Consider the following 461,373-nt stretch of genomic DNA (forward strand, 5'->3'; position numbering starts at 1 on the left):
AGACGATGACGACCACGCCCTCCTGCGAGGGCTCGGACTGCATCACCGACTTCGGCAGGGTGAGGTCCTTGGACTGCGGGATGGATGCCGCGGACGATCCCACGCTCTTCAGCAAGAAGACGAGGATGATCGTCATCAGGTCGAGCATCGCGGTGATGTTCAGGAAGTCGATCTCGGGCTCACGCCGGTTCCGCCGGATCGCCTTTCGCAGGGCCGCCTTGTAGCGGACGATGCTCGCCTTCGGCTTCGGCGGAGGGGGCTGCGCGGCGGCGCTCATCGGGCCACCCCGAAGTGGACCTCCGGGAACAGCTCCTCCCCGGCGTCGCTCCTCAGCGCGTCCATCACGTCGATGATGGTCTTGTAGTCGACGCCCGGGTTCGCCGTGATCGTCACCTGCGTCTCCTCTTTGAACTCGGGACGGGCGTTCTTGAGCCGCTTCGCGCACGCCGTGAGGGCGGGAAAGTCATGGCTCTCGTTCGTCTTCAGCACCGTGACCCCGCTGCCCACGTCCTGGCAGCCGGTCGCGATGTTGCCGCTCGACGTCTTCAGCGAGATCCCCTGGCTGGTGATGAACGCGGAGAGGTTCAACGCCTTGCTGGAGAGCTCGCTGCGCACCTTGCCCCCGCCGATGGACGGCGGCGTCGTGTCGATCGACGACACGAATGTCACCGAGACGCTGGCGAGCACGAAGATGAGGATGTTCATGATGATGTCGAGGTAAGGAACGACGTTGAGCTCGCCGGCCTCCTCCCCGGCTTCGGGCTCCTTGGGCTGCGAGAGGCGCCGGATCTTCGATCGCTGCGCCGAGCTGAGCGGGACGTCTTGCGGATCCGCCATGGGCTAGTAACCAGGCTTGCTGCTGATCGTGAGCAGGTTGAAGACGCGCTCCGTGGTCGCCTCGAGATCGTGCTGGATGTTCTTGGAGCGGGTGTGGAGCAGGACGTGCGCGATCATACACACGACGGCGATCGCGAGGCCGAACGCCGTGTTGTACATGGCCTCCGCGATGCCGTTCGAGAGCATCCGCTGCTTGTCGGCCTGGGAGAGGCCCTGGGCGGCGATGGAGGCGAACGTGTTGATCAGGCCCGAGACCGTCCCGATGAGGCCGATCAGCGTCGCGATGTTCGCGAGCGACCAGAGGGCGCCGACGCGCTTTTCCACGGCGGGCTTGAGCTCCGACAGCTTCTCGCTGAGGGCGGCGTCGATCTCGTCGGCGCCCTTGTTCGCGTGGGTGAGGCCCGCCTTCACGAGCTGCAGGATCGGGTAATCGCTGGCGTCGCAGAGCTTGATGGCGCGGTCGATGTTGCCGGCGGCCACCAGCTTCTTGACCTGCGCGAAGAACTCCTTCGAGTTCACGCGGTAGCGCCCGAGCTGGAACGCGGTTCGCTCGATGATGATCGTCACCACGACCGCCGAGACGACCAGGTTCGCGATCAGGAAGGTCGGATTGTGCTTGATGGCCTCCCACATCCCACCTTCGCCACCACCCTCGGCCGCCAACATCAGCAGATGACGCATCCTCGAAGTCCCTTTCTCAGCGTCGTCAGAAGCCCGACAATCTCTAGGCGCCGCGACTATAACTGCCGCCCGATCCCGTGTGCAAGCTCGGCGATGCGGCCACGACCGGCGGCAAGTTGCCGGGATCGGCGCAGATCCGCGCCAGAACCCGCGTGCGACGCGGCGCTCTGGCGCCCATGGCGGCGAGGCGGCGCCGACCGTCCCGAGGCGCCGGGGTACGGAACGCCCTGAATCACTTCGGCCGCCGCCGCCTGGCCGGCTGCCGCGCCCTGCCGTCCACGGGGCCGCTCGCCTGCCGAGCCGGAGCGCACCCTCGTCGGGTAATGCTGCACGCACTGCCGCAGTGCGCTGTCGTGTCGACCGGCGTCACGCCGGCGCCGCCTCTCCTGGAGGCCACGGGCTCCGCTGTGGGTCCGCCCGCTTTCTCGCGTCGGAGCACCGCATAACCCTGCGATTGTTGTAAAGTTTTGCCCGTATCAGAGCGCTCACGTGTGGCCAAATCTCTCTTGACGGCGCCGGGTCTCAATCGCGAAGATGCGCGAGTCCCCCGAGCGCATCGGCGGTGCTCGGCCAGAAGGTGGCACGCTCTGCGGTGACGGGGAGCCGCGCCCAGAGCCATCACGGGCCCCGGGGGTGACGACGCGAAGTCAGTCTTGGACGACAGGTGAGAGAGCTGGGACGGCGCCGGGCGCCGGGACCAGGAGAGACGATCAGGACTCTTGCAGAGGTCAGCGCCGCTCGGCTAGCGTCCCGTGGGCATCTCGCCAGAGAGCGACAGGAGCACGTCGTCCACGGCCAGCGCCGCCAAGCGAAATAGGCCTCTCATCCGTTCTTACGTGTGAGTGAAAGACTGCCGCCCTCGGCAACACGAGTCTGACAGAGGGAACCGATCGAGTTGCGCGAAACCTCATCCCGGGGACGCGAGGCGAACTGGAGGACAGAAGCAATGCACGGAGCGTATGAAGCTTTCAAAGAGGGTGGATGGGGTATGTGGCCCATCCTGTTCTGGTCGATCCTCACGATCGGCATCATTGTCGAGCGCGCCCTCTACCTGTTCGGCTCGTCCATCAACAAGGACGTCTTCCTCGCCACCATGCAGAAGTGCATCCTGGCGGGCGATGTCGCCAAGGCTGTGAAGATGTGCTCCGCGGCGAACGCGCCGCTGGCCCGCATCGTCCAGGCCGGTCTCGTCAAGGTGAACCGCCCCGACGAGGAGGTCCAGGCGGCGATGGACGAGGCGGCTCTCCGTGAGCTGCCGAAGATCTCGGCGCGCACCTCGTACCTCGCGCTGCTCGCGAACCTCGCGATGCTCTCCGGCCTGCTCGGGACCGTGACGGGCCTCATCAAGTCCTTCGGCTCCGTCGGCGGCGAGTCGGTCGATCCGAGCCAGAAGGCTCGCGTGCTCGCCCTCGGGATCTCCGAGGCCATGAACTGCACCGCCTTCGGCCTCGGCGTGGCGATCATCGGCCTCATCGGCTTCGCCGTGCTGAACGGCAAGACGCAGCACATCGAGGACGACATCAACGAGGCGTCGGTGCAGATCCTCAACCTGGTCGTCTCGAACCGTCAGAAGGTGAATGTCGCTGCGGTCGGCCAGGCGGCTGCCTGATGGTCCTCGGCGGGCCCGGGTCGTCGAGCGCCTCCCGCGCGCTTCCACCTGGGCCCGCTCCCGTGCCTCGAAGCCCCGGACGGCGGCTTGCGCCGCCGGGGCCCCGGGAACTTCAGCAGAGCGGCGAAGTCAGACCCAGCATGGTGGCCCTCCGCGAGCTGCGGGCAGGGCGTTCCCGCAACAACTTGGATAGGTGAGCCCAGGCTCACGTTGGGAAGGCAATATGGGCGGCGTAGACGTCGGCGACGGCGGCGGCAAGAAGCGGGCGACGAACTCGGATATCAACATGATCCCGTTCATCGATCTGCTGATGGTCACGATTGCATTCCTGTTGATCACGGCGGTCTGGGTCACCAACTCGCGCATGAACGCGGACGCCCAGGTCCCCGGTCCGCCGGACCCCAACAAGGAGCTCACCCCGCAGACGCCGGAGAAGGTGCTGAACCTGCACATCGGCGAGAGCGAGTTCGGGCTCGTGTGGAAGCAGGGCGCGACGGTGGTCAACGAGGTCAAGGTCCCCAAGACCCAGATCGAGGTCGGCGACGCGTCCTCGAAGATCGTCCGCTACCCCGAGCTGGCGAAGCGGATCGAGGAGGAGTGGAAGACGCACGGCGGCCATCGCGACCCGAGCGACAAGAAGCTCGACCAGGCCATCCTCCACACCGACAACCGCACGCCGTTCAAGGAGATCGTCGCGGTGCTCGACGCGCTCTACGCGCCGAAGCGCGAGATGAGGCTGCCGGACGGGAACAAGCAGGTCCCCGTGTTCAACATGACGTTCTCGGTCCGCTGAGGCAGGAGCGCGCACATGGATAGGTTCAATCCGAAGCACCACAAGAACCCCCACGCCCACGTGATCCATCAGCCGGGCCGCCGGCTGATGAAGGGGGTGCCGCTCCGGTTCGTGTGGAACAAGGTGTCGGGGCACGGCGCACGCAGCCCGAACGCGGGGCTCAACCTCGTGAGCTTCATCGACTTCCTCATCGTGACCGTGATCTTCCTCCTGATGTCGTTCTCCGCGTCGGGTGAGATCGCCGTCGATAAGAACGTCAAGCTCCCGAAGGCGGAGAACGTCGATGACATCATCGACGCGCCGATGGTCGCGGTGAACGGCAACCAGATCCTCGTCGACGGCGCCCTGGCCGGGTCGACCCGCGCGATCGAGGAGCTCGGGCGTCTCCAGAAGATCGACGAGCTCTTCAACCTGCTCAAGAACAAGCGCGAGCTGTGGAAGCAAGTGCAGCCGAACAAGCCGTTCCCTGGCGTGTGCATCCTCCAGGTCGATCAGAACGTGCCCGCGCTGGTCGTGAAGAGCGTGTTCCAGACCGCGGCGTTCGCCGGTTACCCGAACGTCAGCTTCATGGTCGGCAAGCTCCCGAAGTCGCAGTGATCCTCGCTTCTTGACCTATCAAGCAGAGAAGATAGGGGCGCGCTGGGCGATGCCCGGCGGCCCCGGTCACCCTCGGACGTGGTGGCACCAGCGGCGCGATCGGCGCAGCCGTCCCCTCCGCGCAGCTCGTGTGGAGGAGGCTGTTCCGCGCGCGTGATCGGGCCGGTGCCCCCTGCGTGGAGCCTCTCCTATGTCCTCTGAACAGCCGCCCCGCGAACGCGGCTTGCCTTCGGTCTACAAGGCGCGGGAAGCGCGCTCGAAGATGCGCTGGCCCCCGGTGAAGTTCTGGGGTTACACAGCCCTCGTCCTCGCGGTCTCGGCGATCCTGCACTGGAAGTGGTCCCAGGGGCAGATCGAGAGCGCGCGCCAGAAGCTGATGGCGCGGCAGCGCGCCGTCGCCGTCGAGCTCGGCCCGCGCTGGCTCCCGATGCGCGAGCGCGTCGAGGGCTGGACCCTCGATCTGTCGCAGAGCGCGGGGGCCGAGCTCGTGGACCGGGAGGCGCTCAAGGCGTGGAATTTCCGCGAACTTGCGGGCATTTACCTGCGCCTTCGGGTGGACGAGGCGACGAGCGTCGACGCCGTCCGGAAGAACGCGCAGCAGTCGCTCCGCGACGCGTTCACCGCGTGCCTCCTGCGGGTGCCGAACCCGAACCCGCTGGCGGGCGCGGAGTGCAAGCGCACGCGGGATTGCACTGCGGGCGAGTACTGCAACGAGGCCGAGCGCTGCTCGCGGCCCGCGCAGCCGTTCAACCTGCGCGTCGCGTACCGGACGATGCACGTCCTCTCGGACGAGTGGGTGCGCGACGCGCAGGACGCCTCGAGCGAGCTCCGCCTGCGGCTCCTGGAGTCGAGCTTCGAGGACACGATGCGGGACGACGTGCCGCTCGCGGCGGAGCTCCTCACGCGGGCGCAGTACTACCTCCTCGTGCTCGACGAGCCCGCCGAGGGCGCGACGACCACCGAGGCGCTGCTCGCGGTGCCGCACATGGCGCGGGTCGGCGTCTGGCGGCTGTCGGACGGCAAGCCGATCCTGCGCGTGCGCAGGGAAGCGAGCGGCAACTTCATCGGCGGAACGCCGTCGGTCGAGGGGGGCGCGCTCGAGGCGCGGCAGCGGCAGGCGAACAGCTGCGCCCTGGCGCTCGCGGTGCGCGAGGCGATGGGCGACACCACCGCGACCGGCGCCGAGCCGCAATGAGGCCGCGGGGCGATCGGCGCGCCCCGCGAGATCAGCGCGCGGCCACGGCGCAGGTGAAGTCCCGCGCGACGATGTGCACGTCCGTGAGGTTGTGACCGGTCGGCCCGATCTCGAGCCGCGTGCCGAGGGCGCGGTGAGCGGCGGCGTCGTCGAAGCGCGCGAGCGCCGCCTCGATCGCGCGGTCGTCCATCGCGGCCGCTGCCGCGCGGGCGACGACCGCGCCCGCTGCGCCGGAGCTGCCGTCCGCGCCGTCGGTGGCCGCGCAGAGGAGCACGACGTCCGGCGGCAAGTCGCGCAGGGCGGCGAGCGCGATCCAGCCCGCGCGGCCGCCGGCGCCGCGCTCGGCCGGCAGCGCGAGCGTCGGCTCGCACGGGATCACGGCCGCTTCGCCAGGGGCGAGCGCGCGCGCGAGCGCGAGGCGACGCTCCACGATCGCGCGCGCGTCGCCCTCCTCCGCCGCGGCGGCGACGGCGCGGAGCCCTGTCCGGGCGGCTAGGGCGGCCGCCACGCGCTCGGCGAGCTCCTCCGGACCCGCGAGCAACCGCGTCTCCAGGAGCGGCGCGTCCGCCGGCTTCAGCGACTCGCTGAGCGCGGGCGCGAGCCGCGAGAGCTGCGGGGCCCAGCGGTCGAGCGCGGCGCGCGCCTCCTCCACGCGCGTCGGGTCCGGGACCGTGGGCCCTGAGCTGATGTCGTGCGGGAGCCCGCCCACGACGTCGCTCATGAGCAGCGTCAGCACGCGCGCCGGAGCTGCGGCCGCCGCGAGCCGCCCGCCCTTGATCCGCGAGAGGTGGCGACGGACGAGGTTGACGTCCTGGATCGGGGCGCCTCCTTCGAGGAGCGCCGCCACGAGGGCCTGCTTGTCGGCGAGCGACACGCCCGGCGGCGGCGCCGAGAGCAGCGCGGAGGCACCGCCGGAGATGAGGGCGAGCAGGAGATCGTCGGGCCCGAGCGCGGCCACGATCGCGAGCGCCGTCGCGGCCGCGGCCATGCTGCGGTCGTCGGGGATCGGGTGCGCCGCGCGCATCACCTGCAGCGGGCGCAGCGCGGCCTCGTCGGGATCACTCCCAGCAGCGTGCGGATCGCGCGCGGAGAGCGCGGCCGCCGCGACGGTGACGGCGAGCCCCCCGGCGATCCTGTCTGCCCAGCGACTCCGGAGCGCGCCCTGAGCCATGCCGAGCGCCGCCTTGCCCGCCGCGATCACGACCACGCGGCCGCTCGGCGTGGCCGCCTCGGCGTCGATCGCGCGCTCGACGAGCCCTGCAGGATCGAGCTCCGCGAGCCCGGCGCGGAGCGCGCCCACCAGCGCCGCGCGCAGCCCGTCGAGCGCCGCGCTCACGGGCTCCTCGCCCCCGCCGTGCCGCCCCTCCCCGCCACCTCGACGGGGGCGCGGCCCCGGGCATAGGAGCGATCGCCGGCGTCGACGAGGTGCACCCGGAGGACGTGGTGCCAGCTCAGCGTGACCGACAGGAGCGCCCGCTGCGCGTCGCGCGCGCTCTCGCCGCCGGCGAGCTCCGGCCCGCGCCAGCGGAGCGCGCCGCGCAGGCCGAGGAACGGGCCCGTGGCGTCTCCCAGGAGCGGCACGTCGAGCGACAGCGAGAGCTCCAGCCCGGGCTCAGGGGCGAGGCCGGCGCCCGGCGGTGCCTCCCAGAACGAGCCCACGCCGAGCGCGACGGAGTCGAGGAAGAGGTCGAGCCAGGGCGGCCCGCGCTCGAGATCGCTCGCGTACCGGGCGAGGAAGAGCGGCTGGAGGAAGACGCCGCCCGCGAGCGAGCGCGCGACGGGCGTCCCCTTGGCGCCGAGCGCGTCGATGTAGTGCGCGTAGAGCCCGGCGGTGTGCAGGTAGACCGCAGCGCCGCGCGCGCAGAGCGCCGGTCCGCCCTCCGCGAACGAAGCGCCGGCGCCCAGGCGCAGATCGAGATCGCCGTCGAGGCGGCCGTACGCGCCGTCGTTCTCGGCGCGCGCCGTGGACGCTCCGGCGAGCGCCGCGAGCGCCGCGACGCCGGCGAGCGCCGTGGCGCTGGCGCGGCGTCGCGGCGCCGGATCGAGCGACCCCCGGGTTGCTTTCTTCGATGTTGCCATCAGCGTATCAGCGCCTCCCGCACCGCGTCCCGCAGCTCGGGCGCGAAGAGGATCCGGGTGCGCGTCATGGTCTCGTTGCGCAGCCGGTCCAGCAAGAAGGACACCTCGGCGGGGCGCCGCGGGCGTCCTCTCGGGTAAACGACGAGGAGCGACTCGTCCTCGGCGTAGGGCGTGTCCTCGGCGACGTCGACGCCGACGTACACTTCCGGGTCGAGCCCCGCGGCCTGCGCGATCCCGCGCACCGTCTCCAGCGCCACCCCGCGCCGCGCGTCGCGCTCGGCGGTCCCTTCGCCGGGCTCGGGGAACAGCTCGAGCGCCTTGAAGAGCGAGCGCGCGCGCAGGCGGCGGGCGAGATCGGAGAGCACGGGATCGGGCGCCGCCTCCCAGGCGTGGATCGCCCCGAGCAGGACCTGATCGTCGAGCTCGATGTATTCCCCGAACGTCGGCATATCGCCGGACGCCATCGCGGCGATGGCGGCGGGCACCTCGGGGATCCGGTCTCCCTCGGCGAGCCGGGCGACGACGCGCCGGAGGATGGCGCCGATCATCCACTCCGCGCTCCGCGTCGTCTTGTGAAAGTAGACCTGCTGGAACATGAAGTAGCGCGCGAGCAGGAACGACTCGATAGCGCTCATCCCCTTGGTCCCGTCGATGGCGAGCGACGGAGCAGGCGGGGCGGACGCGGCGCCGCCGCCGGGCATCTCCACCTGGACGTCGCTGAACCTGAGGCTGCGCAGCAGCCACGGCAGGTCGTACTCGCCGTAGCGGACGCCGGTCGCGTGCGCGTCGCGCAGCAGGTAGTCGCACCTGTCGACGTCGAAGGTCCCGCTCACGGCCTTGGCGAGGTAAGGCAGCTCGTGTCGACCGCCGATGAGGTCGGCGACCCGCTGCGGCAGGTACGGGTCCTGGCGCACGAGCACCTGGTGCACGTCCGAGGACGGGTCGAGCAGGATGCGCTCGGTCCATCGTTCATGGTGGAGCGCGCCCGGCATCGCTTCCTCGAAGAGGTGCGAGAGCGGGCCGTGGCCGAGATCGTGCAAGAACGCTGCGGCGATCGCGTCGCGCGCGCGGTCGCTGGTGACCCTTTGCCAGAACGGGAGGTCGCGATCGATCTGACGGAGCCTCGCGATCAGGAGGCGCATCACATGGGCGGCGCCGAGCGCGTGCGCGAAGCGGGTGTGCTCGGCGCCCGGGAAGGCGAGCGACGTCAGCCCGAGCTGACGGATGCGCCGCAGCCGCTGCACCTCGCGGGCGCCGAGCAGGCGCGGAACGATGGCCGCCTCGCCGCTCTCGAACTCGATGAGGCCGTGTACCGGGTCGCGCAGGATCAAGATGGGTCTCCACGCGACCGCATGGGCGCAGGGGGCGCCGGGTCACTCGGGAGTTGCCTGATGATGTCGAACCGCGCGCGTGCGCGACGAGTGGGGGGCTGGTCGCTTCGGGCGTGCGGTGCGGAGCTTCGGGCGTGCGGCGTGGAGCACGGCATGATGCGCCTCGACAGGGGCGGGAAATCAGGGAGGTGTGCGACGTTCCCACGCGAGCGCACGGGAAGGCAAGGGCGCCTGTCGCGGAGCGCCCTCGTGAGCGGTCCGGCGACCCGGTCGTCGCCTCCCGCGAGGACGCCAAGCGCGCGGCGCCGAGCCGCCCCGATCGAGGTGCGCGACGGGCGCCCCGCCGCGGGAAGGGACCGGAGCGCCGGCGCGGGATCCTGCGGATCGACGTCGCGTGACAAACGTCGAACGCCAAGAGCAACGCCGTGACGCTGAACGTGAAGACGAGCGCGACGATGAACGTAATACTGAAGGTGAAGACGAACGGCGCCGCGATGAACACGATGAGCAGCGCGGAATGTGTCACGGCGCGCGTCGGGCACCGCAGCACCGCGAGCGTGCCGACGCACGCGAGCCGCGCGGGCGCCTGGTGAGCGCGTACGAGCGTATACGTGGTCGACGGGGCGTGTGCCGGGGGGCGTGACACGAGACGTCGAGATGGCTCAGGTGCGCGCAACGGCGAGATGCGCGAGGACACGCAACGACACGCGCGGCGCGTGGCGCACGACGGCGCGCGACCCCGGCGCGGACGAAGCAGACGAAAATGAGAACGGGGAAGGAAAGTGCTCGATTTCTTGAAGCTGGACGAGCATCCTGGTGTACGTTAGGAGGCTGGCTATTCCGCTGGTTAACGTGGGTCATTGGATATCCCGGAGATAGGTCGAGAACATGACCACGACCAACGGACGACAGTCGGGGCGGGGACATCCTGCAGATGAGGAGCTAGGTCGGGTGACGCGCGAATCGGGAGGCATGGCGAGCAGTGACGAGGCTGAGCTCGACGAGTCGCCGAGGCGGCTCGACGCCATCCTCCGTGCGCTTCCAGAGTCGGAGCTCAAGGGCCTCATCACGCGGATGGGGATCCGCATCGACGCCGCGAAGCGCATCGACGCGCCGTCTCAGGCGGCGCGCGCGCTGGTCGGCCTCCCCGACGTGCGCGACCCGTCGCGGCTCCCGACCGCCAGCCGCGAGCTGCTCCACCGCATCGCCGAGGCGGGGGGCGTGCTCGTCGTCCCCTCGCTCCCGGCCGGGCTCGAGCCGCTCATCGCCCGCGGCGTCGTCTACGCGCGCAAGACCGACGAGGGCATCGAGCTCGTGCTCCCGGCGGCGTTCCTCGTCCAGCTCAAGAGCTGGGAGAGCGAGGACCCCCGCGCGATCCGGGCGCTGCTGGCGCAGGCGCCCTTCGAGACGATGAGCGCGATCGCGACGCACTACCTCGGCCGCCCCGCCACGCCGCCCATCGCGCTGTCCCTCGAGGTCGCGTGGGAGACGCTGAGCGATCCGGAGCGGCTGCGCGAGGAGATCGACCGCCTCGCGCCCGTCGAGCGCCGCCTTCTCGAGGCGATCGAGTCCGTCGGCGGCGAGGTCGACACGCAGGAGCTGCTCGATCTCGAGCGGGAGCCGATGCGCCTCCGCAGCGCGAGCGGGGTGACGGCGAGCCGCCGCGGGGCGGGCTTCGCGCTCGAGCGCCGCGCCTTTCTCATTCCGATCCATCCGAACCGGCACGTCGTGCCCACCGAGGTGGCCGCCATCGTCGGCGCGGATCGCCGCCGGATGCGCGAGAAGCGGCGGGAGCAGATCCGCTCGTTCGTCCTCGAGGAGGACCACGCGCCGCGGCGCGCTCGCTTCGCCTCGGATCCCGGGATGCTCGCGCTGGCGCTCGGGTACTGCGTGCGCGAGCCAGGCAGCGACGTGCGCCCCGGCGTCGGGACGCCGCGGTCGCTGCTCGTCCGGCTCGCGCAGCGCTTCGGGCGGGACGTCGAGAGCGTCGCGCTCGTCGCCGCGCTGTCGCGCGCGGTCGGGCTCTGGGACGCGTCGGCCGCATCGCCGGCCACGCCGCCTGGCTCGCTCCAGGTGCAGGAGCTGACGCCGCTCCTGTTCACGACGTGGCGCCGCGGCGGCGCGTGGGACGAGGCGCGCGCCGAGCGGGAGGTGCTCCGGGTCGCGTCGGACAACCGCGACGCGAGCCCGATCAGCGCGCTCCGCGAGATGGTGCTCGACGCGCTGCACGACCTCGGCGAGGGCCGCTGGGTGCCCTGGCAGTCGCTGCAGGGCTACCTCGCCGCCGACGAGCGGATCGCCGGGGTCGAGCGGCTGGTCCGTCGCTGGGCCGAGCGCGCCTCGGTCGAGGCGCCGGAGATCCCGGAGATCACGCGACGGATCGCGCTGGAGTCGCTGCCCGCGCTCGGCATCATCGATCTCGGTGGTGCCGAGGACGCGGCCAGCGCGGAGCTCGCGCTCCGGCTGACGCCGCGCGGGCGGGCGCTCCTCGCGGGCGCTGCGCCGAGCTCGGACAACAGCAAGAGCAAGTTCGTGGAGGCCCACGCGCTGCGCGTCGGCACCGGCGCCAGGGTCTCGGCCGTGCTCGGGCTCTCGGCGTTCGCCGAGATCGGCCGCGTCGGCGACCAGGTCGATCTTCTGCTCACGCCGCCCTCGATCGCGCGCGCGCTGTCGGTGGGCCTCGACAGCGACGCCCTGCGGGCGCGCATCGAGGCGGTCGCGCCGCTGCCGGACACGATCTCGCGCATGCTCATCCAGGCGAGCGTGGTGATCGGCAAGGCGAGCTTCGTCGGCGCCTCCGGCTTCCTCTGGATCGAGGACCCCGAGATCCGCGAGCTGCTCCGCAGCCGCAGGCCGGCCGCCGAGATGTTCGTCGATCCATCGCCCCCCTCGGGCCTGCTGATCGAGGCGGGCGTGGATCTGGAGCGGCTCATCCGGCGCTGTCGCGCGCTCGGCGTCGAGATCGAGGCCGACCTCGGCAACCTCAAGGCGACGCGACAGACGCCGGCGCACGGCACCGAGGGGCCGCACCGGACCTCATCGACGGCGAACATGCGCCGCTCCAGGACCCCGCCGGCGCGCACCCGCTGAGCTCGCTGTGCGCCGGCATCGCGCGGACACGGGCGCGGGGCCGGTTCTGATCAGCAGCGCGCCAGCGACGTCGGCTCCAGCAGACCACGGAGGCGCTCCGAGGGCGGAGGCTCCGCTCGCGGTGTGCCATGGGCGCAGGACGGCTTCAAGCCGCGCCCGCTTGCGCATCTCCCGCGCGCTCGTCCCACCTGCGCGGAGGTTTTTCGCAGCCCTTTGCATTCCTGCGACGTGAGGGGAATCGCTTCGCCGGAGCGCGACGTGTATACCTTAGCTCGATGGCGCGCTCCTCTGGAGAGCCGGACTCGACCGACGGAGACGACCCGGTCGGCCCGGAGACGGCTGCGTTTCCGCTCGGCGCGGGGGAACCCAAGGCCGACAACGTCTACACGATCGCGCCTGGCACCGTCATTGCGCGCAAGTACCGCGTCGAGCGCACGATCGGCCGTGGCGGCATGGGCCTCGTGGTGGAGGCGCTGCACCTCGATCTCGATACGCGCGTCGCGATCAAGTTCCTGCTGCCAGAGTTCATGTCGTACACCGAGGCGGCGGAGCGGTTCATGCGCGAGGCGCGCACGGTCGCCAAGCTGCAGACGCACCACGTCGTCCGCGTGCTCGACGTCGCCGCGCTGGACAGCGGCGAGCCGTACATGGTCATGGAGCTGCTCGACGGCGAGGACCTCGCGTGCCACGCCGCCGAGGCGGGCACGCTGGCGATCGGCGAGTGCATCGATCACATCGTCCAGGCGTGCGAGGCGCTCGCGGAGGCGCACGCGCTCGGGATCGTCCACCGCGATCTGAAGCCGGCGAACCTGTTCCTGACGAAGCGCCCCGACGGCGCGCCGCTCATCAAGGTGCTCGACTTCGGCGTCTCGAAGATCCTCACCGGCGACACGGGCAACGTCTCGCTCACGCAGACGACAACGATCCTCGGCTCGGCGCTGTACATGTCCCCGGAGCAGATGCGCTCGTCGAAGAGCGTCGATCCCCGCACGGACATCTACGCGCTCGGCGTGTGCCTCTTCGAGATCATCGGTGGCAGGCCGCCGTACGTGGCCGACAGCTTCCCGGAGCTCTGCGCGAAGATCTACACGTCGCCGCCCGAGCCGCTCCAGGACCTCCGCCCCGAGGTGCCCGAGGGCCTCGTTGAGGTGATCGAGAGGTCGATCGCGCGCGAGCCCGAGGATCGTTACCAGTCGATCGCGGAGTTCGTGCAGGCGCTCGCGCCGTACGCCGCGCCGGGCACGCGCACGACCATCGCGGGGATCCTCCGCCTGCACGCCGCGGAGCTCGACCTGCCGCCGCCCGCCTCGCGCGCGGCCATGACGAGGACCCTGTCCCGCGCGTCGCGCACGAGCAGCGGCGGCCCGTCGGTGACCGACAAGGGCGCGCGCACCGCAAGCTCCACGCCGCCGTCGGACGACGAGGCCCCGCGCCGGCGGCGCACGCTGCTCTACGTGGCCGTCGGCGCCGTCGCGGTCGTCGTGGGCGCGTGGGGGGCGCTCCAGTTCCAGCGCAGCCGGTTCGCCCTGGGGGGCAGCGACGTGACGACCAACCCGGCGGTGCCTTCGCCGAGCGAGACGGCGGCGTCCGTCGAGCCCGCGCCGCCGTCGCAGGCGCCGGCCATGCCGGCCGCGGCGCCGAACGTCATCCCCGCAGGCGACGCCGAGAACGCGGGCGCCGCCGTGACGAGCGCGGGCGCAGCGGACGCCGGGGTGGCGGACGCGGGCGTCAGCTCGAGCGAGGCAGCGGCGGACGGCGGCACCGGAGCGGCCGCGGCAGCCACGACAGCGCCGGACGCGGGACCCGGCAAACCGTCGCGGGGCGGCGGGCGAGGGCGCGGACGCCAGGCAGGGGGCACAGGAGCGGCTCCCGCTGACGATCCGGAGCCGCCGCGCACCGTCGCGCCGGCGGTGACCGTGAACAGCGATCTCTCGATGGAGACGTGCACCGCGACGATGCCGGACGGCACCAAGAAGGTCGTCCCCTGCAAGTGACGCGCGGCGAGCCCGCGCGTCCGCGGCCCGATCACGCCGGCATCGCGGCCGGATCGCCCAGGATGGCGCCGGTGAAGCTGGAGCGCAGGTAGAAGCCGCGCGGCAGCGCCGCGATGATCTCCCCGTCGCGCCCGAACGCGAGCGTCCGCGAGCGCCCGGTCGCGGCCTTCGGCCGCACCTGTAGCCAGCGCCCTGCGCGCGCGGTGAGCGCCTCGATGGCGCCGATGCCGATGAGCCCCATCAGGTCCTCGAAATCGGCGCGCAGGACGCCCTCCTGCGCCTCCGTGGGCCGCCAGAGCCGCGGGGCGCCGAGCCGTCGCTCCTCGCTCGGCTGGCCCGGCGCGGCGATGATCGGGATCCAGAGCACGTGGGCGAGCTTCGCGCGAGCGCGCGACGTCTCCCACTCCGCGCGATCGGCGTCCGACAGCGAGATCGAGCAGACGAACGTCGATTCCTGCGGCGCGCCGGCCGCGTCCACGGGGATCGTCTTGAGCTCGATCCCGAGGTGGGGGAAATCGGGCCTGGACGTCGAGCCGGCGGTCGCGCCGAGCGCGCGTTCCACGAGCGCGCCGGCCGCTCCCTTCGTGCGAACGCCGCCGCGCGGCACCGCGCGCTGGAGCGCGCGCGCCAGCTCAGAGAGCGTCATGCCCGTCAGCGCGGCCGCGCGGCAGCGGAGGTCGGCTTCATCGCGAGGCGGTTCCAGGGCCGGGATCAACACGCCGCCCTTAGAACATCGACCGACGCGACTCCAGCGCTCCGGCGCGATCGAGATAGGTTGGCCGCCGGGATGCGCCGGTACGTCGATGGGAATCGAGCAGCGCTGACCCGGGGGCCATGGCGGCCTGATTTACGCGGCCCCCCCGAACGCGCCGCCAAGAAGAAGCCTACTGCCTAAATCCCTCTTTGGACCGCCGGATTTCTGAGGAAAAGTGAGTCAGGAATTTCCCGTATGGCTCTTGCGGGATCCAGCGACGCTGTGCCTCGCAGCCCGCCCGTCGTCGAGCGGCCACCTCAGGTCGGCGAGCTGACCGGTGATGCGGAGGAGCATCTCCCGCAACGAGGAGGCAGTCGCCCGGTCCCGCGGGTTGTGTCGTAGGCAGGCATACAAGAACGCCCCGATATCGGCGGTCCGGGCATCATCGGCCAGGCGCTTGACCGGCGCGGGCAGCCCGTCGTGCGTGACGTGCGCTGTGATGAGCGCGACCTCGGTGGGCCCGTCGAACAGCGTCCTCCCGGTGAGGAGCTCGTAGGCGAGGCAGCCGAAGCTGTAGACGTCGGCCGTGAGCGGGGTCGGGGTGACCCCGGGTGGAACGACCCCCCAGATCTCCGGGGCGCCGTAGCAGCCGGTGGCGCAGCCCGGGCGGATGTGGCGGCCCGCCAGGCCGAAGTCGACGAGCACGGGCTCGCGCCCGCCCCGCAGGATCACGTTGGTCGGCTTGATGTCGAGGTGCCCGACGCCGACAGCGTGCATCGCCTCGAGCCCGGCGAGGATCCCGTCGAGCAGCGCCACGGCGCTGCGCGAGGTGAGGCCGCGCGCGTCGAGCAGCTTGTCGCAGCGGATGCCCTCGATGAGCTCCATCACGAGGATCGGCTTGGGGCGGGCCCCCGCGTCGAACGTGACGAAGCCGGCGAGGTTCGGGTGATCGGGCAGCGAGAGGAGCGCGCCCGCCTCCTCCCGGAACAGCCGGAGGAAGTCGGCCTCCGAGACGCTCCGCGCCGCCGTGTGATCGTACTCCGGCACCTTGAGCGCAAAGCGCTCGGCCGACGGATCGTGCCGCTCCTCGGTGCGGGTGACGACGAACACCGTCCCCAGCGAGCCGCCTCCGAGCTGGCGGTGCACGTAGAAGCCGCCGAGCGTGCGCCGGTTCGGCAGCCACGCGGGCAGCGGCTGCTCGGGCAGCGTGACGCTGCCCGGCGCGCTCGGGCGCCGGACCGGGAGCCGCATGATGCGCGGCACGACGAGGGCGACCACATCCGCGAGCGCGCCCGGGATGCTCGCGCGCGCGGCCGAGACGAGCGCCTCGACCGGCGCGGCGACGCCCATCTCGACGCCCTCTTCCTCCTCTTGCAGCGCGACCTCGATCGCCAGGCGCAGCGGCTCGGTCGCGCCGGCGGGCGCGGAGGCGGGGTGCTCCCCGCAGCGCCGGCGAGCGCCGGCCGTGAGCTGCGCGAGCCGCGCCAGGGCGTCCTCCAGGGCGCTGAGCGGCGAGGCGTCCGCGTCCCCGTCGCCCGCCCCTGTCAGCGCGCTGAGCGCGCCGGCCGTGTTCACCGCCCCGAGCGCGCGCGCGAGGCGGGCGAGCGCGCCGCGAACGATCTCCGTGCGCTGCGAGGCGCCCGCGGGCAACGCCGTGACGAGCGCGTCGAGGGCGGCGATGCGCTCGAGCGCCGCGCGCGCGCGCTCGGCCTCGGCGAGCTCCGCGTCGAGCGACCCCTGCCGCGTCGACCGGACCGACACCGCGGCGTCGCTGTCGGGCGCGCGCCCCCCGCGCGCGCCGCCCTCGCGCCCCCCGCGCGCGAACCGCGCGTAGGCGCGCAGGAGCTGGGCGACGTCCGGGTGCATGCTGGCCTCCCCGAGCACCTCCAGGTCGTCGGGGTCGCCGCCGCGCATCGCCGCGTGCAGGAAGATGTCGGCCGCGTCGGCGGCCCCCTCGCGCACGAGCGCGTCGAGGCCGCGGGCGACCGACGCGGCGATGGCGCGGCGGAGCGACGAGCCGCGGTCGGCGCGCAGCCGGTCGAGCAGCACGCCGATCGCCCCCGTCCAGCGCGCGAGGACGCGCGCCTTGAGCTCGGGCTCGCCGCCGAAATCGGTGCTCTCGCCGTCGATCAGGTGGATGAGCGCGCGCAGGTTGCGCTGGTGCACGGTCACGTGCAGGGGCGGCGAGGCCCTCGCGCGCGCGGCAGGCCCCTCGGCGCGGAGCAGCCAGCGGGCGAGCCGCTCGTCGAGATCGTCCAGCGAGGCGACCCCGGTCGCGTCCTCGCTCGGCCGGCGGCTCAGGAGCAGCAGGCTCTTCAGCAGGCCGGAGCCGAGCAGCTCCGTATCGAGCTCGCGCACGAGCCCCACCGCGGCCCTGCGCGCCGCGGTGCTCTGCCCGTCGTCGAGATCGCTGAGCTCGATCTCCTCGAGCGCCCCCACGACCTCGGCCGCCAGGGCGTACGCCTCGAGCGCGCGGCCGTGCGCCTCGCGCGGCCCGGTCTCGACGAACGCGGCGACGGCGCCGTCGAGCGCGCCGCGCAGCAGCGCGACCCCGGCGCCGTCCATCGAGAGGTCGCGGTGGACGACGCGCGCGAGCGCCGCCAGGCCGTCGTCGCGCGCGTGCGCGCTGGGCGGCGCCTCGAGCGCGTCCTCGAGCGCGCGGGCGCACCGCGCGGCGGCGCGGGCGCCGAGCGGCTCGCCCCGGCTCATCGCCCCGCGGAGGTCGCGCCGCAGCTCGACGATCGCCTCGGCCGTCGACATCGGCGACGCGCGCGCGATCTCGTCGAGCAGCGCGTCGGCGGCCTCGGGCTCCGCGTCGGCCGCGACGGGGAGGCCCCACGCCATCGCCGTGGCGATGCCCGGGTCGGCCGTGAGCAGCGGGCCCCGCAGCAGCTCGACGGCGCGGCGGAGCGCGCCGTCCGGGTCGACGGCGATGCTCGCGGCGAGCGACGCGGCCCCGCGTCGCCACTCGGTGGGGGAGAGATCCTGGCCGAGCAGCGCGCGCACCTCGTCGGCGAAGTCGGGCAGCAACCCCGCGAGCAAGCCGCGCGCCGCGGCGACGTGGCGCCAGACGAGCGGCTCGCGGTCGGCGAGGAGCGTCTGCCACGCGAGCGCGATCCCGTCGGCGCTGCGGTCGAGGTCGCGCCGGCGTCCGTCGCTGACGTTGCGGAAGACGCGGAGCGGGAGGTCGTCGCCTTGCATGGCCCTTCGGGTCGCCTCGCGCGCCGCGCGCTCGAGCAGGCGCGCGGCGAGGCGGCGCTCCGGGAGCGAGCCGGTCGAGGGCGCCGCGATCCAGTCGCGCGACAGCTCGCGCCGCGAGGCGAGCAGCAGCGCGAGCGGATCGACGGGGATGTCGGTGCCGGCCGGGAGCCAGAGCGAGAGCATGACGCGCGCGCGGATCCCCGCCCCGGAGAGGCCGCGGGCCGAGCCGGCGGCCATGCGCGTGGCGAGCGCGACGAACGTCGCCGCGTTGCCGGCGTAGAGCTGGTTGAGCACGCGCCGGCCGAGCTCGCGCCGCTCGGGTCCGTGCGGGAGCGCCCCGGCGATCTCGTAGAGCGCCACGCTCGCAGCGGCCGGCGCGAGCCAGCTCAGGTCGTCGAGCAGCCCGTCGGCCATGGCGGTCTGGACGCTCCGCAGCAGCCCGTCCGGGCTGAGGGAGTCGAGGGGGGTCGAGCCCTCGAGCGCGTCGACGAGGGCGATCGAGGCGATCGTCTGGCGGAACAGCGCGCGCCGGACGTTCGGGTCGTCGTGGGACGTGAGATCGACGAGCCCTTCGAGGTATTCCGCGCGCGGTCGCATCGGCAGGTTGCGCAGTCTAGCGCGACGGCGCGCCGGCCCCCCTCCCACGCCGCAGCAATCCTCGCGCGTCACGGAACCTCCCGCCCCCTCCGCTGTCGCGTCGCTCCGCCCGACCCCGGGAGAGCTACCTCCCCCTACGATGATCGGACGCGCCGGGGGCGCGCCCCGGCCGCGCGCCCCCGCCCGCCGAGGACGCAATCCGCACGTCGCGCGCAGGATCCACGGGCGGACCCGGTGGAAGTGAGCTCGGAAGTGGGTTAAGCGGGGACGCGCGGGGAGACTCACCGCCTCGCGCGCACGCCGCGCCACACCGCGACCGAGGAGCTGGAATGCAAGGAGACGCGGAACAGAGCTTCTCGTTCGACCTCGACGCGTTCCGCGCGGCGTACTCGCGCTTCCTCGCGCCCGCGGACGGCGAGGCGCAGCGCATCCTGCTCACGGGCCATTCCCACCAGGCCTGGCCCGACGTGGCGCGCGACGCGCTCGCGGCGTGCTTCGACGACGCCGCGCGGCTCGTCGACGACAAGTGGGACGCCGCGGTGTTCCCGAAGCGCGCGGCGGTCGGCGAGGCGATCCTGGAGCGGATGGGCTTCGATCGCGGCGACGCCATCGTCTTCGGCCAGAACACGCACGAGCTCGTCTATCGGCTGATCACGGCGTTGCCTCGGCGCGAGCGGCCGCGGATCGTCACGACCCAGGGCGAGTTCCACTCGCTCAGGCGTCAGCTCGCGCGCCTCGACGAGGAGGGCGTCGAGGTCGAGTGGGTGAGCGTCGAGCCGCGCGCCGCGCTCGCCGATCGGCTGCTCGCGGCGCTCCGGCCGGGCACGTCGATGCTCGCGATCTCGGCCGTGCTCTTCGAGAGCGCGACGGTGGTGCCGCGGCTCGACGAGATCGTCGCGCGCGCGGCCGAGATCGGCGCCGTCCCGCTCGTCGACGCCTACCACGCCTTCAACGTCGTCCCGGTCGCGTGGGGCCGCGCGGCGCCGCACGTCTTCGCTGTCGCGGGCGGCTACAAGTACGCGGCGATGGGGGAGGGGATCTGCTGGATGCGCGTCCCGCGCGCGAGCGAGCTGCGCCCGGTGTTCACGGGCTGGTTCGCCGACTTCGGCGCGCTCGCGGGCAGCGGCGGCGGCGTCGCGTACGCGCCCGGCGGCGCGCGCTTCGCGGGCTCCACGTTCGACCCCGCCGCGCTCTACCGCGCCGCCGCGGCGCTCGAGCACTGGGATCGCTTTGGCCTCACCGTCCCACGGCTGCGCGCGATCTCGCTCCGGCAGACCGGGCGCATCCTCGGCCTCCTCGACGCGGCGGGCCGCGCCGGCGACGTGATCTCGCCGCGCGAGCCCGAGCGGCGGGGTGGCTTCGTCGCCGTCCGCGCCGAGCGGGCAGGCGACATCGTCGAGCGCCTCCGCGCCCGGCGCGTGCTCGTCGACGCGCGGCGCGACGTGCTCCGCATCGGCCCCGCGCCGTACCTCACCGACGCCGAGATCGACGAGGGCGTCGCGGTCCTCCTCGAGGAGCTCGACAACTAGCGCCGCGCGCCGCCCCGAACGCCGGCGGCTCGCTCGCGCTCACGCACATTCGCGCCTCACTTCGCCTTGATCACCGCACACGGCCCGCGGTACTTTCTGAATATGACTATCAACTTCACGCGCGGCCAGCGGATGCTCGCATTCCTGTGTCTGGCTGCCGTGCTGCTGGGCGCTCCGCTCGCCCGCGCGGATCAGGGAGATCCACCCGAGATCGAGGCGCAGCGGCTCGTGCACATCCTCGGGTACATCGGCGCCGACTACGGCGGCTCCGTCGCCAACGGCGTCGTCACCGTGCCTGACGAGTACGCCGAGCAGCTCTCGCTCGCCGCGGACGGTGCGAAGATCGCGGCGCGCGTCCAGACCGCGATCCCCCCGGAGCGGCAGTTCGATCTCTCGGCGCGCATCGCGAAGCTCCGCGAGCTGCTCGACAAGAAGGCGCCGCCGGAGGACGTCGTCGCGCTGATCACGGGCCTGCGCGCCGAGCTCGTCGGCGCCTTCCAGATCGAGGAGGCGCCGCGCGCCGCGCCGAACGCCGCGCGGGGCAAGAGCCTCTACCAGGAGCACTGCGTCACGTGCCACGGCGAGACAGGGCGCGCCGACACCGCGCGCGCGGCCACGCTCACGCCCCGCCCGGTGAACTTCCACGACCCCGAGCGCGGCGAGGCGATCGCCCCGTACCGCGTCGTGAGCACCGTCCGCTTCGGCGTCGACGGCACGGCGATGGTCCCGTTCACGTTCCTCTCCGACGCGGACCGCTGGGATCTCGCCTTCTTCATCACGGGCCTGCGCCACGCCGACGTCGCCCCCGCGCCGGCCGGCGTCGCGCCCGCCTACACCCTCGCCGAGCTCGCGGCCCGCACGGACGCCGATCTGCGCGCCGAGCTCCGGAGCGCCGGCGTCCCGGCCGACGCCGAGGCCGCGGTGCTGGCCGATCTGCGGCTCCGCGCACCGTACGAGGACCGCGCCGCCCGCACCCCGCTCGGCCTCGTCCGCGTGAAGATCGAGCGCGCGCGCCAGGCGATCGCGCGGGGCGATCGCGACGCGGCCCGCGGGCACCTCATCGACGCGTACCTCGAGGGGATCGAGCCGATCGAGGCCCCGCTCCGCGCCGCCGACGCCTCGCTCGCCGCCGCGCTCGAGGCGCGCAGCATGGACCTCCGCGGCCACCTCGAGCGGGGCGCGTCCCCCGCCGAGCTCGGCGCTGTCATGGACGCGCTGCTGCGCGACGTCGGCCGCGCCGAGGCGCTCCTGTCGCCCGCCGCGGCGCCGAAGAGCTTCGCGTCGACGGCCCTCTCGAGCGCCGGCATCATCCTGCGCGAGGGGGTCGAGGCCGCGCTCCTCATCGCCGCGCTCCTCGGGCTCGCCGCCCAGGCGGGGCTCGCGGACAAGCGGCGCTTCGTGCACCTCGGCTGGATCACCGCGCTCGGGCTCGGCGTCCTCACGTGGATCGCCTCTGCCCGCATCGTCGCGATCTCCGGGGCGCAGCGCGAGCTCATCGAGGGCGTGACGGCGCTCCTCGCGACGGCGGTGCTGTTCTACGTGAGCTACTCGCTGCTCGCGAAGCGCGAGGTCGCCCGCTGGATGAAGTTCCTGAAGGCGCAGATCTCGCCGCGGCGCGCGGCGCTCTCGCTCTTCGGCGTCTCGATGCTCGCGGCGTACCGCGAGGCGTTCGAGACGGTGCTGTTCTACCAGGCCCTGCTCGCCTCGAACGCCTCCGCGACAGCGGCCCTGGCGGGCGCCGTGGGGGGCGCTGTGGTGCTCGTGGCCGTTGTCGCGGCCTACACGCGCGCCGGCAGGTTCGCTCCCCCGCAGGTCTTCTTCCGCATCTCCAGCTACCTCCTCTACGCGCTCGCGGTCATCTTCGCCGGGCAGGGCGTGGCCGCGCTCCAGATGGCCGGCAAGGTGCCTGTCCACGCGCTGCCCTTCGGCGGCGTGCCCGCCCTCGGCATCTTCCCGACCGTGGAGACGCTCGCCGCCCAGCTCGTCCTGGTGATCCTCGCGCTCATCGGCATCCTCGCGGAGCGCCGCCACGCGAGCGCGGCGCCGAAGCCCCCCGCCCCGCCCGCCCAGGTCGCGCCCGGCCCCGCGGCGTGAGCGTCGCGCCGCGGAGAGCGCCGTCGAGGCCCTCTCGGCGGCCGCTCAGGGCTCGCTGTGCACGCGCGGCGCTTCGGGGTACAGCGCCCGGAGCCCGCGCCACGCGACGTCGGCCGCGCTCTCCGCGGGCTCGGCGAGATCCCACTCCAGGTAGAGCTTGTCGCCGTCGTAGCAGCCGAAGCTCGTCGAGAGGCAGAGCAGCGGCTCGCGCTCGGTGGCGTACCCTGCGCGCGCGACGTCGTGCCCGTAGACGGCCACGCGGGCATCCGGATCGAGCGCGCGCAGGAAGGCGTGGGCGCGCTCGCTCGAGGTGCTCCGCGCCCAGAGCAGCGCGCCGAGCGTCCCCTGCAGGCTCATCTCCGTGAGCGGCACGTCGACGAACCCGTCGAGCGGGAGCCGCTCGAGATCCTCGCGGCTCTGGATGCGCGCGTGCGGCGCGGCGTGGACCATGACCATCCGGGCCGTGTGCGCGACCGCGACGAACGGCCACCCGCGGAACCAGCTCCGCATCGCCAGCGTGTCCTCCGGGCCGAGGAGGTCCTCGAGCCGCTGGGCCTCGTCTGGAAAGAATTTCGCCACCACGGGGCCGCCGACATGCGCATGCTCGTGGTTGCCAAGCAGGTAATGAACCCTACCGGGGTGGCGATCTGCGAGGCTCCTCGCCTTTTTCAACAAGGTCACGGAGTCGCCCCGGTAAAACGAACCCAGGTAATCAGGCCATTCGCCCTCATCGAGCTCGGGGCCGTGCACCAGGTCGCCCGTGACCACGAGCACCGCGCCGTCGCGGCTGGCCGCCGCCTGCTCGAAGATCTCGGCGATTCGCTCGAAATCCGCGACATTCCCCTGAAAGTCGGTGGCGACGATCAGTCTGCCCCGCTCGGGGAGGTCGACGACACGCTGCACGTCTCCAGCATAGCCGAACGCCCCTGCTTCTCCTTGCGCGAACTGAGCCCGCTCACCGTCACCTTGGCTTTGTCGCCGCGCGTTGCTGCGCGGCGCCCAGTCCGCCAGGTCATCCAGATTTGCTGCATTAATACAGCAACACTGTCCCTTGGCGGTCCTTCTGGCCCGGGCTAGGCTCCCTCGCTGTATGCAACACCGGAATCTTTCAGCGTGGGTCGACGAGGTCGCGCTGCAGACGCGGCCCGATCGGGTCGTCTTCTGTGACGGCTCCGAGGCGGAGAACCGGGCGCTGATCCAGGGGATGCTGAGCGACGGCACGCTCCTCGCGCTCGACGAGGAGAGGTACCCCAACTGCTATCTTCACCGGAGCGATCCGACCGACGTCGCCCGAACTGAGCACCTCACGTTCATCTGTAGTCGGGACAGGGACGACGCCGGCCCGACGAACAACTGGATGTCGCCGAAGGAGGCCCCGCAGAAGGTCGGCCGGCTGTTCGACGGGGCGATGAAGGGGCGGACGATGTTCGTCGTTCCCTACCTGATGGGCCCTGTCGGGTCGCCGTCGGCGAAGGTCGGAGTCGAGATCACCGACAGCCCCTATGTCGTGGCGAGCATGCGGATCATGACGCGCATGGGCCGGGTGGCGCTCGACGCGCTGGGCAGCTCCGAGGAGTACTGCCGGGGGCTGCACTCGCTCGGCGACCTGAGCCCGGAGCGCCGTTTCGTCTGCCACTTCCCCGAGGAGCGGCTCATCTGGAGCATCGGCTCCGGGTACGGGGGCAACGCGCTGCTCGGCAAGAAGTGCTTCGCGCTGCGCATCGCGAGCACGATGGCGCGCGACGAGGGGTGGCTCGCGGAGCACATGCTCATCCTCGGCCTGGAGGACCCGGAGGGCCGCGTGACGTACGTCTGCGCGGCGTTCCCCAGCGCCTGCGGGAAGACGAACCTCGCCATGCTCGTGCCGCCCGCGTCCCAGAAGGGATGGAAGGTGTGGACCGTGGGCGACGACATCGCCTGGCTGCGGATCGGCCCCGACGGCAGGCTCTGGGCCATCAACCCGGAGGCCGGCTTCTTCGGCGTGGCTCCCGGGACGAGCTCGAGGACGAACCCGAACGCCCTTGCGACGCTGTCCCGCGACTCGATCTTCACGAACGTCGCGCTCACGCCGGAGGGGACGCCGTGGTGGGAGGGCTTCGATGGGCCGGCGCCGCCGGCGCTCACCGACTGGAGGGGCCGCCGCTGGACGCCGGACAGCAAGGAGCCCGCGGCGCACCCGAACAGCCGCTTCACCTCGCCGGCGCGCCAGTGTCCCTCCATCTCACCGGAGTTCGACGCCCCGGGGGGCGTGCCGATCTCGGCCATCGTTTTCGGCGGCCGGCGCGCGAGGCTCGCGCCGCTCGTCTGCGAGGCGCGCGACTGGGCCCACGGGGTCTACCTCGGCGCGACGATGGCCTCGGAGACGACCGCGGCGGCGACCGGGAAGGTGGGCGTCGTGCGCCGGGACCCGATGGCGATGCGCCCCTTCTGCGGATACAACATGGGCGACTACTTCCGGCACTGGATCGAGCTCGGCGAGCGCCGCGCGGCGTTCCCGAGGATCTTCCACGTGAACTGGTTCCGGCAGAGCGACGCGGGCAAGTTCCTCTGGCCGGGCTTCGGCGAGAACCTCCGCGTGCTGCGCTGGATCGCGGCGCGCGTGAGCGGGGCGGCGAAGGGCCGCGACACGCCGCTCGGGATCATGCCCGCGGAGGGGGAGCTCGACACGAGCGGCCTCGACGTGAACGACGAGGCGCTGCGCGAGCTCTTCGCCGTGGACCGCGACGCGTGGCTGGAGGAGGCGCGCGAGCGCGAGGCGTTCCTGACGTCGTTCGGCGCCCGCATGCCGGAAGCGCTGCTCCGGCAGAACCGGGATCTCGCGGCCCGGATGCAGGCGTGAGCCCGCGCCGGCTGCGCGGCGACGGCCGGCGCGGCCGGCGGTAGCGGAGTCCCCGACAGGACACTTCGAGCCACGTGGCCGGCGCCGAGGCGAGGGTCGCGGCCGTCCTCAGCGCGTGCGCCAGCCGCGCCGGACCCGGAGGCGAGCCGCGCCGGCCGCGCTAAAGCCGTGCCCGTCCGTTTCTCGCTGAGGACGGTCGGGAGCGCCTTGACGCCGGTCCAGCTTGGCCCACACACTTCATTCAGAAAATTTTGAAAGTTCAATGAGCCCTTCAACCGACATCCACCGTCAGGCGGAGCTGCTCGCGGCGGACGCGATCGGCGATGTCATCGAGCACTGGGGGTTCCGGCGGGTGCTCGGGCGGATCTGGACCGTCCTGTTCATCGCGGGCGGCGCCCTGTCCGCCGCGGAGATCGGCGAACGCCTGCAGGTTTCTTCCGGCGCGATGAGTATGTCACTGACAGAACTGCAGAGGTGGGGTGTAGTACGAAGGGTATGGAAACCGGGCGAGCGGAAGGAGTTCTTCGAGGCCGAGACGGACTTCTGGAAGATGATTTCCAAAGTGTTCGCCGAGCGCGAGCGGCTGATCGCCGACTCCGTGAGGGAACGGCTCGAGCGGGCGTCCGCGTTGCTCGAGGGCCTGCCGCCGACCGACGCGGCCCGGTTCAGCCTCGATCGGGTGGAGCGGCTCCTCTCGTTCGTGATCGTCGCGCAGACGGCGCTCGATGGGTTCATCAAGAGCAGGACCGTGGATTTCTCGCGGTTCGGGGATCTGGTCCGGTTCCCGATCCGCGCTGTGCGGTCCCGGCGAGGCGCATAGCGGGCTCGTGATTTCGGAGGGCTCGACCGCTACGTGGGCCCCGCGCGGTGCGGGGAGCAGCGTGCGCTCGTGCATCCAGGTGGAGATGGGATGACTGCGACAACAACGTTTACTGGGACGGTCCAGCGGAGCGATGTCGTCTCGAGCCTCGGAGGCATGTGCGCTGGACGCGGGCTCGACTCGCTCGCGGCGCGCCTCGCGGAGCTCAGGCGCCTGCTCGACGGGGACCTCGCGGATGTCGAGCGCGAGCTGGCGAAGGTCGGGCTGGACGGGGACACGCCGGCCCACCAGAGCGCGCGGCACCTGCTCGGGCTCAGCGGCAAGCGGCTGCGGCCCATCTGCGTGGCCCTGGCCGCCCACATCGGCGGCGGGTTCAACGAGGCCGCGCGGACGTTCGCGGTGGCGGTCGAGCTCGTCCACAACGCGACGCTCCTCCACGACGACGTTGTCGACCTCGGCGACCGCCGGCGCGGCGCGGACGCGGCGCGCGTCATCTACGGAAACGCCGCGTCGATCTTCGGCGGCGATTACCTCCTGCTCGACGCGCTCTGCAAGATCCAGGCGGCGGGCATGCCCGACGTGCTCGAGCGGGTGCTCCAGGTGATCAAGGAGATGGTCATCGCGGAGGCGCTCCAGCTCGCGTCGCGCGGCCGCGTGCGCACGAGCACGAGCGAGTACTTCCAGATCGTCGACGGCAAGACGGCCTCGCTGTTCCGCTGGGCGATGTTCGCGGGGGCGCGCGCGGGCGGCGTGAGCGAGCCGCTCTGCAAGGCGCTCGAGGGCTTCGGCACGAGCCTCGGGGTCGCGTTCCAGCTCGTCGACGACGTCCTCGACTTCGCGGGCGATCCGGAGGCGACCGGCAAGGCGCTGCTCACGGACCTGCGCGAGGGGAAGATGACCTACCCGCTGCTGCTCGCCATGGAGCGCGACCGGGAGCTCACGCCCGCCCTCGAGGCGCACTGCGCGACCGAGGACGCGGCGGTCGAGCCCGAGCTCGGCCGGCGCATCGCGCACATCATGATCGAGAAGCACGTCGTGGACGACTGCCTGGAGCTCGCGTCGCGGCTCTGCGGGGACGCGGTCCGGAGCATCGAGCCGCTCCCGGAGTGCCCGGCGAAGGCGGCGCTCGAGGGGGTCGCGATGTCGACCCCCCGGCGGAGGCGGTGAGCGGCGATGACGATCTCCCTGATGCAACGCGCGGCGCCCGTGGACGACACGGCCGAGCGCGCCCAGTCGACGCGAGCGCAGGCGACGCGCGGAGGCGCCCGATGAGCCAGAACGTTTCCAGCCGGATCAGCGGCTTCTACAAGCGGTGCCTCGAGGATCGGCTCCGCGCGATCCAGGCGCTCGGCCTGCTCGACGAGGACGCGCTCGCGCACCTCGCGAGCGGGGGCGGGCTGCCGACGGCGGTGGCCGATCGGATGTGCGAGAACGTCATCGCCACGCACGCGCTCCCCCTCGGGCTCGCGCTGAACTTCCGCGTCAACCAGCGCGACGTGCTCGTGCCGATGGCGGTGGAGGAGCCGAGCGTGATCGCCGCCGCGTCGAACGCGGCGCGCATGGTCCGCCTGTCCGGGGGCTTCTCCGGCGAGGCGGACCCGCCGATCATGACCGCGCAGGTCCAGCTCGACGACGTGCCGGACGCCGAGGAGGCCGCGCGCCGGCTCACGGCGGCGCGCGAGAGCCTCCTCGCGGCGGGCGACGCGGCGATCCCGAGGATGGTGGCGCGCGGGGGCGGCTGCCGCGACGCCGAGGTGCGCGTCCTCTCGGCGGAGCTCGGCGTGCTCGTTGTGCACCTCTACGTCGAGGTCGGCGACGCCATGGGCGCGAACCTTGTCGACACCGTGGCGGAGGCGGTGGCGCCGCTCGTGCAGCGCATCGCCGGCGGGACGCTCGGGCTCCGGATCCTCTCGAACCTGACCGTCCGCCGCCTGGTCCGGGTGACGGCCACGGTCGGCGACGACGCGCTCGGCGGCGCGGACGTGGCGAGCGGCGTCGCGCGGGCGAGCCGCTTCGCGGAGCTCGATCCGTACCGCGCGGCCACCCACAACAAGGGCTTCATGAACGGGCTCGACGCGGCCGCTGTCGCGCTCGGGCAGGACTTCCGCGCCATCGAGGCGGGCGCGCACGCGTACGCGTCGATGAGCGGCAAGTACCGGCCGCTCAGCACGTGGGAGCGCGTGCCCGGCGGGCTCGTGGGCCGCGCGGAGCTGCCGCTCGCCGTCGGCACGGTGGGCGGCTCGACCGAGGTGCACGCCGGCGTGCGCGCGGCGCTGCAGCTCGTGGGGGCGAAGGGCGCGCGCGAGCTCGCGGTGGTGCTGGCCTCCGTCGGGCTCGCGTCGAACCTGGCGGCGCTGCGCGCGCTCGCCAGCGAGGGCATCCAGCGGGGCCACATGCGGCTCCATGAGCGGAAGCGCGGGCTCGACGGCGCCCCGGCGGCGGGGAGCGGCGAGGCCGCCGCGCCGCCGTCGGGCGAGGGCAAGCGGTTCGCGCCGGAGCGCGGCGAGGGGCACCGCGCGGCGCAGGTGGAGGGCGGGACATGAGCCAGGTGGGGCAAGACGAGGCGCCGCGCGGGGAGCGCCGCGCGGGCAGCGGCGAGATGTTCGACGGCATCGCCGAGCGGTACGACCTCCTGAACCGGGTCATCTCGATGGGGCTCGATCAGGGCTGGCGGCGGCGGGCGGTGCGCTCGCTCGAGCTCGTCCCCGGCGCCACGGTGCTCGATCTGGCGACCGGCACCGCGGACCTCGCGATCGCGATCGCGCGGACGCACGACGTGAAGGTCATCGGGGTCGATCCGTCGCAGGGCATGCTCGCCGTCGGCCGCCGCAAGGTGGAGGCCGCGGGGCTCGCCGGGCGGGTCGAGCTCGAGGTCGGCGACGCGGAGCAGCTGGGGCTCGGGGACGCGAGTGTCGACGCGATCTCGATGGCGTTCGGGATCCGCAACGTACCGGATCGCGCGCGGGCGCTCCGCGAGATGGCGCGCGTCACGCGGCCCGGGGGGCGCGTCGCGGTCCTCGAGCTCAGCGAGCCGCGCGGGGGGCTCATGAGCAAGCTCGCGCGCTTCCACATCCACACAGTCGTCCCGTACATCGGCGGCGCGATCTCCGGGAGGGACGAGTACCGCTACCTGCAGGACTCGATCGCGAGGTTCCCCTCGCCGGAAGAGTTCGCGGAGCAGATGCGCGGCGCGGGGCTCCGGGTGCTGCGCGTGGAGCCGCTCACGATGGGCGTCGTGTGCCTCTTCGTGGCGACGCCGGGGGAGGGCTGAGGTGCCCGCGCGGGAAGGACGATCGCGGTGAGCGGCTCGAACCTCCACTCGGCCTGGGCTCAGCTCTTCGTCCGCGCGCTGGCGCAGGCCGGCGTGCGCGACGTGGTGCTCTGCCCAGGGTCGCGCTCCACGCCGCTCGCGCTCGCGGCGATGGAGAGCGGGGAGGTGCGGTGCCACGCGGTCATCGACGAGCGCGCCGCGGCGTTCTTCGCGCTCGGGCAGGCGCGCGTCACGGGCCGCCCCAGCGTGTTCGTCTGCACCTCGGGCACGGCCGGCGCCCACGCCCTGCCGGCGATCATCGAGGCGCACCAGAGCTTCACGCCGTTCATCGCGGTGACCGCCGACCGGCCGTGGGAGCTCGCCGACGCGGCGGCCTCGCAGACCATCGATCAGATCAAGCTCTTCGGCGACCACGTCCGTCACTTCGCCGAGATCGGGCTGCCGGATCCGTCGCCGCTCGCGCTGCGCGCCGTGACGCGCATCGCGGCCCAGGCGGTCTCGCGCGCGCTCTCGCCCACGCCGGGGCCGGTCCACATCAACGCCCGCTTCCGCAAGCCGCTCGAGCCGGTCGAGGTGGCCGGGCCCGAGCCGTGGCAGGCCGAGTGGGAGGCGCTGATGCGACGCGCCGGTCCGCGGGTCGTGTCGGCGCGCGCCGCGGTTGACGCGCGCGCGCTCGACGAGATCGCCGCGCGCTGCGCGCGCGCGGAGCGGGGGCTCATCGTCTGCGGTCCGGCCCCGAGCCGCGAGGACGACGCGCGGGCGCGCCGGACGGTGCTAGATCTGTCGCGGGCGACCGGCTTCCCGGTGCTCGCCGAGGGCACGAGCCAGATCTACTTCGGCGGCGTCGCCGACGGCGTCGTGATGCCGGCCTCGTTCGATTCGTTCCTGCGCGCGCCCGAGTTCCGTGCGGCGAACGCGCCCGACCTCCTCCTGGAGATCGGCGCCCCGCCGACATCGGCCGGGTACGCGACCTACATCGCCGAGCACGGGGGTTGCCGCCGGTTCGTGGTGTCCCCGCACGGCTGGAACGATCCGACGAGCGCCGCGGCAGCGCTCGTCATGGCCGAGCCCGTGGACGTGTGCGAGGGCCTCGCGGCGCGCCTCGCCGGGGCGGCGGGGGACCTCGGGCGCGCGCGGAGGGAGTGGGCCGCGTCGTTCGCGCGCGCCGGCGAGCTCGCGGCGGCGCTGGCCGCGCGCGCGTGCGCCGGGGACGAGCTCACCGAGGGCGAGGTCGCCCGGGCGGTGGCCAGCGCGTGCCCGGAGGGCTCGCTGCTCGCGATCGGCAACAGCATGCCGGTGCGCGATCTCGACACATACTGCCCGCCGTCGGCGCGCGCGCTGCGCGTCCTGCACCAGCGCGGGGCGAGCGGGATCGACGGCCTCGTGTCGGCCGCGGCCGGCGCCTGCGCCGCCGCAAGCGAGCCGGTCACGCTGCTGCTCGGCGATCTCAGCCTGCTGCACGATCTGACCGGCCTGCTCCTCGCCGCGAAGGTCGCGGGGGAGCGCGGCGCGCCGCTCGTCGTCGTCGTGGTCCAGAACGACGGCGGCCGCATCTTCGAGCACCTCCCCATCGCCGGGCGAGGCGCGGATCTGCTCGACCGCGGCTTCACGATGCCGCAGCACCTCGATTTCGCGCCCGCGGCGGCGATGTTCGGGCTCGCGTACGATCGCGCCGGCACGGCCGAGGGGCTCGCCCGCGCCCTCGCCGCCGCCCACCAGCGGCCTGGCGCGACGCTGATCGAGGCGGTGGTTCCGCCCCACGACGGCGCCGCCCGCGTCGGGCGCCTCTGGTCCGATGTCCGCCGCGCGGTCGCCGCGCTGATCGGCGGGCCGGCGGCGGCCGATCTACAGCCATCATGAGCGGCGCGCGCGCCGACAACCCGAGCCTGCGGAAGGAGAGGGAGCCACGGTCATGAGCCAGGTCAACGCGAACAGCAGCTCCGGAGCCGAGGACTTCACGCGTGAGGCGTCCGGCGAGGCCATCGCGCCGCGCGGGGGCGATCGCTCGGCCGCGGGCGGGCGGCGTCGCTGCGCGCAGGGGAGGGGATCATGAGCGCGACGGCGGCCTCCCAGGCGGCCGGGGCGGCGGTCTCGACGGGCGTGCGGCCGGGCTCGTTCCGGGCGTGGCTCCTCGCGTGCCGGCCGGCGACGCTCACCGCGGCGCTGGCGCCGGTCATGGTCGGCACGGCCGTCGCTTACGCGCTCGGCGGCATGCGGCTCGGGCCGGCGCTGTCGGCGCTCGCGGGCGCGATGCTCATCCAGATCGCCACGAACTTCGCGAACGACGTGTTCGATCACGAGAAGGGCGCCGACACGCACGAGCGGCTCGGCCCCACCCGCGCCGTGCAGGCGGGGCTGCTCACGCCGCGCCAGGTGCGCGTCGGGCTCCTCGTCACGATCGCCCTGGCGCTGCCGTTCGGGGTGCACCTCGCGCTCGTGGGCGGGTGGCCCATCGTGGCGATCGGCGTCGCGTCGATCCTCTCCGGCGTCGCCTATACCGGAGGCCCGTATCCGCTCGGCTATCACGGCCTCGGCGACGTCTTCGTGTTCGTGTTCTTCGGCCTCGTCGCCGTCTGCGGGACGGCGTTCGTCCAGCTCGGCTCGGTCCCGCCGCTCGCGTGGGCGGCGGCCGTGCCCGTCGGCGCCCTCGCCACCGCCGTGCTCGTCGTCAACAACGTCCGCGATCGCGACACCGACGTCGTCGCCGGCAAGCGCACGCTCGCCGTCCGCTTCGGCCGCAAGGCGGGCGTCCTCGAATACGCGATGCTCCTCGCGGTCGCCTACGCCGTCCCCGTGGCGCTCGCCGTGGGCGAGGGCCGACGGTGGACGCTCCTCGTCGTCGCGACGTTCCCGCGCGCCGTGCGCCTGCTCCAGGTGCTGGCGACGACCGACGGCCGCCCGCTCAACGAGTGCCTCGCCGGGACGGCGAAGCTGCTGCTCGCCTACGCGCTGCTCTTCTCGCTGGGGCTCGCCGCGGGGCTGTAGGGATCATGCGCGTCGCCGCCGCCAGCCTTGAGCTCGTCGAACTCGAGGGCGCGCGCCGGGGTCTCGTGCTGTCGATCTCCGACGAGGACGGGCGCGTGGGCGTCGGCGAGGCCACGCCGCTCCCCGGCTTCTCGCCCGAGTCGGCCGACGACGACCAGCGCGCGCTCGCCGAGCTGCCAGGGGCGCTCGGCCCGATCGATCTGCCCGGCGGCGCGCCGGGCGCGGCGCCTGCGGCGACGGTGCTCGCGATCCAGCGCGCGCTCGCGCCGCTGTCCTCGCGGCTGCGCGGCGCCCCGGCGGCGCGCTTCGCGCTGGAGACGGCGCTGCTCGACCTGCTCGGCCAGCGCCTCGGCGTTCCGGTCTCGGCCTGCCTCGGCGGGCACCGGCGCTACGAGGAGGTCCAGGTCAACGGGCTGCTCACGACGTCGTCCGCGCTGCCGGAGATGCTCGATCGCGCCCGCGCCCTCGCCGTGCGCGGCGTCGGGACGATCAAGGTGAAGCTCCGCTCCCGCGGGCAGGAGGGCTTCGCGCGCGATCTCGAGGCGCTGCGCGCGCTCCGGCGGGAGCACCCGGCCGTCGAGCTCCGGCTCGACGCGAACGCGGCCTGGTCGCTGGACGAAGCGCCCCGCCGGCTCGGCCTGCTCGCGCCGCTCCGCCCGCGCTTCGTCGAGCAGCCGGTCGCGCCGGAGCTGCTCCACCACCTCGGCGCGTGCGAGGTCCCATGGGCGGCGGACGAGTCGCTCGCGGTGGAGGGCATGCCGGAGCGCCTGCTCGACGCGGAGGGCTGCGCCGCGTTCATCCTGAAGCCCGCGATCCTCGGGCTGCTGCGCGCGCACGAGCTCGGCTGCAGGGCGCAGGCGCGCGGCCTCGGCGCCGTGGTGACGCACCTCTTCGACGGCCCCATCGCGCTCGCCGCCGCGTGCGAGCTCGCGCTGTCGTTGCCGCGCGCTCCGCTGGCGTGCGGCCTCGACGCGCACGCCGGCCTGGAGGCGTGGCCCGCGATCCGCGTCCCGCAGCTCCACGAGGGCGGCCTGATCGCGGCCAGCGATCGGCCGGGTCTCGGGGTCGGACGATGGAGGGCCTGAGCCTCCTCGACGCCGCGCGCGACCCCGCGGTCGCGGCGCGGACGGCGCTCGTGCACGGCGGCGGCGACGCGGACGCGCCGCACGCGCTCGACGTCCCCGGCGTCCGCGTCGGCCCCGGCGGCGCCCTCCGCTTCGGCGATCTGGCGCCCGCGGTCGCCGCCGTCTGCGCGCGGCTCGCCCGCGCGGGGGTGGGGCAGGGGGCTCGCGTGGCGCTCGTCGCCCCGACCGCGCTCGGGACCGTCGTCGTCCTCCACGCCCTGCTCGCGCTCGGCGCGGTCCTCGTCCCGATCCACCCGCGGCTCACGGCCGGCGAGGCGAGCCTCCTGATCGACGACGCGCGGCCGGACCTCGTGCTCCGCGAGCCCGAGCTCGCCGCCCTGCTCGACGACGCCGGACGGGAGCTCGCCGCGCGCCGAGAGCGCGGGCCGCGCGCCGCCGAGGCCATCGAGATCGCCCGGGCCGCCGGCGTCGTACCGCCGGATCCCTCGGGCGATCTCGCCATCGTCTACACCTCGGGCACGACCGGGCGCCCCAAGGGCGCGGTGCTCCCGCGCCGCGCGTTCCTCGCCGCGGCCGAGGCGAGCGCGGCCAACCTCGGCGTGCGCGACGACGATCGCTGGCTGCTCTGCATGCCGCTCTGCCACGTCGGGGGCCTCTCGATCGTGACGCGCTGCCTGCTCGCGCGGCGCGCCGTCGTCCTCGTGCCCCGCTTCGATCCCGCCGCGGTGCTCGCCTCGATCGCGCGCGACCGCGCGACGCTGCTCTCCGTCGTGCCGACGATGCTGCTCGCGCTGCTGGAGGCCGACAGCGACAACGTCCTCGCCCGGCTGCGCGCGGTGCTCGTCGGCGGCGCGGGCGCCCCGGAGCGGGCGCTCGGCGAGTGCGCGCGCCGCGGCGTCCCCGCGCTCACCACGTACGGCCTCACCGAGGCGTGCTCGCAGGTCACCGTCCAGCGCCCGCGCGATCCGCGCACCCGCGAGCCGGGCTCCGGCGCGCCGATCTCCGGCGTCGAGCTGCGCATCGCGGGCGCCGGCAGCGATGGCGTGGGCCGCATCGAGATCCGCGGCCCCGTGCTGTTCCGCGGCTACCACCGCGGCCCGGAGCGCGCGCCGGAGCTCGTCGTCGACGGCGCCGGGTGGTTCAGCACCGGGGATCTCGGCGCGGTCGACGCCGCCGGGCGGCTGCACGTCGCGGCGCGCCGGAGCGATCTCATCGTGACCGGCGGCGAGAACGTCTACCCCGCCGAGGTGGAGCAGGTCCTCGCGTCCTGCGCGGGCGTCGTGGGCGCGGTCGTGTTCGGCGTGCAGGACGAGCGCTGGGGCCAGGTGGTCGCCGCGGCGATCGTCCCCGACCACGGGGCGCCCGGCGCGATGGACGGGGCCGCGCTCCCGCCCGCGTTGCTCGACGACCTCGCGGCCGCCGTCGCGGCGCGCCTCGCCCCGCACAAGCGCCCGCGGCGCCTCTGCGCGGCCGCGGCGCTCCCGCTCACCGCGGCGGGCAAGCTCGATCGCGCCGGCGCGGCGGCGCGGTTCGCGGCCGCGCTCGCGCCGTTCCCGCCGCGCTAGCGCGCCGCCGCGCCGGAGCCGCCGCCCGGCGCGGCCGCCCCCAGCGCGCTGCGCAGGTCGTCCGGGAGCGGACACGGAACGAAGCGCGCGCCATCGATGCACACGTGCACCGTCTGCCCGACGGCGGCGATCCCGCCCGCCGTCGTCACGCGGTAGCCCACCGTGAACGACGTATCGCCGAGCTTCGGCGCGAGCACCTCGACCTCGATGGTGTCGCCGAACCGGAGCGGCAGCAGGTAGTCGGCCTCGGCGTGCACGAGCGGCAGCTTGAGCGCGCCGCCCGCGATCAGGCCCGGGAGGTCGATGCCCCGCTCCTTCAGCGCGATCATGTACGCGTCGCTGAAGTACTCGAGGACCCGCGGGTAGAAGACGATGCCGGCCGCGTCGACGTCCTGGAAGCGCACGGAGCGGCGCTCCACGGCGAGGCGCGGCGCGGTCTGCTTGAGCTCATCGACGCTGAACGCGCGCTTCATGCGCGGCAGGCTAGCGCAGGCGGCGCCGCGCGCGTCGCGCGGAGAGCCGAGCGCCGCAGCACCCGCCGGCCCCCGGCGCCGGCGCGAACGGCGACCGCGCCGGCAGAGCAGACCCTCGTCGCGTGGCCGGCCTGTCCCTTTCTGCTCGCCGCCGCCCGTTTCGCGGTCCATGCTCGCCCCCGATGGCTGACCGATGTCCCGGCGGCCTCGGGGCCGTGTCCCGCAGGCCGGGGCGCGCCGCCGCGGAGGATCGCCAGAGGTGCGCGAAGCGACGTCGCGGGACAGCGGCGCCGCGCGGTCGCGGCGCGGTCGCAGCGCTCGCTTGCCTCCTGGCGGCGTGCTCCGCGATCGCGTGCGAGCCTGCGCCGACGTCGACCCCGACGCCGATGCCCTCCCAGAGCCCGCCCCTCGCCTCGCTCGCGGCGCTGCCGCGGCCCCAGTCCGCAGAGACCCCGGCGCCGACCGGCGCGGCGCATGCTTCGAACCCGCTCGGCCTCCCGGCGTACCCGGTCAAGCTCGACCCGGGCCGCCGCGTGTTCACCTTCTCGGATCGGATGCTCGCCGGGGCCAGGCTCGGATCGACGCTCGTTCTGTACGCAGCGACCGTGGTCGGCTTCGAGGGCGACGATCTGATCATCGAGGCGAAGGGCGGCCCTTCCTACAAGGTTCACCCGGGCTACGTCGTGGCCGTGCCCGACGTGCCCCGGCTCCGTCCCCACGATCCGGTGCTCACGGAGTGGAACGGCGTGATGAAGCACGCCGTCATCACCCGCTTCGTGAAGGACAAGCTCGAGGTCCGCTACACCGACATGGACCCGCGCACCCCGCTCGCGCAGCTCAAGGGGGTGCGCTTCGTGGTGCAGACCGAGGGGCTCGTCCCCGGCAACTTCGCCGCATGGAAGGACGGCGAGACGTGGCGCCACGTGCTCCTCGTGTCGCGGCTCGGCGGCCCCCCGGCCGACCAGGGCGCCGTCCTGACGTCGCTGGCCACCAGCTCCGCGCGGTGGTTCGCCCTCGGCTACGGCGGCGCCGCCCTGATCGCCGACGAGTCGGCGCTGCGACCCATCCCGATCAAGCCGCGGCTCAAGATCGGGGCGAGCGTCTGGGCCGAGTGGGTGGGCACGCTGCGCCCCGCGGTCGTGCAGAGCGCCGAGGAGACCGGCCTGTACACCGTCAAGTTCGAGCGCGCCGGGCGGCCCGTCACCGTCGGCTGGGGGCTGCTCACGCCGCCGCTCGGCCCGTAGACGCAGGCGCACAGCACGGCGGCCAGCGCGGCGCAAGTGCGCAAATCGCTACGCGTTTTCGCCACACAGCGAGAGTGGTAAACGCTGTAGTATGGATCTCAAGAGCGCATGGCTGGCGACGCGACAATGGGTCCCGTTTGCCGTCAGGACCATGGCCTATGGCACTGTCTCCCTGACGCTGGGGCCCCTCACGCCGCGGCGCTCGGCGAGCCTCTGGGCGATGCGCCGCTGGTGCCAGGCGAGCGCGCGCGGACTCGATATCGACATCGAGGTGAGCGGCCTCGAGAACGTCCCTTCCGGGGTGTTCGTCTACTGCTCCAACCATCAGAGCGTGCTCGACATCCTGGCCCTCGGCGCGGTGCTCCCGGGCGATTTCAAGTGGGCGGCGAAGCGCTCGCTCCTGAAGATCCCTTTTCTCGGCTGGCACCTCCAGCTCGCGGGCCACGTGCCGGTGGATCGCACGGTCGGCACCCGCGCCGCGGCGGAGGCGATCGCGCGGTTCGAGCAGGTGCTCCGGGAAGGCAAGCCGCTGCTCGTGTTCCCGGAGGGGACGCGCAGCGAGGACGGCGTGCTCCGGTCGTTCAAGAACGGCGGGTTCTACGCCGCCGTCCGCGCGGGCGCGCCCGTGGTGCCGGTCGCCATCGACGGCACGCACCTGCTCATGAAGAAGGGCGCCATCGACACGGGCGACGGCACGATGCGGCGCGTCCGCGTCCGGATCGGCGCGCCGCTCACCGTGTCCCCGGACGGCCGCGAGGGCGCGCGGGTGAACGACCTGCGCGAGCGCGCCCACGCCGCGGTGAGCGAGCTGCTCCGATCGATCGGCGGCCGCGTGGAAGCGCCGGCCGTCGCTGCGACCGCGTCGGAGCCGCCGGCGAGCGGCGTCCAGACCGAGCAGGCGCCCGGCTGACGCGCCGGCGCGCCGCCCCGGATCAGTCGCAGAGGCTCGGGAGCTCCTCGATCTCGTCGAACAGCTCGGCGTAGTCGTCGATGCGCCGACCCCCGTACGCGTCGTCGTCGAACTGGTAGAACACGCGCCGGCCGAGGGGCATGATGCCGGCGTTGTCGTAGGCCTCGGCGTCGGTCTCCGTGTTGCCGAAGGCCCAGGCGAGCCGCATCTCCCTCTGGTCGAAGAGCTGCTGCAGCTCCGCTGTCTTGTACTCCGCGGCGCTCCGGCCCAGCGCGCCGGTCAGGCCGAGCGTCGTGTGCACGATGCCGGGCGGGAAGCCGTAGGCCTCGAGGAAGTCGCGCGTGCGCTGCACGAGCCACTCCGGCCGCGCGGTCAGGTACATCGGGCGGTAGCCCTTCGACGTGAGCAGGTGGAACGCCGCCGTGGCGTGCGGGTGCACGTTGGGCAGCAGGCCGGTGAGCAGGGTGGCGAACTCCTCCGTCTCCGTGCCGGTGAGCGTCCCGTCGACGTCGCTCACGAACATCGGCGTCCCCCGGGGGACGACCTCGATGAAGAGCTCGGTGCTCGACAGGTCGCCGCGGACGACCAGGTGGACCCGGTGCCTGCCCGGACCGAGCCGCTGCGCTCCGGGGATCTCGAAGTAGACGCGGCCGCCGCTGTCGCTGACCCCCTCGACGTCGGCGTGCGACGAGTCGCCCTCCGTCGTGGTCGCCGAGCCGAGGCGCTCCCAGGCGCCGTCGCAGCCGCGGAGCAGGTAGATGTCGACCCGCTCGCCCTTCAGGTCCTTGTCGGTGAGCCCGTAGGCGAACTTGCCGAGGATCCACTGCGGATCATCGGGGGCCAGGTAGAGGTCGCGCCCGCGGTGGTTCGGGCTCCCCGCGGCCGCGATGAGGTACGAGGTCGGGTGGTTCCACGAGAGCTCCTCGCCGGAATCCGGCGGCGCCGCGTCGCACGCCGGGGGCGGGCCACAGAGGACGCCCGCAGCCCCGCCGCTCGAGTCATCGCCGCCCTCGCCGTTCGAGACATCGCCGCCGACCGACAGCTCGCCGCCCTCGCCGCTCGAGTCATCGCCGCCGCTGCCGCCCTGGTCTTCTCCGCCGTCCGTCGACCCGCCGCCGCCGCCGCCCTGGCTCGATGTCCCGCCGCCCGTCGGCTCGTCGCCGGGCGTCCTCCCGAGCGTCGCGTCGGCCGAGCCGCAGCCGATCGCGAGCGCTGTTGTGGCCATAACAAGAAGAATCTTGATGTGCATCGCGCCCGAGTGTGGCCGACTCGCCCCCGATCGAACAACGGCCTTTCAGGGGGCCGACGCCCTCGCTGCTGTCGCGTTCGACCCTTGCGCGCGGGCCGGACTCCGGGCAATCGTAGCTGCCCCAACGATGCCCAAGCCCAGCCCGAAGTTGCTGCTCCGCCACGCCGGTGACTACCTCAAGGCTCACCCCGAAGAGATCGTGAGGGCGCTGCGCGGCGCGCTCGGCCTGCGCTTCGGCGTCCCGATCGATGCGCTGCGCTATCTGGCGCGGGAGCTCAGCGGCGGAAAACGTGCGCCGAAGGACATCGTGATCGAGGCCGCGCCCCCCGGCCTCCGACTCGCGCTCACCGTGAAGGCCATGGGCGCCCCGATCCGGGCCTCGTTCGCCGTCTACGCCGAGGAGCTCGATGTGGGCGCGGACGCCGTCCGCGTCGGCCTGCGGATCGCCGACCTCAAGCTCCACGTGATGGGCGACGAGAGCTCGCCGATCGCCGGGCTCATTAACTCGGGGGCGATCGATCTGAACAAGCCCGGGAACTTCGTGTCCTTCATGCCAAAGCGGCCAGCCGCGCTGATCGACGCGAAGGATGACAGGATCACCCTGGATCTGCTCAAGATTCCGGCGATCGGCGGCAACCCGATGGTCGCCCGCGCGCTGCGCATCTGCGCGCCGGTGCTCGGCGTTCGTGCGCTGAAGACCAAGGATGACCACCTGGACGTGCACCTCAAGGCCACCCCCTCCGGGGTCCCCGCCGCGATCGCCGCGGCACGAGCGGGCGTCTGAGGCCCTTTCCGGTGAGGGCTCTCGCCCGCTAGACTGAGGCGCGCATGTCTCGGCTCCCAGAGCCCGCGCCGGCCGCGCTCTCGCTTCAGTTCCTCGCCGAGATCGCATCCGGGGCGACCACCCGCGTCGATCTCTGCCGATCGGTCGGTCCGATCCGGCCAGGGGAGCTGCTCGCCGTCAAGCGGCTGCACCCGCACTTCGCCGAGGATCCGGCGGTGTCCACCCGGTTCTTCGACGAGGTGCGCACGACCGCGGCGCTCAAGCACCCGAACGTCGTCGAGGTCGCCGGCTGGGGGAACGACGAGCAGGGGTCGTACTTCGCCGTCGAGCTCGTGCAGGGCGTGAGCCTCGCGCGGCTCATGAAGACCGTCTTCGACACGGGCGAGGTCTTCTCCGAGCGGCTCGTCGTCCACATCGGCGCGACGCTCTGCCGCGGGCTCGCCGCGGCGCACGAGCTCCGCTCGCCGGCCGGCGAGCTGCTCAACCTGGTGCACCGCGATCTCACGCCCGGCAACGTGCTCGTCGGCTTCCAGGGCGAGGTGAAGATCGCCGATTTCGGGCTCGCCAAATCCTCGCTCCGCGTGATGACCACGGCCGTCGGGGCGCGCCGGCGCGTGACGACCTACATGGCCCCGGAGCAGGCCCGCGGAGGCCCCGCCGACAAGCGCTCCGACCTGTTCTCGCTCGGCGTCGTGCTGTTCGAGCTCTTCTCGGGCAAGCACCCGTGGCCGTCGTCCAGCGACTACGAGCTCCTCCGGGCCCTGACGACGCAGCCCGCGGCCGACCTGCGGGAGCTCCGGCCGAAGATCGACAAGGAGCTCGTGGCCATCGTGATGCGCTGCCTCGAGAAGGACGCGTCGTCGCGCTTCCAGAGCGCGGACGACATCCTCGCGCGGCTCGAGGGCTGGCTGCGCAGCCACGGGTACCTCGAGGGCAACGAGGAGGCGCTCGGCCGCTTCGTGCGGCGCAACGCCATGAGGCAGATGCGCTGGTTCGAGCGCGCGGTCTCCGGCGGCTTCGCGGGCGTCGACAAGGCGCCGCGCCCCTCGCTCTCGGCCACGACGGCGATCCCGCGCCGGCCCCCCGTGGACGCCGCGCGGGACAGGGGAGCGGGCGCCGCCGACCGGCTCCGCGCGAGCGGCGCGGAGCGCGCTCAGGAGGCGGCGCGCGCGCAGGAGCGCGTCCACGAAGAGGAGTCGACCGACTTCGATCCGCGCGGCGGCGGCGTCACGTCCTCCCCCTTGCCGTCGAGCGCCACGACCCGCCGCGTGGACATCGCGGACGAGGGCGCGCGCCTGCGCGGACCGATGTCGTCCGACGCGTCCGACGAGAAGACTGTCGTCGTCGGGGGCAACGGCCGCGGGCGCGCGGACCCTGCGTCCGCCAGCTCCGTCAGCGGACGGCATCGCAACAGCCAGCCGTCGTACGGCTCGATCACGTCGCTGGACAGCGAGCCGCGCCCGCCGTCCGCGAGGCCGCCGCAGCTCGATCCGCCGCGCTCGACGACCGCGGTCACGTTCTCCGCGGAGCGCGACGCGGGGGCTGTCGCGCCGGCGCACGGCGCGCACGAGGGCGAGAAGGAGCTCGACGTGGAGGTCGACCGCCTCACGACCGAGGCGATGCGGCTCCGCGAGGAGGCGCGCTTCGCGGTCGCGCACGCGGAGCGCAAGCTGGCGGTGGCCAAGGTGGCGGCCCACGTCTCGTCGATCGCCACCGAGGCGCTGCGCCTCGCCGCGAGCTCCGGCGCAGAGCGCGCGTCGCGCCGCCTCGACGAGGCGCTCACGCTCGAGCGGGCGATGCACAAGGCGATGTCGGCGCCGCTCACGCTGGCGCCCGAGGCGGCCGCTGGACCTGTCGCGTGGGGCAACGAGCAGCACGCCATCCTGGCCCAGCTCGGCCTCGAGCACCTGGCGTCGCCCGCGACGTCGCGGCCCCCGGACCTCGGCCAGCCCCCGCAGAGCCCCCCTCCCGCGCCCCCGGACCCGAGCGCGGCCCCGCGGATCGCGACAGCGGCCCCCGCGACGAGCGCCGCTGCCGGGGCCGTCGCCGCGCCGCTCGTCGTCCAGGGCGGCGCGTCCGGCGTCGACGTGCCGAGCAGCCCGCCCAGCTCCGTGGACGCGCTCGCGTTTCAGGCGAGCATCCGGCCGATGCTCCTCGGCGTGCCGCGCACGATCGTCGTCGCCGTCGCGGCGGCGGCGTTCGCGGCGTTCGTCCTCCTGGCCTGGCTCTATTCCTGAAGCGCCGTCCCGGCGCTCGCCGTCGCGCTCCGCTGCGTCTCCGCCGCGCGGGCGCGGCGCCGAGAGGTCGCTTGATCCCGGCGGGGAACGGCGGCTACCGTCCTTGATCATGAGCGAGCAAGGCGACTGGGTGCTTATCGGCCTCGACGAGAACACGGCGCGCCGGCAGGGGATCCCCGCGCGCATGCCGGTGCCGCGGGGCGAGTTCGAGGGGCTGGCCGACAAGGGGCTCGGCATCGACGCCGCCCGCAAGTGGATCAAGGACTTCCTCACGAACTCCGAGCCCGGCAAGAGCGGCGTCTGGCGCAAGCAGAACAGCGCGCTCGTCTCGCAGTTCGAGGCCTTCCTCGACAAGGCGCCGGTCTGGGAGCGCGCGCAGAAGGCGTTCGGGGAGCGCGACTACGAGAAGGCGATCTCGGCGCTCAAGCGCATCGTCACCATGGACCCCGACGACCACGCCGCGCGGCTGAACCTCGCCTCGGCGCAGGCGAACATCGGCGATTACCCCGCGGCGCTGAAAAGCTTCCAGGCGATCCGGAAGACGTTCCAGGGCGACGCCGACTACCACGTGGCGGTCGGGCAGGTGCACCTGGCGATGCAGAAGAAGGACGCCGCGCTCGACGAGATGGTCCTCGCGCTCGAGGCGAAGCCCGACTGCCAGCCGGCGCTCGACGCGATGGTGCAGCTCGGGGTGCTCGTGCCGATCTACGAGAACCCGCGCGACGCCGCCTCGCTCGTCTACGTGCGCTCGGACGCGGTGCTCGAGTACCTCGCCGGCCAGTGGGACGCGGCGCCGCGCGACAGCGCTTTCTACCTGGAGCAGCTCGCCTACCACGAGCGCGAGCTCCGTCACGACGTCGCGCTGGCCGCCGCCGAGCGCGCCGTCGCCGCCGCGGAGGGCGCGGGCGTCGAGCGCGCGCAGCTCGCGCGGATCGCCGCGCTCCGCTCGCTCGGGCGCGTCGACGAGGCGCTCGCCGCGGCCCAGGCCTACGTGAAGGACGCGCCGTCCTCGTCGGGCGCGTGGGTCGAGCTCGCGAAGTGCCTCGCGCAGGCCGGCCGCGGCGAGGAGGCCCCCGCCGCGATCGAGCGCGCGCTGGAGAGCGACCCCGGCGACCTCGCCGCGCTCTCGCTCCGGTTCTGGCCGGCCGATCCCGCGGACATCCAGAAGGTCAACGAGGCGATCCCCGCGCTCGCCGCCTTCGCCGCGGCGCACCCCGAGAGCGCCGGCGCGCGCCGCTCGCTCGCCCGCGCCGAGCTCGTCGCGGGCCGCATCGACGACGCGCTCGCCGGCTTCGCGTCGGCCGTCGCGCTCGCGCCCGGGGACGACGATCTCAGGGCCGAGTACTGGAGCGAGCTCGGGAAGCAGCAGCGCTACCCGGAGATCATCGCCGACGCCGCGAAGCTCTCGGACCTCGCGAAGCGCGACTGGAAGCTGCGCTGGAACGAGGCCGAGGCCTACGCCGCCCTCGGCAAGAACATCGAGGCGCGCGCGGCGTTCTCGGCGATCAACTTCGACGAGTCGCTGCACGTCGACGTGCGCCGCCGGGCCAAGCGCGCGGTCAAGACGATGGACGAGACGCCGCCGGTCGTGACGTGAGGCGGCGGGCGCTCAGAGCGAGCCGGAGACACCGAGCCCGAGGGTGTCCGCCGAGACGATCGGCTTGACGGACAGGGAGACATCGTTGCGGACGAGCTTCTTCTCGGGCGCCGCGATGCCGCCGATGAACATGGCGGCGCCGGCGACCTGAGCGAGCCCGTCGATCATCAGGATGAAGACGCCGCCGCCCTTGGCTTCGGCGGTGCCGATGGTGATGAACGGGCCGGCGAGCGGGATGTAGAGCGGCATGTAGCTCGCTCCGCTGCCGCCCTGGGCGCGCTCGTCGGCCTCCGCGACGAGCCCGACCATCGCCGAGAGCACGTAGGTGACGCCGAACGTCACGGCGCCGCCGATGATCAGCCCGCGGCGCGCCCTCGGCTCGACGCGGTAGCCCTCCGGGATGGCCTGCCCTTCCTCGTAGTTCATGATCCTCGGCCCGACGGGGGGAGCGCCGGCGGGCGGGGCGTACCCGGGCGGCGGGGCGTACCCGGGCGGCGGGGCGTACCCGGGCGGCGGAGCGTATCCAGGAGGCGGGTAGTAGCCGGGCTGCTGCCCGTAGGGGGCGGGAGCGCCGTACGGCGCGGGGGTCCCGTACGGGGCGGGCTGGGCCTGGGCGGTGCCCGGAGGCGCGGACGCGCTCGCCGGAGCGGACGCCGCAGGAGGCGCCTGCGCGAAGGCGGAGGAGGCGCTGAGCAGGAGCGCGGCCAGAGGGGCAGCGCTGGCGAAGAGGGCTCGCGAGAGGTGCGTCGTGGCGCCCTGTCCGGGATGAGTTCGCATGGTCAATGACGCTAACGCAGCTCGCGCGCCAACGTCCAGATGAGCGCAAGCGGCCGCTGTGCGCGCCCGTGCTCCACGCGCTGTTGCTCTCGGGTGGTGTAGCCGCGCAGGAGCTCGCCCATGAGGCACAGCGGCTGAGCGTGACGCTAGGTGCGCGCGTGCTCGGGCATCGGCTGGCCCCTGGCGGCCCCGTCGTCCTTGCGCGGCTCGAGCTCCCGAACACGCGGGGCCTCCAGCAGGGGCGGGGTCTCGCCCGTGATCAGCCGCGAGGCGCGCTCGTAGGTCAGGTACGACAAGGCCCACGAGAACAGCACCATGAACCGGTTGCGGAAGCCGATCAGGAAGAGGATGTGGATGAACAGCCACGCGAGCCACGCGATGAACCCGGACAGCTTCAGCCTGCCGAAGTCGGCCACGGCCGCGGCGCGCCCGATCGTCGCCAGGGATCCCCGGTCGCGGTAGCGGAACGGCAGCCGCGGCTGCCCCCGCAGCGCGCGCGCGATGTTGCGCGCCGCGTGGCGCCCCTCCTGGATGGCCGCGGGCGCCACGCCCGGCACGGGCGTCCCGTCCTCCTGCTTCAGCGACGCGAGGTCGCCGATGACGTAGATGTCCTCGTGGCCTGGCGCCGTCAGGTCCGGCTGCACCAGCACGCGCCCTGCCCGATCGAGCGGCACGCCGAGGGTGCGGGCGAGCGCGGACGCCGCCACGCCCGCCCCCCAGAGCACGGTCCTGGCCTCGATCCGCCGGTCGCCGATCGATACGCCCTCCTCGTCGATCCCGGTGACGCGGCAGTTCGTCCGCACGTCCACGTTGAGCGCCGCGAGCTGCCTCCGCGCCTTCTCTCCGAGCTCCGGGACGTACGACGGCAGCACCTGTCCTGCCCCCTCCAGCAGGATGATGCGCGCCTCGCACGGGTTGATGTGCCGGAACTCGCGCACGAGCGTGTGCCTGGCGAGCTCCGAGAGGGCCCCGGCGAGCTCGACGCCCGTGGGGCCGGCGCCGACCACCACGAACGTCATCCAGGCGTCGCGCCGCGCCGGGTCGGTCTCGCGTTCGGCCGCCTCGAAGGCGAGGAGCACGCGCCGGCGTATCTCCAGCGCGTCCTCGACGGTCTTGAGCCCCGGCGCGAACTGCGCCCACGCGTCATGGCCGAAGTAGGAGTGCGACGCCCCGGCCGCCACGATCAGCGTGTCGTAGCCGATCTCGCCGTCCTCGAAGATCACCTTCTTCTGGGCAGGGTCGATCGCCGTCACCTCGGCGAGGAGCACGCTCGTGTTCTTCTGCTTGCGGAGGACGCGCCGGATGGGCGCGGCGATGTCGCTCGCGTTCAGCCCCGCCGTCGCGACCTGATACAGGAGGGGCTGGAACGTGTGGTGGTTTCGCCTGTCGATCACGGTCACGCGCACCGGCTCGCGCCGGAGCGCCCGCGCCGCGTAGAGGCCGCCGAAGCCGGCGCCGATGATGACCACGTGCTCCATGCCCGGGGCCCTGCTGCACGCCCCCCTGAACGGCAAGAGTCGACCCTGCCGATCTCTCGTTTTCGCTTCGAACGTCCAGGCTCGTGTCCTCGTCAGGACACGGATGGACGGCGAGACGGTCGCTCGCCGGCATGCCCGTTGGTCGGGAGTCGCCTAATGATCTGTCGGGAGTCGCCTTCTTCGGCGGGCAGGTGCGCGCGGCGGGGTCGGGTCGAGCGGCCCGTGCGGAGGCGGCTACACCGCCTTGCCCTGGGCGATCCATTGGTTCATGGCGACCGCGCTCTGCTCCCACCCTTGCCGCAGCTCCTTCTCGGCGGTGCTCTCGATCAGGCCGCCCACGCCGAAGACCTTCGCCTCGATGACGAGCTCGGCGATCCGACGCGTCTTGTTGTCGCCGATCGCCTCGGCGCGCACCACGCCCTCGTTGCGCATCTTGTCCGCCAGGGTGCTTGGCGTCAGCTTGAAGGTCCACACCTTCGTCGCCTTGTTCAGCCTGCCCTCTTCGGTGTAGCGGAAGCCGGAGCCGAGCAGCTTCTCCACGGGGCCGGGCAAGTTCATCTTGGGCTTCCCGGCCGACCTCCGGACGATCTCGCTCTCGGTCTCGAACTGCTCCGTGATGGTGTACTCGGGGAAACCGAGCTCCTTCCTGTAGAGCTCCTCGTTGAAGGTCTTGTCCAGGAACAGCTTCCAGAACGTATCGATGTTGCAGTTGATCTCGTTCGTGACGGTGAACTTGCCCATGGATGGTTCCTTTGCGGTGCTGATGCGGTCTTCCCCCGCGTGTACCCCACCCCGTCCGTGGCGTCCATGTCCGCCCTCGGCCCGCGGACATACGTGCTGCGCTGACGGCGCGTCCGTCTCCGCTGCGCGCGCTCGATGCGGCGGAGACGCTCGCTGCGCGTGATGCGGAAATCTGCGCCGAGCTTCCAGCGTTTCCGTACCCGTGCGAACATCATCATGCTGTGACGTGCATCCTCGTCATCGACGACGACGCTGCGATTCGAGGCATGTTTGCGCGCGCGCTCCGTACGCTCGGCGACGTCGAGGAGGCCAACGGCGGGGCGCCGGCGCTGCGGCGGCTCTCCGCGCGCAAGTTCGAGCTCGTGGTGCTCGACCTGCACATGCCGCTCGTCGACGGCTTCAGCGTGCTCGATTCGCTCTCGGCCAAGGGGGCGCTGAACCGGGACACGCCCGTGTTCGTCGTGACCGCCGATGAGTCGCAGCAGGCCCGCATCCGCGCGCTGCGGCGTCACGCGATCTTCCTGCTCTCGAAGCCGGTGCACCTCGCAACGCTGGTGTCGCTCGCGGAGTCGTCTCTGAAGAAGGCGGCGTCCCGCGTCACCCCGACACCGCCTTCGCCGCTCCCCGACAAGTCTCAGGTTGACAGGCCGAAGAAGGACTGAGCGCCCGCTGCGCCGAGGCGGGCTGGGCGGCGTTACCGCGGCGCCAGGTCGAGGTTCGGCGGCGGCGCGGGCGCGCGCGGCGGGGCCTGGCCCGGAACGGGCGCGCGCGGCGGGGCTTGCGTGGGGCCCGGCGGGCTCGGCGGCGACGCCGGGGGCCGCGGCGACGGGAGCCCGGTGACGCCCGGCGTGGGCATCGGCCCCGGGACGCGCGGCGCAGGGGCGACCGGGTACGGCATCGCCGGCGTGGGCGCGGCGCCGGGTTGCCCGCTCGCGCGCGGCGCGGCGGCGTCGGCGGGGACCTCGGCGCCGGCTCCGGCGTCGGCGGGGACCTCGGCGCCGGCCCCGGCGTCGGCGGGGATCGCCGCGTCGGCGACCACCTCGACCCCGGCCGCGTCGGCCGGCGCCGCGGCGTCGGCGACGGGCTCGATCGGGGCCGCCACGGCGGGCGCGCTCGCGTCCTGCGCTGTCGCCGCGTCGGCGGCGGCGTCCGGCGGATCCAGGGTCGGCCCCGGCACCGTGGGGATCGCGAAGGGCGACACCAGGGAGCCGAACGACAGGCCGCGGGAGCGCCGGATCAGCAGGAGCGCAACGACCGCGGCCAGGCCCAGGATGGCCAGCGTGAGCAGCGCGGTCCGGACGAAGGACCCCCTCGCGGAGGCCGGGCGCGCGCGCCGCTCGGGGATCGGCGCGCCCGCGCCCGTGGGATCGCCTGCGTGCGCCTCCGGCCCCGCGTGCGTCGGCGGCAGGCCCAGCGGGAGCGGCTGAAGCCCGGCCGCGAACTCGAGCGGCGAGGCCGTCGCGTCCGGGTGCGACTTGCGGGTCGCGTCCGGGTTCGACTTGCGCATCGCATCCGGGCTCGACTTGCGCGTCGGGTCCGGGGTCGACCGCCGCGAGCTCGTCGGCCCCGGAATGCGCGAGCTGGCCGGCCCCGACATGCGCGAGCTCGCGGGACCCGACATGCGCGAGCTCGCGGGACCCGACATGCGCGAGCTCGCGGGACCCGCCGCGGACGAGGCAGGCGCCGCATCGGACGACGTCCCGTCCTCCGTCGCTTCCGGCCCGTCCTGCAGGATCGGCAGCATGGAGATGCGCCGGAGCATCACCTCCGTCGCGTCCTCGGGCCGCGCGGCCTGCGGCCGCTGCGGGTGGGCGCGCTCGGCGAGGATCCGGTCGAGCTCGTCGATCGCCTGGTCGATCCGCTCCTTGCGCGCCTCGGCGACCCCGGGGAGCAGATCGCGCACGAGCTGGCCGACCTGCTTGTCGGTGTAGCCCTCGCGGACCGCGAGGCTCACCTGCTCGAGATCGCGGCGCAGCTCCGCGGCCGTCTGGTACCGCTCGTTCGGGTTCTTCGCGAGCGCCCGCATGATGATGCGGTCGAGCTCCGGGTGGACCTCGGGCATGATCTCGCGCGGCGGCTGCGGGTTGCGGTTCGCGATCTGCTGCATCGCCTCGAGCGGGCCCTTGCCGCGGAACGGCGTGTGGCCCGTCACGAGCAGGTACAGCAGCACGCCCATGGAGAAGAGATCGCTGCGGCGGTCGAGCGCCCCGCCCATGACCTGCTCGGGCGAGAAGTACCCCGTCTTGCCCTTGATCGCGCCGACGCGGCTGATCTGCGCGCGCGCCCGCGTCTTCGCGACGCCGAAGTCGACGACCTTGACCATGCCGTCGAAGGTCACCATCACGTTCTCCGGCGTGACGTCGCGGTGGATCAGGTTGAGCAGCTCCCCCGTGTCGTCGCGGACCTCGTGCGCCGCGTGCAGGCCGGCGCACGCGTCGATCATCACGTGGAGCACCCAGCCGAGCGGCAGCAGCGCCCGCTTCGCCTTCTGGTTCGAGAAGATCTTCGCGATCGGCGCGCCGTCGATCCACTCCATCGCGAGGTACGGCCGGTCGCGGACCTCGCCGTACGCGAGGATGTGCACCACGTTCGGGTGGAGGATGCGCGACGCGGTGCACGCCTCGTCGAGGAACATCGCGCGCGCGTCGTCGTCCCCGCGCATCGCGTCGGACAGCAGCTTGACGGCGACGATCTGGACGGAGCCGTTGGGCCGCCTCAGGCGCGCAGCCCACACGGCGGCCATGCCGCCCACGGCCGCAGGGAACAGCAGCTCATAGGGGCCGATCGTATCGCCCGGCTGGAAGTTACCGGGGTCGTCGTCGTTCCAATCACTCCACGGATCTTTGGCCACGCGCTCCCCCACCATGTCGGAAGACGTGCAGCGCGACAAGACCTGGCGCTCGGCACCGTCCTGCCGCTCCGCTGCGCGGCGCCGCCGGTGTCAGGCCCGGCGACGCTCGCCTACCATGCGCTCGAGCCGCCCGAGCGCCCGTACGAGGACCTCCTCGCTCGGGCCGAACGAGAAGCGGACGTGATGCCGGAACCGCGACGGCCGCCCCGCCCGCCGCTTGCCCGGGTTGACGTCGAAGAACTCGCCCGGCACGACGATGATCCGCTCCCCGAGGGCCGCCCGGAAGAAGCCGTGCCCGTCGGAGAGCCCCGGGGGCAGATCGGCGACCGACCCCCAGACGTAGAACGTGCCCTCGGGCTCCGCGTCGATTGTCACGCCGAGCTTGCGCAGCCCGGCGATCAGGAGCTCGCGCTTGCGCGAGAAGGCCCGGTGGATGGCCGTCGTCTCGGCGCGGGTGTGCTCGATGGTGAGCAGCTCTGCCGCGGCGCGCTGCATCGGCTTCGAGCCGCCGCCGTCGAGGAAGCTGCCGGCGCTCGCGACCGCCTCGATGACCTCGCGCGGCCCGAGCGTCCAGGTGACGCGCCAGCCAGGGTAGCGCCAGTTCTTCGTCAGCCCATCGAAGAGCACCACCGGATCGCGGTCGACCTCCTCGACGTAGCGCGCGGCGCTCTCCATCGGCGCCACGTCGCCCATCCCGTAGACGTAGTGCGAGTAGAATTCGTCGAGCAAGAGCGCGCAATCGAGCTCCTTTGCGGTGCGGACCCAGGCGGCGAGCTCCTCGCCGCGCACGTGCTTTCCGGTCGGGTTGCACGGGTTCGAGGCGAGGATCGCGCTCAGCCCGCGGCCCAGGATCTCGCGGCGGAGGTCGCCGACCGAGAACGAGTAGCCCCGCTCGCCCTCGAGCAGGATCGGGATCGGCGAGAACAACCGGAAGACGTCGAGCAGCTCCTCGTACGCGGTGTAGTCGGGCAGGAAATGGCCGAGGTTGATCTGCCCGAGCGCCGCCGCGGCGCGGGTGAGGGCGATGCGGCCCCCGCCCGACACGGCGACGTTCTCGGCTGTGTAGCGCGACGGCATGCCCCGCCGGTACGCGCGGTTGTACAGCGAGGCGATCGCCTCGCGCAGCTCCCACAGGCCGGCCACCGGCGCGTACTCCTGGTCGTCGCCGGCGATCGGCACCGCCGCGCAGCGCTCGGGCGCGCCCGGGAGCGGGCCCGTCTCGGGCTGCCCTTGCCCCAGGTTGCACCAGCCGTCCGCGCCCTCGTCGGCGCCCGGCCCGGAGGGACCCGCGGACGCGGGGTCCCGACCCGGATTGAACCCCAGGCGCGCGGCCTCGGTCGTCACGTAGATGACGCCCGTCCGCGGCACCTTCCGGAAGGCGTGGACAGCCCGCTCGTCGGCGCGCCGGGGCGGCCTGTTCTCCCGGTCGGCCGGCGCCCCCGGGTCGCTCGGGCGCGCGTCGTCTCCCTGGAGGTCGCCGGGCTCTTCTGGATGCTCTCGCACTACGTCCGTCATTGTTCGCTTCCAGGCATCACGGGGGTGCGCTGTCGAGGTCTCCCAGCGCGGAGGGGCGAGCGCCTCAGGCCTGCTGGGCGGCAGGCTTTCCGCCGTCCGCCACCGCGGGCTCGACGCGCCGACCCCACGGCACCGGCTTACCCGAGAACAGGCAAAGCAGGTAGTAGCAGAAGGCGAGTGAGACAGCGGTCAGCGCCGTGTACTTGTCGTCGTTATAGTGAAACGTGATCCAGATGAACTGGCTGAGCGCGGCCAGGCCGAACAGGGGCACCTCGATCTGCCGTTTCAGCCGGGTGAGCGGCGCGCTCAGGATCATGAAGGAGTAGTAATAACAGGTGAGCTGCGAGAGCAGGATGATGAAGATCTGGGCCAGGCACTGGGCCACCCAGAGCGAGCGGATCCGCCGGCACACGTAGACGAAGGCGGCCAGGCTCGCCGCGATGATCCCGTAAGCGACCCAGCGGTATTTCGCGTAGCGCTCGTTGCGCATCCGCTTCCAGACCTCGAACGGGTCGACGAGCTTCGTGTCCTTCGTGTACTTCATCCGGCCGGACTCGACGCCGGTCCCGGGCTTGTGGCCGACGAGCACGCGCAGGCCCATGTGGTTGGTCAGCGGCGTCTGGTCGTGCACCTTGAGCGTGTGCTCGTAGAACTGCACGTACGAGTCCTTGCCGGAGACCTTCATGCTCACCGGGATGAGCACGGCCGCCGCAAGGACGCCCCCGATCAGCACCTGCACGTGCGACCTCGCCATGCGCTTGTGGCGGACGAGGTGAATCCCCGCGACCGTCAGCCAGCCGATCACGGGCAGGCCCGGGAAGATGCGCAGGAGACCGGCGTAGACCATGCTCGCGCCGGCCAGCTTGAAGTACCGCTTGCGGATGAGGCAGGCCGACAGGACGAGGTAGAAGAGCCAGTCCTGCCGGAGGAACGCGCCGCCGGTCCAGTAGAACGGCGCTGACGACTGGCAGCCCCAGAAGATCGCAGCGACAGCGAAGACCCGCCACCCGAAGGCCCAGAAGAGGGCGGCGAACATCCCGAGCAGATAGAAAATATCGAAGCTGGCGAGGAACTGGAGGTAGCGCGTGCTGGCCGGCTGGAGGTCCGCCCAGAATTTGCCCATGATCGTCCAGACCGGCGGCGGGTTGTAGCCGTGGTCCTTCTGCATGTCCTCCCAGTAGCCCTTGTCCGAGGACGTCCGGAAGAACTGGACGTCGGCCTTGAACGCCTCCCAGCGCTCCGGGGCGAAGTGCGCCTTGCAGACCTCCGGTTTGCCGAGGACCTCGCTCGCCGGCATGAGGAGATTATCGCCGCCGAGGTTCCGGATCTTCTTGTCTGGATGGCGGACCTCCTTCGCCATGTCCAGCTTGACTTGCCGCCCGGTGTCCTCGTTCGTGTACGTGACGAGCCCGAGCTCGTCCTGCGCGATCAGCGCGCACTTGTAGAGGCCGTCGTACCCCATCTCGGGGAAGTACTTGGCCCCCATGTAGTAATGGAACTGATCCCAGCGGTGGTAATACTTGGGATAGCCGAAGCGGAAGCCGTTGAAGTAGCAGAGGATGGCGGCGATCCCGAGCGCCACGCCGACGAACCGCTTCCAGCGCTCGGCGATCGGCCGGCGCATCCCGGCGCGCTGCGTCTCGTAGAAGACGCAGAGCGCCGCGCCCATCGCGATCAGCACCTTCGCCAGGTCCACGGCGCGGGCGTGCTCGTCGATGTACCGGTGCAGACCATAGAAGAACAGCGCGACGCCGCCGGCGACCGTGACGTAGCGCGCCAGCACGCGGGAGCGCGCCGGGGTGAACGAGTTGAGCGCGTACGCGACGGCAAAGAACGCGGCGAGGGCGGCGACGATCTCGATGATTTCTTGTGACGTGAGCTTCATGGCCTGCGTGTCGGATCGGGATCGGGGGTGACGCGGCGGGCGCGCCGGCGGGCCTCTGCGACGGTTGCCACCGCGGCGCCCGGCGGCGGGCGCTGCCGCCGCCGCCCCGACCCGCGGAGGCGGGCTGGAGCGCGTCGGTAGGGGCGGTGCCGTAGGTGCAAAACGCACCCCGTCCCGGACGGGCTCCACAGGGGAGGCGGGGCCACCTTAGCCGAAATCCAGGGAGTGTGGCGTTCTCGTTGAAGGGGGCGTGGGGAACTGCAGGCGACCGCAAGGAACTGCGAGGAACTGCGGGTGCGAGCACAGCAGGGCGCCGCGGAACCGACAGGAAGAGCAAGGAACCGTCGGGAACGGCCAGGCGCGCCTTGAGCCGCCAGGAACAGCGGGAACAGCGGGAACTCACAGCAGGAACAGCCGGGGACACCCGGGGACACCCGGGAACACCCGGGAACAGTGGGGAACAGCAGGGAACAGCGAGCGCACCCAGGTGCCGCGTGTGGCCAGGGCGGAGCCGTGTCAGTTCGACGTGCTGCGCAATTGAGCGGGCTTCCTCCGCAGAGCAGAGCTCGTGTATCGTCTCCCTTCGTGTCGAACGACAGTTTCTCTTCCGCTTCCTCGGGGGGCTCCGAGCGCGAGGGGGCTCGTGGTCCCTACGGCTTTGTCGTCCGAGTCGACGGCGCGCCGCCGCTCTGGTGCCGGGAGGTGCGGGGTTTCCACCGCGCCGCGGTGGCAGCGGCCGATCCCGACGCGATGCCGCCCGCCCAGCTCGTGCTCGTCGGCCTCGACGAGGCCACGCGCGCGTGGCTCGCGACGTGGGCGGAGGACAGCGAGCGCGTGCGGCGCACGCTGACGATCCGCAGGCTGCTCGACGACCGGGAAGCCACCGCTGTCGTGACGCTGGCGTCCTACGGCTACGGCGTCGAGACAGCGCTCGCCGTCGAGTCGGTGGTGGTGCCGGCGGGCGAGGGGCCGGCGGCCATCCTGCGCAGCGGCGTGCACACGAAGGAAGAGATCGACGCGATGCTCGCGGTCCTCGCCACGGCGCTGCCGGAGGGCGAGGAGACGAGCTGGTTCGTGCACATGTAGCAGGCGCGTCATCGGCCTCGCGCCCCGCCCCCCGCGCCCCGCGCCCCGCGCCCCGCCGCGCAGCGCCACGGATCCCGCCGCGGCGCTGCCGGTCTCGTACGTTCCTTCGGTTCCGTCGGTTCCGTCGCGCGCGCTCTGCGCGTCCTCCCGTTCGACCGCTCTGCTTCTCTTCAAGCTGCGCTGCGCGGCTGCCGTCTGGCCGCTCCGGCAGCCGCGCCAGCGGAGGTGAGAGCCGGAGAAAAAGGAAGTGAATCACTTTGCATGTTTCGGTGCGTGAGCCCCTTGCTCGCCTGAACAGCGGTGATAGGCTGGTCCTCGGCTTCGGACGGAGCGTCAGCTCCAGGATGGTCCTGCCGCGGAGCACCGTGGTACCGAGGTCGATACCAGATCGGCGGGCTCTCCGCTGATCCGCAATCGAACACCCTTGCCATGCCGGACGATCTCGTTCGATCCGGCGCGGGGTGCCGGCACGCCGGAGGAGGGATGGACACCATGCACAGTACCAGTGGCTCTTCTATACCGGAGGCTGGGAACAGCTGACCCTCGTGGAGCGTGACGCAGGGCCATCGGGGCCTTGCGAGACGCGTCCGCGCTCGGCCAGGTCCGGCGCCTAGCAACCTGTTGACAGCCATCGCGACCTCCGCGAGGCCGGCAGAGAGAGAATCGTGGAAGACTCAGGTCTTCCGGAGACGGTTCTCACCGGTGCTCCGGGGTCGATCGCTCGTCGCGATGGGGCAGGGGAGGCGCCGCACAGGCGGGATCAAGCGGGGTCCAGAAGGCCTCCGGTAGAGGCCCACGGGACGGGTCGGGTGCAAGCGAAGCACCCGACCCGTTTTTATTTCCATTGCCAGCGCGCGCTTTTTTGTCCTGCGCCGCGCCTGTCTGGTAGGCGGCGTCCATGCGGATGCTGCTGCTGATCGCGGTGCTGCCGGCGTTGCCTGCGCTCTCTGGGTGCGTCGAGGCGTTCGGGGACCAGGCCGCCGGCGAGCCGGGGACGGCGCTCGGCGCGTTCCACGTGGTCGCGACGCAGACGTCGAACACGTGCGGCGAGGGGGCGCTCGGCGCGGCGCGCCTCTGGGAGTTCGACGTCGAGCTCGCGCGCGACGAGGGCGCGCTGTACTGGGACAACGGCGCCAGCGTCGTCGAGGGCGTCCTCGACGACGACGACGAGAGCTTCTCGATCGAGGCGCGCGTCGTGGTTGACATGCGCGGGGGCGACATGCCGCCGGGGCCGCCCTGCTCGGTCGCGCGGCGCGACCGAGCGCGCGGAGAGCTCCGCGGCGTGGACGACGACATCGCGCGCTTCGAGGCGAGGATGACCTACGAGTTTGCGCCCACGACGGGCTCGCGCTGCGAGGATCTCGTGGCCGGCGAGCTCAGCGTCGCGCCGGTGTTCGCGGCGCTGCCGTGCGGGATGACCTACGATCTCGAGGCGAAGCGGAGCGCCCGTCCGCCCGAGTGAGCGGCGGCGGAGCGTGGACCTCCGGGCGCGCGTCGCGCTAGGGTGCCGCGACCGTGAAGCACGTCATCCATCATCTGGGCGGGCGCGGCGGACAGCGCTCCATCCTGGTCCACGGCGGCGCGGGCAACGTCGCCCCCGAGCGGCGGCCGCTGCACGCGGCGGGGTGCCTCCGCGCCGCGCGCGAGGGGGCGCGCGTGCTGGCGGAGGGCGGCAGCGCGCTCGACGCGGTCGAGCGCGCTGTGCGCGTCCTGGAGGACGATCCGCTCTTCAACGCGGGCACGGGCGCGTGCCTCAACGAGGAGGGCCACATCGAGCTCGACGCGTCGATCATGGAGGGCCGCGGGCTGCGCGCCGGCGCGGTCTGCGCGCTGGCAGATTTCGCCGAGCCGATCGCGATCGCGCGCGCGGCGCTGGAGGACGGCCGCCACGTGCTCTACGCCGCGCACGGCGCCGCGAGGTTCGCGCGGATGAAGGGGTTCACGCCCGTGGGCGAGGCAGCGCTCATCACCGAGGCCGCGCGGGAGGCGCTCGCCGCCGCCCAGCAGGGCGCGGGCCGCGCGACCTCCTGGGCGGGCAGCACGGTCGGGGCGGTGGCGCGGGACGCGAGCGGGCTCACCGCCGCGGCGACGAGCACGGGCGGCACGGTGAACAAGCGGGTCGGGCGGGTCGGCGACTCGCCGCTCATCGGCGCGGGCACGTACGCCGACGACGAGGCCGGCGCCGTGTCCACGACCGGCCACGGCGAGGGGATGATCCGGCTCGCGGTGGCGCACTCGGCCGCGGAGCGGATGCGCGCCGGCAGCAGCGCGGTCGACGCGGCGCGGGAGATCATCGCGCACCTCGCCGAGCGGCTCGACATGACCGGCGGCGTCATCACCATCGACAGCGACGGGCGGTTCGGGCTGGCGCGCTCCACGGCGACGATGTCATGGGCGGCGGCCGGAGACTGGGGTGAGGAGAGCGGGGTGTAAAATGTCTTTGCAAAGTGCATTCTGGCCCTGCTGCACCTGAGCGGCGAGCTCCGGGCGTACGCCCCGCAATGAGGGGGCGCCGGTCCGGCGCCGCTATGCGCGGCGCCGGCGCAGCGCCATGGAGGCGGCGGCGAGCAGCAGCAGGCCGAGCTCCGCGGGCGCGCGTCGCGTGAGCTCCGCTGCGGCGGGGGTGGCGAGATGGCAGCCGCCCCCGTCGAGGAATCCGCTGCTCGGCGGCGGCAGGACGCAGTCGCGCCCATCGCAGACATAGCCGTCGACGCAGTCGCGAACCGAGGAGCAGGGCTTGGCCTGGCGCCCATTTCGGGGCGAGCACGCGAAGGGGGCATAGTCGGGGTGCAGCGATGTGCAGACGCCATCTGCGGAGGCGCCCCGGTGATCCGAGCACGCCTCGCAGAGATAGACGTTGCAGGTCCGGTCGCAGCAGACGCCGTCCGCGCAAAAGCCGCTCTGGCATTCGATGGCCGCCGTGCAGATGCTGCCGTTCGGCATCGGCTGAAACACCTCGGCGCCGATCGGATGATTCGGAAGGTGGGTGCCGCCTCCGGAGACGAGCACTCGCCCGTCCGGTAACAGCGTGGCGGCATGCCCGCGGCGGGCGTCGAGCATGGACGCGATGAGCGACCACGTGTTGGTCGTTGGATCGAACGCCTCGGCGCTACCGGGATGGATCGCCACGGAGAGATCGCTGCCGCCGGTGACGAGCACCAGCCCCTCCGGCAGAAGCGTGACGCTGTGTCCGATGCGGCCATGGTGCATGGGCGCGAGGGGTACCCACGTGCCGAAGGCCGGGTCGAGCGCCTCGACGGCGTCGAGCGCTCCCTGATCGCCGTAGCCGCCGGTGACGAGCACCCGCCCGTCCGGCAGCAGCGTCGCCCTGTGCTCCGCGCGGGCGGAGATCAGGGGCCCGATGGGCACCCAGCCGCCGGAGGCCGGGTCGAATACCTCGGCGCTGTTGATCGCGCCCTGAGCGCCGTAGCCGCCGGCGACGAGCACCCGCCCGTCCGGCAGCAGCGTGGCGGTATGAGCGGACCGGGGGATCGTCATGGACTCGAGGGGCAGCCACTGGCTGGAGGCCGGGTCGAGCGTCTCGACGGTATCGAGCGCTCCCCGAGCGCCGTGGCCGCCGGCGACGAGCACCCGCCCGTCCGGCAGTAGCGTGGCGGTGTGGTGCTGGCGGGCCGCGCTCAGGGAGTCGACGGGTGACCACCTCTCGGTGGCGGGGTCGAACACCTCGACGGTGTTTTCCAGCGTGCCCATGTCGACGACGGTTCGACCACCGCCGGCGACGAGCACCCGCCCATCCGGCAACGGCGTGGCGGTGTGCCCCATGCGGACCGCGCTCAGGGAGTCGAGGGGCGACCACGCGCCGAAGGCCGGGTCGAACACCTCGGCGCTGTCGAGCGCTCGTTCAACGTCGAGCCCGCTGACAAGGCCTCCGGCGACGAGCACCCGCCCGTCCGGCAGCGGCGTGGCGGTATGCCCGGCGCGCGCGGCTGTCGGGGGCTCGACCGACCGCCAGACGCTGGAAGCCGGGTCGAACACCTCGACGCTGTCGAGCACTGCTTGATGGCCACCACCTCCGGCGACGAGCACCCGTCCATCCGGCAGCGACGTGGAGGTGTGCCCATGGCGGGCGGTGACCATGGGGTCGAGCGGCAACCACGCGCCGGAGGCCGGGTCGTACACCTCGGCGCGATCGAGCACGCCGTCCTCATAAGAGTAGCCCCCGGCGACGAGCACCCGATCGTCCGCCATCGATTCGGCTGTGTGCAGGTAGCGGGCGGTGCTCATGGACGCGACGGATGCCCAGCCGCCCGAGGCCGGGTCGAACACCTCGGCGCTGGCGAGCACTCTCTCGAGATCACCACCGCCGATGACGAGCACCCGTCCGTCCGGCAGCGACGCCGCGGAGTGCCCGTAGCGGGCGGTGCTCATGGATGCGACGGATGTCCACGTGCCGAAGGCCGGGTCGAACACCTCGGCGGCGGCGAGCACTTCTCCAGGGGCATAGCCGCCGACGACCAGCACCCGCCCGTCGGGCAGCGGCGTCGCGGTGTGCGCGTGGCGGGCGGTGTTCATGGACGCGACGGATGTCCACGTGCCCGAGGCGGGGTCGAACACCTCGGCGGCGGCGAGCGCCTCTCCAGGGGCATGGCCGCCGGCGGCGAGCACCCGCCCGTCGGGCAGCAGCGTCGCGGAGTGCCTCGAGCGCGCGGTGCTCATGGACGCGACGGGTGACCACGTGTCCTCGGCCGGGTCGAACACCGCGGCGGTGGCGAACGGTTCCTCGTCGTACGGTTGCGCATGAGCGCTGCCGCCGGCGACGAGCACCCGGCCGTCCCGGAGTCGCGTGGCGGTGTGTTCAACGCGAGCGGAGCTCACGGTCCCGAGCGATCGCCACGTATCGGAGGTCGGGTCGAACACCTGGGCGGTGCTCTCCAGCTCGTTCGCCTCGACGTCGCTCTGGCCGCCGGTGACGAGCACCCGCCCGTCGAGCAGCGGCGTGGCGGTGTGCCTGGCCCGGGCGGCGCTCATCTTCCTCTTGAGCTTCCACCGCGGATCCACGAGCACCGTCTCGCCCTCGGCCTCCACCCAGAGCTCGAGCCGCTCGCCCTCGGCGACGAGCCGCGTCCCGATCGGCCTCCCCCCGGCTGCGTACGCTGCGGGCGCGGTCACGCGGACCTGCGGCGCGCCGCGCGCGTCCGCCAGCTCGACGGCCTCGCCCTGCTGGCGCAGCATCGCGCCGTCGACGTGCCAGCTGGCCACGGGCGCGTCGCGCCGCACCGCGCGCGGCTCGAGCAGCAGCCACTCTTCGTAGCCGTCTTCGAGGGCGGTCCAGAACGAGGTGCCGCCCGCGCGCGGATAGGCGATGGCGTTCTCGGCGGCGGCGCCCTCGCCCGCCGCGCCGAGCTCCCGCACCCGCGCCTCGGAGCCGTCGCCCAGGGGGAGGCGGAGGGCGCCGTCGCCGTGCATGGGGAAGCGGGGGCGCGGAGCGGCCTCACCGGGCCGGTCCTCGGGCGCTTCGAAGGAGCGCACGGGCTCGAACGAACCGCGCGCCGCGGTGAAGGCGAACGGGCCTTGGAGGATGGCGTCTGCCTGCTCGGGGAACTGTCGCCGCAGGGCGCGCGCGTCGAGCGGATCGGCGATCTCGCTGCAGCCGAGCAGCACGGCGAGCACGCCCGTCCAGAAGAGCGCCAGCGTCCGCAGGCCGGGATGGCGCGTCGAACCCGCGATGGGCATATCGAATCTCCCTCTCCTCCTGTCAGTAAAGGTCCTAACGAGCTCCGATCCCCGGTGCGACAGTGAGGAACACGGGGCCAGTGAGCCTCTCCTCCGGGAACGTCCCGTAGCCATCGGGCCCCGCGGCCACGACCTGGCGCGCGTCCCACGCCGATCGCCGCAGGCTGACGAGCACGGGCAGCGCGACGCCCGCGTTCAGCTGGAGGTGCCGGCCGAGCGGCAGGCCGATCCGCTCCTCGGGTCGCGCGCCAGCGTCACGCGCGCGACCTCCGTCTGATCGCGGGCGTCGCGCCGCCGAGGCCGTCATCTGCGGCGCCGGCGCAGCGCCGCCGAGACGGCGGCGAGCGTCAGCAGGCCGAGCTCCGCGGGCACGCGCGCCGCCGGCCCCGCGGCCGTCGCGATGGCGAGGTGGCAGCCGCCCTTGTCGAGGAACCCGCCGCTCTGCGGCGGCAGGACGCACTCGCCCTCGACATCGCAGACGAAGCCCTCAGCGCAGTGGTGGACCGACTTGCAGGGCCTCGTTGGTTCCCCGGTCTGCGGCGAGCAGGCGAAGGGCAGGTAATCGGGGTGCAGCGACGTGCAAACGCCGTCGGCGGAGGCGCCCCGGAGCGTCGAGCACGCTTCGCAGAGATAGACGTCGCAGACCCGCTCGCAGCAGACGCCGTCGGTGCAGTGGCCGCTGCTGCATTCGACGTCCGCAGCGCAGGGGCTGCCGTCCGACATCGGGCGGAAGAGGACGACGCTGTCGAGCGCTCCTTCATCGCCGCCGCCGGCCACGAGAACCCCGCCATCCTTCAGCAGCGTGGTGCTGTGCCAGTACAGGCCCAGGGGCAGGGGCTCGAGAGGGAACCACGTCCCGGAGGACGGATCGAACGCCTCGACGGTGTGCGGCTGCAGGGTGAAGGCCTGTATGTTGGCGCCGCCCACGACGAGCACCCGCCCGTCCGGCAGCAGCGTCGCTGTGTGATCGATGCGGGCGGTGTGCATGGACCCGAGGGGCAGCCACCTGCCGGAGTCCGGGATGAACACCTCGGCGCTGTCGAGATCGCCCGCGGAGTCGAAGCCGCCGGCGACGAGCACCCGTCCGTCCGGCAGCAGCGTCGCGGTGTGCTTCGAACGCGCTGAGGTCATGGCCCCGAGGGGCAGCCACCCGCCAGAAGCCGGATCGAACACCTCGGCGCCGTCGAGCATTCCATCAGGGCCATAGCCGCCCGCGACGAGCACCTGCCCGTTCAGCAGCAGCGTCGCCGTGTGCATCTGTCGCGGAGCGAGCATGGGCTCGACGAGCATCCACCTGCCTGAAGCGGGATCGTACAGCTCGGCGCTGTCCAGAAATCCGGTTCCATTTCGAATGCGGCCGCCGGCGACGAGCACCCGTCCATCCTGCAGCAGCGTCGCGGTATGCGAGTACCGGGCGATGTTCATGGGGCTGGCCGGCTGCCAGGTGCCGGAGCCCGGGTCGAACAGCTCGGCGTGAGTCAGCGATCGCAGCTCACCCGATTGGTCATCGACGGTCTCGGAACCGCCGGCGACGAGCACCCGTCCGTCCTGCAGCAACGTTGCCGTGTGCTGGGTCCGGACCTGACCGATGGGGCCGACGACGTGCCAGGTGCCGGAGTCCGGGTCGAACACCTCGGTGACGTCGACGAGCCCTCCGGGGTGTGGGCCGCCGGAAACGCCCGTTCCGGCGGCGACGAGCACCCGTCCGTCCTGCAGCAGCGTCGCTGTGTGCTCCTGCCGAGCGATGTGCAGCGGGGCGACCGACCGCCACATGCCCACGTCCGGGTCGAGCAGCTCGGCGTCGTCGATCGTTCCATGCACGGAGCCGCCGGCGACGAGCACCCGCCCATCCGGCAGCAGCGCCGCTGCGTGCTTGGCCCGGGACCTCTGCAGGGACTGGAGCGATAGCCACCTGCCGGAGCCCGGGTCGAACACCTCGACGCCGTCGAGCGACCCTTCAGGGCCGTGGCCGCCGGCGACCAGAGGCCGCCCGTCCGGCAGCAGCGTCGCCGTGTGGTCGGCGCGGGCGGCGGCCATGGGCCTGACGGCGACCCATGTCCCCGAGCCCGGGTCGAACAGCTCGGCGCTGTTGAGCACGCCCTCAGGACCAGCGCCGCCGGCGACGAGGACCCGCCCGTCCGGCAGCAGGGTCGCCGTGTGCGTGGTGCGGGCGGCGAGCATGGGAGGCAGCGGGGACCACCTGCCCGAGCTCGGGTCGAACAGCTCGGCGCTGTCGAGCACGCCGTCGGCGCCTTCGCCGCCGGCGACGAGGACCCGCCCGTCCGGCAGCAGCGTCGCCGTGTGCGCCGTGCGGGCGGCGAGCATGGGCTGCAGCGTGGACCACCTGCCGGAGCTCGGGTCGAACAGCTCGGCGCTGTCGAGCGCTCCTTCAGGGCCGTAGCCGCCGGCGACGAAAATCCGTCCGTCCGACAGCAGCGTGGCCGTGTGATCGGCGCGGGCAGCGTTCATGGGATGTCCGGTGGACCACCCGCTTGCCTGGCCGGAGTCCGGGTCGAACACCTCGATGCTGTCGAGCGCTCCTTCGAGATCCGGGGCGGCGGTATCGCCCTCGGTGCCGCCGGTATCGCCGCCGATGACGAGGACCCGCCCGTCCGGCAGCAGCGTGGCCGTGTGATCGGCGCGGGCGGCGCTCATCGACCCCTGGACCGACCATTCGCCCGAGGCCGGGTCGAACAGCTCGGCGCTGTCGTGCGCGCTCCAGCGATGATAGCCGCCGACGACGAGGACCCGCCCGTCCGGCAGCGGCGTCGCCGTATGTCGGTAGCGGGGGGAGTTCATCTCTCTGACGGGCCTCCACCGCGGATCCACCAGCACTGTCTCGCCCTCGGCCTCCACCCACAGCTCGATCTGCCCCCCCCGGGCGACGAGGCGTGCGTCGACCGGCCTTCCTCCTGCCGCGTACGCCTCGGGCGCCGTGACGCGGAGCTGCGGTATTCCGCGCGCGTCCGCCAGCTCCACGGCCGCGCCGTCCTGGCGCAGCGCTGCGCCGTCGACCTGCCAGGCGGCGACGGGCGCGTCGCGCCGCACAGCGCTCGGCTCGAGCAGCAGCCACTCCTCGTAGCCGTCGTCCTCCAGGGCGGCCCAGAACGACGCTCCGCCCTTCCGCGGATAGGCCACCGCGTTCTCCGCGACAGCGGCCTCGCCCGCGGCGCCGAGCTCCCGCACGAGGGCCTCGGCGCCGTCGGGCAGCGGGAAGCGAAGGGCGCCGTCGCCGCGCTGCGGGAAGCGCGGGCGCAGACCGGCCTCGCCGTGCACGTCGGCCTGCCCGTCGGTCTGCGCGTTGGGCGGCCGCAGCGCCTCGAACCCGTCGCCTGCCAGGGTGAAGGCGAAAGGGCCTTGAAGGACGGCGTCCGCCTGCTCCGGGAACTGCCGGCGCAGCGCGCGCGCGTCCATCGGACCTTCGACCTCGCTGCAGCCGAGCAGCAGGGCCAGCATGGCACTCCAGAAGACCGCCAGCATCCACGAGCCGGCACGGCGCATCGAACCCTCCGCGAGCATCTCGACCTCTCTCCAGGCAGCTCAGTAGAACTCGTAACGAGCGCCGATCCCGGGCGCGATCGTCAGGACCACGGGGCCGGTGAGCCGCTCTGCCGGGAACTGCCCGCGGCCGTCGGTCCCCGCGGGCACGACCTGACCCGCGTCCCACCGCGCCTGCCGGCGATCGACGAGCAGGGGCAGGGCCACGCTGGCGGTCACCTGGACGCGCCGGCCGAGCGACCATCCGAGCCGCACCTCGGGGGTCGCGTAGAAGAAGAGGGCCGGGTGCTTCTGGACGTAGGGACCGAGCTCGTACGGCGCGTCGCCGCTCGTCATGAACGCGCCGTTCGTCCGCTCGTCGAGGAGCGAGCCGATGAGGGCCCCGCCGCCGAGCCGGAAATGCAGCGGAACGCGGTCGGAGAGCGGCAGCGTGAGGCCGATCCACCCGCCGAGGAGCGCGCCGCGCAGCGACAGCCGATCGTCGACGGTCCCCTGGTTGTCCTCGAGGCCGACAGGCGTCACCGTCGTCGCGCGGCCTTCGAGGCGCTGCGACGCCGCCAGGTGGCCGGCCGTGACGCCGAACCCGAGGCCCATGCCGAGCTCGTAGCCGACCTGGAGCACGGCGGCGCCGCCCGTGCCGAGCGACCCCTCGCAGCTCCGGATGCACGTGCCCGCGACGCCGCCGCCGAAGCCGGGGACGAGCACGACCCTCGTGACGGCCTCGGCGACGAGGCGCGACGGGCGCGAGGGCCTGCGCCAGAAGGGCGACCCCGGGTCGCGCTCCAGCGCCACGCGCGCGACCTCGATCTGGTCGCGCCCGAGGACCACGCGGCGCGACTCGGGCAGGAACCCGGGCGCCGCGATCTCCACCTGATGCGCGCCCGCGCGCAGCCGCCCTTCCCACAGGCCTCGGCCCACGAGCACGCCGTCGATCGCCACGCTGGCGTTGACCGGCACCGGCTCGATCCGCAGCGCCGAGACGAGCTCCTCCGCCGAGAGCGTCAGCGGCACGGTCCTGTCGACCTCGACCTCGACGCGCACCGGCGCTGTGCCGAGGCGTCCGTCGCCGCGCAGCGCGACGGTGTGCTCGCCGGGCGTGAGCAGCCCTTCCCAGGGGGCCTTGGCCATGATGTTGCCGTCCACCAGCACATCCAGCGGGCGGCCCTTCTGCTCGACGACCCGCAGGCGCCCCATGCGCGAGAGCGGCCGGAGCCGCGCCTGGACGCGCGCGAGCCGGTCGCCCGCGACCTCCACGCGCTGCTCGAACGGCTCGAAGCCCTCCTTGAACACGCGCACCCAGTGGCTGCCCGAGGTGATGCGGAGCGGCGCCGACAGCGGCGCCTCGCCGCGGCGCCGCCCGTCGACAACGATCGACGCGCCCGGCTCGGCGGCGTCGATCTCGAGGATGCCGACCATCCGGCGCAGCTCGTCGAGCTGGTGCTGCGCCGCCGCCTGCGCCGCGGCGGGCAGCCGGTCGCCGAAGTCGCGCAGCAGCGCCTCGAACATCTCCAGCGCCTCGTCGTGGCGCCCGAGGTGCGTCAGGCAGAGCGCGGCGGCGCTCGTTGCGGTCCAGTTCGTGTAGAGCTGCCGCGCCGCGAGGTACTCGGCGAGGGCCCTGGCCCATTCGCGCCGGTCGTAGAAGGCGAGGCCCCTCCTGTAGTGCTCGGCGGCCCTGTCCCGTGCCGTGGGCTCGGCGGGCTGGGGCGCGTCGGCGGGCTGGGGCGCGTCGGCGGCGGGCTGGGGCGCGCCCGTGGGATGGGGCGTCTCCTGCGGCGCGGCGAGCGCGCAGGGGGCGGCGGCGAGGACGAGCCCCAGGGTCGCGACAGCGAGGAGGCGACGGCAGCGGGGACCGCGGTTGTGTTCGCGATGGGTCGGGCGAGAGGACAAGACGGGCCTCGGTCAAGGGGGGCCGGCGCGCGGCTGAAGCAGGGGAGCCTCGCCAGGTGGTAGTGGCGGAAGCGGGCGAGCTTCATCAAGGAATCGACGAGAACCGCACGAGTCCGACGAGAGCAACGAGCGCAAGGCGAGGTGCTCGCACCCTCCCCCTGCGGAGGCCATTACATCCCATTACATGATGAGGCGCGGGCGACGTAGCCCCCGATCGGCGCTGGGACGAGGCGCTCGATCGGGCGTCGGGCCGTGTGACCGAAGTGGCGGGCTCGGGCGTCAGGATCTAGTCTGGCGCCCCATGATCCCCGCCGGTCCCTTGCCCATCGTCCCGCTCTCCTCGCCTCCACAGCTGACCTGGCGTGTGCCCGGCTCGAAGAGCATCACGAACCGCGCGCTCGTCCTGGCGGCGCTCGCCGACGGCGAGAGCACGCTCGACGGGGTGCTGCACAGCGACGACACGCGGCACATGCGGTCTGCCCTGGAGGCGCTGGGGATCCGGATCCAGGACGCCGGCCCGACCACGCTGGTCGTGGAGGGGGGGCGGCACCGGCTGCGCGCGCCGGGGCGCGAGCTGTTCATCGGGAACAGCGGCACCACGGTGCGCTTCCTGGCGGCGCTCGCGTGCCTCGTGCCCGGCGAGGTGGTGCTCGTCGGCGACGAGCACATGGCGAAGCGCCCGATCGCGGATCTGGTCGACGGGCTGAGGCAGCTCGGGGCGGACGTGGAGTGCCCGACAGGGTGCCCGCCGCTCCGGATCCGGGGCGGCCGGCTGCAGGGCGGCACCCTGACGATGCGCGGCGATCGCTCCAGCCAGTACTTCTCGGCGGTGATGATGGCCGGCCCCCTCGCCGAGTCCGCCATCGATCTGCGCGTGGCCGGCGAGCTCGTGAGCCGCCCGTACGTCGAGATCACGCGCCGCATGGCCGCGGACTTCGGCGGCCGCATCGACGAGGCCGCGGGCGGGTTCGCTGTCCATCCCGCGCAGGGGTACCGGCCGCGGAGGTACGCGATCGAGCCCGACGCCTCGTCCGCGAGCTACCCGTTCGCGCTCGCCGCGGCCGCGGGCGGCACCATCACCGTGCCCGGGCTCGGCGAGGGCGCGCTGCAAGGCGACTACCGGTTCGTCGAGCTCCTGGAGCAGGCAGGCGCGCGCGTGACCCGGCAGGCGGGCGCCACCACGGTGAGCGGCGGCGGCCGCCTGCGCGGCGTCGACGTCGACATGCACCACATCTCGGACACCGTGATGACGCTGGCGGCGATCGCGCCGCTGCTCGAGGGGCCGACGACGATCCGGAACGTGGCGAACATCCGGATCAAGGAGACGGACCGCCTCGCCGCGACGGTGGCGGAGCTCCGCCGGCTCGGGCAGGAGGTGACCCACGGCGACGACTGGCTCCGCATCGAGCCGCGCCTGCTGACGCCCGCGCTGGTGCACAGCTACAGCGACCACCGCATGGCGATGAGCTTCGCGATCCTGGGGCTGTGCCGGCCCGGGGTGACGATCGAGAACCCCGCCTGCGTCGCGAAGACGTATCCGACGTTCTGGGAAGACGTCGAGCGGTGCCGGGACGTGGTCGGCGGCGGCGCGCCGCCAGGGTGACAGCCGGCGGCGGGCCGGGGCGAGACGTGACGAGCCTCCATCGAGGCACCGGCGGCCCCGGCGCGCAGCAGAGCAGCAATCCGGCGGCGCTCATGGAGGGGCACGCCGAGGATCTTCGGCCGAGTGACGGTCCCCTGGCCGGAGGATGACGGTCCGTCCATCGGCCGATGATCGTCGGTCCTCGACGGCGGGACGAACGGTCCCCGGCCGAGGACTGTCAATCCACGGACACGGGATGAACGACCATGGATGGCGGGATGGTCAATCCACGGGCAGGTGGATGGTCGACCATGGATGGTGGGATGGTCGACAGTGGATGGGCGACGGTCGAACCCCGGCCGGGGGTGATCCGGCGCGTCCGCGCATCTTTACGCAATCACGCTGCGGCTTGCCGCAATCCATTGCGTACTCACCCCTCCTCACGCGTCGCCGGGCCGCGTGCGACAGGGCGTGCGGCCACTGGCATCCTCCTTGATTGTGCCCTGCGCCTACCTGCGCGCCGCGCGAGCCGTGATGACCGGCCGTGGCGCGCGCCCCCCAGGAGGAGCCCATGCCGTCGCGAAAGAAGAGCACGAAGAACACCCCGAGCCCCGTGACGCCCGCCGGCGCCGAGCCCACGCTCGGCGGCGGCCGCGCGCCGGAGGCCGATTTCGACGACACCATCGCGAAGAACCGCGCGCTGCCCATCCTCGATCCGGCGAGCTTGCCAAGGCCGCCGGCCGGCTTCCGGCCGACGGATCCGGACACGCGCAACCGCCGCCTGCGCAAGGTGTCTTCCGAGCTGCGCGCCGAGGTGCTCGCCGCGCTGCGCGAGGCCGCCGGGCTGGATCTGGCGGCGGACCTCGGGAAGTACGCGCCCGACCCGCAGCGCGCGCCGGCGCTCGCCGAGCGGCTGGAGCGGGTCGGGCGCCTGTCGGCCGCTGTGCAGGCCCTCGCGCTGTATGCCCGCGAGATGGAGCAGATCGCGCTGAGCGACGCCCTCGTGTTCCTCGAGGCGGAGAACAAGCAGCTCGCCAACGCGCTCGAGCACGCGCCCGAGCTGGCCGAGCGCTACGCGGCGCTGCGCGCGCTGTTCGAGACGCGGGCGGCGTCCATCGTCGAGGGGCGCGCCCGGGCCGCGAGGGGCGCGGTCGCCGTCGCGCGACCGCCGGCCGCACAGCCCGCGGCCGCGCAGCCCACGGCCGCGCAGCCCGCGGCCGCGCAGCCGCCGGCGGCGAGACAGCCGGCCGCGCCATCACCGGGCGCACAGCCGCCGCAGGCATCTCCGCAGACGGCGTGAGCGGGTGACGTCGAGCGCGATCCAGTCCGTCGATCCCCGGGGCTGGATCGCCGGCGGCGCTCGCTCGCCGCGCAGGGCAAGGGCAGCCTCTGCCTCGATATCGAGATCACCGACGAGACCCGCACCAGGGCCGAGGAGGCGCCGCAGGTCTACGAGGAGCTCGAGAGATCCCCAGGCGCCTGCGTCTCCACCGGTTGCGCCGGCGGCTCCGGCTCCTTGTGGAACATCCCGGCGAGGATCCGCTCCGCCGCGTCGGCAAGGATGTCGCGCGAGAGCCGGGCCTCCTCGTCGAAGAACCGTGTGGCCACCCCCGCGTCGAGCGCGTGCGTCGCGAGCAGCGCGAACGCCTGCGCCTCGTCGAACGTCGCCTCGGCGGTGAGCACGCGCTTGCCTGGCCTCAGGTCCTCCTGATCGAAGCGACCCTGCCACGTCTCTCCCAGGGTCACCGAGAAGTACTGCGCGGCCACGTTCCCGGGCCGGGCCATGTGCGAGACAGCGACGACCGCCCGCAGCCCGTCGCGCTCCTCGGGGGTCATCTGCCGCCGCCAGGCCTCGACCGTGGCGTGCATCGTCTCGATCTGGTCGCGCGCCGCGTCCTCGGCGTTGCGCAGGACGTCCTCGGTCTGCGCGCGGGCGAAGGCGGTCAGCGCCTCGGGCGCGACGCCGCCTGTCGCGCTCGCCTCGTCGAGGAGCGCGACCGACGCGCCGAGGAGCCGGCGCTGCCGCGCGAGCTGCTCCGGGGTGAAGCCGCGGCTGTCGAGGTCGCCCGCGGCCGCGGCGATGCGCTGTCGGAGCTCGGCCGTCTGGCGACGCGCGCCGCCGTCGAGCGCGCCCCGCCAACCCGAGAGGAGCGCGTGGACCGCCACGGGGACGTGCGCGATCGCCTTGAGCTCGTGGTAGCGCCGGGTGCGCGCGGGCCCCTCGAACCGCTGCCCGCCGCGCCGCAGGATGAGGCTGTCGTCGATCTGGGCGATGATCGGCTCGATGGTGGCGAGGACGGCCTCCCGGCGCGCGGCGTAGGCGTCGAGGAACGCCTGGTTGAGGTCGCCGAGCGGGTCGCCCGGGGCCAGCGCGGCGCTGCCGGCGTCGGCCTGCGGCGCGGCGTCCGGGGGGGCCGGCGCGGCGCTGTCCTCACACGACACCCCGGGAGATGCGCGCTCGATCATCTGCGCGGGCTCCATAGCACACGCGCGCGCGCCGAAGCCGAGGGCGGCTCCAGCGCGCCGGAGCGCCGGCGTGGACCGGGACAGGCGCGCGAGCTCGGGCGCACGCGCGCGCTGGCTCAGCGGCGCGGCAGCGCGTTGGCGTCGAGCCAGTCGAGCGCCTCGTCCATCACCCGCTCCGCGTCCGGCATCTCTCCGTGGCGCGCGCCGGGCATCTCCCGGTAGACAGCCGGGATCTTCGCCGCCATGAGGCCGCCGGCGCCCTCCTTCATGCGGTACTTCGCGTCGAACTCGCCGCTGATCATCACCGCCCCCCGGATGCCCCGGAGCCGCGCCGCCGAGGGCGTCGTGGGCGCGCCGAGCAGCACGAGCCGCGAGTACCTGTCCGGCCAGCGCTCCGCGAGCCGCTCCGCGATGTAGGCCCCCTGCGAGTAGCCGATGACAACGAGGTCCTCCGCCTCGCCCCCGCACGCCGCGAGCGCGGCCCGGATGCGGCCGTCCTGCTCCTCGGGGTCGGGCGAGTACTTGCTGAACACGCCGTCCCCGCCGCAGGGCACGTTGCCCTGCAGCCCGAGCACCCCGCCGTGCTCCCGCGCCGCGCCCTGGATGGCCTGCACGTAGCCCAGCCCGTGCCCGCACATGCCGTGCAGGAAGATCATCCGCGGACACGCGCCGCCCCGCCCGGTGACGACGAACGCCGGTTGGTCGCCGGGCACAGCCATCTCCGTCGCCACCAGCGGCGGATCGACAGCGCGCTGGTCGACCTCGACCATCGCCGGCTGCGCCGGGCGCTCCTCCGCGAACGCTCGCTCCTCCTTGCCACACCCCGTCGTGAGCACGGCGAGGCCAAACCCGGCTATGGCTACAACGGAAGATTCCATGAAACTGGCGCAATGCCAGGACCGGGCCAGCGCCAGCGATCGCTCGCGCTCATCGCGAGGACGCCGCGGAAATGAGGGCAACACGAGCGGAAAGGGCGGCGGGCGAGCGCTTCATCTCTTCCTCTTTTTCGCCACACCCGGAGCTCCGTCTGTGCGCGCTGTTGACGTGTCCGTCTTAACGGAATATTTGTCCGTTTTGTTGGATGGGCCTGGTGGGGCGACGTCCGCGGCGCGTCACGCCGAGGGATCGCGGCGCCCGGCTCGCGGCGAGCACCTCGGGCGCCGCGACGACGAGGCCGAGGACCACGCCTCGTGCGCTGAGCGCGCCGGGACGATGGATTGAAGAGATGGATTGAAGAGGAGGAGCACATCCGATGAGCAATCGCGCCCTGGAGCACTTTGGCGAGCGATACGGCGGCGAGGGAGCGGCGCCCCGCTTCGAGCAGTGGAACGCGGTGATCGAGAGCCTGCTCGGCCATCGCTCGGTGCGCCGCTACGCGCAGGAGCCGCTCCCGGAGGGGGCGCTCGAGCTGCTCGTGGCCGCCGCGCAGTCGGCGCCGAGCTCCTCGAACCTGCAGCTCTGGAGCGTGCTCTCGGTGCAGGACGCCGAGCGGCGGCGGCGCCTCGCGGAGCTCGCCGGCGGGCAGGCGCACGTGCGCGACTGCGGGCTGTTCCTTGTCTGGCTCGCCGACCTGCGGCGCATCGGCGACCTCGCGAGGCACCGCGGCGTCGGGCACGAGGGGCTCGAGCATCTCGAGATGTTCGTCATGGCCGTCGTCGACGCGGCGCTCGCCGCCCAGAACGCGCTCGTCGCGGCCGAGTCGATCGGCCTCGGCACTGTCTACATCGGCGCGCTGCGGAACCACCCGGAGGCGGTCGCGGCCGAGCTCGGCCTGCCCCCGCAGGTGTTCGCTGCCTTCGGCCTGTGCGTCGGCTGGCCGGACCCGAGCACCCCGGCGAGCATCAAGCCGCGGCTCCCGCAGGAGGTCGTCCTGCACCACGAGCAGTATGGCGCCTTCGAGCGCTCGGTCGGCGCGCTCGAAGGCTACGACCGGCTGATGGAGCGCTTCTACGCGAAGGAGCGCATGGGCGTGCAGGGGAGCTGGAGCCGCCACTCGGCCGCGCGCGTCGCGTCGGCCGACGCGCTGCGCGGGCGCGACCGGCTGCGGGCGGCGCTCGCCTCGATGGGCTTCGGGCTCCGCTGACGCGGCGGCGCCCCGCCCGGCGCCGCGCGCGAGCGACGGAGTGCGCGCGGAGCAACACCCGAGCAGCAGGCCCTGGTGCCTCGCCAGCAACGAAGGACGTCGCCCGCCGGAGAGGGGCAGTGAGCGCGTGATGGCATATCGGCTGCATTCCGGATGAGACGAGATGAGACGAGATGAGACGAGGCGGGAGAGGGAAGTCGGCCTGAGCAAGGGAGTCGCCGATCATGAGCGAGCTACGAGAGCCTGAATCACACGCGGGAGAGGGGGGACGCGCCCTCGACCGGAGCGACACGCTGGCGCTGGAGACCGACGTGCTCGTCCTCGGCGGCGGGCCCGCCGGGACCTGGGCGGCGCTCGCCGCGGCGGCGAAGGGCGCCCGCGTGGTGCTCGCCGACAAGGGGTACTGCGGCAGCAGCGGCGCCACCGCGCCGTCCGGGGTCGGCGTGTGGTACGTGCCGCCCGTCCCCGAGCTGCGCGAGGCGGCCAAGGCGAGCCGCGAGGGCCTGGGCGGCTTCCTCGCGGACCGGGGCTGGATGGACCGCGTGCTCGACAGGACGTGGTCCAGCGTGAACGACCTCGGGACGTGGGGTTACCCGTTTCCGACAGACGACGGCGGCCAGCCCGTGCGCCGCAGCCTGCAGGGGCCCGAGTACATGCGCCTCATGCGCAAGCGGGTGAAGCTCGCGGGCGTGCGCATCCTCGACCACAGCCCCGCGCTAGAGCTCCTCGTCGACGCGGACGGCGCGGTCGCCGGCGCCGCCGGGATCTGCCGGCAGCTCGGGCACCGGTGGACGGTGAAGGCCGGGGCCGTCGTCATCGCGACAGGCGGGTGCGCCTTCCTGAGCAAGGCCCTCGGCACCAACGTGCTCACCGGCGACGGGGGGCTGATGGCCGCCGAGGTGGGCGCCGAGATGTCGGGCATGGAGTTCTCCAACGCGTACGCGATCGCCCCGGCCTTCGCGTCGGTCACCAAGACCCTCTTCTACAACTGGGCGACGTTCTATCGCGAGGACGGGCGCGTCATCGAGGGGGCCGGCTCGCAGCGAGGGCGATCGGTGATCGCGGAGACGCTGCTCACGCAGCCGGTCCATGCCCAGCTCGACAAGGCCGACGAGGCGCTGCAGGCGTGGATGCGCAAGGCCCAGCCGAACTTCTTCCTGCCGTTCGACCGCGCGGGGATCGACCCCTTCCGGCAGCGCTTCCCCGTCACGCTGCGGCTCGAGGGCACCGTGCGCGGCACCGGCGGGATCCACATCACCAGCCAGGCCTGCGCGACCTCGGCGCCGGGGCTCTACGCCGCCGGCGACGCCGCCACGCGGGAGCTCATCTGCGGCGGCTTCACGGGCGGCGGCAGCCACAACGCGGCGTGGGCCATCTCCTCGGGGCAGTGGGCCGGCGAGGGCGCCGCCCTGTTCGCGCGCGGCGTCGGCGCCCGCGCCGGTCAGCGCAAGGTCGAGGGCGCCGGCCGCGCGGCGCTCCCCGCGGCGGGCGGGGCGAGGCCGATCGACGCCGAGGGCGTGATCCGGTCGGTGCAAGACGAGGTGTTCCCGTACGACAAGAACCTCTTCCGCACCGAGCGCGGGCTCGCGATCTCGCTCGACCGGCTCGACGCGCTCTGGCGCGACGTGCAAACGGCCCGGCCCGCGGCGGAGGTGCGCGAGGCCGTGCGGGCGCGGGAGGGCGCGGCCATGGTCGCCACCGCGCGCTGGATGTTCAACGCGGCGCGCGCGCGCACAGAGACGCGCGGGATGCACAAGCACAAGGACCATCCAGGCCTCGATCCGGCGCAGCAGCGGCGCCTGATCACCGGGGGGCTCGACAAGGTCTGGGTCCGCCCCGAGTCGGCCGCGCCGGCGTCGACAGGCGCGGCCGCCGCGGAGGCGCACGCGCCATGATCGAGCTCGTCAGCGACGCGCGGTGCATCGGGTGCGATCTCTGCGTCGAGGTCTGCCCGACCGACGTGTTCGATCCCGTGCCCGGCGGCGCGCCCGTGATCGCACGGCAGGGCGACTGCCAGACGTGCTTCATGTGCGAGGCCTACTGCCCGGTGGACGCGCTCTACGTGGCGCCGGAGGCCGAGCGGCCCGTCCCGGTGGACGAGGAGCAGCTCTCGGCGTCGGGGCTCCTCGGGAGCTACCGCGCCGCGGTGGGGTGGGGGACCCGGCGCAAGCCGGGCGCCGAGGCCGACGAGACCTTCCGCGTCCTCGAGGCAGCGCGCCGCGGCTGATGCCCGCGCCGCACGCTCCGCTGCTCCCACGCCCGCCGTTTCCCCCCTCACCACGGGAATCTTCCGTTCCTGCGCTATTCTCTCTCGCTGTGAGCCGGTTCGAGGGCGAGCGGCTACTGCGTGACAGACGTGCGCTTGGCTGGCTGGGGCGACGTCCCCTCCGACATCCTTGCGGCCTCCGCGGGCATCCGTGGTGGTCGCCGTGCCGGGCATCCGGGCAACGCAGCTCGGGAGCGTCCGATGCGATGTTGACTCCACTCAAGACCATCTTGTGGGCCAGGCGCCCCATCGACGGCGCGGCGCCTCCGAGGGTGGCGGCGACGACCGCACCACACCCGCGCTGGGACCAGCGCCGCTTGCCGGAACGACCTCCCCGGCCGCGCGCGCTGACCCGGCCGCGCGCGCTGACCGCCTTGCACCGGGGACCCCGGCTCGGTACTGTGCTCGCTCCTCACGACCGATCTGCGAAGGTCTCGATCCCTCGGAGCGATGACGTTGTGCGTAGAGCCAGCCTTGCCATCGCTCCGTCAGAGCATGGCGGCACTGACGAACGTGACGTGGTTCGCGCGCTCATGGCAGGAGAGCCGTGGGCGGCAGCCGCGGTGTGGAACGCGCATGCGCCCAAGGTGTTCCGGATCGTCGCGCGCGTGCTCGGGCCCGGCGCCGACGCAGAGGACGTCACCCAGGAGGTCTTTGTTCGCGTGTTCTCCAGGGTATCCGGGCTGAGAGACCCCGACGCGCTGGGGAGCTTCGTGTACTCGGTGACCGTCCGACTCCTGAAGTGGGAGCTCCGCCGCAGGCGCGTGAGGCGCATCCTCCAGCTCTCGGACACTGCCGAGCTCCCGGAGCAGGCTGTCGCGCCGGTGGACAGCGAGGCGCGCGAGGCGCTGGGACGCCTCTATGCGATCCTCGACACGCTGAGCGCAGACGACCGGACCGCGTTCGTCCTCCGCCACATGGAGGGGATGAGCCTGCCGGAGATCGCGGAGGCGACAGGGATCTCGCTGGCCACCGTGAAGCGCAGGCTCAGCCGGGCAACGGAGCGCGTGTCGTCCGAGGTCGAGAAGGACATGTCCCTCGCCGCGTACTGCATGAGAGGGGAGGCGCGGGATGACTCTTGACGAGGAGAAGAACCCGGCACTCAGCCCGAGCGCCGCGCGCGCTGTCGAGCTCGCTCGCCTGTCGCTCGGCACGATGTCTCCCCAGCAGCGTGTCCAGGGGCTGCTCCGCGTGACGGAGCGGACGGCGAGGCGCCAGGGCTTCCGGCTGTCGCCCCTCCGGAGCGGAGCGCTCGCGCTCGCCGTCGCCGCCGCCGTCCTGCTCGGCGTCAACGGGTGGCAGCGAGGGACGCGCGCCGATCGGCTCTCCTACGAGGTGGAGGGCGGCGCCATGCAGCAGGACGGGTCCGTTCAGGCGGACACATCGAGCCGCCCCAAGGTCCGGTTCTCCGACGGCACCGAGGTTCAGCTCGCCGAGATGGCGCGCGCGCACATCGTGTCGGTGGACGAGCAGGGCGCCAGGGTCGCCCTCGACAGGGGAGAGGTCCACGCGCGCGTTGTCCACCGGTCGGAGGCGCAGTGGCTGTTCGACGCGGGGCCGTACCTCGTGACAGTCACCGGGACGGCCTTCGCGCTTTCCTGGGCGCCGGAGGACGAGCGCCTCGATCTGCGGCTCGAGGACGGCGCCGTCGTCGTCAGCGGGCCGCTGTCCGGCAAGCCGATCGCTGTGCGCGCCGGGCAGTGGCTGACCCTGTGGCAGCGCACGGGAGAGGTGCTCCTGCGCGATCTCGATCTTCAGCAGGGCGCGGAGGCGCCGCCGGCGCTCTCCCCGCCGGCACCCGTCAGCGCCGGGGAGCCCGGCGCGGCGCCGGTTCCGGATCAACCCGAGGCGCCCGCGAGCCCGACGGCGGCGGCGCCCGCGAGCCCGACGGCGGCGGCGCCCGCGGCCGAGCCGAGGCGCGACTGGGCCGGGAAGCTCGCGGCCGGGAAGCTCGACGTCATCGTCGACGAGGCGCAGCGCCGCGGGCTCGACGCCGCGCTCGCGGAGAGCAGCAACGAGGAGCTCTCGGCCCTCGCGGACGCGGCGCGTTACACGCGGCGGAACGACATCGCGCGGCGGGCGCTCCTCGCCCAGCGCCGGCGCTTTCCCGCGACGCAACGGGGCAAGGAGGCGGCGTTCCAGCTCGGCCGCCTCGCGGAGACCCAGGAGGGAGGCGCCGCGGCGCTCGCCTGGTTCGAGACCTACCTCAAGGAGGCGCCGCGGGGCGCTTACGCCTCCGAGGCGCTCGGGCGCAAGATGGTGATCGTGCAGCGGCTCCACGGCGACGCCGAGGCCGAGACCGTCGCGCGGGCGTACCTGCGCCGGTTCCCGGGCGGAACCTACGCGCAGGCAGCGCGGGCCCTCGCTCGGACGCCGTGAGGTTCGCGCGGGCGCAGGCGCTGGCCGGGGCCCTCACGCTCGTCCTGTGCGCGGCGAGCCCCGCGGCGTCGGGGGAGCCTGCGCGTGTGGTCCTCGTGCGCCCCGGCGCCGCGGATCCGTCGATCTCCGAGGCGCTGATCCGCATCCGCGGGGAGCTCGTCGCCGACGGGTTCGACGTGGAGCTCCTCGATGCGCAGTCGGCCTCCGCCCCCCGGCCGACGATGGACGACGCCGGGCAGCAGGCCGGCTCCGCGGCCCTGATCGGGCTGTTCCTCGCGCCGGACGGTCAGGCCGCCGAGCTCTGGGTGGTCGACCCGCGGACGAACAAGACGCTCGTGCGGCGGATCGACACGCGCGGCGAGGCGCGGGAGCATATCGTCGAGGTGCTCGCTGTGCGCGCCGTCGAGCTGCTCCGCGCGAGCCTGCTCGAGCTGCTGATGTCCTCGCGGCGCGCGGCGGCGCCCGCCGCCGCGCCGCCCCCGGGCAAAATGAGCCCGCAGGAGCCTTCACGGGCAGAGAGGTCGCTCGACCCGCCGCGCCGATCGATGTGGGGCGTCGAGCTGGGGGGCGGGCTCCTCGCGAGCCCGGGCGGCATCGGCCCGGCGCTGCTCCTGGTCGCGCGCCTGCGCGTCGCGCCGCCCGGTCCGAGCGGTCGACTCGAGGCGCGCCTCTCGCTCGCCGGGCTCGGGACGGCGCCGCGCGTCGCCGGGCCGCAGGGCAGCGCGACCGTGCAGCAGCGGCTCGGGCTCGTCGAGCTCGCGGCGCTCCCCTGGCCCGAGCTGCGCTTGCGCCCGAGGTTCTCGGTGGGCCTCGGGGCGCTCCACGTCGCCGTCGACGGCGAGGCGTCGTGGCCGTACAGGGGGACCCACGACGCGCGGTGGGCGTTCGCCGCGGACGCCGGCGCCGGCGTCGAGTTCGGGATCGTGAGGCGGCTCGACGTCGTCGTCGAGGCGCACGCGCTCGTCGCGCACCCGTATCCGGTGATCCGCTTCGTCGAGACCGAGGCGGCGAGCGGCGCGCGCCCGGCGCTGCTCGGCACCCTCAGCCTCGTGGGGTGGCTGTGAGCGGAGGGCGAGCGGCGTCGCGCCGCGCGCCCGGCGGGAGATCTTCCCGAGGCGCTGTCGTCCGCGCCGGCCGTCGCCGCGCGCGCAGGCCGTCGATGTCGCCGAGCAGGTCCCACGCCTCACGGCGGGGCGCCGGGCGTCACGGCTCCGGGCCGCTCGTGGTGCCGGCTTCGGCGCCTGTCTCGACCGGGATCAGCCTGAACTGCTGGCTGGCGCCGCCGTTGGAAGACCTCTGGAAGAGGGCGGTGCCGTCGGCGGGCGGGGAGCCGTACGCGTCGATGACCTTGCCGCTGAGACGCGATGTGATGCGGACGGCGCCGCCGCCGAGATCGGTGACGGACCATTGCTGGTTGGGGTTGCCGTGGCAGGCGTACTGGACGATCACGGCGCCGTCGGCTTTCGACGCGCCGCGGACGTCGAGGCACTTGTCGCTGCTGACGTTGCGGATCCGGTGATACCCGCCGTCCACCGCCTCGAAGCGGAACTGCTGGTTGGTGCCGCCGTTGCAACTCCAGAGCTGCAGGACGAGGTCGTCGGCGGTGACGACGGCGGCGTCGACGTCCACGCAGCGCCCGCTCTGGACGCCGACCAGGTTGTAGAGGGTGTCCGCCGCGATGTCCGCCTCGACCTCCGCCGGGACGGCGTGCTGGGAGAGCTCGGCGATCTCCGCCGGGGCGAGCGCCCGGCTGTAGATCGCGATGTCGTCGACGTCCCCGACGAGGAGCCGACCCTCCTGCGGCCATCGGCCGACGTAGAGGCTGGTGGGGCCGGGCGAGATCGTCCTCTCGATGGGCTCGGTGCTGTGCAGGCGCCCGTCGATGTAGAGGCTCATGGTGAGCGCCTCGCCGTCGACGACGCCGGCGGCGTGCGTCCACCGCTGGAGCTCCAGGCAGGAGCACAGGACGCGGTGGTAGTCGCCTGTCTCCGGCCCCTTCCAGAACCCGAACTGCATGCCCCGCGCCTCGCCGTCGTAGCCGATGTTGAGCTCCCATCCGCCGGAGCTCGCCGTGCTGATCACGGTCCTCAGCGTGTCGCCGGCAGGGGGCTCGCCGGTCAGCACGCGAACCCACGCCGAGACGGTCCAGCTCGAGGCGGCGTTCGGGAATCCGCCCACCGTCATGAACTCGCCCTCCTCGAAGTGCAGCGCCTGCCCGAAGCGGCCGTCCTCCACCCACGTGCCGCCGGTGAGCTCGCCGTCGCGCCGGTTGCCGGACCGATCGGCCACGACCGTCCCTTCTCCGTCGTCGAACGCCCAGTAGGCCACCAGGTCCTGGGTCAGCCTCGACGGCGTCAGCTCGACGGCGTCGATAGGCCCCCGCTCGCAGGCCGCGAGCCCGAGCGCCGCGACAGCGGCCAGGCAGCGGGGCGCCGCACGTCCGCCCGCCATCGCCGTTGCGCTGAGCGTGGTGAGGATGGCGCGGTGCGGCGTACGCGACGGCTGCATGTCAGGGATTCTTGCGTACCCCAAACTCATACGGTTCACCATGAAACTGCGCGGGTATGCTAGCTGGCCCCGCTGTGTCGCCCGGAGCACCGCCGCGTTCTCGCGAGGCGGGTTCAAATTTTCAGCCCGTCGAGAAAACGCGGGACCCGAGCGATCGAGGTGATTGAGTCTGCGCTGATGTTGCAACCTGGGCCAGAGATCATCGTGCCGCTCACGGCCCGGAGGCGAACCGCCGACCGGAGGCGGAGCGGCAACGCGAGGTACCTTATGAGGCGTCCTGTTCTCTTGATCTGTTTCTCGCTCGCTGCCGGGCTCGTGGCCTGCGGGGCGAGCGATACAGGCGCCGGCGGCGCCGGCGGCGACGGCACCGGCGCGGGCGGCGACGACGCGACCGGCACGGCGTCGGGAGGCGGCTCGACGGGCACGGCGCCCGGAAGCGGCGCGACAGGCACGGCGTCGGGCGGCGACGCAGCGTCGGGCAGCGGCGGCGCGGGCGCGGGGCCCGGCGCGGGCGCCGGCGGGGGCACGCCCGCGCCGACGGGGTTCGCGCAGATGGAGGATCTCGACCGCGGCGTCGTGGCCGTTCCCACGGACGGGGGCATCTACGTGGGCTTCCGCCTGTTCGGCTACGATCCCGACGACATCGCCTTCAACGTCTACCGGGACGGCACCAAGGTCAACGACGCGCCGATCACGGACTCCACCAACTTCGTGGACCGCGGCGGAACTCCGAGCTCGGTCTACACGGTGCGGCCGGTCGTCGGCGGCGTCGAGCGAGGCGAGTCGGAGGCCGCGTCCGTGTGGAAGGATGGATCCCTGTCCATCCCGACGATGGCGCCGCCCGCCGGGGACGGCTACACCTACTCGAGCGGCGACGGCAGCGTGGGGGACCTGGACGGCGACGGGCGATACGAGATCGTCGTCAAGTGGGATCCGTCGAACCTCAAGGACAACTCGCAGGCTGGCCGCACCGGCAAGACCTACCTGGACGCCTACACGCTCGACGGCGCGCGCCTCTGGCGCATCGATCTCGGCGTGAACATCCGGGCCGGGGCGCATTACTCGCCGTTCCTCGTCTACGATCTCGACGGCGACGGGAAGGCGGAGGTGGCCGTCAAGACAGCGCCGGGGACGCGCGACGGCAAGGGCGAGTTCCTGAGCAAGGGGCCCGCGGCCGGCGACGACGACGCCAAGGACTACCGCAACGGCGACGGCTACATCCTGACCGGCCCGGAGTACCTCACGGTGTTCTCGGGAGAGACAGGCGCCGAGCTCGCCACGACCGCGTTCCTTGTAGGGCGCGAGGACCCGTGCAGCTGGGGCAACAACGAGTGTTACGGCAACCGCGTCGACAGGTTCGTCGGCACGATCGCGTTCCTCGACGACACAGGGCGCCCGAGCGCGGTGTTCGGGCGGGGCTACTACGCGCGCACCACGCTCTCGGCCTGGAACTACCGCGACGGCGCGCTCTCGAACCTCTGGACGTTCGACTCCAGCTCGAGCCGTGACAACGGGAAGTTCGCCGGCAAGGGCGCCCACTCCATCAGCGTCGCGAACGTGGACGACGACCCGCAGCAGGAGATCATCAACGGCGGCGCCACGTTCGACGACGACGGCACGGGCCTCTGCACGGTGGACTACTACGCTCACGGCGACGCGCTGCACGTCACGGATCACATCCCGTCGCGCCCCGGCCTCGAGGTGTTCATGCCGTACGAGAGCGGGGACGCGCCCGCGTACGCCATGCGCGACGCCCGCACGTGCGAGGTCCTCTGGCAGGGGCCCGGCAACGGCGGCGAGGAGGGGCCTGGCCGGGGCGTGGCGGCGGACGTCGATCCGCGCAACCCCGGGAGCGAGGCGTGGGTGAACAACAGCCAGCTGCTGAGCGGCTCGGACGGCAAGAGCGTCGGGAACCGCCCCGCGTCGAGCAACTTCCTCATCTGGTGGGACGCGGACCTGAGCCGCGAGCTCCTCGACGGCAACGGCATCCGCCAGGTCGACGGCGACGGCGGCAACTTCACGGCCGACGGGTGCGCCGCGAACAACGGCACGAAGAGCAACCCGACCCTCAGCGCCGATATCCTGGGCGACTGGCGCGAGGAGGTGATCTTCCGCTGCGGCGACTCGATTCGCATCTTCACGACGAGCCAGCCCGCGAAGAACCGGATCCACACCCTGATGCACGATCCGCAGTATCGCGTCGCCATCTCGTGGCAGAACGGCGCCTACAACCAGCCGCCCCACCCGAGCTTCCACATCGGGGAGGGGATGGCCCCGGCGCCGAAGCCGGACATCCACGTCCGCTGAGACACCCCGGGCGGCGTCGCCGTCGGCTCGACGGTGGCGCTCGTCAACCGGGGTACCACGTGATGCGCGGGTCATCGGGCGCGCGCGCGTGGTCAAAGGCGGCGTCCGCAAGTCGCGCCAGATTGTACTGCGGCCGCCAACCCAGCAGAAACTTGGCCTTCGTGTTGTCCAGCCACGTCGAATGGTAGGGCGTCTTCACCCTCACGCTCGGCAGGCCCCGGGTGGTCTCCAGGTAAGACGCCAGCTCACCGTAGTCGACCGGCTCATCCATGCAGATGTTGAAGGTCTGCTGGCGGGCCTTCTCGTTGTCGATCGCCATGAGGATCGCGGCGACGAGATCCTCCACGTGCACGAAGTTGCGCTTCACCGGCTTCCCGTCAGGGTCGAGCATCACCGGGACGGCGCCCGAGCGGACGTATCCCTCTGCCGCCTGAGCTCCGACCAGATCGCGCCACCTCGGCCCTCCGAACACGTCGTCACCGAACGACAGCTGGGCCTTGAAGTCGTCCTTCTCCATGATCCACGGCGCGCGCAGGCAGCATCCGTTCAGGCCATACTGGACGTAGTATTGCTCGAGCATGACCTCCTCGAGCACCTTGGACAGCGCATAGCAACCCGGGTAGGCGCTGTGCTTCTGCGCCTCCGTGACGGGGACCGGGTGTGGATAGAAGAAGTGGCCCATCCCGGCGTCGCCCCCGATCAGGATGAACTGCTGGAACGCAGGGCTGACGCGGCAGGCCTCGAGCAGCCAGAACATGCCCTTGATGGCCACGTCCATGATGCTGTCGGGGGTCTCCTTGCTTGTCGCGAGGTGCAGCACGTGGCTCACGCCCTCCACCGCTTCGCTGGCCACGCCGCCGTGCTCGATCGATCCACGCACAACGTCCAGGCGCGCCGTCCGCTCCAGCATGCGGTTGTGGCATAGCGCACGAACCTGCCAGGCCTCGAACCTCGGGTCCGACAGGAACCTGCGGATGAAGGCCTGGCCGACCTTCCCCGCCGCGCCGGTGACCAGAACTCGTCTTGTCTCACTCACGTTGTCGCTCCTCGCTCTCCAGCACCATCGTTGAAGCTGCCGCTCGTCGGCCCTGGCCGCTCATGTCGCGCGCCTGGCCGAGCGGACCAGGAGCTGCTGCATGACGATGAAGCCCAGCAGCAGCAGCCCGATGCTGATGTGGTGCCAGGGGGACGGGAGACGCCCATCCAGGTTGAGCACCGCCCGCACGAGCCCGGTGATCATCACGCCCATCAGGGTACCGACGACGCTGCCGACACCGCCGGTCAGCAGCGTTCCACCGATCACCACCGACGCGATGGCCTCGAGCTCCAGGCCGACGCCGATGTTCGGCTTGCCGGCGCTGTCGATCAGCGCCGTGGTGACCCCCCCGAGACCCGCGCACAGGCCGCTCAACGCGTACAAACACACAGTCGTGGCGCCGAGCGGCACTCCCATGAGCATCGCGGCTTGCCTGTCCCCGCCGATGGCCAGCACGTTCCGGCCGAAGCTCGTGCTCCGGTGCAAGATCACGCCGAGCGCGAGGACGACAAGAAACAGCAGGGCCGTCGCGGTGATCCAGGTTCGATCCAGGCCAGGGATCGCCAGCGCGAAGCCGAGCTCATCGACGATCCAATCGAAGAAAGGATGATCGATGCTGATGGGCTGCATGCTGACGACGAAGGCCAGTCCGCGCGCGAAGAACATGCCCGCCAGCGTCACCAGGAACGGCGGCAGAGAGAAGCCGTGGATCAGGTAACCCGTCGCGGCGCCGAGCGAGACCGCCGCCGCGAGGCCGATAGAGAAGGCCAGCAGCGGGTGGTGGCCACCTGCGACAAGCGTGCCCACGAGGACCGTCGTGAGCGCGACGACGGACCCGATCGAGAGATCGATGCCCCCCGCCAGAATGACGAAGGTCATCCCCACCGCGCAGATGCCCATCGCCGCGTTGCCCTTGATCAGGTCGACCAGGAACCGCAGGCTGCGCGCCGAATCGTAGAACGTCAGCGCGCTCGCGTAGAGCGCGACCAGGAGGACCGCCGTCACGACGAGCGGCAAGTGCCGCCGGTCCCAGCTGCGCAGCGCTATTGCCATCGCCTGACCCCAAACAGCGCGACGAGGCGCCGGCGCGACTCCTCGGAGATCAAGAGACAGCTCATCAGCATCACGATGGCCTTGGGCATTGGCTCGATCTCCGAAGGGACGTGCTGGCTGTACATCGTGATGGAGAGCGTTTGTATCAGCAGCGCTCCTACCAGCGTGCCGCCGAGGTAGAAGCGCCCGCCCGTCAGCGCCGTCCCGCCGATCACCACGGCGAAGATGGCGTCCAGCTCCCGCAGGCGCCCCACGCGATCGGGGTCGGCCGTGGAGATGTACGACGCGGCCACGAGCCCGGCGATGCCGGCGCACAGACCGGAGAACCCGTACAAGCAGAGCTTGATGCGGCGGTCACTGACGCCCGCGAGGTGGCTGGCCCGCTCGTTGTCGCCGATCGCTTCCATGAACAGGCCGAGCGCCGTCTTCCGGGAGAGGAGCGCCGCGATGGCGAACACGACGGCCACCAGCAGCATGGAGAACGGCAAGCCACCCAGGTGACCATTGCCGATGAACGCGAACGTCGCATCCACGTGAGTCACAGGCTCGGCGTTGGTGATCAGCATCGCGACGCCTCGAATGCCGATCATGCTGATCAAGGTGACGATGATGGGCTGGATGTTCAGCAGCGTGACCAGCGCGCCGTTGAACAACCCCGCGCCGCCCGCGACGAGCAAGGACACGAGCGCCGCCACCAGCGGCGGATATTGATGGTCCTTCATCAGGATCACGCAGGTGGCGCCGGACAGCGCCATGACCGAGCTGACCGACAGATCGATGCCCCTGACGGCGATCACCAGGGTCAGGCCGATGGCGAGCAGCATCACCTCCGAGCCCTGGTTGAGCAGGTTGATGGGCGTCCCGTAGTAGGCCCCGTCGCGCTCGACGATCGAGAAGAAGTTCTTCGACAGGAAGAAGTTGAACACGAGGAGCGCCGACAGGCCGAGCATGGGCCAGGCCTCGCGGCGCCCGCGCTTGAGCAGCAGGGCACCGACGCCAGCGGTGAAGAGGATGATCCCGACGCCGGTGACGCTGGCGTTGGTGCGCAGCGCTTCAGAGATCTTCTCGGGCATCGGGCGAGGCCTCCTGGCGCTGGGCAATGGCCTGGATGATCGACGCAGGGGTCACTGACTCTCCCGCGAGCTCGCCCTGCTGTTTGCGATCTCTCAAGACCACCACCCGGGTACAATTCCGCTCGATTTCCTCGAGCTCCGATGAGATCAAGAGCGTGGCGACCCCCCTCTCGCTGAGCGACTTGACCAGCTTCTCGATCTCCAGCTTGGCGCCGATGTCCACGCCACGCGTGGGCTCGTCGAGGAGCATCACCCGTGGTTGCGTGACCATCCAGCGCGCCAGCAGCACCTTCTGCTGGTTGCCGCCCGATAACAGCTTGATCGGCGTCTCCGGGGATGGCGTCTTGATGCTCAGGGCCGTGATGTAGTGCTGGACCAGGCGATCCTGCTCGTCGCGCGGGAGCACCCGCAGCGCTCCCCGCGACGCCTGAAGGGCCAGGATGAGGTTCTCTCGCACCGACAGGTTGGGCACGATGCCGTCGACCTTGCGGTCCTCCGGGCAGTACGCCAGCCCCGCCTGGATCGCGTGCCGCGGCGTCTTGAGCTTGAGCGGACGGCGGTCCACCGTGAGCTCACCGCGATCGGCGGGCTCGATCCCGAAGAGCATCCTGGCGGTCTCACTCCGGCCGGAGCCGAGCAACCCCGCGAGACCCACCACCTCGCCGGCGCGCAGCGCGAGGTCGATCGGCCCGATGACCCCGCTGCGCTCGAGGCCGCGTGCGGCGAGCACCAGCCCTTCGGCGCTCGACTCCCCGTCGAGGCCGGCAGGGCCGCCCGGCGCGGGTTTGTCCGGCGCGCCGAGCTTCACGCCCAGCATCGCCTGAACGAGCTCCAGGCGAGGCAGCGCGCTGCTCGCATACTGGCCTACCAAGCAGCCGTTTCTGAGCACCGTGATGCGGTCACTGACGGCGTAGACCTGATCCAGGAAGTGGGTCACGAAGAGTATCGCCAACCCTTGCGCCTTCAGCTTCCGCATCACGTCAAACAGCCGCAGCGTCTCCGCTTCGTCCAGGCTCGATGTGGGCTCATCCAGGATCAGGACTCGGGCATCCACGGCGAGCGCGCGGGCGATCGCCACCATCTGCTGGAGCGCCGTGGGCAGGGCTACAACCGACCGCGTCACGTCGAGGTCGAGCGCCAGGCGCGCGAGGGCCTGCCGAGCCTTCGCGTGGACCGCGCGCTGGTCAATCAGGCCGAAGCGCCGGGGTTGACGGCCCAGCATGATGTTGTCCGCGATGGAGAGGTGCGGTATCAGGCTTATTTCCTGGTGCACCGCGCTGATGCCCAGCGCTTCTGCGCGGCGAGGAGAGGTCGGCTGGATCGTCGTACCGTCCAGGCGGATGGCCCCGGCGTCGGGGGGGAAGACGCCGGTCAACAGCTTGATCAGCGTCGACTTGCCAGCCCCGTTCTCCCCCATCAGCGCCTGGATCTCGCCCGCGTGCGCCTCGAAGTGCACGTCATGCAGAGCGCGGACACCAGGGAACGATTTGCTGAGGCCATCGACAGAGAGCGATGCGTTCGAACCAGGCATGCGCCTGCTACTCCGTGGCTGAGGGCCGATCGACTCGCGAGCTCACCGGAGGAGGGGGCCGGCGCCGCCGCCGCTGCACCCCCGCCGCCGCTGCGCGATCTCAGTAAGGGCGCGTGCTGATGAGCGCGGCCGCCTGATCGCGCTCGAAGACCTTGCCGGGGACGATTGTCCGCTTCGGCACCTTCTCACCGCGCGCGATCTTCTCGATGGTGTCGAAGAGCAAGGGGCCGTGCACGGCGCTGCACTCTACCGTCGCGTTCAGCTTGCCTTCGATCATGGCCTCGAAAGCCGGCTTCACGGCGTCGACCGAGACCACCAGGATATCCTTCCCGGGCTTCAACCCCGCCGCCTCGATCGCCTGGATCGCCCCGAGCGCCATGTCGTCATTGTGAGCGTAGACGGCGTTGATCTCCCCCTTGTGGGCGGAGAGCAGCGTCTCCATCACGGCTTTGCCCTTGGTGCGCGTGAAGTCACCGCTCTGGCTCGCGATGATCTTCATGTCCGGATGCTTCGCGATGGCCTCGGCAAATCCGGCTTTGCGCATCGTCGCCACGTCCGCCGCTGGCGTCCCCACGAGCTCGATGATGCGGGCGCTGCCGTTCGTCTGCTTGGCGAGCCACTCACCTGCCTGGCGCCCCTCCCAGACGAAGTCGGCGACCAGCACCGTCTCGTACAGGTCCTCGTCGGCGTCCACGCCCCGGCTCGTCAACACCACCGGGATGCCAGCGCGCTTGGCCTCCTTCAACGTAGGCTTCCAGCCCAGCGATTCCTGCGGCGCGATCACGATGATGTCGACGCCCTTGGTGATGAACCCGTTGACGGCGTTGATCTGGTTGTTGTGCACGTTCTGGCCGTCCGCGAAGAGCAGCTGGATCTTGCGCTTCTCCGCTTCCTCCTGGACCGACTTGCTGTGCGCGACCCTCCAGGAGCTCTCGGCGCCCGTCTGCGAGAAGCCGATCACGATCTCGGACAGCTTCTTCGGTGCCCGCCGCGCTGTGTCGTTGGCCGAGCCCGGCTTCGACGTGGCGCGCTCGGCCTCACTCTCGCTGCGGGCGCAGCCAACGGCGATGGATGCCGAGCCCAAGATGGACAGGAACACCCTCCGTGACACTGGATTCCGGGGCTTCATGCTCGTCTCTCTTCCTGCTGTAGCTGGTGGGCGCGGGGCGATGACGGCCTTGCGCCGGACACCGCTGCATACCACCGATCTGTCATGGGCATCAAGGCCGTTGCCATGCTGGCCATGGGCTGGGTTGGACGCCCCGCCGTCTGACTCGAATGCCACGGACAGAACGTGGGGCGTCGTGCTTTCATATCACACAGCGCCGGCCATATCACACAGCGCCGGCGAGAGCGCCGGTGTAGAAGCTGGAGCTGCCGTACGTCGTCTCGTTCCTGTCGAAGCGACCGGTGTCCCGCCCCTCGGGAGGGCTACGTCAGGTTCGTGAGCGGCCCGGTGCAGTAGCGCGGGTCGCCGAACGTGTCCCGGGTGTCGCCGAACAGGTTCAGAATCGAGACGAGCAGGTTGTTGTGGGGGAGGTTCGGGTACCGGACCCAGCGTCCGGTGCGCAGGCCGCCGCCGCCGCCGGCCAGCAGGAACGGCATGTTCGTCTTGTTGTGGCTCGGCGGGTCCGAGAGCTCGGACCCGAAGAAGACGACGCTCTCGTCGAGCAGCGAGTGCCCGCCCATGTCGACCTTCTCCATCTCCTGCAGGAGATAGAGGTGCTGCTTCGAGTACCAGTTGCAGATGCGCTCGCACTCGGCCGGCTTGAAGCCGCCGTCGTGCTGGTAGTAATGGTGGTGCTCGGTCAGGTTGAGCCAGGGGAAGGTGTGCTTCGCCTCGGTGTCGCTCCACTGAAGCGTGCCGACAGCGGTGATGTCGCAGGCGAGCGACATCACCAGCATGTCCATCATGAGCTTGCCCACCTTGGGGATCGCCGCGTCGGTCGAGGTGTCCTTGATCGAGCCGTTGTCCGAGGAGTTGAGCCCCGTGCGCGGGTTGTAGTCGGACGTGTCGACCCGCTCCGGCGCCTTGCACGCGCTCGTCTCGACCGGCACGTTGCTGATGCTCATCTCGATCTCGCGGATCTTCGTCAGGTGCTGGTCGATCTTCTGCCTGTCGGCGGTGCCGAGCCGCGAGGACAGGGCGGAGTAGCGCCCGTCGAGGAAGTCGAGGATCGATTTCTTTCGCGCGAGGCGACGGGCGGCATCGTTGCCGGCGGTGGGATCCAGCGAGCCGAAGAGATCGGTGAAGATCTCCATGGGATCGAGGCGCGGCGGGATCGGCTTGAACGGCGCGTTGGTCTCGAAGTTCGCGGCGTTCATCGGCGAAACGAGGCCGTGGGACTTGCCCGTCGCCCAGCGCACCGCGATCTCGATGCTCGCCTTCGCCTTCTGACCGGCGGAGATCCGGGAGGCGATCACCTGATCGATGGAGGGCCCGTTGCCGTAGCCGCCGTTCGGGGAGCCCTCCTGGGCCGTGCCCGTGAGCCAGGCGATGATCCCGGCCTGGTGCTGCTCACCGCGCGCGCTCTTCAGGTCGAGGCCGTCGACGACGAGCAGCCGGTCCTGCACCGGCGCGAGCGGCGACAGGATGGGGCTCAGGGTGAAGTTCGTCTCGGTGCCGGTCGGCCGCCAGCGGTCCATCACGGTCCCGCCCGGCGTGTAGACGGAGAGGAAGCGCTTGGCGGGAGCGGGGGCGGCGCGCGCGGTGCGCTCGGGGCCCATGATCTCCAGCCAGGGGAGCGCGATGGCGATGGCGCCAGCACCGCGCAGCACGGCACGTCGGCTCAAGCGAAAGTTCGACATAACCATCACTCCTCTTGGGCAGCCATGTAGTGGAAAGCGTCCGTCTGCGTGAGCTCGACCAGGAGCTGCTTGACGTTGTACCCGGACGCCTTGAAGGCGGCCTTGACGTCCGTCTTGGTGCAAGCGTCCTCGGAGCGCAGCGTGAGACCATAGCCGTACTCGGCCCAGCGCGTCGCGAAGCAGCCCAGCACGTCCTCGTTCTGGGCGAGCTCACGCACCAGCTCGATCGGCCCGCTCACCGTGACGTCCGTGCCCGGGACCCCGCCGCTGGCGTCGATCTGCACGTCGTTCTCGGTCGTGCGGAACTGGCCGACAGCGTCGTAGTTCTCGAACGGAAACCCGGCCGGATCCAGGAACTGGTGGCACCCCGCGCAGACAGGATCCTTGCTGTGCTGGCTGAAGCGCTCCCGCGCCGTCGCGCCGGTGTACGGATCCGGCGGCTTCACCCGCTCCAGGATGTCGCCGGTGGGGAGCGGGATCTTCTGGCACATCAGCTTCTGGATCACGAACGAGCCGCGGATCACGGGGTTGGTGTTGTTCGAGTGCGTCGTCCCGGCCATCACGCCCGCCTGGGTGAGGAGCCCGAGGCGCTGGGTGGTGTCGAGCTGCACCTGCTGGAACTCGTCGCCCGTCACGCCCTCGACGCCGTAGAACGCCGCGAGAGGACCATTCATGAACGAGTACGGGGCCGTCAAGATGGACGGCCAGGTGCCCGTCCCCTCGAAGATCTCGTGCTCGAGGAACCGCTGCGTCTCTTCGCGCATGAACGAGCCGAGCGTCCGCGAGAAGGTCGGGAACGCCTCCGCGTTTCGCTCGAGGTCCGCGAGGTTGCTGATGGGGAGCAGGTTGTCGAAGAAGAACCGGACGGTGGTCCGGAACCGAGGGTCCTCGATCATGCGCTCGGCGTGCGCCCGCACGCCCTCCTTCGTGGAGAGCTCACCCGCCTGCGCCGCCCTGCGCAGCTCGTCGTCGGGCATCGTGCCCCAGAGCAGGTACGAGAGCCGCGTCGCCATCTCGTCGCCCGTGGGCCGGCGGAGCGCGGGGCGCTCCGGGTCGGGCGTGCCCCACTCGATGCGGTAGAGGAAATCGGGCGATTGAAGCAGCGCCTCGATCACCGTGGCGATGCCGACGTCGAACGTCGCGTCCGTGCGCCCGACCGTGTAGAGCGCGAGGAGCTCGTCCGCCTCGCCGGCGGCGAGCGGCCTCCTGTAGGCGAGCGGCGCGATCCGCTCGACGATGGTGCGCGCGCACGCTTGCTCGCTGTCCGCGCGCACGTCGCTCGCGCAAGGGGCGAGCTTCGCGAGCGCCTCCTTCGTGGCGGTCGCGCGCCGGGCGACGCCCTCCGCGACGGTGCTGAGCTGCTCGGCCAGCAGGCTCGAGACCGACAGGGCGTCGGCGTCATTGCCAAAGCCGTTTCCGACATCCTCGCTCGGCAGCGAGAAGGCTGGCTCGGTCGTGTCGCCGAAGAGGTCGCGGACCGTCTTGTTGTACTCGAAGCGCGTCAACCGCCGCAGCGGCGCTCGCCCGGGGTGCACGAGGCCGTCGTCGCAAGCGAGCGGCGCCGTCGTGGTGGGATTCTCGGTGTCAGGCGCGCCCACGTCCACCCCGTCCCCCCCGTCGCCCGAGCTGCCCATGTTTCCAATGCAGCCGCTGGCCAGGATCAACGCGATCGGGACGACCGACCGAAGGCCTCGGAGAGGACACGCCTGTTCATGGTTCAAGGATTTGTACATCGATGTCGCTCTTCGCCCGCTCCGGGCGCGCTGAAGTCCCATCATCGAACAACATGATTCTCTTGTGAGTACAAACTGTCGCGCAGCCCTCCTCCCGGAAGGACCCTGCTACTGTGTAGGACGTATCGAGACTGTTCTGGCTGCTCAATGCTCCAGTGAGAAAATCAGGGAATCATCTCGATGGACGTGATGTGTTCCGCGGGCGCGCCATCGACGATCTGCCCCAGCGAACCGGACGCGCCGCCCCCTGGCGGCGGACTGATGGGGAGGGATGAGCGAAAGCAAGCGCCAGCGGAGCACTCGTCAGGCAGTAGCGGTTCGCCCTCGGATCGGCTCACCGCGCGCGTGAATACAGCGGAGATGAAGCTTTGCTTTGGCAGCGTAGCCCTGCGGGCGGGCGAGGTGCGGCCTGCGCAGCACGAGGTGCTGGCGGCGTGCTCGTGACGCAGCACCCGGCGGGCGAGGCCCGGCCGGAACGCGTGGAAAACTCTGGCACGGCGCGTGCGATGTCCCGGCGTCGACACGGGCGTCGACGGGCGCGGGCGAGGACGTCCCCCCGGCCGAGAGCGCCCGGCAACCCTCTTTTCTCCGGAGCCGTCGCATGAGTGGACTCAGTCTCGTCTTCGATACACCGCAGCTCGCGCAGGACTACGAGGTGCGCAGCGCCGAGCGGCAGTTCCGCCACGGCCAGCGGCTGATCGCCGAGCTCGGCGTGCGCGCCGGCGAGCACGTGCTCGACATCGGGAGCGGCACCGGGCTGCTCGCAGAGCACGTGGCGGGTCTCGTCGGGCCCACGGGCAAGGTGCTCGGGATCGACCCGCTGCCGCTGCGGATCGAGATCGCCCAGCGCAAGGCGAAGGCGAACCTCTCGTTCCAGGTCGGCAACGCCTACGCGCTCGACGAGCTCCCCCTCGCAGGCGAGCTCGTTCGGCAACTTCCTCGGTCACCTGCCGGAGTCGCTGCGCACCCAGGCCATCGAGGACATCGAGCGCGAGCTCGAGGCCTTCCGGACGCCCGAGGGCATCCGGCTCGAGGGCAAGCGCCTCTTCGCCATCGCCAACAGACCCGCGTCGCACTGAGCAGTCCACCGGCCCGCCGGGCTCCGCACCGCGATGGGATTCCGCGGTGCGGACCGGCCGGCCCCCCGATCAGGAGAACTCCGCATGAGCGCCACAGTGAACCAGAGCAGCAATGTCCTCGAGATCGTGCCGATCGCCGGCCGGATCGGCGCGGAGGTGCGCGGCGTGCGCCTCTCGGCCGATCTCGACCCCGCCACGGTGAGCGAGATCCGGAAGGCGTGGCTGCGTTACAAGGTGATCTTCTTCAGGAACCAGCACCACCTCGACGACGCCGGCCAGCAGACGCTCACCGCGCTGTTCGACGGCAAGCCCGTCGCGCACCCGACGGTGCCGGTCGTCCAGGGCACCGACTTCATCCACGAGCTCGACTCGCGGCACGGCGGCCGCGCGAACTCATGGCACACCGACGTCACGTTCGTCGACGCGTACCCGAAGGCGTCGATCCTGCGGGCGCTCGTGATCCCCGCCCACGGCGGGGATACGGTCTGGGCCAACACCGTCGCGGCGTACCAGGACCTGCCGCCCGCGCTCCGCGAGCTCGCCGACAAGCTGTGGGCGGTCCACAGCAACGAGTACGACTACCAGGCGCGGAAGCCGCAGTCGTCGGCGGACGACGTGCGGCGGTATCAGGAGGTGTTCACGTCGACGGTCTACGAGACCGAGCACCCCGTCGTGCGCGTCCACCCCGAGACCGGGGAGCGGTCGCTGGTGCTCGGCCACTTCGTCAAGAACCTCCTCGGCGTGTCGTCGTTCGACTCCGCGCACCTCTTCCAGGTGCTCCAGGAGCACATCACGCGCCTCGAGAACACCGTCCGATGGCGCTGGGCCGCGGGCGACGTGGCGGTCTGGGACAACCGCGCCACCCAGCATTACGCGATCAACGATTACGGCGATCAGCTCCGCGTTGTGCGCCGGGTGACGGTAGACGGCGACGTGCCCGTCGGCGTCGACGGCCGGCGCAGCTCCACCCGCAAGAAGGCGCCGCGCGCCTCCGCGACGAGGACGGAGAGCGCCGGCGTGTCGGCGGCTGCTGCCGTGGCGGTCGCCACGGCGTAGCGCGGCGAGCCGCGGGCGGCGCGGATGTCATGGCGGGCCGCCGCTCACCTCGAGCGCGCGGCCCGTCGCCCGGCGCGCGTCGTCGGAGGCGAGGGGCGCCGCCGCGCCGGCGACATCCCGCCGGCTCGCCCGGCCCGCCGAGCGCGCCGGCGTCGATCGGGGACCGGCTTTCCGGGGCGCGGCGCCCGGGTCCACGGCGGCCGACGGATGGGTCCTTGACGGCGGGGATCGCGTGCGCTTCATCTGCGGCGGAGGAGTGCCGCGTGGGTACAGCGAGCAAGCGCGACGACGCCCGAGGGGGAGAGCAGAACACGGCGCACGTCGTGGTGATCTTGCTGATCGTGGCCTTCGGCGTGCTCGCGCTGCCGTGGATGGTCCTGCGCAAGCTGGAGGGCCGCGCGCTGCCGCCGGGCGGCGGCCTGGGCTCCGGCGCCACGGCCGATGACCTCGCCCAGGGCGGCAAGATCTATTACCGCTCGTGCACCAGCTGTCACCAGGCGAGGGGGGAGGGGAAGCCCGGCCGCTATCCGCCCCTCGTCGGCACGTCGTGGCTGCTCGACGACGCGGAGACCCCGATCCGGCTCCTGCTGCTCGGCGCGACCGGCCCGATGGAGGTGAACGGCGTTGTCTACAACGACGTGATGCCCAACCTCGGCGTGACGCTCTCGGACGAGGAGATCGCGCTGGTGCTCACCTACGTCCGATCGAGCTGGGGGAACAGCGCGCCCGCGATCACGGAGGTCGACGTCGCGCGGGTGCGCGCCTCGCTGGGCGACCGGCAGGCGCCGTGGGCCGGCGGCGCGGAGCTCGCGGCGGCCCGGGCGACGCGCGTCCTTCCCTGAGGGGCGCGGGCCGGACGGCGCTGCGCCCGCAGCGGATCGGGCGGCGCGCGTGGCGGGCTAGCCGTGGCGATGGGGGGCGCCGCGCGCGGCGCAGGGACCTCCGGCGCAAGCGGGGCGCCGGAGGGGCTCGTGGGGCTCGCCGGCGCGGGCGATCAGAGCGGGCTGCCCTGGCTCGTGGACGTGCGCGCAGAGCCCGCCGCCGCCGGCCCCCGGGTCACGGCGGGCGTCGGCCCGGGCGGCGGCTTCGTGCAGCTCGCGCTGCCGCTCGGGCTATGAGTGACGAGGTCGCTAGCCTCTTGAAGACGACTGCCATGTTGCGCCAGGCGGCCTGGTAAGACTCACCCGTCTTGCGCGTTGCTCCTCACGCGGGCGCCTGTCTCCGGGGCGCCCGCGCCGGCCATGACCGACGGATCATGCCCTGCCCGCGCGCGGGGCGCGCGTTCGGCCTGGATGCGCGAGGGGCATTCTTCGTGCAGGGGGTGCGCGCCGTCCGATTCCCTTGCCGACGAGGTCCCCGATGAACACCGCACACGCCTTTCGCCTGACGCTCGCCCATCGCCTCTTCGCCCTGCTCGCGCTCCCCGCCGCGGGCGCCGCTGCCGGCTGCGTCAGCGCGTACAGTAGCTGTCCCGAGGATCCCGAGCCCGTCTCCACGGTGGCCTGCTTCGCGTGGCCGCAGGACGACGCGGGCGGCGCAGGCGGCGGTGCCGGCGGCGCAGGTGGCGGCGGGGGCGAGCCGCTCGCGTGCCCTTCGCGGTCGGAAGGACAGGAGATCCTCAATCAAACGCACTTCGCGTCTCACTCCGTCAGGAGCGACGGGACCTTGAAGGACGGCGAGTGCTGCTATGAGGCCTACGTCATCCCGATGTGCGAGGGGCGCCCGTACCTCGTCGACGAGGTGGCGCGGACGGCGGCCTCCGTGCGCGCCCGCCGCGACGCCGGGTGGGGCGCGGCCGACGCCATGGCCCCGCGGATCGATCACCTGTCCGCCGATCTGCGGGAGGCGCTGGCCGCGGCGTGGACGCGCGACGCGCTCTTCGAGCACGCGTCCGTGGCCTCGTTCGGCCGCTTCGCCCTCGAGCTGCTCGCCGCGGGCGCCCCGGCCGGCCTCGTGGAGGAGGCGCACCGCGCGGCGCTCGACGAGGCCCGCCACGCGCGCCTCTGCTTCGCGCTCGCGAGCGCGTACGCGGGCGAGGCGATCGCCCCCGGCGCGTTTCCGTTCGAGGGGCGGGTGGAGGTCGAGGCGGACCTCGCGTCGATCGCGGCGCGCGCCGCGAGGGAGGGCTGCATCGGCGAGACCCTCGCGGCGGTGATCGCGGCCGAGGAGCTCGGCGCCGCGGAGGACCCGGCGGTCCGGAGCGCGCTCGCGATCATCGCCGCGGACGAGGCGCGCCACGCGGAGCTCGCGTGGCGCACGGCGGCGTGGGCGATCCGCGTGGGCGGCGAGCGCGTGCGCGCGGCGGTGGAGGAGGTGTTCGCCGGGCTCGAGCGCGCGGACGCGTGGGAGATCGTGAACGGGGGGCAGGACGACCGCGTGGAGGGCGCAGCGCTCGCGGCGCACGGGCGGTTCGGGGCCGCGGCGCGCGCCGATGCGGCCGCGCGCGCGATCGCCGAGGTGGTACGGCCGGCGGCGAAGATGCTCCTGGCGCGGCGCGGGGACGGCGCGGCCCGGAGCGTGAGGGTGGTCTGAGCGCAACGGCCCCTTCGGTTCATGCCTCTTCGTCGCGTCCGCGCGCCCCTCGCGCGCGCGTTGTGGGGTGACGCGCTCCGCGGCTAGGCTGGGCGCATGTCCGATCTGCTCGTCAACATCGATGTTCCGGCGCTCGACCCTGCTCTCGCGTTCTATACGCGAGCGTTCGGCCTGCGCGTCGGGCGGCGCTTCGGCGACGCCTTCGTCGAGCTCCTCGGCGCGGCGGCGCCGATCTACCTCCTGGTGAAGCCGGCTGGCAGCGCGCCCGCCGCCGGCGCGTCCCCGCGCGACTACCGGCGCCACTGGACGCCGGTCCACCTCGACTTCGTGGTCGACGATCTCGAGGCCGCCGCGCGCCGCGCACAGGAGGCCGGAGCGGTCCCCGAGGCCGACATCGAGGTGGCCGCGTGGGGACGCATGCTCCGCCTGGCCGACCCCTTCGGCCATGGCATCTGCCTTCTTCAGTTCAGCGGCCGCGGCTATGACGAGATCGCCACCCACGGCTGAGCGCGGCGCCCGTCCCGACGTCCTGTCCCTCAGCGCGACCTCCGGTCGAATCCTCTGACATGGAGCAACGGCGACCCTCAGGGAGGCACCGACCAGAACGCCGGAGTCCCCCGCGTTCTCGGATTCAAGCCAGGACGGCGCGCAGGGCCCGACGGACATACAGGCTCATCGATATGCTGAGTTGAAGGCCAACGGATCGTTGCCCAGGGGCCATGCAAACCTTGATATACGAGCCGTGAAGGAGTCGCCCGGCAGGGCGCCTCACGACACGAGAGGGGCCCCATGTTCGTCGTCTCATCGGAAGCACTCCTGAGCTCGATCAGGGAGCCGGCTGCCATGCTGGACCATGATGGGCGCGTCCGGGCAGTGAACACGGCGTGGTCGCGGCTCGACGTCGAGCAAGCGCTCGCGGGCGGCCGCTTCGCCGTCGCGCGCGACTACCTGGCGTGCTGCGCCGAGGCCCGCCGCGCGGAGCTCGTCGAGGTGCTCGGGCGAGGGGTGCGCGACGTCCTTGCCGGAAGGTCGCAGTCGTTCACGCTGGAGTACGCCTGCGACAGCGCGGCGCCACCGCGCCATTTCGAGCTCGTCGTGAGCGCGCTCCCGGCCGACGGGGGCGCCGGAGCGCTGATCACCCATCACGATGTGACCGACCGCGAGGAGCTCGCGGACGCGCGTCGCCAGGCCGACGCGCGTTTGAAATACATCCTCGAGATGCTGCCCGAGGGCTACTGGGAGTGGGACATAGGGACCGACGTTGTCTATTACAGCGACCGGTGGTGCGAGTCGCTCGGGTACGCTCCGGGCGAGCTCGAGCCGAACGTCGCCGGATGGGTGAAGCTGCTCCATCCGGACGACGTGCCGCGCGTCATGGCGGCCGTGAACGGCTATCTCGAGGGGAGAACCCCGAGCTACCACTGCGAGACCCGGCTCAGGATGAAGAGCGGGAAGTACCGGTGGAACATCGATCGCGGCAGGATCGTCGCCCGGGACGCGAGCGGAAAGCCGCTGCGCATGGTCGGGATGGAGATCGACATCACCGCGCGGCGGGAGGCCGAGCTCGTGATCGAGGAGCAGTCCAGGCGGCTCCGGGATCTGTCGACGCCGCTGATCCCGATCACCGACAAGGTCGTGGTGATGCCGCTCGTCGGGATCGTCGACGCGCAGCGCGCGGACCAGGTGCTCTCCACGCTGCTGGACGGCCTCAGCCGGACCCAGGCGAGCGTGGCGATCCTCGATGTCACGGGCGTGAGCCTCATCGACTCGCATGTCGCGTCGGTCCTCGTCCACGCGGCGAAGGCGGTCGCGCTCCTCGGTGCCCGGGTCGTCCTCACCGGCCTTCGCCCCGAGGTGGCCAGGACCCTGGTGAAGCTGGATGTCCCGTGGGGCAACATCGTGATGCGCGGGACGCTCCAGTCCGGCATCGCCTACGCGACGAGCGCCGAGCGCGGCCCATCCGCGCCCTGACGCCGGCCCCGGCGCGCGCTGCCTCGCCCGGCCCTTCAGGGGCTGATCGGCCGTCAGGTCTGCAACGCAGCGATCTCAGAAACGAAAGCCTCGGGGGAATCCTGACGGGTAACTCAGCGAAGTGACTAGAGAAAGACCCTGGCCCGTGTCCTGCTAAGAAGGGATGGCAGAGCGCCCGTGACGGCTTCCCCCCCCCGCCGTCGAATGGGCGCTCTGTTTTTTGTGCTCCGGCAAAGCGGGCGCCGGGGATCGCCGCCGCGGGCGGCTGGCTGGCTCCCGGCCAGGGCCGCCACGGGTCGGCGGTGACGAGCGCGATGGCGAAGCGCGACGTAGTCGCGGTTGCTGGGCTTGTCGGCGTCGACGAAGGGACGCCTCGTGTGCGCTCCTGCACAGGAGGCGTGGCCAGCGTCACGCGGCGCGGAGGGCGCCGCTGTCGCGGGCGCGCAGGGCGACAGGGACGCCGCCCGCGGGGCCCAGCGTGACGTTGCGCCGCACGGGGCGGGGCGGCCTTTGGTCGAGCAGCTGGAACTGCCACGCCGAGAGCGCCACGCCGAGCACGATCTTCATCTCGAACATCGCGAAGGCCGCGCCGATGCAGCGGCGGTTGCCGCCGCCGAACGGCAGGTACTCGAACGGAGAGAACTTGCGCTCCAGGAAGCGCTCGGGCCTGAACCGGGACGGCTCGGGGTAGAGCTCCGGGCGGTGGTGCACGAGAAGGATGCAGGGCGCGACGCCCGTCCCCGGCTGGAGCTCGTGCTCGCCGAGGCGGAACGGCCGCGCCACGAGGCGCGGGACCTCGGTCGCGATCGGGTACAGGCGCAGCGCCTCCTTGCACACAGCGTCCAGGTAGGGCAGCGCGGCGAGGCGCTCCGGGTCGGGCTCCGGGCCGAGGGCGTCGATCTCGTCGCGCAGCCGCGCGAGGACGTCGGGGTGGCGGTGCACGTGATCCAGGGCCCAGGCGAGGGCGAGCGCGGTGGTCTCGTGGCCGGCGAACAGCAGGGTCCGGAGCTGGTCGAAGATGGCCCGGTCGCTCATGACCGACCCGTCGTCGTAGCGGGCCGAGACCAGGAGGCTCAGGATGTCGTCGCCCGGCGCCGCGCGCGCCCGCTCGATCTGGTCGCGGAAGAGGGCCTCCAGGGCCTCGACGCGCCGGCGGAAGCGCGCGTAGGGGCCGAAGCCGCCGAGCTCGCGCTGCAGGAGCGGCAGGAAGGCGAGCGCCGGGGTCACCGCGTCGCCCATGGCGACGACCGCGCGGGCGAACGCGCGCGTGCGATGCGGCTCCTCGACGCCGAAGACGGCGCGGATGATGACGTCGAGCGAGATCGCCTGCGTGATCTCCTGGGCGACGGCGCGGGGCGCGCGCGCCGCCTCGGCGAAGCGGCGGGCGGCTGTGTCGGCCATGATCGCCGCGTAGGCGCGCATGCGATCGCCGTGGAACGGCGGCGTCAGCAGCTTCCGCTCGCGCCTGTGGCGCTCGCCCGACAGCACGAGGAGCGAGTGCTCCCCGAGGAGGGGGGCGATCGATTTGACGGCGTAGGGGACGAACGTCTCCGGCGGCGCCGTCATCACGTCCTGCACCGACGCGGCGCTGCCGGCGATCACGACGTCGCCGTTGTACATCGGCATGTTGAAGACATCGCCGTAGGTGTCGGCGCACCGGAACAGGAGCTCGAGCGGACGCGTGAGGAACTGGTAGGTCGTGCGAAGTCGGCCCTGCGGGCCTCGGGGAAGGTGGCTCATGGCGTACCTCGGGAGGAGCTCGCCCCCGGCGGCGCGCGGCGCCTCACCGGGAGCAACGCAACGATGGCCACGGCGCGGCGCCGCGGCAGCGGCGCCGGGCGCCAACGTTGCGACGGATCGCGCCAGGCCCGGCTTGCGGGGTGGCGGGGCCGCCCAAGGAGCTGCTGGGCGAACGGGGGGAAGTTGCCTTGCCTTCGGTCTGCCGTTCCATGATCAGCGCCTCCAGGGTCCTCCGCCTGGGGTGACGCAACGCATTGTAGACGAATCTGGAGCTACTGCGCGCCACGCGGACTGGCAAGCTGCGAGCAGCCATTTCGGCTGCGCGTCAAGGACACGCAGATAGCGAAACGGGCTCTGGTCCAATCACGTAACTCCGGGAGAACCCGTGTGTCGACAGCATCGGTCGTGCGAGGGCGAGCCGCGGCGTGAGATCCGCGCGGGGCGCGCCGCCGCTCGATGATCGACTTGCCCTGACGCGCGGGCCCCTGTCTCACGCGATCAGGGTCGACCGCCGGCGCACCTCGGACGTCGACGGTCACCTCTCGCCCGTGCCGCCATGGCGAGAGCGAGTGTGGCGAGGACGACGGCCTCCAGCGCTCGGTCGAGCCCGGGCTGGCGTGCCGCTACAGCGCACCCGCCGGACATCGGCGGCTCGCCGACCGGACGCTCGGACGAGCCCACCGTGGCAGAGGTCGACACACCCGAGCCCGCGCCGCCGATCCCCGTGCTCGACACGTCGATGCGCGCGCCTCCGCCCGTCTCTGTGGAGGACGCGCCGGCGAAGGAGCCCACCCGGACTGCGTCGCCATTGCCGGCGAAGGAGGTCATGCCGCCGTCGTCGGTGAAGGAGCCCGTGCCGCCTGCGCCGCCACCAGATCCGCCCTCGCCGCCTGTCCCGCTCGACCCATCGTCGACGCGGAACAGCGTGTTCCCCATGACCACGTACCAGGCGCCCTGGAACCAGCGCGCGTGTCCAAGCTGCGAGCTGATCTCGCGCGGAGCGGCTCCCGGGGCGCCCAGGTAGCGTTTCGGCGGGTTGAGGAACATCACCTCGCCGGCGTCGCTGATGCCGTCGTGGCCGAGGCGCCCAGGTGGGTCGTCGAGCCGGCTGGCGGCGGCGAAGAAGCTGATCTGGTGCTGCTCGCCGGTCGGGGTCCTCAACCAGACCTGCTCCGAGCGGTACGCGCCCCGGAGGAAAGCGATGTAGCCGCCGTGGAGCTGGTAGGCACCTGTATCGGTGCCTGCGGGTTGCGCGACCGGAGCGACGCCGAGCGGCAGCTCCCCGGACGGCGTGGCCAGGAGGGGCTGATACACGTTGCGATCGACCCTCTTCGTGAAGACCACGTTGAGCCCGTCCGTCACGGGGCGCGTGATCTCATCCCCGCTCCTCAGCAGCAGCGTGCTTACTCCAGCCATGTGCGTGTAGAGCGAGCGGCCATCCACATAGGTGAGGAGCCCGCTCTCGGCAACATCGAAGCTCACCGGATCCAGCGTGGCGCTGAGCACGAGCTCGTCGGTGTCCGACGCGAGGTTGCGCAGGTAGGTGCCGCTCCCCGAATAAGCCAAGTAATCGCCGCTCACGAACGCGATCCGGCCCTGAGCCGCCAGCCTCAGCAGGGCACCGTCTCGCCACTCGTACACGGCGGTCCGGACGCCCGTGCTGGCCACTCCCGGCACCTCCATCACGGCGCCGGTGCGGGTGAGGAGCGCTCTCGACGAGGCGTTGAGCCAGTACGGATAGGGCACCGTCATGAGCCGCGTGATGGTCCGGGTCGCCCGATCGAGCACGGCGAACTCCGTCTCCGCGTTGATGAACAGGATGCGCGACGCATCGAAGTCGAGGATCCGGCCGGGCGCGTCATCGACCGCTGTGAGCAGCGGGCTGCCTTCGACGTGGACCGTGGCTCCCTGGAGGAACGAGCTGGCCCAGGTGTCGAGCACGGTGAATCGCAGGTTGACGGTCTTGCCGTCGAACGCGCGGAGGTCGACCACGGTGTCGACGGCCGACGTGCCCCGCGCGATCTCGACCGAATCCAGCGAGCTGCCGTGGATGTCAGCCATGACCCGGACCGTGCAGTCCTCCGGGTGATCGTCGACGCAGGCCGCGGCGACCCGGAGCGTCGGATGGGCGACCGTCTCGTGCCTCGGCGCCAGGATCTGGACGGTAGGCGGAGCGTCGATGAACACCGTGCGCTGAGCGGAGGCGCTGGCGCCCGTGACGTCGGACGCCGTGACGGTCAGGACGTGCTCGCCGTGCGGAAGCCCGAAGACCGAGATGCTCGCCTCGTAGGTGGCGCCGCCGGATCTCGTCCGCGGCGTTGACCGCCATCGCCCAGGCCGACGCGCCGATACCGGCCGCGGGCGGAGCCGAGATCGAGGGGCTGAACTGGCGGCTCCAGAGCACGTCGCCGGTCGTGGTGAGCTTCTGGATGGTGAGCTGATGCACGCAGGGGCAGTTCGAGACGGGGACGATGGACGCGCTCGTCGTGACCACGTCGCCGGCGCTGTCGATCGCGAGGAGCACCTCATCTTTTTGCTGCTCGTGATCCGCGTGGGCCGGGATCGCCGCCGCGAGCGGTTGACTCCAGAGGATGTCTCCCGTGGCCGCGTCCAGCTTCGCCAGGGAGGGCGTGGTCTCGAACCTGCCGGTCACGGTGAAAGTCACATAGGCGTCGCCGAGCGCGTCGCCGACGAGTTGCTTGAAAGGTCGCTCCAACTGCGCGGCGTCTGGCGAGACCGAACCCCGACTCCAGATGTGATTCCCCTCGGGGTCGAGCTTGGCGACGAAGCCCCCTTCGCCTTGGTAAGGGGTCACGATCCCGCAGCCGCCGAAGCTCGTTGCCACCGTCTCGCTGGTGAGGTGGGTGCCGGCAAGCAAGACGTTGCCGCTTCCATCGACGGCCACGGCGCGGCCGACCTCGTCGAAGATGACGCCGAATCGCTTGCTCCAGAGCAACGCGCCCGCGGGATCGAGCTTGAGCAGGAAGATGTCCCGCCCGCCAGCGCTGGTCAGAGGGCCTGCGCCGAAATCGATGGTACCTTCGAAGGTGCCGATGACGTAGTAGTTGCCGGCGGGGTCGCTCGCGATCGAAGCGCCCTCGTCGGCGCCGGTGCCGCCATATCCCCGCGACCACGGCGGCCGCGGAGCACAATCGGTGTCGCCGTCGCAGCCCTCATCCTCCGGCGTTGCGCACACCTCCACCGTGGGCGTCACCTCGCCGACGCAGGGACCATACCCGGCACCGTCGGGGAGACACGTCTGCGTACCGGGAGCGCAGCGGCCGACGCCCCGGGTCCCGTCGGGGCCGGTGTAACACGCGACGACGGAGCCGGGCACGCACGTCGCAGGCGGGTCGCCGCCCGCCGAGCCGCCGCCGGTGACAGCGATCGTGCCGGTCGAGGACAAGGAGACATCCTGTACATCGGCATCGAAGTTGATCGACCAGAGCTCCGTCCCGCTCGCGTCGAGCGTCGCGAGGCCGCGTCCGGCGACCACCAGGTCGCCTGCAGGGTCGATCACGATCCTGTGGCCGAAGCGGATCGAGCGGCTGAAGATGTACTCGCCTGCGGCGTCCAGCTTGACGAGGACGTGGCCGCCGGGGAGGGTCCCGCCGCCGAAATCGATGGTGCCATCCGTTGTGCCCGTCACGAAGATCTCGTCCGCCTCGTTGATCGCCACCGCGTGCGCCGTCGAGTCCCCGTCGCGCGCGCTGGACAGGAATGTTCGCTGCCAGAGCACATCGCCTGTCGGAGCGTACTTGGAGACGAGAAACGTGCGCGGATTGTAAGAGCTCGAGCTCTCGGTCGCCGCGATCACAGGGTTGCCGGCGCTGTCGAGCGCGAGCCGCGCGCCCCGGGAGAGGTCTGCGGGGATCCTCTGCGTCCAGAGGAGGGCCTTGCTCGAGGCGTCGAGCTTCGCGAGGACGGCGGACTCGTACCGGATAAGGGCGAGGTACATGTTCCCACGAGCATCGATGGCGATTTGCTCGATGGACGCCCAGTCCGTGGCGTCATGGCCGCTATCGCTCCAGACAGGGTTGCCGTCTGGATCGAACTCGGCCACGAAGTAGGACCCGTCCGTATAGGGGAGGAGGCACCCGTCCAGCTCGGGGCTGCCGTTGTACAGTCCGGTGAGGAAAACGTTGCCGCTCCCGTCCACGGTCACGGCGCCGCTGCGGTCGGGGCCAGCGGCCCCGATGCGCATGCTCCAGAGCACCGAGCCCGAAGGATCGAGCTTGAGAAAGAAGATGTCCGACTGTCCGGCGCTGGTCAGAAGGCCGGTACCGAAGTCGACGGTTCCGCTGAACGTGCCCGAGACATAGTAGTTGCCGGCCGCGTCGCTCGCGATGGAAGAGCCCGCGTCGTTCGCAGCGGCGCCGAACCCCCGCGCCCACGGCGGCGGCTGAGGGCAGTGGGGCTCGCCATCGCAGCTCTCGTCCTCGGGCGTGGTGCAGCGCTCCGGTGCGGGCGTCACCTCGCCTGTGCACGCGCCATAGCCGAAGCCGTCCGGACGGCAGGTCTGCGTCCCAGGAGCGCAGCGCCCCACGCCGCTGGTTCCGGCGGGACCGGTGTAGCAGGCGACGATCGACCCCGGCACACACGTGCCGTGCGGCCCTCCGCCCCCCATCGAGCCGCCGCCGTGGCCGCCGGAGCCGGTGGCATCGCCGTGGCCGCTCGACGATGCTCCCGCGCCCGCTGCGGTATCGCCGGTGCTCTCCCCTGGAGAGCCGCCGCCGGCGGCCGTGCCTGCTGCGCCGCCGCCGTCGATGGGGTCGCACGCGGTGAGGGAGGCAAGGGCTGTGATGGCCAGGACGGACGAGGCGCAGAGGCGCCCCCTAGGACTCGAACCACGACGTCCAGTGCATTCGGTCGTGTCGCCTTCGTTGCTCGGCAGCAGCGCTGCGTTCATCCCGTATTCATGCGAGAGCTGCCACGGCCCTCACGCCGTTCGCTCCTGCGGGGCTCTCGCAGGACGTCACGTCCGGACGCGCCGCTGGCCGATGGAGGCCAGCGGCGACCCGGCCGTCGTGCGCCGCCGGTCGGGCCTGCGTTCGGGCCATGGCCTTCGATGCGGCGCGATCCACCGCCGCTTGCCCCTGGCGAGAGCGCCGGAACGCAGCGGTTCCCTCATGGTTGGACGGCGCGGCGCTAGCGGGCGCAGGTGCGCCGGTACTCGCCCGGCGTCGTGCCGGTCCAGCGGCGGAAGCTGCGGTAGAAGTGGCGCGGCTCGCCGTAGCCGAGCAGGAAGGCGATCTCCTGGAGCGCGAGATCGCGCCGGCAGACGAGGTCGAGCGCCTTGCGCCGCCGGACCTCGTCGAGCTGCGCCGTGAACGAGGTGCCGAGGTCCCTGAGGGCGCGCTGGAGCGAGCGCGTGCTCATGCCCAGCGAGCGCGCGATCCCCTCCTGGTCCGCGTCGCCGCGGTCGAGCCGCTCGTCGATGCGGGCGCGCACGCGCGCGTCGAGCGGCGCCGTGCTCGCCAGGGGCGCGGCGCTGGCCGGCGCCGCGCGCGTGGCGAGCAGGTGCTCGGCCTGGCGGACGAGGTAATCGCGGACCAGGGGATCCGCGCCGACGACCGGCGCGTCGAGCACGCGCGCGTCGTAGACGAGGCCCGCGGCGCCCGCCTCGAAGCGCGCCGGGGCGCAGAGCGCCTCCTCGTAGAGCGACGGCGGGTGCCGGCGAGGGTGGCGGAACATGGCCTCGATCGGCCGCGCGGAGCCGTCGAGGTAGAGCGCAATGAAGCGCGCGAGCGCCGCGATCATCAGCTCGATCGGCTCGGCCAGGGCGACGACGCGCGGCTCGTGCTCGAGCGCGAGGTGGACGACCTCGCCGTGCTCCTCGAGCGTGATGCGGAGGTACGGGTCCATGAGGCGGCAGAAGCGGCCGTAGGCGGCGACCCCCTGCCGCAATGTCTCGCTGTGGCGGAGTACGTGCCCGACGATGCCCACGACCGACACCGGGATCCAGCGCGCGTACTGGAGCCCGAGCGGCTCGCCAGGGAAGCGCTGGAGCAGGAGCTCCCACAGCGAGAAGAGCGACCCATACGGCACGAGCTCGTCGGGCGCGTCGAGCGCCTCGGGCGCGATTCCAGCGGCGCGGAGGAGATCGTCGCGCGGCACGCCGCGCGAGCAGCCGAAGGCGATGAGGGCCACGGGGATCGATGCAAAGACGACGTCGCCGTCGAACATGGCGTGCGCGGAGGATAGCGCACGCGCCCGAGGAGCTGCGTGCGCCACGACGCGAGCTGGCCCGGGGCGCGTCGGGGCAGCGCCGGCCGGCGTCGTGTCAGCCACGATCGCGCGATCGGCCATGGCGCGAACCCGGCGAGGCCTCTCGCCGTTCGGAACGAAGCGGTCTTGTCGCGCTGCGGACGATCGCGGCCGTGACTCGTGGGCTCCGATCGACGACCCACGATCCTCGGACGGCGTTCACCTTGAACGAGCATGCCCGCTCTGACATGCTCCTCGCGCACACACGGGGGGTACGATGGGGGTGCATCATATCGCGCTGGCGACCGGGGATATGGCCGCCACACACCGCTTCTATACCCAGGTCATGGGGTTCCGTCTCGTCAAGGTCATCGCCGTTCCGTACGAGGGCAGCCGCGATGGGGGCTGGGCGAGGCACGCCTTTTATCGGACGAGCGGGTCGGATGGTCCGCTCCTGGCGTTCTGGGATCCGCATGAAGCGACGCTGGAGGGGCGCTTCAGGACGGACCTCTCGACAGGGCTGGGGTTGCCGGTGTGGATGAACCATCTGGCCTTCGACGCGCCGACGGTCGAGTTTTACGGCCAGATGCTCGCGCGGTGGCTCTCGCACGGCATGGAGGTGACCGAGATGGATCACGAGTTCTGCCGGTCGATCTACACGATGGATCCCAACGGCATCATGGTCGAGTTCTGTCAGACGCTCCGGGCCTTCTCGGCCGAGGAGGTGGAGGACGCGGAGCGCGCGCTACTCGATCCCATGCCGCCGCTCGAGCTGCGGCGGCCCGTGATCGTCCACCGGCCCCAGGTGCAGTGATGAGCGCGCCGCCGATCGACGCGATGCTGGGGCACGGGCGCCGCCCGGCGTCCGCCGGATACTGGCCCTCGCCCGAGGACGATCCGGCCGTCTCGCTCGGGCGGGAGCCGGTCGTGGCCGTGGGGAGCGACGGCGCGCTGGTGCGGGGCCTGCTCTGGACGCCGCCGGGCGGCCGGCTCAAGGTGGCGGCGGTGCTCGCGCACCCGCGGGCGGATTTCTCGGTCCATTACCTTTGCCCGCTGCTCGCGGCGCGCGGGATCGCGGCGCTGGGGTTCGCGACGCGCTACGTGAACAACGACACCGACTGTCTGCACGAGAAGGCGGCGCTCGACGTCGAGACAGCGGTGGAGGCGGCGCGGGCGCGGGGCGCGGAGTCCGTTGTGCTGCTCGGCAACTCGGGGGGCGGCTCGCTGCTCGCGCTGGCGGAGGCGGGCGCGGCGGCCGAGGGGCGAAGGCTGGGCGACGCGTTCATCGCGCTGGCGGCGCACCCGGGACAGGGGGTGTTCCTGGAGCAGGCGATCGATCCTTCGGTGGTGGAGGAGGCAGATCCCCTGTCTGTCGATCCGTCGCTCGACATGTACGCGCCGGACAACGGCTGGCGGCCTTGGCCGGAGCCGTGCAGGTACGACCGCGCGTGGCTCGCGCGCTATCGAGCGGCGCAGCGGGCGCGGGTCGCCCGCATCGACGCGATCGCGCGGGCGGCGCTCGAGGCGCAGGCCGAGGCGGAGAGGGCGATGGAGGGGATGGAGGCGCGCCATCCCGACTGGAACCGGCTGCGGCGGCGGAGCGCGCTCGGCAGGTACCTGACGGTGTACAGGACGGTGGCAGACCCGGCGTACCTGGATCTGACCATCGAGCCGGATGATCGCGCGATGGGGTCGATCTTCGCGTCGCCGGATCCGTTTCTGGCGAACCATGGATACGGCGGCGTGGCGCGGACGCTGACCGCGCGAGCGTGGCTGTCCACGTGGTCGAGCCTGTCGTCGAGGGCGCGGCTCGCGGACAGCCTGCGCGCGGTGACGATCCCGACGCTTGTCGTGCACGCGACGGCGGACACGGAGATCCGGGGGCGGCAAGCGCGGGAGATCTTCGAGGCGAGCGCGGCGCCGGACAGGAGCTATGTGGAGCTGCGTGGCGCGACGCATTTCCTGCACGGGCACCGGCAGGCGGCGGCGGAGCTGATCGCGGGGTGGATCCGGGAGCGCCTCGGTTAGGGGGCGGGCGGGGGCCACGGACCGTGGCGGCGTGTCAACGCGCCGCGCCCGGCCGAGGCGGAGGGGCTGAAGGCGCGCCGTCGTGGCAGGGCGCCACGCGATCCGCGCCCCCGAAGAACTCGGCCGCGAGCAGCGACCACGCCCGCGCGTTCTCCGGCGGGCCGCACTTGAACGGCGCCTCGCCGAGCCGCTCGCCGCGGAGCGCCGCCCGCTGCTCGCGGTAGTAGCGGATCGCGAGCTCGGCGGCGTACTCGCCCACGCCGTTGCCCGGCTGGAACGCGTAGTACGTTCCCCCCTTCACGAGCGTCTCGTTCGGCGCGTACGGCGTGAGGCACGAGATCCTCGTCCCGCAGCGCGCGACGATGCGGTCGTAGATCGGCGCGAGCGCTGCCTGCGACCACGCGCCGTGCGCGCTGTCGTTCAGGTGGAAGATCTCGTGGAAGAGCGTCTCCCGCACCGCGTCCGCGGAGCGGTGGAGCGAGCCGGCCAGGTTGTAGGCGACCGTCCAGCCCGTGGCGTAGGCGGAGGGCGTCCGCGCGCGTACGGACCGGAAGTACCGCAGCGCGAGGGCGCGGTGGCGATAGCGCACGGGTGAGCTGGCCGCGGCCGCGAGATCCGCGACGAGAGCGTCGACGTCGGCCATCGCCGCGGCCGTCCACTCGAGGTGGCGGCGCTCCGCGCGCACAGGCAGCTCCGGGACGAGGTGGAGCGTGCCGCGGTAGCCGCCGTCCATCAGGTGCTCCCGCTCCAGCCCGGCGACGCTGCCGTTCCCGTCGAAGAGCGCGGTAGCGCTCGCCGCGGCCTGCGCGTCGCCCTGGTAGCGGAGCGCGAGCAGACAGCGGACGCGCTCGTGTTCCGGCGAGGGCGTGCCGGCGGCCCCGGCATGGCCGGGCCGGCAGGCGTCGATGCCGGCCTGGTGCGCGGCGGCGTCCTCAGGGAACAGGATCGCCTCGGCTTCGTCGGCCGTGATGGAGGGGGCCGGCTCGGGCGCGGCCGGGGAGGGGGCATCGACCTGCGCGCCGCGCGCTGACGCTGCCGGTGCCGCCGTGGCAGCGGCGCTGCTGGTAGGCACAGGGCCTCCCGGGGCAGGAGGCGCGCCGGCCGCGGGCGCCGGCGAGGCCGGAGGCGGCGCTGCGGCCTTGCCGGCAGGCGCCGCGTTGCCCGGGCCGGAGGGGGCACACGCGACCGCGAGCGCCAGCGCGGCGAGGAGCGGCAGCGTGGCGTCGGGGCGCATCCTCCCAGGATGCCAAAATGCCGGGCGCCGATCTACGGCACCACCACCGTGTCGTTCGTCTGCAGCGGCAGGTCCCCGCGGAGGTCGCCCTGGCCGACGACGTCCTCGAACACGAACGGAATCCGGCGCTCGCCGTGCGCGTCGCGCCGGACGATCACCACCTCGTCGGGATCGGCGAAGCGCGTGAACCCGCCCGCCAGGGCGAGCGCCTGGAGCACGGTGATCTGCGCCCTCGGCGTGAACTCGCCCGGACGCGACACCTCGCCCATCACGTAGACCCGGTAGCTGTGGAGCTCTGCCACCTCCACGCTCACGACCGGCTTCTCGTGGTAGAACCTGGCCGCCTGATTCGCGATCTCCTCGGCGATCCCCATGACGGTGCGCCCCGACGCCATGATGTCGCCGACGAGCGGGATCGTGATGAACCCGTCGGGCCGCACGGTGACGCGGTGGCTCAGCGCCTCGTTCTTCCAGGCGCGCACCTCCAGCACGTCGCCCGGACCGACGGCATAGGCGCTCGTGGCGCGGCGCTCCGCCTCGAAGTCGACCCGCGGCGCGCTCGCGCCGCAGCCCGAGAGCGCCACGAGGACCCCGAGCGCGGAGCAGAGAAGGGCAATCCGGACACAGCGAGACCACATGCGGTTTCCAGCCTCCTCGACGTGATTGGCGTGATTGACGTGATCGACGCGACAGCGGGGTCGACGTCACCGCGCACAGCAAGCCCCGATCCCGCCGCCGCGCCTCGCGCCTGCTCCTCGCGCGCGCACCGGCGCGCTTCCCGCGTGCCGGTCGGACCCACAGTGCTAGATCCGTCGCGCTGAAGGGGGGAATGCGCGCCGCGCCTCATCGCGCCTGCGCCGGGCGCCGCTCCGCGGCCGTCACGAGGGCGGGGCGCGGGCGGCCCGCGCGCGGCGCACGGCGCGCCACACAATGGCAGCGTGGGTCGTGTGCGCGCTGTGCGCGCTCGTCATCATCAAGCCGCAGGAGTTCATCCCCGAGCTCTCGGGGATTCCGCTCGTGCACGCGGCGTTCGGGCTCACCCTCCTCTGCGTCGCCCTCGACGTCGTGTGGCGGCGGCTCAGGCCGGCGCTCGCCCCCCAGATCGTCTATGCGATCGCGTTCCTCGCCTGGGCGGCGCTGACCACCGCGCTCAAGCGCCCGGCCGCGCTCGAGGAGCGCGGCATGCAGCTCGCGACCGTCGCGGGCGTCTTCCTCGCCGTCGCCTTCGCCGCCGCCTCGCCGCGCGGGCTGCGCGCGCTCGCGATCACGCTCGTCGGCTGCGCCGTCCTCACCACCGCGGTCGCGATCACGCAGGCGTTCCAGCCCTACGGCTGCATGCTCGCCGAGCCCGATGACTGGGCGGGCAGAGGCGAGCTCGATCCGGATGGACGCCCGTGCGACACCAACCTCGACTGCCGCAAGGATCCGCCCGTCCCCGACGGCAACTACCGGTGCGAGCGCCCCGGGCCGCTCGGTACGTCGACGATCGACGGCCGCGTCCGCTACCGCGGCTCGCTCGCCGATCCGAACGAGCTCTCGTTGATGGCGGGCATGTCGATCCCGCTCGCGATCGCGCTCGCGGAGCGGCGCGCCGCCCCGCGCGCGCCCCGCAAGCCGCGCGGCGGCCGCCCGCGTCCGCCGGACAGCGCGCCGCCCGCCGGCGCCGGCCCACGCGCGCCCGCGCCTCCCCGCCGGGCGCGCGCCGCGCCGACGCTGCCTCTCTTGCTCACCGATCGGCTGCTCTCGCGCGTCGCCTCGGCGCTGCGAGCGCTGCCCGTGACGGCCGTCGTCGTGGCGATCGGCGCGACGGTCGTCATGTCGCGCTCGCGCTCGGGGCTCATCGTGTACCTGGCGGTCCTCGGGCTCACCTTCATCCGGCGGAGCGGGACCCTGGGCGTCGTCGCCGCCTGCTTCGTCGGGCCGCCCATGCTCCTGATCGGCGGCCGGAGCGGCGACGAGGCGACCGAGAGCTCGGAGGAGCGCGTGGCGCTGCTCCGCGAGGCCTTCGAGATGATCCGGCGCACGAAGGGGATCGGCGTCGGCGCAGGGCAGTTCGGCGACGAGTCGTCGTTCGGCCTGACGGCCCACAACTCGTACATGCTCGCCGCCGCCGAGACGGGCCTGCTCGGGATGTGCCTGTTTGCGCTCGTCCTCTATGCGTCGCTCAAGGTGCCCCTCGCGATCTGGCTCGGCGACATCGAGGTGGGCCCCGCGGCGAGGCGGTTCGCGCCGGCGATCTTCGTGAGCCTGTGCGGCGCGCTGATCGGCATCTTCTTCCTGTCGTGGGCGTACAAGGACGTCCTCTACATGGTGATCGGCGCGTCCGCCGCGCTGTACGGCGCCGCGCGGGCCGAGGACAGCCGTGTCTCCGTGCGCGTGTCCGCCAGGGAGGCCGCGCTGGTGTGCGGCGCGATGTTCGCGGTGCTCGTCTCGCTCAACATCCTTCTGCGGATCCTCGGGTGAGCGCGGGCCGGGCCGCCCGGCGGGCCACCCCGGGAGACGGCGAGCCGGCAGGCTCCCCGTCTCAGCGCAGCGCCGCGAGGATCGCCTCGCAGAACCGGCGCGCCGCGAGGGGGCCGCCGTGCTCCAGGTACAGGTACGGCTCGATGAGCTCCACCTCGATGATCTGCAGCCGTCCTTCGCGGACGAATCCATCCACCCGAGCATAGGTCGCCTCCCCGGGCAGCAGGTCGAGGACCGCGGCTGCTTGATCGAGGAGCGCCGGCGGCGGATCCTTCGCTGTCACCGTCGCGCCGAACCTCGCTTGCGTGCGGAAATCGCCGCGGACAGGCACCTTCACGAGCCCATGGCTGAACACGCCGCCGAAGAAGAGGAGCGACAGTTCCCCGTCGCGCGGGATCTCCGGGAAGAACGGCTGTATCAGGAGCCCCGAGTCGCGCAGGATCGTCTCGGCGTGATCGAGCGCCCCCGCGGCGTCCAGCGAGCTCGCGCGGAGCGTCCTGTAGGCGCCCGCGGAGATCGCGGGCTTGAGCACGATCTCCCCCCATCCGAGCGACGAGAGCTCGGCCCGGAGATCGCGATGTTCGCCCCGCTCCACGTACAGGAGCGGCGCGACGCTCGCGCCGCCTCGACGCAGCTCGAGGAGATAGCGCTTGTCGCTGTTCCAGCGGATGAGCTCCGCCGGGTTCACGAGGCGGGCTCCGATGTCGCGAAGCCGATCCTGCCATGCAAAGAACTCGGTCGACCGCTCGACGTAGTCCCAGCAGGCCTTCGGGAGCACCGCGTCGAAGCGCGCCCAGTCCACCTCGGGATCTCTCCACCTCACCGCCGTCAACTCCGCGTCGAGCCGCGCGAACTCTCGCCGGAGCACCTCGCTCTCGTCCACCACCTCCCGCTGCGCGTCGATGAGCTGTTGATACCCGTCCATCACGGCGTAAGCGATGTTCATCATGCCGTCGTCCCTCGCGTCGCGCCGCGGCGCCCTGGCCGCCAGGTTCTCGCGTGCGTCGCGCGGCCGTCAAGAGGGCTCGACGGGCCCGACGCCGCCAGCCACGGACGCGGTGGAGGCGCCAGCCAGCCAGCGGTGGAGCTCGCTCCTCCGCGAAGCCGGATCTCGGCTCGCCGAATGCCCCTCAGGGATCAGCCTACGACCCATCCAGCCCTGCCCGGAGCCGCATCGCGCGCGCCGCGGAGCAGCGCCTCTGGAGGGCTCGCTCGTTCCACGAGCCGCCGCACAATGCTGTTGCCTCGCGCATCGCATCGTGCTCTTGAAGATACCGTGTCTTCCCTCGCTCAGCAGATCGCCGCGCTCCCTGCTCCTCTCCTCTCCCGCCTCCGGGCGCGCGGGTTCGACCCCGACCGCGTCGCCCGGTGGGCTGCGTCGATCGGCAAGGACCGCGACGCCCGCAACCGCCTCCAGGGCACGGTCGAGCCGCCCGCGCCCGGCGATGTCGTCGGCCTGCCCGCCGAGGGCACGCCCGAGCATGCCCGCTGCCGCGAGGCGGGCCTCGACGCGCTCCGCCGCGGCGAGGTCGCCCTCTGCGTCCTCGCCGGCGGGATGGCCACCCGCATGGGCGGCGTGGTCAAGGCGCTCGTGGAGGTGCTGCCCGGCCGGACGTTCCTCGACCTGCGCCTCGCCGAGAGCGATCACCTCCGGCGCACGACGGGCGTCCCGGTGCCGCTGTGGCTGATGACCAGCGAGGCGACAAGCGAGCCGATCCGCGCGGCGCTCGGCCCGCGCCTCGACGCGCAGGGCGATGTCTGCGCCACGTTCGAGCAGCACGTCTCGCTGCGCCTGACCCCGGAGGGTGAGCTGTTCCTCGACGAGGACGGCGAGCCGAGCGTCTACGCCACCGGCCACGGCGACCTCCCGGACGCGCTCCGGGAGAGCGGAATCCTCGGCCGCTTCATCGCCCGCGGCGGCAAGACGGTGTGGATCGCCAACCTCGACAACCTCGGCGCGACGGTGGATCCCGTCATCCTCGGCTGGCACCTCGGCCACGGCGGGCCCCTCACCGTCGAGGTGGTCGACAAGGGCGGCGACAAGGGCGGCGGCCCGATGCGATGGAACGGCCGCCCGGTGATCGCGGAGGACTTCCGGCTGCCGACCAGCTTCGACCCGAAGGTCGTGCCCGTCTTCAACACCAACACCTTCCTGGCCAGCGCCGAGGCGCTCAGCGCGCTCGCGATGGACTGGGTCTACGTCGAGGTCGAGAAGAAGGTGGGCGAGCGCAAGGCGATCCAGTTCGAGCGCATCCTGAACGAGATCACCTTCGGGCTCCCGGCCAGGTTCCTGCGCGTGCCGCGCGACGGCCTCGCGGCCCGGTTCCTCCCCGTCAAGGACGTCGAGGAGATGGAGCGGCGGAGGCCGGCGATCGAGGCGATCGCCCGGGCGCGGGGCTTCCTCGGCTGAGCCGAGGAGCGCCGCCCGCGGCCGTTGTCCAGGGCATCCAGCGCCTCGTCACCACGTGACCGCGAAGCGTTGTGTCCCGCATTCCGGCGTAAATCGCTGTTGCGTTGCTGCTGCAAAGATCCGGTGCGTCGTTGGTCGGGGCGAAGAGTCGGATATGAGCGATGGTCAGACAGCTTCTCTCGATGCGGCGACCTCGTCCGACGCCTTGTTGCTGTCCAACCTTCTCGAGCTGTACATTCACGATCTCAGCGATCTGTTCCCCGGGATCGAGCTGGGGGCGGACGGGCGCTTCGGCTACCCCAGGCTCCCTCTCTACGGGTCCGAGCGGGATCGGCGGTTTGCCTTCATCATCCGATGCGGCGGGCGCGTCGCGGGCTTCGTCTTGGCGACGCGCGGTTCACCTGCGGCGGAGGACCCGGACGTCCTCGATATCGCCGAGTTCTTCGTCCTCCGCGGATACCGCCGTTCCGGTGTGGGTCGTCGGGCAGCGTTCCTGCTGTGGAGCGGTCTCCCCGGCACGTGGACGGTGCGCGTCTCCGAAGGGAACCGGGGTGCTCTCGCGTTCTGGAGCGGCGTCATCGCGGACTTCACGAAGGGCGCTGCGACAGAGTCCACGCGTCCGGGCGAGCCGAATGCTTGGCGGGTGTTCTCCTTCGAGAGCGCGCCGGGCCGCGCCACCGTCTGATTCATTCGGCGACGCGGCGCGGGAGCGCTGCGGCCGCGTGCCAGGAAGACAGACTTTGTGCCAGGCTGTGCCGGGTCCCTTGCCGCGGAGACGCTGAATTCCTGCGGATCTCGCGCTGGTACATCTTCTGCTACGAGGCGGTTTCATGACCAGCCCGCCCCCCTCCATGGCTCACTTCCGAAGCGCGTTCGCCCATCGTCTGACACGCGCGATCCTCGCCACAGCAACGCTCGGCATGGCTGCTGGAGGCGCCGCCTGCAGCGCCAGCGTCATCCACGATCGCCCGTCCGGCGAGGGCGGCGGCGGGCGCAGCGACGATGGCTCGGGAGCGCCTGGAGGGATGGGCGGTGAGGGAGCGCAAGGCGGGTACAATCCCGAGGTCGTCACGTCGGTCCAGGCGGGCGGCGTCTCGTGGACGGAGGAAGGAACTGTGTGTGTCGCGCCAGAGCTCCTGGGCGAGGGAGGGCAGGGCGGCGCGGGGGGCTCCGGCGGCGCAGGCGGCTCCGGCGGCGCAGGCGGCGTGTACACGGGCGCATGTCCTACGCTCGACCCCATGGACCCGGACGTCCCCGGGCCTCCCGCCGGGTGCTGGTACAGCAGCCTCGGCGGCGGTGTCCCGCGAGGCGGCCAGTGCTGCTACGAGTTCGCCGCGAGCTGCGGCGGCTCGGGCCGCCCGTTCCTCGTGGGCGATCGCGCCCGCACCGCGCTGGCGCAGCGGCGCGCGGCGGGCGCATGGGGGGCCGCCGCGGCGCGTCCGGACGTCGCGCCGCTCACGCCGGCGACCCGCGCCGCGCTGGCCGAGGCGTGGCTCCGCGACGCCTTGCTCGAGCACGCCTCGGTCGCCTCGTTCTCGCGGTTCGCGCTGGAGATGATGGCGGTCGGCGCCCCCGCCGAGATGCTCGACGCCGCGCACGAGGCAGCGCGCGACGAGGTGCGGCACGCAGCGCTCTGCTTCGGGCTGGCGAGCGCCTACGCCGGCGCGGCGCTCGAGCCGGCGCCGTTCGCGTTCGGGGGCCGCGTCGAGGTCACCTCGGATCTCGCCGAGCTCGCGGCGCGCGCCGTCCGCGAGGGCTGCGTCGGCGAGACGCTCGCCGCCGTGCAGGCCAGCGAGCAGCTCGCGCACGCCACCGACGCGGCGGTCCGGAGCGCCCTCGCCGCGATCGCCGAGGACGAGGCGCGGCACGCCGAGCTCGCGTGGCGCTTCGTGGCCTGGGCGCTCCAGACCGGCGGAGACGCGGTGCGCCAGGCCGTCTCGGCGGCCTTCGAGGCGGCCCTGGCAGCGCCCCCGCCGGCCGCCGCGGCGGCGGACGCCCCCGCTGCCGCCCTCGCCGCGCACGGGCGCCCCGACGACGCCGTCATGGCCGCCGCGCGCCGCTGCGCGATCGCGGATGTCATCAGCCCCGCCCTGCGCGCGCTGCTGGCTGCATAGCCCGGCGTCCGCGCCGCCAGCGAGCCGGGCGGTGACGTCCGCCTGGCTGGTCTTTGCCTCGAGCTTCGGCCTGCTGCTCTCCGACCGCATGTAGCGGCAGGCGCTGCGTGCGGTCTCTCCGTCGCTGAAGCTGGCGTGGGGGCCTGTCCGATCCCAGATGGGAGCTCTGAGCGGCATCGGGGCGATGATTGTCGGTCTGTGCGCGCCGCGCGGTGACGCCCCGCCGCGCCGATCGAGGTGGAGCCGGCGCTGGCCCGGTGAGCCGGGAGGAGCGGGGGAGACGCTGTCAGCAGGGCTGGTCGCCGATGATCGTGGCGCGCTCCATCTTGCGCACCGCAGGCCAGTAATCCTGGACGGCGTAGTGCTGGGTGCAGCGGTTGTCCCAGATCGCGACGCTGTTCTTCCTCCAGCGAAAGCGGACCTGATACTCGGGGATCGCCGCCTGGCTGATCAGGTAGCTCAGAAGCTGGCTCGCCCCGGGCGCGAAGTCCTGGCCGACGCGCACGTTGTCCGGCGTGTGGAAGTTGACGAAATGTGTGGTCGTGCTGTTGACGAACAGGACCTTTTCGCCGGTCTCCGGATGGGTGCGCACCACCGGGTGCTCTGCGTCGGGGTAGCTGATCTTGAGCGCGCGGCGCTTCGATATCGGCAGGGCGGCACCGAAGGTGGCCTCGATGCTGTGGCTGGCGCGCAGCCCGGCGATCTGCTGCTTGATGTGCTCGGGCAGGCGGCTGTACGCCTCGACCATGTTGACCCAGATGGTGTCGCCGCCGACCTCCGGCGTCGCGATGCAGCGCAAGACGCAGCCCATCGGCGGCGCTTCGCGCCAGGTCGCGTCGCAGTGGTACGCGTTCTCGTAGTGCTCCGGCGGGCTGTCCAGGTCCTTGTAGATGCGAACCAGACCCGGATGATCGGGATCGCTGGCGGCCACGGGGTGGTCTTCGAGGTCGCCGAAGCGTCGCGCGAACGCGACGTGGTCGGCGCGGGTGACGTCCTGGTCGCGCAGGAACAGCACCCGGTGCTTCAACAGGAGCGCCCTGATCTCGGCAAAGAGCGCGTGGTCGCGCGCGGCGTCGGCCAGGCTGACGCCGCGGAGCTCGGCGCCGATGGTGCAGGTGAGCGGCTCGACCTGGATGGGGCCGCGCGTCGGCGCGCAGGCCGCGCCCGTTCGGGTGGGTGCGGAGCTGGTCATTCTGGTCCTCCTGGTTCCGCTGGTGTGGGCGCGACGGTGTACCGTCGAGCTCACGCGCTACACGACGAAGATCGAGGAGCCGGTCGTCCTGCGCGCCTCGAGGTCACGGTGCGCCTGCGCGGCGTCCTCCAGCCTGTAGCGCTGGTGGATCTCGATCCGGATCCGCCCCGCGGCGACGTGGCCGAACAGCTCGCCCGCGAGCTCGCGCTTCTCCGCTGGATCAGCGATGTAGTCCGCGAGCGCCGGGCGCGTGACGAACACCGATCCCTTGGCCGCGAGCTGCGTCAAGTCAAGCGGTGGGACCGGGCCTGAGGCCGTGCCCAGGCACACGAGCAGCCCGCGCCGCTTCAGCGAGCCGAGCGAGCCAGCGAACGTGTCCTTGCCGATGCCGTCGTAGACGACCGACACGCCGGCCTCGCCCGTCAGCTCGCGCACGCGCCTCGCCACGTCCTCGCGTCCGGAATGGATGATGTGATCGCAGCCGTGGGCGCGAGCGATGTCCCCCTTGGCGTCGGTCGACACCGTGCCGATCACCATGAGGCCGAGGAGCTTCGCCCACTGCGAGACGATCAGGCCCACGCCGCCCGCCGCCGCATGCAGCAGGATGCTGTCGCCTGCCTTGAGGGGCCAGATGCGGCGCATCAGGTAGGCCGACGTGAGTCCCCGCATGGTCATCGCCGCGGCTGTCTCGTAGCTGATGCCGTCCGGCAGCCGGATCAACGGCGCCGCGCGCAGGATCCGCTCGGTGCAGTACGCACCGAGCGTGTCGAGGAAGCCGGTGTACGTCACCCGGTCCCCGGGCGCGACGTTCGTGACGCCTTCACCGACCGCCTTCACCACGCCGGCGGCCTCTACCCCGATCCCGCTGGGGAGCTGTACGGGATAGAGCCCGCTACGAAAGTAGGCGTCGGCGAAGTTGAGCCCGACGGCGACGTGCTGGACCAGGGCTTCCCCGGGACCCGGGCTGCCGACGTCGACATCCTCCCAGCGCAGGACCTCCGGCCCGCCGGTCTGGTGAAAGCGGACTGCATGTTCCATCAAATTCCCCCGGATCCCGTCCCGGCGCGAGGTCGCCACGCGCAGCGGCACACCGCGCTCGCCCGCCGTCGGTTGGGCGCATGGCCGAGCTTCGCCAGCGTCTCGTCGACGCTCCTGTACGTCTCGCCGATCTTGTCGATGCGGCGCGCGTCCTTGCCGTCCGCGAGCTCGCGGCCGAGCTCGCGCGCGATGCGGACTGTCTGTTCGATCTGCTGCGCGGAGGAGCTCCTGCCTGTCGGCGCACTGGAGCACGGCAGTGCCGTCCTCTCTGGTTCCTGGCCGCTCCGAGCGCAAGGGGTACGGCGGGATGGGCGCTAAGCCGTCGTGCCGGCTCGTCCTCTCGGCGCCGTCGTCGTGGCGCGGATGAACCAGGGCTTTCACCCTGACCTGTTCTCCGCGCCGTGGATGAAGCGGAGGCTCACAAAGGCTTGATTTGCTTTGCCTGCCGAGCGAGCTCCGGGCGAGGATACAAGCATGCTTGAACGGGCTCATGGGACACCGGAGCTGCGCAGTCGTGCCGTCCCCGAGACGTCCGCCTGGACGAGCCGCGCGCGAGCGGGCGCTCGGCGCAGGCTGGGCGCGTCGCTCGAGGAGCGGCTCGCGAAGGGCTCGGCGCTCGCGATCGCCGGGATCCTCCTTGCGTGCGGTCAGCCCTCGGAGCAGCGTGCTGTGGAGTCCGCGTCCGGCAGCGGCGGCGCGGGGGCGACCGCAGGCGCCGGCGCGATCGCGGGCGCCGGTTCCAGCGGAGGCGCGACGGGTACGACGGCGAGCGGGGGCGCCTCGGCGAGCGGCGCGGGCGGCGGTCCAGGCGCCTGCCAGGAGGGCACGACGAGCACGACGTGGGCGACGAGCTGTCAGGCCACGCGGGAGAGCTGCACGGCAGGCACGTGGAGGGCGCCGCGCGACGGCGGCGAGACGCGCGCGCCCCTGCGCCACGAGTCCGAGCACTTCGCCATCTACTGGCCAGAGGGCACCGACATCACGCTGGGCCAGGCGGAAGCGGCGGCGGAGACGCTCGAGGGCATCTGGAGCGCTTACTTCGGCAGCCCGATCTTCTTCCCCGAGCCGTACTGCAGCTCGGCAGACAAGTGGAAGGCCGCTGTCCACTTCGACAACGACTTCCCGCTCTGGGGAGGCGGCTGGACCCGCAACGGCATCAGCTACATGGGGATGTGGATCGGCCCCGGCGCCGCGCGGGATCGGTGGGGGCTCGCTCACGAGCTCATGCACGGCGTGCAGTCGACGACCCAGGCATTCCCGGAGTGCGGCGGCGTCGGCTGCTGGATCTTCGAGAGCCACGCGAACTGGATGCCGCACCAGATCTGGCGGGACGACGTGCACTGCTCGGAGATGCTGCCGAACATGCCGCACCTCTATTACGGCAACACGCGCGACCGTTACTGCAACTGGCAGTTCTTCGAGTTCTTGAAGGACAAGCACTGCCATGGCGCCGTCAATGACATGTGGGCCTTCGAGGCCCCGAGCGGCCAGCGCGACCCGTGGCAGAAGCTCATGCTGAGCCGGGGGTGGGACATCGAGCAGCTCAACGATCTGTTCGGCGAGTGGGCGATGCACAACATCACCTGGGATTACAAGGACCCGCCGCCGACCGACGGCGCCGATCGTTCCAGCGTGTATCGCCAGGCGTACGGGTCGATCGAGACCGATCCCACCTCGCGCGGCCGCACGGAACGGCGGCTGCGGCTCACCCGGCTCGAGGCGCTCGACGCGGACTGGGCCCAGGACCGCCGCTTCGTCTCGCCGTACCACTGGGCGCCGCAGCGCTGGGGGTACAACGTCGTGCGCCTGCACCCGGAGCCGGGCGCGACCAGCGTGCAGGTGGAGTTCCGGGGGGTCACGCAGGCCGACGCAGAGTCCGGGTGGCGCTGGGGCCTGGTGGCGACGGATCCGGATCTGACAAGGGCGCGCTACAGCCCGCTGCAGCGAGGGGCCGACGGCGCGCTGAGCTTCTGCGTCAGCCCGGGCGAGAACGTCTATCTGGTCGTTGTCGCGACGCCGACAGAATACCAGAAGCTGGTCTGGACGAATCCGTCCGACGGGCCGGCGTACCCCTCGATCTATCGCTATCCGTACATGGTGCAGGTGGATGGGGCCTGGCCCGCCGGGTTCCAGGACGGTCAGGTCGAGGCGTGTCCGGCGGGCGCGGTGAGGCATTCGAACGGCGGCGGCTGCGCGCCCCCGGGCACGCCGTCGAGCGTTTATGTCGGCCCTTACGCCCGGATCCTCGGCGGTGAGGTGAGCGGGGATGTGCGCGTCGAGGATCACGCGACCATCGTCAACGGGACGATCTCCGGCGGTCGGATCGGGGCGCTCAGCCTGGTCGGGCAGGGCGGCGCGGGCATTCAGGCGCGCGACTTCGACGTGAGCGGCTCGGCGGTCGTGCAGACAACGTTCTATCCGCTCGGCTGGTTCGGCGGCGGCCAGTCCGTCTCCGGGACGGCGCGGCTGCTCGGAGATGTCGAGTTCGTCGCCACGTCGAAGTCGAGCAATACATTCTACGGCTTCGTCCCCGGCGACTGGACCGGCGTCTCGTTCGTGGCCGAGGTGACGGTCGCGCCGCCGTACGCCTGGCGGCCGTGATGCGGCGGCCCGGCGATCGGAGAGGCTGACCCCAACCCGGGACGGGTCGCCCCCGCCGCGAAAATTCTTGACCCCTCCTTCCACGCTGCCGTAAGTTCATTTTGAAAATGATGTTCATTATCAATTTCGGGCGCACGCTGGCGGGGGTCGAGGACGGCGTCGATGCCTTCTGGCGGCAGCGACAGCGTCGCGGCGCTGGGTGCCGTGCCTCTCGTGGGGTGGCGTGCGGTGGGGGGAGGCGCTCGTGAAGGGGCCGGCGGCGTCGGCGTCGAGCGGCCGCGTTCGCGCCGCGGCTCTTCGGGGGTGGGGGAGCGACGGCCCGCAGCTCGACGCCGCGCTCGTGGGCTCGCTCCCGCGGGCGAGGGCCGCGCTCGGGCTCGCCGGCCTGGGCCCGTGGCACTGCTCGCCGCGCGTCCTCCGGCTGATCGTCGCGCTCGCGCTCTCGAGCGGGGAGATCGGCGTCCTGGTGAGCGCCGCGGTCGGGAGGGAGGACGGTGCGGTCGCGGAGGAGCCGTCCGGCGAGGCGTTGCGCGTCCTCATCGACGCCGTGCTGACGAACGCCCGCGCGGCGCGCCGGCTTGCGCGCGCGCTCGACGCCGCGCTGGTCGACGAGGCGTCCGGCTACCGGGGGCTCTGCGTCTCGGAGCTCGCGGGGCGCTGGGCTCTCGCGCGGGCCACAGCGCCGGCGAGGGACGCAGCGGCGCTCCTCTGGGCGAGCGCGCGAACGCCGGGCTCGCCGATGCGCTTCCTCGAAGAGCGCATCGCCGACGATATCGAGCTCCGCGCGCTACGGGCCATGGCAACGTCGATGAGGGCGGCGGGCGCGCCATGCTGGACCGGTCCGACGCGCCCGACGCGCCGCTCGAACGAGCGGCGGGGCGAACGAGGCCCCGGAGCGGTCGCCCTCGCCGGGAGAGGGCGGTAGCGGGCCTCACCGCGGCTGGCGCGCGTCGCGCAGCGGCCTGGGAGCGGGCTCACCGTGGTTGGCGTGTCAGCCCGGTGAGCGGGCACACCGCTGGTCAACCTCAACCTGGGTGAGGTCATCGCCGCCGCTGGCCAACCTGGGTGAGGTCGTCGGTCAACCTGCGTGGCCGGTCAACCTGGGTGAGGTCGTCGGTCAACCTGGGTGAGGTCGTGCTCTTCGGCTTGACAAGAGACAGACGGATCTGTCATGAAAATGAAAATGACTTTCAACATCGATGCAGCCCCCTCGTTTGCTCGACGCGAGCTCGCAGGCGTCGCCGCGTGCGCCTACGCAGCCGACGCGTTCCCGGACCTCGGGTTCCACGACGACGAAGCGCGCCGCCTCGCCCGCGTGCTCGACGTCGAGCGCGCGGGCTTCACGGAACAGGAGCTCCGCCCGCTCGCGACCCGCGCGCGCCTGGTGGACGACGTCGTGCGCGACTTCTTCCGCCGCCACCCGGACGGGCTGGCCATCGGGCTCTTCTCCGGGCCGTGCACTCGCTTCTCGCGCGTCGACAATGGCCAGCTCCACTGGATCGAGATCGACGTTCCCCGCGTGATCGCATGGAAGCTCCGGCGCGCCCCCCGGACGCCGCGGTACGCGCTGGCCGCCGCGTCCCCTGGCTGCGACCACTGGATCGATCAGCTCTCCGAGGCGCACGGCTGGCCCACGTTGATCCTCGGCCTCGGCCTCTTCTCCCAGCTCGGCCCCGAGCGGATCTCCGCCTTCCTGACCCAGGCCTCCCTGCGCCTCGCGACAGGCGTGGAGCTCCTGCTCGACGCGACCCCGTGCCTCCGCCTTCGTCCCTCCACGGCCAGGGGCGTGCGCCACGTCGAGCTCCACCGAGAGGGGGGCGGCGTCGAGACGTTCCCGTGGTTGCGGGTCCTCGACGAAGACGACTACCCCGAGCCGCTCGGCGCCCGGGTCCGGACCACGAACGGGCTCGCGCGATTCCTTCGGAAATCCCAGTTCCCCATCCTCCGCCATCTCCGGCGCGTGTGAACCCTCGAGAACAGGATCAGGAAAGAAGACAAAGGATCTCGATGAACATCCAGCAATCCGTTGACGCACCGGCGCCGGACGGCGCCGCGATCTGCCCTCGCGACGCGCGCGTGTCTCCGGGGAGGGCCTCCACATGAGCCGTTACACAGGACCTCGCGTGAAGGTCATGCGCGCGCTCGGGGTCGAGCTCCCCGGGCTGTCGGCGAAGAAGACCGAGCGTCGGCCCTATCCCCCCGGGCAGCACGGCCAGGCCCGCAAGAAGCTCAGCGAGTTCGCCCTGCGGCTCCGCGAGAAGCAGAAGATCCGGCTCAACTACGGCCTCACCGACACGCAGCTTCGAACGCTCATGCTCGAGGCGCGCAGGAGCAAGATGGCCGCCGGGGCGAAGCTCATCGAGCTGCTCGAGCGGCGGCTCGACAACGTGATCTTCCGCGCGGGCTTCGCGCGCACCATCCCGGCCGCGCGACAGCTCGTGACCCACGGGCACGTGCTCATCGACGGAAAGCGCGTGGACATCGCCTCTTACCGCGTCCGCGCCGGAGAGACGGTGAGCGTGCGGGAGCAGCGGCGTGACCACCAGACCGTCGTGGCCGGCCTCGCGAGGGCGGACATGGAAGCTCCCTCGTGGCTCGCGGTCGACAAGGACGCCCGGCAGGCGCGCGTGAACAGCCTGCCGGACGAGACGAGCATCCCGTTCCCGATCGAGGTTCAGCTCATCATCGAGTACTACTCGCAGCGGCTGTGACGGCGAGCGCGTGATCAAGGCCGCCGGCCGGCGCGCTTCTCCGGATCTTCGTCGAGCAGCTCCTCGATGTCGGCGGCGGCCTTGTCGAGGATCTTCACGGTGCGCGCGAGCACGGCCGGCGTGAGGCGCCCGCGGCGCATGGCGTGGCGCAGCAGCTTCATGAGCGAGCCGACGCGCTTCATGACGTCGCCGAAGTCCTCGGCGAAGCGCTCCCACGAGGTCTCGGCGAAGCGCTCGTAGAACTCGTCGACGTACTCGCGGTTCGCCTTGAGGTCCTCGCGCCCGGCGTCGGTGATCTCGTAGACCTTGCGCCCGTCGGCCTCGTTGACGCGCGCGTGCCCGAGCTCCTCGAGCATCTGCAGCGTCGGATAGATGACGCCGGGGCTCGGCCTGTAGGCGTCGCCGCTGCGCTGTTCGATGGCCTGGATGACCTCGTAGCCGTGGCGCGCTCGCTCGGCGAGAACGTCGAGGACGAGGTAGCGCACGCCGCCGCGGTCGGCCCGGAGCGGCGGTCCTCCGAACCAGTCGCCCCACCAGCCGGGCGGCCCGCCGCCGAGGCCGGCCCGACCTCTCCCGAACGGACCACCCCTCGGCCCTCGCGGGCCGGCGTGATGGTGGTGGCCATGGTGGTGGTGGTCACATCCCCAGAACATAGGTGAGCTCCTTCTCTTGCTCGGCGGCGGACCGCCACGTCGGCGAGCACGCAGTTGCCGCGCGCGTGGGCGGACCGCCCCGGCCCTGCGGATCCGGGCAGCCCGCGGCGCCCGATCCGATAGTCTAAAAGATATATCTAGACGATAGCTCTCGACATGCTCCTGTCAAGGCGCGGACCCGACCCGGGTCGAGGCTCGCGCGCCGATACGAACGGGCTGGGCCCCCAGGCCGGCCCGCGCGGCGGCGAAGCGGCGTCGACAGCGCTCTACAACTCCGCCGAGGCCTATCTACAGAGGTGGGAGCGCACGCTCGACCGCTGACCCCCCTGCGCCCCTCTGGCCACCGTGGGCCACCCAGGCGCGCTCTTCGCGCGGCTCACCGGAGCGCGTACTCCAGCCCCCAGATGTTCACGGAGCTCCGCTCGGGATAGTACACAGTGAGCTCGTCCGATGTCTCGAGCCGGGCGGCGTCGATCAACGGATCGGAGAAGAACCGCCCCGCGTCGGTGTCGTCGAGGAGCGTCCACGTCGCGTAGCCGTCGCTCGGCGATGCGCCGGCGATGCGCAGATCCGGGAGGATCGCGTAGACGTTCTCGGTGGAGGAGATCGCGAGCTTGCCCCGGAAGTTCTCGATGACCCGCAGGCCGAGCCCATGGCGCGCCCACGTCCCGTCGGTGTCGCGCACGTAATGGAAGAACTCGCTGCGCGACCGGGCGCTCGTGAAGTTGGCGTTGTCGGCCTCCCCGTCGGGCAGGTGCGAGAGCAGCACGTGGACCCGGCCGCTCGCGTCGACCGCCATGTGCTCCTGGTTGATGAGCCCCCGGTTCTGGCCGATCGGCCACACGGAGAGCCCCGTCGTGCTCCGGGTCACGAAGGATGCGCCCGTCGTCGCGACCTTCTCACCCGCGTTGTTCGTCCAGGTGCGCCCGTGATCGTCGCTGTACACGTACAGGAGGTCGTGGTTCGTCGTCGCGTCGGGCGTGTCTCGCCAGCACCACGCCGCGTGCAGCCGCGAGCCGCCGCGCGTGTACGCCAGGCCGTGCAGGTAGGCGTTCATGCTGGCGTCCGTGCCCTCGATGTACTCGCCGAGCGAGGTCCAGGCGTGGGTCGCGGCGTCGTACTCCCACAGGTGCTCGTCGCCGCTGCCGCTCTCGCCGATCCGGGCGCTGAAGAGCAGCTTGTTCCCGCCCGGCTCGGTGACGAACCGAGGGTAGGTGACGAGCCGCACGGTGTTCGAGCCGACCAGCGCGCCCGAGACGGCGCTGAAGCTCGCGGCGGCCCAGGCGGCGCCCTCCGGGTCGGTCAAGAGACCCGTGACCGAGCGGCGGTAATGCAGCGTGCTGCCGTGGTGATCGAACGCGACGTGCAGCGTGCCGTCGCCGGGCGCGACGCCGAGAGAGATCGTGTTGTGGGCGTCGTCGGCGCTCAGCCGGTGGTCGGTGAAGTCGAACTTCTCCCAGGATCCGGCGGCCCCGCCCGGGCTGGCCGGCAGCTTGCGGCGCGCGAGGACGACGTTGCGATTCCTGTTCCAGAAGGCCGTGTACTGGTAGCCGTTGAAGGACACGATCGCGTCCTGCTGGAACGACTCGCCGTTCACGTAGCCGCCATAGGACACCACGGTGAGCCCCGACTCCGCGAGCTTCCCCTCGCCGCGCTTGACGATCCCGGGCGCGACAGCTCCCGTGCCGCCGGCGCCGGTCGTCGAGCTCGTCGCGGTGACCCCACCGCTTCCCGTGCTGCCCGCGCCCCCCGCGGCGACGCCGCCGGTGCTGCTGCCGCTCGCGCCGGCGGCCTCGGTGGCCGCCCCTCCCGCGCCCTGGCCGCCGCCGACGGCGGCACCCCCGCTCGATGTCGAGTCGCCGGGCGGCGAGGCGGGCTCGCCGTCGCTGCAGCTCGCCAGCCATCCGACCGATGAAAGAACGAGCAGCAGGGACAAGGGAAGGGGATTGGTCATGCGTCTGCCCGGCGATACTGCCGTTCAGCGGCGGCGCCAAGCGGCGCCGGCTTCACGCTCTCCGGGGCGGCCCTGCAACGCACGATGAGGGGACCGGCCGCGCTCGTGGCGAGTCCGGAACTGGGCCCCAGAACTGGAACAGCATGGCCCTGTTGAACGGAGGGCCCGATGATCGCCTGTCCCCAGACGCGTGTCCGCGAAGGAACTCGCGCTCCCAGCATGCGCAACGTCCACGGCGCTCGTCCTCCTCGCCTCCCTGAATCGCCTCTCCCCGTCTCCTCGACGTGAGTGCGTCCCCAGGTGACGCGCCCGCGAGCACGCGACTTGCCGTGAGGGCGCGAAACTCCGCCGCGCGCGCCCTGCGCCGCGCGGCGGCGGACGCGCTGCCCACGCGGCGAGGAACATCATGTCCAGCCTGAGCACGGAGAGCACACCCCGCGAGCGCCTGGATCGCGCGATCAGCGTCCTCGGCCGCGTCCGGATGTACTGGCGCGGGGTGGCCGCGATGATCGCTGTCGGGCTCTCGATCTCGCTCGCCCTGGCGCTCACGACGAAGCGGGTGTGGCGGAGCGAGGCCACCCTCCTCTACCGCGAGACGATCCAGACCGGCCGCGACCCCCAGAGCAGCGCCGCGCGCGCGGCGCGCCTCGGGCCGAAGCTCAAGGACACGCTCACCGCGCGCGGGACGCTCGCCGACGTCATCGAGGAATTCGGGCTCTACCCGGAGAAGACCGCCCGCTCGATGGTCGAGGCCGTCGAGGAGATGAAGGACCACGTCGGCTTCCGCGCGCAGAGCAGCGATACGTACGTGATCTCCTTCACCCACGACGACCCGCACGTCGCGCAGCAGGTCGCCGCCCGCCTCACGCAGATCCTGATCGAGGACTACCGCCGCGCCAGCGTCGGCGCGGCGACGATGACCCGCGACTTCCTCCGGGAGGAGCTCGGCGACGCGAGCGCCAAGGTCGAGGAGGCGAGCCGCGCGCTCGCGACGTTCCTCGCAAGGAATCCGCAGTTCCAGTGGGGTCTCAACGACTCCCCGTACGCGCCCGCGCCCCAGACGCTCGGCCCGCCCGGCGCCCCCGCGCCGGCCGCTGGGCGGGTCGCGCCAGCGCAGCCCGCTCGCCCCGCCGATCCGCAGCTCGCCGCGCTCGAGAGGCAGCTCGCCCGGGTCGACGCGCTGCTCGGGGCCGGGCGGTCGCCGTCGGCGGCGTCGGGGCAGCCGTTGCCCCACAGCGTCGTCGAGGCGCAGCGGGCCCGCGACGCGGCGGCCACGGCGGTCGCGTCGGCCGAGGCGGCGCTCGCCGAGAAGCTCACGACAGTGACCCCGCTCCACCCGGACGCCATCGCCGCGAAGCGCCGCGTCGAGGCGGCCAAGGGCCAGCTCGCGGCCGCCGAGAGCGCGCTCGGCCTCGTGCGCGCGGGCCTCACCGAGGTGTCGCGCGACGAGGCGCGCGCGCTCACGCCGCCGCGGCGCGCGGCGCTCGAGGCGGAGCGGAGCGCGCTGCTCCGGCAGATCGGGGGCCTGCGCGCGCGCGCCGGCGGCGGCAGGGCGGACGTCGGCGGCGAGGCCCGGCGCGCCGCGCGCGCGCCGGTGGGGAGCGCGTCGGGCGGCGAGGCCCTGCGCGGGTCGGGTGAGCCCGACCAGGGCGCCGAGGAGCGCGTCATCGAGCTCGAGACCGAGTGGCACCGGCTCCGCCTCGATCTCGAGCGGGCGCGCGAGTACCTGAAGACGGTGCAGGCCAACGAGCGCGCCGCGAACCTGTCCGCGGACGCCGCCGAGGACAAGAGCGAGACCGAGCTCGACATCCTCGACCCGGCCTACCTGCCGAGCCGCCCCGATCGCGGGCGGGGCCGCGTCCTCTTCGCGGGCGCCGCGGTGACGTTCTTCTTCGCGCTCGGCGTCGCCGGGGCCCGCGTGCTGCTCAACGACACGCTCTACGACGGCGGCGACATCCACGCGCTCGGCGGCCCCGCCCTGCTGGCCGCGATGCCGGAGCTCCCGGCGCGCCCCCCGCTCCGCGAGCGCGCGATCGTCTCCGCGTACGGCCCCGAGCCGTCGAGCGCGCCCGGATACGCCGACGGGCCGTCCATCGCGCCCCCGCACATCACGGAGCCGCCCCACGCGCCCCCGGATCCGGACGCGGCCTCGCCCGATCTCGCCCCGGAAGACGCGCTCCCCGACCACCTCGATCTCGACGGCGCCGACGTCCTCCCCGAGTCGTCCTGGAGCGCGCCCGCGCTCGCCTGCGTGGGCGCGCGCCCCCTCTCGTACGCGCCCAGCGCCGCGTTCGGCGAGCCCGAGGTGGAGATCCTCGGCGCCGACGTCGACCCCGAGGGGTACGGCGTCTTCGAGCTGCTCCGCGGCACGCCCGCGGCGGCGCTCGCGGCGCTCCGGGTCCTCCGGCACCGGCTCGATCAGCGGCGCGGGGGCGAGCCGCTCGCCGTCGCTGTGGTGAGCCCCGGCCGGGCCGAGGGCAAGACGGCGCTCGCGACCCGGCTCGCGATGACGCTGGCCGAGGCCGAGCGCGCGCGCGTCCTGCTCGTCGAGGGCCACCTCGCGCGCCCCCGGGTCGCGGCGCTCCTCGGCCTGCGCCTGCCCGCGCACGCGGGCTTCTCGGGGCAGCTCCGGCGGCGCATGGCGGGTCAGGTCCGCCCGCTCGGCGTCGTCGCCGTCAGCCCGTCGCTCTCGGTGCTCGCGGAGCCGTCGATCGAGGCGGGCTACCCCGAGGCGCTCCACTCGGTCCACTTCGAGGCCGCGCTGCGCACGCTCCGGCGCTACTACGACTACGTGGTGATCGACGGCCCGCCGGTCCTCGGCTCGGGCGACGCCAACGTCATCGAGGACGCCTCCGACGGCATCCTCCTTGTCGCGCGCGCCTCGATGACGCGCGCGTCCTCGCTCACGCGGGCCGCCGAGCAGCTCGGCGAGCGCCGCATCCTCGGCGTGGTCCTGAACGACGTCGCGCCGCGGCCGGTCGCGAGGAAGCGGATCGAGGTGGAGGCGCCGGCGACGTAGCGCGGCCTCCGTCCTTCAGCGCTCCCGCGGCAGGAACGTCCCGTGAAACGTCTGCGGCGAGGCGTGGGGCAGGAGCATCCGCGCCAGCGGCGCGTCGTCGAGGTGCGCCGCGTCCCAGACGTGGACGGCGCTCTTCCTGGCCTTCACGTCGGTGATCAGGGCGAGCACGTGGCCGTCTCCCTCGGCCGCGCCGGGCGAGCGCGGCACGAACACAGGCTCCGAGGGCAGCTCGTGCGGCGCGAGCTGCGCCCGGGTGACAGCGCCCGTGCCGAGCTCGACGCGGGCGATGCCGTTGCCGTGCCGGTCCTCGTCCTGCCTCGCCGTGGCGAGGAAGACAACGCCGTGCCGGTCCCCCTCGACCCGCGGGTCGCAGCGCGGGAACTCGCCCATGACGCCGCCGAGATCCTCCGCGACGAGCTGCTCGCGCGCCGCGCGCACGCGGTGGCGCACGAGCACGCCGCCCTCGATCGACGCGCTCTCGGGCCTGTCCGGGTCCTTGCCGATGACGCCGAGCGTGTCGAGCCCCGGGTAGCGGACGAGGTCGACGACGAGGTCTTCGCCGTCGTCGTGGGCGTTCGCGAAGTGCCACTGGAAGAACGGCTCGACGCTGAAGCGGCGCACGCGGGAGACGTCGTCGATGTCGACGACGATCACCTCGGTGCCACGGCGCGGCTCGAAGCGCACCCAGGAGTCGAAGCTCCCCCACTGCAGGAGCGCGCGCGCTGTCCGGATGACAGCGGGCGAGACGAAGAACACGAGGTGCCTCCGGGTCGCGCAGAAGTCGTGGAGCATCACCGGCGCCTGCAGCGGCACCGCGCCGAGCGCCCGCGCGCGGCCCTCGTCGTCGACCGCGTAGAGGTCGAGGTGCGGCCTGCGCCCGTAGCGGACGCCGAAGTTGTAGCTGGTCTTCCGGGCGGCCACCCGGCGCGGGTGCGCCGAGAAGGTGGGGCCGACGACGCCGCCGAGATCGCTCTCGCCCAGCGTGTCGAGGGTCGCGGGATCGAGCTCCGTCGGCCTGCCCGCCTCCATCAGCGCGAACAGGCGCCCGCCGGCCACGAAGGGGCTCGTGTTCGCGACGTTCTTGCCCTTGCTGCCCCTCAGCGCGCGGAGCAGGCGCGTGGGCCACGGCAGCGTCGAGCCGTGGAGGCGCCGGCCGGCCGCGAGCTCCTGCAGGAGGCCTTGGCTGCGCACCAGTCGGTGCGCGCCCTCTGCCCGTCCGCCCACCATCCGCACGGCGAGCACGCCCCCGTCCGCCTCGAACGGGTGCGCCACGGCGACGCCGAACAGGGTGGCGCGGGCAGGGCCCACGCGAAAGAGCGTGCCCTCGAGCCCTTCGGGCAGCGCTCCCTCGACGGAGAGCGGCGTGAAGCCGTACTCGGCCTCGATGTCGGTCAGGTGATCGAACCCGCGCTCCGCGCGCGCAGCCTCCGGGGAGGCGCCGCGCGCGCCGGCGAAGGCGGCCTCGAGGGCGGCGTCGGGGACGGTGGCAGACAGGGCGATGGACATGGGGACCTCCGGGCGGCCGATGTGATCGGTGATCACATTTGCTCTCCGCCTGTGTAATCATCGATCACATTCGCGCAAGCCGGATCCTCGTCGCGCCGCGCGCGGCGCCCGGAACCCCGCGGATCGCGGCGGATCGCGGCGGATCGCCGGTCTTTCCCTTGACGCCGCCGCCTGTCGCCGGGAAAGCGCGGCATGCCTCCGGGTCGAAAGCGCGCCGAGGATCCGCCTGCGGAGGCGGCGACCCCCAGGAAGTCGCCAGCCCGGCGGGCGTCCTCGAGGCGCCCGGCGCGCGGCTACCATCATGGGGACCTCAAGCGCGCCCTCGTGGACGCGGGGCTGGCGCTCCTGGAGGAGGGCGGCGTCGAGGCGGTCCGGCTGCGGGAGGCCGCGCGGCGGGCCGGCGTGTCTCCGGCGGCGCCCTTCCGCCACTTCCCCTCGCGCGAGGACTTCCTCCGCGCGGTCGCCCTCGCCGGCATCGAGCGGTTCGAGCTCGCCTCGGCGGCGGAGATCGCGGCCGCTTCGTCCCCGCTGCTGCGCTTCCGGGCGCTCGGGCTCGCCTCGGTCCGCTTCGCCCTGGAGCACCCCGCGCTCTTCGAGCTCCTGAACGGCCCTGCCTTCCGCGCCGACCCGGAGGGCGCGCGCGAGCTCCTGGCCGCCGAGGACGAGGCGCGATCGCGGCTGCAGGCGATGCTCGAGGAGGCGCGGGCGCGCGGCGAGCTGCGCCCCACAGACCCCATCGTCACGGAGGTCGCCGGCCGGGCGCTTGCCTACGGGCTGGCGCGCATGTTCCTCGACGGCCACCTGCCGCGCGAGGGCGCCATGGAGCTCACCGCGGCCGTCCTCGACGTGCTCGGCGAGGGGCTCGCGCAGGCGCCTCCCGGGGCGAGCCGGTCGGACTGAGGAGAAGAAGAGGACCGCGAAGGCGTCAGGGAGAGAAGAGAGGAGGGGAGGGGAAGGAGCTCCGGCGCGACGGCGCCTTTCCTCTCCATCGATCTCTTCCCCTTCTCTCCTTCGTCTCTTGCGCCCTTGCGGTCCTCTTCTCTCCGTTTCCATCCCGTCAGCCGAGCTTGAAGTTGATCGACTTCGGCCGGGTCAGGTGGAGGAACCCGAGCGCCGAGAGCGTCGCGCCCTTGCCGGTGTTCTTCGTGCCCGTCCACGGGAGCGCGGGATCCAGCGTGTCGCACTGGTTCATGAAGACCGTGCCGACCTCGAGCTCGGCCGCGAGCCGCGCCGCGCGCTCCCTGTCGCGCGTCCAGATCGACGCGGTGAGCCCGAGATCGCTGTCGTTCATCAGCGCGAGCGCCTCCTCGTCGGACGAGACGGGCACGATCGGCAGCACCGGCCCGAACGACTCGATGCGCATCACGTCGAGATCGGGCGCCGTGTCGACGAGGAGCGTCGGCTCGAAGAAGCGGCCGCGCCCGTCGACCTGCGTCGCCCGCCCGCCGCAGAGCGCCCGCGCCCCCCGCGAGAGCGCCTGCTTCACCTGCGCCTCCAGGAACGCCGGCGCGTGCGGCTGCGCCATCGGCCCCAGGTTGGTGCGCTCGTCCGTGGGGTCGCCGAGGACGTAACGCTTCATCAGCTCGAGCGCGGCTTCCACGAAGGCGGGATAGAGATCGCGGTGGACATACGCTCGCTCGACAGCGCAGCAGCTCTGTCCTGCGTTGTAGCAGGCGCCGTCGACGATCCCGTCCACCGCCTTCTCGAGGTCCGCGTCCGCCGCGACGTACGCGCCGTCCTTGCCGCCGAGCTCCAGGCCGGCGTCGACAGCGACCTTCTTCGACGTCGCCGCGTAGATCCTGCGTCCGCCTTCGACGGAACCGGTGAATCCGACGTAGTTGACGCGCGGGTCCGAGGCGATGCGCTCGGACGTGGGGTGGTCGCAGTGGAAGGCCTGCACAACGCCGGGGGGCGCGCCGGCCTCGGCGAACGCCGTCGCGAAGTGCTCCCCGCAGAGCGGCGAGCGGGGCGAATGCTTCAGCAGCACCACATTGCCCGAGAGCACCGCGGGGATGACCACGTTCACCGCGGTGAGGAGCGGATAGTTCCAGGCAGGGAGGTTGAAGACCACACCGAGCGGGGCGCGCACGATGCGCCGCTCCGTCCCCTGCTGCTCGGGGAGGACCACGTCGGCGAGCGAGGCCTCGGCGATCGAGATCATGTGCCGAGCTCGCTTGGCCATGCCCGCAATTTCATTGCGGGATTGGCGCAGCGGCTTGCCCATCATCCGGGTGATGTCGGCGGCGATCGACGGCGCGCTGGCCTCGATGCGCTCGACAGCGCGCAGGCACAGGGCGGCGCGCTCGGCGAGCGGGGTGCGCGCGAAGCTCCGCGCGGCGGCGGTCGCGGCGTCGAGGAGCCGGTCGACCTCAGTCTCATCGGCGAGGGGCCGGCGGGCGGCTTCTTCGAGGGTATAGGGGTTGTCGATCGCCAGGTCGGGCATGGCGGGGGAGATTAACCCAGTTCCCTGGGGGGCCAAGCGTCGTCTAGACTCGGGGCGAATGCGCGCCATCGCGGCAGGGCTATCGGACGTCGGCAGGGAGCGGGTCCACAACGAGGACCGATACATCCTGCTCCCCGAGTTCAACGTCTACGTCGTGGCGGATGGCATGGGCGGCCACGAGGCCGGCGAGGTCGCGAGCCGGATCGCCGCGAGCGCCATCGCGGGCTACTTTCGCGAGGCGAACGGCAAGCGCCGCAAGGCGTCCACCGGCGACCGGCTGCGCGCCGCCGTGACGTACGCGAACGCACGCATCTTCGCGCACGCCGACGATTCCCGGTTCTACCGCGGGATGGGCACCACGGTCGTCGCCGCGGCGTTCGCGCCGCGCGAGCGGAAGTTCTACGTCGCGCACGCGGGCGACAGCCGCTGCTACCTGCTGCGCCGGGGCGGGTTCGCGCAGCTCACCCGGGATCACTCGCTCATCGCGGACGCGCTGCTCGAGCGGCCCGATCTCACCGAGAGCGACCTCGCGTACCTGCCCCGCAACGTGATCACGCGCGCGCTCGGCATCGGCCCCAGCGTCGACGTCGACCTGCGCGCCGAGCGCGTCGAGCCCGGCGACGTCTTCCTCCTCTGCTCCGACGGCCTGCACGGGCTCGTCGACGATGGCGAGATCGCGCGCATCATCGAGGACAACGCCGTGCTCGCCGACGCGTGCTGCAAGCTCATCGACTGCGCCAACGAGAACGGTGGCCGCGACAACATCACCGCCGTGCTCATCCGGATCGAGGAGACAGCGGCCGCGTCGTGGAGCCAGCGCCAGGGCGCGAAGACCCGCAACGCGCGGTAGCGCGCCAGGCTCAGAGCACGCCGGCGGCCGCGCGATCGAGCAGGCCGTCCATCACCTCGAAGAGCTGCCGGTTGCCGTCCTGGGAGTAGCCCGCGAGCTTCTCCTCGCAGGCGGGGATGGCCTTCACGAAATCCAGGATGACCGCCGGGTCGTCCAGCGAGCCGGCGGCGCGGCCGAACCCCTCGCGCTCGAGGTAGCGGGCGTTGAGCACCTGCTCGAACTGCCGCCCGAGGGGGACGGCGAGCATCGGCTTGCGCAGGTAGACGGCCTCGCCCATCAGCGTGAACCCGCCGCCGGCGATGACGGCGCGGCACGAGGCGAGATCGTCGATGAAGCCCGCCTCGCTGAAGGGGCGGTAGCGCAGGTTCCCCTCGACCTGCTCCTCCTGGATGTCCCGGCGCATCCCGTAGATGCGGCACTCGAGCCCGGTCCTGGCGAGCGTCTCCGAGAGCGCGTCGTTCCCCTCGGCGGTCTGGTAGACGAGCAGGTGCTCCCCGCGGCGGCGGTTCGCCGTGATGATCTCGGGGCGGAGGATCGGCGGCACCAGCGTGGTGTCCTGCTTGCGGACCGGGGGGCGGAAGAACGTGGCGATGACGTAGTGTTTGCAGAACGGCAGCTTGCTCTTCACGAACGCGCGCGTGATCTGGAAGTCGGCCTCGTGGCCGGCGAGGATCTCCGGGCCGTGCGTGCACCGGTTGATGATCTGCATGTTGTCGACCGAGACGATCGGCAGCCGGTGGAGCTTGGCGTAGAGGTACGTCCACGACTCGAAGTCGCTGACGGTGAGCTCGGGGCGAAAGTCCTTGATGAGCTCGAAGTACGCGGCGATGTTCCTCGGAATGCCCGTCGCGCCGGAGAGCACGTTGGACCAGAGCGTCTTGCCGCGCCGGACCCGGTTCTCCTCGTAGATCATGTGGAGCCCGTGGATGCGGTTCACCCCCGCGAAGCGCTTCGACAGGAAGTCGGTCGCCCGGCCCGACGCCATGATCTCGAGCTCGTGCCCCTGCGCGAGCAGGTGTTCGATCACGACGCGCGAGCGCATGGCGTGCCCCATCCCTTCGCCGACGACGCCATAGAGGATCTTCATGACGCGCGAGTGTAGCGGGGGCGACCCGGGCTCCGGAAGGAATCGGCGGCGGATCTGGAGCGAGCTCTTGCCGCTCGAGGTGGTGCGCGCCCCGCGGACGCTCGCGCTGCTGCGGCGCCACGGCCTGGAGCTCTCGGTCGCCGTGCGGCCGGAGACGGCGGCCGGGCTGCCGGATCTCGCGGCGGCGTGCGCGGACGCCGGGGTGGCGGTCGCTGTGTGGCCGATGATCGAGGACGAGGCCGGGCGCTGGGCGAGCGCGGGCAACGCGGCGGCGTTCGGCGCGTTCGTCGCGCGGCTGCTCGAGGTGCTCGACGCTCGCGGCCTCGCCGCGGCGGAGGTCGTGTTCGATCTCGAGCCGCCGATCGAGCACGTGCGCCGGGCGCTCGCGGGCGGCCGCGGCGCGCTCGAGCTGCTTTGCGGCGGCCGCGCTGGAGCGGGCGTGGGCCCGCTGTGGCGCGACGCGGAGCGCGCCTATGCCGGGGTGGCCGCGGCGCTGCACGCGCGCGGTGTGGCGACGTCGGCGGCGATCGTGCCGCTCGTCCTGGCCGACGGGCCGTCGCGCGGCTGGGAGCGCCTCCTCGGGACGCCCGTATCGGCGCCGCCGTGGGGGCGCGTCGGCGCGATGCTCTACACGTCGCTGCTGGAGGGCTACTCGCGGGGCGCGCTCGGCCGGGCGGACGCTGTCGCGCTGCTCGCCTCGGGGTGCCGCGCCGCGGTGCGGCGTTTCGGATCGAGGGCGGGCGTCTCGCTCGGCGCGGTCGGCACGGGCGCGCTCGGCGACGAGCCGGTCTACCGGTCGCCCGACGAGCTGCGCGAGGACGTCGCTGTCGCGGTGGCCGCCGGGGTCCCGGATCTCGCGCTGTTCGACCTCGGCGGCGTGCTGGCGCGCCCCCCGGCCGACGCCTGGCTGGAGGCGTTCGTGTCCCCGCCGATGGACGCGCGCCTCCCCCGGGCGACGCTGCGCGCGCGCGGCGTCGCCGCGGCCGCCGCGCTCGTCGGGCGTGCGGCCGGCTGCGCTCGCCGGAGCGATTAGCCGTGATGTGACTTGCCCTGGCCGCGGTAGCGCTTCCAGTGATGCCGCTTGTTCTTGTTCTTCGGCCTGCTGTTGCTGGAGCCGCCGATAGACGTCTTCTTGGTGGACAACGACATGCGCGCTTCATGGCGCCGGGACGGAGCGAGCGAAAGGGGGCCCGGAGGGCGCGAGGCGCGAGAGATTCCTACCGTTCTTGACCAGGTTGCTCGATCCCCTCGTTCCCAATCACCAGGAGCTCGATCCGCCCGCGCTTTGTCGGCTGGTCAAAGAATTGGCGGCGCACGAGAACGCGCGCTCGTCCTGTCGACAACGCCGGGTCGGTGCGCCTGCGGAAAGCGCGCCAGTTCTGCGACCCCGCGCAGCGCAGAGCTGTTGAGGCGCGATCGATGACATTGCGAAATGAATCCTTCTTCCGGTGCGCACATTGACGTTCGTTGCGCATCGTGTGATAGGTTGATGCGGTTCGAATTGGTTTATCTTGTGTGCCCTTGCCGCGCCCCCGATGTTTGTGCCTGATACCGTGATGGGGAAGAATTTGAACCACAGAGGGCACAGAGGGCACAGAGGATAGAGAATTTTTCTCTCTCTCTTTTCTTCCCTCTGTGCCCTCTGTGCCTCTGTGGTTCATTCTCTCTCATGATCCACAAGCCTCGGCGACGCGGCACCAGCTTGACTTGATGGAGGTGCCTGTGAATCGAAGCAATCGGTGGGTCCTTCGCGCGACCCTGGCGACGTCCACCACGGCCGCGTGCGCCCGCAGGGGAATGGCGCTCGGCCTGGCGCTCGCGGCAGCGGCCTGCTCCACCGCGGGGGACACCGGCGGGAGCGTGGATGCGGGCGATCGTGGCGACGCGATCACCGAGAGCGCCGCGTCGGGGACGGGCGGCGCGCTCGCGACAGGGGGAGCCCCCGGGACGGGCGCCGGGGCCGGCGACGCGGGGAGCACCGGGACCACCGGCAGCGGCGGGGCCGGCGGCGCGGGGACCGCCTCGAGCGGCGGCGCGACGGGCGACGGTGGATCGCCCGGAGAGGGAGGCGCCGGAAGCGGCGGCGCCGGAGCGCCCGACACCTGCAGCCGGGCCGCCGCCTGCGGCACGCACAAATGGGCGTGCTGGCCGATGCCGAACCCCGCGGGCAGCGGCCTGCCCAACCCGGCGAGCACCACCGATGTCGGAGGGGGCGTTGTGCGCGACAATGTCACGTGCCTCGAATGGCAGCAGAGCCCTCCTTCCGAGGCGTACACATGGGACCAGGCGATCCGCTATTGCGAGGACCTGACGCTCGGCGGGCACTCCGACTGGCGCCTTCCCACGCGCATCGAGATGACGTCGATCGTGGACTTCACCCGGAGCCCGGCCATCGACACGGCCGCATTCCCGGGCGCGCGGGGGGGCTTTCACAAGACGTCGTCCGACTGGATCCTCACGATCCGGCAGGCCGGCGCCGGGGCCGGCCGCGACTATGCCTGGGCGTTCAACATGAGCGACGGGATCGTCAGCAACGCCTACTCCAAGGCGACGGCGGCGAGCCTGCGCTGCGTGCGAGGCAATGGCGAGGGGGAGGCGCCGAGCAGCCCGGCCGTGGCGCCGCCCGATCAGTACACCGTCGTGTCGCCCGGAGAGGTGATGGATAACTACACCGGGCTGATCTGGCAGCAGGGCTATTCGCCGACGACGTTGCGCTGGGCCGACGCGGCGGGCTATTGCGAGACGCTCGGCCTCAACGATCGCGCCTGGCGCTTGCCGAGCATCCGGGAGCTGGCGACCCTGGTCGACGAAGCGCAGGTGGCGCCGTCGATCAACCGGGCGATGTTCCCCGACACGCAGTACGGCGCCCGCAGCAACGACTGGTACTGGGGCTCGCACGAGGCCGCGAGGAGCGCTCCGGCGGCGTGGGCGCTGAATTTCGACGATGGCTTCACCGGGTTCAACGCCGGCGCCAGCGGCAAGTGGAACTACTTCACGGAAGCGTGGGTGAAGTGCGTGCGCTGAGCGCGCCGTCGCGGCGCTGAGCGCGGCGTCGCGGCCGCCGCACCCGCGGCAGGCGGGGCGCGGGCGGGGCACGGCCGGAGCGCGTCGATTCGATGGCGCCCGGTCGCGGCCGTCGGATAGCGTGTGCGGGTGAGCCCGAACGCGCTGCCGGCGCGCCCCCGCCTCGCCGCCCACGTGCTCGCGCGGCGCCACCTGGTCGGCGAGGAGGAGCGCATCATCCTGCACGACCTCCGCACCGGCGAGCTGCTCCAGCTCGGCCCGCGCGAGTGGGGCCTGCTCTCCGCGGCCGACGGCACCCGCGACGTCGAGGGCATCGTGATCGCGGCCGCCCGCGAGGGCGCGCCCGCGCGCGTGCCCGCGGCGCAGGCCTTCTTCGCGCAGCTCCACGCCGCGGGCCTGCTCGGGGCCGAGGACGCCGGCGAGGACGCGGCGCCCTCGGCGTCCGCGGCGCTCGCGGCCCCCGCGCTGCCGGCGCGCGACCCCCGCGAGCGCCCGCTCGAGGTGCTCCCCGACTTCAGCCTGCACTGCGACGGCAGCGGGAGCTGCTGCCGCATCTACGCCTCGATCCTCTTCGATCCCGAGGAGGCCGCGCGGGCGCGGGCGCTGCGGCCCGAGGTGCTGAGCGGCGGCGCGCGGCACGAGCGCGCCTTCACGCCGGACCGCGGGACGTGGCCGTGCGCGGCGTCCGTGGTCGCGATGCGGGACGGCCGGTGCGCCTACCTGGAGGGCGAGGGCGGCGCGGCGCGCTGCTCGCTCCACGCGGCCGGCGGGCCCGAGGCGAAGCCGCTCGGGTGCCGCACGTTCCCGGCCAGCTTCATCGACGACGGCGAGTCGATCCGGATCTCGGTCTCCGTGGAGTGCGCCTGCGTGCTGGCCAGCGTGGGCCGCCCCGGCGGCGCGCCGCTCGTCGACCCGCGGCTGCGCGCGCGGGGCGATCTCGACGAGCGCCTCGACGTCGCGGCGCTCCCTGACAGCGCCGAGGTGGCGCCCGGCGCGGCCGCCCCCCGGGCCGAGCTCGTCGCGTGGTCGCGCCGCCTCGCCGCGGCGACGCCGCCGCCCGACGTCGCCGCGGGCCTCTTCTCGCTCGCCGCCGCCGTCGAGGCCGAGGGCCTCACGGGCGACGCCGTCGCGCGCTTCGAGCGGCCCGACCCGCTGGATCCATCGGCGCTCGGGCCCTGGCTCGCCGCGCTCCACCGGCGGGCCGCGCGGCGGGCGCGCGGGGACGCCGCCTGGCGGAGCGAGCGGGACCTCGCCCGGAGGGCCACGCAGTGGATCGCCGCCGCGACCTTCGCCCTGGCCGACCCCGACCTGCTCGCCGCGCTGCTCCTGTCGCCCCCGCGCGCCCCTGATCGCGAGCGCTTCTACCTGCGCGCGGCGCTCCACGGCCACCGCCTGCTCGGCGCGCTGCCGCTCTCGCTCGCGCTGCGCGATCGCGCGGCGCGGCTCGTCGTGGCCCGGGCGCTGCCGCTGATCTGCGCCGAGGCGGGCGCGGACGGCGACCCCGCCTGCGCCGAGCCGATCGCGCTCGTCGAGGCGGTGCTGCGCGGCCACGGCCTCGACGCCTACGCCGCGGACATGGCGCGGGCGTCGTGATCGCGCCGGCCGGAGAGACATCTCCCCCGATCTTGTCGATAATGCGCCCGCGATGGACCAGCCGCCGCTCGACAACAAGACGGATTTCGCCGCGCACCCGCAGCTCCTCGTCGATCGGGACGGCGAGAAGCTGGTCACGATCGTGAAGGCGAGCTTCGAGCTCCAGGAGGACGGCGGCTTCGAGCTCGCGCCGCCCGAGCGCACGCGCGCGATCCGGTTCGCCGACCTGCCGTGGGAAAAGGAGAAGCCCGAGAGCGTCGCCTACCCGGCCGACATCTGCCTGTTCAAGCCGGCCACCGACGTGATCTTCGTGGCCAGGGCGTATGCGCCGAGCGGCAAGCCGGCGCCCTCGTTCGACGTGCGCGTCGAGGTCGGCCCGCTCAAGAAGTCGCTTGTCGTGTTCGGCAGGCGGCTCTGGGTGGACAAGGGCGCCGCGCTCACCGCGCCGGGGCCGATCGAGGAGATCGACATGCGCTACGACCACGCCTGGGGCGGCATGGACGACGAGGATCCCGCGGCGATCCTCGAGGAGCCGCGCAACCCGATCGGCATGGGCGTCACGCGCGCCCCCGCCTCGCTCACCCACCAGCCGGCGCCGAACATCGAGGACCCGTCATTCCCGATCCGGACCGCGAAGTCCGCGCCGCCGCCCGCCGGGATCGGGCCCATCGGCCGGCACTGGGAGCCGCGCCGCAGGTACGCGGGGACGTACGATCGGACGTGGCAGGAGCTCCGCGCGCCGCTCCTGCCCGAGGACTTCGACCACCGCTACAACCTGTGCGCCTCGCCCGGCCTGATCGCGGATCCGCCGCTCGCGGGCGGCGAGCCGGTGCGGGTGCTCAACCTCACGCCCGACGGGGCGCTCAGCTTCGAGCTCCCGAGGGTGCAGGTGGAGATCGAGTTCCAGGTGAAGGATCGCCCGCCGGCCGCGTTCGCGCCCCACCTCGACACGGTGCTCGTCGACCTCTACGCCACCGGCCCGCAGAAGCCGGTGGCCGTGGAGATGGTCTGGCGCGCGCACGTCAAGGCGCCCCGGCGGATGAAGGACGCGCGCGTCGTCGTGCGCGAGCGGGGGCGCGCGTGAGGCCCCTCGCCGTCCTGGTCGCCGCGGGCGCGGTCACGCCCGTCGGGCTGCGGTCGATCGACACCGCCTTCTCGCACCGCGCCGCCGCGGCCGCGATGCGCGAGGCGCCGCTCCTCGACGCGAAGGGGGAGCCGGTCACGATGTGCTTTCTCCCCACGCTCGATCCGCTCGCCACCGGCGCGTCGCGCGCCGCCCTGCTCGGGGCCCGCGCGCTCGGCGAGGCGCTCGAGAAGCTCGGCCCCGCCGCGCGCGGGCTGCGGATGCAGATGGCCCTGTGCCTGGACGAGCACCTCGGGCAGCGGCAGCCCGGGGGCGAGGTCCCGGCGCAGCGGCTCGCCGCCGAGCTCGCCGCGCGCGCGGAGGCGCCCGCGCCCGGGATCTCGGTCAAGGTCGCCACGCGCGGCCCGGCCGGTCCGGGGTTCCTGCTGCCGGAGCTGTGCGACGCGCTCGCCCGCGGCGCGATCGACGCGGCGCTGCTCGGCGGCGTGCACACCGACTACGATCCCGCGCGCATCGCCGCGCTCGACGCCGCGGGCCGGATCTTCCGGCCGGACAACCTCGACGCGCTGATCCCCGGCGAGTGCGCGGCCTTCGTGGTCCTCATGCGCCCCGACGTCGCGCGCCGCGCCCAGCTCCGCGACCAGGGGCAGATCGTCGGCCTCGCCACCGCGCACGAGCGGGCCCGCCCGGACAACGACGAGTCGGCGTTCCAGGCCTCGGGCCTCACCGCCGCGCTCCGCACAGCGCTCGCGCCCCTGTCCGACCGCGGGCTGCGCGCCGGCTGGATGCTCACCGATCTCACCTTCGAGACCTTCCGCCATTTCGAGCTCCAGGCCGCCTCGGTGCGCACGCAGCAGCTCTTCTGCGATCCGCAGCAGGTGGAGAGCCCCGCGCAGCGGATAGGCCACCTCGGCGCCGCCGCCATGCCGCTGCACCTCAGCATCGCGTCCGAGGCGTTCACGCGCGGCTTCGCGCCGCACCCCTGCGCCGTCTCCCTCGCCGGCAGCGACGGCGGGGAGCGCGCGGCCATGGTCGTCGTCGCGCCGGGCTGACGCCGGTACGGCGAGCCCCCTGCCGCGCTCCGGCGGCGATTGCGGCGCCATTCCGACGGTGGCGCGGGCACGCGCAGCATTCCGTCGCCCGCCGTGAGCTCCGCAAAATTCGGCTCCCACGCCCGTCGAAATTCCGCTGCCATGCCGTTTCCGCCGCGTCCGCGGGGCTTGGCGCCGCCCGCCGATCGCCTACCATGCCCCGAATGGCCGCCACCTTCGCCACCTTCTCCCTCGAGGGCGACAACCTCCCCGCGGACATCGCCGTCACCCGATTCGAGGCCGTCGAGGGGGTCTCCACCCCGTACGCGGTCGACGTGCGCTTCTCGACGCTGGACACCGCCTTCCGGGTCGAGGATTGCCTGCGCAGCCGCCTTTGCCTGCGGGTCATCGACACCTCCGGCGCGCAGCGGCTGTTCGACGGCGTCGTCGACCGCGCCGGCTTCGCCCGCGTCGCGGGCGAAGGGCGCCAGTTCGACGTCCGCCTGCGGCCGGCGCTCGCGGCGCTCGCGCACCGCGAGGGGTGCCGCATCTTCCAGGAGAAGAGCATCGTCCAGGTGGTGCAGACCGTCTTCGAGGAGGCGGGCTTCGGCGACAAGGTCGAGTGGCGAAACGCGAAGGAATACGAGGCGCGGGAGTTCATCGTCCAGTACCGCGAGTCGCACCTCAACTTCGTCTCACGCCTGCTCGAGGACAACGGCCTCTTCTACTACTTCCGGCACGAGGTCTCCGGACACACGATGATCATCACCGACGATCCCTCCTCGTTCGAGGTCGAGGAGGGGACGCCGGTGATCTTCCGCATGGCGCAGGGCGGCCTCCCCGGCAGCCAGCCGCTCGCGAAGCTCACGAGGACGCGCGCCCTGCGCACGAGCAGCGTGCACCTGCGGGACCACGATTTCGAGAAGCCCGCCGTGAAGCCGGAGTCCGCGCTGCCCCGCAAGGAGGCCATCGAGCTGCCCTATTTCGAGTACCCCGGCGGCTTCACCAAGGGGAGCGTGGGCGCGCGCCGCGCCGACGCCCGCATGCGCGAGCTCTCCGCCGACGCCGACGTGTGCGAGGGCGAGAGCCGCGCGGCGGGCCTCAAGGTGGGCGAGCCGTTCCTCGTCGAGGGCGCCGCCGAGCCGTGCCTCAACGGCGAGTTCGTTGTCACCCGGCTGGTCTCGCGCGGCAACCAGACGCTCACCGGGGGAGAGACGAACTACGACGTCGAGAACCACTTCCGCGGCATCCCCAAGGGCGCGCCCTTCGCGGCCGAGCGCCGCGCGCGCCGGCCGCGCATCCGCGGCATCCAGACGGCGGTCGTCACGGGGTCGAGCACCCAGGAGCAGGCGATCCACGTCGACAACTACGGCCGCATCAAGGTGCGCTTCTTCTGGGACCGGCAGGGCCAGCAGGACCACACAGCGAGCTGCTGGCTGCGCGTCTCGCAGCTCGCGATGGGCGGCTCGATGATCCTCCCCCGCGTCGGCTGGGAGGTCTCCGTCGCCTTCCTCGACGGCGACCCGGACCGGCCGCTCGCCCTCGGGCGCACCTACAACGCGGAGAAGACGCCGCCGCAATCGCTCCCCGCCGCCAAGGCGTCCGGCTCTCTCAAGAGCATGTCGTCGCCGGGCGCCGGCGGCCATAACGAGGTCGGCATGTCCGACAGCTCCGGGAGCCAGGGCTTCGGCGTCCACGCCCAGAAGGACCTCAACGTCACCGTCAGGAACGACAAGGTCGATGAGGTCGCGGTCAACGAGGAGAACCACATCAGCGTGAACGGCTCCCGCTCGGTCAAGGTCGACGAGTCGATCACCGTGGCCGGGAACCAATCGCTCGACGTCGGCGCGGTGCTCTCCCACAAGATCACGGGCAACCAGAGCATCTCGATCGGCGGCAACGACACGACCAACGCGATCAGCAATCACGTCGAGAAGGTCACCGGCAACCGCTCGTATACGGTGAGCGGGAATCAGATCACGATATCGAACGGCATCGAGCAGTCGATCACCGGCGACATGAGCCGCAAGGTCGGCGCGGTGCAGATCGCCGGCAGCCTCGCCTCGATCAACGATAACGTCCTCGGCGGGATGGCGGAGACGGTCGGCGCCGTGAAGGCGCAGATCATCAACGGCAGCCACGGAGAGCAGATCTCCGCCAACAAGGACCAGACCTCCCTCGCGGCCGAGCTCCACCTGACCAAGGGCTCGATCTCTCAGGTGGCGACGGGCGTCACCAACCTGGTGGGCGGCCTCCATTACCAGAAGCTGAACGGCGATCTGGTCGTCCAGGCGCCGCTCATCACGCTCCTCGGCGCCGTCGGCTCGTTCAAGGGCGGCGGCAGCGAGCTCAAGCTCGGCGGCGGACCCGTCGTGATCAAGGGGACCAAGATCGCGGTGAAGGGCGCCCTCGTCGTCAAGATGGGCGCGTCGATGAAGCTCGGATCGTGAGGTCCGCGGGCGCCAGTGAGGTGAAGAGTGGCTGAACATCATATCCTCGCGATCCCCTCCGTCAGCGTGGAGGGCAAGGTCTACCGGGTGCTGCGCTTCGAGCTCACCGAGCAGCTCTCGGAGCTCACCCGCCTCGAGTGCGACCTGCTCGACGACGAGGCGGCGCTGCCGCGGCCGAAGGACGTCCTCGACAAGCGCGCGGTGTTCACGCTCACGCGCAGCGACGACACGCAGACCCGCGCCTTCGCGGGCACCATCGTTGTCGCCGAGCTCCTGCCCGACAGCGACGACGTGCCCACGCTGCGGATCGAGGTCGCGCCGGCGCTCTGGAACCTCGGGCAGCGCGCCGACTGCCGGATCTTCCAGGAGAAGAGCGCTGTCGACATCGTGAAGGAGGTGCTCGAGGGCGCGGGCGTGCCCGCGGGCCAGCAGGACTGGCGCCTGGCCGAGCCCCACCCGGCGCGCGTCTACACCGTCCAGTACCGGGAGCGGGACCTCGATTTCATCCACCGCCTCCTCGCCGAGGAGGGGATCTACTTCGCGATCCACGTGAAGAACGATCAGGACGTGCTCGTCTTCAGCGACTCGCCGACCGGCCTCGAGGACATCGAGGGCGCGACGACGCTCCCGTTCTTCCAGGACTTCGGCGTCGACGGCTTCGCGGATCGCGTCGTCCGCCTCTCCCGGGAGGTCTCGGTGCGGAGCGACAAGGTGTTCGTCCGCGATTACAACCCCGAGAAGCCCTCGCTCAAGCTGGAGGCGTCGGCCGAGGGGAGCGATCCCGGGTCGCACGAGCTCGAGATCTACGAGTACCCCGCGCGCACAGCCGACGTGAGCGCGGCGGAGCGGCTCGCGAAGGTGCTGCTCGACGCGGTGCAGGCCGGGCGCGACGTCGTGCGCGGCGAGAGCGGCTCGCTCGCGCTGCTCCCGGGCCGGCGCTTCTCGGTGGAGGGCCACCCGTACGACCCGCTCAACCAGGAGTACCTCGTGGTCCGCTCGCGCATCGCCGGCAGCCGCCCGCGGAACTTCGAGATCGCGGGCCGCGCGGGCGCGGGCGACGGCGACGGCGCGCGCGACCTCCGCATGGCCTGCGAGTTCTGGGGCGTGCCCACCGGGACGACGCGCTACAGGCCGCCGCGGCGCGCCCGCGAGCAGGTCGTCCCGGGCGCGCAGACGGCGATCACGACCGGGCCCTCGGGGCAGGAGATCCACACGGACGCGAGCGGCCAGGTGAAGGTCTCCTTCCACTGGGATCGCTCCGGAAAGAAGGACGACACGTCGAGCCGCTGGATCCGCACGAGCCAGGTGCCGACCGGGGGCTCGATGCTGCTGCCGCGCGTCGGCTGGGAGGTCACGGTGCGCCACCTCGAGGGCGACGCCGACCGGCCCTTCGTGCTGGGCCGCATGTACAACGCGCTCACGCCGCCTCCCTACGCGCTGCCGAAGGAGGCCGGCAAGAGCTCCCTCCAGACAGCGACGACGCCGGGCGGGGGCAGCTCCAACGAGCTCAGGATGTCGGACGCGAAGGGCGCCGAGGAGATGTTCATCAACGCCTCGAAGGACATGTCCACCGAGGTGAAGAACAACGCGACCGAGTCGATCGGCAACAACCACGCGAAGAAGATCGGCGCGGATCAGTCGACGAACGTCACGAACAGCATGACGAGCAGCGTCGGCGCCAACCAGAAGATCTCGGTCTCCGGCAACCAGGCGATGAAGATCGAGACCTTCCACGTGGACGACATCGGCGGCGACCACACGCTCGCGATCGGCGGCAACCGCGACATGAAGGTCGGCGGCGATCACAAGCGCGACGTCACCGGCGACAGCGCGCTCACCGTCTCCGGCAACCAGATCGATCTCGTTGTCGGCTCGGTCACGGACGCGACCCTGGCCGGCTTCAAGCACGAGGTCGGCGCGGCGCTGGTCGAGCTCGCGCTGGGGCACCGCACGGTGACGGTCCAGGGCGACCGGAGCGAGACGGCCACCGGCGCGAAGGTGATCGCGGTCAAGTCCGGGCGCGGCGTCGAGGTCGGCGGATCGATGAACGTGAAGGTCGGCGGCGCGATCGTCAACGTCGCCAACGGCGATCGCGTGGAGAGCTCGCTCGGCGCCTACACCGAGCTCGCCGGCGGCGCGCACATCGTCAAGGCGAACAACGTCGTCTTCGAGGCGACCGGCGCGCTCACGCTCGTCATGGGCGCGTCGATCGTCTCGCTGACGCCCGCGAGCGTCGCGATCCTCGGCCTGTCCGCGAAGCTCGACGGCGACGTCGCGGACACAGCCGCGCTGGTACTCGACAACTGAGGAGCAGGAGGCGAACGTGGCACGCCAGACCGTAGCGCACTTCACGATCGAGGATGTCCCGGCGGCCCGGGTGCTCCGCTTCGAGTCGATCCACGAGGCGGGCAGGCCGCTCGTGCTCGACGTCGAGGTCGTCCTCTACACGTACCAGGAGCTCGACGCGATGATCGGGAAGGGGGCGGTGCTCTCCTTCGGCGCGTCGGGCGAGGAGCCGCGCCTCATCGCCGGGATGGTGGAGGCCGCGACCTCGATCGGCTCGACCGAGCTCGGCATGGATATCCTCGGCGCGCGCTACGCGGTGCGCGTCGTCTCCTCGCTCGCGCTGCTCGCGCGCAGCGTCGACTCCCGCATCTTCCAGGAGATGAGCGCCAAGGAGATCGTCGCGCAGGTCCTCGAGGAGCACGGGGTCTCCCGGGTCGAGTGGCGGCTCAGCGGCGACTGTCCGAAGCGCGAGTACTGCGTGCAGTACCAGGAGAGCGCGCTCGCGTTCATCTCGCGGCTCATGGAGCACGAGGGCATCTACAGCTTCGTCGAGGTGGACGCCGAGGGGGAGCTCCTCGTCTTCGACGACGACAGCACCGTCGCCGGGCCGATCTCCGGCGATCCCGCGCTGCCGTTCCGTCGGCGCACCGGCCTGAGCGCGGCCGACGAGCGCGACGCGATCTACGCGATCCGCGAGCAGGAGCGGGTGCGCTCCGGCAAGTTCGTCCTCCGCGACTTCGACTTCAAGCGACCGAAGCTCGACCTCACGGTGACCGCGGCGTCGAGCGAGCGGACCGAGCTCGAGCGGTACGACTACCCGGGCGGCTACTTCGAGCCGAGCGAGGGCGAGCGGCTCGCGAAGATCCGGCTGGAGGAGGAGCAGGTCGAGCGGCGCACGATCGACATCGACGCCGTGTGCCCGCGCCTCGCGGTCGGCCACAAGCTCACGATCACGGACGCCGGTGAGCTCGACGGCGAGTACTTCCTGTTCTCGGTGACGCACACCTTCGTCCACGAGGAGGACGGCGAGGGCGCCGCGCCGCGCTCCAGGGCGCGTGCGCGCCTCGTGCCCGCCGACGTGAAGTACCGGCCGCGGCGCATCACCCCGATCCCTGTCATCGAGGGGCCGCAGACAGCGACGGTGGTGGCGCCGGCCGGCTCGCAGCCCGAGGCGATCCACACCGACGAGCACGGCCGGTGCAAGGTCAAGTTCCACTGGGACCGGAGCGACGCTGTCGACGACAAGGCCTCGTGCTGGATGCGCGTCGCGCAGCTCCAGACCTCGGGCTCGATGATGCTCCCCCGCATCGACTGGGAGGTGATCGTCGAGTTCCTCGAGGGGAACCCGGACCGCCCGATCGTCACGGGCCGCCTCTACAACGGCGTCTTCATGCCGCCGTACGCGCTGCCCGAGGGCAAGACGCGCACGGCGATCCGGACCGCGAGCACGCCGGGCGGCGGCGGCACCAACGAGGTCCGCTTCGAGGACAAGGCGGGCGCCGAGGAGATCATGATGCACGCCCAGCACGACATGAAGACGGCCGCCGCGAACAACGCCAAGAAGAACATCGGCAACAACGAGACCACGGTGATCGGGAACAACGCGTCGCTCGAGGTCGGCGGCAACCAGACGACGAAGATCACGAAGGGCTCGTCGAACACGGTGGGCGCCGATCAGACGATCAGCGTGGGCGGCAACCGCACCCTCGAGGTGAACGCGGTGTCGGCGCTCACGGTGAAGGGCAACGCGACGACCACGGTGGGCGGGAACCAGTTCGAGATGGACGGCAACCCGCTCGAGGCGATGCTCGCGCTCGCCGCGCAGGCGGCCGTGCAGTTCGCGAGCGTGATGGCGAACAACGCGATCTCGGCGATCCAGGGGCAGGTCGACGGCGCGATCAACCAGGTGATGGCGCCGATCAACGGGCTCACGCAGCAGGTGCAGGGGGTCGCCGGCGCGATGGGGGCCGTCGCCGGCGGCGACATGAGCCGCATGCCCGGGATGATCGCGGGCGCGTCGGGCATCCCCGGCGCGAGCCAGCTCGCCGCCTCGATGGGCGGGGGAGGTCGCGGTGGCGCTGGCGCTGGCGGCGGCGGCGGTGCTGGCGGCGGCGGTGGTGCTGGCGGCCCTCCGAACATGCTCGCGGCGATCGCCTCGAACGCGGCGCACAACGCGCTCGCCGGCGGGATCTTCGTCCAGCCGGAGGCGCTCGCCTCCGCGCTCGGCATGGACTCGGGCGGCGGCGGCGGCCAGTCGATGGCGAACGCCGCCGGGCCGGAGGGCAACGTCGACGGCGTCGACGCGACCGACCGCGAGAAGGGGCCCGGGCACTCGACAGCGAAGGTCGCGGGCACGCACAAGGAGGACGTCGGGTCGATGAAGGTCCTCGGCGCGGTCCAGGCCATCGACAACAACGTGACCGGCAAGAAGACGATCGACGTCGGCGCGGCGACGGTGCAGGTCGCGTTCGGCAGCTATTCGGAGACCGTCACCGGCTCGAAGAACGAGAAGGCGACGGGGCTTGTCGTGCTCAGCAGCGCGGGCGAGAGCGAGACGGTCACGGGCTCGCGCACCGCGATGGTGGGCGGCGCGGTCGTCGACAAGCTCAAGGGGTCGCACGTCGTGCAGGCCGTGGGGCCTGCGACGTTCATCGGGGCGTTCCACAAGGTGGAGGCGAAGGGGGCCATCGTCTTCAAGTGCGGCGCCAGCGAGGTGGTGATCGACGGCGGGGGCGTCACGATCACCTCGCCGCTCGTGGCCTTCCTGGCCCCGAAGATCCAGCTCCCGAAGAAGGTCTCGGAGGTCTGATGGCGGCTCCTTTCGACGGTGGTTCCGCGCAGGCCGGCGCGCCGCCCGCGGTGGAGGAGCTGGAGGCCGACGCCGGGGCCGAGGAGGCGTCCGACGCCCCGCGCGTGACCCTGGACGACGTGCTGGCCGAGCCCGCCGCGCCGGCGGCGGCGCCGCTCCCGGCGCGGCAGGCGCAGCCGCTCGGCGCCGCGATGCGGACCGCGCGTGTCGCCTCGATCGCCGGCCGGGCGGCGCAGATCCTCGTGCGGGGCGTGGACGGGCCCATCGAGGCCGAGGTCGCGCCCGAGGTCGACCCCGAGGTGATCGCCGACGCGCGCGCCCGCGGCGACGCCGTGCTCGTCGAGCTCTGCGACGGCGCGCTGCCGCTCATCGTCGGGGCGCTCGCGACGCAGCGGCCGAAGGCGCTCCACCTCAAGGCGGAGACGATCACGATCGAGGGCGAGCAGGAGCTGCTCCTGCGCTCGGGCCGTGGCGCGGTCCGCATCCGCGAGGACGGCGACATCGAGGTGGTGGGCAGCCGCATCAGCGCCGCGTCGCGGGGGCTGTTCCGGATCGTGGGGCGGCTGCTCCGGCTGAACTGACGCCGCGCGCCGGGCGGGCCCTCGGGGCTGGGCTCAGCGTCGCGCGCTCTGCTCGACGAGCGCTTGCCATCGCGCCTTGAGCGCCGGATCGGACTGGAAGCGCTCGTGCCACATCGCGTGGAGCGCGGTCCAGCTCTGCGGGTCGAGCCCGTAATGACCCTGGATCTCGTGGACGTGCGCTGGGTGCTCCCGCACGTCGGCGCAGATGCGCGCGTACTGGGCGAGCGAGATGCGCTCCACGCGCCGCTTCATCTCCGCATCCACCTCGGGGCGCGCCCCTGCGGCGGACCGCGAGAGCGACGTGCTGGCCAGCGGCCCGTCGCCGGAGCTCGGCTGCTGGAACGGCAACGCCCAGCTCCCGCTCGGGAGCGGGGGCGGCCGTGGCACGGCCTCGTCCCTGCTGGAGGCCCGTGGTGCGGGAGAAGCGGCAGGGCGGGCGAAGGGAAGGGCGTTGTCGGCGGGAGGCGAAGGGCTCGGGCGCGAGAACGGAAGGGCGTTGTCGGAGGGAGGCGAAGGGCTCGGGTGAGAGAACGGCAGCGCCTTGTCGGCCGTGGGAGCAGGGTTCGGGCGCGAGAAAGGCAATGCGTTGTCGGCCGCCGGAGGAGCGACGGGGCGAGAGAAGGGCAATGCGCTGTCGGCCGCCGGAGGAGCGACGGGGCGAGAGAAGGGCAAAGCCTTGTCGGCCGGGGGCGAGGGGCTCGGGCGCGAGAAGGGAAGGGCGTTGTCGGTCGGAGGTACAGGGGCCCCTCGCGCGAAGGGCAATGCGCTGTCGGCCGGACGTCCAGGGACCTTCCGGGCGAAAGGCAGCGCGTCCTGGAGCGGGACAGCGCGCATGTCGAGGAGCGTCACGAAGGCTCGCGGCGCGGTTGGCGGCGGCTCCGGGATCGGCGAGGCCCGAGGTGTCGGCGTGGCCGCGGGCAGCGGCGACGGCGTGGCCGCGGGCAGCGGCGGCGGCGTGGCCGCAGGCAGCGGCGACCGATCCACGGGCGGTCGCGCCGGCGGCGCGACCGCGCTCGATCTCGCCCACGGCGAGCGCGCAGCCTCCTCGTCGCTCACGCCCGCGGCGGCCACCGGGGTCGCCCCGTCCGGGTGTGCACCCCCCAGCGCCGGGAGGTGCGCCTCGGGCGCCACCGGCATCGGCCCCTCCGGCTTCCTGCGCGCCTCCCGCTGCTTCACATGGGCGCGGCGCTTCTGCTCGGCGATGAGCTCCAGGTAGCGCTGGCTCGGGCGAAGCTGCCCCCGCGCGGCCTGCGCGGCGAGCCTCGCCATCCAGCGCTCCCGCGCCGCCTCCCACGCCTCGACCGAGAGCCCCGCCCCGGCGAGCGCCTCGTCCCGAGGCGCGCCCGCCTCCAGGGCCCCCGCGATCGCGGCGAGCTCCTCGAGCGTGATCGATCGCCTGTTCCCCTCGCTCTCCACCATGCCTCCCCCAGCATACCCGCCGCCGCGCCGCAGCGCGGCCCCGGCCGATCCCGCGGCGCGGCCGTCCCTCTACTTCATCGCCCGCTGAAACCGCGCCACCAGCTCCTCGTCCTCCAGCATCGCCGCCGTCCACCGCTGCTGCGCGCTCAGGTAGTCGTCGAGCGTCAGGTCCAGCCGGCTCAGCACCGTCGCCATGTCGGTGCCCCGCTTCATCGCGCGCGCCGCCTCGAGGAAGCGATCGAACGACAGCTCGCTCCTCGCGCGGGCGCGCTGGACACGGGCGAACGTCTCGGCGAAGGCGGCGACCAGCGGCGGCACCCCCACGTCCTCGCCGTCCTCGTCATCCGCCTCGGAGAGGCGCGCCTGCCAGGCGTCGTCGAGCGCCTCCCAGCGCTCCTCGTCCAGCCCGTGCGCGGCGAGGAGCGCCGCGCGATCGGCGCTCGGATCCGCAAGCTGGGCGGCCAGCGTCGCGTAAGCCTCGAGGTCCTCCGCGGGATCCTTCATCGCGCGGTCAGGCTACCTCAGCGCGCAGCTTGGGGCCTCCTCGGCGCAGGTGTATCCATGGCGCGTGTCCTTCACCTATCTGCCCTTCGTCGCGCCCGGCGGTCAGGAGGGGCAGCCCTCCGCGCCCGCCGGGATGGCCCCGCCCGCCCTCGACCAGATCGAGCGCGGGCACGCAGCGCTCCGCCGCGCCGCGCTGTCGCTGGAGCACGACGCCGAGCCCGTGATCGACCTGACCGGGCCCGCGCGCGCCCTGGAGCGCGCTGTCGGCGCGATCTACGACGCCTTCGACGGCCGCGCCGACCGCCTGGGCGCCGTGCGCGCTGCCATGGTGGAAATTGACAGCGTCGCTGTCCCGATCGGCGAGGCGGCGGGGCTCGACGCGGGCCTCGCGAGAGTGGGCGCGCTGCTCCGGGACGCGCGCGGCTGGCTCGAGCACGCCGAGGCGCGGCTCGCCGGCGCGCCGCCGTCGGCGCCGCTCGACCCGCCGCCGATCCTCGCGAGCCGCGATCGGCCGCGGCTGCACGCGGTCCGGCGCGCGTCGCTCGTGCCGAGGCTCAAGGTCCCGGAGCCGCCCCCGGCCGAGCTCGTGGCGAAGCCGCCGCCGCCGATCCCGCGGCCGAGGACGTTCGACGAGCTCAAGGCCGCCGTCGCGACGCTGAAGCAGCGCGCGCCCGCGCCCGGCGCGCTGCCGGCTGCGGCGGCGGCGCGGCCGCTCGCGCCGCGCGGGGACGAGCCCGCCGCGCGCCCGGCGCCGCCGCCGGGCTTCGCGCGGGAGATCGGCGCCGCGATCGACGACGTCGCCTTCCTCCGCGCCCGCACCCGCGAGTGCTTCGAGGAGGTCGCGATGGTCGGCATGCAGCGCGCGCCGCTGCTCGGCGATCCGTTCCGCGGGGCGCTGGTGCTCGAGCGGCGCATGCTCGCCGCGATCGACGTGATCGCGGCGATCGGGGCGCCCGCGCTCGAGCACGTGCCGCGGCTCGTGGCCGAGGCGCCGGTGAAGGACCCGAGCCTCGCCTTCGCGAGCGCGATGGTGCTCGGCTGCTTCGCGGGCCGCGACGCGCTGGCCGCGGCCGAGCACGCGCTGCTCCGGAGCGAGCGGGACCGGGCGTTCATCGAGGCGCTCGGCGCCGCGCTGAAGCTCGTCCCGCACGAGCTCCTGCCGCTCGCGCTCCGCAGCCTGCTCCGCGAGCCCGATCCGCTCCTCCGCGCGATGGCGATCGACGTCCTCGCCTACCGGGGCCTCGCGACCGAGGACGAGCTCGTCGCGGCGGCCTCGGACGAGGCGGCGCCCGTCGCGGCGCGCGCGCTCCACCACCTCGGCTGCGCGCCGGGCCAGCGCCTGCCCGAGCTGATCCAGCGGGCGCTCACGTCGGCCGCGGCGGCGGATCCGGAGCTCCGCGAGGCCACCTGGACGGCCATGGCGCTCTCGGACCACCCGCACGCCTCGATCACGCTGCGCGCCGCGATGGAGGCGCCGGAGGGCGGGGACGCGGCGGCGCTCCTGCTCGCGCTCGCGGGCGACGAGGCGGACGCGCGGCACCTCGTCGCGCGCGCCTTCGAGGCGCCGCGCCACGGCCTGATCGTCGCCGCGGGCTGGGCGGGCGCGGCCTCGTCGGTGCCCCTGCTGATCGACCTGCTCGAGCGTGAAGGGGACAAGGCGATGAAGCTCGCTGCTGCCTACGCGCTGGAGCGGATCACCGGCGCGGGCATGTGGGAGGAGGTCGCGGTGGAGGACGACGAGATCGTCGTCGCCGAGCCGCCCGACCCCGACGTGGGCGAGCCGCGCGAGCTCAAGCTCGCGCAGCTCGTGAGCGATCCCCGCGATCTGCCGGCGGCGCCGGCGCCGGAGCTGGTGGAGCAGCCCACGGTGGACGCCGCGCGCTGGCGGGCCTTCTGGATCGAGCGCTGCCAGGGCTGGGACCTGGGCGCGCGGTACCGGCGCGGGCTCCCCTACACGCCCGAGGTCGCGCTCGACGAGCTCGACACGGGCCGGGTGACGCCGGGGGAGCGCCGGTCGATCCAGCGCGAGCTCATCGTCCGCACCGGGAACTTCGTGCGCTTCGATCCGCACGACTTCGTGGTGGACCAGGAGGAGGCGATCGCGGCCTGGCGGCCGATCGCGTCGCGCGCCTCGGGCGCCCCGGGCCGCTGGACGCGGCCGCGCCGGCGCGCGGGGTGAGCGCGGCGACATCGACGAGGCGGCGCGCGCGTGGCGCCGCCTCCTCGTCGGGCCGCCGGCCTTGCCGCGCCGCGGCGGCTGGAGCATGGCCTGGGCCGGGCGCTGCGCCCGCCGAGGGGGAGCATGGAGCAGGGCGGACTTCGGAAGGGCGGCAGGGAGATCCTCGTGGCCGCGGCGCTCGCCGTCGCCGCGCTCGCGGCGCCCCCGGCGGAGGCCCAGACGAAGGAGGAGCTCGCGGCGGCGCGGGCGCTCTTCCAGGAGGGCGTCGCGCTGAGCGCGGCGAACAACTGCGCCGCGGCGCTCGCGAGGTTCCACGCGGTCGCGGACGTGCGGCGCACGCCTCAGGTGCTGTTCAACATCGCCGAGTGCGAGGCGCGGCTCGGCAAGCTCGTCTCGGCGCTCGGCAACTACCGCATCGCCGCGGCCGCGGCCGCGGGCGACCCCAGGGCGAACGACGTCACCGCCAACGTCGGCGCGCGCATCGAGGACCTGGAGCAGCGCACCCCGAAGCTCGCGATCCGCCGCGGCCAGGGGGCGCTCACGGCGACGATCCTGCTTGATGGAGCCGCGCTCGGCGCCGCGGAGCTGAGCGCCGACATCCCCGTCGACCCCGGGCCGCACGTGGTCTCGGCCAGGATCGGCGACCGCGAGGTGGTGCGGGAGACCGTCACGCTCGCGGAGGGCGAAGAGAGGACCGTGGAGGTCGCGATCACCGAGCCGCCGGCGGAGCCGCTACCCGCGGCTCGGGCGCCGGAGCCTCCGCCGGCGGCCGCGCCGGCGCCGGCGGCGCGGCCGTCGCGGGTGCCGGGCCTCGTGGTGCTCGGCGCCGGGATCGCGAGCGGCGCCGTGGGCGGCGTCTTCCTCGGCCTCCGCGCCGGCACGCTGAGCGATCTCGACGCGCTGTGCGGCGGCGACACGAGCTGCCCGCCCTCGGCCAGGCCGACCGCCGATCGCGGCCGGCTCTACACGGGCGTCGCCGAGGTCGCGATCGGGCTCGGCGTCGTCGGCGTGGCCGCGGGGATCGCGCTGCTCGTGACGAGCAGCGGCGCCGCCCGCGCCGAGCCGCGCGCGGGCGCCGTCGCGGACCGACGAGGCGCCGGCGGGGGCGCTGACCGCGCGGCTGTCGTGCTGCACGCGCCCGGCGCCGACCTCGCGGGCCTCAGCGTCGCCGGCGGGTTCTGAGGGCCGGCGCCCGCGCCGCCGCGACAGGCCCGGCGCCCGCAGCGCGGTGACAGGCCGGGCGCCGTGGGCCCGTCATCCCTGGCTCTGGCAGCAGAACGTCCTCGGGGCGGCGCCCCGCGCCGCGCCGGTCGCGGCGCCGCCGCTCGGGGCGCACGCGCCCCCGGTGGGCATGGACGACGTCACCTTGCGCCCGACGATCGTCGGGTTTCCCTCGACGTTCGCGCACTCGCCAGCGAGGACCTCGACCAGCGACGTGTCGCACGTGTCCGTCTCGGGGTCGGCGTAGAGCGCGATCGTCGTTCGGCACGTCCCGCTCGACGGCTCGCCGCAGGCGCAGTCGTCCTCGCAGCCGCGGTCGTCCTCGATCTCCGTGAAGAACACGTGCTTCTCGGTGTACGCGCCCGGCGGGCACGCGTCGTCGCCGTCCTTCGCGATGCAGAGCCCGCCCTCGAACGGCGCGCCCGGCCTGGGCACGCAGACCTGGCCGAGGTTGCAGCCCTGGCCCGGCGGCGCTGCGGGGCACGCGCGCCCGAGCCCTGTCCATCGGGGGGTCGCCACCTCGACCTGCACGGGGCCTGGCGCGCAGCTCCCTCCGGTCGCCTCGAGAGGGGTCGCGGAGACCGAGGCGACGCACGGGTGCGCTTCCCGGGTCGAAAGGCATTCGTCGTTCGGCTCGCAGGTCGCCCCGCCGCCGAAGACGCCGTCGGGCCCCGCGCACACGTCGCGCGTCCAGCCGGGGATGAGCTTCAGGTCCCAGGCGCACACCCACGGCGATCCGCACGGCGCGTCGCTGACGCTGATCTGGATGCTCCCCAGATCCCCGCACCGCTGTCCCTGCGCCGGGCCGCACGAGCACGTGCAGCGCGCCGGCGGCGCGGACAGACCCCGGTTGCCGACGAACGGCTGCCCCGCGGCGAACGCGGCAGGGCAGCCCGGGTCCATCGCGGGCGCCCCGTCGAACAGCGCGAAGTAGCCGCTCCACCCCTCCGGCACCGCCGTCGTGCACACGAAGTCGCCGCAGGCCGGATCGGCGCAGTCGACAAGGCCATCGCCGTCGTCGTCCGCGCCGTTCGAGCAATCCTCCGACCCGGGCCCGCTCGAGCTGCTGCCGCCGCCCCCCGATGGCTCGGGCTCGTCGAACGTGTACTCGGGGTAGAGGCACGCCGCGGGCGACGCGAGGGCGCCGGCGGCACAGAGCCCGATCCAGGCCGCGAGGCGCGCTCCCCGGTCGACAAGACAAGAGCTCACCGAGTCACCTCCTCGCCAGGGCCGCCGCGGCGCCGCGCTCCCGCGCCGCGCCGTCGTGACGCGGAGCCGGCTACTTCTTGGCGGGCGCGGCGGGCGCCGCCGGCTTGGGCGCCGGCTTCGCCGGGGCCGCCTGCGGCGCGCCCTTGGCCGGCGGCGCGCCCTTCGCGGGCGGCGCGTCGCCGGCCTGCCCGCTGTTGTACATCTGGATGGCGCGGTCGGTGAGCTCGAGATCGGCGCGGTAATAGGGCGCCGCCGACTTGTCGAGGATGAGGTCGTAGCCCTCCTGCGCGGCGAGGCGGCGGAGCAGGCCGAGCACCTTCTGCAGGATCGGCGTGGTCAGCTCGCTCTCCTTGCGCTGCATCTCGCGCTGGTAGTCGACCATCGTCGCCTGGAGCTCGGCGGCCTGGCGCTGCCACGTCTCGAACCGGCGCTGGAGCGCGTCCTTCGGCGTCTTGCCGCCCTGCGCCTCCTTGTCGAGCTTGTCGCGCTCGTCGGCGAGCGCGCGCTGCTTCGAGTCGAGCTCCACCTGCCGGCTGTCGAACAGCTTCTTGAGCGTCGCCTGGACCCGGAGCCCCTCCTCGGTCTCCAGCATGGCGCGGCGAACGTCGACGACGGCGATCTTCGACTGCGCCGACGCGGGCGCGGACGACAGGAGCGCCGCGCCGCCCAGCGCCGCAGCGGCGAGCAGCGGCAGGACGCGCGCCGCGAGCCGCCGGCCCGCGTGCGCGGCGCGCGGGCTCGCGTCGGCCGGACGCGCGGGGCTGGAGAGCGTGGAGCAGCGCGCGAAGGGCCGCTCAGAGACGTGGTTTTGCATCGCGGATGGCCTTAGCTACCCGGTCATCCAACGTCAAGAACGTGGCGCGCCCTTCTCGCGCGCCGGAGTCGCCGCGCCGTCGGCGTGAGCGTCCTTGCCTTGCGCGGAGCCCGCGCCGCGCTGGGCCGCCGGATCGCCGCCCGGCGCATCCGCGCGCTCCCGCCGCGGAGGGGCGTCGCTCGCCTTCGCGCCCTTGCCCCGCGGCGGCGCCGCCGCAGGGCGCTGGGAGGGCCCCTCGGCGTCCCTCGGCGCCTGCTGCGCCGAGGGCGCGGGCAGCGAGCGGCCGAGGCGCTCGCGGGCGAGGGCGACGAGCCGCCCGACATCGTCGCTCCCGCGCAGGAACGCCTCGCGGTGACGCGGATCGCGGAGGGCCCCGACGCGCGCGGCCAGCGCGGTGAATGCGGCGTCCAGCGCGGCGTTCGCGCCCGCCTCGTCCCCGGTCGCGAGGAGGGCTTCCACGAGCGTGAGGCGGATCGCGTCGTTCCACTCCTCGATGGGCCCGCCCTCCAGGTGGCGAGCGGCCTCGCGCGCCGCGTCGAGCGCCTCCTTCATCTCGCGGCGCGCGAGCTGGACGCGCGCCAGCGCGAAGCTCGCCATCGCCTGGAGCGCGGCCGCGTGGCGCGCCGTCTCCTCGCAGAGCCAGCGCGCGATGGAGTGCGCGGTCCCGTAATCGCCGGGCGCGCCGCGCCACACGAGGAAGATCGCCTCGTACAGCCGGCCGACGATCCTGAGGCGCGCGACATGGCACTCGTCGGCGAACCGGCCCGCCTGCCGCTGGCACGCGATGCCCTCCTCGAGGTTGCCGAGCCGCGCGTACGACATGCCGAGGTTGTGGAGCGCGAAGCCCTCGAGCACCCGCAGCTTCCGGCTCCGCGCGTCGACCAGCGCGCGCTCGAGCATCGCCTGTGCGTCCTCGAACAGGCCGATGTAGTTGAGCGTCGAGCCGATGTTCAGGCGGGCCTTGGTCGCGACGACAGCGTCGCCCGCCTCGTCGGCCTCGGCGATGAGCGACGCGCCCGCGGCCACCGCGGCGGACAGGTCGCCGACGTGGATGAGCGCGGCCAGGCGGGCCTCCTCTGTGTGGCGGAGGGCGTCGGTCGAGCCGCCCGAGCGCGCGACCTCGACCGCCGCGTCCGCCGCGCGGAGCGCCTCGGCGGGCCGGCTCAGGTCCACGAGGCCGCGGACGCGCGACGCGAGCAGCATGGCGCGGATCGACGGAGAGAGCGCCGCCGCGAACTGCGGCGACAGCGCGGACGCGGCGCGCGCGTCCCCCTCGGCGCTCTGGCCCGCCTCGATCATGCAGGTCACCGCGAGCACCTGCGCCTCGCCCCACAGATCCGAGCCGGGCAGCGCGAGGCGCGCGGCCTCCTCCGCCGCGTCGAGCCCCTCGGGGACGCGGCCCATCAGCTCGCAGATCGTCCCCTTGTGGACCAGGAGCGTCGCGCGCGTCGTCCCCTCGGCCCCGCACGCGAGCCCGCGCGTCGCGAGCTCGAGCGCCGCGTCGAGCGCCGTGCCCCTCGCCGCGGCGCTCCGCGTCGCCCGCGCGTAGAGCAACGCGGCCCGCGCGTTCTCGCCGCCGGCCTCGGCGTGCCGCGCGACGAGCCCCGGGTCGACGTCGCCCGCGGACTCGAGCCACGCAGCCGCGGCGCGGTGGAGCGCGGCGCGGTCCTCCTCGAGGATCGACGCGTACGCCGCGTCGCGCACGAGCGCCTGACGGAACGCCCACTGCGCCTGGCCCGCGACGCGCGGCTCGATCTGGCGCGCGATGATCTCGCCCGCCTCGAGCTCGGCGAGCTCCGCGCCCACGGGGCGCTCGAGCAGCGCCTCGACGCCGCCGGTCCAGAACACCTGGCCGAAGACGGACGCGGCGCGCAGCGCCTCGCGCACCCCCTTCGACATGCGGTCGACGCGGAGCTGCACGAGCGCCTGCACGCTGAGCGGCACGTCGTCGCGCCCCTCGGCGGCGTGACGGATGAGCTCCTCCAGGAAGAGCGCGTAGCCGCCGGCGCGCTGCACGATGGCGCTGCGCGTGGCCGGGTCGGCCTGGGGCAGGGCGGTCGCCACGAGCCGGTCCGCGGCCTGCGGGGACAGGGGCGCGAGCGGCAGGCGGGTCACGTTGCGCTGCGCCCACAGCGCCGGGAACCGGCCGAAGAGCTCGGGGCGCGCGAAGCCGAAGACCCCGAAGCGCAGATCGGTACAGCCGAGCAGCCAGTCGACGAGCTCGATGGTGGTGCCGTCGGCCCAGTGCATGTCCTCGATGACCAGGATCTGCGGCGTCTCCTCGGACTTCGAGCGGAAGAACGCCTCGATCGCCATCCGCATGCGCGACTCCATGAGCTGCGGGCTCTCGCGGGCGGCGCGCAGCGGCTCGTTGCCCTCGTCGGGGAACGGCACGCCGGTGAGCTCCCCGATGAACGCGGCGAGGAAGCGGAGCGGGCGGGAGAGGCGCGTCGCCACGTGGGCGCTCACCTTCTGCACCTGGTCCTCGCGGCGCTCGCCGTCGTGGACGCCCATGAGCGTGCGCAGGGCGCGACCGAGCCCGGAGAGGCCCGAGCCCTGGCTCATCGGATCCCCGCGGCAGAGCAGGATGACGGGCGCGTGCGGCGCCATGTCGAGGCGCTGGATCAGCTCGGCGCGGACGCGGCTCTTGCCGATGCCGGCGGGGCCGGTCACGAGCGCGGCGCGCGGGACGCCGTCCTCGGCGAGCTCGCTGAAGATGCCCTGGAGCCTCGCGATCTCGTGCTCGCGCCCCATGGTCGGCGAGGGCCGCCCGAGCAGCTTGCGCGCGTCGAAGCCGGTCGCGTCCTCGTGGAGGAGCACGCCGCCGCGCGCGTCGTCCTGGACCACGAACCGCCCCTCGAGCGCCGCGGTCGCGTACGCGTCGATCCGCACCGCCCCGGGCACGGCGGACTCGAGCTGCTGCGCCGCGCGCTCGAGCGCCTCGCCGGCGAGGTTCGCGCGGCCGCGGACCGCGTGCCCGACCGCGACCGAGACCCGCGCGCCCGGCGTCGACCTGGCGACGGTCAGCGCCGCGCGCGCCGCGCGCATCGCCTCGTCGCCGCGCGATCGCTCCACCCCGAGCACCGCCACCATCTTCCCGCTGAGGAGCGGCTCGAGCCGCGCGTCGTCGCCGAGGACCTCGCGGAGCGCGGCGTCCACGTCGGGGCGGAGGGGCCCGGCGCCCAGCTCGAAGAGCACGCAGGCGACAACGCGCCGCTCGCTCGTGGCGAGCCGCGTCTGCGGCCGCTCGTCGCCCGGGCCGGCCGGGGTCGCCGGGGTCGCCCTGATCTCCGGCGCCGCCGCCCGCCGCACCGCCGAGGCGGACCTGTCGGTCGCGGGGGGGTCGTTGTTGAGCTCTCCGACCCGCGCCAGCGCGCGCGCGAGCTCGCCGCCGTTCTCGTACCGCTTCTCTCGATCGCGGGCGATGGCGCGGGTGATCACCTCGTCGAGCGCCTCCGGCACGTCGAAGCGGATCTGCTGCGCGCGGGGCGGATCCTCGAGCACGAGGCGGCCGAGCAGGGCGATCGCGTGCTCGGTCTCGAACACGTTCCTCCCGGTGACCAGGCGGAACAGGACGGAGCCCAGCGAGTAGACGTCGGCCCGCGCGTCCACCGGCTCGCCGCGCGCCTGCTCGGGCGCCATGAAGTGCGGGGTGCCGATGATCGTGCCGCGCTCGGTGGGGCAGTCGTCCGGGACCGCGAGCTTCACGACGCCGAAGTCGATCAGCTTGATCGCCGTGCCCTTGCCGCGGACGAGGAAGATGTTCGAGAGCTTGAGGTCGCGGTGGACGACGCCGCGGGCGTGGATCGCGGCCATGGCGGCCGCGCTGCGCCGGACGACCTCCACCGAGTCGCGCAGCCCGAGCGGCGCGCGCCGCTGGCGTTGCCCGAGGTCCTCGCCGTCGAGCCACTCCATCGCGAAGAAGAGGCGCCCGTCGAGCCAGGTGCCGTGGGCGATGTACTGGACGATGTTCGGGTGCCGCAGGTCGGCGAGGATCGCGATCTCGCGGGCGAAGCGGGCGCGCTCTTGGGGCGACGCGGCCGCGCGCAGGATCTTGATCGCGACCGGGGCGCCGGTCGACTGATCGGTGCCCTTGAAAATATCGCCCATGCCGCCGCTTCGGCTGCGGGCTTCGATCATGAAGCGGTCGGTCGGATCGGTGAACTCCGGGAGCACCGTTGGGACAGGCTACGCGAACTTCGCAGCCTCGTGCCAGAGAGAAGGCGTCCCGCGCCGTCGCGGTCAGCCGCGCGGCGCGAACGCCGCCGCCACGCGGCGCGAACGCCGCCGTCGGGCGACCTGGGCCGGGTTTCGCGCGGCGCGCCGCGCGGTCCAGGAGGGCGCGGCGAGGCGCGGTCCGCGCCGGGGTCGAAAAATCCAGCACAGCGAACCGCGGCCTCGCGCCCCTGGCGCACCCCCGGCGCGCTCAGAAGCCCGCGAGCAGCCCGGCGCCGACCGATGCCGTCAGGCGAGGTGTCCTCAGGGCGTCGATGGCGGGGGCGTCCTGGAGCCTGAACGCCGAGAGGAGCTCGCCGTGGGCGTAGAACCAGAACGTGTCGCTCAGCGCGACCTCGGCCCCGCCGCGGACCCCGAGCGCCATGATCAGCAGGATCGTGTCGAGGTCGCCGCCGGGCTGGCCGGAGAGCAGCAGCGTGCCGACCTCCACGAGGCCGCAGCCGACGAACGGGTCGCGCAGATGGAAGCACGAGGCGATGGCGCCGGACACGATCGACCGCGTGTACAGCGCCTGCTCCGCCGAGCCTCCGGCAGAGCTCGAGGCGCCCTGATCCGCTCCCGCGCGGCCCGTTCGGGCGCCTGGCGCGAACGCGGGGAAGACGTTCCGGCTCTCGAGAGCGAGGCTCACGCTCCTCGACAGGCGCGACCGGAGAGCGCAGGAGAAGCCGCCGAGCACCTCGCCGGTCACCCCGATCCGCGCGAGCGCGCCGGCGCTGATCTGCGTCGAGTGCAGCGGCTTGCCGGGGGCGATCGCGGGCTGCGGGCGCGGCGCCGCGCCCGCAGCCCGCGGCGTCGCCGGCAGCGCGACCTCGGAGGGCGCCGCCGCCGCGGGAGCTCGCTCGTCGAGCCCGAACGGCGTCAGGGCGAAGGCGATCGAGAGCGCGACGTAGCTGGTGAGCTGCCCGCACGCGGCGTCGCTGCTCGGGACGTCGAACTCGCGTTGAGAGGAGACGTTCCCGGCTGCGTCCCGGTACTTGACGGTCGCGACGAGGTCGGCGCCGCGAGGGACGATCGCGACCGCGACCTCCTCGGGCGCGTCCTCCCGGAAAGGGTCGTACCCCGTGCGCGCCTGGATCTGCTCGCGCAGCGCGGCCTCTCCAGGGCACGCCGCCGCGCGCGCCTCCTCGCTGTACTGCAACCGCAGGACGCGGCGCGCCGGCTCCGCCGCGGACGCGGGCGCGCCGAGCAGGAGAGAGGCCAATACGATGTTGAAGAGAAAGGGTCGTTGCATCCCGGGTCAATGGCTCCGCTGAGCGAGTCGTTGGTGGCAGCCATTGAGAGCTCTCGAGTCACAGCGCGTCAAGATCGCACGGCGCTTCTTTTTACGCGATCTCGAGCCCGTCGTGCGCCGTATGTATGGTAATCGAGCGCCACGTGACGCAATGGGATCGCAATGCGATTGCGGTCGAGCGTGAGCGTTATTCGTGACGATTGTCGCCAGTCACCCATATATCGCTGCTCCGCGGTCCATCCCACGAGCACGCCTGTCTTCGTGGCAAACGAGGACCGTTGGCCGTAAAAGGCTGCAATCCGGAGGTGATCGCGATCCGGCCGCGGGCGCACTGGCGCGCTCCGTCGCTCACGCGGCGCGCGCGCCGCGCGCGCCGCGCGGCCCGAGACGATCGATCTTGAAGTGAGGGGAGGGGGAGGGAGAGAAGGAGAGCGGCCGGCGAGCGGTCAGGCCGCGCCGACGCCGGCGCGCGAGGCGAGGCGGGCGAGGTCCTTGGGGTCGCTGACCCGGACGAGGATGACGGTGATGTTGTCGCGCCCGCCGCCCGCGTTCGCCTTCTCGATGAGCGCCTGGGACGCCTTCTCGGGATCGGGCTCGGCGAGGAGGATGTCGCGGATGGCCTCGTGCGTCGTCATCTTGGAGAGGCCGTCCGAGCAGAGGAGGTAGACATCGCCGGGGTGGGGGCGAGCGATGATCAGGTCGACCTTGACCGCCGGGGAGATCCCGATCGCGCGGCTCAGGTGGTTCGCCATCGGTCCGGTGATCCCCGCGGCGCCCATCGTGTGATCGGTGGTGAGCTGCGTCAGCTCGTTGTCGCGCAGGCGGTAACACCGGCTGTCGCCGACGTGGCCGATGTAGAGGCGCTGCTTGTTGGGCGAGAAGCGGGCGCTGACGAGGGTCGTGCCCATGCCGCTGAGGCTCCGCTCGGCGTGGGCTCGATCGTAGATGGCCTGGTTCGCGCGCTGGATCGCGACCGCGAGCTCGCTGCCGCGCCGGGGGACATCGGGGTAGGCGCGCTCCGCGTCGCTGTCGACGAACGACGGGTCCCGGAACGCCCGCGCGATCGTGTCGACGGCGAGACGGCTGGCGACGTCGCCGCCCGCGTGGCCGCCCATGCCGTCCGCCACGGCGAACAGGTAGTGCTCGTCCAGGCAGAGATAGCAGTCCTCGTTCTTCTTGCGCTTCTGGCCGGGGTCCGTCTGTCCGACGGCGCTGATGAGCAGCAGCGGCGACGAGCTGGTCGGCTCGTCGACGGCTGCCTCGTCGTCGTAGATGATGGGGACGGCCGAGGGCTCCTCGCGCTCGTGATCGTCGTCGTCATCGTCCTCCTCGTCGCCGCCGTAAGACGGGGCGCTCGGGCGTTTGATCGCGTTCTGCAGCACCTCCGGCGGCGCCAGCGTGATCAGCGTGAGGTCGTCGTCATCATCGTCGAACGCGTCGTCGTCGTCGTCGCGGCGCGACGACCCGGTCGTGCGCTTCCACTCGGCGCTCGAGACCCGCTCCGCGCGGCCGTGTCCTCCCGTTGTCTTCGCGTGGGAGCTCTCGCTCGCGGGCACGCGCGTGCCGTCCTGCGGGCCGACTGCGCCCGGACTCGTCGTCGAACCTTCGAGATCTGCCTCCCCCTCGTCGAGGGCATGGGCTCCTGGGCCACCCTGCGACGGCGCGATCGCCGCGCGCGGGCGGGCCCGATCGCCGTTGTTTGAACGAAAATACCAATAGATCAGCCCGAGAAGGGCGATTCCCATGACAAGGGCGGCTGCGAGATCGGCCATGTCCCGGCGACCAACGTAGCAAAGGCGCGCCGCGTCTCCGAGAGCAACATGCAGGGGGACGGACGACGGCGAACGTTCCTGGCCCTCGGCCCGCACAGCGGCGCTGCCGGGGCGCACCTCGGCACCTGCCAGCGCAGGAGGGCGCCTGCGCGGCGCGCGACCGATGGCGGACGGGCGCCACAGCGAGCCGCGAGCAGGTCGTTCGCCGAGCTGCGCCCGCTCGCCGGCCCGCTTTGCGCCCGTGCTGCGCTGCGGCAGGCGCGCAGGAGAGCGCGCTCCTCCGCTTTCCCGCCGGGAAGCCCGCCGCGCGTCGACGTCGACGACGTCATGCTGCGCACGGCGCGGCTCTCCCTGCTCCCCTGCTGGAGCCGAGGGGCTGACGGCGTCTTCGCGCCCGGCGTCCCTGCGCTCGCGGCGGCGCCCCTCCTCGGTACACCCGTACACGGAATCCGCGCGGCGCGCTCGCCGCCGTCTGGCGGCGCCTCGCGGGGCGCGCGGGGGTTGGCGTGTTGGGCGCGCGTCCGCCGCAAACGAACTCCTGGAGCGGGTTGCCAGTGCTCGTGGTGCTGACTAGTCTCCGCGCCCGCATGACGCTCGCCTGCGCACTTCTCCGGACACCTCGCATTCTTGGTGCAGGCCTCGCGGCCTCGATCGTGGGCGGGCTCGGGGTGGCCGGCTGCTTCGTCGACAGCGAAGGCTTCCCGCCGCCGGTCGAGGGGTTCTATTTCCCGGCGGGCATCGCGGCCTCCCCCGGCGGCCGGGTCCTCTACGTCGCGAACTCGGACTTCGATCTCCAGTTCAACGGCGGCACGGTCCAGGCGCTGGATCTCCAGCGGCTGCGCCGGCGGGCGCTCGGCCTCCAGGCGTCGCTCAACCCGGCGGAGGCGGGCGCCGGCGCCAGCGTGAGCGCGGCGTGCGAGGCGGCGGGCCTGGGCCCGAACGCCGCGCCGCTCCTTTATCCGGGGCCGTGCGGGCCGCTCGACACCTCCACCCTTGACGGCGACGAGGAGATCGTCCGTCGCTCCGCCGTGATCGGCGCGTTCGCGTCCAACCTCGCCCTCGTGCACAGGCCGCTCGCCGAGGTCGCCGTGACCGAGGGCCCGCTCGCGCGGCTGTTCGTGCCCGTCCGCGGCGACCCCTCGGTGACCTTCTTCGACGTCGCCGACGACCGGACCGACGCCCCGGCGGCGCAGCGCTGCGAGGGCGACGCCTGCTTCCAGCTCGACTGCGGCGCGACCGCGACGGGCGGGCGCTGCGCGAAGGATCACCGCATCGGCGAGGATCCGGGCCAGGAGCGCATCCGGCGCAAGCTCCCGCTCGAGCCGTTCGGGATCGCCGCGGGTCCTGACGGGCGGAGCATCGTCGTCTCGCACCAGGTGGCGAACATCGCGAGCGTCATCGTGAACCCGTGGGAGGGCGCAGGAGCAAGCGGCACGAGGCCCCAGCTCGCCGGGATCCTCACGGATCTCGCCCCCGGTCCGACGGAGCTCGCGGCCGTGCCGCCCCCGCGCCTCGTCAGCCAGCTCAGGGCACAAGAGAAGGCGATCGACTACCAACCCGCCTTCGCGCTCACGTATGTCGCGGCGCCGCAGCTCGATCTGCTCCGGTACCAGGAGACCGTGGACCCAGCGCCGGCGCTCCTGTTCCAGTCGAGCGCGACCCGGATCAGCGCGCTCGCGAGCGGCGCCGACTCCCGCGGGATCGCGGTCGACGCGAGCGAGCGGCAGGCGTGCGAGGCGGGCTGCGGGGACGCCGACCTCGAGTGCCTGGCGCGGTGCGCGGCGATCCCGATCCAGGTGTTCGTGGCGCACCGCTACCCGAACTCGCTGATCATCGGAGAGCTCACCACGACGCTGATCGAGCGGGAGTCGATCAACCCCGAGGACCGGTGGGCAGCGGCGTACGAGACGCTCGCGATCCGCGACGCCGCGCCGCTCGCGGCCTACCCGTCCCGCGTCGAGGTGGGCGACGTGATCGGCGCCGACGGCGCGCGCCACCGGAGGGTCTTCGCGCTCGCGTTCGACTCGGGCCTCGCGTTCTCCTACGACCCGGAGGCGCGCCGCATCGACGCCGTCATCCGCACCGGGCGAGGCCCCCAGGCGCTCGCGTTCGACACGGGCCACACGTGCGGCGCCGAGAAGGAGCGCTGCGACTGCTCGCCGGGCGACGACGCCTGCGAACCCTATTCCCTCATGTACATCGCGCATTTCACCGACTCGTACCTCGGCGTGGTCGATCTCGACATGCGCAAGGCGAACACGTTCGGATCGATGATCCTCACGGTGGGCAAGCCCGTCCCGCCCCGGGAGTCCCAATGAAGCCGCGCGCCGCGCTCCTCGCCCCCACCTCCGTCCTGGCGCTCGCCGGGTGCGCCGGGGAGGCCACGCCGGTCGACGTCGAGGCCCTCGCGCAGTCCGGCCGGAGCGCCTTCGTCTGCCTCGCCATCGACCAGCCCGATCCGGGGAAGCCGGGCGTCCTGCGCTCGCTCCCGATCACGGACTGCTCGACCCGCACAGCGGACTCGCCCAGCGACTTCGAGGTCGACGAGGACGAGGGGGGCAGGGCCAAGCTGCCGCACCTCTACGCCCTCGTGACGCAGACGTCGCGCGGCGAGGTCGCGGTCATCGACATGACCACCGAGCGCTCGCCGATCCTCGATCTCGACTCCGGCACGCCCGGCGCGAGCTTCCTCCCGGTGGGCGCGCAGCCGGTCGACATCGTCGCGACGCGCGGGGGCACCGCGTCGTTCGTCTCCGTGGCCGAGCCCGGGCGCGAGGGGATCTTCGCGCTCCCGTCGGCCAGGGTGCTGCCGCGCGAGGGGTGCCCGGTCCCGGCGCTCACCTCGTGGCCCTCCTGCTCGCTCGGCTCGCCGCCGGGCGAGATCCTGCTCGTCTCCGACCCGCCGGGCCCCGACGGCAAGCTGCGGAGCTCGTGCTCGAGCGACTACGACATCGACCCGGCGAGCCCCGGCGAGGCCGACACGACCGGCGACGCGTGCGGCAGCGCGAGCGGCGACCTGAGCCAGGAAGGGCTCGGCCGGCAGAAGCTCCTCGTGAGCATGCCGGAGCTCGGCGGCTTCGCCGTGATCGACGCGCAGACGCTCCTCGAGGATGAGCGGTACGCGGAGGGCGGGTTCGCGCCGTGCGAGGTGGAGCGGTGGGTCCCCCTCCAGGTCACGCTCCCGCCGGCCGCGCCGCCCGGCGCCGCGCCGCACGGCCCGGAGTGCGTCGCGCCGGCGGCCTCGGCCAGGCCGGCGCAGGCCGTCGAGGCGCCCCGGCCCGCGGGGCTCGCGCTGGCCGGCGATCGGCTGTTCGTCGCGGATCTCGACGCGCCGGTGATCCACGTCGTCGATCTCCCGACGCCGTGCGAGCCGATCGAGCTGCCCCCGCTCCTGCCCGCGTCGACGCTCGACCCCGAGCGCGTCGTCACGACGAGCCGCGTCGCTGTGAGCCAGGCGTCGCCGCCCGACTTCCGCCGCTACCTCTACGCTGTCGACGCGGGCGACGGCAGCGTGATGGTCTTCGACGTGAGCGACGGCGCCGCCAGCCGCGCGCCGCTCTCGCGCCCCCATCCGGAGTGGAACCCGTTCCAGCCGCCCGACCGGATCCGCCTGCCGGCGCCCGTCCGCGACCTCGCCGTCGTGCAGCGCGAGGCCCCCGCCAGCCTGCCCGCGACGGGCGTGGCGCCCGAGGGGATCCGGTGCGATCCCGATCCGCGCCTCAGGACGTGCGACAGCAACGTCGCCTCGTGCGACATCGAGACGCTGTACCGTACGTCGTCCGATCGCGACGCGGGCGCCGGCCCGCTGAAGCTCCGGGGCTCGTTCGGCTACCTCGTGCTCACGAACGGCGACGTCGCGATCGTCGACGTGGACGACCTCGACGCGGACTGCCGCGGGCCCGCGATCGGCAGCGCGCGCGCGGGCTGCGGCGAGGGCGCGCCGACCGGCGACCCGCTCGCGACGAGCGGCGAGGTCTCCTGCAACGTCGTCACCCCGCACGCGCTCCGCTCGGCCAACTACATCGTGACGAGCGACAGCTCCGGCCAGCTCGAGCCCGGCGTGCAGGGCCTGCCGGTCCTCTACGACCGCACCGGCACGGTCGTGCCGTTCTCCGCGGAGAGCCCGAAGATGCGCGCCACGTTCCCGTCCGGGGACGCGGCCGCGCTCACCCTCGCGGTGGGCGTCGTGCGCGAGCCGATCGAGGCGGCCGACAGCGGCCAGACCCTGCTCGACGAGCAGGGGCTCGTGCTGAGGTCCGGCGATCCGCAGCACGCGCTGTCGATGAACCTCGAGGATCCGCGGGTGCACCTCGCCAACGAGACATGGACGGTGACCTACGAGGGCGTGCTCCCCGGGTTCACCCGGACGTTCGTCAGCTTCGGCGAGGACGGCGCGGTGGGGAGCGCGGACGCGCGCTTCTGCCACCGCGGCGTGCAGAGCCAGGCCAGCGTCGAGGAGCAGCTCCGCGCCGCCGGCGTCGAGGATCGCGAGGCCGCGGCCCGGGCCGCGCAGCTCGCCGATTTCGTGCAGATCACGTCCGCGCTCCCCGCCGAGGACGCCGCGTACTGGGACAACCTCGAGTCGGACGTGTGCTCGTTCGAGAGCTGCAACGCGAAGTACGGCAGCGTCATCACGTCGCGCCCGGGGCTCCGCGTGGTCGAGGCCTACGAGGACCACCTCACGCTCGAGTCGCGCGATCCGGCGGTCGACGAGGTCGCGTTCGCGGCGTGCTGCTTCGGCGGCGAGGTGCAGCTCGGCGTCCGCGCCGCGGGCCAGTGGGTTGTCCAGAGCGGCGGCGCCGGCTTCCTGCACCACGTCGTCGCCGACCCGGAGACGGGCCGGTGCCGCAACGCGTGCGACGACCGCCTCGCGCGGCTCAACGGGCGCGTCGCGCACACGCCCGACGACGGGCGGGTCACCGACGGCGACCTGGGCGCCTTCGTCAACCCGATGTTCCGCTTCGCGGTCACGGGCGGCGTGCCCGAGCAGGACATGCAGTTCCGCTTCACCACCCAGGGGGCGTTCACGCCGCTCCTCGTGCGGCTCAGCGACAGCGTGGAGCTCGTGGAGCTGCAGCCGCAGGCCATCCGGCTCGTCCCCGCGACGGGGGAGCTCGCCATCACCGACGGCTCGCTCCAGGGCCTCATCCTGCTGAGCGCCCGCAGCGTCGGCGTGAGGCGCCGGTACAGGTGAGCCGCTCGTCGAGCCCGCGCGCCTAGCGCGCGGCGCTCACGCGCAGCCACCCCTGGGCGAGCGCGTCGGCCCACGCGGCATTCCGAATTCGACGCCGATTTTTCCACAAAAACCGCGAAGTCAACGCGCGCATCCCGCGTAGACCTCATCGGGCGTCGAGACTAAGACGCCGGCGATGCATCCGTCCGAGCAGCCCGCGGCCAGGAAGAAGCTGACGCCGGTGATGCGCCAGTACGAGGAAGCGAAGGCGCTTCACCCTGACGCGATCCTCTTCTTCCGGATGGGCGACTTCTACGAGATGTTCAACGACGACGCGGTCCTCGTCTCGCGCGCGCTGAACCTGACCCTCACGAGCCGCAACAAGGGGGAGCCCGAGGAGATCCCGATGGCCGGCGTCCCGCACCACGCGGCGCACGGCTACATCGCGCGGCTCCTCGCGCTCGGCCACAAGGTGGCGATCTGCGAGCAGTGCGGGGATCCCTCGAAGATCAAGGGGCTCGTGCCGCGGCAGGTGGTGCGCGTCGTCACGCCGGGGCTCGTGACCGACAGCGAGCAGCTCGACGCGCGCGCCAACCACTACCTGGCCGCCGTCGACGGGGGCGGCGCGCCCCGCGGCGACGGCGGCGCGACGGGCGGGCCGTACGGCCTCTCGCTGCTCGATCTCTCCACGGGCGAGCTCTCGGCCACCTCCATCCCGGACGCCGCGACGCTGCTCGCGGAGCTCGCCCGGGCCGACCCGCGCGAGGCGCTGATCGCCCGGGATCTGCCCGACGTCCGCGCGGCCGCGACGTCGCTCGCCTGCCGCGCGGCGCTGCGCGACGACGACGATCTCGACAGCGCGCAGATCGCGTCGATCCTCGACGACGCCGCGCTCGAGCCGATCTCGGCGGCGGCGCTGGCCGAGCACCCGCTCCCGGCGGTGCGCGCGGCGGCTCGGGCGCTGCGCTTCGCGCGCCGCTGCAGCCCGGGCGCGCGCATCCCGGTGCGCCGCATCGCCCCGCACGACACCTCGGGCACGCTGCGCATCGACGAGACGGCCCAGTCGCACCTCGAGCTCGTGCGCGCCGCGGACGGGGGCCGCCGCGGCACGCTGCTCGACGTCGTCGACTGCACGGTCACCCCGGGCGGCGCCCGCCTGCTGCGCCGCCGCCTGCTCACCCCGCTCGCCGACGTGGCGGGGATCCGCAGGCGCCTCGACGAGGTGGAGCTCTTCGTCTCGCACCCGCGCGCCCGGGGCGAGCTGCGGGAGGCGCTCGGCGGCGTCGGCGACCTCGAGCGCCTCAGCGTCCGCGCGCTCCTCGGCGAGGCGACCCCGCGCGACCTCGGCTGCCTTCGCGACGGCCTCACGGCGGCCCCGGCGGCGGTCGCCGCGGTGCGGTCGATCCCCGACCTCGGCAGCGCGGCGGCGGAGCCGCTGCTCGCCGAGGCGGCGGCGCTCGATCTCGCCGCCGACGTGCGCGCCGAGCTGACCGCCGCGCTGATCGAGCGGCCGCCGCCCAACGCGCGCGAGGGCGGCATCTTCCGCGAGGGGTACGACAAGGAGCTCGACGAGGCGCGGGCCGTGGAGAAGAACGCGACCGAGCTCATCCTCGCGCTCGAGGCGAAGCTCCGCTCGCAGACGGGCGCGCCGTCGCTCCGGGTCAAGTACACGCGCGTGTTCGGCTGGTACATCGAGGTGACGCGCGCGCACGTCAGCAAGGTCCCGGAGACCTTCCGCCGCAAGCAGACCGTCGCGACCGGCGAGCGCTACACGAGCGACGAGCTCGACGAGCTCGCCGACAAGATCGAGCACGCCGGGGCGCGCGCGCTGGAGCGGGAGACGGCGATCTTCGAGCGCCTGCGGACCCTCGTCGCGAAGAGCGAGGGCCGGCTCCGCGCGCTCGCGCGCAGGCTCGCGGCGTGGGACGTCGCGGCCGCCCTCGCCGACGTCGCCCACCGCAACGACTACGTGCGGCCGCACGTCACCTCGGGCGAGGCGCTCGCGATCCGCGACGGCCGCCACCCGGTGGTCGAGCGCTTCGCGGCCGCGGGGCACTTCGTGCCGAACGACACCCGCCTCGACCTCGCGGGCGAGCGGCTCTGGCTGATCACAGGCCCCAACATGGCGGGCAAGTCGACGCTCATGCGCCAGGTCGCGCTGATCGTGGTGCTCGCGCAGATGGGCAGCTACGTGCCGGCGCGCGAGGCGGAGATCGGCCTCGTCGACCGGATCCTCTCGCGCGTCGGCGCGAGCGACAACGTCGCGCGCGGCGAGAGCACGTTCATGGTCGAGATGCGGGAGACGGCCGAGATCCTCCGCGACGCGACGCGGCGCTCGCTGGTGATCCTCGACGAGATCGGCCGCGGCACGAGCACCTACGACGGCCTCGCGATCGCCTGGGCGGTGGCGGAGCACCTGTTCGAGGCGGTCGGCTGCCGCGCCCTGTTCGCGACGCACTACCACGAGCTGACGGAGCTCTCGGCGCGCGCGCCGGGCATCGCCAACTACTCGGTCGCCGCGCGCGAGCACGGCGACGACGTGATCTTCCTCCACAAGCTCGAGGCGGGCCCCGCGAGCCGCAGCTACGGCGTGGCGGTCGCGCGCCTCGCGGGCGTCCCCGAGGGGGTGCTCGCGCGCGCCCGGGCGATCCTCGCGGCGCTGGAGTCGGGCGCCGCGCTGCCGGGCGGCAAGCACGCCTCGCTGCGCGGCCGCTCGCGCTCGGGCGCCGCGCAGCTCGACCTCTTCGTCCCGGCGCAGGCGGCGGTGCCGCCGGAGCAGGCGGCCGTCATCGAGACGCTGCGCTCGGTGGACGTCGACCGGCTCGCGCCGCTCGACGCGCTCAAGCTCGTCGTGAAGCTGAAGGGGCTGCTCGGCAACGGCGCGAAGTGACGGGCGGCGCGAGGCGACGGTGACCGCGCGCCGGCTCAGTCCGGCGCCGCGATCTCGCGGAGCTCGGTGCCGCCCGCGTACGCGTAGCTCACGAACGAGTCGAACCCCGTCACGAGCAGCCCCACGGGCGCGGAGGCCGCGATCCGGTGCACGCCGTCGCGCTGCCTCCCGGGCAGCACGTTGTCGGGCGCCTGCTTCTCCGGATCGATCGTCGCGAAGCCGAGCTGGCACCGGTACACGACGAACGGCGGCGCGCCGCGCCCGCGCTGCTCGTCCGTGAGGCCGTCCGCGGGCGCGATCTCGCACTCCTCCGCCCCGAGCTTCACGCCGTCGAGCTGCACGACGGCGGACGGCGGCGCGATCACGGAGATGAAGTCGAACGCGTACTTGTCGGGCGTCAGGAACACGTAGTCCTGCCGGAACTGCTCGACGGGCGGCAGGATGAGGAGGCTCGGGTCTCCGCCCGGCAGGCCCTGCCTGACCCCGGTCGCGTTCTGGCTGGCCATGATCTGCGACACGATCACCGGCTCGGAGCTCTCGATCAGGAAGTCGCCCCACGCCGTCACGTCGTGGAGCTGGCCCAGCGAGGACAGCGTGATCCGGTCGTCCGGCGGCGGCAGGGTCGTCGTGATCTCGGCGCCCTTGCTCGTGGCGGCCACGATCCTGACGTACTCCGGCTCGGGCACGATCTCGATGCGCGCGCCGGCCTCCTTCACCGTCTGCGACCGGTTCGGCGAGTGCGGCACGGCGAACCGCTTGCCCGTCGCGCGGATCGGGTCGAGCTGGTCCTCGAGGTGGTCGGCGCAGCAGCGCCGGTCCGCGAGCGTCCTGAAGTGGGGCGCGTCCGACGCCTCGCCGCCGGTGAACACCGCGATCGGCTGGTCGGCCTTGATGATCGATCCGGTGAAGTCCGCGTTGAACCCGCCGGTCTCCAGGTTGAGCACGTCGAACGCGCCGAGCTCGACCTCGATCGACCCGCTCGCCGGCGTCTCCGGCACGGGCCCGCCGCCGACCACCTTCGCCGTCGTCTGCACCTGCACCTTCGTCCCGTCGCGCGTCCCCACGATGGTCAGGAACGCCCGCAGGTCGATCGGGTTCAGCGGGTTGAAGTTCGTGTCCGGGTCGTCGGTGCTCGCGATGGTCTGCGGCCACCCGGTCACGACGTACGCGGTCGACATGACGCCCGGGTTGTAGGTCAGCGCCTCGCGCGGCTTCAGGAGCGACGCGTCGTTGGAGAACACGTTGACGTTCTCCAGCGGGTTGAACTGGTACGCCACGACGGGGAACTTCGACGTGATCTTGTACGCGTGGCGCGTGAGCGCCGTGTGCGTGCCGGTGTTGAACTCCCCCTCGGGGCTGCCGTCGACCTCGCGCGGCCCGAGCTTGAACACCTGGAGGTAGAGCGGCGCGATGATCGCGCTCGCGATCTCCACGGGCGCTGGCGGATCGCCCGGCGCGCCGTCGTCCTGGAAGATGTGGACCTCGTTCGGCACGTCGGGCTGCGGGTTCGAGATCACGACAGCGAACTGCTGCGCCGCTGCGTTGCTGGTCGCGTCGATCCGCGCGTTGTCGAGATCGACAGCCCAGTACTCGCACCCCACGTTGCTCCGCTCGACCTCGGCGACGGCGCAGAGCGGCAGGCAGCTCCCGCCCCGGCACGCCTCGCCGGCGCCCGTGTCGCACGTGTCGAGCACGCCGCCGAAGCTGCCGTCCGGCTCGCACGTCACGACCTCCTGTCCCCGGCATGTCGTCGTGCCGGGCACGCACGGCCTGCATCCGAGCTCCACCGACGCGCACACGAGCTCCTGGGCGGCGCAGTCGTCGACCGTCACCCAGGCCGGCCCCGCGCCGGTCTCCTCGCAGCGCGCGAGGACCACGCCGCACCGGATCTCGCCGGTCGCGCACGGCGGCGGGGGCGGCGGCTCGTCGGGGATGTCGCCCCACCGCGTGCCGCGGTCGAAGCAGCTCGGCGAGAGCGCGAGCCCGAGCAGCGCGGCGACCGTGAGGGCCGCGGCCGCCGCGGATCGTCGCGCGCGGCGCCCTACCCGGCGAGCGCGCGTGGTGTGGACCGGCTTGTTCATCACAGGTGCGCGCTGAAGCTGTCGAGGGAGTACGCCGCCATCCCCTGCGGCGTGAGCTGCCGGTAGACGAGCTTGCCGTAGTCGAAGCCGTCGATCCGCGCCCCGTACACCCCGACGGTGATCGGCCCCGGCGGGATCGCGCCGTTGTCGATCCCGAGCTGCCGGATGTCCGGCACCTCGATCGCGTGCGATCCCGCCGGCACGGCGATGGTCCACCGGATGAGCCCGTTCCCGCTCGCGATGTCGTAGACGCTGAGGTCGACGGGCGCGCCCGCGCTGAACGTGGTGGCCAGGTGCGCGCCGTCCCAGGCGCGGTTCTGCGCCGGCGTCTCCAGGGTCGGCACGCCAACGAAGTCGCCGACGCGCACGGGCTCGCTCGTGGTGGTCGAGAGGATCCGACCGACGACGGACAGCGGCGTGAGCCCGGCCTGGCCGGTGACGGCGCGCGCCGAGGAGTGGTAGCTCGCGCCGAGCAGATCGCGGGTGAGCGGCGGGACGCCCACGAACGTCAGCCTCCCGTCGAACGGGATCAGCGGGCTCTGGGCGCCGATCGGCAGCGTGGCGAACCCGTCGTTGCCGATCATCAGCGACACGTTCGCCTGGATGCGGTCCGGCCCCTTGGGGCCCTTCGTGGGCGCGGTGACGTCCATCGCGAGGGCGTGATCGAGGGGCTGGTTCATCCGCACGAACACGTCCCTCGTCACCTCGCCGGGGAGCGCCGGGATCCCGCGGACGATGCCCATGGCGTACGCCGTGAACCGCGGCGGGACCACCGATCGATCCTCGAGGCCCGCCAGCGCATAGAGCGAGCGGTTGCCGGGGGCGAGGTACATCGTGAACCCGTGCCCGAGGTCCCCCGGCGTGGTCGGGGTGATCGCCTGGATCGCGGACGGCAACTTGAAGGTCGCGAGCGGATCGCTCCCCGTCGTGAACACGTACGCGACCTGGCGCTCGGTCTCGCGCTGCGGGGTCGGGACGTTGCTCCACGCGGCGCCGCCTGGGTCCAGCGACTCGTCCCAGACGAGCTCGCCGTCGATCACCCCGGCCGTGCCCACCTTGCCGCCGACAGGCGGCGGCGGATCGCCGGACGCGCCGCAGGCGGGCGTGAGCACCGGATCCAGGTACACGGTCGCCGTGTCGACAGGCACATCGACGAACGAGATCGGGCTGTGGCACGTCGCGGCGACCGTGACGGTCCGCGGGGCGTCGAGCGAGGCGTCCTCGAACACGGCGACGCCGGACGCGTCCGCCTCGCCGATGATCGCGGACGTCAGGCTGCTGCCCACGACGACGCGCGCCCCCGGGATCGGGTCGCCGGTGAAGTTGTTGTAGACGAGGACCCTGAGCCGCCCGGCGAGCGGCGCGCCGCTGAGCCCGCCCTTGTAGCCGTTCGTGCTGTCCTCGTAGGTGTAGCCGTCCAGCAAGAGGATCGTCTCGCCGCCGGTGGTCACCGCGATCGTCTTCGCGCCCGGCGTTCCCCGGGGCACGGTGCATACAAGCCGGGTCGGCCCCTCGACCGCGAGCGACGTGCACGGCTTCTGATCGATCCTCGCGATGGTCGTCGCGTCCCATCGCGTCCCTTGTCCGATGAGCTCGATGGTCGTCCCGCCGGAGATCGGCCCGCTCGACGGGGACGCGTACAGCGCGTCGTAGACGTAGCCGCCCGGCAGCGCCCTCCGGGTCGACGTGTCGTCGCCGTTCTGTGCGACGAGCTCGACCGGCCCTGCCGCGCCCGGGGGCGCGACCACCTGGACCCGGCTGGGATCGATCGGCACGATCGCGGACGGATCGACCTCGACGTCGCCGAACCAGACGCGGACCCTGGAGCTGAAGCCGTTCCCGTGGAGGAGGACGCGCTGGCCCCCGTTGAACGGCCCGTGCGTCGGGTCGGCGCCGAGCAGCGCGTGCGGATCGGCGCTCGGCAGCCCGGCGCTGGTGGACGAGGCCGTGGCCTGCGGGTCCACGCCGAAGTCGCCGCCGCCTCCGTCACCGTCGGTCTGCCGGCGGATGCCCTCGGGCGCCGAGGCGATGCAGGCGGACACGACGGCGAATCCTGCGCAACATGCGGAGAGCGAGGCGAAGCGTGCTGTAAGAAAGGCGGTTCGCACGGGCGGAGTGTACGTCATCGTGGAGGCCGGGACACGGCGCGGCACGGAGCGCTCGCCCGCGCCGCGCGCCCCCCCGCCCGCTGTCGGAACGCGTCCAATCCAGGGCGAAACGACCGGAAAAGCGCGGGCAGCTCGCGGGAACCTCGCGGGAACATGGACCGCTGGCGCGGCGGCGCCGCCGCTTGACAAGCGGGACGCATCGGGGTAGCAAACCGCCCCCTCGTGCGGTCTCGTGACGAGGGGGACAGCAGAGGTTGAATCCTCGCTGTCGCTGCGAGCAAATCCACACGCTCTCCTGGCACCCACGGCATTCCGCGACCCGGTGCCCCATCGACACGGACGCTCCTGTCCGTGCGTGGGGTTGGTCGCGGGAGGGGGAGCGGCGGACCAACCGAAAGGACACAGCCGTGACTGATACCAGCTATTCCGAATCCGCTCCCGCGGCCGACACCATGCAGGCCGTTGCCCCCCAGCCGGGGGATTTCCCGCTCCCGCTGCGCTCGCTGCTCGACGCCGGCGTGCACTTCGGCCACCAGACGAAGCGCTGGAACCCGAAGATGCGGCCGTTCATCTACGGCGCGCGCAACGGCATCCACATCATCGACCTCGATCAGACGACGCGGCTCTTCAAGCGCGCGTACGACTTCCTGACCGACGCCGTCGGCCGCGGCGGCCACGTGCTGTTCGTCGGCACGAAGCGCCAGGCGCAGGACATCGTGCAGGAGGAGGCCCGGCGGTCGGGCATGTACTTCGTCACGAACCGCTGGCTCGGCGGCACGCTGACCAACTTCCGGACGATCAAGCAGGGCCTCGATCGCCTGCGCACCCTCGAGCGCATGAAGGAGGACGGGACCTACGAGCAGCTGCTCAAGAAGGAGGTCGTCCGCCTCGAGAAGGAGCGCGAGCGGCTCGAGAAGTACCTGGGCGGCCTCAAGGGCATGGGCGGCCTGCCCGCGGCGATCTTCGTGATCGATCCGCACCAGGAGTCGATCGCGATCAGCGAGGCGCGCAAGCTGAACGTCCCGGTCGTGGCCATCACGGACACCAACTGCGACCCGGATCTCGTCGACTTCGTGATCCCTGGCAACGACGACGCCATCCGCTCGATCCGGCTGATCACGGCCCGCGTCGCGGACGCGTGCGTCGAGGGCGCGCAGCGCCGCAAGGACCACGGCGAGGGCGCGCACGGCTCGCAGCCTCCGGCCGGCGGTCGCGGCCAGCGCGACGAGATCAACGTGTACCAGGGCGGCCGCGGCGGCCGCGGCGGTCCGCGCCAGCAGCAGGCGTCGTAGCGGCGGCGCGAGCCGCATCGAAGCGGCCCGACGGCCCAGGGGCCGGGAGGTGGAGCGATGTCGCCGCCTCTCGCCCCGGATCGGAGACCGCAGCGCGCCGAGGGCGCAGGGACAGAAATGCGAATTTCATTTCTCTGCGCCCTCTGTGCTTCTGCGGTCCGATCTGCGCATCGCGCGGGCGCTCGTGGTCATCAGTCTGAAGTGCGATGAAGAGGGGCCGCTCGACGCGGCTCCTTCCTATCTAGGTTGAAGGAGAAAGAGCCATGGCCGGCATCAATGCGCAGGCGATCAAGGAGCTTCGTGAGCGTACCCAGGCGGGGATGAGCGACTGCAAGAGCGCCCTCACGGAGGCCGAGGGCGACATGGAGAAGGCGGTCGAGATCATCCTCAAGAAGGGTCTCGCGAAGAGCGCCAAGCGGGCCGGCGCGTCCGCCACCGAGGGCGAGGTTCGCGCGGCGGTCGCGGCCGATCGGCGGAGCGCGACGATGGTCGAGGTCAACATCCAGACCGACTTCGCCGCGCGCAACGACGCGTTCCGGCAGTTCGTCGGCGACGTGCTCGCCGCTGTCGAGAAGGCGCCCGAGGGCGCGGACGTGAGCCAGCTCTCGATCGGCGGCAAGTCGATCGCCGACACGGCGACCGAGCTGACCGCGCGTATCGGCGAGAAGGTCGCGGTGCGCCGCTGGGATCGCGTGTCGATCCCGGAGGGCAAGTACGGCGTCGCGCACGCGTACGTGCACCTCGGCGGCAAGATCGGCGTGCTCGTGGCGGTCGAGGCGTCGAGCCAGGCGGTGGCGGAGCACCCCGAGGTGCAGAAGTTCATCGACGAGACGGCGATGCAGGCCGCCGCGATGAGCCCGCTCGTCCTCCGTCGCGACGAGGTCACGGCGGAGCTGAAGGCGAAGCAGCAGGAGATCTTCGAGGGGCAGCTCCGCGAGGATCCGAAGCCGAAGCCGGAGTCGGCGTGGCCGAAGATCATCGAGGGCAAGTTCAACAAGTGGTACTCGGAGGTCGCGCTCCTCGAGCAGGAGTCGGTCGAGGCGGCGTCGCGCGGCGTGTCGGGCCAGACGATCGACAAGCTGCGCGAGGCGGCCGCGAAGGCGGCCGGCGGCGAGCTCACGCTCACGCGCTTCGTGCGGTACGAGCGCGGCGAGGGCATCGCGAAGAAAGAGGACGACTTCGCCGCCGAGGTGGCGAAGATGGCCGCGAGCTGACGCGGTCCGATGCGGGGGCGCCTCGCCGCCGTCTCGATCGACCTCGACGAGGTCCCGAACTACCTCGCCCTCCACGGCCTCGCCGTCCCGGGTCGTCCCGGGGCGGCGGCCGCGCTGCACGCGGTCTATGACGCGGCGCTGCCGCGTATCGCCGACTTCGCTGCTTCCCACGGCATCCCTGTCACGCTGTTCGCGATCGGCCGCGACCTCGCGCGCCCGGAGAGCGCGGCGGCCCTGCGCGCGCTGAGCGACGCGGGCCACGCGGTCGAGAACCACTCGTACGGGCACCGCTACGACCTGTCGCGGCTCCCGCGCGCCGCGATAGCGGCCGACGTCCTGCTGGGCGCCGAGGCGATCGCGGAGGCGGTCGGGCGTCGTCCGACGGGCTTCCGCGCGCCGGGCTACACAGTGAGCGACGCGCTGTTCGACGCGCTCGACGCTGTCGGGGTCGCGTTCGACTCCTCGGTGTTCCCGTGCCCCCCGTACTACGCCGCCAAGGCCCTCGTGATGGGCGTGCAGCGCGCGCAGGGGAGGGGCTCGGCGGCGATCCTGGACACCCCGCGCGTGCTCGCGGCGCCGCGCCGCCCGTACCGGCCGGGGCGACCGTGGTACCGGCGCGGCGGCCGGCGCTTCGTCGAGCTGCCGATCCAGGTGACGCCCGGGCTCCGGCTGCCCGTCATCGGCACGAGCGTGGCGCTCGCGGGCGCGGTGGGGGCTCGGTGGCTCGCGCGCGCCTGCGCCGGCGAGGCGCTCGTGAACCTGGAGCTGCACGGGATGGATTTCCTCGACCGGCGCGACGGCCTCGAGGCGCTCGCGCCGTACCAGCCGGAGCTCCGGGTGCCGCTCGGCAGGCGGCTCGATGCGCTGGGGGCGTTCGTGGCGGAGACGGCGCGGCGAGGGGCGAGGTTCGTGCGGCTGGACGAGGCGGCCGGGGAACGCCGGCTCGTGGGGTGACCCGGGGGGGCGCACCGTCATCGGCACAACTAGCTCGGGACGAGTCGCTTCGCGACGATCATGCCAAGGGCGCCGGCGAGAAGGCAGCCGACCAGCGTGATCATCACGTTGGCGAGCCCCGCTGCCCACGACTTGTACTGGATGAGCCTGAGCGTCTCGTTGTTGAAGCTCGAATACGTGGTGAAGCCGCCCATGAGACCCGTGCTCAGGCTGAGGCGGAGCGTCGGCGACATGAGCTCTGTCGCCGCGGCGATCTCGCCGATCGCGCCGAGCAGGAACGACCCGAGCACGTTGACGGCAAGCGTGCCATACGGGAAACCGGCGCCGAAGCGCTGCTGGCACCACGTCGAGAGCCCGTAGCGGGCGAGCGTGCCAGCCGCCCCGCCGAGGCCGATCCAGAACCACCGATCCATGGGCCCAGCTTAGCGCGCAGGTCGCCACACTTGCGCTCGTCGGCAGCTCCCTCGCGCCCTTCCCGCCGCTGGCCCAAGGCTCGCCGGGTGAAGCGCCGCTTCAACACGACAGGCCCCTGCCGCCCCGATCTGCACGGCACGATCCCCCGAGCGGCTCCCCGCCTCAGGAGCGCCGCGCCCGTCAGCAGCAGCGCCGCGCTGCGGCCTACTCCGCCGCCTTCCTGAACTCGATGACCTGCCCGCCGTCGCCCTTGCCGCTGTCCGCCAGCGCCGGCCGGTTCACCCGCGAGATATGATCCGGCGCCACGCCGGCCGCCGCGATGAACTGGCGCGCCTGCTCGTTGTCGCCCGAGGCCAGCTCGTCCGGCGTCCCCGACGCCACGACCCGCCCCTGGATCACGAGGAACGCCTGGTGCGCGATGCGGAACGTGCTCGCCATGTCGTGCGAGATGACCACGCTCGTCACCTTGTAACGCGCCCGCGTCTCCTCGATCAGGTCGTCGACCATCCGGCTCGTCAGCGGATCGAGCCCGCTGGTCGGCTCGTCGTAGATGAGGATCTCGGGCTCGAGCATCAGCGCGCGCGCCAGCCCCACGCGCTTGCGCTGCCCGCCCGACAGCTCCGAGGGCATCCGGTCCTCCTTGTTCTCGAGGCCGAGCGAGTTCAGCATGCCCACGACCTTGTCGCGGACGTCCTTCTTCGACATGTGCTTCCGGTGCTCGCGCAGCGGGAACGCCACGTTGTCGAAGATCGTGAGCGAGTCGAGCAGCGCCGCGTACTGGAACACCATGCCGAACCGCTGGCGCATCCGGTTCATCTCGTAGTCGTCCAGCGCGCCCATATCGACGCCGTCGACCCAGATGTGCCCGCTGCTCGGCCGCTCGAGCCCGATGAGCAGCCGCAGCAGCGTCGTCTTTCCCGCGCCCGACCCGCCGATGATCACCGCCGTCTCGGTCCGCCGGAGGTGCATGGTGATCCCGTGCAGCACCTTCGTCGGCCCGAACGATTTCTTGATGTCGTCGACGAAGAGGTGGTCCTCCGGCAGCCAGCCCGGGGGCATCTCGAGCGCCTGCTGCGCGCCCCCCGGCGCGGCCTCGGTCCCGTTCCCGGGAGGCCGCCCGTTCCGGGGGGGCTGGCTGGGCGGCCTTCTCGACATCGGCGCGTCACGCTACCACGGAGGGGGCCCCCGCAGGACGGCGATCGCCTTGCATTGCCGTAAGGCGCAGCACGCGCTTGACGCGGCCGGGCGTGGGACGGAAACGTTGCTCATGACCGACGACATACTCAAGGCAGCCCTCGACACGGCCGAGGCCAAGATCGACAAGGACGGCTGGGCCGAGCTCCCCGAAGGGCGGCTGCTCACGCTCTACGTCGCCCATGAAGGCGTGTCGCTCCCGGTGACCAAGATCGAGGCGGTCTCGAGCGTGGGCGGGCTCCTGAAGGCCCGCAGCACCAAGGGCGAGACGTTCGTGCTCGCGCTGAAGGACGTGTTCGCCATCGCCCTCGACGGCGGCGGCAAGGGAGCGCAGACCAGGAAGGCCGGCTTCCTGGGCTGATCGCGGCGTCACCTTCGTATGGGCAGATCGCCGAGAGCGGGGGGAGGTCCTGGGGGGCGGGCCGCCGAGCGCGCCGTCGACCTGGCGCTCGCCGAGCTGCAGCGCCGGTTCGGCCTCGGCCGCAGCCTCGCCGCCCCCGGGTGGGTGCGCGAGCGGGTCCTCGCCGTCCTGAGCGGCGTCGCCGCGCGCCACGGCGTCTCCCCGCTCGCGGCCGCCGAGCGGCTGCACGACGACAGGGTGGCCTCCGAGGAGATCGTCAGCGCCCTCCGCGTGGGCGAGACGCGGTTCTACCGCGATCCCATCATCTGGGAGGCCATCGTCTCCTCGGTGCTGCCCAGGCTCCCGCCCGACCTCCCCATCGCCGGCCTCTCGGCCGGCTGCAGCACCGGCGAGGAAGCCTATACGCTGGGGATGATCCTCGCCAGCGCCGGCCGCCGCTTCAGCGTGCTCGGGGTCGACCGCGCCCCGGCGGCGATCGAGGCGGCGCGCGAGGCCGTCTACTCCCCGGAAGCCGCCGAGCAGCTCCCCCCGGCTCTGCTTCAGCGGTACTGTGAGCAGAAGGGCGGAGCGCTGCACGTCTGCCAGAAGCTCCGCGACGTCGTATCCTTCGAGGTCTGCGACCTGGTGCACGCCGTACCGAGCGGCGGTTTCCAGATCATCTTCTTCAAGAACGTGCTCCTGTATCTCGCTGAGCCGGCCGGCGACGCGGTGGCCCGCCGCCTCGCGGCCGAGCTCAGCCCGGGTGGGCTGCTCTTCTCGGCCGCGAGCGAGGCGCCGCGGCTCTGCAGCGCCGGCCTCACCTCGGTCAGGGTGAACGCTCACGTCACCGCCTTCCGCGCCCCGGGCTCCTGAGAGAGCTACACCACATCGAATGAGCTTCGACCTCTCCCCCACGTCCAGGCCCAGCGGGCTCGCCGAGCTCCGCGCCGCCTACGCGCGCGAACGCGCGGGGCTCGACCGCACCGTGCCGAGCGGCCCCACGCCCGCCGCGGATGCCTCCGCGCTCGGGGTCGCGCTCGGACGGCGCCACGCGAAGCTGCTCGACGACCTCCTGGCCCGCCTCTTCCACCTGCTGCGCGAGTCCGGCACGCCGGGTCGCGCCGCGTGGGATTCGGTCGCGATCGCCGGGGTCGGCGGCTACGGTCGCGGCTCCGTCGCGCTGCGGAGCGATCTCGACGTGCGCATCCTCGCCCGCGACGCCCAGCGCGCCGGCGCCATCGCGGACGCGCTGCTCTACCCGCTCTGGGACATGGGGGTCACCGTGGGGCACCAGGTCGTCACCATCGACGACCTCGTCGAGGGCGCGCGCGAGGATCTGCCCACCGCGACGAGCCTGCTCGACTGGCGGCACGTCGTCGGCGACGCGTCGCTGTCCGAGTCGCTCTGGCAGCGCGCCGCGATGGGCATCTTCGCGCACTCGGAGCTGCCCCGCTTCATCGAGCGGCTCGGCAAGGAGATCTCGCAGCGCCACGAGCGCTTCGGCGGCTCGGTCTACCTGCTCGAGCCCGACGTGAAGAACGGCGCGGGCGGCCTGCGCGATCTCGACGTCGCCCGCTGGGCGGCGAAGGCGCGCTACGGCGTCGGCGAGTTCGACGCGCTGGTCCGCTTCGGCGCGCTCGTCGCCCGCGAGGCCGAGGAGATCCGCGGCGCCGCGGAGATGCTCTGGCGCATCCGCAACCTCCTCCACGCCCACTCCGGGCGGCGGACCGACCGGCTCACGTTCGACGAGCAGGAGCTGTGCGCGGGCGCGCTCGGCTACAGCAAGGGCGCGGGGCCTGCCGGCGACGGCCAGAAGGCCGCGCCGTCTCCCGACGAGCCCGCCGTGTCGCCCGAGGCGATCGAGCGCATGATGAGCGACTACTACAGGAGCGCGCGGACCATCTCGCGCGCCCTGGACGTCATCGTCTCGCGCGCCACGCCGACGCTGACGCGGCGCCGCCGCCGCGACGAGGATCTCGGCCGCGGCGTCCGCCTCTTCGACGGCTGCATCACGATGAGCGATCCGGATCTCCTCCAGACCGACCCGGCCATCGCGCTGCGGCTCGTGTCCGAGGCCGTCGAGCGCGGCGTCCCGCTCCTGCCCTACGCCCGCGGGGCGATCGTCCGCGCCGCCGGCGATCCGGCGTTCTGCGCGGCGCTCCGCGAGAGCCCCGAGGCCGCCGAGCGGTTCCGGACCCTCGTCGCCACGTGCAAGGAAACGTCGCTCCAGAGCGGCTCGGTCGTGCGTGAGCTGCACGACCTCGGCCTCCTGCTCGCGATGATCCCCGAGTTCTTGCCGGTCGTCGGGCGCGTCCACCACGACGTCTACCACGTGTACACGGTCGACGTGCACTCGGTGGCCGCTGTCGATCGGCTCGCGGCGCTCGTGCGCGGCGAGCTCGCGGGCGAGTTCGGCCTCCCGTGCCGGCTCGCCGCCGAGGCGACGCGGCCGACGATGCTGTTCTTCGCCACGCTCCTGCACGACGTGGGCAAGGCGATCGGCGGCACCGATCACAGCCGGCGCGGCGCCGAGATGGCGAGGAAGATCCTGGAGCGGCTCGGCTTCCCTCCGGAGGACATCGACGAGGCGTGCCACCTCATCCTGAAGCACCTCGTCATGTACCTCATCGCGACGCGGCGTGATCTCGACGACCCCGCGACGATCTCGGAGTTCTGCCAGGAGGTGCACGGCCGCGAGGGGCTGCGCGACCTCTACCTGCTCACGGTCGCGGATCTGTCGACCACGAGCCCCACGTCGATGACGTCGTGGAAGGCGCGGATGCTCGACGAGCTGTACCTCTCGGCCGACGCGGCCCTGCGCGGCGCGCGCGAGGACGGCGGGCCGCTCGGCGTCGACGATCAGCGCATGGCCCGCGCCATCAGCGACACGGTGGGCGCCCTCGAGGACATGCCGGCCGCGAGCGAGGCGGAGCGGCGCGCGCAGCGAGACTTCCTCGCCCGCTACCTCGCGTCGATGCCCGAGCGCTACCTCCTCGCGAACAGCCCGGTCGCGATCGCCGCGCACGCCGAGCTCGCGCGGCAGCAGCAGGGCGACGGCAACAGCGTCTCGGTCGCGCTCGTGCCGTCGCGGCACCCGGAGGCCGCGGAGCTCTGCGTTGTCGCGCCGGATCGCCCCGGCCTGCTCGCGGCGATCACGGCGGCGCTCGCCGCCTCGCGCCTCGAGGTCCACGCCGCGCAGATCCACTCGCGCGCGTGCGACGACCAGGGCCTCGACGACGGCGGCGCGATCCGCGCGCGGGCGAGATCGTCCCCGCCGGCGGGCGTGCGACTCCAGGCGGTCGACCTGTTCTGGGTGCGCGACCGCGGCGAGGGGGTAGGGGGCGTGGCCCGCGCGATCCCGAAGCTCATGGCCGACATCCAGGCGGCGCTCACGGGCCAGATCTCCGGCGCGGAGCTCGCGAAGAAGCGGCGGGGCGGCGCGCTGCGCGAGCGCCCGACGCCCAAGGTCCGGACGCAGATATCCATCGACGACCGCGCCTCCCACCACACGGTGATCGAGGTCCTCACGCGCGATCGCCCCGGCCTCCTGTTCGCGGTCTCGGACGCGCTCTACCAGCTCGGCCTCTCGATCTCGGTCGCCAAGATCAACACGGAGGGGACGCGCGTGGCCGACGTGTTCTATGTGAGCGAGGCGGACGGGACGAAGATCTCGAACGGCAAGCGGATGCAAGAGGTCGAGGAGCGGCTCCATGCGGTGCTCCAGGGCCTGGACGGCGAAGGGAGTGTCGTATGAACGAGAGGTGGTTGTCGCGCGCGGCGTGGGCGAGGCCCGTCGCTCATCGGGTGGTTGTGGCGGCGGCGGTCGCGGCGGTCGCGGCGTGCGCCACAGCGTGCGGTGGAGCGCAGGAGCCCCCGCGCGAGCAGCTCTTCGCCGATCCGCCCGAGGGCAGCGACGCGGCGACGTCGAAGGGCGCGTCGTCCACGGCGCTGGATCGGGGCGTCGCGTACATCAAGAACGAGCGGTACGAGGAGGCGAAGCAGCACCTCCTCCAGGCGATCGAGCACGAGCCTGGCAGCGCCGAGGCGCACTACTACCTCGGGCTCGCGCGCGAGAAGACGAACGACCGCGCCGGCGCCGAGGCGTCGTACAAGAAGGCGCTGGCGAGCGACCCGAAGCTCGAGGCCGCCTCGCTGAACCTGGCGGCGCTCTACCTGGACGAGCCGCCGCGCCCCGACGAGGCGATCGCGGTGCTCACGAAGGCGATCGAGCAGACGCCGGACCGGGCCGCGCTCCACCAGAACCTCGGCTACGCGTACGGCCTGAAGAAGGACGTCGCGAACGCGAGCAAGCACTACGAGGCGGCGCTCAAGGCCGAGGACACAGCGGCCACGCGCTTCGCGTACGGCGCCATGCTGTTCGAGGCGAAGGAGCTCGACCGGGCTGCCGCGGAGCTCAAAAAGGCGCTCGCCGCGACCGGTGACGACGTGGCGACGATCGCCACGATCGGGCGGATGCTCGGGCCGGCGAAGGCGTACGCGGACTGCGTGGCGGCCTTCGACCGCGCCATCAAGCTGAAGCCGGAGGCCGAGTTCCACGTGCGCCGCGGGACGTGCCGCCACGAGCTCGGCGACGAGCCGGGGGCGCGCGCGGACTACCAGGCGGCGATCAAGGTGGAGCCGCGGTTCGCGGCCGCGCACTACTACCTCGGCCTGTCGTTCCTGGCCGACCGCAAGCCGCAGAGCGCGCTCGCGGCGCTCACCGAGGCCGGGAAGCACGGCGGCGACACCGAGATCGGCAAGCGCGCCCGCGCCAAGGTGAAGGAGCTCAGCGCCAGGCTCAAGTGACGCCGTCGCGCGGCGGCCGCGCGCCGGAGCGCCGCGCCCGGGCCAGCAGCGGGCGCCGCGCCAGCGTGCGGCATCGATCGAGCGCATCGCGCGCAGCCGGCGCCGGGCAGGCGCCCGCCCGCGCGCGGAGGCTCACGCGCCCAGCAGCGCGATGATCCTGTCCAGCTCGTCGAGCGAGCCGTACGTGATGCCGAGCTCGCCGCGGCCCCCCTGGTCGCGGACCTCGACGCGGGTCCCGAGCCGGCGCATGAGGCGCGCCTCCAGGTCCTTGATCGCCGGCGACTTCCCCGCGCGCTTCTTCTCGCCGGGCTCCTCGCCGTCCGTGGCCCCCCGGGCCTCCTTCTCCTTCGCCGCCTTGATCAGCGCCTCGACCTTGCGGACCGGGAGCTTGCCGTGGACGGTCCGCTCGGCGACGTCGGCCATCACCTTGTCGCTCGGCGCACCGAGCAGCGCCCGCGCGTGACCCTCGCTGAGCTCGCGCGAGATCACCATGGTGCGGATGCGCGGCGGCAGCCGGAGGAGCCGGAGCGAGTTGACGATCGTCGTGCGGTCCTTGCCGACGCGCTCCGCGAGCGTCTGGTGCGTGTAGCTGTGCTCGCGCAGCAGCCGGTCGAACGCCTCGGCGATCTCGATCGGGTTGAGATCGGCCCGCTGCACGTTCTCGACCAGCGCCAGCTCGAACGCCTCCTTGGGGGAGACGTCCTTGACGACGACGAGCACCTCCCGGAGCCCCGCGCGCTGCGCCGCGCGCCACCGCCGCTCGCCCGCGATGAGCTCGAAGCTGTCGTTGCTGGACTGCGTCCTGCGCACGATGAGCGGCTCGATGAGCCCGTGCTCGCGGATGCTCCCGGTGAGCTCCTCGAGCTCGGTCTCGTCGAAGTGCTGCCGCGGCTGCCCCTTCTGCGGCACGATCTTCTCGATCGCGCACACGAACACGCTGCGCCCTTCGGCCGCCGTCGGTGTCGCCGGCGGCGCCGCCGGGAGCAGGGCGTCGAGCCCCCGTCCGAGCGCGCGTCGCGCCCCTTTCTGATCGGCATTCATGATCTGGGTCGTGCGTCCCTCTCGCGCGCTCCGGTGGTGGGCGGGGGTGAGGGCTCGGCCTGCGGCTCCGCCTGGGCGGCGTCCCCGCGCTGCCGCTTCTTCGGGTCCGCGGCGGCGGGCGCGCCGTCCAGGATCTCGCGCGCGAGGCTCAGGTAGCCCTGCGCGCCCTTCGACTGCGCGTCGTAGAGCAGCGCCGGCTTGCCGTGGGACGGCGCCTCGCTGAGCTTCACGTTGCGCGGGATGATCGCGTCGAACACGCGGAAGTGCGCCCTCACCTCGTCGGCCACCTGGTGCGTGAGCGAGTTGCGCCCGTCGAACATCGTGAGGACGACGCCCTCGACCGTGAGCTCCGGGTTGAAGGCGCTCCGCACCCGGTCGATGGTCGCCATGAGGTGCGTCAGCCCCTCGAGCGCGTAGTACTCGCACTGGAGCGGCACGAGCACCCGGTGGGCGGCGGTGAGCGCGTTGAGCGTCAGCAGGCCGAGCGACGGCGGGCAGTCGAGGACGACGAAGGCGTACCCCTCGAGGTGCGGGCGCAGCGCGTGCCGCAGCCGCACAGCGCGATCGTCCGCGTCGACCAGCTCGAGCTCCGCCGCGACGAGGTCCTGGGTCGCGGGCACCACGTCGAGCAGCGGCACCTCGGTCGCGACGACCGCCTCCTTCAGCGTCGCCCGCCCGATCAGCACGTCGTAGAGCGACAGCTCGAAGCTCCCGCGCCGCACGCCGACGCCGCTCGACGCGTTCCCCTGCGGATCGCAGTCGACGAGCAGGGTCCGGCGCTCCGCCGCGGCGAAGCTCGCGGCCAGGTTGACCGAGGTCGTGGTCTTGCCGACGCCCCCCTTCTGGTTGGCGACGGCAAAGACGACAGGCGAAGGCTTGGGGGCGGAACCGGTCTTGCCGGGCGCGCCCCCCTCGTTGGGCGATGGCATCGTGCTGTGTCGCGTCCGACCCGGCTGCTTACACGACCCCCACCGGCACGTCGAGAGATGCGGCGCCTCGGCCTGCTGGTTCGACCGGACGCGCGCGTCCGGCCCAGCGCGCCGTTCGCTCGCCGGATTGTTGGCCTGAACGGCGGGGATGTATACAGTGACCCACATGTCGCTTGATGTGGTCAAGGGTGAGCGCGCAGCGGGGCGGTCGATCCGCGGGCGCGCCTCGAGGCGGGGCCGTTGCTTCGGCCTCGGTGGGGCGCTGCTGGCTTGCGGCGACTCCGGCCCTGTCGACCGCGTCCTTGCCCGCGCGTTCTGGTGCGACGGGCGCGCGCCTGCGTTGCTCGCGTCTGCGCAGGTCCTCGTGCTTTCGCCTTCGCTTCAACGCAGGTCGGCGACCGGCTCGCCCCGTCGTCTGCCCTCGACGCGCGTCGAGGGGCAGCGCTGACCGCCCCTGGATCTACGGACGTGATGCCCAGCTTCGCCGAGCAGACCGACGCCCCGACGTCGCCTCGGCACATGTGAGGAGGACAGATGCCGCTTCCCAAATCGTATCAGAACTTTGCCGAGTTCGAGCGGGAGATTCTGCGCCCGAACCGCGTGGGCTTCTCGCTCGAGGACATCGTCGAGGACGAGGGATCCTTCGACGCTGAGCTCGATTTCGAGAAGGATCCCTTCGACGTCTCGGACGACGATTGAGCGCGGCCGGCGCGTCGCGGGTGAGCCTCGTCGCTCCCGCTCGCGCCCCGCGCCGCCCGCTGCGCCGCGACGCCGTCGACGACGGCGCGCCGCGCGGCGATGCACATCAGCTTGCACGATCCCTCCCGGGATCCGAGCCCCGGCGGCCGCCTCTCCGCCGGGGCTCCTTTTTTTCAAGCAGCGTCCTGTCGCTCGTCTTGACCCCCCCAGCGACGCGTGGCACGAGTGCCGCCCTTCGAAAAGAACGCCATGCAAGTCAACGTCGAAAAGCTTTCTCCCGTGCTGATGGAGTTTCAGGTGGAGGTCCCCGCGGACCGCGTCCGGAGTGAGGTCGACAAGGCCTATTCGGCGCTCCAGCGGACGGCCCGGGTCCGGGGCTACCGGCCTGGCAAGGCGCCGCGTCAGGTGCTCGCGCACCTCTACGGCGGCCGCATCCACGCCGATGTCGCCCAGCGGCTCGTGGACGCCACGCTGAACCAGGCGCTCGCCGACAAGCAGGTGCAGCCCCTGTCTCAGCCGGCGATCGCGCCCACCGAGCTCCGCCCCGACGACACGTTCTCCTACAAGGCGCGCTTCGAGGTCCGCCCCGACATCGCCGAGGTGAAGTGGGAAGGCTTCGAGGTGAAGCGCCCCTCGACCACGCCGTCCGAGGAGATGATCGACGCCGAGATCACCGCCCTGCGGCGCGAGCACTCGACGCTGCAGGCGCCTGAGCCCGAGCGCCCCGCGGCCAAGGGCGACATGGCCACCATCTCCTTCACCCTGGAGATCGGCGGCGCCCTGCGCGACACGAAGGAGCAGGAGATCGAGACCGAGCTCGGCAGCGGCCAGATCTTCAAGGAGATCGAGGACGCCCTGCACGGGATGACGCCCGGCCAGTCGAAGGACGTCCAGGTCACGTTCTCCGAGCAGCACTCGAACGCGGACCTCCGTGGCAAGGAGGCGATCTTCCACATCACGCTGAAGGACCTGCGCGAGCGCATCTTCCCGGAGGTCGACGACGAGTTCGCGAAGGACTGCGGCGAGGAGAGCCTCCCCGCGCTCCGCGAGTCGGTGCGCAAGAAGCTCGAGAAGGAGCTGACGCAGCGGGCGAGCGACGCGGTCGCCGAGCAGCTCGTGATCGAGCTCTGCAAGGCGAACCCGATCCCGGTCCCGCCGTCGCTCGTCGATCAGCAGGCGCAGCTCGCCGAGCGCGAGCTGCTCGCGACGGCGCGCCGGCAGGGGCAGCGGATCGATCCGACGCCGGAGTTCCGCGCGCGCGTGCGGCTCGACGCCGAGATGAAGGTCCGCGCGGGCCTGGTCATGGCCGAGATCGCGAAGGCGAAGCAGGTCAAGATCACCGAGGCCGACCTCGAGAAGGGCTACGAGGAGCTCGCCGAGCAGACGGGCAAGAACGTGGCGAAGATCAAGGCGGAGTACCGCGAGCCCCAGAAGCGCGAGCTCTTCGCCGGGATGATCCTCGAGGACAAGATCCTCGACATCATCGAGGCCGCGTCGAACGTCACCGAGGCGGACCCGCCGCAGCAGCCCAGCGGCGCCTGATCCACCCCGGCCGCGACGGCCGACAGGGGCGCGGCGCCCTCGCCGCGCCGCGCCGCGCCGCCCCTCCTCCGACGACATCGATCACCTCCAGCGCGCTGCGCGCCGGCGCGGCGCGCGTTCCGTGCGTTGCCCGGCGAGCGGTCGACGATTCCGGTAACCTCGGGCGCGTTCGGTCTTGCGATCGGACGCAGTCTGGCCCAGGAGTAGAGCCCCTGCCGCGCGGCAGGAAACCCCCCGGAGCACCGGATGACCCGACGAGTCGAAACCCGCACCCAAGCCATCGAGTTTCTCGAACGCGAGAAGGCCTACATCCTCCCGACGGTCACGGAGGTGACCCACCGCGGCGAGCGGGAGTGGAACATCTTCAGCCGCCTCCTCAAGGATCGCATCGTCTTCATCGGCACGGAGATCGATGATTTCGTCGCGAACGCCGTGATCGCGCAGTTCCTCTTCCTCGAGAGCGAGGATCCCGAGAAGGAGATCCAGGTCTACATCAACAGCCCGGGCGGCGTGGTGACGTCGGGCCTCGCGATGTACGACACGATGCAGTACGTGCGTTGCCCGGTGTCGACGATGTGCATCGGCCAGGCCGCATCGATGGGCGCCGTGCTGCTCGGCGCGGGCCGCAAGGGCCGGCGCTTCGCGCTGCCGCACGCGAGGATGATGATCCACCAGCCGCTCGGCGGCGCGCGCGGTCAGGCGACGGACATCGAGATCCAGGCGCGCGAGATCAAGAAGATCAAGGAGACGCTGATCGACATCCTCGTCGACGCCACCGGCAAGAACCGGGACGAGCTGGCGAAGGACATCGAGCGCGACTTCTACCTGAGCGCGACGCAGGCCAAGGAGTACGGCCTGATCGACGAGGTCTTCCCGAAGCGGAACAAGTAGGTGCCAGCGCCCCCTCGGCTGGCGGGCGTGCTCTGGCGGAGGGCCGGTGCGGAGCGGCGTCGAGCCGCGGCGCGACGTCGCGCTGCGTGGCGACGCCGCGCCGCGCAGCGGCGCCACGTCCGCGGCGCGCAGGCGCGCGGAGCTGCCGGGCGCGGCACGGTCGCGCGCGGTCGCGGAGCGCGCGGCGGCGTCAGCCGATGGGCTCCGGTGCCCTCGCCCGACCCTTGGCTTTCCCCGCAGCGCACGGTCTCATCTGGGGCTCGCGCCGGGGCGCCATCGGGCGATTCCCTGACTTCGGCCACAGGCTGGAGACCACCCCCGTTAGCTTGCGACGGTACGGGCACCGGACTAGAATCCGAGCGCGGCGTTTGGCTGCGCATCGCTGAAAATCCAGGGGACGGTGGAAGCCGTGCCCCTCTCAAGTTGGCGGGGCCGCGACGGCGGAACCCCACCTCTCGTTGAAGCGGCGGCGTCGGCAGACCGCACTGAGGGTCGAAGTGGAGCGAAGGCGGGACGATCACTCGAATGGCAATCTAAGCTGCTCTTTCTGCGGCAAGTCGCAGAAAGAGGTGAAGAAGCTCATCGCGGGCCCCACGGTGTACATCTGTGATGAGTGCATCGGGCTCTGCAATGACATCATCGCGGAGGAGGTCGAGAAGGACGAGCCGTACGCGGGGTCGACCCCGGTGCCCAAGCCCGCCGACATCAAAGCGACGTTGGATGAGTACGTCGTCGGCCAGAACCGCGCCAAGAAGATCCTCGCTGTCGCGGTGCACAACCACTACAAGCGCATCGACAGCCGGGTCTCCTCCGACGACGTGGAGCTGTCCAAGTCGAACATCCTCCTGCTCGGCCCGACGGGCTCGGGCAAGACGCTCCTTGCGCAGACGCTCGCCAAGATCATCAACGTCCCCTTCGCCATCGCGGACGCGACGACGCTGACCGAGGCCGGCTACGTCGGTGAGGACGTCGAGAACATCATCGTCCAGCTCCTCCAGAACGCGGATCACGACGTCGAGCGCGCGCAGCGCGGCATCGTCTACATCGACGAGATCGACAAGATCAGCAGGAAGAGCGACAACCCGAGCATCACGCGCGACGTCTCGGGCGAGGGCGTGCAGCAGGCGCTGCTCAAGATCATCGAGGGGACGATCGCCAACGTCCCCCCGAAGGGCGGCCGCAAGCACCCGCAGCAGGACTTCCTCCAGGTCGACACGACGAACATCCTGTTCATCTGCGGCGGCGCGTTCGTGGGGCTCGATCAGATCATCCAGCGGCGCATCGGCCAGAACACGCTCGGCTTCGGCGCGGACATCAAGGCGAAGAAGGACTTCAAGCTGGGCGATCTGCTCAGCGTCGTCCAGCCGGAGGACCTCCTCAAGTTCGGGCTCATCCCGGAGTTCATCGGGCGCTTGCCGGTCGTGGCGACGCTCCACGAGCTCAACGAGGAGGCGCTCATCGACATCCTCACGAAGCCGAAGAACAGCCTGGTGAAGCAGTACCAGAAGCTCTTCGAGATGGACGGGGTGAAGGTCAAGTTCACCCGGGGCGCGCTCGTGGCGGTGGCCCGCCAGGCGCTCGAGAGGAACAGCGGCGCGCGCGGCCTGCGCGCCATCCTCGAGTCGGCGATGCTCGACATCATGTACGACGTCCCGTCCCGCACCGGGATCAAGGAGGTCGTCGTGAGCGAGGACGTGATCGTCAAGCACGAGCCGCCGCTCATCGTGTACACGAAGGAGGCGGAGCTCGCGTAGCGCTTGCTCCGGGGGGCGCGGCCCAGGGCGCTCGGCGAGAAGCCCGCGCCAAGCCGAAGCGCGCCTCGCCCCCGAGAACCGCTCTTCCAGCGCGCCGGCGCCGCGCGCGTCCTCACGGGACGCGGGCCGACCCGGCCGAAGTTCAGCAGTAGACCAGGAAACTCGTGACAACCGAGGCGGGGCTGCCCCGGCCTCCTGACACTCCCGGAAAGACGGCGGATGTTCTTCAAGAACGACAGTGATCGCGGCAAGAACGCACCCGAGCGCGGGATCGTCCCGTTGCTCCCGCTACGCGACATCATCGTCTTTCCCCACATGGTCTCCCAGCTCTTCGTCGGCCGCGAGCGCAGCATCGCCGCGCTCGACGAGGCGATGAACCGCGGCAAGGAGATCTTCCTCGCCGCGCAGCGAAACGCGAAGACGAACGATCCGACGCCGGACGACATCTTCGGCGTGGGCTCGGTCGGCGCGATCATGCAGCTCCTTCGCCTCCCGGACGGGACGGTGAAGGTCCTCATCGAGGGCAAGCGCCGGGCGCGCATCCGCCGTTACGTCCAGAGCGATGCGTACTTCCTGATCGAGTACGACGAGATCGTCGAGAGCTCTGTCTCGAGCGTCGAGGTCGAGGCGCTGATGCGCTCGGTCCAGTCGACGTTCGAGATGTACGTCAAGCTCAACAAGAAGATCCAGCCCGAGGTCCTGATGGCGGTGCAGGCCATCGACGAGGCCTCGAGGCTCGCCGACACAATCATCGCCAACCTGCCGACCATCAAGCTGACGGACCGGCAGGCGCTGCTCGAGATGGAGGAGCCGCAGAAGCGGCTCGAGCGTCTCATCGAGCTGATGCAGGCCGAGATCGAGATTCTCCAGGTGGAGAAGAAGATCCGGAGTCGCGTCAAGAAGCAGATGGAGAAGACGCAGAAGGAATACTATCTCAACGAGCAGATGCAGGCCATCCAGAAGGAGCTGGGTGGCGGCGAGCGCGACGAATTCAAGAACGAGATCCAGGAGATCGAGGAGGCCCTCAAGACCAAGCGGATGAGCAAGGAGGCCGCCGCCAAGGTCAAGAAGGAGCTCAAGAAGCTGAAGATGATGCACCCCACGAGCGCCGAGGCGACCGTGGTGCGCAACTACATCGATTGGATCCTGGAGCTCCCCTGGTACGACAAGAGCGAGGAGCGCTATGACCTCGTGGAGGCCGAGCGCATCCTCGACGAGGATCATTACGGGCTGAAGAAGATCAAGGAGCGGATCCTCGAGTACCTCGCGGTCCAGGCGCTCACGAAGAAGCTCAAGGGCCCGGTGCTCTGCTTCGTGGGCCCGCCCGGCGTCGGCAAGACGAGCCTGGCGAAGTCGATCGCGCGCGCGACGGGGCGCAAGTTCGTGCGGCTGTCGCTCGGCGGCGTGCGCGACGAGGCGGAGATCCGCGGCCACCGGCGCACGTACATCGGCGCGCTCCCTGGCAAGCTGATCCAGTCGCTCAAGAAGGTCGGGACGAACAACCCTGTCTTCCTGCTCGACGAGGTCGACAAGATGTCGACCGATTTCCGCGGCGATCCGGCGGCGGCGCTGCTCGAGGTGCTCGACCCGGAGCAGAACCACACCTTCAACGACCACTACCTGGATCTCGACTACGACCTCTCCGACGTGATGTTCATCACGACGGCGAACACGCTCTCTGGCATCCCGGTGCCGCTCCAGGACCGCATGGAGGTCATCCAGCTCTCGGGCTACACGGAGTTCGAGAAGCTGAACATCGCGGTGAAGTACCTCGTTCCCAGGCAGCGCAAGGAGTGCGGCCTCGAGGACGTGTCGCTCGACTTCACGGAGGGGGCGCTCCGGACGATCATCCACCACTACACGAAGGAGAGCGGCGTGCGCTCGCTCGAGCGCGAGATCGCGAGCGTGTGCCGCAAGGTGGCCCGGAAGGTCGTGTCGGACGGCAAGGACAAGCCGATCGAGGTCGTCGCGAAGAGCATCCCGAAGTACCTCGGCGTGCCGAAGTACCGGCTCGGAAGGCGCGAGGAGCGCGACGAGGTGGGGCTCGTGAACGGCCTGGCCGTGACCAACGTCGGCGGCGACCTGCTCCCGGCCGAGGCGACGGTGGTCCCCGGCAAGGGCAAGCTCGTGATCACGGGCCTGCTCGAGAAGGGGATGGAGGAGAGCGGGCACGCGGCGATGAGCTACGTGCGCTCGCGCCTCGATCGGCTCGGGCTCGAGGCGGACGTCTACCAGAAGGTCGACGTTCACATTCACTTCCCCGACTTCGTCCGGAAGGACGGGCCGAGCGCCGGCGTGACCATGGTGACCGCGCTCGTGAGCGCGCTGATGAAGGTGCCCGTCCGGCGCGATCTCGCGATGACGGGCGAGATCACCCTGCGCGGCCGCGTGATGCCGATCGGCGGGCTCAAGGAGAAGCTGCTCGCCGCCCACCGCGGGGGCATCAAGACCGTGATCCTGCCGAAGGAGAACCGGAAGGATCTCCGGGACGTGCCGCGGCGGGTGCTCAAGTCGCTGCGGCTCGTGCTCGTGGAGCACGTCGACGACGTGCTCCGGGAAGCGCTCATGCTCCCCGACGCCAACGCGATCTTCGGGCCCCCGAAGGACGTCCTGGAGTACCGGGACGGCGAGCTCGTCACCCAGGAGGCGCCGGCCAAGGTGCCGCCGGCCCCGGCGGGCGAGCCGACGCCGGCGGCGCCGCCCGCCGCCTGAGCGGTGCGCGAGCGCGCCGCTGGACGGATAGGCTGGCGGCGGGCGCCGAGACGCACTAGCTGGCGTCGCGATGATTCGACGCGCACTGATTTCGGTATCCGACAAGACGGGACTGCTCCCGCTGGCCAGGCGGCTCGCGGACAAGGGCGTGGAGATCCTCTCGACCGGGGGGACGCAGCGGGCGCTCCAGGAGGCCAACGTGCCGGTCGTCGGCGTGGAGGCCTATACCGGCTCTCCCGAGGTGATGGATGGCCGGGTGAAGACGCTCCACCCCAGGGTGCACGGCGGCATCCTGATGCGCGGCGCGATCGACGACGACGACCTCGCGCGGCTCGGGGGCGCGCCGATCGACCTCGTGATCTGCAACCTCTACCCCTTCGAGGCGACGGTCCGGAAGGCCGGGGTCACGCACGCCGAGATCATCGAGAACATCGATATCGGCGGTCCGTCGATGGTGCGGAGCGCGGCCAAGAACCACGCGCGCGTGGCGGTGGTTGTCGATCCGGCCGACTACGACGCCGTGCTCGCCGAGATCGACAGGGCAGGTGAGGTGTCGAGCGCCACGCGCCGCCGGCTCGCCACGAAGGCGTTCGCGCACACGGCGGCCTACGACGGGATGGTGGCCGGCTATCTCTCCTCGCTGCCGGAGGAGGGCGAGCCGAACGCCGCGGAGCGCGAGGCGTATCCGCGCTTCCTGACGCTCGCCCTCGAGCGGGCCTATCCGCTCCGGTACGGCGAGAACCCGCACCAGTCGGGCGCCTTCTACCGCGAGCGGGGCGCGTCCGCTGGGTCGCTCGCGCTCGCGGAGTCGCTGGGCGCGGGCGGGAAAGAGCTGTCGTTCAACAACCTCGTCGACGTGGACGCGGCGTTCGAGGCGGTGCGGGAGTTCACCCAGCCCGCCGCCGTCGTGGTGAAGCACACGAATCCGTGCGGCGTCGCGACGGCCGTTGATCTCGCGACCGCCTACCGGACGGCGCGCGAAGCCGACGCCGTGAGCGCCTTCGGCGGGATCGTCGCGCTGAACCGCGAGGTCGACCGCGCGGCCGCCGAGGTGCTGATCGAGACCTTCCTGGAGTGCGTGATCGCTCCCGCCTACACCCCTGAGGCGGTCGAGGTGCTCCGGACCAAGAAGAACCTCCGTGTGCTCGCGACCGGCGCGCTCCTGCCCGCCGACCACCGGGAGCTGACGTTCAAGCGCGTCGGCGGGGGCCTCGTGGTCCAGGCCCGCGACGCGACAGCGGCCGGCGAGGTCCGCGGCGGCAAGGTCGTGACGAAGCGGGCGCCCACGGAGCGGGAGATCGAGGCGCTCGAGCTCGGCTGGGGGGTGTGCAAGCACGTGAAATCCAACGCGATCGTGCTCGCGGTACCCGGGAGCACTGTCGGCGTCGGGGCCGGGCAGATGTCCCGGGTCGAGAGCGTGCGCATCGCCTGCAGCAAGGCGGGCGAGCGGGCCCGCGGGAGCGTCCTCGCGTCGGACGCCTACTTCCCGTTCCCGGACGGCCTGCAGCTCGCCGCCGAGCACGGGATCACCGCTGTCGCGCAGCCCGGAGGCAGCGTGAGGGACGCGGAGGTCATCGCGGCTGCCGACGCGGCGGGGGTCGCGATGGTGTTCACCGGGACGCGGCACTTCCGTCACTGACCCGCATCCAGGCGCCGGCCCATCACGCCGCCGGGGGGGAGGGCAGGTCCCCCCGGCCGGGGAAGGTGCTCGCCGCGCGGCGCACGGGGCGCTTCCACGCTCGCAGAAAAGTTGACCTTTGGTCCTTGACTGTGATGATGGTCGACGCTGCGCCTGGGCAAAGCGCTGTGCGCGGCGTGAAGGAGCGAGCTGTGGGCGGAATCAGCGAGACGTGCAGCGTGTGCGGAACCGGATTCGAGGTCCAGTTCCGGTACCAGATGGAGGAGAAGGACGGCGGCTTCTCCTTCTTCTGCTCGCAGAAATGCCTGGAAAAGAGCCAACTCGGCGGGGAGGCCGGCGCCGCACTCGCCACCTGCGACGCGTGCGCGAAGCGCTTCACCCCGGATCTCGTGTCGCAGGTGCTCTACGTCGCCGGGCGGCGGCACTACGCGTGCTCGCTGGGGTGCCGGACGCAGCTCGTGCGCGAGGCGAAGGGGGTTCGGCTCGGCGACATCGCGGCAGCGGCCGCGGTGCCGGCGGAAGGACTGCCGTCGACCCGCCGCGAGGTGCCAGCGGCGGGGGGCGCGCGCGCTGCCGCCGAAGCGAGCCAGCCGGCGGCTCCTGAGCGGGCTGGCCGGCCCAGCGCGCCTGGGGCGGCCGCCGCGCCGGCGATGCGTCCGGCGGAGCCACGGGGGCAGCAGGGGGCGATCGCGGTGCCCGTTTCGCCGGCCGGGGGAGCGAAGCGGGCAGCGCAGCCGCCGCAGCGTCCTGCCGGGGTGCCCCGGTGCCTGGCAGTGTTCAACCACAAGGGCGGCACCGGCAAGACGACCACGGCCGTGAGCGTCGCGGCCGGGCTCGCGGCCCGCGGCAAGCGGGTGCTGCTCGTCGACACCGACGCGCAGGGGAACGTCTCTGTGTCGCTCGGCGCCGGCGCGGAGCGATCGCTCTATCACGTGCTCGTGATGGGGCTCCGGGTCGCGGACGCCATCAAGACGGTGCGCCCGAACCTGGATCTCCTGCCGTCCAACGAGACGCTGGCGGCCGCCGAGCTCTACCTGGCCGGGCGCCAGAACCGCGACCGTGTGCTCTCGGATCGGCTCTCCGCCGCGGCGGCCGACTACGACTACGTGGTCCTCGACTGCTCGCCGAGCCTCTCGCTGATGAACCAGAACGCGCTGGTGCTCGCGGACAGCGTGCTGGTCCCTGTCGCGTGCGATTACCTGTCGCTCGTCGGTGTCCGGCAGGTGATCAAGACGGTGAAGAACGTGAACGCGCTGCTGCACCACCCTGTGCAGATATGGGGCGTGCTTCCGACGTTCTTCGACGGTCGCGCGAAGATCGCGCGCGAGGCGGTGAGCACGATGACGCAGCACTTCGGGGAGCGCTGCCTTCCGCCGATCCGCCAGGCCATCAAGGTGAAGGAGGCGCCCGCGCAGGGCCAGACGATCTTCGAGTATGCGCCGGGCACTCCGGCGGCGGACGATTACCTGACGGTGGTCGACCGCATCATCGAGAGCCGCGAGCGCGGCGCGACCGGATCCGACGCCGGCGCGGCGCGCGATCAGGGGTCGTGGAGCACCGATCGGCCGGGCGCGGCAACGGAGCGGCCGGGCGCTGCGGTGGCTGGCGCATGAGGGACCCGCGAACGCGGGGTCCCGCAGGATGAAGGGACCCGCGAACGCGGGGTCCCGCAGGATGAAGGGACCCGCGAACGCGGCGTCCCGCAGGATGAAGGGACCCGCCGACGCGGGGTCTCACCGGGGATGGATCGGGCAGGGAGCTGGAGGAAGCAATGAAGAGCGAAGGCGATCTCGGGGGCGCCGCGCGGGCGCTGCTCGATCGCGACGAGGTGGAAGGTGTTTTGTCCGGGTCATTCTACACGCCCGCGGAAGCGCCTCGTTCGCGCGCGAAGACCCGGACGACCGGCGCCGGCGCCGCGTCCGAGCCGGGGGCTGCGCCGCCCGAGAGACCGCAGCACTACAAGGTCATCTGCATCTCGATGTACACCGAGGATCTCGAGCGCCTGGACGAGATGGTCAGCGCGCTCAAGGCGCGCGGGATGACGAAGGCCAACCGGAGCGCGCTGATCCGCCACGCCCTCTCCCAGGTGGACCTCGACAAGATCCCGAAGGGGATCTAAGTCAGCTTTTCAGGGGGACTTCCACGACATCCCACACGACGTTCACGCCGGCTTCTCCAGCATCGGCCGCGAGCGCCGCAGCGTCCCCTGGCGGCGCGCCGGCAGGACGATGGCGGGAGCCAGCCCGGCCTTTCGCGATCCGGCGCGCGCCGGAAAGACCACCCACAGGCGCCAGCGTCCACGGTACCGTGGCGCAGCGCGTCTTGCCCCGGCAACCGCGTCGGCGGCACGCGGCGTGCTAACATCGCGAGCGGTCGAGGCCTATACCGACGAGAGGGAACATGAACCAGAACTACGTAGGATACGGGGCCCGGTCATCGGCGATCCGTGCCGGCACCGATTCGCGCGAGCGCTTCCTCGTGCGAACGTACAATCACCTGTTCGGGGCGATCGTCCTCTTCGCGGCGATCGAGGTCGCGCTTTTCAAGACCGGCGTCGCCTCGGTCATCGCCCGGGCGATGATGGGCACGAGCTGGTTGCTGGTGCTCGGGGGGTTCATGCTCGTGAGCTGGCTGGCCAGCCGCGCGGCGCACACCTCCATGTCGAAGCCGGTGCAATACGCCGCGCTGCTCGGCTACGTGCTCGCCCAGGCGATCCTCTTCGTGCCGCTCCTCTACATCGCGGACATGGTCGCCCCCGGCGCGATCCAGAGCGCCGGGCTCGCCACGATGGCCGGCTTCGCCGGGCTCACAGCGATCGCATTCGTGACCCGCAAGGACTTCTCCTTCCTGGGCGCGCTCCTTCGCTGGGGCGGCATCTGCGCGCTCGTCCTCATAGCGGCCGGCGTGCTGTTCGGCTTCCAGCTCGGCACGTTCTTCAGCGTCGCGATGGTCGCGTTCGCCGGCGCTGCGATCCTCTACGACACGTCGAACGTCCTCCACCACTTCCCCGAGGACCGGTATGTCGGCGCCGCGCTCGAGCTCTTCGCGTCCGTCGCCATGCTGTTCTGGTACATCCTCCGCCTCTTCACCAGCTCCCGCGACTGAGCGGCACGCACCCGCTTCGGATACGGGCCCACCTCGACGTTTTCGGTGCTCGGCGTACGGGAGTACGCCTGCGCGCCGAAAACGCCGATCTGGGCCCGTCTCCTGTGCGGGTGCGCGCCGCTCGGCGGGGCGTGTGCCGGGCGGCGCCGAGCGGCGGCGGGGCGTGGGCCTGACGGAAACGGTTGCGCGCTCGGACGTGCCGGGGTCTCATGCGGGCCGAGGAGCGACTGTGAGGAAGATTGCGTGGGCGCTGGTGGGGCTCGGGGTTGTTCTGGCAGCGTGCCGAGGGGGGGACGCGGAGAAGAAAGGCGAAACGGTCGCGGCCGTCACCGTGAGCGGCGCGGGCGAGGCAGAGATCCTCGCGCGGCCGCTCTCGCTCAGGGGCGTCAGCCTCGCAGGGGCGGAGTTCGCGGTCGACCCGTTCGGCAAAGGCACGCTCCCAGGCACCCCGGGGGTCCACTACACCTACCCGGATCCCGCGTTCTCCAAGGGATACACGTCCGCGGATTACTTCCTGGCCAGGGGGATGAACACCTTCCGGGTGCCGTTTCGCTGGGAACGACTGCAGCCCGCGCGCAACCAGCCGCTCAACGCCGCAGAGCTGAACCGGCTGAAGACGACCGTCAACAACCTGGTCGCCAAAGGCGCTTACGTGGTGCTCGATGTGCACAACTATGGGCGCTATGGAACCGGTGTCGTCGGCGCAGAGATCCCGAACGCGGATTTCGCCGAGTTCTGGGGGCGGGTGGCCGTCGAGTTCAAGGGCAACACGAAGGTGGTGTTCGCCCTCATGAACGAGCCGCACGACATGCCGACCGAGACGTGGATCGAGGCCGCCAACGCCGCGATCGTCTCGATCCGTAGCACCGGGGCGACGAACCTCATCCTCGTCCCCGGTAACGGGTGGTCCGGAGCGCACAGCTTCGATGCGACCTTCTACGGAACATCGAACGCCGAGGCGCTCCTCAAGATCGTCGACCCGAAGCAGGCCGTCGCGTTCGAGGTCCACCAGCACCTCGACGAAGATTCCTCGGGAAAATCGCCCAGTTGCGTCAGCGAGACCGTCGGGGTGGAGCGCCTGAAGGTGTTCACGGCGTGGCTCAGGAAGCACCGGAAAAAGGGGTTCCTCGGCGAGTTCAGCGGCGGGGCGAGCGCTGTATGCCTGAAGGCGATCGCCAACGTCGCGATCTACCTCGAGCAAAACAAGGACGTTTACGTGGGCTGGACCTACTGGGCGGCAGGGCCCTCCTGGAAGGACTACTTCACGTCGCTCGAGCCGCGAGATGGCGCAGACACGCCGCAGATGATCTCGCTGCAAGCGCATCTGTCGGCGTCGGTTCGGTAGCCGGTGCCCCCGGGGCCGGCGGTCGCTTCTCTCAGGATCCGAAGAGGCCCTGCGCCGCGCGCACCAGGGAGAAGAGCAGCAGGCCCGCCAGCGCGACGAAGCCCCCCACCACGATCAGCAGCCCCGCATAGAAGCGGGCATCCGAGGGGCGCGCGCCGCCCTGGCTCCGCGCGGCGAGGTGCGACCGCAGGAGGTCGAGGTTGCGCACGTTCGCCTTGTAGGCCGCGTCGAAGAGGTCGCCCAGGAGGGGGATCATGCCGATCAGTGCCTCGAGACCCACGTTGAGCATCATGCGCAGCAACGTCGAGGCGGGGAGGCGGTACCGCGTCGCCGCGAGGACGATGTACATCGAGAGCCCGAAGCCGATGAGATCCCCGACGCCCGGGATCAGCCCGATCACCGCGTCGTAGCCGACCCGGTAGCCGACGCCGGGGATGCGAATGGCGTTGTCCAGAAACTGCCCGAGCGCGTTCAGGCGCCTCAGCCGTTCATCCTCGATGTCAACGGTCTTGAGCGCGGCGATGGGGGGCACGGGCATGGCGGACCGTTCTCCGGGATGCAAGGTGGAGCCTCTCAGGTAGTGCACCTCCCGCGCCCCATCAACCGCGACGCCGGAGGACCTGCAGGACAGGCCGTCGCCCAGGTCCGCGGTTTCTCCGGTTCCGGACATCGCGAAGAAGCGGACGGACGCAGGGCGCTCCGCGCTGTCGGAGTGCGGTGCCCCGGCTCACGGCGAGCGGGGACGGGCCGGCGCGCTGCGGGCACAGGTCGTTCAGGAGCGCTCCCCGTCGCCCGGACGGAGAGCGCGCACGCCAACCGGGGCATATGCGTTGCTACTGCCGGTCGTCATGGCGACAGCATCGTTTTTTGGAGGCGCCCGGCGGTCCAGCTCCTCGGAGATCGTTCTCCTCGGGCAGGCCGCAGGGCTCGGGCTGGTGACCGGAATGCGTTCCATGCTGGGCGTGAGGATCCTCGCGTCCAGCGCCCGGCGTGGCGCGTTCGACGGGCAGAGCGGGAGCTTCTGGCGCGCGCTCCGCTCGCCGACAGCGCAGCGCGTGATGAGCGTGCTCGCGGGCGGGGAGCTCTTGTTGGACAAGCTGCCCTCCGCGCCGAGCCGCCTCTCGAGAGGGCCGCTGAGCGGGCGCCTCGTGATCGGGGCGCTCCTCGGCGCCGCGGTAGGCGCCCAGAGCCCCGAGAAGAACCTGCGCGTCGCCGGCGCTGTGGTGGGCGCCGTGGCGGCCGCGCTGGGGGCGCTCGCCGGCAACCGCGCCCGCGCGTGGATGAACCGCGGGACGCGCGTTCCCGCCCCGGTCGGAGCCATGATCGAGGACGCGATCGCCTTCGGCCTGGGCGCCGTGATCGCGCGCCGCTGAGCGGGCGCATGCGCAAGAGCGCCCGCAGGGGGCCTCCGGCCCGCGCGCACGTCGCTTCCTGCCACAGCGGGGCGCCGCTGCCGTTGCGGTCACGGCGCCGCGATGCATGCTGGCGCCCGCCATGCCGCTGAGGCCGCGCGCTCACCTCCGCCGAGCTGGACTGTGCGGCGCCCTCGTCGGCATGGCCAGCGCGCTCCTCGGCGCGCTGGGCGCATCCCCGGCGCGCGCCCAGGGAAGGTACGAGTCCGCGCTGCTCGGCGGGCGATCCGCGCTCCTCGGGAGCACAGGGGTCGTGCTCGGCGTCGACGGCGCGGCGCCCTTCCTGAATCCGGCGACGATCGTGCGCATCGAGGACCGCAACATCGCGTTCTCGTCGTCGTTCTTCCGCTACGCGCATCGAACGCTGGCGGCGTGGCACCAGCCAGGTCCTGTCGACGCCGATCGGTACGGGGACCTCCGGCTCGACCGGACGACGGTGACCGACCAGGGCCTGAGCACCCTCCCTGACGCGACCTGCTACTTCTTCGACCTGAGGAGCGGCGCGCGAGACGGGAGTCCGGCGCGGGTGCCCGTCGGCCGCCAGACCCTCGCCGCGTGCCTCGCGAAGACGGAAGAGAGCGAGTTCGGGTTCGACGCGCTCGGGTTCTCGGGGGAGTCGGCCGGGCGCCGCGTGACCCAGGCGCAGACGCTCCGCTACAGGTGGGGGCGCTACAGCGCCGGCCCGTCGTGGAGCTACAGCGTCAACGACCGCCTCGCCGTGGGCGCCTCGCTCTCGGTCGTACGCACGCGGTACACGAGCGCGCTCAGCATCTCGAGCATCGTGGAGGACACCGGTACGGGCGCGGCCAGCAGCACGACGTACCAGACGGCGCTCTCGGGAGACTCGTGGGACCTCCTCGCGCACCTCGGGGCGACGTACCGGCTGACCCGGGTGTTCTCGGCCGGGATCAGCGTGAGGACGCCCAGCGTTCACGTCTTCGACTCCTTCGACGGGAGCTACCAGGACACGCTCGCGACCGGGACGGCGGCGGTGCGCCACTGGTCCGGCGCGGGGGAGTTCGTGGCGCCCTCTCCGGCCCGCGTGGCCGTGGGCGCGAGCGCGGAGTGGAGCAGGCTGCGGCTGGAGCTCGACGGCTTCTTCTACATGGGCCAGCCGGAGTTCGCGCGGATCGCCGCCGATCGGGAGGAGATCGCGATGGAGGCGGGGACGGTGACGAGCCGGCGGCAGAGCCGGTTCGGCGTCGTCGAGGCGGCGGCGCCCGTGGTCAACGTGGGGCTCGGCGCCGAGGTGTTCCTCACGCGCGATCTCAGCCTGGCGAGCGGCGTCGTCACGGATTTCAACGCGCTGTCCAGCCTGCGAGGACCCCTGTCCGTCGAGTCGAGGCTCTTCCTCGAGCGGATGAGCGGCGTGCACGCGGCGCTCGGCCTGGTGTCGTACACGCGGTACGGCGATCTCGTGTTCGGCGCGCGCTTCGATTACGCCGCGGGGCAGATGGCGGCGGTCAACACCTTCGCGTCCCCCGTGCGGCTGGACCCGATCGACTGCCGTGAGCTCGGCGCGACGCTGGTGCTCGCCGGGCGGATCAGCCTGCGCACCGTGGAGAACGTGGCGCGCGAGATCGGGGACGCGGTGGAGGGCTCGGCCGCCGCGCCCTCGGAGCGAGGCGCGCCGCGGGAGCCGATGCGGGAGCCGGCCCAGAAGGACTGAGCGGCGACGCGGCGCTCCCCGCGGCCGAGGGGATCGAGGGCAGGAGCCGCGGCGCCTCGGGTCACGGCAGATCCGCGTCCGGTCGCGGGCGCGGCGCAGCGCGCGTCACGCCAGCGGCTGCGGCAGGTCGTCGGGCGCGATCGGCACGACGCGCACCCGCTCCTCGTAGAGCGCGCCGCCCTCGCCGATGTCCGTGGTACGGGCGCGGATCAGCGCGTTGGCGCAGCGGCCGTCGCGCAGGTGGCCGCCCTTCGGGATGAGCGCCACGTCGCGGCGCTGGGCGGGATCATGGCGGAGCCGCACCGTCATGGTGCCGACGCGCGACGCGATCCGACAGACGCCGCCGTCGGGTACGCCGCAGGCCGCGTCGGGGTGGACCGTGACGACGGCGGGGCCCTGCTGGGGCCGCGCCCACTGCGATGATTGCGACTTGTCGGTGGAGAGCGCCATGAGGAGCAGCGGGAGCTCGCCTGCGTCGGGATCGCCGCGCTCTTCCGGCGCCTCGGTGATCAGGTTGACCCGCCCGCTCGGGGTCGGGAACTTCCGGTCCGCGAACAGCACCTGCGGCGCCAGCGGGTTGCGCACCGGCCCGCGCTCCAGCGTCTCGAGGGTGACGCCGAACGGCGCGAGCTTGGGCTCGGTGAGCCGCCGCTTCCAGTCGCGGGCGCTGCCGTCGAGCGCGCCGCCGAGGCCGACGCGCCGCGCGAGCGCCTGCATGATCTCGAGGTCGCTCTTCACCCCGTCCGGCGGCGGGACCACGGGCGTGGAGACGCCGAGGTAGTGGTGGCCGTAGGCGCCCAGGACGTCGTCGGCCTCGAGGAGCGTCCTCGTGGGCAGCACGAGGTGGGCGACCCGCGCGGTGTCCGTGAGGAAGGAGTCGGCGACGACGACGAACTCGCGGGTCGCGAGCGCCTCCGCGACGGCGCCGGAGTCGGGCAGCATCGCGACCGGGTTGCCGGCGGTCACCCAGACGGCGCGGATCGGCGGGTCGCTCATCCCGAGCACCTCCTGCCCGAACAGCGGCTCGCAGACGGTGCGGGGCGCGGCGCGATCGCCCTGGAGCTGCGCGAGGTCGAACGCGCCGCGCCGCTTGAAGTAGAACGAGACGCCGCCGCCGGGGACGCCGAGGTTCCCGCTGACGGCCGAGAGCGCGTCGAGGGCGCGCACGATCGCCCCGCCCGAGGTGCGGCGGCCCATGCCCCAGCCGACGAGGATGGCCGCGGGTCGCTCGGCGCCGAGGCGGCGCGCGAGATCGAGCGCGGCGCGCTCGGGCACGTCGGCGTCGCGGCACCACGCGGCCACGGAGCGGCGCTGCGCGAGCGCGCGGAAGTCGTCGAGGTGGTCGCAGTAGTCCGCGGCGCGCGGGTCGGTCCACCCCTCGTCGAAGAGCACGCGGGCGACGGCCATGGCGAGCGCGAAATCGCCGCCTGGACGGGGCTGGTAGAAGGCGCTGCACAGGGAGGCCGTCTTGTGGTGCACGGGATCGATGAGCACGAGCTCCGCGCCGCGCGCCTTGGCCTCGCGCAGCACCGGGAGGGTGTGCGGGCTCGAGGTGAAGACGTTCTTGCCCCAGAGCAGGATGTGCCGGGCGTTCTTCAGGTCGGCGAGGTCGTTGCTGTCCTCCTCGCCGAAATCGGCGAGCTGCGCGGCGTCGCCCGCGCCGGAGCAGATGTCGCCGCGCTTGACAGTGACCGGCCCGAACCGCGCGAAGAAGGCGTCGGGCATCGTCGTGAGCATCCCGAGCGAGCCGCCGCTCCGGTAATGAAAGATCGCGGCCGGGCCCGACTCGCCGCGGATCCGGAGCAGCCGCTCGGCCGCGGTGTCGAGCGCCTCGTCCCACGAGACGGGCGTGAGCTCGCCGCCCTTGCGGAGCAGCGGCGCGGTCAGGCGCTCGGGCGAGTACTGCGTCTCCAGGAAGCGCGACGTCCTGTAGCAGAGGAAGCCTCGCGTGATCGGGTGGTCCGGGTCGCCGCCGAGGCGCACGATGCGGCCATCCTCCACGGTGGCCACGATGCTGCAGGCGTCGGGGCAATCGCGGTTGCAGAGGGTCTTGCGGATCTGCTGCATGCCGGGAGCCTAGACCAGGCGGGCGTGCGGGGGTACGCCCGCTCGCCGGTCCGGGCTCCCTCCACGGGCACCTGACGGGGACTGGAAGCGGGGAGGGGCTAGTCGGCGAGGCGCTCGGGGGCGTACTCGCGCGACTCGTCGCCGGAGACCTCCTGCGCGATGACACGGAGCTGCTCGTAGCGCTCGCGCAGGAGCGACCAGAGGCGATCGCGGATGTCCCTCGAGTCGAGGCGCTCGGGAGGGCGGGTGTTGCTGAGCAGCCACTTCGCGGTGCTGTTGATCCGGGTGACCTCTTCCCTGGTGATCGAGATCCGGCCCTGGACGTGGCCCCACCGGTCCTGGATGAGGTTCGTGATCGTGGCCGCCGCGCTCGCTGGATCGCCGGCGACGAGCGCGCGCCGGACGATGCCGTAGGTCTCCGGGACGATGCCGCGCGGGAAGCACACCTCGGCCGCGGCGATCGTCGGGCGCAGCGCCTCGTAGAGCTCGTCGAGCCGCTCGGTCACCTCGGGAGGCGGCGCGCTCTCGGGCTGCATGCGCGTCACCGCGTAGTCGAGCGCCATCGCGAGCTCCGGCAAGCTGCGGATCGCGTCGAAGCGCGACTTCGGCAGCCGGCGCCGGTGGCGCGCCGGATCGCGCGTGACGGACTGGACGGCGCGCCGGACGATCGCGAGCACCCCGGCCGCGTCCCCGCGGAAGGCCTGCACGTTGGCCGCGGGGAGGTCGCTCGCCGGCATCGCGTAGCGCTCGTAGCGCTCGCGGTCGAGGCTCTCGTCGCCCCGGGCGCGCGGATCGACCGGCGGCGACGCTGCGACCGAGGGCGGGGGCGGCTCGGCCGGCTCCGGCCGCTCGGGTGCCGCCTGCAGCGGCTCGCCCGCGCCGGGGCGCGCTGGTGGAGAGGGCGCCTCGGCGGCGCTCCTCGGCTCGTCCGGACCGGGCTCCACCGGGCCGGACGCCGCGCTCTGGGCGGAGCTCTCGGCCTCGAGCGGTGTGGACCGAAGCGCTGGATCCCGCAGCGCCTCGAGGTCGTCTCGCGCACGCGTCATCCCGATCATCGTACGTAAGTCGGCGCGACGGCACAAGATCCGGAGCCGCTGGCGAGCGCTGCCGTCGACATGCCTCCGCCCGCTCCGCGCTGTTTCGCGCCGCTCCCCTCGATTCGTCGCCGTTCCGCTCCGCGCCGTTCACGCCTCAGGCGTGGAGCGCATCCCAGAAGGTGCGCAGATCCTCCGAGAGCGGCGCCTCGACGCGCACGCGCTCGCCTGTCACCGGATGGGTGAGCTCCAGCAGCGCGGCATGGAGGGCGTGACGGTCGAGCTCGAGCGCGCGGCGGTCCTCGTCGGTGAGCACGCCGTCAGCGCCGCGCGCGAACATGCCCTCGTCGGGCCCGTAGAGCTTGTCGCCCACGAGCGGCAGGCCGCTCGACGCGAGGTGGAGGCGGATCTGGTGCTGACGGCCGGTCTCGAGCGTGCACTGGACCAGCGCGTAGCGGCGGCCGGTGAGGGGATCGGCGCGGCGACCCAGGACCTCGCACGCTGTCGCCGAGGCGAGGCCGCGGCCGGGCGACGCGACGCGCATCTTGACCTTGTAGCGGCTCGAGGTGTCGAGCTCGAGCGGCAGCTCGACGCGGAAGGCGTCGTGCTCGGGCCAGCCCCAGGTGATCGCGGCGTAGCGCTTGGTGACGCCCGTGCGCTCCTCGAACTGCGCCTTCACCCTCCGATCGGCCTCGGGCGTGCGGCAGAGGAGGAGCACGCCGCTCGTCTCGCGATCGATCCGGTGGGCGAGGAACAGCCGCTCGCCGGGGCGCGCGGCCTCCATCATCTTGATGACGGTGCTCTTGTGGTACCGCGCCGTGGGGTGCACCGGCAGCCCCGGGGGCTTGTTGACGGCGAGCAGCGCGTCGTCCTCGTGGACGACCGGGATCGGGGTGTCGGGCGCCTGCTCGTCCCACGGCTCGCGCCAGAGGAGGATGCACTGCTCCGGCCGCACGCGGTCGCTGCCGCGCAGGCGCCGCGCCTCGGGCGAGTAGGCGCCGCGGGCGACGATCTCGGCGGCGCGCGTGCGGCTCGTCCGCTTGAGCTGGCTCTGCACGAACCGGTCGAGCCGCATGCCCGCCGACTCGGGCGGCACGCGCAGGACGGTGACGACCGACCCTTCCGGCACCTCCGCCGGCCGCACCACCGGCGTGCCGCGACCGAAGGGGCCGCTCGTGCCCGCGAGCTCCCGCGCGCTGATCCTTGTCATGGGTCGAGGTTGCCGTACGCCTTTAGCAAAAGCGCCGGCGGGTTGCGCGGAAAAGACGGCCGTCGGCGGGCGCAGCGGAGCAACGCGGCCAGCGCGGCGGCGCGTCGCTCACAGGGGGTCGATGATCTCGCAGGGGAAGTCGAACGAGATGCCCTGCGTCGCGGTCTTGAGGCGCTCGCAGGCGTCGCCGGTGAGGACGATCTGGGTGGAGCTCTCCATGTGCCAGCCGTTCTGCTCGTCGTAGGGAACGGGCGCGCCGTCGATGAGCACCTGGCCTTCGGACGCGTGCGCGAGATCGACCTCGATCGAGCCCTGGAGGTCGAAGGTGCAGCTCTTCGCGCCGGAGATGGCGGCGTTGAGCTCGTTCTCCAGGGCGGTCGCGTTGGTCGGGTCCGGCGTGTAGACCGTCGCGGTGCCGCCGACGTCGGCGTAGGTGCCCGCGCCGGTGAAGCAGGATTGCTGCGTGTCCCGGGGCCGCTGGACCGGCTGGCCAGCGCCGGCGTTTGCCAGGTCCTGGAGGTGCTCCGCGAACGAGCCCTCGCCGAGGCCGAAGACGAACGTGCCGATGCCCTGATCGTAGGCGGACTGGACCGCGCCTACGACGTCGTCGCGCGCGCACGCGGCGGGCCCGTCGTCGCAGCGGTCGGGCTCGCCGTCGGTGACGAAGAGGATGTACTTGGGGCCGGGCTCTCCGAACGCGACGAGCTCGGGGATGATCTCCTCGTTGAACGTCATGCCGGTCGGCGTCTCGAGCTTCTGGCCCGGCCTCATGGAGGCCTCTTCGTACGCGGCCGCGATGTCGGCGTGGTTGTTGAGCGTGATGACGTCGGCCCCGGTGAGCAGCGGGCACTGGGAGGGCGCGATCCCCGTGAAGGTCAGGAAGCCGAAGCGGACCTTCGTTTGCAGGGTCTCGACGACGCTGAGCACGGCGGTCTTCAGCGGGTCCCAGAACCCGCTGTCGTACATGCTGCCCGAGCGATCGACGACGATCATGACGGTCGGCGTTTGCGGCTCGAACGCGATGTCGAGCTGCTGACACCCGCCGCCGTCGCCGCCGCCGCCGCTCGTGGCGATCAGGCTGCCGCCGCTGCCGACGAAGATCGGCTCGGAGCCGCCGGTGTTGGCGGCGCTGCCGACCGTCGCGCCGCCGCCGCTGCCGCCGCTGCCGCCGCTGCCGCCGGAGCCCTGGGGCGAGGATGGGTTGCCGTCGCCGCTGCCGCCGCAGCTCACGGCGATGCCGGCGGCGAGGAGGGCGAGGAGCAGGGAGATCCTGGGAAAGATAAGGGTGCTTCTCACGATCACGACGATACACAGGCCGGACGCGGCGTCCAGTCGTGCCGGCGCGCTGGTGAGACGACGGGCGCCGCGGATCCTGTCGGGGGCGCAGTCGGCCCAGGCCGCCGCGGAGATGGTGGAGGCGGTCGGCGAGGAGCCGGAGGCGGTGGAGGAGGGGCCGGCCCGAGCATCTGCTGCTCCAGCCCACACGCCCTGACAGCGTCCACTTCCGAAGTGTCTGCGCTTCGCCACCTCCACGCCCGCACGTGTGGACGCGCACGTGCGGTCACGTGCGGGCGTCACCGCCCGCGGGCATCCGACCCTCAGGACGACGATTTTCCTCGGCCATTCCGGTCTTTCCTTGTCGAGTACGGGTTGGCCCGAGCATTGCCAGACTCAGCAGCGACCGCGACGCGACAACGCGCGATCCCGTCGAAGCGGCGCCGGCAAGCGCCGGTGCGACGAGCCGGATGAGCGCGCAGCTCGAGCGCGGACACGAAGATCCTCGTGCGATCGACGTGCGCCGTGCCCGGGAGATGCCAAGCGGGCAGTAGAACCATTCAATCGACGCTTCAACATGACGGAGTTTGACATGCTCAAGAAGATCATGACCGGTGGTTTGATGGCGGCGGCCCTCTCGGTGGCCTTCGGCGCGTACGCCAGTCCGACCGATACGGTGATCGAATGGCGTATCGATGCGTACGTGGCCAGTTATCGTCATCAGCCCGACGGCAACGTCGTCATCAAATTCAAGAGCTCGCCGACCTCGACGGCGATCATCAACGCCTTCCCCGGCAATGGCGTCGCGGACATCTGCGGCGGGGTGGAGAGGTTGGTGTTGAGCTCGGGGCTCCCCGGCTTTCAGGATATGGTCAGGTCCATCAGCACTGCTGCCGTCGCTGGCAAACAGGTGAAGATCGGTTACGACGCATACAGCGGCGATTGCTACCTGAAGGAGTTTCTGGTGTACACGTGACAGGCTGGCTGTGACCGGGTAATTGGCCTGGCCGGGCCGAGGGGCTCTCCGGAACGCCGCCTGCTCCGAGCGTGAGACGAGCGTGACGCGATGAACGCGCGTCGCGCGCGGATTCCAGCGGCCTGGCGGCGGCCGCGGCGCCACCCCCCCCCCACATCCGTACGAACCCTGCGTTTCTTCAGAACTGTCGCGCCGAAGCACGGCGCGGCCACGCCCGGTATGCGAATAGCTTGTTTTTTGCGGACGCACGCGGCGCCGTCGAGCCGACGAAGTGACTGCAGCACGTCGCAGGCGCGAGTCGAGCCGCGTCTCGTCGTGAGGCAGTCGCGACTTGCGTCTTTCCTCATGAGACAAACGAAAGGAGCCCATCGTGAAGTACCCCATACTGACCGCCTGCGCCTTGCTGCTCACTGGCGCTTGCGGCGGAGAAATCGAGCCGAACGAAGAGCCCGTCGCAGGGACGCACGACCACTTTCGCTGGGGGTGGTTCGGGGTCGACCACAACGACATCACGGAAGCCGCGCTCAATTTCCTTTCGGAGGATGTCGCGGACGAGGTCGGCGACTACAACGAGGACACTGACGGCGGATCCACGCAATATAAGAGCAAGTACCACGTCGACAATTGCCGGATCCAGGAGGCCTTCGACAGCGTACGCGAGCGCTACAAGACCGTTGTGGCTGCGCTCGACCCCATGAACCGTCAAGGTCTCAACGCGAAGAAGGCGTTCGGGACCATCACGCACACCGTACAGGACTTTTTCGCGCACAGTAACTGGGTGGAAGCGTTTTACCCGTCGATGCCGCTCCTCGACCACAACGCCTTTGAGTTCCCGTGGGTCGCGACCGGGACCACGATCGGCGGTATGATGGTTCTCACCAACTCGCTGCCCTCTTCGTTCACGATCAACCTGCCGAGCGAGTCGCGGGTGCCGCTCGTGACGCCGGCCGGCTCCACTGCGACCATCAAGGGGCTCATCACGGGCACCTACGAGGACAACGAAGAGTCGTCGATCTGTCCGTCCGGAGCTTCCATCGAACACGGCGACCCCTTCTTTCAGGGCGACTATGAGACGTTCCTGTCGAAGGACGATCCCGACAGCCCGTTCCACGATGAAGCGCGCTCGATGGCCGAGATGCAGACCAGAGAGGAGTTTTGCCGGCTCGCCCGGCTGGTGCTGCTCCGATACGGCGATTCCGGCCTCGACTCCCTGATCGACGTCTTCGAGGCCAACAGAGCCGGTTACGAAGCCGCTTGTCCCCACGACCGTAGCGTGGTCACCGCCGTCCTCGCGTCCGCGATCTGGTAGCCACGCGGCCGTCGCCGTCGGGCAGCAGCTCGTCGAGCCGAGCTGCTGCCGGCCCGCCTGCAGCTCGCCGAGCACGTGCGTCGCCCAGGCAAGCGGGGCGACGCACGTGCAGGCGACACGAGCCGACGCGAGCGCGCGACCGTCGCCCGGAAGGCTCCTCGGGTCGCGCGGGATCGCCAGGCGCCGGGCGAGCGGTCACCGGGCGCGCGCGAACCCACGCGCAGGGCAACAGCGGCCATCGCGCAGCCCCGCGACGTCGATCGCATGCTTCTTGAGCAGGCGATACAGCGCATACCGGCTCGTCAGCCCGAGCGCACGCGAAGCGCGCGCCAGGTTGCCTTCCTCCTGGGCGATGCAGGCGCGGATCTCCTCGGTCGTCGGCTCGGAGGAGCGCGCGCGCTGATCGCGCGGCGCGTCGCTGTGCTGGGACGGGGGTGGATGGCCCGACGCGCGCCGGCGGTCCTGGCCGCCGAGGAGCACGTCAGGCCCCCCCGGGAGCGTGACGATGCTCCCCGGGCTGTCGGCTATCGCCTGCCAGAGCAGGCCATCGAGCTCACGCACGTGGGTCGTGAAGCGGCGATGCAGCAGGTGCTCGATGAGCTCGCCCGAGACGCAGTAGTCGCCGTTCTCGTCCCGAGCGAAGCGGCGGATGAGATCGGGGCTCCTCTCCCCGGCGCGCCGGAGGAGGTGACGCACGAACAAGGGGATGTCCTCGATGCGCTCCTCGAGCCCGGCCACGGTGAGGCGCAGCGTCATGCGCGCGAGCAGGTCGTGCTTGAGCGCCTCCGGCGGCCGGTTCGTGGCGGCGAGCAGCCTGACATCGGCGCGCCTCGCGGCGGCCTCGCCGAGGCGCTGGTACTCGCCGTCCGCGTCGAGCACGCGCAGGAGGTTCGCGTGGATGCTCGACGGCAGCTCGCCGATCTCGTCGAGGAGCAGCGTGCCGCCATCGGCCGCGCCGACGAGGCCCGGCCGCTCAGGCATGCCCGGGTTGGGGTAGTTCTTGATGTTCCCGAAGAGCTCCGCGTCGACGAGCCCCGGAGGGAACGTGGCGGCGTTGCGCGCGACGAGCGGACGCGCCGCGCGCCTGGAGAGCGCGTGCGTCGCGTGCGCGACCCGCTCTTTGCCGGCGCCGCTCGGGCCGAGGATCAGGGTGTGCAGGTCCGATCTCGCCGCGAACGCCGCCTGGTCGCGCAGCCGCCAGGCGGCGGGGCTCTCGCCGACGAGGCCGAAGGCGTCCGCGTCGCCGAAGCTGCCGGCGCACGCTTCGGGAAAGTGTCGCAGCGGCGGGAGCGAGCGCGCGCGCCTCGTGCACCAGAGCAGGAGCTCGTCCTTGAGGAGCAGCGTGTCGCCCGGCGTGAGCACGCACCGAGCTACAGGCGCCCCTCGGAACAGCGCCGGGCAGGGGCCCTGGCGCTCGACGTGGAGCCCGTCGCCGAGGAGGCGGACGCTGAGCTCCCCGCTCGAGATGCCTGGGCCCCTGAGCGGCGACGTCGGCTCCAGTTGACCCGGGCGCTGCCGGAAGAACCGAACGCGCGCGGCGCGGTCGCCGTCCGGCGCAGGCATGTGCCCGAGCACCTGGGGGCGATCCAGGCGCGTGAAGAACGCGACCTCGCCGACGCGCCACGGCTCCGCGGCGGACCAGGCGATCACCAGGGCCAGCGCATCATCCTCCTCGGTCGCTGAAGAACGCAGCGCCGCCTCACCTGATACAGACATCAGCCATTCCCTCGAACGAAGCGATCCAGCGGAGAGGCATCCCGACAGGGATGGCCGGGGGCAACACCGCGAGCGCCAGCCAAGCAACGCGTATACCAGCGAGCTCTGCCGGAGGCCGGCGTCGCGCGCAGAGCGCTCTGCTGCGTTCGTGTGACAGTCAGGGCACGGAGAACGCGCGCGCGACGCGATCTCTCGGCGGTCGATCTCTCGGCTGTCGTCCGACTGCGGGCATGCGCGCGACGACCGGGTGACGTCGGGGGACAGGCGGCACGAGAGGGCATGTCGCGCGCTGGCACGCTGGCACGCTGGCACGCTGGCACGCGGGCGACGGCGCGCGGGGCTCCCCGCTCGGCCGCCGTCTCGGTGGTCCGGTCGAGGAGGCGGCGATGCGCGGCCCGAGCCACGCGGGGAAGCGCGACCGCGCCCGAGATGCCCGAGACGAGGACGCGCGCGACGGCGAGGAGCCCGCCCCCGATGTGCGGAAGCCGCCCCGTGCGCCCCCCGGTTCGTGCTACACACGGCGCCCGCATGGACATCCTCTTCGCTGCTTCCGAGATCGCGCCCATCGTCAAGGTCGGCGGGCTGGCTGACGTCGTGTCGTCGCTCTCGAAGGCGCTCCGGCTGCTCGGCCACAAGGTGACGATCGCGCTGCCGCGCTACCGGGCGCTCGACTCGAGCGGGCTGATGATGGCGCGCCGCCTCACCCCGATGCCGCTCGAGGTCGACCCGCAGATCGCGCCAGGGCCGATCCCGGTGACGCTCTTCGACGGGCGGCTCAGCACGGGCGTGGAGCTCGTCGTCCTCGATGTGCCAGGGTTCCACGATCGATCCGGCATCTACGGCGAGGACGGGCGCGACTACGAGGACAACGCGCGCCGGTTCTCGCTGTTCTCCCGCGCCGTCGTCGAGCTCGTCCGCCAGCGAGCGCGGTCGGGGTCGCCGTTCGACATCGTCCACGCCCACGACTGGCCCACCGCGATGGTGGCGTACCTGCTCCGCCACCAGCAGTCCGTGCCCGGCCGGACCGTGCTCACCCTCCACAACGTCGCGCACCAGGGCCTCTTCCCGAAAGAGACGCTCCCGTACCTCGGCCTCGACGACGACCACTTCCGGCCCGACCGGCTCGAGTTCTACAGCCAGCTCAACTTCCTGAAGGGCGGCATCCTCGCGGCCGACGCGCTCACCACCGTCTCGACCACCTACGCGAACGAGATCCTCACGCCGAAGCAGGGCGAGCGGCTCGACGGCGTGCTCCGCACCCGCGCGAGCCAGCTCACCGGCATCGTGAACGGCATCGACTACGCCGTCTGGAACCCGATGACGGACCCGGCCATCATCGCGCGCTACGACGCCGAGGACGTGAGCAACAAGGGCCGCTGCAAGAGCGCTCTCCTCCAGGAGATCGGGCTCGAGATCCGGCCGGATCGCCCGCTGCTCGTGTCCATCGGCAGGGTGGTCGCGCAGAAGGGCAGCGACCTGCTCGCGAGCGCCATGCCGAAGATCCTGAAGGGCGACGTCAGCGTCGTCGTGGCCGGCGAGGGCGACCCCGAGCTCATGGCGAAGCTCACCGCGGCCGCGGCCAAGGCGCCCGAGCGCGCGAAGTTCCTCGGCGGCGTGAGCGAGGCCGTCGTGCACCGGCTCATGGCCGCGGCGGACCTCGTGGTCGTGCCGTCGCGCTTCGAGCCGTGCGGCCTCGTGCAGCTCTACGCGCAGCGCTACGGCGCCGCGCCGATCGCGTGCCGGACCGGAGGCCTCGTCGACACGATCGTCGACCTCGACGCGGCCCTGGAGACGGGCACGGGGTTCCTGTTCGACAAGCCGACCGCCACGTCGCTCCTCGGCGGCGTGCAGCGTGCGCTCGGCGCCCTGACCTCGCCCCGCTGGCCCGCTGTCCAGCGCCGCATCATGCGCCTCGACCTCGGCTGGGACCGCCCCGCGCGCCGCTACGTCCAGGTCTACCGGCAGACCCTCGCGAGCTGAGCGCCGCGCGACCGGAACGGCGCGCTGACTGACACGGACGGCGCGCTCGACGGAATGGAGCGCTCGAGGGGGCGCGACCCGACCCGCGCCGGGCGCTGCCCGCGCGACAACATGACGCATTGTCGTGGGGTCGAGGCCACGCCTATAGGAGCGCCGTGCTGCCCAGAGCCTTCGCCTGCGCCGCTGTGTTGCTGTCGCTCGTGGCATCCCCGACGCCGGCGCGCGCGTCGGCCTGCTGCGGGACGGGCCACGGGGCCGCGCAGTGGCTCGCCCCCTCGGAGCGCGCCGCCGCGACCTTCTCCCTCCGGATGACGGAGCAGATCGGGGCGTGGACGGCCGCGCGCGACTTCGCGCCGTCCGGCGAGGGCGTCTACCGCCGCGAGCTGAGGGCCGAGGCCGCTTGGATGGTGCGCGTCAGGGAGCGCTTCCAGGTCGGCGTCGCCGTCCCGCTGATCGGCGCGTGGGGCGGGTCCGCCGACGGCGCGTCCTCCGCGGGCGGCGGGCTGGGCGACGTCAGCGCCGCAGGACGGATCACGGTTGTCGAGGACCACCTGTCGCCGTGGATCCCGGCGGCCGCGTTCACTGTCGGCGCGTCCATCCCGATCGGGAGCTCCCAGGACGCCGCGATCGATCCGCTCGGCGTCGACGCGACAGGCCTCGGCGTGGCCGAGGTCCGGCCGGGGATGCTCTTCGAGAAATCGTGGGGCTCGTTCCAGGCGCTGCTCGCCGCCTCGGTCAGCGTCCGCACCAGCTACCGTCTACCGACAGGCGAGCGGATCGCGCCCGGAGACCGCGCGCAGATCCTCGTGGCCGCGGGGCCCGTGTGGCCCTCCGGGGTCTCGCTCGCCGCGGGCGGCCTTTACGAGCGCGAGGGGCCGCCGCGCGAGGACCGCCACCTCATCGGGAGCAAGGTGCGCGAGCGAACGGCGCTGCTCGCCGTGCTGGCGTACGACATCAGCGCGCGCTGGACCGCCGTCGGCAACCTCCAGGCGGACCTGCCCATCGCCGGGATCGGCCGCAACGAGGGCGCCTTCGTCGCCCTGTCCGCTGGCCTTCGTCACGTGTGGGGGAGACATGACTGACCTTCGTGATCGTCCGCCGACAGCCGTGCCCTCGGGTCGTCGCGCGGCGCGGGCCCGCGGCGCGGCGCTCGCGGCGCTCGCCCTCTTCGCGCTCCACGGCTGCGGCGCGCCGCGCGCGGGCGAGGACTCCGGGAGCCGGATGGGGATCGGCCGGAACGGGCGCATCGAGTTCGCGGTGGAGCCGACGGCGCCGCTCGCGCAAGGCAGGAACACCTTCCACGTGCGGCTCACCTGGGCCGATTCGGGGAATCCGGTGAAGCGGATCAGGCTCCGCGCCCACGCCATGATGCTCGGCATGGCCCACGGGGCGTCGACGAGCGACGGCGAGGAGATCGAGCCCGGGCTCTACGAGGTGGCCGACGTCGCGTTCTCGATGGGAGGCCTCTGGGACGTGCAGCTCCGCGCCCTGGACGCGTCCCTCATCGACGAGGCGGAATTCGAGTTCGAGGTGCACTAGGCTCTCGCCCCGTGCGAAATCTTGGAGAGGAGACGTCCTGCGCGCGCCGCAGGTGCAGCGGGACGAGCGCGCCGCGGCGCCGTGCCCTGGTGGCCTCCGCCGCGGCGCTGCTCTCGGTCGCGGCGGTCGCCGCGCCTGCCTCGGCCAACGGCCGCTTCCCGGCCGCGGGGCAGATCGCGGCCCACCCGAGCGACCCGTCGCGCCTGATCGTGCGCGCGACCTACGGCCTGCTCGCCACGCAGGATGGCGGCGAGGAGTGGCGCTGGATCTGCGAGCCTGTCGTGGGCTTCGGCGACAACGAGGACCCGATGGTGGCGTTCCTCGCCGACGGTACGATCATCGCGGGCGTGTTCGACGGGCTCAGCGCGTCGAGGAACGGCGGCTGCGACTGGTCGTTCGCCGCGGGCGACCTCCAGGACCGCTACGTGATCGACCTCTCGGCCGACCGCGAGGACCCGTCCCGGGCCGTGCTCGTCGTCAGCACGGGGCTCGGGTCGGGGCGCTTCCTGACCCAGCTCTGGGAGACGAGCGACAACGCGGAGCGCTGGACCAAGGCGGGCGTGGACCTGCCCGAGGACTTCCTCGCGCACACCGTCGACGCGGCCCCCTCGCGCCGCGAGCGCGTGTACGTGAGCGGCCGCTTCGGCGCGCCCGACTACGCCGGGGCGCTCGAGCGGACCGACGATCGCGGCGCGACGTGGACGCGGCTCGACATCCCGGACAGCAACGACAGGCGCCTGCCGTACCTGGGCGCGGTCGATCCCGCCGACCCCGACACAGTCTACGTGCGGCTCGACGGCGAGCCGGCCGACGCGCTGATCGCCTCGCACGACGGCGGGGAGACCTTCGCCACGATCTTCGAGGGCCAGGGCAACCTCCTCGGCTTCGCGCTGTCGCCGGACGGAGGGAGCGTGATCGTGGGCGGCCCCCAGGACGGGATCTGGCGCGCGCCGGCGAGCTCGCTCGCGTTCGAGAAGATCTCGGACGTCGGCGCGCGGTGCTTGACCTGGACCGCCGAGGGGATCTTCGCCTGCGGCGACGAGTTCACCGACGGCTTCACCGTGGGCCGCTCGATCGACGAGGGAGAGACCTTCGCCGCGCTCCTGCACCTCGACGGGCTCTGCGGTCCGCTCGAGTGCGCGCCCGACAGCGGCATGGCGTCGACGTGCACCGACCTCTGGGGCGCGACGGAGCTCACCATCGACTCCCGGCAGTGCGGCGGTGACGCCGGGACCGGCAGCGGCAGCGGCAGCGGCGGAGGATCGGATCCGCCGCCCGCGGGCGAGGCGGACGGGTGCGGGTGCAAGATCGGCGCGGCCGGGGCGCAGCCGGCGGCGCCGTCCGGGGGCCGAGCGATCTGGCTCGCGCTCCCGCTCGCCGGCGCGCTCGCGCGGAGGCGGGCTCGGGCGCGCTCTTGCGCGCGCCAGGGGCGCGGGGGCCCGGCGCCGGCCGCCGCCTGACAGGCGGCGCGCTGCGGGGCGCTCCAAGGAGCGCTTCCTCTTCATAACTGCTTATGGAAGAACGCCGGTGGGGCGATCGGCCGGGGTGATCTGGATCGCCGCGGCGCCGTCCCCGGGGGAGCCGGCGGGCAGGACGCGATCGGGTTCGTTTCTGGATCTACGTCATCGCGGGCTGACGTAGACTGACGGTGGCTTGGCTCCGGCCAGCGCGTGAATGGCCCCTAGAGACCTTCCCAAGTCGCCGCTCGCCGCATTCCTCCGCGCCCACGGCGCGGGGATCCTGGAGGCGTGGGAGCGCGCAGAACGACGCCGCGCGCCGGGCGAGCAGTCCCCGGGGTACCTCGCGCTGCGCGAGGAGCTGCCGTCGGTCTTCGAGCGCATCGCCGAGCGCCTCGACGCGGCCGTGTCCGCGGCGGGGGTGCCGGAGGGCGACGAGGAGCGCGACTCGTGGACCGGCGTCGAGTCGCTCGCGGCCGAGTTCCCCGAGCCGCTGCTCGGCTTCCGCGTGCTCGACCGGCTGCGCGACGGGTTCGATTTGGAGGACGTGACCGCGCAGTACTCGGTGCTGCGCCGCTGCGTGCTCCGCGCGCTCGAGCGGACCGGTACGCAGCCGTCGTGGCTCGAGCTGACCGTCCTGCACGAGGCGCTCGATCAGGTGATCATCGATCCGGCCACGCGGAGCGCGGCGGCGCGCGAGCGCGCGCTCGGCGCGCTCGATCGCGTCTCGGCCGAGGGCATGGGCAACGTGCAGATCGACAGGCTCCTCCGGCGGCTGCTCGAGGTGCTCCTCGAGTCGGCGCGGTCGGTCGACTGGGCGGTGATGCTGCTCATCGAGGGCGAGGTGCTGCGGATGCGCGCGGCGATCGGCGTCGACGAGGCGCTGTGGGGCCTGCGCGCGTACCGGCTCGCCGAGGGGTTCATCGGCCGCGTGGTCCGCGAGCGCCGCCCGGTGGCGCTGCGCTCGGCGGCGCCGGATCCGCTCGCCACCGACGCCGGCGGCGGCGCGGCCGGGCCCGAGTCGGGCGCGCAGGGCGAGCGCCCGAGCGACGCGCTGCACGCGCTCTACGGCGTGCCGATGCTCTCGGAGGGGCGGCTCGTCGGCGTCGCTGTCGTGAGCTCGCGCCGCGTGGCGGAGTTCTCCGAGGGGGACCGGCTGCTCTTCCGGAAGGCGGCCGAGCGCGCGGCCGCGCTCGCGACCCAGGCGCAGCTCCGCGAGCAGCTCGCCTCGGAGCGCAGCCGGCTCGAGACGGCGATCCAGCGGCTCCCGGTCGGCGTGGCCGTGGCGGAGGGCGCGTCGGGCACCCTCGCGCTCAGCAACCGGCGGCTCGCGGAGATCGTCCGCGGCCACGAGGAGACGCCGAGCAACGCCCCGCTGCGGACGCTGCTCAGCGAGACGGACGACGACCAGCGCGCGCGCTGGCTGCTCTCCCGGGCGCTGCACGGCGGCGAGACGGTCGTCCGCGAGGAGCTCGAGTTCCTCCGGGCCGACGGGGAGCGCCGGCGGGGGAGCTTCAGCGCGACGCCCGTGCGCGACACGGAGGGGCGGATCTCCGCGGCCGTGATGGTCGTCGAGGACGTCACGGAGATCCGGAAGGCGGAGCGCGCGCGCGAGCTCCTGACCGAGGCGAGCGCGCTGATGACGGAGTCGCTCGACCACGACGCGACGGTCGAGCAGGTGGTGCGGCTCGCGGGCGAGCGCTTCGCGGACCTCTGCGCGCTCGACCTCGACGACGGCGGCGGCCTCCCGCGGCTCGTCGCGGCCGCGCGCCTGCCCGAGGCGCGGGCGCTCCTGCCGAGGCTGCTCAAGCACCCGCCGCTGCTCCTCGGCGAGACCGGCCCGCTGGCCGAGGCGACGGCCCGCCGGGACGTCACCCTGGTCCCGCTGGTGACCGATCCCTGGCTGCAGCGCGTCGCGCGCGGTCCGGAGCACCTGTCCGCGCTGCGGGAGCTCGGCGCCCGCTCGGCGATCGTCGTGCCGCTCGCGGCGCGCGGCCGCAAGCTCGGCTTGCTGAGCCTGTGGACGGTCGAGCGCGAGCTCCGGCAGGACGACATGGGCGCCGCCGCCGAGCTCGGTCGCGTCGCGTCGCTGGCCATCGAGCTCGCGCGGCTCCACCGCGAGGCGGCGCGCTCGAGGTGAGCCGCCCGGGGCCGCCGGGCTGCTTGCGTCCCGGCGGCGGATGAGGCGAAGCTCACGCCCTCGCACGCGACCTTATGACCACGACCAACCAGGAACGTCCTCTCGCTGTGCTCGTCGGAGTGCAGCTCCCCGGCGTCGACGACGTCGAGCACGCCGCCGATCTCGCCGAGCTCGGCCGCCTCGTGCACACGCTCGGCTTCGACGTGATCGCGACCGTGTCGCAGCGGCGCAGCGCGCTCGCGGCGGCCGCGGTGCTCGGGGAGGGGAAGCTGAAGGAGCTCGCGGAGCTCACGGGCGGCACCGGCGTCGTCCCCTCGGGCGCGCCGGAGCGGAAGAACAAGGCGCGCGCGCGCCGGGCCGCGGAGAGCGGCGAGGACGACGAGGACGGCGAGCTCGACGGGGACGACGGCGAGGACGAAGAGGACGGGGACGCGGTCTCCGGCGCGGGCGGCGCCGGGCAGGCGGCGCGCCGGGCGACGGTCGTGGCGGTCGACCACGACATCTCGCCGAGCCAGGCGCGCAACCTGGAGCGCGCGACGGGCGCGCAGGTGCTCGACCGGGCGGGCGTGATCATCGAGATCTTCCACCGCCACGCGCGGAGCCGCGAGGCGAAGCTCGAGGTGGAGATCGCGCGGCTCAACTACGTCGCGCCGCGGCTGCGCGAGACGGGCGGGGGCGGGGACCGGCAGCGCGGCGGCATCGGCGGCAAGGGCGCCGGCGAGAGCGCGCTCGAGCTCGATCGCCGCAAGATCCGCGACCGGATCGCGGAGCTGAAGCAGGAGCTCGCGTCGGTCCAGCGCGAGCAGTCGACGCGCCGCGCGCTCCGGCAGGGCCAGCGCCGCGTCGCGCTGGTCGGCTACACGAACGCCGGCAAGTCGTCGCTGATGCGGGCGCTGACGGGCAGCGAGGTGCTCGTCGCGGACAAGCTGTTCGCGACGCTCGACACGACGGTGCGCGCGCTCCACCCGGAGGTGCGCCCGCGGATCCTCGTCTCGGACACGGTCGGGTTCATCAAGAAGCTGCCGCACGATCTCGTGGCCAGCTTCCGCTCGACGCTGGACGAGGCGCTCGAGGCGTCGCTCCTGCTCTACGTGGCCGACGCGTCGGATCCGACGTTCCGCGATCAGCTCGGGGTGACGCGCAGCGTGCTCTCCGAGATCGGCGCGAACGAGGTGCCGAGCCGGCTCCTGCTCAACAAGGTGGACCGGGTGCCGGAGGACGAGCGGGACGCGCTGCGCCTCGAGTTCCCCGAGGCGACGCTGCTCTCGGCGAAGACCCCGGCCGACGTGGCGGCGCTGCGCGAGTCGATCATCGCCTTCTTCGAGGGGTCGATGGTGGAGGCCGAGCTCTTCCTGCCGTACGCGAAGCAGAGCCTCATCGGAGAGATCTACGAGAACGCGCGCGTGCTCTCGGAGGAGTACGGCGACGACGGCGGCCGGCTCGCTGTGCGGGCGCACCCCGCGGCGCTCGACCGGCTTCGCAGCCTGCTCGCGCGCTGAGCGCGGCGAGGCCGCGCGGCGGTGCGCCGGGGAGCCGCCGCGGCGTCAGCGGTGCGCGCGGCGTCGCTGCCTGCGGCGGCGCAGGAACAGGCCGATCGAGAACGCCAGCAGGTGGAGCCCAACGATCACCGCGACGAGGATCCACCGTTGCACGCGCGGAGCGTAGCACCGCGGGGACGGAGCGCGGGGCTCGGCGGCCCGCGTGCTACGTTCCCTCGACCCGTCCCGCCGCCTCCGCGCCATGACATCCCCCGACGCCGAGCTCGAAGCGATCGTCCAGAGCGGGCTCGAGGCCTACCGCGCCGGGCTGTTCTTCGAGGCGCACGAGCGCTGGGAGGTCGGGTGGCGCGACGAGCCGCACCCGGTGCGGAAGGCGTTCCTCCAGGGGCTCATCCTCGTCGCCGCGGCCATGCACAAGCTCACGCGGATGCAGAGCCCGTCCGGAGCGGTGCGCCTGCTCGGCAAGGCGCACGCCCGGCTCGCGTGCGTGCCGGACGGCACGGGCGGCCTCGCGATCGGGCGCCTGTCCGGCGACATCCTCCGCGCGGCGAGCGCGATCGAGCGGCTCGCGATCGAGGGCAAGACGGAGCTCGACGCCGCGCTTCTGCCCAGGATGGAGGCCCACGGCGAGGGCGCGTCGTCCGCGCCCGCGAGCGCGCGTCCACGCTCGTGAGCGTCTGACCCGAACGGGCGTGCGGTCGAGATTGCGCTTGTTGCGTGCGACGAGGGAGGCGGGCGTGACATCGTTTGCCTGGGGTGACGATCGCAGGCGAGCGGCCCTGTGGGGGGATATCGTGGCAGACGGGTACTGTGGAACCGGGGTGGAGGGGACGGCGAACGACGAGCCCCGAGCCAAGCTGCAAACCGAAAGGAGCCGCGTGAAACGGCGCAAGCAGATCCTGATCGTGGACGACGACCAGGAGATCCGGGAGATGCTCGAGATCACGCTGTTGGAGGAGGGCTACGACGTCCTCTCCGCGAGCGACGGCGAGGCCGCGCTCGCGCTGCTCGAGCGCAACAGGCCGAACCTCATCCTGCTCGACATGCGCATGCCGGTGATGGACGGCTGGGGGTTCGCGCGCGCGTATGCGTCGTGCCCCGGCCCGCGCGCGCCGATCCTGGTCATGACGGCGGCGGTCGACGCCGGCACCTGGGCGCGCGAGGTGGGCGCGTGCGCGTCGGTCGCGAAGCCGTTCGACCTGAACCGCCTGCTCGACTCGATCGCCGTGCACGCCGGCTCGCCGACGGGATCGAGCTCGGCGTCCGCGTGAACGGGCTCGGGCCGGGATGGCGCCCGGCGTCTGAGCCGCCCGGCGATGGGAGCCGCTGATCGGCCGCTGCTCGGTGCCGGGGGGCGCTGCGCGGCGATGGGGCGCCGCGCAGCGCGGCGGAGGAGGGGGCGTGGAGCGCGGTCGCTCCGCGGCGGCGGGAGGAGCCGCCGCGGAGCGACGTGGGATCAGCCGCCCGTCGCGCGGCGCATGGCGCACATCAGGTCGCCGCCGCAAGGGTCGGCGGGAGCGCGGCGGTCGTCGGCGCCCGTCGCCGCGGCGCCGGCCTTGCCGTGCTGCGGGGCGGCCGCGCCGGTGACCCGCGCGCGCCCCTCGGGGGCGCGGCGCGCGGCGACGACGATCCCGGGGTCGCCGCCGGGGGCGCCGGCGACCGCGCGTTCCGCCGCGGAGGGCGCGGAGGGCGCGGGCGCGCGCTGCGCGCGTTCGGCGAGCTCAGCAGCAGGCGGCTCGGCGCGCGGGAGCCGCGCCTCGAGTGCGCGCGTCGCGGCGGCGAGCCCGGCGGTCGCCGGAGGCCCGGGATCGGCGGCGCGCGGCGCCACGAAGCCCACGGTGAGGGCCACGACAGCGCCGGCGGCCGCGAGCAGGGCGGTGGCCTGGCGGGCACGCCACGCGGGCCTTGCAGCGCCCTGCGCCGACGCGGGCGCGCGAGCCGACGCGGGCGGCTCGCCGAACGGGAAGATCGGCAGGACGTCGAGGACCTGTGGGGCGCTGCGCTCGCCGGCCCTCAGCGCGCTCAGGTCGATGACCCCCGAGGACGCGTCGCGATCGTCGTCCGCGACGTGCGCCGCGGGCGAGGTCGCGGCGGCGGCGCTCTCCGTGGTCGGCTCGGCGTCCACCGAGAACGCGACCGAGGTGTCTTCTCCGGGGTTGGCGACAGCGGATCGGTGTTCGTTCGTCCACTCCTTGTGCTGCGTGCTCTTCATGGTTGCTTCTGCTTCAGCCGTATCGGCCGAACGCTGGAGTCGTGACCCACGGGCGGCCGGTCGGCGTGTCCTTTCGTGATTTGGACATGCGCACGCGCGATCGCTTGGGCCAGGGGCGCGCGTCCGCGCGCGTTTCATGGCTCACCGCGCGCGTCACCGCGCTCCACGCCGCGCTGCGCGCGCCGTCGTACGCAGCGACGGACGCACCCGTAGGCGAGATCGGGGCGCACCTGAGGCGACGGACGTCGGCGGCGTTCGCGATCTTGCGAGCGGACTCGCGACGCCCATACTTCGACCGCTCGGATCGCCGAGGGCGTGCAGCCGGCGGGTATCATGACCGCGTGCGCTCGGGGAAGTTGGTTGCGATCGGGGCGTTCCTCGTCGAACAGAAGTTCCCACGCAAACGCGGATCGGATACTTGAGGTGAGATGAAACCTACACGGCTCTTCACGGTTCTGGGGGCGCTGGCGTTCCCCCTCGCGGTGGCTCTGGTCAGCAACGGGTGCAAGAAGGAGGAGGAGGAGCTGCCGCCGGTGCCCCCGGCGCTGCCGACGCCGGCCCCGACGCCGACGCCCACGACGCAGATCGTGCCCGAAGAGGACGCCGGGGCGGACGCGGCCGACGCCGACGTCGCGGACGCAGATGCCGGGAAGAAGGTGGTCGGAACGGGCGACCCGAGCGGCATCCGCAAGTGCTGCGCGGCGCTGCGCCAGAACGCGAAGTCGGCGCCCCCCGAGCAGCAGGGCGGCTACCTCGCGGCGGCCTCGGCGTGCGACGGCCTGGCGAACTCGCCGCAAGGCCGGCAGGCGCTCTCGACGCTGCGCGGCCTCCTGCTCGGCGCGCAGATGCCCGCCTCCTGCCAGTAACGGCGAGGCGGGAAGCGAGGCCGCGGGAGAGCTGCGGCGCGGCCCCTCCGCCGGACGTGCTGGCGGAGCGGGCCGAGGCCCGACGGCGGCGATGCCGTGCTCGCGGCAACGTCAGCTGTGCGCGTGGCCTCAGCCGTGCGCGTGGGCCTCAGCCGTGCACGTAGACGAGCGTGCCGCCGCCCTCGATGTTGAGGGCGCCGTGCCACTCGGGCGGGACGGCGGGCTCGGTCCACTCGAAGAGCCAGGCCGCGTCGGCGGGCGCCAGGTTGATGCAGCCGTGGCTGCGCGCCTTGCCGAACTCGTCGTGCCAGTAGGCGCCGTGAAGCGCGTACCCTTCGTGGAAGTACTGCGTGTACGGCACGTCTCGCAGGTCGAACGCCTCGGACGCCTCGTCGTCGCCGTCCATCGTGGTCGAGACGTGCTTCGCGTGGATGTAGAACGACCCGCGGACGGTGGCGTCGGTCTCCTCGGGATCCGCCATGCCGCTGCGCCCGCTGGAGATGAGCGCCGCGAACACGGGGCGCGTGCCCTCGTAGGCGACGAGGATCTGGCGGCGGATCGAGATGTCGATCCACTTCTTGCCGTCGCGCGCGAACCCCTGAGGGTCCTTGCGCAGCTCGGCGATGACGAGGTGGTCGCCAGCGAGCCATGAGCCCTCGGTCGTCTCGAGCAGCCCCTTCGCGCCGCCGCGCGTGCGGCCGGTGAGCACCCAGCCCGAGCGGAACGGCGCGAGGCCCGCGTCGACGAGCGAGCGGCCCGACGCCGATGGGCGATGCTTGCTCGCGCCGTGGGCGCGGACGAACGCAGGCGCGCCCTTCAGGTCGGGATCGACGCGGGGGTCGGTGCCGGGCGGCGGGAGAGGAAGCTCGTCGGCGGGGGGCTCGGCGATGGAGAACGAGGCGCTGGCGGCGTGGGCGGGGGAAGCGGCCGGGGACGTGGGGGCGACCGCGGGCGTCGGGGAGGCCGGGGCCGCGCCGGCGATCGGAGCGGCGGTGCCGGGCGGGGACGTGGGGCCGGCGGCGCTTGCGGGGACCTCGGCGCCCTCGGCGTCGAGATCCTTGATGACGACGCCGCGAAGCGCGCTGAGGCGCGCGGGGCGGGTGCGATCGAGCGGGATGAGGTCGAGCTCGGTGGTGAGGCCGAAGCGGCGGTTGGTCCACTCGAAGGTGGTGATGAGGCCGAAGGCGGAGCTCTCCTTGGCGCGGCCGGTGTGCACGGAGTAGTGGAGCTTCTCCTCGGCGCCGTACGGCTTGGGGAGATCGCGGCCGGCGAGCAGGAACGCGGGCACCGTGTCGAGCGGCAAGGAAGAGGGCGCGACGGCGGCGCGGGCGAGGTGGCCGTTGAGCGTGGAGCCCTCGACGCGGCGCTGATCCTCGACCGTGGGGAGCCGGAAATAGAGGTGCGGCGGGGGCGAGCCCGACATGACGTAGTGGTACGGCACGGGCGCTCCGCGGCGCGGGCCGCGCACAGCGGCGGCGACCACCTGGTGCTCGAGCGCGAGCGAGGCGCCCTTGCCGACACAGACGTAGCCGCGCGGCGCGATCCGGTACCAGCCGCCAGCGCACCCCTTGGTGCCCGCGGGGATCTCGGCCCGGTCGACGACCGCGCCAGCGCGCAGGTAGCCGAGCTTCGTGGAGCGCTCGTCGGGGGCGACGTAGATCCAGGTGCGCATCGCGATGCTGGCGATCTTCGCGCCCTGGCCCGGGAGGGTGGCCTCCTTGGGAGCGGCGGAGGCGGCGGCGAGAGAAGGCGAGCCGGGAGAGGGCGAGCCGGGAGAGGGCGAGCCGGGAGAGGAAGCGGCTGCGTTGTCGGGCGACGCGGGGGCGCCGGATGCGGTGGCTGCAGGAGCGTCGGGGCGGCGGTCATCGGTCGCCCGGCCGGGTGGATCCTGGGCCGGAGAGCAGGCGGCGGCCAGGAGGGCGAGGGCGGGCGCGGAGGTACGAGCGAGGGAAGGCATCGACGCGAGGGCGCAGGCGGAGACGGAGAGAGCAAGGCCGCGGGCGCCCGCGCGGGCGTGCGCGAGGACGCGACCAGCGGGCCACGAGGAGCTGGAGCGCGAGCCGGGAGCCGAGCGGGCGAGGTGTACGCCGAGCGGCGGGGGCGATGCAATCTCCTGCCGCGCGGCGCGGGCGGGGCGGCGGACGGGACGGCGAGGCGTCGCGCCCGCCTAGCGTCGCGCTCGCCTAGCGCTTGACCTTCTTCGCGAGCAGGTCGCCCAGCGTGCCGAAGTTGCGCGGAGCGGGCTTGGCGCTCTTGTCGCCCTTGTCATTGCCACCGCCGGAGCGCTCGGCCTTGGCGTACGACTCGAACTGGCCGCGCTCCTCGTCGACGCGGAGCGCGGAGATCGACAGGCGGATCTTGCCGGACTCGTCCACGTTGAGGATCTTCGCCTCGACCTCCTGGCCCACGGTGAAGTGCTTCTTCAGATCGGCCGCGCGCGGCGTCGCCGTCTCGGCCGTCGGGACGAGGCCGCGGCCCGAGCGGCCCGACGTGCCGGCGATCTGGACGAAGACACCGTACCGCTCGATGCCGGTCACCTTGCCCTTGACGCGGGCCCCCTCGACGAGCAGCGGCGCACCACCGGCAGCCGGCGAAGAGACAGCGAGCGGCGACGCGCTGTCGCCGTCATCGCTCGCACGAACGACCACCGGGGTGAGGCGCACCTGGCCGGTGGCGAAGTCGACGCCCGAGACGACAGCAGAGACGCGCGAGCCGACCGAGACCCGGAGGTTGCCGTCGCCATCGCTCAGGGCAACGCGCTCGAACATGCCCTCCTGCTTGCCACCGAGATCCGCGAAGACCGCCTCGCGCGCGACCGCGACGATGGTCACCTCGACGGTCTCGCCCGTCTGGTACTGACGGCGGCGCTGCTTGCCAGCCCCCTCGGACTGCTCGAAGAGCGAAGCGAACGATTCTTTGGAGGCGGCGGAAGGGCGCGGCGGCGACATGGCGGGACCTCATAGCGCGAGGCGAGGGCGCGAGGAAGGCGGCCGTGAGGGAGAAGCGAGGGGGGAGAGAGACGGGAGGGGAGGAGAGGCGGGCGGGACGGGGTGGACGGGGGCGTTCCGGCGAGGGGAGGGTGAGCGGGGACGGGAGCGGGAGCACGGCGCCTGGAGGGGGGCGTCGGCGACGGGGGCGCGGGAAGGCAGCAGCAGGGAGAGGAGCGCTGCGCCTGGGTCTGGGAAGCACACGCAGCGCGCTCGGCGGCGCGGCGCGGCGCGAAGCGGGCGGCGGGGGCAGGAAAGGAAAGGTGGAACCTGCCTGGACCTTCTGCTAGCTTCGCCGGCCGCTGAATCGGGTCGATAGCTCAGTCGGTAGAGCTGCGGACTTTTAATCCGTAGGTCCAGGGTTCGAGTCCCTGTCGACCCACTGAATGATTCCGAGGGGTTAGACGCGAAACCTCAGGTGGAATCGAGGCGGAGGTGGGCAGCGGCGCTGCCCACCCGGGCGTCTGGCGGACGGCGCCCTTGATGGCCGTCTCGCTCAGGTGCGCGTACCGGTGCGTCGAGGCGATCGACGTGTGGCCGAGGTGCTCGCGGACCTCCTCGAGCGTCCAGCGACGGCCCCACCAGCCGGCGACGAGCGAGCTGGCGCAGGTGTGGCGGAGGTCGTGCCAGCGGACCGAGCGGGTGATGCCGGCGGCGGCGAGGTGGCGGTCGAAGAGGTCGACCTTCTTCTGCTTCCGGCGGCCGGTCGGGAGCGTGACCATCTCGCTGCGGATGAGCGGGGTCTTGCCCTTGGAGACGCGGCCGCCTCGGGCGCCGGGGAAGACGAGGGATTCCGGGTTGTTGGGGGCGTAGGTGGGGAGGAGCGCGAGCCAGCGGCGGCAGACGTCGACGGCGTCGGCGGAGAGGTAGACGCGGCGGATCTTGCCGTTCTTGCGGGGCTGGTTCTTCGAGCCGAAGCGGACCACGACGTGCGGAGCGTCGGCGTCGAGGCGGAGATCGGCGAGCTCCAGGTTGAACTGCTCTCCCTGGCGGAGGCCGGTGAGGAGGGCGAACAGGATGATGAGGCGGTCGGCCTCGGGGATGGCGCTGCTGGTGCGGATACGGTGCTGCTCGTCCGGCTCCAGGTAAGTCCACGGCTCGACGGTGGCGTCGCGGGCGCGGCGCTTGGTGGCCTTCTGGACGCGCTTCTTGAGGGCGGCCACGGGATTCGTGGTGATGTGCTGGGGCATTGCGTCGTCGAGCATTTGCCGGAGCAGCCCGATGACCTGCTTGACCGTGGAGGGGGAGATCGGCTTGGGCGCGCGATAGGGTGTTGCGGTCAGCTTCTTCTGGAGAGCGCATATCCAGGCGTCGACGTCGCCCGGCGTGATCATGACGAGTGCCATGCTGGCGAGTGGGGAGTTCTCGATATGCGTCCGCCATCGGCCACGGTCGGTCGAGATGCTGCGGATGCCGTCGAGGCGCTCTCGGCGGTCGAGCCATTGCTCGCCCCAGGCTCGGAGGGTGATGCCGGTGACGTCGCTGGCGCGTGAATAGACGGCGGCGCGTAGCTCCTCGGCCTCCTCCCCGGTGGCGCAGGAGCCTATCCGGCGGCGCTCGCCGTTGATGGTGATGCGGACCAGGTGCCGACCTTTGCGTTGCTCGCCCATCCGGCCCTCAGGGTAGCACGCCGAGCTTCTTCAGCGCGGCCGCGGCCCGGGCCTGCGTCAGCGGAGACGCTGCGGGCAGAGCCGCGGCGCGAGAGGGCCGGCGGACCGGGCGCGGGAGCTCCGGCCCGGGATCGTTCGCAGCAGCCTCGATCATGTGCGCGAATGCGCGGAGGAGACGCGCGAGCTCGCGAGGCGTGAGGGGCCGATCCTCATGCCCGACCAGGTCCTTTCTTGCAGCATCGCCTTTCATCGTCGTTCCCTTGGGTTCGTGCGCGCGTGGCCATCGGAACTAGGATGGGTGGCCCCTTCGCCGCCGACAGGTCGTGCGAGGGGGATCGGGATGGCCCGCTGTGCATCCGTTCGAGGCGAGCCTGATGCAGGGCCCGCCGAGGTGCACAAAAAGGTAACTCTGGCGCGAGGCATCTCGGTGCGAGGTGCCCTTCTCCACGAGCGCAATAAACCGAATCATAACGCGAACTTGCGCGCGCTCAGAAAACTCGCCGGGGGCGGTTTTGAGGGGTTCAATTTTGTATCTCGGAGCGCGCGCGCGTACGGGCAGTTGGGCGCCCCCTCGTTGGGCTCGAAGCAGTTGCGGGAGCGGCGGCGTCGAGTTGACCGGTCCGCACCTCGCATCCGGTCGCACCGCCGTGATCCTGCTGTCCCGACCCATCGCACGCTCTCGCCCAAGGACAGAAACATGTTCGCCAGCCGACGCCCGCGATCGGTCGCCACGGCGACGGATCACGCGGAAAATCCGTGCGGCTGTCCGTAAATTCATTGGGCGCCTTTCCGACTAGGTTCGTGATCCTCTCGGCCGAGTTCCGATCCCGCGAGTGGCCATCTCCCATGCAAGCTCGAGTGTTCCCCAGTCCCGCCGGCGGTGCTGAATCTGAACGCACATTGCGGTAGGGTGTGCACACCATGGCAAACCCGAGTCCCCGAGCCTCGCGGGATCCTGAGTTCCGCCCAATCGCTCCCAAGGCGCGCCGTGTCCTGCGGGACTTGATGTACCGCAAGGTCGTCGACCTCGGTTTCGAGCGCGATGTCCTGGCCGCGGGAACCGCCACTCTCCTCGACGAACACCCGGCGCCACAGCTCCCGAAGCCCGTGCTTCTTGTGCCTGACGACGTGCCGCTGTCGACCGAGGAGGTAGAGGCGGCCTTCCGCGATCGTTCCGTGACGAGCTTGCCCTGGATCCAACAGGCCGCGGCCGTGCTGGATGCACGGAGGACGCCGATGACCGCCGAGGAGATTGAGACCTTCCTCGACGGACTCACGACGCACCGAGAAAAACTCGGCCCGCGCAACAGGCCAGGGCCGAGCGATCTCTTCCTCGCGGATGAGGACGGCCGGCTCACGCTGAACCCTGTCGCGCCGGGCCTGGTCGCGATGCGACGGGCGGTCCGAGGGCTGCCGCCAGCGGTGCTCGTTCAGCGGTCCCGGTCACAGCCCACGGCGTGGGAGGAGGGCTGCGTGGTCCGTCGCGTGGAACCGGAACCCGACGCCGAGGCGACACGCGACGCGAAGACCGAGGAGATCGCGCGCCCGGCCCGCCGCGCCGTCCTTCGCGTGGTGCCTTCCGCAGAGGATCCCCAGGCCGTGGCGGTGCTCGACGTCGGCCGGCGATCGATCCAGACCTTCCTCGGTCGCGACGTCGCCAAGCTCGCCGGGCTGCTCGAGCGCTTCGACGTGATCGCGGGCCTCCACATCCGCGACACGCTGCGCGCGCTGGGGTTCGACGCCGACCGTCGCCAGGTCGTGGACCTCGATCCGCCGGAGAAGTCGAGACGGCTGAACCGTGCGGGGCGCACGCTGCAGATCACGCCGGAGCTCCTCATTGCCGGGACCACCCGCATCCGCCGCCCGCTGGGCGAGCCTGAGAGGGTGGCGCTCTACCTCGCCGAAGGCAACCATTGGCGGCTTGCGCGCCGGATCGAGAGCGATGTCAAGGCGCTTCACGCGCTCTACCGGTACGGTGTCCTCCATGGCGCCGTTCGCCTTCGCTGGGGCTTCGTCGACGAGATGCTGGCCACCGACTGGGCCCTGCCCGGTGACGTGAGCCTCCACCACCGGCTGAAGAGCGCCTACGAGAAAGACGCGGCCGTCGACTTGGTGGTGGGGATGGCGCCGGGTTGGGCGGATCCTTGGTGGCGAGCGCACCGCGTCCGCATCGTCGACGTCAGATTCCCTGAGGTCGTCATGACCAGGAACGAGCGGGGAGTGAAGCTCCTGGTCCCAACGCATGAGATCCAGGCGATTCGCGTGGCGCCTGATGATGACGATGGTGAGCCGTGGGCATGGCACAGGATCCGAGTTCGGAACAAGCTGTAGGGCGCATCAACTCTTTACACTGGCTCTCGTTGCGAGTTGGTACACCTGCGCGGCCCAGACCAAAACGGAATGGGCGGCACGGGCGGCGGGGTCCTTGTCGCCCATCGCGTCGAGGATTGTAACTACTCGTTTTTGCTCGACTTCGTCGATGTCAGCCCAACGGGGCAGCGCTTCCTCGAGCGGTGAGATGCGACAGATCGGCACCCGGGCTTCCGTAGCTTCAGGATCGTTCCGATGTCCAGGGGTCGCCTCGTCCAGGACCAAGCGGGCCAACGTCAGCAGCGCTGCCGCCACCTTGCCTGCTGGAGCGCTGTAGTACGCGTTGAAGCCTTCTTCGATGAGCGCCTGCACATGGCTCTTGCTCAGCGGAACAATGCGCCATTCCATTCGCTCGGTCAATTGCTTGAGGATTGAACGGTGGTTCTCGGACTCCATGTGTGCTCCGTTGAATCGCCGGCTGCGCTTTCGCTCGCGTGCTGGCTTCCATCGACGGGGGTCACAGTTGGGCTGCTCCGTGGCTTCCGACGCCCGGCAGGGTCGTGTTCAATGCAGAGCGTTCGATGTCCTCCCCAGCGGACCCTCGTACGACGCTGGGGTCGCCATCGTCATGCTGTACCGGAAAGCTCGTCAGTGCGGCAGCGCGACAGGCGAACTCAGCTCCCGGCATCGCGCGGGCAGGCAGCGGTGAGCGAAGCCGCAGCTGAGGAGGCGGCGGGAGCTTGGCCCGTGGGCTCTTGGCAGCCTCAGAAGAAGGCACCACGGGCGGTGGAACATCCGGCGCGCGAGGAGGAACCGCGGCCGGGCTCGTCGACGTCGGACTTGACGTTGAGGACCCCGCCAGACGCGCCGAGCGCTCGCGCCTGGTGATGGGGTCACCGAGCTGGAGCACTGTCGTGTCCTCCGCGTCCGCCCGGTAGTCATCGTGCAGACGCCACAGGCGCTCCCAGTACCGCGCAGGCGTGCCCGTGAAGACCTCGATCTGCCGTGCGAGGCCGGGCGTCATCGGATGATCGCTGTTCAGCAGCCGCTCGAGCTCCTTTCGTTCTAACCCGGTGTTCTTGGTCAGCTTTTGCTGCCACGAGGGGATCGTCGCGCAGAACGTTTCGAGGACCCTGCCTGGCCACGGGACGGGGCGCGCGCGGACTTCTGTCGTCGCCGCGATGAGGGCGTCCACATGGCAGTCCAGCAGACGCCGATGTCGCTCCAGCTCCCGCTCTGCTTTGTCCTTCGCTTCGGTGAGGGCCAGCTCCTCGTCCTCATGCGCCTGCTCGCGTGCCTCGCGGAGCCCGCGCTCGCGGCCCAGCGCTTCGCGCGCGGTCACCGCGAAGCCGATCGAAACACAGGCCATCATCGCGAGAACGATCGGCGAGATGAGCCACATCGTGCCGAGCAAATCCTCCATGTCTTCCTCCTGGACGTGCGCATCCTTGCCCGAAGCGAAACGGATCTCGGCCTTGTGCTGTCGATGACAGCACCGGAGCCTCCGCCTGTTAACCGTCAGTGGACAGCCGACGGTTCAGCGAATCTGTGTGAACAGCGCTTCGCGCTCCGCAGCGGACCGCCCCCGCGGAAACTCCCGCGCGTGGGCCTCGAGCAGCCGACGCGCCTCGAGATAACCGAGCGCGGTGTGGGCTTCGATTGCCCTCCGGGCCTGTTTGACCAGGCTCCTCTCCCGCTCGCTCGCGGGCAGGCGCACGGCGCTCCCCGGCGACGCGGCACGAGGAACTGTCATCGCCGCGGAGGCGGGCGTGCTGTTCACCATGACCCCAGCGCCCGCGTTGCCATCTCCCGCCGGCCACGAAACCGCGTGCGCGACGACGGCGGCGACGCTGGGTACGGTGGGCGCCGTGACGTCCTGTGCGGCAGGCGCGGTCTCAGACGCGTGGACCGCCGCCGGTCGCGGCCACCACTCCCGGCCGGGCCAGCGCGGCACGCCGTAGACGAGAGCGCCCGCCACAACAACGAACGCAACCTGCACGAGGACTCTCAGGCCCAGACGGCGCAAGGGGGCCACCCACGACGCGCGATCGCGGAACCCGAAGGCGAGCGGCGTCGCCACGCACGCGTCCTCGTCCCAGCCGCGGGAATGCTGCTGCGCCTTCCATCGTCGCTTCTGCGCGTCGAGCTGCTCGCGCGCCCGCCGGTACTGCGTCTTCACCGTCTGGACGTTGAGCCCGAGCTCGGCCGCGATCTCGACCAGCGGCGTCTCCTCCAGCTCGTGCTTGATGAGGATGTCCCGGTATTTGGGGTCGACCTGGGCGATCAGGTGCCGCGTGAGCTCGGCCCGCTGCCGCAGGCGGAGCAGGTCTTCCGGCGTGGGGCCCCCTCCACGCAGCTCGCGCTCGTCGAAGGACGTCAGGAACTCGCCCCGGCGGCCCGCGTCGCGTACGTGATTGCGCGCCTGATTGAGGGCAATCGTGACGCGGTACGGCGCCGAATCCCCGCCCGGCGCGATCCGCTGATCCGCTTCCAAGCCCCTCAGCAGCGCCTCTTGCGCGACGTCCTCCGCGTCTCGCGCCGGAACACCGCGACGGATCGCCAGGCGCCGGAAGAGATCGAAGCTGGTGGGAGGGACCTCTGGCTTGACCACGGCGGGTAGCACACCTGAGCCGCCCTGCAGGGTTCAGGAAAATGAGCGGACGGCCGACTTCGGTCGGATAATGTGTGCTAATGTAGCATGATTGGCTGCCCGCCGTCTAGTTCCGTCGCGGTGGAACGGACCAACACATTCCGTAATTGCTCTGTTCTTTCTCGTCCATGGATCAATCGACGGAAATGCCTGACCGTTGACGCCGCGACGCTGGCGTCAGTACCGTCGCCCACATGCGGTGCGCTCCACGTTCACTGTCGATCTTCTTGATGATGGGTGCCGCCGCCGGGCTTGTGAGCCCGGCCAGCGCTCAGAGCATCGCTGGGACGCCGCGACGAAGGGTCGGTTCGACAGTGAAAGACCTCGTACGCGCTGGGCAAAGGGCTCGTGCTGCGGGAAAGTGGTCCGAGGCATATGATGCCTACAAGGCAGCCCTGGATGCAGCCGAGCCATCGGTGACCACGGAGCGAGAGCGCGCGGAGATCGCCGGGGAGCTCGGGCTCTGCGCGCTTGTGTTGCGCAGGTATCGCGACGCGGCCGAGCACCTCGCCTGGAGCCTTGAGCAACGCGAGGCGCTTCCTGCAGGCCTCCAGCTCCGATTCGAGGAAGGACTGCGGAAGGCAACGACGCACGTCGCGACGCTGCTGGTTGCGGTCGATCCGCCGGACGCCGAGGTGCTCGTCGATGGCAAGCCCGTAGGCAGGACCGCGCGGACGCACAAGCTGTTCCTCGAGTCCGGGCAACACATGGTGCGGGCCCGCGCGCCGGGACGCGAGGAATCTCTCCAGGTGTTCACAGCCATTCCGGGGAAGGAGCACGAGATGCTGATGCAGTTGCCGCGCTCCTCAGGCAGTACCAAGGAGGTGGCGACGACAGCACCGAGGGAAGCACCCAAGGCGCTGAGCTCTACGCTGGCTGTTCGGTCGCAGGTCCCGAGTCCGTGGGCTTCGTGGCCGGGGACGCTGCGTATCGCGGGAATCGCCGTCACGACGGCTACCGTGTCGGTGGGAAGCCTGCTCATGATTCGGGCCAGCAGGCTTGACGGCGACCTGAGCGAGCGGCGTGACGGGCTCAACCGCGATCCGACGACGAGCTCGACCATGTGCTGGCAAGCGCCGCAACGCTCCGCGTGTGCTGAGCTGCTCCGTCTGCGGGACGAGCGCAACCTCTCCGGAGTCGCGGGCACGGCCCTGGTCATCGCAGGGGGCGTCATCGGGGCGGCGACCGCCGCGTCCTTCTTCACGGACTTCTCGTTCCTGGGACTCACGCCGGCTCAGGAGCGGATCCACGTCTCGCCCGTGGCGACCGGGCACGGGATGGGCGTGAACATCGGGGGGCTGTGGTGAGGACACCGGGAGCCGTGGAGACGCGTTCGCAGGAAGGCCGAAGCACGAGGACGTCGGTCTTGGCTCTCGCGCTCTGCGCGTGGAGCGCCAGCACACTACCGGCGTGCACGTACGCCGATGTTTGCTGGGAGGTGTATGCGTGCGCGCCCGATCCGGAACTGCCGCCCGGACCGTGCGAAGGACAGCCCCAGAGCGCGTCGGCGCTCGACCAGTGCGGGGTGTTCGTCAGCGAGCAGGGCAACGACAGTAACCCCGGTACGAAGGGCGCGCCGGTGAGGACCTTGCAACACGCCGTCGGGCTCGCCGTGAGCGGGCGAGGCAACAGCGAGGCGCCGACCCGGCGCGTGTACGCTTGCGGCGGGGCGTTCGAGGAGGCGATCACGCTGCCCTCGGGCGTCGACCTCTGGGGCGGCCGTCGCTGCGATGGCGGCGACTGGTCGTACGGGGGGTCGTTTGGGGGGCCCGACGCGTTGACCACCATCGCGCCGCCGGCAGGAATCCCGCTGCGCGTCCTCGGGGCAGAGGAGGACGCCACGGACGCCACGTCCATGATCTTCGGCGTGCGTGTCGTGGCGGCCCATGCCTCCGCGAGGGATGGCAAGTCGTCGATCGCGGTGATCTTGAGCTCCGGTGCCAGGGCCGTCGTGCGATCGAGCGAGGTGCAGGCCGCCGACGGCAAGGACGGGGAAGCGGGAGAGGACGCGCCCGCGGACCGTGCGCAGGACGGCGCGCTGGGCAACGACGGCGCGGACGCCTGCACTGCGGATGTCGTGAAGGGGGCCCGACCGGCCGTGACCATTTGTGGGGATGGCACCGAGTCGACGGGCGGGTATGGGGGTGATGGCAGGATGGATGCGGGCGGCGATGGCACCTCAGGACAGCCAGCGCCCGCTGAGAATCCGGAAGGCCACGGCCTTGGGGGGGCCGGCGCCGCGAGTGACAGGTGCAAGCCGGGTGAGGACGGCGCCAAGGGCGACGACGGCCGTCGTGCTGCCGGCGCGACTGCCGTGGGGTACCTCGATGTCGACGGCTGGATCGGCGTTCGGGGTGGGGACGGAAAGAAGGGCGGCATCGGCCAGGGCGGGGGCGGCGGAGGCGGCAGCAAATCGCGCGGTCCCATGACGGCGTGTCGCACAGGTCTCCCGCAGGGCGGCGCGGCCGGCGGCTCCGGGGGCGGCGGCGGCTGCGGTGGCCTCGGAGGCAAGGGGGGCGGCTACGGCGGCGCGAGCATCGGGATCGTTGCCTTGCAGGGGAGCGTCCTGACCATCGAGGACAGCGAGGTCGTCGCGGGCGATGGTGGCCGCGGTGGCGTTGGCGGAACGGGCCAACTGGGCGGCGTTGGGCGGTCCGGGACCCCCGGCGGGCTTGGTTACGCTGGAACCGAGATGTGGCACGCGTGCATGGGCGGCAGCGGAGGCGACGGTGGCCGCGGGGGCGACGCCGGTGGCGGCCTCGGCGGCCACTCGCTCGGGATTGCGTCGGTAGCCGCCACTGTGACACTTGCCTCGGATGCGATCGTCACCCACCGAAGCGGCGGAGAGGGCGGATTCGCAGGCAACGCAACCACAGTGAACGACGAGGGCAACGGAGCTCGGGGGGTTGCCCGATTCTGGTATCGGTTCGACGCACCTGAGCCGGAAGTTCCGCAATGAGCGGCCCGGTGCGGGTACCTCGCGACAGGAGACGCCCATGAGAAAGACGACCGTTGCAGCCCTCTCCGTCATGTTATCACCGTGGGCGATCGGCTGCGGGACCGCCCCCGGACCGGGCGATGCTGGGGGATCGCCCTGCGATGGAGCCTCGTGCCAAGGCGATGCGCCGCCGGAAGCGGTCTGCCTGGATCATATCGCCTCCGATATCCTCGACGATGGTTGCGGCGTGTTCGTCGCCGGGTTCTTCGGGCTCGGCGACGACAGCAACCCCGGAACGAAGGCAAAACCTGTGTTCTCCGTTCAGCGCGCCATCAACATGGCGCGCACCGGAAGAGGGCGCGTCTTCGTCTGCAACGATAACTTCAGCGAGCACGTGCGCTTGCCTTCGGGCGTCGATCTCCTGGGAGGCTTCCACTGTCGACATTGGGGGCGCGACGATAATAAGAAGGTATCCGGGCTGGACAGCGGAGGCACACACTACGCCGGTCCGATGTTGTTCGTCGAGCCGGCGAGCCCGAGCGATACGGGGGCCGCGGACGGCGTATCGACGATTGCCGACATGTCCCTGGACGGGAGAGGGCCGATCTCGATGCTCATCGAGCCGGGCACGGCGGTCGAGATCATCCGGAGCGAGATTCACGGGAACGGCGGACCGAGTGGCCTCGATGGCGAGGAGTGGCCGTGGCCGAACCGAGCAGCGACCGGCCCCGACGGGCTCTACGGCGGGGACGCGTGTACCGCCGCCACCGTCGCCGGGGGTCCGGCGGTGGTGAGCCCCTGTGAAGGCGGCGCACCGAGCACCGGTGGCAAGGGCGGCGACGGGTTGCCCGACGGTGCCGAGGATGGCGAAGCCGGCGCCCCGGCCCCGACGCCGAACCCCACGAGCTCAGGACGCGGCGGCCATGCGGACCGGGAGAACGTCGGTTGCCACAGCGGGTCTCCCGGGAGCTCTGGAGCCCTGGGCACGGTGGGGGCGGGCGGCGAGGGCATCGGGCGAATCAGCGAGGCCGGCTGGGAGGGCGACACGGCAGGCGAGGGCGGCAGGGGCATGCCCGGCCAAGGTGGCGGCGGCGGCGGCGGCCGTCGCGGCGGGCTCGCCGCGTGCGGCGTGGCCTCGAAGGGCGGCGCCGGCGGCGGCTCCGGAGGCGCCGGCGGCTGCGGTGGGCGAGGCGGCCGGGGGGGCGCGAACGGGCACCCGAGCATCGGGATCGTCGCGCTCAACGCGGCGAAGCTCACCGTGCGCGACAGCGTGATCACGGCGCGCGGCGGGGGACCGGGTGGCGACGGGGGCCCGCCTGAGCGCGGTGGACCAGGCGGTCGAGGAGCGCCGGGGGGCGCCGTCGGGGACGGCACCTGGTCGTGTGGCGGGGGGACGGGCGGCTATGGCGGCGAAGGCGGTTTCGGTGGCCCGGGGCGCGGCGGCGACTCGATCGGCATTGCCTACCTCGACGAGGACCAGCTCACGCTGGAGGGGGTCACCTTCGAGGTCGGACCGCCAGGCAAGGGCGGCATGAGCTGGAACCATGACGGCAGTACGACGTCGGGAGCAGACGGCACCGTCGCCGAGACGCTGCGCTTCCCTGAATAGGAGCAGTGCGCATGAGGGCCTCGTCGATGGGCCCGAGGCGTATCGATCCGCGCGCTCAAGCGCGATGATCCGCAGTGCGCGTTAGGTCGGATTCTCCTCGTGCTCGACTACGTCGTCGGCGCGTTCGCCTTCGGCCTCGCTGTCGGGGTCGCACTTGCTGAGGAGGTGGTACGCGAACAGGGACGCGGACTCGCGGAGCTTGGCGGCCTGGTGCTTGGCGGCGTCGTCCCCCTGGGACCGAGCGGTGGGATGATTCTTCTGGTCATCGGCCCGAGGCTGCTGCGTCTCGTTGGGCCGCACGCGGGGGTATGCGGGTCGTCCCCTCCGGCGTTTGTTCGGCTCGGAGTCCTCCGGTGGCGGCATCTGGCGCGGCGGACGCTCGCCCGCGAGCACCTTCCGGGCCCGCTCCTCCTGCTCCACGAACGTGGCGGCGTACGCCACGAAACGCAACGCATCGAACGGGACGCCGGCCTTGTCGAGCTTTTCGCCCAGAAGGGGCGGGAGCCGGGCGATCCGTGCGTACTGGCTCCGGCGCGCGTGCGACACCTGCGCGCGCACGTCAGGCGGCGCGCCGAGGAAGGCAACGCACCAAGCGTACGTGATGCACTCCGGCAACAGCAGTCGCAACTGGTGGTTGTCGTCGTAGCCGCAGGCCACCGCGAAGCGGGGCGGCGCGGGCCTCCTGCGGCGCTGGAAGCGCCCTCCGTTGCCAGCGGGCGCGTGCTGCGCGATGCGCTCGGCTTCGGCTTGTAGGCGCTCGCGCTCACGCCCCAGCTCCGCCTCCCTCCGGTCGAGGGCCTGCTCCCGCCGTACGAGCTCCGCGCGCGCCTGCTCGATCTCAGAGCGCTCGCGGGCGATCTGCATCTCCTGCGCGTGGCTGGTGGTGCGGTCCTGGGCGAACAGCTCAACGACGACCGGCGCAGCAGCGGCGAGCGCCGGTGCGGCAGCGCCGAGGACCTCGAGCAGCGGCGGGGGCTGACGTGCCTTCAGGGGAGGGGCGTCCACCCGCGCCATCGTACCGACGGATGCGGTCCGATCGAGCCCATGGCCTATTTACGACGGCGTAAACCGACCGTGCGTCGATCGCAGTCGTTGTCTGATGCTCAATTATTTCGCGTAGTTAGCCGTCCGCCCAAGCGGGGCTCGGTGCGGGGAGCGCCCCAAGAGCACGCATCTGCCGAACGGCAGAGAAGGCCCTCCCGATGCCTGGTGGTGTACATTCGCCGGGATCGCACGGCAGCAAGGCCGCACGAGACCCGGGAGACGACCATGGCCCGCACTGCGCCTGTACCGAACATCCCCGCCATCCCTGGAATGAACCCGGGCGTCTTCATCATGGGAGGGGGCGGGGCCGGCGGCGGAGGCGGCGGCGCTGGCGGTAACGGCTCTGGAGGTAAGCAGGGCGGCAATGGAGCCAACGGCGGCAAGGAAGCCGGCGGCGGCGGGAAGTCCGCGTGTGGCAGCGCAGGCGGCGACGGCGCCGGCTGCCCGAACCACCATGGCGGCAAGAAATCGGGAATGGCTGCGAAGGGCGACCCGGTCGACGTGGTGACGGGCCGGGTGTTCACGATTCCCGCCGTCGACCTCGAGCTTCCGGGACCGCTGCCGCTCTCGATCGTGCGGTCGTACACCACCGCGGCATTCGAGCGCGACGTCGGGCTGGGGTTCGGGTGGAGCCACTCGCTGGCGTGGGAGATCGAGGTGCGCCAGCGCACTATCCGCGTCTGGACCGACGATGGGCCGGTCGACCTCGACGCTATGCCCGTGGGCGCCGGCGCGGCGGGCCCTCACGGCTGGGTCCTCGCCCGGGAGGAGCGCGGCTTCGTCCTCGATACCGGCGACGACCGCTGGTACGTGTTCGCCGAAGCGGTGGGGAAGCGGTACCGGCTCACCGCGATCAAGGACCGATACAACAACGAGATCAGGCTCTCGTACCGCGAGGGCGTGCTCGCCGAGATCACCGATAGCGTCGGCCGGACCGTCCGGGTCCGGCGGGCGCCCGACGGGCGCATCGGCGCCTTCGAGATCAAGAACGCGCAGGAGCGCGGTGTCTGGGTGGCTTTCGCGCGGTACACCTACGACGAGGCCGGGGATCTCACGTCTGCGATCGACGCCGACGGATACGCGACGCGCTACACATACCAGGAGCACCTCCTCACCTCCCATACGAGCCCCACCGGGCTCACGTTCTCATTCCGCTACGACGATCGGCGCCGCTGCGTCGAGACGTGGGGCTCCTACGACGATGGGCGCGACCGCAGCTTGGCGGAGGACGTACCGACGCACCTGGCCGACGGGAAGACCGTCGCCAGAGGCATCTACCACTGCAAAATGGAGTTCGGAGAGGACGGATACACCGAGGTTGCGGACTCCATCACGGTTCATCGCTACTTCGGGAACCGCTTCGGCAAGGTCGACAAGGCCGTGAGCGCCGGGGCCGTGCTCAGCCGGACGTACGACGAGCACGGGCACCTGCGGACGTTCGTCGATCCGCTCGGCGCCATGACCATCTGGCAGCGGGACAGCCTCGGCCGGGAGCTCTCTGTCACCGACCCGCTCGGTCGAATGACGATCATCGAGCGCGATCCGGACGGGCACGTCCGCCGAGCGATCGATCCAGCCGGCGGCGTCACCGAGATCTGGCGGATGCCCGACGGGCTCACCTGGACCGACCCCCTCGGGGCGGTTTTCCAAGTGCGCCAGGACGCGCGCGGGCGACTGGTCGAGACGGTGGCGCCGAACGGCGGCCGCACGACGTACCTCTATGACGATCTTGGGAACATGGTCGAGAAGACCGACGCGCTCGGGGGCAAGACGCAGCTGGCCTACGATTACTGGGGTCGGTGCCGCTCGATCCGCGATCCGAGCGGCGCGGTGGTGTCGTACACCTATGACAATCGTGGCAACCTTACCGGCGTCTACCGGCCCGGTGGCGCAACGACCCGCTACGAGTACGACGGCATGGGGGACTGCACTGCGGTCCTCCAGCCGAACCAGCAGCTGACCCGGTTCGTGCGAGGCGGCTTTCACAAGCTCTGCGAGGTGCACAAGCCGAACGGAGAGATCACACGATTCCGGTACAACCGTGAGGGACGCCTGGTCGAGATTCAGAACGCGCTCGGGGAGCGCCACAGGCTCGAGCTCAGCATCGCGGGGATGGTTACCAGCGAGCGTGGGTTCGACGGGCGCGTGTCTCGATACAAGTACGATTACAATGGCCGGCTCATCTCCGTCGAGAACGCCGCGGGCGAGAAGACGGAGTACACGTACGACCTCGCCGGGCAGCTCGTCGCGCGTACCTTCGGCGACGGCAGCGTCGAGACGTTCACCTACGACGCCCGCGGCGACCTCATCGCCGCCGAGAGCCCCGTTGGCTCGTTCTCTTATGAGCGCAACGCCGTCGGCTGGGTCGTGTCCGAGACCCAGATCGTGGGCGGCGAGGCTGCGACGGTCCGGCGCACCTTCGATCTCATGGGTGACGTCATCGAACGCACCACGTCGTTCGGTCACTCCGCCAGGTGGATTCGCAACGTTGGCGGGCTCGCCGAGAGGGTGATCCTCGACGGAAGAGACGAGGTCGGGATCGCGTACGACGCCGCGGGGCGAGAGGTCTGCCGCGCGCTCCCGCGAGGAGGCCGGATCGAGAGCGTGTGGGACCTGATGGATCGCCTCGTCGAACGGCGCGTCTGCTCGCCGTCGAGCCGCGTCCCGGTCGGGCCGAACGAACCAGCATGGGTGGGCCCAGCCCCGGCGTCGGTGACGGTGCACCAGGCGTACCGATACTCGCCTGCGTCGGAGCTCGTCGAGGCGTGGGACCAGGCGTACGGTACGCGCCGCTTCGAGTACGACCCTGCGAGCCAGATCCTGGCGAACGTCCCGGAGCACGAGCGCGCCGAGCTCTTTCGCTACGACGCCTGCGGGAACGTGTTCGACGCCGCCGGCGGCAAGGAGGAACGCTCGTACGGTCCTGGCAATCGCTTGCTCAGCAAGGGAGACACCGAGCTCGTATGGGACGACGACGCGCGCCTCAAGGAGACGCGCACCAGGACGCCCGCCGGAGCGCTCGAGGTCACGCGGTTCGCCTGGGACGCGCGTGGGCTCTTGCAGTCGGTCGAGCGCGCCGACGGCACCGTCGTGGAATTCTCGTACGATCCGGACGCCCGGCGCGTCGCCAAGCGGGTCTCCCGGCGGCTCTCGACCGGCGAGCTGCGGCCGGACAGCGCGACGAGGTTCGTCTGGGATGGCGCCGAGCTCGTGCACGAGATCCGGCAGCTCACCCGAGACGCGGCTGCCCCAGGCGTGGAGGCGCGCACGTACGTCTTCGAGGCCGGAGCGCCGTGGGCGCAGCGCGCCGGGGAGGGTGAGTGGTATCACTACCTGAACGACGAGATCGGTACGCCGGAGCGCCTCGTCGGCCCCGACGGCGCCGTCGCATGCGAGCTGCGGCGGAGCGCCTGGGGAAAGATCGAGCCCGCGCCCGGCGCGTCGACGTCGACGCCGATCCGCTTTCGCGGGCAGTACTGGGACGACGAGATCGGCCTCTGCTACAACCGCAACCGCTACTACGATCCCGAGGCTGGTCGCTATATCAGCGCTGATCCGATCGGGATCCTCGGCGGTCTCAACGGATTCGCCTACGCGGAGAACCAGCCGACGCGGCTCACCGATCCGGACGGGCTCATGGCCAAGGCTTCGACCGAGATCGAGGCCGGCGGCAAGACGCACCGCGGAAAGAGCGCGTTCGGGGGGCCTCTCGACCCCGCGCTCCAGACCGCGGTCGACAATGCGCACAAGAAGTTCGACGATGGCGAGGTGGCGGGGCCGAAGCCATCGAGCGCCGGGCAATGCGCCGAGATCGAGGCGCTGAACAACCTGGCAAAAGACATCCGGGGGGACCGCCAGAAGAACGGTAAGACGTTGAAGGACCCCAGGGCCGAAGATGTCGAGATCAGGAGGGAGCTGCAGAAACAGGTGAAGGAGGGTAAGATGACGACGAAGACGGACAAGGACGGTCTGCTCATGGATCCATGCAAGTTCTGCGCGCAGGTCCTGCGTGAGCTCGGCCTTCACCCGGCGAACAACGGGGGCACTGGCAAGAAGAACGGCGTCATCGGCTCGGACGGCAAGGCGTGGAACGGGAATGTCTGGCACAAGGGACGCTCGATGCCGTTCAGGACCGCGCCCTCGAGCACGCCGCCTTTCGCAGGGTCATGAGCCCTCCTTCGCGAGCACCGGATGCGCCGGCCGCAGGCCCGGCGGCTGCGGAGCGCGGCGTCCTCGCCTTCTGGCGCGAGGTCGAGCGCTGCCGCAGCGCCCCCCTCGGCGGGAAGGCGCGCGCTGGAGCCGTGGCGCACCTCGATCGGTGGCTGGAGCATGGCGGCGCGCGCGCGGCGCTGCTCGGGCCGAGCGGGCGCGGCAAGTCGGCGCTGCTGGGCGCGTGGGCGCTGGAGCTGGCGCGCGCGGGCCGGCACGAGATCGCGTTCGTCCCCGTGAGCCGCCGGTTCGGTACGGCGCTGGAGCATACGGCGCTGAACCTCCTTTACGCGCGCGTGGCTTCGTTCCTCAGGTCTCCACGGCGCACCGGCGAACGCCCGCACGGGGTCGAGGAGACGCGGCGCGACCTTGCGATCATGCTCGAGGAGGGCCGCCCGCCCGAAGACAGGCCGCTCGTCGTGATCCTCGACGGGATCGACGAGGCTGTCGGCTGGACCGCTGATGCAGCGCAGAGCTTCCTGCGAGACCTCGGCCCCGGCGTGCGCGCCGTGCTGTCAGCGCGCTCGCTCGAGGCGCTCGGAGGGCTCCGGGAGGAAACGGAGGCGGTCGCGCTGCCACCGATCGAGGCCGAGGAGGTCCCGGAGGCCATCGGGCGGAGGTTCGGCGATCTGCCGGCCAGCGTGATTGACGACATCGCGCGTGTGAGCGGCGGGGAGCCGCTCCTTGTGGAGGCGCTCCTTGAGGCACTGTCGCGGGATCCCGCGGCGGTGGCGTCGGTGCTCGCGAGCGCTCCCGTCGGGGCTTCGGGGGTCCTCGAGCTCTGCGCCGGCGGCGCGATCCTCCCCGCGCTGCCGTGGCTTGCAGGCGCGCTCGGCCCGATCGAGGGTGAGGAGCTCTTCGTGGTCGCGACGGTGAGCGCCGGAGCCTGGAACGAGCTGAGCGGACCGCTCGTCGCCGCCGGAGAGTCGGGCCTCGCGCTCCGTCACCCAGCCTGGGCGGAGGCCATCGAAGGGCGGCTCGCGCCGCACCAGCGCGCGGCGGTCGATCGCCGGTTCGCCGACCACGGGAAGCGCGCATTCGCCTCGGGCACGGTCTCTGAATACGTATGCCGGAACTGGCGCGCTCATCTGGAGCGGCTCGACGCGAGCCTCGCAGAGCGGCTCGAACTGGTCTCGAGGGCGTGGCTCGACGTGTGGAGGACGCGCCCGGATGGATCGTCCGGGTTCATCGCCGACGTGGACGCGACGGCGGTCTGCGCGGCGCGCCTTCTGGTCGATATCGCGGCCAGAGAGGATGTCGTGGAAGCGCTGGCCGCGCGGGTCCGCTGCCTGCTCGTCACGAGCTCTGTGAGGGAGATCCTTGGCTTCGAGGAGGCGCGGCGCGCGCTCGCCGCGCTGGCCGCGCAGGACGAAGAGGACGAAGAGGACGAAGACGAGGAGGGGGCCCTGGGCGGCGAGGGCTCCGCCGGACCACACATCGAGATGCCGCGCGTGGGCGAGGACATCCTTGACGCCGGGCGGCCGATCGCCGACGCCGCGGAGCGCGCCGGCGCCCTGATCCGGCTGGCGCACGAGCTACCCGACGCCGAGCGCGCCGCTGTGCTCGGCTGGGCGCTAGAGGCCGCCCGCGAGGAGCATGCCGGCGGGGCCGCGCTCGCCGCCGCTGCGGCCGCGCTCGACGGGCAGGCACGGGTGACGGCTGCGCGCGAGGCGGCGGCGCGGCTCGGTCGCGAGCGGACCAACGAGAGCCGGCTCGCGCGCGTGTCCCTGGCGGCGCTGCTGCTTGAGGCCGAGGCGCTCGACCTCGGTTGCCACGCGTTCGCCGAGGTCCCAGCCGACGCGAGGAGCGACGAGCTGCCACGGCTCTCGGAGGCCGCCGCGCGATGGTCTCCCGCGGCGGTTCGCGGGCTCTGGGCATGGTCCGAGGCGCTGCCCCCCTCGGAGCGGCATCTGGTCCTCGCGCGCCTCGCTTCGGGCCTGCCCGAGGCGGAGCGGGAAGCGGGCGCGTTGGAGGCGCTGGGGCTCGCGCTGTCGCTGCTGTCGGACGACGCGCTGCCGCCGGACGCTTGCTGGAGCATCTGCGCGCTCGCGCCGCACGCACCTGCCGGCGCCGCGTCAGCGCTGATCCAGGCGTGCGCGGCTGCGGCCGGCTTCCGGCGACCGGCGGTGACGGCCGTGGCCGCGCGCCTCTGCGATCTTGGCCGCGTGGAGGATGCACTCGCGCTCGTGGCGACGCTGCCCGACGCGTCGGACCGGATCGAGGTACGGTCCGCGCTGCTCGCGCACCTTCCCGCCGCGATCCGCGAGGCCGCCTGGGCCGAGCTGTCCGGCGATCTGCGGGCGAGCGACGGCGCGCGCACGCTCCTCGAGCGGAACGCCGCTGCGTGGACCCGGGCTCTCGGGGCGGATGCGGTCCTCGACCTGTCACGCGAGCTCGGCGCCACGTGGCCAGCCCTGGTCGCGATCGCCGGGGCCTCGCCGGACCACGCGCCGGCGATCACGCGCGATATGGTCGAGCGCGCCCTGGAGCTGCCGAGCGACGAGGGCGAGGCGCTCTTCGCGCTGGTCCCGCTGGCCGCCTCGATGACCGAGCCGCACGCGCGTCGCCTTTGCGAGCGCCTCCTGCGCTACCTCGATTGGAAGGGGCGGCCCGATCTCCTCGACGACTGGACGAACGACGACCTCGGGCACCTGGCGCCATTGTTCGCCCGCATCGCTGGACCGCGGGGCGCCGTCGAGGTGGCCCGGGAGATCGTCGACGTCGCGCGGTGGCTCCCCTGAGCGTCCGCGGAGCCACGGCCGGCGCGACGCGTCGCGCTCTCCCGGAGCTCGCTGATCCCGGTGGTCCACGCAGATCCCGGGTACCGCGAGCTTCGGAAACGGGTGGGGTGAGGCCACGGCGCTCGCCGGGAGCGGCTCAGGCGCGAAAGCGAGGGGCGCGGCGGGGTCGACGCGGCAGGTTCATGGCGTCCTGGGGCATGATTAAGGCCCCTGCGCGGCTCGATAAACAAGCGGTCGTGAGGCGCCGACGGGAGCGTTGCGCAACAGCGCAATTCGTTGCGGCACATGACAGCGCGTTGCGCTCACCTCCTCGTCATCTTCAGACGCCGCGCTGAGATAGCGACCCATCTCGCGCCGGCGCGTCGGTTGCCGTGCGGCCACACCGCGACGAAACGACGGCGTGTCGCCACAACGGCAGGCCAGATCCCATCGGACAGCACAGGGAGTTTACTTCGTGAGTGAGTCACCGATGTTTTCGACCATGGTCCTTCCCCCCGCATCTCGTCGCTGACGACGTGATCGGCGTCGGGCTTTGCAGTGCGGTGCTTACCCCGCGCCGAACTGCGCGTCGCCTGTGGTCTGGCGTAGGCGCAGCTCTGTGTATGCGCGTGCGGCTTTGGCTCCTCCTCTCACATCACTCTCTTGACGCTGCTCGCGTCGGCGCGCTCTACTCCGCTGTCGGGGCGGCATGGCATCAGGGCAGAGCATCGCTGGCTGGATCGACATCTCTCCCGCGGCGCTGAGCAAGCTGCGAGCCGAGCTGGAGCTACACGACAAGAGCGTGCTCGACGAGATGGGCGTTGGCGCGATCCATACGGGTTACGCCGATCTCTTCTTTCCGGGTACCTCCGTGCTGCACACCCGGGCGCGCTACCTGCTGTTCGTCCCGTGGATCTACCTCGGGCTCGCAGCCCACCCGCGGGCTCGGGCCGATCGTGTGCGCGAGCTTAAGCAGAAGGCCGAGCTGTGGTTGACCGGGCGCCTTCGCGCTCACACTGAGGACAACGACGAGGGCATCATCGGGGGAAGGGTCTACCCCGAGCCACCCGCCCAGCCGCCCGATTTCGCCTACTGGTCGGCGCTGCGCGAGTATCGCCTGTACGAGGGGGTCCCGCGAGCACAGCTCCTCGCGCGCTGGGACCGGGCGCGGGTCATGCTGCGGAAGGACGTTCACACGCGCGAGGACCGCGTGGATCAGCAGCCGCTTGGCCTGTTCGACGTGCCTTCCTTGCCTAAATGGTGGATGCAGGAGGACGCGGACGTCTCCTTCCAGCTCGAGTCCGACGAGGCGGAGTTCCTCCGGGAGCGCCTCGCCCAGCGCCGCCCTCCCTGCCTCCTTGGCGTGGCCGCACGCCTGCTCGGCAAGGGCTCCCGGCCGAACGCCAAGACCGTCTGGGGAGACGCTTTCATGCGCCGGGCAGCCGAGGTGTTCGATCGCGATCACAGCGGCCCCGATCTCCGTCCCACGTCGGCCGCAGTGGCCCTCCAGCGGGCGGATGGCGCCTCGGCGCTCGCCGAGCTGGTGCGAGCGATCTACGCGGCGCTCGTCGAGGGGTTGCGGGAGCAGGATCTACGGGCCGCGGGCCGGCTGCCCCTCCCGGATGACCATGCCCACTACCGGGAATACCTGCGGAGCTACTGGGAGGACGACAAAGGTGAGACGGTACGCCGCGCGTGCGATCTGCGGCTCCACGGGCTCATGGCCGATATCCACCTTCCGGGGCGGCTTCCGGAGCTGCTCGCCCACGTGCAGGCGCGCGCGAGCTCCGTCCGGCGCGCCTCCGACGTCCACGCAAGGCTCCTCGACAACACCACCCTGGAGCTGTTCACCGGCCTGGAGTGGGACCGCAAGCGCACGCGAGCGAGGCTCCCCCGGCGCGACGGCCGCGGGCGTCGCGAGGGCTTCGGGAAGGGTACGATCCGGGTGGCGGACATCAACTACCGCTGGCCCATGGTCTCCAGGATGCTCCGCGACATCCAGGAGGGCTTGCCCGATGTCTGATCAAGAACAGCAGCGCGTCCGTTCCATGGGGGGCCTCGCGCTCCTCGACTGGCTCCGCCCACCCCCCGGCTTCGTCACCGATGCCGCGCTCGGTACCACCTACTCGCTCGACCTCGTCACCTGCGCCGCGGCGCTGGTCAGCCTCGACGGGACCGCGCGGGATAACGCGGATTTCGGGCTCACCGCAGCCCTGCGCGCCATGCAGCGCCTCGCGGAGCGGGTCTTCGTCGTGGGCCAGCAGGGGTGCGTCCACGCGCCGGAGCGAACGAGGGAAGCCCTCCTGCCGATGCTGGACCGCTTCGTGCGCATGGCGCGCCGTCCGCTCGACGAAGGCGCCTTCCACCCGAAGGTCTGGCTGGTCCGGCAGGTTCACGCGCGACATCCCGGCGCGGTGCAGCAGGAGGACGAGGTACGCTACGTGCTCGTCGTGGGCTCACGCAACCTGACCCGCGATCTGTCGTGGGATCTCGGCGTCGCGCTGCAGGGATATGTACGGGGACCGCGCGAGGCCAACCTGCCCGGCGTCGGAGACTTCGTCCGGTTCGCGTGCCGCTTGGCGGATCTCGCGCCCTTTGCCGGTCGCTTCGCGGACGTGGATCAGGTCGAATGGGAGCATCCGGAAAAGGTCCGCTCCATGCGGTTCGGATTCCACGGTGAGGAGCGCATCGGTGCCTGGGAGGGGACCATCTTGCCCGAGCTGCTCGAGCGCGCGCAGAGCGTGCTCTGGATCTCGCCGTTCCTGGACACCAAGGGGGTGGAGGCAGCGGCGAAGCTCTCCGAGAACGCCGAGTACCGACGCCTCGTGGCCGGCACCGCGGATCTCAACTGCGTCGCGCAGAAGAGCTCGAGCCGGAGATACCTGGACCGCCTTGAGCTGCGCTCGCTGCCGTCGGTGTCCGAGGAGCCGTCGCGTCGCGCGGCGCCGGACGAAGCTGATGTGGACGTCACCTCGACGGAGAACCCCGAGCTGCTCGAGGACGCGCGCGGGCTGCACGCCAAGGCGATCGCGGTCTGGACGTCTCGCACGAGCTCGGTCCTGATCGGCAGCGCCAACCTTACGGGCCGCGGGTGGCTCGGCGCCAACGTCGAGGCCTGGTTGCTGCTCGAGGGGCGCATGGACCTCGCTGACGCGCTCTGGGCCTGGTCGGAGCAGGTCGCGGCCGAGTACCACCTGCCGGAGCCCAAGCACGGCCAGGAGCAGGACGAGGAGGCGCTCAACCGATGGCATCACCGGATCGCAGCACGCTCCTTCACGCTGCGGGAGGACGCACCGTCCGAGGGCGCGGAGCTCTCCGCGGATACCCCGCCTCTTCTGGCAGACGCGCGCGACGTCGAGCTCCGTGTGGGCCGCCTGGCGCGCCCGGCAGACCTCTGGGCCTGGTCTCCGGGAGCGATGTCGATGACGCTCGCTGGCTGTGAGCTCGCGCAGCGAAGCTCCCTGCTCCTCTTCGTCCTCCGCACCGGCAGCGGCGATGATGCGCAGGAACGCGCCTGGCTCCAGCACGTGCGGATCGAGCCAGCCCTGGATCCGGATGCCCGCGATCGCGCCCTCCTCCGGAGTGCGTTACCGCCGGAGCAGTTCCTGGAGTACCTGCGCGGGCTCCTCGATGACGACCTGCCTGACGACCTGGACGGCGAAGATCGCAGCGCATCGGCGCGATCGGCGCACCAGGATCACGCCGGTGGTGAGCCGGCGGCGGGCGTGGGCGTCGAGGTCCTGTTGCGGGCGCTGGCCAGAGCACCCGACGCTCGCGGCAAGGTCGCGGAGATCGGCCGCGCGCTCGGCGCGTACCTGTCGGCGGCCGACGCCGAGGAACCCCGGCTCGCCGAGCTGCAGGCGCTCTGGCGTGCGATCGAGGAGGTCTACTCGTGAAGCTCGGTGCCGCGTGCAAGCGGTTCCAGAAGGCGACGGTCGCCGCGGCCGTCCAGGCGCTCAGAGATCCAGCCGGATCGCGCCGCTTCCTGGTGGCTGATGAGGTTGGCCTCGGAAAGACGCTGGTCGCGCGCGGGGTCATCGAGGAGCTCATGCGCCGCCCGGCGTCGCCTCCGCGCATTTTCTATGTCTGCTCCAGCCTGGGGATCGCCCACCAGAACACCGCACGATTGCTCGAGATATTGCCCGAGCAGGACCGGGATGCAGCCAGGGTTCAGGTGGATCGCCTGGGCCTCGTGCCGAGCCAGCCGCGCCCGGGGCCGGCCCCCTTCCACCTTTACTCGCTCACCCCGGATACCTCGATCAGGACCACGGGCCGGGGTCGCGCGGAAGAACGTGTGCTGATCGGCCGAGCGCTCCAGCAGATCTGCGGGCTGCGCGAGTCCGAGTGGCTCCGTGGCGCCCTGCAGGGCGCGGTCGGGCAGCGCTGGAAAAGCTTGTGGGACAGCAATGCCTGGCCCGACGACGCCGAGGCGTACCTGGAGCCGTTCAAGCGACGTTTGCGCCGCGAACTCGGGCTGAAGGAACACGCGTGGACCTCGACCCTGACGGACGCGGTCAGACAGCGGCTCCGCGACGGGAACGAGGCGTCTCTCACCGACACGGTGGGGCGGCTGCGGCGGGCCGTGACGCTCGCGGTCATCGACGTCGTGGCGCCGGACCTCGTGATCTTCGACGAGTTCCAGCGCTTCTTCGAGGTGCTCGTCGAGGACGACGAGGAGGGCGAGCACGACCACGGGGACGAGGACGAGCGGGACCACGAGGAGGAGGCTCACCACGTCCTGCGCGCCATGCTCTCGCCGGAGGCCGCCGGCGGCCACACGCAGGACCGGCGCCCGGCGGTCCTCCTGCTCTCGGCGACGCCCTACCGGATGTTCGCGCGCTTCCGCGAGGGCGGGCAGCACCACGACGAGCTCTTCCAGCTCCTCCGCTTCCTCTTCGCCGACACCGCTGGTCAGCACCTCGCCGAGCTGAAGCGCGATTTTGATGCCTACCGAGACGCCTTGATCCGCGACGCCCCCGGATCGGCGCGGGCCCTCGAGGCCAAGCGGCGCATCGAGCAGCGGCTCCGCCGCGTGATGGCGCGTACCGAACGCGAGCTCCTCGCGCCGCCCTCGCAGGACCGACGCCGCAGGACGCGCAGCACGGCCGAGGCGCCGGTCACGGCGCAGGACCTCGTCGTCTTCAGGCACTTCCTGGAGAGCGTCCGCGATGACGACCGCTACGCCGTCGAGGCGTACTGGTCGTCGATTCCTTACCCGCTCCAGATGATGGGGAACGACTATGCCGCCAGCAGGCACGCCGACCCGAGCCGCGCCGGCGGCCTCGCAAAGGCGGCCCGGCTCGTGCCCGCTCGCCTCGGCGATTACACCTACGAGGCCTGGGCCCATCCCAGGCTCCGCGGCCTACTCCAGCGACTGCCCGCCGACCTGCTCAAGCTCCCCTGGCTGCCGCCGTCCCGACCGTGGTGGCCGCTCGCCGCGCCGTTCGCCGACTTCCCGAGCGCGACGAAAGCCCTGGTATTTTCGAGATTCCGCGCCATCCCTCGCGCGCTTGCGACGCTGCTCAGCTACGAGGCCGAGCGGCGCGCGTTCGGCGGGGCGCCAGGGCGCCGGCGCTACGGTTACTTCCGGACCCGATCGGTCAGGGCCGGCCGGCGCCCCCGCGGGACGCGTCGCCTGCGCCCATTGCCTGCCGAGGCCTTCACCTTCGGTACCTCGTCCGGGCACAACCGCAGGCTGCTCCTGATGTTCCTGCCGCTTCCGGCGCTCGCCGCCATCGGCGATCCGCTGGCCATGGACGGGATCGCGAGCGGCACGCTCGACCGCGCCGCCGCGCGAGCGCAGGTCCGCGCCCGGCTGGTCGAGCAGCTCGGCGAGGACCGCTCGCGCACGCGGCGGGATCCGCTCGGGTGGGCGCTCGCGCTGGAGCGGCGGAACGCCGCCGGGTGGAGCGCGCTGCGCAAGGGAGCAGCGGCCTGGGTCGCGAAGGAAGGCAAGGATCACGGACGCGCATCCAGATCCTTGCGGCAGGCGCTCGCTGCGGCGGCGCCGGCCGGATCGCCCTCCCCGGGAGATCTGGAGGATCTTGCCGATCTGGCGCTCACGGGGCCCGGCGTGGCGCTGTACCGCGCCGTCCAGAGGGTGTTCGGTGGCGCGAAGAACGAGGCGGAGCGCATCGAGGCGGTGTGTCGCATCAGCCTGGGGCCCCTGCGCACGTACCTCGACGGACCCGAGTGGCACCTCGTGCTGAAGCAGCAGGGCGGGCGGCGGTCGCACGCCGACGCCGTTCGCGCGGCGGTCTGGGGCGGCAACCTCGAGGCGGTCCTGGACGAGTACCTGATCACGCTCCAGGGCGTCGATGCGGCCGAGGTACACCACGAGGGCGAGGCAGAAGCGCTTGCGAAGCTCGGCGAGGTGCTCGGCGTCCACCACGGCGCGCGGTTGCAGGTACACACCCTGCTGCGCGGTAAGGCGATGCGGCTCCGCTGCCATGCCGTGCTGCCGTTCGGTCTCGGCGCTGGAGCGCTCGAGGAGCAGCAGGCCGTGCGTGGCGATCGGGTGCGCGACGCATTCAATTCACCGTTCCGGCCGATGGCCCTCGTCACCACGTCCATCGGCCAAGAGGGCCTCGACTACCACCGCTACTGCCGGCACGTGGTCCACTGGGACCTGCCCAGCAACCCGGTCGACCTGGAGCAGCGCGAGGGGCGGGTGGATCGCCACGGAGGTCTGGCCGTGCGGCGGGCGCTCGCCGGGCGCATCGTGGATCTGCCGCACGACCGCAGCCCGTGGCGCAGCCTGGCAGCGCGGCTTCGCGCCGAGGAGTCGGCCGGCGGGCTGGTGCCGTGGTGGCAGGTGGAGGGTGCGGAGATATTGCGTTCGGCGGTCATGCCGAGCTTCTCGGAGCAGGCGGGGAGGCTCGCTGCGCTGGAGGCCGATCTGGCGCTGTATCGCTATGCCCTGGGCCAGCCGGATCAAGAGGCGCTGGTCCGCGCCCTCGCGCGCCGATTGGACAGGGTAGGGGAGGAGGACCGAGCGAAGCTCCGCCGCTGGCTGCGGGAGGTCGCCATCGATCTTTGCCCATTGCCGCCAGAGGAGCGCGACGCGGGATGAAGCGTCATCCCTGCGGGGGCGGAGCGGTTTTTCCCTGTTGGCTACTCAAGCCGCGCTGGTGTCCGCGAGGAGCGACAATGCGGCGTCAATATCGGAGAGCGAAGCCTCCCGGGTTGTCCGTTTGCGGAGCAGCCGCAGATTGAGAGCGAGCAGCTCGCTGACCTCTGGCGAGGGCAAAGGCAACCCCTTCAGGTCGTAGAGCTTGCGAGACAAACGCGAGGGTGGGTGCAGCGCGACCAGCGCCTGAAGAGCCGCGGATGCTGCCTCCGCATCGCTGACCTGGATCGCAGCCCTTAGCCGGCGCAGCAACACCACTGCCAGCGCCTCGCGCATTGCGGCGAGGAGCTTGGGCCGCGACGCGGCCTCGCCCGTCGCCGGGTCCGGCTGACGCGCGCTGTCGCGCATCAACTTGTAGATGGCCGCCCACGCCTTCTGCTGCACCAGCACCTCCATCACGCGGGGTCCGTGCTGCTCCCACAAGGTCCGGCTCGACAGCACCGTTGCCAGCCACCTCATCAGCTTGTCCATCGCGTCATGCGCCATCGGGCGCTGCACGATCCTATCCAGGGCCAGGCTCACCAGATCGGCTGGCGGGTTGCCGTGTCTGGCGAGCCAGCGGGCGAGCGCCAGAAACTCCCGCTCGTCCGCGACAACGCGCGCCCGCCGGCGGCCCGCCGGCGCGACGCTGGCAGGCAGGTCCACCTCGTCGGTCCAGCGGTACCAGCGCTCGCCGGGCTCCTCCGCGCGCGCTTCTGCGATCGCGACGAGCGTCGCCTCGTCCAGGAGCCAGGGCGCCTGCGCATGCACCCTCGTTGCCGGCAACACCGGTAGCCCCCGGCTGCGAGCGGCGAGCTCCTGCTTCAGATCCTCGGTGAGCAGCAGATCAGGCGCGAGCTGCGCACGCTGGAGCGCCACGAGGATCGGAGCCTCCGGCAGCCCGTATCCCAACAAGTCCTCGCCGGCCTCTGCGCGCTCCCGGCGGAGCGGCTCCCGCGTCCAGTCGTGGAGACGCGCGGCGGCGGCGGCTCCCCCGAGGCGCAGGTACGCCGCGACGGCATCCGCGGCAGACGCCTGGCCGTACGGCCGCAAGAACATGTCCGGCGCTGGCAGCCGATCCGGCGGCAGCGGATCAACGGCAGCCGCCACCTCGCTCAGCTTCGATATCGGCAGCTCGCACAGGAGGTCCGGATCCTCAAGGACCATGGCCAGCAGTCGAGCAGCGCGCGGCGGGGTGACCGGGAAGGACGCTCGCCGCCCGAACTGCGTTCGCACGTCGTTGAATCGAGGCGGGAGCTTCTCCTGGTAACTGAAGAGCCGCTCCTCGAAGGCGTCGTCCGCACTTTGGGGTAGCGGCGCCCATTGCAGAACCCAGCCGACCAGCTCCCCGGCCGGCATCCACCGGAACTCGCCATCGGTGAGGCTCCGGTAGGCGATCACCAAGCTGCTCTCCTCGGCCGGGTCGACATGCAGCACGCTAGGATCGGCGAGGCAGCGGTCCAGGTACCGGAACGCGCGCTCCCATGCGTCGGGCTCGCCGCGCTGGAACGCTGCGTACACCGACTGCGCCAGCCAGGGCGCAACCACCGGCTCATCGAGCGACGCCCAGGCGAGTTCGCCGAGCAACTCCGCGGCCAGGGCCCGGTCCCCCCGCGCGTGGCCCTTGAACACCCCCTCGAAATCGAGCCCATGAGACGGACCCACGAGCTCGGCCACCAGGCGGCTCCAACGCACGCCTTTGCGGGCGGCCGTCAGGAACTGCGCCACATACCACGCCCTCGCCCGGTTCCGCGCTGCAGCGTCGCCAGGCCAGTGCAGCGCCAGGGTGAGCAGGTAACGCCCTTCACTCGGTCCCAGACTCAACCCTAGATTCAGCGTGCCCGAGTCCTCGAACGGCACCTCGGCCGGCAGTGCATCCTCCGGGCTCAGGATCGCGAGCATCTGCCGCGAGTCCAGCCACGCCACGACGCTGGCGCGCCCCCGGAGCGTCCGCGCGGCTTGCAGAGGGCCGGCGTCCACGGGCACGACAGGCAGCAGCTCGTCGCCCTTGTCCACCTTGCCATCCTCTACGGCTGCAGTATCTGAAGCGCTGTCGTAGAACACTGGACCTCTCCCGATCAATATCAGTACATCGGGCGAGGTGAGCTCTTTGTCTCCGCCTCTCGCGGTGGTGCGCAGCGCTTCGCGACACTTCATGTCGTCGCGCCGGTGCGGAAACAGCCAAACCGCGATATCGCAATCCTCCCGGCGCTCGAGCACGCCGTGGAAGAACGGGCTCATCCCTCGCAGGTGCCTCGCGATACGCCACCAGGACTCAGCATCCACCCTGGTTCGCAGCCGCTCCGCCACATCGTCGAGCGCGTCCGGCTCCAGTCGGGCCGCCCACCCTTCCAAGATCGCCGCGAACCATTCAAGGTGGGAGCCTTGAGGAAGCTGCGCGAACAGCGCCTCCACGATGGGCACGGATCGCGGTGGCCTGCACGCAATCCACTCCATCAGGAAATCCGGCGTCAGCTCCTGAATGTGCTGGTAGAGAAATTCGTGATCGTCCTCGGTCAGCTTCTGCTGTTGAAAAATGTGCAACGCGACCTTGGGCACGTCCCCCTTCGAGACGCGCATGAGCATCGCGAGTTCCGTCTTTTGCATGACGAACCACCATTCGCCGCGGATCGCCGCCGCGGGGCAGCGCAAACCCCTGCTGCACCGTGCCGGTGACGGCGCGGACGCAAACCACAACCCCCGCGATAAAGGAGGCGGCGGCTACGACAAGGGCTTCTGTCGTCCGACTCCCCTCGGAGAGGGGCACCACCGGCACCGTCTAGGGGGGGGAGGGATGGCTCCTCCTGCAAGTGCAACCCCTGGCGCAGGCGTGAGCTTGAAGCAGTCGCCCCACCCCTGTCAAGCCCTCGCGCTCCTCCCCCGTGCTCCCGTGTGCCGCACGGTCCGGGTTGCCTCTCCCCTAGATAGATCCGGCAACATTCGCCGCCGTTGAGGCCCACCTTGGCAAACCGCCTCGAGACCCCCACCGTTCGATCGCCCGCCTGAAGGCCGCCGGCCTCCGTCATCGACACCTCACCGAGCCGGACTTCGCCCGCTGGCCGCGCTTCCGCAGCAAGCTCGGCTGGCGCGCGTTCATCGAGCTCCTTCACGAGAACCTTGCCACGGCTTTTCCCGGTTCCCCTCTACCTCAGCCGCTGGGTCCTCGATCCCTTCGAGGGCCTCACCTAGCCCTAGGCCGAGTGCATCGTCGCCGACATCTGTACTGGACTTTTGTCCCGTTGACGTTGGAACAACCCTGACAGATATTCCAGGACGCCTCGTCGCCAACCGAGGCTTGTCTCTCCTCCGTCGCGGCGTGGATCAGGAGGCCCTGCGCGCGGTATGTTCGTCCGGCGCAACGGCGAGGCAGGTGCGGGTGACGCGAGCGACGACGGCAAGCAGTAGGCGTGGGCTGATCCAGAACCCCATCCTCAACTCTCCCTTCCACGAGCCCACGCGGCACTTCGCGTTCACCGCGGAGGGCATCACCGACACGGTCATCGAAGGCCGCCGCCCGAGCAGCTACTTCATCCCCATCCCCCAGCCGAAGAAGAGCACCCAGCTCACCATCGGCGAGGTCCTCCAGGAGCGGCGCGAGGAGATCGCCCTCGTCAACGGCCTGCGCGACCGCGTGTCCCGGTGGCGCCAGGGCGGCTACATGCACGTCGAGCGCCGCACGCGGCACCTGCTCGAGCACTGGCGGCGCGAGGAGCGCGAGCAGAAGCTCTTCTTCTGCCAGCTCGAGGCTGTCGAGACGGCCATCTACCTGCTGGAGGCGGCCGGCCCCCTGAAGGATCGCTTCGGCGAGGACATCCTCGGGCGCGCCCAGACGGCCCACAACCCACTCCTTTTCCGGCTCGCCTTCAAGATGGCCACCGGAAGCGGCAAGACCGTGGTCATGGCCATGCTCATCGCGTGGCAGGGCCTCAACAAGCTGGCGAACCCCGAGGACAAGCGCTTCTCGACGAACTTCCTGGTCGCCACCCCCGGCATCACCATCCGCGACCGCCTGCGCGTGCTCCTGCCCGAGGACCCGGGCAACTACTACCGGGCGCTCGATCTCGTCCCGGCCGACCTGCGCGATCAGCTCGGGCAGCTCCGGATCGTGGTGACGAACTACCACGCCTTCCAGCTCCGCGAGAAACTCGAGGCGCCCAAGCTCACGAAGGAGATCCTGCAGAAGGCCGGCGTCCCCAGCCCGTTCCAGGAGACGCCCGCCGAGATGGTGCGCAGGGTCTGCAGCGGGCTCGATCCGCGCCACGACGTCATCGCCCTCAACGACGAGGCGCACCACTGCTACCGCGGGAAACCGACCGAGGAGAAGATCACCGGCGACGAGCGCAAGGAGGTCGAGGCGCGCGAGGAAGAAGCGCGTATCTGGATCACCGGGCTCGAGCACGTGCACCGCCACTTCGGCCGCAAGGACGCCGCGCACGCGCCCGAGGGAGGCCGGGGCAAGCAGCGCGTCCGAGCCGTCTTCGACCTCTCGGCCACGCCCTTCTTCCTGCGCGGCTCGGGCTACCCCGAGGGCACGCTCTTTCCGTGGGTGGTCTCGGACTTCGCGCTCGTCGACGCGATAGAGGCCGGCGTCGTGAAGGTGCCGCGCGTGCCTGTCTCGGACAACTCGCTGAAGAGCGAACAGCCGATCTACCGCGAGCTCTGGCCGCACGTGCGCGACGCGCTGCCGAAGAAGCGCGCGGGCAAGGACGCCGAGGGCCGCGACCCGGTGCTCCCCAAGGAGCTCGAGGGCGCGCTCGAGAGCCTCTACTCGAACTACGAGGCCCTCTTCCGCCGCTGGGAGAAGACGCGCGGGCCGCACAGCGCCTCGACGCCGCCGGTGTTCATCGTGGTCTGCAACAACACGGCCGTGTCGCAGCTCGTCTACCAGTACATCGCCGGCTTCGAGAAACCCGGCCCCGAGGACAGCAAGATCCCCGTCCCTGGGCGGTTCGCGCTCTTCAGCAACGTCAAGGAGGGAAGGTGGCTCCCGCGGCCCAACACCATCCTGGTCGACAGCGCGGAGCTCGAAGCGGGCGGGGCGATGAGCGACGAGTTCAAGCGCATCGCGGCCAAGGAGATCGAGGACTTCAAGCGCGAGCACCGACGCATGCACCCCGGGCGCGACGCGGAGGCGCTCACGGACGGCGATCTCCTGCGCGAGGTGATGAACACCGTCGGCAAGCCCGGCAAGCTCGGCGAGGGCGTGCGCTGCGTGGTGTCGGTCTCGATGCTGACCGAGGGGTGGGACACCAACACGGTGACGCACATCCTAGGGGTCCGGGCGTTCACGACGCAGCTCCTCTGCGAGCAGGTGATCGGCCGGGGCTTGCGGCGGATGAGCTACCAGCCGGACAAGGACGGGATGTTCACGCCGGAGTACGCCGAGGTCTACGGCGTGCCGTTCCGGTTCATCCCGATGACGGACGTGGCGACGCCGTTGCCGGAGGACAAACCGCGGACGCACGTGCGCGCGCTGCGGGAGCGCGCCTCGCGGCGGGTGCAGTTCCCGCGGGTGATCGGCTACCGGTTCGAGCTCCCGACGGAGCGGCTCGAGGCGAAGTTCGGTCCCGAGGCGCGGCTCGTGCTCACGACGCGAGACACGCCGACGCAGACGGAGATGTCGTCGATCATGGGCGAGCGGGTGATCCACTCGCTGGATCACCTGCGCGCGCACCGCGAGCAGGAGGTCGCGTTCTGGCTCGGCCGGCACGTCCTGCAGCGTTATTTCCGGGAGAAGGACGGCTCGCTGCAGAGCTGGCTCTTCCCGCAGGTGCTGGCGATCGCGAAGCACTGGCTCGCGGAGTGCGTGACGCTGAGCGACGACACGTTCCCGCAGCTCCTCTTGCTCTCGCAGTACGGGAGCAACGCGGCGGACAAGATCTACCGGTCGATCGTGACCGCGCACGACGGCGAGGCGCACGTCTTGCCGGTCTTCCATCCGGACGGGGCCGTGGGCACGACGGACGGGGTGGACTTCGTCACGGCGCGGCCGACGTACCTCACGCGCGAGGACAAGTGCCACATCTCACACGTCGTCGCGGACACGGAGAGCTGGGAGCAGAAGGTGGCGCAGGCGCTCGAGGACATGGACGAGGTCGAGGCGTACGCGAAGAACCATAACCTCGGCTTCACGATCCCGTACACGATCGATGGGATCGAGCGGCGATACTACCCCGATTTCATCGCTGAGGTGCGGCACGAGGCGCTCGGGCCGCTGCACCTGGTCCTGGAGGTGACCGGGCAGCGGGAGCAGGACAAGGCGGCCAAGGTGGAGACGGCCCAGAAGCTCTGGGTACCCGCGGTGAACAACGACGGTGGGCACGGGTTGTGGGCGTTCGTCGAGGTCACGGACCCGTGGAACGCGAAGGACGTCATTCGAAGGGCGCTCGGGCGCCTGGCGACGGCGGGAAAGAGCTGATCATGGCGGGACGCAAGAAGAGCGGCAGCACGACCTCCACGACCGAGACGCCCATCGAGGCGCTCGTGCACAAGGACACGCGCAAGAACATCCCGACACGCGAGATGGGGGAGCTCGTCGCGGACGAGGAGGAGACGCCGCAGGAGATGCTTTATCCGCGGGATCCGACGCTGGATCCGCAGCTCGTCTGGAAGGGGAAGGACGAGCAGGATCGGAAGGATCTTGCGGTGCCGGTGGTGCCGATCTACATCCAGGAGAAGATCAATCCGAAGGCGCTGATCGAGGATCTGCGGGCGCGGGCGGTGGGACAGAAGCCGCAGCTCGGATTATTCGAAGCTTTCGATCAGAAACGGGACTTCGAGGAGCAGATCGAGTTCTACCAGCACGACGAGCGCTGGACGAACCGGATGATCCTCGGCGATTCGTTGGTCGTGATGACGTCGCTCGCGCAGAAGGAGGGGCTCAAGGGCAAGGTCCAGATGATCTATCTGGATCCACCGTACGGAATCGAGTTCGGATCGAATTGGCAGGTGTCGACGCGCAGGCGTGAGGTCAAGGACGGGAAAGTCGAAGATCTGGTACGGCAACCAGAGCAGGTCAAAGCCTTCCGAGATACATGGGAAATCGGCATTCACTCATACCTTGCCTACCTACGAGACAGGCTGACGATCGCCCGTGAACTGCTCGCAGAGAGCGGAAGCATATTCGTTCAGATTGGCGATCAGAACATGCACCTCGTTAGATGTATTCTCGACGAGGTGTTCGGTAGCAAGAATTTTGCTTCGATCATATCGTACCGCACCTCGGTTCCGTTGACGTCGAGCGGCCTCGCGAGCATCAACGATTACATCATCTGGTATGCCAAGAACATTGAGGTGTACAAGTATCGTGTGCTTTACGTACCAAGGGAGACCGGCGACAAGTCGAGGTACACGAATGTGCAACTACCAGACGGGACACGGCGCGGTCTGGCGAGCAACGAGCGGCAAAACCCAGAAACACTCCCACAGGGAAGCAGAGTGTACGCCGTCGAGAACCTCGTTTCCTCCGGATACACTACCTCGTGCACGTTCGATTTTGAGTACAACGGCGAACTTTACCGCACGAGTTCCGGAAAGAGCTGGAAGACCACCCGGCAGGGAATGGTTCGCCTAGCAAAAGCAGGTCGAATAAGCGACAGCGGAAAAACTATCCGGTACGTCATCTTCAATGACGATTACCCGGTGATGAGGATGACGAGCAGCTGGAACGACACAGCTGGTGAAGCGGACAAGACGTACGTTGTTCAGACGCACACAAAAGTGATTGAGCGATGCATGTTGATGACCACGGATCCTGGCGATCTGGTGCTCGATCCGACGTGTGGCAGCGGGACGACAGCCTTTGTCGCCGAGCGATGGGGTCGCCGATGGATCACAATCGACACCAGCCGAGTGGCCATCGCGCTGGCAAGGAGCAGGCTGGTTGCCACCGAGTTCCCGTATTTCATCCTTGCGGATAGCTCCGATTCCGTGCAGCGCGAGAGCGGCGGCGACGTGCGAAGCGGATTTGTGTATCAAAAAATCCCGCACGTGACGCTCGGATCGATCGCTAACAACGAAAATATCGATGCGCTCCACGCTCGCTTCGAGGAGCAACTCTCTCCCGTCCGTGCCAAGCTGAACAAGCTCCTCAAGAAGAAGTGGGAGGAGTGGGAAGTCCCCCGCGATGCCGACCCCTCCTGGCCCATCGAAGCCAAGGCAGCCCACGCTGAGTGGTGGCAGCTCCGCCGCGCCCGACAAAGAGAAATTGACGCCTCCATCGCCCGCCGCGCTGACAGCGAGATCCTCTACGACCAGCCCCACGAGGACCCCAAGCGCATCCGCGTCTCCGGCCCTTTCACCGTCGAGAGCCTCTCTCCTCACCGCATGCTTGACGCGAGCATCCCGGTCCCCAAATCGCAGACCGCCGGCGCCAACGCGAGCACCTTCGTCACTACCATCCTCGACAACCTCAAGAAGGCCGGCGTCCAGAACACCATCAAGAACGAGCGCCTCCTCTTCGACCGCCTGAACCCCTTCCCCGGCAAGTGGATCCAGGCCGAAGGCGAGTTCACCCACAAGTCCGGCGCCATCCGCCGCGCCGCCATCTCCATCGGTCCGGAGCACGGTACCGTCAGCCCTGAGCAGGTCCGCGGCGCCGCCAAGGAGGCCCTCAAGCACTTCGACCTCGTCGTCGTCTGCGGTTTCGCCTTCGACGCGCTCGCCTACGAGGCCGCCAGGGAGTTCTCCCCGAAAAACGGAAGCAACCCGCCCCCCTCGCCGAAGGGCAGCCCCGCGCAGAAATCGATCACGGTCCTGCTCTCCCGCATGAACCCCGACCTCGCCATGGGCGACGAGCTGCTCAAGAAGACCGGAGCAGGCAACCTGTTCATGGTCTTCGGCGAGCCGGATATCTCGCTCCAGAAGACGAAGGACGGCAAGCTCGTCGCCGAGATCAAGGGCCTCGACGTCTACGACCCCACGACCGGCGAGATCCGCAGCCACACGACCGACGATATCGCCTGCTGGTTCATCGACACGGATTACAGCGGCGATAGCTTCTTCGTGCGACACGCTTATTTCACCGGCGCCAACGACCCTTACGAGAAGCTCAAGCGCGCGCTCAAGGCCGAGATCGACGAGGACACCTGGGCCTCGCTCTACACCACGAAGAGCCGGCCCTTCGATCCGCCCTCCTCCGGGCTCATCGCGGTCAAGGTCATCAACCATTACGGTGACGAGGTCCTCAGGGTCTACGAGGCGCGATGAGCCCCCCCGCGGAGACGACGCTCGCCGCATGGAGCGCAGAGGCGCTGCGGCTGCTCGCCCGCGTCGCGCGGGCACGCGGGCTCGATGGGCTCCGCCGTATAAATGCACTTAACAAGCTGCTTAACGTCATCGGCGGCCCGGACGAGGTCGAGGAGGCTCTCGCCGAGGTAGGCGCGGCGCCGAGCGACGTCGAGATTGATGTGCTCACCAGGCAGGCGCTCGAGCTTTTGAAGGAGTACCCCAAGCTCAAGGCGCGGGCGCAGGCCGGCAAGTCCCAGCTCGCGCCGCCCCTCGTCGGGCCGATCGCGGTGGACCCACCAGCGCCCCCGCCGGTGGAGCCGTCCCCTCCGCTCTCCTTCCCGCCTGGCACGCGCCCGGTCCCGTTCCCGCAGGCGCAAGCCCTCTCCCTCCTCGCGGACCCGCTGTTCTTCCGCGAGGTGACTCTTCCGCGCGGCCCGACACCGCGGGACCTCAGCTCGCCCGAGGCCGCCGCGCAGATTCACAAGCGGCAGGAATCCTCGATCGCCTCCTTCTTCGCCCCCTTGCCCGCCTCGGAGTGCAAGCCGGAGGCGAGCGCGTGGACGGCGTCGCTCGAGCTCGACGACAACCTATACGTCGTGACAACGGCTCTCGTCGGGCTCCCGCAGTTCGTCAAGACGCTCGATCTCGTCTCCGGAGAGCAAAGGGTCACGGTGCTCGCGTCGAACTTGCGTAGCGGCACCTGCCGCACGCGGGTCCGCCCTTCGACCGAGAAGTACGTGTGGTCTGCGGGCGCGTTCGACGAGGACGTGGGCGAGGAGCTCAAGGCCCTCGAGCTGCCCGGTCTCCCGGCCAGCCGTGCGAGCGCATTCCGCCTCGACGCCGCCGGGGCAGGCCAGCTCCTCGTGGGCGCCGTGCTCTCGCCGGGTCGCTCCTATCGGCTCTTGATCCCGCCCGAGCTCCCGGTCGAGGGGTTCGCCGCCGTGGACGTCTCAGCCACGCCCGCGCCGTGGCGGCGCGTCGAGATCACGCTACCAACGCCGGTGCCCACGGAGCTCGCGGCGCGGCTCCTGCGCATGGGCCTCGCGGTAGCGCAGACGGCGCTCAACGTGAGCTTCGCCGGCATCGCGGCGCGGGAGTACCGCCGCGGACGAGGCGGCGAGCGCTACGCCTGCTTTCGTCCCGAGGACGCGCCAATCGTGCGTGTGGCCGGCGTCGAGACGAAGGAGCCGGGTGCGCTTGTGCTCTTTCTGGCCAGGCCCCACGGGCAGACGCGTTTCCCCCTGCCACCGGGCAAGGACCACCTGGTCGAGCTCGGGCCGCTCGTCCCCGGCCGTTACGCGCTGGATGTGCTTAGCCTCGACAAAACGCGCGAGCCGGAGCGGCTCTTCTTCCAGGTGGACGAGCAGGCAGGTCGCACCCCGGGGATCACCGGCGCGAGGGTTTCCTTGGAGCTCGACGGCGAGTCGATGGCCGTTGAAGGCGCGGCGAGCCTGGATCTCGATCTCGGCCACCTCGATGCATCACGCCTGCGCATCCATGCCCCGCCGCTCTGGCGCATCGGCGCGCGCTGGGAGGGCGCGTGCTCGAGGAGCTTGCCGCCGCTCTTCGCCAATGGGCGCGGCGAGGTGCCCGCCGAGAACCTGCTCGCCGCGATCCAGGCGGAACGCGAGACGGAGCGCATCGGGGATCTGCATCTCGATTTGGGCGACCTGGGGGCCGTCACTCTGCGACATACGCAGCGCCTCTCCCCGGAACATCTCCGGGAAAAACTCCGCGCGCTCCTCGCGGAGCGGGGCTCGACCGTCGCCGAGGAGCCCGATCTCTCCCTTCTCCGGACGATCTGGATCGACCCCGTGTGCTCCGTCCTCGGCTACCAGGTGCGCGAGATCGCGCCCATGCTGGACGACGCAGGCAGAGCCCGCAGCTTTGCGGCCTTCGCGCTGGAGGCGACGGTTCGGGAGGACGAACGCATCACCGTGGAGCGGCCCGCCGCCCTGATTCTCGGGCGGCGCGGCGTCGATCTGGTTTCGACGGCCAGGGATACGGCGCGCGACCTCGCCTCCAGGCTGGGCAGGCGCGACGGATTCGTGCGGGCCATCCTGACCGACGGTCTTTCGTGGGCGCTCTGGGAGCGGGGTCGAGCCTTCGCGGCGGCGCCGCTCGCGCTCCGGGACGCGGTCGAGGACGGCACCGGCGCGCTCTTCGAGGCGTTCCTTTCGCGATTCCACGCCTGAGCTCATGGATATGACGATGCGCTTCGAGGTCCTCACACCCGATTCGTACGCAAGACGGGTCGCCGACCGCTACGGCGGCCATCCCGACCGCGGGACCGAGGTCATCGCGGAGGTGACCCGCGCGGAGCTCTTCGCGCTCGGACAGACGCTGCGCTGGGTGCTCGTGCAGCGGGTCGAGAAGCTGCTCTCGCTCTTCGGCGTCACAGCGGAACGAATCGGGGAGATCGTACGCACGCTCGAAGCGATCGGTGACCTCAGCGCCGGTCCTGGCGGAGAGGTGGCCTGCGCGCCGCTTCGGGGCGTGCGCGTGAGCGCAGGGCGCTGGCTCCTTGTGGGGACGCTGCCCTCGAGCGAGATGAGCACCATCGGGCACATGACAGGGCTCCCGCGGCGGCTCTCTGTCTCCGAAGATCAAGCCGTGCAAGCGTGGGTCGAAGAGCGTAGCGGGCGCGTGATCGACGTCGCTCGCTGGGCGGGTCTTGATCGCTCGGCGCCCCATGATCGCTGGCTGGGCGAGCTCGCGGCGCGGCTCGACGCGGCTTCGCGCTTCGAGGACCGGGCGAGCGCCCTCTCCTGGGACGACCTCGGGATCTATCAGCCCAAGGGGGAGGACGCCTCGCGGGCGGCGCGGTGGAAGAGGGGGCCGCTCGGCGACGAGCCCGCGCTCGTCCGCGCGCGCCAGACAGGCGGATGGTCCGCGTACGCATGGGCGCGCGGCTCCGGAGACAAGAGAGCCTTCGTCCCCCTCACGGGCGACGAGGCCAGGCGCACGATGTTCGCTGTCGACGCGGCCGCAGGCCTACCAGTGCGGTTCGATGTGACGCGGACGGATGGCGGGCAGGAGATCGCGCTGCCGGTGCTCCTTCCAGCCGCCGAGTACCGCCTTCTCGCCGCGGTGGGCGAGATGCTCGACGAACCGCGGCGCGTTCGACTGGACGAAGGTGCGTTCGAGCAAGCCGCGGTGCTCCTTCGGGAGCGGCTTGGTGCCGCCGTCGAGGAGGCGCGGAGGGAGCCGTGAGAGATCGGCGAGAGCTCAACATCAAGCCGAGCTGCGCCCACGAGATCCAGGCCTTCCCGTCCGAGCAGGCCGCGGTGCTCTGGGAAAAACTCGCCAGGCTCGTCGACGATCCGATCCCCGACGGGAAGCTGAAGAAGAAGCTCAAAGGCAAAGGCGGCCTCTGTCGCCTGCGCGTCGGGGACTACCGCGTCTTCTACAGCTTCGGCGATACGTGGATCCGCCTCATTGCCATCCGCCGGCGCGATTCGAGCACGTACGGCAACAAGACGGTTGCGATCGGCGCCGAGGCCCCGGGGGCTCTCCCGCCGCGCGGGGAGGAGCAGGAGGCGGAGGTCCTGGACACTCCCTCGGAGAGGCCCCCTCTCGCCTTCTCTGTGGCCGCGCCCACGCCAGGTAAGAAGTTACCTTCGCCGATCACGCCTGCATGGCTTGCCTCCCTCCACATCCCGCAAAGGCACTACCCGCCCCTGCTCCTCTGCACCACCGAGGACGAGCTGCTCGCGGCAGACGTACCGCGGTACGTGCTCGAGTGCGTGGTCGACAACCTCTTCCCCAGGCCGCTCCGCGAGGTCGTGCAGCAGCCCGACCTCGCAGTCCACGACCCGCACGACCTCTTGCGCTTCAAGGAGGGCACCCTTTTCTCGTTCCTGCTCCGGCTCGACCCGGACCAGGAAAAGCTCACGACCTGGGCCCTGAAAGGGCCCACGATGGTGCGGGGCGGCGCGGGGACGGGCAAGAGCACCGTGGCCCTTTACCGCGTGCGGGCCGTGCTCAGGCAACCGCATGCGACCGGGAAGGAGACCGCGCTCTTCACCACGTACACGCGCGCCTTGCAGAGCGCGAGCCGCCAGCTCCTCGAGCAGATCCTCACGCCGGCCGAGATGGAGCGCGTGCGCATTGCCACGTGCGACGAGCTGGCCCGCGAGATCGTGTCCCGGCGGCGTCGTATCGAGCGCATCGAGACGGACCCGCTCTCCGTCCTCGCCGCCGTGCGCGAAAATTTCCTGCCCGCAGGGCCTACTATGTTCGAACGCAAGCTCCGCGCTCGGGCCCTCGCCAGGATCTCCGATCGATATCTGCTCGACGAGATGACGTGGATCATCGAAGGGCGCGAGCTCCGCACGCTGGAGGAGTACGAGGCGGCGCCGCGGCCCGGGCGCGGCGTGGCGCTGGGAGCGAAGATGCGCGCCGCCGTGTGGGAGCTTTACGAAACCTTCCGGGCGAGGCTTCAGGCCTCGGGGGGCGAGACCTTCGGCGCGCTACGCCGTGAGGCGGCCGAGATGGCCCGCACCTGTGACGACGTGCAACGCTTCGGTCACGTGCTCGTCGATGAGGCCCAGGACCTGCCACCCGTGGCGCTGAGCCTGCTCGCACACCTCGCCAAGAGCCCCGAAGGCCTGTTCTTCGCAGCGGACTCCAAGCAGTCGATCTACTCGCGCGGCGCAGGCTGGAGCAGCGCGGATCCGCGGCTCATGTTCAAGGGGCGGACGGCCATTCTCCAGCGCAACTATCGCTCGACCGTCGAGATCGACGCGGCGGCGTTTGCGCTCCTCGAGCCGGAGCCCGACGAGGAGCTTCCCGCGTCGACGAGCCCTCACGAGGGCCCCATGCCCGTGCTGCTCCGCGGTGCGCCGCCCGCGCGCGAGGCCCACTGGGCGGCGCATTTCATCCGGCAGATGGCCCGTCACCTGCGCATCCAGATGCACGCGGCGGCGGTGCTCGCCCCGGACAGGGCGACCGGCGAGGCGATGGCCAGGGGGCTCAAGGCCGCGGGTCTCGCCGCGCGCTTCTTCGAGGGGCGCGACCTCGATCTCGGGGCGCCGGCGATCAAGGTTCTTACTTTCCATTCGTCGAAGGGGCTCGAGTTCCCGATCGTCGTGGTCTCTGGCCTGCACCCGGGCAGCTACCCGATCGCCGCCGACTACGAGGAGCCTTCCGCGTTCGAGGAGGCCATGCGGCACCACCGCCGGCTCCTCTACGTCGCGTGCACCCGTGCCATGCGCGGCCTGATGCTGATCGAGCCCGAAGGCTGCGAGGACATCGCCGTCACCCGCCTCGGGGGCGAGCGGTGGAGCGTCGAGGAGGCGTCGTGACCGCTTTCCGGATGAACAAGTATGCAGAGGAGGACGGCGGCCTCTGCAACGTCGAGGACGCGGAGTTCCTCCATCGCAAGCTCAAGCCCGGCGACGTCTTCGATTTCGCGGGGGTCCGCTCGATCACCCCGGCCTTCCTTGATGCGCTGTTCGCCGGAATGAAGCCCGAGTCGCTGGTCGAGTCGTTTCAGGGCGTCGAGGGCCCCGTCGCGGACGCGCTCGGCGAATGGCTGGACAGGGTGGGCGACGCCGAGCCCTCCGGGGCGCGCAAGACGAGGCAAAAGCCAGCTCCACCCCAGGAGCCTCCCCAGCCTGCGGCGCCGCTCGCTGTCTTTGAGCGCACCGACGACGACGAGAAATACACCCCGACCCGCCTCGCGCACCGCCTCCGCGGTCAACTTCGACGTTATATCGAGAGCGCCTATCCCCTGAGCGACGCCACGCTCATCAAGGCGCGCCGCGTGCTGCTCGATGAAACCGATCACGGCACGCTCCTCTCGCAGGAGCCCTTCGTCGAGACCACGCCGCGCTACCACGTCTTCCGCGGCACGTACGACGATTTCGGCCTACCCCCAGAAATCGCCGGGCTGCTCGATCGGCTGACGCGAACGAGGACCGACTACGATCCCGAGAGGAGCCTGCTTTTCCCCGAGATCTACAAGCACCAGGAGCAGGCCTTCCGCGCCTTTCTGGTCGACGGCAAGGATCTCGTGGTCGCGACGGGCACGGGGTCGGGCAAGACCGAATGTTTCCTCGTTCCCCTGCTCGCGCGCCTCTACGAGGAGGCGACCGCGCGCCCTGAGAGCTTCGCGACGCGGGCCGTGCGGGGCCTGATCCTCTACCCGATGAACGCGCTCGTGAACGACCAGATCTCGCGCCTGCGCCTGCTCCTCGGGAGTACGGCGGTGATGCACCAGTTCCGCGAGCTCGGGCCGGGCCGCCGCCACCCCCTGTTTGGCATGTACACCGGACGCACGCCTTATCCGGGACCGCGCAATCCCGGCAAGGATGGGGCGAGCGTCGAGCCGCTCCTCAAGAAATACCTCGAGATGCCCACGGATTTGGCCCTCGATCTGAAGAAGCTCGGCCGCTTTCCGGCCAAGGATCTGCGTGCATTCCTTGCCGCCGAGCGCGCCGAGAAGGTGACCTACAAGACCGGAAAGAAGAAGGGCCAGCCCTACACGAAGCACAACTGGCCCGAGCGGCTGCAGACCGGGCGCGATGATCGCGAGCTGCTCACCCGGCACGAGATGGTGCACGATCCCGAGACGGGGCGCGGCGGGGCGCCCGATGTGCTCGTCACCAACTACTCGATGCTCGAGTACATGCTCATGCGTCCCTTCGAGCGGCCCATCTTCGACGAGACGCGGCGCTGGCTGGAGCAGCCTGGCGCGAGCCTCCTGCTGGTCCTCGACGAGGCGCACATGTACCGGGGCGCCAAGGGCGCCGAGGTGGCCTTCTTGCTCCGGCGGCTCTTCGCGCGCCTGGGCGTCATCGACAAACCGGAGAAGGTCCGGGTCATCTGCACCAGCGCCTCGCTCGGTGGCGGGGACGCGCAGGAGACGGCGCGCCGGTTCGCCGCGGATCTCACGGGAAAGCCGCCCGAGCATTTCGAGGTCGTCTTCGGCGTGCGCGAGCAGCCCTCGCCGGCCGCGCCAGGGGATCCTGCGCTCGCCGAGGTTCTCGCGCGCGTGCCTCTGCCGGCCCTGCAAGGCGATGCTGGCCCCGACGCGCTCGTCGATGCGGTGGAGCCGATCCTCCGGCATCTCGGCGACACGCAATCGCGGCCTTCGTCTGCCGAGATCCCCGCACGCCTGGTCCGCGCCCTCGAGGGGCGCCCGTGGTTGAACCAGGTGCTCGCGTTGACCTCGGAGCGGGCGAGGCCGCTCGGCGAGCTCTCGAGCGCGCTCTTTCCGGAGAGCCCTGTCGCGCGGAAGGCCACCGAGGTGCTCCTCTCGCTCGGGACGCTGGCGCGGCGCTCGCCCACGGAGGCGAGCCTCTTGCCGACGCGCATTCACATGATGTTTCGCGGCCTCGCGGGTATCTACGCCTGCATCGACCCGCGCTGCTGCGGGCGGCAGGAGCACCCAGGCGAAGAGGCGCCGCTCGGCAAGCTGTTCGCGACCCCGCGAACCCAGTGCGACGCCTGCGGCGCCCGAGTCTTCGAGCTCGCCTCGTGCCGCACCTGCGGCGGAGCGTACCTGCTCGCCCGGGTGCCGAAGGGCCAGGCTGCCTCCGCCCGGTTCCTCTGGGGCGAGCTCGATGGCGAGCTGGAGACCATCGAGATCCTCCCCACCCGCCCCCGGAACGAGGAGGGCGTGGAGGAGGCCGCGATCCAGCTCGCCACGGGCCACATCGTCCCGGCGAGCGACGCCAATGACCCCCGCGTGCGGCGCATCTGGCTCCCTCGCGACCGGGAGACCGGGCGCCGCAAGCCGGAGTTCACGCGTTGCCCACTCTGCCAGCCCCCTGGGCTGCCCCTCACCGTGCTGCGCAGGGCCTTCATCACGGACCTACGCACCCGCGGCGAGCAGCCGTTCACCGCGCTCATCGAGGCACAATTTGCCGAGCAGCCGCCGCAGAAGCGCGATCCCCACCTGCCCAACGAGGGACGCAAGGTGCTGGTTTTCAGCGACGGACGCCAGCGGGCCGCGCGCCTCGCGCCCGCGCTCGAGATGAGCCACTCGCGCGACGCTTTCCGTCAGGTGCTCCTGCTCGCGGCGCGCGAACTCGAGACGATCGGGAAATCGCCGCGCATCGGCAGCATGTTTCCCGCGCTGCTCCGCGTCTGCACGCGGCGGGGGATCGATCTGTTCCCGGCCGCGGACGAGGGCGCGTTCCACGCCTACCTCGCGCAGGCGCGGTCGTTGCCGCTCGAGACGCTCCTCGAGCACGCGGCCCAGAACATCATCCAGGCCACGCTCTCGTACGCGAAGAGCCTCTTCGCCGAGCTCACCGACAGGTACTTCTCGCTCCAGGCCATGGGGCTCGCGACGGTCGAGGAGGAGCCCGCCCTGGGCTACCTCTTCAACGACTTCCCGGATGTGGGCTTGCCCGCCGGAGAGGTCCGGGGCCTCTTTCGTGCCTGGCTCCGCGCACAGCTCGAGCGCAAATGCTTCCTGCCGCCCGGGGCCAGCTTGAGCCAGCTCGGAGAGCCTTGGGAGCGGCCCGAGGGCATCCGGCTCGACGCGAAGAATGACCTCATCCCCATCCGCTTCGGCGAGTGGATGCACGCCACCGTGGGCGAGGAGAACGCGAAGAAGGTGGCCGCGTGGTTTGTCTCGCTCGTTAGGAGCAAGGGCTTCCTCGTCCTGATGAACGACGCTTATTACCTCCAGCCCAACCTGCTCGTCCTGCGCCCCCGCACCGACGAGCGCTGGTCGCGCTGCACAAGCTGCAGCCGGCTCGACGTGCACGAGATCCGCGGCCGCTGCACCGACTGCCTCGGCCGGATGGTGGTCGAAGATGACGCGCTGTACCTCGACGCGCGGTACGGGTTTTACCGGGACCAGGTGCACCGCGCCCTGCAGGGGGACTCCCGCGAGCCCTTCGGGCTGACAACCGAAGAGCACTCGGCGCAGCTCTCCAATCTGAACGATGATGATGCGTTCTCCACCACGGAGAAGTACGAGCTGCGCTTCCAGGACGTAAGGGTTGAGGGCGAGCCTCCGATCGACGTCCTGAGCTGCACGACGACGATGGAAGTCGGCATCGACATCGGCGCCCTCACCGGCGTCGCGCTGCGGAACGTGCCGCCGCACATGGCCAACTACCAGCAGCGGGCCGGGCGGGCCGGGCGGCGCGGCCGCACGATCGCCTCCGTGATCACCTACGCCCACGGCGGCTCGCACGACGCCTGGTATTACGAGCATCCGGAGCGGATTATCTCCGGCGAGGTCCGTCCTCCGGTCGTCTACATCGAGAACCAGAAGGTGCTCGAGCGGCATGTGCATGCGTTCCTCGTCCAGGCCTTCTTCCACGAGACAGTCGCCGCGAGCGGCCGCTCCTATCAGCTCTTCGCGTCTCTCGGCACGGTCCGCGATTTCCTCACATCGGGCGAGGCCTGCTCGCTCGAGCGCCTCGTCGCCTGGCTGCATGGCAATCGCGCCCGGCTCCTCGCTGATCTGCGCGCGTGGATCCCATCGTATAGCCACGGGTTCCGCAAGAAGACGCACGCGGAGGGCGTGATCGACGGCGCCATCGAGCGGCTGGTGCAGAGGCTAGAGCATGATCTGCCGGTCGACCTAGCGCGCGCGGAAGGGCTCGATGACGCGCAGCGTGCCGGCCTCGAGATGCAGCTCGACGAGCACCTTTTGCAGATGCTCATCGACCGTGCCATTCTGCCCCGGTACGCCTTCCCGACGGACACCGTCTCGTTCTGGGTGCCGGAGCGGCGACGCCCCGGCGCGAAGACCTACAAGCGCCGGTTCGACTACAGTCCGCAACGCGATCTCCAGATTGCGCTCTCCGAGTACGCACCGGGACGAACGCTCACGATCGACAAGTTCCGGTTCGAATCGGCCGCACTCTACTCCCCCTATCCACCCGGGGTACGCGACGTCCTCGCCCGGGCGACCGCGTACAGCGCCTGCAAGTCGTGCGGGTACATGACGCTGGACGCTGCAGCGCGCACGCTCCCAGCTTGCCCGGTGTGCCGCGAGCCCCAGCTCGCGACGCTCGATTTTATCCGGCCCGAGGGCTTCGCGCCCGACGTGAACAAGGAGCGCGATATCGATCGCGGCGGGGCGATCAGCTACGCGGGAATGTCGACGCCCGCGAAGCTCGAGGTCCAGACCGTCAGGCGATGGAACGAGGTGCGCTTCGACGGACGGATCAGGCTCCTCGCGCGGCCCGAGACGATGGTCGTGGTGAACAAGGGCGTCGGGGACCGTGGCTTTCACGTGTGCCCCGCGTGCGGGTCGGCGGAGCCGGTCTTCGGCCCGGGGTTCACGACGCCTCGCCTGGTGGGCAAGGATGGCCGCGCCAAGGTGCACACGCACCCCATCGAGGAGGGCGGCCAGTGCACGGGGACCGTCACCGGGCCATTCTATATGGGCCACCAGTTCCCGACGGACGTGCTCCTGCTGCGGCTCACACTCGCCTCACCGATGAAATGCGCCGTCGATGCACCGCGCTCGGGCCGTGCGGGGCGGATGGCGTTGACCTCGCTGGTCGAGGCCCTTTGCCTCGCGGCGTCGCGCATCCTGCAGATCGACGAGGGCGAGCTCGCCGGCAACTGGAATCCCGTTCCCGGCGACGTCACGCGCGAGGCGGACCTCTACCTCTACGATCTGCTCCCCGGCGGCGCTGGCTACACCCATCAGGTCCGCAGAAATCTCGGGGCCATTCTCGAGGAGGCGCGGCAACTTCTCGGCGGCTGCGATTGCACCTCGTCGTGCCACCGCTGCCTTCGTCATTACAATAACCAGACCGTGCACGGTTCGCTCGATCGCAGGCTGGGCATCGCGCTGCTCGAGTATCTGCTCGAGGGCGCCGTGCCCTCCGTGTCCCCCGAAGAGGCACTATCCGCGCTCCGTCCGCTCACCGAGCTGCTCTCGCTGCGGGACATACCGTTCGAGCTCGGGGCCTTCGCGATGGCGCCGGTGCCCCTCCGACTCGACTTGGCCGGAGGCGAGCTCTGGGTCGACGTCCACCACCCGCTCGTCGACCCCGACGTAGTCGGGGCGCGAGCGATGGAGGAAGCACAGGCCACCATGACGCCGGTTGTGGCCCTCGATACGCACACTTTGCTCCACGATCTGCCGCGGGCCTGCAAGATCCTCGGCGTGGAGGAGGGGTGACTATGGAGGCGCCGGCGTTCTATCGCCTGACGGGACCGACGGAGTGGGCGGGACCGCCGGAGACCTTCAGCTATTCGAGCTTGAAGCGGATGGCGGCGTGCCTGCGGCAGTGGCAGCTCGCGAGCTCGAGATACGGCGATCTGGCGCGCTGCCCCGAGCGGCCGAACGAAGCGGCCGAGCTCGGGGTCATCGTGCACGAGATGCTGAGCCGCCTGTTCCACACGATGGCCGTCGCCGGCTACCCGGAGCTCGGAACGGAGGCCTTTCGGGTGGCCATCGCGCAGTTCGATATCCTTGGTACGGCGCGCAGGCTGATCGAAGGGGTAGAGGGTCGGGCAGCGAGCAACCCCCGCGCGCTCGGGTTCCGGTTCCAGGCGACCGCGCGGGATGTCTACAACAAGGTCTCCCAGGCCTTCCGGCAGGAGTACACGAGCATCTCCGCGCAGGCCTCGAGGCTCGCGCCGCTCCCCCAGCAACCCGAGGCGGCCATCGGACTAGCTGGAAGCCGCCTCCAGCTCCTGGAGGTGCAGGGCTTCTTGTCCGAGGAGGAGATCCGGCACCCGAGGTTCCCGATCCGTGGTTTCATCGATCTGGTCGTACGGCGCAATGGTCGGACCGTGATACTCGATTTCAAGACCGGAGCCTCGCAGCCCCAGTACCGCGAGCAATTGCTCCTCTACGCGCTGATGTGGTGGCGAAAAACGGGCGATCTGCCCGCCGGCATCGAGCTCCGCTACGGGGCGCGCGTTGAGGCATGGCCGATCACCGACGCAGAGCTCGTCCGCGTGGAGGAACAGATCGAGGAGAAGATTCGCCGCTACCGGGAGGGCCTCTCGCTAAAGCCGGCAGCAGCGAGCCTCGGGCCTCATTGTACGGGTTGCGGCGCGCGGCAGTTCTGTGATGACTACTGGCAGTGGAGCGGCGGGTCCGGTGACGACCAGCGCCAGAGCGAATGGGTCGACCTGGAAGTTGTGATCCAGAACATCGTAAACCGTACGGGGTTCGTTGCGCGCGACCGCGCCGGCCGGGAACTCGCCGTAGTCTGCGATGAGGACGTGCCGCCCGGGTACGGGCGCCTGGCGACGGGCGGGCGACTCCGCCTCCTCAACGTCCGGCGCGAAGACGCCCCGTCCGCGCTCCGTATCACGAGGACGACGGAAGTATTCGGCGGTGACGTGCTGCAAAGCTTTGCTGTTGCGCCCACACCCGCCGGAGGGTCGAAGGAGTGATCATGGCTCTGTTTCAAGGCGCGAGAAAGTTACCTTCCCAGCACGTCTCGATCCGGGTATCGTGGCACGATGCATAGATCTCGTGGGCGACTGCCGGATCGGCGAGGTGACGGTGCCAGCCTTCGGGAGCCATACACGTCCGGACATTGCCGCCATCACGAGCCGGACTACAGGCCTGAGGCGACAGCGTCCTGGCCTGACGTATACGGCGTTCTAACGAGCGCGCTTGCCGCGCTCGGCTGAGAGGTCGACGACGGGCGCCTGGCTTCTGGTCGCAGCTTCCTGCGCAGGCAGCCCAAGCAGCCGCCCAATCGCCTCGTGCGCAACGCGCACGGCTTCGACGTCCCCCGCTGCGGCAGCAGCTCCCAGTCCCTCCCCGAGCTGCGCGACCAGCACCGCCCGCCCGGAGAGGGCAGGGGAGGCCGCCGCTCCCGCCCCGCTAACCCCCGCGGCGACCTGCTCCGCCAGCCGCACCAGCATATCCACCCCGACGGCCTCCCCCGCCGCCACCGCCTTCAGCGCCGCCACCGCCAGCTCCCGCCCCCCGCTTTCCCCCGCGCCCCCCGCATCACCCCCACCTCCCGCCTGCCCACCTTCCTGCCCACTTTGCCCCCTAACCCCGCGAATTCCCTCAGCACCCCCAAGCTCTTTTAATCCGTAGGTCCAGGGTTCGAGTCCCTGTCGACCCACTACGTAACTACGGGGAACTGCTTACCTTTCCGACCAACACCCCGCCTGTTCCAGTATTTCTCCACGGGCATGCGTCTGGCGTCCAACGGCCGCTTGAAAATGGCCTGCACGCTCCTCACGGCCGCCGAGCGATGCGGAGGTTTTTTCGAGCGTCTCAGGACCGACGTCAGTCACCTCGTGGCCTACTATGTTGGCCAGTCGTCGCAACAAGCCCTCGTCCTTGACAGGGCGAACCGGCCGTCCGCGACCCTGCGAACGGCCAGCACCGCTCGGGCGCGCGAGCTTCATCTCGGAAAGTCCGTCGACGCCGAGACGGCGCGCCACGCGGCGAGCTCCTGCGTCACGAACGCGTTCTTCGCCTCGATCGCAGCGATGGCGTCGGTGCCGAGCGGGAGACGGAGCGGCGGGTTCTTCGCGCGGGCGAGCTCGACGACCACGCGGGCGAGCCGCACCGGGTCGCCAGGCTGCTGGAGGCTGACCTCCTTCGCGTGGCTCCGGACCTGGCCCGCGGTCTCCGCATAATCGGCGATGACCTCTCCCGTCGCCACGGCGGACTTCGCCTCCAGGAACTCCGTTCGGAAGTAGCCCGGCTCGAGGACCGTCACCGCGATGCCGAGCGGCGCGAGCTCCGCGTGCAGCGCCTCCGAGATCGCCTCGACGGCGAACTTCGTCGAACAGTAAATGCCGAACCCAGGCCCCGACCGGTAGCCGCCTACCGACGAGAGGTTCAAGATCAGGCCGGCGCGCTGCTTCCGGAGCTGCGGCAGCGCGGCGCGCGTCACCGCAAGCAGGCCGAACACGTTCGTCTCGAACACGCGCCGCACCTCGTCGCCCTGGATCTCCTCGATCGCGCCGATGACGCCGTAGCCAGCGTTGTTCACCAGCACATCGATCCGGCCGAACCGGGCAACGGCAGCCTCGACCGCGGCGGCGACGGAGCCCTCGTCCGTCACGTCGAGCGCGAGGGGGAGGAGAGCCTCAGGCCGCCCGAAGCGGTCCGTGATGCTCCTCGGATCGCGCGCGGTGGCGACCACCCGATCGCCGGCGGCGAGCGCCGCGCTCGCGATCTCCGCGCCGATTCCGCGCGATGCTCCCGTGATGAACCACACACGCTTGTTCTCGCTCGCTTCCATGGGGATCTCCTCTTCGTTGTCCGGGGGGTTGCGCCCCTCGCAAGAACGAAGATGCAGCATCCAAACCATGAATAAAATACGCAAAATGATTGATGATTTATGAACTAAAACTTCATAATAGGGCATGCCCGACGCGCTCGACCGGCTCACGACGTTCCTCGCCGTGGGCCGCTGCAAGAGCTTCACCGCCGCCGCCGCCGCCGCCGCCGCCGCCGCCGCGCTCGACGTCACCCCCACCGCCGTGCTCGAGGCGTTCCTCACGAAGGGACCTGGCTTCTACCTGTACTTTCCGGCGCGCACGCAGGAGCAGCCAGAGCTTCGCGCGCTCACCGAGAGCGTGACGAGCTCTCGCGGGCAGAAGGCCAAGCGTCGTTCAGGTCGGACCGGCGTCTCCGGTGGTGGGGTCCCCGCGTGAGGCCGGTGGCGCTCGCGCTGCGTTGACGCGACCCCCGGGGGCGGGTTGAATCTCCGGCCATGACCGTCGTTAGCCGCATCTTCGAACGGCTCCTCGATCTCCCGCCGGCGGAGACGCGCGACATCGTGGTCGAGCGCGATCTCCCGGTGCCGATGCCCGACGGCGTCACGCTGCTCGCCGACCACTACCGCCCGCGCAGCGGCCCGAAGCGCCCCACGATCCTGGTGCGATCGCCCTATGGCCGGGCCGGCTTCTTCGGCCTCTTGTTCGGGCGGCCGCTCGCGGAGCGAGGGTTCCAGGTGCTCCTGCAGAGCTGCCGGGGCACCTACGGCGCAGGGGGGGAGTTCGATCCGTTCCGCAACGAGCCGGCCGACGGCGCCGCCACGCTCGAGTGGATCAAGGCGCAGCCGTGGTTCTCGGGCGAGCTGGCCACCTTCGGGGCGAGCTACATGGGGTTCGTGCAGTGGGCGATCGCCGCCGACGCAGGGCCGGAGCTGAAGGCGATGGCGACGCACGTGACCAGCTCCGAGTTCCGCAGCCCCATGTACACGGGCGGATCCTTCTGGCTGGACACGGCGTTGACGTGGACGCACATCGTCCACAATCCCGCGGAGTCGGTGCTCCGTGCGGCGCTCGCGATGATGACCGCCGAGAAGCTCGTGCGCGCCGGCGCCGCGCACCTGCCGCTCCGCGAGACGGACACCAAGGTGATCGGCAAGCCGGCGAAATTCCTCCGCGCGTGGCTGGAGCACGATCAGCCCGGCGATCCCTGGTGGAAGCCCGTGGATTTCAGCGAGCGCGTCCGCGACGTGACCGCGCCGGTGTACATGCTCGGCGGCTGGTACGACGTCTTCCTGCCGCAGACGCTCGCCGATTACCAGCGCCTCCGCGGCGCGGGGCGATCGCCGCACCTGACGATCGGGCCCTGGGCGCACAACGATCAGAGCTGGCTGTCGGTGGCGATGCGCGAGTCGATCGCCTGGCTCCGCGCGCACCTCCTCGGCGATCGCAGCGGGCTCCGCGATCTGCCGGTGCGGCTCTTCGTGATGGGCGCGAACGAGTGGCGGGATTTCGTCGAGTGGCCGCCGTCGGGCTACGCGGAGGAGCGCTGGTATCTGCAGTCGGCGGGGGGCCTCTCCACGCGCGCGCCGGTCGCCTCCGGGCCGGATCGATATCGCTACGATCCTGCGGATCCCACGCCCTCGGTGGGCGGCGTCAGCCTCAGCCAGAACGTGGGTCCGAAGGACAACCGGGCGCTGGAGACGCGCGCCGACGTGCTCGTCTACACGAGCGCGCGGCTCGATCGCGCGGTGGAGGTGATCGGCCCGGTGAAGGTCGTCCTCCACGTCGCCTCCAGCCTGGAGCACACCGATTTCTTCGCGCGCCTCTGCGACGTGGCGCCCTCGGGGCGATCGACCAACCTCACCGACGGCATCCTCCGCCTCTCGCCCGGCAGCCCGCCTGCCGAGGCCGACGGCACGCGCCGGATCGAGATCGATCTCTGGCCGACCGCCCACCGCTTCCAGCCCGGCCACCGCATCCGCGTGCAGGTGTCGAGCGGCGCCCACCCGCGCTTCTCGCGCAACACCGGGAGCGGCGAGCCTCTCGCCACCGCCACGCGCCTCGTCGCCGCAGAGCAATCGATCTACCACGATCCCACGCACCCCTCGGCGATCCTGCTCCCGGTCCAGCGCTGACGAGCGCGGATCGACCTGTCGGACCGCGCCGTCGCGACTCGCGCGTGCGTTGGGCGCCGGCGGAGGCCGGGCTTCCCATGAGGTCAGACTGATCGATAGCGACGAGCGGAGCTCGCACGCATACCGCCAGAAGCACCCCTTCGGGGTGATGCCGGCCTTTACAGCCCGCTGTATCAATAACTGATCGATGCGTCGAGAGGGCCGCCCCTGCTCCACGACCTGCGGGGCCGTACCACGAAGACGGGCTCCTCCTGCTCGCGCGTTCATGCAACCATGAACCGGAGATGGCCGCAAGCACCAAACAACTGCAGTCGATGTAGCCGAGCTATGAAGTCGGGATGCCGAGGTTGCTCGCGAAGTCGGGACCGATCGGCATCGCCATGACGGGTTCGATGACGCTGATGAATTGCACTGCAGCGACGAGGGGCGCGATGGATCGCTCGGAGTGAATATTCTGCATATGGTTTACATCATGGCTTACGTGGGTCGTCTCGAGAGCCGCCTCCTCGAGGCCTGGCGTCTCGACGGCATTCGTTCTGTCGACCTGCAGGAGAGAACGGTGGAGCGAAGGATCACCCTCCTCCTTGGGAAGCATCGAGCGTGGCTTTCACGTGGTGCAAAAAAACGTAATTAGAAGACCCCGATCGTCCAGGAATAGGCTTGCGCGTCGAATATCCAACTGTTATTAGGTCCTGGAAGAAGCCCACATCGATCGTGTTGTCTTCAAGCCCCGGCGTCCTCCGTCTCGGCGATGACGGAATCGCAACGTACCCTCCGGTGCAAACAAGCCGGAAAAGTGCGTCTGAAGCGCGGATCGAGCCTGGCGATTCGTCCAGAAGGGAACTGATTCAGGGATTGGTTCGCTACCCTTGTCCACATACTGAAAGGGAGTCAAGTGTTGCAGTCGATGTACGACGTGTTGATTGTTGGCGGTGGACACGCCGGTTTGAGCGCAGCCCTCACCCTCGGGCGCGCGCGTAAGAAGGTGCTTCTGGTCGATGGTGGACCCGGCCGGAATCAGGCTGCCCACGAGGTACACAATTTCCTGTCTCGAGACGGTACTCCTCCACCGGTGCTCCGGAAGCTCGGTCGGGAACAGCTCGCGCCCTATCAGACCGTTGCCTACACGGAGGGGCGGGTATCCGAGTTGGTCCGGAGAGATAACCAGTTTTGGGCTCGCTTGGAGGACGGCAAAGAAATCCTGTCGCTGGCCGTCCTGCTCGCGGTCGGAATGGTGGATGAACATCCGCGGATCGATGGCTTCGAACGGTTCTGGGGTAAATCCGTTTTTAGCTGCCCCTACTGCCACGCCTGGGAGTTTCGTGACAAGCCGCTCGCTGTCATCGAGTCAGGTCCCAAAGGTCTGGGCGCATGTCGTATTCTGAGAAACTGGTCGAGCGATGTCTTCCTCTTTACTGACGGTGTCACGGACCTCGATCCTGAAGCTCTCGATCGCCTCGAGAAGGCAGGGGGTGCAGTCATCATCAAAAAGCGGGTTCGTAGGTTTGTGGGTGACACCACGCTGTCAGCCGTCGAGCTGGAGGACGGGGAGCAAATCCCACGAGAAGCAGTCTTGATGTTTCCCAAGCAGCACCAGATGCCGCTCGTCCAGCAGCTAAGCCTGGATCTCACGGAAGATGGATTCGTCCGGGTGAGCGAACAGAGAGAGACTTCGCAACGAAACATTTTTGCCGCGGGCGATCTGACCTCGCCTTCCCATCTGGCCATCATTGCCGCCGCGGAGGGCACCATTGCGGCGATTCAACTAGTTTATCGTTTTACCCCTTAGGGCCTCCTGGCAGCTGTTACCCACACCGGATCGAGAGGCTATGCTCATTCGTAAACTTGACGACAAGGATGCGTCCATTTGCGCTGCGCTGGTGCGCCAGGTTGGTTGGAACACCACCGAGGCGAGGTGGCGGCTGCTGCTCTCCGTCGGCGACGCTTTCGGTCTCGAGCTTGACAACGGTGAGCTGGCGGGGACGGTGATATTCAACCGATTCGACGCGCTGGCCGTCATTGCAATGATGTTCGTGAGCGAGGCCCACCAGCGGCGCGGTTTTGGGCGAGAGCTGCTGCAACAGGCGCTGAAGCAGGGCAACGACATCGTCGTTTATTTGTTCGCGTCGAACATGGGACGGCCGCTGTATGAGCAGGTTGGCTTCATCGCGACGAGCGTGACCTCCGTGCGGCTCCAGGGGCGCGCGAGCTTGAGGCGCGCGGCCTCACGCGACGGGTTACGGAACATGACCACCGCAGATATCGATGTGGTTTGCGCGCTGGACGAAGAGGCGCAGGGGTGTTCGCGCCGTCGCCTGCTCAAAGCGTTGTTCGCCTCGTCCGACCGCGCGCTGGTGGTCGAGCGTGGCGGTGAGGTCGTCGGCTTCGGACTCTCGTCGTGGCCCACGGACATCCGCCAGGTCGGACCGATCGTTGCGCGGACTGAGGAGGATGCGCGCACCCTTGCCACGGAGCTGGCTGCGGATGTATCCGAACCGCTGTGCATCGACATTCTCTCGGACCAGCAGGCGATGCTAGCCTGGGGGCAAGCCGCTGGACTCGCTGTCGTCGAAAATGTGCCACTCATGACGCTCGCTGGAGCGCAGCTGCCGGGACGGCGCGGACTCATTCGCTCCCTTGCTGGCCGCCCCTTTGGCTGAGCGGGCTGAGCTCATGTGCTCGACGAACGCGCGCGCGCTCGCGATGGCGTGGCAGCTCCTGTCGATCCACGCGAAGGGAATCGCGCCGCAGAAACGCCCATCGACGACGTTCTCCAGGAGCAAGGACCACTGGTACGCTCCGTGAGCGATGCTCATCTCCTCCCGAACACGCTGGAGGATCCGCGAATCGATGTGCAACGACATGCGCTTGGCGTCTTGAGCTAGACGTTTTGCGGCGTACATCCTCGCGATCTCGGCGTGTAGCTCGCCGAGGAACTCCAGCTCTTCCCAGACCATGTTTGCAAATGTGGCGTCGTGCGGAAGAGTCCGAGCAAGAACATCGCAGAGCACCTCGCGTAGTCGCTCGGCCCTGTTCGTCTGCGGCATCCCCTGAAAATCGGCGTGACCGGCGAGCAGAGTCCAGATGTAGCGCCGGTACCTGCCTGTGCCGAATAGCCACTCCACGAGCTCGTCGCGCAAGCCTTCGGCGGAGCTCCCGAAGAACGGCTCGGAGATCGTGCGGTTGGGTCGAACAAATGGCTCGCTGTGCGCACGGCCATGTTTCGCGGCGACGTTCTCGAGGCGGAGGAGCTCGCCAGCGTGCTGGAGCGCTTGGATTGCATCTTGTCGCTTGATGTCTTGCGCGGAGAGGAACCTCAGGAGCTCCCCAGACTCATCCGCGACGCGCGCCTCGCGGAGGACAGCGCGCCATTGACGCTCGGGGTAGAACATCCGTGAGGCGACGTCGACGAGGCGCCGCCCAGACGTACGGTCCAAGATCTGCCGCCGGATGCCGTGAGAAACCGCGTACCGGACGTTGACCAGCGCCACGGAGACGGCGCGATAGTCGTTGTCTTGGTCTGTGCCGACCGCGACCTCGCCGTCGCTGCTCAGGACGCCCATCCGAAACGCTCGATAAACTAGACCTATGCCTCGTACGCCGACCGGCCAGCACTCGGCGGCGCGCAGCGCGCCCATGCTCGACGCGCCGAGTACCAGCGCGCCATCGCGCACGATATCGATGACCTCGCGCGGCGATACAGCGAGCTCGTGCGAGAACACGCCGTCGATGATGACGAAGAGGGCGCCGCCAAGCTCCCGGTCGCGATACAGGTCTCCACGCACCACGGGGGCTCGAATCCGCGCACCGGGAAGCAGCTCAGCCACCGCGCTCGGTGAGATGCTCGGGCCGACGTAGACCCAAGGTGTGTCCGCGTGCGAGGTTTCGCGTTGCAAACGGGCAGATGTCACAGCAAGTGCCTCAACTGGCGCCAGGACGGACGCTCGCCGCAGGTGGCCGGCCCGCTCATCCCTGGCACGATGATGCGAACGACGGGGACCTGGAGATCGGACCGGGTAAGATCCGCGACGATGCAACGCGTGAACCCCGCGCCAGCTAAACGCTCGCAGACCTCCTCGAGGTCGCGCAGCAGGTCACCCGACGAGCTGCTCCTGGCAGCGTCAAACGGGTGCAAATCTCGCGGATAATAGAAGTCGGCGAGTCTCTGCAAAGTCCACGTGCGATCAATGGATTGGCCGCCTTCGAAGGTATCGCGCGCACCCTGCATCGTGACGACGCGGCTCTGCACGGCCTCGGTCACGGCGCGGAGGACGGCGCGTCGGGGGTCGAGATCGGTCCCCCAGCCCGCAAAACGACGCTCAGCAGCGCCGTGGAGGCTCGGAAACGCCGGGTCCAGGATGCCAGCGGCGAAGGTGGACACCGCTGTGCTGTTGATCAGCTCTCCGATCGCGAGCCGCAGCCCAGCGCGAGTAATGCGATCACGCCATTCCTGGAGCTCACCCGGGATGGTGTCGAGATCTATCATCTGACATTGTGGCACGTCGTGGTCGTCGGACTCGGCGACCTCATCACAGAACTCGTACTGTGCAACAGTGTCGCGTTCTATGACTTCGCACAGGGCGTGCAACGCCGCCTCCGTGTAAGTATTCCCCGATGCGAGGCCGTTGGTGTGGGGCCCCGGATAGATCCCATCGCTGCCGGGGGTGATCACCAGGTCGACCGGCACCCAGACGTGCTGCCGCTGGATCAGGTCGAACGCCATCATCCAGGAGCATGCGCGGTCGGGCCGGTAGACGCTCCGGAACGGCAGATCGCAGTCCTCGAGGTTCAGCACCGCGTCGCCAGCGCTCTCGCGCAGCTCTTCGAAGGACGCGCGACGAACCTCGGTGCTGGCGGGGAGGTCTTCCGCGCAGCACCGCTCGATGGCTTCCATGACCGCGCTCAGGCGCGCGGCGCGGTGGGTCAACCCCTTGCCTGCGTGGGTGGTGAGGTCCTTGGCGAGCGGCGTGACGGCCACCCAGCTTGGCAGCCCCAGATAGTCGAGCGGAGTCACATCGACGACGCGCGTGATGGGTACCCGTCTGAGCAAAGGTCGTACCCAGACCTCCGTCTCATCAAACGACCGCGCGTGACCGGCGGGGCTCACGGCTGGTGCAGCGGTGAATCGATCGGCGGCGATCATCGAATGCGACTCAATCTCCAGCAAGGAGTAAGATGATTCTTGATTCGTTCAATGCACGCCAGAGCGGGTCCGCCGCAACGGTGGCTGCGGTGTCCGTGGAAAAATATACAGTCGAGGCGCCCTTGTTGCTCGGGGGTCACTGACGAGAGAACGCTCAGCAGGATGCGCTCGGTCCTGCCATGGAAAAGCCGCGAGGCACCTCTCGTTGAGCATATGAAAGTTCGCGATATCCAGCCCTGCTAAACGAACAGGGCTAGAGATCGGAATCGCATTTGCATCAATCAGTCGATGTGCCCCGCGACCACTCTCCTAAATGTCAGGAGAGGCAGCTAGGTTCCTGCTCAGGCGCAGACAGTGGTGCTGCCCTTGACATTCGACTTGATCTTCATCGAACGCTTGGGCTGCGCGACATGAACCTGCTGGGCGTTTCCCTGATTATTGTACATGATGACACTCCTTCCTGGTTCTAGAGTGGCGTGCAGGTCCGAGTGGACATGCAACCAGCTCTAGTTGGTTGCAGCAACATGGCAGCACCTTACTGCGCATGCGCCTCATACCTTAGATATTGGGATTGGCTTGTCAAGCTGAGCTTGAGCGGGCGCGCTCAACGAGATGCCTCCGGCGACAAGGCCTCCGACCAAGGAGCGAATGGGCGTCATGTGACAGATATGTTTCATTTTGTTCGCCACCTGGTCACGCCGCAAGATGCGCTGTGGGATCCGCAGTGAAGAGCTCGTTCCGCGCTTCATCGGCCAGCGCGGAAGCATCATTCTCAAAATCGGAAACGCTGTCAATGTCCAAACGAGCGCGTCGATTTTATGGATATCTCTGGTTGAGATGGAAATGGCAATCTGGTCCTGGTCGCCCGCTCAGTCGAACTGGCGCTGCCTGCCGTCGGGCTCTGGAGTTCGCCAGTGGGTCCCAGAGCTCGGCGAGGCGCGTGCCGCTCGCGACGTCGTCTCCCTTCACGGCAATCGTCAGCCTCCACGTGAAGACGTCGAAATTGTCGATGCGGCGGGCGAACGGGTCCTCGAACGCTACGCCCGCTGCTTCGCGCCGCGCCGGGCTGCAACGAGCCGCAGCGCCGGCGCGCGACCCTCGCGCTGGGAGGAAGCGCCCGGAGCACCGCGGCGGATCATCGAGGCCACGTTCCATCCGCCGTGACGCCCTCTGCACCGGCGGGCCACAAGATGAGCCTGCCGCAGCCGAGGCCCGGAGACAGGCGCATCCGAGCCGCCCGCAACCGCGCCGGTGTCATGTCCAGAGTATGCGGCGACACGGTGGGCGACGCCAGACAGCGAGCTGGAACGGCGGCGTTCCAGAGGTGAAACGATGCTGCCGCTGCTGCGGAGAGCCGAGCTGGGAAGAAGGCGCGGGCAGTGAATCTTTGCAGTCTTGCGTGGGCCCTGGGTGCATCAGGCCATACATTTCTCTTGCGCGACGGCCGAGGATCGAACAAGGATTGCGCTGTCGCGTTGATTTGGCGTTTTGATGCCTCAATGCGTGACATCGCCCGGATGATGCCCGGATCGATGTGTGCATTGATAAAGCTGGCATCAGGGGGTTGATGGCCGGAATAGCGTCAACTGCGCAACGAGCATCGGGGCGAGCGATGCCGCCCGGTCGTGGGGTGTCATGGCGGCCATGTGAGTGACGATGCTCTCAGACGGTTGGTCGCGATGGTGCACGAGCGCGTGCGCACGATGCGTTGCGGAGGCTCGACCGTTTGAACGATTCTCCCGGCAAGGGATCTCCTGCCAGGCCCTCCGTCGGAATCAGGGTGTTGGTTGCAACGTACAGGCTCACAATGCTGAACACTGTTCTCAGACAGAGGGCCTCGGCCCAGGCCGACCGCTGCGCGTTCGTGTTCCTCGACTACGATCACCCGCCGGCTGGCAGCTGTTCGTCGACCGCGATGACCTATGGTGAGCTCGACGCCCAGGCGCGCGCGATCGCGGCAGAGCTCCAGCGCCGGTACACGCCTGGGGACCGCGCTTTACTCCTGCTCCGCTCGGAGAGGAGCTTCATAGCCTCTTTCTTCGGATGCCTCTACGCGGGGCTCGTCGCGGTGCCTCTACCGCCGCTGCGATCCGGCGCGTCGCAGCTCTGGTTGCGGGCCATCGCCGAGCAATCTCGGGCCGCCGTCGTGCTGGTGGACGGGTCATGGCAGGAGGACGTCATCCCGCACGCGACGAGTCCCGCGGCGCAGGCTCTGGATTGGCTGCGCATGGACGAGATCGACCCTGCGCTCGCAGGAGCGTGGAGGGATCCGCATGTCCACGAGGATGCGCTGGCGTTCCTCCAGTACACCTCTGGCTCGACGGGCGCTCCGAAGGGGGTGATGGTCTCTCATCGCAACCTGATGGTGACCTCCGCGGATCTGAACAGCGGCTGGGAGCACGATGACGACAGCGTGATGGTCACCTGGCTACCCATGTTTCACGACATGGGGCTTATCTACGGTGTGCTCCAGCCAATTTTCAGGGGTTTTGTCTGTCACGTGATGAACCCCAGGGCCTTCCTTCATGAGCCTTTGCGATGGCTGGAAGCGATGTCGACCCTCGGGGGGACGCACACCGCGGCGCCTAACTTCGCGTATGATCTGTGCGTTCGTCGATACCGCCGCGCGGCGCCGCGGCGGCTCGACCTGAGCCGCTGGCAGGTTGCGGTGAACGGGGGCGAGCCGGTCGACGCGGCCACATTGAGCCGGTTCGTCGAAACGTTCGGCCCCAGCGGTTTTGGTCCCCGCGTGTTCGCTCCGGGGTACGGGCTGGCCGAGGGGACGCTGAAGGTGGCAGCCTCGGCGCGAGACCAAGGACCGATGTTCGTCGCCGTGGACAAGGCCGCGCTCGAGCGCGGCGCTGTCGTCTTCGACGAGCAGTCGCCGAGCCGTCGAACGCTCGTGGGGAACGGGCAGAGCCACGCCGGCGCCACCCTCTTGATCGTGGACCCCGAGACGCAGCATCGCTGCCCAGCGGGGCGTGTTGGCGAGATCTGGGTCTCTGGGCCGATGGTCGCAGGAGGCTACTGGGAGCGGCCGGACGTGACTGAACAGACGTTTCACGCACGTCTCTCCGGCGACGACGCGAGCGGCCCTTACCTGCGCACCGGCGATCTTGGCTTCCTCCACGATGGTGCGCTCTTCGTGACAGGGCGGCTCAAGGATCTCCTCATCATCCGCGGGTGCAACCACTATCCCCAGGATATCGAGAGGACGGTCCAGACGTGCCACCCGGCCTTCCGGCCCGGCCGGGGCTGCGCCGTGAGCATCCAGGTCGAAGGGGCTGACGGCGAGGAGCGGCTGGCGGTCGTCCAGGAGCTCGACGAGGACGAGATCGGCCGCCTCGACTTCGTCGAGCTCGCGGCGACGGTGCGGCGCGCTGTCGCGGCGGAGCACGGCGTTCATGTCTCGCAGGTCGTGTTCTTGCACCCAGGCGCTCTCGTGAAGACCTCGAGCGGGAAGCTACGGCGCCGCGCGTGCCGTGATGATCTTCTCACGGGCCGGCTGCGGGAGGTCTGGCGCAGCGCTGTCGAGGACGACGATGAGGCGACGGTCGAGGAGCGAGCGCGCCAGTTGATCGAGGGCGCTCTGCTCGGAGCGCCTCGGGTCGGCGAGGGGTCACTCTACGAGCTCGGCCTCGACTCCCTCCGCGCTGCGGAGCTCGTCGCCCAGATCGCGCGCGAGCTGCACGTCGAGGTTCCGCTGCAGCGGATCCTCTCGGCAACCACGCTGGGCGAGCTGGCGAGCGCTATCTCCGGGCTCGTCACGCAGGAGCCCCCTCGGGTCGACCACGCGCCCGAGCTACAGCCTGCTCCGCAGGATCGACACCGTCCCTTTCCTCTGTCCGATCTCCAGCAGGCGTACTGGGTCGGTCGCAGCGGGGCCTTCGAGCTCGGGAACGTCCGCGCCCATGCCTATCTCGAAATAGAGACGGCGTGTGACGATGTGAACCGGCTCAACGCGGCGCTCCGGCGGCTCGTGGCGCGGCATGATCTCTTGCGAGCGGTGATCCTGCCCAACGGGCAACAGCAAGTCCGCGAGCCTGAGCGTGCCGATACGATCCCCGACGTCGCTGTGTCGTCCGGCGAGCCGGCGCAGCTGGCGATGATCCGGCGCGAGATGTCGGACGAGCTGGCGCTGTCCGATGACCATCCGCCCATCGAGATGCGGCTTTCGCGCAGCGCTCTCCACGGCTCGCGTCTGCACCTGCGCGTCGACCTCACGGTCGCGGATTTTCGAAGCCTCCTCATCTTCTTGCGGGAGCTGCGAGCGCTCTACGACGACCCTGATGCGGCGCTGCCTGCGCTGGAGTTGACCTACAGAGATTACCTCCTCGCGATGCACGGGATCTCTGGATCCGATGCGCATCAGCGGGCGCAGCAGTACTGGTGGGGTCGGCTCGACGCACTCCCGCCGCCCCCCGAGCTGCCCCTCGCCCGGAGCCCCGGCTCGATCGCTCGACCACGCTTCGCTCGGCGAACTCGGGTCGTCGAGTCCGGCGTCTGGTCGTGCCTCAAGGCCCGCGCGGCGCGCGCCGGACTTACCCCTTCGGCGCTCTGCCTCGCGGTCTTCGTGGAGATGGTCCGCACATGGAGCGCTCGCGGCGACTTCACGATCACCGTGACGACGCTGAGCCGGCAGCCGCTCCACCCCCAGGTCGACGATCTCGTAGGTGATTTTGCATCGACGGTGCTGCTCGCCGTGGACGCGGAGCCGGGCGCGGATCTGCTCGCCCGCGCTCTTCGCCTGCAGCGCCGGCTCTGGGAGGATCTCGAGCACCGCGCGATCAGCGGGATCCAGGTCCTCCGGGAGCGTGCCCGCAGGCGGGGAGCTGGCCGCTCGTCCGCCATGCCGGTGGTGTTCACGAGCACGCTGGGCGTGGATTCGCAGGGAGACAGCCTCGAATCCTTCGGTCGCCTGGTACACAGCGCGAATCCAACGCCGCACGTCTACCTGAGCAGCCATGTGCTCGAGAGCGGCGGGGCGCTCGTCGTCCATATCGACACCGTCGACGAGCTGTTTCCGGATGGCTTCCCGGAGGAGCTCCTCGCTGCCTTCGGGGCGTTCCTCGAGCTTCTGGCCGGCTCGGATGCCGCCTGGCACGCCCAGCAGCGCCGGTGGACGCCGCCCGCGCAGCTGGCGCAGCGCGCTGCCGTCAACGCGACCGAGCGCCCGCTGAGCGACGATCGGCTCCACACGCGCTTCGTCGCGAACGCCAGGCTTCATCCGAACCGGACGGCGCTCCTCGCTCCGGATCGAACGCTCTCGTATGGCGAGCTCGCCCGGCGTGCCGGTGCGCTGGCGCTGCATCTCCGAGATCTCGGCGCCACGCCGAACACCCTGATCGCGGTCCTCCTTGACAAGGGGTGGGAACAAGCGGTCGCCGTCCTCGCCATCTCCATGTCAGGCGCCGCGTATCTCCCGATCGAGGCCGGGCTCCCGGCCGCGCGGCGCCGGCTCTTGCTCGACGAGGGCGGCGTGAAGATCGTCGTGACCCAGCAGGCGCTCGTGGCGAAGCTGGATCTCCCCGAAGGGGCGCGCGTCGTCTGCGTCGATGACGTCCCGCACGCCCTGGAGATCCCCCGGATCGAGGACACGCAGAGTCCGGATGACCTCGCTTATGTCATTTACACCTCTGGGTCGACCGGTCGGCCGAAGGGCGTGATGATCGACCACAGGGGCGCCGTCAACACCATCCTCGACATCAATGATCGCTTCGCCGTGGGGCCCGACGATCGCGTCCTCGCGATATCCGCGCTCGGCTTCGATCTCTCCGTGTACGACATCTTCGGGACACTGGCGGCCGGGGCGACCCTCGTCACGCTCGACGCCGACTCCGCGATGGATCCAGGGCGGTGGGCCTCCGCCGTCGTCGAGCATCGCGTGACCATCTGGAGCTCGGTCCCTGCGCTGATGCAGCTGCTCGTCGAGCGGGCGGAGGGGTCGCCTGCGGGGAGCGTGTCCGCGCTGCGCCTCGTCATGCTGAGCGGCGACCTGATCCCGGTGGGGCTGCCCGATCGGATCCGGGCCGCGTTCGGCGGCGCGCAGGTCGTGAGCCTGGGTGGCGCGACGGAGGCCTCTATCTGGTCCGTCGTCTACCCCATCGGGATCGTCGACTCGGCGTGGAGGACCATCCCTTACGGCAAGCCGCTCTCCAACCAGCAGTGTCACGTTCTCGACGAGCGCCTCGAGCCCTGTCCCATCTGGGTCCCGGGCCGGCTGTACATCAGCGGCACAGGGGTCGCGCTGGGTTACCGCAACCAGCCATCCGAGACGGATGCTCATTTCGCGCTCGATCCGCGCACGGGACGCAGGATCTACCTCACCGGCGATCTCGCGCGCTACCTGCCCGACGGCAACCTCGAGTTCCTCGGACGTGAGGACTTTCAGGTCAAGATCAACGGCTTCCGGATCGAGCTCGCCGAGATCGAGGCTGTCCTCGCGCGGAGCCCGGCGGTGCTCCAGGCCGTGGCGGTGGTCGATACGGCCCCCGGCGGTGAGCGGCGGATCGTCGCTTATGCTGTCCCGTCGAACGGCGCGCCGCTCGCGACGCACGACGTCCTCGCGCACGCCCGGGCGCTGCTGCCTTCGTACATGGTGCCATCGCTCCTGATCCCCATGAAATCGCTCCCGCTTTCGGCGAACGGCAAGGTCGACCGCGCGGCGTTGCCTGCTCCGTCGGTATCGGTCTCGCCGCCGCCTGATCGGGGCAAGGCGACGGCGATGGAGCAGCGGATCGCCGCGGTGATCGCCAGCGTCCTCGGCGTCGGTGCCGTGGATCACCAGCAGAACCTGTTCGAGCTCGGGGCGACCTCGCTCCACATGCTCCGGATCCAGACCCGGCTGGCGAACGAGCTCGGGGTCGATCTGAAGGTCGTCGACCTCTTCACGCATCCGACAGCCGTATCGCTGGCCACGCACCTCGTTCGGGCGCCCGCCGAACGCGACCCGGCCGTGCGTGGGCTTGCCGAGGCGCAGAAGGCCTTCTTTCGACGGCGGCGACGCCCCGCAGAGGATCTCTCATGAAGGAAGCGCTCGAATCACCTGGGGCCGGACACATCGCGGTCATCGGCATGAGCTGCCGCTTTCCGGGCGCCAGCACGCCCGAGCAGCTCTGGGATAACCTCGCGGCGGGAGTCGAATCGATCTCCTTCTTCTCCGAGGAAGAGGCGCGGGCGGCGGGCGCGCCCGCGTCGGTCCTGGGGCACCCTCGGCACGTGCGTGCCGGAGGCGTCCTCCCTGACCTCGATCTGTTCGACGCACGCTTCTTCGGGATCAGCTCCGCCGAGGCCGAGCTGCTCGATCCTCAGCACCGCCTGTTCCTCGAGTGCGCCTGGGAAGTGATGGAGCGGGCGGGCTACCCGCCGCCCGGCCCACGCGCGCGCGTGGGTGTCTATGCGGGCGCGAGCAGCCTCGATTACCTGCGCTTCCATGCCCGACCCCTGCTCGACCCGAGCGAGCCGAACCGCTACTTGCAAGCCTGGCTCGCGAACGACAAGGACTATCTGGCGACCCGCGTCTCCTACCGACTGGGGCTCCAGGGGCCGAGCATCGCCGTGCAGACGGCGTGTTCGACCTCGCTGGTCGCCATCACGCTCGCCTGCCAGGGGTTGCTCAGCTACCAGTGTGATCTCGCCATCGCCGGGGGCGCCGCCGTCTCGTTGCCGCAGCAGAGCGGCTATGTGTACGAGGAGGGGAGCATCCTCTCGCCAGACGGCCATTGCCGCGTCTTCGACGCGCAGGCGCAAGGAACGGTCTTCAGCAATGGCGCCGGCTCCGTGCTCCTCAAGCGGCTCGATGAGGCTATCTCCGACCGGGACTGCATCCATGCCGTCATCCGCGGCGGCGCCATCAACAACGATGGATCGCTGAAGGCGGGCTTCTCGGCGCCCAGCACCTCCGGGCAAGCGGCGGTGATCGAGATGGCCCAGGCGCTCGCCGACGTCGACGCGGAGACCATCACCTTGATCGAGGCGCACGGCACTGGCACGGCGCTGGGGGACCCCATCGAGATCGCCGCGCTCACGCGCGCGTTTCGGGCCTCCACGTCGCGAAAAGGGTTCTGCGCCGTGGGATCCGTGAAGGCCAACCTGGGCCACCTGAACGCGGCCGCCGGGCTGGCCAGCTTCATGAAAGCGGTCCTCGCGCTCCAGCACAAACAGATCCCGCCCAGCTTGCATTACGAGAAGGCGAACCCCGGCATCGACTTCGAGAACAGCCCTTTCTACGTCCCCGCGCGCCTCTCCGCGTGGGAGACCGATGCTGTGCCGCGGCGCGCGGGCGTCAGCTCGTTCGGAATCGGCGGGACGAACGTCCATGTGGTGCTGGAAGAGGCGCCCCCGCGCGCCCCGGTCGGTCCGGGTCGTGGATGGGGTGTCCTCACGCTCTCCGCGAAAGACACTGTCGCGCTCGCCGCGCTCGTGCAGCGCTACCTCAGCCACCTGCACGCCAGCGAGCAGGCGCCGATCGAGGACGTCTGCTTCACCTCCAACGTGGGGCGCCCGCACTTCGCTCACCGCATCGCGATCGCGGGGGGGACGCGTCGACAGATCATCGAGAGGCTGGAAGCGCACTGCGCGTCACCTCCACCCGGCGTGCCGTCCGAGGCTGGGCCCGTCGAGGTTGCGTTCCTTTTCGGCGGCCGGGCGCCAGTCCATCCGGCGATCGTCGAGGATCCGACGTTTCGCGGCGCCGTGCAGCGATGCGACGAGCTCCTGCGGCGGCGCCTCAGCCGCTCGATCCTGTCGACCCCTGAGCCCGGCTCTCCGGACGCGATTCTTCATGCGGAGTTGACCTCCTTCTCGGCAGGCTATGCGCTGCTCGAGCTGTGGCGCTCCTGGGGGGTCGAGCCGGTCGCTGTCCTCGGCGTGGGCACGGGGGGGTGTGTCGCCGCCGTCGCCGCCGGGGTGCTTCCCCTCGAGGAGGCGCTGGAGCTCGCTTTGCTGCGGGGCCGAGTCCTGGCCGCGGCAGGATCGCGCGAGATCACGCCGGAGACGCTGAAGTCGCCGGACGTCCAGCCGCGTGTCGCCGAGCTCGTCCGCGCGATAGACGCGATGTCGATGAGCGAGCCCCGGGTCGGGGTCGTCTGCAGCGCCACGGGCGAGACGCTCGACCGCGGCGCGCTCGGGAAGGCCGCCCACTGGCTCCGCGCGCTCAGCTCCGAGGAGGTGGCGTGCCAGGCCTGGGAGACGCTCGATGCGCTCGGAATCGGGGCGTGCCTGGAGCTCTCCTCGCACCCGGTGCTATCGGCCGCGGCGCGTGAGCAGGGGCTCGCGTCACGCTGCGTCTGGCTCGCCAGCCTGGTGCAAGGCCTGCCGAGCTGGCAAAGCCTGCTGGAGAGCTTGGCGGCGCTCTACATGCGCGGCGCATCCATCGACTGGCAGGGCGTTCACCGCGATCAGCCCCGCTCCCGCGTTCTCCTGCCCGTCTATCCGTTCCAGCGCAGGCGCCACTGGCTCCCGGTTGCGAGCGCGGAGGTCGCCCCCACGGCCGCGGGGGAAGACCCGTTGCTCGGCAGGATGACCCGCTCACCGCTCGTCGCGGAGACGCTGTTCGAGGTCGTTCTTCGCGCGGACAGGCCGTCCTTTCTCCCCGATCATCGTGTGTACGGCGAGGTCGTCGTGCCCGGCGCGTGCTTCGGGGCGATGTTCCTCCGCGCGGCGCGGGTGGCGTTCGACCGTGACGACGTCGAGGTCGCCGATCTGTGCTTTCCCGAGGCGATCGTCCTTCCCGACGGCGAGGCACGCACGGTGCAGATCGTGCTCGAGCGCACGGCCCATGACGGCAGTCCCGCGCGCCTGATTCGCCTCGCGCCGGGCGGGAACGGGGCGAGTCCCGGATGGTCGACCTCAGCGACGGCTGTCCTGCGCGCGCGAGGGCATCGCCCGCAGGAGCAGGGGCCGTCGCTCGCGGAGCTCTCGAGGCTGTGCCTGGAAGAGGTGCGGACAGCGGAGCTCTACGAGGCGCTCGCCAGCTGGCATGTGCAGCTCGGTCCGAGCTTCCGGTGGGTCACGTCGATTCGCAGAGGGAATCAAGAGGTCGTGTGCCGCCTGAACGCGCCGATCTCCGCGGGCGAGCGGGAGGCCTACCGGCCGCACCCGGCGCTGATCGACGCGTGCTTTCAGGTCCTCGCGGCCACGATCCCTGCGGCGGGAGGCGACACATTCGTGCCTTTCCGAGTCGACCGGCTCTGGCTCTCCACCGGCCACGACGATCGTGAGCTCTGGTGCCACGGCAAGCTGCGCGACGCCTCGGGCGCGGACGACAGGATCATCGGCGATCTGAGGCTCTTCAGCGCCGGCGGCGAGCTCGTCGGCGAGATCAGCGGGCTGGAGTCGAGGAGGGCGTCCCGGCGGACGCTGCTCCGCGCGGCCCGCGGTCCGGTAGCGCACGCGGGCTCGCTGCTCCACGCGATCCGGTGGCGCCTGGCGCCCTCGACCCGTGCCGCCGATAGCGCGCCCGCCTGGATCGTGTTCGTCGACGCGCGCGGGCTGGGCGCGGAGGTGTGCGATCTCCTCCGCGCGCGCGGCCATCGCTGCGCGGTCGTCGAGCGTGGCACGTCGTTCGAGCGGCTCTCCGCCCTCCATTACCGGATCGGCTCGTCGCCTTCGGACATGGAGCGGCTCCTGGACGAGGCAACAGCCCAGCTCAAGGCCGCTCGGGTCGGCGTCTTGCACCTCCAGAGCGTGGACGCAGCGCCGGTGGACGCGATGACGAGCGCCTCGGTGATCGAGGCGCAGGAGCTCGGGTGCCGCACGGCGCTGAACCTCGTCCAGGCCATCGACAAGCTCGCGGCGCCGCCTGCGCTTCGCCTTTACCTGGTGACGTGCGGGGCATGCTCGGTGATCTCCGACGGCGCGCCGGACGCTGCTCCGGTGCAGGTCGCGCAAGCGTCGCTCTGGGGTCTGGCGCGGGTGATCGCCGCGGAGCGACCGGCGCTGCGCTGTACGACGGTAGATCTGCCGCATCCGCTCGATCAGAGCGGCGCTCGCGCGTTGCTCGACGAGCTCGCGGCCGACGACCCGGAGCAGGAGGTCGCCCTGCGGCGGGGTGATCGGTTCGTCCCGAGGCTCGTCCAGGCGAGCGCGTCGACAACGGACGCGGAGCCCGCGCGCGTGCGCGCCGACGGGAGCTATCTCGTCACCGGCGGTCTTGGCGCCCTCGGCCTCTACGTCGCTTCGTGGCTTGTGGAGCAGGGAGCGCGCCACATCGTGCTGGCTTCACGCAGCCGCGCGTCTGCGAGCGCGGCGAGCGCGCTCGACGCCCTCGAACGGGCAGGCGCCAGCGTCGTCGCAGCTCAGCTCGACGTGACGTCGGAAGACGACGCAGCCAGGCTCGTCGCTCGCTTCGGCGCGGATTGGCCGCCCTTGTGCGGCGTCGTCCACGCAGCGGGCATGCTCGAGGATGGGAGCCTGGTCAACCTCGACTGGGAGCGCTTCCGCGCCGTGCTCGCACCGAAGGTGGACGGGACGTGGATCTTGCACCGGCTCACGCAGGGGCTGCCCCTGGATTTCTTCGTCTGCTTCTCCTCCATGTCCTCGGTGCTGGGCCCGCGTGGTCAGGCGAGCTACGCCGCGGCCAACGCGTTTCTCGACGCGCTCGCGCATCAGCGCCGAGCGCTCGGGCTGCCGGGCACGAGCATCAACTGGGGGCCATGGGCTCGTGCCGGGATGGCGGCCAGCTTGAGCGAGCGCCTGGCACGGCGGATCGCCGACGCCGGCGTCGAGCCGCTCGATCCAGAAGAGGCGTGCCGGCTCTTCGGCCAGGCAGCGGCCGGCAAGGAGGCCCAGATCGGCGTCGCCCGCGTCGACTGGCCAAAGTACCTGGCGCGGTTGCCGGACGGCGCGACCCCTGCAGTGCTGCGTGGCCACAGCGCCGCGGAGGACGGGCAGCAAAGAGAACGAGGCTTCATCGACGAGCTTCGACGTGCGCCGGCGGACAACCGGCGGGCGCTGCTCGAGGAGCATGTCCACGCTCGGGTGGCGGCGCTGCTCGGCGTGGAGGCGGGCGAGCGGCTCGCCCGCGATCGAAGCTTGTTCGACTATGAGCTCGACTCCCTGCTGGCGACCGATCTGCTGAGCCGGCTCCAGACGAGCCTCGGGATCACGCTGGGGGCCACGCTCCTGTTCCGTCACCCGACGATCGAGGCGCTGACCGATCACCTCATGACCGCGCTGTTCGGCGCGACGCCTCGCGAGGCGGCTGGCGCGCCGCCTCCTGCCGCTCCCTCGCCCGCCGTTCCCCCCGCGATCCCGGCGGCATCCGCCGCGCTCGACGGGCTCTCTCCCGAGGAGATCCTGGACCTCTTATCGAGGAAAATCGAGGAGCTGCATGGCAGCTGAGAAGACCGAGGCCTCGCCGAAGCAGGGCATGAACGAGGGCGCGAGGAGCCGTGATCCGATAGCCTTGCTGAAGGCCTCGTTCATCGAGATCGAGAAGCTGCAGCGGAAGCTGGACGCCGCAGAAGCCCGGGCGACGGAGCCGATCGCGATCGTCGGCGCGGCTTGCCGGCTCCCTGACGGCATCGAGACGCCCGAGGATCTCTGGCGTCTCCTCCTGGAAGGCGTCGATGCCGTGATCGAGATCCCGCGAGATCGCTGGGACGTCGACGCCTACTTCGATCCCGACCGCGATGCGCCGGGCAAGGTGTATTGCCGCAATGGCAGCTTCCTGGATCGCGTGGACGAGTTCGACGCGGAGTTCTTCGGCATCGCGCCGAGGGAAGCAAAGGCCATGGATCCCCAGCAACGGCTCCTCCTCGAGGTCGGCTGGGAAGCGCTCGAGCGCGCGGGCATCGCCGTGGAACGGCTGCGAGACACGCGGACCGGGGTATTCGTGGGCATCATGCATCAGGACTACTCCCGTCTCCTGTCGGATCCCGACGCGCTGGACATCCACAGCGGAGCCGGCAACGCGGTGAGCATCGCTGCGGGGCGGCTCTCGTACGTTCTCGGGCTGCAAGGGCCCGCGCTGACCCTCGACACGGCGTGCTCATCGTCTCTCGTCGCCATCCACGTCGCCTGCCAGAGCCTCCGGGCGCGCGAGTGCTCGCTGGCGCTCGCCGGCGGTGCGAACGTGAACGTGTCGCCCATCTCGACGATCGTCGAGTGCCGTGCGCACATGCTCTCGCCGAGCGGCCGCTGTCGTGCGTTCGACGCTTCGGCAGACGGGTTCGTGCGCGGGGAGGGCTGCGCGATCGTGGTCCTGAAGCGCCTGCACGACGCCATCGCGGACGGCGACGATGTGCTGGCGGTGATCCGCGGATCCGCGGTGAACCACGACGGCGCGAGCGGCGGGCTGACCGTGCCGAGCGGCGCCGCGCAGGAGGCGCTGATCCGCGCCGCGCTCGAAGGCGCGCAGGTGAAGCCGAGCCAGGTGGGCTACATCGAAGCGCACGGCACCGGCACGGCGCTGGGCGATCCGATCGAGATGCTCGCGCTCAGCGCCGCAGTCGGCGAGGGCCACACGAAAGACAGCCCGCTGCTCGTCGGCTCGGTCAAGACCAACTTCGGTCACCTCGAGGGCGCGGCCGGCGTCGTCGGTTTCCTCAAGGCGGCGCTCGCGGTCAAGCACGGCGAGATCCCGGCCAACCTTCATCTTCACGAGCCCAATCCCCACATTCCGTGGTCGTCGCTGCCGGTCGAGGTCGTGTGCCAGCGCGTGCCCTGGCCCGAGGGCGACGGGCCCCGGATCGCCGGGGTGAGCTCGTTCGGCTTCAGCGGCACGAACGCCCATGTCGTCCTCGAGGAGCCCGGCCCGCACGCGCGACGCCGACCTTCGGTCGCGAGGAGCGAAGCGGATCCGGCATCGCCGCACCTCCTGGTCCTCTCGGCGAAGACGGAGCCCGCGCTCGCGCAGCTCGCGGCTCGATACAGCGTGATGCTCGGCGCAACGCCGACCGTGGAGCTCGCGGACGTCTGCTTCTCTGCCAGCACGGGTCGCTCCCATTTCCGCCACCGGCTCGCCGTGGTGACCTCCTCGGTCGCCGAGCTCTGCGAGCAGCTCGCCGCGTTCTCCCGCGGCGTGCACGCGCCGGGCGTGACAGCGGGGGCCTCGATCGCCACGCGGTCGCTGAAGATCGCGTTCCTCTTCACCGGGCAGGGCTCCCAGCTGCGCGACATGGGTCGAGGCCTGTACGAGACAGAGCCGGTATTTCGCGCGAGCCTCGATCGGCTCGACGCGTTCGCGCGACCGCACCTCGGCGTTCCTCTGGTGCACATCCTCTTCCCGGAGCCCGGCGCAGCGCCGCTGCTCGACCGGACGGAGTACGCGCAACCAGCGCTGTTCGCCCTGGAGATCGCGCTGGTCGAGCTCTGGCGATCGTGGGGGATCGAGCCCGCCGTGGTGCTCGGGCACAGCCTGGGCGAGTACGCCGCAGCGTGCGCGGCTGGTGTGTTCAGCGCGGAGGACGGGCTGCTCCTGGTGCTGCGCCGCGCGCGGTGCATGCAATCGGTCGACGAGAGCGGGGAGATGGTGGCGGTGCGCGCCGGCGTGACAGTCGTCGAGGAGGCGCTCGCGGCCTCTGCCGAGGACGTGGTGATCGCCGCGATCAACGGCGACGCGCAGACCGTGATCTCCGGCCGACGCGCGTCGGTCGAGCGCGTCGTCTCCAGGCTGCGCGAGCGCCGGATCGCGACGGTGAAGCTGAGGACGTCGCACGCGTTCCACTCGCCGTTGATGGACGCGATCCGCGACGGCTTCACCCGGGCGATCCGCGATATCCCCCACGCGTCGCCCCGGCTCACGCTGATCTCCAACCTCACCGGACGTCCGTTCGACGGCGAGAAGCCATCGGCCGAGTACTGGAGTCGCCATCTTCGCGCGCCGGTGCGGTTCGCCGACGGGTTGGACGCGCTCCACGCGCAAGGGTGCGACGTGCTCGTGGAGATCGGCCCGGGCTCGACGTTGCTCGAGTTCGCGCGCGAGCGGAGACCTGACGGATCTGGCGTTCGCCTGCCGAGCTTGAGCCCTGTGCTGGGAGACCCGCGCTGCATCCTTACCAGCCTGGGCGAGCTGTACGCCCGCGGGGCGCGCGTGGACTGGAGCGCCGTCCACCGCGCTCGCGGCGGCGCCCGCGTGGATCTTCCCACCTACCCGTTCCAGCGGCGGAGGTACTGGGTCGATGCGCCGCGCCCTCGAGAGCGGGCAACAGAGACGCCGGGCGAGGGGAGCCTTGTGACGCGGCTCCTGGAGCAGGAGCGCGCGCAGGAGCTGGCAGGCTTGCTGCACGACAGCGGAGCGCTCCACGAGGTGGATCGTGCCCTGCTCGCCAGGGTGGCTGACGCGCTGGTCCGCGAGCACCGGCGTCAGCTTCCTCGCCGTGTCGACGGATCGCTGTATGAGGTCCAGTGGAACCCGTCGCCGCGTCGACGCGCCGACGCGGCGCACGCTCCGACGGGCGATCGGCGGACATGGATCCTCTTCGTGGACGAAGGTGGCGTGGGGGACACGCTCGCTGGCGTGCTGCGGCAACGCGGCGACGCGTGCCGGATCGTGCGAAAAGGCATGTCCTTTCACGAGCTAGGCAGCGGAGAGTGGCAGATCGCGCCGACCGAGGCGTCCCACGTGGAGCGCCTCTGGGCGGCGCTGCACGAAGAAGCAAGGGGCGCGCCCGGCATCGTTCACCTGTGGAGCCTCGACGCGCGCTGTGCTGCCGATGCGTCGGCCGACGCGCTCGCGGAGGCCATGCGTCTGTCGTGCGGCAGCGCTCTGCACCTTGTGCAGGCGGCCACGAAGCACGCCCCCACGGCGAAGATCTGGTGGGTTACACGGGGCGCTGTCGCCACGGAGCGTGATGGCGCGCCCGCGCTCGCGCAGGCCCCGCTCTGGGGAATGGGCCGGGCTATCGCGCTCGAGCACCCGGAAGGCTGGGGTGGGCTCGTCGATCTGGCGCCGGTGGCAGAGGTCGGCGAGGCGACCGCGCTCGCCGCGCAGCTCTGCGATCCGGCCGGCGACGACCAGGTAGCCCTGCGCCGCGGCCGCGTGTACGTCGCCCGCCTGCGCCGCTACGCGCCGCCGCCGACGTCCGCCCTGGCGATCCGCGAGGATGGGGCGTACCTGATCTCGGGCGGGCTCGGCGCGCTCGGTCTCCATGTAGCGACGTGGCTGGTCGAGCGCGGCGCGCGCCACCTGTTCCTGTTCGGGCGCAGCGCGCCCTCGCCCGCCGCCGAGCAGACGCTGAACCGACTGCGAGCGCGTGGCAGCCGAATCCACGTCCTCGCGGCGGACGCCGCGAGCGAGCGCGACGTCGCCCGCGTGCTGGACGAGGTGCGCGCCGCCGGCGTCCCGCTCAGGGGCATCGTGCATGCCGCAGGGGCCCTCGATGACGGGGTGCTGCTTCTCCAGGACTGGGAGCGATTCCGCAAGGTGGTGGAGCCCAAAGCCCGGGGCGCGTGGCTCCTCCACGAGCTCAGCCACGGCAGCGCGCTCGATTTTTTCATCCTGTTCTCGTCTGCGACAGCGATCCTCGGATCGCCCGGGCAAGCCAATTACGCTGCTGCCAACGCGTTTCTCGATGCCCTCGCGCACCACCGGCGCGCGCGCGGCCTCCCGGCGCTCAGCGTCAACTGGGGGCCCTGGGGGGAGGCCGGTATGGCAGCGCGCGCCGAGGTAGAGCGGAGGGGTCGACTCGAGAGAAGCGGCGTCGAGGCGCTTTCCCCCGAGCGCGCGCTGCTGGCGCTGGAGCAGACCGTCGGCGGCGGCCACCCTCAGATCGGGATCTTCGACATCGACTGGCCGTTGTTCGGCGCCCGGCTGCCCGCGACGCAACGGAGCTCTCTTCTCGCGGAGCTCCTCCCGCGCGCCCACGCGCCGCGCGCGCAGCTCGAGAGCCCGCCCCGGGATGTGCTCGAGAGCGTCCTGCGCACCCCTGCCACGGACCGCGCGCCGGTCCTGCGCGCCCTCGTCGCGGCGCAGCTCGCCGGGGTCCTCGAGCGCGAGGACGCGGAAGCCATCGACGCGAAGACATCGCTGCTCGAGCTCGGGCTCGACTCGCTGATGGCGGTGGAGCTCAAGAGCTGGATCAAGGCCTTTCTGGGCATCGACGTCCCCCTCGAGCTCTTCCTCGGCGGTTCAACGCTGGAGGACCTCGCCGAGCGCGTCACCGTCGAGCTCGCGCTTCGTGAGCTCGTCGCCCCGGCCCCACCCATCACCGCGTCGACCGACGCGTTCGAGATCATCGAGCTATGATACCGTCTGAACTCATCACCGAGCTTTCCAGCCTCGGCGTGCGGCTCTGGGCCGAGGGCGACAAGCTCTGCATTCAGGCACCGAAAGGCGCGCTGCGCCCGGATCTGCAGCGTCAGCTCGTCGAGTCCAAGGCCGCTGTGCTCGCGCTGCTCCAGGGTAGCAACGGCCGCGCGGCCTCGCCGATCCTTCGGGAGTCCGGCGCCGAGCCGGAGGTGACCGATGCACAGCGGCGCCTCTGGTTCGTTCATCAGCTCGCGGGGGAGAGCGCGCTTTACAACGAGCGCATGGCGCTGCGCCTCACCGGCGCGCTGGACGCCGAGGTGCTGGCGCGGTGCCTGACGGAGATCGTACGCCGACACGCGATCCTCCGCTGGACGATCCGCGAAGGGCTTGGTGTGTTGAAGCCTGTCGTCGCCGCGAGCGCCCCGGTCACGCCAGCGTTCTTCGATCTCTCCGCGCAGCCGGAGCCGCTGCAAGCCGAGGCCGTCGAACGCATCCTCCGGGAGGAAGTGGAGCGGCCTTTCTCGCTCGAACAAGGGCCACCGTTTCGCGCCGCGCTGCTGCGGCTTGGTTCGGCGCTGCACATCCTCGTGTTGACGGTGCACCATATCGTCTTCGATCGCTGGTCGGCGGGGATCTTCCTCCGGGAGCTCGTCGCGCTCTACGAGGCGTTCTCCTCGGGCGAGCCATCTCCGCTCCCTGAGGTACGCCTCGACTACGCCGATTACGCCCGCTGGGAGCGCAGGCGGTCCGCGGATCGGTCGTTCGAAGAGCAGCTTGGCCGGTGGAAGCAGCGGATGGCAGGGGCGCCGCCGTTGCTCGATCTGACCCCGGGCCAGCCGCGCCCCGCGGTCCAGGGATTCCGCGGGGGGAGCGTGCGATTCCACCTTAGCGCGGAGGTGACGGAGAAGCTCAGGGCGCTCGGGCGCCGACATGGCGCCACGCTCTACATGACGCTGCTCGCCGTCTTCAAGGTGTTGCTCGCGCGGCGCTCCGGCCAGGATGACATCCTCGTGGGCTCTCCGGTCGCGAACCGGACGCGGCCTGAGACCGAGTCGATACTGGGCCTCTTCATCAACATACTTCCGCTGCGTACGCGCCTCGCCGGCGATCCGAGCTTCGATGAGGTGCTCGAGCGCGTCCGTCGCGTCGCCACCGACGCCTTCGATGACCAGGAGGTGGCGTTTGCGAGGTTGGTCGACGAGACCCAGGCGAATCGGACGTTGAGCTACCATCCGCTCGTTCAGGTCCTGTTCGCGCTTCACAACGTGCGCCTGCCGAAGCTCGAGCTGCGCGGGCTCACGGTGACGCCGCTGGAGCTCGACAGCGGCATGGCGCGGTTCGACCTGTCCCTCATCCTGGAGGAGGTCGACCGGGGGCTCTCGGGCGTCTGGGAGTTCAACACGGATCTGTTCGACGTCGCGACGATCCAGCGGATGGCGGGGAGCTTCGAGGAGCTCGTGCGGGGCGTCGTCGCCGATCCAGCGCGGCGTATCGGCGAGCTGCCGATGCTCACGACCGCGGAGCTATCGCAGCTCAACGCGTGGAGCGACACGGCGGCAGACTACGGAGCCGACAAGCTCGTTCACGAGCTCTTCGAAGCGCAGGTCGAGCGGACGCCCAGCGCGGTCGCGGTGGTGTTCGAAGGGCAGCGGCTGACGTACAGCGAGCTCAACGAGCGCGCCAACCAGCTCGCTCACCACCTCCGCTCTCTCGGCGTCGGGCCCGAGGTGCTCGTCGGGCTGTGTGTGGAGCGTTCGCTCGAGCTGCTCATCGGGATCATCGCCATCTTGAAGGCCGGCGGCGCCTACGTGCCCCTCGATCCCGCCTATCCGAAGGACCGGATCGCGTTCACGCTGACGGACGCTCGGCCAGCCGTGCTGCTCACGCAGCGAGCGCTCCTGTCGAGGCTCCCGGAGCACGACAGCCACACGCTGTGCATCGACGCGATGGGGCCGGAGATCGCAGGGCAGAGGAGCACCAACCCGACGAGCGGAGTGACGCCCGAACACCTCGCTTACGTGATCTACACCTCGGGCTCGACCGGCAAGCCGAAGGGCGCGCTGGTCACCCATGCGAACGTGACCCGGCTGTTCCAGGCGACCGAGGCGTGGTTCCACTTTGACGAACGGGATGTGTGGACTCTGTACCATTCCTCGTCGTTTGACTTCTCTGTCTGGGAGATCTGGGGCGCTCTGCTGTATGGCGGCCGGCTCCTCGTCGTGTCGTTCGAGGTCACCAGATCTCCGGAGGTCTTCCACCGGCTTCTCCGCGAAGAGAAGGTCACCGTGCTCAACCAGACGCCGTCTGCTTTCCGGCAGATTGTGACCGCGGACGCAGCGGCTGGCGGAGAGGACGCCGGATTGGCTCTCCGGCTGGTCATCTTGTCTGGCGAGGCGCTCGATCTCGAGAGCCTGCGACCCTGGTTCAAGCGCCACGGTGACCGCACACCTGAGCTCGTGAACATGTACGGGATCACGGAGACCACCGTGCTCGTCACCTACCGGCCGCTGGTCGCAGAGGACGTCGACGGCGCCTCGGTGAGCCCCATCGGGCGTCCAATCCCGGATCTCAGCGTGTACGTGCTCGACCAGAACCGCGCTCTCTTGCCCATCGGAGTCCCAGGTGAGCTCTATGTCGGCGGCGCCGGCGTGGCTCGCGGGTACCTGAACCGCCCCGAGTTGACGGCGGAGAGGTTCGTTACCGACCCCTTCCGTGGCGACGCCGGCGGCCGTCTTTACAAGACGGGCGACCTTTGCCGATGGTTGCCGGACGGCAGCCTGGAGTACCTGGGACGAATCGATCATCAGGTAAAGATTCGAGGGTACCGGATCGAGCTCGGCGAGGTCGAAAGTGTACTGAAGCAGCACCCCGCCATCCATGACGCGGCGGTGATGGCGCGCGACTACGCGCCTGGAGACAAGCGCCTCGTTGCGTACCTGGTGGCGCGCGACGCGGCGCAGCCGAGCGTGGCCGAGCTGCGCAATCACCTGCAGGGCGAGCTGCCGGATTACATGATTCCGGCTGGATTCATGTGGCTCGACGCCCTGCCGCTGTCGTTCAACGGCAAGGTCGACCGCAAGGCCCTGCCGGCGCCCGAGGTGGCGCGCCCCGAGCAAAGCGCGGCCTATGCGCCGCCCCGCACACGGACCGAGGAGCAGATCGCGAGCGTCTGGGCCAGCCTCCTGCAGATCGAGCGGATCGGTATCCACGACAACTTCTTCACGCTGGGCGGCGACTCGATCCTTGCCGTGCAGATGGTAAGTAGAGCCCGACAGGCAGGGCTCGGGCTGTCGGTCCGGCAGATCTTCGAGTACCAGACCGTCGCGTCGCTTGCGGCGCAGGCCACCACCGTGGTCGCGGCGCAGGCCGAGCAGGGGCCCGTCACCGGTCCGGTCGCGCTGACGCCGATTCAGCGCTGGTTCTTCGAGCAGCAGCAGCCGGAGCCGGATCACTTCAATCAGGCGGTGCTGCTCGAGCTCCGCGAGCCGCTGGAGCCGGGGTGCCTCGAGCAGGCCGTGCAGGCGCTCGTGCGGCACCACGATGCGCTGCGGATGCGGTTCGTGGCCGAGGGCGGGAGCGTGCGTCAGGTCAGCGGCGCGCTCGATGAGGCCGCCGCGGTGAGCGTCGTCGATGTCTCGGCTGTGCCTGCGCCGGGCAAGGCGCACGCGCTCGAAGCCGCTGCGGCAGAGGCGCAAGCAAGCCTGAGCCTCGCGCAGGGTCCGCTGATGCGCGCGGTGCTGATACACCTCGGCGCGGGGCAGCGGGGAAGGCTCCTCCTGGTGATTCACCACCTCGTTGTCGACGGGGTCTCGTGGCGTATCCTGCTCGAGGACCTGCAGACGTCGTATGCGCAGGCGCGCGCGGGGGAGCCGATCCGGCTCCCGCCGAAGACGACGTCCTTCCAGGCGTGGGCCGAGCGGCTCACGGCGTATGCGCAGTCGGAAGCGGTGCAGAGCGAGAGCTCGTTCTGGCTGGCGCCGAGCTCACCTGTACGACTCCCGCGTGACGTCGAGGAGGGAGACAACACCGTCGCCTCGGCACGAACGGTCGAGGTGGCGCTCGGCGTCGAAGAGACCCGTGCGCTCCTGCGAGACGTTCCGGCGGTCTACCGGACGCAGATCAATGACGTCCTGCTCACCGCGCTGCTGGAAGCGTTTGGCGAGTGGACGGGGGCGCGCGCGCTGCGGCTCGACCTGGAGGGGCACGGGCGGGAGGACATCGGCGGTGGCCTCGATCTGTCACGCACGATCGGCTGGTTCACGGCGCTGTTTCCCGTCGAGCTGCGGGCGCCTGCGGGCGGACCTGGGGAGGTGCTCAAGGCGGTCAAAGAGCAGCTGCGCAGCATCCCCGGCCGAGGCGTGGGCTTCGGGGCGCTGCGGTACCTGAACGAGGACCCCTCGGTCGCTGCCAAGTACCAGGCGCTCCCGCGCGCCGAGGTGCTCTTCAACTACCTGGGGCAGCTCGACCAGAGCTTCGCGGAATCCCCCCTGTTCGAACGCGCCACCGAGTCGACCGGGCCAGCTTGCAGCCTGCGCGGCGCTCGGACGCATGCGATCGAGATCAACGCCTTGGTCGCCGAGGGGCGCCTGCAGATCGCGTGGACGTACAGCGAGAGCCTACACCGGAGGTCCACGATCGACCGCCTCGCGCAGGCGTTTCTGACGTCCCTCAGGACGCTGATGGCCCACTGCCGTGCAGCGGAAGCGGGCGGCCGCACTCCATCGGACTTTCCCCTCGTGCAGCTGACCCAGGCCGCCGTGGATCGCCTCGTGGGCGTCGGGAGGGCGGCGAGGGACGTCGAGGATGCCTATCCCCTCTCGCCGATGCAAGAGGGCATGCTCTTCCATGCTCTCCGTGACCCGGCCTCTGGCGTGTACGTCGAGCAGGTCGCCTTCAAGATCCCAAAGTCGCTCGTTGTCTCGGCCTTCAAGGAGGCCCTGCAGACGCTCGTCGCCAGGCACGCCGTCCTGCGCACGGCGTTCGTGTGGGAGGGGGCCGACGAGCTCCTGCAGGTGGTGCGCAGCGGCGTCCCGCTGCCGTGGGTCGAGCTCGATTGGCGTGGTGTCCCGGAGAGCGAGCAGCAGGAAAGGACGTCCACGTGGCTCGCGGAAGACCGCGCCAAGGGCTTCGATGCCAGCGTGGCGCCGCTGATGCGGTTCACGCTCATCCGGCTGACGGAGGAGGCCTATCAGTGCATCTGGACCTTCCATCATGTGATCCTGGACGGCTGGTCGCTGCCGCTCCTGTTCACCGAGGTGCTGCAGCTCTACGAAGCGGCTCGTGACGGGCGACCCGCCGCGATGCCGAGCCGGCGGCCGTTCCGCGACCACATCGCCTGGCTGAAGCAGCAGGCCAGAGCGGACGTCGAATCGTTCTGGCGCCGCGCGCTCCAGGGCTTCTCGGCGCCGACACCGATACCGTTGGACCGGCCCCGCGGCGCGGCGCCGCCCGCCGGCTCGGCGCCGCCGCAGCACGAGCGGCGGCTGACCGCCGCGGGCCAATCGGCGCTTGAGCGCTTCGCCCGCAAGCACGGCCTGACGCTGAGCACCCTGGTCCGCGGCGCCTGGGCGCTGCTCTTGAGCCGCTACAGCGGAGAGAGCGACGTGCTCTTCGGCGCGACAGTGTCGGGACGCTCGGCGGGCATCGACGGCATCGACGCCATGGTAGGGCTGTTCATCAACACCATCCCCGTGCGCGTGCAGATCACGTCCGAGCAGCCTGTCGTGCCCTGGCTGCAAGAGCTCCAAGCGCGGCAGACCGAGCAGCTTCCTTACGAGCACAGCCCGCTCGCTCAGGTGCGGCGCTGGAGCGCTGTCCCATGGCAAGAGGACCTGTTCGAGAGCGTGCTCGTCGTCGAGAACTACCCCGTCGACCAGATGCTGCGGGAGGGCCACCCTGCGCTGGAGATCACCGACGTCCGCCCGATCGAGCAGACCAACTACCCCCTCACCATGGTCGTGAAGCCCGGGCGGGAAATGGCGCTGCAGATCATCTATGCCGCGGAGCGGTTCGACGCGGCTGCGATCGAGCGGATGACCGGCCACTTTCAGTCTCTCCTGGAGAACCTCGTGGCAGAGCCCGAGCGGCCGGCTTCGCAGATTTCAATGCTCACGAAAGAGGAGCGAACGCAGCTCGGCGCCTGGGCCGGCGCCAACGTCAAGTACCCCAGCGGTCGTTGCGTTCACGAGCTCTTCGAGGCGCAGGTGGAGCGGACCCCAGAAGCCGAAGCGGTGGTGTTCGAGGAGCAGCATCTGACATACCGGGCGCTGAACGCTCGGGCGAACCGGCTGGCACATCGACTGCGTGCCCTCGGGGTTGGGCCGGAGACGCTGGTGGGCGTGTGCGCGGAGCGATCGGTGGAGCTGGTGGTGGGGCTGCTCGGGGTGATGAAGGCCGGAGGGGCGTACGTGCCGCTCGATCCGAGCTATCCGGAAGAGCGGCTGCGGTTCATGATAGCGGACGCCGGAGCGCCGGTGCTGCTCACGCAGACGCACCTGGTAGAGCATGTGTCGGGCTCCAGAGCCACGGTGGTGTGCCTGGATGCGGAGCCCGCGGAGGGGCGAGAGGACGATCCCGCGAGCGGAGCGACGGAGTCAACGCTGGCGTACGTGATATACACGTCAGGCTCGACGGGCCGCCCGAAGGGGGTAATGAACACGCACGGGGGCCTGAGAAATCGCCTGCTGTGGATGCAGGACGCGTTCACCCTGGGGCCGGGAGACGCGGTATTGCAGAAGACGCCGCACAGCTTCGATGTGTCGATATGGGAGTTCTTCTGGCCGCTTTTGACCGGAGCGCGGCTCGTGGTAGCCCGGCCAGGGGGGCACCGAGATAGCGCCTACCTTGCTCGGATCATAGAAGCGCAGCGCGTCACGGCGGTGCATTTTGTCCCATCGATGCTCCATGCGTTCATGGAGGAGCTGAGCGCTGGCCGATGTGGCTCGCTCAAGCGGGTCATCTGCAGTGGCGAGGCGCTGTCTTATGAGCTCATGACGCGGTTCTTCGAGCGCAGTCAAGCGGAGCTGTACAACCTCTACGGCCCGACAGAGGCATCGATCGAGGTCTCATTCTGGAAGTGCCAGCGCGACGACGCGCGCGGAGTTGTTCCCATCGGTCGGCCTATCGCGAACACGCAGCTCTACGTGATGGACGCGCACGCGTCACCCGCGCCGGTAGGCGTCCCGGGAGAGCTGTACATCGGCGGGGTCGGGGTGGCGCGCGGGTACCTGAACCGCCCCGAGTTGACGGCGGAGAGGTTCATAGCGGACCCTTTCAACGCCGACCCGTGTGCGCGCATGTACAAGACCGGCGATCTGTGCCGGTGGCTTCCAGATGGCAACATCGAATACCTGGGCCGCATCGATCACCAGGTGAAGATCCGCGGCTACCGGATCGAGCTCGGCGAGATCGAGAGCGTGCTGGCGCAGCATCCATCGGTCCAGGGTGCGGTGGTGCTCGCGCGCGAGGACACGCCCGGGACCAAGCGGCTCGTGGCGTACCTCGTGGCGCGCGATGCGATCCGACCGGACGTCGACGAGCTGCGGGAGCTTTTGCAGCGCGCTCTGCCGGAGTACATGGTCCCGACTGGATTCATGTGGCTCGACACCTTGCCGCTGTCGCCTAGCGGCAAGGTCGACCGCAAGGCCTTGCCGGCGCCCGACATGGCACATCCGGAGCAAAGCCGTACGTACACGCCACCACGTACCCACGCGGAAGAGCTGCTCGCTGGCGTCTGGAGCCACGTGCTCAGGATCGATCGGGTGGGTATTCACGACAACTTCTTCACGCTGGGCGGCGACTCGATCCTTGCCGTGCAGGTGGCAAGTGGAGCCCGACGGGCGGGGCTCGGGCTGTCGATCCAGCAGGTCTTCGAATACCAGACCGTCGCGTCGCTGGCGGCGCAGGCCACCACCGTGGTCGGGGCGCAGGCCGAGCAGGGGCCCGTCACCGGTCCGGTCGCGCTGACGCCGATTCAGCGCTGGTTCTTCGAGCAGCAGCAGCCGGAGCCGGATCACTTCAATCAGGCGGTGCTGCTCGAGCTCCGCGAGCCGCTGGAGCCGGGGTGCCTCGAGCAGGCCGTGCAGGCGCTCGTGCGGCACCACGATGCGCTGCGGATGCGGTTCGTGGCCGAGGGCGGGAGCGTGCGTCAGGTCAGCGGCGCGCTCGATGCGGCCGCCACGGTGAGCGTCGTCGATCTCTCGGCTGTGCCTGCGCCGGCGAAGGCGCACGCGCTCGAAGCCGCTGCGGCAGAGGCGCAAGCAAGCCTGAGCCTCGCGCAGGGTCCGCTGATGCGCGCGGTGCTCATACACCTCGGCGCGGGGCAGCGCGGAAGGCTCCTCCTGGTGATTCACCACCTCGTTGTCGACGGGGTCTCGTGGCGTATCCTGCTCGAAGACCTGCAGACGTCGTATGCGCAGGCGCGCGCGGGGGAGCCGATCCGGCTCCCGCCGAAGACGACGTCCTTCCAGGCGTGGGCCGAGCGGCTCACGGCGTATGCGCAGTCGGAAGCGGTGCAGAGCGAGAGCTCGTGCTGGCTGGCGCCGAGCTCACCTGTACGACTCCCGCGTGACGTCGAGGAGGGAGACAACACCGTCGCCTCGGCACGAACGGTCGAGGTGGCGCTCGGCGTCGAAGAGACCCGTGCGCTCCTGCGAGACGTTCCGGCGGTCTACCGGACGCAGATCAATGACGTCCTGCTCACCGCGCTGCTGGAAGCGTTTGGCGAGTGGACGGGGGCGCGCGCGCTGCGGCTCGACCTGGAGGGGCACGGGCGGGAGGACATCGGCGGTGGCCTCGATCTGTCACGCACGATCGGCTGGTTCACGGCGCTGTTTCCCGTCGAGCTACGAGCGCCTGCGGGCGGACCTGGGGAGGTGCTCAAGGCGGTCAAAGAGCAGCTGCGCAGCATCCCCGGCCGAGGCGTGGGCTTCGGGGCGCTGCGGTACCTGAACGAGGTCCCCTCGGTCTCTGCCAAGTACCAGGCGCTCCCGCGCGCCGAGGTGCTCTTCAACTACCTGGGGCAGCTCGACCAGAGCTTCGCGGAATCCCCCCTGTTCGAGCGCGCCACCGAGTCGACCGGGCCAGCTTGCAGCCCGCGCGGCGCCCGGACGCATGCGATCGAGATCAACGCCTTGGTCGCCGAGGGGCGCCTGCAGATCGCGTGGACGTACAGCGAGGGCTTACACCGGAGGTCCACGATCGACCGCCTCGCGCAGGCGTTCCTGACGTCGCTCAGGACGCTGATGGACCACTGCCGTGCAGCGGAAGCGGGCGGCCGCACTCCATCGGACTTTCCCCTCGTGCAGCTGACCCAGGCCGCCGTGGATCGCCTCGTGGGCGTCGGGAGGGCGGCGAGGGACGTCGAGGATGCCTATCCACTCTCGCCGATGCAAGAGGGCATGCTCTTCCATGCTCTCCGGGACCCGGCCTCTGGCGTGTACGTCGAGCAGGTCGCCTTCAAGATCCCACAGGCGCTCGTTGTCTCGGCCTTCAAGGAGGCCCTGCAGACGCTCGTCGCCAGGCACGCCGTCCTGCGCACGGCGTTCGTGTGGGAGGGGGCCGACGAGCTCCTGCAGGTGGTGCGCGGCGGCGTCCGGCTGCCGTGGGTCGAGCTCGATTGGCGTGGTGTCCCGGAGAGCGAGCAGCAGGAAAGGACGTCCACGTGGCTCGCGGAAGACCGCGCCAAGGGCTTCGATGCCAGCGTGGCGCCGCTGATGCGGTTCACGCTCATCCGGCTGACGGAGGAGGCCTATCAGTGCATCTGGACCTTCCATCATGTGATCCTGGACGGCTGGTCGCTGCCGCTCCTGTTCACCGAGATGCTGCAGCTCTACGAAGCGGCTCGTGACGGGCGACCCGCCGCGATGCCGAGCCGGCGGCCGTTCCGCGACCACATCGCCTGGCTGAAGCAGCAGGCCAGAGCGGACGTCGAATCGTTCTGGCGCCGCGCGCTCCAGGGCTTCTCGGCGCCGACACCGATCCCGCTGGACCGGCCCCGCGGCGCGGCGCCGCCCGCGGGCTCGGCGCCGCCGCATCATGAGCGGCGGCTGACTGCCGCGGGCCAATCAGCGCTTGAGCGCTTTGCCCGCAAGCACGGCCTGACGCTGAGCACCCTGGTCCGCGGCGCCTGGGCGCTGCTCTTGAGCCGCTACAGCGGAGAGAGCGACGTGCTCTTCGGCGCGACAGTGTCGGGACGCTCGACGGGCGTCGACGGCATCGATGCCATGGTAGGGCTGTTCATCAACACCATCCCCGTGCGCGTCCAGCTCGCGTCCGAGCAGCCTGTCGTGTCCTGGCTGCAAGAGCTCCAAGCGCGGCAGACCGAGCAGCTTCCTTACGAGCACAGCCCGCTCGCTCAGGTGCAGCGCTGGAGCTCGCTCCCAAGGCAAAAGGACCTCTTCGAGAGCGTGCTCGTCGTCGAGAACCACCCCATCGACCAGATGCTGCGGGAGGGGCACCCTGCGCTGGAGATCACCGACGTGCGGCCGATAGAGCAGACCAACTACCCCCTCACCGTGGTCGTGAAGCCCGGGCGGGAAATGGCGCTGCAGATCATGTACGCCGCGGAGCGGTTCGACGCCGCCGCGATCGAGCGGCTGACCGGCCACTTCCAGTCTCTCCTGGAGAACCTCGTGGCGGAGCCCGAGCGGCCGGCTTCGCAGATTTCAATGCTCACGAAGGAGGAGCGAACGCAGCTCAGCGCCTGGGCCGGCGCCAACGTGAGCTATCCCATCGACCGTTGCGTTCACGAACTCTTCGAGGCGCAGGTGGAGCGGACGCCCAGCGCCGTCGCGGTGGTGTTCGAGCAGCAGCAGCTCACCTACCGCGAGCTCAACGAGCGCGCCAACCAGCTCGCTCACCACCTCCGCTCTCTCGGCGTCGGGCCCGAGGTGCTCGTCGGGCTGTGTGTCGAGCGTTCGCTCGAGCTGCTCATCGGGATCATCGCCATCTTGAAGGCCGGCGGCGCCTACGTGCCCCTCGATCCCGCCTATCCGAAGGACCGGATCGCGTTCATGCTGACGGACGCTCGGCCAGCCGTGCTGCTCACGCAGCGAGCGCTCCTGTCGAGGCTCCCGGAGCATGACAGCCACACGCTGTGCATCGACGCGATGGGGCCGGAGATCACAGGGCAGAGGAGCACCAACCCGACGAGCGGGGTGACGCCCGAACACCTCGCTTACGTGATCTACACCTCGGGCTCGACTGGCAAGCCGAAGGGCACGCTGGTCACCCATGCGAACGTTACACGGCTGTTCCATGCGACGGAGGCGTGGTTCCACTTCGACGAACGGGATGTATGGACGCTGTACCATTCCTCGTCGTTTGACTTCTCTGTCTGGGAGATCTGGGGCGCTCTGCTGTATGGCGGCCGGCTCCTCGTCGTGTCGTTCGAGGTCACCAAATCTCCGGAGGTCTTCCACCGGCTTCTCCGCGAAGAGAAGGTCACCGTGCTCAACCAGACCCCGTCTGCCTTCCGGCAGATTGTGACCGCGGACGCAGCGGCTGGCGGAGGGGACGCCGGACTGGCCCTTCGCCTGGTCATCCTGGCTGGCGAGGCGCTCGATCTCGAGAGCCTGCGACCCTGGTTCAAGCGCCACGGTGACCACGCCCCTGAGCTCGTGAACATGTACGGGATCACGGAGACCACCGTGTTCGTCACCTACCGGCCGCTGGTCGCAGAGGACGTCGACGGCGCATCGGTGAGCCCCATCGGACGTCCAATCCCCGATCTCAGCGTGTATGTGCTCGACCAGGACCGCGCTCTCTTGCCCATCGGAGTCCCAGGTGAGCTCTATGTCGGCGGCGCCGGCGTGGCTCGCGGGTACCTGAACCGCCCCGAGCTGAGCTTGGACAGGTTCGTTCCTGACCCCTTCTGTGGAGACGCCGGCGGCCGTCTTTACAAGTCGGGCGACCTTTGCCGGTGGTTACCGGACGGCAGCCTGGAGTACCTGGGGCGAATCGATCATCAGGTAAAGATCCGAGGGTACCGGATCGAGCTCGGCGAGGTCGAAAGTGTGCTGAAGCAGCACCCCGCCATTCGTGACGCGGCGGTGATGGCGCGCGACTACGCGCCTGGAGACAAGCGCCTCGTTGCGTACCTGGTGGCGCGTGACGCGGCGCAGCCGAGCGTGGCCGAGCTGCGCAATCACCTGCAGGGCGAGCTGCCGGATTACATGATTCCGGCCAATTTCATGTGGATCGACGCCCTGCCGCTGTCGTTCAACGGCAAGGTCGACCGCAAGGCCCTGCCGGCGCCCGAGGCAGCGCGCCCCGAGCAAAGCGAGGCCTATGCGCCGCCCCGCACACGGACCGAAGAGCAGATCGCGAGCGTCTGGGCCAGCCTCCTGCAGATCGAGCGGATCGGCATCCACGACAACTTCTTCGATCTGGGCGGGCACTCTCTGCTGTTGGTTCGCATGCACGCACAGCTCCGGAGCCTCGGGCACGAGCTCAAGCTGGTGGATCTCTTCCAGTTTTCTACCGTGAGCCGTCTCGCCGAGCACCTGGAGAGCGCTCCGCCGCAGCCGGCGCGCTTCGAAGCGATCGAGGAGAGGGTCGACAGGGGCCGGGAAGTGCTCGAGCGCCTCCGGCGGGAGAAAGGAAGGAGGCGCTGAATGAGTGACTTGCCTGTGGGTTGCGTCGCGATCATCGGCATGGCTGGGCGATTCCCCGGCGCTGCTGATCTCGACCAGTTCTGGACCAACCTCCGCGACGGCGTGGAATCGATCAGGTTCTTCGACGGCGGCGGAGCGGCCGGCGAGGGAAGTCCGCGCGTCGTCCGCGCAGCCGGCGCGCTTGACGACATCGACAGGTTCGCCGCGGAGTTCTTCGGCGTCTCGCCGCGCGAGGCCGAGCTCATGGACCCGCAGCATCGGCTCTTTCTCGAGAGCGCGTGGGAGGCGATCGAGAGCGCCGGCTACAACCCCGCCTCGTATCCCGGTCGCATCGGCGTCTATGCGGGCACGGGCCCGAGCGACTACCTGATGAAGAACATCGCGATGACGCCCTCCGTCGTCCACACAGCGGGCGAGTTGCCGATCATGCTCGGCAACGACCCCGCGTTCCTCGCCACACGGGTCTCCTACAAGCTCGACCTCAAGGGGCCCGCCATGTACGTGGGCACGGCCTGCTCGTCATCGCTGGTCGCCGTGCAGCTCGCGGTCCACGCGCTCGCCACGTACCAGTGTGATATGGCGCTCGCCGGCGGCGTCAGGATCGGCGTGTTCCCGGAACGAGGTTACGTGTTCCAGGAGGGCGGAATCCTGTCCCCCGACGGGCACTGCCGGGCGTTCGACGCGCGAGCGCGCGGAACGGTGCCCGGCAGCGGCGTGGGGGTCGTCCTGCTCAAGCGCTTGGAAGAGGCCCTCGCCGACGGCGACGTCGTCCTCGCCGTCATCAGGGGGGCCGCCGTCAACAACGACGGCGCTCAGAAGATCGGCTATACGGCGCCGAGCGTAGCCGCGCAGTCCGAGGTGATCGCCGAGGCCCAGGCGGCCGCTGGCGTCCAGCCCGATGACATCACCTACATCGAGGCCCACGGGACAGGCACGCCCCTCGGTGATCCCATCGAGATCGCGGCGCTGACGCGCGCGTTTGGCGCCACGACGAGCAGGCGCGGCTCCTGCGCCATAGGATCGCTGAAGACGAGCATCGGCCATCTGGATGCGGCCGCGGGCATTGCAGGGCTGATCAAGGTCGTCCTGGCATTACGCCACAGGCTGTTGCCCGCGAGCCTCCATTTCGAGTCACCCAACCCCGAGATCGATTTTGCTGGCAGCCCGTTCTACGTGAACACCGCCCTCTCTCCGTGGGACGCAGGCGCCGCGCCACGCCGCGCGGGCGTGAGCTCGTTCGGTATCGGAGGGACCAACGCGCACGTGGTGTTGGAGGAAGCGCCCGAGCTCCCGGCATCAGGGCCGTCCAGGCCGTCTCAGCTCCTGGTCCTGTCTGCGGAGACGAGCGACGCGCTGAAGAAGGTGACTGCGAACCTCGCCGACCACCTCCGGCGAGACCCGAGCGTCAACCTCGCCGACGTCGCCTTCACGCTGAGCACAGGCCGCAAGGCCTTCGCTCACCGCAGCGCGTTCGTGTGCCACGATCCGGCCGACGCCGCGGCCGCGCTGAGCACAGCAGATCCGCGTCAGTCGATCGGGTCGGACGTCGTCGCCAGGGAGCGTGTCCCGGCGTTCGTGTTCTCCGGGCAAGGCTCCCAGTACGAGGGCATGGCGCGCGAGCTCTACGAGCGAGAAGCTGTGTTCCGCGCCCACGTCGACCACGCTGCGGACATCCTGATGCGTCGTCACCCCGCGTTCGATCTGGTCGGCGCGCTCTATCCGCGCGCGGACAGCGCAGAGCCGAGGCGGACGCTCGACCGGACCGAGCTCGCGCAACCCGCGCTCTTCGTGATCGAGTACGCGCTCGCGCGGACCTTGATGGCCTGGGGGATCCACCCGCAGGTGATGATCGGGTACAGCATCGGCGAGTACGTCGCTGCGTGTCTGGCCGGCGTGTTCACGCTGGAGGATGCGCTAAAGATCGTGGTCGCGCGGGGTCGCCTCGTGGGGGAGCTCCCGGAGGGGTCGATGCTCGCGATCCGCCTGTCGGAGCGGGAAACGCGCGCGGTGATCGGCGACGATCTGTGCCTCGCGGCCGTCCTCGGACCGTCCGACTGCGTGGTGGCGGGCGAGACGCCCGCGATCGAGGCCCTCGCGCGTCGCCTCGCGGAAGGCGGCATCAGCAGCACGCGCCTCGCGACGTCCCACGCGTTTCACTCCCGCATGATGGCGCCCGCTGTCGATCGCCTGGCCGATGTTGTCGCGGGGGTCAGCCTCCATCCTCCCACGATCCCTGTCCTGTCGAACGTCACCGGACGATGGATGACAGCGGAAGAGGCCACCAGCCCGCGCTACTGGGCGGATCACCTCCGGCAGACTGTCCGCTTCGCGGAAGGGATGGCGGAGATGCTCTCGGACGAGCGGCGCGTGCTGATCGAGGTCGGACCGGGGCGAACGTTGGCGCCATGGCTGGAGCGGAGCGCTCGTGGCGGCGATCGGCTGCGCGCCGTGTCCCTCCTGAGGCGGCCGCGCGATCCCAGCTCGGATCAGAGCTTCCTTCTCGGCGCGCTGGGGCGGCTGTGGCTCGCGGGGCTCTCGATCGACTGGAGCGGGCTGTTCGCCGGCGAGCATCGCCGCCGCAGCGCGCTTCCTACCTATCCCTTCGAGCGTCGTCGCTACTGGATCGAGCCTTCGGCGTGGGGCTCCAAGGCGAGCACGCTCGCGCCGGAGGCCGACATCGCTCGTTGGTTCTACGTCCCCGTGTGGAAGCAATCGATCTCCACCCTGGCGCGCTCGGGCCGGCGAACGCCGCGGGCGAGCGGGCGCTCCTGGCTCGTCTTCGGCGGCGAGCGCGGCATGGGACAGGACGTCGTCACGCGCTTGCGCGCGTCCGGTGACGACGTGGTGGTCGTGGCGCGAGGCGGGCAGTTCGCGAAGCTCGAAGAGCATGCCTACACGCTCGATCCCGCGCGTCCTAGCGACTACATCCGTCTCCTCGACGAGACACAGTTCGCCAGCCGCTCACGCCGAGCCGTCCTTCATTTTGGCGCCGGGCTCGAAGAGCGCGGGCCCGCGGAGGCCGAGCTCTTCCACGAGCTGCTCGGCCTCGCACAGGCGCTCGGCGAGCGGCTCGTCCTGTCCTCTCTCGGCGCGGGAGCGGGCGAATCGCAAACCCCGTTCTTCGTCGTGACGAGCGGGCTCCATGACGTCACGGGTGCAGAGCGCCCGCGCCCCCACGACGCCACCGTGCTCGGCCCGGTCCGCGTGATCAACCAGGAGTACCCGGGCATCCTGTGCCGCAACATCGACGTCGATCCCGCCGGAGGCCGAGGGGTCGCCCAGCTCCTCGCGGAGATGGAGGACGTGCCGTCCGATCTCCTGGTCGCCTACCGCGGCGAGCACCGCTGGGTCCAGGCGTTCGAGCAGGTCTCGTTCGAGCCGCCCGCTGGCGAACCGCCGCTCCTCCGACGACAAGGCGTCTATCTCATCACGGGCGGCCTCGGCGGTATAGGGCTCGTGCTGGCTGGGTACCTCGCGCGCGCCGCGGCCGCCAAGCTCGTGCTGGTGGGCCGCTCGGACTTCCCGCCGGAGGAGCGCTGGGACGGTCTGCTGGCGAGCAGCGGCGGCTCGGGAGCTCCAGAACGCACGCGAGAGCAGATCCGCGCGCTCCGGGCGCTCCAGGCGTCCGGCGCGGAGGTGCTCGTGCTGCGCGCAGACGTGGCCGACGAGGCTTCGATGCGTGAGGTGCGGCGGCGCGCGCAGGGGCGGTTCGGCGCGATTCACGGCGTGATCCATGCGGCCGGGCTCCCGCCCGATGGGCTCATTCACACGAAGACACGGGAGGCCGCCGAGCGCGTCCTGGCACCCAAGGTGCGGGGAGGGCACGTCATCGAGACCGTCTTCGGCGGTGACGCTCTCGACTTCATCGTGCTCTGCTCCTCGAGTCAGGCTTACATGGGCCCCCCTGGAAGCGTCGACTATTGCGCAGCCAACATCGCGCTCGACGCGCTCGCGGTGCGGCTGTGCAGGGTCCATGGGCATACGGCGATCTCCGTGGCGTGGGACGGCTGGGGTAAGCTCGGAATGGGCGTCGACGCGTCGGATGTGTCGCGCTACCTCCCAGCGGACCTGGTTCGCGGCGGCATGACGCCCGGCGAAGGGATCGAGGTCTTCCGTCGTATCCTGGCGAGCCCTCGGCCTCAGGTGATCGTGTCCACCCGCGACTTCGATGGCCTCCTCCAGCGAACCCGGGAAGCCCTCTCCGTGGCCGCGCTGATCGCGCCTACCGAGAAGCGGCCCGCAGGCCGGAACGCGCGCCAGCCCCGCCCCGCGCTGACCAGCGAGTACGTCGCGCCGAAGAGCCCCCTTGAACGCGCGCTCGCGGACATCCTCGGTGAGCTCCTCGGCTTCGCCGACATCGGCGTTCGCGACAATTTCTTCGAGCTCGGGGCTGACTCGCTCACGTTCGTGCAGATGGTCGCGCGGGCCCACGAACGAGGCATGAGGCTGGATTCGCGGAAGCTGTTCGAGCTCGACACAATCGCTGCGCTGGCGCCGACGCTCGAGCTCTCTCCCGCCCGCCGGACGCCAGCGAAGCGGGAGCCAGGACCGGTCCCGCTCACGCCCATCCAGCGCGCGTTTTTCGCTCAGGGCATCGACGATGCCCGCCATTTCGATCTCACCGTCGTGCTGGAGAGTCCCGCCGAGCTGGTGCAGGAGCGCATCGAGCGTGCGCTGGAGTGCGTCTTGGATCACCACGACGCCTTCCGACTGCGCTTCCGCCGCCGTGACGGCGAGTGGACCCAAGCGCAGATCGGCGCGACGCACCTCGCCGGTGTCAATCACATCGATCTCAGCGGTAGCCCCCCCGCCGTGCACCAAGCCGCCGCCGCTGCCGCCGCCATGAGCCTGCGGTGCGAGCTGGATCCAGTGAACGGACCGCTCGTTCGTGCCGCCCTGTTCTCGCTGGGGGGCGACTGCGGAAGCCGCTTGCTCCTCGTCGTTCATCACCTGGTGGCGGACATCATGAGCCTGCGGATCTTCGTACAGGACCTGGAGCACGCCTACCTGCAGCTCACGCTCGGCCAACCGGTTCAACTCCCCGCCGCGACGGCATCGTTCCGGAGCTGGGCGGAGAAGGTGGATCGGTTGGCGCGCGCGGGGGCGTTCCGCGACGAGCTGGATTACTGGCTCTCTCAGGGTCGGGCGGGCGCCGAGGATCTGCCCGGCGATAGCCCTCTCCCGGCAGAGACGAGGGTAGCGAGCGCCTCGCTCGTCCTCGCCGAGGCCGAGACCCGTGCCCTGCTCGAGGCAGCGCGGCGCTTGCGGGTGAGCATGGGTGACCTCTGCCTCGCCAGCTTGGCCCTCGCGCTTGCCGCGCGGACGAATCGAACCGCGCATCTCGTGGACGTGGAGGGGCTCGGGCGTGACGCCGCGCTCGCGGGGGAGGATCTCGACGTCTCTCGCACGATCGGCTGGTTCACCGCCATCTTCCCGATCCTCATCGATCTCGGCCGCGCGCGCGACCTGAGCGAGGCCCTTCCGGTGATCCGCGCGCGGCTCGCCGAGGTTCCGCGTGGGGGCGTCGGCTATGGCGTGCTCCGCTGCATCGACCCGGATCCCGAGATCAGGACCCGGCTGCAGGCGCTGCCGCGCGCGGCGGTGAGCTTCCTCTACATGGGCAACGTCGACGCGGGCGGCGATCATGACGCCCTCTTCCTGCCGGTGCGAGAGACGATCGCTCCTGACCCCGACGCGCGTACGCTGGGGGGGTACCGGCTGAGCCTCACTGCGGGGGTGTTCGCCGGTGCCCTCCGTCTCGACTGGACGTACCGGGAGCCAGGCTTCGACGAGGCAGCGGTCACGGAGATCGGCCAGCACATCGCAGGCTCGCTACGAGCCTTCGCCGCTGCACCGAAGCTCACCGAGCCGGCGGAGGCCGCGTTGAGCGAGCGGCAGATGAAATCGCTTATAGCGCAGATCGGCGTCGTCGACGCGAACGACGTTTGACGCGGCGCTCCCTGCGAGGTGGACCCCATGGAGTTCTCGATCCCCAGACATATCGCCGATCTCTCGCAGGAGATCCGTGGGTTCATCGACGCCCAGGTCATCCCGCTCGAAGCCGATCTCGCGACGAGACCGTTCCTCGAGATCGAGAGAGCCTTGGATCGCGTGCGCGCTGACGCCAGGAGGCGGGGGCTCTGGCTCCCGCAGCTCTCCGAGAAGCACGGCGGCATGAACCTCGGCGTGCTCGGCTTTGCCCTCATCAGCGAGCAGCTCGGCCGAAGCCCTCTCGGGCATTACGCCTTGAACTGCCAGGTTCCGGACGCCGGGAACATGGAAATCCTCATCGAGCATGGGACTCCGGAGCAGCAGGAAAGGTGGCTTCGCCCCCTCCTCGCAGGGGAGATCCGGAGCTGCTTCTCGCTCACGGAGCCGGAGCACCCTGGCTCGAACCCTCTGTGGCTGGATACGACCGCGTCGCCTCGCGACGGCGGGTGGGTGTTGAACGGCCGTAAGTGGTTCTCCACCGGCGCCGATGGCGCCGCGTTCGCGCTCGTCGTCGCCATCACCGATCCCGCCGCGGAGCCCCATGCTCGACAGAGCGTATTCATCGTCCCGACCAGCGCGCCGGGGTACCGTCTCGTCCGCAACCTATCCATCATGGGGCAGACCGGCAGCGGCTGGGCGAGCCACGCCGAGATCGTCTACGAGGACTGTCGCCTCCCTGCCGAGAGCCTCCTCGGGTCGCGCGGCGCTGGCGCCCTGATTACCCAGTCGCGCCTCGGCACCGGGCGCATCCATCACTGCATGCGCTGGATCGGCGTCGCTGAGCGCGCGTTCTCGATGATGTGTGAGCGCGCCGCGCGCCGTGAGCTCGCCCCTGGCGACCCGCTCGGGGGCCGCCAGATCGTGCAGACGTGGATCGCCGAGAGCCGCGCCGAGATCGACGCCGCGCGCCTGCTCGTGCTGCATTCCGCATGGAAGCTCGAGACCCGCGGGATACACGAGGCGCGGACGGACGTGTCGCTGGTCAAGTTCCACGTGGCGGACGTGATGGCGAAGGTGCTGGATCGCGCGCTCCAGGTGCACGGCGCCCTGGGGATGACTGACGATACCATACTGTCGTTCTTCTACCGTCAGGAGCGCGGCGCGCGGATCTATGACGGGCCGGACGAGATCCACAAGACCCTCGTCGCGAGGCGGATCCTCGCCGGCGCTGGGCTCCGCAAGGACGAGCGTCGATGAGCGCGCTGATGGACGAACCGGCAGAGCCGCGACCCGGCGAGGGGCTCGACGTCGCTGCGCTCGCCGCGTGGCTCCGCGCCAGCGCGCCGGGGCGGGGCGGGGCGATCGAGGTCGCGCAGTTTCACGGCGGCTATTCCAACCTGACCTACCTCGTGACGGTGGGAGGGCGTGAAATGGTGTTGCGCCGCGCTCCCGACGCGGCCGAGGGGCGTGGCGCGCGTGACGTCATGCGGGAGTACGATGTGCTCGCGCGGCTGTGCGAGGTCTACCCGCTGGCGCCGCGCCCCATCTGCCGCTGCGATGACCGTTCGGTGATCGGCGCGCCATTCTATCTCATGGAGCGGAGACGAGGTCTCGTCTTGCGGCGTCAGCTCCCCGCCGGGCTCGCGCTCGGCGTCACGGAGGCACGCCGCCTCTCCGAGGTGTTCATCGACACGTTGGCGCACCTGCACAGCATTGACGGCGAGGCCGCTGGTCTTACCCGCCTGACGGCCTCCGAGGGCTACGCGGGACGCCAGGTGCGGGAATGGATCTTGCGCTACAAGCGTTCTGCGGTGGGCTCCCAGGTCGACATGGCTGACGTCGCGCGCTGGCTGGAGGCAGAGCTTCCCCCCGACGGCGCGGCGGCGATGATCCACAACGACTACAAGTACGACAACCTCATGTTCGATCCCGGCGATCTCACGCGTGTTGTCGCCGTGCTGGACTGGGAGATGGGGAGCATCGGCGATCCGCGCATGGATCTCGGAACCGCGCTGGCCTACTGGCAAGAGCGTGACGACCCGGCTCATCGCCTCCTGGCGGTCGGCCCGACGTATCTCCCCGGCAGCCTGACCCGGCGCCAGCTCGTGGAGCGCTACGAGCAGCGGACCGGCCGGCCGTTCGCGCGCGCAGTGTATTACTATGTCTTCGGGCTCTTCAAGGTCGCGGTGATCGCGCAGCGTCTCCATGAGCGATACTTGCGTGGCGAGACGAGAAACCCGCGCCTCGCCGGGCTAGGGCGCCACGTGACGCTGCTCTCGCGGGCGGCGGCCGAAGCGGCGGGGAGCGGGCGCTGCTGAGCCCTGCGGCCCAGGCTCCGGGGAGATCCCTCATGGACCAAGATCGAATTGAAGGTATTCACTTCCTCTCACCGACGCAAAAGGGCATGTTGCTCGAGGCGCTCTCTTCGCCGAAGTCGGGGATCTGCGTGGAGCAGTGCGTCTTGCACCTGCGCCCCACCGTGGATCGAGAGGTCTTTCTCCGTGCCTGGCAGCAGCTCGTCGCGGAGCAGCCGATCTTGCGGACATGCTTCGCATGGATGGACCTGGAGGAGCCACGCCAGGTCGTCCTCCGCTCCGCGAGGGCTCCCGTTCACGAGGAAGACTGGAGCGACCTCCCCGAGGACGCCGTGGAGGAGCGGCTTCAGCGCTACCTCGCCGAGGATCGGCTCCGCGGGTTCCCTCTGAACAAGGCCCCGCTCGTGCGTCTCGCGCTGTTCCGCGCGCGCGGCGGCGGCGCCTGGTTCGTCTGGACGCACCATCACCTTGTCACAGATGGCTGGTCGGTCTCGATCATCCTGAGCGAGGTGCAGCGTCTTTACCTCGCGTTGCAGCAGGGCCGGGCGCTGCTCCCGCCGCGGCGGTTCTACTGGCATTACCTGGCGTGGCTCGAGAAGCAGCAGATGGCCGAGACCGAGGCATTCTGGCGACGCAGGCTGGCGGGCTTCGTGCGGCCCAACCGGCTCGGCGTGCCTGCCGAGGCCCTCCGCGCGCTGCCGGCGGAGCCCTACGGGGAGCAAGGAGCGTTGCTCTCGGCGGAGACGACGGCGGCGCTCACGCGCCTGGTCCGTGGCCACCGCGTGACCATGAACATTTTGATCCAGGGGATGTGGGCGCTGCTCCTCGGCCGGTACGGGGGCGAGACCGACGTCGTCTTCGGCGCCACGTGCTCGGGCCGGCCGCCCGACCTGCCCGGGGTAGAGCAGATCATCGGGCTATTCATCACGACGCTCCCTGTGCGCAGGCTCATCCAGCCGGAGGCCCAGCTATGGGACTGGCTGTCGGAGGCACATGGCGAGCAGCTTCGCCAGCGAGGCCATGAATATTGCTCGGCGGGGCAGATCCACGCGTGGAGCGAGGTGCGGAGCGCTCAGCGCCTCTACGACACCCTCGTCGTCTTCGACAACGTGCCGAGCCGGTCCGCCGCTCCGCTGGATCTGGCTGCGTTCGTGGACCCGGGGCAATCCCGCACGGTCGGATCCCGGACCAAGCACGCGCTCACGCTGCTCGTGTCGCAGGGTGAGAGCGTGCGCCTGTCCCTCCTCCACGACCGGCGTCGCTTCGCGGATCAGGATGCCTCCCGGATTCTCGATCACCTCTGTCTCCTCGCGTCGATGATCGCGGCGAGCCCGGAGCCCTCGCTAGGCTCGCTCCTGGCCGCGATCCGCGACGACGAGCTCCCCAGGGTGGCGCCGGTCTCGCGGAGCATCGATCGCATTTTCGTCCCGCCGCGCGATCCGCTGGAGCGCCGCGTCGCGCGTATGTGCGAGCAGCTCCTCGATGTTCAGCCCGTAGGGGCGCTCGACGACTTCTTCGAGAGCGGAGGGCATTCGCTGCTCGCCCTCCGGCTCGTGGCGTCCCTTCGCGAGGAGTTCGGGAAAGAGGTGCCATTTTCCATTCTGCTGCAGAATTCCACGGTCGAGGGCCTCGCGGCCGCCCTGCGCGTCGATGCTGCCCAGGAGCCCTGGCCAACGCTGGTCGCCCTGCGGGCGCAGGGGTCGAAGCGGCCATTTTTCTGCGTGCCGGGCGCAGGAGGGAGCGTTCTTTACCTCCACCGGCTCGCGGCGCACCTCGGCGCTGACCGGCCCTTCTACGGCCTGCAGGCGCGCGGGCTCGACGGCCTGTCCGAGCCCCAGCGGTCCGTCGAGGAGATGGCCGTGCACTATCTTGACGAGATCCGGGCGGCGCAGCCGCGCGGCCCCTACCTCCTGGGCGGCCACTCGTTCGGCGGCTTCGTCGCCTTCGAGATCGCTCGCCGCCTCGTCCTCGGCGGGGAGCGGGTGGCGTTGCTCGCGCTCTTCGACACAGTGGCTCCGCTGGATGGGCTCGCTCCCGAGCCCAAGATCGAGAGCGAGGAAGAAACGATGCGGGGGGTCGCTGACATGGTGGAGCAGCTTTTTGGCCGGGGAGAGGCGTCCCCGCGCCAGCCTTTGCACGGCGCGCCCATGGAGGTGCTCCGGCGCCGCATCGCCGATGCTCGGATCGCCACGCAAAGCGCCTCGGCAGACCAGATCCGTGGTTTTCTCTCTGTTTTCACCGCCAATCGCCGCACCCGCTACCGGCCTACGAGCGGATGCTCGGTGCCGACCGTCGTCTTCCGCGCCACGGAGTGTCTGCAGGAAGGGGGCAGCGCGCTGCCCGGCTCCTCGGGCGACCCGACGAATGGATGGAGCAGGCTTTGCAGCAGCCCGGTGGAGGTGCGCTGGGTACCGGGCGATCATCTTTCGATGATGACCGAGCCGCACGTCGGCGTGCTCGCAGCCGCGCTGAACCGAAGCATCGAGAGCATCGCGGAGCGACGTGAATCAACGTCGGGTGCCGAGCCGTGAGACCGCGGAGCAAGGTCCCTGCCAGAGGTCGTCCTTCGACGGGATCCGGCCACCATCGATTTCCCAGGCTCGCGCGCTGCCGCTCCGGCGCGCTGCGACGAGCGTGAGCGGCCCCTTTGTCGATCGTCTCCGCGGCGTGCGGCGGCGTGCGGCGGCGTGGAGGCGTCAAGGCCTCGTCTTGCAGCCCCCGTAGCGCTCCACGCTCGTGAGGGTCGGGGGATTGGAGAAGTACGTCGCGTCATACCCGCCCGTGATGAGGACCGAGCCGTCTTGCAGGGTCGTCGCGGTGTGAAAGCCCCTCCGGATCGGGTCGTCGATCACGGTCCAGGTATCGTTGGACTCCTTGTAGATCTCGGCGCCCTCGCTGCCGATGGCCATCACGCGGCCGTGGGGCATGGGCGCCACAGCGGACGCCCAGGTGTGGCGGAAATTGGGCGGCGGAGTCAGCGTCCACGTGTCGCTCGCGGGATCGTAGATCTCGGCGGTCTCGCCGGCATCGACGAGGACCACGACCTCCTCCTCGGTACCGCCGTAGATCTGGCCGCCGCCGCCGACCACCAGCACGCGCCCGCTCGGCAGCAGCGTGGCCGTGTGCTGCATGCGAGGCAGGTTCGTCGGCGCCGCCGCCGTCCAGGCACCCGTGGCCGGATCGTAGATCTCCACGCTGGTGCGACCCGCGGGCCGCTCGTCGCTGTTCAACGTGTACCCGCCGACGACGAGCACGCGCCCATCCTGGAGCAGCGTCGCCGTGTGCAGGTGGCGGGTCACCGACATGGTACCAGCGCTGGACCATGTGTTCGTGGCGGGATCGTAGAGCACGGCCTCCTTGAGGACGCGCTCGTCGTCGCTGCCCCCCGTGCGCAGCACCAGCCCGCTCGGAAGGAGAGTCAGCGCCGTCTGGGCAAATTCCCACCCACGGGCCGCCTCGCCGGGCGTGAGGGGGACGCTGGTCGTCGTGCCCATGGTCGGATCATAGACCAGCCCGCCAGGGCTGAAGAGCACCCTGCCGTCCTGCAGGAGCGCGGCGCCCACGGGAGACATCGCATAGGGCAGCGCGCCGCCGGTCGTCCACGTGTCCGTCGCGGGATCGTAGAAGTCGACCGCCGTCGGGTAGGGGTAGGCGCCGCTGCCGCCTGCGACCATCACCTGGCCATCCGGCAGGAGCAGGGCGATGTGCCGCTCTCGCGCCTGGGGCAGCGGCGCGACGGACGACCACGCCGCGTGGACACCGACGTGACGGCGGCACCTCTTCTTCGCGTGGTGGTCGGACGACGACGCCGTGTGCGCCTCGAGCGCCGCCTCCTGGAGCGCACTCTCCGCGAGCGACGCGGGCTCAGGCCCAGAACCGCACCCGGCGGCCGCGAGCGCGGCGAGCGACAGAAAGGCAACCAGACCAGGATGGCAACGACCGGTGGTAGACATGGTAGGACCTCGTCAGGAGCTGGGGGAGGGTGCAGCCGCCCCCCAGGGGGACGCGCCAGAGCGCAACAGAGGATCATACCAGATGGTCGCGGGGGGGGGGGCGGGCGTTCCGCGAGGCGCCGGCCTGTGAGGCTGCGCCCCGCAACGTACATCGCCATCCTCCAGCGTGGCATGTCGCTCCCAGGTACTTCACTTCAGCGGGCTCGCCGTGCCCGAGACTTCCATCCTGCGAGCTCCTCGCGGCATCTAGGTCCGCCGACGCAGGGCTGCAGGGCTGAAACGAGGACCGCCGCATCCACCGCAGTCACGTCGCCGCCGTCGGCCTCGAGAGCTCGTCGACGCTTTCCGGTGCGAACTGGAGCTCATGGCTCCCGGTGAGCGATGAAGTGAACTCGATGGCTTGCCGGCTACAGGCGGGCCTCGCTCACCGTGAGCATGGGCCCTCCCGGTTCTCCAGGCAGTAGCTCAGCACGCACGTGGTGTGACGAATGGCCTCGGAGCCGCACGGGTCGAGCTCGCAAACGCTGCGCTGGTCGTTCAGGCAGCCCATGTAGTCGTCGAGCTCGCTCGTGCAGTCGGCTGCCTGGCTCTTGGCCTCCATGTCCTCGCACAGGCTCGCGCAATCCCAGGTCCTGGGTGGATGAACGGGGTCGAGCTCCTCTCGCCTCGTCCACATGGTTCCGCAGCCTGATTCATGCGCCTTCTTGCAGGTGCTCTCACAGTCAGCCCCGCAACCCATGGTAAGGCCGCTCATCAGCGTCAGGATGGATGCCGCGAGCGGCGTAGAACTGATCTTCATCATGATGATTGTCGCATGGTGGTGCGTCTCCTTGCGATCCGGGCAGGATTCGGACCGGCGCGCGAGCTGGCGCGCCCGCACGGGCCACCGCGCTCACGTGCAGTGCCCGCGCCTGGCGAGGCGACGTGCAGGCTCGCCGCCTGCGTGCGTTCCATCCCGCGTACGACGTGCTATCGCCCTGAGAACCCGCAAACGCTCGCACCCCACGGCATCGACACCCCCATGACGCGCGCCCTCCTCCAGCACGGCTTCATCCGCTCCGTCCAGCTCCTGCGCGAGCGGGTCGCCGACTTCTCCAGGTATCCGTTCAGCATCCCCGCCGTGCGCGGCCTGGAGGAGCTCGCGCTGCATCCCAAGGTGACCTTCCTCGTCGGCGAGAACGGCTCCGGAAAGTCGACCCTCATCGAGGCGCTCGCGCTGCTCGCCGGCTTCAACGCGGAGGGCGGCTCGAAGGGCTTCAACTTCTCGACCCGGCGCTCCGAGTCGGAGCTGCACACGGCGATGCGGCTCGTGCGCGGGCCGCGCCGCGAGAAGAACGGGTTCTTCCTGCGCGCCGAGAGCTTCTTCAACGTCGCCACCCAGGTGGACGAGCTGGAAGTGACCGCGGGCTACGGCGGCACGTCGCTGCACGAGCAGTCGCACGGCGAGTCGTTCCTGGCCCTCGTGAAGAACCGGTTCAAGCCGGACAGCCTCTTCCTCCTCGACGAGCCGGAGGCGGCGCTGTCGCCGGCCAGGCAGCTCACGCTGCTCGCGCGCATGCACGAGCTCATCGAGCGCGGTCGATCGCAGTTCATCATCGCCACGCACTCACCCATCGTGCTCGCCTATCCAGCGGCGACGATCTACCGGCTCTCGGAGGACGGCATCGCGCCGGTCGCGTACGAGGAGACGGAGCACTTCGCGCTCACGCGCGACTTCCTGCTGCACAGGGACCGCTTCTTCCGTGAGCTCTTCCGGGACGATGGGTGAGGGGCGCGCGCGACGGGGCGCCCCATGCATGGCCAGGGTGCCGTAGACTCGCGGGCGATGAAGGCGAGCCGGCGCGGTCTTTACGAGATCCTGGTGACGGAGGCGCTCGCGCCGGGCCTGCGTGAGATCGACGGCGGCCTGGAGGCCCGCACCGGGGAGCTCCGGGTTGCCGAGGCCGCCGACCGCATCGCGCTGCACCTGGGTCGTGTCGTGCAGCGCGCGATCGCGGGCGTGCGGGACAAGGAGCGCGTGAGCGTGGGCGTGGGGCTGGCGCGGAGGCTTGTCGCGCAGATCGACGAGGCGATCGCCGGCGCAGAGGTCCAGCCGGATGCGCCCGTCGAGCCGGGGACGGTGCTCCGGGCGATCGTGGGGCGGCAGCCGGACGGCAGGCCGGAGACGATCGACGAGCCGCTCATCCCGCTCCTCGACACGACGCTCCTCACCAACGCGCCTGGCGAGCCCAGGGTGGGTCATCAGCTCCTGACGGAGGTTCGATCGGCGGACCGCATCGACGTGGTCATGGCGTTCGTCCGCTGGAGCGGCATTGCCCCGCTCCTCGATGCCGTCCGCGTGCACCGTCAGGCGGGCCGGGAGCTGCGCGTGCTGACGACCACGTACACGGGATCGACCGAGGCGCGGGCGCTCGACGCGCTCCGCACGATCGGCGCCGACGTGCGGGTCTCGTACGACACGGGCACGACGCGCCTGCACGCGAAGGCCTGGCTGTTCCATCGCGCGTCGGGCTTCTCGACGGCCTATATCGGCTCCTCCAACCTGACGCACTCCGCGCAGATCAGCGGGCTCGAGTGGAACGTCCGCGTGTCCGGGGCCCGCAACCCGGATGTCGTCGCCAAGGTCGCCGCCGTCTTCGAGAGCTACTGGAACAGCGGCGACTTCGTGCCGTACGACCGCGAGGAGTTCCTGGATCGCATCGATCAGGCATCGAGCGGGGCGATCTCGGTGATCCTCAGCCCGGTCGAGCTCCGCGCAGAGCCGTTCCAGGAGCGCCTGCTCGAGCAGATCGCGCTCTCCCGCGAGCGGGGGCACCACCGCAACCTGCTCGTGTCGGCGACCGGCACCGGCAAGACGGTCATGGCGGCCATTGACTACGCCCGGCTGCGCGAGGCGCTGCCCCGCGCGCGGCTGCTCTTCGTGGCCCACCGCGAGGAGATCCTGGAGCAGAGCCTGGCGACCTTCCGTCAGGGCCTGCGGGATCACGCCTTCGGCGAGCTGTGGGTCGGCGGCCGCCGCCCGCGGCGCTTCGAGCATGTGTTTGCGTCGATCCAGAGCCTCGCCGCGGCGGGGCTCGACGATCTCGACCCGCGCCATTTCGACGTGGTGATCGTCGACGAGTTCCACCACGCCGCCGCGCCGTCGTACAGCGCCTTGCTGGAGCACGTGCGGCCCGTCGAGCTCCTCGGCCTCACGGCCACGCCCGAGAGGAGCGATGGGCTGCCGCTGCTCGGCTGGTTCGATGACCGGATCGCCGCGGAGCTGCGGCTCTGGGACGCGATCGACAAGCATCGGCTGGTGCCCTTCGTCTACCACGGCATCCACGACGGCCTGGACCTGCGCGAGGTGCCGTGGCGCCGCGGGCGCGGCTACGACGTCGAGGGGCTCTCCAGGCTGCTCACGGCCAACGACATCTGGGCCCGGCAGGTGGTGGCCCAGCTCGCCGCGCATGTCGATGACCCGCGGAAGATGCGGGCGCTCGGGTTCTGCGTCAGCATCGAGCACGCGCGGTTCATGGCGCGCGTCTTCCGCGAGGCGGGCATCGCGGCGACGGCCGTGTGGGGGGACAGCCCCGGTGAGGAGCGGCGCGCGGCCCTGGCGAAGCTGGGGGCGCGCGAGGTGAACGTCGTCTTCTCGGTGGACCTGTTCAATGAGGGGCTCGATGTCCCCGCGGTCGATACGCTGATCCTCCTGCGCCCGACCGACAGCGCAACGCTCTTCTTGCAGCAGCTCGGGCGCGGTCTGAGGCGCAGCGCCGGCAAGACCGTTTGCACGGTGCTCGACTTCGTCGGGCACCATCGCCGCGAGTTCCGGTTCGATCGCCGCTTCGGAGCCCTGCTCGGCGGGAGCAGGAAGGAGGTCATTCGGCAGATCGAGAGAGGATTTCCGTTTCTGCCCGCGGGCTGCCACATGGAGCTCGATCGGAAGGCGTCGGAGCTCGTGCTCGAGAACATCCGGCAAGCCGTGCCGTCGGGGTGGACGGCCAAGGTGGACGAGCTGAGGAGGCTCGCCCGCGGCGGGGACGTGAGCCTCGCGCGGTTCCTCGAGGAGACCGGGCTCGAGCTCGAGGACGTGGTTGCCGGCCAGCGGTCGTGGTCCGACCTCCGTTGTGAGGCGGGACTTCCGTTGCTGGGCGCGGGACCGCACGAGGAGGCGCTGCGGCGCGCGTGCGGGCGGCTGCTGCACGTCGACGACTTCGCGCGGATCGAGGCGTACCGCCGGCTGCTCGCGTCCGAGGCGTGTCCGGATCCGGCGGCGATGAGCGTCCGCGAGCGACGGCTCCTGCGGATGCTCGTCGCCACCGTGGCCGATCGCGCTGTCGGCAAGACGGCCACGCTGGCCCAGGCCTGCGCGCTGATCTGGGCGCATCCCCAGGTGCGCGCGGAGATCGTCGAGCTGATGGGCGTGCTCGCCGGGCGCGTCGACCATGTTCACCGGGCGCTCGCGGCCCGTCGGGACGTGCCGCTTGAGGTGCACGCGCGCTACTCGCGCATCGAGATCCTGGCGGCGTTCGGGGTCGGGGGCAGCGCGAAGGTCGCGCCATGGCAGACGGGCGTGTACTGGGCGAAGGACGCCAGGGCCGACCTGCTCGCGTTCACGCTCGACAAGACGAGCGGGCAGTTCTCGCCGACGACGCGCTACAGCGACCACGCCATCAGCCGGCAGCTCATCCACTGGGAGAGCCAGTCGACCACGCGCGCCGAGAGCGAGACAGGTCGACGCTACCGGCAGCACGAGGCGCTCGGCACGGCGGTGATGCTGTTCGCGCGGCTGCGCAGCGATGAGCGGGCGTTCTGGTTCCTGGGGCCGGCGAGCTACGTGCGGCACGAGGGCGAGCTGCCGATGGCGATCACGTGGCGGCTGCACCATGCGCTGCCGGGAGACCTGTTCGCTTCGTTCGCGGCGGCGGTCGCGTGAAGGGGCGATCCGGGCCCACGCAGCCTCCGAGCGAGGAGCCGAGAGGCGCAGGAGCTGGCCGTCCGACGGCGCGAGCGGGGTGGGGGAGGTCGCCTCCGCCAGGGCAACGGAGCGACGGTGGGAGGATGCCCAGGCGGCGCTGAGCCAGGCGGAGCTCGCGCTGGACGAGTTCCGGGGGACCGACGTGCAGCGCTCGGAACGCGGCGCTGCGCTCCTCGCGCAGGTCGTGCGGCTGCGGCCGGACGTCGACGCGGGCGTGGAGCAGACCCGGCAGCGGCGAGAAGCAGAGGAACGGCGGCGGCGCCGGGGGGCCACGGGAGCGGGGGAGACCCAGGGCCGGCCGGCGTTGCGGAGCGGACGCCGTCGCTGACCGATCTCGCGTGGGCGATAAACCTCCACGAAGGGGCCGGCGCGGCGCCACTGGCCGTGGCTCACGAGCACGACGCGCCTGGCCATGGGCTCCCTGTTCGCTGCCTCGGAGAGCCATTCTCCTGCAGAAACACGAATGCAATCAGCCCCGTTCGGCGCGTCAAACGCACCGATCGGGTCTCGCATTGATGGCCATGTCCGCGCGTCGATTTGCCCATCGACGATGGTTTACTTATCGCATTCGAATGCTACCCTCCATTCATGAGAATCCTTGGCCTAAGCGGCGGCCACGAGCCGGACCATCAAGGTTATCCGAGACCAGCATTCAACGCGGCGACGTCGCACGACGGCGCCGCCGTCCTCCTCGAGGACGGAGAGGTCGTCGCGGCGATCGAGCAAGAGCGGCTGAACCGACTCAAGCATTCGAACAAGGCCCCCTTCCAGGCAGCGCGCTTCTGCCTGGAGAGCCGGGGGCTCCGCGTCGACGATGTGGACACCATCTGCTTTTACATCAGCGAAGACTGGTGTAACGCCGCGGTGAAGCGCGGGCTCTTCTCCTCCGACCCCGAGCTGCGCACCGCGCACGATGTCATGAGGCGCCTCTTGCTCGCCGAGTTCGGCGTCGACGTGGAGCCCGAGCGCATCCAGTTCGTGAAGCATCACACGGCCCACGCGATGAGCGCCCTGATCGGCTCGGGGTACGAGAGCAGCCTCGTCTTGACGCTGGATGGCTGCGGCGATGGCGAGTCGGGATCCGTCTCCGTCGGCTCCGGCGGCGAGCTTCAATCGTTGAGGGACATCGCGGAGCGGGACTCGCTGGGCAATTTCTACGTCCAGGTGATACGGTTTCTCGGGTTCTCGCTGTTCGACGAGTACAAGGTCATGGGGCTCGCTCCGTACGGCGATCCGCGCAGGTACCGGGCGCTGTTCGAGGCGATGGTCACGCTGCTCCCGGAGGGCGCGTGGGCCATCGACGTCGACAAGATCGTCGATCTCCACGACGTGATCCGGCCGCGCGCCCCGCGGGAGCCGATCACGCAGGACCACAAGGATATCGCCGCCTCGCTCCAGGAGGCGCTCGAGACAATCGTCTTCCATTGCCTGCGGCACTTCCAGCGCGAGACCCGACAGGCGAGCCTCTGCTTCGCGGGCGGCGTCGCGCACAACTGCACATTGAACGGGAAGATCCTCCGCTCCAGGCTGTTCGAGCGGGTGTTCGTCCAGCCGGCCGCGCACGACGCCGGCTGCGCGCTCGGCTCCGCCATGGCCGTGCACATGCGAAAGGCTCCGGCGCGGCGACCGCCCGCGATGAGCCACCTGTACTGGGGAAGGCACATCGGCGAGCGGGCCGAGGTGCGAAGAGCGCTCGACGCGTGGCGCGACCTCATCAGCGTGGAGGAGCTCGCCGACGCGCCCAGGGCCGCCGCCGAGCTGATCGCGGCGGGGAGCGTGATCGGGTGGGCTCAGGGCCGGTCCGAGTTCGGTCCCCGCGCGCTCGGCAACCGCAGCATCGTGGCGGATCCCCGGCCGGCGGCGAACAAGGACATCATCAACGCGATGGTGAAGAAGCGCGAGGAGTTCCGGCCCTTCGCGCCCTCCGTCACCGAGGAGGACGCGCACGACTATTTCGATCTCGGCGGCGCGGAGACCTCGCCCTTCATGATCTTCACGGTGCCCGTCCACGAGCACAGGCGTCAGCAGCTCGGCGCCATCACCCACGTGGACGGGACCGCGCGCGTCCAGACGGTCTCCAGGCGCACGAACCCGCGCTTCTGGCAGCTCATCCGGGCGTTCGGCGACATCACCGGCGTACCGGTGGTGCTCAACACCTCCTTCAACAACAACGCCGAGCCGATCGTCGACTCTGTCGACGACTGCGTGACCTGTTTTCTGACGACGCGGCTCGACAAGCTCGTCGTCGGCGACTACCTCGTCCACAAGAAGCCTGCGCCGCCGTCGGCCTACGCGGAGCTCGTCCCGTCGTTTCCGACCTTCGTGAAGCTGCGCTCGCTGCGAGGCCCCGCGCCGGGCGGCTACGTGGTCGAGCGCGCGATCGTCACGACCTACAACGACGCGAAGTACCCTGTCTCCGCCGAGACGTTCGAGGTCCTGTGGCGGGCCGACGGCCGGAAGCGGCTCCGCGAGCTGCTCGACGACGTGACGGACAGGGAGGCGGTGATCGCCGAGCTGATCGAGCTCTGGTCGCAGCGCGTTGTGCGCCTCTTGCCTGCTATCGATCATTGACGGCGGGTGAGGGGGGGAGCCGCCGAGCACCCGGAGGCCGGCGCTCCCCCGCATTCTACCGGTACCCCGTCATGGTGATGATCACGTCCTCGGGGCAGATCTGATCGGTCTCCACCTCGAACCCGTGATCGCGCAGCATCCGCCGGACGCGCTCGCCTCTCCCGCCGAAGTCGTGCAGCTCGAGGACGACGGCCCGGATCCTGCCCCAGTCGCCGGGGCGAATGCCTTCCAGCACGTCGATCTCGGCCTTCTCGGCGTCGATCTTGAGCAAGTCGATGTGCCCGATCTGCTCCCGTTCGATGAGCTCGGACAGCGTCGTGAGCTCGCATTCCACGCGCCGCATGCCACGCCTCATCCACCACGCGTGACAGTCGATGAGCAGCGAGTTCACCGCGCGCGGGAGGCGCCTCATGTAGGCCGGCAGATCCGCGTGGTGCTTCTCTCGGATCCGTTCGTCGTAGATGGCCGCGAGCGTGGCCTCTTTGTCGTCGCTCGCCATCATGTCGTACATGCTCGAGATGGCGCTCTGGCGCGGAGCGTAGTGGAAGGTCGCGGCGCCCGCGGTTCGACCAAGGCCCGCGCGGTGCAGCCGCACGCGCTCCGATCCGGACGACCCCAGGTTCATCCGGAGGAGCTCGAATGTCTCAGGGATCGGCTCGAAACAGTGGATCCGCGCTCGTCCGCCCGTGCGCTTCAGCACCTCGAGCGCGAAGAGCCCGATGTTCGCGCCGACGTCGATCACCGTCACCTCGCCGCCGGCCAGGAGGCGCTGCACGCGAGGCCTGAAGTAGCCCTGCACCTGGAGATGCAGGGTCCTCGCCATGTCGGGGACGCGATCGTGAACGACCCTTTGATCCGGCAACTGGATTGAGAACGTCTTCATGCTGGCTCATCCCGATGTGTTGTTTCCGTCCCTCGCGCCGCCGCGCGCACACGAACGCGGGCCCCGCTCACCGGCACGCGCGCGCGATCGCCCGCAGATCGTCGATGACGTCGCCGGCGACCCTCTGCGCTGTCGCCGGCGCATGCACGTTTGCGCTGTAGCGCCACCTGAACGTCAGGGCCTCTCCGCGGACAAGGACGTGGCACTCGAACAGGTTGAACCGCAGGTTCGTCGCCGCCTCGTCATACCCCGTGGATTCATTCGCCACGCGCAAGATCGATCCCTGCGCGGGCGGCTCGACGCGCCCCTGGTAGTTGAACAGGATCCCCGGTCGCTTCCGGAGCCGCCCGAGCTCCGCGCTGAGCCGGGCGTCACCGCCGAGGTACTTGAGGAGGTTGTAGCCATGGCCCCCGTTCGGGATGCGATCGATCTGCCGGCTCACGTCGAGCAGCGCCGCGAGGGGCTCTTCTTGGCTCGGGCGCCGGAGCACGAGCACCCGCTCGGCGCTCAGCCAGCCCACCGTGCGCGACGCGTCGAGCTCCGCGCGGTGGGGCATCAGATCACGCCCCGAGTTCAGGACCATGATGTCCTGCAAGGAGCGGCCCGTCCAGGCTGTCACGCCGCGGAGGACCGCGGCGATGAGCGCGTTCTCCGTGCTCACCCCGAAGCGCGCCGGCAGGTCCCGCAAGATGACCTGGGACTCCTGCTCGGGGAGCGACGCCCAGTGATCGCGGACCGACGCCACTGTATGGAGATGCCGGGTCGCCGGGTGGTCCGCCGGGAGGAGGTCGATCTCGTCCCAGGGCAGCGAGAGCCAGTAGGCGCGCTCCCTCGGCAGGACCTCGTCGTTCACCCACCGCTCGAGCGCGCGCGTCCAGCGGCCGGGCGAGGCGCCCCTGGGCGGCAGGCGGGGCGCGGCCGTCGTCGCGAGCTGATGCGCGAGCTGATGATAGATGGATTGCAGGTCGAGCGCGGCGATCATCATCGATATCCAGTCGACGACGAGGTGGTGCGCGTTGAGCCATAACCGGCCTCGCCCCTGCTCGTCCCACCGGAAAAACACGATCCGGAACAGCCGCCCGCGCTCGAGCTCGTACTCGTCCTGCATGCGATCGCAACGCCGCTCGAGCTCGGCCGGGCGCTGATCCTCCGGGACCTTCGACAGATCCACGCACGCGAACGGCGCCTCGGTCCACGGCTCGTCGATCACCTGGCGAAAGCCGCTCGGAGCGCGCTCGAAGCGCGCGCGGAGCGCCTCATGGCGGTTCACGAGGATCAGCGAGGCGCGCGCGAGCCTGTCGAGATCGAGCGGCGCCACGGCCTCGAGCAGCAGGTTCACGTTCCAGCGCGCCGGGCGGGTGCGCTCGTGGGCCTGCTCCAGGTACCAGCGCTGGAGGGCGGTGAGCGGTTGCTCCCCGATCTCTCGTTCGACGTCCCCCTCCGCGCGGTCCAGGGAGGCGCGTGCGGTCACCAGGCGCGCGATCGTCTGGTGCTGGAAGAGCTGCCGCGGCGTCATGTCGAGCCCCGCCTCCCGCGCCCGCTCCACCAGCGCGATGCCAAGGAGCGAATCCCCTCCGAGCGCGAAGAAGTTGTCGTCAACGCCCACCCGATCCAGCTTGAGGACGCCGGCCCAGAGCGCGGCCATCCGGCGCTCTGCCTCCGACGACGGCGCCCGGTAGGCCGCGCTCGCCCCAGGGCGGTGCTGGAGGGCCAGATCGAGGACGGCTCTCCGATCGACCTTGCCGTTGGCCGTCAGCGGCATGCGATCGAGCGCGACCCACGCGCCGGGCACCATGTACAGCGGCAGCCTCGCGGCGACGACCTCCTCCAGGACGCGAGGATCGAGCGCGGCGCCCCGTTCAGCCACGTAGCAGGCGACGAGGCGCCTGGTCCCGCTCGGGGTCGTGTCCACGCACACCACCGCTTGCCTGACCTCGGGGTGCTGCGCCAGCGCGGCTTCGATCTCCCCGAGCTCGATGCGGTTCCCCTGGATCTTCACCTGGAAGTCCTCCCGCCCGATGAGCTCGATGTTCCCGTCCGGGAGGAACCGCCCGAGATCGCCAGTCCAGTAGAGCCGCTCGCCCGTCTCCGGGTGCTCGAGGAAGCGCTCCGCTGTCTGCTCAGGATCCCGATGGTAGCCGCGGGCGAGGCAGATCCCACCGACGTACATGCGGCCGACGACCCAGTCGGGACACGGCTGCATGCGCTCGTCGAGCACGTGGACACGCTGGTTTCTGAGGGGCTTGCCGTAAGGGATGCTCTTCCAGGTCGGGTCCACCTCGCCGATGGGATAGAAGATCGACCAGATCGAGGTCTCCGTCGGCCCCCCCGCCCCGATGACCCGCGCCCCCGGGCAAGCGCGGCGGATCTGATCGGGCAGGGACACGGGGATCCAGTCGCCGCTCAGGATGACCCAGCGCAGCGAGGGACACGCCGGAGGACCGCCGCCGAGGTGCTCGATGAACATCTGCATCAGCGCGGGCACCGAGTTCCAACCCGTGATCTGGTGGGTCTCGATGAGGTGCCGCCAGTGCGCCGGATCCCGCGCGCCCTCCGGTGAGGGGATGACAAGGGCGCCTCCCGCGCCGAGCAGCCCGAACACGTCGTACACGGAGAGATCGAAGTGGACGGCCGAGAGCGCGAGGGCGCGATCCGAGGAGGAGACATGGAAGCGCTCGTTGATCTCGAGGATCGTGTTCAGCGGGCCGCGGTGATCGAGCGCAACGCCCTTGGGCTTCCCCGTCGAGCCCGACGTGAACAGCACGTAGGCGAGATCGTCCGGCCCCTGGACCGCCGCGACCGGGCTGTCGTCCTCCGACGCGAACGCGCCGTCGTCGTCGACAGCGATCAGGCGCAGGGCCTCGGGCCAGGCCAGCGAGGAGGCCAGGCGCGCCTGCGTGAGGACGATCTCCACCTGCCCCTGCTTCAGGGTCGTGCGGATGCGCTCGATGGGCCACTCCGGATCGACGGGCAGGTACGCCGCCCCCGATTTGAGGGCCGCCAGGATCGCCACGATCTGCGCCCATCCCTTGGCCGTGGCCACCGCGACGAGCGCGTTCGGTCGGGCTCCGAGCGCGCGAAGGCGCCGGGCGAGCGCGCTGCTCTGCCGATCGAGCTCCCCGTAGGTCAACGTCCTCTCGGGGCTGATGACCGCCGGCGCGGAGGGCCGCAGCGCCGCCTGCCGCATGAACCCGCTGTGCAGGAGGTCGCTCGAGACCTCGCGCGTTGTGTCGTTGACGCGGGCGCGGACAGCCCGCTGCCGCTCCGGGAGCTCGATGGTCGCCGCCCTTGTCCAGGACGCGTCGTCCCGAGAGAGGCGGCCCAGGAGCGCCTCGTACGCCTCCAGGAGATCCACAGCGAGGCCTTCAGGAAACAGATCGTCGGCGGCGCCGGAGCTCAGCGCGAAGCCCCCCTCGTCCTGCCGGATCTCGTGCTCGATGCAGGCAGCCTGCGTGCCCTGTCCACCTCGCTCGGACCGGAAGGGCGCGGCGACGTGCAGCCTGACGGCCGTCGCGCCGGGGTGACGCGCGCCTTCGTCCGGCGCCCGCGTCCCGGGCGCGACGCGCGCGACGGCCTCGTCGAAGGACCGGGCGAGATCGACGAACGGCGCCTCGCCACCGCGGCTCACCTCGATCCCGCCGCTCCCCGCGCCGATGGAGACGGACAGCACGCCGTCCGCCGGCTCGCCCGGCGCGCCGACGACGATGACCAACGGCGACGTGCTCCACGCGGCGACCGCCTGCGCGAAGGCGACGACGACGGCTGCCCCAGGGCTCACGCCGAGGAGCGCCGCGCGCGCCTCGATCCGGCGGAGGAGCCCGGCGTCGACGCGCCGGGCGCGGCGGACGAGCCGAGGAGGCTCCCCCGCGGGGGCGCTCCGCACGAACGGGAGCGCGGGCGCCGAGAGCGCCCGGCGCGCAGCCGCGGCCGTCGCCGGTCCGAGCGCGTCGCCGCCGAGGAGCGCCGAGACCCTCTTCTCGGGCTCACGCGCCGCTTCGGCGAGGAGGCGCTGGAGGAGCTCGGCATGGCGCGCGATCGTCGCCTCGCAGAACAGCGCCGTGTCGTACTCGATATGACCGCTCAGGGTCGCTCCGTCGTGCTGCATCGACAGGGTGATGTCGTACTGCGACGTCCCGGGATCGATGTCGATCGGCGTCACCCGCGCCCGCCCCAGCGCGATCGGCGCGGGCACCTTGGGCTGGAAGGCGAACATCACCTGGAACAGCGGAGTCCGGCCGAGGTCTCGCTCCGGTCGAACGGCGTTGACGAGCCGCTCGAACGGGATGTCCGCGTGAGCGAACACGCGCACCGCCGTGCTGCGCACCCGCGCGAGGAGCTCGCCGAACGGCGGATCGTCCCCGAGATCGCCGCGGAACACGAGGGGGTTCACGAAGCACCCGATGACGCCCTCGAGCTCTCGGTGATCACGCCCCGCGATCGGCGTCCCGACGAGGAGGTCCGCCTGCCCGCTGAGCCGATGGAGCAGCGCGAGGAACCCGCCCATCAGGACCATGAACGGCGTCACGCCGCGCTCGCGGCCGAGGCCCTCCACGGCCTCCGTCAGCGCTCGCGAGAAGCGGAAGTGGTGCCGCGCCCCCTGAACCTGCTTCTCCGCGGGGCGAGGGTGATCCGTCGGGAGATCGAGCGTCTGGCTGGCGCCCGCGAGCTCGGCCTTCCAGAACGCGATGTCCTCGCTCCGTGTCGCCTCGTCCCAGCACCGCCGCTCGTGGACCGCATGGTCGCCGTGCTGGACAGGGAGCGCGCCCCAGCGCGGGCGCTCGCCCGTCGAGATCGCTTCATAGGCGGCGGCGAGCTCGCGCACGAAGATCTCGTGCGACCAGCCGTCCGTCACGATGTGGTGCATCGCGAACGCGAACAGGTACCGCTCGTCGTCGATCTGCGCGAGCTCGGCCCGCACAAGGGGGCCTCTGGCGAGGTCGAACGGGCGCCCGGCCATCCGCCGGAGCCGCGCGAGCGCCGTCGCCTCGCGCGCGTCCGGAGCGAGCGCCGGGCGCCGGTTGTCGATCTCCTCGAAATCGAGCTGCGCCGACGGCTGGACGATCTGGACGGGCGCCCCGTCCACGACGCGGAACACGGTGCGGAGGGCCTCGTGCCGCTCGATGACGGCATGAAGCGCGCGCTCGAGGGAGCGCACGCACAGGGGCCCCGCGATCTCGGCCGCACCACCGACGTTGTAGGCCCCTGTCCCGGGCGCCAGCCGGTCCAGGAACCAGAGCCGCGTCTGCGCGTACGACAGCGGGATCACAGCGCCCGGGTCGCGGCGGCGCAGCGCCGGGCGCGTCGATGGACGCGCGCTCTCGTCGATCCGCCGGGCCAGGTCGGCGAGCACCGGCGTGTCGAACAGCCACCGGAGCGGCACCTCGGCGCCCGCTCGCTCGCGGATGCGGGAGACGACGCGCATCGCGAGCAGCGAGTGGCCCCCGAGCTCGAAGAAATTGTCGGTCCTGCCCGGCGCGCGCCCGAGGAGCTCTTCCCACACAGCGGCCACGAGCCTCTCCGTCTCGGTCGCCGGCACCTGCCGATCGCGCGCCGGCGCGCGCTCCAGCGCGTCCGGGCCCGGGAGCGCCTTGCGGTCGATCTTGCCGTTCGGCGTCTGCGGCAGCCGCGGCAGCTCGATGAAGCGCGCCGGGAGCATGGCTTCGGGCAAGAACGCGCGCGCGTGCGCCCTGAGCGCGTCGGGGCTCACCGGCTCCGCCGCGGGCACGTAATAGGCCACGAGCACCGATTCGCCCACCGGGTCCCTGTGCGCCGCGCAGACGCACTCCCTGACGCCGGGGTGGCGCGCCACGGTCGCCTCGATCTCGCCGAGCTCGATGCGGAAGCCGCGGATCTTCACCTGATGATCGATCCGGCCGAGGAACTCGAGCAGCCCGTCCTGCGCGATTCGCGCCAGGTCGCCTGTCCGGTACATCCGCGCGCCCGGCGCCGCCGAGAACGGGTCGTCGACGAACCGTTCCCGGGTCAGGTCGGGCCGGCCATGGTAGCCACGGGCCAGGCCCGCTCCGCCGATGTACAGCTCCCCGGCCACGCCGATCGGGAGCGGCTCGCGCCGCTCATCCAGGATGTAGATGCGCGTGTTGGCGATCGGGGATCCCAGGGTGATCCTGTCCGGATCGTCGACGCGCGCCGCGGCGGACCACACGGTCGTCTCCGTCGGGCCATACAGGTTCCAGAGGCAACCCGCGCGCACGCCGAGCTCCCGGGCGAGGTCCGGCGGAAGCGCCTCCCCGCCGGACAGCGCGCGGAGGTGCGGGCTGCCGGTCCACCCCGCCGCGAGCAGGAGACGCCACGTGCTCGGCGTCGCCTGCATGACAGTCGCTCTCGAGCTCTCCAGCGCTCGCAGGAGCGCGGTGCCGTCCCGCGCGTCGGCGGCGGACACGAGGACAGTCCTTGCGCCGACGCTCAGCGGCAGGAACAGCTCCAGGACGAAGATATCGAACGACGCCGTTGTCACCGACAGCATCACGTCGCCGGCGTCGAGGCCGGGCCTGTCCCGCATCGCCTCGAGGAAGTTCACGACGCTGCGGTGCTCGACCTGAACGCCTTTGGGGTGCCCTGTCGAGCCCGACGTATAGATGATGTAGGCGAGATTCCGGCTGCACGGCGGAGCCACGAGCGGCTCCTCGGCCAGGCCGGCCTCCGCGGTGAGATCCTCGAAGAGCACCGTCCGCTGCGGCTCGCCGGCGGGCGAGGGGCGCAGCGCGCGCTGCGTGAGCAGGACGGCGGTCCCTAGATCGCGCAGGATGTAGCCGATGCGCTCGCCCGGCAGCGCGGGATCCAGGGGCACGTAGGCGCCGCCCGATCTCAGGATCGCGAGCAGCCCGATGACGAGATCGAGCGATCGCTCCATGCAGATCGCCACCGGGACGTCCGGGCCGACGCCCATCGCGCGCAGCCGGCGCGCGAGACGGGCGGAGGCGCGGTCGAGCTCTCCGTACGTGATCTCGTCGTCGCCGAGCGCGAGCGCGACGCGCTCCGGATGGCGCTGCGCCTGCCGCTCGAAGAGCTCGTGCACGCAGAGATCCTCGGCAAAAGGCCGCTCCGTCCGGTTCCATCGCTCGAGGAGCAGCGCGTCGTCCTCGTGCACGACAGGCAGATCGAGCACGCGCGTGTCGGGGCGCGTGGCCGCCGCGCGCAGGAGCGCCTCATAGCTCCTGAGCATCCGGTCCACCGTCTCGCGGCGGAACAGATCGGTGTCGTACTCCAGATCGAGCCGGATGCCCTGGGGGCGGTCCCAGGCCTCGACGGTCCAGTCGTACTTCGACGTCATCACCGGCACCTCGACCGGCTCGAGCGTGAGCCCCGTGAAGACCGGCAGATCGGCCGCCGCGCTCTGCAGGATGAACAGGGTCTGGAACAGCGCCGCGTGGGACGTGCTCCTCTCGGGTTGCAGCGCCTCCACGAGCAGCTCGAACGGCAGCTCGTCGTGCGCGAAGGCGTCGAGCACGTCGCGCTTCGTCCGGCGGAGGAGCTCGACGAAGCCGGGGTTGTCCGAGAGGTCGGCGCGAAGCGCGAGGTTGTTGACGAACATCCCGGCCAGCGGCTCGATGTCTCGCCGCGTCCGCCCGGCGACGGGCGACCCGACCACGACGTCGAGCTTCTGCGTGACGCGACAGAGGAGGATCTGGTACGCGGCGAGGAGCGCCATGAAGAGGGTGACGCCCTCCCGCTGGCACAGCGCCTTCACCTCCGCGGAGAGCCGGGGTGACAGCGTGAGCGACGCCTTCGCTCCCCGGTGCGCCTGCGAGGCCGGGCGCGGCCGGTCCAGCGGAAGCTCGACGAGCGCCGGCGCGCCGCGCAGCCGCTCTTTCCAGTACGCGAGCTCTCGTTGAAGGCGCTCCTGGCTCCACTGGCCTCGCTGCCAGACGGCGTAGTCGCCATACCGGACGGGCAGCTCGGGCAGCCGCGGGGCGCGCCCCGCGACCAGCTCGTTGTAGAGCGTGGCGAGGTCCCGGAGCAGCACGCCCCAGGTCCAGTGATCGCTGGCGATATGATGCGTCGCCAGGAGCAGGACGTGCTCCTGCGCTGTCAGGCGAAAGAGGGCTGCCCGGAGGAGGTCGCCTCGGTCCAGCGCGAAGGGCGCATGGGCGATCTCTGCGCACCGGAGGGCGAGCTCGCGCTCGCGGGCCGCCGGCGCCGTCGTGGAGAGGTCCGTGACCGCCACGGCGACGCCGGACGCTGGCAGCACCTCCTGATAGGCGTCCTCGGTTTCCTCGCCGAAGCGCGTCCGCAAGATCTCGTGCCGCTCCGCGAGGAGCGAGATCGCCCGCTCCAGCGCCGCCACGTCGAGCGAGCCCCGGAGGCGCGCCGCGCCGTGGAGATTGTACGCAGGGCTGTCGGGCTCGTACCGGTACAGGAACCAGAGCCGCTGCTGCGCGAACGACAGGGGGAACCTCGATCGCGTCCCGGTCCGCTGTGGCCCCGCCGCCGCGCCGCCGGAAGGACGTTGTCCCTTCAGCTTCGCGACGAGCGCCTTGAGCTCCTCGGACGACAGGCCTTTGATCCGCTGCTGCAGCTCGCTCAACGTGGCGTTCCTCTCCGGGTTCCGGGGCGTTCGTGGTTCAGGACGGCTCGCCGGGCGCGGCGGCGTCTGTCATCGACTCGAGCAGCGCGAGGCGCTCGGCGAGAGCGCTCGTGATCTTCTCGGCGAGCCCCGCGACGGTCGCCCCCTCGAACATGTCCTGTTTCGGCAGATCGACGTCGAACGCCTCCTTGACCCGCGAGAGGACCTGGATCGCCAGGAGCGAGTGGCCGCCGAGGCTGAAGAACTCGTCGTGGATCCCGATGGGCCGCCGGCCGAGCAGCTCCTCCCACTGCGAGCACAACACGCGCTCTATCTCGTCGCGAGGCCGCTCGTCGTCGCCGAGGCGCCGCCGCGGACCCGCGGAGGGCTCCAGCCGGGCGCGGCGCTGCTGCTCGGCGAGGGCAGGGAAGTCGTGCGGCGAGACAACGATCTGCTCGGGCCCGGTGAGCGCGAGGATCTGCTCGATGGCCCTCATCCCGTCTTCCGGGGCGATGCCGCGCGACGTCCGCTGCGGCGGCGCGGAGAGGGCGGCTCCGGCGCCGCCGTGGACGCGCTGGAGGACGAAGCCGGTCACGTCGGCGATGACCCGCTCCTGCTCGTCGAGCAGGGTCACGTCCGCGGAGAGCACACGGCCAGGCTCTGTCTCCTCTCGGCGCAGGCGAACATGGCTGAACAGCCTCGATGGAGTGGGCGCCAGGCAAACCACGCGGCCATACGCCGCGGGGAGATAGATCCCTCGGGGATCGAGCACGGCGGTCGACGCGGTGGCCACGTCGAGCAGCGCTGGATGCAAGCCGTACACGGACAGGTCCGCCGCGAACTCCGGGCGAAGACGGATGTCGACGAGGGCCTCGTCCTCCCCGACATGGAGCGATTCGACGCAGTCCCAGCGAGGTCCCCACCGCAGCAGGCGGCTCGCGTTGACGGCCTCGAAGAGCTGCCGGGCCGCGGCCGGGCGGCAGCGCCGCCGGATCGACTCGACCGGCGCGCGCTCGCGCGCCTCGCCGAGAGCAGGCGCCCAGTAGCCCGACGCGAGGCGCTCCCTGGCCCCGGTGGGGCCCGGAGCGAAGATCGAGAACTCGGTCCGCGTCCCGCTCCGCTCTGTCGCGAGACAGACGTCCTGCGGCGCCCCGTCCTCCACGCGGCAGGGCGCGTGGAAGCGGACCTCCTGCAGCTCCACGGCACCCATCCCCGAGAGCGTGGCCGCGGCCCGCGCCATCTCGAGCAGGGTCGTGCCGGAGACGAGCCCGGCGTGCTGCGTCCGGTGCTCCACGACTGGCCAGTCGCGCGCCAGGCTGAACCGCTTGTGGAATGCCCGCGGCCCGGCCGCCCCGCCTTCAACCCTGTCGATCAGCGGGTGTGGCCCCCGCAGGTTCGACCTCGGCCCAGGCGGCAACGGCCCCGGCCGGGTGACCCCGGCCCGCGCCGCCATGCCGATCTGCTCCCAGCCGTCCCACGCGATGGCGAAGCTCGGGTTGCCTGTCGTGCTCTGGTGCGCCCCGGCGAAGGCGTCGAGGTACGCGTTCGCGGCAGCGTAGTCCGCCTGGCCGATCGCCCCGAGATGGGAGAACGTCGACGAGAACAGCACCAGGAAGGGCTGCTCCCGCTCCTGCCCGAGCTTGTCGGCGAGGTTCCGTGTCCCGGTGGTCTTCGGCGACAGCACCTGGCAGATCTCCTCGTTCGTCCGCGCCTGGAGCGGGCCGGCGCCCGGAACCCCGGCGCCGTGGAAGACCCCGTCGACGCGCCCGAAGCGGGCCCTCGCCTCGGCGAACGCGCGCGCCACGTCCCGCGGCTCGGCCACGTCCCCGGTGGCGACGACGAGCTCTGTCCCCTGCGCCTCCATCCGCTCCAGCGCCTCGAGGATCTCGGCGATCGAGGCCAGCGCGTCGTCGCGCTCCCGGTAGCTCGACCACGCCGATCGCGGCGGGAGCGGCGTTCTCCCCATCAGCACGAGCTTCGCCGACCAGGTGCGCGCGAGGTGCTCGGCGAGACGCAGCCCGAGCCCACCGAAGGCGCCCGTGATCATGTAGACGCCCCCTCGCCGCAGGCGCGACGCCTCCGCGGCCGGCGAAGGAGGATGGACCGGCTGGAACGCCGGAGCCCAGCGCTGCTGCGCGCGCAGGAGCACGAGGTCGTGCTCCGGCTCGCCCGCGAGCTCCCGGAAGACGGCCCGCGCCCACGGCGCGTTCGTCTCGCCGTCCCGCGGCGGGATCACATCGACGACGCGACAGCGGACGCCGGCGAGCTCGTTGCCCAGGCTGCGGCAAAGGCCGATGAGCGCGGCTTGGTCCGGCGAAGGGGTCACCTCGCCGGCGATCGCGTGGGCTCCCCGGGTGACGATCGCGAGCTCGATCTCGGCCCTCGGCGGCGCGGCGCCGAGGCTCCGCGAGACGGCGCACACGCTGAGCAAGCCCCGCCGCAGGGTCTCTTCAGCGCTCTTGCCCGGCCCCCCCAGCGCGCTCCACAGGTGGACGATGCGCCGGGGGAAGATGCCTTGCCCGTCGAGGGTCGAGAGCAGCGCCCGGAAGTCCTCCTCGCTGTCAGGGCGCAGGACGAACGCGGAGGCGCCCGACGCAGCGAACGCCGGCCCGGGGCGGGCCGTGATCAAGCGAGCGCCCGCGTCGCGGAGGTGCGCTTCCAGCGCGCCCGCGCTCTCGCCTGCGTCGGTGAGGAGCAGCCACGGCGCCTCGTCCGCCGGCCGGGATACCGGGGCGGCCTCGTGGAGACGGGACCAGCGGAGCCGGAACAGCCGCGCACCGCCGGCGTCCTCCGCGCCCTCGGGGGCCGTCGCCTCCGCCGTGCTCGTGGGCGGCTCCGGTGGGCCGTCCTCGACAGCGTGGCGCGTCCGCTCGAAGGGGTAGGTAGGCAAGGGGACCCGGCGCGCCCGGGCGTCCGGGAAGACCGCTTGCCAGCGCAGGTCGGCGCCGCGCGCCCACAGCTCGCCGGCCGCTTCGAGCAGCACGCGCCGGCCCTTCCCGGCGTCGCCAGGCCCGGGCAGCAGCGGAACGGCTGCGCTCTCCGCGTCGCCCCCGAGCCCCGCGCGCACGAGCGAGCACAACGTCGAGCCGGGCCCGACCTCCACGAAGAGATGCGGCCGCCCGCCCTCGAGCACCGCTCTGACGCCGTCTCCGAAGCGGACCGCGCGCCGCAGGTGGTCGGCCCAGTACTGGGCGCTCCGCGCCATCGAGCCCGTCATCCACCCGCCGGTGACGTTGGAGAGGACGGGTATCCGGGGTTCGCGCAACGTGAGCCCCGCCATGGCCCTGCGGAACTCGTCCAGGATCGGCTCTGTCGCCGCGGAGTGGAAGGCGTGGGAGGTATGGAGCCGGCGTCCCTTGATCCCGCGCGCCCCGAGCTGTGCCTCGTACCTCGCGACGGCCGCCTCGGCGCCGGAGACGACGCACAGCTCGGGCGCGTTCACCGCGGCGAGCGACAGCGCCGCCGGCAGGCTCTCGAGCACCGCCCCCTCGGACAGCGGCACCGCGAGCATCGCCCCGCGCGGCAGCGACTGCATCAACCTCGCGCGCACAGCGACCGCCCGGAGCCCGTCCTCGAGCGAGAGCACCCCCGCGACGCAGGCCGCGACGAGCTCGCCGACGCTGTGCCCGAGGAGCGCCTCGGCGCGCACTCCCCACGACTCGAGCAGCCGCGCCGCGGCGTACTCGACGACGAACAACGCCGGCTGAGCGACCTCTGTCTCCCGGAGCTCGTCGGCCGGGCCGTCGAACAGCAGCGCGCGCAGGTCGCGGCCGAGGAGCGGCCGGAGCCTCTCGGCGCACTCATCCACTGTCTCCCGGACGACGGCGTGCTCGTCGTACAGCGCCCGGCCCATTCCGGGGTGCTGGCTCCCCTGTCCGGTGAACAGCATCACCACGCCGGCGGGGCCCCGCCGCGCCCCTCGCCCCGGCCCGGGCTTGCGCAGCCGCGCGACGGCGTCGGGCAACGAGGACGCGACGACGACATCGCGGTGCAAGAACCTCCGCCTCCCCTCGAGCAGCGTGAACGCCGCGTCGCGCAAGGAGAGCTCCGGGTGCGCCTCGAGATGCTCCGCGAGGCGCGATCGCATCTGCGCCAGGGCCGCCTCGCTCCGGGCCGACAGCGCCAGGATCTCGCTCTCTCCCGCGGGGGTCGGCTGGTAGGCAGGACCTTCCTGGAGGACAGCGTGCACGTTCGCCCCCCCGATGCCGAACGAGCTCACGCCGGCTCGCCGAGGGCCGTTGTCCCTCGGCCAGGCACGGAGCGCCGTGTTCACGTGGAAAGGGGAGCTGTCGAGATCGATCTCCGCGTTGGGCCGCTGGTAGTGGAGCGTGGCCGGGATCTGCGCGTGCCGGAGCGCCAGCACCGTCTTGATGAGCCCGACGATGCCGGCCGCCGTGTTCGAGTGGCCCACGTTCCCTTTCACCGATCCGAGGGCGCACCGGCGGAGCGGGGCGGGGGCGCGCCGGAAGGCTTGTTCCAGGGCGCGGACCTCGATCGGGTCGCCCAGCGATGTGCCGGTCCCGTGCGCCTCGACGTAGTCGATGGTGTCCGGCCGGACGCCGGCCACCTCGTGCGCCATCACGATCACCGAGGCCTGCCCGTCGATGCTCGGGGCGGTGTACCCGACCTTGGCGGCGCCGTCGTTGTTCGTCGCGGACCCGAGGATGACCGCGTGGATGAAGTCGCCCTGCTCGATCGCTTCCTCGAACCGCTTGAGCACGACGACCCCGACCGCGTCGCCGAACACAGTGCCCGCGGCGTCGGCGTCGAAAGGACGGCAGTGGCCGTCGGGAGAGCATGGCCCGCCCTTCTCGTGGAAGTACCCGCGCCGCTCCGGGAACATCACCGATGCAGCGCCCGCGATCGCCATGTCGCACTCGACGGCGCGCAGGCTCTGGCATGCCTGATGGACCGCCGCGAGCCCGGTGGAGCAGGCCGTCTGGACGCTGATGCTCGGGCCCTTGAGGTTGAGCTTGTACGCGACGCGCGTCGTCAGATAGTCCTTGTCGCTCGCGATCAGGAGCTGAATCGCCTCGGATGAATCGAACTTCTGAAGCAGCGCGCGGTGGTGCGAGAGGAGATACGTGTTCATCATGGCGCCGGCGAAGACGCCGATCCAGCCGGGGTACCGCTCGGCGTCGTAGCCTGCGTCCTCGAGCGCCTCGTACGCGCACTCGAGGAACAGCCGCTGCTGCGGATCGATCCACCGCGCCTCCCGCTCGCTGTATCCGAAGAAGTCGGCGTCGAACCACTCCGGCCTGTCGAGGCAAGGTCGTGCCTTGACGTAGCTCGGATCCATCACCCGGGCGCGAGGGACCCCGGCGGCGAGCAGCTCCTCTTCCGTGAAGCGGGTGATGGACTCCCTGCCATCGCGCAGGTTCCTCCAGAACGCCTCCGGATCGTTCGCCTGCGGGAATCGCCCGCTCAGCCCGATGATCGCGATGGCGTCGCCCAGATCTCCGAGGTCCTGCATCGTTCAATCCTCCGGCTTGCCCTGGGGCGAGGCCTGCTCTGGCGCGAACGACGCGAACGGCGCAGACGGCGCGAGCGCGCGCCGCTCCAGACCTCGCTCGCGCTGCCGCCGGGCGCGCGCGGCGATGGCGTTGAACCGGACGCCTTCCGCCGCGCCCGGCGCGGCCTCGCCCGCCGCGGCATCCTCGCCCTTCGCCGAGGGGGGTGCGTTCACCCCGAGGGTCCTCAGGTAGGCCGCCTGCCGGGACACCGTCGGATGCTCGAACAGGTGGATCAACGATACATCCCTTCCGAAGCGCTCGCGGAGGTGCCGCGCCATGCTGACGAGCAGGAGCGAGTCGCCCCCGAGATCGAAGAAGTTGTCGTCGTGACCGACGTGCGGGCGTTTCAGCACCTCGGCCCAGATGCGGGCGACGGCGCTCTCCAGCCCATCTCCCGCGACGGCGGCGGGCCTCGTCCTGGCCTGCTGCGCGCGCGGCGGCGCGTCCTCCGGGACCGACCGCCGCGCGCCCTCCGCCGAGCCAGGGAGCCTGTCGACGACAACCACCCTGACGGGCTGCTCCGTCCAGCGCTCCGCGATGTACGACGAGAGCGCTCGCGCGAGCCGATCGCGCAGCCGCTCCGGCCTCACCAGGGCGGAGCCCTGCGACGACGCAGCGCGGGTCGCGGTATCGACCATGGCCCCCAGCGCCGCCGACTCGCGGGCCAGCGCCTCGACGGTCGTGTCCGAGACCGAGATGGCCCCCCCGACGAGGCCGTGGAGGTATTCGTACCGCGGGCCGACATGGAAGAGGTGGGCGACCTGCGCGAAGTCGAATCCGCCCGTCTGACAGAGCCCGATCTGGTGGTCCGGCGCCGTCGACTCGAGCAGATGGGCGATGATGCCGGCCTCCATGAGGCACAGATCCCGCGCCCGGCTGCCGTACACCGGCTCGATGGCGCCGAGGTCCGCCACGAGATACACGCTGAAGGCCGAGCTGTCGAACGCCTGCCCGTTGGGGCCCCCGTGGACCGAGCGATCGATGTGCGCGCCGGGCTGGATCGTGACAAGCTGCTCACGCTCGGGGTGAACGTAGTATGTGCCGCCGGGGACCCGCTCGATCCGATCCGGCTTCACGTACAGATACGCATGCACCGGATACAGGTTGCCCGCCGAGGCATAGAGCTGCTTGGCGAGCGGATAGCCTGGCAGCCTCACCGGGGAGAGCTGCCGCAGGAAGCGCGCCAGGCGCTCGAACGCGATCGGCTCGCTCAGGAACTGGCGGTAGCTGCGCCGCCGCGCGAGCGCCGAGAGCTCCTCGTCCGTGCGCGCGCGGGCGATCAGAGGGATGGCAGCCCCGGAGAGATCGTCGCGCTGCGCCGGCTTGCTCAGCTTGAACTTCAGCCTCGCGATCGGATCCTGCAGCAAGGAGACGGTCGAGTCCGCCGCGCCCTCCCGGATCGTCACGTACGCGACGAGCCCGGCTCGCTCGTCCGCCGCGCGCTCCACCCTCGCTGCCTCGACGCTCGGGTGCTCGCGGAGCAGCTCCTCGAGCCCGGGCGCGAGCGCCGGATCGGCCACGATGCCCGGCGGAGGCTCGCCGGGCGGCGCTTCCACGCCGGGCTCGCGCGCCGGATCGCGGAGGGCGCTGCGATCGACCTTGCCGTTGCTGGTGAGGGGGAGGCGGGGCAGCTCCACGAAGGCGCCCGGCGCCATGTAGTCCGGGAGCTTCGAGGCGATGAACGCCCGCAGGGCGGGGGTCTCGAGCGCCCTGCCCGGGGCCGGGACGACGTGGGCGATCAGCCGCTTTCCACCGCTCGCCGTGCTCCCCACCGAGACGGCGGCGCTCGCCACGTCGGGGTGCTGAAGCAGCGTGGCCTCGATCTCCTCGAGCTCGATCCTGTGCCCTTGAATCTTCACCTGGAAGTCCTCGCGTCCCAGGAACTCGATGTTCCCGTCCGGCAGACAGCGTCCCAGGTCGCCTGTCCAGTACAGCCGCTCGCCTGTCTCCGGGTGCGTCACGAAGCGCTCGCGCGTCCTCTCCTCGTCACGCCAGTATCCGCGCGCGAGGCCCATGCCGCCGATGTAGAGGCGCCCGGACACCCCGTCGGGACACGGCTCCATCGCCCTGTCGAGCACGTAGAACCGCTGGTTCGCGAGCGGCTTGCCGTAAGGGATGCTCTTCCAGCTCGGCTCCACGTGGGTGATCGGATGGGCGATCGACCAGATCGACGCCTCCGTCGCCCCGCCGAGGCTCAGCACCGACGCACCCGGGAACGTCTCGCGGATGCGATCGGGCAGGGTCACGGGGATCCAGTCACCGCTGAGGAGAACGGCGCGCAGGGGCGCGAGGGCGCCCGAGCCGAGCGCCCGGTGCTCGACGAGCATCTGCATGAGCGCCGGGACGGTGTTCCACAACGTCACGCCGTGCCGGGACATCAGCTCTTCCCAGTGGCCGGGATCGCGCAGCCGGGCCGGATCGGGCAGCACAACGGCGCCCCCCGCCGCCCACAGGCCGAAGAGGTCGTAGACCGACAGATCGAAGGCGAGCGACGAGAGCGACAGGACGCGATCGGAGGCCTTCACGCCGAGGCGCGCGTTCACGTCCGCGATGGTGTTCACGGCGCCGAGGTGGTCGATCGCCACGCCCTTCGGCCTCCCCGTCGAGCCCGAGGTGAAGATGACGTAGGCCAGATCGTCGGATCGCTGAACGGCCTCGAGGGGCGATCCGTCCTCTGACAGTCCGCCCGGCGCGTCCAGGGGCACGACGATCGTCCCCGCGGGCCACCGGGCCGGCTCCGCGAACCGCGCCTGGGTGACGACGATCTGCGCCGCTGCCTGCTCCAGGATCCCCCGGATCCGCTCCCGGGGCCATGTCGGATCCACGGGCACGTAGGCGGCCCCGGACTTGAGGATACCGAGCGTCCCGAGCGCCTGCGCGATGCCCTTCTCGCAGGCGATGGCGACGAGGGTATCGGGGCGCGCGCCGCGGGCCCGCACGGCTCGGCCGAGGGCGTTGCTCTGCCTGTCGAGCTCCCCGTAGGTGATGCTCCCCTCGGGCGCGATCACCGCGGGCGACTCGCCGTGGGCCGCCGCGCTCCGGAGGAACGCCGCGTGGAGCAGCTCGTCCGGCGCTGCCCGCTGCGTCCGGTTCACCTCGGCGCGCGCCGCCTGCTGTGAGACAGGGAGCGCGACCCTCGCCCGCTGGAACGCCTCGTCGCCGCCCGCCAGCCGCGCGAGCAGATCGAGATAGGACTCCATCATCGCTCCGACCATCCCCTCGGGGAAGAGCGCCTCGACGACATCCCAGGAGAGCGCGAGGTCCCCTCGGTCCTCGGTCACCTGATGATCGAGCCACACATGCGGCGTCTGGGTGACCATGAAGACCTCCTCGCCGAGCCAGGAGAACAGCGACTGCGGCTCGGCCCCTCCCTGGCCGAGCAGGCTCGTGAACACCACGGGGACGCTCGGCGCGCGCAGCTGGCGGAGCGCCGGGATCGCCCCCGCGCGCCGGTGCTCGATCGCCGTCCAGAGCTGGTCCTGGGTGGCGCGGGCCAGCTCGGAGACCCCCCTGTGCCGGCCCACGTCGAAGCCCACGAGCACAACCGTGGTGAAGTCGCCGACGATCTCCGAGACGTCCTCGTGCAGCGGCGGACGCTCGAACGACGTCAGCGTGAGCGAGAACTCCGGGCGGGCGCTCCACTTCCCGAGCACCTGGGCGAACGCCGCGAGGACGACGGCCGAAGGCGTGAGGCGGCTCGACTTCGCCCGGTTCTTCAGCGATTCCCACGCGGACCGGTCGAGGCGCCCGCTGTGCCGCACGAACCGCGGGGGCGTGACGTCTCGAGGCTCCCTGGCGAGCGGCAGGTCGGGCGCGGGGGGAAGGCTCGCCACGCGCTCGCGCCAGTACGAGAGCGAGCGCTCGTGATCCGGTGTCTGGCGATGGCGCTCCGCATCGACGATGCAGTCCCGGAATGTCACGCCGAGCGGTGGGAGCTCGAGCTCGGGGTGCTCGTAGAAGCGCTCCAGATCGCGCGAGACGATCCCGCAGCTCCAGGCGTCGAGCGCGAGGAGATCCAGGTTGATGTGCACGCGGCACCTGCCGTCTGGAAGGAGCGACACGCCGGCGTCGAACAGGGGCCATTCCGTGGGCGCGAACACGCGGTGGGACAGCCGATGACGGATGTCATCGAGCGCCCGGCCGGCGTCGGCCGGCGCCATCGCGCGGAGGTCCCAGACCTTCGGCTCGAAGCGGGGCACCGTGCGCTGCGCTCGCTGGAGCCCGTCTTCGGTGAACACGGACCGGAGCATCCCGTGCCGCGCGATGACCCGGTTCCACGCGCGCTCGAAGCGCTCGAGATCCAGACCATCGCACTCCCGCTCGATGTAGCCGTGACAGCCGACGCCCCCGAGGTCGAAGGCGGGCTCGCGCCCGACCAGGTACGCCCGTTGAACGTCGGTCTGGGCAAAGGGCGCCTCCGGGTCGCCGTCGCCCGGGCTGACGACGGGGGCCTCGCCCTGGCGGCCGCGCGACGGTGACGGGTCGGCGACCCGGCGCAGAAGCTCGGTCAACGTCATTCCCTCGATCAAGCTCAGCGGCGAGATCTGCCTGCCGCTGAGCCCGGCGATGCGCTCCGCGAGCTGGATCGCCTTGATCGACTCGAGCCCAACCTCGACGAGCGGCACGTCCCAGCGCAGCTGCGCGGCGTCCACCTGGAGGATCTCTCCCACGAGCGCGCCGAGGCGCGCGGTAAAGCCCGATTCGTCGGGCTGCGTGCGGGCCGCCGCGGAGGCCCCGTCCTGGGCCGCGGCCGCGCCCGGCGCTCCATCGCGCGTCGGCGCGCCGTGGAACACGCCGAGCGGCTCCAGCTCACCGCGCAAAAAGGCCGCCTTGCACGCCCTTCGCTGCGCCTTCCCGCTCGTTGTCTTGGGGAGGCGGCGCGGAGGGAGGAGCACGACCGCGTGCACGGGCAGCCCGAACTGCTGCGCCACGGCGCGCCGCGCGGCGCGCGCGAGCGCCTCGAGATCGAGCCCGCGCTGCCCGCGCTTGATCTCCTGGCAGACGACGATCGCCTCCGGCTCCTCGACAGGGAGGCTCAACCCGTCCTCGAGGCCCACGGAGAAGGCGGCTCCCCCGTCGGTGGCAAAGGCCTCGTGGGCGGAGCACACAGCGAGCTCGATGTCCTGCGGATAGTAGTTGCGTCCCCGGACGATGATGACGTCCTTGAGCCGTCCCGTGATGAACAGCTCCCCGTCCTGCAAGAACCCGAGATCGCCGGTCCGCAGGAAGCGCAGGTCGCCTGCCCCGCGCAGCCGCGCGCCGAACGAGGCGCGGGTGGCCTCCGGGTTCTGCCAGTAGCCGCTCACGACAGCGCCGCTCTCGACCCACACCTCACCCACCTGCAGATCCGGGGCGGGCTCTCCGCTGGCTGGATCGACGATCGCGACGCGCGTGTCGGCCAGCGGGCGGCCGCAGCTCACGAGCTCCTGTGCGTCGGTGTCCGCGGCGGAGCAGGCGCGCACCCGCCCCTCTTGCAGCGCCGTGGAGCTCACCTTGACGACGCGCGGCGGGCGCCTCGGCGAGACGCTGACCCCCAGCGTCGCCTCTGCCAGGCCATAGGAGGGTCGCAGCGCGTCGGGCCGGAATCCGCTCGGCGCGAAGGCCGCGAGGAAGCGCGCGAGGGTCCCCGCGCGGACGGGCTCGGCCCCGTTGATCACCGTCTTCCACGCGGACAGGTCGAGCCGGGCGCGCTGCTCGGCGGTCGAGCTCGTCACGCAGAGATCGAAGGCGAAGTTCGGCGCCGCGCTGTGGTGGCCGCGGTGGCGCGACAGCGCCTCGAGCCAGCGCATGGGCCGGAAGATGAACGACGCCGGAGGCATGCCGTAGCATCTGCCGCCCACGAAGAGGGGCAGCATGATCCCGTGAATCAGCCCCAGATCGTGGAAGTGGGGCAGCCAGCTGACGAAGGTGTCGCCGCGCTCGATCCCGAACCCGTCGGCGAGCATGCGGCAGTTCTGCAGGACGTTGCGATGGCTGACCATCACGCCCTTGGGGCTGGAGGTCGAGCCGGAGGTATACTGGAGGTACGCGACGTCATCGGGCGCGCCCGGCGCCCCGTCGGCGCGCCCGGCATCGGCGCGCTCGGCGTCGGCGCGCCCGGCATCGGCGCGCCCGGCATCGGCGCCCGAGGAGCACTCCTCCAACGTGTGAATGGGCAACGTGTGAATGGGCAACGTGTGAATGGGCAGCGTGTGAATGGCCGACCCGGAGCGCGAGGTCGATGCGCTCCTCTCCCGCGGCATGGGTCGCGCGGTGAGCGCGCACGCAGGAGCACAGTCGACCGTGATGGCGTCGAACCGGGACTCCGCCTGATTCGGTCGCGGGAGCGAGGTGGGGACGGCCACCATGTCCGCCAGCAGGCAGCCGAAGAACGCCTCGACGAAATCGAGCCCAGGGGCGAACAGGAGGAGGACGCGGCTCCTCGGAGGATAGTGTTTCCGGAGGAAGGCGGCGATCGCTCGAGCACGGGCGTGGAGCGCGGCGAACGAGAGCGCCGCCGTCTCCTCCTCGCCTTCGTGAAGATGAATGTACGCAGGCGCGTCGCCGAGCTCATCCGCGCGGCGAGCGAGCAGCTCGGGCAGCGATTCCATGGCGCTCCGAGATTCAAACAAGTGATCACGCGCGGAACTGGGCTCATGCCGAGCAAGAGTCATACCAGATGTCACGAACAGTTCCTTTCGATGCAAGCAAGCAAGACGACCTGCGTGCGCACAGGCACTTCACCCATCGAAGCGATGCGCGCTGCCCGCAGCGCATCGGAGGCTTCGCGCGAGACTCAGGGGGGCGCGAAGGGTCGAGACGATCCTCCGGGCTCCGCGCTCGCTCCGCTGCGAGCCCGAGAGGATCGTGGGGTAGGTGGAGCTCTCAATCCACGGGCGCAGGTCATGACACGAAGGAGAGGTCCTGTCTAGCCCACCAATCGACGGAACCGGCCGTACCCTGACGATGCGTGAGAGATCCGTGCCGCATCGATGTGCGAGGCATGCTCACCCCACGATCGCCTCATGATGCGATGTTTAAGTATTGTTATTTAGTGTTTAGATGGACACCGAGCCACGGGGCCCATCTGCGTGGAAAGTTTTCGCCCTGCTGAACTGTTGCGAGCTGGCGAACGGTCCACCGCGGTGCGCAGCCATTCGATCCCCGGACGACGCTCTGGCCGGGCCGTCCCAGCACTCGATCGACGCGAGAGACCGGGTTGCGCTCCAGGTTGGAATTGTCGCGAGCACATCTGGGCCATCGGGATCGCAAAGCACCTCGCGCGAGGGCGACCTGCCGAGGGCGATCGCGTGGCGGCTGCACCACCCGCTGCCGGGGGGCGCCTCCGGGCGGCCCTCACCGGTACAGGCAGTACTCGTCGATCTCGTTCTTGCAGTCGATCACGTCGTCGCAGACGCGCTCGAACGGAAGGGGTTCCCCCTCGGCGCAGAAGAATGCTTCCTGGCGCGGCGAGCAGTTGGCCTCGTCGGCGCCGTCGTCGCAGTCGAGTTTCCCGTCGCAGAGCGCCTCGTTGCGCACGCCGCCCTGCTCGTTATCGCAAGGATGCCAGTTCACGCGGCAGAGCTGCGACGCTTCGACCCCGGACCGCGGCGGCTCGCACGCGGAGATGTCCACGTCGTCGCACATCGGCAGGCTCTCGCCCGGTTCCTTCATGCAAGCGGCCCAGCACGCCGCTCGGCTCAGGTACAGGTTGTCGGTGATGCAATCGAGGTACGGCTCGTCCGCGGGGAGCGCCGCGAAGCAGGAGGCGTTCAGCCGCCCCTCCTCGGCAATGCAGCCGCTGATGTCGACGTCGATGCCGTAGGCACAGCGGCACATGGTCTCGGCCCAGGCGCGGATCGCATCGACGTGGCGATCCCGGGCGGCAGGCCGCGGCGCCGGCTCCGGAGCGGGGCACGCGCCGGCTCCCGGCCCCCGGCTCACGAGGTACGGCGCGGCCGTCGCCCGGGGGTCGAGGTCGCCCCAGCACCACGCGCTCCCGTCGTCGCGCACGGCGCAGGCGTGATGCCCGCCCACGGAGAGGTCGATCACGCCGTCGAGGCCGGCGACCGGTCCGCTCCCGAAGGCGCGATCGTCCGGCGTGCCGTCGCGGCCGTCGCCGAGCTGCCCGCCGTCCGACCAGCCGCGGCACCACACGCCGCCGTCCGCCTTGCGCGCGCACGTGCTCGAGGCGCCGGCGCCGATCTCGACAACGTCGCTGCCCATCTCCAGGACCAGGCCCGGCGCGTCTTCCGAGGGCGGGCCGAGCCAGGGAGAGCACCAGACGAGCCCGCTCCGCTTGAGCACGCAGCGATGCGCGGCGCCGAGCGCCGCGCCGGCTTCCGGAGAGTCCGCGCCCTCGCGCAGCGGCTCGGCGCGATCCCAGGCCGAGATGTCGACGATCCCCTCCGGGACGAGCGCGGCCATGTGGTCGAAGCCGCCGATCAGCCCGAAGACAGGCCGCTCGTCCGAGACCGCCGCGAGCGTCGGACCCTGCCGGACGCCGGAGGCGTCCGTGCCCCAGCACGTGGCGTGCGTGAGCGCATCGAGGGCGCAGGTCTGCCGATCGGCGAGCGCCACGTCGATGAACGCACCGGAGAGGCCAGGCGCCTGGAGCGCGACGGGGAGGCTCGAGCTCGCGTCCGACACCCCCGCGAGCTGCCCTTCCCCGTTGTCTCCCCAGCACCAGAGCTCGCCGCCGCTGGTGAGCGCGCACGTGTGCCTGCCGCCCGCGACAACCTTCACGGCGGCGGGGACGCGGACCTCCACGGGCTCATCGCGCCGCTCGTAGCTGCCGTCTCCGAGCTGTCCGCGCGTGTTGTCGCCCCAGCACCACACGCTGCCCCCGGCGAACAGCGCGCACGCGTGCGCCGCGCCGCTCGTGACGGCGAGCGCGCACCGTCCATCCGGGCCGGCGCCGGTCGCGCTCGATCCGCCCGCAGCACCGCCGCCGGTGTTGCCCGTCGCGCCGCGCGGGTCGTCGAGCGACACATTCCCGCCGCACGCAGCGAGGACCAGACCGAGCGCGAGCCAGCAGCGCTGGAGTAGCGGCTGCGAGCCGCCGGTGAACCATCGAAGAGCCATGAGCTTACCCCCCGATATCGAGTGGCCCACGCTAACAAACCTTCCGACGCGCCGTCCACGTCGACCGAGGGATCCGACCGTGGGCGGGCCGCGCCGCTGGTTTCTGTGTTTGATGGTGCTGTTCATTTTCATCGGGCTCACTCGGGCAGGCGCATCGAGAGCATGGAGTCGATCGCGCCGCGCGAGAGCCTGCCTGGCAGAGCGGGGAGCAGCTCGGCGGCGGCGGAGGGGACCCTCTCGGGGTGGATGACCGCGACCTGGATCGTGCGCTGCGCCTCGTCGAGCAGGATCATGAAGTAACGATCGCCGACGGGCCGGCGCCACGTCGGGCAGCCGTCCGAGCGCCCGCCGGCCTCGATGACGGGCCCCTTCTCGTAGGCCTCTTGCGCGCACGCATCCACGACCTCCACGTCACCGGCGAAATCGTCGCGATCACAGCCGCTCCCGCAGACGCTGCCGCCGATGTGCCCCTCCTGGTACGAGCGGACTCCGGTGCTCATGAACTCGCGGTTGCTGTATTCGTTGTTGTCCATCACGACCTCGAACACGTTGATCTCGCCGCAGCCGTCGCCGACGGTGCCCGTCTTCGAGTAACAGTTGCAGAGCCCGTTCCACTTGCGCCCGCCGTCGCGAATGAGCTCGGACGCGACGAACGCGACCCACGGGCCGGGATGGCCCTGCCCATCGCCGTTGCATTTCTCGACGCCCGCGTCGTCGAACGTCATCGACGCGAGGAAGACGACGAGCTTCGAGCCCGCCCAGCCGAGGTGCATGACGCCCGGGTCGTCGGGACAGTAATAGTCCTTGCCGTCACCGCACGCGAAGGGCCTGTCCTGCATGAAGTACGTGACGCAGTCCGTCTTCGTGAGGTCGCCCGTGAAGTCGGCGGACGTTGTCTGCTCCTGCGTGACGAGCAGGTTGGAGCCCACGCCGCTCCTCGCGTCCCACGACGAGACCATCTGCCAGGCGGCCGGCTCGCTGCCGGGCTGGTAGACGGCGAGCTGCTTCACGCGGATGGCCTTCATGATGAGGGTCATCTCCTCGTCGAACGGAGAGAGCCTGTCGCTCGTCGTGGGATGCTCCGTCATGCAGCAGTGCCCGCCCCATGTGTCGTTGCCATCCTTGTAGTCGCACGCTGGATCGCCGGGCTCGCGGTCGATGCGACGGGGCCACCAGCCGGGCGCGCCGATGTTCGTGAACGTCATCGTCCCGCCGCGCGTCGGGGCGCTCGGCTCGGGGACGTGGGGGCCGAGACCTCCGCCGGCGCCCGTGGTGCTGGTGGACGGGCCCCCGCCGGCGCCTGTCGTGCTCGTGGACGGGCTTCCCCCGCCGGCGGCCGTCGTGCTGGTGGACGGGCCTTCGCTCGCCTGGCCGCCTGCGCCGCCTTCTCCTCCGAGGTCGCCTCCGCCACCGCAGGCGCATGCGAGGAGGGCGAGAGCGGCCCGTACGAACGGCGATGAGCGCTTCATACCCGTGAGTGTTTCCGGAGCGCGCCCGGTCCGTGATGGAAAGCGGCGGGATCAGAGCGGATAGGTCATCGCGAGGTGCACAGGGGCGCTGCGAGGCCCACAGGGGCGCCGCGCCGAGAGCGCGTCGACGCCGAGTTCGTAGATGTGTGCCTCCTTACTCTTGACGCCGCGTTGCCGTCGGAGGAACGAACGGGCTCATCGGAAACGGCCGGGGGGAACACATGGGATACAGGTTGAAGGCGAAGCGAGCGCTCTGGTGCTCTGCGGCATGCTCGGGCTGGTGCTCGCGTCGGCTTGCGAGTTGCAATACACCTTGCCTACCTCTCTGATCTGCCCTATCCGCCTGCGTGCAGATGCAGGTCGTGCGGGTTCCGGTGATGGCTGATCCCGTTCGTGATGTAGTCTACGTCGCCGTGGGGCGAATCGCTCGGTCGGAGCTGGTGAAGATCGTATCTCCGGTCGTTGTCGAAGACGACGATCTCCTTCTTGGCCCATCGAGCGCGGATCCGAGGCGCCACCGCGTCGTGCGCACACGGCACTGGGGAGTACAGCCATCCGCCAAGCTCAACAAGGAGCTTGCTCGTTCCGGTGGTGCCCCCATGTGCGTGGTGCTTCCCCCGACGCTGCGCGGCCTGCTGAGCTTCTGCCGGGTCTGCGCTTCGGGGGTTGAGCGACGGCGGCCGGTGTTTGCCATGCATCTCAGACCGGACCTGACCGGCTCAGCGCCACAGGGGGTCGATCCAGCGGAAGAGCTTGCCTTCGATGTCGCGGACGCCCTCCGACGGAAGCCACCCATGGATCGCTGCTCGGAGCTGGAGACAGCGCTCGCTGCCACGTTATGGAGATTGTGGTGCCGTCGCTCGCCCGTTGCCCTGTCCAGATTCTGTGCATCTGGTGGAGCGCTCCACCCACGGCTCGCAAGCCTCGGGCGCTACCACGCAGGCTACTTCCCCAGACAAGATGGCCAGAAGCTCTTGCTGTCTCGCTTCGACGAGCTTCTTCTGCGGCAGCTTTCTCGCGAGTGGATCACGCCAGTAAAGTTGTTTGTGAACGGAATGAGGGACGAGGCGGGGCTACATTCCTGGCTCACCCACGTCGGCGACCTGTTCCTGCCCAGGCGACTTCTCGAGTGGTCCCGCCATACTCGTGGGCAAATCGTCGAGTGCATGGAGAGGCCGGAGAGGCCTTCGGACATGAGCAGATGGGCCTTCCGATGGCATACGGGCGGCGAGGCGATACTCGATGCACTGCCGAGCCTCCAAGCCGCACCGCCGCTGTCAATCGGAGGTGCTGTCGCGTACGATGCCGATCGGGCGTGGGTGTGTCGCTCCGATGCAAAGGGCACACCTTATTTGAGCCGACCTGGCGCGGTAGCAGGGAGTGAAGGGCGGGCGTGAGCCGCTGAGCCAGCCATCGCAGAGCACGTCGACGGATCGATGCCCGCGTTGGCGCCGTGGATCGTGACCACCCCCGCGGCGTGGCGCCGGGCGGCCCGCGCTACGCGGCCACGCCGAGGGTGCCGATCTCCTCGAGCTCGCGGATCATCCGATCGAGCCCGCCCTCGTCGGCCCTGAGGCCGAGGGCCGCCGCGGCGTGGGCGAGGAGCTTCCGCTCCCGCAGCGACGCGAACTTGTCCACGGCCGCGGCGATCTCGAGCGCGCGCAGCAGCGGGGCGCGCGCGCCCTCCGGCACGCCGCGGAGGCGCTCGATCCAGGCGATGTCGTCGGCGAGCCGATCGTTCTGGCAAGCGCGCGCCGAGGCCGGGAGCTGCCGCAGCACGGCCGCGAGCAGCGCGGTCTCCTCCGGCTTGAGGCGGCCGTCGGCGGTGAAGATGAACCACAGCCCCTCGAACAGCCGCTCGACGTGCGGGCGCAGCGCCTCGTCGCAGAGCGCCCCGTCGAGCGCGCGCCTGTAGCGCAGGTATCGGCGCGCGGTATCCCCGAGGCGCCGGGTGACAACCCAGCTCGTGATCGACGACGAGGCGACCGAGAGCACGGGCACCAGGTTGCGCGCCGCGCTCTCGCCGGCGAGCCGCACCGCGAGGTGCTTGGCCACGTCCGAACCGCGCTCGCGCGCCGAGCGCGCCAGGACGCCCGCTGGGTCGTCCGTGTCCTGGGGGGGCTCCACGACGCCGAACGTGAGGGCGAGCAGCGCCCACACGTCGGCCGGCTCGTCCGGATCGAACCGGAGCCCGAAGAGATCCGCGAGCTCGCAGACCATCCGCACGTGCAGGAGCAGCCGGAGCGCCATCTCGCCGCCCATCGCGAGCACGGCGGCAGGGATCGCGACGAGCCCGCCGAGCCCGTTCGTCTCGGCCGTGGCTGCAGCCGCGCCGGTCGCGAGCGCCCCGGTCGCGCTGCCCGCGAGCGCCGAGCGGACGCAGGCGCGCCGGATGACAGCGCGCGCGTCGGTCGGCTCCGTCACGCCGGTCGACGCCGCGATGCCCGCGGGTCGAGGCCGCCGGTTGTAGCGGCGCACCGCGCGGGACAGGAGCTCCTCGATCCACGCGTCGACCGGGCGCACGCGCACGCCCGCCACGCTCGTCGCCTCGGTCAGCGGGAGCGCCGCGCCCCCCGCTGCGTCACCAGGATGCGCAGCCCCGTTGGTCATGGATCACGGCGGTTCAAGATGCATTCCGCGCCCAGCGGGCGCCGAGGCCGAGAAGGGCGGCGTGGATGCGTTGATCCGCCCATCGCCGCTCGCCTCGCCCGGCCGCTTCGTCATTGTCACCGCGGCGCGGCCGCCCGTACCATGAGGCCTTCGGTCGACGCGCGTCCAAGGGGGGCGCGGTGCATGGCGAGCTTCGATCCGCTCTTCGATCCGCTGCGCCTCGAGCGTGTGCTCGAGGCGACGATCACGCTGCCGGACCCGCCACGGCCGGCGCCGGCGCCGGATCCCATCGTCATCACCCGCCCGGGCGTGGCGCGCCACGCCGCCCGGCGCGTGACGCTGCTGCAGGTCCGCCTGCGCGCAGGAGAACCCGCGCTCACGGTCGCCTCGCCGGTGCGCGCGGCGGTGCGGCGCGTGGCGCTCGATCCGGCGGCGCCGCTCCCCGGCGGCGGCGTCGAGCTGCTCGAGCTGTCGCCGCTCCCGTTCCTGGATCACACCCCGGGCGCGCCGTCGCTGCTCGAGGAGACCTTGCGCCGCCTCGGGACGCGCGGCGTGCCGACCTTCTATGTCGCGCCGTTCGCCGCTGCGGCCGCCGCGCTCCCGCCGGACGAGCCGCTCGACGACGCGCTGCTGCTCCGCGGCGCGCCGATCGTGGAGCTCACCCCCGGGGCCGTGTTCTCCGTCGGCGTCCTGTTCCAGGACGGGACCGCGCTGCCGCCGGTCACCGCCTTCGGGCTGATCGCCGACGCGCTCGAGGCGGCGGGCGACGGCGCTGCCGCGGCGGCGTGGCGCGCGCAGCTCGCGACGCTCGGCGGCCCGGCGCGGCGCTTCGTCGCCGTGCGCCACGACGGCGGCGCGCTCGGCGCCGCGGCCGGGTTCGACCTGGAGCTGCGCCGTGACCTGGACGGCGTCGCCGTGGCGACCGCATCGGTCAACGCAGGCGCCGACGGCGATCTCGAGCCGGCCGCCGCCGCCTCGCCCGTCGGCTCGCTGTTCGCGCCGCCGCCCGGGCACCACGTCGCTGTGCGCTGGGCAGGCGACGCGCCCACCGGATCGTCGCTGCCGGTGCAGGCGCTCGTCGGCACGCGCGTGAGCAGCCCGCCGGGCGCGTTCCTGCGGGTGCCCGCGCTCGCCGAGCCGCGCGCGACCCTGGAGGTGCTCGACCTCGCGCGCTGGTACCCGCCCGTCCCGCCCGGGCACGCGGTCGAGCGCTACCACACGAACAGCCTCGTGATCCCCCTCGTCGACGGGATGGCCACGTTCCAGGCGCTCGTCGAGGACCTGCGCGCGTGCATCCGCACGCCCGCGGATCCGCCCGGCGCGCGCTTCCGCGCGCACCTCACGGGGTGGACCTTCAACCGCTTCCAGCTCCTCCCCGGCGGCACGCGGACCGATGTCGTCGAGCTCGCGGAGGACATCCTCGCGCGCGACGGCGCGGTCCTCGTGCTCGCGAACCGGTTCCTCAACCTGCGCGACCCGGAGCTGTCGGGCTCGCGCGCGGCCGCGGCGCTCCTGCTCATCGCGCTCGGCCACGCGACGCTGGTGATCGAGCTCCTGATCAAGCTCGCCGCGGAGGTGTTCAACGTCTCGGCGCCGACCGCCGAGACCGACGACTGGGTCGTCTTCGCCTGGTTCGCGCTGCCGGCTGTCGCCGGCATGCTCGGCCTGGCCGCCGCCGAGCTGGGGTGGCTCGAGGACGCGCTCGTTGGGATCCTCGAGACAGCGCGCGCCACCGTCGACGATCTGAACGCGCTCGCGCCAGGCACCGCTGTCTGGTCGAGCAACCCGGTGCGGATCGCCGACAACCCGCTCGCGCCGCTGTACGGCGACAGCCCGCTGTTCGGGCTCGAGGACGACGCGGATCAGTTCGGCGTGTACCACAACAAGATGCAGCTCGTCCGGCGGCGCGCCGACGCGCGCGGCGACGAGTTCGTCGGGTTCCTGGGCGGGATCGACGTCAACCGCAACCGCCTCGACGCCCCGGGGCACCAGATCGGCGGGCCGTACCACGACGTCCACGCCCGCTTCAGCGGGCCCGTCGTCGCCGACGCCTTCCGCGCGTTCTACGAGCGCTGGGCGCGCGACGCGGGGATCGACCCCGCCGCGCTGGAGGCCGAGCTCCCCGCGCCCGTCGCCGCGGCGATGCCCCAGCACACGGGCGCGCGCCACATCGCGCGCATCGGGCGCACCTACCCGCGCAGCACGCCCGCGCTGGAGTTCGCGCCCGGCGGCGATCGCGGCACCTACGACACGCTCCTCGCGGCGATCGGCCAGGCGCGCGACCACATCTACATCGAGGAGCAGTACTTCACCCCCGACGATGTCTTCGTCGACGCGCTGCGCGCCGCCGGCGGGGCCGGCCGCTGCCGCCGCCTGCTGATCGTCGTGCCCGGCGAGGGAGACCAGCCCTTCGGCGACCTGCGCCGGCGGCACGTCTTCGCGCGCCTGCGCGAGGTCTGGGGCGACCGGATGATCGTCGGCTACCCGCAGCGGCGCCCGCGCCTGCGCCGGGCCGACCGCTTCGCGAGCCGCGGGCGCGCGTGGCTCGTGGGCGATCTCGCGCCGGGGGCGACCGAGCTGTACGTGGGCCCGCCCGCCCGCGCGATCGGCGCGCCGTCGTGGCTCTGGGTCGACGGCGAGCTGATGCTCGCGCGCAGCGTCACCCGCCCTGTCGTCCACGAGGGGGAGCCGGCGGCGCGCATCGTCGTGGATCGCGGCGGGATCTCGGCGAGCGGCCGCTGGGGCGCGCACCCGCGCGCGCACAGCGCGGGGGCCGCGGTCACCTTCTCGCAGCCCGCCGGGATCTACGTCCACGCCAAGTGCATGATGATCGACGACGTCTTCGTCTCGATCGGCTCGACCAACCTGAACCGCCGCGGCTTCTTCTTCGACGGCGAGATCAACGTCTTCGCGATCCCCGAGGAGCTGCGCGGCGCGCCCGACAACCCGGCGCGCGCGCTCCGCTCCGCGCTCTGGGCCGAGCACCTCGGGATCCCGCCGGCGCAGGGCGGGGCGCTGCTCGGCGACGCGATCGCGGGGTTCGAGCTGTTCCGCCGCCCGCACCTCGGCGGGTCGCGCTTCGCGCCGCTCGAGAGCACGGACATCCGCCCCTTCCTGTCGCTCCCCGACACGCAGCTCTGGCCGATGACGCTGATCGGCGCGCTCGCGCTGCTCCTCGAGGGCGTGCCGGCGGGGTTCCTTTCCTTCTTCCACCGCACCGCCTGGAACCTCGTGATCGACCCGACGACGGGGACCGATCCTGCACCCACGGAGGGGCCCGTCCCGTGAGCCTGTTCGCGCGCGCGATCCCCCAGGTCGAGCCGCCGATCGTCGGCGTGCACCTGCTCTGGAGCGGCCCCCATGCCTGGCTGTACTCCCCCGCCGGGTGGACGATCCAGCGCCGCCAGAGCGCGCCGCGCCCCCGCTGGGACTGCGTCTCGCTGACCGCCGACCAGCTCGCCGCGCTGCGCGCGCGCCGCGAGCTGCGGATCCGCCTCGGCGTGCTGACCGATCGCGTCGGGGCAGCGCCCGCGCCGCTCCTCGCCGCCACCGGGTCGCTCGCCGCCGCCAGGGCCGCCGTCGCCGCGAGCGCCGTCGGCGCGGCGCCCTGGGAGGTGATCACGGTCGAGCTCGACACGCCGAGCGACGGGGTGCGCATCCCCGTCCAGGCGACGGCGAGCCTCGCTGTCGCCCTGCGCGACGGCAAGGTGGTCGCCGGCGGGCGGGCCGTCGCCGGCAACACGGCCCACGAGCTCGTCGCGGCGGGGATCGACACGGTCGTGGTCCACGCGCGCGGGCTCACCGCGCTCGGCGTCTGCGTGTCGCTGGCCAGGGAGGACGACTGGCGCGACGCCGCGACGATCGCGCGCCTGCAGCTCCCGCTGCGCGAGCTCGACCCGGAGCTGACAAGCGCCGACGACGAGTACGACGAGGCGAAGCGCCGGCTCCTCCCCGGCGAGACCCTGGATCGCGGCGAGCTCGAGCACCTGACCGGGATCCTGCGCAAGGTCGTCGCCGCCGCCGGGCCGCCGCGCCCGATCGACATGACGCTGCTCCTCCGCGACGACCCCGAGCTGCGCCACGACGAGCTTGTCGCGCTCGATCCGCTCCGCGCCGTGATCGCGCACCCGCGCTGGCGCCGGGTGCTCGGCTTCGCGCACTTCGACGCGGACCCGGCGCTCGTGCCGGGTCAGGTCTATCAGTACCGCGTGAGCGGCGGCTGGCCGGAGGCCGACCTCACGGACCGCGTTGTCGGGTTCCACACCGCCCCCGCGACAACGCAGCTCCCGGCGGAGCTGTCGCTCGGCGACGTGCGCGTCCGCTTCTCGAGGCCGCGCCTCGTCGAGCTGGCCGATCCGCGCCCGTCGGATCCGATCGCGCTCACGCGCCGCGGCGTGGCGCTCTCCCCGCGGCGCGAGCCCGGGTGGCTGACGCCCGGGACCGACGGCTGGAGCGCGGTGATCGATCTGCCCGTCGCGGTGACGTCGCTCGTCCTCGAGCTGGGGCACGCGGCGCACTCGTTGACCTTCGCGGCGGGGGCGCCGTGGCTGCCGCAGGGGCCCGAGGCGAGCGTCCCCGCCGGCGATCGCCCGGCGCTCTCCTTCGCGACGCCGGTGCACCAGATCCGCCTGGGGGGCGAGGGGTTCCTCTGCGCGCTCCGCTTCCCCGCGAAGAGCGAGGCCGCGATCGTCGAGCGCGCGGTGGTGCTGCCCCCGCTCGTCCTCGCCGACACGCCGCGCCCGGCCGCGCCGCTCGCCGCGTGGATCACCAACCTCCAGCAGCCGGAGAGCGTCGCGACAGGCGACGCGCCGCTCGGGCCGCCGCCGCCGCGCCACGCGCTCGGCTTCGAGGTGCGCTGGATCCCGGCGCCGACCGAGGGGATCGACGCGTGGCCCGCGGAGCTGCCGCCGCCGCCGATCGACGCCGCGCTGTTCCAGATCGAGCACACGCCCGCCGGCGGGGCGCCGTCCTGGACCCCGCTCCTCGACGAGGACAACCACGTGACCGGCCACCGCGACGAGGTCGCGCTGCCGCCGATGACTGTCGGCGGCGACCTGATGGCGTCCTTCCCGGAGGTGCTGTCGCCGGCGCCCGGCGGGCTCACGCTCTCCTGGCGCGACGTGTTCGACTTCCCCGACGGGGGCGCGCCGGTGCGGCGCCCGCGCCCGGAGCCGGGGACGCGCCACCGCTACCGCGTGCGCGCCGTCGACGCTGTCGGGCGCGCGGGGGCGGCGTGGTGCGAGACAGGCGAGCTCCGCCTCGAGAAGCGGCGCCCGCCGCCGCTGCCCGCGGGGCCCGACGAGGCCAAGGCCGACGCGCTCGCGCTCCCGGCGCCGACAGGGGTGCACGCGCGCGTCCTCGTCGCCGGCGCGCCCGACCTGACCGACGGCGAGCGCGCGATCCTCGGCGGGCACGGCAGCGCGATCCTGCTCCGCTGGGGGTGGCACGCCGCGCAGCGCGCCGAGGACCCGTACGCGACCGAGTTCCGCGTGTACGCGACCCGGCGGCGCCTGGACGCGATCCCGGGCGTGCTCTCCGCGGTGTCCGGCTCGGGCGGCCTGTACCTGGCGACCCTCACGCTCGGCGAGCCGGTGCTCGCGAACGCCGCGCGGCGGCTCCGCCTGGACGCGGGGTACCCGTTCGAGATCCTCGCCCATGACGGCGGCGCGGCGGGGGCGCCGCTCTCCATCACCCTGCGCGCCCAGGTGCCGCTCCCCGGCGGCGCCTTCCCGGTGCCGCGCGCGGGCGCGGTCGTGCTGCCGGTCCACCTGACGCCCGACCGCACGACGGCGCCCGCGTGGGGCGCGCGCGTCGAGGTGCGGGCGATCGGCCCGGACGCCGCGTACGAGTCCGCGCCGATCTTCGATCTCCTGGACCTCCGCGCGGATCACCCGCACGACCGCGCGCTCGTCGGCGTGAGCGCCGCCGACGCGCAGGACTACGTCCCGGACCGGCTCGCGCCCGGCGACGCGCGCCCGGGCAACGAGAGCGCGATCGCCGGCGTCGAGGTGGAGGGGCGCTGGCAGGGGCGCCCGGTGCTCGTCGAGGCGCCGGCGCTCGCCGACGTGCCGGCGGTTGTGACGCCCGAGCCGGGAGATCGGCCGATGCGGCTCGTCCTCGACGTGACCCCGCTCCTCGCCGGCGCCGGGCTCTCGGGGAGCGAGCGCGTGCGCCCCGAGCGCTGCTCGGCGGACGAGGTCTTCCGCGCCTACAGCGCGCGCGACGGCCGCGTGCTCGCGCGCGTCCTCGAGCCGCCGGCGCCCGGCGACGCCGAGGTGGAGGTGGCGGTGCCGAACGCGTCGGATCGCGCCGCGATCCTCGCCGCGCTCGACGGGCACGACGTCGGCGCGCTGACCGACCGTCACGCCGTGTTCCTGGCCGCCGCGCACCCGTACCGCGCGCGCCTGTTCACGCCGGTCACGCAGGAGCCGGTCACGCTGCCGCGCTTCGCCGAGACCCTGCCGAACCGCGGCGCGCGCTGGATCTACCGCGTCCGGCTCGCCGACGCGGCCGGGCGCCTCTCCGCCGACGGGCGCACGCTGCGCGGGGTGGTGCGCGTGCCGGCGACGACCCGCGTCCCGCCGCCGCGGCGCGAGGCGGCGCAGCCGGGCGATCCGCGCGCGCGCCTGCGCCTGCGCCTCGAGGGGCCCGGCGAGATCACGCACCTGCTCCTGTTCCAGCGCGTCGACCCGGTCGACCTGGAGCGCGCGCCGTCCGGCGACGAGGCCGAGCTCCTGCGCGTCCCCGGCGCGGCGCACCTGCCGCCGGGCGCGGGGGTGCGCCTGCGCCTCGGGGGCGAGATCCTCGCCCCGCAGGTAAAGAGTCTTTCCGATCCCGACGTGGCCGGGGCGCCGCCCTCGCGGCGCGTGGTCCTCGACCTCGCGCTCGTCGACGGCCAGCGCGCGCGGGTCTGGGCCGTCTCGGTCACGCGGGACGGGGTCGCGTCGGCGCCCGAGGCGTGGGCGATCGCGATGCCGCGGGCCGCCCTGGCGGCCGCTGCGCTCTCGGTCTCGTCGAGCCCGCCCGAGCTGCTCTTCACCTGGACCTGGCCGTCCCCGGCCGACGCGACCGAGGTCGTCCTCGAGGCTGCGCCCGCCGATCGCGACGCCTGGTCGCGCGTCTCCGGGCGGATCGCGCGCGACGTCGCGGCGCACGCGCACCGCCCCGCGCCGGGCGTCTTCCGCTACCGCCTGCGCGCGCTCTCGCTCGACGGGCGCGACGCGCTCTCCGCCGAGGTGACGCCCTCATGAGCCGGATCCGACTCTACACGCTCCTCGGCGTGAGCACCCCCGACGAGGCCGCCGAGCGCTGGCCGCGCGATCTCGTCCGCCCCTTCGTCGGCGTCCTGCAGGGGGGCAGCGACGCGCTTTACCGCGACCTCATGATCCACCTCCAGGACGCGCTGGAGCTGCGCGGGCTCCGCCCCGGCGCCGACGGCGACAGGCTGGGGCTCGTGGCCGACGTGCACGTGACCCCGCCCCCCGTCGCGCTGCCGCTCGTGATGGCGCAGCTCCCGGAGGTCGCGTTCCACCTGCGCGCGACGGCGAACCTCCCCGCGACGCTGTTCGTGACCCGCGGGCCCGGGGGCGCGCTGGAGGTGGCGATCCAGGGGCTTCCGGTGGCGATGCACCTGCCGCCCGGGTTCGTCCAGCCGCTCTACACCGAGGAGGAGCTCGCCGGCGTCGTCGGCGATCCCCCCGACAAGCTGCTCACCGACGCGTTCGAGCCCGATCACGCGGACAGCCTGGAGATCGTCGCCAGCGAGTCGGGCCCGACGCGGGTCAGCGTGCGCGTGAACGTGCGCCTCACCGAGACCGGCGACTTCCTTTTCGACACGGTCGTGCCGCTGTCGATCGGCGCGTGCAAGCTCTCCGGGCTCCCCTGCCGCGGCCTCCACGACGTGCAGCTCATCCCGTCGCCGCGCCCGCGCCACGTCGAGCGCGGGCGCGAGGGGCCCGAGATCGCGCTCGAGTGGGCGCGCCACGACATCTCGATCGCCGACACCGACGCGAGCTCTCCCGGGCTGATCACGATCCGGACGATCGATCTCGACACCGCGCGCGGCCCGCTGAAGGGGCTCGCCGAGCGGATCCGCGCGCGCCGCGACGAGGCCGACGCCGTCGAGCTGGTGCTCGAGGACGTCGCGATCCCGTTCCGCACAGCGCCGCCGCTGCCGATCCCAACGCACGGCCGCTTCCACCTGCGCCGCAGCATCGTCGCGGGCGACGCGGGCGGCGAGACGTGGGATCTGCGCGACGCGCCTGTCGAGATCGAGGTGCGCGGGACGTACCTGAAGCTGTTCCGGCTCATGCTCCAGACGCCGGGGGGCGGCGAGTCGCCCGCGGCGTTCGACGTGAAGTGGAGCGACTCGCCCGACGACCCGACCGGCGCGCTGCAGGGCGAGGTCACGCTCACCGACGGCGGCGAGCTCCTCGTCGGCGCGCTGAACCCGGCGCCTGTCACGTTCCTGCGCGTGCTCGGGGCCCACGTGCGCCTCGGCGCGCTCCGCTTCGGGGTGTCGCTGAAGAAGGTGTTCGACGGCGACGACGACGCCTGGACCGATGTCCTCGCGCTGCTCGGCGACTTCCAGATCGACACAGTCCGCGACGGGCAGATCTTCGAGCTCCAGGACGCGTCGGGGAAGCCGGGGTTCCAGGTGCTCCACGACGTCGGCTGGGCGTTCGGCAAGCCGTCGCTCGGCAGCCTGTACGACCCCGACGGGCTCGACTTCGTGTTCGCCGACAAGCTCCGCCTGCGCATCGAGGAGCTCGGCCTTGTGACCGAGAACAACGGCGGGCTCTACCTGCTCGTGACGGCGGGGCTCAGCACGCCGCTCGGCGAGGCCACGCCCCCCGAGCCCGCCGAGGTCGGCGCGCCGGCGGCGCCCGCCACGACAGCGTCCGCCGACGACGCGCGGCGCAAGGGGTTCGGCCTGCGCCTGCACCGCCTGCGGATGCTGCTCGCGCGGAGCAACGACACCCAGGCGCCGTGGCTCCTCGACGGGATCAGCTTCTTCGCCCGCAAGGGGAAGTTCGAGCTGGCCGGCATGGGGATGGTCAGCGCGTACGACCAGGGGGCGAACCACCACCGCGAGATCGGGATCGAGCTCTCGTTCCGCTTCGACGCGCTGGGGCGCACGTTCGACCTCGGCGGGCAGCTCCTTCACGGGCGCGTGACAGGCGCCGATGAGTTCACCTACCTGCTGCTCGCGCTCTCGTTCGGGCGCCTGCCGCTCGGCGCCACCGAGCTCGCCAACGTGCGCGTGCTGTTCACGTCGAACCTCGCGCCGCGCCTCTCGCCTCCCGACGGCCACGGCCAGTCCATGCGCCTGTTCCGCTGGTACAAGCAGAACGGCGACGCCATCGCGGTGCCGCTCTCGCGCAAGCTGACCGCGTGGCAGCCCGCCGAGGGCGCCGGCGCGGCGGGGATCGGGCTCACGATCCACCTCGCCGCGACGCGGGCGATGGGGCTCGACGGCTTCCTCTTCTACCACGAGGGCGCCGGCGAGCAGGGGCTGCTCGCCGGCGTCGAGCTCTACCTGGCGAAGTCGAAGAAGCCGATCGCGTTCGGCGTCTTCGAGTGGGACATGCAGCGCGACAAGTTCGGGCTGCTCCTCGGGATCGCGCTCGGGCTGGAGAACCTCCTCGGCGACGATCTCCCCGGCTTCCTGGCCGATCTCGCCGCGCTCACCGGGACCTTCTTCTACGGCAACAAGCCGGACACGCTCGCGATCGGGCAGTACAACGATCCGTCGACCTGGCTGCAGTTCCGCTTCGCCTTCGGCGGGCGCGTCAGCTTCGGGATCTCGGCCGCTTTCTGTCACCATCGCGTGGACGAGGCCGACGCGCTCGACCCCACCGTCGAGAGCGTCAACGTCTGGGCGCTCAGCCTCTCCCTGCAGGGGGGCGGGAAGCTCGGGCCGCTCGGGAGCCTGCAGGTCTACCTGACCGTGCAGGTCGTGATGGGGCAGTGGCGCAACGAGGGGATGGCGTCGGGGCACCAGTTCGTCGTCGAGGCCGGGATCCGCTGCAAGGTGTTCGGCTGCTTCAACTTCGGCGCGCACGTGAAGGTCGACGTCGCGGCGCTCGGCCCCGGCGACCCGACCTACCACCGCAAGAGCACTGTCTTCCGGATCGAGACCCCCTGGTACCTGCCCGATCTGACCTTCCGCTGGGAGAGCCAGGACGGGACGCCGGTCCCCGAGGCGATGCCTGTCGTGTCGCTGCCGCTCGCGAGCGCGTCGGCGCACCGCCCCGCGGGCCCGCGCGAGGCGGTGGCGATCGGCGTCACCCGCCCGGCGGGGGGCCTTGGCGACGGGCCCACGTACGCGCTCCGGGCGCTGCGCGACGCGGCGCCGGCGAGCCCCTCGGACGCGGACCTGGCGGCGCTCCGCCCGGTCGCCGTGGACAGCGTGATCGCGCTCGACCTGGGCGCCTCGTGCGACGCGTGGGCGACAGCCCTGCCCAGCACGACGAGCACCGCCGGCGGCGCCCAGCGCTCGAACGACCTGGAGGCGCGCTACGAGATCGTCGAGATCGGCGTGCGCCGCCGCCGCCGCTTCGGCGACGGCGTCTGGCGCGATCTCCTCGATCCGCTGACGACCCGCGTCGACGCGCTGGGAGGCCTCTCGGCCGAGGAGCTCGAGGCGCGCTTCCGCCCCGTCGTCACGTTCGACTGGGACCCGGACGTGCACCGGGTGGGGCGCGTCGACCCGCGGCGGCTGCTCGTCAACGCGGACACGCCCTACACCTTCGCGACGCGCAACCCCGAGGCGGACGAGATCGTCGCGGCGACGCTGCCCGGCTGGCCCTGCTGCCGGCGCGCCGATCGGCCTGTGCGATGGCACGTCGTCCACTTCCACGACACGCCGCCGGGCGTGCGCACGCCGGCGATCGAGCGCTTCAGCGAGAGCGCGAGCACGCTCCGCTGGGTCGGGGGGCGCCCGCCCGTCGTGATGCCGCCCCAGGTCGCGCCCGGCGGGACCAACGTCGCCGCCGTCGGCTTGGGCGCGCGCCCCGCCGGGGTGATCGCCGCGGTGAGCTTCGACGAGCCGGCGGCGATCTGCGAGGTGTACGCGGCCTGGAAGCCGCTCCACTCCGCCGCTGCGCTTGTCGTGGAGGCGTACCGCGGCCTCGAGGTCGTGGCCTCGCTCAAGTTCGCGATCTCCGACGTGTCGCCCCCCGCGCCGATCCAGGTGAGCGCGCCGGACGGGATGACCTCGCTGCTCCTCCGCAAGGAAGGGGACGTCGAGCCCGACAGCGGGGAGCCGCCGGTCGAGCTGATCTCGCTCCGCTACCGCACGCTGCGCGAGGCCTACGAGCTCCTCCTCGACCTGCTCCGCTGCGATGCGCAGGACGAGCGCGCGCACGGCGCCGGGCGGCTGGGCTGGCTCCCCAACACCGACTACGAGATCACGCTCCGCACCCGCGTCGTGCTCGGCTACGCCGCGGCGGGCGACCAGGACGCTGTCGTCGAGCAGAAGGCGTACTTCCGCACGCGCGGTCCGCTCGGCCTGAACGCGTGCTCGTTCGCCGGCGAGGAGATCGACCCGTACGTCGAGTCGCGCTACCCGGCGCCCGCCGATCGCCTCTACCGCGCCGAGGCGCTCGCGGTGGCGTTCGACGAGCGGCTGAACGTGCTCCTCCCCGTCGACCGCGCGCCGGCGCCGGGTGATCCGGAGGAGCGCCAGCAGCTCGTCCGCTGGGTGCTTGTCGTCGACAAGGTCGGTGGCGCGGCGGGGCTGGAGCGGATCTCGCAGACGGTCGAGGACTGGATCGTCGCGCACCGCGGCGCGCCGTCGCCGCCGACAACGCCGCCGCGCCGGCCGCGGATCCTCGACGCCGAGGTGCTGAGCGCGCCGATCCGCCGCGCGCCGTCGACCGACCCGCGCCGGCTCCGCCTGGAGAACATGATGGCGCGGCCGGGCGCGTGCGCCGCGCCGCGGCGGATCCACGCCTCGCAGCTCCTCGTGCACCAGCCTGTCGATCCCGGCGCGCCGGCCGGCGTGCCCGCGCGCTGGGAGCCCGACGAGGAGTACCGCGTCAGCGTGCGCGCGGAGGGGGCGCCGTTCATCGATCGCGGCCGCTTCGAGCCTGAGGACGCGACCGCGTGCACCTTCGTGGCGGAGAGCGGCGCCGCCGCGGCCTGGACGGTTGACGACGGCGCGCTCCGCCCGGCCGCGTTCCCGCCCGGCGACGCGGCGCAGCTCGCGCTTGTCGGCGACGGGGCGGGCTGGGAGCATGTCCAGGTACGCGCGACAGTCGATCCCGAGGGGGGCGAGGCCGGGATCGCTGTCGCGGTCGTGGGCGCGCCGGTGGCGCAGGCGATCTTCGCGCTCATCGACGAGCGGGGCGGGGCGCGGCGGCTGCGCCTGGTCGAGCGGCGCGGCGGCGTTGTGCGCGAGCTCGCGGCGCGTCCGCTCGCGGACGACGCGACGCGCCCCTACGTGCTCGAGGTGACGTCGTACGACGATCGCGTGCGCGCCGCGGTGGGCGACGTGGTGGTCCAGCCGGACGAGGATCGCGGCGCGGTGCGGGGCGGGCGGATCGGCCTCTGCGCGCGCGGCGGCGGGCGCTTCGCCGGCCTCGCGGTGCAGGGGCTCGACGTCTGGCGCGCGCACCTCCGGACCAGCCGGTACATGGATTTCCCTGCGCACATCGACAGCTGGGACGGGGCGCTGCCGGAGCTTCCGCTGGGCGTGGCCGGGGCGCCGACCACGACGGCGGCCGCGCTCCTCGCCGAGGACGCGCGCGCGATCGCCGCGGCGATGGCGGCGGGCGCGGACGCCGAGGCGCGCGACGCCCTGTTCCGCCGCTGGATCGCGGCGCTCTCGGTGCCGCTCCGCGAGCGGCCGTCGCGGCTCGCGCTCACGCGGCTTGTCGCGGGGGGCGCGACCGAGCTCCTCCTCGTCGAGAGCCCCGAGCCGCTCGCGTTCAGCCGCGACGTGACCCTGTCGGTGCACCGCCGCGCGAGCGCTCCGGAGCCGGCCCCGACGCCGCCGCGCTGGCCGCCGTCACCGATCCGGGGCAGGTCGCGCCCGTCGCCGTTCGCGAGCTTCCTGGAGCAGATCGAGCTCGCCGACGACGCGCTGCTGGTCCCGCCGATCCCGAGCGAGCTGCGCGCGCTCCGGCGCCTCGTCCGCGTCGAGCGCGCGCGGGGCGAGCGCTTGCGGGACGAGCGCGTGTTCCACGTGTACGAGCTGCCGCCGCGGGTCGACCCGACCATGACGAACCGTGCGCCGCGCGTGGCGACGCTGGTCCCGGGCGACAGGATCCCGGAGAGCTACGCCGCGCTCGGAGCCGGCGAGCTGGGGCTCTTCGACGAGCGCAACAGGCCGCTGCTCGCGCCCGAGCCGATCCCTGAGCCGCTTCCGTACGCCGAGGTCCCGGTCGTGATTCTCGGCAGCGGCGACGAGCTGCGCGCGCTCGTGATCCCGGTGGGGCCGTCGGGCGACCATGCGCCGTTCGAGGCCGGCGAGCATCGCCTCCGGTTCGCGATCGACCGCGCGCGCTGGCGCAGCGAGACAGCGGACGACGTCTCGCGCTACCGCGCGGCGAGCACGCGCGTGGTCGGCTGGTGACGCCCGCGTGGAGATAGAGGGCGCCAGGACCAGCAGCGTTCGGCAAGGGGCGGTGCGTCGGGACGCCCTTCTCACGATGTCGGAGGCGGACACCCGCTCGGTGCGACGCGTCGGAGGAGGCGTCCGGCAGGCCTCCGTCGCGTCGCTCCTGCACATCCGGTACAGTCACGGGCATGGCCCCTCCCGTCGATCACGGCGCCCGCAAGACGTACTGGCTCCTCGGTCCCGACGGGCACAGGGTCGAGAGCACGACGCCCGGCACGCTGGGTGGTAACGCGAGGGCGAAGATCTACGGCCGCCTCGATTGCGGATCTGCGCTCGCCGCCATTCGCGATCACGGAGAGGCGTACACGCAGCACCGGGTCTTCTTCGCGGACGAGGAGGCCGCCGTCGCGGCAGGCTACCGGCCGTGCGGCAACTGCATGCGTGACCGGTTCGTCGCATGGAGGGAGAGCCAATCGCGTGTGTTGTCGGAGGCGAACGACGTGAGCTGGCGCAACGCGTCGCACGTCGACAGGCCCGCGGAGAACACGGCCGCCGCCGACGCGGCCCATGAGATCGCGAAGGAGCTCGATCTCGGGGAGAAGACCGGCGTCTGGCAGCTCCCGCTGCGAGACGACGAGGTGCTCCGGTTGCTGTTCGATCCGCCCGGCGCCATCACCGATGCGTCGAAGGGCGATCTCAGCGACGCGCTCTCCGATGCCTTCGATGGCCTCGACGTCACGCTCGCGGCGGCTGAGCCCCTCACGGGGATCAAGGCTCGGCCCGGCGCGTTCGTGGCCAGCTTCTCGATCCCGAAGGTGTCGTCCGTGTCGCTCGACGCCTTCGATCTTCTCGGCATCTCGCATCGCGAGGACAGCTACACCACGCTTGTAGCGCGCGCCTTCGCGCACGACGCGGGCTTCCGGGCCGCGCTGCTGCCCGCCCTCGGCGTGCCAGCGACGGCGGCAGCCGAAGCCGACTGGATGTGCCGCCTGCGCGTCGGTGTGACCCCCGGCGAGGACGAGAAGAGCGTGCCTGACCTCGTCTTCTTCTCCCGCCAGGCGCGCCAGATCGTCATCGTCGAGGCGAAGATCCACGCTGGCGAGGGCGACAGGCAGACGATGCGGTATGCCGTGCCGCAGGCGCGGGCGAAGCTGTGCCTGCGGCTCGGCCTCGACGCCCCGGAGTCCAACCAGCGAGGCTTCTTCCTGACGCTCGACGGCACCCCGCCGAGGTCGTCCTGGTTCAGGCCGCTCCGGTGGACCGTGGTGGCCGACGCCGCGGCGGCCTCGACCCACCCGGACACGGTCGGCCTGCTCCTGCGCGAGCTCGCCGCTCGGATACGAGAGCACGACGCCTGGCCTCCGCCCGAGCCGGCGACCCCTGTGCTCCGCTACCTGCATCGGCGCCCGGGCCTCGTCACCGAGGCCGTCGTGTTCCACCGCTTGCTCGACGCGGCCCGGATGCCGGACGAGGGGTTCGTCACCAGCCATGGACACACGGCCAACCCGGGGTGCGGTTACATCCCGCTCTTCAAGTGGAGCAAGCCGTCCTGGGAGCGGCGCAGATCAGGAGGCAATCCTGGCATGTCGGTCCACTTCGAGCTCCAGTGGAACACGGCGACCGACGGGCTCGCGATCTATCTTCACTGCGAGACGAACCCGTACCTGTCGAAGAGCGATCTGCAGGCGAAGCACGGCGACGCCGCGCTGAAGGAGCACGCGGCGGTCCAGGACGAGCTGTTCGTGGAGCTCGCGCGACGAGGTGAAGCCCTCGAGGCCGCGGGGTGGACGCTCAGGCGCGGCTACAACATGCTGGCAAGCCACAAGTTTCCGAGGTTCATCCGCGTCGACGACTTCCGCGCGGGGCTGCGCGATCTCCTCCGGGTCGTGGCGGCCGTCGTCGACGGGTGGGCGCAGCGGCGGGCGGTGACCTGACGCGGGGGGCGGCGTGGCGCGTCCGCGGCTGGTCTGGCATGGGCGCCCCTCGGACGAGCCGCCGAGAGCACACAGGACAGCTCGCCTCCCGGATCCGGGCAGCTCGTGGACTTGATGGCGCGACGGGGACCAGCCCTTCAGATTATTTGATCAGGGCGTGTTCAGCCCGTTCGCTTGTTCGCCGCGTGATGACGCGGTCACGAACGGGTCAACCATGTACCGAGGCGTGGCATTTCCTGCCGCGACGAAATCATCCGTGGTGGCGGGACCACGGATCCACCTGGGTGACGCGGCGTTGACGCCAGCTTCAATCCCGGTCCGGCGCTCCCAGGGGGAAGAGCGGCCGGAACGGCCGCGCGTCATCCACCGCGCGGGCGAAGGACGGGCGCGCGAGCAACCGCGCGCGGTAGGCGCGCAGCACGGGGAAAGCCTCGGAGATCCGGTGCGTCCAGTCCGCGTAGAACAGCGAAGGCGCGGCCGCGCAGTCCGCCATCGTGAAGTCCGCGCCAGCGGCGGCCCAGGTCCTGCCGGCGAGCTGCCCTTCGAGCCAGGCGTAGGCGAGCTCCAGCTTCTGTGCAGCAAGGGTCAGTCCTTCCTGGCGCTTCACCGGATCACCCGTCAGCGCGCCGTCTACCGCGTGCTGCACCACGCTCATGACGTGCAGGTCGAAGAAGCGGTCGAGAAAGCGCACGTCCAGCGCGGCGATCGGGTCTGCGGGCAGCAGGCGCACTGGCCCGGGATGCACGAGCTGCAGGTACTCGATGATGATGCTGGTCTCGACGATGTTGCGCTCGCCGTCCACCAGCAGCGGGAACTTGCGCAGGGGCCAGCGCCGCAGCCACTCGGTCGCGTGCTGCGGCGTATCCGGCCCGATGCAGCGGAACTCGAAGGGTGTGCCGTTCTCGTACAGCGCAATCAGTGCTTTCTGTGTGTACGAGGAGAAGGGATGACCGTAGAGCGCGAGCGACATCGTGGGACTCCTGGTTCGAACAACTTGCAATTTGCAAGTGGTTCGAACCCTACTCCTACCGCTTGCGCAGTGCAAGCAGTAGTCTCAGGAGAATGACCGTGCCGCAGACAGGACGATCCGGCTGCCCGATCAACCTGACGCTCGAACAGCTCGGCGATCGCTGGAGCCTGATCGTCATCCGCGACGTCATGTTCGGGAACAGGCGCAGCTACGGCGAGCTGCTCGCGCAGAGCGAGGAGGGCATCGCCTCGAACATCCTCGCAGACCGGCTGAAGCGCCTGACCGCGTCCGGCTTGCTGACGCGACGCCCCGATCCGAGACACCGGCAGAAAGGGATCTACAGCCTCACGGAAGCGGCCATCCAGCTCGTGCCGCTGCTCGCGCACATGGGCGCCTGGGGCCGCCGGCATACGCGCCCGAGCAAGGAACTGTCCGTGCGCGCGGAGCTGCTGGAGAAGGGCGGCGCTCCGCTGTGGAACGCCTTCATGGACGAGCTGCGCCACCTGCATCTCGGCGCGCCGCGTCCGGCGCGCTCGGTGTTCGGCGAGCTGCAGGCCGCCTACGAGAAGGCACTGGCGCACCGCGCCCGCTGAGGGACGTCGAGGGGCTACCGCCGCCAGGGGCACGAAGCCGCCGCGCCGAGCAGAAAGAGCGCCAGAGCCCAGGGCACGTCAACCGATTGGAATCAAGAGATCTTCAACCCGGTCGGCGTTCCAGTCCAGGACAGCGAACCGAAGAACTCCCGCAGATCGACGGTCAGGGCCATGGGCGTCTCCGTCGCCAGGAAATGCCCGCCGCGCGCCAGCTCGGTCCAGCGCACGATGTGGTGGTCGCGTTCGGCCAGCCGGCGCACCGCCACGTCCTGCGTCAGCGACACGGCCACGGCCATGGGCACGGTGCCGCGGCCCCCGTCTCTCGCCGTCATCTCCACCGGCCGCACGCGGTCCGTGGCGAAGGTGCGGTACGCATCGACCCATGGCAACTCCTCCGGTCTGCTCGGAGCCGATTGCCGGTCCGCCTCGAAGGCCACCAGGACGACATCGCAGGGTAGCAAGGCGCGCGGCCGCCGCGTCAGGTCAGGAGCGGTCGAGGCGCATCTTCGTGGCGTCGGGATGAATGCGGCGCGCCTGTCGAGCAACAAAGCGACCATGACCGAGGACATGGAACGTAGTGGCTCCAGCCCTGGGGCTCGCCTGTGGGCCGCGTCCGCCCTGACCATCGCGGCTCTTGCCGGCCCGACCGCGTGCGAGCCTATCGGACGCGGAGGCAACACCGGCGGAGAAGCAGGCTCAGGCGGCGGCGGCTCTCCGGGGGTAAGCAGCGGCGTCACGGAGGGCGCGGGGGGATCGAGCAACGACGGCGGCGCGCCTGGCGACGGCGGCGCGCCTGGCGACGGCGGCGCGCCTGGCGACGGCGGCGCGCCTGGCGACGGCGGCGCGCCTGGCGACGGCGGCGCGCCTGGCGACGGCGGCGCGCCTGGCGACGGCGGCGCGCCTGGCGACGGCGGCGCGCCTGGCGACGGCGGCGCGCCTGGCGACGGTGGCGCGCCTGGCGACGGCGGCGCGCCTGGCGACGGCGGCGCGCCTGGCGACGGCGGCGCGCCTGGCGACGGCGGCGCGCCTGGCGACGGCGGCGCGCCTGGCACCGGTGGTAGCAGCGCGACGGGCGGCACCCCGCCGGGCACGTGCGTGCCGGGCTCGGTCGTCGCCTGCTACACCGGCCCTGCCGGGACAAAGGGCGTCGGGCGCTGCGCTTCCGGGACACAGACCTGCCGCCCCGATGGCTTCGGCTACGGCCCATGCACAGGCGAGGTGACGCCCGATCGAGAGCTCTGCGCCACGCCGGAGGACGAGAGCTGCGACGGCGAGCCCTACTGCGCTCAGCCGCCGCCCTGGGCGCGGGGCTTCGGTGGCCCTGGCTACGACGTGGGCTGGGCCATCGCGAGCGACGCCTACGGCAACTACTACGTCTTGGGCTCCTTCGAAGGAAGCGTCGATTTCGGTACCGGCCCTCTGACCAGCGCCGGACAGTCGGACATCTTCTTTCTCAAGCTCGACGCCGCGGGCTCGGTGCTCTGGAGCCAGCGCTTCGGGACCGAGCGCAACGATCGCGGAACCGCTCTGGCGGTCGACGAGAACGGCAACGTCCTCCTCGCCGGCACGTACGACGCCAGGTTCGGGCGGCCGGGCCTCGAGCTGAACGGGTGTCATCTCCCCGCCCCTGACGAGTACACCTCCCTCTTCGTTGCCCAGTTCGATCCGGACGGCAACCACATCTGGAGCAATGCTCCTTATGGTTATCAGGACGTGTACTCCGTCGAGCAGATCGCCGTCGATGCTCGCGGCGACATGTACGTCGTGTACCTCCAGTGGGAGATCGCCTATCTCATGAAGATCGACGCCGCGAGCAAGAGCTCCCTGTGGACAGAGCACCTACCAGGATATTACGTTCACGGCGCGGGGCTCGCGCTCGACAGCGCCGGTAACCCCGTGGCGGTGGCGATCCACGGATCGGGCCCCCCTGAGCTCGGTGCGAGCGGGTTCATCGTCTCCAAGTACGCTCCGACGGGCGATCTGCTCTGGTTGCAGCAGTTCCAATCCTACTCGGACCCTTCGTGGGGCAGCGGCGGCGTGACGGCGCACGCGGTGGCGATCAATGCGGAGGACGAGATCTTCGTGACGGGCGAGACGGATGGATCCGTTGACTTCGGCAGCGGGACCCTCCCCGCCGGCTCCGTCCTCGTCAAGCTGGATGCCGCAGGCGAGCCCGTGTTCGGCCGCTCCGTCCGCTTCGGCGACAGGATCGCGCTCGATCCCGCCGGCGACATCATCGTCGCGGGGCGCGGCCTCGCGATGCTCGACGCGGGCGGGACGGAGCTCTGGTCTAACAACTTCGATGCCAATGTGCGGGATATCTCCTTCTCCCCGAACGGCGCCGTCGGCGTCGTCGGCGGCGCGGCGGGCCCCGTGGACTTCGGAACCGGCGCGATCACCTATGGAGGAGGGTACGCCGACGTCTACGTCGCGACGTTCAACCCGCCAGGGAGCGGCGACGACGGCGAGGGCGGCGACGGCGCAGGGTCGACCGGCACGGGCGGCGGCGACCCGGCAGCGACGTGCGCGCCGGGCTCGGTCGTCGCGTGTTACACCGGCCCCGCCGGGACCCGGGGCGTCGGGCGCTGCGCTCCTGGCGCGCAGACATGCCTCCCCGACGGCGCTGGGTACGGCCCCTGCGTCGGCGAGGTGACGCCCACCAGCGAGGCCTGCGCGACGCCGGAGGACGAGGATTGCGACGGCGAGCCCCGTTGTCCTCTGCAGCCGCCGTGGTCGCGAGGATACGGCGGTACCGGCGCCGACGTGGGCTGGTCGATCGCGAGCGACGCCGCCGGCAACTACTATATCACCGGCTCCTTCGAAGGTACCGTCGACTTCGGCGCCGGCTCGCTGATCAGCGCCGGCCTCACGGACGTGTTCCTCCTCAAGCTCGATCCCGCCGGCGCTTTGCTCTGGAGCGAGCGCTTCGGCGGCGCTGGTACCGAGGCCGGCGGCGCCGTCGCGGTCGACGACAGCGGCAACGTGTTGCTGGCCGGCACCCACAGCGGCGCTGGCGTGAGCTTCGGCGGCTGCGAGCTCCAGTCCCCCGCCTATGGCAACGCGGTCTTCGTCACCAAGCTCGACCCCGAGGGCAATCACCTCTGGAGCCGGCAATCCGTGTCGGCAGAGCACGCTAATCACTCCTTCGAACGACTCGCCGTCGACGCGCTCGGTGATGCCTACGTGACGTTCACCCTGGAGTGGGAGTGGGAACCGTCGACGCCCTCCCTGGCGAAGCTGGACAGTGCAGGAAGCCTCCTCTGGAGCAAGCCGCTCGCGACGGCGATCCCGCTCCACGACGAGTACCAGCATCAAAGCGACAACGTCCTCGTCGCGGTCGACGGCGCCGGCTTCGTGATCACGGCGAGCGCGTCGATCTCCGATGGCCTGTCCTGCCCCTGCGCTCACCGGTTCACCGTCCAGAAGCTCACCCCGACCGGCGACGTTGTCTGGAGCCGCCAGCTCGGCCCCTCGGACCCGGCCGCCACGGACATCGGCGCGTCCGCCCTCGCGCTGGCGGTCAACGCCGACGATGAGATCCTCCTGACGGGCTACACCGATGGGACCGTCGATTTCGGCGGCGGTGTGCTCCCCGAAGGGGCCGTGCTCATCAAGCTGGACGCCGCGGGCGAGCACGTCTTCAGCCAGCCCATCGCCTTCGGCGACGCGCTCGCCCTGGATCCCTCGGGCAGCATCGTGATCGCCGGCGACGGGCTCTCGATGCTCGACGCGAGCGGGGCGACGCTCTGGACGAGCAGCTTCGACGCGAGCGCGAAGGACGTCGCCCTCTCCCCGAACGGCACGATCGCCCTCACCGGGGCTGTCGAGGGAGCCACCGACTTCGGGACCGGGCCCATACCGTACGCCGCCGGCACCGATGTCTTCGTCGCCACGATGACCCCTTGAGCCCCCCGGCACCGCCGACCTGTGTCGAACTCCAGCAGGAGGACGCGACAGCACAGTAATGCTCGTAGCTGCAGGACGAGGCGATTGGTCGGACCGCTCTCTCGTCGAGGCCGAATGAATACGGCGCTCTTGCCGAGCACCGAAGCCCGCATGGACGAGTACATTGAACGTAGTGGTTCGATCCGCGGGCGTCGCCTGTGGGCCGTGTCCGCGCTGACCATCGCGGCCCTTGTCGGCCTCACCGCATGCGAGCCCATCGGCGGCGGCGGGGACGGCGGCGGCGATGCAGGCACTGGCGGCAGCGGCGGCTCTCCTGGGGTAAGCGGCGGAAGCGCGACCGATGGTGCGGGAGGATCGAGCGACGGCGGCGCTCCTGGCACCGGCGGCGACGGCGGCGCTCCTGGCACCGGCGGCGACGGCGGCGCTGCGGGCACCGGCGGCGACGGCGGCGCTCCTGGCACCGGCGGCACTGGCGGCGCTCCCGTTACCGGCGGCGACGGAGGCGCTCCCGGCACCGGCGGCACTGGCGGCGCTCCCGGCACCGGCGGCACTGGCGGCGCTCCTGGCACCGGCGGCGACGGCGGCGCTCCTGGCACCGGCGGCGACGGCGGCGCTCCTGGCACCGGCGGCGACGGCGGCGCTGCCGGCACCGGCGGCGACGGCGGCGCTCCTGGCACCGGCGGCAGCAGCTCGATCAGCGGCGGCGGCTCACCGGGCACCTGTGTACCGGGCTCGGTCGTCGCCTGCTACACCGGCCCTGCGACGACCAGGGATGTCGGCCGCTGCGCCTCCGGGACGCAGACCTGCCGCCCCGACGGCTTCGGCTATGACGCGTGCGAAGGCGAGGTGACGCCCGCGCCAGAGCTCTGCACCACGCCGGAGGACGAGAGCTGCGACGGCGAACCCCGCTGCGCTCAGTCGCCGCCCTGGGCGCGGGGCTTCGGCAGCCCTGGCAACGAGGAGGGCTGGTCTATCGCGAGCGACGGATCGGGCAACTACTACGTCTCCGGGTCCTTCGAGGGAACCATCGACTTCGGTGCCGGCCCGCTGACCAGCGCTGGACGGTCAGACATCTTCCTTGTCAAGCTTGATCCCTCGGGCTCGGTGCTCTGGAACCACCGCTTCGGGACCGACGGCGTCGAGCGCGGAGGCGCCGTGGCCGTCGACGAGAACGGCAACGTCTTCCTCATCGGCCTGTACCACGGCGACAGCTCGCACCTGGGCCCCGAGGTGGGCGGATGTGCCCTCCCCGGCAATGCCGAGTCCTTCTTCGTGGCGCAGTTCGATACCGACGGCAACCACATCTGGAGCAATGGGCCCTATGATCTCCTTTCGGTGCGCTCCGTACCGCAGATGGCCATCGATGCTGCTGGCGATATCTACATCGTCGCCCTCGAGTCGCATGCCGTGCTCGTGAAGCTGGACGCCGCGAGCAAGGCCCTCGTCTGGAAGCAGATGTTACCCGGGCGCATCGGTCACGACGTGAACGACGCGCGACTCGCGCTCGACAGCGCCGGCAACCCGGTGGTGGTGATAAACCTGCCCGGGAACGGCTCCGCCCATGACGGGCCCAGCTTCATTGTCTCCAAGCTCGCTCCGACCGGCGATGTGCTCTGGGAGCGAGTGTTCATGTCCAGCTCGTACGGCTTGTACAGCGGCCCGACCGCCGACGCGGTGGCGGTCAATGCGGCGGACGAGATCCTCGTGACGGGCGAGACGGATGGATCCGTCGACTTCGGCAGCGGGACCCTCCCCGTCGGCTCCGTGCTCGTCAAGCTGGATGCCGCAGGCGAGCCCATCTTCAGCCGCTCGGTCCGCTTCGGCGACAGGATCGCGCTCGATCCCGCCGGCGACATCATCGTCGCGGGGCGCGGCCTCGCGATGCTCGACGCGGGCGGGACGGAGCTCTGGTCTACCAACTTCGATGCCAATGTGCAGGATATCTCCGTGTCCCCGAGCGGCACGGTCGCCGTCACCGGACGCGTGAGCGGCCCCGTGGACTTCGGAACCGGCCCGGTCGCCTTCGAAGGAGGCATCTTTGACGCCTATGTCGCTACCTTCAACCCGAAGGCGAGCGACGAGGGCGACGAGGGCGACGAGGGCGAGGGCGGCGACGGCGCAGGGTCGACCGGCACGGGCGGCGACGGCGGCGATCCACCTGCCATGTGCATGCCTGGCTCCGTCGTCGCGTGTTACACCGGCCCCGCCGGGACCCGGGGCGTCGGGCGCTGCGCTCCTGGGACGCATACATGTCTTCCGGACGGTGCTGGCTACGGCCCCTGCGTCGGCGAGGTGACGCCCACCGGAGAGGTCTGCGCGACGCCGGAGGACGAGAGCTGCGACGGCGAGCCCCATTGTCCTCTTCAGCCGCCGTGGTCGCGGGGGTACGGCGGGACCGGCGCCGACGCGGGCTGGTCGATCGCGAGCGATGCCGCGGGCAACTACTATGTCACCGGCGCCTTCGAAGGTACCGTCGACTTCGGCGCCGGCCCGCTGACCAGCACAGGCCCCACGGACGTGTTCCTCCTCAAGCTCGATCCCGCCGGCGCTTTGCTCTGGAGCAAGCGCTTCGGCACCCGCTTTTTTCCGGCAGCCGGCCGGTCCGTCACCGTCGATGAAAGCGGTAATGTCTTGCTGGCCGGCGTCCACAAGACGAGCGCGTTTCACGGCATGAGCTTCGGCGGCTGCCAGTTCCTGTCCACGGACCACCTTGACGCGACCTTCATCGCCAAGCTCGACCCCGAGGGGAACCACATCTGGAGCCGGGAGTCCGTCACGCCAGGCGTGCAGCTTTACCGACCGTTCGAAGCACTCGCCGTCGACGCGCTCGGCAACGCTTATGTGACGGTCATCGCGCAGAGCACGAGCTGGCTGGTGCCCACCCTGGTGAAGCTGGACGCCGCAGGCAGCCTCCTCTGGAGCAAGCCGCTCACGGCGCCGTTCCTGTATCATGTCGATGGCCAGCACCAGAGCGACAACGTCCTCGTCGCGGTCGACGGCGCCGGCTTCGTGATCACGGCGAGCGCGTCGATCTCCGATGACCCGTCCTGCCCCTGCGCTCACCGGTTCACCGTCCAGAAGCTCACCCCGACCGGCGACGTTGTCTGGAGCCGCCAGCTCGGCCCCTCGGACCCGGCCGCCACGGACATCGGCGCGTCCGCCCTCGCGCTGGCGGTCAACGCCGACGATGAGATCCTCCTGACGGGCTACACCGATGGGACCGTCGATTTCGGCGGCGGTGTGCTCCCCGAAGGGGCCGTGCTCATCAAGCTGGACGCCGCGGGCGAGCACGTCTTCAGCCAGCCCATCGCCTTCGGCGACGCGCTCGCCCTGGATCCCTCGGGCAGCATCGTGATCGCCGGCGACGGGCTCTCGATGCTCGACGCGAGCGGGGTGACGCTCTGGACGAGCAGCTTCGACGCGAGCGCGAAGGACGTCGCCCTCTCCCCGAACGGCACGATCGCCCTCACCGGGGCTGTCGAGGGAGCCACCGACTTCGGGACCGGGCCCATACCGTACGCCGCCGGCACCGATGTCTTCGTCGCCACGATGACCCCCTGAGCCCCCCGGCGGCGGCGCCGGGCGCGATCGACCGCGCCCGGTCCGCCGTACCGCCGCGGAGCAGAGAGTTTTTCCAGACGATCATCCGAGGAACGCACCGTGAGGTGCGAGAGGTGAGGAGAATCATGCGAATCATCCGCTTTCTGCTGGCGTCGCTGTTCTGCGCGCTCGCCATGCTGCCCGCGCGCGCGGCCTGGGCGGCCATCAATGTGACATTCGTGGAGCCCGCGCAGCGCTCATGGAGCCACACGTATGTCAACATTCACGTAGAGGTGAGCTCCACGCTCCCGATCGCGCGCGTGTTGGCGCAGATCGGCGCAGGCTCGGTGATCCTCACGAACACCGGAGGCACCGCCTACAAGGCGGGCATCTCGACGTTCGGGATGCCCTACGGTGAACACGTCCTGACCGTCACGGCGACCGATGTCGCAGGCACCAGCGCGTCCGCGCAGCGCACCGTGTTCCAGAACCAAACGCCCACCGCCCACATCCTGGCACCGCTGCACGAGACGGTCGCCCACCCGTCGCTCCGGCTCGCCGCGACCTGCGTCGACGACCACCCGGAGGACTGCACCATCCGGGCCACCGCTACCTTCTACGACACGAACCCGTCGACCTCGGTCGAGCTCGCGCGGGGCACCGCGGCGCTCGACACCGTCGTCGACCTCAGCGCATACAGCGGCCGTAGCTTCAGTCTGCGATACCAGATCGTGGACCTTTATTCCAGCATGAGTCTCGGGGGGCCCACGGTCCAGGTCGAGGCCAGCCCGTCGCTCGAGGCGATCGATGAGGTGCCCGGACGCATCGTCGATTTCGACGGAACGCGGATCCTGTTCATCAAGGGGCGAGAGGAGCTCCTCGTGCTCGATCGGGCGACGCGGGTCACCACGCGAGTCGTCAAGTTACCTTATCCGTACCAGTTCAACGACTCCATGAGAGCGTTCCTCGCCGGCGCCGGCGCCGTGATGGAGGTGCCGGCGCTGCCCGTCTCCGGCCGCCCTTCGAGCGCCGTCTACGAGTGGCGCGACAGCGCCCTGCTGAAGCTGGCGGAGAACGGCAGCATCGCGTTCGTCAGCGGCGATGCCATGGCGTACTCGGGGAGCGGTACGTACGTGCGCGATCTCGCGTCGGGCACCGACGAGCTCGCGCTCGGGGGCGCGCTGGACCGCACCAACATGGATGTCGCCGAGGACGGGCTCCTCGCGTATGTGAATGGCCGCTGGTCGCTCTACACGCGCAGGGATGGAACGAGCACGCTGCTGGCCACGAGCGGGGATGAAATCACGCGCCCCGTGACGGACGGGTACAATGTCGTATTCACGAAGATCCTCCGATCCGGCCAGCCTCAAAGCATCCTGGCCACGCCATCCGGGCAGGTGCCGCTCGGCGTCGCCCCTGTCGCGCGCCCCGAGGGCGCCCAGAGGGGCGCTTACCAGCTCCACGCAGGTTACATCGCTTTTCTCAAGGGCTCTCGCGGCGCGGAGCAGGTCTGGCTCAGGACCCCGAGCGGGGCGCAGCACCAGATCAGCTTCAGCTCCCCGAGCCAGCTCGACGATCCGCCTGCGCGCCTGGGCCACGACGGCATCAGCGACACCGGCGAGGTGATGTTCATCACCCCGCCGAAACGCTACCTCGGCGCCCCGGGCGCCGCTCCGCGCGAGATAGGCTCGCACCTGGGACACGCACGCTGGTTCGAGGGCGCCTGGTACGTGGTGTTGGCGAACACGCTGTTCCAGGTCGACGAGGGGTCGAGCGGTGAGGGCGAGGGCGGCAGCGCCGGTGGGGCGGGCGGCTCCACCGACGAGTCGTTCACGGGCGCGCACGGCGCGCGCGCTGCCATGTCGACGACGAGGCTCGGCGAAGCGGGCGCGCGCGCGACGAACGCCCCCGTGACAGGCTCGCCCGAGCTTCCAGAAGGCGAGGTGCCGGCGGCCAGCGGATGCGCTGTCGCGGCGCGCGAGCCCGGGCTCGGCGGGGCCCTGGAGGCCGTCGTCCTCGCGACGCTCGGCCTCGCCATGGCGGCGCGGGGGCGACCCAGGCGCAGGCGAGATCGCGGAGGAGCGGACGCCGCGCCGTCATGGCGAGCGGCGCCGCAGCAGGGATCGGACACGCCGAGCCTCCGAGCGGCTGCCTGTTCCTGCGTGCGCGCGTCGCCCAGGTAGTGATCGCGCTGCGACGGGTGATGGGCGGCGACGCTCGGCAGCGGCTCGCCGAGCCGGGAGGCGACGAGCATGTCGAGGTGATACTCCCAGGCCGGCCCGGTATCGCCCGCGAGCGCGGGATCGGTGAGGTGCTGGACGAAGGTGAGCTCGGTGGTCTCGAAAGGGGCGTGGCCCGCCGTTCATGCATCAGGGACGGCGGTGATCTCTCCGGTCGTGTACAGCGCCGAAGTGTCCCAGGCGAGCCCTGGGGCGAGCGGCAGGGCGATATTCACGGCAGCGAACGTCCCCGTGAGGTCACCGAGCCAATCGAGCAGAACGATGGTGTCCCCGGCCTGGAACGACATGGAGCCGTCGGCCGGCCGGACCTCCAGCGCCCCGTCGAGATCGATATCCCCATCCACCTGGAGGAGCGGCAAGGAGCTCGAGCCTGCGACCGCGATGCTGAGGGCGGCGCCCGTCCCCTGGCTGTAGCTGCCGGCGATGTAGGTCGAAGGGTGAACCTCTCCGACGGAGAGCTCGCCGGCCTGCAAGTTGGCGAGATCGCCCATGAAGCTGCTGGTCTCGAGGCGCCCGCCGGCGAAGTCGAAATCGCCCTCCGCGACCTCCATCGCGCCGGCGATGAGGTCGCCGTCCGCGAGACGCACGGAGGGCCCCAGGTAGGGATAGACGTAGGGGACGCTGGCCGGCTGCGCAGTCCGGAGGACGCCGCCGATGCTCACGAAGGCGCCGTTGTCGACGAGGATCGACGGAGAGTGATTGCCTATGGCAAAGACGGTGACGTCGCCGCTGTTGAGCCACGATGCATAGACATCGTTCACCTTGATGAAGCCCCCGGCGAGCTCGGAGTGGATCTCGGTGTCCTCCGTCATGAGGGTCCCATAAGCCCCGACGGTGAGCGTGCCGTGCCGACGTCTCGCCCCCACGCGCAGGAGCCCCTGGTTGCTCCACGTGCCGCCCCAGCCGCTCACGCTCGCGTGGCTGTTCCGGAAGTCATCGCCGTCGATGCGCGCGCCCACGGTGAAGAGCTGGCCGCGGTGGATGTTCAGCAAGCTGCCAGTCTTCACGCCCAGGATGAACTCCCCCGTGCTCACCCACGTCGTCGCGGAACCCGTGATGGCGACTTCGCCCCCGCAGATCGTGCAGTTGCCGACTCCGCCGATATACACATTATGTGAGAAAATGCTCGCACCCTGCTTGAGCTCGACGTGGCCTTGCCCATTATAGCCGATGGAGATGTTCGTCCTGCTCGTCAGGGTGGCGTCGTATCCCTCGACGAGCACAAAACCATCACCCAGCGAGCCTCTGGCGCCCACCGTGAGATCATCGGTGGTCACCTCGGCGCCCTTCCGGACGACGAGCCAGCTCTCGGTATAGTTTCTGCCGAGCACGATCGATCCATCATTGACCCAGGTTGAGCCATACCCGTCGACCTGGATGAGACCGAACCCGGCGCCTCCCCCCTCCACGGATGCGCTGGGGCTGATCAACGTCCCGCCATGGGTCACCTCGACCTTCCCAGCTCTCACGATGAGCTGGCTCAGCCCGAGGTCCCACGGGTCGCTCGGATTTGTGGGCGTCACATCTCCCGAGACGGTCACGTCTGCATAGGCCGGCCCCGCCGCGCCCACCGAGGCTGCTACGAGCAATGCCGACAACCCGGTTCGAGCTTGCTTGTTCATGTGTCGTACCTCTCCAAAATAGATTTGCTTATGAGTAGAAGAGAACATCCGCAATAGCAACGAAGACCCAGGGGGCCGTGCAAGAGCACCGCCCAGAGCGCCGAACGGGTTAAAGGTTCAACAAATCCGTGGATTTGGGAGCCGGCGTGCACGGCAGCGTGCCTGTCGATCGATGCGCCGGGGGCCGTGGGTGCGCGGTGGGCCATGCGACCCGGCGTTCTCGCGAGGTTTCAATCCGTTCGGTGCTCCAGCGCTCACGTCGCACGCTACGGTGCCCCGGCCAGCAGGAGCATTCATCATGAACGAGCTCTTTGTGGGCCCCCGGATGTGGGCGCTGGATGGACAGCCGGCCCGGACTTCATTGACCACGCTCGGAACAGCATGACCTGGTAGGAGCCAAGGCCTACCGCCGGCACGAGGTCGCCGTCGCCGTTCCTCTGGCCTACGTCGCCGGATGGGTGCCGTCGCCTCGCGGCGAGGTCGAGTCGCGCGCCCTGCTGGATCTGCTCTGGCTCGTGCAGCCCCGGGAGCGGGCGATCTACGCCGCGAGGGAGGCGCGTCTCCTTCACGACGAGGCGCTCGCGAACGAGCTCTGCGCGCTCCATTACCGCGACAAGGGCAGGCAGTTCCGAGCGTGGTGAGGAAGCGGGCGAGGCTGGGTGGTGTGGCGCAAGTGGCTCGATCGCCGCTCGCAGAACGCCAAGATGACCTGGGAGCGTATGCATCGGCTGCTGGAGAGGTATCCCCTTCCGCGGCCGCGCATCATTCATCCTTCGTTTCTCTCACCGAAGAACTCCCGCAGATCGACGGCCAGGGCCATGGGCGTCTCCGTCGCCAGGAAATGCCCGCCGCGCGCCAGCTCGGTCCAGCGCACGATGTGGTGGTCGCGTTCGGCCAGCCGGCGCACCGCCACGTCCTGCGTCAGCGACACGGCCACGGCCATGGGCACGGTGCCGCGCGGCTTGGGCGCCCAGGCGGACGGGTCGTTGAAGGCTTCATAGTACAGGTTGGCCGAGGGGCCGCTGGTACCGGTGAACCAGTACAGGCTCACGTTGTCCAGCAGCGCGTCCAGGCCCACCGCGTCCTCCGGCAGCGCGGCCGCGGGATCGGTCCATTCCTTGAACTTCTCGACGATCCAGGCCAGCTGGCCCACCGGCGAATCGTGCAGCCCGTAGCTGAGCGTCTGCGGCCGCGTGCCCTGGATCTGCGCGAAGCCCATCATCCGGTCGCGGAAGTTCTGCAGCCGCTCCAGGCGCTGCTGCTCCGAGGCCGTCAGGCCTTCCAGCTCGGCGGGGTCGCCGGATGGAAACGTCACCAGCGCATTGCAGTGCAGGCCTCTGACATGCTCGCTGTCGACGCGGCCCAGCTCCACCGCGATGAACGCGCCCACGTCGCCGCCTTGCACGCCGTAGCGTGTGTAGCCGAGGCGCTGCATCAGCGCCGCCAGCGCACGGGCACAGCGGCCGTGGTTCCAGCCGGCGTCCGCCAGCGGCATCGAGAACCCGTGACCCGGGATCGACGGGATCACCAGGTGGAAAGCCTGCGAGGGGTCGCCGCCGTGGCGGCGCGGGTCGGACAGCGCGTCCACCACGCGGTCGAACTCGGCAAAGCTGCCGGGCCAGCCGTGCAGCAACAACAGGGGCTGCGCGTCCGGCTCGGGCGAGCGCAGGTGCACGAAGTGGATCGTCTGGCCATCGATCCGGGTGGTGAACTGCGGGCGGCTGTTCAGGTGGGCCTCGCATCGTCGCCAGTCGTACTTGTGCTGCCAGTGCGCGGCCAGCCGCTGCAGGTAGGCCACCGGCACGCCCCTCACCCAGTCGCCGCCCGGCAGTTGCGCCGGCCAGCGCGTGCGCGCCAGGCGTTCGCGCAGGTCGTCGATGTCGGCTTGCGGAATGTCGATGCGGAAGGGGTGGATCTCGGAGTCGTGGTGCATGGAGGGCCTCGGGTTGGTCGAACTCGCCAGTGCGAGCCGGCGGCGCCACCGTATTCACCGGGGTGTGCCCGGTCTTGGAAGAAAACGACAGGCTCAGGCCTCGACGGACCGTCTGGGCCCTCAGCGCCCAGGCCCGCGCCGGGCCGCAGCCCGCACCACTTCGCCGGGCGTCCTGCCCATGATCCGCTTCAGCGAATTGCCCAGGTGCGCCTGGTCGGCGTAGCCGCAGGCGGCAGCCACGTCGGCCGGCGCATCGCCATGCATCAGCTGCTGCAGCGCCGCCTGCGCACGGTGGATCTGTGACAGCTGCTTCGCCGTGAGACCGGTGGCGCTCAGGAACCGGCGCTGCACCGAGCGCAGGCTGGCGCCGGCGCGATCGCCTTGCAGCACGCGGAACACCACGGGGTCTGCCACCAGCAGGCCGGCCCCGATGAGGCGTGCCACCAGATCGTCGGCGTTCTCGAAGTCGGGCACCTCGAAGGCTTGCGGCCCCAGCAGGAACGAGCGCGGGTTCGCCAGCGGGCGCAGCACGCCCTGGTCCAGCATGCCCATCGCCGGCACCCCCGGCATGAACACGCCTGGCCGGAAGGCGATGCTCAGGTACTCGTCGCCTGTCTCGTAGCCCAGCGTCACCGGGTGCGTGATCAGACCTGTATGCAGCACCTGCAGCCGGTCGCGGCGCTTCATGAACACGAGGTCCCAGCAGCCGTCGGGCAGGGACTGGTCCTGCGTGTCGTCGCCGTAGGCGACGCGCGTGATCCGCTGCACCAGCGCATGGTCGCTGCCGCGGATGGAGCGCGTGGTCCTCATCGGCAGCTTCCCTCCGTCATGCTGCTCAGGATGGCCGACCGCTCCGCGATGAGGAGGCCTGTCGCCGCCGGAGGGCGAACGCGGCGAGGACCGCCGTCAGGAGGCCAAGGGTGTCATCCCCGCCGACGCCCGCGACGTGGCAGCCGCAGCCCTCGCCGTCGCTGTCGCTGGAGGCGTCGCCACCCCCGCCGGCCGCGCCGCTGCCGCTGCCTGCGCCCACGCCGCCTGTGCCGCCCGCCTCACCCCCGCCCGCGGATCCGGTGCCGCCGCCCATCCCGCCCGAGCCGGTGGTGCCGCCGCCCGCGCCCCCTTCGCCGGAGGGCCCCGGCGGCGGCACCGTCGCGCAGTCGCCGAGCGAATGCTCGAGCGCGCCGAGCGTGAAGCTCCCGCTGCCCGGCCGCCCGCGCGCGCAGTAGTCGTCGGTCACCGCGGCCTCGGCGGGCGCCTCGCTGACGAGCGACGCCACATCCCCTTTGAGGTGCAGGTCGCCGAGAGCTGGATCTTCGTACCACGTTTGAAACGTCGCGAGCCCTACCTCCGCCAGGTTGTCACTCTCCTGATGCGTGCCCCCGTCGCGGTCGCGGATCTTGCCCGTGAGCACGTTGCCGCGCGCGACGCCGCTGGTCGTCGCGAAGCGGAAGTCGATCCCGCTCGTCGCGATCAGCGTATTGAAATGGAGCCGCGTGTCCGTCGCGCGGTTCAGATAGATCCCGACGTCCGAGCAGCTCGCGATGATGTTGTTCCGCATCGTTCCGCCTGTGTGCTCGACCTCGCAGGGCACGTCGGGGTCGTAGGCCGGGGCGCAGTACTGCGCCCCCGTGCCGCCGCCTTGCTCAGGGAGGACATCGGCCTTGAATAGGAGTCCCGCTCGGCGTCGAGCCGGTCCGCCTCGGCCCGGATCTCGGGATGGTGGTCACCCGGCGCAGCCGCTGGGAGCGGGCGCGGGAGGTCAGCTCGTCGGGCGAGGTGATCCCGTGGTTGGCCTGGCCGTCGGTGAGCAGGAGGACGCGGCCGATGGCATCCTCGGGCAGGTGCGCGCCCACCTCGGCGCAGCCGCGGAGCCAGCCGCCGCCCAGGTCGGTGTTGCCTCGCGCGGTCACCGTGTCGAGCGCGGCCTCGGCGCGGAGCCGCGCCCCGGGCGTGGCCTCGGTGGAGGGGATGGGCACCTCGACCTGGTGGTCGAAGGTGACCACGCTGAAGCGGTCGCCGGGCTGGAGGGTGCGGATGGCCTGGCGAGCAGCTTCCAGCGCGAGCCGGAGCTTCTCGCCGCTCATCGAGCCGGAGCGGTCAATCACCAGCGAGAGGTGGACAGGCTTGCGGGCCTGGCTCCCCTCGGGCCGGGGTACCTTGATCTCCACCCGGAGCAGTCGCTCCGAGGGCTCGGCGGGGAGCGATGGTCGATCGGGGCGAGCGTTGAACATGGCGGCGGCACCATGGCACACCCCGCCCCTGGCTACCGTCAAGGGGTCGACGGCTTCCGCCGGCCGGCGGCCTGGAAGACGGCCTCACCGCGACGGGGCCAGGTAAAGAGCCCTGATCGCGACCAGCCGCTCGCTGATCGCGATCACCTGGCGCACGCCACCCGCGGCGCCTCGGTGGGCCAGTCCCTGCGCGCTAGCTCCCTCGCACGCGAGCAGCGGATCTTTTCTTCCGCACGCCGGATCCTGGCTGCCGGTCGGCTCGTGATGCCGGTCGCCACAGCCGCAGAAAGGCGCGCTTTTCAGATGGCCACGAGGGTGGCATCGCTCGTGCTTCTGCCGATGCCCAGAAGGATGGACCCATGGCAGAGCTCTTCTTTCAGAACCTCGTGAACCATCGCCCGGAGGTGGCCCAGAAGGCGACATATGAAAACCTCCAGGCGTTCTACCGGTATCTCGAGCGTGCGAAGCAGCACCTCGAGCGCACGCGCTTCGAGCTTGGCTGGACGCTGCTCGGCGCGGTCGTGCGGCTCGACCCGCCCCGCGCCGCGCGCGACGCCGCTTCGTGGCGTGCGCAGCTTCAACAGCTCCTCGGGAAGCGCCGTGTGTCGCTGCGCCCCGCGCGCGGGCCGGCGCTCGCGCCGATCCATGTTCACGCCAAGGAGGCCATCGTGGTGCTCGACGCGGCGCCGCTGCCCGGCGTGGAGATCGAGGTGAGCGCCCAGGGGACGGGGCGGGCGCTGCGGGCGCTCCCGGTACTCCTCAGCGACGACGAGCACCTCCGGCAGGCGCTCGCCGATGCTGGCCCGGTGTGGATCGAGCTCGTGGAGCCCGCGGAAGCGAGGAGCACGGCTGCGATCGAGGCGTTCCTCGACGAGGACACGGAGAAGGTCTACGAGGTCGTGCCGGGCGAGCGCGAGCGCGAGGCCTATGCGGTTGCGCGCCGGATTGGCGTGCAGGAGCGCGACCCCGAGCGTCTCGCGCTCCTGCTGACGCGCCTGCCGCGGACCCCGGTCCTGTGCATGCGCCCCAACACCTACGTAGTCGAGTGCGAGATGCGCGCCATCCAGGCGCTTCAGGACCAGCCGCTCCCCGGGCACCGTCCCCTGATCCGGCTGTTCGAGAACGTCGAGAGAGTCGAGTGGCCGCGGCCATCGCCGCCCGCCGACTCTCCTGGCTGGCAGGTGCTGACGCGTGAGGAACGGCCTGGCACACGCGAGCAGCGCGAGTTCGTCGAGCGCGCGCTCCGGACGCCGGACTTCATGCTGCTCGAAGGACCGCCAGGGTCCGGGAAGACGACAGCGATCGTCGAGCTCATCCTCCAGCTCGCTGCGCGTGGTCGCCGGGTGCTGCTCTGCGCTTCGACGCACGTCGCCGTCGACAACGTCCTCGAGCGCCTGAAGGACGCGAAGCGCCCCGGCGGGCCGGTGCTCGCGGTGCGCATCGGACCGGAGAAGCGCGTCGGCGAGAAGATCAAGGACTACTGTCTGAATCGGATGGTCGCGAAAGAGCTCGCGAGCGTGCGCGCGGCCCTGGAGGAGACGTCGGAGCGAAGCTCGGGGCAGGCGCACATGCTCGAGGCGCTGCGCGCCGAGGATGCTTCCGAGACGCTCAAGAGGATCCTGCTCGACTGCGCCGAGGTCGTATGTGGCACGACGATCGGGATCCTCAAGCACCCCGATGTCGAGGGGAGGGTCCGGGGATGCGGCGTGTGGGAGCCGGTCTTCGACGCGCTCATCCTCGACGAGGCGAGCAAAACACCGTTTTCGGAGTTCCTGGTGCCGGCGCTGCTCGCACGGCGATGGATCATCGTCGGCGATCGTCGCCAGCTGTCGCCCTATGTCGAGGAGGCGTGGATCGAGACCAACATGGACGCTGCGCTTCCCGCGGCGTCGCGCGAGGAGGCGGGCGGGGCACTGCTGGACGCGTTCAGGCTCACCCGGTCCGACGACGGCGCCCTGCTCGTGGCGTCCGAGAGCGAGGAGGTCCGTTCCCTTTACGCAGAGCGGATCGAGGAGCTCTTCCCCGATGAGCCCATCGTTCGTCTCGATGTCGGTGAGCCGCCGGGGCCGCTCCTTCTCGCCGCGGCACGCGCTGTCGTCGGGACGCCAGCCCAGCTCGCGGCGGTCGCAGACGAGCTCCCGCTCACGACCTGCGCAATCCGCCTCCCGGCTGGGGACGAGCTCGAAGCGACACGGCGCCGGCATGGGGCACGCGCACGGCGCCGCCAGGAGGACGAGGAGTCGTGGGCCAGGTCCGTTACATGGCGGCTCGTGCGTGATTACGAGCTGCGTCTCTTGCCTGAGCTGCTCGGTGACGAGGAGGGGACCTCCGTCGCGCAGCGGTATGCGCGGGAGGTCGAGCTGCTCCTGCCCAGCGAGGGTGGATCTCCCCTGCTCGCGCGGGTGCGTGAGAACATCGAGCGCGTCCGACGGGTCGCGCTGCCGTCGATCCTCGAATCGCTCCAGGTAGGCTTCGATCCGGCGCGCTCGACGCGAGGGCGGGGCTTCTGGAGCAACACCCTCGCCCTGGGGCTGACGCAGGCGGCGAAGAACGAGCGGCTCGTCTCGCTCCGCTACCAGCATCGAATGCACCCGGACATCGCCAGCTTTCCCCACAGGCATATCTACGGCGGCGAGCTGCTCGAGACGCCCGAGCACATGGCCGAGGAGCGTCCGTTTCCATGCCCGAGGTATCGCTCGCGCGTGGCGCTGCTCGATGTCCGTGGGCAGGAGGTGAGGCGTCCTTCAATCGCCAACGAGGCCGAAGCCGATGTCGTCATCGAGGAGCTGCGCGCGCTCGCGACCTGGGCCGCAGGCGTCCCGCGCAGGCAGCCCTGGTACGTTGCTGTTCTGACGTTCTACCGCGGGCAGGAGCGGCTGATCCGAGACCGGCTCCGCGCAGAGACCGGCCAGCGCGGCGAGCAGCGGCACTTCTCATTCCATGACGGAGACCGGCGGCTTCTGGACGTGGATCTCTGCACGGTCGACCGGTACCAGGGGCACGAGGCGGACATCGTGCTGCTCTCGCTCGTCCGTACGCGGAGCCCGGGCTTCCTGAACAGCCCCAACCGGCTCAACGTGGCGATCACGAGGGCGCGCTACCAGCTCGTGCTCATCGGAGACGGACAATTTCTGGCGAGGCAGCAAGAGCGGGCACCGATGTGCTCCCGGCTCGCGTTGGATCTCAAGCGCTGGGGCTGCGTCGAGCGTCGTTACCAGGAGGGATGAGCGATGAGGATCGTACTGCGACGGACTGTCAACGTCCGCTGGGCGCTCGTGCAAGGGAAGGTCGCCTTCGCCGAGAGGCGCGTGGCGGAGCACGCCGTGGTGGTCTGGGCGGCGGAGCGCCTGCGTGAGGGACTCGAGGCGCGTGCCGAGCAGCTCTGCGAGGCCACGGCACAGGGGCCGCTCCTCGGGCTGCCGCCTGTGGTGGGGCGCAGGCTTGCCCGGGTCTGCGAAGAGCTCGGCCTGCTCCACCTCGACAAGGAGCGGATCGTCCGGCTCACGCCGGAGGGCGAGCGTGTGGCGGCGAGCGCCGAGCCGCGCGTCTTCGTCCCGCAGCTCGGCGCCTGGTGGATGTTCTGGGCCGAGGATCCCTTGCTCGCCCAGCGGCTGCTGCGCGTCGAGCCTGGCAAGGAGCCTTCGGCACACAAGGAGCGCCAGGCAAGGCATGGAGAGCGCGGAGAGGAGAGACGGCAGTTCCATGACCTGCCCGACGCCGTCGCGGCGCTCTGCGACGAGCGCGGCGAGCGTCCCCCGCTGGAGCTCGCGGCGGCGAGGGATGGTCGTCCGGTCCGCATCGTCGCGCTCGAGCGCAAGGTCGAGCTCCTGCGCTCGCAGGACCGGCTCACGGTCGAGCTAACGTTCGAGCCGGATGCCACGGAGGGGTTGATCCAGCTCCGCGGCCGTGTGGCCGACAGGAGCGTCGATGCGACGCTGCCGTCGCTGCGCGATCGCGATCACGCGCATACATGGCGCACGCTGCTCCGGTCGAAGGGGACAGAGGACTGGTGGAACCCGAGCTCGGGGAAGCTGCGCGTGCCGTTCAACGGCCTGCGCGACGAGGCCCGGGAGAGCTTCCAGCTCCAGATGTCGTTCAGGGCGCCGGAGATCGACCGGCTCGGGCGGTTCGACGACACCGTGGTCGACGGCGTCCCCATCGAGCCGGCCACGCAGGGCGACGCGCAGCGCTGGTTCGAGTGGCTCCTCGAGCGACGCGCCGACCGCACGCAGTGGCCCGAGATTTTCACGGCCAACGCCATGGATCTGATGCAGCGCTTCCGGGGCCATGACGTCCGTGTGCCGGCGCAGAGCGACTTCACGCGTCAGCTGCGTGGCGCCGAGCGTCCGCGCGGCGCGTACTGGCACCTTCAGGCACCGCTGGATCTTGATGGAGGGTTATCGTGGTGAGCAACAGCATACCTGGCACGCCCTGGGTCGAGGATCGATCCAATGACATCATCCAGGACGTCTGGGCTCGCACCGGTGCGCCCAGCGCGGCGCGGGCGCCATCGACCGGCCGGATCATCCAGGCGGAAGAGGGCGGGACGCTGGTTCGCGCCGTGGCAGAGGCCGTCGAGGCCGCTCGCGACGTGGTGCTCGTGTCGAGCTTTCTCTTCGCCGATCCTGCCACGGAGCGGGCATTGCTCGACGCCGCCAGGCAGCGCCGCGTGAGGGTCTACCTCCTGGTGGCTTCGGAGGCGCGGCTCGACAAGGAGGTCCGCGGCGACGACGCGTCCGCGACGACGATCGTCGAGGAGCACAAGCGGCTGCTCGATCGGCTCGCGGGATGGGTCTACGTGCGCTCGGCCGAGCACTTCCATGCGAAGTTCGTCATCGCCGATCCGAAGAGTGAGCCGCGGGGGATGCTGCTCACGGCCAATCTCACCCGGGAGGCGCTCACGCGCAACCACGAGCTCGGCGTACGATTGCGGCCCGAGGAGGCCCGGGCGCTCGCCGGGCTGTTCACCTGGGCCTTCTGGGAGTCAGCGCAGCGGGAGCTGCTCGAGGAGGGGCGCCTGCCGCCCGTGACGGCGCCGGCGCGGATCCCGCTCCCCGATCCCGCGCACGGCATCGTGGCGACTGCTGGAACGAGGCGCGATCTGCGGGCTGCCGTGCTCAACCTCATTGCGCAGGCGAAGCGCTCACTGGTCCTCGCGACCTTCGGCATATCGGACCCTGAGGTGGTGGATCTGCTCGAGGAGCGCGCTCGGAAGGGAGTAGCGGTCACGCTGCTGGTGCGCCACCCGCGCGCGGCGATGTTCGAGAGCTTATGCCGGCTGGCGCGCGCAGGCGTGGAGGTGCTGGGCGTGAGCGAGTGGCTGCACGCCAAGGCGATCGTCGCCGACGGCACGCGTGGCCTCGTGATGACGGCGAACCTGGAGGCGCACGGCCTCGACCAAGGCTTCGAGGCTGGCGTGGAGCTTGCGGGTGACGACGCCGCGGACCTCGCGCGGGTGCTCGCCTCCTGGCAAGCGGCGGCTCCGTCGCGGCTCCGGGCGTCGGCGCGTGTCGGCGAGCTGCGGGGCACGGTCCAGGTCATGAATGGCAAGGGGTACCGCGATCTCACGGTCGAGGCGAAGGGACGCATCGACGGCGGTGTCGCCAAGGTTGACTGCTGCACCCGGATCGCGAGCGCCGAGCGTCCCCCGGAGCGCCGCACGCCGGACGGGAGGCTCTACCAGCAGGTCGAGCACGTGTGGTCGATCGAGCTGCCGGTGCTCGCCAAGGGCGCGCGCCCCTTGCCGGCGGAGAAGGACCCAGAAGGGGCGGTGCCGCCGTTCCCGATCCACGTGGAGCCTGGCGGCCGGCGCGTCTTCGCGATCGACGGCCTCGGCGAGCTCGACGCCGCGCGGGCGGCCATGGCGGCGTTCGGCGTCCAGGCGGTCGTGCTACGGGGGTGAGCGATGGGTGTGCAGGCGACAGCGGGGCTGCTTACCTGGGCCTCGGTCGGCGGCGGGCCGGCCGTGCTGGGGGACGTGCTGCGCCTCTTGCGCGAGAAGGATGTACGGATCCGCCGGGTGCTCTACCTGATGCAGTCCGCGGATATGCCGCTGCCGGCGAGGGCGGATCTGGGCGACGTCGAGCTCGATCGGATTCTCGTCCCGCTCGCAGACCCGACCCATCACCGGGTCATCCATCATGCTCTTCGAGAGAATGTCCTTCCGCGACTACGCGCGCTGGACGGGCCGCTGCACATGCACCTCGCGATGAGCTTGCTCTTCGGGCATGTGAAGGGCGCGTTCACCGGCGCAGTTCGCGAGCGGAAGGGCTTCATCGAGGAGGCGGTCGGCGGCGTTCTCTTCCTCGACGAGGTCCAGGACCTCGATCGGCCGGTACAGCGGCAGCTCGTGCGCACGCTGCAGGATCCGGAGCGCCGATTCCGCCGTGTCGGCGAGACGCAGGAGAGAAAGGTGGATGTCGATGTAGTGAAGCTCTCCGGCCTCGGAACAGGGACATGGGAGGACCGCGTGCGCGGGTTCAAGCGGAGGCTCGCTCGCGCGGTCCGACAGGAGCACCGGTCGTACGTGGCCGCGGCTCGGGCGCTCGGCGTCAGCGAGCGGATACTCCGCGAGCACGTGAAGAAGAAGGTGTAGGCAGGGGCGCCAGGGCCTTCTTTTCGGCGCGCCGCTTGGGCGCGATCGCCACTGCCGCGCCTCGCGCTCGCGAACTTCCCGGCCGATCGCGCTCGCCTCCAGGCGTCGCGAGGGGAGGGGGCAGAAATCTGCGGATCGGGGTGGTTGTCAACATGGCGTCCCCGGGGCGCTGCCAGGGCTCTCTGCGCAGCTCGGTAGACAAGCGGTCGTGAGGCGCCGACGGGAGCGTTGCGCAACCGCGCAATCCGTTGCGGATCATGCACAGGGCGTTGCGCTCAGTTGCGCATCGTCTTCAAACGTTGCGCCGAGATAGGGGCGCACCTCGCGCCGGCACGCCGATTGCTATGCCGCCACGCCGCAACGAAACCACGGCGTGTCGCCAGGGCGGCAGGCCAGATCCCATTCGACATCACAGGAGGTTTTCCCCGTGAGTGAATCACCGATGTTTTCGACCATCGTCCTCCCCCCGGATCTCGTCGCGGACGACGTGATCGGTCTTCGAGATCAGATGAGCGCGCGGATCGCGGCGGTGGTCCGGCCCAAGGGCGGCAAGCGCAAGGAGGGCGACGCGCCGCTGCCCAGGGGCGTCGATCCCGTCGCGGCGCTGCCGCCGCACATCGACAGGCCGTGGAAGCGCTTCGACGCCGCCGCCACGGAGCTCCAGGGCTTCCGCGGCCTGCGGGCGAGCGCGCAGGCCGACCAGCGTCATGCGGCACCGAGCGAGGCCGAGCGGAGCGCGGCGAACACCGACAGCGACGACCGATGGCGCGCGTTCGAGCAGTGGAACGCGGGCGCCGCCGGGCTCTCCGCCGATGGGGAGACGCCGTCGCCGTCCGAGGCGCGCTGGCTGCATGGGCAGCTCTTCCCGGCGCCCGAGGGGCTTCGCTTCATCACGCGCCGGCCCCGCGTCCAGTGGGCCGCGATGGTGCAGCGGATGAAGACGCTGGAGGAGGAGCGCGCGCAGGCGGTGCTCGAAGGGTTCGGCGGGACCCGGCACTACCGGCAGCTCGTCGCAGCCCACGCGCGCTTCGGCGAGGCGTACGGCTTCACGAACGTGGTCCTCGCCAGGGAGGGCGCGCCGACCGACGGCCGGCCGCAGTGGAGCGCCGCCCGGGATGCGCTGCGGAGCCTGATCCAGAAGATCGAGAGCCACGCCGACCCGGAGATCCCGGGGAGCGAGGCGCTGGCGGCGTTCCTGCTGGCGCCGTACGTCGAGATGGTCGACGACCTGGGGAGGTCACGTCGGAAGGCGCCGGCGAAGAAGCCCGAGGCCGTCGCGGCGGCCCCGCTCGGGGCGGGCGGGACGCCGTGAACCTGTCTCGGTGAGGTGGGTCGTCCACGCGGGAGATGGGGGGCACCCGTCTCCCGGTGGACGTGGGTCCACGAAAAGATGGGTGGCACCCGTCTCCGCGGTGGACGTGGCTCCACGGAAAGATGGGTGGCACCCGTCTCCCGGTGGACGTGGCTCCAGGAAAAGATGGGTGGCACCCGTCTCTGCGGTGGAGAGGCCACCGTCAGACCGACGCGATCCCCTGGCCAGCCTGTCTAGCCGGCACCTTGATGTAAGAAATCCCACTCCGTGCCGCGTGTCGCCCTCCCGTCGGAAGACCTCGTCGACGGCGTGGACCGGGGTCGATGACAACCGGCGCGACGAGGCTGTAGCCTCGTCGTGCATGCTGAAGGCGCTTCTGCACGGGAAGCTCGGCCGCGTGGCGGTCGGCGTCGACGAGGAAAGCGACGGAGACACGCTGGAGGAGGGAAGCACCCAGGGGACGGCGGCGGACGGGCTGACGGAGCTCGAGGACCCGCTCACGTCGATGGTGTTCGAGCGGCTGGAGTACCTGCCGGCCGAGCTCGCGTGGGCCATCCTGCGTGGCGCGAGCAAGCCCTTGGGCGATGGTCCGCCGATGCCCGCGATCCCTCCCGCGGGGGTGCCCTCGTGGTCGTTCTGGCCCAGCCTTCGGCCAGGCGATCGAGGGCGGAACAAGGTGCGGGTCGAGCCCGATGTGCTCGTCTCGTGGGGCGACACGCTGCTCCTGATCGAGGCCAAGCATCGGGGATTCCAGGACCCGGCACAGTGGGTGGAGCAGATCCGCGCGGTGCGTGCAGCGCCCGCGCACCCAGAGAAGCAGCTTTGGCTCATCGCGGTGGGAGGGATCGTGATGCAGGAGGGGCATGGCCACCTTGCTCGTGTCCGGCGCGAGGTCGCGAGCGACGTCGCCGGCGTGCTCACGATCCGGTGGGAAGATCTGCGCGAAGTGCTCTATCCGATCGAGGCTTCGACGCGCCCATCGCCGCAGTCGGCGGTCCTGCGCGACATGGCTGCGGCGCTCGAAGCGTGGGGGTACCGTAGGAAAACCTGGTTCTCGTCGTTGCCAACAGCCACAGAACGACTCGGGAGCGGAGACTCGGTGTGCACGATCCAGGGGTGGAGGATCCAGTGAGCGAGAAGAATGACGATCTGGCTGGGGCGCTCGCCGATGTGCGTCGCGCATACAGGCTCCTGCACGCCTACCATCGGCGGCTGTGCGATCTGCTGCAGCTGACGGACGAGTTTCTGGCCGAGCGGGGCTTCGAGTTCGATCGATGGGCGCCCATCAACGTCGCGAGGCTCCCCCAGTCGACGAAGCCGTTCTTCAGGCCTGAACACTGGGCATGGGACCTGACGCCGGCCTACCAGGTCGAGTGCGTGTGGCGGGGATCGAGCAACGGAACCCACTGCAAGATCCACATTCATGCCATCGCTGATACGGGATACGATGGCTCCAGCGACGGCGAACCTGATCCTGCCAGCTTCAAGTCCGCCAACGAGGCGGTCTCCGAGCTCCGGATGGGCTTGTACCGAACACGAGCGAAGAAGCCCGACTGGAGCTCCGCCTGGAGCCAGCTCTCGCGCTCTGCCAACAGGAAGAACGGGGCCGAGCACAAGATGAGGGTCGGCGGAGATGACTACGCGTACCGTTACTTCGATCTGAATCTCGCCGCCCTCGGGGACGAGGGTGCTATCCGTGAGAAGCTGCTCCTTCCGCTCGACAGATGGCGGCTGGGCGCGTGATCCCGCCCTCGAACAATTGCAACCACCATCGCGAACCCCCGCTCGCCGCCCGCGCTTGACAGCCACGGAAGAACAGCGATTCCCCTGGGCGACCCTCACGAGGACCGACGTTGACCGCGCGCATCCTCCTGGTTCGACACGGCCGCTCCGGGCACGTCCACACCGGCTGGATCGACGCCGCCGGCTTCCAGCGCTGGCGCGACGCCTACGACGCCGCGGGCCTGGCGCCCGGGGAGACGCCGCCGCCCGCGCTGCGGGCCCTGGCGCTTCAGGTGGGCGCGGTGGTCGCGAGCGATCTGCCGCGCGCCCGCGCCTCGGCCGAGCTGCTCGCCCCCGGCGCCGAGATCGCCACGTCGCCGCTGCTGCGCGAGCTGGAGCAGCCTGCGCCATCGCTGGGCAACGCGCGGGTGCCTCTGGCGGTCTGGGCGCTCGCGATCGGGCTCAGGAAGGCCCACGGAGCGCTCCGCGCCGAGGCGCCGCCCGCCGCGGCGCAGCGCCAGGCGGGCGACGCGGCCGAGTGGCTGATCGGGCTCGCGGCCCAGCGCGGCAGCGTGCTCGCGGTCACCCACGCCTGGCTCCGCGAGGTACTGGCGCGGACGCTGGTCGATCGCGGGTGGCGGCGCGTCCACGCGTCGGGGCGCTACGCTCACTGGAGCGCGTGGACGCTGATGGATGGGCGCCAATCCGGATCGTGCTCGTAGTTGCCCGGCGGGCCGTCGCCGCTGGCGCCGGTTCCCGCGGACGGCATCCCGCTCGGCCACCCGGATCGCGCGGGCGGACGCTTCGCGCGAGCGCGAGGACCCGCGCCCCGCGGTGCGAGGTGGCAGGCTCCCCGCCGGGACCTAACCTTGGCCCTCACACTCACACGACGCGGGGGCGCGGCGTCCGGGGCCTCCGGTCGGGATCCGGGAGGGAACCATGGCACGTGCGATGTTCTGTGCGCTCTTCACCGCAGGGATGCTCGCGATCGGCTGCGCCGCCGGCAACGAGGCCACGCCCCCCAGGGCGGCCTCGACCCAGGGCGGGGTGCGCCTGCCCGAGGGAGCGAGGCTCGTGGATCTCACGTACCCCTTCGACGACAGGACCATTTACTGGCCGACAGCCGCGACGGGCTTCGTGCTGAACCAGGTGCACCACGGCCCAACCGAGGCTGGGTTCTTCTACGCATCGAACGACTTCTGCGCGCCGGAGCACGGCGGCACGCACCTCGACGCGCCCATCCATTTCGCGGAGGGCAAGAGCACCGCCGACGCCGTGCCGATCTCGCGCCTCGTCGGGCCGGCCGTCGTCGTCGACGTGTCGGCGGCCGCTGCCAGGGACGTCGATTACCGCGTGACGAGGGCCGACATCGAGGCCTTCGAGCGGGCACACGGCGCCATCGCGCCCGGGACCGTCGTGCTGATCCGCACCGGATGGGGGAGCCGCTGGCCCGATCGGAAGCGCTACCTCGGCGACGACAGGCCCGGCGACGCATCCAACCTGCACTTCCCCGGCATCGGCGAGGACGCCGCGCGCGCCCTCGTCGCGCGGAAGGTCGCCTCGGTCGGCATCGACACGGCGAGCATCGACCACGGGCCGTCGAAGGACTTCATCGCGCACCGGGTGCTCCTCGGCGCCGACATCCCCGCCTTCGAGAACGTCGCCTCGCTCGACGCGCTGCCGGCGCGCGGCGCGCTGGTGCTCGCGCTGCCCATGAAGATCCGCGGCGGCTCGGGGGGCCCGCTCCGGATCATCGCCGTGCTCCCGCCGTAGCGCCGGCGCGGCTGGCGCTACGGCGCGGCTGGCGCGCTGCCCGCGGGTGGGGATCCTCGACGGGCGCCTGAGAGGGCGAGCCGGGCGCTCCTGACGTTCGCCGGCAGGGCGCCGCTGCCGGCCAGGAGCACGCCGCCAAGCGGGCCCGGCGGCGCGCTCAGCCGTCGATGACCTTGGTCTGGCCGGGGTTGAGGATCTGGATGACGCCTCCCCAGGCGCACATCAGCTTGGCGGCGCTGTCGAGGGCGGGCATGCCCTTGAGCATCACCGTGACGCTGCCCGGGATCCAGGTGCCGGCGGGCACGGGGACGCACGGCATGGGGGTGAGGACGCCGAGGGCGGCGGCGGTGGCGGCGGCGACGGTGGGGTTCGCCAGGGAGGAGCAGGCGCCGAAGGGGAGGACGTTGAGCACGGGGGCGCAGTCCGAGATGTTGGCGGCGGGCAGGGTGGCCATGGCCTGGTGGACGGGGAGGACCATCAGCGTGGCGGGGGCCATGCCGAAGCTGCACATCATGGTGGCGCCGGCGCAGACTTGAACGGCCATGATCGGGGAGGATAGGGGAGGGGCTGGGAGCGGCCCAGTTTCCGCTCGATCCGGCCTCGGCGGGGACGGCGGCGCAAGGTGAAGCGCTGCCTGGCTCCTGCGCAGGACGGCGTCGCGCTCCGCGGCACCTCAGCGCTTCAATGCTGCTGGCTCCACCACGTGGTGAACGCCTGATAGATCGCGTCGATGTCTTTCGGGTCGAGGGGCAGGTCCTTCCCTTCAGGTCCGGCGGCGATCGCCGCGAGCTTGTTCTGAAAGCGCTTCTTGTAGGCGATGAGCTCGCGTTGGCGTAGGTCGTCCATCGTGACTTCGCGCTTCTCTGCGAGGATCTGGGCGATGGGATAGTCGGTCGTCAGCAGCGCGTCGTTGGCACGTACCAGCTCCATCGCCTTGAGCTTGCTGGACAAGGCTGTTGCGTACTTTCCAGCGCCATATTTCCCTGCCTTGGCCTCTGCTATCAGCACCGGCACGAGCTTCCCGTCGTCCACGACGCCGACGAGCACGTCGATCTCGGCGATGTCGCGCCAGCCGTCTTCGGTGGCGATCGACACCTTGACGCCGGTCAGGCAGACGTGCTTTTCGGGTCGATAGACAGCCGTCAGCTTGTGTTTCGTCAGGTATTCGGCGATCAGGCCTCTCACCTTGTTCTCGGGGAGCTTCTTGCCCTTCGAATAGTAGAGCCAGCGCTGGACTTGCTCGTCCTCGAGGATCCCGAGCGTTGTCAGCGAGGGCACGCCCGACGGGTTGAGCGCCGCGGCGCGCTGGATCGTCGTTCTCTGTGCGACGGCCGCCGGATGGGGCGGCTTCGCCGGCGTCGTGGGCACCGCCTTCTTCTGCGCCACGGTGGCGGGGTGGGGCTGCCTCGCCGGCGTCGTGGGCGCCGCCTTCTTCTGCGCCACGGTGGCGGGGTGGGGCTGCCTCGCCGGCGTCGTGGGCGCCGCCTTCTTCTGCGCCACGGTGGCGGGGTGGGGCGGCTTCGTCTGGGCTCGATCCATCTCGGCTCCTCCGATCCTCAGGTCTCGTCGTCCAGCGTCTCGTACATCACCCTCGGCCAGGGTGCCGCCCCGTCCTGGGGGGCACCGGCACCCTCGCCGCGCGCACTACGTCGAGCGCGACGGTACGGGCGAAGCGCTGGACCGCGCTGCCCGCGAGGACGCGGCGCTCGGGGAAGAAGGCCTGGATGACGCGGGGGGCGCGGCGTGAGGGATGGCCGATGACGAGCACGGTATCACCCCTGCCCGCGGAGGCTACAGAAGCTTGCTGGAGGCCCCGGCTCCGCGCTCACTCGCCTCCACCGAGGGCCCGGGGTGTTGCAGGTCGGGTCGCGGTCCTGTCAGAGGTCGATCTTCGGTCCCATGTCTTCGCTGGTATTTTCGGGGACCGCTCCTCCGAATCGCAACCCCATTGGCGCGGGTGACGCCAGGCGAGGAGTCATCGAATGCCGTGCAGGTCGTCAATGCCGCACACGACAGATGTGAACCACCTCTACTGCGTGCGCGCGCTCTGCTGCGTGCGCGTGGCACGTATTACGTGCAGCCGCACCATTCGTGCGAATAAAATCAGCTATTACGGCGGATTTTGCGCTGGCATCGCCCACCGATATCGATACGTTGTGCCCCGCCAGCGCCCCGCCGCGACTGACCGACCATCGGCTGCTCGCGTGCACCAGCCCTCTCTGGCCACGGCGTCCACTGTTCATGGAGCCCCGCATGCCGACGCTCGAGCACAATGGCATCGTCGAGATGTTCCGCGAGGACATCTCCGGCGCCGGGGCGTCGGCGGCAGAAATATCTATTATTTCAATTGGTTCCGACTGCCGCGTGGCCGAGTCCTCTTCCGGCGTGGCCCAACGCGGGCCCAACGAACCGCCTGTGAAGGCGCCAGCGTCCGCCGTGGCGGGGGCGGGGACGTCGTCCGGGGGCGCCGTCTGACCGGGCGGCGCGCCGGAGGCGGAAGCTTCGGCGCTCGCCGAGCCCATGCCTGCTCCAGCGGACGCGGGTTGGCCTCCTCCTACCGAGCCGCCCTTTCCTCTCAGCTCGGGGATCGCCTCGTCCAGGGGGGCAAAGTCGCCCAGCCCAAGCTCGGCGATCTTGCGCGCGGCGCGCTTGTAGTGGTGGATCTGGCCGCTCGACTTGTGTCCGGTTCGGTCGGAGATCCACGTCTCCGTGCGACCATTCGCGAGCTTGATGGTAATGAAGGTCGCTCGAGTGTCGTGCAATCGGATGTTCAGCCTCGACTCCGTGGTCTCGAACAGCTCGGGTCGATCGACTCCCGCGCGTTGGAGGTGTTCTCTGAAGCGTTCCGCCCCGTGACAACCCGGCAAGGGGTCACACTTTGGCCCGACGAAGACACGCCGATTGTCCGGCCAGAGCTCGCGATAAGCACGAAGCGCGCGCACCACATCAGGCGATAGTGCCCAGGCACGGGGGTCATCGGTCTTGTTCTCATCGAGAACAACGGCTCCCCGGTCAAGGTCGACATCCGACCATTCGAGAGTTCCGGCCTCGTCGGCTCGCATTCCCTCGCGCGTGAGGAAGCCGTAGTAGATCCGGAAGCACAGCGGGACCACCCCCGTGCGCCGAGTTCGCGCCTTGCCGCGTGCTCGCGTCCAGGCGCCAGCCCCAGGCCGCCCCGGCGTCCGCCAGGACGAGCTCGCGCAGCGCCGCTCGGGCCGGCCCGCGGTTGTGCCCGGCGCGCGCCGCCCTGTCGCATGCGACAAAACGGAGGTCGGCGGCTCGCCGGAGACGCGCAGCCGACCCCGCGCGAAATTACCAAATCGACCCCTTCGCGCCCCTCCAAAATCGGCCCCTCGGGCGCTCTCTCGAAACGGCCTAACTGCGCGTCATCAGAGCGGGTTCCCCGCCTGACTAGATCCCGGTAACTCGCGACGAGTTACCGGATCGTCAGAATTACCATTTCGGGCCGCCTCACGCGCGCTCGTTCAGGCTCTGTCCCGAACCCGAAACGCCACAACAACGGAGGTTCGGATGTGGCAGGAGTAGCTACCCTCGCGCGGTCGGCGGCTCCAGGCGCGCGGTCGGCGGGCCGCGCTGGCGGGCGACGCTGCTGCACGGGCGGCATCGTGTGCAGCCCCAAGCGTTCGGCAGTCAGCGCGCCGTGACCGCGACCTTCCCGACGGCGCGCTCCGACGAGCCGCCCGCGCGCGAATGAGAACCGTCAGGGAGATGGAGGGGGCTGGGGCCCATCCTGATCAACTTGTTTGAGGGGCGCACAAGGAAGCCCCCTCACTGAACTTGGTGAAGTTCGTCCGAGGGGGCTCCCCTCCGGGTTTCAGGACCGGAGGTAGACCATGCTGGACGACCCCCATCTTGGGCGCGGGTTCTTCAGGGTGCTGGTGGAGGTGGACGAGGCGGTGACGCGCCGGGTCGCGGCCGAGGGCTGCCCCGTGTGCGACGGGCCGCTGCACCGGTGCGACTGCGACCGCAAGCCGCGTGGGGCCCTCGTCGCGCCAGCGGGCGAGGCGTTCGCCCGTCGGTTCAGCTTGTGCTGCGGGCGCGAGGGCTGTCGGAAGCGCGCGATGCCGCCGTCGGTGCGCTTCCTCGGGCCGCGGGTCTATTGGGGGGCCGGTGGTGATCCTGGCGACCATCGTCGCGCTCGCCCTCCGCGCGGCTGCGAAGATCCGGCGGCGGACTGGGGTGCCGGCGCGCACGACGCGCCGATGGCTCGGCTGGTGGCAGGGCCCCTTCCTGCGCACGGGGGTGTTCGTCTCGATCTGCGCGCGACTCATCGGCGCCGACGTCGGGCGCGTGCCGGCTTCGATCGTCGATCGGCTCGAGGGTACGCAGACGCAGCAGGTGAGGACGATGCTCGAGCTGCTGGCGCCGCTCACGACGATCTCGGTGCCCTACGGATCACGTTTCTTGAGGGGGAGCGCCTGAGCCTCGCGCCCCGCAGAGGAGGTGATCTCCGCGGGGATTCCGCGGCAATGTAGGGTCGAACACTCGAGCGACGACGAGACGTCGCTCGTGAAGGAGGCCCTCATGAGCCAAGACCCGCGGGCGGCGGTGCGCCCGCCACGGGCCGGTCCGTGTCCGTCGAGGAGCTGCGCCGTCCCCATGTCCGCGTTGGCGCCGCCGCGAAGGAGGCGCCGATGAGCCACCCGATGAAGCCCGACGACGGGGCACCGGCGCGCGTGCGCTGGGCACGTCTGCGTTTCTCGATCACTCGAGGCTGCCGGCAACCCGAGCCTCATGACCACCGTTCCCGCTCCGTGCGCGAGAACAACAGGGCTTCGATCTCGTCGAGGATGCCAGCGAAAACACCCCAGAAAGGGAGCTACCGTCATCCTCCGTATTGGCTAGCGGTTCCAACGCCAATCGCGGATGCGTGACCGACCGGGAAGCGCTCAAGGCTCGCCGCGCTCGCCAGCTGAACGCGGGCAAGCCCCGTCGCAAAAGCCAGCCGAACCCGGACAAGCCACGCCGCACGTGCCGACTGGGAGCGGACGCCTCCGTTGAAGAGGACGGTCGGCGATCGGGAGGGATCTGGCTTGACACTACGTTCCATAGAAGGACAAGCAAACGCGTTCCGCAAAGCAAGATTCTCGGAGCCGTTGCTGGCTCGTGCAGTCCGACTGTACGAGTTTGTCGACAGAACGGGCCTTATGCGATCAGACAGGCCTTCCACTCGTGAACCGCCTGCGATTACCGCGACGTCGCACCAAGCGGAAGGCATCCTACCGTATAGCTGTACACTACTGGCACCAAGCGGAAGGCATCCTACCGTATAGCTGTACACTACTGGTCGACCCCATTGGCGTCAACCTCCGGCATGGGAAAGTCGGTCGGCTCGGTCAGGCTCACGAGGTGACGATACTCCCGCCGTCGGGCGCTAGAGCCGTCCGGCCGAAGTCCTCGAGTTTAGCGCGGTTTGAACAATCGCGCGGCAGCGGAATAGGTGGACTTCGTAGCGGAATCGGGTCATGTGTGCGCTCACATCGCAGCCGCCGCACAGCAGCGAGTCGTTCGGATTTTTCCGCTCCGGTAGCAGGTTGGCCTGAGGGCCGTCGTCAAGAAAGCGCGCTCGGAGCTCCGAGGTATCCCATGAGGCAACTAGCTCCTTCTGTTCTCATTCTACTTCTTGCTTGCTCGAGCGAGTCCGCTCCAGGCGACGGCTACAGCCCAGGGGCGAGCGGTTCGAGCTCGGGTGCCGCGGGCTTGGGCGGAACCGATACCAGCTCTGGCGGCGGCGCTGACCCCGCCGGAGCGGGCGGCACGGGCGAGGCCGCTGGCAACAGCTCGGGTGGTACCACTGCGGGGTCCGCAGGCACCGGCACGAACTCCGGAGGCAGCGACGCGGGCGCGGGCGCGGGCGCGGGCGCGGGCGGTAGCGGCGGCCAGGTCAATCGGCCCGAAGTGGTGCTGGCGGGTGACAATGTGAACGCTAACGGACCGCTCGAGACGACGGTTCAGGACCTCTCGTTCAGCGGCGGTGGCCACATTCTCGTCAGGCCGACGACGCTCACCACCGAGCCCAACAAGAAGCACCCGGTGGCCATTTGGGGTCCGGGCGGAGGTACCCCTCCTCGCGACTACCTACAGCTGCTGACGCGCATGGCCTCGCACGGCTTCGTCCTCGTCGGTATTCGAGAGTCGACGGGCGACGCCGTGCTCATGTCGGCGGCGATCGATTGGCTGGAGGCTCAGGACGCCGATCAGAACAGCCCCATGTACGGCCGCTTGATCCTCGACCGCGTTGGTGTGTTCGGGCACTCGATGGGCGGGCTGTCGTCGGAAGCGGCTGCTCAAACCGATGAGCGCGTCTCCACCGCGTTGCTCAACAACAGCGGCTCCTTCGAGCACAACGCCCTCGTCAATCTCAAGATCCCTGTCGGCATCATCTACGGTGAAACGGGTCAAGAGGCGCCCAACGCCGAGGGTGACTTCAACAACGCCGGCAACAAGGGGCCAGTCTGGCTCGGCAAGATGAAGGGCGGTGGTCACGGCTCGGGGCCTTGGGACGGCGCCGGAGCGAACGTTGCTTGGATGCGTTGGCACCTCGGCGGGGAGAACTCCCGCAAGGACGCGTTCCTCAAAGACGGTGGCGACTACAACAACAAGGGCGTGTGGCAGACTCAGTCCAAGAATTGGAACGAGTGGAAGAACTGGAACGAGTGACAGGCGGTACACCGAGCAGACGTTCGTGCTCGGCAGCATCACGTTTCAGGACGGGCTCGTGACATGAGCCCGGCTGGCTGCGTCTGGCGCGCCCTGTTCTTCGAGGATGTCGCAACCTAGCAGGCGATCGAGCGGCACGTAGGTGTCCGGCTTGCCCGCTTCGCCGGCGACTCGCACGCCGACCGTGCTGGGCATGTAGTGGCCTTGTCGCTCGCGACGCCATATCTTGCGCGCCGGCTTGTAGCTGGAGCTCACCTCCGCGCGCGCGAGCACGCCGTTCCAGTAGACTCGCCGCCGCCGCTCCTCTGGAATGACGCTGCGCGGGAACGCGCTCAGCAGGCTCTCGTCGACGTGCGCCGCTTGAAAGCCATGGGCTCGGCGCCGCGGCCTGGCGTGAGATTCCTGGAGCTCGGCGCGACCGTCCACCTTGCTGACATCAGGCTCACGTGCGCTGTCGCGTGGGCCCGGGCGCGTCGCCGCTAACGCGCTATCGGTACCGGTTCACAGAGCCTCCCCGTCGACCCTACTCAGGGAAGCGCAGCGTCTCGACGGCGATGCCGTCCTCCCCCGTGAGCTCCTCGCCAGACCAATCCCAGCTCGTTCCGCCTGGGCCCGGCAGCCCGATCTCGAAGGTGACCCCCTCCAGCGTGAGCTGGTCCTCGTCGAGGTAGGCGATGGCGATCGAGTCGCCGCCGCGCCCGGGACCGCCGTAGCCGCCGTCGCCTCCGAGGCCGCCGCTGCCACCCTGGCAGGACCACGTGCCGTCCCCCACGGCGCCACCTGGAGCGCCTCGGCCGCCTTTGCCCCCTTCCTCCGGCTCCCCGCCGTCGCCGCCTGGGCCCCCGTCGCCGATGCTGATGATGCTGTCGCGCACCGTCACCTTGGCGTGGAGCGCCACGATCGCGATGCTCGGGTAGCCGTTCTCGCCCCCTCGGCCGCCCCGCCCCCCGCAGCCGCCCGCGCCTCCGGAGCCGCCGGCGGCGCCCCCCTGGGAGGCCACGCCGCACACCGCGAGCCCACCGCGACGCCCGCCGCCCCCGCCACCGCCCTGGCCCGGCATCCCCCGGGCGCCGTCGCCGGCCCAGTCGGCGTGCCATCCGGTCTCGTCGATCCGCCCGCGGCCCTTGCCCGCTGCGCCGGCGGCGCCCCACATACCGCTTTGCCCGGGGGCGCCGCTGCTGCAACCACCGTCTGCCCGGTTGCCACGCCCTCCTTCCCCACTGTAGTTGGGGTTGGGCTCGGGTACGGGCTCGCCGTCCTCCCCATCTCCAGCGCCGTCGGCGAGCCCGTCGCCTCCCTTGCCACCGGCGCTCGGGAGCCCTCCCTCGCAGGAGTTCACCGCCCGAGCCCCACCCGGGACCGTCGCCGCGGAGCACGCGTCTCCCCCATACTGGCCGTCCGGACCCGACGCTGCCCGGCCCGGCCATTTCTCCCCGTCGCGGCCGCCCGGTCCCGGGTCGGCTTCGATCGTGCTCCCGATGATCTCCACCGCGGCGCCGGACCGAACGACCATCCCGATATGCCTCGGGCTGCGGATGTACATGTGATCGATGGTCGAGACCCCGTCCGCAGCCCCCGTGTCCTCGGCCCGCGCCGGCTCGATGGTCAGGGGGATGTGCCCGACGGGGCCAACGATCTTGGCCGTGCCGTACACCGGATCTGAAAACTCGGGCGGCCGTTCCCATTCCAAGAAGTTGAAGCCACCATGGAGATCCACCCCGGAGGGCAGCGTGATGGACTCCACGTAGGCGTTGCGGGTGAGGAACACCCGACCGCGCCCGGTGCGCGCCAGCTCGATGGCGTGCGGCAGGGTAGTCACCGGTCTGTCCATCGTGCCGGGGTTCGCGTCGTCACCGCCGAGATCCGCATAGTGGACGAACACGCCGCAGCCGTCCAACGCCCGCCCCACGGCGAGATGCTCCAGGCAGACCGACTCGGGGATCGGATCACCTGCGCACGTCGATGGACTGCCGCACGGCGGCGCGCCATCAGGGTCGTTCACCCCCGGCGTCGTGCCGCAACCGGCCGTGGCGAGCGGCAGAAGAGAGACCAAGAGGATCGCGGAACTCAGGCGCATCGGCATCCCTCGCTGGCAGCGTCTCGCGAAGCGCGAGTCAATGGGGCGGCTCGCTTGCCGCACCGAAATGATAGAGCTCCCCCCACGGGCCATTCGCGCCTTTGCCCACCTGGTCGTTCGGGCCGGCGTTCCCCGCGAGGCCGCCTTGGCCGGCGCCTGCGGCAACAAGTTTGGTTCCGGGTCGAATGGCGAAGTTGGGTACCACGTAGGCGATGCCGACCGACGCGCCGCCGAGCCCGCCGCCGGCATCACCGCCGCGACCGCCATTGCCTCCCGTGCCGCCCTTGCACGCGTCCCACATGTCGCCTCCAGTATAACCGACGCCGCCGTGGGCGCCGCGTCGCCCGACGCCACCCGGTTGGCCCGTTCCGCCGACCCCGCCTTGGCCGCCCTTGCCCGTGAGCACTTCGGTGTTCGCGAGGGTCAAGTCCGTGCCCTCCAGCGCGACGATACCGATGCTCGCGCCGCCATAGCCGCCGCCCCCGCCGCCCCTGCCTCCGCAACCTCCGCTTCCCCCCGAGCCGCCGGCCGCGCCACTCTGGGGGAGACCTACGGGGCACGCAAACATGGACCCGCGCGACTTGCTGCCGCCACCGCCGCCGCCGCCGTGGCCGACGCCGCCCTTCTTCCCGTCCTCACCACGGACACCGATCCATCCATCGTCGCTGAGGATGCCTGGGCCAAAGGCGCCAGCCGCGCGAGCGGCGTCGGCGCCGTCTGCGCCATCGTTCCCGTCCTCGCATCTCGTGGCGTCCGCGCCGACCCCTCCGCGGCCGTCGCGCTCGGAAACCTCCACCGGCGCCGGCTTTCCCGGGGCGCCATCGCCGCCGATGTCGAGTCCGCCGTCACCGCCGTAGCCGCCCGTCGATTCGATGCCGTCGTCGCACACGGTGACCACCGGCAGGGCGCCCACGGCGGCGTCCGCAGTACACGCGTTCGCGCCGTTGTTACCTACGACGCCATCCGTCGCTCGATAGCTCGGCGCGTCCTGGCCCGGCTCCCCGTCCTTGCCGTTGCGCGCGATGATCACGCTGTCCTGCACGACCGCCCTGGCCCCCGTGCTCAGAATCACCGCGATCGACGACTTGCCATCGGGCGCCGAGGCGGCCGCCGCGACAACGCGCACGCCGGAGATCAACGACGCCGTGTCGTCCCCCGCGAGCTCCTTCTCCACCGCCCCGAGGACCCGCAGCGGGATCCCCCCCGGCGGAGCGATGATCGTCCGGTGATCCGGCCCGCCGAATGTCCCCTCATACGACCAATCCCCGCCGTCACACAGACGGGCGCCCCAGAGGTCGACCCCCGAGGGCAGCGTGATCGTCTCCGCGAACTCCCCCCCGCACGCGTACACGCGCCGGGTCGCTGCCTCGCCGTGGGCTCGCCCGTGCGCGGCGAGCCCGATCGCGTGTTGCAGGGTCTTCACCGGAGCGTCCTTCGTTCCGGGGTGGTCGTCGTCGCCGTGCTCGCTGACGAACACCCCGCACTCATCCAGCGCCGGCGCCGTGCCGGGCTCTCCCTCGCACGGACCGGGCGGAGGCACCGGATCGGGTTCGCACGCCTCCACCTCCCAGCAAGGGTCGGAGTACGGGCACCCTGTCAGCGTGCTCGCGCCGCACATGAAGATCGCGAGGGCGACGACGGACGTCGCCACGCGCCGGCCTTCCTTCGAACGCATCTGCTCGGCCCCCGATGTCCTCACCACAGCCCCTCGACCATCACGCCGATCTCTCGCCCGGTCGCCACGGGCGAGGCGTGGATCCGATCCTCAGCCGGCGTGAGCCCCAGGAAGGAGAAGTCCGTGAAGAACGACGCGGCGGTCGCTGCCCCGATCACACCGCCGGCGATGAGCATGGCCGTGCCCACGCCCGCGGACAGGTTGCGCTCGTCTCGGAGGCGGAGCAGGTCAGCGCACGCCGGGCGGTCCGCTGCTTGCCAGCACCTGGACCCGCTCGCCGTCGCACCGCCGTTGAGCCCGTCGCGCCGTTCGCTCAGATCGCCGTCAAGACTGGTGGCCCGGATCATGAGCAGGCTGCCCGCGGACAAGGTGGCCGTCGTGACGGCGATCCCGGCGATTCGCAGCGTCGTCGGCCACGATGCCGGCTGCCCGGGATCGGGCGGGCGCAGAGCGGGCGGTGCGCTCGCGGTTTTCGGTGCTGCGGGTGCGCCCTCCTTGGCGCTGCTCACGGCCGCGCGCGGCAACTGTATCGTCATGGTCGGCTCCGTCGCCGCCTGCGCGTCCAGCGTCTGGGATCCTTCCTCACGGCCCGGTGCTCGGGCCCGCACCATGTGCTTGCCAGGCTCGAAGAACAGTGTGTAGGTCCGCCTGGGTCGGCCGATGGGCTTGCCGTCGATGAGCACCTCGGCATCCGGCGGATCCACCGACAGATAGAGCGTCGCGACGAACGGAACGGCCTTGGCCAGCCCGTCCGCGAATCTTTTTTGCTGTTCAGGAGAAAGGGCCTTACGCCGCTCAAGGCTCCAAGCCAGGTGCTCCGCTGCGTCACGGAACTTGCGTAACTTGAGCTCGCAGAGGCCCAGCTCTCCAGCGACCTCAGCGGATTCTCTCTCTGTAACAGATGTCGCGTCGATCGCCTCGAAAGCCGCCTTGTAGGCGGCGTGTGCCTCGGTCCACTTTCCCGATGCCCGAGCTCGTCGGGCGCGGCGAAGATGGTCCTTTACGATCGAGCCGTCATTTCGTGCGGGGACCGGATTGCGTTCCTCCGCACGAACCGGATGCGTAGTGCCGATCGCGACGCCGAGCGTCAGGCATATCCAGAGCGATTGCGCAACGAAACGCACGCAGAGACAGTACTTACGCCAGCCGTGGCGCGTCAACGGCGCTGAAACTGGCATGCCCTGGACGATCGGACGAGAAAAACCCCGCCCGAACAGGGAATGCGGCCATCGCTGCTCGTGTAGCCGCGCTCCCTGCGACCCCACATGTCGCACCTTATCCGACCGACCCTAGAGCCACCCTGCATTTTCTTGAAGCCCTGCAGACGGCTCAGGTGTTCTACCGGTGATGGGCGAGCCAGGCAGCACCCCTACCGGCTTCGAGTTCTTCCGGCGCCTCGCGCGGCGTTTCGGGGCCCCGGCGCGGCACGCGGAGGACCTCGCGCAGGATGCCTTGCTGCGTGGACTCGAAGCGGATCTGCGGGTCGAGCTCGGGGAGGCACGAGCGTCGTACGGTGCCACCATCGTCCTGAACCAGGCGCGGAACCACGTCCGGAACGAACGCCGTCGGGGGGAAGTCCTGACCTCGTTCGACGACCACGACTTTCGGGCGGAGTGCCCGACTCCGGAAGAGATGCTCCGCAGGCAGCAGCGGGAGGCGCTCATCCGCGACCTGATCAACCAGGTCGACCCCAAGTACCGCGACATCTTGATCAAGCACGGGATCGAGGAGGTGCCGCTCGTCGAGATCGCCTCCGAACTGGGGCTCAACCCGAAGACCGTGAGGACACACTACCGCCGAGCGCTCGAGGACCTTGCCGCGGCCGTAGAACGCTGGAAGGCGCGGCAACGCTCGCGCGGATGGGACGACGCTCCATGCGTCCCGTTCGCCTTCGATCTGCGCGACCGGGACGGGTGGCTGATCAAGCTCGGCCGCCTGGGCATCAAGATCCTGGTGCAGGGGGCGGTCGTCGTGCTGACCGGCGCCGTCATCGCGACGTTGCCGGACTCGTTCAGCCCGGAGTCGTGGTTGCGGGCGGCGGTGGAGCGCGCTCCTGCGCCCGCACCGGCCGAGGAGGAGATCGCGCAGCCAACGGCCGAGCTCCCGATGCGCGGGCCGGCCGCGGCGGCCGCACAGGAGACCGCGCAGCCGGCGCAGGACCGAGACGCACGAGTGCCTGTTCCGTCAGGCGCGCCGGTTCGTCGTACCTCGCTCCCCGTCCGCGCCGTGGTCCCAGCCGTCACCGAGCGCGAGCAGGGCCTCATCGACGAGGCCCGAAGGGCCATCGAGGTCCATAGCGCAGTCGCAGATGCCGAGGCGCGACGATTGCTCGAGACGCATGCACGCGAGTTCCCGCAAGGGCAGCTCGCTGCGGAGCGTGAAGCGCTCCTGATACAAATTCGCTGACCGGTCGGCTTTCCAGCGACAGCTAAGCAAGCGGGGAGGACGGTGCTGTCATCGGGCGGCACAAAGCCGGGATCCGCCTTGCGCCGAACAGGAATGCTCACGTCAAGGAGGAGAAACTCATGGAGGACATGCTGGCTGCGATGTGGCTCGTCTCGCCGCTCGGGCTCGCGATGATATCCTTCGTCGCGATCGGTTTCGCGATCACGGCGCGCGAAGCGCTGGGACGCGAACGCGGGCTTCGCGAGGCACGCGAGCACGCGCATGATGACGAGACGTCGGCCCTCACCGATGCGAAGGAGCAGGCAGCGGAGGAGCGGGACCGATACCGGCGCCTTCTGGATTGTCATGTCGATGCCGCGCTCGCAGAGCTGACAGACGCCCGCTCGCGCCCGGTCCCCTGGCCAGGCAGGGTCCTCGAAACGTTCTGCGCGACGATTCCTTCGTGGAAGAGAGAACTGGCCGAGAGCACAGGGCTGGAGCCGAGGGAGGTGGAGCGGCTGCTGCGGAGCGACCTGTCGATAACGCCCGGCCTCGCGCGGCAGCTGGAAGCCTTCACGGGCGCGCCGGCGCGGTACTGGGAGCGCCTGTGGCGGTTGCACGACGACTACCGGACGGACGCAGAGGAGACCGTGGTGATCCAGCTCGGCGAGCCCGTCACCAAGTGCGAGAGCTCGGCGCGTCCCGCGTCGTCACCGGCGCCGAGCCCGGTGCCGCCGGCTCCGCCCAGGATACCTCCTCGCGCGCGCGACGTTCCTCCGCCCGTGCTGCCGTCTCCCGAGCCTGCGGCCAGGAGCCCACGGGCGAAGCTCCCGCCGCCTCCCCAGCCGCGGCTTCGGTCGCCCCTGCCTGCTCGCGCCGAGGCGGGCGCCGAGCTCGCCTGTCGCGCTGCCACGCTGACGAGCTTCCCGCTACGGCGCGACGAAGGCGGGTCCAGTCCTGTACGCGGCTCGGATTGGGACGACGTTGAGCGCTCGTCGCTGAACACGACACTTCCAGGAGTAGGGAACCATGGGTGAGCGCGGCCGCCCCTCGCCTTCCGGGGAGATGCGCATGCGACCGGGGACACACGTTCCATTCGAAGTCATCGTGCGAAACATTTTCATGATCAGGGACAACCTGCGCCGACTCAAGGTTCCAGAGTGCGACCGTTCAGACGTGCTGCAGGAAATTCTTCTCTCTGCTTGGCGAACCGTCGAGGCAGGCGGGTTCCATGCGAGCGAGCGCCTGTCGGTAAAGAAGGCGGTGAGGCGCTGGCTATTCGTAGTCACATGGCACCACACAACGCACTACAGGGAACACCAGCACCAGTGGGAGAAAGGCCGCGCCTCGTACACGCATCCGGCGATGGATGGCTACATGCCGCCGCCGTCCGCACAGTTAGAGGCGCGGCTCAGCCTCCGCGGCTTGGAACGGCTCGAGCCGCCTCTGCGCGACGCCGTGGCTGATTCCGCTTTGGGGTACACTGCGGAGGAGATCGCGGCCGAGCATGGCCAGAATCCCAACACAATTCAGGATCGCTTGCAGCGTGGAAGAAAGCAACTGCGAAGAGCGCTCCGCTTGACGGATGCTCCTACGCTGCTCGCCCTCAGGAGCATGCTGACGAGGATGGCACCGCTCCGGCAGCTGAACAGCTACGGCTGACGCCTCCATTGGGTAGCGGGCCATCTTCGGGGAGGACCGCTGACCGGTGCCGCAGAGGTACGCTGGCGAGCCATCATCATAGGACGGGAGATTGCGCCGGGGGGAAAGCCATGTGTCGTCCGACGATTGAATACGAGCGCGCTGCCGCGCATGCGCGCCTGTTTTGCCCGACGCTGGTTCGTGCCGTGATGCGCTGGCTGGGGAGGCTGGGGGTCCCGCTGTGCCATCGTGGCGACGTCGCGGGTCAAGTCTGGCTCAACGCCTGGGAGAGCTGGCCCAGGTTCGACCCGAAGCGCGGCAGGCCGGAACGCTGGTTGAACGCGATCACCGTACACGCTGCCTCGCACTACCACGAGCGTGCGCAACACCGCAGGGAGGAGTTGGTCGATCTAATCGAAGTGATCGATCCAGCGCCGGACGCTGCTGCTGTGATGGAGTGCGACAACATGGTGACCAGCACCATCGACGTAGTGAACGAGCTCGATCCGGAGCTAAGATTTGTGCTCGTAGCACACGACCTGAACGGAGTCACTATGGCCAAGATAGCCGAAGACGCAGGGCTACCTCTCTCTACGCTCTACAAGCGACGCATAAAGGCCATCAGCGCGCTACGTGAATCCGTCAGGCTTCGGGAAGCTAGGGAAGTCTCCACGTACTGAGTGGGGCTGCAATGAGCGTCAAAGGCCTGATTCTGCACTTCCGACGCGACTTGGACGACCACGAGGCAGAGCGAATGGTCGACGCATCTTATGATGCCCAAAGGGGTCACCAAAGTGTCGCCTGTCGAAGCCGGTTACGAAGACGACTTGAACCGCCAGCGGGTCAAGCGAGAGCTGCTCGACAAGATGCGTGCGCTTCTGGACGGAGAATAGGCGTGGAGCTCGGCGCCGACGAACCCGCGTACGAGGGGGTCGGGGCCGGTACCTTGAGCAGCAGCGGAGCGGGCAGACCGCGCGTTCGGCGCGAGCAGGAGGCCCGATGGACTTCCGTGATCCCAAGCACCGAATGAGCCTCACGTTCCCCGGCAAGCCGGTCACGCGGCGAGTGTCCGTGGCGCGTGTCCCCGGACGACATCGATGCGTACCTGAAAGCGCGTGGCTGCCTGTCGGCCATCTCGGTAGAGCGCAAGTGACCTCCGGGCATCCCCTACGACTGAACGCCGCCCAACTGGCTGGACAAGCCGACGCGGAGCGCGGGCAGGCGGACGTCTACCTGCGCGAGGACGGCGACGACCTCAAGATACAGGTCATCCCGGAGGCGCGCCTAGCCTACATCGGGCTCATGAAGCGGGACGGGTGGAAGATCGTGGAAGAGACCGCGCGGTGATACCCCGAGGCGGCCGAGGAGGTCGAGCCGACGGTGGCCGACTGCTGGGTGTCCGAACCCAGCTATTCGGTCAAACCTATCGGTTCGCGGAGGGACTGGTTACCGCCATCCATGCACCAGGCGCACTGGTTCATGGGTTCGACGCCTTTCTGCAATCAAGCTGGGCGGTACAGAACCATACCTCGACTCCTGCTGCCGACGGAGAATACATAACGACACCGCTGCCTCCCGCTGCCGTAAATGGTCTCACGCCTCCGTGTGGCACTTCCCAGACGTCCGATGAATTATATACGTTCTGTACCAACTTGGGCGCGCCGGATTTGTTTACGAAGATCGTGTTAGGTCGATCGGTCCACCACATGTGGGCGTTTATGTCCGACAAGTATCGATAGTAGGCATTGGCAACCGTGGGCACGATGAGCGCTCCACAGGCGACAAGGAGAGCAAGTGAACGCCTCATTGAACGTAACCTCCCAAGCGGGAGTTTACTCGACGAACGGCGCCACAGATAGCCTGTCGAATCGAAGCCGCTTCGCAACGACGTCACCGGTACGGAGCGGGGCGCCGCTACCGCGGGAGCGTAACCGGCGCGCTCGGCGTCAGCGCGGACGGAAGTGCCGGCGCAGGGAAACTGCGCGACGGGGTGAGGTGTGACCCAAAGCGGGCGCTTCGGCGACGCGCTGTGGCCCCGGCACCGGTCTCCAGCGATACCATCAGCGCCTCCGGTAGTACCAGCCGCGGTGGTAGCCGCTCCGCGGACCCAGCCCGCCGCGCCACCGCGGTGCCGCCCGCGATGAGCCCCTGTGCGCGCACGCGCGCGACGCGGTGCTGTCGCGGCAACTTTCAACCCCGCACACTGATGTGCCGATCCGGTGGAGCCTCCAGGCGATGCGCCTTGGGTCGACGCGGACCGGCTGCGCCTTGCTCGAACGGGACGGCATCGACGTGAGCCGCGTGCGCGGCGGACCGAAGCCGCCGGTGCGGGCCGAGGTGCCGGAGCGGGATGCCGGGTGGTCGCGTGGGGAGGTTGTGGCCGCGCTGTGCGCCGCCGAAGCGGAGCTGCTCGCGACGCTCGAGCCCGAGCGTGGCCGCGCGGTGAGAACGGAGGACCTCGACGCACAAATTTCTGTAACGTGTTGATATCACTAAGCTTCCTCGCGCCCATCCTCAGCGGGTGGGGGCGACAACGCAGAGGCCTCGAGCTAGGCGCTCGGCATGTACATGACCGACTTGTTGATCGACTGGCTGCATGGGCTTCCGAAGGATGTGCGCTTCGCCGTCGAGGGGCGGCTTCGCATGGGCGGCCCCGATTGGATCCAGCGCAACACCTCGAACGACGATGACGAGAGCGTCGTCAAGGCGCTGCGAGCGGCGGAAGGTGCCCAGGTCCGTGGCGTCGCCGTGGTGATCACAGCGATCCTGAACAACCCCACCCGCACCGATGACGCCAAGCGCTGGGCCGAGGCGAAGAAGCGGTGGAAGGAGATCGGCGAGATCGTCACCTACGACTCGGTGCACGAGGTCTATGTTTTGCGCGGCATGAAGTACAAGATAGCGCCAAGCACGCGCGTTGCGACGGCAATGGTGTTCGATGTGCTTCGCGTTGGCGACGGCATGGTGGTCGCCAGCTTCGACTTCGTCGATCAGCCCGATGGTCGACGTCAAGTGGTGTACCTGCCAGGGGGCAGCGCGACCCGCAACTCGCTTGGCCAGGCGGATGTGTTGAAAATGTACGAGTGCTGGGAAACCGTCGGAGGACAGCACAGGACGCGCACATAGCGCGTCGTCACGCATCCCCCACCTCAGCCGGCCACCACGCGCCCCCGAGGCACCACGTCGCTGCGACGATGCCGCGCGTACTCGACTTCCGCATTCGCATCACCGGAACAGCCGTGCCGGTCCTCGCCACGACCATCGCCGGCATCGTTGCGTCCGTTCTGACGGTGCTGCTCGGAGACATAGGAGGCTGACCGTCCGGCGCATACGCGTCGGCGTGCTGGCGCGATCCCGTCAAGGGCCGCACCGGCGTCTTGCCGCGCGAGCCCGGCGGAGCGCCTCAGGCTTGAACTGGTGGCTGCTGGCGGTCTTGACGGCCGAGCCACTCCGCCAGCCAGCCGGGCGACAAGGGCGCGTACGCGAGCACTCTCGGACGGCCCAAGGTCCCGGGCGCGGGCGGCAAGCGATTCGGGGATCGGGAACCGCCCCGACCTGTACCGCTGGACCGTAAGCGCCCAGCCATCGCCATAGGCGCGACCCCTTGCGGTGATCGTCGGGGTCGACGATGCTGGGCGCGGGCGGCGACTACCCAGGGGCCGAGCGGACGCGAGCGGACGCGGGCGGGCACGAGAGGGCCGGCGAGGTGCCCCCCTCCGGCGCCTCGGTGGCAAGGATCGAGCTCCGCGTCGTTCAGGGCGCGCCGGCGTCGCCGGCGGCCGTAGCAGCGGGCAACGAGCGCGCCCACGCGTCGGGCAGCAGCTCGTCCAGCCGTTCACGCGGCCAGCCTGCCTGCAGCTTGCCGATCACGTCTGTCGCCCAGGCGAGCGGGTTGACTCCGTACATCCGGCACGAGCCAAATAGCGTGTAGCCGACAGCGAGGCGTTCAGCTCCCTTGTCCGAGCCTGCGAACAAGTAGTTTTTTCTCCCGAGCGCCACGCATCTTATCCGCCGTTCGACTTCACCGTTGTCGATCTCGAAACGCCCGTCCGTGAAGCAGCGCCGCCACGCTGCCTCCTGGTTGATGGCGTACTGGGTTGCGACGTAAAGCGGCGTATTCGGCACGAGCCGCAGGTGTAGCTCGTGAACCCACTCGTATAGATCGTCGACCACGGGGAGCGACAGCTCCTGCCGGCGCGCCAGGCGTGCCTCCGCGGACAGCGCTTCGGCCTTGCAGGCGGCCTCGATGCGGTAGATCGCCTTGAAGTACGCGAGCGCCATGGCGGCCCGCGCGTCACCGCCCTTCGCCGCCTTCTCGAACTTCGCGCGGATGTGCATTCCACAGCCGAGCCGGCGCACCTCGGGCACGATCATCTCGCCATCGTCGTCTCCGCGCAGCATCGCGCCGTAGCCCGCGTAGCCATCGCCTTGCAGGTAGCCCGTGAAGCCCCGCAGCAGCGCCGCCGGATGCTTCGCCCTCCAGTCCGGCGCGTACACGAACGCGACGAGCTCGGCCCCGACGAAGGACCAAATGTGCCCTCGCTTCACCCCCGCTGGATGATCCTGATCCAGCACGCGTATCCCGGTGTCATCGGCGCGCAGGTAGCACGAGCCCAGCACGCGCTCCTGGATCCTCTTCGCCACAGGAGCGAGCACATCGAGCGCGAACGCCGACCACTCTCCCAGCGTCGACGGCGACAGCGACACGCCGCAGCGAGCGTACTGCTGCGCCTGTCGGTACAGCGGCATCGCGTCCTCGAACTTCTCGACGATGATGTTCGCGAGCAGCGCCGGCCCTGGGCGGCCCCGATCCATCACTTTCTCGCTGTCGGCCGTCGTGACGCCCTGCTCTGGGCAGTCGGGCAGGCGAGCTTCTCCCTCTGCTCCTCGATGATCCGGAACTGCGCCGGGACGAACTCGAGAATCTCGCTTGTACGGTGGCCGATGCACTTCTTGTCCGCGCCGCACTGCGGGCACGTGCGCTCGGCTTCGGGGACTGGCACGAAGCGCGTCTCGCGCGGCAGGTGTGCGGGAAGCGGCGAGCGCCCGCGCCGTCCTGGTGGAGGCTTCGGGGGCTCAGGAGGTTGCGGCACCAGGCCCTGCTCCGGCTGCGGCGGCGCTTCGGCGAGAGGCTCCGACGTGGGCGCCGGGCCAGCGGCCCCCTGCGGCGGCTCCGCCCCGAGCTCAGCGAACAGCAGCATCAGCTGCTCGGTCGAGACCTTCTGGCTTCTGCGGCCGTACAGCTCGCGCAGCGCGCTCGCGAGCTTCGCCGACAGCGCCGTGTTCTTGTCGCGCAGATCGACCAGCAGCCCGAGCACAAGCTCGATGAGCTCCGAGAGCTGCCCGGCAGCCGCGAGCTGCTCCAGCTTACGTTGCACATCCGCCAGATCGGCGGGCAGCACTGCGTGGGACGGACGGGGACTGGTCACCGGGCGCGCTGGATATCGAGCCCGCGCGCATCCATCAAGCGTTGCTTCGTCACGTCGAGGTTTCTCACGCCGGGTCTCCAGCGCTTGCGCCGTACGGCCTGCGACAGGTCGAGCCCTTCGAGCATCAGCGACAGCTCGGCCGCCTCGACCTCGACGTGGGTGGCGCCCTGGGGCAGGTCGCGGGCGAGGTGGAAGCGGCCACGGGCCAGTTTTTTTGCAAAGATGGCATATCCGGTGCGATCCCAGAACAGCACGCGCACCTGGTCCCCTCGTCGATTCCTGAACACGAACAGGTGCCCACAGAGCGGATCAGCTCCGAAGCGCTGAGCGACCAGGACCGACAGCCCATCAAAGCTCTTCCGCAGATCGGTAGGCTCAGCCGCGACGTAGACACGCACCGACGGCGGCAGCGTCAGCACGACGTCTCCTCGGCAGCGAGCGCCAGGACGCGCTCGAGCGTGGCCGGGTCGAAGCCCGGCCGGACCCGCACCACCCGCCCGTTGGGCAGCGCGATCTCGATCGGCTCCGGCGCGATGGGCGATGCGTCGGTCACCACGTGGACCGGCAAGAAGCTCGGTGCCTCCCCCGACGGCGACGACCGCGAGGGCCCGTCAGCCCTCAGCTTCCAGCGCCACCAGTACAGCTGCTTCGGCTTGTATCCTTCGCGCCGCGCGAACTTCTCGGCACTCAGCCCGCTCCGCTCCCATCGCTCCACCCGCTCGGCCCACTCCGCCCTCGTCGCCATCGCTTCCTCCTGCGTCGCGATGGGGACAGGTAACCGGCGCCGCCGGGGTGGTCACGATGGCCTTGGTCGGACGGATACAGTGGGACAGCACGCCCTTGAGATGGATCGTCGCGACGATGACGACGATTGACGAGGGGAAGGGCGCGAGGCTCTTGCTTCGGCCGAGGCCTCCGCGTTCCCAGCGGCGTGGAGACTGGTCGTCTCGAAGCGGCGGGCTACTGTCGGCGCGAGCTTGCTCGCCCCTCCGGTGCTGGCGGCAAGCCGAGCAGTCGGCCGATCGCCTCGTGAACGACGCGGGCTGCCATCTCGTCCCCGAGCGCGACTGCGCGGGTGAGCGTCTCGGCGAGCGAGGCGACGAGGGCCGCCCGAGGCGACGGCTGGACCATCGCGAGCTCCCCAGGCCCGGGGCTTGAGAGCTGGGCCCGGGTTGGGTCCATGCCGTCCGAGGGGGTGCGATCCGTCGTCAGACCCTCCCCAAATCCCCGGGGATGCGACGGATCGCGACGGTTCGCCCCCACAGAATCGTTCCGCGAGAACCCCGAGCTCGCGCCCCATTTCATGGCGACTCTGTTCCATGTGAACGTGCCGTCGCACGCCTCCGCGGCGGTGGTCGAGTCCTCGCTCGACCAGCTCCTCCCGGTCGAGTTCCGCGCCGACCTGGTGCTCGAGCTGCGGGACGCCGCCGGCGTGCTCGTTCTGGCGATCGTCATCGAGGTCCAGCGCGAGGAGGATCGGGACAAGAAGTACTCCTGGCCGGTGTATGTCGCCGTCGTGCGCGCCAGGAAGCGCTGCGACACGGCCGTCCTCGTGGTCGCGACGGACGCGGCCGTGGCCGCCTGGGCGGCGGAGGACATCGATCTCGGGCTGGGGCTCGGGCACGTCAAGCCGCTGGTGCTCGGTCCGACGGTCGTGCCGGCTCTGGAGGCACTGGTCATGGAGCGGCAGACCGAAGGCAAGGCGACGTTCCCCCCGTTCACGCAGAAGATCTTCGAGCGCGGCATCAGCGAGGGCTTCCGCGACGGCGAGCGGAAGGGCTTCCATGACGGGGAGCTCAAGGGGAAGCACGAGGGCGAGCTCAAGGGAAAGCGCGACGTGCTGCTCCGGCTCCTCGCGCGGGCGGGGATCGCGCTCTCGGACGAGCAGCGCAGCCGGATCCTGGGGTGTGACGACGGCGCCACCCTGGATCGGTGGGCCGAGAACGTGCTCGAGGCGAAGACCGCTGCCGACGTGCTCTCGTGAGCCCACCGTCGCGCCCGACGGCCGTCCCGGCCGCGATGCCGGCAATGCTGGACAGGGGCGGGCTCCGGTCCTGACCGCGACCCGCGCCACCGAGACGCCCGCCGGGCCCCCGGGCCGGGCGGCGGACGCGAAGGCGCGCTCAGCCGTCGATGACCTTGGTCTGGCCGGGGTTGAGGATCTGGATGACGCCGCCCCAGGCGCACATCAGCTTGGCGGCGCTGTCGAGGGCGGGCATGCCCTTGAGCATCACCGTGACGCTGCCCGGGATCCAGGTGCCGGCGGGGACGGGGACGCCCGGCATGGGGGTGAGGACGCCGAGGGCCGCGGCGGTGGCCGAGGCGACGGTGGGGTTCGCCAGGGAGGAGCAGGCGCCGAAGGGGAGGACGTTGAGCACGGGGGCGCAGTCCGAGGTGTTGGCGGCGGGCAGGGTGGCCATGGCCTGGTGGACGGGGAGGACCATCCGCGTGGCGGGGGCCACGCCGAAGCTGCACATCGTGGTGGCGCCGGCGCAGACTTGAACGGCCATGGCGGGGGAGGATAGGGGAGGGGCGGCGGAGAGCTAAATTTTCATTGCCAGTCCGCGCGCATATCCCGGCACGTGAGCGAGCACATCGCTCCGGAAACTGCTGAAGACCTTGTCGCGCTCGTCGGCGTGGGTAGCCCCGCCGCTGCTCTTGGACTGACCGTTGAAGAACCCCTTCTCGTAGTCCCTCCGGGCGCTGCGCAGACCCTTGATGTGATAGTCGCCGGAGACGCGGTAATAGGACGCCTTCCACTCGCCGCCGCTGTGGTCCCACACATCGGCCTGGGCGCCCACGATCGAGAGCTTCCACTCGCCGAGCTTCTCGCCGATGTCGATGCCCTTGCCGCTGTCATTGAGCGGGATGCCGTCGAGCTCGACTCCCGCTGTCTTCTTCGCGGCCGCCCTCTGCACCACGGTGGCGGGGTGCGGCGGCCTCTCCTTTTTTGCGGGGGCAGCCTTCTTCTGCGCCACGGTGGCGGGGTGCGGCGGCCTCTCCTTTTTTGCGGGGGCAGCCTTCTTCTGCGCCACGGTGGCGGGGTGCGGCGGCCTCTCCTTTTTTGCGGGAGCAGCCTTCTTCTGCGCCACGGTGGCGGGGTGCGGCGGCCTCTCCTTTTTTGCGGGGGCAGCCTTCTTCTGCGCCACGGTGGCGGGGTGCGGCGGCCTCTCCTTTTTTGCGGGAGCAGCCTTCTTCTGCGCCACGGTGGCGGGGTGCGGCGGCCTCTCCTTTTTTGCGGGAGCAGCCTTCTTCTGCGCCACGGTGGCGGGGTGCGGCGGCTTCGTCTGGGCTCGCGCCATCTCGGCTCCTCCGGTCCTCAGGTCTCGTCGTCCAGCGCCTCGTACATCACCCTCGGCCCCGGGGCGGCCCCGCCCTCGGGGACGGGCAGCCGCGCCGCGCGCAGCACGTCGAGCGCGAACGTCGAGCACTGGCGCTTGTCCAGGCTGTATCGGTATCGCCCCGACTCGTACTCCGCGATCTTCGCCATCGCCGCCCGCGCCTGCTCCCGCGTGATCGCGTAGTCCTGCGTCTTCACCCCTGGCCTGTCGAAGGCGCCCTGGTCGTCGTGCACGACGCCCTCGACGCCCATCCTGAGCCGCCCCAGGTCGCGCTGTGGGTCGTAGCTCGAGTAACGGGCCGGCGAGAACCCGAACGCCCGCCGCTCCCCGCTCGGCTCCTCGATCGCCACGAAGCTGTGCCCCGCCACCGGCTCGGGCAGCGCCTTGTCGTGCATGTAGGCGCCCACCAGCAGCCGATAACCCCCCTTCGCCTGCGCCCCGCCGCTCCTCGCCTGCGCCCCCGCCGGCCCTCCCGCCCCGCCGTGCGCCGGCCCCGACGACCCGGGCCCCATCTTCCCCTGCGCCGCCGCCTTCCCGTGCCGGTCCGCCTCGGCCTCCAGCTCGAAATCCTGCACCACCGCCACGCCGTCGCCGAAGGGGTTGGCGACCCGCCCCTCCCGCTGCTGCACCACGTGCGTGAGCTCGTGGCCGAGGAGCTCCTGGCCGTAGCGCGTGTGCGGCTGGTAATGCTCCGGCGTGAAGTAGAGATCAGCGCCGAGCGTGAAGGCGAGCGCCCCGATCGAGGCGGCCTCGGGGCCGACGTGGACCCGCACGTCGGAGAAGTCGGCTCCGAAATAGCGCTCCATCCGGAGCTGCACCGAGGGCGGGAGCTTCTGCCCCGCCTTCGCCGGCCCCTCCAGGAAGCCCGTGGGCGGCTGGAACGCGTGGACGTCCGCCTCCTTGCGCTGCGCCGCCCCGCCGGCCCGGGGCGCCGCGCCGAAGGGCGCCTGCGGCGGCGCGACGGTGGCGGGGTGCGGCGGCCTCGGCGCGAAGCTGAGCCCGGGCCTTGGCTGGGCGACGGTGGCGGGGTGCGGGGGCCGCTGCCGTGGGTCCATGGCGGCGCGCGGCTGCGCCGCGGTGGCCGGGTGCGGCGGAAGGACCGCGCGGGCGAAGCGCTGGACCGCGGTGCCCGCGGGGACGCGGCGCTCAGGGAAAAAGGCCTGGATGACGCGGGGGGGCGCAGCGGGACGCATGGCCGATGCCGAGCAGGGTATCACCCTTGCCCGTGGAGGCTCCAGAAGCTTGCCGAAGAGCCCGGCTCTGCGCGCACGGCGCTCCACCGAGGGCCTGGGGGTGGTGCAGCCGGCGTCGCCGGTCCTGCGGGGGTCGATGGGCGGTCACACGTCGTCGCTTGTGTCTCCCGGCTCCGCTCCTCGGTCTTGGGAACCACGTTGGCGCGGGGACCACGAGGCCAGGAGTCATCGAGTGCAGGGCAGACCGCCAACACCGTGCACGATGGCCGGGAACTATCTCTCTGCGTGCGCGTGACGGCATTACGTGCAACCGCACGATCGGCGTGCACAAAATCAGCTCTTGCGGCGGATTTCGCGCTGGCGCCGTCCATCGGTATCGATACGTTACGTCGCGCGAGCATGCCGCGCGAGCATGCCGCCGAGACCGGTCGGCGATCGCTACGATGCGCTGCGCGAGCCCATGAAGCGGGCTCTGGAGGCACTGGTCATGGAGCGGCAGACCGAAGGCAAGGCGACGTTCCCCCCGTTCGCGCAGAAGATCTTCGAGCGCGGCATCAGCGAGGGCTTCCGCGACGGCGAGCGGAAGGGCTTCCACGACGGCGAGCGGAAGGGCTTCCACGACGGGGAGCTCAAGGGGAAGCAAGAGGGCGAGCTCAAGGGGAAGCACGAGGGCGAGCTCAAGGGAAAGCGCGACGTGCTGCTCCGGCTCCTCGCGCGGGCGGGGATCGCGCTCTCGGACGAGCAGCGCAGCCGGATCCTGGGGTGTGACGACGGCGCCACCCTGGATCGGTGGGTGGAGAACGTGCTCGAGGCGAAGACCGCTGCCGACGTGCTCTCCTGAGGCGACCTCGCGCCCGACGACACCCGGCACAATGTTGCCATTGACGGGAAGCCGTCGTTACCTTCCCGCCTCTGGACATCCCCGCCGCCCTCCGCTCCCTCGAGCTCTCCCGCGAGGACGACGTCCCCGAGCTCGCCTGGCTCGCCGCGACGTACGACGATCCCCCCGCCTTCTGGTCCGCCCTCGCCGACCACGCGCGCCGCGCCGGCCCGGCGCCGCGCAGCCGCCCAGGCCACGCGTACGACCTCTACCACGACGCCATCGGCCGCCACGCAGGCGCCGGCCGCGCGGCCTTCGTCGGCTACCAGCGCCGCGCCGGCTGGCAATCGCTCTCCTATCCGGATCTCGCCGCCCGCGCTTCCGCCTGCGCCCGGCGCTGGGCCGCCGCCGGCGTCGCCCCAGGCGCCGCCGTCGCCCTCGTCCTTCCGCTCGGCATTCCCTGGCTCATCGCCTTCGGCGCCGCCCTCCGCCTCGGCCTGGTCGTCTCCTTCCTCGCCCCCGCCGGCGAGCGCGCCCTGCTCCGCCGCCTGAAGGCGCTGGATCCCGCCCACGTCGTCGTCGATCCCGCCGCCCCGCCGCCCATCGGGCCCTTCGCCGAGCGCGCCCTGCCGCTCGCCGGCGACGGCCCGCCGCTCGCCGCGCCGCCGCACGCCTATGCGCCCGACGAGCCCTGCGCGCGCCTCTTCTCGCCCCTGCGCGCGCCCCTCGCCGAGCCGGTGGACCTGCCCGCGGGCGCCGCGTGGCAGCGCGCCCTCCACGACGCCGTGCTCGCGTATCGCCTCGGCCCCGGCGACGCCCTCGCGCTCCCCGGCTTCCACCCCCAGCAGCATCACCCCGCGGCGATCCTCGCGACCCTGCTCGCCGGGGCCACCTTCGTCGAGCTCACGCCCGCCGACATCGCCGCGCGCCCCGGCCTCCTCGACGAGCAGCCCATCACCACCCTCGGCATCACGCCAGGGCTCTGCGAGGCGCTGCGCAAGGCGCCGATCGCGCGGCCGCCGAAGCTGCGCCAGTGGGTGCGGAGCGTCGACGAACCGCTCGACTGGGTGGCCTGGAACGAGCTCGTCAAGAAGAACGACCTCGCCGGCGTGCCCTCCACCAACCTCCTCGTCGACGCCGCCGCCGGCGGCGCCGTGCTCTTCTCCACGCGGCGCCCCGGCAGCGTCCAGGCGCTCGCGCTGCCGGCGGCCGGGCAGCCCTACACCCTCTTCGACGCGACAGGGAGCGGCGAGCCCGCAGCCCGGGGCGCAGGCGTCTTCGTGCCGACGCCCGCGGGCGACCCGAAGAAGGACGGGTGGTTCGTTCTCGCGCGGCGCGGCACGGAGTTCCTGTGGGGCGGCACGCTCGCCCCCCGGCGCGCAGGGCGGGCCTTCCCGGCCGCGGAGCTCGCGGAGCGGGCCGCGGAGGTGCCCGGCATCCTGGGCGCCTGCGTGGTGCCCATCCCCACCGCCGACCCGGGGGGGCGCTGGGCCTTCGTCCTCCTCGCGTTCGCGGGCGCGCCGCCGGACGGCGCCCCCGCGAACGCCGCGCTCTCCGACGCCCTCGCCGACGCCATCCGCGAGGATCTCGGCGACGATTTCCTCCCCGACCGCGTCACCGTGCTCCCCCTCTACCCCCGCATGCAGGGCCGGAAAGTGGACGCCGCGTGGTGCCAGCGGCAATACTCGTCGGGCTTCCTGGCGGCGAAGGCGCAGCACCCCGTATTCCGCCGCCTCGCCGGGCTGCGGGGCCTGGTCCTCGGGGCTTGAGCGCGGGCCGCCGCACGGATCCGCCGCATGATCGATATCGCCCTCGCCTCGCGCGCGCTCGACGGCCCCGGTCAGGACATGGCCGAGTCGGCCGTCGACGCGCTTGTGCGCCTCGTCCAGACGGGCGAGCACCTGGACGCGGCGAGGCAGGCGGCGAAGGCGCTCGCGGCGGGCGGGACCGACATCCGCGCGATCGCCGCGCTCCTCCTCGGCGCCTTCGGGGAGCGGGGACCTGCCGCGCTCCCGGGCATGCTGGACGTCCTGACGGGCGCGACAGGGCGGCGCTGGGAGGCGATCCGGCCCGCGGCGCGGCGGGATCGGGCGGTGGACTCCGCGCTGTGCCTGCTGTTCCGGAGCGTGAAGGCGAGCATCGATTTCCACGAGAGCGCGCGCGACGCCACCTGGCGCGCCTGGGTGGAGCGGGTGGAGCGCGATCTGGCGCGCGCCTGCCTCGACGCCGCCGCCGCCTTCGAGGCCGCCGCCGCCGAGCGGATCGCGTCCCCGCGCTGCGTCGTCGAGCTCGCCGGCCTGAAGGCGCGGATCGAGCTCTTCCTGCAGAAGATGCCCCGGCGCGAGCCCCCGCCGGAGCCGGTCGCCGCGCCGGAGGAGAAAGCGGAGGCGGCTGCGGACGACGCCGATGACGCGGAGGCGGCCGCCGACGCGGCGCCTGCTGCCGCCGGGATCCAGGAGGGCGAGCCCGCGCCGCCAGCCCCCGGGACGCGGGTGATCCAGGTCTCGCCGGCGCTGGAGCAGTTCATTCGCAAGCTCGAGGCGTTCGCGGGGCTCGTCGAGCAGGGCGAGATGGGCAAGGCCGCGATCGTGGCCCGGGACATCAAGGCCGCGGTGGACAGCTTCGATCCGCGCGTCTACCTGCCCGCGCTCCTCGCACCCCATTTCCGCCTGCTCAGCGCGCACATCGACGCTATCGCGCCGCACTGGGCCGCGGCGGACAGCCCGGCGTGGGAGGCGCTGGAGCAGCTCTATCAGGTCGATCTCGACGCCTTCCTCGAGCCGTGAGCGACGACGCGATGACGGCCGCCCGGGAGCACCCCGACGAGGATCCCGCCGGCGAGGACGGCCCGCTCGAGGCGGCCATCCGCCGGCGCGCGAGCGCGTTCGACGTGCCGGCGCTGATCGCGCTGCTCCGCGAGAAGCTTCCCGACCGCGCCATCCGGTTCTGCTGCCGCCCGTCGCTCTCCACCCGCTCCGCGATCGTGCACGACGTCGAGATCGCGCCCGATCACGTTGTCGTGACCCTGAACCTCGGGCTCCGGAGCAGCACCAGCCCGCTGCCCTCCTATTTCCTGGAGCTGCTCGCGCACCCGCGCGCCGGCCCGGCGCTGGAGGGCATCCTCGCGACGCTCGACGATCGCCTGCTCCGCGACCGCGCGGAGGCCCTCCTGCCCGAGCGCGCCGAGCGGCTCTTCCCCCGCGCGGCGGACGTGCGCCGCGACGCGCTCGCGCTCGCGCGGCCGGCCTCGCCGCTCGCGCTCCACTGGCTCCTCGGGAAGGTCTACCCCGAGCTCGGGGTGAGCGTGCGCCGCGCGCCCGTGCGGCGCGGCATGCCGGCGCAGGATCCGCGCCTCGGACAGGCGGTGCTCGGCTTCGCCGCGCTCGGGGGCGAGGCGGAGATCGCGGCGCCCGGGCTCGACGCGATCCTCGTCGCCGACGAGTCCACCACCTGGAGCGGCGAGCCCTGGGCCGCGGAGGCGCGGCGCCGCCTCGAGGCGCGCGTCCTGCCCGCGCTCCGCGACACGGGCCTTCACCTCCGCGTCGTCCTGCTCGACCGCCAGGCCGATGGCCGGCTCGATTTGGTGGGCGCCTCCCACCTCGGATTCGAGCCGATCGTGCGGGCGCGCCCGCCGAAGGCGACTCTCCTGTTCGAGGGGCGCGTCCCGCCCGCGTGACCCGAAAGTTGGTCCGCAGTTGATGAGTGTGTGAGCCTATGCGTCGTTCCGGGGGCCGTGCGCGATGCGCAGAGAGCGCCCCCGAGCGCCCACTGTGCCGAGCGAAGAAGGAGGACGGCGTTGAGCAAGCCGATCCAGGAGCAGATCTTTAAGTCGCGCCTGACAATTACCTACCGGACCGACATCACCGGCACGGTGCAGCAGGAGAAGCTGCCCTATCGCCTCCTCGTCCTCGGCGAGTTCGCGGGTCGATCCCTCCGTCGAGGGAACCTGCTCCCCGACCTGGCGACCCGGAGCGTCCGCACGATCAAGCGGGGCACCACGGTGAACGATCACCTGCGCGAGGTGATCCCGATCTGGCGGATCCCGAACGAGGATGAGGCGCTCGGGCCGCTCCGGAGCGCCATCCCCGGGCAGATCCACTTCCACAAGGTGACGTGCTTCATCCCCCGGACGGCGCTCGAGAAGGACGGGGACGCGGCCTTCAGCCTGAGCGGGTCGGCGCGCTTCGAGAGCGCGAGCGACGACAACGGGATCGCCGACATCACCGGCGAGGTGAAGGTCCACGGCACGCTCACGGTGACGATCGCCAATCGCACGGCCACGGCCAAGGGCGCGAAGGTCAACGTGACGGGCGCCGTCACCGGGACCCACGTCGATCCGGCGACGGACAAGGTCGTCGGGATCATCACCGGGTTCCTGGAGACGCCGCAGATCTCGCTCGACGACAAGCAGGTGACGATCTCGCCGGCGGAGGAGGGCGATGACGATGGCGCCGCGGCAGCCGCCGGGGACCGGAAGGTGAAGGCCTTCACTGTCACCGTCAAGGATTCGCAGCCTGGCCGCGCGGAGCGGACGATCCCGTTCACCGCCATCGACTCGTTCGCTCCGGACGCCGTCGCGGGCAGCATCCCCGAGGTGCACCGCCTGCGCGTGCTCAAGCAGCTCCTCCTGGACCTGCAATCGGCGCTCAGGAACCGGCCCGACCTGCGCAAGCGGCTGAAGGAGATGCTGCCGGCTTATGGCGAGTCCACGGCGGCGATCGAGGCGAAGCTCGCGGGGTTCCGCGAGCTCAAGGCCTGGGCGGGCGAGAGCTTCCCGCTGCTCCAGATCGAGCGGTCCGCCGTCGCGGCCCCGGTGAGCGGAGGCGGCGGAGCGGCGGGCGGAGGCGGCGGAGCGGCGGGCGGAGGCGGCGGAGCGGCGGGCGGAGGCGGTGCCGATGGCACCTGAGGCCAGGTCCCTGGTGAGAGCGCTCGGCAAGACGAGGCGGGAGAATCAGCGATGGCTCTGACGAAGAACGCGAAAGAGTTGCAAGAGCGCCTCCTGGAGACGCTCGGAGAGACGCCCGGCGATCTCTATATCAACGGTGATCCCAGCGGCAGCCCCAAGGCGATCATCAGCGCCGCGAGCAAGCCCCTGTCGGTGGCTGCCGCCGGGGCGCCGCTGTCCTCCGGCGGGGACACGGCGGCGGCCGCGCCGCTCCATTTCGACGATCGCAGCACGGAGATCAACGAGGGGGCGCGCTTCATGAACGCCCTCGCGGTGCTCCTCGTGAACAGCGAGGACATCAACCGTGACCTGAAGAGCTTCAGCGACATCCTCGACACGATCGGCCGGCTCACCGCGGAGATCGACCAGAAGGTCGCCTCGTACCTGGATCTCGTCTACCACGACGACGACTTCCAGGCGTTGGAGGCCGCGTGGCGCGGGCTCGACGACCTCGCGTCGAGCGTGAACGACGACGACGTCACCATCGACTTCCTCGACGCGAGCAAGGAGGAGCTCTTCAACGACCTCGTCGACCACAAGTCGGACATCTTCGGCGGGGAGCTCTTCAGGAAGGTCTACATCGAGGAGTACGATCGCTACGGCGGCAAGCCCTTCGCCTCGATGATCGGCCTCTACGACTTCCAGTCCTCGGACGAGGACATCGAGTGGCTCGGCGCCATGAGCAAGGTCGCGAACGCGAGCCACTGCCCCTTCGTGGCGGCGGTGCACCCGGCGTTCTTCCACCCCAGCAAGACGATGGAGGAGGTCGCCCAGATCGGGGATCTCGACGCGGTGCTCGCGCATCCCAGGTTCGGGAAATGGCAGGAGCTCCGCGACACCGACGCGGCGGCCTACATCGCCCTCACGCTGCCGCGCTACCTGCTCCGCGACCCCTGGACGAACGGCGCGTCGATCCAGCGGGGCAACCAGATCGGGTTCGGCGAGACCGTCCGCCCCGGCCGCACCGACGACGCGAGCAACTTCCTCTGGGGGAACTCGGCGATCCTCTTCGCCAGGAACATGGTGCGCTCCTACGAGCGGAGCGGGTGGGCGCAGCACATCCGCGGCCCGAAGGGCGGCGGCATCGTCGAGGGGCTCACGGTCCACACGTACACCAAGAACGGCTATGAGGAGATCCAGCCCCCGGTCGAGATCGCCATCCCCGATTACCGCGAGCTCCAGTTCGCGAAGAACGGCTTCGTCCCGCTGGTGCACAAGAAGAACGAGGCCACCGCCACGTTCTTCAGCTCCCAGTCGATCAAGAAGCCGCGCCTCTTCGTCGAGGACCTGAGCACCAAGAACGCGCACCTGGTGACGAACCTGGCCTACACGTTCTCGGTCACCCGCATTGCCCACTTCGTCAAGCGGATGATGCGCGAGTACATCGGGAGCACCGCCGACGGGCCGTACATCCAGCGGGTCCTCGAGGGCTGGCTCGGCCAGTACGTCACCACGATCACGAACCCCGACGACCTGACGCTGCTCTATTACCCGTTCAAGGCGGTGGCGGTCGAGGTCGAGCCGAAGCCGGGCCCCTTCGGCTGGTACAAGGCGACGCTCTCCGTCCTGCCGCACGTCCAGTTCGAGGGGATGGATGTGGAGCTGCGCCTCGAGGCGGCCCTCGGCGGGCCCTGAGGCCACGAGTCGACGAGGACGAGCCCCCCACGCGCGAGAAAGGATGAGCGGCCATGCCGACGTTTCGTAGAACCCTCGATATCTACCAGGGATACAACTACAAGAAGGACAAGCAGACGCCGGTCGGCTTCATCACGAAGCTGAAGCTCGGCGACACCGACCTCACGGCGGACCAGACTTGCAAGGACCCGACCAACCCGACGACGGATCTGAAGGCCGTCGCCGTGCTCTCCGACATCCAGTGGGAGACGGGCGTCACCGACGCTGTCTATTTCGCCGGCCAGGTCTCGGTCACCAACAAGCAGAGCCTCCTCACGCTGGTCTACACGTCGATGACCAACGTGCTCGCGGAGTTCCAGTTCTCGGTCTACGACTATGACCCGCTGGCGAAGAAGTATTTCCTCTGCTTCCACAGCAACCAGACCGACATGAAGGGCATCCTCGAGAAGAACGGGGATGAGCTCAACCTGGCCGTCGCGGACGACGCCTCGACCCAGGTGCAGTCGCCCGAGAACTACGCGGCCACCACAGGCATCAAGCCGCAGCCCACGGCGCAGGCGCTCCAGATCGCTGTCGGCGACGGCAAGAACTTCGCCAAGGCCTGGGGCCTCACGGTCGGCTGAACCGGCCGCCTGGAGCAGCATGGCGGCGTCCACCCTGGCTCGTCCGACCTGGCGGATCGGGCAGATCCTCCTGCCCGAGCACTTCGCCGGCCTCGAGGCGGCGCTCGCCGCCGAGGCGGCGCTGCGCGCGGGGCTCAGCGCGCCGGCCTACGGCGTGGCCCGGCTGGCGTGGAACGGCGACGATCCGACGGACGGCGTCCTCTGGATCACCGCGCTCACCGCGGTGCTGCCGGAGGGCGCGCTCGTCGACGTGCCAGGCAACGCCAGGATGCGCGCGCCGCTCGACCTCAAGGAGGCCGGGCGGCGCGAGGTGGAGGTCTTCGCCCACGTGCTCGACCCCGACGACGACGGCGGCGCGGGCGATCCGCCGATGGAGCTGCCCTCGCCGCGGGAGATCCCGCGGGCGTTCCACGTCATCGAGCTCTCCACCGAGCGCGCCGCGCTGGGCGCCCGCGGCCGCGTCCCCCTCGGCCGCTTCGTCCTGCAGCGCGGCGCGTTCCGCCTCGACGAGTCCTCGGCGCCGCCGCTCCTGCGCCTCGACACAACCCCTTACCTCACGCGCGCCCTCTCGGCGCTCCGCGGCGATCTCGCCGGCCTGGAGAGCGCGCTCGACGCGCGGGCGCTCGACGCGCTGGGCCGCGGCGAGTCGCTCGGGCCGGTGCAGCGCGTGCGGCTGGAGGCGCGCAAGCTCGCCGCGCTGCTCGCGGACATCGAGCGCGGCGTGCCGCTCCACCCGTACGCCGTGTTCTCGGCGCTGCGCGCGTTCTCGCTCGACGTCTACCTGCTCGACGAGCACGCGTCGCCGTGGCGGCCGCCGGCCTACGATCACGACGCGCCGGCGCGCTGCTTCGGCGAGGTGCTCGCGCACATCGGGCGCCGGACGGCGGCGCCGCAGCCGACCTCGCCGGCCGTCGCCTTCCTCCCGGACAACGGCCGCCTCGTCGCCGCCGAGCTGCCGGACGAGGCGCTCTCGGCGCCCGAGGTCTACGTGGCCGTGCTCAAGGCCCGCGCGGCCGATCAGGTGCCGCTCGACGGCGCGCGGCTGGCCAGCCCGACCCGGCTGCGGATCGTGCGCGAGCACGCGCTCCGCGGCCTGCGGCTCGCGCCCACGTCGAGCCCGCCGTTCCGGCACGGCTTCGGCGGGGCTGTCGACTTCTACCGGGTCGTCGGCGGCGCGGCCGGCGAGGAGGGCGGCGAGTGGGCGCACGCGGCGCGCGAGCGCGCCCTCGCGTTCCACCCGCCGCCGCACCTCGAGGGGCACCAGGTCGTCCTCTGCTGGAGGCGGCCGTGAGTACCGTATACTGTCAGCGCTCGGGGGCTCCGCGGGGACAAGCCCCGCTACGTCCCCGAACCCCCGCGGCCACGGAGGCGCTGGATCGTGTCGTTCTTCGGGAAGCTTGCCGGCGCTCCGGACGAGCGCGCGCTCGAGAGCATCGCGCGGAACCTCGAGGCGGTGCTCAACGCGAAGCGCGGGCACGCCGGGGCCGTGGAGGTCTTCGGGATCGGGGGCTACGACGGGATCCACGCGACGAAGCCGTTCCTCGGCGCGCTCACCCAGGAGATGTTGGAGCAGGTCAGGCGCCACGAGCCGCGGCTCACCGAGCCCCAGCTCACCCTGATCGGGCGGGATCGCGCGCTCTGGGTGCGCTTCCGGCTCAGCGGGCGCTGCCAGGGCGAGGTCTGCTCGTTCGCGATCCTCTTCCACAGCGTCTTCCGCGGCGTGCGGGTGCTGCCGGCGGCGTAGGGCCGAGGGGAGGGGCGCGGCCGTGAGGGAGCGCCTCCAGATCTCGCTCACCCTCACGCTGGCGGGGACGGCGCGCGAGATCCCCGGCGGCGACGTGCGCGGCCTCGGGATCGAGATGCACGCCTGGGGCGTGGAGGGCTGGGTGGAGTTCGTCGTGCAGGACGACGACGGCCGGCAGGGGAAATACGGCGACGCGATCCTCGAGGATTTCCAGAAGCCGGACCTCGCCGAGGTGTCGCTCTCCCTCCAGGCGGTGCACCTCGAGACCGACACCGAGCCGTCCGCCGCGGTCCTGAAGACGGGCGGCGTCGTGCTGGAGCGGGCGCTCCGCGAGGAGGTCCACCAGCCCGACGGCGCGGCGGCCGACGCGCTCTCCCGGTACTACCGGGTGAGCTTCGCCGATCCGGCGCGCGCGCTGTGGCGCCAGCACTTCCCCTGCGATCTCGCCACGAACAGGTCGTTCAAGGACGTCATCGAGGACCACAAGGGCGCGAAGGCGACGCTGACCTACGACTTCGACCCGATCACGGCCGCAGAGCCGCTGATCTTCTTCCACCTCGACCCGGCCGCGGGGAGCAGCTTCTACGATCTCGTCCTCTGGTACGTGCGGCACCGGGGGGGCGTGTTCACCTTCGACCACGCGGCGCGGGCGTACGCGATCAAGGGGGCCAAGGACGCGAGCGGCGAGGCGGCCGAGCTGCCCGCGGACGACGTCGCGCGGCTCACCTCGGTCTTCCCGGCGATCCCGCGGCACACGCCGCGCGTGCGCTGCTCGAACACGGGGTCGCCGCGCACCGAGGTGGGCGAGAACGCGAACGCGGCCGCGGGGGTGTTCCGCGACGTGCTGATCCGCACGCCGATCGCCGCGGAGGTGGACGGCCGGGTGGCGCTCGAGAAGGCGCGGCCGCTCCTGCCGGGGCGGGAGGTCGAGGTGGTGTTCCGCCGCTTCCCCACCGTGCTCGTGGCGCCGGGCAGCCTTGTGTCGATCTCCGCGACCGGCGGGAACAGCGCCGCGCTCCTCCTCGCCGCGGAGCCGTGGCGCGTCCACCGGCTCTCGATCGAGGCGCGCGCCGTCGACGAGGGGCCGGAGCAGGGCTACGGCGAGCCGGCGACGGCGTTCGAGCTCTCGATGTCGGCCCGCCTCGAGGCCAGGGCCGAGCCCGCGCTCCGGCTGCCGCCCATCGTGGACCCGCGCTTCCCCGGGTACCTGGAGGGCAAGGTGGTGAGCACTGTCGGCGAGGACGACCACATCACCTACCAGTTCGCGACGGACTCGAGCACCTCGGTCGAGCGCTACACGATCGAGATCCCCCTCTTCGAGGACCAGGAGATCACCGCGCCCTACGAGCCGACCTCCGGCTCGGGGACGCTCTACCTGCCGCTCTACAAGGGCGAGCGGGTCCTCTGCGCGCTCGACTTCACCGGGGCGCGCGTCGTGACGCTGCTCGACTGGCGCGCCGACGCCAGGGCCCCCGCGGACGGGCAGGGGCAGCACCTGTTCCTGGGCAAGTCGGCCACGAACAGCACGTCGGTGCTCCACGACTACCAGGACGACAAGCCCGTGCTCCGCGTCCTGCGCACGAACGACAAGGACACCGTCCTCCTCCAGCTCGAGGAGGGCAAGCTCACCCTCAAGGTCGAGGAGAAGCAGGGCTAGCCCATGGGGACCCTTGTCTGCACCATCGAGATGGACAAGGCCGCGGGGCTGACCGTCACCATCACCAACGCCGACGCCAAGATCACGCAGACAATCAAGATGGACGGCACGATGATCGAGCTGAAGGTCGCGGGCGATCAGGCGACGAGCGTCATCCAGCAGGTCGCCGAGAAGGTCACCATCACCTGCAAGCAGTTCGAGGTGAAGGCGGAGGAGACGATCGACCTCTCCTCGGGCAAGGCCTCCACGTGGAAGAGCGGCGACACGCTCACGGCGCAGAGCGCGAAGGACATGACCCTCGCGTCGGACGCGAACGTGAGCGTCTCCGGGCAGAAGATCGCGGCCGAGGGGCAGACCGAGGTGAGCCTGAGCGGCGCGTCGACGAGCAAGGTCTCCCTCGCGAGCGCGGGCGCGACGGTCTCCTCGGGGGGGAAGCTCGAGCTGTCGCAGGCGCAGGCGGCGATGTCGGGGGTGCAGGTGCAGGTGAAGGCGGACGGGATGATGTCGCTGGAGTCGTCCGGGATCGCCACGCTGAAGGGCAGCCTGACCAACGTGCAGGGCAGCCTGATCAACCTGGGCTGAGGAGCGAGCATGAGCGCGACAAGCGAGCGGCTCTCTGCGATGTTCCTTGCGGAGCTCCAGGCGCTCGACGCCTTCGCGGCCCGGCGCGAGGCGGAGGGGGGGCTCCTGCCCGGGCGCGACGACCCCGACGTCCGCCGGATCCTCGAGGCGATGGCGTTCTTCTCGGCGCGGACGCGCGCGGCCGCCGCCGCCTCGACCCGCGCGGCGGTGCGGCGCATCGCCGCCGGCACCCTCGACGATCTGCTCGCGACGTCGCCCGCGGCGATGATGGTGCAGGCGGCGCCGGACGGCGGCCTGATCGAGCCTTCGGGGCTGCCCGCCGGCACCCTCCTCCGCGTCTCCACGCCGGAGGGCAAGGCCGGCATCTTCTCCACCGCGCGGCCGCTCGCGGTGCTGCCGATCGAGATCGAGGGCGCGGCCCTCGTCGAGGTGCGGCGCCGGCTGCGCCTCACCCTCCGGCTGCGCGCGCGCCGGCCGATCAAGGGCGCGGTGGAGCTCCCGATCCACGTCCGGCGCCTCAACGACTACCGCGCCTCGCTCGCGTTGCACGACGCGCTCGAGCAGCACGCCGTGGGGGCGTTCGCCGTGGCCGACGGCGACGGGCGCGAGGCGCCGTGCCGGATCGCCTTCGGCGCGGAGCCGCCGCGGCGCCTCGCCGACGAGGTCGGCGAGCCGGGCGCGCTCGCGCGGATCCGCGGGTTCTTCCACCTGCCGGAGCAGGACCTGTTCGTCCACGTCGCGGTGCCGCCGGCGCCCTCGCCGTGGAGCGCGCTCGCGATCCACCTCGAGCTCGACGAGGCGTTCCCGGCGGACATTGTCGTGCCGCACGACGCGTTCCACCTCTTCGTCGTGCCCGCCGTGAACGCCTGGACCGACCTCTCCGCGCCCGTCCTCTGCGACGGCACCCGGGACGGCTACCCGGTGCAGAGCCCGAGCGCGGTCCTCGAGGCCGTCGAGCTCACGGGCGTGCGCGGGGTGTACAGGAGCGACGATCGGGGGCTCTCGCCGATCCTCCCCGCCGCGCTCGCCTGCGGCGGCGACACCTACGAGCTCGAGGAGGACGAGGAGGGCGGCCCGCCGCGGCTCCGCCTGCAGATCGCCGGCGCGTTCGAGCGGCCCGCGAAGGTGCAGGTGGACGCGCGGTGGTCTCAGCCCGGCCTCTGGTCCTCGGCGGCGGGCCGGCTCGCGATCGCGCCGCAGACGCGGCACCTGCCGGCGATCTCCTTCCGCGCGCTCGGGCCGCTGCGCCGCCCCGAGGAGAGCCCGCTCGCGCGCGACCCCGCGCGCTGCCTCGACGTGCTCTCGCTGCGGATGCGGCCCTCGCTCTCGCGGCGGGACCTGATGGGCGTGCTGGAGATCCTCGGCACGGGCGCCGACGGGCCCTACCGCGGCGCGCACGCGCTCGTGGACTCCCTCGATGTCGCCGAGGCGGCCGACCCGGCGCGGCGCGCGGGCGGCGTCCGGCGCGTCTACCGCCTCGCGCTGCGGCGGCGCGGCCCGGAGGACGCGCCGCTGCTGCGGCGGCTCGCGGCGCAGGTGGTCGAGCTGCTCGACGCATGGACCGAGGAGCCGGTGGACGTCGAGATCGACGCGCGCGGGGACGCGCCCCGGCGGGCGCTCCCGGCCGGCGGGGGGCGGGCGTGACCCCGCGGATCTGGGCGGAGATCGTCGCTGCCCACCAGGACGCCGAGCGCATCATCGCCGCGGCGTTCGGGGACCGGGCGGCGCGGCCCGATCTCGACGCGCTGCGCGCGCGCCTGCGCCGCCGCCTCGACGAGCTGCTCGCGGCGCTCTCGCCTCCGGCCAGCGAGGAGGACGCCGTCTCCGCGCTGGTGCCGCTCGTGCTCCTGCTCGACGAGCGGGTCGAGGGCCGGCTCACCCGGCTCGATCCGGACGAGCCGCCCGCGTGGCCGGCCCTCCAGCGCGACCTGTTCCCGGCGGGCGACGGCGGCGACGTGTTCTACGAGCAGGCGGGGGCCCTGCTGCGCCTGGCCGCGCCGCCGGCGCTCGTCGTCGGCGCCTACCTCTTCTGCCTCAAGGTCGGCTTCGAGGGGCGCCTCGTCGACGCTCCGGCCCAGATCCCGCGCTGGAAGGAGCGCCTCGCCGCGAGGCTCCCGCCGGGCGTGCCCCTCGCGGCGGAGCCGGCGAAGCCCGCGTCGCGGAAGGCGCGGCCGCGCTGGCACCACGTGGCGGCCGCGGTGGGCGCCCTGCTCGCGCTGCAGCTCGTCCTCTTGGCCATCACCCGCGGGTTGTGATGCAGTGGCCGCCGTGGCGGCCGATCCCGAGAGCAAGCACCCCACGTCGCCGCTGCCCGCGTCGCCGATGCCCGCGTCACCGATGCCCGCCTCACCGATGATCGCGCGATGGCGCGAGACGGCGCCGCACCCGGCCGCGCCGGCGCGCGGTCCGCGGCCCCGGGTCCAGGCCCCGCGCGAGCCGCCCGCCGCGCCGCCTGCGGATCCGGTCGACGTGGAGGGCCGCGCCCCGCCGAGCGAGGCCGCGCCGCGGGCCCCCGTCGTCGCCCGGCCGAGCGAGGCCGCGCCCCGGGACCCCGTCGTCGCCCGGCCGAGCGAGGCCGCGCCGCGGGACCCCGTCGCGCTCCTCGCCGAGATCGAGGAGGCGATCGCCGCGGCGGCGCCGCCGGCGCTCGTCGCTGTCGCGCGCGCGGCGCTGGATCCGCTCCGCGCCGCCCTGGGCGCGCCCGGGGCGGCGCGCGATCCAGCGGCGCTGCTCCCGGCCTTCGAGCAGGCGGAGGACATCCTCGAGGCGCTCCTCCTCCTGCCGGCGCGGCCCCCGCCCCCCGTGGAGAGCTGATGGGCGCGGCGAGCGCGGCACCGCCGGGCCGCGAGGGGGGCGCGCTGCCGTGAGCCTCTGGATCATCGTCGTGTTCGCGGTGGTCGGGGTCGCGCTGGTGATCCTCGCCGTGATCCTGCTCGTCCGGCAGCAGCGCCGCGCGCCGAAGGCGCCGAGCGCGCCCTCGCTCGGCGCGGCGTGGTCGCGCTTCGTGCGCGGCCTGCCGGCGAGCGCCCGGCGCGATCCGGTCGTCGTTGTCCTCGGCGAGCGGCTCGCGGGCAAGTCGCGGCTCGTCCTCGCCGCCCTCGAGCAGGGCGGCGGCCCCGCGCTGGCGGCGCCGGACGCGCCCGACGATCCGCGGCTCACCCTCTTCGCCGGCCGGCAGGCGCTCGTGCAGGAGATCTCCGGCGACCTCCTCGAGGACACGCGCGCCGAGGCCCGGGACGCCCTGCGCGAGCTCTGGGAGCCGCTCTCGCTGGAGGTGCCGCTCGTTGTCGTCGTGCTCGACGCGGGCGCGCCCTCGTGGTCGCCTGTCGGGCTGCGTCGGCTGGGCGCGCTCGCGCGCGCGAAGGTCGACCTCCTCACCGCGCTGCGCGGCACGCCGCCGCGGGTGCGCGTGTGCCTGACCCACCTCGACGAGGCGGCGGAGGGCTTCCGCGAGCTCGCGCCGATCGCCCGCGACGCCGGCCACACAGCGGAGCTGACCCCCGCCGGCCGCAGCGCGTCCGAGCTCTCCGCCGCTGTCGCGCCGCTCGGGACCTACGTCTCCCCGGCGCTCGCGACGCTGTCCCCCGAGGCCCTCGGGCGGGTGACGCGGTTCCTCACCGCGTCCGGCCCCGGCCTGCTCGGCGCGCTCGCGCCGTTCCTCGACGCGCTGCTCGGCGGCCGCGGCGCCGCCGCCCCGTCGCTCGAGGGCATCGTGCTGGCGGGGCTGCCGGAGGGGGAGGGCGGCGCCGCCGTCCTCCTCGGCGATCCGCTCTCCTTCGACGGCGCGCTCGTCGATCGGGACGCGCGCGTGTTCGACCGCCGGCGGGCGAGGGCCGCGGCCCTCGCCGTGGCCGCGGGGGCGGCGCTGCTCCTCGGCGCCTACGGCTGGCACCTCCACGTGCTCGGGCGCGCCGGCGACGCGGTGGATCGGCTGGAGAGGGCCGCGGAGGACGCGCGGCGCGCGCCGCCGAGGAGCTGGCCCGCGAACGCGAGGGCCCGCGAGGCCGAGGCCGCCGCGGCCGACGCGCTCTCCTCCGCGCTGCGCCCGCTCTGGCCCCCGCTGCGCGTCGCGTTCCCGTCCGACAAGCAGGACCTTGTCGCGCGCTTCCTGACGAGCCTGCGCGAGCTCTACCTCCTGCCCCGCGCGCGCGGCGGCGAGCGGGGCGGGCGCATCTATGCCCTCTCGCTGCTCTACGCCTCCAGGGACAGCGCGCTCGGCGAGCGCATCCGGAGCGCGCCCGACGCCTGGGCCGCGGCGCTCGACATCCCGGCGCGGATCGCGCTCGACTACATCGATCGCAGCGAGCGTCCCTGGTCCGGCAGCGTGGCGCCGCCGTCGGGCGGCGAGGCCGAGGTCTCGCTGGCGGACTGGGAGGGCTGGCTCGGCGCGCTCGACGAGGCGCTGCGGCGGGAGACCCTCGGCCAGGACGGGCTCGACGCGCTGCAGAAGCAGGGCGCCGCGCTGTCCGCGTCGATCGGCGGCGCGGTCGAGGTGGACGGGCTGGACGCCGTGATCGAGGAGCTCAGGGCCGTGCGCGGCGACGAGGAGGTCGACGCGCTGCTCGGGCCGGTGGCGGCCCGGCGGCGGGAGCCGCGGTGGGTGACCGAGAACCGCGAGGCGCTGGAGGGGCTCCTCGCGATGGTGGGGCAGGGGAGCCTCGCCGTGCCCTCGGCGAAGGGCAAGAGCCTGCGCGAGGCGCTGAAGGATCTGGCTGTCGTCGGGGGTGACGCCGGCGCGAAGGCCGCCGTCCACGCGATCGTCGTCGACGGCCGCGCGACGCGCACCTACGAGACCCGGGCGTTCTCCGATCTGCTCCGCTCGAGCCGGTCGGGCCTGTACGTGCGGGCCTTCGTCGACGACGTGGGCGCCGCGGGGCGGTCGCCCTTCTTCGCGCGGGCCTCGGACTACCCCGCGGTCGGCCTGGGCGACGCGCGCCAGCGCGGGGCCACCCGGAGCCTCCCGGGGACCTTCACGGCGCGGGCCGTGGACGCCGAGATCAAGCCGCCGCTGCTCGCGTTCGACGCCGCGCTCGAGGGCGCGCGGGTGCCCCGCGACGAGCGGGCCGCGCTCACCCGGCTTGTCGCCGACGGCGTCGCGCGCCACGCGTCCGAGCACCGGGCGGCGCTGTGGGCGTACGTCTCGAGCTTCCGGCTCGACGTGACCTCCGCCGCGGGTCTCCGCGCCGATCTGGAGGCCATGATCGGCCCGGCCTCCTGGTTCACGGACTTCTGGGTCACGGTGGCGGAGAACGCGCGCGTGGAGCCCGAGGGCAACGCCTATCTCCAGGTGCTCGCGGACGCGCTCGCCGCGTTCCGGCCGATCGTCGAGGTGATGGCGGGCGAGAAGGGGAAGTATCCGGGGCTCGACGCCTACTACGCGGTGATCTCGCCGATGCTGCCCTCGCTCGACGACGGCGCGCCGGCGGCGCCTGGCCCGGCCGACGCGCCGCTCGCGGATCGGCTGCCGCCGATCGGGAAGCTCGGGCTCGCGATCCTCGACGTCGACAAGCCGGCGCCGCTGCAGCAGGTGACCGCGTGGCTGGACGGGGCGCGCATCCACGAGAAGGCGCAGCGCGATCCGTTCCTTGCCCCCGTGGCGCTGGCCTACGGGATGGCGCTCCAGCGGGTGGAGCGGACGATCGAGGCGGCGTGGCGGGAGCAGGTGCGGCCGCAGGTGGCGCCGTTGCTCGCGCGGTTCCCGCTGGATCCGCGGGGCGAGGTCGAGGTGTCGCCGGAGGATCTGCTGGCGGCGGTGGGGCCGAAGGGGACGTTCCGGTCGGGGGTGGATCAGCTCCTCGGACCTGTGTGCCGGAAGGGGAGCGCGGCCGGGTGCACGCCGAAGGCGCCGGCCGGGTCCCGCGCGGTGCGGGTGCCGGGGGAGGCGGTGGAGCTGGCGGGGTGGGCGGAGAAGCTCGCGGCGGCGCTGTGGGACGACGGGGGGAACCCCAGGGCGATCGCGCTCCAGGTGCGGCCGCAGGCGCTCCCGGAGGTGCAGTACGGGGCGGGGATCGGGGTGACGCGGTCGTTCCTGCGCTCGGGCGAGACGACTGTCTACGGGTTCAACCAGGCGCCGGCGTGGCGCGCGCTGCCGGTGACGTGGTGGACGTCGAGCGCGGCGAGCGCCGGGATGGAGCAGACGCTGGTCGGGGCCAGCGACACGCGGGCGCAGACGATCGAGATCAGCGGATCTGCGTGGCGGTTCTACCGGCTGCTCTGCCGCGCGGCGGCGGGATCGGCGGGGGTGGTGACCTGGCCGTTCGATCCGCCGGTCTCGTTCGACATGCAGCCTGCCCCGTGGGCGCTCGTGGTGCCGCCGGGGAACCGGGGTCGGCGGTGCGTGAGCGCGGTGGCGACGGACTAGCGAGGAACCCTCCGGGGCTGGCGAAGGGGTCGTCGACCCGTGGAGGAGCCTTCCGGGGTTGGCGAAGGGGTCGTCGACCCGTGGAGGAGCCCTCCGGGGTTGGCGAAGGGGTCGTCGACCTGTCGGGGCAGGCCCTGGGGGTTCCCGGATCGGGTTGCCGAGGTGCCGGTACAGCCCGATCGGGTTCTTTCCAGGGGTCGTCGACCTGTCTCGACAGACCGGAAGGGTTCCCCCCGCACCTCGCCGACCGGTTCCGCGGGCCGAGGGGCCAGTTCCGCCCGCCAGGGGTCCGGAGAGAGAGATTTCAACGCCAAGGCGCAAAGACGCCAAGGCGCAAGCAAGAACAGTTGTCATGCATTTTTGCGTCGTTGCGCTCCTGGCGGCTTTGCGTCGAAATCTCTCTCCTCCCTCTCCCGAGGCAGATCCCTGGCTGGACTATTCCGCGGGTCTTCATCCGGAGCTGCCGCCTGGTAACCGGCAGTGAACAGCCGACGACTCAGCGAATGTGCCTGAGCAGCGCTTCGCGCTCCGCAGCGAACGGCCCGCGCGAGTGGACCAGGCGGCCGAGGAGCGCCGGGGGGCGCCGTCGGGGACGGCACCTGGTCGTGTGGCGGGGGTGGGGGCGGCTACGGGGGCGAGGGCGGATTCGGTGGCCCGGGGCGCGGCGGCGACTCGATCGGCATCGCCTACCTCGACGAGGACCAGATCACGCTCGAGGGGGTCACCTTCGAGATCGGACCGCCGGGCAAGGGTGGCATGAGCTGGAACCATGACGGCAGCACGACGTCGGGAGCCGACGGCACCGCCGTCGAGACACGTCGCTTCCCTGACTAGGAGCAGCGCGCATGAATAGAACGACGCGGGTCATCCCGGACTCCTTTCGAGATAGAAGCAGCAACTTCCGACCCCCATGCCCCCGCTTCAGGCCGTCGGCGATTTCGAAGACACGTCCTGGAGTCTTGTATTCAAGGTATATCTGCTTGAGCCGATGAGCGACTTGGCGGTGCGCGCAGCGTCGCGAGGGACCCCTTGAAGTGGTGCGAGGGTTCGGTGGATTTCTGGCGTTCGATCCACGGGCGAGATAGCGTCCGCGGGGAGGCCTACCTGCGTTGTGCTGGGCGGCGCCGCGAGAGCAGACGGCGGGCGGGCTCCAAGCCCCGTGGGGGGGCCGGAGGGCTGGGCCGACGCCAGGGCTGGAATGAGCAGGGCCCAACTCCGCATCGAGCTGGGTGGTAAGGGCAAGGAGCGTGGGGAGATGAGCGAGCCCAATCGAGGCGGCGGGTGGCACGGGACGATGACGAGACCGCCGCATCCGGCAAAAGCGCCACCGCGGAGGGAGCCGCACGCGGCGACCGTGGCGCAGCAGAAGCCGTCGGCGCCGTCGCCCGGGGGAAGGGAGCCGCACGCGGCGACCGTGGCGCAGCAGAAGCCGTCGGCGCCGTCGCCCGGGGGAAGGGAGCCGCACGCGGCGACCGTTGTGCAGCAGAAGCCGTCGGCGCCGTCGCCCGAGAGGCTGCCGCCCCATCCGGCGATCGTGGTGACGCCGCACGCGGCGACCGTCGCGCTGCAGGCAAACAAGAAGCGGTCCAACAAGGAGATCTGGGACAAGAAACAGAATGACGCCGCGAGACGGCAAGCCAGAGTCGTGGGGTATGGAGGGGATCCGAAGAGGGCCCTGGACGCACGCGAGAACATCGATAAAGCGCTCCGGCTCGACGTTACAATCCCCAATACGCATCTTCATGCGGGCGGCAAACGGGGCGGCGGCGGCGAGGGGGTCAGAGGCAAGAGGGGCACCGGCGATCAGGATCTGCTGAGCGCGCGCCTCGAGCAGGCGGAGACGGCTCCGACGAACCGAAGCGGTGTGCCGCCGGTCAGGAGGAAAGCCACAGCGGCTACCTCGCCTGGGCCGAACGTCTTCGAGCTCCGGAAGACGGCGGTCAGGATCGCGAACAATCGCGGCGGGACCAAGGAGGAGCGCCGAGAGACGTTTGTCAACTGGCTCCGCGAGCAGCTTCCAAAGAAGAACCCCGAGACGATCCGGGGTTGGGCGTTGAAGGACCTCCCGTGACGCGCGGATGCAGCCCAGACGCGCCATGCACCCGTGTCGGATGCGTCGAGCCGAGCCTGTGTTGATGGTGCCACCCCGCCCACGGCAGGTCCTGCCAACGCCGAACCGGTCAGCAGGCGCGCGAATCAGCAGGGGCGACGTTGCGGGCGCCATGTTCCCATGAGGGGCGCCGGGAAGTTCTGGTGACGCGGGCGCTCAGGTCTGCCGCGGCGCGCCCACGACGCGCAGCGTCGGCCTCCGCGGTCGGCCCGAGCGGGGCTCGACAGGGGCTGGGGGGGCGCTAGAGCTCGTCGAATCGCTTCATGCGCAGGAGATACAGGGTCATGCGCACGATCTTCCCGTAGCCCGACAGCAGGTTCGTCTTCACCCATTGCGCCCACGAGCTCGTGGGAATCAAGAACACTCCCTCGTTCGGATCGAAGGCCACGACGCCCGCCGGCGTGCGCACGGCCGCCATCCCATGGCCGCCGGGACCCTCGCTGTCCCGGAACTCGAAGGCGACGAGGATGGCCGCGCCGTCGACGCCGAGCAGGCTGTTCTGGAGCGAATCCGGCTCTCCCAGGTTGACCAGCGCGTACGCGTCGAACAGCACGGCATACCCGGTATCGATGTCCTTCAACACCGCCTTCCTGAAGCGTTGCTGGTTGATGGCCACGCGTTGCAGCCAATCCTTGTTGTCGACCGAGAAGAACTCTGTGTAATCGTTCTTCTTCGGGAACGACTTGCCGACGACGTGGAACGAGAGGACCATGTTCACGAAGGCCGCGTTGAGCGCGCCGCAGATCCCCTCGTCGCGGACCTGCTTCGAGAGCGTCTCCGGGGCGAGCGCCAGGATGGCGTCGTGATCGACCGGCGCGAGCAGCCGCGCCTCGAGCTCCTCGAGGATGGGGTCCTTCTTCTGCGCACGTTGAGCGGTGCGGAGGACCGGCGCGCCGCGCGGCCAGGCTCCAGGGGTGGAGCGCGGCTGCGCGATCGTGGCGGCGTGAGGGGCGCGCGACGGCTGCGCCACGGTGGCGGCGTGCGGGGCGCGCGACGGCTGCGCGACCGTGGCGGCGTGAGGGGCGCGTGACGGCTGCGCGACCGTGGCGGCGTGAGGGGCGCGCGCCGTCGCTGCGGAATGCTTCGGTCGATGCGTCCTCCGGGTCATCGCTGTCGTGTCTCCGTGAGAGGCGGACAGGTTGCCATGACCTCGGGACGGGCACCTAGTTCCTCACGCCCCCTGCCTCGGATTCAGGGCCATCTCGGCACGATCCGGGGGATGCAACCCGGCAGCGAGGCGAAGCGCCTTTCTCGGCGCGCGGGCACGGTGCCACCCTCGCCAGGCGGCGGCTGCGGGGCCGGCGCGCCCCGGTGTTTGTTTGCCGGGGGCGGCGAGCGCGGATAGGAAGGTGGACCGCGCCGGGTCGCCGGGAGCCGTATGTCCATCAACCGTCGACCGCCTGCTCCGCCCCCGAACGCGCGCGCGCCGCACCCTGCGACGGTGGCGCAGCCCAGGGCCGCCATCGGCGGCACGGCCCCGAGAGCGCCGCACCCTGCGACGGTGGCGCAGCCCAGGGCCGCCATCGGCGGCACGGCCCCGAGAGCGCCGCACCCTGCGACGGTGGCGCAGCCCAGGGCCGCCATCGGCGGCACGGCCCCGAGAGCGCCGCACCCTGCGACGGTGGCGCAGCAGGAGCCCGCGGCCGGGGATGCTCTCCAGCCGTACCGCAAGGGTCAACGCAACCGGGGGTTCCTCGACTCCAAGAAGGCGAAGACGAAGGCGGAGCGATCGCGGCACGTGAGCGTGGTGAAGCACATCGATCGCCAGCAGCGGGCTTACCTTGCAGGGAAGGTCGACCCCTCCTTGCTGGACGGGCCCATCGTGAACCTCCCCGTCTGGGCGGCGCTGTTGCTCCTCTCGGCTTCCCTCATCAGCGCCGCGGAGGCGCGATCCATCGAGGACCACCAGTCGCGCCAGCCCGCGCGGCGCTCTCCCCAGAAGCTCCCGTCGAGCCCCGGAGGCTACTCCAACACCACCGCGCTCGTTCCGGTGCACGGCGGCACGGACGTGTGCCCGGTCCGGCCTCCTCCGCTGGTGCGCACCCCCGGCATGATCGGCGGCCTGTTGCCCGTGCCGCCGCGGTCCTCGACCTCGCCGATCGGCTCCTCCGATCTCGTCGATCTCCTGCCGGCCCGCGACGTCACGCTGTCTCCCGGCGAACGCCTGACGCGATCGATCTTCGAGGCGTGGCGCCCGAAGGTGAAGGCGCTCGGCCAGCGCGAGAGCCTGAAGCCCATCTACAAGCAACTGGCGACCTTTCGAGGCGGCGGCGCCAAGCTCTCGGCGATCTCCGGCGGTGATGGAGGAGCGTACTTCCTGAAGGCGGGCGGGAAGACGGGCTGGGTCGTGAAGCCGGGCGACGAAGATCTGATGTGCCCGAACAACCGCAAAGGGTTCGGCTACGACGGCAATCGCCTCCACGCCGGGATCCCGGTGCACACGGCGGTACAGCGGGAGGTGGCGACCCACCACGTGGCGAACCGCCTCGGGCTGGGCCACCTCGTCCCTGGCACGGTGGCGACCATCTTCGACGGGTCGGGCGTCTTCAGCACGAAAGGGCCGAAGCTCTGCTCCGCCCAGCAGTTCCTCCCCGGGATCATGGGCGTCGGCGAGCTCCGCGACGAGCTGGTCACCAAGCTCCGCCAGGGAGGCGCGCCCATCCACGAGGCGGCCGACTCGGCCACCAAGCTCATCGACGGGATGCTCGACGAGGCCGACTTCGCCGACATGATGCTCCTGAACTGGCTCACCCACGACAATGACGCGCACGGCGGCAATTGCGCGGTGTACGTCAAGGGGGGGCCGGGCGTCTCCGCGGAGACGCCGCTGGCGGTGAAGGATCTGCTGAAGAAGCCTGTCGACGAGATGGGCAAATACACGCTCGGCATGAAGAAGATCGACAACGGCCTCGCCATGCCCGAGAAGAACACCAACGGGCGGAATTACCTGTCCGTCTTCCCGAAGTTCAAGCAGCCCGTGAGCGCTCGTGTCCACGACAAGCTCAAGGAGTGGACGACGACCGCGAGGGGCGGCCTCACGCCCGTCCAGGCCGTGGCGAAGGAGCTCGACGAGCTCGATCTCGACCCGGAGGGGATCAGCACCGCCGGCGACGCCATGGTGGAGCGCATCCGCAAGTATGAGAGCAAGAGCAAGACCGTCCAGAAGCGCGGCTGGAGCTACGAGCGGTTCCAGAGCCTCGTCGGCTACGACTACCGAGGCTGAGTAGTTGCCCGCGCGGCACCCGGCGCGGGAAGATGGGCGCCCCATGCGCGTCGCGGTTCTGATGTTCCTCGGGGTGGCGCTCGCGCTCCCGGGTTGCGGCGGCTCGACCCGGGAGCTCCGCCTCACCATCGCCCCCGCGGCCGATATGAACGACGCCCGCTCGTGCTACGTGCTCGCCCGCGCTGTCGACGGCAAGGCCTTCTCGACGGAGTCGTACGATGACGTGGCGAGCATGGCCATGGCCCCGGACGAGTCGGTCCTGAGCGCGCTGGCGGTGCTCCCGGGGGTGAGGCAGGTGCTCATGGTGCCCCTGCCGGAGAAGGGGCGGGTGGCGATCTACGCGCTGTTCAAGCAGCCGGAGGACGAGGCGTGGCGCCTGCTCCTGCCGGAGGAGCTGCCGCCGGAGGTGGAGATCCGGCTGGGTCGCAGCCGGATGTGCTGGACGAGCGGCAGCGCGCCGAAGGGGGCGACGGGGCTGTGCCGGCAGCGGAGCGAGGGGCGGTAGCGAGAGCCCCGCTCTCGGAGCGCGCGACCCACGGCGGGCCAGCGCCTCATCGATGCAGGCGATGCCGGCTCGCAGGTCTTGTGAGGCGAAGCTGGGTGCCTGTTCACGCTGCGGGCCGCGCGCGGCGCGCCGCCCTGCGTGATCCGGATTATTGGCCGAGCGAGCCGCGCCGGCGCACGCTCGTCCCCGCTCCGACGTGACGCCTCGACGCCCTCCTCATCCGGCCACGGCCGGGACCGCGAAGCCGCCGCACCCGGCGACCGCGCAGCGCGCCGAGGGGCCGGGCGCGAAGCCGCCGCACCCGGCGACCGTGCAGCGCGCCGAGGGGCCGGGCGCGAAGCCGCCGCACCCGGCGACCGTGCAGCGCGCCGAGGGGCCGGGCGCGAAGCCGCCGCACCCGGCGACCGCGCAGCGCCGCGCGGCCGGTGCGCAGGCGCCGCACCCGGCGACCGCGCAGCGCGCCGAGGGGCCGGGCGCGAAGCCGCCGCACCCGGCGACCGTGCAGCGCCGCGCGGCCGGTGCGCAGGCGCCGCACCCGGCGAAGTCCGCGGCGCCGCACGCGTCGCGCGGCGCGCCAACGGGGGCGCACGCGTCGCGCGGACCGGGCGTCGCAGAGGCGCGGGGACGTGTGGGGCAGCCCGCGATGCTCGTCGACTCGTTCGTGGTTCAACCCCCGACCTTCGAGCCCCTCGACTCCGGTCCCTCGCGCGGCTTCTCCTCGCGTGTCTTTGGGCGCCTGAAGGACAGGCGTGAGGGCTTCAAGACGACGACGAAGCCGGGGGAATCGCGGAAGAAGCGCAGTGAGCGGCTGTCGGAGCGACGTCGCATGAAGCGCGAAGAGCTCGTGAGGTTGAGCCGCTCGAGGCAGCTCGAGCGGACAGACGGGGAGGACGACCCCTACGAGCTGCCTGTCGAGGCGTCCTACAGCATCGGCCAAGATGGCCTCTTCGAGGGGAGGGGCGTCCGGCGGGACGGCACGGCCGTCCTCATCCAGGGCAGCTCGATCGCGGGGATCCGCTACGAGATGGTGGAGGCGACCGGGCCGCGGCGGTGGAAGCGCGTGCCGTACTCGGGGCCCGAGGGCGGTCAGTAGGTGAGCGTCGCGGGCACGGCCCAGTGCGGGGCGGCGTGGAGCGCGTTGAGATGCCCGATCTGCACGAGCGTCGTTCCCGGGACCAGCCGGGTGTCCTGGATGCCGGTGATGTTGGCGGCGAACACGTGGTCGTAGCCGTCCTGCAGCCCATCGAATGCCGCGAAGCGCGCCGCGGAGATGTTCATGTTGTTCATATCCCCGCCGATGACGACGAGGTTACCGCTCGCGACGTCCTGCGCGAGCCTGGGGCACCCGTCGAACATCCGGATCCCCTGCCCATTGCGGTGCAGGAGCGGCGCGTGCCAGGTGTAGAGCACGCAGGTGTTCCCTGCGTGGGAGAACCTCACGCGGAGCGGCGGTCGCTGGCTGAACCCATCGAGGCCGGCCTGGAATGCGGAGTTCGGGCAAGCGTACTGCGTGGTGTAGTCCACGAGCGCCGCGACGGGAGCGCCCCCGGGCGGCGCGCCGGGGGCGCCGATGGTCGCGGTGTTGTAGACGACGGCGTAGGCGCGGAGCAGCGAGGGATCGGGGTGGATGTTGGCGCCCGTGGGTGTGTGCCACGTCCGGTTCTCGGCGATCGCGGGGAGGACCCCGTAGCCCGGGGCGAGGGCGTTGAGGGGAGCGTAGAACGGCGCGTTGGCCTGCCGCGCTGCCTCCTGGATCACGGCGATGTCGATGTTGCAAGACGTGATCGCGGTGGCGAGGTCGGTGATGTTCCCGCCATAGGCGTTCCACGACAGAACGGAGATGGTCGGCATGCGGCGTCCTGTCCCCTCGACCGTTGTTTGCGTCGGTCCGCCCCGATATCACGGGCTGGTGCGGAGGGGGAACTTCGCGGCCGACTTGCAGCCCTGCCGCTTTCTTGCCCCTCCGCGGCCGCCTGCCCTTCCATTCCGGGCATGCCTCCGTCCCTTGTCGACCGAGTCCGGGTCAATGACAACAACCGCGAGCCCCGCCAGCCGCTGGTCCTGCTCGTCGACACCTCGGGATCCATGACAGCCGATCTCCCGGACCTCGCCGCCGGCCTCGACGGCCTCCGCGCCGCGCTCGCGCGGGACACCGTCGCCCGCAACCGCGTCGAGCTGGCGGTCGTGACCTTCGGCGGCAAGGTCACGGTCCACGGCGATTTCGGCGAGGCCGCCGTCTTCGAGCCCCCCGCGCTCGCCGCGGCCGGCGATACGCCCATGGCCGCCGCGATCGAGCAGGCCCTCGAGCTCCTGGAGGCCAAGAAGCGCGCCTACCGCGAGAGCGGCCTCGATTACTACCGCCCGCTCATCTTCCTGCTCACCGACGGCGAGCCCACCGACACCGCCCGCTGGCCGGCGGCGGTCCGCCGCGTCCGAGAGGCCGAGCGCGAAAGGCGGCTCGTCCTCCTCGCGGTCGGCACGAAGACCGCCAGCTTCCAGCGCCTCAAGGAGCTCTCGCCCGATCGCGCGCCGCTCCGGCTCAAGGAGGCGCAGTGGGACACCATGTTTCAATGGCTCAGCAGGAGCCTCCAGGCGCGGAGCCGCTCCCGGCCCGGCGAGGAGGTCCCGCTCGAGGATCCCACAGGGCCGCGCGGGTGGGGGGCGCTGCCGTCGTGACGGGGTGGCTCGTGTTCGGCGCGTCGGTGCGCGGGCCGCAGCACGAGCAGGAGGGCTCGCCCTGCCAGGACGCGTGGGCGTCGGGCCCCGCCGGCGGGCGCCGGGTCGGCCTGTGCCTGTGCGACGGCGCCGGATCCGCCGCGCATTCGGAGATCGGCGCCGCCGCGGTCTCGGCCGCGGTCGTCGAGGCGCTGCGCGAGCTCGCGCCGGCCGGTCCCCAGCCCCTCCGCGACGCGGTGCGCGCCGCCTGCGCGGCCGGCCGGCAGGCGCTCCTCCGCGAGGCCGAGGCGCGCGCGCTCGCGCCCGCGGATCTCGCCTGCACGCTGGTGGCGGCCGCCGCGTGGGGCGACGCCGTCGCCGTCGCGCACCTCGGCGACGGGGCCGTGGTCGGGCGCCGCCGCGGCGACGGGCAGCTCGTGGTCCTGAGCGCGCCCGATCGCGGTGAATACGCGAACGAGACCTGGTTCGTCTCCTCGCCCTCGTGGGAGGCGCGCCTGCGCGTGGACCTCCACGAGGGCGTCGACGCGCTCTGCGCCTTCACCGACGGCTGCGAGGGCGCCGCGCTCGTGCGGGGCCGCGCCCTCGCGCCCTTCGCGCCCTTCTGCGCCCCGCTCCTCGACTACGCGGCCGAGGTCACCGACGCGGGCGCCGCCGGGCGCGAGGTGGCGCGGCTGCTCGACGCGGAGCCGCTGCGGCGGAGCTCCGGGGACGACAAGACCCTCGCCGTCGCGCTGCTGCGCGCGCCGCCGTGAGCGCGGATGAGCGCGAAGGCGTACCGGGATCCCGCGGGGAGGGTCGTCGAGCTCGGCGAGGAGCTCGGCGCGGGCGGCGAGGGATCCGTCTTCGCCGTCCGAGGGCGCCGGGCGCTCTGCGCCAAGATCTACCGCCCCGGCAGGGCCGAGGAACGCGAGCGGAAGCTGCGCGTGATGCTGGAGCGCCGGCCGTCCTGGCTCCTCCGCCGCGCGCTCGCCTGGCCCGTCGCGCCGCTGACCGAGGCCGAGGGGCGCGGGGCGTTCGCGGGGTTCCTGATGCCCCTGCAGCGCGGCGCGATCGAGCTCCACCGCTGCCTGGTGCCCGACGAGCGCATGCAGATCGCCGGGTGGCTCACCCAGCGGGACCTCTGCCTGCTCGCGGCCAGGCTCGCGCGCCTCGTCGAGGGCGTCCACCGCGCCGGCCACTGCGTCGGCGACCTGAAGCCGCAGAACATCCTCGTCTCTCCGCTCGCCGGGCGCGTCGCCCTGGTGGACGCCGACTCGTTCCAGATCCGTGATCCTGCGGCAGGGCAGATGCACGGTTGCCCGGTGCTCACGCCGGAGTACACCGCGCCGGAGCTCTGCGGCGTCGAGCCCGGCCGCGCAGCCCGCACCCCCGCGTCCGACGCGTTCGCCCTCGCCGTGCTGATTCACCAGCTCCTCCTCGGCGGGGCGCACCCGTTCGAGGGCGAGCTCGCGCCGGGTGGCGCCCGCGACGCCGAGCGCATCCCGGCGCGGATCCGCCTGGGCCTCTGCCCCTTCGTGCCCGGCGTGACGGGCGTCCGCCCCGCCGCGGGCGCGATCCCGTTCGCGACGCTCCACCCTGGCCTGCAGGCGCTCTTCATCCGCTGCTTCGGCCCTGGCCACGTCACGCCGGCCGAACGCCCCGGCGCGGCGGCGTGGCGCGCCGCGCTGCTGCGCGCGAAGCGCGAGATGGTCCGCTGCGCCAGCAGCCCGGCGCACCTCCACGACAAGAGGCTCCCGCGTTGCCCGTGGTGCGAGCGCCGGCAGCGCACAGGGATCGATCTGTTCCCGGCGGAGCAGGGGTTCCAGCGCGCGATCGCGCGGGTCCGCGATCCGGCGGTGGCGCCCGAGGCCGAGCGGATCCGCTGGCTCGGCCTGCACGCGCGCGGGCGCTTGCGGGACGGCGCGCTGAGCGCGGCGGAGCGGGCGTGGCTCGACCGGGCGGGGGCGGGGCTCGGGCTCGGCAGGACCGCGGTGGCGCGGGTGGTCGAGGAGGCGGCGGGGAGGGCGACCGAGGTTGGGGTGAGGGCGACCGAGGTTGGGGTGAGGGCGACCGAGGTTGGGGCGAGGGCGACCGAGGTTGGGGCTGGTTCCGGGCCGGCGCGCGCATGGCTCCCGCGGGGGACGGGGGTCTTCACCTCGGTCGCGTCGATCGCCGCGGCCGGCGCCTGCGCGGCTGGCGTCCTCGTCACATCGAGGCTGCTCGCGACCCCGGGCGCTTCGCCGGCGCCGCGCCCGCGGCCCTGCGCCGTGATCGCGCCGCGCGCGATCATCGGCAATACCGGGGGCACCGGCGCGCACCTGCGCGCGGCGCCGTCGACGGGGAGCGACAGGCTCCCGCTGCCCGACGGCACGGCCCTGCGCCTCACCGGCCGCACCCGCATCGCCGAGCAGCTCGCGTGGGCCGAGGCCGAGGTCGTCGCGAGCGGGCGCGTCGGCTGGGTGGCCACGCTGTATCTGGTCCAGGAGACACCCCGTTGAGCGGGTCCTCGTGGTCCCATCGGCCCGAGTCGGGCGCGCGCTACACCCCCGCCTCCGCCCTCGCCATCGCTCCCCGCGCGCTCGCCACGGCCGCAAACCGCTCCGCCAGGTACTCCGCCACCCTCACATGCTGGCTGAACACCACGTTGAACCGTAGATGCGGATCCGTCGCCCCGTCCGCCAGGAACGTCGCCCCCCGCGCCAGCAGGATCTTGTTGAGATACGCGTCCTTCACGAGCTCGTCCACGTCCACCCCGCGCGGCACCGTTCCCCAGAGGAACAACCCGCCTTCACCCGGATGGTCGAGCTGCACGCCCGCCTCTCGCAGCCGCCGCGCCGCTGCGTTCCGCGCCACCCCGAGCTTCTGCTGCAGCCTGTCGATGTGCTTTCTCCACCTGCCTGCCGACAGCACCTCCAGCAGCACGAGCTCGTTCAGCGCGCCGGTGGTCAGCACCGAGTAGATCTTCTCGCGCAGCAGCGGCTTCAGCCGCCCTGGCTCCGCCGCGATGTAGCCCAGCCGCAGCGCAGGGCTCAGCGCCTTGCAGAAGCTCGAGTAATAGACGACCCCATCCAGCCCCGAGAGCTGCGCCAGCCGCGTCGGATGCCCGGGGTGGAAGTGACCGTGCACGTCGTCCTCGGCGATCAGCACCCCGTGCTGGTGCGCGATCGTCAGCACCCGGTGCAGGTTGGCGGCGCTCGATCCCCAGCCGGTCGGGTTGTGCAGCACGCTCTGGAGGAACATCAGCTTGGGCCGGTGCTCGCGGCACGCGGCCTCCAGCGCCCCCGGATCCACGCCGTCCGG

Annotated in this window: 290 protein-coding genes, 1 tRNA gene and 7 pseudogenes (2 of these 298 cut by a window edge); 187 read left to right on the forward strand and 111 right to left on the reverse strand. The window is 71.4% G+C overall.

Going from position 1 to position 461,373, the window contains the following annotated elements; all coding sequences use genetic code 11:
* The 3 genes in view from WMF42_RS14540 to WMF42_RS14550 are tightly spaced (at most 3 nt apart) and all read right to left on the reverse strand, a layout consistent with a single transcriptional unit that may run on beyond the window.
* Positions 1 to 277, reverse strand: partial view of an ExbD/TolR family protein gene (locus tag WMF42_RS14540; protein WP_061605617.1) — the start only. It extends 332 nt beyond the left edge of the window; 277 of the gene's 609 nt are visible here — the first part of the coding sequence; its start codon is at positions 275 to 277; its stop codon lies off the left edge, out of view.
* Positions 274 to 837: an ExbD/TolR family protein gene (locus tag WMF42_RS14545; RefSeq protein WP_061605616.1), complete on the reverse strand. Its 564-nt coding sequence runs from the start codon at positions 835 to 837 to the stop codon at positions 274 to 276. The genes WMF42_RS14540 and WMF42_RS14545 overlap by 4 nt, the downstream gene beginning before the upstream one ends.
* A 3-nt stretch (positions 838 to 840) precedes the next feature.
* Positions 841 to 1,518 carry a MotA/TolQ/ExbB proton channel family protein gene (locus WMF42_RS14550; protein ID WP_061605615.1) on the reverse strand — a complete coding sequence of 226 codons (678 nt, stop codon included), beginning with the start codon at positions 1,516 to 1,518 and terminating at the stop codon, positions 841 to 843.
* Between the two features lie 988 nt (positions 1,519 to 2,506).
* Here WMF42_RS14550 and WMF42_RS14555 point away from each other — a divergent pair.
* The 4 genes from WMF42_RS14555 (at position 2,507) to WMF42_RS14570 (ending at position 5,712) form a co-directional block, all read left to right on the forward strand.
* Complete coding sequence (locus tag WMF42_RS14555; protein ID WP_233560992.1) at positions 2,507 to 3,127, forward strand: MotA/TolQ/ExbB proton channel family protein; 621 nt, start codon at positions 2,507 to 2,509, stop codon at positions 3,125 to 3,127.
* Positions 3,128 to 3,350: 223 nt separating this feature from the next.
* Complete coding sequence (locus WMF42_RS14560) at positions 3,351 to 3,920, forward strand: ExbD/TolR family protein (RefSeq protein WP_061605613.1); 570 nt, start codon at positions 3,351 to 3,353, stop codon at positions 3,918 to 3,920.
* A 15-nt stretch (positions 3,921 to 3,935) separates the two neighbouring features.
* The gene (locus WMF42_RS14565) at positions 3,936 to 4,517 is read left to right on the forward strand and encodes an ExbD/TolR family protein (RefSeq protein WP_061605612.1); all 582 of its coding nucleotides are present in this window, start codon (positions 3,936 to 3,938) and stop codon (positions 4,515 to 4,517) included.
* 262 nt (positions 4,518 to 4,779) lie between these two features.
* Positions 4,780 to 5,712 carry a hypothetical protein gene (locus WMF42_RS14570; protein WP_061605620.1) on the forward strand — a complete coding sequence of 311 codons (933 nt, stop codon included), beginning with the start codon at positions 4,780 to 4,782 and terminating at the stop codon, positions 5,710 to 5,712.
* A 31-nt stretch (positions 5,713 to 5,743) separates the two neighbouring features.
* Here WMF42_RS14570 and WMF42_RS14575 read toward each other — a convergent pair whose 3' ends face one another.
* From WMF42_RS14575 to WMF42_RS14585, 3 genes are read right to left on the reverse strand one after another with little or no spacing between them, the layout of a single operon-like run.
* Entirely contained in the window at positions 5,744 to 7,048 is a 1,305-nt protein-coding gene (locus WMF42_RS14575; protein ID WP_437692502.1) for a DUF4147 domain-containing protein, read from the reverse strand.
* Positions 7,045 to 7,791, reverse strand: coding sequence for a hypothetical protein (locus WMF42_RS14580; protein ID WP_437692504.1), 747 nt, complete (start codon positions 7,789 to 7,791; stop codon positions 7,045 to 7,047). Before WMF42_RS14580 ends, WMF42_RS14575 begins: the two co-directional genes overlap by 4 nt.
* A complete protein-coding gene (locus WMF42_RS14585) occupies positions 7,791 to 9,122 on the reverse strand; it encodes an HD domain-containing protein (protein ID WP_061605609.1) in 1,332 nt (443 codons plus the stop codon). The genes WMF42_RS14580 and WMF42_RS14585 overlap by 1 nt, the downstream gene beginning before the upstream one ends.
* A 425-nt stretch (positions 9,123 to 9,547) precedes the next feature.
* Between WMF42_RS14585 and WMF42_RS14590 the strand changes: the two genes are divergently transcribed.
* From WMF42_RS14590 to WMF42_RS14600, 3 genes are all read left to right on the forward strand, one after another.
* Positions 9,548 to 9,715: a hypothetical protein gene (locus WMF42_RS14590; RefSeq protein ID WP_437692506.1), complete on the forward strand. Its 168-nt coding sequence runs from the start codon at positions 9,548 to 9,550 to the stop codon at positions 9,713 to 9,715.
* Positions 9,716 to 10,094: 379 nt separating this feature from the next.
* Positions 10,095 to 12,212 (forward strand): hypothetical protein, encoded by a 2,118-nt coding sequence (locus WMF42_RS14595; RefSeq protein WP_061605608.1) that lies wholly within the window; start codon positions 10,095 to 10,097, stop codon positions 12,210 to 12,212.
* A gap of 275 nt (positions 12,213 to 12,487) precedes the next feature.
* A complete protein-coding gene (locus WMF42_RS14600) occupies positions 12,488 to 14,206 on the forward strand; it encodes a serine/threonine-protein kinase (RefSeq protein WP_437692508.1) in 1,719 nt (572 codons plus the stop codon).
* 31 nt (positions 14,207 to 14,237) lie between these two features.
* Here the strand turns inward: WMF42_RS14600 and mutH are convergent, their stop codons facing one another.
* Both mutH and WMF42_RS14610 read right to left on the reverse strand, forming a co-directional pair.
* Positions 14,238 to 14,921: a DNA mismatch repair endonuclease MutH gene (gene mutH, locus WMF42_RS14605; RefSeq protein ID WP_081426091.1), complete on the reverse strand. Its 684-nt coding sequence runs from the start codon at positions 14,919 to 14,921 to the stop codon at positions 14,238 to 14,240.
* Between the two features lie 219 nt (positions 14,922 to 15,140).
* Complete coding sequence (locus tag WMF42_RS14610) at positions 15,141 to 18,698, reverse strand: protein kinase domain-containing protein (RefSeq protein ID WP_437692511.1); 3,558 nt, start codon at positions 18,696 to 18,698, stop codon at positions 15,141 to 15,143.
* 329 nt (positions 18,699 to 19,027) lie between these two features.
* Here WMF42_RS14610 and WMF42_RS14615 point away from each other — a divergent pair, with 329 nt between their 5' ends.
* Together WMF42_RS14615 and WMF42_RS14620 are read left to right on the forward strand one after the other, a co-directional pair.
* On the forward strand, positions 19,028 to 20,227 hold the full coding sequence (locus WMF42_RS14615) for an aminotransferase class V-fold PLP-dependent enzyme (protein ID WP_061612131.1): 1,200 nt from the start codon (positions 19,028 to 19,030) through the stop codon (positions 20,225 to 20,227).
* Positions 20,228 to 20,329: 102 nt separating this feature from the next.
* Positions 20,330 to 22,321, forward strand: a complete 1,992-nt coding sequence (locus WMF42_RS14620) for an FTR1 family protein (RefSeq protein ID WP_061612130.1) — start codon at positions 20,330 to 20,332, stop codon at positions 22,319 to 22,321.
* Between the two features lie 45 nt (positions 22,322 to 22,366).
* On the opposite strand, the gene WMF42_RS14625 is transcribed toward WMF42_RS14620, so the two are convergent.
* Entirely contained in the window at positions 22,367 to 23,224 is an 858-nt protein-coding gene (locus tag WMF42_RS14625) for a metallophosphoesterase (protein WP_233562468.1), read from the reverse strand.
* A gap of 187 nt (positions 23,225 to 23,411) precedes the next feature.
* Here WMF42_RS14625 and WMF42_RS14630 point away from each other — a divergent pair, with 187 nt between their 5' ends.
* The 10 genes from WMF42_RS14630 to WMF42_RS14675 all read left to right on the forward strand — a co-directional run bounded on the left by WMF42_RS14630 (position 23,412) and on the right by WMF42_RS14675 (position 34,886).
* Positions 23,412 to 25,160, forward strand: a complete 1,749-nt coding sequence (locus tag WMF42_RS14630) for a phosphoenolpyruvate carboxykinase (GTP) (protein ID WP_437692514.1) — start codon at positions 23,412 to 23,414, stop codon at positions 25,158 to 25,160.
* Positions 25,161 to 25,422: 262 nt separating this feature from the next.
* On the forward strand, positions 25,423 to 25,980 hold the full coding sequence (locus WMF42_RS14635; protein WP_061612128.1) for a GbsR/MarR family transcriptional regulator: 558 nt from the start codon (positions 25,423 to 25,425) through the stop codon (positions 25,978 to 25,980).
* A 156-nt stretch (positions 25,981 to 26,136) separates the two neighbouring features.
* On the forward strand, positions 26,137 to 27,147 hold the full coding sequence (locus WMF42_RS14640) for a polyprenyl synthetase family protein (protein ID WP_061612127.1): 1,011 nt from the start codon (positions 26,137 to 26,139) through the stop codon (positions 27,145 to 27,147).
* 101 nt (positions 27,148 to 27,248) lie between these two features.
* Positions 27,249 to 28,523: a hydroxymethylglutaryl-CoA reductase, degradative gene (locus tag WMF42_RS14645; RefSeq protein ID WP_437692517.1), complete on the forward strand. Its 1,275-nt coding sequence runs from the start codon at positions 27,249 to 27,251 to the stop codon at positions 28,521 to 28,523.
* Positions 28,520 to 29,251 carry a bifunctional demethylmenaquinone methyltransferase/2-methoxy-6-polyprenyl-1,4-benzoquinol methylase UbiE gene (gene ubiE, locus WMF42_RS14650; protein WP_437692519.1) on the forward strand — a complete coding sequence of 244 codons (732 nt, stop codon included), beginning with the start codon at positions 28,520 to 28,522 and terminating at the stop codon, positions 29,249 to 29,251. The genes WMF42_RS14645 and ubiE overlap by 4 nt, the downstream gene beginning before the upstream one ends.
* A 27-nt stretch (positions 29,252 to 29,278) precedes the next feature.
* The gene (menD, locus tag WMF42_RS14655; RefSeq protein WP_437692521.1) at positions 29,279 to 31,111 is read left to right on the forward strand and encodes a 2-succinyl-5-enolpyruvyl-6-hydroxy-3-cyclohexene-1-carboxylic-acid synthase; all 1,833 of its coding nucleotides are present in this window, start codon (positions 29,279 to 29,281) and stop codon (positions 31,109 to 31,111) included.
* Between the two features lie 52 nt (positions 31,112 to 31,163).
* On the forward strand, positions 31,164 to 31,304 hold the full coding sequence (locus tag WMF42_RS14660; protein ID WP_437692523.1) for a hypothetical protein: 141 nt from the start codon (positions 31,164 to 31,166) through the stop codon (positions 31,302 to 31,304).
* Positions 31,301 to 32,236 (forward strand): 1,4-dihydroxy-2-naphthoate polyprenyltransferase, encoded by a 936-nt coding sequence (locus WMF42_RS14665; protein WP_437692525.1) that lies wholly within the window; start codon positions 31,301 to 31,303, stop codon positions 32,234 to 32,236. Before WMF42_RS14660 ends, WMF42_RS14665 begins: the two co-directional genes overlap by 4 nt.
* A 5-nt stretch (positions 32,237 to 32,241) precedes the next feature.
* Complete coding sequence (locus WMF42_RS14670; protein ID WP_437692526.1) at positions 32,242 to 33,321, forward strand: mandelate racemase/muconate lactonizing enzyme family protein; 1,080 nt, start codon at positions 32,242 to 32,244, stop codon at positions 33,319 to 33,321.
* Positions 33,309 to 34,886: an AMP-binding protein gene (locus WMF42_RS14675; protein WP_437692528.1), complete on the forward strand. Its 1,578-nt coding sequence runs from the start codon at positions 33,309 to 33,311 to the stop codon at positions 34,884 to 34,886. Before WMF42_RS14670 ends, WMF42_RS14675 begins: the two co-directional genes overlap by 13 nt.
* Here WMF42_RS14675 and WMF42_RS14680 read toward each other — a convergent pair.
* A complete protein-coding gene (locus WMF42_RS14680; protein WP_437692530.1) occupies positions 34,883 to 35,359 on the reverse strand; it encodes an acyl-CoA thioesterase in 477 nt (158 codons plus the stop codon). The genes WMF42_RS14675 and WMF42_RS14680 overlap by 4 nt on opposite strands.
* 386 nt (positions 35,360 to 35,745) lie before the next feature.
* Between WMF42_RS14680 and WMF42_RS14685 the strand changes: the two genes are divergently transcribed.
* Positions 35,746 to 36,603, forward strand: a complete 858-nt coding sequence (locus WMF42_RS14685; protein ID WP_155798458.1) for a hypothetical protein — start codon at positions 35,746 to 35,748, stop codon at positions 36,601 to 36,603.
* A gap of 91 nt (positions 36,604 to 36,694) precedes the next feature.
* On the forward strand, positions 36,695 to 37,513 hold the full coding sequence (locus tag WMF42_RS14690) for a lysophospholipid acyltransferase family protein (RefSeq protein ID WP_061608838.1): 819 nt from the start codon (positions 36,695 to 36,697) through the stop codon (positions 37,511 to 37,513).
* Between the two features lie 22 nt (positions 37,514 to 37,535).
* On the opposite strand, the gene WMF42_RS14695 is transcribed toward WMF42_RS14690, so the two are convergent.
* On the reverse strand, positions 37,536 to 38,738 hold the full coding sequence (locus WMF42_RS14695) for a lipin/Ned1/Smp2 family protein (protein WP_437692532.1): 1,203 nt from the start codon (positions 38,736 to 38,738) through the stop codon (positions 37,536 to 37,538).
* A gap of 16 nt (positions 38,739 to 38,754) precedes the next feature.
* Here WMF42_RS14695 and WMF42_RS14700 point away from each other — a divergent pair, with 16 nt between their 5' ends.
* The 3 genes from WMF42_RS14700 (at position 38,755) to WMF42_RS14710 (ending at position 43,380) form a co-directional block, all read left to right on the forward strand.
* Positions 38,755 to 39,546, forward strand: a complete 792-nt coding sequence (locus tag WMF42_RS14700; RefSeq protein WP_437694275.1) for a hypothetical protein — start codon at positions 38,755 to 38,757, stop codon at positions 39,544 to 39,546.
* 44 nt (positions 39,547 to 39,590) lie between these two features.
* Positions 39,591 to 41,783 (forward strand): protein kinase domain-containing protein, encoded by a 2,193-nt coding sequence (locus WMF42_RS14705; RefSeq protein WP_437692534.1) that lies wholly within the window; start codon positions 39,591 to 39,593, stop codon positions 41,781 to 41,783.
* A gap of 109 nt (positions 41,784 to 41,892) precedes the next feature.
* A complete protein-coding gene (locus tag WMF42_RS14710) occupies positions 41,893 to 43,380 on the forward strand; it encodes a tetratricopeptide repeat protein (protein WP_061608841.1) in 1,488 nt (495 codons plus the stop codon).
* A 12-nt stretch (positions 43,381 to 43,392) separates the two neighbouring features.
* On the opposite strand, the gene WMF42_RS14715 is transcribed toward WMF42_RS14710, so the two are convergent.
* The 3 genes from WMF42_RS14715 to WMF42_RS14725 form a co-directional block, all read right to left on the reverse strand.
* Positions 43,393 to 44,157, reverse strand: coding sequence for a hypothetical protein (locus tag WMF42_RS14715; protein WP_155798457.1), 765 nt, complete (start codon positions 44,155 to 44,157; stop codon positions 43,393 to 43,395).
* Positions 44,158 to 44,303: 146 nt separating this feature from the next.
* Positions 44,304 to 45,635, reverse strand: a complete 1,332-nt coding sequence (locus tag WMF42_RS14720; RefSeq protein WP_061608833.1) for an NAD(P)/FAD-dependent oxidoreductase — start codon at positions 45,633 to 45,635, stop codon at positions 44,304 to 44,306.
* Positions 45,636 to 45,869: 234 nt separating this feature from the next.
* Positions 45,870 to 46,376 carry a DUF2505 domain-containing protein gene (locus WMF42_RS14725; protein ID WP_061608832.1) on the reverse strand — a complete coding sequence of 169 codons (507 nt, stop codon included), beginning with the start codon at positions 46,374 to 46,376 and terminating at the stop codon, positions 45,870 to 45,872.
* A gap of 221 nt (positions 46,377 to 46,597) precedes the next feature.
* Here WMF42_RS14725 and WMF42_RS14730 point away from each other — a divergent pair, with 221 nt between their 5' ends.
* A complete protein-coding gene (locus WMF42_RS14730) occupies positions 46,598 to 47,038 on the forward strand; it encodes a response regulator (RefSeq protein WP_081426554.1) in 441 nt (146 codons plus the stop codon).
* 32 nt (positions 47,039 to 47,070) lie between these two features.
* On the opposite strand, the gene WMF42_RS14735 is transcribed toward WMF42_RS14730, so the two are convergent.
* From WMF42_RS14735 to WMF42_RS14745, 3 genes are all read right to left on the reverse strand, one after another.
* Positions 47,071 to 49,227 carry a protein kinase domain-containing protein gene (locus tag WMF42_RS14735; RefSeq protein ID WP_437692537.1) on the reverse strand — a complete coding sequence of 719 codons (2,157 nt, stop codon included), beginning with the start codon at positions 49,225 to 49,227 and terminating at the stop codon, positions 47,071 to 47,073.
* Between the two features lie 90 nt (positions 49,228 to 49,317).
* Positions 49,318 to 50,742, reverse strand: coding sequence for a pyridoxal phosphate-dependent aminotransferase (locus tag WMF42_RS14740; RefSeq protein ID WP_233561021.1), 1,425 nt, complete (start codon positions 50,740 to 50,742; stop codon positions 49,318 to 49,320).
* Between the two features lie 64 nt (positions 50,743 to 50,806).
* Positions 50,807 to 52,627, reverse strand: a complete 1,821-nt coding sequence (locus tag WMF42_RS14745; RefSeq protein WP_061605762.1) for a hypothetical protein — start codon at positions 52,625 to 52,627, stop codon at positions 50,807 to 50,809.
* 585 nt (positions 52,628 to 53,212) lie between these two features.
* Here WMF42_RS14745 and WMF42_RS14750 point away from each other — a divergent pair.
* From WMF42_RS14750 to WMF42_RS14760, 3 genes are all read left to right on the forward strand, one after another.
* Positions 53,213 to 53,713: a hypothetical protein gene (locus tag WMF42_RS14750; RefSeq protein ID WP_155798002.1), complete on the forward strand. Its 501-nt coding sequence runs from the start codon at positions 53,213 to 53,215 to the stop codon at positions 53,711 to 53,713.
* An 898-nt stretch (positions 53,714 to 54,611) separates the two neighbouring features.
* Positions 54,612 to 55,175: a hypothetical protein gene (locus tag WMF42_RS14755; protein ID WP_061605764.1), complete on the forward strand. Its 564-nt coding sequence runs from the start codon at positions 54,612 to 54,614 to the stop codon at positions 55,173 to 55,175.
* A 53-nt stretch (positions 55,176 to 55,228) separates the two neighbouring features.
* Positions 55,229 to 56,146, forward strand: coding sequence for an isoaspartyl peptidase/L-asparaginase (locus tag WMF42_RS14760; protein ID WP_437692540.1), 918 nt, complete (start codon positions 55,229 to 55,231; stop codon positions 56,144 to 56,146).
* A 93-nt stretch (positions 56,147 to 56,239) separates the two neighbouring features.
* Here WMF42_RS14760 and WMF42_RS14765 read toward each other — a convergent pair whose 3' ends face one another.
* The 3 genes from WMF42_RS14765 to WMF42_RS14775 all read right to left on the reverse strand — a co-directional run bounded on the left by WMF42_RS14765 (position 56,240) and on the right by WMF42_RS14775 (position 64,792).
* Positions 56,240 to 59,521: a kelch repeat-containing protein gene (locus tag WMF42_RS14765; protein ID WP_437692542.1), complete on the reverse strand. Its 3,282-nt coding sequence runs from the start codon at positions 59,519 to 59,521 to the stop codon at positions 56,240 to 56,242.
* A 189-nt stretch (positions 59,522 to 59,710) separates the two neighbouring features.
* Entirely contained in the window at positions 59,711 to 62,908 is a 3,198-nt protein-coding gene (locus tag WMF42_RS14770) for a kelch repeat-containing protein (RefSeq protein ID WP_437692543.1), read from the reverse strand.
* A 39-nt stretch (positions 62,909 to 62,947) separates the two neighbouring features.
* Positions 62,948 to 64,792 carry a PEGA domain-containing protein gene (locus WMF42_RS14775; protein WP_061605769.1) on the reverse strand — a complete coding sequence of 615 codons (1,845 nt, stop codon included), beginning with the start codon at positions 64,790 to 64,792 and terminating at the stop codon, positions 62,948 to 62,950.
* Positions 64,793 to 65,093: 301 nt separating this feature from the next.
* Here WMF42_RS14775 and aroA point away from each other — a divergent pair, with 301 nt between their 5' ends.
* Positions 65,094 to 66,395, forward strand: a complete 1,302-nt coding sequence (gene aroA / locus WMF42_RS14780) for a 3-phosphoshikimate 1-carboxyvinyltransferase (RefSeq protein ID WP_437692545.1) — start codon at positions 65,094 to 65,096, stop codon at positions 66,393 to 66,395.
* A gap of 550 nt (positions 66,396 to 66,945) precedes the next feature.
* Positions 66,946 to 67,674 (forward strand): hypothetical protein, encoded by a 729-nt coding sequence (locus WMF42_RS14785; RefSeq protein ID WP_437692547.1) that lies wholly within the window; start codon positions 66,946 to 66,948, stop codon positions 67,672 to 67,674.
* Between the two features lie 149 nt (positions 67,675 to 67,823).
* Here the strand turns inward: WMF42_RS14785 and WMF42_RS14790 are convergent, their stop codons facing one another.
* Together WMF42_RS14790 and WMF42_RS14795 are read right to left on the reverse strand one after the other, a co-directional pair.
* Positions 67,824 to 68,840, reverse strand: a complete 1,017-nt coding sequence (locus tag WMF42_RS14790; RefSeq protein WP_437692549.1) for a hypothetical protein — start codon at positions 68,838 to 68,840, stop codon at positions 67,824 to 67,826.
* Positions 68,841 to 68,956: 116 nt separating this feature from the next.
* Complete coding sequence (locus tag WMF42_RS14795; protein WP_437692551.1) at positions 68,957 to 69,676, reverse strand: alpha/beta hydrolase; 720 nt, start codon at positions 69,674 to 69,676, stop codon at positions 68,957 to 68,959.
* Positions 69,677 to 70,092: 416 nt separating this feature from the next.
* Here WMF42_RS14795 and WMF42_RS14800 point away from each other — a divergent pair, with 416 nt between their 5' ends.
* The 6 genes from WMF42_RS14800 (at position 70,093) to WMF42_RS14825 (ending at position 76,632) form a co-directional block, all read left to right on the forward strand.
* Positions 70,093 to 70,923 (forward strand): NADPH-dependent oxidoreductase, encoded by an 831-nt coding sequence (locus WMF42_RS14800; RefSeq protein ID WP_434047439.1) that lies wholly within the window; start codon positions 70,093 to 70,095, stop codon positions 70,921 to 70,923.
* 224 nt (positions 70,924 to 71,147) lie between these two features.
* Positions 71,148 to 72,818 carry an FAD-binding protein gene (locus WMF42_RS14805; protein WP_437692553.1) on the forward strand — a complete coding sequence of 557 codons (1,671 nt, stop codon included), beginning with the start codon at positions 71,148 to 71,150 and terminating at the stop codon, positions 72,816 to 72,818.
* Positions 72,815 to 73,150, forward strand: coding sequence for a 4Fe-4S binding protein (locus WMF42_RS14810; RefSeq protein ID WP_437692555.1), 336 nt, complete (start codon positions 72,815 to 72,817; stop codon positions 73,148 to 73,150). The genes WMF42_RS14805 and WMF42_RS14810 overlap by 4 nt, the downstream gene beginning before the upstream one ends.
* A 557-nt stretch (positions 73,151 to 73,707) precedes the next feature.
* On the forward strand, positions 73,708 to 74,271 hold the full coding sequence (locus WMF42_RS14815) for an RNA polymerase sigma factor (RefSeq protein ID WP_155798637.1): 564 nt from the start codon (positions 73,708 to 73,710) through the stop codon (positions 74,269 to 74,271).
* Positions 74,261 to 75,568: a FecR domain-containing protein gene (locus WMF42_RS14820; RefSeq protein ID WP_061610040.1), complete on the forward strand. Its 1,308-nt coding sequence runs from the start codon at positions 74,261 to 74,263 to the stop codon at positions 75,566 to 75,568. The genes WMF42_RS14815 and WMF42_RS14820 overlap by 11 nt, the downstream gene beginning before the upstream one ends.
* Complete coding sequence (locus WMF42_RS14825; protein WP_061610039.1) at positions 75,565 to 76,632, forward strand: hypothetical protein; 1,068 nt, start codon at positions 75,565 to 75,567, stop codon at positions 76,630 to 76,632. The genes WMF42_RS14820 and WMF42_RS14825 overlap by 4 nt, the downstream gene beginning before the upstream one ends.
* 139 nt (positions 76,633 to 76,771) lie before the next feature.
* Here the strand turns inward: WMF42_RS14825 and WMF42_RS14830 are convergent, their stop codons facing one another.
* Positions 76,772 to 78,076 (reverse strand): RICIN domain-containing protein, encoded by a 1,305-nt coding sequence (locus tag WMF42_RS14830; protein WP_437692558.1) that lies wholly within the window; start codon positions 78,074 to 78,076, stop codon positions 76,772 to 76,774.
* A gap of 267 nt (positions 78,077 to 78,343) precedes the next feature.
* On the opposite strand from WMF42_RS14830, the gene WMF42_RS14835 reads away from it, so the two are divergent.
* Positions 78,344 to 80,383 (forward strand): rhamnogalacturonan lyase, encoded by a 2,040-nt coding sequence (locus WMF42_RS14835; protein ID WP_437692560.1) that lies wholly within the window; start codon positions 78,344 to 78,346, stop codon positions 80,381 to 80,383.
* Between the two features lie 43 nt (positions 80,384 to 80,426).
* On the opposite strand, the gene WMF42_RS14840 is transcribed toward WMF42_RS14835, so the two are convergent.
* The 7 genes from WMF42_RS14840 to WMF42_RS14870 all read right to left on the reverse strand — a co-directional run bounded on the left by WMF42_RS14840 (position 80,427) and on the right by WMF42_RS14870 (position 89,518).
* Complete coding sequence (locus WMF42_RS14840) at positions 80,427 to 81,419, reverse strand: NAD-dependent epimerase/dehydratase family protein (protein ID WP_437692562.1); 993 nt, start codon at positions 81,417 to 81,419, stop codon at positions 80,427 to 80,429.
* A gap of 60 nt (positions 81,420 to 81,479) precedes the next feature.
* Complete coding sequence (locus tag WMF42_RS14845; protein WP_437692564.1) at positions 81,480 to 82,319, reverse strand: ABC transporter permease subunit; 840 nt, start codon at positions 82,317 to 82,319, stop codon at positions 81,480 to 81,482.
* A gap of 143 nt (positions 82,320 to 82,462) precedes the next feature.
* Entirely contained in the window at positions 82,463 to 83,545 is a 1,083-nt protein-coding gene (locus tag WMF42_RS14850) for an ABC transporter permease (RefSeq protein ID WP_061606282.1), read from the reverse strand.
* The gene (locus WMF42_RS14855) at positions 83,526 to 85,076 is read right to left on the reverse strand and encodes a sugar ABC transporter ATP-binding protein (RefSeq protein WP_061606281.1); all 1,551 of its coding nucleotides are present in this window, start codon (positions 85,074 to 85,076) and stop codon (positions 83,526 to 83,528) included. The genes WMF42_RS14850 and WMF42_RS14855 overlap by 20 nt, the downstream gene beginning before the upstream one ends.
* Before the next feature lie 100 nt (positions 85,077 to 85,176).
* Positions 85,177 to 86,361 carry an ABC transporter substrate-binding protein gene (locus WMF42_RS14860; protein ID WP_437692567.1) on the reverse strand — a complete coding sequence of 395 codons (1,185 nt, stop codon included), beginning with the start codon at positions 86,359 to 86,361 and terminating at the stop codon, positions 85,177 to 85,179.
* Between the two features lie 146 nt (positions 86,362 to 86,507).
* Positions 86,508 to 87,854: a DUF1552 domain-containing protein gene (locus WMF42_RS14865; protein ID WP_061606279.1), complete on the reverse strand. Its 1,347-nt coding sequence runs from the start codon at positions 87,852 to 87,854 to the stop codon at positions 86,508 to 86,510.
* 35 nt (positions 87,855 to 87,889) lie between these two features.
* Entirely contained in the window at positions 87,890 to 89,518 is a 1,629-nt protein-coding gene (locus tag WMF42_RS14870) for a DUF1592 domain-containing protein (RefSeq protein WP_437692569.1), read from the reverse strand.
* A gap of 700 nt (positions 89,519 to 90,218) precedes the next feature.
* On the opposite strand from WMF42_RS14870, the pseudogene WMF42_RS14875 reads away from it, so the two are divergent.
* From WMF42_RS14875 to WMF42_RS14905, 7 genes and pseudogenes are all read left to right on the forward strand, one after another.
* Positions 90,219 to 90,470: pseudogene (locus tag WMF42_RS14875) on the forward strand (class I SAM-dependent methyltransferase); the annotation flags it as partial.
* Positions 90,471 to 90,780: 310 nt separating this feature from the next.
* Positions 90,781 to 91,752 carry a TauD/TfdA dioxygenase family protein gene (locus tag WMF42_RS14880; protein ID WP_437692570.1) on the forward strand — a complete coding sequence of 324 codons (972 nt, stop codon included), beginning with the start codon at positions 90,781 to 90,783 and terminating at the stop codon, positions 91,750 to 91,752.
* Between the two features lie 263 nt (positions 91,753 to 92,015).
* Positions 92,016 to 92,594, forward strand: a complete 579-nt coding sequence (locus WMF42_RS14885) for a c-type cytochrome (RefSeq protein WP_061612751.1) — start codon at positions 92,016 to 92,018, stop codon at positions 92,592 to 92,594.
* 63 nt (positions 92,595 to 92,657) lie between these two features.
* A complete protein-coding gene (locus tag WMF42_RS14890) occupies positions 92,658 to 92,870 on the forward strand; it encodes a hypothetical protein (RefSeq protein ID WP_155799041.1) in 213 nt (70 codons plus the stop codon).
* A gap of 241 nt (positions 92,871 to 93,111) precedes the next feature.
* Positions 93,112 to 94,284: a ferritin-like domain-containing protein gene (locus tag WMF42_RS14895; protein WP_061612749.1), complete on the forward strand. Its 1,173-nt coding sequence runs from the start codon at positions 93,112 to 93,114 to the stop codon at positions 94,282 to 94,284.
* 96 nt (positions 94,285 to 94,380) lie between these two features.
* A complete protein-coding gene (locus WMF42_RS14900; RefSeq protein ID WP_061612748.1) occupies positions 94,381 to 94,791 on the forward strand; it encodes a VOC family protein in 411 nt (136 codons plus the stop codon).
* Positions 94,792 to 95,073: 282 nt separating this feature from the next.
* Positions 95,074 to 96,255 carry a PAS domain-containing protein gene (locus tag WMF42_RS14905; RefSeq protein ID WP_437692572.1) on the forward strand — a complete coding sequence of 394 codons (1,182 nt, stop codon included), beginning with the start codon at positions 95,074 to 95,076 and terminating at the stop codon, positions 96,253 to 96,255.
* A 408-nt stretch (positions 96,256 to 96,663) separates the two neighbouring features.
* On the opposite strand, the gene WMF42_RS14910 is transcribed toward WMF42_RS14905, so the two are convergent.
* The 4 genes from WMF42_RS14910 to WMF42_RS14925 all read right to left on the reverse strand — a co-directional run bounded on the left by WMF42_RS14910 (position 96,664) and on the right by WMF42_RS14925 (position 104,181).
* Positions 96,664 to 97,995, reverse strand: a complete 1,332-nt coding sequence (locus WMF42_RS14910) for a cytochrome P450 (RefSeq protein WP_437692574.1) — start codon at positions 97,993 to 97,995, stop codon at positions 96,664 to 96,666.
* 498 nt (positions 97,996 to 98,493) lie between these two features.
* Positions 98,494 to 100,056, reverse strand: a complete 1,563-nt coding sequence (locus tag WMF42_RS14915) for a hypothetical protein (RefSeq protein WP_437692576.1) — start codon at positions 100,054 to 100,056, stop codon at positions 98,494 to 98,496.
* Positions 100,049 to 102,904, reverse strand: a complete 2,856-nt coding sequence (locus WMF42_RS14920) for a hypothetical protein (RefSeq protein ID WP_437692578.1) — start codon at positions 102,902 to 102,904, stop codon at positions 100,049 to 100,051. Before WMF42_RS14920 ends, WMF42_RS14915 begins: the two co-directional genes overlap by 8 nt.
* A gap of 239 nt (positions 102,905 to 103,143) precedes the next feature.
* A complete protein-coding gene (locus WMF42_RS14925) occupies positions 103,144 to 104,181 on the reverse strand; it encodes an AraC family transcriptional regulator (protein WP_437692580.1) in 1,038 nt (345 codons plus the stop codon).
* A 298-nt stretch (positions 104,182 to 104,479) separates the two neighbouring features.
* On the opposite strand from WMF42_RS14925, the gene WMF42_RS14930 reads away from it, so the two are divergent.
* Complete coding sequence (locus tag WMF42_RS14930; RefSeq protein ID WP_063815989.1) at positions 104,480 to 105,016, forward strand: VOC family protein; 537 nt, start codon at positions 104,480 to 104,482, stop codon at positions 105,014 to 105,016.
* Complete coding sequence (locus tag WMF42_RS14935; protein WP_061612740.1) at positions 105,016 to 106,230, forward strand: alpha/beta hydrolase; 1,215 nt, start codon at positions 105,016 to 105,018, stop codon at positions 106,228 to 106,230. The genes WMF42_RS14930 and WMF42_RS14935 overlap by 1 nt, the downstream gene beginning before the upstream one ends.
* A gap of 34 nt (positions 106,231 to 106,264) precedes the next feature.
* On the opposite strand, the gene WMF42_RS14940 is transcribed toward WMF42_RS14935, so the two are convergent.
* Positions 106,265 to 107,464, reverse strand: a complete 1,200-nt coding sequence (locus tag WMF42_RS14940; RefSeq protein ID WP_437692582.1) for a hypothetical protein — start codon at positions 107,462 to 107,464, stop codon at positions 106,265 to 106,267.
* A 32-nt stretch (positions 107,465 to 107,496) separates the two neighbouring features.
* Positions 107,497 to 108,102 carry a polysaccharide biosynthesis/export family protein gene (locus WMF42_RS14945; RefSeq protein WP_061612738.1) on the reverse strand — a complete coding sequence of 202 codons (606 nt, stop codon included), beginning with the start codon at positions 108,100 to 108,102 and terminating at the stop codon, positions 107,497 to 107,499.
* Between the two features lie 292 nt (positions 108,103 to 108,394).
* Here WMF42_RS14945 and WMF42_RS14950 point away from each other — a divergent pair, with 292 nt between their 5' ends.
* A complete protein-coding gene (locus WMF42_RS14950; protein WP_437692583.1) occupies positions 108,395 to 109,927 on the forward strand; it encodes an O-antigen ligase family protein in 1,533 nt (510 codons plus the stop codon).
* A gap of 61 nt (positions 109,928 to 109,988) precedes the next feature.
* Here the strand turns inward: WMF42_RS14950 and WMF42_RS14955 are convergent, their stop codons facing one another.
* Entirely contained in the window at positions 109,989 to 110,876 is an 888-nt protein-coding gene (locus WMF42_RS14955) for an ATP-grasp domain-containing protein (RefSeq protein ID WP_437692585.1), read from the reverse strand.
* A gap of 327 nt (positions 110,877 to 111,203) precedes the next feature.
* Here WMF42_RS14955 and WMF42_RS14960 point away from each other — a divergent pair, with 327 nt between their 5' ends.
* The 3 genes from WMF42_RS14960 to WMF42_RS14970 all read left to right on the forward strand — a co-directional run bounded on the left by WMF42_RS14960 (position 111,204) and on the right by WMF42_RS14970 (position 114,451).
* Positions 111,204 to 112,337: a UTP--glucose-1-phosphate uridylyltransferase gene (locus WMF42_RS14960; protein ID WP_437692587.1), complete on the forward strand. Its 1,134-nt coding sequence runs from the start codon at positions 111,204 to 111,206 to the stop codon at positions 112,335 to 112,337.
* A gap of 154 nt (positions 112,338 to 112,491) precedes the next feature.
* Entirely contained in the window at positions 112,492 to 113,022 is a 531-nt protein-coding gene (locus WMF42_RS14965) for a GNAT family N-acetyltransferase (protein WP_437692588.1), read from the forward strand.
* A 235-nt stretch (positions 113,023 to 113,257) separates the two neighbouring features.
* Positions 113,258 to 114,451 carry a ferritin-like domain-containing protein gene (locus WMF42_RS14970; protein ID WP_437692590.1) on the forward strand — a complete coding sequence of 398 codons (1,194 nt, stop codon included), beginning with the start codon at positions 113,258 to 113,260 and terminating at the stop codon, positions 114,449 to 114,451.
* 286 nt (positions 114,452 to 114,737) lie between these two features.
* Here WMF42_RS14970 and WMF42_RS14975 read toward each other — a convergent pair whose 3' ends face one another.
* From WMF42_RS14975 to WMF42_RS14985, 3 genes and pseudogenes are all read right to left on the reverse strand, one after another.
* A complete protein-coding gene (locus tag WMF42_RS14975; protein WP_437694278.1) occupies positions 114,738 to 115,643 on the reverse strand; it encodes a TauD/TfdA dioxygenase family protein in 906 nt (301 codons plus the stop codon).
* A 57-nt stretch (positions 115,644 to 115,700) separates the two neighbouring features.
* On the reverse strand, positions 115,701 to 116,681 hold the full coding sequence (locus WMF42_RS14980; RefSeq protein WP_437692592.1) for a quinone oxidoreductase family protein: 981 nt from the start codon (positions 116,679 to 116,681) through the stop codon (positions 115,701 to 115,703).
* Positions 116,681 to 116,911: pseudogene (locus WMF42_RS14985) on the reverse strand (hypothetical protein); the annotation flags it as partial. The pseudogene WMF42_RS14985 and the gene WMF42_RS14980, both read right to left, overlap by 1 nt.
* A 244-nt stretch (positions 116,912 to 117,155) precedes the next feature.
* Here WMF42_RS14985 and WMF42_RS14990 point away from each other — a divergent pair.
* The 4 genes from WMF42_RS14990 (at position 117,156) to rpsD (ending at position 121,993) form a co-directional block, all read left to right on the forward strand.
* The gene (locus tag WMF42_RS14990; protein WP_437692594.1) at positions 117,156 to 119,282 is read left to right on the forward strand and encodes a DUF6055 domain-containing protein; all 2,127 of its coding nucleotides are present in this window, start codon (positions 117,156 to 117,158) and stop codon (positions 119,280 to 119,282) included.
* 199 nt (positions 119,283 to 119,481) lie between these two features.
* Positions 119,482 to 120,207, forward strand: a complete 726-nt coding sequence (locus tag WMF42_RS14995) for a hypothetical protein (RefSeq protein WP_437692596.1) — start codon at positions 119,482 to 119,484, stop codon at positions 120,205 to 120,207.
* Positions 120,208 to 120,459: 252 nt separating this feature from the next.
* Complete coding sequence (locus WMF42_RS15000; protein WP_437692598.1) at positions 120,460 to 121,248, forward strand: class I SAM-dependent methyltransferase; 789 nt, start codon at positions 120,460 to 120,462, stop codon at positions 121,246 to 121,248.
* A 133-nt stretch (positions 121,249 to 121,381) separates the two neighbouring features.
* The gene (gene rpsD / locus WMF42_RS15005) at positions 121,382 to 121,993 is read left to right on the forward strand and encodes a 30S ribosomal protein S4 (protein ID WP_061611533.1); all 612 of its coding nucleotides are present in this window, start codon (positions 121,382 to 121,384) and stop codon (positions 121,991 to 121,993) included.
* A 14-nt stretch (positions 121,994 to 122,007) separates the two neighbouring features.
* Here the strand turns inward: rpsD and WMF42_RS15010 are convergent, their stop codons facing one another.
* On the reverse strand, positions 122,008 to 122,646 hold the full coding sequence (locus tag WMF42_RS15010; protein ID WP_061611532.1) for a PadR family transcriptional regulator: 639 nt from the start codon (positions 122,644 to 122,646) through the stop codon (positions 122,008 to 122,010).
* Positions 122,647 to 123,022: 376 nt separating this feature from the next.
* A complete protein-coding gene (locus tag WMF42_RS15015; RefSeq protein ID WP_437692600.1) occupies positions 123,023 to 124,600 on the reverse strand; it encodes a BNR repeat-containing protein in 1,578 nt (525 codons plus the stop codon).
* Positions 124,601 to 125,006: 406 nt separating this feature from the next.
* Between WMF42_RS15015 and WMF42_RS15020 the strand changes: the two genes are divergently transcribed.
* Entirely contained in the window at positions 125,007 to 127,619 is a 2,613-nt protein-coding gene (locus WMF42_RS15020; RefSeq protein WP_437692602.1) for a hypothetical protein, read from the forward strand.
* Between the two features lie 15 nt (positions 127,620 to 127,634).
* Here the strand turns inward: WMF42_RS15020 and WMF42_RS15025 are convergent, their stop codons facing one another.
* On the reverse strand, positions 127,635 to 129,125 hold the full coding sequence (locus WMF42_RS15025) for a carotenoid oxygenase family protein (protein ID WP_061609368.1): 1,491 nt from the start codon (positions 129,123 to 129,125) through the stop codon (positions 127,635 to 127,637).
* A 192-nt stretch (positions 129,126 to 129,317) separates the two neighbouring features.
* Between WMF42_RS15025 and WMF42_RS15030 the strand changes: the two genes are divergently transcribed.
* Positions 129,318 to 130,025 carry a TetR/AcrR family transcriptional regulator gene (locus tag WMF42_RS15030; RefSeq protein ID WP_063815844.1) on the forward strand — a complete coding sequence of 236 codons (708 nt, stop codon included), beginning with the start codon at positions 129,318 to 129,320 and terminating at the stop codon, positions 130,023 to 130,025.
* Positions 130,026 to 130,182: 157 nt separating this feature from the next.
* Here the strand turns inward: WMF42_RS15030 and WMF42_RS15035 are convergent, their stop codons facing one another.
* The gene (locus WMF42_RS15035; RefSeq protein ID WP_437692604.1) at positions 130,183 to 131,568 is read right to left on the reverse strand and encodes an aldehyde dehydrogenase family protein; all 1,386 of its coding nucleotides are present in this window, start codon (positions 131,566 to 131,568) and stop codon (positions 130,183 to 130,185) included.
* 58 nt (positions 131,569 to 131,626) lie between these two features.
* Here WMF42_RS15035 and WMF42_RS15040 point away from each other — a divergent pair, with 58 nt between their 5' ends.
* Positions 131,627 to 132,418, forward strand: coding sequence for a Stp1/IreP family PP2C-type Ser/Thr phosphatase (locus tag WMF42_RS15040; protein WP_061609365.1), 792 nt, complete (start codon positions 131,627 to 131,629; stop codon positions 132,416 to 132,418).
* A 10-nt stretch (positions 132,419 to 132,428) separates the two neighbouring features.
* Here WMF42_RS15040 and WMF42_RS15045 read toward each other — a convergent pair whose 3' ends face one another.
* A complete protein-coding gene (locus tag WMF42_RS15045) occupies positions 132,429 to 133,505 on the reverse strand; it encodes an MJ1255/VC2487 family glycosyltransferase (protein ID WP_061609364.1) in 1,077 nt (358 codons plus the stop codon).
* On the opposite strand from WMF42_RS15045, the gene WMF42_RS15050 reads away from it, so the two are divergent.
* From WMF42_RS15050 to WMF42_RS15090, 9 genes are all read left to right on the forward strand, one after another.
* Positions 133,504 to 134,538: a hypothetical protein gene (locus tag WMF42_RS15050; protein ID WP_437692607.1), complete on the forward strand. Its 1,035-nt coding sequence runs from the start codon at positions 133,504 to 133,506 to the stop codon at positions 134,536 to 134,538. The genes WMF42_RS15045 and WMF42_RS15050 overlap by 2 nt on opposite strands.
* Positions 134,539 to 135,227: 689 nt before the next feature.
* Entirely contained in the window at positions 135,228 to 136,529 is a 1,302-nt protein-coding gene (locus WMF42_RS15055) for a DUF1566 domain-containing protein (protein WP_437692609.1), read from the forward strand.
* Between the two features lie 129 nt (positions 136,530 to 136,658).
* Positions 136,659 to 138,122: a YkgJ family cysteine cluster protein gene (locus WMF42_RS15060; RefSeq protein WP_437692610.1), complete on the forward strand. Its 1,464-nt coding sequence runs from the start codon at positions 136,659 to 136,661 to the stop codon at positions 138,120 to 138,122.
* Between the two features lie 52 nt (positions 138,123 to 138,174).
* The gene (locus WMF42_RS15065; RefSeq protein ID WP_434047489.1) at positions 138,175 to 139,206 is read left to right on the forward strand and encodes a DUF2169 family type VI secretion system accessory protein; all 1,032 of its coding nucleotides are present in this window, start codon (positions 138,175 to 138,177) and stop codon (positions 139,204 to 139,206) included.
* Positions 139,203 to 140,258 (forward strand): beta-ketoacyl synthase N-terminal-like domain-containing protein, encoded by a 1,056-nt coding sequence (locus WMF42_RS15070; protein ID WP_437692612.1) that lies wholly within the window; start codon positions 139,203 to 139,205, stop codon positions 140,256 to 140,258. Before WMF42_RS15065 ends, WMF42_RS15070 begins: the two co-directional genes overlap by 4 nt.
* 203 nt (positions 140,259 to 140,461) lie before the next feature.
* On the forward strand, positions 140,462 to 142,687 hold the full coding sequence (locus tag WMF42_RS15075) for a type VI secretion system Vgr family protein (protein WP_434047491.1): 2,226 nt from the start codon (positions 140,462 to 140,464) through the stop codon (positions 142,685 to 142,687).
* Between the two features lie 27 nt (positions 142,688 to 142,714).
* Entirely contained in the window at positions 142,715 to 144,994 is a 2,280-nt protein-coding gene (locus WMF42_RS15080) for a type VI secretion system Vgr family protein (RefSeq protein ID WP_437692615.1), read from the forward strand.
* Positions 144,995 to 145,010: 16 nt separating this feature from the next.
* Positions 145,011 to 147,782: a type VI secretion system Vgr family protein gene (locus WMF42_RS15085; RefSeq protein ID WP_061607536.1), complete on the forward strand. Its 2,772-nt coding sequence runs from the start codon at positions 145,011 to 145,013 to the stop codon at positions 147,780 to 147,782.
* The gene (locus WMF42_RS15090) at positions 147,782 to 148,363 is read left to right on the forward strand and encodes a hypothetical protein (RefSeq protein WP_061607537.1); all 582 of its coding nucleotides are present in this window, start codon (positions 147,782 to 147,784) and stop codon (positions 148,361 to 148,363) included. The genes WMF42_RS15085 and WMF42_RS15090 overlap by 1 nt, the downstream gene beginning before the upstream one ends.
* Positions 148,364 to 148,396: 33 nt before the next feature.
* On the opposite strand, the gene WMF42_RS15095 is transcribed toward WMF42_RS15090, so the two are convergent.
* Positions 148,397 to 149,782, reverse strand: a complete 1,386-nt coding sequence (locus WMF42_RS15095; protein WP_437692618.1) for a hypothetical protein — start codon at positions 149,780 to 149,782, stop codon at positions 148,397 to 148,399.
* A gap of 69 nt (positions 149,783 to 149,851) precedes the next feature.
* Positions 149,852 to 150,286 carry a hypothetical protein gene (locus WMF42_RS15100; RefSeq protein ID WP_061607539.1) on the reverse strand — a complete coding sequence of 145 codons (435 nt, stop codon included), beginning with the start codon at positions 150,284 to 150,286 and terminating at the stop codon, positions 149,852 to 149,854.
* A 64-nt stretch (positions 150,287 to 150,350) separates the two neighbouring features.
* Between WMF42_RS15100 and WMF42_RS15105 the strand changes: the two genes are divergently transcribed.
* Both WMF42_RS15105 and WMF42_RS15110 read left to right on the forward strand, forming a co-directional pair.
* Positions 150,351 to 152,465: a hypothetical protein gene (locus WMF42_RS15105; protein WP_437692620.1), complete on the forward strand. Its 2,115-nt coding sequence runs from the start codon at positions 150,351 to 150,353 to the stop codon at positions 152,463 to 152,465.
* A 123-nt stretch (positions 152,466 to 152,588) separates the two neighbouring features.
* Positions 152,589 to 153,647, forward strand: coding sequence for a PEGA domain-containing protein (locus WMF42_RS15110; RefSeq protein WP_437692622.1), 1,059 nt, complete (start codon positions 152,589 to 152,591; stop codon positions 153,645 to 153,647).
* 72 nt (positions 153,648 to 153,719) lie between these two features.
* Here WMF42_RS15110 and WMF42_RS15115 read toward each other — a convergent pair whose 3' ends face one another.
* From WMF42_RS15115 to WMF42_RS15135, 5 genes are all read right to left on the reverse strand, one after another.
* On the reverse strand, positions 153,720 to 154,895 hold the full coding sequence (locus tag WMF42_RS15115) for a hypothetical protein (protein ID WP_061606217.1): 1,176 nt from the start codon (positions 154,893 to 154,895) through the stop codon (positions 153,720 to 153,722).
* 70 nt (positions 154,896 to 154,965) lie between these two features.
* Positions 154,966 to 155,709: an OmpH family outer membrane protein gene (locus tag WMF42_RS15120; RefSeq protein ID WP_061606218.1), complete on the reverse strand. Its 744-nt coding sequence runs from the start codon at positions 155,707 to 155,709 to the stop codon at positions 154,966 to 154,968.
* A 33-nt stretch (positions 155,710 to 155,742) separates the two neighbouring features.
* On the reverse strand, positions 155,743 to 159,885 hold the full coding sequence (locus WMF42_RS15125; RefSeq protein WP_437692624.1) for a serine/threonine-protein kinase: 4,143 nt from the start codon (positions 159,883 to 159,885) through the stop codon (positions 155,743 to 155,745).
* 250 nt (positions 159,886 to 160,135) lie between these two features.
* A complete protein-coding gene (locus WMF42_RS15130; protein WP_437692626.1) occupies positions 160,136 to 161,176 on the reverse strand; it encodes a hypothetical protein in 1,041 nt (346 codons plus the stop codon).
* 446 nt (positions 161,177 to 161,622) lie between these two features.
* Complete coding sequence (locus WMF42_RS15135) at positions 161,623 to 162,921, reverse strand: PP2C family protein-serine/threonine phosphatase (protein ID WP_437692628.1); 1,299 nt, start codon at positions 162,919 to 162,921, stop codon at positions 161,623 to 161,625.
* Positions 162,922 to 163,535: 614 nt separating this feature from the next.
* On the opposite strand from WMF42_RS15135, the gene WMF42_RS15140 reads away from it, so the two are divergent.
* The 3 genes from WMF42_RS15140 to mutS all read left to right on the forward strand — a co-directional run bounded on the left by WMF42_RS15140 (position 163,536) and on the right by mutS (position 171,011).
* Positions 163,536 to 165,266 carry a hypothetical protein gene (locus tag WMF42_RS15140; RefSeq protein WP_061606222.1) on the forward strand — a complete coding sequence of 577 codons (1,731 nt, stop codon included), beginning with the start codon at positions 163,536 to 163,538 and terminating at the stop codon, positions 165,264 to 165,266.
* On the forward strand, positions 165,263 to 168,142 hold the full coding sequence (locus tag WMF42_RS15145) for a hypothetical protein (RefSeq protein ID WP_437692630.1): 2,880 nt from the start codon (positions 165,263 to 165,265) through the stop codon (positions 168,140 to 168,142). The genes WMF42_RS15140 and WMF42_RS15145 overlap by 4 nt, the downstream gene beginning before the upstream one ends.
* 175 nt (positions 168,143 to 168,317) lie before the next feature.
* Positions 168,318 to 171,011 (forward strand): DNA mismatch repair protein MutS, encoded by a 2,694-nt coding sequence (gene mutS / locus WMF42_RS15150; protein ID WP_061606224.1) that lies wholly within the window; start codon positions 168,318 to 168,320, stop codon positions 171,009 to 171,011.
* 35 nt (positions 171,012 to 171,046) lie between these two features.
* On the opposite strand, the gene WMF42_RS15155 is transcribed toward mutS, so the two are convergent.
* Together WMF42_RS15155 and WMF42_RS15160 are read right to left on the reverse strand one after the other, a co-directional pair.
* Positions 171,047 to 173,092, reverse strand: coding sequence for an IgGFc-binding protein (locus WMF42_RS15155; RefSeq protein ID WP_437692632.1), 2,046 nt, complete (start codon positions 173,090 to 173,092; stop codon positions 171,047 to 171,049).
* Positions 173,092 to 175,134, reverse strand: a complete 2,043-nt coding sequence (locus WMF42_RS15160) for an IPT/TIG domain-containing protein (RefSeq protein WP_437692634.1) — start codon at positions 175,132 to 175,134, stop codon at positions 173,092 to 173,094. Before WMF42_RS15160 ends, WMF42_RS15155 begins: the two co-directional genes overlap by 1 nt.
* Positions 175,135 to 175,652: 518 nt before the next feature.
* On the opposite strand from WMF42_RS15160, the gene rpsB reads away from it, so the two are divergent.
* The 3 genes from rpsB (at position 175,653) to WMF42_RS15175 (ending at position 178,660) form a co-directional block, all read left to right on the forward strand.
* Positions 175,653 to 176,492 carry a 30S ribosomal protein S2 gene (gene rpsB / locus WMF42_RS15165; RefSeq protein ID WP_049949882.1) on the forward strand — a complete coding sequence of 280 codons (840 nt, stop codon included), beginning with the start codon at positions 175,653 to 175,655 and terminating at the stop codon, positions 176,490 to 176,492.
* A 263-nt stretch (positions 176,493 to 176,755) separates the two neighbouring features.
* Positions 176,756 to 177,706 (forward strand): translation elongation factor Ts, encoded by a 951-nt coding sequence (gene tsf / locus WMF42_RS15170; protein WP_061606226.1) that lies wholly within the window; start codon positions 176,756 to 176,758, stop codon positions 177,704 to 177,706.
* Between the two features lie 9 nt (positions 177,707 to 177,715).
* Entirely contained in the window at positions 177,716 to 178,660 is a 945-nt protein-coding gene (locus tag WMF42_RS15175) for a polysaccharide deacetylase family protein (RefSeq protein WP_437692636.1), read from the forward strand.
* A gap of 29 nt (positions 178,661 to 178,689) precedes the next feature.
* Here the strand turns inward: WMF42_RS15175 and crcB are convergent, their stop codons facing one another.
* Together crcB and WMF42_RS15185 are read right to left on the reverse strand one after the other, a co-directional pair.
* Complete coding sequence (crcB, locus tag WMF42_RS15180) at positions 178,690 to 179,073, reverse strand: fluoride efflux transporter CrcB (RefSeq protein ID WP_437692638.1); 384 nt, start codon at positions 179,071 to 179,073, stop codon at positions 178,690 to 178,692.
* Positions 179,074 to 179,278: 205 nt separating this feature from the next.
* The gene (locus tag WMF42_RS15185; RefSeq protein WP_437692640.1) at positions 179,279 to 180,229 is read right to left on the reverse strand and encodes an ABC transporter ATP-binding protein; all 951 of its coding nucleotides are present in this window, start codon (positions 180,227 to 180,229) and stop codon (positions 179,279 to 179,281) included.
* 112 nt (positions 180,230 to 180,341) lie between these two features.
* Here WMF42_RS15185 and WMF42_RS15190 point away from each other — a divergent pair, with 112 nt between their 5' ends.
* The 4 genes from WMF42_RS15190 to WMF42_RS15205 are packed head-to-tail and all read left to right on the forward strand — an operon-like array spanning position 180,342 to position 185,414.
* Positions 180,342 to 180,629 carry a hypothetical protein gene (locus WMF42_RS15190; RefSeq protein ID WP_061606233.1) on the forward strand — a complete coding sequence of 96 codons (288 nt, stop codon included), beginning with the start codon at positions 180,342 to 180,344 and terminating at the stop codon, positions 180,627 to 180,629.
* Between the two features lie 18 nt (positions 180,630 to 180,647).
* Positions 180,648 to 181,481, forward strand: coding sequence for a CheR family methyltransferase (locus WMF42_RS15195; protein ID WP_061606234.1), 834 nt, complete (start codon positions 180,648 to 180,650; stop codon positions 181,479 to 181,481).
* 19 nt (positions 181,482 to 181,500) lie between these two features.
* Positions 181,501 to 184,362 carry a [protein-PII] uridylyltransferase gene (glnD, locus tag WMF42_RS15200; RefSeq protein WP_437692642.1) on the forward strand — a complete coding sequence of 954 codons (2,862 nt, stop codon included), beginning with the start codon at positions 181,501 to 181,503 and terminating at the stop codon, positions 184,360 to 184,362.
* Positions 184,359 to 185,414, forward strand: a complete 1,056-nt coding sequence (locus WMF42_RS15205) for a tetratricopeptide repeat protein (protein WP_437692644.1) — start codon at positions 184,359 to 184,361, stop codon at positions 185,412 to 185,414. The genes glnD and WMF42_RS15205 overlap by 4 nt, the downstream gene beginning before the upstream one ends.
* 132 nt (positions 185,415 to 185,546) lie before the next feature.
* Here WMF42_RS15205 and WMF42_RS15210 read toward each other — a convergent pair whose 3' ends face one another.
* Together WMF42_RS15210 and WMF42_RS15215 are read right to left on the reverse strand one after the other, a co-directional pair.
* Positions 185,547 to 186,455 (reverse strand): ParB/RepB/Spo0J family partition protein, encoded by a 909-nt coding sequence (locus tag WMF42_RS15210; RefSeq protein WP_061606237.1) that lies wholly within the window; start codon positions 186,453 to 186,455, stop codon positions 185,547 to 185,549.
* Complete coding sequence (locus WMF42_RS15215) at positions 186,452 to 187,384, reverse strand: ParA family protein (protein WP_061606238.1); 933 nt, start codon at positions 187,382 to 187,384, stop codon at positions 186,452 to 186,454. Before WMF42_RS15215 ends, WMF42_RS15210 begins: the two co-directional genes overlap by 4 nt.
* Before the next feature lie 534 nt (positions 187,385 to 187,918).
* On the opposite strand from WMF42_RS15215, the gene WMF42_RS15220 reads away from it, so the two are divergent.
* The 10 genes from WMF42_RS15220 to WMF42_RS15265 all read left to right on the forward strand — a co-directional run bounded on the left by WMF42_RS15220 (position 187,919) and on the right by WMF42_RS15265 (position 201,071).
* A complete protein-coding gene (locus tag WMF42_RS15220) occupies positions 187,919 to 188,083 on the forward strand; it encodes a hypothetical protein (RefSeq protein ID WP_061606239.1) in 165 nt (54 codons plus the stop codon).
* Positions 188,084 to 188,332: 249 nt separating this feature from the next.
* A complete protein-coding gene (gene tig / locus WMF42_RS15225; RefSeq protein ID WP_437692647.1) occupies positions 188,333 to 189,625 on the forward strand; it encodes a trigger factor in 1,293 nt (430 codons plus the stop codon).
* Positions 189,626 to 189,871: 246 nt separating this feature from the next.
* Positions 189,872 to 190,516: an ATP-dependent Clp protease proteolytic subunit gene (locus WMF42_RS15230; protein WP_012235778.1), complete on the forward strand. Its 645-nt coding sequence runs from the start codon at positions 189,872 to 189,874 to the stop codon at positions 190,514 to 190,516.
* Positions 190,517 to 191,013: 497 nt separating this feature from the next.
* Entirely contained in the window at positions 191,014 to 192,270 is a 1,257-nt protein-coding gene (clpX, locus tag WMF42_RS15235; protein WP_012235779.1) for an ATP-dependent Clp protease ATP-binding subunit ClpX, read from the forward strand.
* Between the two features lie 219 nt (positions 192,271 to 192,489).
* A complete protein-coding gene (gene lon / locus WMF42_RS15240) occupies positions 192,490 to 194,982 on the forward strand; it encodes an endopeptidase La (RefSeq protein ID WP_061606240.1) in 2,493 nt (830 codons plus the stop codon).
* Positions 194,983 to 195,052: 70 nt separating this feature from the next.
* Entirely contained in the window at positions 195,053 to 196,621 is a 1,569-nt protein-coding gene (gene purH / locus WMF42_RS15245; RefSeq protein ID WP_437692649.1) for a bifunctional phosphoribosylaminoimidazolecarboxamide formyltransferase/IMP cyclohydrolase, read from the forward strand.
* A gap of 191 nt (positions 196,622 to 196,812) precedes the next feature.
* The gene (locus WMF42_RS15250) at positions 196,813 to 198,234 is read left to right on the forward strand and encodes a ParA family protein (RefSeq protein WP_437692651.1); all 1,422 of its coding nucleotides are present in this window, start codon (positions 196,813 to 196,815) and stop codon (positions 198,232 to 198,234) included.
* A 158-nt stretch (positions 198,235 to 198,392) separates the two neighbouring features.
* The gene (locus tag WMF42_RS15255) at positions 198,393 to 198,740 is read left to right on the forward strand and encodes a hypothetical protein (protein WP_061606242.1); all 348 of its coding nucleotides are present in this window, start codon (positions 198,393 to 198,395) and stop codon (positions 198,738 to 198,740) included.
* 281 nt (positions 198,741 to 199,021) lie between these two features.
* Entirely contained in the window at positions 199,022 to 199,726 is a 705-nt protein-coding gene (locus WMF42_RS15260; RefSeq protein WP_063815697.1) for a Bax inhibitor-1/YccA family protein, read from the forward strand.
* Between the two features lie 229 nt (positions 199,727 to 199,955).
* Positions 199,956 to 201,071, forward strand: a complete 1,116-nt coding sequence (locus tag WMF42_RS15265; protein ID WP_061606243.1) for a glycoside hydrolase family 5 protein — start codon at positions 199,956 to 199,958, stop codon at positions 201,069 to 201,071.
* A 31-nt stretch (positions 201,072 to 201,102) separates the two neighbouring features.
* On the opposite strand, the gene WMF42_RS15270 is transcribed toward WMF42_RS15265, so the two are convergent.
* Positions 201,103 to 201,609, reverse strand: coding sequence for a DUF4112 domain-containing protein (locus WMF42_RS15270; RefSeq protein WP_061606244.1), 507 nt, complete (start codon positions 201,607 to 201,609; stop codon positions 201,103 to 201,105).
* Between the two features lie 310 nt (positions 201,610 to 201,919).
* On the opposite strand from WMF42_RS15270, the gene WMF42_RS15275 reads away from it, so the two are divergent.
* Together WMF42_RS15275 and WMF42_RS15280 are read left to right on the forward strand one after the other, a co-directional pair.
* Positions 201,920 to 202,444 (forward strand): DUF4126 family protein, encoded by a 525-nt coding sequence (locus WMF42_RS15275; protein WP_155798085.1) that lies wholly within the window; start codon positions 201,920 to 201,922, stop codon positions 202,442 to 202,444.
* Positions 202,445 to 202,625: 181 nt separating this feature from the next.
* Positions 202,626 to 204,152, forward strand: coding sequence for a hypothetical protein (locus tag WMF42_RS15280; RefSeq protein ID WP_233561117.1), 1,527 nt, complete (start codon positions 202,626 to 202,628; stop codon positions 204,150 to 204,152).
* A 105-nt stretch (positions 204,153 to 204,257) separates the two neighbouring features.
* Here WMF42_RS15280 and WMF42_RS15285 read toward each other — a convergent pair whose 3' ends face one another.
* The 4 genes from WMF42_RS15285 to WMF42_RS15300 all read right to left on the reverse strand — a co-directional run bounded on the left by WMF42_RS15285 (position 204,258) and on the right by WMF42_RS15300 (position 209,759).
* On the reverse strand, positions 204,258 to 206,219 hold the full coding sequence (locus WMF42_RS15285; protein WP_061606247.1) for a molybdopterin-containing oxidoreductase family protein: 1,962 nt from the start codon (positions 206,217 to 206,219) through the stop codon (positions 204,258 to 204,260).
* Positions 206,220 to 206,317: 98 nt separating this feature from the next.
* Positions 206,318 to 207,265: a hypothetical protein gene (locus tag WMF42_RS15290; protein ID WP_155798086.1), complete on the reverse strand. Its 948-nt coding sequence runs from the start codon at positions 207,263 to 207,265 to the stop codon at positions 206,318 to 206,320.
* 145 nt (positions 207,266 to 207,410) lie between these two features.
* Positions 207,411 to 208,463: an RluA family pseudouridine synthase gene (locus WMF42_RS15295; RefSeq protein WP_061606249.1), complete on the reverse strand. Its 1,053-nt coding sequence runs from the start codon at positions 208,461 to 208,463 to the stop codon at positions 207,411 to 207,413.
* Positions 208,464 to 208,571: 108 nt separating this feature from the next.
* Positions 208,572 to 209,759, reverse strand: coding sequence for a vWA domain-containing protein (locus WMF42_RS15300; protein ID WP_267888051.1), 1,188 nt, complete (start codon positions 209,757 to 209,759; stop codon positions 208,572 to 208,574).
* A 571-nt stretch (positions 209,760 to 210,330) separates the two neighbouring features.
* Here WMF42_RS15300 and WMF42_RS15305 point away from each other — a divergent pair.
* Positions 210,331 to 210,714, forward strand: a complete 384-nt coding sequence (locus tag WMF42_RS15305) for a hypothetical protein (RefSeq protein ID WP_437692656.1) — start codon at positions 210,331 to 210,333, stop codon at positions 210,712 to 210,714.
* Between the two features lie 370 nt (positions 210,715 to 211,084).
* The gene (locus WMF42_RS15310; RefSeq protein ID WP_437692658.1) at positions 211,085 to 212,023 is read left to right on the forward strand and encodes a hypothetical protein; all 939 of its coding nucleotides are present in this window, start codon (positions 211,085 to 211,087) and stop codon (positions 212,021 to 212,023) included.
* Positions 212,024 to 212,218: 195 nt separating this feature from the next.
* Here the strand turns inward: WMF42_RS15310 and WMF42_RS15315 are convergent, their stop codons facing one another.
* On the reverse strand, positions 212,219 to 213,739 hold the full coding sequence (locus WMF42_RS15315) for a sigma 54-interacting transcriptional regulator (RefSeq protein ID WP_437692660.1): 1,521 nt from the start codon (positions 213,737 to 213,739) through the stop codon (positions 212,219 to 212,221).
* A gap of 528 nt (positions 213,740 to 214,267) precedes the next feature.
* On the opposite strand from WMF42_RS15315, the gene glgA reads away from it, so the two are divergent.
* From glgA to hflX, 6 genes are all read left to right on the forward strand, one after another.
* Complete coding sequence (glgA, locus tag WMF42_RS15320; RefSeq protein WP_061606253.1) at positions 214,268 to 215,719, forward strand: glycogen synthase GlgA; 1,452 nt, start codon at positions 214,268 to 214,270, stop codon at positions 215,717 to 215,719.
* 155 nt (positions 215,720 to 215,874) lie between these two features.
* Complete coding sequence (locus WMF42_RS15325; protein WP_061606254.1) at positions 215,875 to 216,801, forward strand: hypothetical protein; 927 nt, start codon at positions 215,875 to 215,877, stop codon at positions 216,799 to 216,801.
* On the forward strand, positions 216,794 to 217,258 hold the full coding sequence (locus WMF42_RS15330; protein ID WP_061606255.1) for a FixH family protein: 465 nt from the start codon (positions 216,794 to 216,796) through the stop codon (positions 217,256 to 217,258). Before WMF42_RS15325 ends, WMF42_RS15330 begins: the two co-directional genes overlap by 8 nt.
* Positions 217,259 to 217,269: 11 nt before the next feature.
* Entirely contained in the window at positions 217,270 to 218,718 is a 1,449-nt protein-coding gene (locus WMF42_RS15335; protein WP_437692663.1) for a WD40/YVTN/BNR-like repeat-containing protein, read from the forward strand.
* A 214-nt stretch (positions 218,719 to 218,932) separates the two neighbouring features.
* Positions 218,933 to 220,855 (forward strand): GAF domain-containing protein, encoded by a 1,923-nt coding sequence (locus WMF42_RS15340; protein ID WP_061606257.1) that lies wholly within the window; start codon positions 218,933 to 218,935, stop codon positions 220,853 to 220,855.
* A 74-nt stretch (positions 220,856 to 220,929) separates the two neighbouring features.
* On the forward strand, positions 220,930 to 222,354 hold the full coding sequence (gene hflX, locus WMF42_RS15345; RefSeq protein WP_061606258.1) for a GTPase HflX: 1,425 nt from the start codon (positions 220,930 to 220,932) through the stop codon (positions 222,352 to 222,354).
* A 45-nt stretch (positions 222,355 to 222,399) separates the two neighbouring features.
* Here the strand turns inward: hflX and WMF42_RS15350 are convergent, their stop codons facing one another.
* Positions 222,400 to 222,507, reverse strand: coding sequence for an LPXTG cell wall anchor domain-containing protein (locus WMF42_RS15350; RefSeq protein ID WP_155798089.1), 108 nt, complete (start codon positions 222,505 to 222,507; stop codon positions 222,400 to 222,402).
* 88 nt (positions 222,508 to 222,595) lie between these two features.
* On the opposite strand from WMF42_RS15350, the gene WMF42_RS15355 reads away from it, so the two are divergent.
* Positions 222,596 to 223,027 carry a DUF309 domain-containing protein gene (locus WMF42_RS15355; protein ID WP_061606260.1) on the forward strand — a complete coding sequence of 144 codons (432 nt, stop codon included), beginning with the start codon at positions 222,596 to 222,598 and terminating at the stop codon, positions 223,025 to 223,027.
* Between the two features lie 205 nt (positions 223,028 to 223,232).
* On the forward strand, positions 223,233 to 223,625 hold the full coding sequence (locus WMF42_RS15360) for a response regulator (RefSeq protein ID WP_061606261.1): 393 nt from the start codon (positions 223,233 to 223,235) through the stop codon (positions 223,623 to 223,625).
* A gap of 185 nt (positions 223,626 to 223,810) precedes the next feature.
* Here the strand turns inward: WMF42_RS15360 and WMF42_RS15365 are convergent, their stop codons facing one another.
* The gene (locus WMF42_RS15365) at positions 223,811 to 224,566 is read right to left on the reverse strand and encodes a hypothetical protein (protein ID WP_437692666.1); all 756 of its coding nucleotides are present in this window, start codon (positions 224,564 to 224,566) and stop codon (positions 223,811 to 223,813) included.
* 428 nt (positions 224,567 to 224,994) lie between these two features.
* Here WMF42_RS15365 and WMF42_RS15370 point away from each other — a divergent pair, with 428 nt between their 5' ends.
* Entirely contained in the window at positions 224,995 to 225,432 is a 438-nt protein-coding gene (locus WMF42_RS15370) for an acyltransferase (protein WP_233561314.1), read from the forward strand.
* Between the two features lie 148 nt (positions 225,433 to 225,580).
* Here WMF42_RS15370 and WMF42_RS15375 read toward each other — a convergent pair whose 3' ends face one another.
* Together WMF42_RS15375 and WMF42_RS15380 are read right to left on the reverse strand one after the other, a co-directional pair.
* A complete protein-coding gene (locus tag WMF42_RS15375) occupies positions 225,581 to 227,104 on the reverse strand; it encodes a L,D-transpeptidase (RefSeq protein ID WP_437692668.1) in 1,524 nt (507 codons plus the stop codon).
* Positions 227,105 to 227,615: 511 nt separating this feature from the next.
* A complete protein-coding gene (locus WMF42_RS15380; protein ID WP_061607341.1) occupies positions 227,616 to 228,380 on the reverse strand; it encodes a S1 RNA-binding domain-containing protein in 765 nt (254 codons plus the stop codon).
* A 348-nt stretch (positions 228,381 to 228,728) separates the two neighbouring features.
* Here WMF42_RS15380 and WMF42_RS15385 point away from each other — a divergent pair.
* Positions 228,729 to 228,801 (forward strand) — tRNA-Lys (locus WMF42_RS15385).
* A gap of 169 nt (positions 228,802 to 228,970) precedes the next feature.
* Here the strand turns inward: WMF42_RS15385 and WMF42_RS15390 are convergent.
* Positions 228,971 to 230,029 (reverse strand): annotated as a pseudogene (locus WMF42_RS15390) (tyrosine-type recombinase/integrase); the annotation flags it as partial.
* A 1,005-nt stretch (positions 230,030 to 231,034) separates the two neighbouring features.
* Here WMF42_RS15390 and WMF42_RS15395 point away from each other — a divergent pair.
* Positions 231,035 to 232,360, forward strand: a complete 1,326-nt coding sequence (locus WMF42_RS15395) for a hypothetical protein (RefSeq protein ID WP_437692670.1) — start codon at positions 231,035 to 231,037, stop codon at positions 232,358 to 232,360.
* A 6-nt stretch (positions 232,361 to 232,366) separates the two neighbouring features.
* Here WMF42_RS15395 and WMF42_RS15400 read toward each other — a convergent pair whose 3' ends face one another.
* From WMF42_RS15400 to WMF42_RS15410, 3 genes are all read right to left on the reverse strand, one after another.
* Positions 232,367 to 232,795 carry a hypothetical protein gene (locus tag WMF42_RS15400; protein WP_437692672.1) on the reverse strand — a complete coding sequence of 143 codons (429 nt, stop codon included), beginning with the start codon at positions 232,793 to 232,795 and terminating at the stop codon, positions 232,367 to 232,369.
* Between the two features lie 61 nt (positions 232,796 to 232,856).
* Positions 232,857 to 233,762 carry a helix-turn-helix transcriptional regulator gene (locus tag WMF42_RS15405; protein ID WP_437692673.1) on the reverse strand — a complete coding sequence of 302 codons (906 nt, stop codon included), beginning with the start codon at positions 233,760 to 233,762 and terminating at the stop codon, positions 232,857 to 232,859.
* A gap of 114 nt (positions 233,763 to 233,876) precedes the next feature.
* Positions 233,877 to 234,962 (reverse strand): RNA polymerase sigma factor, encoded by a 1,086-nt coding sequence (locus tag WMF42_RS15410; RefSeq protein ID WP_437692675.1) that lies wholly within the window; start codon positions 234,960 to 234,962, stop codon positions 233,877 to 233,879.
* A 341-nt stretch (positions 234,963 to 235,303) separates the two neighbouring features.
* Between WMF42_RS15410 and WMF42_RS15415 the strand changes: the two genes are divergently transcribed.
* The 3 genes from WMF42_RS15415 to WMF42_RS15425 are packed head-to-tail and all read left to right on the forward strand — an operon-like array spanning position 235,304 to position 239,536.
* Entirely contained in the window at positions 235,304 to 236,296 is a 993-nt protein-coding gene (locus WMF42_RS15415) for a hypothetical protein (protein ID WP_437692677.1), read from the forward strand.
* Between the two features lie 59 nt (positions 236,297 to 236,355).
* Complete coding sequence (locus tag WMF42_RS15420; protein WP_437692679.1) at positions 236,356 to 237,948, forward strand: hypothetical protein; 1,593 nt, start codon at positions 236,356 to 236,358, stop codon at positions 237,946 to 237,948.
* A gap of 37 nt (positions 237,949 to 237,985) precedes the next feature.
* Positions 237,986 to 239,536, forward strand: a complete 1,551-nt coding sequence (locus WMF42_RS15425) for a hypothetical protein (RefSeq protein WP_437692680.1) — start codon at positions 237,986 to 237,988, stop codon at positions 239,534 to 239,536.
* 81 nt (positions 239,537 to 239,617) lie between these two features.
* On the opposite strand, the gene WMF42_RS15430 is transcribed toward WMF42_RS15425, so the two are convergent.
* Positions 239,618 to 240,541 (reverse strand): hypothetical protein, encoded by a 924-nt coding sequence (locus WMF42_RS15430; RefSeq protein ID WP_437692682.1) that lies wholly within the window; start codon positions 240,539 to 240,541, stop codon positions 239,618 to 239,620.
* 39 nt (positions 240,542 to 240,580) lie between these two features.
* On the opposite strand from WMF42_RS15430, the gene WMF42_RS15435 reads away from it, so the two are divergent.
* From WMF42_RS15435 to WMF42_RS15455, 5 genes are all read left to right on the forward strand, one after another.
* The gene (locus tag WMF42_RS15435; RefSeq protein WP_437692684.1) at positions 240,581 to 244,750 is read left to right on the forward strand and encodes an RHS repeat-associated core domain-containing protein; all 4,170 of its coding nucleotides are present in this window, start codon (positions 240,581 to 240,583) and stop codon (positions 244,748 to 244,750) included.
* Positions 244,747 to 247,530 carry a hypothetical protein gene (locus WMF42_RS15440; protein ID WP_437692686.1) on the forward strand — a complete coding sequence of 928 codons (2,784 nt, stop codon included), beginning with the start codon at positions 244,747 to 244,749 and terminating at the stop codon, positions 247,528 to 247,530. The genes WMF42_RS15435 and WMF42_RS15440 overlap by 4 nt, the downstream gene beginning before the upstream one ends.
* Positions 247,531 to 248,218: 688 nt before the next feature.
* Positions 248,219 to 249,532: a DUF6361 family protein gene (locus tag WMF42_RS15445; RefSeq protein ID WP_437692688.1), complete on the forward strand. Its 1,314-nt coding sequence runs from the start codon at positions 248,219 to 248,221 to the stop codon at positions 249,530 to 249,532.
* Complete coding sequence (locus tag WMF42_RS15450; protein WP_437692689.1) at positions 249,525 to 251,405, forward strand: hypothetical protein; 1,881 nt, start codon at positions 249,525 to 249,527, stop codon at positions 251,403 to 251,405. Before WMF42_RS15445 ends, WMF42_RS15450 begins: the two co-directional genes overlap by 8 nt.
* Positions 251,402 to 254,581 (forward strand): helicase-related protein, encoded by a 3,180-nt coding sequence (locus tag WMF42_RS15455; protein ID WP_437692691.1) that lies wholly within the window; start codon positions 251,402 to 251,404, stop codon positions 254,579 to 254,581. Before WMF42_RS15450 ends, WMF42_RS15455 begins: the two co-directional genes overlap by 4 nt.
* A 45-nt stretch (positions 254,582 to 254,626) precedes the next feature.
* On the opposite strand, the gene WMF42_RS15460 is transcribed toward WMF42_RS15455, so the two are convergent.
* Positions 254,627 to 257,224, reverse strand: a complete 2,598-nt coding sequence (locus WMF42_RS15460) for a hypothetical protein (protein WP_437692693.1) — start codon at positions 257,222 to 257,224, stop codon at positions 254,627 to 254,629.
* 769 nt (positions 257,225 to 257,993) lie between these two features.
* Here WMF42_RS15460 and WMF42_RS15465 point away from each other — a divergent pair.
* From WMF42_RS15465 to WMF42_RS15495, 7 genes are read left to right on the forward strand one after another with little or no spacing between them, the layout of a single operon-like run.
* Positions 257,994 to 261,035 carry a BPTD_3080 family restriction endonuclease gene (locus WMF42_RS15465; protein WP_437694280.1) on the forward strand — a complete coding sequence of 1,014 codons (3,042 nt, stop codon included), beginning with the start codon at positions 257,994 to 257,996 and terminating at the stop codon, positions 261,033 to 261,035.
* 2 nt (positions 261,036 to 261,037) lie between these two features.
* Entirely contained in the window at positions 261,038 to 263,824 is a 2,787-nt protein-coding gene (locus tag WMF42_RS15470) for a site-specific DNA-methyltransferase (RefSeq protein WP_437694282.1), read from the forward strand.
* Positions 263,821 to 266,040, forward strand: coding sequence for a hypothetical protein (locus WMF42_RS15475; RefSeq protein WP_437692695.1), 2,220 nt, complete (start codon positions 263,821 to 263,823; stop codon positions 266,038 to 266,040). The genes WMF42_RS15470 and WMF42_RS15475 overlap by 4 nt, the downstream gene beginning before the upstream one ends.
* A gap of 4 nt (positions 266,041 to 266,044) precedes the next feature.
* Positions 266,045 to 267,058, forward strand: a complete 1,014-nt coding sequence (locus WMF42_RS15480) for a hypothetical protein (protein WP_437692696.1) — start codon at positions 266,045 to 266,047, stop codon at positions 267,056 to 267,058.
* A complete protein-coding gene (locus tag WMF42_RS15485; RefSeq protein WP_437692698.1) occupies positions 267,055 to 269,151 on the forward strand; it encodes a UvrD-helicase domain-containing protein in 2,097 nt (698 codons plus the stop codon). Before WMF42_RS15480 ends, WMF42_RS15485 begins: the two co-directional genes overlap by 4 nt.
* Positions 269,148 to 274,952, forward strand: a complete 5,805-nt coding sequence (locus WMF42_RS15490; RefSeq protein ID WP_437692700.1) for a DEAD/DEAH box helicase — start codon at positions 269,148 to 269,150, stop codon at positions 274,950 to 274,952. Before WMF42_RS15485 ends, WMF42_RS15490 begins: the two co-directional genes overlap by 4 nt.
* Positions 274,953 to 274,954: 2 nt before the next feature.
* Positions 274,955 to 276,181 (forward strand): RecB family exonuclease, encoded by a 1,227-nt coding sequence (locus WMF42_RS15495; protein ID WP_437692702.1) that lies wholly within the window; start codon positions 274,955 to 274,957, stop codon positions 276,179 to 276,181.
* A 213-nt stretch (positions 276,182 to 276,394) separates the two neighbouring features.
* Here WMF42_RS15495 and WMF42_RS15500 read toward each other — a convergent pair whose 3' ends face one another.
* Together WMF42_RS15500 and WMF42_RS15505 are read right to left on the reverse strand one after the other, a co-directional pair.
* A complete protein-coding gene (locus tag WMF42_RS15500) occupies positions 276,395 to 276,709 on the reverse strand; it encodes a hypothetical protein (RefSeq protein ID WP_437692704.1) in 315 nt (104 codons plus the stop codon).
* 446 nt (positions 276,710 to 277,155) lie between these two features.
* Positions 277,156 to 278,004 carry an oxidoreductase gene (locus WMF42_RS15505; protein WP_437694284.1) on the reverse strand — a complete coding sequence of 283 codons (849 nt, stop codon included), beginning with the start codon at positions 278,002 to 278,004 and terminating at the stop codon, positions 277,156 to 277,158.
* Between the two features lie 124 nt (positions 278,005 to 278,128).
* Here WMF42_RS15505 and WMF42_RS15510 point away from each other — a divergent pair, with 124 nt between their 5' ends.
* Together WMF42_RS15510 and WMF42_RS15515 are read left to right on the forward strand one after the other, a co-directional pair.
* Positions 278,129 to 278,419: a hypothetical protein gene (locus tag WMF42_RS15510; RefSeq protein ID WP_437692706.1), complete on the forward strand. Its 291-nt coding sequence runs from the start codon at positions 278,129 to 278,131 to the stop codon at positions 278,417 to 278,419.
* Between the two features lie 59 nt (positions 278,420 to 278,478).
* Positions 278,479 to 280,116 (forward strand): CocE/NonD family hydrolase, encoded by a 1,638-nt coding sequence (locus WMF42_RS15515; RefSeq protein ID WP_437692708.1) that lies wholly within the window; start codon positions 278,479 to 278,481, stop codon positions 280,114 to 280,116.
* A gap of 325 nt (positions 280,117 to 280,441) precedes the next feature.
* Here the strand turns inward: WMF42_RS15515 and WMF42_RS15520 are convergent, their stop codons facing one another.
* Positions 280,442 to 280,711 (reverse strand): hypothetical protein, encoded by a 270-nt coding sequence (locus tag WMF42_RS15520; protein ID WP_437692710.1) that lies wholly within the window; start codon positions 280,709 to 280,711, stop codon positions 280,442 to 280,444.
* A 312-nt stretch (positions 280,712 to 281,023) separates the two neighbouring features.
* Here WMF42_RS15520 and WMF42_RS15525 point away from each other — a divergent pair, with 312 nt between their 5' ends.
* Both WMF42_RS15525 and WMF42_RS15530 read left to right on the forward strand, forming a co-directional pair.
* Entirely contained in the window at positions 281,024 to 281,905 is an 882-nt protein-coding gene (locus WMF42_RS15525; RefSeq protein WP_437694286.1) for an NAD(P)/FAD-dependent oxidoreductase, read from the forward strand.
* A gap of 40 nt (positions 281,906 to 281,945) precedes the next feature.
* Positions 281,946 to 282,776: a GNAT family N-acetyltransferase gene (locus WMF42_RS15530; protein ID WP_437692712.1), complete on the forward strand. Its 831-nt coding sequence runs from the start codon at positions 281,946 to 281,948 to the stop codon at positions 282,774 to 282,776.
* A gap of 726 nt (positions 282,777 to 283,502) precedes the next feature.
* Here the strand turns inward: WMF42_RS15530 and WMF42_RS15535 are convergent.
* Together WMF42_RS15535 and WMF42_RS15540 are read right to left on the reverse strand one after the other, a co-directional pair.
* Positions 283,503 to 284,027 (reverse strand): annotated as a pseudogene (locus WMF42_RS15535) (TfuA-like protein); the annotation flags it as partial.
* The gene (locus WMF42_RS15540) at positions 284,024 to 285,283 is read right to left on the reverse strand and encodes a YcaO-like family protein (RefSeq protein ID WP_081426689.1); all 1,260 of its coding nucleotides are present in this window, start codon (positions 285,281 to 285,283) and stop codon (positions 284,024 to 284,026) included. The gene WMF42_RS15540 and the pseudogene WMF42_RS15535, both read right to left, overlap by 4 nt.
* A gap of 654 nt (positions 285,284 to 285,937) precedes the next feature.
* Here WMF42_RS15540 and WMF42_RS15545 point away from each other — a divergent pair.
* From WMF42_RS15545 to WMF42_RS15585, 9 genes are all read left to right on the forward strand, one after another.
* The gene (locus tag WMF42_RS15545; RefSeq protein ID WP_437692714.1) at positions 285,938 to 286,423 is read left to right on the forward strand and encodes a hypothetical protein; all 486 of its coding nucleotides are present in this window, start codon (positions 285,938 to 285,940) and stop codon (positions 286,421 to 286,423) included.
* A gap of 643 nt (positions 286,424 to 287,066) precedes the next feature.
* Entirely contained in the window at positions 287,067 to 292,286 is a 5,220-nt protein-coding gene (locus WMF42_RS15550) for an amino acid adenylation domain-containing protein (RefSeq protein ID WP_437692716.1), read from the forward strand.
* Complete coding sequence (locus WMF42_RS15555; protein WP_437692718.1) at positions 292,283 to 297,601, forward strand: type I polyketide synthase; 5,319 nt, start codon at positions 292,283 to 292,285, stop codon at positions 297,599 to 297,601. The genes WMF42_RS15550 and WMF42_RS15555 overlap by 4 nt, the downstream gene beginning before the upstream one ends.
* A complete protein-coding gene (locus WMF42_RS15560; RefSeq protein ID WP_437692720.1) occupies positions 297,591 to 302,447 on the forward strand; it encodes a type I polyketide synthase in 4,857 nt (1,618 codons plus the stop codon). Before WMF42_RS15555 ends, WMF42_RS15560 begins: the two co-directional genes overlap by 11 nt.
* Positions 302,444 to 315,064 carry an amino acid adenylation domain-containing protein gene (locus WMF42_RS15565; RefSeq protein ID WP_437692722.1) on the forward strand — a complete coding sequence of 4,207 codons (12,621 nt, stop codon included), beginning with the start codon at positions 302,444 to 302,446 and terminating at the stop codon, positions 315,062 to 315,064. The genes WMF42_RS15560 and WMF42_RS15565 overlap by 4 nt, the downstream gene beginning before the upstream one ends.
* Entirely contained in the window at positions 315,065 to 321,013 is a 5,949-nt protein-coding gene (locus WMF42_RS15570) for an SDR family NAD(P)-dependent oxidoreductase (RefSeq protein ID WP_437692724.1), read from the forward strand.
* 27 nt (positions 321,014 to 321,040) lie between these two features.
* Positions 321,041 to 322,252 (forward strand): acyl-CoA dehydrogenase family protein, encoded by a 1,212-nt coding sequence (locus tag WMF42_RS15575; protein WP_061608994.1) that lies wholly within the window; start codon positions 321,041 to 321,043, stop codon positions 322,250 to 322,252.
* Positions 322,249 to 323,313: a phosphotransferase family protein gene (locus tag WMF42_RS15580; RefSeq protein ID WP_061608995.1), complete on the forward strand. Its 1,065-nt coding sequence runs from the start codon at positions 322,249 to 322,251 to the stop codon at positions 323,311 to 323,313. The genes WMF42_RS15575 and WMF42_RS15580 overlap by 4 nt, the downstream gene beginning before the upstream one ends.
* A gap of 32 nt (positions 323,314 to 323,345) precedes the next feature.
* Positions 323,346 to 325,841 (forward strand): alpha/beta fold hydrolase, encoded by a 2,496-nt coding sequence (locus WMF42_RS15585; RefSeq protein ID WP_437692726.1) that lies wholly within the window; start codon positions 323,346 to 323,348, stop codon positions 325,839 to 325,841.
* A 165-nt stretch (positions 325,842 to 326,006) separates the two neighbouring features.
* On the opposite strand, the gene WMF42_RS15590 is transcribed toward WMF42_RS15585, so the two are convergent.
* Positions 326,007 to 327,263 carry a Kelch repeat-containing protein gene (locus tag WMF42_RS15590; protein ID WP_061608997.1) on the reverse strand — a complete coding sequence of 419 codons (1,257 nt, stop codon included), beginning with the start codon at positions 327,261 to 327,263 and terminating at the stop codon, positions 326,007 to 326,009.
* 424 nt (positions 327,264 to 327,687) lie between these two features.
* Positions 327,688 to 327,939, reverse strand: a complete 252-nt coding sequence (locus WMF42_RS15595) for a hypothetical protein (protein WP_437692728.1) — start codon at positions 327,937 to 327,939, stop codon at positions 327,688 to 327,690.
* 345 nt (positions 327,940 to 328,284) lie between these two features.
* On the opposite strand from WMF42_RS15595, the gene WMF42_RS15600 reads away from it, so the two are divergent.
* The 3 genes from WMF42_RS15600 (at position 328,285) to WMF42_RS15610 (ending at position 334,794) form a co-directional block, all read left to right on the forward strand.
* On the forward strand, positions 328,285 to 329,031 hold the full coding sequence (locus tag WMF42_RS15600; RefSeq protein ID WP_437692729.1) for an AAA family ATPase: 747 nt from the start codon (positions 328,285 to 328,287) through the stop codon (positions 329,029 to 329,031).
* 57 nt (positions 329,032 to 329,088) lie between these two features.
* Positions 329,089 to 332,181: a DUF3427 domain-containing protein gene (locus WMF42_RS15605; protein ID WP_437692731.1), complete on the forward strand. Its 3,093-nt coding sequence runs from the start codon at positions 329,089 to 329,091 to the stop codon at positions 332,179 to 332,181.
* A gap of 630 nt (positions 332,182 to 332,811) precedes the next feature.
* Positions 332,812 to 334,794 (forward strand): carbamoyltransferase family protein, encoded by a 1,983-nt coding sequence (locus WMF42_RS15610; protein ID WP_437692732.1) that lies wholly within the window; start codon positions 332,812 to 332,814, stop codon positions 334,792 to 334,794.
* Between the two features lie 55 nt (positions 334,795 to 334,849).
* Here the strand turns inward: WMF42_RS15610 and WMF42_RS15615 are convergent, their stop codons facing one another.
* The 7 genes from WMF42_RS15615 to WMF42_RS15645 form a co-directional block, all read right to left on the reverse strand.
* Complete coding sequence (locus WMF42_RS15615) at positions 334,850 to 335,677, reverse strand: FkbM family methyltransferase (RefSeq protein WP_437692734.1); 828 nt, start codon at positions 335,675 to 335,677, stop codon at positions 334,850 to 334,852.
* Positions 335,678 to 335,744: 67 nt separating this feature from the next.
* Entirely contained in the window at positions 335,745 to 344,222 is an 8,478-nt protein-coding gene (locus WMF42_RS15620; RefSeq protein WP_437692736.1) for an amino acid adenylation domain-containing protein, read from the reverse strand.
* A 37-nt stretch (positions 344,223 to 344,259) separates the two neighbouring features.
* Complete coding sequence (locus WMF42_RS15625) at positions 344,260 to 349,674, reverse strand: SDR family NAD(P)-dependent oxidoreductase (RefSeq protein ID WP_437692738.1); 5,415 nt, start codon at positions 349,672 to 349,674, stop codon at positions 344,260 to 344,262.
* Positions 349,675 to 349,677: 3 nt separating this feature from the next.
* On the reverse strand, positions 349,678 to 356,304 hold the full coding sequence (locus WMF42_RS15630; RefSeq protein WP_437692740.1) for an amino acid adenylation domain-containing protein: 6,627 nt from the start codon (positions 356,302 to 356,304) through the stop codon (positions 349,678 to 349,680).
* Between the two features lie 745 nt (positions 356,305 to 357,049).
* Positions 357,050 to 358,777 (reverse strand): RCC1 domain-containing protein, encoded by a 1,728-nt coding sequence (locus WMF42_RS15635; RefSeq protein WP_437692742.1) that lies wholly within the window; start codon positions 358,775 to 358,777, stop codon positions 357,050 to 357,052.
* Positions 358,778 to 358,914: 137 nt separating this feature from the next.
* Entirely contained in the window at positions 358,915 to 360,246 is a 1,332-nt protein-coding gene (locus WMF42_RS15640) for a DUF2403 domain-containing lipoprotein (RefSeq protein ID WP_155798520.1), read from the reverse strand.
* Positions 360,247 to 361,743: 1,497 nt separating this feature from the next.
* The gene (locus tag WMF42_RS15645) at positions 361,744 to 362,856 is read right to left on the reverse strand and encodes a hypothetical protein (protein ID WP_437692744.1); all 1,113 of its coding nucleotides are present in this window, start codon (positions 362,854 to 362,856) and stop codon (positions 361,744 to 361,746) included.
* Positions 362,857 to 363,039: 183 nt separating this feature from the next.
* Between WMF42_RS15645 and WMF42_RS15650 the strand changes: the two genes are divergently transcribed.
* From WMF42_RS15650 to WMF42_RS15665, 4 genes are all read left to right on the forward strand, one after another.
* Complete coding sequence (locus WMF42_RS15650; protein ID WP_437692746.1) at positions 363,040 to 366,144, forward strand: phospholipase D-like domain-containing protein; 3,105 nt, start codon at positions 363,040 to 363,042, stop codon at positions 366,142 to 366,144.
* A complete protein-coding gene (locus WMF42_RS15655) occupies positions 366,141 to 370,106 on the forward strand; it encodes a hypothetical protein (protein WP_437692748.1) in 3,966 nt (1,321 codons plus the stop codon). Before WMF42_RS15650 ends, WMF42_RS15655 begins: the two co-directional genes overlap by 4 nt.
* A complete protein-coding gene (locus WMF42_RS15660; RefSeq protein ID WP_437692750.1) occupies positions 370,103 to 376,435 on the forward strand; it encodes a hypothetical protein in 6,333 nt (2,110 codons plus the stop codon). Before WMF42_RS15655 ends, WMF42_RS15660 begins: the two co-directional genes overlap by 4 nt.
* Positions 376,436 to 376,608: 173 nt before the next feature.
* Positions 376,609 to 378,354 (forward strand): Ada metal-binding domain-containing protein, encoded by a 1,746-nt coding sequence (locus WMF42_RS15665; RefSeq protein WP_437692752.1) that lies wholly within the window; start codon positions 376,609 to 376,611, stop codon positions 378,352 to 378,354.
* Between the two features lie 307 nt (positions 378,355 to 378,661).
* On the opposite strand, the gene WMF42_RS15670 is transcribed toward WMF42_RS15665, so the two are convergent.
* Positions 378,662 to 379,324: a glutathione S-transferase family protein gene (locus tag WMF42_RS15670; protein WP_437692754.1), complete on the reverse strand. Its 663-nt coding sequence runs from the start codon at positions 379,322 to 379,324 to the stop codon at positions 378,662 to 378,664.
* Positions 379,325 to 379,416: 92 nt separating this feature from the next.
* Between WMF42_RS15670 and WMF42_RS15675 the strand changes: the two genes are divergently transcribed.
* Entirely contained in the window at positions 379,417 to 379,917 is a 501-nt protein-coding gene (locus WMF42_RS15675; protein ID WP_437692756.1) for a winged helix-turn-helix transcriptional regulator, read from the forward strand.
* A gap of 92 nt (positions 379,918 to 380,009) precedes the next feature.
* On the opposite strand, the gene WMF42_RS15680 is transcribed toward WMF42_RS15675, so the two are convergent.
* Positions 380,010 to 380,486: a hypothetical protein gene (locus WMF42_RS15680; RefSeq protein WP_437692758.1), complete on the reverse strand. Its 477-nt coding sequence runs from the start codon at positions 380,484 to 380,486 to the stop codon at positions 380,010 to 380,012.
* Here WMF42_RS15680 and WMF42_RS15685 point away from each other — a divergent pair.
* From WMF42_RS15685 to WMF42_RS15695, 3 genes are all read left to right on the forward strand, one after another.
* Positions 380,473 to 383,823, forward strand: a complete 3,351-nt coding sequence (locus tag WMF42_RS15685; RefSeq protein ID WP_437692760.1) for a hypothetical protein — start codon at positions 380,473 to 380,475, stop codon at positions 383,821 to 383,823. The two genes, WMF42_RS15680 and WMF42_RS15685, sit on opposite strands and share 14 nt — an antisense overlap.
* 114 nt (positions 383,824 to 383,937) lie before the next feature.
* The gene (locus tag WMF42_RS15690) at positions 383,938 to 387,384 is read left to right on the forward strand and encodes an outer membrane protein assembly factor BamB family protein (protein ID WP_437692762.1); all 3,447 of its coding nucleotides are present in this window, start codon (positions 383,938 to 383,940) and stop codon (positions 387,382 to 387,384) included.
* A 125-nt stretch (positions 387,385 to 387,509) separates the two neighbouring features.
* Positions 387,510 to 389,546 (forward strand): hypothetical protein, encoded by a 2,037-nt coding sequence (locus WMF42_RS15695; RefSeq protein WP_437692764.1) that lies wholly within the window; start codon positions 387,510 to 387,512, stop codon positions 389,544 to 389,546.
* 179 nt (positions 389,547 to 389,725) lie between these two features.
* Here WMF42_RS15695 and WMF42_RS15700 read toward each other — a convergent pair whose 3' ends face one another.
* Positions 389,726 to 391,225 carry a hypothetical protein gene (locus WMF42_RS15700; RefSeq protein WP_437692766.1) on the reverse strand — a complete coding sequence of 500 codons (1,500 nt, stop codon included), beginning with the start codon at positions 391,223 to 391,225 and terminating at the stop codon, positions 389,726 to 389,728.
* A gap of 458 nt (positions 391,226 to 391,683) precedes the next feature.
* On the opposite strand from WMF42_RS15700, the gene WMF42_RS15705 reads away from it, so the two are divergent.
* The gene (locus WMF42_RS15705; protein ID WP_437692767.1) at positions 391,684 to 391,866 is read left to right on the forward strand and encodes a hypothetical protein; all 183 of its coding nucleotides are present in this window, start codon (positions 391,684 to 391,686) and stop codon (positions 391,864 to 391,866) included.
* 125 nt (positions 391,867 to 391,991) lie between these two features.
* Here WMF42_RS15705 and WMF42_RS15710 read toward each other — a convergent pair whose 3' ends face one another.
* The 4 genes from WMF42_RS15710 to WMF42_RS15725 form a co-directional block, all read right to left on the reverse strand.
* On the reverse strand, positions 391,992 to 393,158 hold the full coding sequence (locus WMF42_RS15710) for an epoxide hydrolase family protein (protein ID WP_437692769.1): 1,167 nt from the start codon (positions 393,156 to 393,158) through the stop codon (positions 391,992 to 391,994).
* A 120-nt stretch (positions 393,159 to 393,278) separates the two neighbouring features.
* Positions 393,279 to 393,968 carry a helix-turn-helix domain-containing protein gene (locus WMF42_RS15715; protein ID WP_437692771.1) on the reverse strand — a complete coding sequence of 230 codons (690 nt, stop codon included), beginning with the start codon at positions 393,966 to 393,968 and terminating at the stop codon, positions 393,279 to 393,281.
* A 25-nt stretch (positions 393,969 to 393,993) separates the two neighbouring features.
* The gene (locus tag WMF42_RS15720; protein WP_437692772.1) at positions 393,994 to 394,749 is read right to left on the reverse strand and encodes an MYXO-CTERM sorting domain-containing protein; all 756 of its coding nucleotides are present in this window, start codon (positions 394,747 to 394,749) and stop codon (positions 393,994 to 393,996) included.
* A gap of 52 nt (positions 394,750 to 394,801) precedes the next feature.
* Entirely contained in the window at positions 394,802 to 395,389 is a 588-nt protein-coding gene (locus WMF42_RS15725) for a vWA domain-containing protein (RefSeq protein WP_437692774.1), read from the reverse strand.
* A 359-nt stretch (positions 395,390 to 395,748) separates the two neighbouring features.
* On the opposite strand from WMF42_RS15725, the gene WMF42_RS15730 reads away from it, so the two are divergent.
* From WMF42_RS15730 to WMF42_RS15770, 9 genes are all read left to right on the forward strand, one after another.
* Positions 395,749 to 398,616, forward strand: coding sequence for an AAA domain-containing protein (locus WMF42_RS15730; protein WP_437692776.1), 2,868 nt, complete (start codon positions 395,749 to 395,751; stop codon positions 398,614 to 398,616).
* Between the two features lie 3 nt (positions 398,617 to 398,619).
* Positions 398,620 to 399,798 (forward strand): hypothetical protein, encoded by a 1,179-nt coding sequence (locus tag WMF42_RS15735; protein WP_437692778.1) that lies wholly within the window; start codon positions 398,620 to 398,622, stop codon positions 399,796 to 399,798.
* The gene (locus tag WMF42_RS15740; RefSeq protein ID WP_437692780.1) at positions 399,795 to 401,291 is read left to right on the forward strand and encodes a phospholipase D-like domain-containing protein; all 1,497 of its coding nucleotides are present in this window, start codon (positions 399,795 to 399,797) and stop codon (positions 401,289 to 401,291) included. The genes WMF42_RS15735 and WMF42_RS15740 overlap by 4 nt, the downstream gene beginning before the upstream one ends.
* Positions 401,292 to 401,294: 3 nt before the next feature.
* On the forward strand, positions 401,295 to 401,984 hold the full coding sequence (locus WMF42_RS15745) for a sigma 54-interacting transcriptional regulator (protein WP_437692782.1): 690 nt from the start codon (positions 401,295 to 401,297) through the stop codon (positions 401,982 to 401,984).
* Between the two features lie 442 nt (positions 401,985 to 402,426).
* Positions 402,427 to 403,296: a hypothetical protein gene (locus WMF42_RS15750; RefSeq protein ID WP_437692784.1), complete on the forward strand. Its 870-nt coding sequence runs from the start codon at positions 402,427 to 402,429 to the stop codon at positions 403,294 to 403,296.
* A 361-nt stretch (positions 403,297 to 403,657) separates the two neighbouring features.
* Positions 403,658 to 404,428 (forward strand): hypothetical protein, encoded by a 771-nt coding sequence (locus WMF42_RS15755; RefSeq protein WP_437692786.1) that lies wholly within the window; start codon positions 403,658 to 403,660, stop codon positions 404,426 to 404,428.
* On the forward strand, positions 404,425 to 405,039 hold the full coding sequence (locus WMF42_RS15760) for a hypothetical protein (protein WP_437692787.1): 615 nt from the start codon (positions 404,425 to 404,427) through the stop codon (positions 405,037 to 405,039). Before WMF42_RS15755 ends, WMF42_RS15760 begins: the two co-directional genes overlap by 4 nt.
* A gap of 110 nt (positions 405,040 to 405,149) precedes the next feature.
* Positions 405,150 to 405,740 carry a histidine phosphatase family protein gene (locus WMF42_RS15765; RefSeq protein ID WP_437692789.1) on the forward strand — a complete coding sequence of 197 codons (591 nt, stop codon included), beginning with the start codon at positions 405,150 to 405,152 and terminating at the stop codon, positions 405,738 to 405,740.
* A 217-nt stretch (positions 405,741 to 405,957) separates the two neighbouring features.
* The gene (locus WMF42_RS15770; protein ID WP_437692791.1) at positions 405,958 to 406,791 is read left to right on the forward strand and encodes a cyclase family protein; all 834 of its coding nucleotides are present in this window, start codon (positions 405,958 to 405,960) and stop codon (positions 406,789 to 406,791) included.
* A gap of 157 nt (positions 406,792 to 406,948) precedes the next feature.
* On the opposite strand, the gene WMF42_RS15775 is transcribed toward WMF42_RS15770, so the two are convergent.
* The 3 genes from WMF42_RS15775 to WMF42_RS15785 form a co-directional block, all read right to left on the reverse strand.
* Positions 406,949 to 407,335 (reverse strand): DUF4280 domain-containing protein, encoded by a 387-nt coding sequence (locus WMF42_RS15775; RefSeq protein ID WP_434047608.1) that lies wholly within the window; start codon positions 407,333 to 407,335, stop codon positions 406,949 to 406,951.
* Between the two features lie 137 nt (positions 407,336 to 407,472).
* Positions 407,473 to 408,330 carry a hypothetical protein gene (locus WMF42_RS15780; protein WP_437692793.1) on the reverse strand — a complete coding sequence of 286 codons (858 nt, stop codon included), beginning with the start codon at positions 408,328 to 408,330 and terminating at the stop codon, positions 407,473 to 407,475.
* 458 nt (positions 408,331 to 408,788) lie between these two features.
* The gene (locus WMF42_RS15785) at positions 408,789 to 409,904 is read right to left on the reverse strand and encodes a tyrosine-type recombinase/integrase (RefSeq protein ID WP_437692795.1); all 1,116 of its coding nucleotides are present in this window, start codon (positions 409,902 to 409,904) and stop codon (positions 408,789 to 408,791) included.
* Between the two features lie 1,018 nt (positions 409,905 to 410,922).
* Here WMF42_RS15785 and WMF42_RS15790 point away from each other — a divergent pair.
* A complete protein-coding gene (locus WMF42_RS15790) occupies positions 410,923 to 411,234 on the forward strand; it encodes a hypothetical protein (RefSeq protein ID WP_437597184.1) in 312 nt (103 codons plus the stop codon).
* A 1,278-nt stretch (positions 411,235 to 412,512) separates the two neighbouring features.
* A complete protein-coding gene (locus WMF42_RS15795; RefSeq protein WP_437692796.1) occupies positions 412,513 to 413,472 on the forward strand; it encodes a poly(ethylene terephthalate) hydrolase family protein in 960 nt (319 codons plus the stop codon).
* A gap of 45 nt (positions 413,473 to 413,517) precedes the next feature.
* Here WMF42_RS15795 and WMF42_RS15800 read toward each other — a convergent pair whose 3' ends face one another.
* The 4 genes from WMF42_RS15800 to WMF42_RS15815 all read right to left on the reverse strand — a co-directional run bounded on the left by WMF42_RS15800 (position 413,518) and on the right by WMF42_RS15815 (position 418,348).
* Complete coding sequence (locus WMF42_RS15800) at positions 413,518 to 413,898, reverse strand: hypothetical protein (protein ID WP_437692798.1); 381 nt, start codon at positions 413,896 to 413,898, stop codon at positions 413,518 to 413,520.
* A 97-nt stretch (positions 413,899 to 413,995) separates the two neighbouring features.
* Positions 413,996 to 415,549 carry a hypothetical protein gene (locus WMF42_RS15805; RefSeq protein ID WP_437692800.1) on the reverse strand — a complete coding sequence of 518 codons (1,554 nt, stop codon included), beginning with the start codon at positions 415,547 to 415,549 and terminating at the stop codon, positions 413,996 to 413,998.
* A gap of 37 nt (positions 415,550 to 415,586) precedes the next feature.
* The gene (locus WMF42_RS15810) at positions 415,587 to 417,224 is read right to left on the reverse strand and encodes a hypothetical protein (RefSeq protein ID WP_437692802.1); all 1,638 of its coding nucleotides are present in this window, start codon (positions 417,222 to 417,224) and stop codon (positions 415,587 to 415,589) included.
* Positions 417,225 to 417,244: 20 nt separating this feature from the next.
* On the reverse strand, positions 417,245 to 418,348 hold the full coding sequence (locus tag WMF42_RS15815; RefSeq protein WP_437692803.1) for a hypothetical protein: 1,104 nt from the start codon (positions 418,346 to 418,348) through the stop codon (positions 417,245 to 417,247).
* A gap of 223 nt (positions 418,349 to 418,571) precedes the next feature.
* On the opposite strand from WMF42_RS15815, the gene WMF42_RS15820 reads away from it, so the two are divergent.
* From WMF42_RS15820 to WMF42_RS15855, 8 genes are all read left to right on the forward strand, one after another.
* The gene (locus WMF42_RS15820) at positions 418,572 to 419,630 is read left to right on the forward strand and encodes an RNA polymerase sigma factor (RefSeq protein ID WP_437694288.1); all 1,059 of its coding nucleotides are present in this window, start codon (positions 418,572 to 418,574) and stop codon (positions 419,628 to 419,630) included.
* A gap of 119 nt (positions 419,631 to 419,749) precedes the next feature.
* Entirely contained in the window at positions 419,750 to 420,646 is an 897-nt protein-coding gene (locus WMF42_RS15825) for a helix-turn-helix transcriptional regulator (RefSeq protein WP_437692805.1), read from the forward strand.
* Complete coding sequence (locus tag WMF42_RS15830; RefSeq protein ID WP_437692807.1) at positions 420,639 to 421,271, forward strand: RNA polymerase sigma factor; 633 nt, start codon at positions 420,639 to 420,641, stop codon at positions 421,269 to 421,271. Before WMF42_RS15825 ends, WMF42_RS15830 begins: the two co-directional genes overlap by 8 nt.
* Before the next feature lie 188 nt (positions 421,272 to 421,459).
* Positions 421,460 to 421,930 carry an RNA polymerase sigma factor gene (locus WMF42_RS15835; RefSeq protein WP_437694290.1) on the forward strand — a complete coding sequence of 157 codons (471 nt, stop codon included), beginning with the start codon at positions 421,460 to 421,462 and terminating at the stop codon, positions 421,928 to 421,930.
* 469 nt (positions 421,931 to 422,399) lie between these two features.
* On the forward strand, positions 422,400 to 422,597 hold the full coding sequence (locus WMF42_RS15840; protein WP_437692809.1) for a hypothetical protein: 198 nt from the start codon (positions 422,400 to 422,402) through the stop codon (positions 422,595 to 422,597).
* A 921-nt stretch (positions 422,598 to 423,518) separates the two neighbouring features.
* Positions 423,519 to 423,737 carry a hypothetical protein gene (locus WMF42_RS15845; protein WP_437692811.1) on the forward strand — a complete coding sequence of 73 codons (219 nt, stop codon included), beginning with the start codon at positions 423,519 to 423,521 and terminating at the stop codon, positions 423,735 to 423,737.
* Between the two features lie 75 nt (positions 423,738 to 423,812).
* On the forward strand, positions 423,813 to 424,376 hold the full coding sequence (locus WMF42_RS15850) for a hypothetical protein (protein WP_437692813.1): 564 nt from the start codon (positions 423,813 to 423,815) through the stop codon (positions 424,374 to 424,376).
* Between the two features lie 68 nt (positions 424,377 to 424,444).
* On the forward strand, positions 424,445 to 424,567 hold the full coding sequence (locus WMF42_RS15855) for a hypothetical protein (protein ID WP_437692815.1): 123 nt from the start codon (positions 424,445 to 424,447) through the stop codon (positions 424,565 to 424,567).
* A 436-nt stretch (positions 424,568 to 425,003) separates the two neighbouring features.
* Here the strand turns inward: WMF42_RS15855 and tnpC are convergent.
* The 3 genes and pseudogenes from tnpC to tnpA all read right to left on the reverse strand — a co-directional run bounded on the left by tnpC (position 425,004) and on the right by tnpA (position 427,424).
* A pseudogene (gene tnpC / locus WMF42_RS15860) lies at positions 425,004 to 426,679 on the reverse strand (IS66 family transposase).
* A complete protein-coding gene (gene tnpB / locus WMF42_RS15865; RefSeq protein WP_437687414.1) occupies positions 426,676 to 427,098 on the reverse strand; it encodes an IS66 family insertion sequence element accessory protein TnpB in 423 nt (140 codons plus the stop codon). Before tnpB ends, tnpC begins: the two are co-directional and overlap by 4 nt.
* A complete protein-coding gene (gene tnpA / locus WMF42_RS15870; protein ID WP_437692817.1) occupies positions 427,092 to 427,424 on the reverse strand; it encodes an IS66 family insertion sequence element accessory protein TnpA in 333 nt (110 codons plus the stop codon). Before tnpA ends, tnpB begins: the two co-directional genes overlap by 7 nt.
* Positions 427,425 to 427,982: 558 nt before the next feature.
* On the opposite strand from tnpA, the gene WMF42_RS15875 reads away from it, so the two are divergent.
* Positions 427,983 to 428,663 carry a hypothetical protein gene (locus tag WMF42_RS15875; RefSeq protein WP_437692819.1) on the forward strand — a complete coding sequence of 227 codons (681 nt, stop codon included), beginning with the start codon at positions 427,983 to 427,985 and terminating at the stop codon, positions 428,661 to 428,663.
* A gap of 139 nt (positions 428,664 to 428,802) precedes the next feature.
* Here the strand turns inward: WMF42_RS15875 and WMF42_RS15880 are convergent, their stop codons facing one another.
* The 3 genes from WMF42_RS15880 to WMF42_RS15890 are packed head-to-tail and all read right to left on the reverse strand — an operon-like array spanning position 428,803 to position 431,213.
* Positions 428,803 to 429,189 carry a DUF4280 domain-containing protein gene (locus WMF42_RS15880; RefSeq protein ID WP_437692820.1) on the reverse strand — a complete coding sequence of 129 codons (387 nt, stop codon included), beginning with the start codon at positions 429,187 to 429,189 and terminating at the stop codon, positions 428,803 to 428,805.
* A gap of 33 nt (positions 429,190 to 429,222) precedes the next feature.
* The gene (locus tag WMF42_RS15885) at positions 429,223 to 429,981 is read right to left on the reverse strand and encodes a hypothetical protein (protein ID WP_437692822.1); all 759 of its coding nucleotides are present in this window, start codon (positions 429,979 to 429,981) and stop codon (positions 429,223 to 429,225) included.
* Positions 429,982 to 429,998: 17 nt separating this feature from the next.
* Entirely contained in the window at positions 429,999 to 431,213 is a 1,215-nt protein-coding gene (locus WMF42_RS15890; protein ID WP_437692824.1) for an eCIS core domain-containing protein, read from the reverse strand.
* Positions 431,214 to 431,625: 412 nt separating this feature from the next.
* On the opposite strand from WMF42_RS15890, the gene WMF42_RS15895 reads away from it, so the two are divergent.
* The 18 genes and pseudogenes from WMF42_RS15895 (at position 431,626) to WMF42_RS15980 (ending at position 451,651) form a co-directional block, all read left to right on the forward strand.
* A complete protein-coding gene (locus WMF42_RS15895; protein WP_437692826.1) occupies positions 431,626 to 432,054 on the forward strand; it encodes a hypothetical protein in 429 nt (142 codons plus the stop codon).
* Positions 432,055 to 432,314: 260 nt separating this feature from the next.
* Positions 432,315 to 432,602, forward strand: a pseudogene (locus WMF42_RS15900) (AMP-binding protein); the annotation flags it as partial.
* Positions 432,603 to 432,770: 168 nt separating this feature from the next.
* The gene (locus WMF42_RS15905) at positions 432,771 to 433,802 is read left to right on the forward strand and encodes a hypothetical protein (RefSeq protein WP_437692828.1); all 1,032 of its coding nucleotides are present in this window, start codon (positions 432,771 to 432,773) and stop codon (positions 433,800 to 433,802) included.
* A 27-nt stretch (positions 433,803 to 433,829) separates the two neighbouring features.
* Positions 433,830 to 434,819, forward strand: coding sequence for a type VI secretion system protein IglI family protein (locus tag WMF42_RS15910; RefSeq protein ID WP_437692829.1), 990 nt, complete (start codon positions 433,830 to 433,832; stop codon positions 434,817 to 434,819).
* Positions 434,816 to 435,709 (forward strand): hypothetical protein, encoded by an 894-nt coding sequence (locus WMF42_RS15915; RefSeq protein ID WP_061609335.1) that lies wholly within the window; start codon positions 434,816 to 434,818, stop codon positions 435,707 to 435,709. Before WMF42_RS15910 ends, WMF42_RS15915 begins: the two co-directional genes overlap by 4 nt.
* A 120-nt stretch (positions 435,710 to 435,829) precedes the next feature.
* Positions 435,830 to 436,939, forward strand: coding sequence for a type VI secretion system contractile sheath small subunit (locus tag WMF42_RS15920; protein ID WP_061609336.1), 1,110 nt, complete (start codon positions 435,830 to 435,832; stop codon positions 436,937 to 436,939).
* A 51-nt stretch (positions 436,940 to 436,990) separates the two neighbouring features.
* A complete protein-coding gene (gene tssC, locus WMF42_RS15925; RefSeq protein WP_061609337.1) occupies positions 436,991 to 438,613 on the forward strand; it encodes a type VI secretion system contractile sheath large subunit in 1,623 nt (540 codons plus the stop codon).
* Positions 438,614 to 438,666: 53 nt separating this feature from the next.
* Positions 438,667 to 439,236, forward strand: coding sequence for a hypothetical protein (locus WMF42_RS15930; RefSeq protein WP_061609338.1), 570 nt, complete (start codon positions 438,667 to 438,669; stop codon positions 439,234 to 439,236).
* A 19-nt stretch (positions 439,237 to 439,255) separates the two neighbouring features.
* Entirely contained in the window at positions 439,256 to 440,527 is a 1,272-nt protein-coding gene (gene tssK / locus WMF42_RS15935; protein WP_437692833.1) for a type VI secretion system baseplate subunit TssK, read from the forward strand.
* Positions 440,528 to 440,614: 87 nt separating this feature from the next.
* Positions 440,615 to 440,980, forward strand: coding sequence for a GPW/gp25 family protein (locus WMF42_RS15940; protein WP_434047631.1), 366 nt, complete (start codon positions 440,615 to 440,617; stop codon positions 440,978 to 440,980).
* A gap of 22 nt (positions 440,981 to 441,002) precedes the next feature.
* A complete protein-coding gene (locus WMF42_RS15945) occupies positions 441,003 to 442,637 on the forward strand; it encodes a hypothetical protein (RefSeq protein WP_437692835.1) in 1,635 nt (544 codons plus the stop codon).
* A 3-nt stretch (positions 442,638 to 442,640) separates the two neighbouring features.
* A complete protein-coding gene (locus tag WMF42_RS15950; RefSeq protein ID WP_061609342.1) occupies positions 442,641 to 443,219 on the forward strand; it encodes a hypothetical protein in 579 nt (192 codons plus the stop codon).
* Between the two features lie 9 nt (positions 443,220 to 443,228).
* The gene (locus WMF42_RS15955; protein WP_061609343.1) at positions 443,229 to 444,863 is read left to right on the forward strand and encodes a type VI secretion system baseplate subunit TssF; all 1,635 of its coding nucleotides are present in this window, start codon (positions 443,229 to 443,231) and stop codon (positions 444,861 to 444,863) included.
* On the forward strand, positions 444,860 to 445,474 hold the full coding sequence (locus WMF42_RS15960) for a DotU family type IV/VI secretion system protein (protein ID WP_437692838.1): 615 nt from the start codon (positions 444,860 to 444,862) through the stop codon (positions 445,472 to 445,474). The genes WMF42_RS15955 and WMF42_RS15960 overlap by 4 nt, the downstream gene beginning before the upstream one ends.
* 13 nt (positions 445,475 to 445,487) lie before the next feature.
* Complete coding sequence (locus WMF42_RS15965) at positions 445,488 to 446,033, forward strand: hypothetical protein (RefSeq protein ID WP_437692840.1); 546 nt, start codon at positions 445,488 to 445,490, stop codon at positions 446,031 to 446,033.
* Positions 446,034 to 446,082: 49 nt separating this feature from the next.
* Positions 446,083 to 449,580, forward strand: a complete 3,498-nt coding sequence (locus WMF42_RS15970; RefSeq protein WP_437692842.1) for a hypothetical protein — start codon at positions 446,083 to 446,085, stop codon at positions 449,578 to 449,580.
* A gap of 552 nt (positions 449,581 to 450,132) precedes the next feature.
* Positions 450,133 to 450,414: pseudogene (locus tag WMF42_RS15975) on the forward strand (hypothetical protein); the annotation flags it as partial.
* A 520-nt stretch (positions 450,415 to 450,934) separates the two neighbouring features.
* The gene (locus WMF42_RS15980) at positions 450,935 to 451,651 is read left to right on the forward strand and encodes a hypothetical protein (RefSeq protein ID WP_437692844.1); all 717 of its coding nucleotides are present in this window, start codon (positions 450,935 to 450,937) and stop codon (positions 451,649 to 451,651) included.
* 280 nt (positions 451,652 to 451,931) lie between these two features.
* On the opposite strand, the gene WMF42_RS15985 is transcribed toward WMF42_RS15980, so the two are convergent.
* Entirely contained in the window at positions 451,932 to 452,660 is a 729-nt protein-coding gene (locus tag WMF42_RS15985) for a hypothetical protein (protein WP_437692846.1), read from the reverse strand.
* A gap of 471 nt (positions 452,661 to 453,131) precedes the next feature.
* Here WMF42_RS15985 and WMF42_RS15990 point away from each other — a divergent pair, with 471 nt between their 5' ends.
* From WMF42_RS15990 to WMF42_RS16000, 3 genes are all read left to right on the forward strand, one after another.
* The gene (locus WMF42_RS15990; RefSeq protein ID WP_437692848.1) at positions 453,132 to 454,913 is read left to right on the forward strand and encodes a hypothetical protein; all 1,782 of its coding nucleotides are present in this window, start codon (positions 453,132 to 453,134) and stop codon (positions 454,911 to 454,913) included.
* A 43-nt stretch (positions 454,914 to 454,956) separates the two neighbouring features.
* Positions 454,957 to 455,418, forward strand: a complete 462-nt coding sequence (locus WMF42_RS15995; protein ID WP_437692849.1) for a hypothetical protein — start codon at positions 454,957 to 454,959, stop codon at positions 455,416 to 455,418.
* A gap of 196 nt (positions 455,419 to 455,614) precedes the next feature.
* Entirely contained in the window at positions 455,615 to 456,511 is an 897-nt protein-coding gene (locus tag WMF42_RS16000; protein WP_437692851.1) for a hypothetical protein, read from the forward strand.
* Here WMF42_RS16000 and WMF42_RS16005 read toward each other — a convergent pair.
* Positions 456,505 to 457,269 (reverse strand): hypothetical protein, encoded by a 765-nt coding sequence (locus WMF42_RS16005; protein WP_437692852.1) that lies wholly within the window; start codon positions 457,267 to 457,269, stop codon positions 456,505 to 456,507. The two genes, WMF42_RS16000 and WMF42_RS16005, sit on opposite strands and share 7 nt — an antisense overlap.
* A 141-nt stretch (positions 457,270 to 457,410) precedes the next feature.
* Here WMF42_RS16005 and WMF42_RS16010 point away from each other — a divergent pair, with 141 nt between their 5' ends.
* From WMF42_RS16010 to WMF42_RS16020, 3 genes are read left to right on the forward strand one after another with little or no spacing between them, the layout of a single operon-like run.
* Positions 457,411 to 458,094: a vWA domain-containing protein gene (locus WMF42_RS16010; RefSeq protein ID WP_434047647.1), complete on the forward strand. Its 684-nt coding sequence runs from the start codon at positions 457,411 to 457,413 to the stop codon at positions 458,092 to 458,094.
* The gene (locus WMF42_RS16015) at positions 458,091 to 458,846 is read left to right on the forward strand and encodes a PP2C family serine/threonine-protein phosphatase (protein ID WP_434047648.1); all 756 of its coding nucleotides are present in this window, start codon (positions 458,091 to 458,093) and stop codon (positions 458,844 to 458,846) included. Before WMF42_RS16010 ends, WMF42_RS16015 begins: the two co-directional genes overlap by 4 nt.
* 6 nt (positions 458,847 to 458,852) lie before the next feature.
* On the forward strand, positions 458,853 to 460,571 hold the full coding sequence (locus WMF42_RS16020) for a protein kinase domain-containing protein (protein ID WP_437692855.1): 1,719 nt from the start codon (positions 458,853 to 458,855) through the stop codon (positions 460,569 to 460,571).
* A gap of 40 nt (positions 460,572 to 460,611) precedes the next feature.
* Here WMF42_RS16020 and WMF42_RS16025 read toward each other — a convergent pair whose 3' ends face one another.
* Positions 460,612 to 461,373, reverse strand: partial view of a PLP-dependent aminotransferase family protein gene (locus tag WMF42_RS16025; protein WP_437692856.1) — the 3' portion only. 678 nt of this gene lie beyond the right edge of the window; the window shows 762 of its 1,440 coding nt (coding positions 679-1,440); its start codon lies off the right edge, out of view — the gene reads right to left on this strand; its stop codon occupies positions 460,612 to 460,614.

Origin of the sequence: Sorangium sp. So ce176, assembly GCF_051519835.1 — a bacterium.
Lineage (GTDB): Bacteria > Myxococcota_A > Polyangia > Polyangiales > Polyangiaceae > Sorangium > Sorangium cellulosum_G.

Coding starts and splice junctions, on each gene's coding strand:
- WMF42_RS14545 (WP_061605616.1), bottom strand. CDS start 837: ATGGCGGATCCGCAAGACGTCCCGCTCAGCTCGGCGCAGCGATCGAAG.
- WMF42_RS14550 (WP_061605615.1), bottom strand. CDS start 1,518: ATGCGTCATCTGCTGATGTTGGCGGCCGAGGGTGGTGGCGAAGGTGGG.
- WMF42_RS14555 (WP_233560992.1), top strand. CDS start 2,507: ATGTGGCCCATCCTGTTCTGGTCGATCCTCACGATCGGCATCATTGTC.
- WMF42_RS14560 (WP_061605613.1), top strand. CDS start 3,351: ATGGGCGGCGTAGACGTCGGCGACGGCGGCGGCAAGAAGCGGGCGACG.
- WMF42_RS14565 (WP_061605612.1), top strand. CDS start 3,936: ATGGATAGGTTCAATCCGAAGCACCACAAGAACCCCCACGCCCACGTG.
- WMF42_RS14570 (WP_061605620.1), top strand. CDS start 4,780: ATGCGCTGGCCCCCGGTGAAGTTCTGGGGTTACACAGCCCTCGTCCTC.
- WMF42_RS14580 (WP_437692504.1), bottom strand. CDS start 7,791: ATGGCAACATCGAAGAAAGCAACCCGGGGGTCGCTCGATCCGGCGCCG.
- WMF42_RS14595 (WP_061605608.1), top strand. CDS start 10,095: ATGGCGAGCAGTGACGAGGCTGAGCTCGACGAGTCGCCGAGGCGGCTC.
- WMF42_RS14600 (WP_437692508.1), top strand. CDS start 12,488: ATGGCGCGCTCCTCTGGAGAGCCGGACTCGACCGACGGAGACGACCCG.
- WMF42_RS14610 (WP_437692511.1), bottom strand. CDS start 18,698: ATGCGACCGCGCGCGGAATACCTCGAAGGGCTCGTCGATCTCACGTCC.
- WMF42_RS14615 (WP_061612131.1), top strand. CDS start 19,028: ATGCAAGGAGACGCGGAACAGAGCTTCTCGTTCGACCTCGACGCGTTC.
- WMF42_RS14620 (WP_061612130.1), top strand. CDS start 20,330: ATGACTATCAACTTCACGCGCGGCCAGCGGATGCTCGCATTCCTGTGT.
- WMF42_RS14630 (WP_437692514.1), top strand. CDS start 23,412: ATGCAACACCGGAATCTTTCAGCGTGGGTCGACGAGGTCGCGCTGCAG.
- WMF42_RS14635 (WP_061612128.1), top strand. CDS start 25,423: ATGAGCCCTTCAACCGACATCCACCGTCAGGCGGAGCTGCTCGCGGCG.
- WMF42_RS14640 (WP_061612127.1), top strand. CDS start 26,137: ATGTGCGCTGGACGCGGGCTCGACTCGCTCGCGGCGCGCCTCGCGGAG.
- WMF42_RS14645 (WP_437692517.1), top strand. CDS start 27,249: ATGAGCCAGAACGTTTCCAGCCGGATCAGCGGCTTCTACAAGCGGTGC.
- ubiE (WP_437692519.1), top strand. CDS start 28,520: ATGAGCCAGGTGGGGCAAGACGAGGCGCCGCGCGGGGAGCGCCGCGCG.
- WMF42_RS14660 (WP_437692523.1), top strand. CDS start 31,164: ATGAGCCAGGTCAACGCGAACAGCAGCTCCGGAGCCGAGGACTTCACG.
- WMF42_RS14665 (WP_437692525.1), top strand. CDS start 31,301: ATGAGCGCGACGGCGGCCTCCCAGGCGGCCGGGGCGGCGGTCTCGACG.
- WMF42_RS14670 (WP_437692526.1), top strand. CDS start 32,242: ATGCGCGTCGCCGCCGCCAGCCTTGAGCTCGTCGAACTCGAGGGCGCG.
- WMF42_RS14675 (WP_437692528.1), top strand. CDS start 33,309: ATGGAGGGCCTGAGCCTCCTCGACGCCGCGCGCGACCCCGCGGTCGCG.
- WMF42_RS14680 (WP_437692530.1), bottom strand. CDS start 35,359: ATGAAGCGCGCGTTCAGCGTCGATGAGCTCAAGCAGACCGCGCCGCGC.
- WMF42_RS14685 (WP_155798458.1), top strand. CDS start 35,746: ATGCCCTCCCAGAGCCCGCCCCTCGCCTCGCTCGCGGCGCTGCCGCGG.
- WMF42_RS14690 (WP_061608838.1), top strand. CDS start 36,695: ATGGATCTCAAGAGCGCATGGCTGGCGACGCGACAATGGGTCCCGTTT.
- WMF42_RS14695 (WP_437692532.1), bottom strand. CDS start 38,738: ATGGCCACAACAGCGCTCGCGATCGGCTGCGGCTCGGCCGACGCGACG.
- WMF42_RS14700 (WP_437694275.1), top strand. CDS start 38,755: ATGTGCATCGCGCCCGAGTGTGGCCGACTCGCCCCCGATCGAACAACG.
- WMF42_RS14705 (WP_437692534.1), top strand. CDS start 39,591: ATGTCTCGGCTCCCAGAGCCCGCGCCGGCCGCGCTCTCGCTTCAGTTC.
- WMF42_RS14710 (WP_061608841.1), top strand. CDS start 41,893: ATGAGCGAGCAAGGCGACTGGGTGCTTATCGGCCTCGACGAGAACACG.
- WMF42_RS14715 (WP_155798457.1), bottom strand. CDS start 44,157: ATGCGAACTCATCCCGGACAGGGCGCCACGACGCACCTCTCGCGAGCC.
- WMF42_RS14720 (WP_061608833.1), bottom strand. CDS start 45,635: ATGGAGCACGTGGTCATCATCGGCGCCGGCTTCGGCGGCCTCTACGCG.
- WMF42_RS14725 (WP_061608832.1), bottom strand. CDS start 46,376: ATGGGCAAGTTCACCGTCACGAACGAGATCAACTGCAACATCGATACG.
- WMF42_RS14740 (WP_233561021.1), bottom strand. CDS start 50,742: ATGACGGACGTAGTGCGAGAGCATCCAGAAGAGCCCGGCGACCTCCAG.
- WMF42_RS14745 (WP_061605762.1), bottom strand. CDS start 52,627: ATGAAGCTCACGTCACAAGAAATCATCGAGATCGTCGCCGCCCTCGCC.
- WMF42_RS14755 (WP_061605764.1), top strand. CDS start 54,612: ATGCGGATGCTGCTGCTGATCGCGGTGCTGCCGGCGTTGCCTGCGCTC.
- WMF42_RS14765 (WP_437692542.1), bottom strand. CDS start 59,521: ATGGCTACGGGACGTTCCCGGAGGAGAGGCTCACTGGCCCCGTGTTCC.
- WMF42_RS14770 (WP_437692543.1), bottom strand. CDS start 62,908: ATGCGCCGTGCCGGCTCGTGGATGCTGGCGGTCTTCTGGAGTGCCATG.
- aroA (WP_437692545.1), top strand. CDS start 65,094: ATGATCCCCGCCGGTCCCTTGCCCATCGTCCCGCTCTCCTCGCCTCCA.
- WMF42_RS14785 (WP_437692547.1), top strand. CDS start 66,946: ATGCCGTCGCGAAAGAAGAGCACGAAGAACACCCCGAGCCCCGTGACG.
- WMF42_RS14790 (WP_437692549.1), bottom strand. CDS start 68,840: ATGATCGAGCGCGCATCTCCCGGGGTGTCGTGTGAGGACAGCGCCGCG.
- WMF42_RS14800 (WP_434047439.1), top strand. CDS start 70,093: ATGAGCAATCGCGCCCTGGAGCACTTTGGCGAGCGATACGGCGGCGAG.
- WMF42_RS14805 (WP_437692553.1), top strand. CDS start 71,148: ATGAGCGAGCTACGAGAGCCTGAATCACACGCGGGAGAGGGGGGACGC.
- WMF42_RS14810 (WP_437692555.1), top strand. CDS start 72,815: ATGATCGAGCTCGTCAGCGACGCGCGGTGCATCGGGTGCGATCTCTGC.
- WMF42_RS14820 (WP_061610040.1), top strand. CDS start 74,261: ATGACTCTTGACGAGGAGAAGAACCCGGCACTCAGCCCGAGCGCCGCG.
- WMF42_RS14830 (WP_437692558.1), bottom strand. CDS start 78,076: ATGCAGCCGTCGCGTACGCCGCACCGCGCCATCCTCACCACGCTCAGC.
- WMF42_RS14835 (WP_437692560.1), top strand. CDS start 78,344: ATGAGGCGTCCTGTTCTCTTGATCTGTTTCTCGCTCGCTGCCGGGCTC.
- WMF42_RS14845 (WP_437692564.1), bottom strand. CDS start 82,319: ATGGGCATCTGCGCGGTGGGGATGACCTTCGTCATTCTGGCGGGGGGC.
- WMF42_RS14850 (WP_061606282.1), bottom strand. CDS start 83,545: ATGCCCGAGAAGATCTCTGAAGCGCTGCGCACCAACGCCAGCGTCACC.
- WMF42_RS14855 (WP_061606281.1), bottom strand. CDS start 85,076: ATGCCTGGTTCGAACGCATCGCTCTCTGTCGATGGCCTCAGCAAATCG.
- WMF42_RS14870 (WP_437692569.1), bottom strand. CDS start 89,518: ATGGGCAGCTCGGGCGACGGGGGGGACGGGGTGGACGTGGGCGCGCCT.
- WMF42_RS14880 (WP_437692570.1), top strand. CDS start 90,781: ATGAGCGCCACAGTGAACCAGAGCAGCAATGTCCTCGAGATCGTGCCG.
- WMF42_RS14895 (WP_061612749.1), top strand. CDS start 93,112: ATGAACACCGCACACGCCTTTCGCCTGACGCTCGCCCATCGCCTCTTC.
- WMF42_RS14900 (WP_061612748.1), top strand. CDS start 94,381: ATGTCCGATCTGCTCGTCAACATCGATGTTCCGGCGCTCGACCCTGCT.
- WMF42_RS14905 (WP_437692572.1), top strand. CDS start 95,074: ATGTTCGTCGTCTCATCGGAAGCACTCCTGAGCTCGATCAGGGAGCCG.
- WMF42_RS14910 (WP_437692574.1), bottom strand. CDS start 97,995: ATGAGCCACCTTCCCCGAGGCCCGCAGGGCCGACTTCGCACGACCTAC.
- WMF42_RS14915 (WP_437692576.1), bottom strand. CDS start 100,056: ATGGCTGACATCCACGGCAGCTCGCTGGATTCGGTCGAGATCGCGCGG.
- WMF42_RS14920 (WP_437692578.1), bottom strand. CDS start 102,904: ATGAACGCAGCGCTGCTGCCGAGCAACGAAGGCGACACGACCGAATGC.
- WMF42_RS14925 (WP_437692580.1), bottom strand. CDS start 104,181: ATGTTCGACGGCGACGTCGTCTTTGCATCGATCCCCGTGGCCCTCATC.
- WMF42_RS14930 (WP_063815989.1), top strand. CDS start 104,480: ATGGGGGTGCATCATATCGCGCTGGCGACCGGGGATATGGCCGCCACA.
- WMF42_RS14935 (WP_061612740.1), top strand. CDS start 105,016: ATGAGCGCGCCGCCGATCGACGCGATGCTGGGGCACGGGCGCCGCCCG.
- WMF42_RS14940 (WP_437692582.1), bottom strand. CDS start 107,464: ATGCGCCCCGACGCCACGCTGCCGCTCCTCGCCGCGCTGGCGCTCGCG.
- WMF42_RS14945 (WP_061612738.1), bottom strand. CDS start 108,102: ATGTGGTCTCGCTGTGTCCGGATTGCCCTTCTCTGCTCCGCGCTCGGG.
- WMF42_RS14950 (WP_437692583.1), top strand. CDS start 108,395: ATGGCAGCGTGGGTCGTGTGCGCGCTGTGCGCGCTCGTCATCATCAAG.
- WMF42_RS14955 (WP_437692585.1), bottom strand. CDS start 110,876: ATGATGAACATCGCTTACGCCGTGATGGACGGGTATCAACAGCTCATC.
- WMF42_RS14965 (WP_437692588.1), top strand. CDS start 112,492: ATGAGCGATGGTCAGACAGCTTCTCTCGATGCGGCGACCTCGTCCGAC.
- WMF42_RS14970 (WP_437692590.1), top strand. CDS start 113,258: ATGGCTGCTGGAGGCGCCGCCTGCAGCGCCAGCGTCATCCACGATCGC.
- WMF42_RS14975 (WP_437694278.1), bottom strand. CDS start 115,643: ATGACCAGCTCCGCACCCACCCGAACGGGCGCGGCCTGCGCGCCGACG.
- WMF42_RS14980 (WP_437692592.1), bottom strand. CDS start 116,681: ATGGAACATGCAGTCCGCTTTCACCAGACCGGCGGGCCGGAGGTCCTG.
- WMF42_RS14990 (WP_437692594.1), top strand. CDS start 117,156: ATGCTTGAACGGGCTCATGGGACACCGGAGCTGCGCAGTCGTGCCGTC.
- WMF42_RS15000 (WP_437692598.1), top strand. CDS start 120,460: ATGAAAATGACTTTCAACATCGATGCAGCCCCCTCGTTTGCTCGACGC.
- rpsD (WP_061611533.1), top strand. CDS start 121,382: ATGAGCCGTTACACAGGACCTCGCGTGAAGGTCATGCGCGCGCTCGGG.
- WMF42_RS15010 (WP_061611532.1), bottom strand. CDS start 122,646: ATGTTCTGGGGATGTGACCACCACCACCATGGCCACCACCATCACGCC.
- WMF42_RS15015 (WP_437692600.1), bottom strand. CDS start 124,600: ATGACCAATCCCCTTCCCTTGTCCCTGCTGCTCGTTCTTTCATCGGTC.
- WMF42_RS15020 (WP_437692602.1), top strand. CDS start 125,007: ATGTCCAGCCTGAGCACGGAGAGCACACCCCGCGAGCGCCTGGATCGC.
- WMF42_RS15025 (WP_061609368.1), bottom strand. CDS start 129,125: ATGTCCATCGCCCTGTCTGCCACCGTCCCCGACGCCGCCCTCGAGGCC.
- WMF42_RS15030 (WP_063815844.1), top strand. CDS start 129,318: ATGCCTCCGGGTCGAAAGCGCGCCGAGGATCCGCCTGCGGAGGCGGCG.
- WMF42_RS15035 (WP_437692604.1), bottom strand. CDS start 131,568: ATGCCCGACCTGGCGATCGACAACCCCTATACCCTCGAAGAAGCCGCC.
- WMF42_RS15040 (WP_061609365.1), top strand. CDS start 131,627: ATGCGCGCCATCGCGGCAGGGCTATCGGACGTCGGCAGGGAGCGGGTC.
- WMF42_RS15050 (WP_437692607.1), top strand. CDS start 133,504: ATGACGCGCGAGTGTAGCGGGGGCGACCCGGGCTCCGGAAGGAATCGG.
- WMF42_RS15045 (WP_061609364.1), bottom strand. CDS start 133,505: ATGAAGATCCTCTATGGCGTCGTCGGCGAAGGGATGGGGCACGCCATG.
- WMF42_RS15065 (WP_434047489.1), top strand. CDS start 138,175: ATGGACCAGCCGCCGCTCGACAACAAGACGGATTTCGCCGCGCACCCG.
- WMF42_RS15075 (WP_434047491.1), top strand. CDS start 140,462: ATGGCCGCCACCTTCGCCACCTTCTCCCTCGAGGGCGACAACCTCCCC.
- WMF42_RS15090 (WP_061607537.1), top strand. CDS start 147,782: ATGGCGGCTCCTTTCGACGGTGGTTCCGCGCAGGCCGGCGCGCCGCCC.
- WMF42_RS15095 (WP_437692618.1), bottom strand. CDS start 149,782: ATGGTGGAGAGCGAGGGGAACAGGCGATCGATCACGCTCGAGGAGCTC.
- WMF42_RS15100 (WP_061607539.1), bottom strand. CDS start 150,286: ATGAAGGATCCCGCGGAGGACCTCGAGGCTTACGCGACGCTGGCCGCC.
- WMF42_RS15110 (WP_437692622.1), top strand. CDS start 152,589: ATGGAGCAGGGCGGACTTCGGAAGGGCGGCAGGGAGATCCTCGTGGCC.
- WMF42_RS15120 (WP_061606218.1), bottom strand. CDS start 155,709: ATGCAAAACCACGTCTCTGAGCGGCCCTTCGCGCGCTGCTCCACGCTC.
- WMF42_RS15130 (WP_437692626.1), bottom strand. CDS start 161,176: ATGCAACGACCCTTTCTCTTCAACATCGTATTGGCCTCTCTCCTGCTC.
- WMF42_RS15135 (WP_437692628.1), bottom strand. CDS start 162,921: ATGGGAATCGCCCTTCTCGGGCTGATCTATTGGTATTTTCGTTCAAAC.
- WMF42_RS15140 (WP_061606222.1), top strand. CDS start 163,536: ATGACGCTCGCCTGCGCACTTCTCCGGACACCTCGCATTCTTGGTGCA.
- WMF42_RS15145 (WP_437692630.1), top strand. CDS start 165,263: ATGAAGCCGCGCGCCGCGCTCCTCGCCCCCACCTCCGTCCTGGCGCTC.
- mutS (WP_061606224.1), top strand. CDS start 168,318: ATGCATCCGTCCGAGCAGCCCGCGGCCAGGAAGAAGCTGACGCCGGTG.
- WMF42_RS15155 (WP_437692632.1), bottom strand. CDS start 173,092: ATGAACAAGCCGGTCCACACCACGCGCGCTCGCCGGGTAGGGCGCCGC.
- rpsB (WP_049949882.1), top strand. CDS start 175,653: ATGCAGGCCGTTGCCCCCCAGCCGGGGGATTTCCCGCTCCCGCTGCGC.
- tsf (WP_061606226.1), top strand. CDS start 176,756: ATGGCCGGCATCAATGCGCAGGCGATCAAGGAGCTTCGTGAGCGTACC.
- WMF42_RS15175 (WP_437692636.1), top strand. CDS start 177,716: ATGCGGGGGCGCCTCGCCGCCGTCTCGATCGACCTCGACGAGGTCCCG.
- crcB (WP_437692638.1), bottom strand. CDS start 179,073: ATGGATCGGTGGTTCTGGATCGGCCTCGGCGGGGCGGCTGGCACGCTC.
- WMF42_RS15185 (WP_437692640.1), bottom strand. CDS start 180,229: ATGTCGAGAAGGCCGCCCAGCCAGCCCCCCCGGAACGGGCGGCCTCCC.
- WMF42_RS15190 (WP_061606233.1), top strand. CDS start 180,342: ATGACCGACGACATACTCAAGGCAGCCCTCGACACGGCCGAGGCCAAG.
- WMF42_RS15195 (WP_061606234.1), top strand. CDS start 180,648: ATGGGCAGATCGCCGAGAGCGGGGGGAGGTCCTGGGGGGCGGGCCGCC.
- glnD (WP_437692642.1), top strand. CDS start 181,501: ATGAGCTTCGACCTCTCCCCCACGTCCAGGCCCAGCGGGCTCGCCGAG.
- WMF42_RS15205 (WP_437692644.1), top strand. CDS start 184,359: ATGAACGAGAGGTGGTTGTCGCGCGCGGCGTGGGCGAGGCCCGTCGCT.
- WMF42_RS15210 (WP_061606237.1), bottom strand. CDS start 186,455: ATGAATGCCGATCAGAAAGGGGCGCGACGCGCGCTCGGACGGGGGCTC.
- WMF42_RS15215 (WP_061606238.1), bottom strand. CDS start 187,384: ATGCCATCGCCCAACGAGGGGGGCGCGCCCGGCAAGACCGGTTCCGCC.
- WMF42_RS15220 (WP_061606239.1), top strand. CDS start 187,919: ATGCCGCTTCCCAAATCGTATCAGAACTTTGCCGAGTTCGAGCGGGAG.
- tig (WP_437692647.1), top strand. CDS start 188,333: ATGCAAGTCAACGTCGAAAAGCTTTCTCCCGTGCTGATGGAGTTTCAG.
- WMF42_RS15230 (WP_012235778.1), top strand. CDS start 189,872: ATGACCCGACGAGTCGAAACCCGCACCCAAGCCATCGAGTTTCTCGAA.
- lon (WP_061606240.1), top strand. CDS start 192,490: ATGTTCTTCAAGAACGACAGTGATCGCGGCAAGAACGCACCCGAGCGC.
- purH (WP_437692649.1), top strand. CDS start 195,053: ATGATTCGACGCGCACTGATTTCGGTATCCGACAAGACGGGACTGCTC.
- WMF42_RS15255 (WP_061606242.1), top strand. CDS start 198,393: ATGAAGAGCGAAGGCGATCTCGGGGGCGCCGCGCGGGCGCTGCTCGAT.
- WMF42_RS15260 (WP_063815697.1), top strand. CDS start 199,022: ATGAACCAGAACTACGTAGGATACGGGGCCCGGTCATCGGCGATCCGT.
- WMF42_RS15270 (WP_061606244.1), bottom strand. CDS start 201,609: ATGCCCGTGCCCCCCATCGCCGCGCTCAAGACCGTTGACATCGAGGAT.
- WMF42_RS15275 (WP_155798085.1), top strand. CDS start 201,920: ATGGCGACAGCATCGTTTTTTGGAGGCGCCCGGCGGTCCAGCTCCTCG.
- WMF42_RS15280 (WP_233561117.1), top strand. CDS start 202,626: ATGGCCAGCGCGCTCCTCGGCGCGCTGGGCGCATCCCCGGCGCGCGCC.
- WMF42_RS15285 (WP_061606247.1), bottom strand. CDS start 206,219: ATGCAGCAGATCCGCAAGACCCTCTGCAACCGCGATTGCCCCGACGCC.
- WMF42_RS15290 (WP_155798086.1), bottom strand. CDS start 207,265: ATGACGCGTGCGCGAGACGACCTCGAGGCGCTGCGGGATCCAGCGCTT.
- WMF42_RS15295 (WP_061606249.1), bottom strand. CDS start 208,463: ATGACAAGGATCAGCGCGCGGGAGCTCGCGGGCACGAGCGGCCCCTTC.
- WMF42_RS15305 (WP_437692656.1), top strand. CDS start 210,331: ATGCTCAAGAAGATCATGACCGGTGGTTTGATGGCGGCGGCCCTCTCG.
- WMF42_RS15315 (WP_437692660.1), bottom strand. CDS start 213,739: ATGTCTGTATCAGGTGAGGCGGCGCTGCGTTCTTCAGCGACCGAGGAG.
- glgA (WP_061606253.1), top strand. CDS start 214,268: ATGGACATCCTCTTCGCTGCTTCCGAGATCGCGCCCATCGTCAAGGTC.
- WMF42_RS15330 (WP_061606255.1), top strand. CDS start 216,794: ATGACTGACCTTCGTGATCGTCCGCCGACAGCCGTGCCCTCGGGTCGT.
- WMF42_RS15340 (WP_061606257.1), top strand. CDS start 218,933: ATGGCCCCTAGAGACCTTCCCAAGTCGCCGCTCGCCGCATTCCTCCGC.
- hflX (WP_061606258.1), top strand. CDS start 220,930: ATGACCACGACCAACCAGGAACGTCCTCTCGCTGTGCTCGTCGGAGTG.
- WMF42_RS15355 (WP_061606260.1), top strand. CDS start 222,596: ATGACATCCCCCGACGCCGAGCTCGAAGCGATCGTCCAGAGCGGGCTC.
- WMF42_RS15365 (WP_437692666.1), bottom strand. CDS start 224,566: ATGAAGAGCACGCAGCACAAGGAGTGGACGAACGAACACCGATCCGCT.
- WMF42_RS15370 (WP_233561314.1), top strand. CDS start 224,995: ATGAAACCTACACGGCTCTTCACGGTTCTGGGGGCGCTGGCGTTCCCC.
- WMF42_RS15375 (WP_437692668.1), bottom strand. CDS start 227,104: ATGCGCACCTGGATCTACGTCGCCCCCGACGAGCGCTCCACGAAGCTC.
- WMF42_RS15380 (WP_061607341.1), bottom strand. CDS start 228,380: ATGTCGCCGCCGCGCCCTTCCGCCGCCTCCAAAGAATCGTTCGCTTCG.
- WMF42_RS15395 (WP_437692670.1), top strand. CDS start 231,035: ATGTACCGCAAGGTCGTCGACCTCGGTTTCGAGCGCGATGTCCTGGCC.
- WMF42_RS15400 (WP_437692672.1), bottom strand. CDS start 232,795: ATGGAGTCCGAGAACCACCGTTCAATCCTCAAGCAATTGACCGAGCGA.
- WMF42_RS15405 (WP_437692673.1), bottom strand. CDS start 233,762: ATGGAGGATTTGCTCGGCACGATGTGGCTCATCTCGCCGATCGTTCTC.
- WMF42_RS15425 (WP_437692680.1), top strand. CDS start 237,986: ATGAGAAAGACGACCGTTGCAGCCCTCTCCGTCATGTTATCACCGTGG.
- WMF42_RS15435 (WP_437692684.1), top strand. CDS start 240,581: ATGGCCTATTTACGACGGCGTAAACCGACCGTGCGTCGATCGCAGTCG.
- WMF42_RS15440 (WP_437692686.1), top strand. CDS start 244,747: ATGAGCCCTCCTTCGCGAGCACCGGATGCGCCGGCCGCAGGCCCGGCG.
- WMF42_RS15445 (WP_437692688.1), top strand. CDS start 248,219: ATGGCATCAGGGCAGAGCATCGCTGGCTGGATCGACATCTCTCCCGCG.
- WMF42_RS15450 (WP_437692689.1), top strand. CDS start 249,525: ATGTCTGATCAAGAACAGCAGCGCGTCCGTTCCATGGGGGGCCTCGCG.
- WMF42_RS15460 (WP_437692693.1), bottom strand. CDS start 257,224: ATGCAAAAGACGGAACTCGCGATGCTCATGCGCGTCTCGAAGGGGGAC.
- WMF42_RS15470 (WP_437694282.1), top strand. CDS start 261,038: ATGGCGGGACGCAAGAAGAGCGGCAGCACGACCTCCACGACCGAGACG.
- WMF42_RS15475 (WP_437692695.1), top strand. CDS start 263,821: ATGAGCCCCCCCGCGGAGACGACGCTCGCCGCATGGAGCGCAGAGGCG.
- WMF42_RS15480 (WP_437692696.1), top strand. CDS start 266,045: ATGGATATGACGATGCGCTTCGAGGTCCTCACACCCGATTCGTACGCA.
- WMF42_RS15495 (WP_437692702.1), top strand. CDS start 274,955: ATGGAGGCGCCGGCGTTCTATCGCCTGACGGGACCGACGGAGTGGGCG.
- WMF42_RS15505 (WP_437694284.1), bottom strand. CDS start 278,004: ATGGAAGCGAGCGAGAACAAGCGTGTGTGGTTCATCACGGGAGCATCG.
- WMF42_RS15510 (WP_437692706.1), top strand. CDS start 278,129: ATGCCCGACGCGCTCGACCGGCTCACGACGTTCCTCGCCGTGGGCCGC.
- WMF42_RS15515 (WP_437692708.1), top strand. CDS start 278,479: ATGACCGTCGTTAGCCGCATCTTCGAACGGCTCCTCGATCTCCCGCCG.
- WMF42_RS15520 (WP_437692710.1), bottom strand. CDS start 280,711: ATGCTTCCCAAGGAGGAGGGTGATCCTTCGCTCCACCGTTCTCTCCTG.
- WMF42_RS15525 (WP_437694286.1), top strand. CDS start 281,024: ATGTACGACGTGTTGATTGTTGGCGGTGGACACGCCGGTTTGAGCGCA.
- WMF42_RS15530 (WP_437692712.1), top strand. CDS start 281,946: ATGCTCATTCGTAAACTTGACGACAAGGATGCGTCCATTTGCGCTGCG.
- WMF42_RS15550 (WP_437692716.1), top strand. CDS start 287,067: ATGCTGAACACTGTTCTCAGACAGAGGGCCTCGGCCCAGGCCGACCGC.
- WMF42_RS15555 (WP_437692718.1), top strand. CDS start 292,283: ATGAAGGAAGCGCTCGAATCACCTGGGGCCGGACACATCGCGGTCATC.
- WMF42_RS15560 (WP_437692720.1), top strand. CDS start 297,591: ATGGCAGCTGAGAAGACCGAGGCCTCGCCGAAGCAGGGCATGAACGAG.
- WMF42_RS15565 (WP_437692722.1), top strand. CDS start 302,444: ATGATACCGTCTGAACTCATCACCGAGCTTTCCAGCCTCGGCGTGCGG.
- WMF42_RS15570 (WP_437692724.1), top strand. CDS start 315,065: ATGAGTGACTTGCCTGTGGGTTGCGTCGCGATCATCGGCATGGCTGGG.
- WMF42_RS15575 (WP_061608994.1), top strand. CDS start 321,041: ATGGAGTTCTCGATCCCCAGACATATCGCCGATCTCTCGCAGGAGATC.
- WMF42_RS15580 (WP_061608995.1), top strand. CDS start 322,249: ATGAGCGCGCTGATGGACGAACCGGCAGAGCCGCGACCCGGCGAGGGG.
- WMF42_RS15585 (WP_437692726.1), top strand. CDS start 323,346: ATGGACCAAGATCGAATTGAAGGTATTCACTTCCTCTCACCGACGCAA.
- WMF42_RS15590 (WP_061608997.1), bottom strand. CDS start 327,263: ATGTCTACCACCGGTCGTTGCCATCCTGGTCTGGTTGCCTTTCTGTCG.
- WMF42_RS15595 (WP_437692728.1), bottom strand. CDS start 327,939: ATGTGGACGAGGCGAGAGGAGCTCGACCCCGTTCATCCACCCAGGACC.
- WMF42_RS15600 (WP_437692729.1), top strand. CDS start 328,285: ATGACGCGCGCCCTCCTCCAGCACGGCTTCATCCGCTCCGTCCAGCTC.
- WMF42_RS15605 (WP_437692731.1), top strand. CDS start 329,089: ATGAAGGCGAGCCGGCGCGGTCTTTACGAGATCCTGGTGACGGAGGCG.
- WMF42_RS15610 (WP_437692732.1), top strand. CDS start 332,812: ATGAGAATCCTTGGCCTAAGCGGCGGCCACGAGCCGGACCATCAAGGT.
- WMF42_RS15615 (WP_437692734.1), bottom strand. CDS start 335,677: ATGAAGACGTTCTCAATCCAGTTGCCGGATCAAAGGGTCGTTCACGAT.
- WMF42_RS15625 (WP_437692738.1), bottom strand. CDS start 349,674: ATGCAGGACCTCGGAGATCTGGGCGACGCCATCGCGATCATCGGGCTG.
- WMF42_RS15630 (WP_437692740.1), bottom strand. CDS start 356,304: ATGGAATCGCTGCCCGAGCTGCTCGCTCGCCGCGCGGATGAGCTCGGC.
- WMF42_RS15635 (WP_437692742.1), bottom strand. CDS start 358,777: ATGGCTCTTCGATGGTTCACCGGCGGCTCGCAGCCGCTACTCCAGCGC.
- WMF42_RS15640 (WP_155798520.1), bottom strand. CDS start 360,246: ATGAAGCGCTCATCGCCGTTCGTACGGGCCGCTCTCGCCCTCCTCGCA.
- WMF42_RS15645 (WP_437692744.1), bottom strand. CDS start 362,856: ATGACCAACGGGGCTGCGCATCCTGGTGACGCAGCGGGGGGCGCGGCG.
- WMF42_RS15650 (WP_437692746.1), top strand. CDS start 363,040: ATGGCGAGCTTCGATCCGCTCTTCGATCCGCTGCGCCTCGAGCGTGTG.
- WMF42_RS15660 (WP_437692750.1), top strand. CDS start 370,103: ATGAGCCGGATCCGACTCTACACGCTCCTCGGCGTGAGCACCCCCGAC.
- WMF42_RS15665 (WP_437692752.1), top strand. CDS start 376,609: ATGGCCCCTCCCGTCGATCACGGCGCCCGCAAGACGTACTGGCTCCTC.
- WMF42_RS15670 (WP_437692754.1), bottom strand. CDS start 379,324: ATGTCGCTCGCGCTCTACGGTCATCCCTTCTCCTCGTACACACAGAAA.
- WMF42_RS15675 (WP_437692756.1), top strand. CDS start 379,417: ATGACCGTGCCGCAGACAGGACGATCCGGCTGCCCGATCAACCTGACG.
- WMF42_RS15685 (WP_437692760.1), top strand. CDS start 380,473: ATGACCGAGGACATGGAACGTAGTGGCTCCAGCCCTGGGGCTCGCCTG.
- WMF42_RS15680 (WP_437692758.1), bottom strand. CDS start 380,486: ATGTCCTCGGTCATGGTCGCTTTGTTGCTCGACAGGCGCGCCGCATTC.
- WMF42_RS15690 (WP_437692762.1), top strand. CDS start 383,938: ATGAATACGGCGCTCTTGCCGAGCACCGAAGCCCGCATGGACGAGTAC.
- WMF42_RS15695 (WP_437692764.1), top strand. CDS start 387,510: ATGCGAATCATCCGCTTTCTGCTGGCGTCGCTGTTCTGCGCGCTCGCC.
- WMF42_RS15700 (WP_437692766.1), bottom strand. CDS start 391,225: ATGAACAAGCAAGCTCGAACCGGGTTGTCGGCATTGCTCGTAGCAGCC.
- WMF42_RS15710 (WP_437692769.1), bottom strand. CDS start 393,158: ATGCACCACGACTCCGAGATCCACCCCTTCCGCATCGACATTCCGCAA.
- WMF42_RS15715 (WP_437692771.1), bottom strand. CDS start 393,968: ATGAGGACCACGCGCTCCATCCGCGGCAGCGACCATGCGCTGGTGCAG.
- WMF42_RS15725 (WP_437692774.1), bottom strand. CDS start 395,389: ATGTTCAACGCTCGCCCCGATCGACCATCGCTCCCCGCCGAGCCCTCG.
- WMF42_RS15730 (WP_437692776.1), top strand. CDS start 395,749: ATGGCAGAGCTCTTCTTTCAGAACCTCGTGAACCATCGCCCGGAGGTG.
- WMF42_RS15735 (WP_437692778.1), top strand. CDS start 398,620: ATGAGGATCGTACTGCGACGGACTGTCAACGTCCGCTGGGCGCTCGTG.
- WMF42_RS15745 (WP_437692782.1), top strand. CDS start 401,295: ATGGGTGTGCAGGCGACAGCGGGGCTGCTTACCTGGGCCTCGGTCGGC.
- WMF42_RS15750 (WP_437692784.1), top strand. CDS start 402,427: ATGTTTTCGACCATCGTCCTCCCCCCGGATCTCGTCGCGGACGACGTG.
- WMF42_RS15755 (WP_437692786.1), top strand. CDS start 403,658: ATGCTGAAGGCGCTTCTGCACGGGAAGCTCGGCCGCGTGGCGGTCGGC.
- WMF42_RS15770 (WP_437692791.1), top strand. CDS start 405,958: ATGGCACGTGCGATGTTCTGTGCGCTCTTCACCGCAGGGATGCTCGCG.
- WMF42_RS15775 (WP_434047608.1), bottom strand. CDS start 407,335: ATGGCCGTTCAAGTCTGCGCCGGCGCCACCATGATGTGCAGCTTCGGC.
- WMF42_RS15780 (WP_437692793.1), bottom strand. CDS start 408,330: ATGGATCGAGCCCAGACGAAGCCGCCCCACCCCGCCACCGTGGCGCAG.
- WMF42_RS15805 (WP_437692800.1), bottom strand. CDS start 415,549: ATGCGCCTGAGTTCCGCGATCCTCTTGGTCTCTCTTCTGCCGCTCGCC.
- WMF42_RS15810 (WP_437692802.1), bottom strand. CDS start 417,224: ATGCGTTCGAAGGAAGGCCGGCGCGTGGCGACGTCCGTCGTCGCCCTC.
- WMF42_RS15820 (WP_437694288.1), top strand. CDS start 418,572: ATGGGCGAGCCAGGCAGCACCCCTACCGGCTTCGAGTTCTTCCGGCGC.
- WMF42_RS15825 (WP_437692805.1), top strand. CDS start 419,750: ATGGAGGACATGCTGGCTGCGATGTGGCTCGTCTCGCCGCTCGGGCTC.
- WMF42_RS15830 (WP_437692807.1), top strand. CDS start 420,639: ATGGGTGAGCGCGGCCGCCCCTCGCCTTCCGGGGAGATGCGCATGCGA.
- WMF42_RS15835 (WP_437694290.1), top strand. CDS start 421,460: ATGCGCTGGCTGGGGAGGCTGGGGGTCCCGCTGTGCCATCGTGGCGAC.
- WMF42_RS15850 (WP_437692813.1), top strand. CDS start 423,813: ATGTACATGACCGACTTGTTGATCGACTGGCTGCATGGGCTTCCGAAG.
- WMF42_RS15855 (WP_437692815.1), top strand. CDS start 424,445: ATGCCGCGCGTACTCGACTTCCGCATTCGCATCACCGGAACAGCCGTG.
- tnpA (WP_437692817.1), bottom strand. CDS start 427,424: ATGGCGACGAGGGCGGAGTGGGCCGAGCGGGTGGAGCGATGGGAGCGG.
- WMF42_RS15875 (WP_437692819.1), top strand. CDS start 427,983: ATGGCGACTCTGTTCCATGTGAACGTGCCGTCGCACGCCTCCGCGGCG.
- WMF42_RS15880 (WP_437692820.1), bottom strand. CDS start 429,189: ATGGCCGTTCAAGTCTGCGCCGGCGCCACCACGATGTGCAGCTTCGGC.
- WMF42_RS15885 (WP_437692822.1), bottom strand. CDS start 429,981: ATGGCGCGAGCCCAGACGAAGCCGCCGCACCCCGCCACCGTGGCGCAG.
- WMF42_RS15890 (WP_437692824.1), bottom strand. CDS start 431,213: ATGCGTCCCGCTGCGCCCCCCCGCGTCATCCAGGCCTTTTTCCCTGAG.
- WMF42_RS15895 (WP_437692826.1), top strand. CDS start 431,626: ATGCCGCCGAGACCGGTCGGCGATCGCTACGATGCGCTGCGCGAGCCC.
- WMF42_RS15910 (WP_437692829.1), top strand. CDS start 433,830: ATGATCGATATCGCCCTCGCCTCGCGCGCGCTCGACGGCCCCGGTCAG.
- tssC (WP_061609337.1), top strand. CDS start 436,991: ATGGCTCTGACGAAGAACGCGAAAGAGTTGCAAGAGCGCCTCCTGGAG.
- WMF42_RS15930 (WP_061609338.1), top strand. CDS start 438,667: ATGCCGACGTTTCGTAGAACCCTCGATATCTACCAGGGATACAACTAC.
- tssK (WP_437692833.1), top strand. CDS start 439,256: ATGGCGGCGTCCACCCTGGCTCGTCCGACCTGGCGGATCGGGCAGATC.
- WMF42_RS15950 (WP_061609342.1), top strand. CDS start 442,641: ATGGGGACCCTTGTCTGCACCATCGAGATGGACAAGGCCGCGGGGCTG.
- WMF42_RS15955 (WP_061609343.1), top strand. CDS start 443,229: ATGAGCGCGACAAGCGAGCGGCTCTCTGCGATGTTCCTTGCGGAGCTC.
- WMF42_RS15995 (WP_437692849.1), top strand. CDS start 454,957: ATGCGCGTCGCGGTTCTGATGTTCCTCGGGGTGGCGCTCGCGCTCCCG.
- WMF42_RS16005 (WP_437692852.1), bottom strand. CDS start 457,269: ATGCCGACCATCTCCGTTCTGTCGTGGAACGCCTATGGCGGGAACATC.
- WMF42_RS16010 (WP_434047647.1), top strand. CDS start 457,411: ATGCCTCCGTCCCTTGTCGACCGAGTCCGGGTCAATGACAACAACCGC.
- WMF42_RS16020 (WP_437692855.1), top strand. CDS start 458,853: ATGAGCGCGAAGGCGTACCGGGATCCCGCGGGGAGGGTCGTCGAGCTC.